The organism is Paraburkholderia sp. RL17-380-BIE-A (assembly GCF_046028085.1).
Taxonomy (GTDB): domain Bacteria; phylum Pseudomonadota; class Gammaproteobacteria; order Burkholderiales; family Burkholderiaceae; genus Paraburkholderia.
On record NZ_JARESQ010000003.1, the window covers coordinates 1 to 456,610 of the forward strand.

General features: G+C 62.2%; 417 protein-coding genes, 2 tRNA genes, 1 other RNA gene, 6 pseudogenes and 1 riboswitch (1 of these 427 cut by a window edge). Of the genes and pseudogenes, 228 read left to right on the top strand and 198 right to left on the bottom strand.

The annotated features are described in order from the left end of the window. From P0D68_RS05200 to P0D68_RS05225, 6 genes are all read left to right on the top strand, one after another. On the top strand, positions 1-609 hold a 609-nt coding region (locus tag P0D68_RS05200; protein WP_408299017.1), incomplete at its 5' end, for a sugar phosphate nucleotidyltransferase. 475 nt (positions 610-1,084) lie between these two features. Further along, positions 1,085-2,575, top strand: coding sequence for a lipopolysaccharide biosynthesis protein (locus P0D68_RS05205; RefSeq protein WP_408186459.1), 1,491 nt, complete (start codon positions 1,085-1,087; stop codon positions 2,573-2,575). 9 nt (positions 2,576-2,584) lie between these two features. Continuing rightward, the gene (locus P0D68_RS05210) at positions 2,585-3,586 is read left to right on the top strand and encodes a glycosyltransferase family 2 protein (RefSeq protein ID WP_408186460.1); all 1,002 of its coding nucleotides are present in this window, start codon (positions 2,585-2,587) and stop codon (positions 3,584-3,586) included. Further along, positions 3,583-4,233: an acyltransferase gene (locus P0D68_RS05215; RefSeq protein ID WP_408468093.1), complete on the top strand. Its 651-nt coding sequence runs from the start codon at positions 3,583-3,585 to the stop codon at positions 4,231-4,233. The genes P0D68_RS05210 and P0D68_RS05215 overlap by 4 nt, the downstream gene beginning before the upstream one ends. Next, positions 4,230-5,384: an NAD-dependent epimerase/dehydratase family protein gene (locus P0D68_RS05220; RefSeq protein WP_408299344.1), complete on the top strand. Its 1,155-nt coding sequence runs from the start codon at positions 4,230-4,232 to the stop codon at positions 5,382-5,384. The genes P0D68_RS05215 and P0D68_RS05220 overlap by 4 nt, the downstream gene beginning before the upstream one ends. A gap of 76 nt (positions 5,385-5,460) precedes the next feature. Next, positions 5,461-6,369, top strand: coding sequence for a glycosyltransferase family 2 protein (locus tag P0D68_RS05225; protein ID WP_408299021.1), 909 nt, complete (start codon positions 5,461-5,463; stop codon positions 6,367-6,369). On the opposite strand, the gene P0D68_RS05230 is transcribed toward P0D68_RS05225, so the two are convergent. From P0D68_RS05230 to P0D68_RS05240, 3 genes are all read right to left on the bottom strand, one after another. Continuing rightward, the gene (locus P0D68_RS05230) at positions 6,332-7,678 is read right to left on the bottom strand and encodes a hypothetical protein (protein WP_408299023.1); all 1,347 of its coding nucleotides are present in this window, start codon (positions 7,676-7,678) and stop codon (positions 6,332-6,334) included. The genes P0D68_RS05225 and P0D68_RS05230 overlap by 38 nt on opposite strands. 125 nt (positions 7,679-7,803) lie before the next feature. Then, the gene (rffA, locus tag P0D68_RS05235; protein ID WP_408186465.1) at positions 7,804-8,976 is read right to left on the bottom strand and encodes a dTDP-4-amino-4,6-dideoxygalactose transaminase; all 1,173 of its coding nucleotides are present in this window, start codon (positions 8,974-8,976) and stop codon (positions 7,804-7,806) included. Between the two features lie 168 nt (positions 8,977-9,144). Then, entirely contained in the window at positions 9,145-11,511 is a 2,367-nt protein-coding gene (locus P0D68_RS05240) for a polysaccharide biosynthesis tyrosine autokinase (protein ID WP_408468094.1), read from the bottom strand. 932 nt (positions 11,512-12,443) lie between these two features. Here P0D68_RS05240 and P0D68_RS05245 point away from each other — a divergent pair. From P0D68_RS05245 to P0D68_RS05260, 4 genes are all read left to right on the top strand, one after another. Continuing rightward, complete coding sequence (locus tag P0D68_RS05245) at positions 12,444-12,674, top strand: hypothetical protein (RefSeq protein WP_408299027.1); 231 nt, start codon at positions 12,444-12,446, stop codon at positions 12,672-12,674. Further along, entirely contained in the window at positions 12,671-13,819 is a 1,149-nt protein-coding gene (locus tag P0D68_RS05250; protein ID WP_408299029.1) for a glycosyltransferase family 9 protein, read from the top strand. Before P0D68_RS05245 ends, P0D68_RS05250 begins: the two co-directional genes overlap by 4 nt. Further along, positions 13,782-14,843 (top strand): D-glycero-beta-D-manno-heptose-7-phosphate kinase, encoded by a 1,062-nt coding sequence (gene rfaE1, locus P0D68_RS05255; RefSeq protein ID WP_408299031.1) that lies wholly within the window; start codon positions 13,782-13,784, stop codon positions 14,841-14,843. Before P0D68_RS05250 ends, rfaE1 begins: the two co-directional genes overlap by 38 nt. A gap of 111 nt (positions 14,844-14,954) precedes the next feature. Next, entirely contained in the window at positions 14,955-16,190 is a 1,236-nt protein-coding gene (locus P0D68_RS05260) for a glycosyltransferase family 4 protein (protein WP_408299033.1), read from the top strand. Positions 16,191-16,441: 251 nt separating this feature from the next. Here the strand turns inward: P0D68_RS05260 and P0D68_RS05265 are convergent, their stop codons facing one another. The 4 genes from P0D68_RS05265 to P0D68_RS05280 all read right to left on the bottom strand — a co-directional run bounded on the left by P0D68_RS05265 (position 16,442) and on the right by P0D68_RS05280 (position 23,638). Further along, positions 16,442-17,275: a glycosyl hydrolase gene (locus tag P0D68_RS05265; protein ID WP_408186471.1), complete on the bottom strand. Its 834-nt coding sequence runs from the start codon at positions 17,273-17,275 to the stop codon at positions 16,442-16,444. A gap of 2,690 nt (positions 17,276-19,965) precedes the next feature. Next, the gene (locus P0D68_RS05270) at positions 19,966-21,006 is read right to left on the bottom strand and encodes a hypothetical protein (RefSeq protein WP_408299035.1); all 1,041 of its coding nucleotides are present in this window, start codon (positions 21,004-21,006) and stop codon (positions 19,966-19,968) included. 344 nt (positions 21,007-21,350) lie between these two features. Further along, positions 21,351-22,451: an AGE family epimerase/isomerase gene (locus P0D68_RS05275; RefSeq protein WP_408299037.1), complete on the bottom strand. Its 1,101-nt coding sequence runs from the start codon at positions 22,449-22,451 to the stop codon at positions 21,351-21,353. Between the two features lie 323 nt (positions 22,452-22,774). Then, the gene (locus P0D68_RS05280) at positions 22,775-23,638 is read right to left on the bottom strand and encodes a sugar transferase (protein WP_408186495.1); all 864 of its coding nucleotides are present in this window, start codon (positions 23,636-23,638) and stop codon (positions 22,775-22,777) included. 1,028 nt (positions 23,639-24,666) lie between these two features. On the opposite strand from P0D68_RS05280, the gene P0D68_RS05285 reads away from it, so the two are divergent. Beyond that, complete coding sequence (locus P0D68_RS05285) at positions 24,667-27,762, top strand: acetoacetate--CoA ligase (RefSeq protein ID WP_408299039.1); 3,096 nt, start codon at positions 24,667-24,669, stop codon at positions 27,760-27,762. 39 nt (positions 27,763-27,801) lie between these two features. Here the strand turns inward: P0D68_RS05285 and P0D68_RS05290 are convergent, their stop codons facing one another. From P0D68_RS05290 to P0D68_RS05325, 8 genes are all read right to left on the bottom strand, one after another. After that, on the bottom strand, positions 27,802-28,536 hold the full coding sequence (locus tag P0D68_RS05290; protein WP_091796500.1) for an ABC transporter ATP-binding protein: 735 nt from the start codon (positions 28,534-28,536) through the stop codon (positions 27,802-27,804). A gap of 29 nt (positions 28,537-28,565) precedes the next feature. Further along, positions 28,566-30,506 carry a branched-chain amino acid ABC transporter ATP-binding protein/permease gene (locus P0D68_RS05295; RefSeq protein WP_408299041.1) on the bottom strand — a complete coding sequence of 647 codons (1,941 nt, stop codon included), beginning with the start codon at positions 30,504-30,506 and terminating at the stop codon, positions 28,566-28,568. Between the two features lie 8 nt (positions 30,507-30,514). Beyond that, positions 30,515-31,390 (bottom strand): branched-chain amino acid ABC transporter permease, encoded by an 876-nt coding sequence (locus P0D68_RS05300; RefSeq protein ID WP_091796499.1) that lies wholly within the window; start codon positions 31,388-31,390, stop codon positions 30,515-30,517. A gap of 96 nt (positions 31,391-31,486) precedes the next feature. Beyond that, positions 31,487-32,704 (bottom strand): ABC transporter substrate-binding protein, encoded by a 1,218-nt coding sequence (locus P0D68_RS05305; protein ID WP_091796498.1) that lies wholly within the window; start codon positions 32,702-32,704, stop codon positions 31,487-31,489. A 225-nt stretch (positions 32,705-32,929) separates the two neighbouring features. Next, on the bottom strand, positions 32,930-33,952 hold the full coding sequence (gene galE / locus P0D68_RS05310; RefSeq protein WP_408186478.1) for a UDP-glucose 4-epimerase GalE: 1,023 nt from the start codon (positions 33,950-33,952) through the stop codon (positions 32,930-32,932). Positions 33,953-33,964: 12 nt separating this feature from the next. Beyond that, complete coding sequence (locus tag P0D68_RS05315) at positions 33,965-35,113, bottom strand: glycosyltransferase family 4 protein (RefSeq protein ID WP_408299044.1); 1,149 nt, start codon at positions 35,111-35,113, stop codon at positions 33,965-33,967. Between the two features lie 36 nt (positions 35,114-35,149). After that, positions 35,150-35,980, bottom strand: coding sequence for a glycosyltransferase (locus tag P0D68_RS05320; protein WP_408299046.1), 831 nt, complete (start codon positions 35,978-35,980; stop codon positions 35,150-35,152). Then, a complete protein-coding gene (locus P0D68_RS05325) occupies positions 35,977-37,239 on the bottom strand; it encodes an oligosaccharide flippase family protein (RefSeq protein ID WP_408299048.1) in 1,263 nt (420 codons plus the stop codon). The genes P0D68_RS05320 and P0D68_RS05325 overlap by 4 nt, the downstream gene beginning before the upstream one ends. Positions 37,240-37,531: 292 nt before the next feature. Between P0D68_RS05325 and P0D68_RS05330 the strand changes: the two genes are divergently transcribed. The 5 genes from P0D68_RS05330 (at position 37,532) to P0D68_RS05350 (ending at position 43,367) form a co-directional block, all read left to right on the top strand. Further along, the gene (locus P0D68_RS05330; protein WP_408186482.1) at positions 37,532-38,926 is read left to right on the top strand and encodes a phosphomannomutase/phosphoglucomutase; all 1,395 of its coding nucleotides are present in this window, start codon (positions 37,532-37,534) and stop codon (positions 38,924-38,926) included. Positions 38,927-39,156: 230 nt separating this feature from the next. Continuing rightward, complete coding sequence (gene waaC / locus P0D68_RS05335) at positions 39,157-40,158, top strand: lipopolysaccharide heptosyltransferase I (protein WP_408186483.1); 1,002 nt, start codon at positions 39,157-39,159, stop codon at positions 40,156-40,158. Positions 40,159-40,207: 49 nt separating this feature from the next. Continuing rightward, complete coding sequence (kdoO, locus tag P0D68_RS05340; RefSeq protein WP_091796492.1) at positions 40,208-41,092, top strand: Kdo hydroxylase KdoO; 885 nt, start codon at positions 40,208-40,210, stop codon at positions 41,090-41,092. Between the two features lie 82 nt (positions 41,093-41,174). Continuing rightward, on the top strand, positions 41,175-42,491 hold the full coding sequence (gene waaA / locus P0D68_RS05345; protein WP_408299170.1) for a lipid IV(A) 3-deoxy-D-manno-octulosonic acid transferase: 1,317 nt from the start codon (positions 41,175-41,177) through the stop codon (positions 42,489-42,491). 228 nt (positions 42,492-42,719) lie between these two features. Beyond that, positions 42,720-43,367: a Fic family protein gene (locus P0D68_RS05350; protein WP_408468100.1), complete on the top strand. Its 648-nt coding sequence runs from the start codon at positions 42,720-42,722 to the stop codon at positions 43,365-43,367. Positions 43,368-43,371: 4 nt separating this feature from the next. On the opposite strand, the gene ureG is transcribed toward P0D68_RS05350, so the two are convergent. The 9 genes from ureG to P0D68_RS05395 all read right to left on the bottom strand — a co-directional run bounded on the left by ureG (position 43,372) and on the right by P0D68_RS05395 (position 49,860). Then, the gene (gene ureG, locus P0D68_RS05355) at positions 43,372-44,025 is read right to left on the bottom strand and encodes an urease accessory protein UreG (RefSeq protein ID WP_408299173.1); all 654 of its coding nucleotides are present in this window, start codon (positions 44,023-44,025) and stop codon (positions 43,372-43,374) included. Between the two features lie 11 nt (positions 44,026-44,036). Beyond that, positions 44,037-44,717, bottom strand: a complete 681-nt coding sequence (locus P0D68_RS05360; RefSeq protein ID WP_408299356.1) for an urease accessory protein UreF — start codon at positions 44,715-44,717, stop codon at positions 44,037-44,039. Next, positions 44,704-45,399 (bottom strand): urease accessory protein UreE, encoded by a 696-nt coding sequence (ureE, locus tag P0D68_RS05365; protein WP_408299175.1) that lies wholly within the window; start codon positions 45,397-45,399, stop codon positions 44,704-44,706. The genes P0D68_RS05360 and ureE overlap by 14 nt, the downstream gene beginning before the upstream one ends. A gap of 2 nt (positions 45,400-45,401) precedes the next feature. Then, on the bottom strand, positions 45,402-47,108 hold the full coding sequence (ureC, locus tag P0D68_RS05370) for an urease subunit alpha (protein WP_408299177.1): 1,707 nt from the start codon (positions 47,106-47,108) through the stop codon (positions 45,402-45,404). Positions 47,109-47,163: 55 nt separating this feature from the next. Then, positions 47,164-47,469 carry an urease subunit beta gene (locus P0D68_RS05375; protein ID WP_091796485.1) on the bottom strand — a complete coding sequence of 102 codons (306 nt, stop codon included), beginning with the start codon at positions 47,467-47,469 and terminating at the stop codon, positions 47,164-47,166. Between the two features lie 35 nt (positions 47,470-47,504). After that, positions 47,505-47,807, bottom strand: coding sequence for an urease subunit gamma (gene ureA, locus P0D68_RS05380; RefSeq protein ID WP_011487082.1), 303 nt, complete (start codon positions 47,805-47,807; stop codon positions 47,505-47,507). Positions 47,808-47,982: 175 nt separating this feature from the next. After that, a complete protein-coding gene (locus P0D68_RS05385) occupies positions 47,983-48,786 on the bottom strand; it encodes a transporter substrate-binding domain-containing protein (protein WP_408299181.1) in 804 nt (267 codons plus the stop codon). Between the two features lie 52 nt (positions 48,787-48,838). Beyond that, the gene (locus P0D68_RS05390) at positions 48,839-49,378 is read right to left on the bottom strand and encodes a hypothetical protein (protein ID WP_408299183.1); all 540 of its coding nucleotides are present in this window, start codon (positions 49,376-49,378) and stop codon (positions 48,839-48,841) included. Beyond that, a complete protein-coding gene (locus tag P0D68_RS05395; protein WP_408299185.1) occupies positions 49,375-49,860 on the bottom strand; it encodes a hypothetical protein in 486 nt (161 codons plus the stop codon). The genes P0D68_RS05390 and P0D68_RS05395 overlap by 4 nt, the downstream gene beginning before the upstream one ends. 983 nt (positions 49,861-50,843) lie before the next feature. Here P0D68_RS05395 and P0D68_RS05400 point away from each other — a divergent pair. Further along, a complete protein-coding gene (locus tag P0D68_RS05400) occupies positions 50,844-51,398 on the top strand; it encodes a hypothetical protein (RefSeq protein WP_408299187.1) in 555 nt (184 codons plus the stop codon). Between the two features lie 128 nt (positions 51,399-51,526). Here the strand turns inward: P0D68_RS05400 and P0D68_RS05405 are convergent, their stop codons facing one another. From P0D68_RS05405 to urtA, 16 genes are all read right to left on the bottom strand, one after another. Beyond that, positions 51,527-51,778 carry a PAAR domain-containing protein gene (locus tag P0D68_RS05405; protein WP_408299189.1) on the bottom strand — a complete coding sequence of 84 codons (252 nt, stop codon included), beginning with the start codon at positions 51,776-51,778 and terminating at the stop codon, positions 51,527-51,529. Then, complete coding sequence (locus P0D68_RS05410) at positions 51,775-52,473, bottom strand: hypothetical protein (protein ID WP_408299191.1); 699 nt, start codon at positions 52,471-52,473, stop codon at positions 51,775-51,777. Before P0D68_RS05410 ends, P0D68_RS05405 begins: the two co-directional genes overlap by 4 nt. After that, a complete protein-coding gene (locus P0D68_RS05415; RefSeq protein WP_408299193.1) occupies positions 52,460-53,827 on the bottom strand; it encodes an N-acetylmuramidase family protein in 1,368 nt (455 codons plus the stop codon). The genes P0D68_RS05410 and P0D68_RS05415 overlap by 14 nt, the downstream gene beginning before the upstream one ends. A gap of 8 nt (positions 53,828-53,835) precedes the next feature. Continuing rightward, complete coding sequence (locus tag P0D68_RS05420; protein ID WP_408299195.1) at positions 53,836-56,637, bottom strand: type VI secretion system Vgr family protein; 2,802 nt, start codon at positions 56,635-56,637, stop codon at positions 53,836-53,838. A 411-nt stretch (positions 56,638-57,048) separates the two neighbouring features. Further along, on the bottom strand, positions 57,049-57,345 hold the full coding sequence (locus tag P0D68_RS05425) for a hypothetical protein (RefSeq protein WP_408299197.1): 297 nt from the start codon (positions 57,343-57,345) through the stop codon (positions 57,049-57,051). 13 nt (positions 57,346-57,358) lie between these two features. Further along, complete coding sequence (locus P0D68_RS05430) at positions 57,359-57,745, bottom strand: hypothetical protein (protein WP_408299199.1); 387 nt, start codon at positions 57,743-57,745, stop codon at positions 57,359-57,361. A gap of 2 nt (positions 57,746-57,747) precedes the next feature. Further along, on the bottom strand, positions 57,748-57,942 hold the full coding sequence (locus tag P0D68_RS05435; RefSeq protein ID WP_408188041.1) for a hypothetical protein: 195 nt from the start codon (positions 57,940-57,942) through the stop codon (positions 57,748-57,750). Further along, positions 57,917-58,270, bottom strand: coding sequence for a type II toxin-antitoxin system HicB family antitoxin (locus tag P0D68_RS05440; protein ID WP_408299201.1), 354 nt, complete (start codon positions 58,268-58,270; stop codon positions 57,917-57,919). Before P0D68_RS05440 ends, P0D68_RS05435 begins: the two co-directional genes overlap by 26 nt. 88 nt (positions 58,271-58,358) lie before the next feature. Further along, positions 58,359-59,102 carry a helix-turn-helix domain-containing protein gene (locus tag P0D68_RS05445; RefSeq protein ID WP_408299203.1) on the bottom strand — a complete coding sequence of 248 codons (744 nt, stop codon included), beginning with the start codon at positions 59,100-59,102 and terminating at the stop codon, positions 58,359-58,361. A gap of 62 nt (positions 59,103-59,164) precedes the next feature. Further along, the gene (locus tag P0D68_RS05450) at positions 59,165-59,392 is read right to left on the bottom strand and encodes a hypothetical protein (protein WP_408299205.1); all 228 of its coding nucleotides are present in this window, start codon (positions 59,390-59,392) and stop codon (positions 59,165-59,167) included. 615 nt (positions 59,393-60,007) lie between these two features. Next, a complete protein-coding gene (locus P0D68_RS05455) occupies positions 60,008-60,889 on the bottom strand; it encodes an urease accessory protein UreD (RefSeq protein ID WP_408299207.1) in 882 nt (293 codons plus the stop codon). A 116-nt stretch (positions 60,890-61,005) separates the two neighbouring features. Next, a complete protein-coding gene (gene urtE / locus P0D68_RS05460) occupies positions 61,006-61,698 on the bottom strand; it encodes an urea ABC transporter ATP-binding subunit UrtE (protein WP_408186490.1) in 693 nt (230 codons plus the stop codon). A 45-nt stretch (positions 61,699-61,743) separates the two neighbouring features. Next, entirely contained in the window at positions 61,744-62,607 is an 864-nt protein-coding gene (urtD, locus tag P0D68_RS05465) for an urea ABC transporter ATP-binding protein UrtD (RefSeq protein WP_091796480.1), read from the bottom strand. Continuing rightward, positions 62,604-63,788 carry an urea ABC transporter permease subunit UrtC gene (gene urtC / locus P0D68_RS05470; protein WP_408299210.1) on the bottom strand — a complete coding sequence of 395 codons (1,185 nt, stop codon included), beginning with the start codon at positions 63,786-63,788 and terminating at the stop codon, positions 62,604-62,606. The genes urtD and urtC overlap by 4 nt, the downstream gene beginning before the upstream one ends. 1 nt (position 63,789) lies before the next feature. Beyond that, on the bottom strand, positions 63,790-65,451 hold the full coding sequence (gene urtB, locus P0D68_RS05475) for an urea ABC transporter permease subunit UrtB (protein WP_408299212.1): 1,662 nt from the start codon (positions 65,449-65,451) through the stop codon (positions 63,790-63,792). A gap of 201 nt (positions 65,452-65,652) precedes the next feature. Then, the gene (gene urtA, locus P0D68_RS05480) at positions 65,653-66,951 is read right to left on the bottom strand and encodes an urea ABC transporter substrate-binding protein (RefSeq protein ID WP_091796478.1); all 1,299 of its coding nucleotides are present in this window, start codon (positions 66,949-66,951) and stop codon (positions 65,653-65,655) included. A 300-nt stretch (positions 66,952-67,251) separates the two neighbouring features. On the opposite strand from urtA, the pseudogene P0D68_RS05485 reads away from it, so the two are divergent. Further along, positions 67,252-67,369 (top strand): annotated as a pseudogene (locus P0D68_RS05485) (aminotransferase class III-fold pyridoxal phosphate-dependent enzyme); the annotation flags it as partial. 82 nt (positions 67,370-67,451) lie between these two features. Here P0D68_RS05485 and P0D68_RS05490 read toward each other — a convergent pair. Next, positions 67,452-68,552 (bottom strand): DUF3443 domain-containing protein, encoded by a 1,101-nt coding sequence (locus P0D68_RS05490; RefSeq protein WP_091800733.1) that lies wholly within the window; start codon positions 68,550-68,552, stop codon positions 67,452-67,454. 35 nt (positions 68,553-68,587) lie between these two features. On the opposite strand from P0D68_RS05490, the gene P0D68_RS05495 reads away from it, so the two are divergent. Then, a complete protein-coding gene (locus P0D68_RS05495; protein WP_408468212.1) occupies positions 68,588-69,085 on the top strand; it encodes a hypothetical protein in 498 nt (165 codons plus the stop codon). 42 nt (positions 69,086-69,127) lie between these two features. Here P0D68_RS05495 and P0D68_RS05500 read toward each other — a convergent pair whose 3' ends face one another. From P0D68_RS05500 to P0D68_RS05520, 5 genes are all read right to left on the bottom strand, one after another. Next, positions 69,128-69,577, bottom strand: coding sequence for a DUF2844 domain-containing protein (locus P0D68_RS05500; RefSeq protein WP_091796477.1), 450 nt, complete (start codon positions 69,575-69,577; stop codon positions 69,128-69,130). Positions 69,578-69,723: 146 nt separating this feature from the next. Further along, positions 69,724-71,085, bottom strand: coding sequence for a DUF3443 domain-containing protein (locus P0D68_RS05505; protein ID WP_408299215.1), 1,362 nt, complete (start codon positions 71,083-71,085; stop codon positions 69,724-69,726). A gap of 15 nt (positions 71,086-71,100) precedes the next feature. Next, the gene (locus P0D68_RS05510; RefSeq protein WP_408299217.1) at positions 71,101-71,568 is read right to left on the bottom strand and encodes a DUF2844 domain-containing protein; all 468 of its coding nucleotides are present in this window, start codon (positions 71,566-71,568) and stop codon (positions 71,101-71,103) included. A gap of 271 nt (positions 71,569-71,839) precedes the next feature. Next, positions 71,840-72,163: a rhodanese-like domain-containing protein gene (locus P0D68_RS05515; RefSeq protein WP_091796474.1), complete on the bottom strand. Its 324-nt coding sequence runs from the start codon at positions 72,161-72,163 to the stop codon at positions 71,840-71,842. Between the two features lie 65 nt (positions 72,164-72,228). After that, positions 72,229-72,882: a protein-L-isoaspartate O-methyltransferase family protein gene (locus tag P0D68_RS05520; RefSeq protein ID WP_091796473.1), complete on the bottom strand. Its 654-nt coding sequence runs from the start codon at positions 72,880-72,882 to the stop codon at positions 72,229-72,231. Between the two features lie 281 nt (positions 72,883-73,163). Between P0D68_RS05520 and P0D68_RS05525 the strand changes: the two genes are divergently transcribed. The 6 genes from P0D68_RS05525 (at position 73,164) to P0D68_RS05550 (ending at position 80,091) form a co-directional block, all read left to right on the top strand. Then, positions 73,164-74,243 (top strand): LacI family DNA-binding transcriptional regulator, encoded by a 1,080-nt coding sequence (locus P0D68_RS05525; RefSeq protein WP_408187621.1) that lies wholly within the window; start codon positions 73,164-73,166, stop codon positions 74,241-74,243. 3 nt (positions 74,244-74,246) lie between these two features. Further along, a complete protein-coding gene (locus tag P0D68_RS05530; protein ID WP_408468109.1) occupies positions 74,247-75,734 on the top strand; it encodes a sugar ABC transporter ATP-binding protein in 1,488 nt (495 codons plus the stop codon). Then, complete coding sequence (locus P0D68_RS05535; protein WP_408299222.1) at positions 75,715-76,728, top strand: ABC transporter permease; 1,014 nt, start codon at positions 75,715-75,717, stop codon at positions 76,726-76,728. The genes P0D68_RS05530 and P0D68_RS05535 overlap by 20 nt, the downstream gene beginning before the upstream one ends. Positions 76,729-76,815: 87 nt before the next feature. Beyond that, positions 76,816-77,778 (top strand): substrate-binding domain-containing protein, encoded by a 963-nt coding sequence (locus P0D68_RS05540; RefSeq protein ID WP_408299224.1) that lies wholly within the window; start codon positions 76,816-76,818, stop codon positions 77,776-77,778. 79 nt (positions 77,779-77,857) lie between these two features. Then, positions 77,858-78,907, top strand: coding sequence for a sugar phosphate isomerase/epimerase family protein (locus tag P0D68_RS05545; RefSeq protein WP_408299226.1), 1,050 nt, complete (start codon positions 77,858-77,860; stop codon positions 78,905-78,907). 32 nt (positions 78,908-78,939) lie between these two features. After that, positions 78,940-80,091, top strand: a complete 1,152-nt coding sequence (locus tag P0D68_RS05550; RefSeq protein WP_408299228.1) for a Gfo/Idh/MocA family protein — start codon at positions 78,940-78,942, stop codon at positions 80,089-80,091. 39 nt (positions 80,092-80,130) lie between these two features. Here P0D68_RS05550 and P0D68_RS05555 read toward each other — a convergent pair whose 3' ends face one another. The 3 genes from P0D68_RS05555 to P0D68_RS05565 form a co-directional block, all read right to left on the bottom strand. After that, on the bottom strand, positions 80,131-80,391 hold the full coding sequence (locus tag P0D68_RS05555) for a hypothetical protein (protein WP_091796466.1): 261 nt from the start codon (positions 80,389-80,391) through the stop codon (positions 80,131-80,133). Positions 80,392-80,626: 235 nt separating this feature from the next. Then, positions 80,627-81,796 carry an ABC transporter substrate-binding protein gene (locus P0D68_RS05560; RefSeq protein ID WP_408299231.1) on the bottom strand — a complete coding sequence of 390 codons (1,170 nt, stop codon included), beginning with the start codon at positions 81,794-81,796 and terminating at the stop codon, positions 80,627-80,629. 34 nt (positions 81,797-81,830) lie between these two features. Next, the gene (locus P0D68_RS05565; RefSeq protein WP_091796464.1) at positions 81,831-82,772 is read right to left on the bottom strand and encodes a CysB family HTH-type transcriptional regulator; all 942 of its coding nucleotides are present in this window, start codon (positions 82,770-82,772) and stop codon (positions 81,831-81,833) included. Positions 82,773-82,991: 219 nt separating this feature from the next. On the opposite strand from P0D68_RS05565, the gene P0D68_RS05570 reads away from it, so the two are divergent. The 7 genes and pseudogenes from P0D68_RS05570 (at position 82,992) to P0D68_RS05600 (ending at position 90,459) form a co-directional block, all read left to right on the top strand. Continuing rightward, entirely contained in the window at positions 82,992-84,671 is a 1,680-nt protein-coding gene (locus P0D68_RS05570) for a nitrite/sulfite reductase (RefSeq protein WP_408299233.1), read from the top strand. Between the two features lie 22 nt (positions 84,672-84,693). Then, the gene (locus P0D68_RS05575) at positions 84,694-85,233 is read left to right on the top strand and encodes a DUF934 domain-containing protein (protein WP_408299235.1); all 540 of its coding nucleotides are present in this window, start codon (positions 84,694-84,696) and stop codon (positions 85,231-85,233) included. After that, positions 85,230-85,976 (top strand): phosphoadenylyl-sulfate reductase, encoded by a 747-nt coding sequence (locus tag P0D68_RS05580; protein ID WP_165184922.1) that lies wholly within the window; start codon positions 85,230-85,232, stop codon positions 85,974-85,976. The genes P0D68_RS05575 and P0D68_RS05580 overlap by 4 nt, the downstream gene beginning before the upstream one ends. 111 nt (positions 85,977-86,087) lie before the next feature. Continuing rightward, positions 86,088-87,050, top strand: a complete 963-nt coding sequence (cysD, locus tag P0D68_RS05585; protein WP_408187630.1) for a sulfate adenylyltransferase subunit CysD — start codon at positions 86,088-86,090, stop codon at positions 87,048-87,050. A gap of 24 nt (positions 87,051-87,074) precedes the next feature. Further along, positions 87,075-88,391, top strand: coding sequence for a sulfate adenylyltransferase subunit 1 (locus P0D68_RS05590; protein ID WP_408299238.1), 1,317 nt, complete (start codon positions 87,075-87,077; stop codon positions 88,389-88,391). 54 nt (positions 88,392-88,445) lie between these two features. Continuing rightward, positions 88,446-89,201 (top strand): uroporphyrinogen-III C-methyltransferase, encoded by a 756-nt coding sequence (gene cobA, locus P0D68_RS05595; protein ID WP_408299240.1) that lies wholly within the window; start codon positions 88,446-88,448, stop codon positions 89,199-89,201. Positions 89,202-90,007: 806 nt separating this feature from the next. Further along, positions 90,008-90,459: pseudogene (locus P0D68_RS05600) on the top strand (hypothetical protein). 671 nt (positions 90,460-91,130) lie between these two features. Here P0D68_RS05600 and P0D68_RS05605 read toward each other — a convergent pair. Genes P0D68_RS05605 through lptF form a run of 3 tightly spaced genes read right to left on the bottom strand, consistent with a single transcriptional unit; the run spans position 91,131 to position 93,763 of the window. Beyond that, positions 91,131-91,502 carry a sirohydrochlorin chelatase gene (locus tag P0D68_RS05605; RefSeq protein WP_011487121.1) on the bottom strand — a complete coding sequence of 124 codons (372 nt, stop codon included), beginning with the start codon at positions 91,500-91,502 and terminating at the stop codon, positions 91,131-91,133. Positions 91,503-91,513: 11 nt separating this feature from the next. Then, positions 91,514-92,662 carry an LPS export ABC transporter permease LptG gene (lptG, locus tag P0D68_RS05610; RefSeq protein WP_408299242.1) on the bottom strand — a complete coding sequence of 383 codons (1,149 nt, stop codon included), beginning with the start codon at positions 92,660-92,662 and terminating at the stop codon, positions 91,514-91,516. Between the two features lie 3 nt (positions 92,663-92,665). Further along, positions 92,666-93,763: an LPS export ABC transporter permease LptF gene (gene lptF, locus P0D68_RS05615; RefSeq protein WP_091796452.1), complete on the bottom strand. Its 1,098-nt coding sequence runs from the start codon at positions 93,761-93,763 to the stop codon at positions 92,666-92,668. Positions 93,764-93,900: 137 nt separating this feature from the next. On the opposite strand from lptF, the gene P0D68_RS05620 reads away from it, so the two are divergent. The 3 genes from P0D68_RS05620 to P0D68_RS05630 all read left to right on the top strand — a co-directional run bounded on the left by P0D68_RS05620 (position 93,901) and on the right by P0D68_RS05630 (position 96,755). Next, on the top strand, positions 93,901-95,427 hold the full coding sequence (locus P0D68_RS05620; protein WP_091796451.1) for a leucyl aminopeptidase: 1,527 nt from the start codon (positions 93,901-93,903) through the stop codon (positions 95,425-95,427). 58 nt (positions 95,428-95,485) lie between these two features. Continuing rightward, complete coding sequence (locus P0D68_RS05625) at positions 95,486-95,902, top strand: DNA polymerase III subunit chi (protein WP_091796450.1); 417 nt, start codon at positions 95,486-95,488, stop codon at positions 95,900-95,902. Between the two features lie 94 nt (positions 95,903-95,996). Beyond that, positions 95,997-96,755: a DUF2486 family protein gene (locus tag P0D68_RS05630; RefSeq protein ID WP_408299247.1), complete on the top strand. Its 759-nt coding sequence runs from the start codon at positions 95,997-95,999 to the stop codon at positions 96,753-96,755. A 178-nt stretch (positions 96,756-96,933) separates the two neighbouring features. On the opposite strand, the gene P0D68_RS05635 is transcribed toward P0D68_RS05630, so the two are convergent. Beyond that, positions 96,934-97,272, bottom strand: a complete 339-nt coding sequence (locus P0D68_RS05635; RefSeq protein WP_408299249.1) for a c-type cytochrome — start codon at positions 97,270-97,272, stop codon at positions 96,934-96,936. Positions 97,273-97,382: 110 nt separating this feature from the next. After that, entirely contained in the window at positions 97,383-99,056 is a 1,674-nt protein-coding gene (ilvD, locus tag P0D68_RS05640) for a dihydroxy-acid dehydratase (RefSeq protein WP_408186382.1), read from the bottom strand. 173 nt (positions 99,057-99,229) lie between these two features. On the opposite strand from ilvD, the gene P0D68_RS05645 reads away from it, so the two are divergent. Together P0D68_RS05645 and lgt are read left to right on the top strand one after the other, a co-directional pair. After that, complete coding sequence (locus P0D68_RS05645) at positions 99,230-100,216, top strand: LysR family transcriptional regulator (RefSeq protein WP_408299252.1); 987 nt, start codon at positions 99,230-99,232, stop codon at positions 100,214-100,216. A gap of 127 nt (positions 100,217-100,343) precedes the next feature. After that, positions 100,344-101,249: a prolipoprotein diacylglyceryl transferase gene (gene lgt, locus P0D68_RS05650; RefSeq protein ID WP_091796445.1), complete on the top strand. Its 906-nt coding sequence runs from the start codon at positions 100,344-100,346 to the stop codon at positions 101,247-101,249. A 112-nt stretch (positions 101,250-101,361) separates the two neighbouring features. On the opposite strand, the gene P0D68_RS05655 is transcribed toward lgt, so the two are convergent. From P0D68_RS05655 to P0D68_RS05675, 5 genes are all read right to left on the bottom strand, one after another. After that, positions 101,362-102,093, bottom strand: a complete 732-nt coding sequence (locus P0D68_RS05655) for an SIMPL domain-containing protein (RefSeq protein ID WP_091796444.1) — start codon at positions 102,091-102,093, stop codon at positions 101,362-101,364. A gap of 187 nt (positions 102,094-102,280) precedes the next feature. Next, positions 102,281-102,739, bottom strand: a complete 459-nt coding sequence (locus P0D68_RS05660; protein ID WP_408299254.1) for an EVE domain-containing protein — start codon at positions 102,737-102,739, stop codon at positions 102,281-102,283. 143 nt (positions 102,740-102,882) lie between these two features. Next, positions 102,883-103,064, bottom strand: a non-coding RNA gene (gene ssrS / locus P0D68_RS05665) — 6S RNA. Positions 103,065-103,199: 135 nt separating this feature from the next. After that, on the bottom strand, positions 103,200-103,514 hold the full coding sequence (locus P0D68_RS05670) for a cell division protein ZapA (RefSeq protein WP_091796442.1): 315 nt from the start codon (positions 103,512-103,514) through the stop codon (positions 103,200-103,202). Next, positions 103,511-103,867 carry an ATPase gene (locus P0D68_RS05675; protein WP_091796441.1) on the bottom strand — a complete coding sequence of 119 codons (357 nt, stop codon included), beginning with the start codon at positions 103,865-103,867 and terminating at the stop codon, positions 103,511-103,513. The genes P0D68_RS05670 and P0D68_RS05675 overlap by 4 nt, the downstream gene beginning before the upstream one ends. Positions 103,868-104,074: 207 nt before the next feature. Beyond that, positions 104,075-104,331, top strand: a riboswitch (cobalamin riboswitch). A gap of 91 nt (positions 104,332-104,422) precedes the next feature. Between P0D68_RS05675 and P0D68_RS05680 the strand changes: the two genes are divergently transcribed. The 6 genes from P0D68_RS05680 to cobC are packed head-to-tail and all read left to right on the top strand — an operon-like array spanning position 104,423 to position 110,717. Beyond that, entirely contained in the window at positions 104,423-106,294 is a 1,872-nt protein-coding gene (locus tag P0D68_RS05680) for a TonB-dependent receptor domain-containing protein (RefSeq protein WP_408299256.1), read from the top strand. 39 nt (positions 106,295-106,333) lie between these two features. Continuing rightward, entirely contained in the window at positions 106,334-107,398 is a 1,065-nt protein-coding gene (locus P0D68_RS05685) for a FecCD family ABC transporter permease (RefSeq protein WP_408299258.1), read from the top strand. After that, the gene (locus P0D68_RS05690) at positions 107,398-108,234 is read left to right on the top strand and encodes an ABC transporter ATP-binding protein (protein ID WP_408299260.1); all 837 of its coding nucleotides are present in this window, start codon (positions 107,398-107,400) and stop codon (positions 108,232-108,234) included. The genes P0D68_RS05685 and P0D68_RS05690 overlap by 1 nt, the downstream gene beginning before the upstream one ends. Before the next feature lie 36 nt (positions 108,235-108,270). Further along, positions 108,271-109,332, top strand: a complete 1,062-nt coding sequence (cobT, locus tag P0D68_RS05695) for a nicotinate-nucleotide--dimethylbenzimidazole phosphoribosyltransferase (protein ID WP_408299262.1) — start codon at positions 108,271-108,273, stop codon at positions 109,330-109,332. Between the two features lie 33 nt (positions 109,333-109,365). After that, the gene (locus P0D68_RS05700) at positions 109,366-110,142 is read left to right on the top strand and encodes an adenosylcobinamide-GDP ribazoletransferase (RefSeq protein WP_408186376.1); all 777 of its coding nucleotides are present in this window, start codon (positions 109,366-109,368) and stop codon (positions 110,140-110,142) included. Continuing rightward, positions 110,127-110,717 carry an alpha-ribazole phosphatase gene (gene cobC, locus P0D68_RS05705; RefSeq protein ID WP_408186375.1) on the top strand — a complete coding sequence of 197 codons (591 nt, stop codon included), beginning with the start codon at positions 110,127-110,129 and terminating at the stop codon, positions 110,715-110,717. The genes P0D68_RS05700 and cobC overlap by 16 nt, the downstream gene beginning before the upstream one ends. Before the next feature lie 28 nt (positions 110,718-110,745). Here the strand turns inward: cobC and P0D68_RS05710 are convergent, their stop codons facing one another. Genes P0D68_RS05710 through cobU form a run of 4 tightly spaced genes read right to left on the bottom strand, consistent with a single transcriptional unit; the run spans position 110,746 to position 114,278 of the window. Beyond that, complete coding sequence (locus P0D68_RS05710) at positions 110,746-111,657, bottom strand: cobalamin-binding protein (protein ID WP_408299358.1); 912 nt, start codon at positions 111,655-111,657, stop codon at positions 110,746-110,748. 59 nt (positions 111,658-111,716) lie between these two features. After that, positions 111,717-112,796 carry a threonine-phosphate decarboxylase CobD gene (cobD, locus tag P0D68_RS05715; RefSeq protein ID WP_408299265.1) on the bottom strand — a complete coding sequence of 360 codons (1,080 nt, stop codon included), beginning with the start codon at positions 112,794-112,796 and terminating at the stop codon, positions 111,717-111,719. Next, positions 112,789-113,724: an adenosylcobinamide-phosphate synthase CbiB gene (gene cbiB, locus P0D68_RS05720; RefSeq protein ID WP_408186373.1), complete on the bottom strand. Its 936-nt coding sequence runs from the start codon at positions 113,722-113,724 to the stop codon at positions 112,789-112,791. The genes cobD and cbiB overlap by 8 nt, the downstream gene beginning before the upstream one ends. Then, the gene (gene cobU, locus P0D68_RS05725) at positions 113,724-114,278 is read right to left on the bottom strand and encodes a bifunctional adenosylcobinamide kinase/adenosylcobinamide-phosphate guanylyltransferase (protein ID WP_408299267.1); all 555 of its coding nucleotides are present in this window, start codon (positions 114,276-114,278) and stop codon (positions 113,724-113,726) included. The genes cbiB and cobU overlap by 1 nt, the downstream gene beginning before the upstream one ends. Before the next feature lie 278 nt (positions 114,279-114,556). Between cobU and P0D68_RS05730 the strand changes: the two genes are divergently transcribed. Together P0D68_RS05730 and P0D68_RS05735 are read left to right on the top strand one after the other, a co-directional pair. Continuing rightward, the gene (locus P0D68_RS05730) at positions 114,557-116,017 is read left to right on the top strand and encodes a cobyric acid synthase (RefSeq protein ID WP_408299360.1); all 1,461 of its coding nucleotides are present in this window, start codon (positions 114,557-114,559) and stop codon (positions 116,015-116,017) included. 143 nt (positions 116,018-116,160) lie between these two features. Further along, on the top strand, positions 116,161-116,577 hold the full coding sequence (locus tag P0D68_RS05735; RefSeq protein ID WP_091796431.1) for a DoxX family protein: 417 nt from the start codon (positions 116,161-116,163) through the stop codon (positions 116,575-116,577). An 80-nt stretch (positions 116,578-116,657) separates the two neighbouring features. Here P0D68_RS05735 and P0D68_RS05740 read toward each other — a convergent pair whose 3' ends face one another. Beyond that, the gene (locus P0D68_RS05740) at positions 116,658-117,077 is read right to left on the bottom strand and encodes a PaaI family thioesterase (RefSeq protein ID WP_091796430.1); all 420 of its coding nucleotides are present in this window, start codon (positions 117,075-117,077) and stop codon (positions 116,658-116,660) included. Positions 117,078-117,286: 209 nt separating this feature from the next. Between P0D68_RS05740 and P0D68_RS05745 the strand changes: the two genes are divergently transcribed. After that, positions 117,287-117,925 (top strand): ParA family protein, encoded by a 639-nt coding sequence (locus P0D68_RS05745; RefSeq protein WP_408299269.1) that lies wholly within the window; start codon positions 117,287-117,289, stop codon positions 117,923-117,925. 197 nt (positions 117,926-118,122) lie between these two features. Here P0D68_RS05745 and panD read toward each other — a convergent pair whose 3' ends face one another. The 4 genes from panD to P0D68_RS05765 form a co-directional block, all read right to left on the bottom strand. Continuing rightward, positions 118,123-118,509 (bottom strand): aspartate 1-decarboxylase, encoded by a 387-nt coding sequence (panD, locus tag P0D68_RS05750; RefSeq protein WP_012432059.1) that lies wholly within the window; start codon positions 118,507-118,509, stop codon positions 118,123-118,125. A 51-nt stretch (positions 118,510-118,560) separates the two neighbouring features. Next, positions 118,561-119,394: a pantoate--beta-alanine ligase gene (gene panC / locus P0D68_RS05755; protein ID WP_091796428.1), complete on the bottom strand. Its 834-nt coding sequence runs from the start codon at positions 119,392-119,394 to the stop codon at positions 118,561-118,563. 187 nt (positions 119,395-119,581) lie between these two features. Next, positions 119,582-120,457: a segregation and condensation protein A gene (locus P0D68_RS05760; protein WP_408186369.1), complete on the bottom strand. Its 876-nt coding sequence runs from the start codon at positions 120,455-120,457 to the stop codon at positions 119,582-119,584. Positions 120,458-120,461: 4 nt separating this feature from the next. Next, complete coding sequence (locus tag P0D68_RS05765; RefSeq protein ID WP_007175923.1) at positions 120,462-120,647, bottom strand: DUF3460 family protein; 186 nt, start codon at positions 120,645-120,647, stop codon at positions 120,462-120,464. A gap of 540 nt (positions 120,648-121,187) precedes the next feature. Here P0D68_RS05765 and P0D68_RS05770 point away from each other — a divergent pair. Both P0D68_RS05770 and P0D68_RS05775 read left to right on the top strand, forming a co-directional pair. Beyond that, the gene (locus tag P0D68_RS05770) at positions 121,188-123,023 is read left to right on the top strand and encodes an autotransporter assembly complex protein TamA (protein ID WP_408299272.1); all 1,836 of its coding nucleotides are present in this window, start codon (positions 121,188-121,190) and stop codon (positions 123,021-123,023) included. Between the two features lie 28 nt (positions 123,024-123,051). Next, positions 123,052-127,356: a translocation/assembly module TamB domain-containing protein gene (locus tag P0D68_RS05775; RefSeq protein ID WP_408299274.1), complete on the top strand. Its 4,305-nt coding sequence runs from the start codon at positions 123,052-123,054 to the stop codon at positions 127,354-127,356. Positions 127,357-127,462: 106 nt separating this feature from the next. Here the strand turns inward: P0D68_RS05775 and metG are convergent, their stop codons facing one another. Beyond that, entirely contained in the window at positions 127,463-129,595 is a 2,133-nt protein-coding gene (gene metG, locus P0D68_RS05780) for a methionine--tRNA ligase (protein ID WP_408299276.1), read from the bottom strand. Positions 129,596-129,984: 389 nt separating this feature from the next. Then, positions 129,985-130,638, bottom strand: a complete 654-nt coding sequence (locus P0D68_RS05785) for a YiaD family glycine zipper/OmpA-like lipoprotein (protein ID WP_408299278.1) — start codon at positions 130,636-130,638, stop codon at positions 129,985-129,987. A gap of 349 nt (positions 130,639-130,987) precedes the next feature. Here P0D68_RS05785 and apbC point away from each other — a divergent pair, with 349 nt between their 5' ends. The 5 genes from apbC (at position 130,988) to P0D68_RS05810 (ending at position 136,795) form a co-directional block, all read left to right on the top strand. Continuing rightward, positions 130,988-132,076, top strand: coding sequence for an iron-sulfur cluster carrier protein ApbC (apbC, locus tag P0D68_RS05790; protein ID WP_408186365.1), 1,089 nt, complete (start codon positions 130,988-130,990; stop codon positions 132,074-132,076). 141 nt (positions 132,077-132,217) lie between these two features. Beyond that, entirely contained in the window at positions 132,218-132,751 is a 534-nt protein-coding gene (locus P0D68_RS05795) for a superoxide dismutase family protein (protein WP_007175917.1), read from the top strand. Between the two features lie 367 nt (positions 132,752-133,118). Continuing rightward, positions 133,119-133,688, top strand: coding sequence for a dCTP deaminase (dcd, locus tag P0D68_RS05800; RefSeq protein ID WP_007175915.1), 570 nt, complete (start codon positions 133,119-133,121; stop codon positions 133,686-133,688). Positions 133,689-133,775: 87 nt separating this feature from the next. Next, positions 133,776-136,061: an arginine/lysine/ornithine decarboxylase gene (locus P0D68_RS05805; RefSeq protein ID WP_091796420.1), complete on the top strand. Its 2,286-nt coding sequence runs from the start codon at positions 133,776-133,778 to the stop codon at positions 136,059-136,061. Between the two features lie 2 nt (positions 136,062-136,063). Further along, positions 136,064-136,795 (top strand): lysozyme inhibitor LprI family protein, encoded by a 732-nt coding sequence (locus P0D68_RS05810; protein ID WP_408299282.1) that lies wholly within the window; start codon positions 136,064-136,066, stop codon positions 136,793-136,795. 36 nt (positions 136,796-136,831) lie between these two features. On the opposite strand, the gene P0D68_RS05815 is transcribed toward P0D68_RS05810, so the two are convergent. Further along, entirely contained in the window at positions 136,832-137,758 is a 927-nt protein-coding gene (locus tag P0D68_RS05815; protein WP_408299284.1) for a bestrophin family protein, read from the bottom strand. Positions 137,759-137,829: 71 nt separating this feature from the next. Beyond that, complete coding sequence (locus P0D68_RS05820) at positions 137,830-138,672, bottom strand: EamA family transporter (protein WP_091796417.1); 843 nt, start codon at positions 138,670-138,672, stop codon at positions 137,830-137,832. A gap of 190 nt (positions 138,673-138,862) precedes the next feature. Between P0D68_RS05820 and gcvA the strand changes: the two genes are divergently transcribed. After that, positions 138,863-139,783 (top strand): transcriptional regulator GcvA, encoded by a 921-nt coding sequence (gcvA, locus tag P0D68_RS05825; RefSeq protein WP_408299286.1) that lies wholly within the window; start codon positions 138,863-138,865, stop codon positions 139,781-139,783. Between the two features lie 545 nt (positions 139,784-140,328). Beyond that, positions 140,329-141,480, top strand: a complete 1,152-nt coding sequence (locus tag P0D68_RS05830; protein WP_408299288.1) for a porin — start codon at positions 140,329-140,331, stop codon at positions 141,478-141,480. A 143-nt stretch (positions 141,481-141,623) separates the two neighbouring features. Here the strand turns inward: P0D68_RS05830 and P0D68_RS05835 are convergent, their stop codons facing one another. From P0D68_RS05835 to P0D68_RS05855, 5 genes are all read right to left on the bottom strand, one after another. Further along, on the bottom strand, positions 141,624-144,449 hold the full coding sequence (locus tag P0D68_RS05835) for a 2-oxoglutarate dehydrogenase E1 component (RefSeq protein ID WP_408468124.1): 2,826 nt from the start codon (positions 144,447-144,449) through the stop codon (positions 141,624-141,626). A 493-nt stretch (positions 144,450-144,942) separates the two neighbouring features. Then, complete coding sequence (locus P0D68_RS05840; protein ID WP_091796409.1) at positions 144,943-146,484, bottom strand: efflux transporter outer membrane subunit; 1,542 nt, start codon at positions 146,482-146,484, stop codon at positions 144,943-144,945. After that, entirely contained in the window at positions 146,481-147,557 is a 1,077-nt protein-coding gene (locus P0D68_RS05845; RefSeq protein WP_408299293.1) for an HlyD family secretion protein, read from the bottom strand. Before P0D68_RS05845 ends, P0D68_RS05840 begins: the two co-directional genes overlap by 4 nt. Before the next feature lie 11 nt (positions 147,558-147,568). Then, positions 147,569-149,194 (bottom strand): MFS transporter, encoded by a 1,626-nt coding sequence (locus tag P0D68_RS05850; protein WP_408299295.1) that lies wholly within the window; start codon positions 149,192-149,194, stop codon positions 147,569-147,571. A 104-nt stretch (positions 149,195-149,298) separates the two neighbouring features. Then, a complete protein-coding gene (locus P0D68_RS05855) occupies positions 149,299-149,973 on the bottom strand; it encodes an antibiotic biosynthesis monooxygenase family protein (RefSeq protein ID WP_408299297.1) in 675 nt (224 codons plus the stop codon). 422 nt (positions 149,974-150,395) lie between these two features. On the opposite strand from P0D68_RS05855, the gene P0D68_RS05860 reads away from it, so the two are divergent. Continuing rightward, entirely contained in the window at positions 150,396-151,328 is a 933-nt protein-coding gene (locus tag P0D68_RS05860; RefSeq protein WP_408299299.1) for a LysR family transcriptional regulator, read from the top strand. Here the strand turns inward: P0D68_RS05860 and mug are convergent. Beyond that, positions 151,289-151,819 (bottom strand): G/U mismatch-specific DNA glycosylase, encoded by a 531-nt coding sequence (gene mug / locus P0D68_RS05865; protein WP_408186355.1) that lies wholly within the window; start codon positions 151,817-151,819, stop codon positions 151,289-151,291. The genes P0D68_RS05860 and mug overlap by 40 nt on opposite strands. After that, positions 151,816-152,841, bottom strand: a complete 1,026-nt coding sequence (locus P0D68_RS05870; protein WP_408299301.1) for a GlxA family transcriptional regulator — start codon at positions 152,839-152,841, stop codon at positions 151,816-151,818. Before P0D68_RS05870 ends, mug begins: the two co-directional genes overlap by 4 nt. 509 nt (positions 152,842-153,350) lie before the next feature. Between P0D68_RS05870 and P0D68_RS05875 the strand changes: the two genes are divergently transcribed. From P0D68_RS05875 to P0D68_RS05905, 7 genes are all read left to right on the top strand, one after another. After that, positions 153,351-153,929 (top strand): AraC family transcriptional regulator, encoded by a 579-nt coding sequence (locus tag P0D68_RS05875; protein ID WP_408299303.1) that lies wholly within the window; start codon positions 153,351-153,353, stop codon positions 153,927-153,929. A 76-nt stretch (positions 153,930-154,005) separates the two neighbouring features. Then, positions 154,006-155,868 (top strand): biosynthetic-type acetolactate synthase large subunit, encoded by a 1,863-nt coding sequence (gene ilvB / locus P0D68_RS05880; RefSeq protein WP_408299362.1) that lies wholly within the window; start codon positions 154,006-154,008, stop codon positions 155,866-155,868. A 123-nt stretch (positions 155,869-155,991) separates the two neighbouring features. Beyond that, positions 155,992-156,291 carry an ArsR/SmtB family transcription factor gene (locus P0D68_RS05885; protein WP_408299364.1) on the top strand — a complete coding sequence of 100 codons (300 nt, stop codon included), beginning with the start codon at positions 155,992-155,994 and terminating at the stop codon, positions 156,289-156,291. A gap of 229 nt (positions 156,292-156,520) precedes the next feature. Beyond that, positions 156,521-156,958 carry a MarR family winged helix-turn-helix transcriptional regulator gene (locus tag P0D68_RS05890; RefSeq protein WP_091796389.1) on the top strand — a complete coding sequence of 146 codons (438 nt, stop codon included), beginning with the start codon at positions 156,521-156,523 and terminating at the stop codon, positions 156,956-156,958. Positions 156,959-156,997: 39 nt separating this feature from the next. Then, the gene (locus P0D68_RS05895) at positions 156,998-158,539 is read left to right on the top strand and encodes an efflux transporter outer membrane subunit (RefSeq protein WP_408299306.1); all 1,542 of its coding nucleotides are present in this window, start codon (positions 156,998-157,000) and stop codon (positions 158,537-158,539) included. Positions 158,540-158,583: 44 nt separating this feature from the next. Further along, positions 158,584-159,837, top strand: coding sequence for an HlyD family secretion protein (locus P0D68_RS05900; protein WP_091796385.1), 1,254 nt, complete (start codon positions 158,584-158,586; stop codon positions 159,835-159,837). A 94-nt stretch (positions 159,838-159,931) separates the two neighbouring features. Continuing rightward, positions 159,932-161,491 carry a DHA2 family efflux MFS transporter permease subunit gene (locus P0D68_RS05905; RefSeq protein ID WP_091800719.1) on the top strand — a complete coding sequence of 520 codons (1,560 nt, stop codon included), beginning with the start codon at positions 159,932-159,934 and terminating at the stop codon, positions 161,489-161,491. 42 nt (positions 161,492-161,533) lie between these two features. Here P0D68_RS05905 and P0D68_RS05910 read toward each other — a convergent pair whose 3' ends face one another. Continuing rightward, entirely contained in the window at positions 161,534-162,067 is a 534-nt protein-coding gene (locus P0D68_RS05910) for a cytochrome b (RefSeq protein WP_408299309.1), read from the bottom strand. Next, positions 162,064-163,125: a catalase family peroxidase gene (locus P0D68_RS05915; RefSeq protein ID WP_408299311.1), complete on the bottom strand. Its 1,062-nt coding sequence runs from the start codon at positions 163,123-163,125 to the stop codon at positions 162,064-162,066. Before P0D68_RS05915 ends, P0D68_RS05910 begins: the two co-directional genes overlap by 4 nt. Positions 163,126-163,456: 331 nt before the next feature. Between P0D68_RS05915 and P0D68_RS05920 the strand changes: the two genes are divergently transcribed. Then, positions 163,457-163,759 carry a hypothetical protein gene (locus P0D68_RS05920; protein ID WP_408299313.1) on the top strand — a complete coding sequence of 101 codons (303 nt, stop codon included), beginning with the start codon at positions 163,457-163,459 and terminating at the stop codon, positions 163,757-163,759. Between the two features lie 123 nt (positions 163,760-163,882). Here the strand turns inward: P0D68_RS05920 and P0D68_RS05925 are convergent, their stop codons facing one another. From P0D68_RS05925 to zwf, 3 genes are all read right to left on the bottom strand, one after another. Then, complete coding sequence (locus P0D68_RS05925; RefSeq protein WP_091796378.1) at positions 163,883-165,799, bottom strand: bifunctional transcriptional regulator/glucokinase; 1,917 nt, start codon at positions 165,797-165,799, stop codon at positions 163,883-163,885. Further along, the gene (pgl, locus tag P0D68_RS05930) at positions 165,777-166,484 is read right to left on the bottom strand and encodes a 6-phosphogluconolactonase (RefSeq protein ID WP_408299315.1); all 708 of its coding nucleotides are present in this window, start codon (positions 166,482-166,484) and stop codon (positions 165,777-165,779) included. Before pgl ends, P0D68_RS05925 begins: the two co-directional genes overlap by 23 nt. Positions 166,485-166,664: 180 nt before the next feature. Beyond that, positions 166,665-168,128, bottom strand: a complete 1,464-nt coding sequence (gene zwf / locus P0D68_RS05935) for a glucose-6-phosphate dehydrogenase (RefSeq protein WP_408299317.1) — start codon at positions 168,126-168,128, stop codon at positions 166,665-166,667. 544 nt (positions 168,129-168,672) lie between these two features. Between zwf and P0D68_RS05940 the strand changes: the two genes are divergently transcribed. The 4 genes from P0D68_RS05940 (at position 168,673) to P0D68_RS05955 (ending at position 173,125) form a co-directional block, all read left to right on the top strand. Then, complete coding sequence (locus P0D68_RS05940) at positions 168,673-169,920, top strand: ABC transporter substrate-binding protein (RefSeq protein ID WP_091796372.1); 1,248 nt, start codon at positions 168,673-168,675, stop codon at positions 169,918-169,920. A gap of 200 nt (positions 169,921-170,120) precedes the next feature. Then, positions 170,121-171,059 (top strand): carbohydrate ABC transporter permease, encoded by a 939-nt coding sequence (locus P0D68_RS05945; RefSeq protein ID WP_408299319.1) that lies wholly within the window; start codon positions 170,121-170,123, stop codon positions 171,057-171,059. Then, positions 171,049-171,906 (top strand): carbohydrate ABC transporter permease, encoded by an 858-nt coding sequence (locus tag P0D68_RS05950; RefSeq protein ID WP_091796367.1) that lies wholly within the window; start codon positions 171,049-171,051, stop codon positions 171,904-171,906. The genes P0D68_RS05945 and P0D68_RS05950 overlap by 11 nt, the downstream gene beginning before the upstream one ends. Positions 171,907-172,009: 103 nt before the next feature. Next, positions 172,010-173,125: an ABC transporter ATP-binding protein gene (locus P0D68_RS05955; RefSeq protein ID WP_408187306.1), complete on the top strand. Its 1,116-nt coding sequence runs from the start codon at positions 172,010-172,012 to the stop codon at positions 173,123-173,125. Positions 173,126-173,203: 78 nt separating this feature from the next. On the opposite strand, the gene P0D68_RS05960 is transcribed toward P0D68_RS05955, so the two are convergent. Together P0D68_RS05960 and P0D68_RS05965 are read right to left on the bottom strand one after the other, a co-directional pair. Next, positions 173,204-174,121, bottom strand: a complete 918-nt coding sequence (locus P0D68_RS05960; RefSeq protein ID WP_091796363.1) for a LysR family transcriptional regulator — start codon at positions 174,119-174,121, stop codon at positions 173,204-173,206. Positions 174,122-174,243: 122 nt separating this feature from the next. Then, positions 174,244-174,903, bottom strand: coding sequence for a glutathione S-transferase family protein (locus tag P0D68_RS05965; protein ID WP_408187305.1), 660 nt, complete (start codon positions 174,901-174,903; stop codon positions 174,244-174,246). Positions 174,904-175,186: 283 nt separating this feature from the next. Between P0D68_RS05965 and fliD the strand changes: the two genes are divergently transcribed. Continuing rightward, a complete protein-coding gene (fliD, locus tag P0D68_RS05970) occupies positions 175,187-176,695 on the top strand; it encodes a flagellar filament capping protein FliD (protein ID WP_408299322.1) in 1,509 nt (502 codons plus the stop codon). A 96-nt stretch (positions 176,696-176,791) separates the two neighbouring features. Here the strand turns inward: fliD and P0D68_RS05975 are convergent. After that, a pseudogene (locus P0D68_RS05975) lies at positions 176,792-177,094 on the bottom strand (trimeric intracellular cation channel family protein); the annotation flags it as partial. A gap of 284 nt (positions 177,095-177,378) precedes the next feature. Here P0D68_RS05975 and P0D68_RS05980 point away from each other — a divergent pair. Then, a complete protein-coding gene (locus P0D68_RS05980) occupies positions 177,379-179,217 on the top strand; it encodes a GmrSD restriction endonuclease domain-containing protein (RefSeq protein ID WP_408468131.1) in 1,839 nt (612 codons plus the stop codon). A 76-nt stretch (positions 179,218-179,293) separates the two neighbouring features. On the opposite strand, the gene P0D68_RS05985 is transcribed toward P0D68_RS05980, so the two are convergent. From P0D68_RS05985 to trxB, 3 genes are all read right to left on the bottom strand, one after another. Next, positions 179,294-179,914, bottom strand: a complete 621-nt coding sequence (locus P0D68_RS05985; RefSeq protein ID WP_091800716.1) for a trimeric intracellular cation channel family protein — start codon at positions 179,912-179,914, stop codon at positions 179,294-179,296. A 13-nt stretch (positions 179,915-179,927) separates the two neighbouring features. Next, positions 179,928-180,686 carry a Smr/MutS family protein gene (locus P0D68_RS05990; protein ID WP_408299326.1) on the bottom strand — a complete coding sequence of 253 codons (759 nt, stop codon included), beginning with the start codon at positions 180,684-180,686 and terminating at the stop codon, positions 179,928-179,930. Positions 180,687-180,865: 179 nt separating this feature from the next. Continuing rightward, the gene (gene trxB, locus P0D68_RS05995; protein ID WP_091796355.1) at positions 180,866-181,867 is read right to left on the bottom strand and encodes a thioredoxin-disulfide reductase; all 1,002 of its coding nucleotides are present in this window, start codon (positions 181,865-181,867) and stop codon (positions 180,866-180,868) included. A 344-nt stretch (positions 181,868-182,211) separates the two neighbouring features. On the opposite strand from trxB, the gene P0D68_RS06000 reads away from it, so the two are divergent. Both P0D68_RS06000 and lolA read left to right on the top strand, forming a co-directional pair. Continuing rightward, positions 182,212-184,524, top strand: coding sequence for a DNA translocase FtsK (locus tag P0D68_RS06000; protein WP_091796353.1), 2,313 nt, complete (start codon positions 182,212-182,214; stop codon positions 184,522-184,524). Positions 184,525-184,946: 422 nt separating this feature from the next. Continuing rightward, the gene (gene lolA / locus P0D68_RS06005) at positions 184,947-185,684 is read left to right on the top strand and encodes an outer membrane lipoprotein chaperone LolA (RefSeq protein WP_408299329.1); all 738 of its coding nucleotides are present in this window, start codon (positions 184,947-184,949) and stop codon (positions 185,682-185,684) included. 81 nt (positions 185,685-185,765) lie between these two features. On the opposite strand, the gene P0D68_RS06010 is transcribed toward lolA, so the two are convergent. Beyond that, positions 185,766-186,686, bottom strand: coding sequence for a LysR family transcriptional regulator (locus tag P0D68_RS06010; RefSeq protein WP_091796351.1), 921 nt, complete (start codon positions 186,684-186,686; stop codon positions 185,766-185,768). A 172-nt stretch (positions 186,687-186,858) separates the two neighbouring features. On the opposite strand from P0D68_RS06010, the gene speB reads away from it, so the two are divergent. Further along, entirely contained in the window at positions 186,859-187,848 is a 990-nt protein-coding gene (gene speB / locus P0D68_RS06015) for an agmatinase (RefSeq protein ID WP_091796349.1), read from the top strand. Between the two features lie 103 nt (positions 187,849-187,951). On the opposite strand, the gene cytX is transcribed toward speB, so the two are convergent. Then, positions 187,952-189,268: a putative hydroxymethylpyrimidine transporter CytX gene (gene cytX, locus P0D68_RS06020; RefSeq protein ID WP_408299332.1), complete on the bottom strand. Its 1,317-nt coding sequence runs from the start codon at positions 189,266-189,268 to the stop codon at positions 187,952-187,954. A gap of 358 nt (positions 189,269-189,626) precedes the next feature. Between cytX and P0D68_RS06025 the strand changes: the two genes are divergently transcribed. The 5 genes and pseudogenes from P0D68_RS06025 to P0D68_RS06045 all read left to right on the top strand — a co-directional run. Next, positions 189,627-190,940, top strand: coding sequence for a replication-associated recombination protein A (locus P0D68_RS06025; protein WP_091796345.1), 1,314 nt, complete (start codon positions 189,627-189,629; stop codon positions 190,938-190,940). A 101-nt stretch (positions 190,941-191,041) separates the two neighbouring features. Then, a complete protein-coding gene (gene serS, locus P0D68_RS06030) occupies positions 191,042-192,337 on the top strand; it encodes a serine--tRNA ligase (protein WP_408299334.1) in 1,296 nt (431 codons plus the stop codon). Between the two features lie 161 nt (positions 192,338-192,498). Beyond that, positions 192,499-192,588 (top strand) — tRNA-Ser (locus tag P0D68_RS06035). A gap of 181 nt (positions 192,589-192,769) precedes the next feature. Continuing rightward, entirely contained in the window at positions 192,770-193,186 is a 417-nt protein-coding gene (locus tag P0D68_RS06040; RefSeq protein ID WP_408299336.1) for a hypothetical protein, read from the top strand. Between the two features lie 28 nt (positions 193,187-193,214). Next, a pseudogene (locus P0D68_RS06045) lies at positions 193,215-193,932 on the top strand (Shedu immune nuclease family protein); the annotation flags it as partial. 8 nt (positions 193,933-193,940) lie between these two features. Here P0D68_RS06045 and P0D68_RS06050 read toward each other — a convergent pair. Then, positions 193,941-194,045: pseudogene (locus P0D68_RS06050) on the bottom strand (recombinase family protein); the annotation flags it as partial. Between the two features lie 506 nt (positions 194,046-194,551). Between P0D68_RS06050 and P0D68_RS06055 the strand changes: the two are divergent. From P0D68_RS06055 to P0D68_RS06070, 4 genes are read left to right on the top strand one after another with little or no spacing between them, the layout of a single operon-like run. Then, on the top strand, positions 194,552-197,062 hold the full coding sequence (locus P0D68_RS06055; protein WP_408299338.1) for a type VI secretion system Vgr family protein: 2,511 nt from the start codon (positions 194,552-194,554) through the stop codon (positions 197,060-197,062). A gap of 53 nt (positions 197,063-197,115) precedes the next feature. After that, positions 197,116-200,013, top strand: coding sequence for a lytic transglycosylase domain-containing protein (locus P0D68_RS06060; RefSeq protein ID WP_408299340.1), 2,898 nt, complete (start codon positions 197,116-197,118; stop codon positions 200,011-200,013). Between the two features lie 15 nt (positions 200,014-200,028). Beyond that, on the top strand, positions 200,029-200,385 hold the full coding sequence (locus tag P0D68_RS06065) for a lysozyme inhibitor LprI family protein (protein ID WP_408299342.1): 357 nt from the start codon (positions 200,029-200,031) through the stop codon (positions 200,383-200,385). 9 nt (positions 200,386-200,394) lie between these two features. Next, on the top strand, positions 200,395-200,646 hold the full coding sequence (locus P0D68_RS06070) for a PAAR domain-containing protein (protein WP_091796337.1): 252 nt from the start codon (positions 200,395-200,397) through the stop codon (positions 200,644-200,646). Positions 200,647-200,810: 164 nt separating this feature from the next. On the opposite strand, the gene P0D68_RS06075 is transcribed toward P0D68_RS06070, so the two are convergent. Continuing rightward, the gene (locus P0D68_RS06075) at positions 200,811-201,017 is read right to left on the bottom strand and encodes a hypothetical protein (protein ID WP_408297488.1); all 207 of its coding nucleotides are present in this window, start codon (positions 201,015-201,017) and stop codon (positions 200,811-200,813) included. Between the two features lie 344 nt (positions 201,018-201,361). Here P0D68_RS06075 and P0D68_RS06080 point away from each other — a divergent pair, with 344 nt between their 5' ends. Continuing rightward, positions 201,362-201,946 (top strand): hypothetical protein, encoded by a 585-nt coding sequence (locus P0D68_RS06080; RefSeq protein WP_408297486.1) that lies wholly within the window; start codon positions 201,362-201,364, stop codon positions 201,944-201,946. A 178-nt stretch (positions 201,947-202,124) separates the two neighbouring features. Here P0D68_RS06080 and P0D68_RS06085 read toward each other — a convergent pair whose 3' ends face one another. Further along, on the bottom strand, positions 202,125-203,144 hold the full coding sequence (locus P0D68_RS06085; RefSeq protein WP_408297484.1) for a helix-turn-helix domain-containing protein: 1,020 nt from the start codon (positions 203,142-203,144) through the stop codon (positions 202,125-202,127). A 195-nt stretch (positions 203,145-203,339) separates the two neighbouring features. Between P0D68_RS06085 and P0D68_RS06090 the strand changes: the two genes are divergently transcribed. From P0D68_RS06090 to P0D68_RS06120, 7 genes are all read left to right on the top strand, one after another. Next, positions 203,340-203,702 carry a hypothetical protein gene (locus P0D68_RS06090; protein WP_177205006.1) on the top strand — a complete coding sequence of 121 codons (363 nt, stop codon included), beginning with the start codon at positions 203,340-203,342 and terminating at the stop codon, positions 203,700-203,702. A gap of 92 nt (positions 203,703-203,794) precedes the next feature. Then, positions 203,795-203,971, top strand: coding sequence for a hypothetical protein (locus P0D68_RS06095; protein ID WP_408297482.1), 177 nt, complete (start codon positions 203,795-203,797; stop codon positions 203,969-203,971). 43 nt (positions 203,972-204,014) lie between these two features. Further along, positions 204,015-204,281 carry a transposase gene (locus P0D68_RS06100; RefSeq protein WP_091796329.1) on the top strand — a complete coding sequence of 89 codons (267 nt, stop codon included), beginning with the start codon at positions 204,015-204,017 and terminating at the stop codon, positions 204,279-204,281. Positions 204,282-204,482: 201 nt separating this feature from the next. After that, the gene (locus P0D68_RS06105) at positions 204,483-205,784 is read left to right on the top strand and encodes an NAD(P)/FAD-dependent oxidoreductase (RefSeq protein ID WP_408297480.1); all 1,302 of its coding nucleotides are present in this window, start codon (positions 204,483-204,485) and stop codon (positions 205,782-205,784) included. Continuing rightward, positions 205,769-206,635, top strand: a complete 867-nt coding sequence (locus tag P0D68_RS06110) for a DUF1365 domain-containing protein (RefSeq protein ID WP_408297478.1) — start codon at positions 205,769-205,771, stop codon at positions 206,633-206,635. The genes P0D68_RS06105 and P0D68_RS06110 overlap by 16 nt, the downstream gene beginning before the upstream one ends. Positions 206,636-206,647: 12 nt before the next feature. Continuing rightward, positions 206,648-207,859 carry a class I SAM-dependent methyltransferase gene (locus P0D68_RS06115; RefSeq protein WP_408297476.1) on the top strand — a complete coding sequence of 404 codons (1,212 nt, stop codon included), beginning with the start codon at positions 206,648-206,650 and terminating at the stop codon, positions 207,857-207,859. Position 207,860: 1 nt separating this feature from the next. Then, positions 207,861-208,373 carry a chalcone isomerase family protein gene (locus tag P0D68_RS06120; protein WP_408297474.1) on the top strand — a complete coding sequence of 171 codons (513 nt, stop codon included), beginning with the start codon at positions 207,861-207,863 and terminating at the stop codon, positions 208,371-208,373. A 42-nt stretch (positions 208,374-208,415) separates the two neighbouring features. On the opposite strand, the gene P0D68_RS06125 is transcribed toward P0D68_RS06120, so the two are convergent. The 3 genes from P0D68_RS06125 to P0D68_RS06135 all read right to left on the bottom strand — a co-directional run bounded on the left by P0D68_RS06125 (position 208,416) and on the right by P0D68_RS06135 (position 211,998). After that, a complete protein-coding gene (locus P0D68_RS06125) occupies positions 208,416-209,486 on the bottom strand; it encodes an alpha/beta hydrolase (protein WP_408297472.1) in 1,071 nt (356 codons plus the stop codon). 87 nt (positions 209,487-209,573) lie between these two features. Then, positions 209,574-210,899 (bottom strand): Nramp family divalent metal transporter, encoded by a 1,326-nt coding sequence (locus P0D68_RS06130; RefSeq protein WP_408297470.1) that lies wholly within the window; start codon positions 210,897-210,899, stop codon positions 209,574-209,576. 121 nt (positions 210,900-211,020) lie between these two features. Beyond that, positions 211,021-211,998 carry a ferritin-like domain-containing protein gene (locus P0D68_RS06135; RefSeq protein WP_091796313.1) on the bottom strand — a complete coding sequence of 326 codons (978 nt, stop codon included), beginning with the start codon at positions 211,996-211,998 and terminating at the stop codon, positions 211,021-211,023. Between the two features lie 403 nt (positions 211,999-212,401). On the opposite strand from P0D68_RS06135, the gene map reads away from it, so the two are divergent. Beyond that, positions 212,402-213,187 (top strand): type I methionyl aminopeptidase, encoded by a 786-nt coding sequence (map, locus tag P0D68_RS06140; protein WP_408297468.1) that lies wholly within the window; start codon positions 212,402-212,404, stop codon positions 213,185-213,187. Between the two features lie 172 nt (positions 213,188-213,359). Continuing rightward, positions 213,360-213,893 (top strand): GNAT family N-acetyltransferase, encoded by a 534-nt coding sequence (locus P0D68_RS06145; protein ID WP_408297466.1) that lies wholly within the window; start codon positions 213,360-213,362, stop codon positions 213,891-213,893. Here the strand turns inward: P0D68_RS06145 and P0D68_RS06150 are convergent. Then, the gene (locus P0D68_RS06150; RefSeq protein WP_408297464.1) at positions 213,873-214,100 is read right to left on the bottom strand and encodes a hypothetical protein; all 228 of its coding nucleotides are present in this window, start codon (positions 214,098-214,100) and stop codon (positions 213,873-213,875) included. The two genes, P0D68_RS06145 and P0D68_RS06150, sit on opposite strands and share 21 nt — an antisense overlap. A 134-nt stretch (positions 214,101-214,234) precedes the next feature. Here P0D68_RS06150 and minC point away from each other — a divergent pair, with 134 nt between their 5' ends. The 5 genes from minC (at position 214,235) to P0D68_RS06175 (ending at position 217,136) form a co-directional block, all read left to right on the top strand. Further along, positions 214,235-215,077 carry a septum site-determining protein MinC gene (gene minC, locus P0D68_RS06155; protein WP_408187214.1) on the top strand — a complete coding sequence of 281 codons (843 nt, stop codon included), beginning with the start codon at positions 214,235-214,237 and terminating at the stop codon, positions 215,075-215,077. Positions 215,078-215,179: 102 nt separating this feature from the next. Beyond that, a complete protein-coding gene (gene minD / locus P0D68_RS06160; RefSeq protein WP_006048490.1) occupies positions 215,180-215,995 on the top strand; it encodes a septum site-determining protein MinD in 816 nt (271 codons plus the stop codon). Positions 215,996-216,009: 14 nt separating this feature from the next. After that, positions 216,010-216,264, top strand: a complete 255-nt coding sequence (gene minE / locus P0D68_RS06165; RefSeq protein ID WP_091796304.1) for a cell division topological specificity factor MinE — start codon at positions 216,010-216,012, stop codon at positions 216,262-216,264. Positions 216,265-216,583: 319 nt separating this feature from the next. Continuing rightward, complete coding sequence (locus P0D68_RS06170; protein WP_091796302.1) at positions 216,584-216,895, top strand: YXWGXW repeat-containing protein; 312 nt, start codon at positions 216,584-216,586, stop codon at positions 216,893-216,895. A 10-nt stretch (positions 216,896-216,905) separates the two neighbouring features. Next, positions 216,906-217,136: a hypothetical protein gene (locus tag P0D68_RS06175; RefSeq protein WP_408187215.1), complete on the top strand. Its 231-nt coding sequence runs from the start codon at positions 216,906-216,908 to the stop codon at positions 217,134-217,136. On the opposite strand, the gene P0D68_RS06180 is transcribed toward P0D68_RS06175, so the two are convergent. Beyond that, entirely contained in the window at positions 217,130-218,686 is a 1,557-nt protein-coding gene (locus tag P0D68_RS06180; RefSeq protein WP_408297462.1) for a chloride channel protein, read from the bottom strand. The genes P0D68_RS06175 and P0D68_RS06180 overlap by 7 nt on opposite strands. Before the next feature lie 210 nt (positions 218,687-218,896). Here P0D68_RS06180 and waaC (P0D68_RS06185) point away from each other — a divergent pair, with 210 nt between their 5' ends. Beyond that, positions 218,897-219,901, top strand: coding sequence for a lipopolysaccharide heptosyltransferase I (gene waaC, locus P0D68_RS06185; protein ID WP_408297460.1), 1,005 nt, complete (start codon positions 218,897-218,899; stop codon positions 219,899-219,901). Between the two features lie 537 nt (positions 219,902-220,438). Next, entirely contained in the window at positions 220,439-220,576 is a 138-nt protein-coding gene (locus P0D68_RS06190) for a hypothetical protein (RefSeq protein ID WP_177205004.1), read from the top strand. Positions 220,577-220,629: 53 nt separating this feature from the next. On the opposite strand, the gene P0D68_RS06195 is transcribed toward P0D68_RS06190, so the two are convergent. From P0D68_RS06195 to P0D68_RS06215, 5 genes are all read right to left on the bottom strand, one after another. Then, positions 220,630-220,809, bottom strand: coding sequence for a hypothetical protein (locus tag P0D68_RS06195; RefSeq protein ID WP_091796295.1), 180 nt, complete (start codon positions 220,807-220,809; stop codon positions 220,630-220,632). A gap of 201 nt (positions 220,810-221,010) precedes the next feature. After that, entirely contained in the window at positions 221,011-222,318 is a 1,308-nt protein-coding gene (locus tag P0D68_RS06200; RefSeq protein ID WP_091796293.1) for an MFS transporter, read from the bottom strand. A gap of 485 nt (positions 222,319-222,803) precedes the next feature. Continuing rightward, the gene (locus tag P0D68_RS06205; RefSeq protein ID WP_408297504.1) at positions 222,804-223,265 is read right to left on the bottom strand and encodes an energy transducer TonB family protein; all 462 of its coding nucleotides are present in this window, start codon (positions 223,263-223,265) and stop codon (positions 222,804-222,806) included. A gap of 431 nt (positions 223,266-223,696) precedes the next feature. Beyond that, the gene (argH, locus tag P0D68_RS06210) at positions 223,697-225,103 is read right to left on the bottom strand and encodes an argininosuccinate lyase (RefSeq protein ID WP_408297457.1); all 1,407 of its coding nucleotides are present in this window, start codon (positions 225,101-225,103) and stop codon (positions 223,697-223,699) included. Between the two features lie 138 nt (positions 225,104-225,241). Beyond that, a complete protein-coding gene (locus tag P0D68_RS06215; RefSeq protein WP_091796285.1) occupies positions 225,242-226,054 on the bottom strand; it encodes a helix-turn-helix transcriptional regulator in 813 nt (270 codons plus the stop codon). A gap of 169 nt (positions 226,055-226,223) precedes the next feature. Here P0D68_RS06215 and P0D68_RS06220 point away from each other — a divergent pair, with 169 nt between their 5' ends. After that, positions 226,224-226,976, top strand: a complete 753-nt coding sequence (locus P0D68_RS06220; protein ID WP_408187219.1) for a class I SAM-dependent methyltransferase — start codon at positions 226,224-226,226, stop codon at positions 226,974-226,976. 119 nt (positions 226,977-227,095) lie between these two features. Here P0D68_RS06220 and ppc read toward each other — a convergent pair whose 3' ends face one another. After that, positions 227,096-230,344: a phosphoenolpyruvate carboxylase gene (gene ppc, locus P0D68_RS06225; protein WP_408297454.1), complete on the bottom strand. Its 3,249-nt coding sequence runs from the start codon at positions 230,342-230,344 to the stop codon at positions 227,096-227,098. A gap of 402 nt (positions 230,345-230,746) precedes the next feature. On the opposite strand from ppc, the gene hemC reads away from it, so the two are divergent. From hemC to P0D68_RS06240, 3 genes are read left to right on the top strand one after another with little or no spacing between them, the layout of a single operon-like run. Beyond that, positions 230,747-231,745 carry a hydroxymethylbilane synthase gene (gene hemC / locus P0D68_RS06230; protein WP_408297452.1) on the top strand — a complete coding sequence of 333 codons (999 nt, stop codon included), beginning with the start codon at positions 230,747-230,749 and terminating at the stop codon, positions 231,743-231,745. Further along, the gene (hemDX, locus tag P0D68_RS06235) at positions 231,745-233,763 is read left to right on the top strand and encodes a fused uroporphyrinogen-III synthase HemD/membrane protein HemX (protein WP_408297450.1); all 2,019 of its coding nucleotides are present in this window, start codon (positions 231,745-231,747) and stop codon (positions 233,761-233,763) included. The genes hemC and hemDX overlap by 1 nt, the downstream gene beginning before the upstream one ends. A 2-nt stretch (positions 233,764-233,765) precedes the next feature. Further along, positions 233,766-234,956 (top strand): heme biosynthesis protein HemY, encoded by a 1,191-nt coding sequence (locus P0D68_RS06240; RefSeq protein ID WP_091796275.1) that lies wholly within the window; start codon positions 233,766-233,768, stop codon positions 234,954-234,956. A 171-nt stretch (positions 234,957-235,127) separates the two neighbouring features. Here the strand turns inward: P0D68_RS06240 and P0D68_RS06245 are convergent, their stop codons facing one another. Continuing rightward, complete coding sequence (locus P0D68_RS06245; RefSeq protein WP_408297448.1) at positions 235,128-235,592, bottom strand: hypothetical protein; 465 nt, start codon at positions 235,590-235,592, stop codon at positions 235,128-235,130. A 655-nt stretch (positions 235,593-236,247) separates the two neighbouring features. Here P0D68_RS06245 and P0D68_RS06250 point away from each other — a divergent pair. The 3 genes from P0D68_RS06250 to P0D68_RS06260 all read left to right on the top strand — a co-directional run bounded on the left by P0D68_RS06250 (position 236,248) and on the right by P0D68_RS06260 (position 239,583). After that, a complete protein-coding gene (locus P0D68_RS06250) occupies positions 236,248-236,868 on the top strand; it encodes a DUF5343 domain-containing protein (RefSeq protein ID WP_408297446.1) in 621 nt (206 codons plus the stop codon). Further along, the gene (locus P0D68_RS06255) at positions 236,865-237,428 is read left to right on the top strand and encodes a Swt1 family HEPN domain-containing protein (RefSeq protein ID WP_408297444.1); all 564 of its coding nucleotides are present in this window, start codon (positions 236,865-236,867) and stop codon (positions 237,426-237,428) included. Before P0D68_RS06250 ends, P0D68_RS06255 begins: the two co-directional genes overlap by 4 nt. Positions 237,429-237,798: 370 nt before the next feature. After that, positions 237,799-239,583, top strand: coding sequence for an AAA family ATPase (locus P0D68_RS06260; protein ID WP_408297442.1), 1,785 nt, complete (start codon positions 237,799-237,801; stop codon positions 239,581-239,583). Positions 239,584-240,202: 619 nt separating this feature from the next. Here the strand turns inward: P0D68_RS06260 and P0D68_RS06265 are convergent. Continuing rightward, positions 240,203-241,099 carry a DUF5677 domain-containing protein gene (locus P0D68_RS06265; RefSeq protein ID WP_408297440.1) on the bottom strand — a complete coding sequence of 299 codons (897 nt, stop codon included), beginning with the start codon at positions 241,097-241,099 and terminating at the stop codon, positions 240,203-240,205. 128 nt (positions 241,100-241,227) lie between these two features. On the opposite strand from P0D68_RS06265, the gene P0D68_RS06270 reads away from it, so the two are divergent. Both P0D68_RS06270 and P0D68_RS06275 read left to right on the top strand, forming a co-directional pair. Then, positions 241,228-241,590: a hypothetical protein gene (locus tag P0D68_RS06270; protein ID WP_408297438.1), complete on the top strand. Its 363-nt coding sequence runs from the start codon at positions 241,228-241,230 to the stop codon at positions 241,588-241,590. Between the two features lie 242 nt (positions 241,591-241,832). After that, positions 241,833-242,522, top strand: a complete 690-nt coding sequence (locus P0D68_RS06275; protein WP_408297436.1) for a DUF1889 family protein — start codon at positions 241,833-241,835, stop codon at positions 242,520-242,522. A gap of 310 nt (positions 242,523-242,832) precedes the next feature. On the opposite strand, the gene P0D68_RS06280 is transcribed toward P0D68_RS06275, so the two are convergent. The 3 genes from P0D68_RS06280 to P0D68_RS06290 all read right to left on the bottom strand — a co-directional run bounded on the left by P0D68_RS06280 (position 242,833) and on the right by P0D68_RS06290 (position 246,556). Further along, positions 242,833-244,152 carry an MFS transporter gene (locus P0D68_RS06280; protein ID WP_408297434.1) on the bottom strand — a complete coding sequence of 440 codons (1,320 nt, stop codon included), beginning with the start codon at positions 244,150-244,152 and terminating at the stop codon, positions 242,833-242,835. A 154-nt stretch (positions 244,153-244,306) separates the two neighbouring features. After that, the gene (locus P0D68_RS06285; RefSeq protein WP_091796257.1) at positions 244,307-245,065 is read right to left on the bottom strand and encodes an SDR family oxidoreductase; all 759 of its coding nucleotides are present in this window, start codon (positions 245,063-245,065) and stop codon (positions 244,307-244,309) included. Between the two features lie 51 nt (positions 245,066-245,116). Beyond that, positions 245,117-246,556 carry an aldehyde dehydrogenase family protein gene (locus P0D68_RS06290; protein ID WP_408468142.1) on the bottom strand — a complete coding sequence of 480 codons (1,440 nt, stop codon included), beginning with the start codon at positions 246,554-246,556 and terminating at the stop codon, positions 245,117-245,119. Between the two features lie 253 nt (positions 246,557-246,809). On the opposite strand from P0D68_RS06290, the gene ppa reads away from it, so the two are divergent. Both ppa and P0D68_RS06300 read left to right on the top strand, forming a co-directional pair. After that, complete coding sequence (gene ppa, locus P0D68_RS06295; RefSeq protein WP_408297430.1) at positions 246,810-247,337, top strand: inorganic diphosphatase; 528 nt, start codon at positions 246,810-246,812, stop codon at positions 247,335-247,337. A gap of 271 nt (positions 247,338-247,608) precedes the next feature. Beyond that, positions 247,609-249,708 carry an FUSC family protein gene (locus P0D68_RS06300; RefSeq protein ID WP_408297428.1) on the top strand — a complete coding sequence of 700 codons (2,100 nt, stop codon included), beginning with the start codon at positions 247,609-247,611 and terminating at the stop codon, positions 249,706-249,708. A gap of 30 nt (positions 249,709-249,738) precedes the next feature. Here the strand turns inward: P0D68_RS06300 and P0D68_RS06305 are convergent, their stop codons facing one another. Further along, the gene (locus tag P0D68_RS06305) at positions 249,739-250,065 is read right to left on the bottom strand and encodes a GIY-YIG nuclease family protein (protein ID WP_408297426.1); all 327 of its coding nucleotides are present in this window, start codon (positions 250,063-250,065) and stop codon (positions 249,739-249,741) included. A 9-nt stretch (positions 250,066-250,074) separates the two neighbouring features. After that, positions 250,075-251,244, bottom strand: a complete 1,170-nt coding sequence (locus tag P0D68_RS06310; RefSeq protein WP_091800703.1) for a GNAT family N-acetyltransferase — start codon at positions 251,242-251,244, stop codon at positions 250,075-250,077. Between the two features lie 133 nt (positions 251,245-251,377). Here P0D68_RS06310 and P0D68_RS06315 point away from each other — a divergent pair, with 133 nt between their 5' ends. Together P0D68_RS06315 and glnK are read left to right on the top strand one after the other, a co-directional pair. Continuing rightward, positions 251,378-253,066: an NAD+ synthase gene (locus P0D68_RS06315; RefSeq protein ID WP_408297424.1), complete on the top strand. Its 1,689-nt coding sequence runs from the start codon at positions 251,378-251,380 to the stop codon at positions 253,064-253,066. A gap of 136 nt (positions 253,067-253,202) precedes the next feature. After that, the gene (glnK, locus tag P0D68_RS06320) at positions 253,203-253,541 is read left to right on the top strand and encodes a P-II family nitrogen regulator (RefSeq protein WP_006048444.1); all 339 of its coding nucleotides are present in this window, start codon (positions 253,203-253,205) and stop codon (positions 253,539-253,541) included. A gap of 260 nt (positions 253,542-253,801) precedes the next feature. On the opposite strand, the gene P0D68_RS06325 is transcribed toward glnK, so the two are convergent. The 5 genes from P0D68_RS06325 to P0D68_RS06345 form a co-directional block, all read right to left on the bottom strand. Continuing rightward, positions 253,802-254,953: a porin gene (locus P0D68_RS06325; RefSeq protein ID WP_091796245.1), complete on the bottom strand. Its 1,152-nt coding sequence runs from the start codon at positions 254,951-254,953 to the stop codon at positions 253,802-253,804. Between the two features lie 590 nt (positions 254,954-255,543). After that, positions 255,544-256,323: an ABC transporter ATP-binding protein gene (locus tag P0D68_RS06330; protein WP_091796244.1), complete on the bottom strand. Its 780-nt coding sequence runs from the start codon at positions 256,321-256,323 to the stop codon at positions 255,544-255,546. A 45-nt stretch (positions 256,324-256,368) separates the two neighbouring features. Beyond that, positions 256,369-257,082: an ABC transporter permease gene (locus P0D68_RS06335; protein ID WP_091796242.1), complete on the bottom strand. Its 714-nt coding sequence runs from the start codon at positions 257,080-257,082 to the stop codon at positions 256,369-256,371. Continuing rightward, positions 257,079-257,768: an ABC transporter permease gene (locus P0D68_RS06340; protein WP_091796240.1), complete on the bottom strand. Its 690-nt coding sequence runs from the start codon at positions 257,766-257,768 to the stop codon at positions 257,079-257,081. Before P0D68_RS06340 ends, P0D68_RS06335 begins: the two co-directional genes overlap by 4 nt. A gap of 300 nt (positions 257,769-258,068) precedes the next feature. Continuing rightward, positions 258,069-258,845, bottom strand: coding sequence for an ABC transporter substrate-binding protein (locus P0D68_RS06345; RefSeq protein ID WP_408297421.1), 777 nt, complete (start codon positions 258,843-258,845; stop codon positions 258,069-258,071). A 708-nt stretch (positions 258,846-259,553) separates the two neighbouring features. Between P0D68_RS06345 and P0D68_RS06350 the strand changes: the two genes are divergently transcribed. Then, on the top strand, positions 259,554-260,264 hold the full coding sequence (locus P0D68_RS06350) for a pirin family protein (RefSeq protein WP_408297419.1): 711 nt from the start codon (positions 259,554-259,556) through the stop codon (positions 260,262-260,264). Between the two features lie 171 nt (positions 260,265-260,435). On the opposite strand, the gene P0D68_RS06355 is transcribed toward P0D68_RS06350, so the two are convergent. After that, positions 260,436-260,981, bottom strand: coding sequence for a Spy/CpxP family protein refolding chaperone (locus tag P0D68_RS06355; RefSeq protein ID WP_408297417.1), 546 nt, complete (start codon positions 260,979-260,981; stop codon positions 260,436-260,438). Positions 260,982-261,201: 220 nt separating this feature from the next. Here P0D68_RS06355 and P0D68_RS06360 point away from each other — a divergent pair, with 220 nt between their 5' ends. Then, positions 261,202-261,927, top strand: a complete 726-nt coding sequence (locus P0D68_RS06360; protein WP_091796232.1) for a response regulator — start codon at positions 261,202-261,204, stop codon at positions 261,925-261,927. Further along, complete coding sequence (locus P0D68_RS06365) at positions 261,911-263,230, top strand: ATP-binding protein (RefSeq protein WP_408297415.1); 1,320 nt, start codon at positions 261,911-261,913, stop codon at positions 263,228-263,230. Before P0D68_RS06360 ends, P0D68_RS06365 begins: the two co-directional genes overlap by 17 nt. A 108-nt stretch (positions 263,231-263,338) precedes the next feature. Here P0D68_RS06365 and P0D68_RS06370 read toward each other — a convergent pair whose 3' ends face one another. After that, positions 263,339-263,605, bottom strand: coding sequence for a double-stranded DNA-specific endonuclease (locus P0D68_RS06370; protein WP_007175813.1), 267 nt, complete (start codon positions 263,603-263,605; stop codon positions 263,339-263,341). 144 nt (positions 263,606-263,749) lie between these two features. After that, positions 263,750-265,441 (bottom strand): sensor domain-containing diguanylate cyclase, encoded by a 1,692-nt coding sequence (locus P0D68_RS06375; RefSeq protein WP_091796228.1) that lies wholly within the window; start codon positions 265,439-265,441, stop codon positions 263,750-263,752. 709 nt (positions 265,442-266,150) lie between these two features. Here P0D68_RS06375 and P0D68_RS06380 point away from each other — a divergent pair. Together P0D68_RS06380 and P0D68_RS06385 are read left to right on the top strand one after the other, a co-directional pair. Next, positions 266,151-267,902 (top strand): ABC transporter permease, encoded by a 1,752-nt coding sequence (locus tag P0D68_RS06380; RefSeq protein WP_091796226.1) that lies wholly within the window; start codon positions 266,151-266,153, stop codon positions 267,900-267,902. 19 nt (positions 267,903-267,921) lie between these two features. Further along, positions 267,922-269,268: an ABC transporter ATP-binding protein gene (locus P0D68_RS06385; RefSeq protein ID WP_091796224.1), complete on the top strand. Its 1,347-nt coding sequence runs from the start codon at positions 267,922-267,924 to the stop codon at positions 269,266-269,268. Between the two features lie 108 nt (positions 269,269-269,376). Here P0D68_RS06385 and P0D68_RS06390 read toward each other — a convergent pair whose 3' ends face one another. The 3 genes from P0D68_RS06390 to P0D68_RS06400 all read right to left on the bottom strand — a co-directional run bounded on the left by P0D68_RS06390 (position 269,377) and on the right by P0D68_RS06400 (position 271,904). After that, on the bottom strand, positions 269,377-269,946 hold the full coding sequence (locus tag P0D68_RS06390; protein WP_408297412.1) for a hypothetical protein: 570 nt from the start codon (positions 269,944-269,946) through the stop codon (positions 269,377-269,379). Next, entirely contained in the window at positions 269,943-270,521 is a 579-nt protein-coding gene (locus P0D68_RS06395) for a hypothetical protein (RefSeq protein WP_408297410.1), read from the bottom strand. The genes P0D68_RS06390 and P0D68_RS06395 overlap by 4 nt, the downstream gene beginning before the upstream one ends. Positions 270,522-270,845: 324 nt before the next feature. Next, positions 270,846-271,904: a sigma-54 interaction domain-containing protein gene (locus tag P0D68_RS06400; protein ID WP_091796218.1), complete on the bottom strand. Its 1,059-nt coding sequence runs from the start codon at positions 271,902-271,904 to the stop codon at positions 270,846-270,848. Positions 271,905-272,276: 372 nt separating this feature from the next. On the opposite strand from P0D68_RS06400, the gene P0D68_RS06405 reads away from it, so the two are divergent. The 6 genes from P0D68_RS06405 (at position 272,277) to otsA (ending at position 277,029) form a co-directional block, all read left to right on the top strand. After that, positions 272,277-272,594: an ElaB/YgaM/YqjD family protein gene (locus P0D68_RS06405; protein ID WP_091796216.1), complete on the top strand. Its 318-nt coding sequence runs from the start codon at positions 272,277-272,279 to the stop codon at positions 272,592-272,594. 47 nt (positions 272,595-272,641) lie between these two features. Beyond that, a complete protein-coding gene (locus P0D68_RS06410; RefSeq protein WP_091796214.1) occupies positions 272,642-272,911 on the top strand; it encodes a hypothetical protein in 270 nt (89 codons plus the stop codon). 307 nt (positions 272,912-273,218) lie between these two features. Continuing rightward, positions 273,219-274,619, top strand: coding sequence for a sigma-54-dependent transcriptional regulator (locus tag P0D68_RS06415; RefSeq protein ID WP_408297407.1), 1,401 nt, complete (start codon positions 273,219-273,221; stop codon positions 274,617-274,619). 134 nt (positions 274,620-274,753) lie between these two features. Beyond that, a complete protein-coding gene (locus P0D68_RS06420; RefSeq protein ID WP_408297405.1) occupies positions 274,754-275,023 on the top strand; it encodes a hypothetical protein in 270 nt (89 codons plus the stop codon). Positions 275,024-275,176: 153 nt separating this feature from the next. After that, the gene (locus P0D68_RS06425; RefSeq protein ID WP_091796209.1) at positions 275,177-275,389 is read left to right on the top strand and encodes a hypothetical protein; all 213 of its coding nucleotides are present in this window, start codon (positions 275,177-275,179) and stop codon (positions 275,387-275,389) included. A gap of 212 nt (positions 275,390-275,601) precedes the next feature. Further along, complete coding sequence (gene otsA / locus P0D68_RS06430; RefSeq protein ID WP_091796207.1) at positions 275,602-277,029, top strand: alpha,alpha-trehalose-phosphate synthase (UDP-forming); 1,428 nt, start codon at positions 275,602-275,604, stop codon at positions 277,027-277,029. Positions 277,030-277,178: 149 nt separating this feature from the next. On the opposite strand, the gene P0D68_RS06435 is transcribed toward otsA, so the two are convergent. The 5 genes from P0D68_RS06435 to P0D68_RS06455 all read right to left on the bottom strand — a co-directional run bounded on the left by P0D68_RS06435 (position 277,179) and on the right by P0D68_RS06455 (position 281,825). After that, entirely contained in the window at positions 277,179-278,636 is a 1,458-nt protein-coding gene (locus P0D68_RS06435) for an MFS transporter (protein WP_408186090.1), read from the bottom strand. Positions 278,637-278,761: 125 nt separating this feature from the next. Next, positions 278,762-279,265, bottom strand: coding sequence for a YbhB/YbcL family Raf kinase inhibitor-like protein (locus P0D68_RS06440; protein WP_408297402.1), 504 nt, complete (start codon positions 279,263-279,265; stop codon positions 278,762-278,764). Between the two features lie 162 nt (positions 279,266-279,427). Next, entirely contained in the window at positions 279,428-279,874 is a 447-nt protein-coding gene (locus tag P0D68_RS06445; RefSeq protein ID WP_091796200.1) for a very short patch repair endonuclease, read from the bottom strand. 54 nt (positions 279,875-279,928) lie between these two features. Next, the gene (gene dcm, locus P0D68_RS06450; RefSeq protein WP_091796198.1) at positions 279,929-281,209 is read right to left on the bottom strand and encodes a DNA (cytosine-5-)-methyltransferase; all 1,281 of its coding nucleotides are present in this window, start codon (positions 281,207-281,209) and stop codon (positions 279,929-279,931) included. 289 nt (positions 281,210-281,498) lie between these two features. Next, positions 281,499-281,825 (bottom strand): hypothetical protein, encoded by a 327-nt coding sequence (locus P0D68_RS06455; RefSeq protein WP_408186092.1) that lies wholly within the window; start codon positions 281,823-281,825, stop codon positions 281,499-281,501. 175 nt (positions 281,826-282,000) lie between these two features. Between P0D68_RS06455 and P0D68_RS06460 the strand changes: the two genes are divergently transcribed. From P0D68_RS06460 to P0D68_RS06470, 3 genes are all read left to right on the top strand, one after another. Next, the gene (locus P0D68_RS06460; protein ID WP_074763400.1) at positions 282,001-282,192 is read left to right on the top strand and encodes a CsbD family protein; all 192 of its coding nucleotides are present in this window, start codon (positions 282,001-282,003) and stop codon (positions 282,190-282,192) included. A 210-nt stretch (positions 282,193-282,402) separates the two neighbouring features. Beyond that, complete coding sequence (locus P0D68_RS06465) at positions 282,403-282,624, top strand: hypothetical protein (RefSeq protein WP_091796194.1); 222 nt, start codon at positions 282,403-282,405, stop codon at positions 282,622-282,624. Between the two features lie 234 nt (positions 282,625-282,858). Beyond that, positions 282,859-283,566: a glutathione S-transferase N-terminal domain-containing protein gene (locus tag P0D68_RS06470; RefSeq protein ID WP_091796192.1), complete on the top strand. Its 708-nt coding sequence runs from the start codon at positions 282,859-282,861 to the stop codon at positions 283,564-283,566. A 326-nt stretch (positions 283,567-283,892) separates the two neighbouring features. Here P0D68_RS06470 and P0D68_RS06475 read toward each other — a convergent pair. Further along, positions 283,893-284,000 (bottom strand): annotated as a pseudogene (locus tag P0D68_RS06475) (cysteine hydrolase); the annotation flags it as partial. Between the two features lie 258 nt (positions 284,001-284,258). Here P0D68_RS06475 and P0D68_RS06480 point away from each other — a divergent pair. Continuing rightward, positions 284,259-285,332 (top strand): acyltransferase family protein, encoded by a 1,074-nt coding sequence (locus tag P0D68_RS06480; RefSeq protein ID WP_408186094.1) that lies wholly within the window; start codon positions 284,259-284,261, stop codon positions 285,330-285,332. A gap of 208 nt (positions 285,333-285,540) precedes the next feature. After that, complete coding sequence (locus P0D68_RS06485; protein ID WP_408297396.1) at positions 285,541-286,578, top strand: methyltransferase domain-containing protein; 1,038 nt, start codon at positions 285,541-285,543, stop codon at positions 286,576-286,578. A 65-nt stretch (positions 286,579-286,643) separates the two neighbouring features. On the opposite strand, the gene P0D68_RS06490 is transcribed toward P0D68_RS06485, so the two are convergent. The 3 genes from P0D68_RS06490 to P0D68_RS06500 all read right to left on the bottom strand — a co-directional run bounded on the left by P0D68_RS06490 (position 286,644) and on the right by P0D68_RS06500 (position 289,767). Continuing rightward, a complete protein-coding gene (locus P0D68_RS06490; protein ID WP_091796186.1) occupies positions 286,644-286,853 on the bottom strand; it encodes a hypothetical protein in 210 nt (69 codons plus the stop codon). 78 nt (positions 286,854-286,931) lie between these two features. Continuing rightward, positions 286,932-287,675 carry a YoaK family protein gene (locus P0D68_RS06495; RefSeq protein ID WP_091796184.1) on the bottom strand — a complete coding sequence of 248 codons (744 nt, stop codon included), beginning with the start codon at positions 287,673-287,675 and terminating at the stop codon, positions 286,932-286,934. A 175-nt stretch (positions 287,676-287,850) separates the two neighbouring features. Continuing rightward, positions 287,851-289,767, bottom strand: coding sequence for a TonB-dependent siderophore receptor (locus tag P0D68_RS06500; RefSeq protein ID WP_408297394.1), 1,917 nt, complete (start codon positions 289,765-289,767; stop codon positions 287,851-287,853). On the opposite strand from P0D68_RS06500, the gene P0D68_RS06505 reads away from it, so the two are divergent. From P0D68_RS06505 to P0D68_RS06520, 4 genes are all read left to right on the top strand, one after another. Then, the gene (locus P0D68_RS06505) at positions 289,727-290,311 is read left to right on the top strand and encodes a hypothetical protein (protein ID WP_408297392.1); all 585 of its coding nucleotides are present in this window, start codon (positions 289,727-289,729) and stop codon (positions 290,309-290,311) included. The two genes, P0D68_RS06500 and P0D68_RS06505, sit on opposite strands and share 41 nt — an antisense overlap. Positions 290,312-290,649: 338 nt before the next feature. Beyond that, a complete protein-coding gene (locus P0D68_RS06510; protein ID WP_408297390.1) occupies positions 290,650-291,117 on the top strand; it encodes a Panacea domain-containing protein in 468 nt (155 codons plus the stop codon). 5 nt (positions 291,118-291,122) lie between these two features. Next, a complete protein-coding gene (locus P0D68_RS06515; protein WP_408297388.1) occupies positions 291,123-291,725 on the top strand; it encodes a hypothetical protein in 603 nt (200 codons plus the stop codon). Next, on the top strand, positions 291,726-291,944 hold the full coding sequence (locus P0D68_RS06520; protein ID WP_408297386.1) for a hypothetical protein: 219 nt from the start codon (positions 291,726-291,728) through the stop codon (positions 291,942-291,944). 253 nt (positions 291,945-292,197) lie between these two features. Here the strand turns inward: P0D68_RS06520 and P0D68_RS06525 are convergent, their stop codons facing one another. Together P0D68_RS06525 and P0D68_RS06530 are read right to left on the bottom strand one after the other, a co-directional pair. Further along, positions 292,198-292,497, bottom strand: coding sequence for a hypothetical protein (locus tag P0D68_RS06525; protein ID WP_408297384.1), 300 nt, complete (start codon positions 292,495-292,497; stop codon positions 292,198-292,200). A 102-nt stretch (positions 292,498-292,599) separates the two neighbouring features. Beyond that, positions 292,600-292,794, bottom strand: a complete 195-nt coding sequence (locus tag P0D68_RS06530) for a hypothetical protein (protein WP_408297382.1) — start codon at positions 292,792-292,794, stop codon at positions 292,600-292,602. A 147-nt stretch (positions 292,795-292,941) separates the two neighbouring features. Between P0D68_RS06530 and P0D68_RS06535 the strand changes: the two genes are divergently transcribed. Next, positions 292,942-294,015 carry a beta family protein gene (locus tag P0D68_RS06535; protein ID WP_408297380.1) on the top strand — a complete coding sequence of 358 codons (1,074 nt, stop codon included), beginning with the start codon at positions 292,942-292,944 and terminating at the stop codon, positions 294,013-294,015. Here the strand turns inward: P0D68_RS06535 and P0D68_RS06540 are convergent, their stop codons facing one another. The 3 genes from P0D68_RS06540 to P0D68_RS06550 all read right to left on the bottom strand — a co-directional run bounded on the left by P0D68_RS06540 (position 294,016) and on the right by P0D68_RS06550 (position 295,657). Beyond that, entirely contained in the window at positions 294,016-294,678 is a 663-nt protein-coding gene (locus tag P0D68_RS06540) for a sce7726 family protein (RefSeq protein WP_408297378.1), read from the bottom strand. It abuts the gene before it with no gap. Between the two features lie 66 nt (positions 294,679-294,744). After that, positions 294,745-295,047, bottom strand: coding sequence for a hypothetical protein (locus tag P0D68_RS06545; RefSeq protein WP_408297376.1), 303 nt, complete (start codon positions 295,045-295,047; stop codon positions 294,745-294,747). A gap of 10 nt (positions 295,048-295,057) precedes the next feature. Beyond that, positions 295,058-295,657 (bottom strand): hypothetical protein, encoded by a 600-nt coding sequence (locus P0D68_RS06550; protein ID WP_408297374.1) that lies wholly within the window; start codon positions 295,655-295,657, stop codon positions 295,058-295,060. Between the two features lie 610 nt (positions 295,658-296,267). On the opposite strand from P0D68_RS06550, the gene P0D68_RS06560 reads away from it, so the two are divergent. Then, on the top strand, positions 296,268-297,101 hold the full coding sequence (locus P0D68_RS06560; protein WP_408297370.1) for a hypothetical protein: 834 nt from the start codon (positions 296,268-296,270) through the stop codon (positions 297,099-297,101). Positions 297,102-297,107: 6 nt separating this feature from the next. On the opposite strand, the gene P0D68_RS06565 is transcribed toward P0D68_RS06560, so the two are convergent. Further along, the gene (locus tag P0D68_RS06565; protein ID WP_408297368.1) at positions 297,108-297,644 is read right to left on the bottom strand and encodes an excisionase; all 537 of its coding nucleotides are present in this window, start codon (positions 297,642-297,644) and stop codon (positions 297,108-297,110) included. 436 nt (positions 297,645-298,080) lie between these two features. Between P0D68_RS06565 and P0D68_RS06570 the strand changes: the two genes are divergently transcribed. The 9 genes from P0D68_RS06570 (at position 298,081) to P0D68_RS06610 (ending at position 303,657) form a co-directional block, all read left to right on the top strand. Continuing rightward, positions 298,081-298,254, top strand: coding sequence for a hypothetical protein (locus P0D68_RS06570; RefSeq protein ID WP_408297366.1), 174 nt, complete (start codon positions 298,081-298,083; stop codon positions 298,252-298,254). Next, positions 298,241-298,747 (top strand): ubiquitin carboxyl-terminal hydrolase, encoded by a 507-nt coding sequence (locus P0D68_RS06575; protein ID WP_408297364.1) that lies wholly within the window; start codon positions 298,241-298,243, stop codon positions 298,745-298,747. Before P0D68_RS06570 ends, P0D68_RS06575 begins: the two co-directional genes overlap by 14 nt. After that, complete coding sequence (locus P0D68_RS06580; RefSeq protein WP_408297362.1) at positions 298,740-298,985, top strand: hypothetical protein; 246 nt, start codon at positions 298,740-298,742, stop codon at positions 298,983-298,985. The genes P0D68_RS06575 and P0D68_RS06580 overlap by 8 nt, the downstream gene beginning before the upstream one ends. A gap of 95 nt (positions 298,986-299,080) precedes the next feature. Further along, positions 299,081-299,833 (top strand): hypothetical protein, encoded by a 753-nt coding sequence (locus tag P0D68_RS06585; RefSeq protein ID WP_408297360.1) that lies wholly within the window; start codon positions 299,081-299,083, stop codon positions 299,831-299,833. A 117-nt stretch (positions 299,834-299,950) separates the two neighbouring features. Beyond that, positions 299,951-300,190: a helix-turn-helix transcriptional regulator gene (locus P0D68_RS06590; RefSeq protein WP_408297358.1), complete on the top strand. Its 240-nt coding sequence runs from the start codon at positions 299,951-299,953 to the stop codon at positions 300,188-300,190. Positions 300,191-300,198: 8 nt separating this feature from the next. After that, positions 300,199-300,498, top strand: a complete 300-nt coding sequence (locus tag P0D68_RS06595; RefSeq protein WP_408297356.1) for a hypothetical protein — start codon at positions 300,199-300,201, stop codon at positions 300,496-300,498. Further along, the gene (locus P0D68_RS06600) at positions 300,495-301,511 is read left to right on the top strand and encodes a DUF1376 domain-containing protein (protein WP_408297354.1); all 1,017 of its coding nucleotides are present in this window, start codon (positions 300,495-300,497) and stop codon (positions 301,509-301,511) included. The genes P0D68_RS06595 and P0D68_RS06600 overlap by 4 nt, the downstream gene beginning before the upstream one ends. After that, entirely contained in the window at positions 301,508-302,917 is a 1,410-nt protein-coding gene (gene dnaB, locus P0D68_RS06605) for a replicative DNA helicase (protein WP_408297352.1), read from the top strand. Before P0D68_RS06600 ends, dnaB begins: the two co-directional genes overlap by 4 nt. Continuing rightward, on the top strand, positions 302,914-303,657 hold the full coding sequence (locus P0D68_RS06610) for a hypothetical protein (RefSeq protein ID WP_408297350.1): 744 nt from the start codon (positions 302,914-302,916) through the stop codon (positions 303,655-303,657). The genes dnaB and P0D68_RS06610 overlap by 4 nt, the downstream gene beginning before the upstream one ends. An 8-nt stretch (positions 303,658-303,665) precedes the next feature. Here P0D68_RS06610 and P0D68_RS06615 read toward each other — a convergent pair whose 3' ends face one another. Next, positions 303,666-304,385: a hypothetical protein gene (locus tag P0D68_RS06615; protein WP_408297348.1), complete on the bottom strand. Its 720-nt coding sequence runs from the start codon at positions 304,383-304,385 to the stop codon at positions 303,666-303,668. 76 nt (positions 304,386-304,461) lie between these two features. On the opposite strand from P0D68_RS06615, the gene P0D68_RS06620 reads away from it, so the two are divergent. The 24 genes from P0D68_RS06620 to P0D68_RS06735 all read left to right on the top strand — a co-directional run bounded on the left by P0D68_RS06620 (position 304,462) and on the right by P0D68_RS06735 (position 323,060). Beyond that, entirely contained in the window at positions 304,462-304,899 is a 438-nt protein-coding gene (locus P0D68_RS06620; protein ID WP_408297346.1) for a hypothetical protein, read from the top strand. 102 nt (positions 304,900-305,001) lie between these two features. Then, positions 305,002-305,211 carry a hypothetical protein gene (locus tag P0D68_RS06625; RefSeq protein ID WP_408297344.1) on the top strand — a complete coding sequence of 70 codons (210 nt, stop codon included), beginning with the start codon at positions 305,002-305,004 and terminating at the stop codon, positions 305,209-305,211. 128 nt (positions 305,212-305,339) lie between these two features. Further along, entirely contained in the window at positions 305,340-305,645 is a 306-nt protein-coding gene (locus P0D68_RS06630) for a hypothetical protein (RefSeq protein ID WP_408297343.1), read from the top strand. Next, positions 305,626-306,933, top strand: coding sequence for a phage terminase large subunit (locus P0D68_RS06635; RefSeq protein WP_408297341.1), 1,308 nt, complete (start codon positions 305,626-305,628; stop codon positions 306,931-306,933). The genes P0D68_RS06630 and P0D68_RS06635 overlap by 20 nt, the downstream gene beginning before the upstream one ends. A 46-nt stretch (positions 306,934-306,979) precedes the next feature. Further along, positions 306,980-307,177 carry a hypothetical protein gene (locus P0D68_RS06640; protein ID WP_408297339.1) on the top strand — a complete coding sequence of 66 codons (198 nt, stop codon included), beginning with the start codon at positions 306,980-306,982 and terminating at the stop codon, positions 307,175-307,177. Next, positions 307,170-309,386: a portal protein gene (locus tag P0D68_RS06645; protein WP_408297337.1), complete on the top strand. Its 2,217-nt coding sequence runs from the start codon at positions 307,170-307,172 to the stop codon at positions 309,384-309,386. Before P0D68_RS06640 ends, P0D68_RS06645 begins: the two co-directional genes overlap by 8 nt. After that, positions 309,376-309,657, top strand: a complete 282-nt coding sequence (locus P0D68_RS06650; RefSeq protein WP_408297335.1) for a hypothetical protein — start codon at positions 309,376-309,378, stop codon at positions 309,655-309,657. The genes P0D68_RS06645 and P0D68_RS06650 overlap by 11 nt, the downstream gene beginning before the upstream one ends. A gap of 58 nt (positions 309,658-309,715) precedes the next feature. Further along, the gene (locus tag P0D68_RS06655) at positions 309,716-310,771 is read left to right on the top strand and encodes a hypothetical protein (protein ID WP_408297333.1); all 1,056 of its coding nucleotides are present in this window, start codon (positions 309,716-309,718) and stop codon (positions 310,769-310,771) included. 13 nt (positions 310,772-310,784) lie between these two features. Continuing rightward, positions 310,785-311,849 (top strand): SU10 major capsid protein, encoded by a 1,065-nt coding sequence (locus tag P0D68_RS06660; RefSeq protein ID WP_408468157.1) that lies wholly within the window; start codon positions 310,785-310,787, stop codon positions 311,847-311,849. A gap of 5 nt (positions 311,850-311,854) precedes the next feature. Next, positions 311,855-312,259, top strand: a complete 405-nt coding sequence (locus P0D68_RS06665; protein WP_408297315.1) for a hypothetical protein — start codon at positions 311,855-311,857, stop codon at positions 312,257-312,259. After that, positions 312,256-313,479, top strand: coding sequence for a tail fiber domain-containing protein (locus P0D68_RS06670; protein WP_408297313.1), 1,224 nt, complete (start codon positions 312,256-312,258; stop codon positions 313,477-313,479). The genes P0D68_RS06665 and P0D68_RS06670 overlap by 4 nt, the downstream gene beginning before the upstream one ends. After that, entirely contained in the window at positions 313,463-314,470 is a 1,008-nt protein-coding gene (locus tag P0D68_RS06675; protein ID WP_408297311.1) for a hypothetical protein, read from the top strand. Before P0D68_RS06670 ends, P0D68_RS06675 begins: the two co-directional genes overlap by 17 nt. Further along, positions 314,457-316,433 (top strand): hypothetical protein, encoded by a 1,977-nt coding sequence (locus P0D68_RS06680; protein WP_408297309.1) that lies wholly within the window; start codon positions 314,457-314,459, stop codon positions 316,431-316,433. The genes P0D68_RS06675 and P0D68_RS06680 overlap by 14 nt, the downstream gene beginning before the upstream one ends. After that, a complete protein-coding gene (locus tag P0D68_RS06685; RefSeq protein ID WP_408297307.1) occupies positions 316,430-318,433 on the top strand; it encodes a hypothetical protein in 2,004 nt (667 codons plus the stop codon). Before P0D68_RS06680 ends, P0D68_RS06685 begins: the two co-directional genes overlap by 4 nt. A 103-nt stretch (positions 318,434-318,536) precedes the next feature. Then, on the top strand, positions 318,537-319,463 hold the full coding sequence (locus P0D68_RS06690; RefSeq protein WP_408468161.1) for a tail fiber domain-containing protein: 927 nt from the start codon (positions 318,537-318,539) through the stop codon (positions 319,461-319,463). After that, the gene (locus P0D68_RS06695; protein WP_408297303.1) at positions 319,460-319,906 is read left to right on the top strand and encodes a hypothetical protein; all 447 of its coding nucleotides are present in this window, start codon (positions 319,460-319,462) and stop codon (positions 319,904-319,906) included. Before P0D68_RS06690 ends, P0D68_RS06695 begins: the two co-directional genes overlap by 4 nt. Positions 319,907-319,919: 13 nt before the next feature. Next, positions 319,920-320,222, top strand: coding sequence for a hypothetical protein (locus P0D68_RS06700; RefSeq protein WP_408468163.1), 303 nt, complete (start codon positions 319,920-319,922; stop codon positions 320,220-320,222). Next, entirely contained in the window at positions 320,215-320,433 is a 219-nt protein-coding gene (locus tag P0D68_RS06705; RefSeq protein WP_408297299.1) for a hypothetical protein, read from the top strand. The genes P0D68_RS06700 and P0D68_RS06705 overlap by 8 nt, the downstream gene beginning before the upstream one ends. Then, the gene (locus P0D68_RS06710) at positions 320,426-320,791 is read left to right on the top strand and encodes a hypothetical protein (protein WP_408297297.1); all 366 of its coding nucleotides are present in this window, start codon (positions 320,426-320,428) and stop codon (positions 320,789-320,791) included. Before P0D68_RS06705 ends, P0D68_RS06710 begins: the two co-directional genes overlap by 8 nt. A 20-nt stretch (positions 320,792-320,811) precedes the next feature. Further along, on the top strand, positions 320,812-321,279 hold the full coding sequence (locus P0D68_RS06715) for a lysozyme (RefSeq protein WP_408468166.1): 468 nt from the start codon (positions 320,812-320,814) through the stop codon (positions 321,277-321,279). Then, entirely contained in the window at positions 321,276-321,488 is a 213-nt protein-coding gene (locus P0D68_RS06720) for a hypothetical protein (RefSeq protein WP_408297293.1), read from the top strand. The genes P0D68_RS06715 and P0D68_RS06720 overlap by 4 nt, the downstream gene beginning before the upstream one ends. A gap of 18 nt (positions 321,489-321,506) precedes the next feature. After that, a complete protein-coding gene (locus P0D68_RS06725) occupies positions 321,507-321,929 on the top strand; it encodes a hypothetical protein (protein ID WP_408297291.1) in 423 nt (140 codons plus the stop codon). After that, positions 321,929-322,531: an alpha/beta fold hydrolase gene (locus P0D68_RS06730; protein ID WP_408297289.1), complete on the top strand. Its 603-nt coding sequence runs from the start codon at positions 321,929-321,931 to the stop codon at positions 322,529-322,531. Before P0D68_RS06725 ends, P0D68_RS06730 begins: the two co-directional genes overlap by 1 nt. A 22-nt stretch (positions 322,532-322,553) precedes the next feature. Next, positions 322,554-323,060, top strand: coding sequence for a hypothetical protein (locus tag P0D68_RS06735; protein ID WP_408297287.1), 507 nt, complete (start codon positions 322,554-322,556; stop codon positions 323,058-323,060). An 82-nt stretch (positions 323,061-323,142) separates the two neighbouring features. Here P0D68_RS06735 and P0D68_RS06740 read toward each other — a convergent pair whose 3' ends face one another. The 3 genes from P0D68_RS06740 to P0D68_RS06750 form a co-directional block, all read right to left on the bottom strand. Beyond that, a complete protein-coding gene (locus P0D68_RS06740; RefSeq protein ID WP_408297285.1) occupies positions 323,143-324,345 on the bottom strand; it encodes a tyrosine-type recombinase/integrase in 1,203 nt (400 codons plus the stop codon). 168 nt (positions 324,346-324,513) lie between these two features. Beyond that, a tRNA-Arg gene (locus P0D68_RS06745) sits at positions 324,514-324,588 on the bottom strand. Positions 324,589-324,837: 249 nt separating this feature from the next. Continuing rightward, positions 324,838-325,029, bottom strand: a complete 192-nt coding sequence (locus tag P0D68_RS06750) for a rubredoxin (RefSeq protein WP_007175738.1) — start codon at positions 325,027-325,029, stop codon at positions 324,838-324,840. 351 nt (positions 325,030-325,380) lie between these two features. Between P0D68_RS06750 and P0D68_RS06755 the strand changes: the two genes are divergently transcribed. Next, complete coding sequence (locus P0D68_RS06755) at positions 325,381-325,782, top strand: DUF4399 domain-containing protein (protein ID WP_091796180.1); 402 nt, start codon at positions 325,381-325,383, stop codon at positions 325,780-325,782. Between the two features lie 192 nt (positions 325,783-325,974). Then, the gene (locus P0D68_RS06760) at positions 325,975-327,912 is read left to right on the top strand and encodes an ATP-binding cassette domain-containing protein (protein WP_408297185.1); all 1,938 of its coding nucleotides are present in this window, start codon (positions 325,975-325,977) and stop codon (positions 327,910-327,912) included. A 55-nt stretch (positions 327,913-327,967) separates the two neighbouring features. On the opposite strand, the gene P0D68_RS06765 is transcribed toward P0D68_RS06760, so the two are convergent. Continuing rightward, positions 327,968-328,204, bottom strand: a complete 237-nt coding sequence (locus P0D68_RS06765; protein ID WP_408297183.1) for a hypothetical protein — start codon at positions 328,202-328,204, stop codon at positions 327,968-327,970. Positions 328,205-328,258: 54 nt separating this feature from the next. On the opposite strand from P0D68_RS06765, the gene P0D68_RS06770 reads away from it, so the two are divergent. From P0D68_RS06770 to P0D68_RS06780, 3 genes are all read left to right on the top strand, one after another. Then, entirely contained in the window at positions 328,259-330,244 is a 1,986-nt protein-coding gene (locus P0D68_RS06770; protein WP_091796176.1) for a DNA topoisomerase IV subunit B, read from the top strand. Between the two features lie 64 nt (positions 330,245-330,308). Continuing rightward, positions 330,309-332,633, top strand: coding sequence for a DNA topoisomerase IV subunit A (gene parC / locus P0D68_RS06775; protein WP_408297180.1), 2,325 nt, complete (start codon positions 330,309-330,311; stop codon positions 332,631-332,633). Positions 332,634-332,988: 355 nt separating this feature from the next. Beyond that, positions 332,989-333,447, top strand: coding sequence for a CopD family protein (locus P0D68_RS06780; protein ID WP_012432243.1), 459 nt, complete (start codon positions 332,989-332,991; stop codon positions 333,445-333,447). A 170-nt stretch (positions 333,448-333,617) separates the two neighbouring features. Here P0D68_RS06780 and P0D68_RS06785 read toward each other — a convergent pair whose 3' ends face one another. The 6 genes from P0D68_RS06785 to P0D68_RS06810 form a co-directional block, all read right to left on the bottom strand. Then, positions 333,618-334,826, bottom strand: coding sequence for a chromate transporter (locus P0D68_RS06785; RefSeq protein WP_091796172.1), 1,209 nt, complete (start codon positions 334,824-334,826; stop codon positions 333,618-333,620). A 162-nt stretch (positions 334,827-334,988) separates the two neighbouring features. After that, positions 334,989-337,349, bottom strand: a complete 2,361-nt coding sequence (locus P0D68_RS06790) for a bifunctional diguanylate cyclase/phosphodiesterase (protein ID WP_408297177.1) — start codon at positions 337,347-337,349, stop codon at positions 334,989-334,991. 487 nt (positions 337,350-337,836) lie between these two features. Continuing rightward, complete coding sequence (locus tag P0D68_RS06795; protein ID WP_408297175.1) at positions 337,837-338,754, bottom strand: PhzF family phenazine biosynthesis protein; 918 nt, start codon at positions 338,752-338,754, stop codon at positions 337,837-337,839. A gap of 201 nt (positions 338,755-338,955) precedes the next feature. Then, entirely contained in the window at positions 338,956-339,420 is a 465-nt protein-coding gene (locus P0D68_RS06800) for a RidA family protein (protein ID WP_091796166.1), read from the bottom strand. A gap of 67 nt (positions 339,421-339,487) precedes the next feature. Then, entirely contained in the window at positions 339,488-340,684 is a 1,197-nt protein-coding gene (locus tag P0D68_RS06805; protein ID WP_408297173.1) for an aminotransferase-like domain-containing protein, read from the bottom strand. Between the two features lie 72 nt (positions 340,685-340,756). Beyond that, entirely contained in the window at positions 340,757-341,458 is a 702-nt protein-coding gene (locus tag P0D68_RS06810; protein ID WP_408297171.1) for a VOC family protein, read from the bottom strand. A gap of 274 nt (positions 341,459-341,732) precedes the next feature. Here P0D68_RS06810 and P0D68_RS06815 point away from each other — a divergent pair, with 274 nt between their 5' ends. Continuing rightward, positions 341,733-343,187: an aminotransferase-like domain-containing protein gene (locus tag P0D68_RS06815; RefSeq protein WP_408297169.1), complete on the top strand. Its 1,455-nt coding sequence runs from the start codon at positions 341,733-341,735 to the stop codon at positions 343,185-343,187. Between the two features lie 164 nt (positions 343,188-343,351). Further along, the gene (gene htpG, locus P0D68_RS06820; protein ID WP_408297168.1) at positions 343,352-345,256 is read left to right on the top strand and encodes a molecular chaperone HtpG; all 1,905 of its coding nucleotides are present in this window, start codon (positions 343,352-343,354) and stop codon (positions 345,254-345,256) included. Between the two features lie 124 nt (positions 345,257-345,380). Here the strand turns inward: htpG and P0D68_RS06825 are convergent, their stop codons facing one another. Further along, positions 345,381-345,650, bottom strand: coding sequence for a hypothetical protein (locus P0D68_RS06825; protein WP_408297166.1), 270 nt, complete (start codon positions 345,648-345,650; stop codon positions 345,381-345,383). Between the two features lie 273 nt (positions 345,651-345,923). Here P0D68_RS06825 and P0D68_RS06830 point away from each other — a divergent pair, with 273 nt between their 5' ends. The 9 genes from P0D68_RS06830 to P0D68_RS06870 all read left to right on the top strand — a co-directional run bounded on the left by P0D68_RS06830 (position 345,924) and on the right by P0D68_RS06870 (position 355,384). After that, a complete protein-coding gene (locus P0D68_RS06830) occupies positions 345,924-347,732 on the top strand; it encodes a tetratricopeptide repeat protein (protein WP_408297164.1) in 1,809 nt (602 codons plus the stop codon). Positions 347,733-347,780: 48 nt separating this feature from the next. After that, positions 347,781-348,017 carry a tetratricopeptide repeat protein gene (locus P0D68_RS06835; RefSeq protein ID WP_408297162.1) on the top strand — a complete coding sequence of 79 codons (237 nt, stop codon included), beginning with the start codon at positions 347,781-347,783 and terminating at the stop codon, positions 348,015-348,017. Next, entirely contained in the window at positions 348,014-349,603 is a 1,590-nt protein-coding gene (locus P0D68_RS06840) for a hypothetical protein (protein ID WP_408297160.1), read from the top strand. The genes P0D68_RS06835 and P0D68_RS06840 overlap by 4 nt, the downstream gene beginning before the upstream one ends. A 171-nt stretch (positions 349,604-349,774) precedes the next feature. Then, positions 349,775-350,458: a chorismate--pyruvate lyase family protein gene (locus P0D68_RS06845; protein WP_408297158.1), complete on the top strand. Its 684-nt coding sequence runs from the start codon at positions 349,775-349,777 to the stop codon at positions 350,456-350,458. Continuing rightward, positions 350,458-350,931 (top strand): DNA-deoxyinosine glycosylase, encoded by a 474-nt coding sequence (locus P0D68_RS06850; protein WP_091796148.1) that lies wholly within the window; start codon positions 350,458-350,460, stop codon positions 350,929-350,931. Before P0D68_RS06845 ends, P0D68_RS06850 begins: the two co-directional genes overlap by 1 nt. Beyond that, positions 350,928-351,860: a class I SAM-dependent methyltransferase gene (locus P0D68_RS06855; RefSeq protein ID WP_408297156.1), complete on the top strand. Its 933-nt coding sequence runs from the start codon at positions 350,928-350,930 to the stop codon at positions 351,858-351,860. Before P0D68_RS06850 ends, P0D68_RS06855 begins: the two co-directional genes overlap by 4 nt. A 432-nt stretch (positions 351,861-352,292) precedes the next feature. After that, positions 352,293-352,532, top strand: coding sequence for a DUF3311 domain-containing protein (locus P0D68_RS06860; protein ID WP_091796141.1), 240 nt, complete (start codon positions 352,293-352,295; stop codon positions 352,530-352,532). Then, complete coding sequence (mctP, locus tag P0D68_RS06865; RefSeq protein WP_091796139.1) at positions 352,532-354,082, top strand: monocarboxylate uptake permease MctP; 1,551 nt, start codon at positions 352,532-352,534, stop codon at positions 354,080-354,082. The genes P0D68_RS06860 and mctP overlap by 1 nt, the downstream gene beginning before the upstream one ends. A 177-nt stretch (positions 354,083-354,259) precedes the next feature. Beyond that, complete coding sequence (locus P0D68_RS06870; protein WP_408297154.1) at positions 354,260-355,384, top strand: FUSC family protein; 1,125 nt, start codon at positions 354,260-354,262, stop codon at positions 355,382-355,384. 124 nt (positions 355,385-355,508) lie between these two features. Here P0D68_RS06870 and P0D68_RS06875 read toward each other — a convergent pair whose 3' ends face one another. From P0D68_RS06875 to P0D68_RS06895, 5 genes are all read right to left on the bottom strand, one after another. Beyond that, complete coding sequence (locus tag P0D68_RS06875; RefSeq protein WP_408297152.1) at positions 355,509-355,925, bottom strand: VOC family protein; 417 nt, start codon at positions 355,923-355,925, stop codon at positions 355,509-355,511. Positions 355,926-356,174: 249 nt separating this feature from the next. After that, complete coding sequence (gene tal / locus P0D68_RS06880) at positions 356,175-357,128, bottom strand: transaldolase (RefSeq protein WP_091796133.1); 954 nt, start codon at positions 357,126-357,128, stop codon at positions 356,175-356,177. A 292-nt stretch (positions 357,129-357,420) separates the two neighbouring features. Then, on the bottom strand, positions 357,421-358,641 hold the full coding sequence (locus P0D68_RS06885; protein WP_091796132.1) for a benzoate/H(+) symporter BenE family transporter: 1,221 nt from the start codon (positions 358,639-358,641) through the stop codon (positions 357,421-357,423). A gap of 48 nt (positions 358,642-358,689) precedes the next feature. Next, positions 358,690-359,865, bottom strand: a complete 1,176-nt coding sequence (locus P0D68_RS06890) for a vWA domain-containing protein (RefSeq protein ID WP_408297150.1) — start codon at positions 359,863-359,865, stop codon at positions 358,690-358,692. A gap of 112 nt (positions 359,866-359,977) precedes the next feature. Beyond that, on the bottom strand, positions 359,978-360,820 hold the full coding sequence (locus tag P0D68_RS06895; protein WP_007175711.1) for an AAA family ATPase: 843 nt from the start codon (positions 360,818-360,820) through the stop codon (positions 359,978-359,980). A 460-nt stretch (positions 360,821-361,280) separates the two neighbouring features. Here P0D68_RS06895 and P0D68_RS06900 point away from each other — a divergent pair, with 460 nt between their 5' ends. Next, positions 361,281-361,649, top strand: a complete 369-nt coding sequence (locus P0D68_RS06900; protein ID WP_007175710.1) for a c-type cytochrome — start codon at positions 361,281-361,283, stop codon at positions 361,647-361,649. Positions 361,650-361,707: 58 nt separating this feature from the next. Then, positions 361,708-362,091, top strand: coding sequence for a c-type cytochrome (locus tag P0D68_RS06905; RefSeq protein ID WP_095420040.1), 384 nt, complete (start codon positions 361,708-361,710; stop codon positions 362,089-362,091). A gap of 129 nt (positions 362,092-362,220) precedes the next feature. Here P0D68_RS06905 and P0D68_RS06910 read toward each other — a convergent pair whose 3' ends face one another. The 3 genes from P0D68_RS06910 to rsxB form a co-directional block, all read right to left on the bottom strand. Further along, positions 362,221-362,655 (bottom strand): DUF1841 family protein, encoded by a 435-nt coding sequence (locus tag P0D68_RS06910; protein WP_035551992.1) that lies wholly within the window; start codon positions 362,653-362,655, stop codon positions 362,221-362,223. Between the two features lie 153 nt (positions 362,656-362,808). Further along, a complete protein-coding gene (gene nth, locus P0D68_RS06915; protein ID WP_091796126.1) occupies positions 362,809-363,453 on the bottom strand; it encodes an endonuclease III in 645 nt (214 codons plus the stop codon). Positions 363,454-363,472: 19 nt separating this feature from the next. Further along, entirely contained in the window at positions 363,473-364,312 is an 840-nt protein-coding gene (gene rsxB / locus P0D68_RS06920; RefSeq protein ID WP_408297147.1) for an electron transport complex subunit RsxB, read from the bottom strand. 225 nt (positions 364,313-364,537) lie between these two features. Here rsxB and P0D68_RS06925 point away from each other — a divergent pair, with 225 nt between their 5' ends. Then, complete coding sequence (locus P0D68_RS06925) at positions 364,538-365,170, top strand: TetR/AcrR family transcriptional regulator (protein WP_012432273.1); 633 nt, start codon at positions 364,538-364,540, stop codon at positions 365,168-365,170. 97 nt (positions 365,171-365,267) lie between these two features. Here the strand turns inward: P0D68_RS06925 and P0D68_RS06930 are convergent, their stop codons facing one another. Next, a complete protein-coding gene (locus tag P0D68_RS06930) occupies positions 365,268-366,545 on the bottom strand; it encodes a polyhydroxyalkanoate depolymerase (RefSeq protein ID WP_408183348.1) in 1,278 nt (425 codons plus the stop codon). Positions 366,546-366,725: 180 nt separating this feature from the next. After that, positions 366,726-368,606: a glycoside hydrolase family 15 protein gene (locus P0D68_RS06935; RefSeq protein WP_408297145.1), complete on the bottom strand. Its 1,881-nt coding sequence runs from the start codon at positions 368,604-368,606 to the stop codon at positions 366,726-366,728. A gap of 228 nt (positions 368,607-368,834) precedes the next feature. Here P0D68_RS06935 and P0D68_RS06940 point away from each other — a divergent pair, with 228 nt between their 5' ends. Continuing rightward, complete coding sequence (locus P0D68_RS06940) at positions 368,835-369,080, top strand: hypothetical protein (protein WP_408297502.1); 246 nt, start codon at positions 368,835-368,837, stop codon at positions 369,078-369,080. Positions 369,081-369,310: 230 nt separating this feature from the next. Here the strand turns inward: P0D68_RS06940 and P0D68_RS06945 are convergent, their stop codons facing one another. Next, positions 369,311-369,463 (bottom strand): DUF3096 domain-containing protein, encoded by a 153-nt coding sequence (locus P0D68_RS06945; protein ID WP_007175701.1) that lies wholly within the window; start codon positions 369,461-369,463, stop codon positions 369,311-369,313. A gap of 231 nt (positions 369,464-369,694) precedes the next feature. Between P0D68_RS06945 and P0D68_RS06950 the strand changes: the two genes are divergently transcribed. After that, the gene (locus P0D68_RS06950) at positions 369,695-370,987 is read left to right on the top strand and encodes a lactonase family protein (RefSeq protein WP_408297143.1); all 1,293 of its coding nucleotides are present in this window, start codon (positions 369,695-369,697) and stop codon (positions 370,985-370,987) included. Positions 370,988-371,108: 121 nt separating this feature from the next. Here the strand turns inward: P0D68_RS06950 and P0D68_RS06955 are convergent, their stop codons facing one another. Together P0D68_RS06955 and P0D68_RS06960 are read right to left on the bottom strand one after the other, a co-directional pair. Beyond that, a complete protein-coding gene (locus P0D68_RS06955; protein ID WP_408468178.1) occupies positions 371,109-375,665 on the bottom strand; it encodes a DNA translocase FtsK in 4,557 nt (1,518 codons plus the stop codon). Between the two features lie 260 nt (positions 375,666-375,925). Then, positions 375,926-376,477, bottom strand: a complete 552-nt coding sequence (locus tag P0D68_RS06960) for an META domain-containing protein (RefSeq protein WP_408183354.1) — start codon at positions 376,475-376,477, stop codon at positions 375,926-375,928. Between the two features lie 274 nt (positions 376,478-376,751). Between P0D68_RS06960 and purT the strand changes: the two genes are divergently transcribed. The 6 genes from purT to P0D68_RS06990 all read left to right on the top strand — a co-directional run bounded on the left by purT (position 376,752) and on the right by P0D68_RS06990 (position 384,102). After that, positions 376,752-377,966: a formate-dependent phosphoribosylglycinamide formyltransferase gene (gene purT, locus P0D68_RS06965; RefSeq protein WP_408183356.1), complete on the top strand. Its 1,215-nt coding sequence runs from the start codon at positions 376,752-376,754 to the stop codon at positions 377,964-377,966. Between the two features lie 130 nt (positions 377,967-378,096). After that, a complete protein-coding gene (locus P0D68_RS06970; protein WP_091800697.1) occupies positions 378,097-378,309 on the top strand; it encodes a DUF6726 family protein in 213 nt (70 codons plus the stop codon). Positions 378,310-378,413: 104 nt separating this feature from the next. Beyond that, on the top strand, positions 378,414-378,782 hold the full coding sequence (locus P0D68_RS06975) for an MliC family protein (RefSeq protein WP_408297141.1): 369 nt from the start codon (positions 378,414-378,416) through the stop codon (positions 378,780-378,782). Positions 378,783-379,038: 256 nt separating this feature from the next. Next, positions 379,039-380,691, top strand: a complete 1,653-nt coding sequence (locus P0D68_RS06980) for an acetolactate synthase large subunit (protein WP_091796098.1) — start codon at positions 379,039-379,041, stop codon at positions 380,689-380,691. Positions 380,692-380,860: 169 nt separating this feature from the next. After that, a complete protein-coding gene (locus P0D68_RS06985) occupies positions 380,861-382,297 on the top strand; it encodes an aldehyde dehydrogenase family protein (RefSeq protein WP_408297139.1) in 1,437 nt (478 codons plus the stop codon). Between the two features lie 323 nt (positions 382,298-382,620). Further along, positions 382,621-384,102, top strand: coding sequence for a DEAD/DEAH box helicase (locus tag P0D68_RS06990; RefSeq protein WP_408297137.1), 1,482 nt, complete (start codon positions 382,621-382,623; stop codon positions 384,100-384,102). 18 nt (positions 384,103-384,120) lie between these two features. Here P0D68_RS06990 and gluQRS read toward each other — a convergent pair whose 3' ends face one another. Further along, on the bottom strand, positions 384,121-385,014 hold the full coding sequence (gluQRS, locus tag P0D68_RS06995) for a tRNA glutamyl-Q(34) synthetase GluQRS (protein WP_408297496.1): 894 nt from the start codon (positions 385,012-385,014) through the stop codon (positions 384,121-384,123). A gap of 62 nt (positions 385,015-385,076) precedes the next feature. Further along, positions 385,077-385,940, bottom strand: coding sequence for a sulfurtransferase (locus P0D68_RS07000; protein WP_408297135.1), 864 nt, complete (start codon positions 385,938-385,940; stop codon positions 385,077-385,079). A 330-nt stretch (positions 385,941-386,270) separates the two neighbouring features. On the opposite strand from P0D68_RS07000, the gene dnaE reads away from it, so the two are divergent. After that, entirely contained in the window at positions 386,271-389,852 is a 3,582-nt protein-coding gene (gene dnaE, locus P0D68_RS07005) for a DNA polymerase III subunit alpha (RefSeq protein ID WP_408183368.1), read from the top strand. 199 nt (positions 389,853-390,051) lie between these two features. Here the strand turns inward: dnaE and P0D68_RS07010 are convergent, their stop codons facing one another. Next, positions 390,052-390,813 carry a glycosyltransferase family 2 protein gene (locus tag P0D68_RS07010; RefSeq protein ID WP_408297133.1) on the bottom strand — a complete coding sequence of 254 codons (762 nt, stop codon included), beginning with the start codon at positions 390,811-390,813 and terminating at the stop codon, positions 390,052-390,054. Between the two features lie 265 nt (positions 390,814-391,078). Here P0D68_RS07010 and msbA point away from each other — a divergent pair, with 265 nt between their 5' ends. From msbA to P0D68_RS07035, 5 genes are all read left to right on the top strand, one after another. Continuing rightward, the gene (gene msbA, locus P0D68_RS07015) at positions 391,079-392,872 is read left to right on the top strand and encodes a lipid A export permease/ATP-binding protein MsbA (RefSeq protein WP_091796076.1); all 1,794 of its coding nucleotides are present in this window, start codon (positions 391,079-391,081) and stop codon (positions 392,870-392,872) included. 116 nt (positions 392,873-392,988) lie between these two features. Further along, positions 392,989-394,065 (top strand): glycosyltransferase family 4 protein, encoded by a 1,077-nt coding sequence (locus tag P0D68_RS07020; protein ID WP_408297131.1) that lies wholly within the window; start codon positions 392,989-392,991, stop codon positions 394,063-394,065. 345 nt (positions 394,066-394,410) lie between these two features. After that, positions 394,411-395,538, top strand: a complete 1,128-nt coding sequence (locus P0D68_RS07025; RefSeq protein WP_408297129.1) for a glycosyltransferase family 9 protein — start codon at positions 394,411-394,413, stop codon at positions 395,536-395,538. Continuing rightward, a complete protein-coding gene (locus P0D68_RS07030) occupies positions 395,538-396,884 on the top strand; it encodes an O-antigen ligase family protein (protein WP_408297127.1) in 1,347 nt (448 codons plus the stop codon). The genes P0D68_RS07025 and P0D68_RS07030 overlap by 1 nt, the downstream gene beginning before the upstream one ends. Beyond that, positions 396,881-398,140: a glycosyltransferase gene (locus P0D68_RS07035; RefSeq protein WP_408297494.1), complete on the top strand. Its 1,260-nt coding sequence runs from the start codon at positions 396,881-396,883 to the stop codon at positions 398,138-398,140. Before P0D68_RS07030 ends, P0D68_RS07035 begins: the two co-directional genes overlap by 4 nt. A gap of 92 nt (positions 398,141-398,232) precedes the next feature. On the opposite strand, the gene P0D68_RS07040 is transcribed toward P0D68_RS07035, so the two are convergent. Continuing rightward, positions 398,233-398,553, bottom strand: coding sequence for a hypothetical protein (locus tag P0D68_RS07040; protein WP_408297125.1), 321 nt, complete (start codon positions 398,551-398,553; stop codon positions 398,233-398,235). A gap of 87 nt (positions 398,554-398,640) precedes the next feature. Further along, positions 398,641-399,189, bottom strand: a complete 549-nt coding sequence (locus P0D68_RS07045) for an ester cyclase (RefSeq protein WP_408297123.1) — start codon at positions 399,187-399,189, stop codon at positions 398,641-398,643. Positions 399,190-399,404: 215 nt separating this feature from the next. On the opposite strand from P0D68_RS07045, the gene P0D68_RS07050 reads away from it, so the two are divergent. The 4 genes from P0D68_RS07050 to P0D68_RS07065 all read left to right on the top strand — a co-directional run bounded on the left by P0D68_RS07050 (position 399,405) and on the right by P0D68_RS07065 (position 404,114). Beyond that, positions 399,405-400,337, top strand: coding sequence for a recombination-associated protein RdgC (locus P0D68_RS07050; RefSeq protein ID WP_408297121.1), 933 nt, complete (start codon positions 399,405-399,407; stop codon positions 400,335-400,337). A gap of 152 nt (positions 400,338-400,489) precedes the next feature. Continuing rightward, positions 400,490-401,917: an HdeD family acid-resistance protein gene (locus P0D68_RS07055; RefSeq protein ID WP_408297119.1), complete on the top strand. Its 1,428-nt coding sequence runs from the start codon at positions 400,490-400,492 to the stop codon at positions 401,915-401,917. Between the two features lie 382 nt (positions 401,918-402,299). Further along, complete coding sequence (locus tag P0D68_RS07060; protein WP_408297118.1) at positions 402,300-403,208, top strand: transglutaminase family protein; 909 nt, start codon at positions 402,300-402,302, stop codon at positions 403,206-403,208. A gap of 102 nt (positions 403,209-403,310) precedes the next feature. Beyond that, positions 403,311-404,114: a transglutaminase-like domain-containing protein gene (locus P0D68_RS07065; RefSeq protein WP_091796051.1), complete on the top strand. Its 804-nt coding sequence runs from the start codon at positions 403,311-403,313 to the stop codon at positions 404,112-404,114. A 62-nt stretch (positions 404,115-404,176) separates the two neighbouring features. On the opposite strand, the gene P0D68_RS07070 is transcribed toward P0D68_RS07065, so the two are convergent. The 4 genes from P0D68_RS07070 to P0D68_RS07085 form a co-directional block, all read right to left on the bottom strand. Further along, the gene (locus tag P0D68_RS07070; RefSeq protein ID WP_408297116.1) at positions 404,177-405,385 is read right to left on the bottom strand and encodes an MFS transporter; all 1,209 of its coding nucleotides are present in this window, start codon (positions 405,383-405,385) and stop codon (positions 404,177-404,179) included. A 195-nt stretch (positions 405,386-405,580) separates the two neighbouring features. Beyond that, positions 405,581-406,051, bottom strand: a complete 471-nt coding sequence (locus P0D68_RS07075) for a VOC family protein (protein WP_408297114.1) — start codon at positions 406,049-406,051, stop codon at positions 405,581-405,583. Between the two features lie 36 nt (positions 406,052-406,087). Then, complete coding sequence (locus P0D68_RS07080; protein WP_408297112.1) at positions 406,088-406,552, bottom strand: VOC family protein; 465 nt, start codon at positions 406,550-406,552, stop codon at positions 406,088-406,090. A gap of 154 nt (positions 406,553-406,706) precedes the next feature. Beyond that, positions 406,707-408,380 carry an SH3 domain-containing protein gene (locus tag P0D68_RS07085; protein WP_408297110.1) on the bottom strand — a complete coding sequence of 558 codons (1,674 nt, stop codon included), beginning with the start codon at positions 408,378-408,380 and terminating at the stop codon, positions 406,707-406,709. Positions 408,381-408,640: 260 nt separating this feature from the next. On the opposite strand from P0D68_RS07085, the gene P0D68_RS07090 reads away from it, so the two are divergent. Both P0D68_RS07090 and msrC read left to right on the top strand, forming a co-directional pair. Further along, entirely contained in the window at positions 408,641-409,063 is a 423-nt protein-coding gene (locus P0D68_RS07090; RefSeq protein ID WP_408297109.1) for a TOBE domain-containing protein, read from the top strand. Between the two features lie 176 nt (positions 409,064-409,239). Next, positions 409,240-409,749: a free L-methionine (R)-S-oxide reductase MsrC gene (gene msrC / locus P0D68_RS07095; protein ID WP_408297107.1), complete on the top strand. Its 510-nt coding sequence runs from the start codon at positions 409,240-409,242 to the stop codon at positions 409,747-409,749. 217 nt (positions 409,750-409,966) lie between these two features. Here msrC and P0D68_RS07100 read toward each other — a convergent pair whose 3' ends face one another. Beyond that, on the bottom strand, positions 409,967-410,251 hold the full coding sequence (locus tag P0D68_RS07100; RefSeq protein ID WP_408468187.1) for a hypothetical protein: 285 nt from the start codon (positions 410,249-410,251) through the stop codon (positions 409,967-409,969). A 34-nt stretch (positions 410,252-410,285) separates the two neighbouring features. Here P0D68_RS07100 and P0D68_RS07105 point away from each other — a divergent pair, with 34 nt between their 5' ends. Continuing rightward, on the top strand, positions 410,286-411,995 hold the full coding sequence (locus P0D68_RS07105; RefSeq protein ID WP_408297103.1) for a putative bifunctional diguanylate cyclase/phosphodiesterase: 1,710 nt from the start codon (positions 410,286-410,288) through the stop codon (positions 411,993-411,995). 125 nt (positions 411,996-412,120) lie between these two features. Here the strand turns inward: P0D68_RS07105 and P0D68_RS07110 are convergent, their stop codons facing one another. Further along, positions 412,121-412,336 (bottom strand): hypervirulence associated TUDOR domain-containing protein, encoded by a 216-nt coding sequence (locus P0D68_RS07110; RefSeq protein WP_408297101.1) that lies wholly within the window; start codon positions 412,334-412,336, stop codon positions 412,121-412,123. A 187-nt stretch (positions 412,337-412,523) separates the two neighbouring features. On the opposite strand from P0D68_RS07110, the gene P0D68_RS07115 reads away from it, so the two are divergent. From P0D68_RS07115 to P0D68_RS07125, 3 genes are all read left to right on the top strand, one after another. Further along, complete coding sequence (locus P0D68_RS07115; protein WP_408183403.1) at positions 412,524-413,333, top strand: mechanosensitive ion channel family protein; 810 nt, start codon at positions 412,524-412,526, stop codon at positions 413,331-413,333. 145 nt (positions 413,334-413,478) lie between these two features. Further along, a complete protein-coding gene (locus P0D68_RS07120) occupies positions 413,479-414,162 on the top strand; it encodes a biliverdin-producing heme oxygenase (RefSeq protein WP_177204999.1) in 684 nt (227 codons plus the stop codon). 20 nt (positions 414,163-414,182) lie between these two features. After that, positions 414,183-415,841, top strand: a complete 1,659-nt coding sequence (locus tag P0D68_RS07125; protein ID WP_408297099.1) for a sensor histidine kinase — start codon at positions 414,183-414,185, stop codon at positions 415,839-415,841. A 94-nt stretch (positions 415,842-415,935) separates the two neighbouring features. On the opposite strand, the gene P0D68_RS07130 is transcribed toward P0D68_RS07125, so the two are convergent. From P0D68_RS07130 to upp, 13 genes are all read right to left on the bottom strand, one after another. Next, positions 415,936-416,373: a response regulator gene (locus tag P0D68_RS07130; protein WP_408297492.1), complete on the bottom strand. Its 438-nt coding sequence runs from the start codon at positions 416,371-416,373 to the stop codon at positions 415,936-415,938. 10 nt (positions 416,374-416,383) lie between these two features. Further along, the gene (locus P0D68_RS07135) at positions 416,384-418,759 is read right to left on the bottom strand and encodes an ATP-binding protein (protein WP_408297097.1); all 2,376 of its coding nucleotides are present in this window, start codon (positions 418,757-418,759) and stop codon (positions 416,384-416,386) included. Positions 418,760-418,833: 74 nt separating this feature from the next. Beyond that, positions 418,834-419,934: an extracellular catalytic domain type 1 short-chain-length polyhydroxyalkanoate depolymerase gene (locus tag P0D68_RS07140; RefSeq protein ID WP_408297095.1), complete on the bottom strand. Its 1,101-nt coding sequence runs from the start codon at positions 419,932-419,934 to the stop codon at positions 418,834-418,836. A 90-nt stretch (positions 419,935-420,024) separates the two neighbouring features. Then, positions 420,025-420,450 carry a ribbon-helix-helix domain-containing protein gene (locus P0D68_RS07145; RefSeq protein ID WP_091796013.1) on the bottom strand — a complete coding sequence of 142 codons (426 nt, stop codon included), beginning with the start codon at positions 420,448-420,450 and terminating at the stop codon, positions 420,025-420,027. A 342-nt stretch (positions 420,451-420,792) separates the two neighbouring features. Beyond that, positions 420,793-422,262: a ribonuclease G gene (gene rng, locus P0D68_RS07150; protein ID WP_111930459.1), complete on the bottom strand. Its 1,470-nt coding sequence runs from the start codon at positions 422,260-422,262 to the stop codon at positions 420,793-420,795. Between the two features lie 9 nt (positions 422,263-422,271). Further along, positions 422,272-422,901, bottom strand: a complete 630-nt coding sequence (locus P0D68_RS07155) for a Maf family protein (RefSeq protein WP_408297093.1) — start codon at positions 422,899-422,901, stop codon at positions 422,272-422,274. Between the two features lie 75 nt (positions 422,902-422,976). Next, positions 422,977-423,447, bottom strand: coding sequence for a 23S rRNA (pseudouridine(1915)-N(3))-methyltransferase RlmH (rlmH, locus tag P0D68_RS07160; protein ID WP_091795971.1), 471 nt, complete (start codon positions 423,445-423,447; stop codon positions 422,977-422,979). A 46-nt stretch (positions 423,448-423,493) separates the two neighbouring features. After that, positions 423,494-423,952, bottom strand: a complete 459-nt coding sequence (gene rsfS, locus P0D68_RS07165) for a ribosome silencing factor (RefSeq protein ID WP_091795967.1) — start codon at positions 423,950-423,952, stop codon at positions 423,494-423,496. A 4-nt stretch (positions 423,953-423,956) separates the two neighbouring features. After that, on the bottom strand, positions 423,957-424,673 hold the full coding sequence (locus P0D68_RS07170) for a nicotinate-nucleotide adenylyltransferase (RefSeq protein ID WP_408183562.1): 717 nt from the start codon (positions 424,671-424,673) through the stop codon (positions 423,957-423,959). A 49-nt stretch (positions 424,674-424,722) separates the two neighbouring features. Then, entirely contained in the window at positions 424,723-425,646 is a 924-nt protein-coding gene (gene hemF / locus P0D68_RS07175) for an oxygen-dependent coproporphyrinogen oxidase (RefSeq protein ID WP_091795961.1), read from the bottom strand. A gap of 284 nt (positions 425,647-425,930) precedes the next feature. After that, complete coding sequence (gene purD / locus P0D68_RS07180) at positions 425,931-427,229, bottom strand: phosphoribosylamine--glycine ligase (RefSeq protein ID WP_408183421.1); 1,299 nt, start codon at positions 427,227-427,229, stop codon at positions 425,931-425,933. Positions 427,230-427,467: 238 nt separating this feature from the next. Continuing rightward, positions 427,468-428,196, bottom strand: coding sequence for a YebC/PmpR family DNA-binding transcriptional regulator (locus P0D68_RS07185; protein WP_408297090.1), 729 nt, complete (start codon positions 428,194-428,196; stop codon positions 427,468-427,470). Positions 428,197-428,635: 439 nt separating this feature from the next. Next, positions 428,636-429,286, bottom strand: a complete 651-nt coding sequence (gene upp / locus P0D68_RS07190) for a uracil phosphoribosyltransferase (RefSeq protein WP_011487457.1) — start codon at positions 429,284-429,286, stop codon at positions 428,636-428,638. Between the two features lie 290 nt (positions 429,287-429,576). On the opposite strand from upp, the gene P0D68_RS07195 reads away from it, so the two are divergent. The 15 genes from P0D68_RS07195 (at position 429,577) to P0D68_RS07265 (ending at position 445,676) form a co-directional block, all read left to right on the top strand. Beyond that, the gene (locus P0D68_RS07195; protein ID WP_091795954.1) at positions 429,577-430,356 is read left to right on the top strand and encodes an SDR family oxidoreductase; all 780 of its coding nucleotides are present in this window, start codon (positions 429,577-429,579) and stop codon (positions 430,354-430,356) included. Positions 430,357-430,425: 69 nt separating this feature from the next. Continuing rightward, on the top strand, positions 430,426-430,815 hold the full coding sequence (locus P0D68_RS07200; protein ID WP_091795951.1) for a methylglyoxal synthase: 390 nt from the start codon (positions 430,426-430,428) through the stop codon (positions 430,813-430,815). A gap of 59 nt (positions 430,816-430,874) precedes the next feature. Then, complete coding sequence (locus P0D68_RS07205) at positions 430,875-431,849, top strand: quinone oxidoreductase family protein (protein ID WP_408297490.1); 975 nt, start codon at positions 430,875-430,877, stop codon at positions 431,847-431,849. A 254-nt stretch (positions 431,850-432,103) separates the two neighbouring features. Continuing rightward, complete coding sequence (locus tag P0D68_RS07210) at positions 432,104-432,217, top strand: hypothetical protein (protein ID WP_007175652.1); 114 nt, start codon at positions 432,104-432,106, stop codon at positions 432,215-432,217. Beyond that, positions 432,214-432,306, top strand: coding sequence for a K(+)-transporting ATPase subunit F (gene kdpF / locus P0D68_RS07215; RefSeq protein WP_091795945.1), 93 nt, complete (start codon positions 432,214-432,216; stop codon positions 432,304-432,306). The genes P0D68_RS07210 and kdpF overlap by 4 nt, the downstream gene beginning before the upstream one ends. Beyond that, entirely contained in the window at positions 432,303-434,108 is a 1,806-nt protein-coding gene (gene kdpA, locus P0D68_RS07220) for a potassium-transporting ATPase subunit KdpA (RefSeq protein ID WP_408183430.1), read from the top strand. Before kdpF ends, kdpA begins: the two co-directional genes overlap by 4 nt. Before the next feature lie 52 nt (positions 434,109-434,160). Then, positions 434,161-436,245 carry a potassium-transporting ATPase subunit KdpB gene (gene kdpB / locus P0D68_RS07225; RefSeq protein WP_091795941.1) on the top strand — a complete coding sequence of 695 codons (2,085 nt, stop codon included), beginning with the start codon at positions 434,161-434,163 and terminating at the stop codon, positions 436,243-436,245. A gap of 34 nt (positions 436,246-436,279) precedes the next feature. Further along, positions 436,280-436,858: a potassium-transporting ATPase subunit KdpC gene (gene kdpC / locus P0D68_RS07230; protein ID WP_091795938.1), complete on the top strand. Its 579-nt coding sequence runs from the start codon at positions 436,280-436,282 to the stop codon at positions 436,856-436,858. Positions 436,859-437,089: 231 nt separating this feature from the next. Then, a complete protein-coding gene (locus tag P0D68_RS07235) occupies positions 437,090-439,927 on the top strand; it encodes a DUF4118 domain-containing protein (RefSeq protein ID WP_408297085.1) in 2,838 nt (945 codons plus the stop codon). Then, positions 439,920-440,618 carry a two-component system response regulator KdpE gene (gene kdpE / locus P0D68_RS07240; protein ID WP_091795932.1) on the top strand — a complete coding sequence of 233 codons (699 nt, stop codon included), beginning with the start codon at positions 439,920-439,922 and terminating at the stop codon, positions 440,616-440,618. Before P0D68_RS07235 ends, kdpE begins: the two co-directional genes overlap by 8 nt. A gap of 217 nt (positions 440,619-440,835) precedes the next feature. After that, positions 440,836-441,156: a quaternary ammonium compound efflux SMR transporter SugE gene (gene sugE, locus P0D68_RS07245; protein WP_408297083.1), complete on the top strand. Its 321-nt coding sequence runs from the start codon at positions 440,836-440,838 to the stop codon at positions 441,154-441,156. Between the two features lie 259 nt (positions 441,157-441,415). Then, the gene (locus tag P0D68_RS07250; protein ID WP_091795925.1) at positions 441,416-442,027 is read left to right on the top strand and encodes a DUF4126 domain-containing protein; all 612 of its coding nucleotides are present in this window, start codon (positions 441,416-441,418) and stop codon (positions 442,025-442,027) included. Next, positions 442,024-444,606 (top strand): ABC transporter permease, encoded by a 2,583-nt coding sequence (locus P0D68_RS07255; protein WP_408297080.1) that lies wholly within the window; start codon positions 442,024-442,026, stop codon positions 444,604-444,606. Before P0D68_RS07250 ends, P0D68_RS07255 begins: the two co-directional genes overlap by 4 nt. 28 nt (positions 444,607-444,634) lie before the next feature. Continuing rightward, a complete protein-coding gene (locus P0D68_RS07260) occupies positions 444,635-445,048 on the top strand; it encodes a group II truncated hemoglobin (RefSeq protein ID WP_091795923.1) in 414 nt (137 codons plus the stop codon). Next, positions 445,041-445,676, top strand: a complete 636-nt coding sequence (locus tag P0D68_RS07265) for a DUF924 family protein (protein WP_408297078.1) — start codon at positions 445,041-445,043, stop codon at positions 445,674-445,676. Before P0D68_RS07260 ends, P0D68_RS07265 begins: the two co-directional genes overlap by 8 nt. Before the next feature lie 26 nt (positions 445,677-445,702). Here P0D68_RS07265 and P0D68_RS07270 read toward each other — a convergent pair whose 3' ends face one another. The 10 genes from P0D68_RS07270 to P0D68_RS07315 all read right to left on the bottom strand — a co-directional run bounded on the left by P0D68_RS07270 (position 445,703) and on the right by P0D68_RS07315 (position 453,428). Continuing rightward, entirely contained in the window at positions 445,703-446,449 is a 747-nt protein-coding gene (locus P0D68_RS07270; protein WP_408183443.1) for an SDR family oxidoreductase, read from the bottom strand. Positions 446,450-446,473: 24 nt separating this feature from the next. After that, positions 446,474-447,058 carry an LOG family protein gene (locus tag P0D68_RS07275; RefSeq protein ID WP_408183445.1) on the bottom strand — a complete coding sequence of 195 codons (585 nt, stop codon included), beginning with the start codon at positions 447,056-447,058 and terminating at the stop codon, positions 446,474-446,476. Between the two features lie 2 nt (positions 447,059-447,060). Then, positions 447,061-447,786: a TetR/AcrR family transcriptional regulator gene (locus P0D68_RS07280; RefSeq protein WP_091795911.1), complete on the bottom strand. Its 726-nt coding sequence runs from the start codon at positions 447,784-447,786 to the stop codon at positions 447,061-447,063. A 205-nt stretch (positions 447,787-447,991) separates the two neighbouring features. Then, positions 447,992-448,660, bottom strand: a complete 669-nt coding sequence (locus P0D68_RS07285) for a diacylglycerol kinase (protein ID WP_408297075.1) — start codon at positions 448,658-448,660, stop codon at positions 447,992-447,994. 20 nt (positions 448,661-448,680) lie between these two features. Continuing rightward, complete coding sequence (locus P0D68_RS07290) at positions 448,681-449,712, bottom strand: glycosyltransferase family 4 protein (RefSeq protein ID WP_091795909.1); 1,032 nt, start codon at positions 449,710-449,712, stop codon at positions 448,681-448,683. A gap of 36 nt (positions 449,713-449,748) precedes the next feature. Beyond that, entirely contained in the window at positions 449,749-450,690 is a 942-nt protein-coding gene (locus P0D68_RS07295) for a UDP-2,3-diacylglucosamine diphosphatase (protein ID WP_408183452.1), read from the bottom strand. 434 nt (positions 450,691-451,124) lie between these two features. Beyond that, positions 451,125-451,646 carry an RDD family protein gene (locus P0D68_RS07300; RefSeq protein ID WP_408297072.1) on the bottom strand — a complete coding sequence of 174 codons (522 nt, stop codon included), beginning with the start codon at positions 451,644-451,646 and terminating at the stop codon, positions 451,125-451,127. 12 nt (positions 451,647-451,658) lie between these two features. Then, positions 451,659-452,423, bottom strand: coding sequence for a DUF3106 domain-containing protein (locus P0D68_RS07305; RefSeq protein ID WP_408297070.1), 765 nt, complete (start codon positions 452,421-452,423; stop codon positions 451,659-451,661). Positions 452,424-452,439: 16 nt separating this feature from the next. Beyond that, positions 452,440-452,868 (bottom strand): DUF3619 family protein, encoded by a 429-nt coding sequence (locus P0D68_RS07310; protein ID WP_408297068.1) that lies wholly within the window; start codon positions 452,866-452,868, stop codon positions 452,440-452,442. Next, positions 452,865-453,428: an RNA polymerase sigma factor gene (locus P0D68_RS07315; RefSeq protein WP_054034971.1), complete on the bottom strand. Its 564-nt coding sequence runs from the start codon at positions 453,426-453,428 to the stop codon at positions 452,865-452,867. The genes P0D68_RS07310 and P0D68_RS07315 overlap by 4 nt, the downstream gene beginning before the upstream one ends. A gap of 351 nt (positions 453,429-453,779) precedes the next feature. Between P0D68_RS07315 and P0D68_RS07320 the strand changes: the two genes are divergently transcribed. The 3 genes from P0D68_RS07320 to ilvC form a co-directional block, all read left to right on the top strand. Continuing rightward, positions 453,780-455,543: an acetolactate synthase 3 catalytic subunit gene (locus P0D68_RS07320; protein ID WP_091795898.1), complete on the top strand. Its 1,764-nt coding sequence runs from the start codon at positions 453,780-453,782 to the stop codon at positions 455,541-455,543. A gap of 124 nt (positions 455,544-455,667) precedes the next feature. Further along, entirely contained in the window at positions 455,668-456,159 is a 492-nt protein-coding gene (ilvN, locus tag P0D68_RS07325) for an acetolactate synthase small subunit (protein WP_091795896.1), read from the top strand. Between the two features lie 119 nt (positions 456,160-456,278). Next, positions 456,279-456,610, top strand: the 5' portion of a protein-coding gene (ilvC, locus tag P0D68_RS07330; protein WP_091795894.1) for a ketol-acid reductoisomerase. It continues 685 nt past the right edge of the window; 332 of the gene's 1,017 nt are visible here — the first part of the coding sequence; it begins with the start codon at positions 456,279-456,281; its stop codon lies off the right edge, out of view.

A 456,610-nucleotide genomic window follows, 5' to 3' on the forward strand; every position in this document is an offset into this window, starting at 1 on the left:
CGGGAGTTCGTGGGTAATAATCCCTCGGCGCTGATTCTCGGCGACAACATCTTTTACGGTCATGATCTCGCCGGCCAACTTGAGCGAGCAAATACGCGTAGCGACGGTGCGACCGTATTCGCGTATCACGTGCACGACCCGGAACGTTATGGCGTAGTTGAATTCGACAAGAATTTCCACGCGCTCTCCATCGAGGAGAAGCCCGCGAAGCCGCGCTCGAATTACGCGGTCACGGGTCTTTATTTCTACGACAAGCAGGTGTGCGACATTGCCGCCGATATCAAGCCGTCGGAACGCGGCGAACTCGAGATTACCGACGTCAACTCATGCTACCTGCGGCGCAACGCACTCGACGTGGAAATCATGGGGCGAGGCTACGCCTGGCTCGACACGGGCACGCACGACTCGCTGATCCAGGCGGCTACGTTCATCGAAACGCTGCAGAAGCGGCAGGGACTGGTGGTCGCGTGTCCCGAAGAGATCGCATTCCGCAGACAGTGGATCGACGAGGAGAAACTGCTTCAACTTGCAAAACCGCTTGCCAAGAATGCGTATGGCCAGTATCTGCTCAACCTTCCAAACGATCAGGTGGCGTGGCCAACCCGCTGACAAGACGACGGCTCAACCGGCGTGGAGTGGCTCGATGCCGGTACGCAAAGCGTTGAACGTGCGCCGCCGCACATTTAATTGGAAACTGGACAGGTACGCTTCAACGCATGGACCGCAGGGAGTGCATTGCTCGCCAGCGATTTTCAAGGGTTCATTCGCGCGGTCTGCGCAAGCGCCCGGAGGGCTTCTCCGATATCCGCGATATACCGCCGAGCGCATCAAGTAGCCTGCCAATACGTCGAGTTTGCGGGCGTGGTTTTCGAATCGTCGATACGTTGTGGTCAATCTGAATCGTCAATCCGCTGACGACCGGCCGGAATGATAGTTGAATCTTTCGGTCGCTTGACGAATCACGCGCCCGCCCTAAGGCAAGTTTGCGGCGAATTGACACCAACGACGGAGCCAATTCGATGTTCGCAAATCTTCCGGCGGCTCCTGCAGCGCTTATCTTATTTACAGGCAGACCCAGATCGCGATGTTGAGACGAAGCCTGCTCGCAAATTTTGTTGGCCAGATGGTGACCGTATCGCTCGGTATCGTCATGGTGCCAATCTACGTGCGTCATCTCGGAGTGGAAGCGTATGGATTGATTGCCATCAACGCCGTGCTCCTTGCATGGGTGCTCGTTCTGGATTTCGGGCTCTCACCTACGTTGTGCCGCGAATTAGGCAGTCTGCGTGCCGGTACTGGCTCGAAAGCGGAAGTGGGACTTCTGCTGGAATCGCTGGAGAAGCTGATTCTCTGCACAAGCGTGGTTCTGTTCATCGGCTCGATCTTCGCGGCACCTTATTTTGCCGAACGGTGGCTGAACGCCTCTACATTGCCGCCAGCCGAGATCCGCACGGCATTCGTTCTGATGATGCTGACTGCAATCGCGCGCTGGCTTTCCGCTCTATATCGAGGCGGGGTGGTCGGTATCGACCGGCAGATCGCGCTCAATGTCATTGGCGTTACTTTTGCTGTGATACGCAATGTGCTCGTTGTGCCGGTCATCATGATCTGGCCGCGCGTCGAATTCTTCTTTGTCTGGCAATTCCTCGCTATTGTCGGAGAGGCTGTCGCGCTCCGTATCCTGCTTGGCCGCACGATCGACATACCGTTCGTGTCGACACGTTTTTCGTGGAAGGTATTGTCGTCGCGCGCAAAGCTCTCGCTGTCGATCGCATTGTCGGCGCTGATCTGGGCGTGCACCGCGCAGATCGACAAGATCGTACTTTCGAAGGTGCTGCCATTGGCGGATTTTTCCGTGTTCAGCATGGCAACGCTGCTTGCGAGTGGCATCGTGTTGCTCGCCAACCCAATTCAGCAAGCCTTCATTCCGCGCTTGAACGCTGAAAGCTTCGGCGGCGGCGAGCGGATTCGTCAGATGTACGCGCTCGCCACGGAGGTGACGTCACTAGCGGTAATTCCCGTTGCAGCCGTGTTCGCGTTTGCGCCCGAAGCCGTGCTCCGATTGTGGTCCGCTAGCGCGCCGGTAACCCCTGATGCGCTGCGGACAATGCAGTGCTACGCAGTCGGAAACGCGTGTTCCGCGCTCGCCTCGCTCGCGTTCTTCGTGCAGTACGCAAAGGGGGATTTGTCTCTCCACCTGAAAGGCAACATTGGCTTTCTGATTCTCTTTGCGCCCGCGGTCGTATACGGCGGCATTCATCTCGGTGCGATCGGTGCGGCCTACGCGTGGCTCGGGATGAATGTTCTGCTCCTGTTCGGCTGGGTCGCGATCGTCCACCGCAAGTTTATGGCTGGAATCAACGCTAGCTGGTATCGCGGAGTCGCCGTGCGCGTCGCCGCGGTTATACCTGTCGGCCTGTTGGTGAGCTACGCGGACTTGACCACGTCTTCGCGTATTGGTCTTTTCTTTGCTCTGTCGGGCACATGGCTCGCCATGGTCGCACTGACCGTCGCGGTTTCGCCGATCGTTCAACGCAAGGCTCGCCACCTGGCGGGACGACTGGTCCTCAACTGAGAAAACAGCATGGATACAACTCTTCAGCATCCGGTCCACCAGCAGGCTGCGCCTGTGTTGTCGGTCATCGTGCTTTGTTATCGGCAAGGCGAATACGTTGGCGCATGCATTCAAAGCGTGCTCGACCAGAAGCTCGACGTGCCGTTCGAGGTTATCGTCGGTGACGATAACTCACCCGACAATTCACTCGAAGTGATCGAATCGTTTCAGCGGCGCTACCCGGATTTGATCAAGGTGGTGGCGCATGAAAAGAATGTTGGCTTTTCGGGCAATTTCGCGGACACGGTCGCTGCCGCGAGAGGCGAATTTATCGCCAACATCGACGGCGACGATGTCATGTCGCCCGGCAAACTGCAGCGTCAGATCGATTTCCTGAGAGCTCACCCGGAATGCGGTCTTGTCGTGCACAAGATGCGCCCCGTCGATCAGGATACGTTGGAGACGGTGCCGTTTCCGCTGGCGGAAAACAAGCCGGCAACGTTCGACGCTGAGTATCTCATCAAGAACGGGCCGTTCTTCTTTCACAGCTCCGAAATGTACCGGGCGCACTTGCGCCGCCGTCACCCTGTCGACGTCGGCCTCAAGTCAGTGGCTGACGTGGCCCATCTGATGCAGGTCTTGATGGGGTCGCAGGGCTGCTATCTGGATGAAGAGTTGGGGCTGTACCGCGTCAACCGAACGGGTTTGACTTCGGTGCGCATCAACAACCCCTCGCGCCATCGGGAATGTCTGAACGACGTGATCCAGACCTGCCAGATCGCGGCCGATCTCGGCATGGCAAGCGACGCGGTCAACCAGGGGCGAGCAAAGTTCTATCTAACCTCCGCGATCTTCTTTCTGGAGCATGGTCACGAGGACAGCTTCGAGGACTGCATCGAATCGAGCTGGCGCGCGGCACGAATCGGTTCGAAACAGACGGTGTTGTACGCCATGCGCCGCTGGCCTCGTATGCTGCGCACTGTCTATACAGGCCTTAAGCAGATGGCCGGGCGCCAACGGGCCAACGCATGAGTACGACCGTACACGAGAATGAGCGGCCTGCCGCCCGGAAGCTGAGGCTCCTTGATTGGTGTAACCGGGCCTTTCTTGCCTGGTATCGGCTGAAGACGCGCGTGTGGTACACGCACGTATTTCAGTCGGTCGGAGCGAAATCAACAATCTTTCGTCCCATGCTGCTCGTCAACGTACATCACGCGTCGATCGGCGAGCGAGTATTGATTCGGCCGGGCGCGCGCATCGAACTTGTCGTGACGGACCCCGCTGCGCCGCCGCGGCTCACGATTGGAAGTCGGGTCAATATCGAGCAAAACGTTCATATCGTTTGCGGTTCTTCGATTGAGATCGGGGACGGCGCGACCATCACAGGGAACGTGGCAATCGTCGACGTGGAGCATCCGTATGAAGACGTCAACGACAAGGTTCGCATTGGCGATCGTATCCGCACGCGAGGCAATTACGTGTCGATCGGGCAGGGCGCCTTCATTGGATTTGGGGCGGTCATTCTGCCTAACGTAAAGATCGGCCGTCACGCCGTGGTGGGTGCGCATTCGGTGGTGACCCGCGACGTTCCCGACTTTTGTGTGGCGGCAGGAAATCCGGCGCAAATCATGAAGCGCTTCAACTTCGAAACGAAATGTTGGGAACGGGAGAAGCAATGAAAGTCCTGATTACGGGTGGCGCCGGCTTTATCGGCTCGAGTCTGGCGCGCAAGCTCTGCGCAAACAATGCGGAAGTTACGGTACTCGATAACCTCTCCCCGCAGATTCACGGAGAGAATCCCAGTGTCACGTCCGCGATTTTTGCGTCCTTGCCTGAAGCCGTGCACTTCGTGAAGGGGTCGGTGACCGACCGGGCCATGCTCGAACGTGTCATGCAGGGGCAAGACGCGATCGTTCATCTTGCGGCCGAGACGGGCACGGGCCAGTCGATGTACGAGGTCGATCGCTATGTCGACGTGAACGTGCATGGCACGGCCTTGATTCTCGACATCCTGGTGAAGAACAGCCGCAATTCCGTGCGCAAGGTCGTCGTTGCTTCTTCACGCGCGATTTACGGTGAAGGCAAGTACCGGTCTCCGGCCGCGGGCATTCTTTACCCTGGGCCGCGAAAGGAAAAAGATATGCTCGAAGGTCAGTTCGAGCACCTCTGTCCGGTCAGCGGCGAAGCAATGGATTGCGTGCCGACCGATGAGGAGTCGAAAATCCATCCGACCTCGCTCTATGGTATTACCAAGCAGACTCAGGAGCAGATGGTGATGACGACCTGCCGTTCCATTGGAATCGATGCGTCGGCGCTGCGTTACCAGAATGTGTACGGCCCGGGCCAGTCGTTATCCAACCCTTACACGGGCATTCTCTCGATCTTTTCGACGCGCATCAAAAACGGCAATCCGATCAATATTTTCGAGGATGGCCTGGAGAGCCGTGACTTCGTTTACATCGATGATGTGGTCGATGCGACCTATGCAGCACTGACGAATGCCAAAGCCGCGGACAACGTGTTCGGCATCGGCTCGGGCGTGCGCACTTCGGTCATGGATGTCGCAAAGACACTGTGCGATGTATATGCCAGCGATGTCAGCGTTGCAGTAACGGGCGCATTCCGGCTGGGCGATGTCCGCCATGTCTATGCCGATCTGACCAAGGCAAGGGACATGCTCGGATTCGAGCCCAAAGTGTCGTTCAGTGAGGGCATCGCACGCTTTGCCCGTTGGGTCGACCAGCAGCAGGTGATGGCCGATACCTATGAAAAGAGTATCGCCGAGATGCGGGAGAAGGGGCTGTACAAAGGCTGTGAACGCGCGGCCTGACAAAGGACGACACGCGCTCACGCCATGACGGAGGCGCCGCGACGGCTGCCTCCGCAATTCATTTGAAGGAAGCAATATGTCAACGAGAAATGCTTCGCCGCTGATCGGGATTGTCACCGTACTCTATCGCTCCGATTCCGTGCTTCCCGATTTTTTTAAGAGTCTGGCCGCCCAGCGCGATGCGAACTTCAAGCTATACGTGATCGACAACAGCGAGAAGGATACGGGGTGCGTGATATCAAGCGAGCTTGCGGCGCTCCATGGTCTCAATGCGGACATCGTGTTCAACAATGAGAATGTCGGCGTTGCCCGCGGGAACAATCAAGGCATAGAAATGGCCCTTGCGAACGGATGTGACTACGTTCTGCTGGCCAATAACGATACTGATTTTCCCGATGCCGATGTGATAGCGGGACTGGTACGGCACACCGAGCAGGCAAGCGCATTGGCAGCCGTACCCAAGATTACTTATCACGGCACTAACCGGATATGGTGTGCGGGGGGACGGTTCTCGCCGCTCACGGCCACCACACCACATGTCGGCGATCGGAAGGAAGATCGCGGGCAGTTCGATGAAGAAATGTTTACGGAATATGCGCCGACCTGCTTTATGTTGCTGCACAAGAGCATCTTCAAGACGATCGGTATGATGGATGAAAAGTACTTCGTCTATTACGACGATAGCGACTTCGTCTGGCGTATGAGGCATGCCGGGATCGGACTACTGTACGTGCCGACCTCATCCGTCGCTCACAAGGTGGCAGTGTCCACAGGCGGCAATGAGAGTCCCTTTAGCCTGTTCTATACGGCGCGCAATCGCGTTTATTTCAGTCGCAAACATCTGGCCCCCGTGCATCGGGCGATTGCGATTGCGTACGCAATCGTCACGTTGACGCTCAAATGCGTGAAGTTTTCGCCGGCGGCCAGATCGAGCGTGTTCAAAGGCCTTAAAGCCGGCTTCTCACTGTCAATCGCCGATCATTGACAGCCGGACTGTCCGGCAGCGCGCCATTGCCTTGGCGTGCTGCCAGTTTCACCGTACGCACCCGGGCATAAGCGATGGCGATGAAAGTCCATGGCGCCAGATACGAGAATTCCGGAACGGAGATCATCATCATTACCCAGGTCGTGACGCAACATTGGCGCAATGCCATTCCCTCCGTCGACCAGTCTAGCCGGAAAGCCGGGTAAAGAATTAGCGTGCTCACCAGGATGAGTCCTACCACCCCCGTATTGACGAGCAAGGTGGAGAAAAGATCGGTCGATCGTATATAGCCGAAGCCGATCCCGAACAGTTGATTGCCGAGTGATCCCCCTGCCCACATTTCCATCGAAGCATGGAAGAAGCCGGATCTCTCGGCACCGGACACGTTGCGCCCGTCCATCTTGTCGATGATCATCTGCTGAAAGAGATCGCCGATGTAGTCCCATGCCAGATACGCCACCACACAAACCACGAGCGCACCGACCATGGCCTTGATCGGATGGAAGCCGATCTTTCTTATGCGAATGAGTGAGTAAACGACGTAGCCGATGAAAGCCGTCGACGAAGTACTCATGATGAGCGATGCCCCGATGATCCACACCGGCAGGCGGCGCTTGGATGTCGCGTTGAAGTAAGCCCAGAACGGGAACATCGACAAGGCATACATCGACGGCTCGCCAGTCAGGCTTTTCAGCCGTTGCATGTGGAAACCGTGGATGTCGACCCATTGAAAGGAGCTCCCGTTCAGCGGCTCGTCCCCTGCACCAGGGTCGCCATTTCGAAATTCGGAGCCGAAAGACCGGTTGGAAATGAAGTCCCCCGGCTGACCGGTCACAATGAAGTAGATCACTTCATAGATGCCGTACGCGGCAAAAATAGCGGCGGAGGCAAGCAACCACTGCTGCCACGACGGTTTGTAGAAGATATAGACATACGCTGCATAGAGCACCACAGCACCGAGATAGATCGTCTGGGTGAACAAGCTCTTTCTCAGGATGAATGTCAACACATCGCTATCGTCGATGAGCAGAACTTTTGTAAAGTCGGGTTCGTACGTTGCAATGCTGTCAGCGAGCTGAGACGCCAGAAAGAAAATTGTCCAGACCACTGCCGCCGCGACGAGGAAGTTGATATAGCGTCTGCGCGAAGCGCCACCCCACGCCAATGCCAGCGGCAGCGAGAGAAAACACATGATGTAACCGACCGTCGTTCCCTGAATGGTGGGCACCAGCAGTACTGATGTCACGGGTACGGCGAAGACCCAGATGAAATAGTAAAGGTCGGCGTGCGACGAAATGCTCTTTTTCATGAGGTTCCAGAGGAAGCTTGCAGACCGCTGCAGCAACCGTAAAGGGACGACATCCGCTGCGCTGACAAAGACCTTTTGTCAACGCTGCGGATGTTCGCGTGTGCCGGCATGAAAGTCGGCGGACCCTATTTCAGCAACGCGTCAAAAATGTCGACTACTCGCATTTGCTGCGTTTCGGTCAAGCCAGCCCAGAGCGGAAGCCGGATCAGGCGTTTCGACTGGTTGATGGTGACGTCCAGCGAGCCACCCACTCTGCCGTACCGTTCTCCGCCGGGAGATGAGTGAAGGGGAACATAGTGAAATACCGAGCCGATTTCGTGCCTTCTGTACTCGTCGAGTATGCGTTGGCGCACGTCTTCATCTTCAACCAGCACGTAATACATGTGTCCGTTGTGCTGGCATTCTTTCGGCACGACCGGCCGGCGCAGAGCGCCTTGGCGCTCGAACGGCTCGAGAAGAGCGTGATATTGGTCCCAATGCGCAACCCGTTCCTGCGTAATCTTCTCGGCACCTTCCAGCTGAGCCCAAAGGTAGGCGGCGATCAACTCGCTCGGCAAGAACGAGGAGCCCACTTCCTGCCAGGTATACTTGTCGACTTCGCCGCGCAGAAAGCGGCTTCGGTCAGTGCCTTTCTCTCGGATGATTTCCGCGCGTCGGCTGAGACCAGGGTCATTGATCAGCAGGGCGCCACCTTCGCCGGAGACGATGTTTTTGGTTTCGTGAAAACTGTACGCGCCAAGGTCGCCAATGGAGCCCAAGCCGCGCCCCTTATAGGTGGCCATGACGCCTTGCGCCGCATCTTCCACCACTTTGAGTCCGTGACGTTGAGCGATTGCCAGGATCGTGTCCATTTCGCATGCCACGCCGGCGTAATGCACCGGTACGATCGCGCGGGTACGTGGCGTGATCGCTGCTTCGATCAACCGCTCGTCGAGATTCATGGTGTCCTCGCGGACGTCCACGAAAACGGGCACACCGCCGCGTAACACGAACGCATTCGCCGTCGAGACGAACGTATACGAAGGCATGATGATCTCGTCGCCGGGCTGGATGTCCAGCAAGAGAACCGCCATTTCCAGTGCGGCGGTGCAGGAGTGAGTCAGCAATGCCTTGGCCGAACCGCTTCTTTCCTGGAGCCACTTGTTGCAGCGTCCCGTGAAAGAACCGTCGCCAGCGAGTTTTTTGTTGAAATGCGTTTCCGCGATGTATTTGAGTTCGTTACCCGTCATCGCGGGCGTATTGAAGGGAATGCGGTTTTCGCTTACTCCGATTCCAATTTGCGGCGTAGATCGGCTCATGAATAGTTCACCCCACATGATCGAGAACCAAAGGTTCTCGCTGCGACACATCGTTGGATCTCGAAGGCGGATGGTTTCGAGGTCCCGCTTTCCGGCGAACTCGCCAGGTGTTTCAATGAAAAGGCTGCACGAACGCGCTTGTCATCAACCCCCAACAACTCTCCAGCCTTACACTTCGTCGGTCTCGTTGACCGTGCGCGTGTACTGCGCGGCCTGCTCGTAGCTTCTCCAGTTGCTGGCCCGCTTGGGTATGGCGTTGAAAACCGATCCAAGGATTCGTCCTCCCGCGCGCCGCACCTTTTTGACGGTTTCCGAAATCTCGTCCTCGCTCTGCATGCCGGAGCGAAGCACGAGGACAGTTGCACCCGCATGGGGGGTCATGATTGCGGCGTCGGTCACGACCAGGAATGGGGGCGTGTCGACTATGACGAGATCGAACTGCTCGCTCAGTTGATCGACCACCTGCTTGAAGTCGTGCATCATCAGCAGCTCTGATGGATTGACCGGATAGGCCCCGCACGAAATGAAGGAGAGGCCGCGAACTCCGACTGAGCGGATAGCGTCGACGCTGCGGAGCTTGCCCTGAAGAACTTCGGACAGGCCGCCGCGATTGGATTGCTTGAAGAAGGATGCGAGATTGCCGCGGCGCATGTCGGCGTCGATTAGCAGAACACGCAAGCCGACTTCCGTCAGAAGGATGGAAAGATTCGCTGCAACGAAGCTCTTCCCGGTGGACGGACTCGGGCCCGTCAACATCACAATGTTGTTCTTCTGGTTCAGCCGATCGCGGCACACTTGCGTGCGCACTTCGCGAAGCGCCTCGACCGAGGGCTCATGGGGTAGCCGGCTGGCGAGAATCCGAGCGGCCGCCTCACGCGCCAATCCGGGGCCGAAAGCGGCTCTCGAGGCCTGTTCATCGAGCGGATCCAACGTTAGCGCGTTCGGATCGGGTAAGCCCGGCACTCCGTCGTCACGCCCGGAGAGCGTTGGCTGGCTGGTCTGAATCGCGGATTCATTCTCTAGCTGAGCTTGTTGCCGGCTGAACAGCACTTCGCCGAGAACCGGCACGTCCAAACGTCGTTCGACAAACAGCGGGTCGGTGACACCGGTTGTCGCATAGCGTCGTAGCACGATGAAAAATGCGCCGATGAAAAAGCCCAGGCCGCAACCCGCGACGATGACTAAGGGGCGATTCGGCTTAACCGGACGATAGGGCTGCATCGCTTGGTCGACGATGTGTGCGCCGCCGGTTGCACTCGCGCGGCGCACGGAGAGCTCCTCGGCTTTGCTCACCATACCCAGATAGATGGTCTCCGCCACTTTCGCATCGCGAGTCAGTTCGGCGTTGCGCCTTTCGGAGGTCGGCATGCTGACAAAGCGCGAGTCGAATGCGCGTCTCGCTTCGGCCAACTGCGCAAGTTGCGCGTCGATCGTCTTGACCTGCTGACTGCTAGGTGTAAAGAGCGACGCTGCCTGCGTGCGTTGCAGTTGCAGTGCCGACGTGCGCTGCTGGAGTTCGATGCTACCCTGAAGATAGGATTGGGCTTCGGTCGTCGGGCGCATTGTTTCGGTAGACGATTGATAGTCGCTCAGCGCCTGTTCCGCACGGGTGAGATCGGCTTTCAGCCGCGGCAACTCGCCTTGAATGAATTCCAGCGTTTTCGTGTCGTTCAACTGGCGGCTCGAGACCGACGATGCAATGTATTGCTGAGCAACCGCGTTGGCGACCTCTGCGGTCAGAACTCGATCCTTCGATGCAAAGGAGATCTGTACGATGCCCGTGTCCTTGGTCACTTCCGCAATCTTGAGTTGACGTCGCAGTTCGTCGATTGCGTCGAGCGTATTGCGGTGGGTCACCGTAAACTGCGTACCGGGTCTGGCAACGAGTTCCTTGACTGTGAGCGATAGCCCATCCGGCGTGCTCGCGGGTTTGCCTGTTTCTCCATGCACCAGAAGATCTCCGCTGGGCGTGCGAAGGTCGTACTGTCCCTCGTCGAGCGCGGTCAGTATGAGAGGCTTCTCCTCAAGATGCGCCGGCACGTTGAGCGAGGGAATCTGGAGCTTTTCTCCTCCCCATGCAAATGAACTCAGTCCGAACCACGGCTTCGAAGGATGGCCCGGATACGCGAATTGTTCCGCGAAACGTCCGAGGATCGGGAAGTTGTGCGGCACCACCTCGACATCGAACTGAAATTGGCGGACCACCGGTTCCAGCACGGAGCGGCTCTGCATGACTGAGACCTCCGCGCCGGTCGCTTGCGTGCCTGGTTGTTGCTGCGCCATGCCATCCTGGCGCGAGATGCCGAGAGCATTAGGATCGGGCGGAGCGGGCGGGTCAACACGCACTACGACATCAGCGGAGTAAGTGGGAGCTGAAAGGTAGGCGTAGCCGGTCGCTAGCGTGGTCGCTACAGCGACGAATGCCAGCAGTGTCCAGATATGGTCTCGCAACAGATGAAGCATTTCGCGCAACGAAAAATTACCCTCTTCGTTGCCTACGCGAGATGATCCGGAATTGAGAATATGCGTGTTCAAAGGCGCCATCTCCAAGGTGCGGGGGTAATAAGCTTCTCGATAGTGCGACAAGCTTCGCCGCGTCGATCATTGGAAACCGGCCCTGAGATTCGTCCAGGGCCGAAATTCGTACATGGGTTCGCATTGATTCGACGAATCGTCGGCTCAGATTTGATCCCCTTGCCGGTCCGCCACGCATCGATTCATCGCAGGCGCATCCATCGACGCGTCTCTGGGCAGGTACGATATGAATACCGCCTTTACCGCTTCGGAGTCTGTGGTTTAGCGCACGTTGCACTACGCTGATGCGTTTCTGTCCGTGAATAGTCGGAAAACAAGCGCGGCGATTTATTTTGCCGATTGTGATGTGCGAGGATTGGCGCTAGTCGCGTCATATTTACCTGCTACGGGCGTCGGCAATATGAAGGACGGAAGTCTGACGTAAGCGCTAAATCGACGCTTGCCGCAAATTCAATTCCATACGCAAGGAATATAAGCGCGACTTTGCGTGGCGACAGCTTTTCCATCGCAAGCTTTTCGGCGACAAGACCTCGACGCCTGTTGGGAGGAGGTTTCACGCGAACAAGTGAACGTTCGGCGCCGCACAGACACCGGCCGCTCCCGCATGGATCATGCAGTTGCGTCATTGACCATTGATGACTGTTGGTTGTTCGACGCCATCATCTATAGCTATGACCTTCCGTCTGGTCGTGCGTGTGCGCCGAGGCTTATCGTCGGATCTGCATATTGAGTGATGCGCGGCGTTCAGAAGTCAGCGGCGGTGGGCTCGGCATGGTGCCTATCTAGAGTCAGAACCAGGCTAACGGACATCCACCGTCAGGAGTGAGCTGACGGACGAGCGAACAACGGTACGGCGGCAACGTTGGGCAGCCTGGATGGACCTGATCCAGAGTGGTGCCCGTCAGATCATCAAGTAGACGATCGAGGCGGAATTGGCGACATTGCTCGAAAAGTGCGGCAACCTGAAAACACCCGGCGACAAACGCGCGGCGCTGCGCAGCCACACATGTTCCGGTCCGACATTCAGCTCAAGTATTCTGCCGACCGGTATCGGCGTGATTATCGGGTTCACCCCGGCAGGCAAGAAGCAGCGCGTGGCGATGGCCGGCCCCTATGGTGAACGCACGGATTTCCTGGCGAAAATGTTGCTGGACGTGAAATGAAAAATGAGCGCGGACAAAGCCTTCTGAAGCGCGTCGACCTTATTCTCGGCGGCGCGTTCCTATACCTGCTGGGATTGCTTCGCACAAAGCGACGCTTGCCGGCCGAGTGCAAGACAGCCGGTATTTTTGCCTTCGCCGCGATTGGCGATTCGATTTTGTCGTCGATAATCATTTCCGAGTTGCGGAACGCAAGAAAATTTTCCAAAGTCGTGATATTTGCGTCTCGAAGCAACGCGCGTATCTATGATTTGTTCGATGGCCTGGACGAGGTCGTGGTAGTCCCTTTGACTAGTCCTCTGAATGCACTCAGGGAAATAAGGAAATACGAAGTCGATGTCCTGATCGACACATCCCAATGGCCGCGAATTTCGGCGCTGCTGGCCGCCTTCATGAAGGCGAAATTTACCGTTGGTTTTAGAACCAGTCGTCAATTCCGTCATTACGCCTACGACGCGAGCGTTGAACATCGCGAGGAGCTTCATGAACTGGACAATTTCAGAAGCTTATTGCGGCCGCTTGGAATCGTGTCGACGGAATGTCCGCGTATAACCAAAGCCATTCGCCCTTCTGGTTCGCCATTTGTGCTGGACGAGAAATTCTTTGTTTTTCATCCATGGGCCTCCGGGACCAATTTTGCCATGCGTGAATGGCCCATAGAATCCTGGCGCAAGCTTGCGCGGATATTGATTGATAACGGATACGCCATCGTCATCACCGGCGGTCCGGAGGACGCTGCGCGCGCCCAGCAACTGGTTGACCTGATCGGCAGTCAGAAGGTCGTGAGCGTGGCAGCCAAGGTGAGTTTGACTGAGGTTGTCGGAATAGTAAGGCGAGCTGACTGCATAGTCTGTGTCAATACCGGAATCATGCATCTGTCCGCCATGCTGGACACGCCGATGATCAGTCTGCACGGTCCAACGAATCCGTTCCGCTGGGGCCCTGTGAACAAAGAGCGTGGCGTCATTGCGGTGTCCAAGCGTGACGGCGGAATGTTCCTGAGCCTCGGATTTGAATATCCCAGAAATGCGAAGTATGTGATGGAAAAAATAAGCGTCGCTTCTGTCGCCGACGTTCTGAGTGAAGTGTATTCGATCAATTTAGGCCGCCATGACAAGAAACCCGCCGGTGAAGCTTTCGCCTCCTGATTTCGACTGCGCTCGACTATTGATCGTGGGCGACGTGATGCTCGATTGGTACTGGCACGGCTCGACATCCCGGATCTCGCCGGAGGCGCCCGTTCCGGTCGTCCATGTGCAAACTGAAGAGACGCGTGTTGGCGGGGCAGGAAACGTCGCACTGAACGCGGCAGCGCTTGGTGCTCATGTTCGTCTTCTCGGGTTGGCCGGGCAGGACACTCACGCCGATCGGATTGAAGAATTGTTGCGCGAAGGCGGGGTCGACTGCTTGCTGCAGCGCGTCGCGGGCAGCAAGACAATCACGAAGCTTCGTATTCTGTCTCGGCATCAGCAGATGATCAGGGCGGACTTCGAGGACCACTTCCCCGCACGCAATGGTGACGAGTTGATCTTCGCCTTCGAGCGGCAGTTGCACGAAGTGGATGCCGTGGTCCTATCCGATTACGCTAAAGGCTCACTACATGATTCGAAGAACCTGATCGCGGCCGCGAGGCGTGCGGGAAAGCCCGTCATCGTCGATCCAAAAGGAACGGACTTCGAGCGTTATCGCGGTGCCACTGTCATTACGCCCAACCTTTCCGAGTTCGAGGCGGTGGTTGGGAAATGCGAGAGCGATGCCACGATCGAACGGAAGGCCAGCGCTCTTTGCGATACGCTCGAACTCGACGCGGTACTCGTCACACGCAGCGAGAAAGGCATGACGTTAATTGCTCGCGGGCAGGCCCCGCTGCATTTGCCGACGCGCGCGCGCGAGGTGTTCGATGTCACGGGCGCGGGGGACACCGTCGTTGCCACGCTGAGTGCCGCACTCGGTGCCGGCATGCCGATAGACGAAGCGGTCGCGCTTTCCAATGTCGCGGCAGGCATCGTCGTGGCTAAATTGGGAACTGCGACGGTCCGCCGCCCTGAACTTCATCAGGCACTGCAGCATGATGTGCATTCCGCGCGTCGGGGAAATATTCTCGCTCGCCTTTCCCTTCTTCCTTGGCGGGCGAAACCTCGCACTGAGAAGCCGAGCACCGTGAACACCTGATCCATGGGTTGGACGAACCGCACGTCCAAAGATTGCACTGTACGAACGCATTGCGCCGGCTGGTCGACCCTTCCCGATGCTCACACCACTAGTACACCGGAGCGATATTTGATGAGACAGTTAGTGGAGCCGCCAAACGCGCGCCGGGAAAATACCGCTGTTCGTGCGTCGCCGCCGGCCGAAGCTCGCCCGGCGCAATGCTCGCAGTGGCAGGGGCCCTCTGCGGGATTCGCATTCAATGGAAAGTTTGCGTCTCAACGCATAACGGGGGTGCAGCGCGTTGGTTACGAGCTGGTGATGGCGTTCCAGAAACTGTTTCATGAGGAAACCGAAATGCCTGTATTGATTCCGGCGAACGCACGGACTGACGTCAGTTTGCCGAAAGCGAAAGTGGTCGGGCCGTGGTTGAAGGGTTCTCTGTGGGAGCAGTTGGTGCTGCCGTTCGCGGTTGGCGGCCGAACCCTTCTCAGCCTTTGCAATATGGGACCGTTATTCGTTCGTCAGCAGGTCGTGATGGTGCATGACGTCGCGATCTACGATTTGCCGGAAAATTACTCGTGGAAGTACCGGCTCTGGTATCGCGTTGCGCTGTCACTCCTGAAGCGCAACGCGAGGCACATTGTGACAGTGTCGGAATTTTCGAAGACTCGAATCATGGAGCGCCTGGGCATCGACGCGTCGCGGATTTCGGTTGTTTGGAACGGCGTGGACCACTTTGACAAGATTGAGCCGGATACGGCGATTCTGTCGCGTCTGAACCTGCGCAACGATGGCTACATACTTGCTGTCGGGAGTCTTTCGGTCGGAAAGAATCTTCCGCGAATACTTGCCGCCATGGAGCGGTTGAGTGAGCACCATGACTGGAAGTTTGTCGTCGTCGGTGGATGCGATTTGCGGGTGTTTAATCCGCAGGCGAAGGCGAGCTACGACCTCGCGAAGAATGTCATATCGGCTGGATTCGTATCGGACGGTGAGTTGAGAGCGCTGTATGAGAATGCAGCCTGCTTTGTGTTTCCGTCGTTGTACGAGGGCTTCGGATTGCCGCCACTCGAGGCGATGTCTTGTGGATGCCCTGTCATCGTGTCACGTGAAGCGTCGCTTCCGGAGGTATGCGGTGATGCAGCGATGTACTGCGACGCGCATTCGGTCGATGACATCGTCGACAAGGTCACGCAGATGATGCAGGATGCCGCGCTGCGCGAATCCTGGCGCGAACGCGGAAGGGAGCATGCACGTGGCTTCCGCTGGGAGCGGTCCGCGCGACAGTTGCTCGATGTTTTGGAACGCGAACTCGCGGGCGGTGTGGCTCGATCTGTTCAGACGCCATCTAAACCGTCGCGCGTCTAGCCAAAAAACCACTGGGTCCGTGCGATCCTCCGGACTGACAACACAAGCAAAAAATTGCATGTCGATTAGCGTTCCTCCGCACGCTTCACTGAGATAAAACTTCCTCTCTGTTCGAGCGGCCATCGTAGAGCAGGCCGACTCGGCGTCGCCGGTGATGTGTCGTCGTAGGCGGCTACACCGCGTTCGACTCGCCACCACCGGCAAAGCAATACAGTCTCAGAGATTTCCGCGGCGTTCGCTATGCAAGGCCGTTAAACAGGGTTCGATGCAACAGCGTTGGTTACCGCGGTTGCACGACCGGCGTTGCCTACGCCAGGCGAGCTATACAAGCCCATATAAAATCCATCGATATTCTGGAAATTGTAAAGCTCGTACCAGTCAACGCCGATGATGTTGTAGGTCTTCGCGCTGCTGGCATACTCGGCAATCGTCGACGCTACGTACGAGTTGTACACAGAATTCGACACACTGGTCTGCACGCCGATTTCCGTCAGCATGATCGGGAGGTTGAACGCAGATTTGAGTTCCGCCAGGGTGTTGACGCCCGCTGCATTTTCGATGTCGCCGAAGTCGTAGTACCAGTGATAGTTCGTGACATCCCACGTCGCGGTAGGATGACCGGTCGAGCCGTCCGGCGACTGACCCGTCCACAGGCCTTTGAGCATTCCGTAGTGAAGCCAACCGACACTCGGGCTAGCAATGAGAGTCTGCTTGGTCGTATCCACCGAGCGGAATCCTGCGTAGAAACCACGCACTGCACCGCGGAACGCCGCCCACTGACTGTTTGAAGCCGACCAGTCGGTGACGTTCTGTCCATTGTTCGCGGGGCCATTGGAGAAGTACATATTCTCCGGTTCGTTCATCAATTCGATCACCGCGACCTTGCCGGCGAGTTGACCGGCCACGGTCTTGCCATAGGCGTAGTACTGATTGTACGCGGTGGTTTCGTCGGTGGTCTGCGGGAAGACGTTGAAGGCCGGCTGGACTTTGATAGGCGCGAACGAACTCACCAGACTGGCCATGGTCGCCGTATCCGAGGTGCTGTAGCAGTCCTGGCGGATCGAGTTGACGCCCATCGCTTTCATGTCGGCGACCTGTTGCGGGATGTTCGTCGAGTAGACGCCCCCTTGGACATAATGCCCATTGACCCCGTAGAACGGGACGGAGGTAGACGTCGTGGGTGTGGATGAAGAGGACGACGAAGTTGTTGACGAACTGCTCGACGAGCTTGTGGATGACTTTGTCGGTGACTTTCCGCCCGCGCGTTGACGGTTCGCGACGGCTGCCGCGTCTGTCGCGTCGGATGATCCGCCGCCACCGCACGCAGTCAAAGTGGCACTGGCTGACACGAGTAGCATTGTGAACGCCAAAAATCGAATTTTCAAAACGTAGCTCCAACTAGATGAAAGTAATTGGGTCGCATTGACCCCCAAATAGATGGCACTACTTACTATTTGTAAGCGACCATCATCGAGATTTGAGTGAGCGGACTCAGATCAGAAATGCAACACCTGTTTCGCACGGAGGGTTGCGATGCACTAAAAACCCGAATAAACAGCAACTGCTACCCGAGGAACGGACCATTTCAGGCCTGCACCTGCAGGGTTTGAGTATCCGAACCGCGATTCGAATGCTTGGTGCGCGCGGCACGGTTGGCCGCAAACTCTTGCCAATCAGCTTCTCTGACGGCTACGCATACCTGTCGGTTGGGGCGCTCAGCGCCGCTAAAAACCGTGGCTGCACGAAACGATCTACGTCCCAAAGAAAACCCCTAGGGACGTCTGCGTCCCCGCCTTGCGGTGAACTGCGCCAACTTTGTTGCTTGCCGCGCCATGGTCATGGCACCCGTTTATGGAGCACAGAGCCACGCGGCCGGGTTTCCGGCAAAGTCAGCTGTGGAGCGCGGCCGCCTGAACCGAAGAACGGCACCATCTGGAACATCTGCAGGGTGACCTCGTAGAGGACATGGCCAGTTAGCCGCCAGCAGTTATTGCAGACGAGTTGAAGCATCGCTAGCAGTACTAACGAAAATATAAATTCCCGCCGCCGTATGAGTGAACACCGGCTGCTCCGTCAAACTCAATTCGACTGGCTGACCCTTGCAACTAACCTTCACCTGCGAACAGGACAGGAAATGTTGCGCCTTCAGGAGTCACCGCCGCAACCGACATGACATGTCCTACTTACACAGACCTAACTGCCCGAAGGCTCTATTCCATCCGACACAGGTCAAGAAGAGATCGGAACCATCAGCGACAGCCTGAACAGCGGTGTCGCGAATTCACGCCCTCGGCTTGCCATCCAGCGTGTCGCTGGGATGCCAGCCGCAGCGGTGCGACCTTATGCTTCAAACATGAATCTCGCTGTTCCACCTCACGTTTAAACGGTTTCGTGAACCCGCCGAAGCGACGGCTATCAAACTCGACGCTCTCGTTCCTGCGGCTTGGGTCCAGAACCCAAAAAACTATTCGATCCGCGGTTAGGCAGCAGAATCCAACGGCCGATGCAAGTAAGCGTTCAATTCGACACACCGCACCCGCACACCGATCCCGCTTCGCAGCGGGAAATGCGCTGCCGCAGCGCAGCAACCACCGGTGTAACTGTTACAGAGCAGACGGTGCCCAACCCTGTGCCCGGTATAAGTTACAGAACTTTCTGGGCAGACGAATTATAAACGTTTCATTCGTGTAACGTGGCGGGGCTGACGGGAGATAAGTGACAATTACAAAAAATTTCAATGAGATTCGCCCGAAGCTTTTTCAGATGCGTTGCAACGGGAAAGCTCTTCCTCACGATAGCGGGGAAAACGTAAATCTTTGATTTGTCTGCAGATTGGCGAGGATAAATTGCTGCATTGCGACTATGGAGTTATTACATTTGTAACATCAATAAGCCCACGAGGTCTATCCGTCCCTTTATTATAAGAAAGGCAGAAAAATCGACTGAAATACGGAAATAGTGTCGAATCCTTTTTACCCGAAATTCTGTTCAATTCTGGTAATACCAGAGTTGGAAATCTGTCGTCCAGACGCCTCGGGTCGGAGTCTCGGTCGCATGAACATGCGTACGCTTTACTTCGCATAACGAGATATTGCAGCACTTCAACCAGAGCGAAACGTCTACCCGTGCGCCGAAGGTCTTGCTACAACGGCGCGGCGGTCAGTCTGACCGAGCTCGGAACATCTGACCGAAATGTCGGACGTTTTGTCGAATTGCGTTCGCGTTGCCGATGCGCGGATAGCAACAGTTCTACGCACGCACCCGAATGAAGTGACTGTCGGCGTCGCTGTTCACGCAGATATCGCCACGGTGGGGTTTGAGTCGGAGTGTCGGCAAGATGCTCGGAATGTGGCCATTACAAGAGGCCGCGTGCAGGATTTTGAATTAGATACGGATAACTAACAGAATGATGCGATTCCTGTCCGAAGGAAGCATCGCGCGCGACATCCGCCGTATTTGCCGGCGTACATGATGGACGTGCGAGTGTCTGACGAATGCGCGAGCTGTGGCTTCAGCGCGAGGCGCCGGGGACGACCAGCGTCGCACGTGTACCGTCGGGTCGTGACGCAAGCCGCGCGCACACGCGCAGATGCATTTTCAGCGCGATAGAGCGCCGTGAAGACAGGAATGCCGCGCTTGATAGAGGGTGGAATATGCGCGAGCGCGCGTCACCATCTCGATACAGCGCCCCCTTTCTGGCGCTTGGTACAACGCTCTTGAAAGTGGTTCGGTATTCGAGCCGCCAGGAAGGCTGTGGCTCTTCGAAAACGACGCGTCAAGGTGCAGGATTTGCGGCGACGGCGCTGGCCATCGCGGACGCGCGACCCGTGTTAATGACCCCGGGCGAGCTATACAGGCCCATATAAAATCCATCTATATTCTGGAAATTGTAAAGCTCGTACCAGTCTATGCCGATGATGTTGTAAGTCTTTGCGCGGCGCGCATACTGGGCAGAACTCGAAGCGACATACGAGTTGTAGGTGGGTGCCGACACGGATTTTTGCACGCCGATTTCAGTCAGCATGATCGGTAGATTGAACGCAGATTTGATGGCGGCCAGTGTATTGACGCCTCCTGCATCCTCGATGTCTCCGAAGTCATAGTACCAGTGATAGTTCGTGATATCCCACGTCGCGCTCAGGTGCCCGGTCGAACCATCCGGTGCTTCACCTGTCCACAGACCTTTGAGCATTCCGTAGTGCAGCCAACCTACACTTGGGCTGGCAATGAGAGTCTGCCCGGTCTTATCAACGGAGCGGAACCCCGCGTAGAAGCCGCGCACGGCACCGCGAAATGCCGCCCACTGACCATTCGACTCCGACCAGTCGGTGACGTTCTGACCACTGTGCCGGGGTCCTTTGGTGAAGTACATGTTCTCCGGCTCGTTCATCAATTCGATCACCGCGACCTTGCCTGCGAGTTGGCCGGCCACGGTTTGACCGTAAGTGTAGAACTGGTTGTACGCGGTGGTTTCGTCGGCGGTCTGCGGGAAAACGTTGAAGACGGGTTGGATTTTGACTGGCGCGAAGGCATTCACGAGACTGGCCATTTTCGCCGTATCCGCAGTGCTGTAACAGTCCTGGCGGATCGACGTGATGCCCATCGCCTTCATGTCGGCGACCTGTTGGGCGATGTTCGTCGAATAGACGCCTCCTTGAACATAGTGACCGTTCACACCGTAAAACGGGACGCGCCCGGCGGTAGGTAACTGCGGCCGCTTCGGTTGATCATTGACACCCGTGCTCGCAAGGTACGCCGCCAGAGAAATCCCGGCTGACAAGAGCAACACTGTCAGCACCATCAGTCGAATCTTCAAAACGTAGCTCCAATCAGGTGAAGATGATCGAGACTCAGCGCGGATCGCTATCCCTCACGACGGTCGCGCAGCCGACTTGGGCACGAAGATCGGCGACCACTCGTTGCGCGCGCCGAACTCGCGGCGTCAACGCAAAACGTCGGCACGCTCGAAAGTGCGCCGACGTTGGTGAGCCATGCATCGGCGCCTGGCAGTCAACTCTACGACTGATGTTCGTATGGCACAAGGGACCGCCGTTGAACGTGCAACCTCATCACGTGTAGGCCCGCGAACCGGGAGATTCCGTGGGTCATGTTTTCTTTGGACAGAATCGAGCCGTAGCAGTCTTGCGAACAGTGCGTTCGTCAGTCCCGTAGCGCCGCATAGGCGGTAGCGAGATGATAGGGCGTAGTCGAAGGCATGTCCGCGCGCGATACCTCTCCCGCGGCAGTCTTGCATTCGAACCAGCCGTGCGCGTGCAGAAACCGCTGTTGGAAGCGTTCGATCTGCGTGGGCAACACGGCGCGCGACGCGGCGTCGTCGCGGACGGCGAGCGCGCGCAGATATTCGCTTTGCGCCCAGATCCGCTGGGTCGCGTCCTTGACACGACCGGTTTCGTCGAGCGATGCGCATACGCCGCCGGTGACCGGATCCACGCCATGTCGCTGCGCAAACGCAAAAGCGCGCGAGAGCGCGCCGTCCAATTCCGACCCATCCAGTAGCGTGCCCGCCTGCCTGATCAGCCACAACCATTCGAACTGATGGCCGGGTTCGAGGCGGTTGTCTTCGACGCCCAAAGGTAGTTCCGCGATGCAACCGGTCGCCGCATGCACGAAGGTGCGCTCGATGGCGTCGGTCAGTTTGCGCAACGCGGTATCGAACGCGCTGTCCTGGGTTGCATCACGCGCTGCGAGCCAGGCTTCGGTGAGATGCATCAGCGGGTTTTGCGCTCGCGCGCCGGTTACTGTCGAGAAATCCGCGTTGAGCGCCGCGTTGAATAGTCCATCTTGATCGCCGAAACGCGCTTCGATCAGTGCCGACGTGCTGTGGACGAGCCCGCGTGCATCGGCATTGTCGAAGCGTGCGGCATATTCGGCGCACGCGAAGACCACGAACGCGTGCGTGTAGAGATCTTTTGTCGTATCAAGCGGCGCTCCTTGCGCATCGACACTGTAGATCCAGCCGCCGCGCTGCTTGTCCTTAAAGTAGTGCAGCATGGCTTCGAACAGCACATGCGCGTGGGCCGGCTCGCCGGCCTGCGAGAAGACGAACAACTGTCGCGCGCACGCCATAGCGCGATAACGTTCGACCGGCAATGACGAGTGCCCTGCGGCAGCGCTCACAGCTTCGTACGGGAGGTGCATCACGGTATTGAACCCCGGTCCGCGCCAGATCGGCAGCACGACACTTGCGAAGTGATCCCGTAGCGTGGCGGCAAGGGGGAGCGAGACGGCGGCCGTATTCATGCTGCGAATTCTCCTTCGATCAGGTCGCGAAAAAGCGGAGGCGCGGCGGGCGCTGTCGCTGTAGGGCTTGAGAAGGAACGGCTGATCGATCCGCGAAGCGCCGGCGAGGCCGGCCGTTCGTAGCCTTCAAACTTGTCGCGAGCTGAGTGTCATTTGGCACGTTTCGTTGCGCGGCGAGAATAGAACGCAGATCGTGTGACCTTCACAGGTGACGGGTTTTTAGAGCGAACCCACTATCGAGAGCTTGTCCGTGAACACAGGGTTGCCGAATTGTCTTAGCCACTCCGTAAGGTTTGCTTTTCTGTGGCCGCAGTACATGCTGTTCAATACGCCCCGCTTCCTTCAAAAACCACCTTGAACGTTCGCAGCAGAATGCTGATATCGAGCAGGGTCGAACGTTCCTTTACATAGGAGACGTCCAGTGCCACTCTCGTTGCATAGTCAACATTGTTTCGTCCGCTCACCTGCCACAATCCTGTCACTCCGGGTCTAACCGACAGGTAATAATGGGCGTCCGCGCCATATCGTTCCAACTCCTTGGTGACAATGGGCCGAGGGCCAACGAGGCTCATGTCGCCGCGAAGAACATTCCAGAGCTGGGGTAGTTCATCAAGGCTCGTCTTGCGCAGAAACCGGCCAACGGCGGTAACGCGAACATCGTTCTTCAGCTTGAAATCGCGATTCCATTCTTCACGGGCGCTGGCGTCCGCAGCCAGGAGTTCAGCGAGAACGACATCGGCCTTCGGTACCATGGAGCGGAACTTCAAACAGCGAAACGATCGGCCACCTCGCCCAACGCGCGGATGACCAAAGAAAGCCGACCCGCCGTCGCTCAGTACGACGCAACCTATTACGAGGAAAATCGGCAACAACGCGATCAGCATGGCCGACGCACCGAAAATGTCGAAAGCGCGTTTCGTGAACTCGCCTTTCCTCGTTGGAATATCGGGGTCGTTCGCGGCCGACAGCGTGCGGCAAGCCACAGGACTTGTCACGGTTTCGGGTGACAGGTCCGAAGAAAGTGATTCCTCACCGCGACTGAATTCCGAGACGTTATCTATGTGCGTAGCCGAAAAACCGCGGCCGCCCAATTCAGAATGGTCGGCATGCGAACGACCTTCGTAGCGGGCATCGAAAGGATTAACTTCCTTTGATACTGATTCCGATACCTTGCCGACTAAAGCCATTGCTGCCCCCCGATCGAAGTTCGTTGACGAGTACATCAGTGTTCGGCATTGCGGGCCACTCCGGTTAATTCCACCGGTGAGGCGGGGTACCAGCCGCACAGACAGAAAGAGGCGGGTTACCAGTCGAGATGTGCTGCGGACTACCCGAGATAGGAAAACAGAGGGAGTAGCAACGTCGAATTGCTATGAAAATGATATTAATAATTGAGAAGAAAAATATGTAAAAAATACGAATGTTCGCTTCTCCATGTAATGCGGAAATGCATGCCGCAAGACGTCTGGCACCGTATTCCCCACCACCCAGATTATGATTTTTCAATGGAAAGTATAGCTATGCAATTCAGCATCCGTCATTCGATGAGTCGTAAAGCGACGATATCCTGGCCGACTCAGAAAGATGCCTCAGTCAATTTCCGCCATACCTTAGACAGCGATACGTTGGACTAGCGAGCGACTTATTCGCTATCAGCATTACGAAAGTCACGTGTCAATCCGGGCAAGAGAGAAATCGGGGTCCCCTCGCCGCCTGTTGCCGGGTCGATCCCGCAGTCTCAACTAATGCGATGAATGCCCGCTTGCCCTGTCTTTGGTCGAGCATGTGTAGACGTAGAGTATCCGTACGAATACCGCTACTCCGTTCGGTACAGCACATAAAGCGCGGTTAGAACACGCGTCAAAACATGCGTCCATGTGTATGATGAAACGGCTCAGTCGGCAGAAGCAAGTTTGGTTGAGAACACGGTGCAATGCCGTGAATCATGCACTGCATATTCGATTCGAGAAGGCGGCGTGTGTGCGGCAAAGCTTCTACGGATTGAAGGGTGCAATCAAAGGCGGAAATAGGCGTGTTCGATTCCGTACAGAACACGTTACATCGGCTAGCTGGCTTGTTCAGCCGGTCGGCATGCTTGAACACCCCGAGCCTCCCGTCGGGTAATAATTGCGAAAGCACGACGGCAGTCGGTGTGCGCGCCGCGTTCGGCGCCGCCGTTTTCCAGATGGCATCGCATGACATAGGTGCAATCTCCATGAATCCTGTCGACCTACCTGGTGCGTTCCGCGGGTCAAACCGCTTGACGGAGCGCGCGCCCATTCATGTGAGCACGTCCGAGCGAATCGACGCTTCGCAGTTGAGCGCGTTTACCGCTTTCCTGCGCACCCATACCGGTCAGCCGCTTTGTGACTTCGATGCACTGCACGACTTCTCCGTGCGTGAGTTCAGGACCTTCTGGCGATGTTTCGTGCAATGGTCGCCTGGACTGGAGTGGTCGGGCGCCATTGAGCCAGTGTGTGACGGCGATGATTGCGAACACTCGAGCTTCTTCCCGCAAATGCAGTTGAATTACGCGGACAATCTGCTCAGGCTGTCAGCGGCGAACGGCGACGCACCCGCCGTGACCGCCTGCCATGCCGACGGGCGTCGCATCCATCTCACTCGCGCGCAATTGCGCGAGCGCGTGGCGCGCGTCGCGCAGGCACTGTCGGCGCTAGGATTAGGCGAGGGTGACCGCGTGGTGGCGGTCATGCGCAACGACGCCGATGCGATCGTTGCCGCGTTGGCCGTCACCGCCCTTGGCGCGACGTTGTCGACGGCGGCCCCCGAAATGGGCGTCGATGCGATCCTTGATCGCTTCATGCCGCTCGAACCACGAATGCTGCTCGCCCATGCCGCGGCGCGGACCTTCGACACAGGCAGGTCGGTAGCAAGCAAAATTTCCGAGTTGGCGGTCGCGCTGCCATCGCTGCAAGGCGTCGTCTGTCTCGACGAAGGAGTTCTGCCGAGCACGCTGACGCAACCGGTCTATTCGCTCGGCGCACTGCTCAACACCGGCGATGCCGGCCGCTTCGAATGGCGTCGATTCCCCTTCAACCATCCGCTTTTCATCATGTTCTCGTCGGGAACCACCGGCAAGCCCAAATGCATCGTACACGGCGCCGGCGGCACGCTGCTCGAACACCTGAAGGAGCATCAGCTCCATAGCGATCTGCGCCCAGGCGATCGAATGTATTTCCATACGAGTTGCGCGTGGATGATGTGGAACTGGCAACTCTCCGCTTTAGCTTCCGGTGTCGAGATCGTGACATACGACGGCCCGATCTCGACGGTCGACACGCTCTGGCGTCTCGTAGCGCAAGAGCGCGTCACCGTATTCGGCACGAGTCCCGCCTACCTGAAAATGTGCGAAGAGGCCGGCCTGGAATGCGGCGAACAGTTCGACCTCGGCGCGTTGCGGGCGATGCTGTGCACCGGATCTGTGCTGTTCGACTCGCAATTCGAATGGGTACGCACTCACGTCAAGCCGCTGCAACTGCAATCCATCTCGGGCGGCACGGACATTCTCGGCTGTTTTATGCTGGGCAATCCGAATCTGCCCGTCTACGCTGGCGAGGCGCAATGCAAAAGCCTCGCGCTCGACGTGCAGGCATGGGAGCGGGGAGCGCGCACCGACGCCGTCGGCCAGCTCGTCTGCGTGAACCCGTTTCCGTCGCGTCCTCTTGGGTTTTTCGGTGATGTCGGGGGAGCTGCCTTTCATGCTGCCTATTTCGCCAGCAATCCGGGTGTGTGGACCCATGGCGATCTGATCGCGTTCTCGCCAGACGGTGGCGTGCGCATGCACGGCCGCTCGGACGGCGTGCTGAATGTGCGTGGCATCAATGTGGGCCCGGCTGAGATCTACCGCGTATTGAACGACATTCCCGAAATCCGCGAGGCGTTGGTCGTCGAGCAGCGAATGCACAGCGCGGCCGGTCATCAAGCGATGCCCAACGATTTCGAATCGCGTGTCGTGTTGCTACTGGTGCTAACTGACGGCGCGGTGCTGACCGGTTCGCTCGCCGCCCGTGTGCGCCGTGACCTCGCGCGCCGTGCCTCTCCGGCGCACGCGCCGGACCGGATCCTTGCGGTCGATGCTTTGCCGACAACACACAACGGCAAGCTTTCCGAAGCCGCGGCGCGCAACGCGATCAATGGATTGCCGATCGGCAATACGGCGGCGTTGCGCAATCCCGAGTGTCTCGATGCGATCCGGCGTCACCCGGCGCTGAATCTGGGCACGCGTGAGTTGCCACCTGTGGGTGAGACGCGTGAGCAACTCGAAGCGCATCTGCAGGCGCAATGGGAGAAGCTGTTCGGCGTCGCGCCGATCGGCCGCGACGACAACTTCTTTGATCTCGGCGGCCATTCGCTGCTGGCGACGCGCTTGCTCGCCGACGTCCGTGAGTCGACGGGACGCGCAATTCCGTTCGCCATGCTGATGACTGCGCCGACCATCGCGCGGCTCGCCGCCCTCATTGATGACGACGCGCTGCCGCCGGCATCGCCGACGCTCGTGCAGGTGCGTGCCGGCACCGGCTCGCCGCTTTTTCTCGTGCACAGCGCGAGTGGTTCGGTGATGGAATGTCTTGCGCTGATCGGCGCGCTGAATAGTCCACGTCCGGTTTATGGACTGCTGGCGCGCGGGCTCGACGGAGAGCAGCCCGCGCAGTTGCGCGTCGAAGACATGGCGGCGAGCTACATTGAACAGATGCGAGTCGTGCAACCAGAAGGGCCCTACGCGTTGGCGGGATATTCATTCGGCGGGCTGGTGGCGTTTGAGATTGCGCAACAGCTGCAAGGCGCCGGCGAGCGGATCAAGATGCTATTCCTGCTCGACACGTATGTGCATGAACATTGCCTGCCCTGGACGGCGCGGTTGCTGCGGCGTGCCGGTTCTGCGCGCTCACATTGGCGGGCAGTGCGGGCGATGCCGGCGGCGCGGCTGCCCGGCTATCTCACGGACCGCTTCGTGAGCGTGATGGACCAGGTGCGGATGCGCCTCGGCCGCATGCCACAGCGGCCGGAAGGCTACACACCGGCGATGCCTCCGGTGCTCAGGCATATGCGCGAAACGATGCGGGTTGCGATGGCGAGCTATCGGCCCAAGCCCTATGACGCGGGGCTGATTATCTATGTCCGTGCGGCGGTTGCACAGAATGGGCACGGCGATCCGCTGCTGCTTTGGCGGCGTGTCGCCCGTGCCGGGCTGACAGTGACGGAAATCTCCGGCGGCCACGCCGACCTGATCGTCGAACCCAACTTGCAGCTCGTGGCGGCAGAACTCGACCGCGGTCTCGCGAGCTTATGACTTCGATTAACGCGCTATCCACCGGAATCCGCGCGCGCCTCAGTGACTCGCACCCAGATACGCCGCCTTCACCGAAGGATCGTTGCGCAACTCCGCGGCGGGCCCATGCGCCGCGATCCTGCCGTTCTCCAGCACATAGCCATAATCGGCCACATTGAGCGCGGCAGCGGCGAACTGTTCGACCAGCAACATGGTGACGCCCTCGCTTTTCAGATTCCCAATGATCCGGAACACCTCTTCGACCAGAATAGGCGCGAGTCCCATTGACGGTTCGTCGAGCAATACCAGATCCGGGTTCATCATGATCGCGCGCGCCATGGCGAGCATCTGCTGCTCGCCGCCGGAGAGTGTCCCGGCCAGTTGATGCCGCCGTTCCTTGAGCCGCGGAAACATCTCGATTGCACGCTCCAGATCGGCCTTCACGTCACCGCGAGGCCGCGCCGACGTCAGGCGGGGGAACGCGCCGAGCATGAGGTTGTCGGTCACGCTCATGGTCGCGAACACGCGTCGGCCTTCTGGCGAATGCGCGAGTCCGAGCCGCGCAATGCGGTGCGATTCCAGTGCGTCGATACGCTTCGCGTCGGCGCCGACGCCCATCGTGATCTCGCCGGCGCTCGGCCGGATCATGCCGGAGATCGCGCGCATGGTCGTCGTTTTGCCCGCGCCGTTCGAGCCGATCAGTGTGACGACCGAAGCCTTCGGCACGTCGATCGAAATGCCGTGCAGCACTTTGACCTTGCCGTAGCCCGCATGCAGATTTCTGATCGATAACATGTCTATTCCTGTAGGGGCGCCCGGCGGGCTCACGCTGCCTGACCGGCAGGCTGGCCGCCGAGATAGGCTTCGATGACTTTTTCGTTAGACTGAATATCGGCGGGCTTGCCTTCGGCAATCTTCTGCCCGAAGTCCAGCACCGAAACCCGGTCGCATACGCTCATCACCACGTCCATATGATGCTCGATCAGCACGACGGTAATGCCGTGATCGCGCACCTTGCGAATGATCGCGACCAGCTCCTTGATGTCCGGCGCGGTGAGTCCGGCGGCCGGTTCGTCGAGCAGCAGCAATTGCGGATCGAGCGCGAGCGCCCGCGCGATTTCGAGCAAGCGTTGTTTGCCGTACGGCAGGTTGCGCGCTTCTTCGGCCGCGACATTGTCCAGGCCGACAAAGCGCAGCATGCCGAACGCGCGCTCGCGGGCGGCGCGTTCCTCGCGCCGGTAGCGCGATGACATCAGTCCGACGTCCGCGAGATTCGCGTTGAATGTGTGATGCAGGCCGACCAGCACATTTTCGAGCGCGGTCATTTCGCCGAACAGTTGCACGTTCTGGAATGTGCGCGCAATACCGGACAGCGCGATCTGCGACGAGGTTTTCCCCGCGAGCGATGCGCCGCGATAAGAGAGTGTGCCCGCGGTCGGCACATAGATGCCGGTCAGCACGTTCATCATCGTGCTCTTGCCCGAGCCGTTCGGTCCGATCAGCCCGTGAATCGTGCCGCGTTGCACGGTCAGATCGACATTGTTGAGCGCCTTCAGTCCGCTGAACTGCATGAGGATGCCGCGCAGTTCCAGAATGTCTTCCGTGCCCCCGGCTTGCACCGCCTGAATCGCATCGCCGCCAATCGTCGCCGGTTTCGTGGTGTCGACGGTGACGGTGCGGACCCGGCCATGCGTCACGATCTTGCGCACGAAGCCGACCACGCCATCCTGCAGGTAATACACGACGAGCAGGATCATCAAGCCGAATATGGTGAGCCGCCAGTCGGCGAGTGTGTCGATCCGGTAGGAAAACGCGGCAAGACCCACCGTGCCCAGAACGGGAATTGCAACTTTGCGCGGCGTGGACACCTTACGCGCCAGCGCGACGCCCGCACCGATCACGACGACCGCCGCCAGCACCGAGGCGACAGTGCGGAACATGTCGATGTCGTCGAGCAGTTTCGGCAACAGGACGATGATCGCCGAGCCGAGCAGCGCGCCGGTGCGGGTTTTACGGCCACCCATGATGATGGCGAGCAGGAACAGAATGGTCAGCTCGAAGTTATAGGTGTTCGGCGAGATGTACTGCTCGGAATACGAATAGAGGCAGCCGGCCAGCCCGGCAAACCCCGCGCTGATCACGAATGCATAGACCTTGTAGCGGTACACCGACACGCCCATGCAGTCCGACGCGATCGGACTGTCGCGCAACGCCTCGAACGCGCGGCCCAGATGCGATTTGAGCACGCGATGCACGACGATCAGCGAGGCGACCAGTAGCGCCGCGACGAGCCAGTAATATTCGACCTCGTTCATCGGCCGGCCGCCCAGCGAAGGTTTGGGAATCTTCACGCCCATCGGCCCGTTGGTCAGAAAATCCATCTCGTTGATGAGAATCTGGATGATCGTGCCGAACGCGAGCGTCACCATCGCGAGGTAGGGGCCGGACACGCGCAGCGCCGGCAGCGCGAGAATCGCGCCGAAGCCCGCAGTGACCAGGATCGCCAGCGGCGCGGTGACGAAGAACGGCATGCCTAGTTTGAAGAACAGTACACCGGCCGTGTACGCGCCTACGCCGAACAGACCGGCGTGGCCGAGCGACACCTGCCCTGTATAACCGACCACGATATCGAGACCGAAGAGCAGGATCGCGTAGATCATGATCGTCTCGAGCAGATGGATGTAATACGGATTCCCCGACAGCACGGGAAACACCGCGAGCGCGATCAGCGCCAGTGCGGACGCAATGAGCTTCTTGGGATTCACGGCGGTCCTCACACTTTCTTGATCGAGGTCTTGCCGAACAGGCCGGCAGGTTTCAACGCGAGCACGATCAGCAGCAATACGAGCCCCGGTACGTCCTTGTAGCCGGTGGAGAGGTAGAAGCCGGTCGTCGTCTCCGCAATGCCGAGAATGACGCCGCCCACCACGATACCCAGTCCGCTCGACAGTCCGCCGATAATCGCCACCGCGAATGCCTTGAGCCCGAGCACGGCACCCATCGTCGCGCCGGTCAGCGTGAGCGGCGCGATCAGTACGCCCGCAAAGGCGGCGGTCAGCGAAGACAGCGCATACGAAAACGTGATCACGAGGCCGGTATTGATGCCCATCAACGCCGCGGCGTCGCGGTCGTTCGCGGTAGCGACCACGGCCTTGCCGAAGATCGTCTTGCGGTTGAAGAACTCGACCGCCAGCATCATGACGAGGGCGCCGCCGACCACCAGCAATTCCATTGGAAGCACATTGGCGCCGAATATTTTCAGAGGTGCTTCCGGCAGCGGGGAAGGGAAGCGCAGATCGTCGCGGCCCCAGACGTTCTCGGCGACGTTCTTGAAGATAATGCCGAGTGCGATCGTCGACATGATCCAGCCGAATTCGGATTTGATCTTGATCGCGGGCCGCACCCCGATCCGTTCGACAAACGCGCCTTGCAGCAGACCGAACACGCAAACGAGCGGGATCATCAGCCAATAGTTGACGCCGAGTGTGACGAGCGTGAGGCCGACCAGTGCGCCGAGCATCAGCGCGTCGCCCTGGCCGAAGTTCAGCGTGCCGGAGGTGGCGAACGTGAGTTGATAGCCGAATGCGATCACGGCGTAGATCATGCCGAGCGCAATGCCGCTATAGATGAGCTGCAGAAGAATGGCCATCGTCGAGCGCCCTGGAATTCACCGGATATGAAGCAAAGCCGCGCCCGCCTTCAGACGGGTGCGGCTCCGTAGCAAGCTGCTGCACTTATTTCAAACTCAGTTCGCGGAACTCGCCTGCTTGCTGCGCAACTGCCCGCCGCCTTTGCGGTCGGCATCGTACGCGTAGACCACGCGGCCGCCCTTGACCTCGCCGACCACCGGCACGTTCGAGCTGATCGCTTCGTGGTCGTCGTGCGTGAACGGCTTGTCATAGACCATCACGACGCCTTCCACCTTGGTGTTGAGGCTTTCGAGCGCGGCGCGCACCTTCGGGCCGTCGGTCGAGCCGGCCTGGGTGATCGCGGCGGCCAGCAGATAAACCGAGTCGTAGCCTTGCGCGGCGGAAACCGGCGAATCGATGCGGTTGTTCTTCGGCTTGAATTCCTTCAGGTATGCGTCGATGAAGGCTTTACGCTTGGGCGTGTTCGCTTCCTGAATGAACGTTTGCGGCATGCGCGCGCCTTCGCCGTTGGTGCTGGCGTTGTCGATGTAGTTCGCCATCGAAAGCGTCCAGCTGCCGATCAGCGGTACTTTCCAGCCGAGCTTGGCCATGCCGTTGGCGATCTGCGCGAGTTCCGGTCCGATCCCGTATGTCAGCACCGCTTCCGCTCCGGCCTCTTTGGCCTTGAGCAGTTGCGCGGTCATGTCGACGTCCTTGATATTGAATTTCTCGACGGCGACAGGCTTCACGCCTTTGGCGGCGAGCGCCTTTTCGAGGTCTTCGCGGCCGAGCTGACCGTAGTTGGTCGAGTCGGCGAGAATCGCGACCTTCTTGAAACCGCGTTTGGTCACGGCTTCTTCGACGATCATGGGCGCCTGGATGCGGTCCGCGGCGGCATTGCGGAACACGTAGTTATCCGGCTGATCGGTGAACTGCTTCGTCACGATGCTACCCGTCGCGACGTTGTTGAAGACGGGAATCTTCGCTTCCTGGAAGAAGCGCTGCGAGGCGAGCGCGACGCCGGTGTTGATGTAACCAACCACCGCCACGACTTTTTCCTTGTTGATCAGCTCTTGCGCGATCTGCACGCCGCGTTCGTTTTTCGCCTCGTCGTCGCGTTCCACCAGCACGATCTGGCGGCCGAGCACGCCGCCGGCCTTGTTGATTTCGGCGGTGGCAAGGCGCACGCCGTCGCGCATGCTGACGCCCATCGAAGACGAGCCACCGGTGAAAGGTCCATCGACGCCGATCTTGATCGGATCCGCCGCGTAGCTGACATTGGTGAGGGCACAAAGCGCGAGCGCGCCCACTACGCTCTTCAAGCGAATTCCCATGACTGTCTCCGTAGCATGTCTTTTCTTGCACGAAGCCTCGATGCGGGCCCGTGCGCCCCGATTCGAACGTTCTTAGGAAGCCTGACCGTCTGACGGTGAGCCAGTATAGGAAGCTGTAAAGGGTTAGTAATATTCGGAATTACCCGCTTGGTGCAATCCCTCAATCGACGGCGGCGGCGCCCCTGCCTGGCGACGCCTTCGCGCCGCCGTCGACTTTGCTTCGACTCAGGCGAATCCGTGCGGATTCGTGGACTGCCAGCGCCAGTGATCCGCGCACATCCGCTCGATGCCGAACTGCGCGCGCCAGCCAATGATCTTCTCGGCGGCGGCCGGGTCGGCGAAACAGGAGGCGACGTCGCCCGGGCGGCGCGCCACGATCTCGTAGGGCACCGGCCGGCCGGCGGCTTTCTCGAACGCCTTGACCACGTCGATCACGCTATAGCCCTGGCCGGTGCCGAGGTTCACGACGAAGCTCGCGTCGCGCGTGACGAGCGCGTCGAGCGCGGCCAGATGCCCGCGCGCCAGGTCGACCACGTGGATGTAGTCGCGCACACCGGTGCCGTCGGGCGTGTCGTAATCGCCGCCGAACACGCGCAGCTTCTCGAGCTTGCCGACCGCCACCTGCGCGACATACGGCATGAGGTTATTCGGAATGCCGGCGGGATCTTCGCCGATCAGGCCGCTCTCGTGCGCGCCGACCGGGTTGAAGTAGCGCAGCGTGGCAATGCGCCACGACGGATCGGCCACTTCCAGATCGCGCAACACCTGCTCGGCGATCAGCTTCGACTGGCCATACGGATTGGTAGCCGACAGCGGGAACGACTCGTCGATCGGCGAGCTTTTCGGCACGCCGTACACGGTGGCCGACGAACTGAACACGAACTGCTTGACGTTGCGGTCGCGCATCACGCCGAGCAGGGTCAGCAGGCTGCCGACGTTGTTGCTGTAGTACTCGATCGGCTTGGCCACCGACTCGCCCACCGCCTTCAGCGCGGCAAAGTGAATCGCGCCCGTGATGGGATGGGCGTCGAAAATACGGTTGAGCGCCGCTTGGTCGCGCGCGTCGGCTTCGTAGAAGGTCACCGCCTTGCCGGTAATCTTTTCCACGCGCCGCAGCGATTCGCGGTTGCTGTTCACGAGATTGTCGATTACCACGACGTCGTAACCGCCGTTCAGCAGTTCGACACAGGTGTGCGAGCCGATAAAGCCCGCGCCGCCCGTTACCAGAATCGTGCCCTTCGTGGTCATGCTGTTGCTCCGTTAAAGTAAAACGCCCGTCATTTTTTGCACCAGGTCCTTATACGTTTCGACGACCACGCGCTCGTCGAATTCTTCCGCGACTTTCTTCCGGCCGCGTTCTGCCATGGCCCGGCGCTCGGCGCCGCTCATGTCGAGCATGCGCGCCAGCGTGGCCGCGAGGCTGTCTGCATTGCGCACCTCGCACAGCAATCCGTTGACGCCGTCCGCCACCACCTCGCGGCAGCCCGGCACGTCGGTCGTGACGATGGGGCGGCCCATGGCCGAGGCTTCCATCAGCGTGCGCGGCACGCCTTCGCGATACGACGGCAACACGACGCAATCCGCCTCGGCGATGAAAGGCCGCACGTCATGCGCTTCGCCAAGATACTCGATGACGCCTTCCTGTTCCCACGCCGCCACTTCTGCGCGCGTAATCGCACTGGGATTGTCGACACCCACCGGGCCGAGCAGTTGGAACCGCGCGTGCGGATAACGTTCACGCAGGCGCCGTGCGGCTTCCACGTATTCGGCCACGCCTTTGTCCCACAACAGCCGCCCGATCAGCACGAAGCGGTAATCCGCCCGCTCGGGCAAGGGTGTGAAGACGAATTGGTCCAGATCGACGCCTTCGCCATGCAACAGCCTTGCGCGCTCAGGATGCACCAACAAATTCTGTTCGACAAATGCGGCTTGATCGTCGCGATTCAAAAACCATATTTCGCGCGGGAAACGGAACGCGAAACGGTACATTTTCTTGGCCACCTGAGCGGCGCGGCTTTGCTGGATGAACACGTAGCCCAATCCGGTTGTGACCGCAACCGATTGCACGCCCGCCAGCTTCGCGGCGATCGAGCCATAAATATTCGGCTTGATCGTGTAGTGGAACACCACGTGCGGGCGGATCGTGCGGTATTGCCGATAGAGCGCGTACAGCGTGCGCAGGTCGTCGCGTGGATTGGTGCCCTTGGAGGCGACCGGCAATTCGATGCAGCGGCAGCCCATGGCGGCGAGCAGTTCGAATGTGCGGTCGCGCGGCGCGAGCACCGTCACGTCGACGCCACGTCCGACCAGCATACGGATCAGCCCTTGCCGGTACGTATAGATTGCCCAGGCGGTGTTACAGACGAGTGTAATGCGCAACGCGGGCGTCGACTTCAAGGCAGGCTTCATGCGGGAACGAACTCGGCGGTCAATTGGGGGAATGATTCAGTGGCTCGCGCGCGGCGTGAGCAGGCTGCGCTTGATCCGTTGCAGCGCGCGGTAAGGCGTCACCAGATGCAGCAGATTTTTGGCGAGGCCCAGCCAGTCGTATGGATTGGCTGCGTTGAAGTAGCGCAGTTGCAGCCGCAGCGTCGAATTCACCTGGCGGCGCCGTTTGGTCGCGCTAATGCCGCCTTCGTTCAGCTCGTAATAGAGCCCGAGCTCCGGCAGGTTCGCGCAGTCGTACTGCTCCATGAGTCGCACGAACAGATCGAGGTCCTCGGCGGAGCGGTACTCGGCGCGGTAGTTGCCGACCGCGCGCACGGCGTCGATGCGCAGCATCATCGAAGGGTGCGCGAGGCATGAGCGGAAAAAGCGCAAGCGGCGGATCGCGTCCGGTTCGGCGGGCGGCGTCAGCATGAAAAGCGGTTTGCCTTCGCGGGTGACGACTTGCGTCCACATGCCGAGGCCGGCCACGCGTGGATGCAATTCCATGAACAGGCGTTGCTTGGCAAGCCGCTGCGGCACGCTGCGGTCGCCCGCGTCGATGCGCGCCGCATAGCGAAAGCCGCGCTGGGCCAATGCGTCGATGCCGGTTTGCAACGCGCGTTCAATGCCGCCGTTCTGCACCATGCGCAGCACTTCGATCTTCATATTGGCGATGGCCGGCGCGACGATCGGCGGCGTGCTGCCGTCGTCGACGATCAGCACATGCACCGGCGCGCTTTCACTGAACGACGCGAGCGTGAGGTCGACGTCGGCCTGGCCGTTGTAGGCGGGAATCAGCACCGCGACGTCGTCGAGGGTCATTTGCGCGGTGGCGGATGCGTTCGTCATGGGCGCAATTTGAAACGAATGTAATAAAGATTAACCGACGCGGCCGCCAGATAGCCGGCCGCCAGACCCACCAGCGCGCCGTAAGCGCCAAGCCGTGGAATCGCCAGCAGATTGACCACGAACGCTACAGCCAGCGCCAGCAGCCACTTCGAGAGTAATACGAACTTGGCCTGATACTTGAGCACGATCAGATTGCCGATCGCTTCGATGCCGGCCGGCACGGATAGCCACACGGCCCAGCGGAAAATCTCGATCGCGCCTTCGAACTGCGGCCCGAACACGCGGCGAATGATGATGCCGGCCAGCAGATCCAGCACGAGCGCGCCGCCCACCATCAGCGCGGCGGTCATGGCGGTGAGCCGCCACATGTTGCGGCGCAACTGGGCTGCGTCCTGCACCCGGTAGACGAAGGCGGGCGCAATGGTCTGCGCGAGCATCAGCGCGAGCGTGATCCAGTTCTCGTTCAACTGCTGGGCGGCGGAATAACGACCGAGGTCGGCAAAGGATATCGCCCGTTCGAGCATGAGCCGGTCCAGTTTCAGGAACAGATACATACAGATCAGGCCGAGCCAGAACACGGTGCCCGCACTTGCGAAGTGTTTGAAGAGCGCACGGTCGACATGCCAGCCGAGCTTGCCGCCATGTCGCCGCATGTAATAGAACACGAGGACGGCGCCGATGGCCGCCGATTCGAGCGCCCACAGCCAGCCGAAGCGCGCGGGCGTGGCCGCGGCGCGCACCAGCAGGTACACCAGAGCGGCCTTCAGCACCGCGGTGCTCATACTGGTGAGCAGCTGCGGCTTGCTGTACGTCATGCTTTGCAGCCACGCATTGATCACGCCGACGAACGGCTCGCGAAACAGCATGGTCACGGCGAGGCCGGCGAGCATCGCGCCGACCAGCGGCTCGAACACATGCAGGGCAATGCCGAGCCAGGTGAGCAGCAAGGCCGCGGCGGAGACCGATATGCGCAGCGCAAACGCACTGCCGAGCACAGTGCCGAGTTGCGCCGGCGGCCGGTTGACGATGGTGGGCACGAGTATCTCCGCGCCGCACACCCAGGTAATCGGCGAGAGCACCAGCAGCAGCGTGTTGGCGTATTGCCATTTGCCAAAAATGTCAGGCCCGAAGTAGCGCGCCAGCAAGCCGCTGATCGCGATCGCCACGCCGATCTGCGTGAGCCGTTCCAGGCCGAGCCAGACGATATTCGTGAAGGCGCGCGTGACGTCCGGATTGGCGAAGCGTTTGAGCGTCAGCATCCGCTTGACGCTCGGCGATCCGCTCGCACCGTTCGCGCCGATCGCGCGGGTGGCAACGGTGGCACGAATGACCCGAGCGGCGCAGTGCGCGCGTTTGCCCACCCAGCCGACTGTCGCGGCAACTTTACAATTGGAGGGCGTCTAAGCATTAGAATGGTGTTTTAAGGCTGGTCCGAAAAGCGCAATTATAAGTTGGAACCGGATCGCTTCCGGCAAGGGCGCATCGCTGTGTTTTACCGATTTGTCATCGGTGCGCCGGTCAAAATTTTCCATTGCACGCAAGTGAGCCAACATGATCTCCAAATCTATTTTCAAGGCATATGACATTCGCGGTGTAATCGGCAAGACGCTCGACGCCGACGCAGCGCGTTCGATCGGCCGCGCATTCGGCAGCGAAGTGCGGGCGCAAGGCGGCGACGCCGTGGTGGTCGCGCGCGACGGCCGCCTGTCGGGTCCCGAACTGATCCAGGCCCTGTCGGACGGTCTGCGTGCGGCCGGTGTCGACGTGGTCAACGTGGGCATGGTGCCCACGCCGGTCGGTTATTTCGCGGCCAGCGTGCCATTGCAGCTCGACGGCGGCGAGCGCCGCGTCGATTCGTGCATCGTCGTGACGGGTAGTCATAATCCGCCGGACTACAACGGCTTCAAGATGGTCCTGCGCGGCGCGGCCATTTACGGCGAGCAGATTCTCGCGCTGCATCAGCGCATCGTCGACGAGAACTTCTCCGAAGGCAGCGGCACGTACACCGAGTACGACATCGCCGACGCCTATCTCGATCGCATCGCGAGCGACATCAAGCTCGCGCGTCCCATCAAGATCGTGGTCGACACGGGCAACGGCGTCGCCGGCGGCCTCGCGCCCAAGCTGTTCAAGAAGCTCGGCTGCGAACTGGTCGAACTGTTCACCGAGATCGACGGCAACTTCCCGAACCATCACCCGGACCCGGCTCACCCGGAAAACCTGCAGGACGTGATTCGCGCGCTGAAGGAAACGGACGCTGAAATCGGCTTCGCTTTCGACGGCGACGGCGACCGCCTGGGCGTGGTCACCAAAGACGGCCAGATCATCTATCCGGACCGTCAGCTCATGCTGTTCGCGGAAGAAGTGCTGTCGCGCAACAAGGGCGCGCAGATCATTTACGACGTGAAGTGCACGCGTAACCTCGCCAAGTGGGTGAAGGACAAGGGCGGCGAGCCGCTCATGTGGAAGACCGGCCACTCGCTCGTCAAGGCGAAGCTGCGCGAAACCGGCGCACCGCTCGCCGGCGAAATGAGCGGCCACGTGTTCTTCAAGGACCGCTGGTACGGTTTCGACGACGGCCTGTACACGGGCGCGCGCCTGCTCGAAATCCTCACGCGTGTGGAAGATCCGAGCAAGCTGCTGAACTCGCTGCCGAACTCGAACTCCACGCCGGAACTGCAACTCAAGCTCGAAGAAGGCGAAAACTTCGAACTGATCGCGCGCCTGCAGCAGAGCGCGAAATTCACCGGCGCGGACGACGTCGTGAAGATCGACGGCCTGCGTGTCGAGTATCCGGACGGCTTCGGTCTCGCGCGTTCGTCGAACACCACGCCGGTCGTGGTGATGCGTTTCGAAGCCGATAACGACGCGGCGCTCAAGCGCATTCAGGAAGACTTCCGCCGCGTGATCCTCGCGGAGAAGCCTGACGCGAAGCTGCCGTTCTAAACGCTGAAGCGGCGGCGCGGTTCGAAGTGAGCCGGCGCTGTCGTCGAACGCGGCGCGGGTTTCTTTTACCGCGCCGCGTTTTTTCATGCGATTTACATGTAACGCGCTAGAATTGCCGTCCTCGTGAGAAAACGCCGAGTTTCTCACCTCCTTCGAGGGCCCGGCGCACAGCGACGGGTTCGAGGGCTCTCTCAACGCATCTTCGGGCCGGACAGCCGGTTTTCCCACTCTTGAGCGTGCAAAAGATATTGATCGTGAGGGTGTCGTCACTGGGCGACGTCGTTCACAACATGCCGGTGATCGCCGACATCCGACGCCGCCATCCCGAGGCTCAGATCGACTGGCTCGTCGAAGAAAGCTTCGTGGGGCTCGTGCAGCTCGTGAGCGGCGTGCGGCGGGCCATTCCGGTGTCGCTGCGGCGCTGGCGCAAACGCATTCTGTCGCTCGACAACTGGCGCGAGATCGGCGCCTTCCGCCGTGCGCTCGCCGCCGAAAATTACGACCTCGTGATCGATTGCCAGGGGCTGATCAAGACCGCGTGGGTCGCGAGCATGGCGCGCGGGCCGCTGGTCGGCCTCGCGAACCGTACCGAGGGCGCGGGCTTCGAATGGCCGGTGCGCTTCTTCTACGACAAGCGCGTGCCGATCGAGCCGCGTACACATGTGGTGGAACGCACGCGCCAACTGGTGGCCGCGGCGCTGAACGACCCGGCGCCGCAATCCACCGACGACATCGACTTCGGTCTCGACACCGGCCGGGCAGCGCTGGCGTTGTCTGAAGCGAACCTGAACCTGCCGGTGCCGTACGTCGTGTTCGTGCACGCCACCTCGCGCGCCGACAAGCAATGGCCGGATACCGCATGGATCGAACTGGGGCAGTCGCTGGTGCGGCGCGGCGCGTCGATCGTGCTGCCGTGGGGCAGTGAGGAGGAGCGCGCCACCAGCGAGCGCCTCGCCAAAGAATTCGGTGCCGCGGCCATCGTGCCGCCGAAGCTCTCGTTGCCGGCCGTGGTCGGCCTGATCGAAGGTGCGGCGGCGACGGTCGGAGTTGACACAGGTCTCGTTCACATCGCCGCGGCGCTGAAGCGCCCGACCATCGAGTTGTACAATTTCGCCACCGCGTGGCGCACCGGCGGCTACTGGTCGCCGAACGTCGTCAATCTCGGCACGGCCGGACAGCCGCCCACGCTGCAACAGGTGAAGTCGGCACTCGCGGGCTTCGGCCTGCTGTAACACGTCCGGGGCGCTTCGCCTTGCGCTCCAACCGTTTTCAAGGGCGACCATGAACGAAACCCAGATCATCGAAGTAGCGAACGCCGACTGGCACGGACGCAATCTGTCCGTGCCGCGCGAGACGCTGCTCGCCGGCGTCGAGCGCGGCAAAGTGCTGTATTTCCCGAATCTGCGCTTTGCGATCGAAGGCGGTGAACAGGCGCTGCTCGACCCCGCGCTTGCCGACCCGAACCGCAAGAACATCAGCCTCGAACCGAATGGCGGCGCGTTGCACGGCGTGGCCGGCGACGCCGTTACGCAATCGGCGGTCCGCGCGTTGATCGCGCGTTATCAGGCCAACGCGCGCACGCTGGTCGACGGGCTCTTTCCCGAATACAACGGCAGACTGCGGGTCGCGCCGACCAGCCTGCGGCTGCATCAGGTGGAAACGCGCGAGACCTCATGGCGCAAAGACGACAGCCGTCTGCATGTAGACGCCTTCCCGTCGCGGCCGAACTATGGCGAGCGCATTTTGCGCGTGTTCACCAACGTCAATCCGCATGGCGCGCCGCGCGTGTGGCGAGTCGGCGAACCGTTCGAGGACATGGCCAAACGCTTCCTGCCGCGCATCAAACCGCAGATGCCGGGCTCGGCATGGCTGCTGAACCTGCTGCACGTGACCAAATCGCCGCGCAGCGAGTACGACCATCTGATGCTGAATCTGCACGACGGCATGAAAGCCGATCTCGAGTATCAGAAGTCGAGCCCGCAGGAAACCATGCCGTTTCCACCCGGCAGCGTGTGGGTGTGTTTCTCGGATCAGACTTCACACGCGGTGATGTCCGGCCAGTTCATGCTGGAGCAGACCTTCTTCCTGCCGGTCAAGGCAATGGCGCAGCCCGAATGCGCGCCGCTCGGGATTCTCGAACGCCTCAAGGGCAGGGCGCTGGTTTGAGCGCCGCGGTCCAGTTGCGGGTTTTCCGATCGCCGGGTTCGCTCAGCGCGCCGGCTCGCGCTTTCAGACTGGCGGAGTGCCAATGCTGAGGGCGATCTATCAAGCACTCTGGTGGATCATCGCGCCGCTGGCCGTGTTGCGTCTATTGATCCGCTCGCGCAAGGAACGCGGATATCGCGAGCATATCGGCGAGCGGTTCGGTTATTCGCGCGGCCGGCTGCCTGAGGACAACGCGCCGCTGATCTGGGTGCACGCGGTGTCGGTGGGCGAGACGCGCGCCGCGCAACCGCTGATCGACGCGCTGATGAAGGCGCGTCCCGACGCCCGCATTCTGTTGACGCACATGACACCGAGCGGGCGCGCCACCGGCGAGCAGATTTTCGGCGACCGTGTATTGCGCAGCTATCTGCCGTACGACATGCCGCATGCGGTGCGGCGGTTTTTGCGGACGTGGCGGCCGTCGCTCGGTCTGGTGATGGAAACCGAAGTGTGGCCCACGCTGATCGACGAATGCCGTCGCGCGGACGTGCCATTGGTGCTGACCAACGCGCGAATGTCGGCGCGTTCGTACAAACGCGCGGCCAAGTTCGGCAATGCGACCAAAGACGTGTTCGGCGGCTTTGCACGCGTGCTGGCGCAAAGTCCGTCGGATGCCGAGCGGCTGACCGCGCTCGGCGCGCGCAATGCAGCGGTGCTCGGCAATCTGAAATTCGACATGACCACGCCGCCGGAGTTGGCGGCGCGCGGGCATGCGTGGCGTGCGGCGATTGGCGCGCGTCCGGTGTGGGTCGCGGCCAGCACGCGCGAGGGTGAAGAGGAACTGGTGCTGCAAGCGTTCGCGGCGCTCGGCATGAAAGAGGCGCTACTGATTCTGGTGCCGCGTCATCCGCAACGTTTCAACGAAGTCGCGGGGCTGGTCGAGAAGGCCGGGCTGCGGCTCGAACGGCGTTCGGCGTGGGCGCGGGATGCGAAGGTGGCGTCGGCGGCGCATGCGAGCGGCGGGGTGGCGGCTTTGCCCGCGGGCGTCAACGTGCTGCTCGGCGATTCGATGGGCGAATTGGGCGCTTACTATGCCGCTTCGGATCTGGCGTTCATCGGCGGCAGTTTGTTGCCGTTGGGCGGGCAGAATCTGATCGAGGCGTGCGCGGTCGGCGTGCCGGTGCTGATTGGGCCGCACGTGTTCAACTTCACGCAGGCCACCGCCGATGCCGTGGCGGCGGGCGCGGCCGTACAGGTGCAGGACCCGGCCGATCTGGCGCGGGCATTGCGTGAGTTGTTCGGCGATAAGGCCCGGAGGCTGGCCATGGGCGGCGCGGCCTCGGCGTTCGCCGCGCGCCATCGCGGCGCGACCGCGCGAACCGTGGATGTGTTGATGGCGTTGTTGCCGGAAGTGGAGTGAGGAAGGGCGACCGTGAAACGCGGCGCTGGGTTTATCGCTTCGCGCGCCGGTAAATACTATATTCTGCGAGGGTCGGGCTGGTCCATCACCCGCCTTGTGACTTGAACCGCTTTCTCACCGCCTGCAATGACGCTTTTCACCGACCTCGGTTTTCAATGGGACCGCACCGCGATTCCGCAAGACATTCCGACTCATTCGATCAAACGGGTCTGCTTCCGTTTTCATCGAATGCTGCCGGAATTCGTGTGGGATGCGAGTGTGCTCGAAGGCAATCCTTTTACGTTTCCAGAGGTCAAGACGCTGCTTGACGGCATTACTGTCGGTGGCCGGAAGATTTCTGATCAGGAGCAGGTTCTGAACCTCGCGGAGAGTTCAAAGCACCTGCTCGCGATCGTGCAGAACGGGCGGTTTGCACTCGACAAGACCACGTTCTGCGACTTGCATCGCCTTGTCGCGCGTAACGAGGCTCTCGAGTGGGGCGTCTTCCGCGGGGAGGGGGAGGAAACGCGATACACGCCCGACGTCGCATTGGGCGAGGCAGGACGCCATACTCCATTAGCGACATTGCCGGGTGCGCCGGAACTCAACCGCGTTTTTTCCGCGGGCACGCGTGCACTGACTGATCACGTCTCCAACGCCTTTGAGCGCGGTTGCGCTTTTTTCCTCTTCGGCGCGTTGCAGCAGTTCTTCTTCGACGGCAACAAACGCACCTCACGCTTCATGATGAACGGCGTGCTGATGGCGAACGGTATCGACGCGATCAGTGTCCCCGCGCAACGTGCGGCCGACTTCAACGAAAAAATGGTGCGTTTTTATCTATCGAAGGACGGCTCCGAAATGATGGCATTCCTGCTTGAATGCCATCCGGGCGAGTGAAGCTTCACACCTTCAACAACCCCTTCTTCTCGATAAACTTCACCACCTCATCCAACCCGTCGAGCGCCTTCAGATTGGTCATCACGAAGGGCCGCTCGCCGCGCATCTTCTTCGCGTCCGAGGCCATTACTTCGAGATTCGCGCCGACCATCGGCGCGAGGTCCGTCTTGTTGATCACGAGCAGATCGGACTTGGTAATGCCGGGGCCGCCTTTGCGCGGAATCTTCTCGCCGCCCGCCACGTCGATCACATAGATCGTCAGGTCCGACAGTTCCGGACTGAACGTCGCCGCGAGGTTGTCGCCGCCCGATTCGATAAACACGATATCCGCATCGGGAAAGCGCGTCAGCATACGGTCGACAGCTTCAAGATTGATCGAAGCGTCTTCGCGAATCGCCGTATGCGGACAGCCGCCGGTTTCGACGCCCATGATCCGCTCAGCGGGCAACGCGCCGGCCACGGTCAGCAGACGCTGGTCTTCTTTCGTATAGATGTCGTTGGTGATGGCGACGAGGTCGTACTGTTCGCGCATCGCCTTGCAGAGCATTTCGAGCAGCGTGGTCTTGCCCGAGCCGACCGGACCGCCGACGCCCACGCGCAGCGGCGGCAGTTTCTTCGTGCGGACGGACGAGTGGGCGGGATGATGAGGTGCGTTCATGATGGATCGAGTTATGAGCGAAAGAGCCGCGAATACTGCGACTCGTGGCGCGCCGACAGAATGCCGAGCTGCGGCGCGAAGGTGTTGATGTTCTCGGGCGATGTGGCGAGAGCGCGCGTCACGGCGGCGTCGATTGGCTCGCGCAGCGCGACGATGATGCGTTGACCGGCGAGCTGTCCCAGCGGCACGGCTTTCAATGCGGCGGCCGCCTGGTTTTCGACCCAGCTGAAGGCGTAGGCGGCGAGGGCGGCGTCGACGGCTGCGTCGTGCGCGTAAGCGGCGAAAGCGAACGCGGTAGGTTGGGCGAGCGGCGTCATCGAGGCGAGCGTCGCGCGCCGGTCAGCGTCGCCCCATTCGAGCGACGCGCACAACTGCCGCAACGACCAGCCCATCTGTTCCGTTTCGCGGCGCAATTCCGCGGATTCACGGCTTGCGAGGAATTCGCTGTTGGCAACGCGCAAGCCTTCGGCGTCATGCGCGCGCCAGCGCTCCATCTGATGCGCGAGGAACGGCAGTTCGCCATGCGCGAGCACGTCGGTCAAGCCGCTGGCGATCCACTCGCGGGCGGAACCCGCATCGGTGATCAACTGCGCTTCGATGGCGGCTTCGAGACCCTGCGAGTAGCTGAATGCGCCGATCGGCAACGCCGGTGACGCCAGATGCAGCAGCGCCGTCAGTTCAGCGATGCGCATGATGATGGTGATGTCCGTGGCCGCACGATTCGTCGTGAACGTGATCGCCGTGATCGTGGTCATGATCGTGCGCGTGGTCATGGCCGTGATCGTGCGCATGCGAATGCGAATGCTCATGCGCCGCGTGACTATGCCCATGCTCATGGTCATGCGAATGCTCATGCCCATGATGCTCGCCGAACACCTGCTGCGCGAGCGCGTAGTCTTCGGCGAAGGTTTCGTCGTGACCATGTTTATGGCCGCCGCCATACGCGCCGGATTCCGGCTGGAATGGCATCGAAACCTGATCGACCGTTGCGCCGATGCGCTTGAGCATATCGGCCAGCACCGGATCGTATTCGAGCTTCAGATAATCGGTGCCGACTTCCACCGGCGTATGACGATTGCCGAGGTGATAAGCGGCGCGAGTCAGAGTCAGCGCATCTTTCGCGCGCACGTAGAGGACCGTTTCAGGTGCCGCGACGACGCGCACGAGGCCGCCGTCGTCGGCGATCAGCACGTCGCCGTCTCGCAGCACGGTGCCGCGCGGCAACACCAGCGCGACTTCTTCGCCGCTGTCGAGCGTGGCCGCGAGCCGGCTCTTGCGCCGGTCGTCGAACGCCAGCGTCAAGGTCGGCGCGCGCTTCACCAGCACGGGCGCGAGCTTCAGATGCGGCGCAATCAGTTTGTCGATGGTACGCATGGTCAGAACAGGAAGTAGCGTTGCGCCATCGGCAGCACGGTGGCCGGTTCGCAGGTCAGCAACTGACCGTCGGCGATCACCTGATAGGTTTCCGGATCGACGCTGATCGCCGGACGCCACGCGTTGTGGATCATGTCTGCCTTCGAAATGTTGCGGCAGTTCTTGACCGCAACGATACGCTTGTTCAGACCATAGCGTTCGGCGACGCCGGCGTCCGCGGCCATCTGCGAGACGAAGGTGAGCGACGTGCGCCCCAATGCGCCGCCGCGCGTCGCGAACATCTCGCGATAGTGCACCGGCTGCGGTGTGGGGATCGACGCGTTCGGGTCGCCCATCTGCGCCATCGCGATCATGCCGCCCTTGAGAATCAGCGACGGCTTGATGCCGAAGAACGCCGGCTCCCAGAACACCAGATCGGCCCACTTGCCCGGCTCGATCGAGCCGACTTCATGCGCGATGCCGTGCGTGATCGCCGGGTTGATCGTGTACTTGGCGACGTAGCGCTTTGCACGGAAGTTGTCGTGCCGCGCGCTGTCTTCGGGCAGCGCGCCGCGTTGCACTTTCATCTTGTGCGCCGTCTGCCACGTGCGAATGATCACTTCGCCCACCCGGCCCATGGCCTGCGAATCCGACGACAGCATGGACAGCGCGCCGAGGTCGTGCAGGATGTCTTCGGCGGCGATGGTCTCGCGGCGAATGCGCGATTCCGCGAAAGCGATGTCTTCCGCAATCGACGGATCCAGGTGGTGGCACACCATCAGCATGTCGAGATGCTCTTCGAGCGTGTTGACGGTGTACGGGCGCGTCGGATTGGTCGAGGAGGGCAGCACGTTCGCTTCGCCGCATACCTTGATGATGTCCGGTGCGTGGCCGCCGCCCGCGCCTTCCGTGTGATAGGTGTGGATCGTGCGGCCCTTGAACGCGGCCACGGTCGCTTCGACGAAACCCGCTTCGTTCAGCGTGTCCGTGTGAATCGCGACCTGCGTGTCGGTGTCGTCCGCAACGGAGAGGCAGTTGTCGATCGCGGCAGGCGTCGTGCCCCAGTCTTCATGCAGCTTCAGGCCGATCGCGCCCGCGGCGATCTGTTCGAGCGCCGGTTGCGGCTGGCTCACGTTGCCTTTGCCGAGAAAGCCGAGGTTCATCGGATAACCGTCGGCCGCTTGCAGCATGCGTTCGAGATGCCACGGACCCGGCGTGCAGGTAGTCGCGTTCGTACCCGTGGCCGGACCCGTGCCGCCGCCGAGCATCGTGGTCACGCCGCTCGCAAGCGCTTCTTCGATCTGCTGCGGGCTGATGAAGTGAATGTGCGTATCGATGCCGCCCGCCGTGACGATCAGGCCTTCGCCCGCGATCACTTCGGTGGAGGCGCCGATCGCGATCGTCACGTTCGGCTGGATGTCGGGATTGCCCGCTTTGCCGATCGCGGCGATGCGGCCGTTCTTGATGCCGATGTCGGCCTTGACGATGCCCCAGTGATCGAGAATCACCGCATTCGTCACGACGGTATCGACCACGTCGGCATGCACGCGTTGCGACTGGCCCATGCCGTCGCGAATCACTTTGCCGCCGCCGAATTTCACTTCTTCGCCGTAGGTGGTGAAGTCGCGCTCGACCTCGATCAGCAAATCGGTGTCGGCAAGGCGCACGCGGTCGCCGGTGGTGGGGCCGAACATTTCCGCGTATGCGCGGCGGCCAATGCGTAATGTCATGGTGTGGGTCCGGAAATGAGCAGGGCGGTTCGGGCGAAGGAGCGCGCGTGGCGCATCACAGCTTGCCCATCACCTTGCCGTTGAAGCCGTAGACGACGCGATCGCCCGCCAGTTCGACCAGTTCGACGGTGCGCTCCTGACCGGGCTCGAAGCGCACGGCGGTGCCCGCCGCGATGTTCAGCCGGAAGCCACGCGCAGCCTCGCGATCGAACGCGAGTGCCTCGTTCACTTCGTAAAAGTGATAGTGGGAGCCGATCTGCACTGGACGGTCGCCGGTATTCGACACGACCACCGTGACGGTCGCGCGGCCCGCGTTGAGCTCGTGTTCGCCGTCGTCGATGAGGAGTTCGCCGGGAATCATCTGGGCTTGCCTTATGGGATGGGTGATCTCTGTGATCAGGGAATCGGGTGGTGAACGGTGACGAGCTTGGTGCCGTCGGGGAACGTCGCTTCGACCTGGATGTCGGGGATCATCTCGGGCACGCCTTCCATGACGTCGTCACGGGTGAGCAGCGTGGTGCCGTAGTGCATCACTTCGGCGACGGTCTTGCCGTCGCGCGCCGCTTCCATCAGCGCGGCGGTGATGAAGGCGATCGCTTCCGGGTAGTTCAGTTTGAGGCCGCGTGCGCGGCGCCGTTCGGCAAGCAGCGCGGCGGTGAAGATCAGCAGCTTGTCCTTCTCGCGAGGTGTCAGCTTCATCGAATATGTGCGTAGGGTTGCAACGGTTGTGGCGGCGGTCCTCGTCGGGACCGGCTGCGACAATGATAGGCGCTGCGCGTCATGGCTGCGATCAGGTGCGAGGCACGGGATGCGTCCATGACGAATGCAATGCCGGATAAGCCGGTCACGGTATCAATTTCGCCTAACGGCACGCTTACAGATCGGCCGGCAGCGGCGCGCTGAACCACTTCTTCGACATCGTGTTGAGCGTGCCATCCTGCTTCGCTTGTGCGATGGCCGCGTTCACTTTCTGCTGCAGGCGCGGCTCGTTCTTGTTCATGCCGACGAAGCACGGCGAATTCTTGATGACGAACTTCGGCTCCGGGCGGCGCGGCGGATTCTTCGCGAGGATCGCGGCCGCGACGATATTGCCCGCGGCGATCAACTGCACCTGGCCCGAGAGGAACGCGGCGATCGTTGCGTTGTTGTCCTCGAAGCGCTTGATGGTCGCGTTCGGCGCCATTTGCGTGAGACCGATCTCTTCCAGCGCACCGCGGGTTGCGCCGACCGTCTTGCCGGTCAGGTCGGCGGGGCCGCTGACCTTGATGTCGGCGGGACCGAACACGCCTTGATAGTACGGCGCATAGGCCGTCGAAAAATCGATCACCTTCTCGCGATCCGGCGTCTTGCCGAGCGACGAGATGACCAGATCGACCTTGCCTGTTTGCAGATACGGAATACGGTTGGCGCTATTGACCGGCACGAGTTCGAGCTTCACGTTCATCGACTTCGCGAGCAGGGCGGCCGTATCGATATCGTAGCCTTGCGGCTTCATGTCCGCGCCGACCGAACCGAACGGCGGATAGTCTTCCGGCACGGCGACTTTCAGCACGCCGGCCTTGGCAATGTTATCGAGGGTGTCCGCGTGAGCGGCGGGCGCTTGGATGGCGAGGACGGGCGAGAGCAACAATGCGGCGAGCCAGGCGCGACGCGCGGGGCGGAGAGTCGATCGTGTCATGTTCTGTGAGCGGAGGTGGCGGAGGTAGTGGCAACGAGCCGGTCGGCTGCCGTCAGGGTGCGGCAGCATCGTGGGGGATTTTGACGCAAGGTATGTGCCATGGCGGTGCAGCATGGGCTGCCGGCCGACGGAATAACGGGCGCACGTAATTGAGGCAACGCGACGCGCCAAATTGGTGCGCGACGCGTCTTACGACGGTGAAAGGAGGGCGGTCACTTTCCGCAGGAAAGCATCCACGAATACCGCGACGGCGCGCGCAGCGCCGCCGGAAGAATGACTGCTGTGTCACAGACGGGGAAGTGTGCAGATGCAGACTGACCGGCTCGTACTCACCGGCCCATCTCAGGGTGCCGAGTTCCGGGTTCTTCAGGTGCGGCAGGTGCATCGCGTCCGGCCCCAGCATGTCGGGGTCGTTCGCAGCCTCGTACAGTGACGGCCGCAATGTCGGACTCAGTTTGTCCAGTACGAGATTAGGCACGTCGAACGTCAGCTTCAGGTCCACCGCAGTGACTTCCTCGTCACCGTGCATTTCGGTCCTGACGTTGATATGTGCGATCTTTACCGGGTGGCGCTGGAAGTCGAGCATCATCATTCTCCCTTGTCGTCGAATCCGGCCGCCCGCGCGCTGTAAAGCTGCGAGAGTTCGGTACGCTGCGCATCGTCCTTCACATGGCGGATAAGGTCGGCTGCGGCGTTCAGCGCATCGGTACTGGTGGCGACGTTGAGCGCGTCCGCTACTTCAGCGAACGTCACGGCGGGCGCGTCAGCCTGTGCGGCATCCTCTGCGGGAGTTGCGGATTTGGTCTTGCGTCCGGGATCGTCCTTACCCTTGCGCGAGCGCATGCGCTGCTTGACCGTTGACGTGCGGGAACTGGCAGCGGCCGCGGCTACATTGGCGGCGGGACTATCACCCATTTCGAACCATTCGGCTGGCGTGCTCATGCCGTCGCGCAGGGAGTTGAAAATCTTCTTCAGCGACATGGCCATGGCGGGCGTCAGCGCCGACATATGGCGCTGGATGCGCTTCTCGATCATCTCCTTCGTGACGCCGTAAGTGCCGAAGCGCTCCAGCATCTGCGCAATCAGTTCGTCGGTAATCTCGATCTTCGCGGCCAGCGTGGTTTCGCATTGCCTGACAGCCGCTTCGACACCTGCAAGCCCTGGCGAAGTCAGTGCAAAGGTACATTCCGGCGGGCAGGACGGAACGACCCCGGCAATGTGCCAATCTGGCTCGGGAGCTTGTGACCTTTGCGGAGAAATTCAGCCGCGTCGCGGACGCGGAGGACATCATGTTCGCGTTGATCGCGACCGACAATCTGGTTCTGCTGGACGACGACGAGCGGGCAAAGGTTCTCAAGGCGGCCGACGGATTGCAGACGCAATCGCTGCCTGAGTGAAGTCGAAGGGTGTTTGATAGCAGGGCGCGATTATTCGCGCCCTGTCTTTTTGGAGAATCGGTAGGCGCTGGCCCGCGTGAATTTCAGGCTCCGCAGGCGGTCAAAGGGAGAAACACCGGCCTGCGCATGCCTGCCCCTGTCGCGGACCAGCGAGCCCATTCAACCACAGTTGTTTTTCAACCAGTGGCGTTGTGTCGAAATTTGACAATTGACGCGCGCCGCTTCAAATCAGTATCCGAACGGCCCGATACCTCCACTTCCGATAGCTGCGCAAGACAGCCGTCCGCCAGCTCGTCGGCAATAATGTTGCGCTCCACTATCGCGAGTCCCGCGCACTTGCGCGCGGCTTCTGATCGTTTGGTAGACCTGATAATTCCTACCCCTGTTGCAGATGTTTCCGATAGACGGGCGCACGTTGTTTTCTGGATCATCTCTGCACACGCAAAAAAAGCGCAAGCAATATAAATCAACCAGCCTGTTCAAACTACATCAATGTCTAAGACAGTAAAAACAATATGGTTGGCCGCTGCGATCGCTATAACTTCCATCTGCTCTGCATTCGTAATACGCGACCGGTCGAGTTCTGTGCCGGATACACAGATCGCGGCTTTTAACCCTTACCCAATCGGCTCACCGGCTCGCCGTGAGCAGGAAAGGTATTTGGATTGGCTGATGGAGAACGCGCAGCTTGGCCGTGCTGCTGCGTCACCAGGGTTATTGGATCGACAGAGGCTGGCCAGTCGTCTCATGGCCACCGGAATGGGGCGTCTGCCTGATAACCTGCTGGAGAATTACCTTCCTCTGGTAAGCAAGATAGTTGACTCACTCGACGAAGAGTCATGCGGTAAATTCATGAAGAGAGAGCTACCGAAAGCACAGTTCGTCTCAAGTGCTAACGCAGTCATCGGCGCCTTTGATGCTGAAGAAGCGAAGACATGGTTTTCTGTCGAGAAGTCGGCCATTCAGGCCGATCTTGATGGAACTCCGGTGGTGCCGATAAATGGCGAGCAGACACCATACGATCTTATGAAGCTCGCTGCCTCTCTTCCAGGCAATCAAAGTGCAAAATTTCTGCTGCGGTTACGCAAGTTTTCCACCGCATCATATGGCGAGGCATGCGCGGTGACCCGAACGCTTTTATCGCAAGGAAGCAGACTGGACGAACCCTATCGGGGACGAGTCGCTCGACTACTGCTAACCAATCATGCAGGTTGATGCAGATACGCTTTAATTGCCGCGCTGGCGAGTCTAAAGTCCGCCGATGACGATGATGCCTGCCGAACGGCCCGTGTTCTCTAATCGCTATCCGAACGGCCCGATAGGGCAGCCGCGCATTCGTGACCTCACACCAGACTGGAAATCAGACTGCATCCGCATGTGGCCCGATGACCCTGACGCGCGACGGGCGTACCGTGATCGCGGATTTTCTCGTCGCCGTCGAGGATCATGTTCGGCTCGACGTCGGGGTGCAGCGGGCACTCTATGAGGTCGCCTTTACGGGCGACGCGTCGCCCGGCGTAATGCATGGTTTGAGAGGCGGTGACAACTTTGCCGCCGTGGTCGGTAGTGTCGCCGAGTCGGATATAGTCGATCATCGAATTGGCTCCAAGTGGTCGGCCTGCGGGAAAGGATCATTGATATCCGTCGAGCGGACCCAACCAGTCGTAACCTTTCCAGGCACGGGATTAAAAAAATCTGGATTGGTATATCGGACAAGAGAGTAGTCGCCGTTTTGCGTCAAGACACCAACCACGTCCCCCGGCGTGAGATATCCATTAGTTATCGCAAACGAATGTCCTCGCTTTCCATAAAAAAACGTTTTTCGTTTGACTACGCGAATTCCATACGCTCGAATTTTTTTTGTTATGTAATATCGAGTGGCGCCCTGGTCATATGGCCCTCCATGAAAAAAACCGACTGCACCGCCACATCCAGGAGGTTCCAAAGAGGTTTTTAGAATCCATTGGTCGCCCATTATGTATAATTTTCCCGGTACGTCCCATTCCGCGTCTCTGTCAACGTAGCGAAATTGACTGGCACTCAATGCATACGTTTTTACGTCAAGTATTGAGTAGACTCCATCGCTTGTCTTTGTCGCACTTCCGGTGTTGGCAGTAAAAAAGAACATGCATGAGACACCTTTCTCCAACGCGCCATAGTAACCGCGCAAGGAGTTGCCCGATTCAATGGCCATAAGACTTGGACTGTCAAATACAAGCAAGCTGGAGGCATAGCCAAAACGGCAGAAAAAAGCTAGAACTATACAAAGCCATTTTTTATTTGAATTCATTGTAATATTTCTCCAGGCTCTTTGCGTAATTCGGATTTTGCACTTTCCAATTCCTTCCGTTATAACTAGAGGCGACGTTTTCCCATTTTTTATGAGCGAGCCCTTGTATCGCAGCAGGCTTTGCTTTCTTCATGAATGCCTCAAACATTTTTACCTGCGAGTCAATGCTCTCCATGCATTTGTTCGCCATGTCAACGGGAGTTGTGCAGTCGCAGTATTCAAAATATTCGCCGAGAATCTGAAAGGCTCCCCATGAGCAGGATTTGATCGCCGCGTCTCGATCAAGTGTTGCGGCCTTCACAAATTTCTCATATTGGTGAATTCCTGCGGGACCATATGCGCCAGGTTTGGGGAAACAAATGTCAGGAAATGCTATATACGGATGCCTGGCTTTTTTCCCTGTCTTTTTGTCGGCAGGCGGCAATGTGAACCCGTAAAAGTGATGGCGCTCAAAGAGAATTCGAACCAGGCCGTTGGGATCATAACCCCCATCGGGTGTCCATTCGCCGTCCCCGACTGTTTCCTGTTTGTTTAACGCCTTGACTGCCGCTGCTTCGCAACCGAAAGACGCGGCAAGGTATCGGAAGTGCTCGTCGGTGAGCAGCCATGCTTTCGGATAGTTCAATCTCGATGCGAGCAGATTTATCGCGATAGTCCGCGGCTTCCCCGTATCGACTACGCGGTAATGATGCTCAATCGTGATCGAGGTTTTAGGTTTCCCCGTGGCGGGGTCGTTTTGCGTTTCCTTCTTTTTCGTCGGGAAGTCTTTTTTCACCTTGCCCTGTTCGGTGACCTTTTGTGTGAACCCTATGTAAGGCCCAAACTCATTAACCAGCCTATCCATTGTCATGATTTCGCCGTTTTTCATGACGGGGATTTTCACGTCGCGCTCGAACACATCCTTGGGCGTAAGCTGCGTTACCGCTTCAAGATGATATTCGGGACTATTAATAACATAGGCAGTCACGTCCTTCGTCGGCGTCACTGTCGCTTTCAGTACATATTGTTCATGACGGTTCCTGACGAGTACATCAAGCGGCTGTCCGCGCGCGGCATTCTGGATCGTCAGGGCGTACCCGTCCTTGTCTGTCACGGCGTCCGTGCTATTGACTACTATTGTTGAGGGTGCGGGCGGCTCTGACTCAGGTGTGGAAGTCGATGTCGGCTCGTCCGTCTCAGGGCCGATTATCCAGGCCGGAGCCGGTGGCGCGCCGGTCCCCGCCGCAACGCGTACAGCCAGCCCTTCGATAGGGTGGTTCAGGGCATCCCTGAAAACAATAGTCACTTCGACAAAAGGCTTAGGCGGGGCTTTAGGATGCGTTGGAGCATGCCCGTTATGATGCGGTTTGTTCACAGAATTCCTCATGCGTGTTCAGCGTTATCGCTCGATAGATGCGCTTCGTTCCGGTCGTCCAGTTCGAGACCGTCATATTCGTTCTCGGCAACCCCCCATTCACCCGCACCAATCTCGCATTTGACTTTTGTGGGCATGGACGTCTGGGCGGCGATCGTTTCGCCTTCCGTTAGCATGCCCTGCTGCTGGAGCGTGCCGTCCGGCAGATAGACGCGATATGGCAGGTTAGCGAGCACAGGGCCAATGCCGAGATTCGTTGCTACGGTGCTGACGTCGAACGTCTGCGAATAGACATGGGTAAAACTCTGCGCGAGGGGAGTAACGGGCATGACTGGCATTGACATACGTTTTGAGTCCGGCCCCGGTACGTCCCACCATGCGCCTTTTCCGATGATTGGCCCCGGTGAGCCGTTGATGATGCCGTCGCCGTTGATCTGGATATACGAGCCGCCCGCGCCGATCCACACTTCCTTCGCGGCGGTTATAACAACCCGTCCATTGGTGCTAGTGACCGTCACGTCCTTTAATGCGGCCAGTCCCATCTCGTCGCCCTGTGCCTGCATGTCAATCCGGCCTCGGGCCGCCATGAACTTCATGCCGTCCTGGTAGGCGAACAGGGAAATCGATCCTCTCACTGAGGCGTGGTACGAACGTCCTGCGGACAGACTGTAGTCGCGGCCTGCCGTGACTGCGTGATCGTTCATGCTGGCCTGGTGCGTACTATCCGCTGCGGTTGTCGCGAGGCCCGCTGCACTCGCCAGAAGCAGGTCGGGGCGGGTCATTTCCGGCGACGGATTGTCACGGGTTAGCGTGCCGCCCCTGAGTGCATCGTTCTGTTTTTTGATTGTTTGCGTTGCATCGCGCTGGCTCGCCCGTGCATCCTGCGCCTTGTGCTGCTGCGCAAGCTGCGCCAGGTCCTCATGTAACTCGCGCGCCTGCGTGAGTCGCTGCACCGTCTCGCCCATGTCTTTCACTGGCGCCGTGGCACCTGACCGCGTCTCGGTGGTGACGAGCAACCCCCTGTTAGCGCGTGCGACACCCCATGAGTCCGTCGCCAGTTCCCACCCCTCGCCGCGTTCCTCCTTGCGCCCCTCGTTGCCATCGATGCGCGTGTTATGACCCAGCACAAGGCGCGACTGCGCGTGATCGCTGCTGACCTGTACCTGTAGTTTGCCGGGCGTGTCGTCGGCGACGATCTGGTTGACCTGCAATCCGGCGAGGTCGCGCGTGCGTGTGCCGCACAGTGCGTGATTGGCCGGTAGCTTCCACGGCGGCTGATTGAGCCGGTTAACCATGCGGCCCGCGATATAGGGCTTGTCCGGGTCGCCTTCGTGATAGTTGATCGTCACTTCTTCGCCGATACGGGGGACGAAGATCGAGCCGAACGACTGACCCTGCCATGACGACGACACGCGCACCCAGCAGCTTGCGCGCTCGTCCCTCGGTCCGTCCACGTCCCACAGATAATTGATCTTCACCCGACCGTACGCATCGACCCAGGTGGTCTGGTCTTTGGGTCCGACCACCACCGCCGTCTCGGGGTAACAATGCGGCTTCGTCTTCGGCCTGTTCCTGAAGTACCGGTGACGCGGTTGCAGCTCGAAGTTGGTCACACACTGGAACTGGCGTTCGTCCGGCGCTCCGGCCGACCTCGTCGCTCCGCTCGCGTTGTGAATATCAATCGTCGTGGACACGACCAGATACTCGGCGTTCAAGGTCGGCTCGGGGTGGTCCGAGAGGGAGAATGTCCTGCCCGTTTTCAGGCCGAGCAGGTTGCCCCGGCCTCTGAGGCGCGCGCTGCGTGAGTAGAACGCATAGGCGCGCACGCCTGCGAGATAGCTGGCTTCCTCGAGATAACGGTTAGGCTGGCCCGAGAGGCCCATTGAACCGGCAAGTGGCTGCGAGTAGTCGCCCCAGTGGCGTTCTTCCGCCGGATGCCGGTCGTCGTACCCGTCGCGATCTTCGTTGACGTAGTGGTCCTCAGCCAGAGCTTGAGGTCCACGGGTGTAGTCGTAATCGACCATGCTCACCTTCGACGTCGTAACGCGACGCGCCGGTTTCAAGCTGGAGATATATTCCTCGTCTATGCGCCCAGCACCGGGCGCGTGATAGCGTATCGAGTCGTAGGCGTTCCCGTGAGGCTGATGGAACTGAGGCGCGTCACACAATACGAGCCGTTCGTCATCCTCAAAGTAATACAGTCCCCATTCCCGCCATAAGCGGGTGAGGAATTCAAAGTCGGACTCCCACATCTGACGTACGAAGTCGCGCGTCGGGTAGCCGTCTTCCAGCTTGAACGCGGACACCTTCATTTCATACGCGACCGGATAATCGCGCAGCACGTCGCTGGTGATATCCAGCACGCTTTTATTCTGGAATATGCGGCTGCGCGAACTCTTTGTGGTCAGCCACAATGCGGGACGCACGACAAGGCGGTAGTACAGGTGGCGATCATCTGCGCCGGTCAACTCGGCCTTGCTGATGAATCCCGAAATCTTCCTGACGCCAGCGCCGGCGTTTGCAGTACCACCATAGCTGGCGATCCCGATGACCGATCTTCCCTTGCCGTCGAACTCAATCGAGATTGTCACCTTCTTGCCGAGCAGTTTCTCCAGGACGACCCGACCGCTGGAGTCGAGTTGGGAGACAGCCGGTGAGTAGGTTGTGACCATGTCCAGCGTGTACCTGTACAGCTTGCCTAGTGCCTCCGTGCCCCGTAGTCGCACGGGAAACAGCACCTGTCGGCCGCGCTCGACCGGGAAGGCATCGCAGGATACTTTCAGCGTGCTCCATTCGGTCGGGCTAAACATGGCGCCTCCTGCCGGTGGCCGGGCACAACCGTCGTCCGCATGACTTCATATGCCTTCTCTCGCTCAAAATTGACTTTTTTATTATCAGAGCGTCGCGGTCACGCGTCTGTAGGACTGCTGTAAAGATTCGTCAAGGGGGAATATTTTGATAGGTACGCCGCATAAGCTCGTCAGTGATTAACGGAGGACTGCCAGCTGCGGATGATCTCCTGAGGTTAATCTGGGCTGTGCGGGCGGCGACATGTCAGCGGCTGTGGGAACCAGAGCGCCGAAAAAAAGCGGCCCGCACATGGGCGGGCCGTAGAGAGAGACACGGCAGGCAGAGAACCGAGGGGACGGTTGGCGGGACCACCTGCGCGCGCATCCCTATTTGACTGCATTGCGCGAATTTCAGGCATCGGACGTTTCCGGTTACCGGATGCGATTGATCCTGTACAGCCGGATACTTTCGCCCGTGCCTGAATGATGGAGCGCGAGCCACAGGTCGAGGTCGTATTCACGTCCTGGGTGGCGCTTTATTACCTTGGCGATAGCGCGCAGACCTGTGCGTCGCGCCGTTTCATTCGGGCCGGGCTTGAACAGGACTTCACCGGAACCAAGCTGCTCGATCTGCCAGGCAAGCGAGCCCGCCACCAGTTCACCGGAACGCGTCCCTGACGCACGGCTGCGACGCAAATCTGCTATACCGATCATGGCTTCCCCCTGCATGGCCGGCTGCCGCTCAGTGCCTGGCGGCTGAGGCGTCAGCACCGCCCACCCCTGGGTTGTCGTCCTGGCCGATGCCAATTTCAATGCAGGCGCAGCTTTCCGCAAGCTCGCCCAGAACCCGCTCGATCTGCTCCACATAGCGCTCATGCGCCGGTTCAAGTTGAACGATTACCCTGCCCAGCGCGATGATGGTTCCAAGGACAACCGGGCTTTCCGGGGTCCGCAAGAGTTCCGTGTCGGCGCCGTCCAGCTCCGCGCGAAGATGCGCGAGAATTTCCCTGTAACCCCTGACCATGCCGACTGCCTCACCAAAGCGCCGGGCTTCGTTCAGCAGGCCAGTCAGTTGCGAACCCGTTATCACGCCCACACTCACGCAATCCTTTCGTACGTCATCGCTCATGGTTACTCCTTCGCGCGTCCGCGCCTGCGGGCATGGGGAGAGTCGTCCAGATTCGCTTCTGGCGCGTCAAGCAAAACGGTAATGCTCTGGATCAACAACGCATCAACAGTGGTGCCGTGCTGTGCGGCAAACTGCCTGAGGCGGCCCAGAAGTCGGGCGTCGATCAGCAGGTCAGTCAGTTCGAGTTCCTCGGTCATCGTCTTGCCTCGTTAACAACCCGTCGATGAACATGTTCGCCGCCATGGCCAGAAGGTCGCGCCTCCCTATGCCAAGATTTTCCGCATGCGCATCAATGCGGGAAAGTAAAGCCGCCTCAATGTCTGAATGGTGCGGCTCACCCATCTCTCCATCAACGAACATGCACGCGGCGATGGAGAAAAGCTGGGAGCGATTGATTCCGAGGTGATCCGCGCGGGCATCGATGCGCCGTAACAGAGCCCTCTGAACGCTGATGCTGATTTTTTCCGCCCGTTCCCTAGTCGCGACTTCCGCCGCGGGCTCTGGATTATGGTCCGTCTGTAGCATTGTCAGTGCCTCCGGTGAGAGAGCCGCACTATAGCAACGCCGGAAGCTGGCTTAGGAACGTCACGGCGTCATCCTCTGTTCGCCGGTATCAGGTGCTGGCCTGTGCGAAACGAAATTCAGGGGGCGTGGTGCCAGGGATCGCGTGACGCTTGCCGGCCGGCTCGCCTGGCAGGCTCGCTGGTCTGAGCAGTTGCGCCGCCTTGCACCTGAGAATCGGGCACAGCCTTTCAATGGTGCGGCGGCGAAGGAAAATGCTTTGCTCCAGGTGCTTCACATTGCCTGGACTGGTGCCATAGGCATCGGCGAGTTGCGCGATGCTCAGGCCACGATGAAGCCGCCAGGCTGTCAGGGGCGATTTGCCCGAGAGCATATGGCCTAGTACCGCGTCGGGGTAATCGGTGTCGTCCGGTGAACGTGGCTCCAGCTTTCCGGGAACGTCGGGCGCGCAGATGACAGTCAACCAGGGTTGCATGTTGCTGCCGGGCCGGGGCGTTAGCTGCTCGACCGGGCAATCGAAAATCTCTGCGAAGCGCGCCAGCGTCTGGAGTGACGGGCGGGAATAACCGTGTTCGTGCCAGTTGACTGCATCCCTGGTCTTGCCGAACAGGTCGGCTACGTCGTCCTGCGAGAACTGCCGGTAGTCACGCCATGCGCGAAGGAAGTACACACCCTCGCGAACCTGCCGCATGACCTCGTCCGGTGGTGCCATGACAAATTCACGGGCGAATATCACCTGGGTCGTCCTGCGATGATTGCCCGCGCGTTCCGCCTTGCGCGTTGCAGACTCGCCAGTCCGGTCCGCGGCGCGCGCCGCATCGTCCTGCGGAATCACCGGCACACCGGGATTGTCCCCGGGCGGCCTCGAGCCGGGGCTGGCGGACGCCTCACCTGGCATCAACGAAGCAGCCGGTCCCACTGGCGGCCGTGCCGGTCACCCGGCGCCATGCGGCCTGTGGCGCGTTCCTCCTGAAGAGTGCCGTGGTTGTCGTTGGACGCTTCGGCGGCCGCCGCCTGTGCCCCCTGCAATGAGCCCCTGAACATGCCGGGGCGCGTGGTCGCTTCGATGGTTGCCGTCTGCGCGCGCCGGGCCGCGATCCAGAATTCTGTCAGCGCGGAAAACATGGCGTACGGGATGGTCGCGTTCAGGCGATTGCCCTGGTGGTCGGTCTAGTAACGCACCACCGTCATGTCAAGTCCGTACGACATCGTGCTCTCCCGGGCGGCCAGGCCGTTGTATGGAAAACGAAAGTAGGTAAGCGGGCATACCTTTCTTTCAGACAACATAATCCATACGTTTGATCAAAATCAATTTTTTCTTAAGACAAACTTAAGGTTACAGGTAGTAACAATCTTGTAAGCCTTGGCGCATCGGGTGTTTGAGGTAAGTCAAAGGTCGATTCGGTGTTTGCGAGCATATCGCTCGACCGTTTGAAACGGCGGGTGGGTGCAGATGCCCGCCGGTCTGTTGCGAGCCGGAAGCGCGCACGTCGGGCAGGTCTCGTTAGTGGATAGCGCGACGGGTCCAGCGGGACCGCCCCGAATTCCCGCAAGAATTCCCCTACGGCTCCCCTAACAAATAGGGGAATTTTTCTCCGGTCATCATGAAAACGCTATGAGCCTTACCAGACAAGGGTTTGCGGGAGGGAGGGATTACCCCAAGGTTGCCCCGCACAGGGGCAACACTAATAGACCGCGAAGAAATCAAGAAAGGCCAAAAAACCAAAAAACCCACCAAATTCAAGTGGCCCAAATCCGCAAAGGCACAGCCCCAACCCCATGCACAACCGGCCGCAACTGAAGCCAGCACTGAGTCAAAGCCCGCTGCAGCGTCTCCATAGACCGCGAGACAGCGCGCACGATCACCACCCCTGAGGTCACACAAGAAGCCGCACCTCTAAGCGAGCCACTAAACGACAACTGAGCGGTCAAAGCTTCAGCGAGCGCATCATCGCAAGCCGCGCCGACCGCCCAAAGCGTTCCATAAGCAGGAAATCCGGCGAGCCCCTGAGCCGCATCGCGCAGCGAGTCATTCGCCGAGAGGCTGGCCCGCTCGAGCCAAAGCAATTCGCCGTTAGCGCCAACGATCCGCGACAGCGAACGCAAGCTCCCTTGCGACCACCGCTCACCGGCAGCCTGCCGTCCGAGTTGAGTTGCATCCCATCCCAAAGCCGTGGCACCCTCACCGAGTGTCAACGAAAAATCCAGCTTCGCATTAGCCTGATCGAACACGATATTGTTCTGCGGCAGCCAATCGAGCTTCGCCCGCGCGCCGACACGCACATCGATACGCTGCCGCGCTTCACGCCCATTGGACTTGTACCACTTGGTCGCCCCAGGCGTGGTAATGACAGCATGCGCTGCGTCGCCAACCGCAACATCAATAGCGAGCTCATCACCGCCCGCGATCCCACCAGGCGGATGCACGATCACCGCATGACAAACGCCATATCCTTCCGGATAGAGCGGCCTTTGAACCCGCAAAGGACCATCGTGCAGCCGATGCTTGAGCGTAGTCCGCTCGCCATCCCTGACAAAACCGAGTTCAAGGCGCGCGCGCCATTGCGAATGCGCGCCGACTTGCGCGGTAGCGAGGGTAGCGTGATTTTCGTGAAGCGACATGCGAATGAAATGCGACCAGACGGAGAACAGCAAAGCGTGCCTGCGCACGTCAGACAGCGCTCAACCGCGCTGCCACAGGATGCGTCGAGAATAGCACGCGCGGTGCGTGACGCCGCTCACACGGCGATCAGCGTGCGCACGCCATCGGCATCCATATTGGCGCCTTCTCCGCCCGCGATGATCTCGCCGCGGCTCATCACCCAATACCGATCCGCGATCTCTTTGGCGAAGTCGTAATACTGCTCGACGAGCAGCACCGTCATGCCCATTTCCTCGACCAGTTGACGCAGCGTGCGGCCGATATCCTGAATGATCGAAGGCTGAATGCCCTCGGTGGGCTCGTCGAGAATCAACAGTTGGGGATCGCTCATCAACGCGCGGCCAATGGCGAGCTGTTGCTGCTGCCCGCCGGAGAGATCGCCGCCGCGCCGGCTGCGCATATCCTTTAACACCGGGAACAGTTCGTAGATACGATCCGGGATCTTCTTGGGCGCCTTCTTGCTGGCGGCGCCCACCAGCAGATTTTCCTCGACGGTCAGCCGCGGAAAGATATCGCGGCCTTGCGGCACATAAGCGAGGCCTTTTTCCACGCGCGAGTAGGTCGGCAGTTTGGTGATCGGCGCGCCGCGCCAGGCGATCGAGCCGCTTTTCGTCTGCACGACGCCCATCAGGCAGCGCAGCAGCGTGGTTTTACCCACGCCGTTGCGGCCGAGCAGGACAGTGAGTTTGCCGTCGGGCACGGTGAGCTTCACATCGCGCAGGATGTGGCTGCCGCCGTAGTACTGGTTCAGGTTTTCTACTTCTAGCATGTCCGTTCGACCCTTTGTTTCACCGTCCCGTTTGCGAGACCCGCTTCACCGGCCCAGATAAGACTCGATGACCGTCTCGTCGCGCTTCACTTCGTCGAGCGTGCCGTGAGCGAGCACACGCCCCTCGGCCATCACCGTCACCTTGCCGGTCGAGCCTGATAGCGCCGCCACGAACTCCATATCGTGCTCGACGACCATCATCGAGCAGGTGCCGCGCAGATGATTGAGCAATTCGGCTAACTGCATGGTTTCGTCGTCGGTCATGCCGGCGGCCGGCTCGTCGAGCAGGAGCAGCGCCGGTTGCTGCATCAGCAGCATGCCGATTTCGAGCCGTTGCTTCTGGCCGTGCGACAGTTCGCCGGCCAGACGCCGCGCCTCGCTCTCGAGGCCGATCAACGCCAGCGTCTCTTCAATGCGCGCCTGTGCCTCGCGGTCGAGCCGCGCGCGTAGCGACGCCCACCAACCCTTGTCGGCCTTCATCGCCAGTTCGAGGTTTTCCCACACGGGATGCTGTTCGAACACCGTGGGTTTCTGAAATTTGCGGCCAATGCCTGCACGCGCGATGGACGGCTCGTTCATGCGCGTCAGATCGATCGACTGGCCGAGAAACACCTTGCCGGAATCCGGCTCGGTCTTGCCGGTGATGACGTCCATCATGGTCGTCTTGCCGGCGCCGTTCGGACCGATGATGCAGCGCAATTCGCCGGCGTCGATCGTCAGCGTCAACGCGTTCAATGCACGAAAACCGTCGAAGCTCACGGTCACGTCTTCGAGATACAGGATCGTGCCGTGCGACACGTCAATCTCGCCGGGCACGACCGCGCGGCCCATGCTCGCCACACCGCTCAACGAGGTTTCAGCGGGATCTTCCGGTAACGCCAGATCAGGAACCATCGGGTTTTCGTTCATGAGCGGTTCCTTTTGCGCGTCACGAGTTCGATCAGCCCCATGATGCCGTTCGGCAGGAACAGCGGGACCAGCACGAAAATCAGACCGAGAAAGAACAGCCAGTATTCAGGGAAGTTCGCCGTAAAGAAGCTCTTCGCGCCATTCACGGCGAAGGCGCCGATGATCGGGCCGATCAGCGTGCCGCGTCCGCCCACGGCAACCCAGATCGCCATTTCGATCGAGTTGCCCGGCGACATCTCGCCCGGGTTGATGATGCCGACCTGCGGCACGTACAGCGCGCCGGCAATGCCGCACAACACGGCGGACACGGTCCATACGAAGAGCTTGTAGGCGAGCGGGCTATAGCCGAGGAACATCAGGCGCGTTTCGCCGTCGCGCACCGCGGTTACCACGCGGCCGAGCTTCGAGGTGACGATGGCGCGCGCGCCGAGGAACGCGAGGATCAGCACAGCGAACGTGATCAGCAGCAGCGCGGTGCGCGTGCCTGGATGCGTAATCGGAAAGCCGCCAATGCGCTTGAAGTCGGTAAAGCCGTTATTGCCGCCGAAGCCCGTCTCGTTGCGATAGAACAGCAGCATCGCGGCGAAGGTCATGGCCTGCGTGATGATCGACAGATACACGCCCTTCACCCGCGAGCGGAACGTGAAGAAGCCGAACACCCACGCGACGACCGCCGGCACCAGCACCACCAGCAGCAGCGCGTAGCCGAGATGCTGCGTGCCTTGCCAGTACCACGGCAGTTGATGCCAGTCGAGAAACACCATGAAGTCGGGCAGGTCGCTGCCGTATTTGCCTTCGTGGCCGATCGAGCGCATCAGATACATACCGATCGCGTAACCGCCGAGCGCGAAGAACAGCGCGTGCCCCAGGCTCAGAATGCCGCAGTAGCCCCACACCAGATCGAGCGCCAGCGCCGCGATCGCGTAGCACATGAACTTGCCGGTGATCGTCATCGCGTACGCGGACAGATGCAGCGCGCTGGTCTCCGGCACGACCAGCGTGGCGAACGGCACGCCGAGGCCGAAGACGATGATCAACGCGATCAGCGCGAGCCACGCGCGCCGTGACAGCAGCGCGGGACGCGGCGGCAGGCCGAGCGCGAAACCCGCTTGCGCTTCGCGTCCGGCGAGCGCGCCGCTGCCGCTTGCGCCGACGTGAGCCGATGAAGTTGCAGATGTCATCTCATGCCTCCGCGCTACGGCCCTTGAGGGCGAACATGCCCTGCGGACGCTTCTGGATGAACAACACGATCAGCACGAGCACCGCGATCTTGGCGAGCACCGCGCCCCAGAACGGTTCGATCGCCTTGCTGATGAGTCCGAGGCCGAAGCCGCCGATCACCGTGCCGGCCAACTGGCCGACGCCACCTAGCACCACCGCCATGAACGAATCGATGATGTAGCTCTGGCCGAGGTCCGGTCCGACGTTGCCGATCTGCGAAAGCGCACAGCCGCCCAGACCGGCGATGCCCGCGCCGAACGCGAACGCATACGAATCGACCCGCGCGGTCTTCACGCCGACACAGGCCGCCATGCGCCGGTTCTGCGTCACGGCGCGCACGAACAGGCCGAGCCGCGTCTTGGTGAGCACAGCCCACGCGATGCCGACCACGATCAGCGAGAACGCGAGAATCGCCAGCCGGTTGTACGGCAGGATCAGATTGGGCAGCACGGTGACGCCGCCGCTCATCCACGCCGGGTTGACCACCTGCACGTTCTGCGCGCCGAACAGCATGCGCGTCGCCTGAATCAGGATCAGGCTGACGCCGAAGGTGGTCAGCAGCGTTTCGAGCGGGCGGCCGTACAGATGCTTCAGCACTAGCCGTTCGAGCACGATGCCCACCAGCCCCGCGGCGACGAACGAGGCCGGAATGGCGAGCAGCGGATACCAGTCGAACGCGCCGGGCGCGAAGCGCTGAAAGAGGTTCTGCACCACATAGGTGGCGTACGCGCCGATCATCAGGAATTCGCCGTGCGCCATGTTGATCACGCCGATCAACCCATAGGTGATGGCAAGGCCCAGCGCGGCGAGCAGCAGCACGCTGCCAAGCGAGAGGCCCGCGAACAGCGTGCCGGCGATCTGGCTGCGGCGCTGGATCGCGTCGAGTTCGTCGATGCCGCTTTGCGCGGCGGCGCGCACGCGGTCGTCGGCTTCCACGAAGGTGCCGTCCGGGTTCTTCGCGACGATCGGCCGCAGCAACTCGTTCATGTCGAGGTCGTGTCGCGCGGCGACCAGTTGCACGGCTTCGAGGCGCCTTGCGGGGTCGGCGTCGTGCAGCGCGGTCATCGCCCACAAAGTGTCGAGGCGCTTCTTCAGCGCGGGATCGGTTTCCTTTGCGCGAGCTGCGTCGACGAGCGGTTTGATCGACGGATCCGGGTTCTGCAGCAGCGCGGTGATCGCGGCTTCACGTGTCGCCTTGTCCGGCGAATCGAGTTGCAGGCCCGACAGCGCGCCGGCCACTTTCGAGCGCAGCAGATTGTTCAGCGTGACCGGCTGGGCATCGCCCGCGGCGATGGTCTTGCCGGTGACCGCGTCCTTCGCGGTGTCGCCGTCCTGCAGCAGCACGGCGCCCGAATCGGTGGCGAGCGCGCTGTCGTCGGACAGCGCCTTGAGCACCGCCATCGACTCTTTGTCGTGATTGGCGATCAGTTTGTCGATGGCGGCGGATTTCGCGTCGAAGTCGTCGCCGGCAAGCGGCGCCACATCGGCTTGCGTCAGCGCGAAAGCGCTCAGCGGTGCGCCCGCGAGGAGCACGAGCGCGACACCGGTCACGCCGCGCTGCGCGAGCCGCAGCGACAGTTTTTGCGCCAGTGTTCGTGTGGACCTGAGAAATGAGAACGCCATGGTGGCCTTTGAAGAAAAACAGGCGGAGCGGCGCGGCATGTGGGCAAGCGCCGCAGCTTCACCTTCGAATTGCCGCGCGCGAAAGTCGTGCCGTCGGGACGGCGGATCACGGCACGAACGCAGGCGCGGTCGGCGCGCCTGTCGCGGGATTACATCGGCGTGCCATGCCGGCCGACGTCGCCGTCACGGCACGCCTTCCTGTCAGGCGACGCGCGAACGCTTCAGGAACGCCGGGATCGAGCTGACCACGTCCGGCTTGCTCGAATTGCCGGCAATGAACGGGCTCCACGGCTGCGCGCGAATCGCGGTCTTGGTCCGCCACACCACGTTGAACTGGCCGTCGGCGCGCACTTCGCCGATCATCACCGGCTTGTGCAGGTGGTGATTGCCGTCCATTTCGAGCGTGAAGCCCGAAGGCGCGGCGAACGTCTGGCCGACCATCGCCACGCGCACCTTGTCGACTTCGGTGCTCTTGGCCTTCTCGACTGCCTGCTTCCACATATGGATGCCGACGAAGGTTGCTTCCATCGGGTCATTGGTCACGCGCTTGGTGCCGCCCGGCAGGTTGTTCTGCGCGACCCATGCGGCCCATTGCTTCTTGAACTTTTCGTTGGCCGGGTTGCGCAGCGACATGAAGTAATTCCACGCCGCGAGGTTGCCGACCAGCGGCTTCGTATCGATACCGCGCAACTCTTCCTCGCCGACCGAGAAGGCGACCACTGGCACGTCCGACGCCTTCAGCCCCTGGTTGCCGAGTTCCTTATAGAACGGCACGTTCGAGTCGCCGTTCACCGTGGAGATCACCGCGGTCTTGCCGCCTTGCGAGAAAGTCTTGATGTTCGCGACGATGGTCTGGTAGTCGCTATGGCCGAACGGCGTATAGACCTCCTGAATGTCGGCTTCCTGGACGCCCTTCGACTTGAGGAACGCGCGCAGGATCTTGTTGGTCGTGCGGGGGTACACATAGTCGGTGCCCAGCAGGAAGAAGCGCTTGGCGCCGCCGCCTTCCGCGCTCATCAGGTATTCGGTCGCCGGAATCGCCTGCTGATTCGGCGCTGCGCCCGTGTAGAACACGTTGCGCGACATTTCTTCGCCTTCGTACTGGACCGGGTAGAACAGCAGGCCGTTCAGTTCCTCGAACACCGGCAGCACCGATTTGCGCGACACCGAGGTCCAGCAGCCGAACACCACGGCGCACTTGTCCTGCGTGATCAGCTGACGCGCTTTCTCGGCGAAGAGCGGCCAGTTCGATGCCGGGTCGACCACCACCGGCTCCAGTTGACGGCCCATCACGCCGCCGTTCTTGTTGATGTCCGCAATGGTCATCAACGCGGTGTCTTTGAGGGAAGTCTCCGAGATCGCCATCGTGCCCGACAGCGAATGCAGGATACCTACCTTGATCGGGCCGCTGCCCGACTGCGCATGGGCGAACGGAACCTGACCAGCAAGCGCCAGCGCGCCCGACATGGAGCCGAACTTCAACAGACTGCGACGTTTCATGTATATCCCCTTGCCATTGATGGTGACTGTTTATGGGCGTCGATTTCAGCCAGCAGGGCTTATCCCGCATGACTTGCCGCTTGTGTACTGCAAGCCACATGCCATGCAGTAAATTCGACTCGAAGGTCGTGCATGGCATGCTGCATCGCGGCTACCGGCTGGCCGGTTCATGCGGATTGCGGCGCGAAAGTGGTGCAGGATCGAACCATGCGCCTCGTTCAGGTGCGCGCCGCGCCGCAACGAAGCGTGCGTATCCGCCAACGGGCGTCGACGGTGCATCTGCGCCGCGCCTTTGTGCATGCGCCGTCGCGCTATACAGGCGATATCCTGGCGTTCTCGCCGCCGTTGATCGTCGAGGAGGCGCAGATCGGGGAGATCCTGTGGGGCGGTGGCCGAGGTGTTGAGGGAGGTGGACTAGTAGCGCGGCGTTTCGGAGACCGCGGTATGAAAGAAGGCCGGCGATTTGCGGGGCGCCAGCCTTATCGATTAGATCGCCGAGTTCAGAACGCGACGAAGGGGCCAGTCTGCGCGCCGACCTGGGTGCCGTTCAAAGCGGTGTAGACGTCGCGGCCGAAGAAGAACGGCAGGCCCCAGATAAAGTAACTGGAAAGCGACGTATAGACGGCCAGATCGTCATGCGCTGCGTATTGGCCGTTCATCAGGTTCGCCGTATTGGCTACCTGGAACGGTACGGTTGCGGACGCCGCCGCTCCGCTGTTGGGTTTGAGTATGGCGGACAGGCTGAGTGCGGTCGACGGCGTGTAACGTCCCCACGAGTCGAACGGGATCGAGCGATCCTGGAAAGTGTTCGTGTTCGACCCGCTATCCATCACCCCCCTTCCGAACAGCGAGCCCTTGTACGCCGTCGTGAAGAAGCCGTTGCCGTCGAGCGCAATGATATTGGCATTCGACGACAGCCTGTTGTTCTGTTGCGTGCCAATGCCGAACACCAGTTCGCCGGTGGCGCTTGGCTGGCCGCCCGCAGGCAGGGCAGGCAGACGGATGATCGTGCCGTTGTTGTCCGAAGTGAAGTTGGCGACGGGGTTCATGACCTGCGTGTCGAGCGGCACGCGTGTGCCTTTGCACGAACCCGTGGACGGACAGTAGTAGTAAGTGGCCGACAAGGCATATTGGGCCGCGAGCGGAAAGTCGCGTACCGCGGAACTGATGCCGACCACGCCATTGGCGCCGAGATCGGTCACCGTGCCGATGTTCCCGAGCCCCACCGATGCGCAATCGGCGGGCGTGGCATACGCGCTGTCGCCGATCACCTGGATCGGCAGGTTGCCTGCTGCCTTGGCGCCGATCGTTACGTCGGCGCGCCTGATCGGCCCCCACGCATAACCTGACGCAAACTGCGCGCATTGGGCAATCGGGGCTGCGCTGGTGGGATCGTCGGTGGCGCCGGTTTGCGCCGGCAAACGACCCGAGAGCGCCGGGCCCAACGCGCTCGCCAGCACACGCACGCCTGCCGAACCGGTGTCGACCAGCATGTGGTCGATCGTTGCGCATTGGCTCGCGCCCTGCACACTAGGGATGCAGATGGTGACGGTTACGTAGGGCTGGTTGGCGTAATTTCCCGTCCATCGTTCGACGGTGATCGGGACGGTGTTGACGTCGGCCGATGGCGATGGCGATGGCGTTGGTGTCGGAGTTGGAGTTGGAGTTGGAGTTGGAGTTGGAGTTGGAGTTGGAGTTGGAGTTGGAGTTGGAGTTGGAGTTGGAGTTGGAGTTGGAGTTGGTGTCGGTGTTGGTGTCGGTGTTGGTGTCGGTGTTGGAGTCGGAGTCGCAGTTGGTGTCGGCGTCGGTGTCGGTGTCGGTGTTGGAGTTGGAGTCGGAGTCGGAGTCGGAGTCGGACGCGGCATCGGAGTGGGCTTCGGCGCGGGCGTCGGTGCCGGGCTGGGAGTCTGCGTGGGCGTTGGGCTCGAAGCGGAGCTCGGCGAAGGCGCGGGACTTGGCGTCGGCGCCGGATTTTGTGCAGGCGACGGAGCAGGGCCCGGCGTCGGCGAGACCGGCGCCGGGTTGCCCTTGTCCTGCATCGCATTCGAGTCACTGCTGTCGCCACCACCTCCACCGCCGCAGGCGGACAGAACGACACTGGCAGTCAGGATGGCGAAACAAAGGGATTGGTTGAGTGTTTTCATGTTTCTTGTGATTCGTGGCTCGACCCGCTGCTTCATTGCAGATCTTCCACGCGAACATTGGCGGGGACGAGGCGCGGCAGGAATGCCTTGCCGGACGCGTGCCCCGGCGCGCCTGCCGACTCGATCTGGAAGTCGCCATTGCGCTCGATCAACGGACCCGTGCCGCGAGCCCGCACTGCGCTGGCGGCAACCGCGCTGGGGAAATAGCTGCCGAGCAACGCGCTCATATCCGGCCGCACCGGGCCGTCCCACGTGACCGCAAACACGACGTTCGACGGCAGCACGTATTCGCGCACCGTCACACCATTGGGGTCACGCGACGGGCGCACGGTATAAGGCATGGAAGCGGAAGCAGCGTTAGAGCTCGCCGCGCGGAGCAACGGTTGCGGCGTCGCCCCTGCATTGGGCGCACCGCCCAACGCCGCATAAGACGCGAGCGGTAACAGTGCCGCAGCGGCCAGTGCGACCTTCACAAAATTCATCACATTGCTCCACGAAAACAGGTCGGAGCATGGTGCCAGCGGGGCGTTATTGGGATTGCCGGAAAAGTCTGAATGAAAAATCGGAAATGGCGTAAGGAGGCGCTACGCGAGAGCAACGCCTCCTGTCTCAGTTGGGTGCTCAGTCGTCAGAACGCGACGAACGGCCCAGTCTGGTTGCCGACCTTCGCGTTTCCAATCACGGTGTAGACGTCGCGGCCATAGAAGAACGGCAGCCCCCACAAGAACATATTGTTGTGGCTATTCGAGAAGTACTGACCAATGTTGTTAAACGCTGCGTAACCGCTCGCCATGAGACTGGCGGCGTTGCCGACCGAAAATGGCATCTGGAGCGGCGAGCCTTTTCCGTTGGTGGGGTCGATGGTGGCGCTCAGGGTCAACGTGCCCGCAGGCGTGTATAAGCCGGCGGCGGAGACGGGGATGGCGCTATCGGGGAAAGCGTAGCTCAAGGTGCCGCTGTCGATCGCGCTGCGATTGAACACGCGCCCCTGGTACTGGGTCGTGAACGTGCCGTATTTGTCCACTGCAACGACGGTGGCATTGGGCGGCAGCGCATTGTTCGGCTGCGTGCCGATGCCGAACACCAACAGGCCCGTAACGCTGGCCTGGCCGCCAGCCGGCACGGCAGGCAGACGGATGACCGTGCCGTTGTTGTCCCTCGCGAATCCCGCAACCGGGTTCATGACTTCCTGGCTCGCCTGCACGCGCGTGCTGATGCAACGGTTTTGCGACGGGCAGTAATAGTAGTTGCCGGGTATCGCGGTAGTTACGGCGTCCGCGGAATCGCTCGTGAAGTTGTCGATGCCGAGAATGCCGTTCACCCCCATGGCGTCGAGGGCGGCGCCCATGTCGCCGCCGCCGTGCGCGACACAATCGTCGGGGACGGCGAACGCACCATCGGAGATCAGCTGGATCGGAATATTACTCGCCGTCTTGCTGCCGATCGTAATGTCCGCGCGTTTGACCGAACCCCACGTGAAACCCGAGGCAAACGGCATGCATTCGACTATCGGCGCGGAGCCGACCGGATCGTCGACCGCGCCCGCTTGCGTGAGCAACTGAGGAGCCAGCGTGGGGAGTGCGCGGGCTGCAATGCGCACGCCGGTCGAGCCGGTATCGACCAGCATCTTGTCGACGCTCACGCACTGGCTCGCGACCTGCGCGCTCTGCGCGCCCGGCACGCAGACCGTAACCGATGCGAACAGCCGGTTCACGTTGCCCGTCGAGGCGTCGACGCTAACCGGCACCGTGTTGTCGCCGGTGGCCGGGGGCGTCGCGTTACCCGAATTGCCGGAGTTGCCGGAGTTGCCGGAACCGCCTGAGCCGTTCGGTGGTGGGATCCAGTCAGGGGTGGCGTTCCAGCCGATCGAGTTGCCGCTCTGGTTGCCGCTGGCGTTTCCGCCGCCGCCGCATGCGGAAAGCGCGACTCCGGCAATGGCTGCCACGAGCCAGAGTGCCTTCTTCAATGTGTTCATGGTTTGTTTTCTCATAGCTCGACGCGTGCCTTATTGCAGATCGCCCGGACCGACGCCGGCGGGCATCAGGCGAGGCAGCCAGGCCATGCCGCTGAAGCGTCCCAGGCGGCCAGTGGACTCGACCCGGAAATCGTCGTTGCCGTCGACCAATGGCCCGGTGCCGCGCGTGCGGCTTTGCGCGGCGTTGACGAAGTTCGGGAAATAGCTGCCGAGCAGCGCTGCCATATCAGGACGAATGGGGCCGTCCCACGAGACCGCGAACACGACGTTGCCGGGCAGCACGTATTCGCGAAGGGTCACGCCGTTGGCGTCGATTGACTGGTGCAGGGAGTAGCGTGTTGCGTTCGCTGGTTGAGCTGGCGTCGCGACGGCGGACTGCGGTATGGCGCGCAGCAGTGGCGCAGAGGATGTGCCGGCGGACGGCGCACCGCCCAACGTTGCATGCGAGATAAGCGGCAGCAAGGTTGCGGCCAGCATCGCGATCTTCAAGAATCTCATCACATTGCTTCCCCAAAAAAGGTCGAAGCATGGTGCCTGTGAGATGTTCAGGAAACCGTATGAAATTTCCTAAGAGAACGCGCGAAGCAGCGCAATGAAAGCGTGACGTTAGCTCTGCGCCAAAGGGTGCAAGCTGGAAGCGGGGAAAGCGGGAGAAGCAAAAGAAGCGCACAAAGGCCGTTGGCCCGTCCGCGTAACGCGAAAGCTCGCAAGCAAGTATTAGAGCAGCCGTTCCTCACGGCCGCACTAACACCTCATTGCGGCTGATTGATCAGTAGGTCGGAACGGACGGATCCACCTGACGCGACCACGCGTCGATTCCGCCTTGCAGATTGAACACGTTGGTATGGCCGCGCGACTCGAGGAACATCGCGACCTGGGCACTGCGCGCGCCGTGGTGGCAGACGCAGACGATTTGCGCGTCGTCGTCGAGTTCTTCGCTGCGCGCGGGAATCTCACGCATGGGGATCGACACGGCGCCGGCGATGGACGCCGTCTGGATTTCCCACGGCTCGCGCACGTCGAGCAGGACGGGCGCGGGACGCGAGGTGTCGGCGAGCCATTCGGCGAGCGCCGGAGCGGTCAGGTTTTGCATCAGCAGGACATCCAGTTCAATTCAGAGGACGGCGGCCATGCCGGCCGTCCGGATCAATGCGTCAATCAGAACTTGAAACGCGACGGCTGCACCGCGTTGATGAGCGGCTCGACATACGTTTCGAACACGTCGGCAATGCGGTACTGCTTCTCGTCGATACGCGTAATGATCTGCGCCTTCATGACCGGCGCGGTGCCGACGAACGCCGCCAGACGGCCGCCGATCTTCAGTTGATCGAGAATTTCCTGCGGCAGTACCGGCAGGCCGCCCGACACGCAGATCACGTCGTACGGCGCGGCGCCGGCCCAGCCGCGCGAAGCGTCGCCGGTGGCGACTTCGGCGTTCAGCACACCGTTGGCGATCAGGTTGGTTTTCGCCAGTTCCGCCAGTTCGGGTTCGATGTCGACCGTCAGCACGTGCTGCGCGCGGTGCGCGAGCAACGCGGCCATGTAACCCGAGCCCGCGCCGATTTCGAGCACGCTTTCGTGTTTCTTCACCGCCAGTTCCTGCAGCACGCGCGCTTCGACGCGCGGCGCCAGCATGTGCTGACCGGCCGGCAGCGGCACTTCGAAATCGACGAAGGCCAGGTCGCGATAGACGGTGGGGACGAAGTTCTCACGCTTGACGATCGACAGCAAATTCAGCACGTCCTGGTCGAGCACTTCCCAGGGGCGGATCTGCTGTTCGATCATGTTGAAACGCGCTTGCTCGATGTTCATGGTGGATTCGGCTCTGTGGTTTGGCGAGTTTGCGATGTGCCACTGACCGGGGGCCTCGCACGACAACTCGGCACGCAAGGCACGTCAGGGTAACTGCGGGATTGTACCAAATGACCATGCCGATCCGCGCTCGGGCGGGCAGGGCGCCGCCCGCCGCCAGACCGGAATGCGGCGCTGCGGGGTCACGCCGCCCCCCGTGTTAATCCCTAGCGATCGGGCCTTGCGCTTCCCGCATCGATCGCTCAAGAATGTAATCGATTACATTTTCGAGGCGTGTTCACTTGTCCAGATCGACGTCCAGCAAGGCGCCCGCAGTGGTGTCCGAGGCGCGTCCCCAGCCCGGCGGCCGGCCGGCGCGCGGCGCGGCCGAAGGCATTTCGATTGCCGGCGTCGCCGAGCAGGCGGGCGTTTCGGTGGCCACGGTGTCGCGCGTGCTGAACGGCCACGAGAACGTGCGGCCCGCCACGCGCGACAAGGTGCTGGCCGCCATCGACGCCAGCGGCTACCGCGTCAACGAACTCGCGCGCAACCTGCGCACGGCGGAGAGCCGCCTGCTGCTGACCATGGTTCCGGACGTGGGCAACCCGTTTTACGCGGAGATCGTGCGCGGCATCGACAGCGTGGCCCGCCAGCACGGCTACTTCATGTTGCTGTGCGACACGGGCGCCGATCCGGGGCGCGAGCGCAGCTACTTCGATCTGCTGCGCCGCCGCCGCGCGGACGGCGCGATCTGTCTCGATCCGGCCACCATCCAGCAGGCGCTCGGCGAGGCGTCGAGCGCGCTGCCGTGGGTTGCGTGCTGCGAGTTCGACCCGGCAATGGGCGTGCCGTACGTGGGCATCGACAACTACCGGGCCGCCGGCGACGCCGTCCGGCATCTGCTCGCGCGCGGCCACCGCCGCATCGGCCTGATCAATTCCGATGTCGACTACCTGTACGCGCGCCAGCGTCAGCAAGGCTATCTGGATGCGCTGACCGAAGCGGGCATCACGCCGGACGAAAGCTGGCGCATGAACCTGAACAGCCTCGACTACGAAGCGGGCGCCTCGGCCGCGGCCACGCTGATGAATCAGCCGCAGGCGCCGAGCGCGATCTTCGCGGTCTCGGACACGCTCGCGATCGGCGTGATTCACGGCTTGCGCAGCGTCGGCAAGCGTGTGCCCGACGATATCGCGGTGGTCGGCTTCGACGATATCTCGCTTGCCGCGCAGATCGATCCGCCCCTCACCACCATCGCGCAGCCCATGCGCGAGCTGGGCGAAACCGCCGCGCGGCTGTTGCTGCAGCGGCTCGCCAATCCGTTGGCGAACGTGCCGGGTGTGCTGTTGCCGCATCGGCTCGTGATTCGCGGGAGCGCCTGAGTCATGAGCCTCGCGATCCGTTTCGACGATATCCGCAAAGACTTCGGGCCCGTGCGCGTGCTGCACGGCGTGAGCTTCGACCTGGCGCCGGGGCGCATCTACGGACTGCTCGGCGAGAACGGCGCGGGCAAATCGACGCTGATGAAAATCCTCGCCGGCTATGAAACCGCCACATCGGGCAGCTTGTTGGTCGACGGCCACCCGCAGCAGTTCACCGGTTCGCGCGATGCCGAAGCGCAAGGCATCGTGCTGATTCACCAGGAGTTCAATCTCGCCGAACATCTGACGATCGCGCAGAACATGTACCTCGGCCATGAAAAGAAGCGCGGCTGGTTCGTCGACGATGCGGCGATGAACACCGAGGCCGCCCGTTATCTCGCGCAGGTCGGTCTGGAGAAAGCGCCGGACACGAAGGTGCGCGAACTGATCGTCGCGGAAAAGCAGATGGTGGAGATCGCCAAGGCGCTCTCGCGCCGCGCGCGCCTGCTCATCATGGACGAACCGACGGCGACGCTCACGCCTTCTGAAACCGAGCGCCTTTTCACGCTGATGGCGAAGCTGAAGGCCGACGGTGTGACCATCATCTACATTTCGCACAAGCTCGACGAAGTGGAGCGCATTACCGACGAAGTGATCGTGATGCGCGACGGCCGCTTCGTCGCCCGCAGCGAAACCGCCGGACTCGCGCGGCAGCAGATGGCGAACCTGATGGTCGGGCGCGACGTGTCCGATATGTTCCCCGAGAAAATCACCGTGCCCGCCGACGCGCCGGTCGCGCTGAAGGTTCAAGGCCTCGTCGTGCCGGACTGGGTGGAGGACCTGAGCTTCGACGTGCGCGCGGGCGAAGTGCTCGGTTTCGCGGGACTGGTGGGCGCGGGCCGCACCGAGGCGTTCGAAGCGATCATCGGCCTGCGCAAACGCACGGCGGGTCGCATCGAGATGGCCGGCCGTCCCGCCGATCTGAAAAGTCCGCGCGACGCGATGCACCACGGCCTCACCTATCTGAGCGAGGATCGCAAGGGCAAAGGCCTGCACGTGAACCTGAGCCTGCAGGACAACGTCACGCTGATGACGCTCGAACGCTACGCGCATCCGCTGCTCGACATGAAGGCGGGGCGGGGCGCGTTGACGAAAGCCGTGAGCGAATTCGGCATTCGCACCGGCGATCTGTCGAGCCGCGCGCGCATGCTCTCCGGCGGCAATCAGCAGAAGCTCGCGCTCGCCAAATTTCTGCAGCCGGAGCCGAATGTGATCGTGCTCGACGAGCCGACTCGCGGCGTGGATGTCGGCGCGAAACGCGATATCTATTTCCTGATCCATCGTCTCGCCGCGCAGGGCCGCGCGGTGATCGTCATTTCATCCGAACTGATCGAGCTGATCGGCTTGTGCCACCGCGTCGCCGTGATGCGCGCGGGACGCCTGCAAGCCACGCTGACGCTCGAGCATCTGACCGAAGAGGAGTTGATCGCCCATGCGACCGGCACCCACTGAAGCCGTCCAATCCGGCCGCGCGTTGCGCTTCGCGCATCGGCTGTATGCGCTCGGTCCGCTGGTTGGACTGATCGTGCTGTGCATTGTCGGCACGCTGCTCAACCGCGATTTCGCCACGCTCGACAACATGATGAACGTGCTCACGCGCACGTCGTTCATCGGCATCATCGCGGTCGGCATGACCTTCGTGATCATCTCGGGCGGGATCGATCTCTCGGTCGGCTCGATGGCGGCGCTGATCGCGGGCAGCATGATCTGGCTGATGAACGGACTTGCGGCGGGCGTCGGCGGGCATACCTTCCCGCCGCTGATGATCCTCACACTCGGCATCGTGTTCGCGCTCGTGCTCGGCGGGCTGTTCGGCTGCGCGCACGGCTTGCTGATTACCAAAGGGCGGATCGAGCCGTTCATCGTCACGCTCGGCACGTTGGGCATTTTTCGCGCGGTGCTGACCTGGCTCGCCGACGGCGGCGCGCTAACGCTGGATAACTCGCTATCCGACCTGTACGGCCCGGTCTATTACGCGAGCCTGTTTGGCGTGCCGGTGCCGATCTGGGTGTTTCTGGTGGTCGCGGCGGGCGGCGCGCTGATTCTCAACCGCACGGCATTCGGCCGGCATGTGCAGGCGATCGGTTCGAACGAGCAGGTCGCGCGCTATGCGGCGATTCGCGTCGACACCGTGAAGATCGTCACCTACGTACTGCTCGGCATTTGCGTGGGCGTCGCCACCGTGTTGTATGTGCCGCGGCTCGGTTCCGCCACGCCGACTACCGGTTTGCTGTGGGAGCTCGAGGCGATCGCGTCGGTGGTGGTCGGCGGCACGGCGCTCAAGGGCGGCGAAGGGCGCGTGATCGGCACGGTGATCGGCGCGATCCTGCTGTCGGTGATCGCGAACATTCTGAATCTGACCAGCATCATCAGCGTGTATCTGAACGCGGCGGTGCAGGGCGTGGTGATTATCTTCGTCGCGTTCGTACAACGTGGACGGCGGTAGCGGTGGTGCTTCAGATTGCGCTTCAAACTGCAGTAACGGTGAGTTGAGATCGGGGCGCACGAACGCCTCACACAAGGAGACATAACCATGAAGCAGGTCCTTCGAGCGGTCGGCGCCGGCATGCTGGCGTTGGGAATACTGGGTACGGCGAATGTCGCGCGCGCCGATGAAAAAGTCACGCTGGGCGTCGCGATTCCAACAGCCGACCACGGTTTTACGGGCGGCATTGTCTGGTGGGCGAATAAAGCCAAGACCGATCTGGAGAAAGCGCATCCCGATCTGAAAGTGATCGTGAAGACCGCGGCCGGCGCACCCGAACAGGCGAACCAGTTGCAGGATCTGGTGACGGTCAACAAGATCAACGCGCTCGTGATCTTCCCGTTCGAATCGGCTTCGCTCACGCAGCCGGTCGCGCAGGTGAAGAAGAAAGGCGTGTACGTGACGGTGGTGGATCGCGGGCTGACCGACACCAGCGCGCAGGATGCGTATGTTGCCGGTGACAACACTGCGTTCGGCAAGATCCCCGCCGAGTTTCTGGCGAAGGAGCTGGGCGGCAAAGGCAACATCGTCGCGCTGCGCGGCATTCCGACCACGCTCGACAACGAACGCTGGACCGCGTTCACAACCGTGATCAAGAACTATCCGGACATGAAGATTCTCGACGCCAAGTACGCGAACTGGAATCGCGACGACGCGTTCAAGGTCATGCAGGATTACCTGACACGCTTCAAGCATATCGACGCCGTCTGGGCCGCGGACGACGACATGGCGGTGGGCGTGATCAAGGCGATCGAACAGGCCAAACGCACCGACATCAAGATCGTGTTCGGCGGCGCGGGCTCGAAGGGCATGGTGAAGAACGTGATGGACGGCGCGCCGATGATCAAGGCGGACGTATCGTACTCGCCGAAGTTCATCTACGACGCCATCAAGCTCACCGCCGAAGCTCGCCTGAAGGGCGAGAAGCTGCCGCCCACGACGATCATTCCGTCGGTGCTGATCACGAAGGAAAACGCACAGCACTTCTATTTCCCGGACTCGCCGTTCTGATCCCAGCATCCGGGGCGCGCTGCCTGATGTCGTGCAGTGGGCGGCACGGCGTGCGCGCCCCCGTTCGAGGAGCCGTACGATGAAAACCATCCAAGGGCCGGCTATCTTTCTCGCCCAGTTCATGGGTGACGAGGTGCCGTTCGACAACCTCGCGCATCTTGCCGAATGGGCCGCGGGTCTCGGCTTCAAAGGGATTCAGGTGCCGTGCGACAGGCGCCTGATCGATCTCGAACAGGCGGCGTCGAGCCAGACCTATTGCGACGAGTTGCGCGAGACTGTGGACAACTTGGGCGTGACGATCACCGAACTGTCGACGCATCTGCAAGGACAGCTCGTCGCCGTGCACCCGGCCTATGACGCGCTGTTCGACGGCTTTGCCGCGCCGCAGGTGCGAGGCGATCCGGCCGCGCGCACGCAGTGGGCGATCGAGCAGATGAAGCTCGCGGCGAAGGCCTCGCAGCGTTTGGGCTTGAGCACGCACGTGTCGTTTTCCGGGGCGCTGGCGTGGCCGTATCTGTACCCCTGGCCGCAGCGTCCGGCAGGTCTCGTGGAAGCCGCTTTCGACGAACTCGCGCGCCGCTGGACGCCGATTCTCGACGCGTTCGACGCAGCCGGCGTGGACGTCTGCTACGAACTGCATCCGGGCGAAGACCTGCACGACGGCGTGACCTTCGAGCGTTTTCTCGATGCGGTCAAGCAGCACGCGCGCGCCAACATCCTCTACGACCCGAGTCATTTCGTGTTGCAGCAACTGGACTACCTCGCGTTCATCGACATCTATCACGAGCGCATCAAGGCGTTCCATGTGAAGGACGCGGAGTTTCGTCCGACCGGCAAGCAAGGCGTGTATGGCGGTTACAGCGGTTGGGTCGAACGTGCGGGCCGGTTCCGCTCGCTCGGCGACGGCCAGATCGATTTCGGCGCGATCTTCTCGAAGATGGCGCAATACGATTTCCCCGGCTGGGCCGTGCTCGAATGGGAGTGCGCGCTGAAGCATCCGCACGACGGCGCGCGCGAAGGCGCGGAGTTCATTCGCCGCCACATCATCCGCGTGGCCGAGCATGCATTCGACGATTTCGCCGGAAGCGGTGTGGACGCCGCGCAGTTAAAACGCGTGCTCGGCATCTGACGGCGGCGAGTCAACGCAAAGGAGCGAGGACGATGGCACAACGAAGGCTCAGGCTAGGGATGGTCGGCGGCGGGCAGGGCGCGTTTATCGGCGCGGTGCATCGGATCGCGGCGCGGCTCGACGATCGGTTCGAACTGGTGGCGGGCGCGCTGTCGTCCGATCCGCAACGCGCGCAGGCGAGCGCCGCCGAGGCCGGCATCGCGCGCAGCTATGCGGACTGGCGCGAGATGGCGCGCGCCGAGGCCGCGCGCGATGATGGCATCGACGCGGTGGCGATCGTCACGCCGAATCATCTTCACGCGCCGGTGGCGACGGCGTTTCTCGAAGCCGGTATCCATATCGTGTGCGACAAGCCGCTGGCGATTTCACTGGCCGAAGGCGAAGCGCTGGCCCAACTGGCTCGCAAGAAGAACAAGCTGTTTGCGTTGACGCATACGTATTCGGGCTATCCGTTGGCACGTCATGCCCGCGAGTTGATCGAACGAGGCGAGCTCGGCGAGATACGTGTGGTGCAGGTCGAATATGCGCAGGACTGGCTGGCGGAACCGATCGAAACGAGCGGCACGAACAAGCAGGCCGGTTGGCGCACGGACCCGGCGTTAGCGGGTCCGGCGGGATGTCTCGGCGATATCGGCACGCATGCTTATCACCTTGCCGCGTTCGTCACGGGCATGACGCCGCATGCGTTGGCGGCGGAAGTGCATACCTTTGTGCCGGGACGCCGCATCGACGATCACGTGCAGGCCATGCTGCGCTATCCGAACGGCGCGCGCGGCATGCTCTGGGCGAGCCAGGTGGCGAGCGGCGCGGAGAATGCATTGCGTTTGCGCGTGTATGGGACGAAAGCGGGGTTGAGTTTCGACCAGGAGAATCCGAACGAATTGTGGTTCACGCCGTTGGGCGGCGAGGCTGAGCGTTTGACGCGAGGGCGCGTGAAGAGCGTGATCGCGGCGCATGCGACGCGTGTGCCGCCAGGGCATCCCGAAGGTTATCTGGAAGCGTTCGCGCAGTTGTACAAAGACGCGGCGTTGCAGATCGAAGCCCTGGACGCGGGCCGCGCGTTGCCCGCCGAAAGCCGGTTGCTCACGACGGTGGAAGACGGAGTGTCGGGTTTGCGCTTTATCGAGGCGATGCTCGCGAGCAGCGCGGCGGATGGGCAGTGGCGCGAGATTGGCAACGTCTGAGGCGTTGATACGGCTATGGTCGTAAAGCGGTTGTATCGCTCAACCGCCCTTGCTCTTCTTGATCTGCTCTTCGAACGCGATATCCAGCTTGCTCGCCTTGCGCGGCTTCGGCGGGCCGAAAGCGTCGACGAATTTGACGAAGTCGTCGAGCGTCAGCGGGTCGGAGACTTTCTTGTCCGTGCCGCTCGATTTGTCGACCAGATAGAACAGGCCGCCGGAAAGGCTGATCGCGGCAAACTGCGGATTGCCGCTGCGCGTTTTCAGCCGCTCGACGGCGTGGATGGCTCGGGTGGTGCGCATGGTGTGGGACTGCTGATCGGGGAAAGACTGCTACTTTAGCAACTTCGCCGGCTGAACGCGCCGGTGTCTCAGTCTCGCCGCTCGATTGCGGCCGCAGCCGCAAGCTGAGCCGCAGCCTGTCCGCACGACTTTTCTGCACCGTGTACGCCGCCGCCACGTGTATCGGCGCCGACCACGTCATCACGCCGCGGACACCTGCCGCCCGGCTGCACGGGCGGGGGTCCCACTAGATCGCTTACTGGCTCAAATAAACAAACTTGCCGTTCCTGATCACGCCCATCACGCTCGCGCGCTGATCCAACCCCACGTGATCCTTCGGGCTCGTGTTGACCACGCCGTTCGGCACGACCAGTTCATGCGCATGTTCCAGCTCGTCACGCAGCGCCGTACGAAACGCCGGCGTGCCCGGCTGCGCCGTCTTCAGCGCACGGGCCACGGCATCCTGCAAGCGCGGATACACACCCGCCGCGTCGCCCGCGAACTGCGTCACGCTGCCCGGGCCGTACTTCGCCTCATATTCGTTCGTGAAGGCGAGCGCCGCTTTCTTCGCCGGATGATCGGCCGGCAGCGTGCGCGCCACCACGACCGGCTGGGTCGGGAACAGCGTGCCTTCCACGTCCTTGCCGCCGAGCTTGATGAATTCGGGCGTGGCGATGCCGTGCGTCTGATAGATCGGGCCTTTGAAGCCGCGCTCGATCAGCGTGCGTTGCGGCAGCACCGTCGGCGTGCCGGCGCCCGCGATCAGGATTGCGTCGGGCTTGGCGGCCATCAGCTTCAGGATCTGGCCGGTCACGCTCGCGTCGGTGCGGTTATAGCGCTCGGTGGCGACCAGCTGGATATGGCGCAGCGCCGCGAACTTGCTGAACTCGTTGAGCCAGCTTTCGCCGTAGCCGTCCGCGAAACCGATGAAACCCACCGTCTTCACGTTGTGGTTCGACATGTAGCGCGTCATCACGTCGGCCATCGCGCTGTCGGTCTGCGCCATCTTGTAGGCCCACACCTTCTTGCCTTCCTGCGGCTCGACCACGCTCGCCGAGCCGATCAGGGTGATCATCGGCGTCTGGCTCTCGGCGACCGGATCGAGCGCGGCCATGGCCGCCGGCGTGATGTTCGGGCCGACGATCACGTCCACGTGGTCTTCGTTGATCAGCTTGCGGATGTTGCGCACGGCGGCGCCCGGGTCGGAGGCGTCGTCGAGGAAAATGTAGTCGGCTTTCTGGCCGGCGATGGTGGCGGGCCACATCAGCATCGCATTCTTGCTGGTGATGCCGATCACGGCCGCCGGGCCGGTGCTCGACAGGTCGATGCCGACTTTGATGTCGGCGTGGGCAGCGGTGGCGAGCAGGAGCGCGCCAAAACCTAAAGCGGCGGTGAGGCCGCTGAATTTTTTCTTATACGACGTCATCAAAAGGTCTCCGTGGCAAGAAGCGGTGGTGATATCAAAGTTCGTAGGTTTCGTGTTCGCCCTTGAGCGCCTGCTCGATCAGCTTGCGGTTCATGCTCGGCGACAGCAGTTCGACGAGCGTATACACATAGCTGCGCAAATAGGCACCCTGTTTCAGCGCGACCCGTGTCACGTTGCTGCCGAACAGGTGCCCGACCGGCATGGCGCGCAAATGACGGTCGCGCTCGGCGTTGAACGCGATATCCGCCATGATGCCGACGCCCAGACCCAGTTCCACATAGGTCTTGATCACGTCGGCGTCGATCGCCTCCAGCACGATGTCCGGATGCAGACCGCGCAGGCGGAACGCCTCGTTGATCTTGGTGCGGCCGGCGAACGCGTTGTCGTAGGTGATAAGCGGATACTGGGTCAGATCATCCAGCGACAAAAGTTTGCGGTCGAGCAGCGGATGATCCGGCTGCATGACGGCCACGTGGTGCCACTGGAAACACGGCAGAGAGACCAGTTCCTTATAGTTGGAGATCGCCTCGGTGGCGATGCAGAGATCGGCCTGGTCGTGGATCACCATTTCGGCGACCTGGGTCGGGCTGCCTTGCAGAATCGAAAGGTGGACCTTGGGAAAGCGCTTCTTGAATTCGGCGATCGCGGCGGGCAGCGAATAGCGCGCCTGAGTGTGGGTGGCGGCGATCACCAGATTGCCCTGATCCTGCGCCGCGTAATCTTTACCGACCCGTTTGAGGCTCTCGACTTCCTGCAGAATCTTCTCAACCGACTGAAGAATGATGCGCCCCGGCTCGGTCAGCGAGCGCACCCGCTTGCCGTGTCGTGTGAAGATTTCGACGCCGAGCTCGTCCTCCAGCTCGATGATCGCCTTCGAAACGCCTGGCTGGCTTGTAAACAGGGCCTTCGCGGCTTCTGTCAGGTTGAAATTCTGCCGCACTGCCTCACGGACGAAGCGGAACTGGTGTAGGTTCATATATAACCCCTCCGCATATCAAAAGAATTTTTTAGTCGTTTGAAATATAAGGCGAGTTTATTACGATCTGTCCATCTTTTTCAATATGGATATCTGTATTTGTCATAAGCAAATGAGCGATGGGTCTAAACGTTCATCTGCGGCTGCTGACAAAGAGAGGTATTCAAGGCGTGGCGGAACCGGACCGCTGCGTATCACTGCAAAAATTGGGGTCCCCGAATGTACCAATACGATCAGTACGACCAGACCATCGTCGATGAACGGGTCGCGCAGTACGCCGATCAGGTTCGCCGCCGCTTGTCGGGCGAATTGAGCGAAGAGGAGTTTCGTCCGCTGCGCCTGCAGAACGGCCTGTATATGCAGCGTCACGCGTACATGCACCGCATCGCGATTCCGTACGGCAACCTGCGCAGCGACCAGATGCGCGTGCTTGCGCAGATCGCGCGCGAGCATGACCGCGGTTACGGCCACTTCTCGACGCGTTCGAACATCCAGTACAACTGGATCAAGCTCGAAGAAACGCCGGAAATCCTGCGCAAGCTCGCCGCGGTGCAGATGCACGGCATCCAGACCTCGGGCAACTGTATCCGCAACATCACCGCCGACCAGTTCGCCGGCGTGGCGCCGGATGAAGTGGTCGATCCGCGTCCGTGGGCCGAAATCCTGCGTCAATGGTCGACGTTCCACCCCGAATTCGCGTGGCTGCCGCGCAAGTTCAAGATCGCCGTGTCCGGTTCGAAAGAAGACCGCGCTGCCGTGCAGATTCACGACATGGGCGTGTATCTGAAGAAGAACGAGCAGGGCGAACTGGTGGTCGACATTCTGGCCGGCGGCGGCATGGGCCGCACGCCGATCATCGGCGCGATCATCCGCAAGGATCTGCCTTGGCAGCATCTGCTGACGTATTGCGAAGCCGTGCTGCGTGTGTATAACCGCTACGGCCGTCGCGACAATATGTACAAGGCGCGCATCAAGATTCTCGTGAAGGCGTTGAGCCCGGAGAAGTTCTCGGCGCAAGTCGAAGAAGAATGGCAGCACCTGAAGGACGGTCCTTCGACGCTTACGCAAGCCGAAGTGGATCGCGTGTCGCAATACTTCCAGCCGCCGGTCTATGAAAAGCTCGCGGATACGGACGCTTCGTACGAAAAGCATCTGCTGGAAAACCGCGCGTTCGCCCGTTGGGTCGAACGTAACGTGCGTCCGCACAAGGTGGCGGGCTATTCGTCCGTCACCCTGTCTCTGAAGCCGACCACGATCGCCCCCGGCGATGCAACGGACGCGCAGATGGAAGCGGTCGCTGATTGGGCCGACGAGTACTCGCTCGGCGAAATCCGCGTGTCGCACGAACAGAACCTGATTCTGGCCAACGTCAAGAAGCGCGACCTGTTCGCGCTGTGGGAAAAGGCCAAGGCGCAAGGTTTCGCGACGCCGAACATCGGTTTGCTGACCGACATCATCGCGTGCCCGGGCGGCGACTTCTGCTCGCTCGCGAATGCGAAGTCGATTCCGATCGCGCTGGCCATTCAGGAGCGTTTCAACGATCTGGACTACGTGTACGACCTGGGCGACGTGTCGCTGAACATCTCGGGCTGTATCAATGCGTGCGGTCACCACCACATCGGCAACATCGGCATTCTGGGCGTCGATAAGGACGGCTCGGAGTGGTATCAGGTGACGCTCGGCGGCGAGCAGGGTACGGGCGCCACCGGCGCGCACCTCGGCCGCGTGATCGGCCCGTCGTTCTCGGCGGAAGAAATGCCGGACGTGATGAGCAAGGTGATCGATACGTTCGTGGAAAACCGTCACGAAGGCGAGCGCTTCATCGAAACGTATAACCGCATCGGCATCACCCCGTTCAAGGAACGTGTGTACGCCTCGCGTCAACCGGCTCACGCGTAACCGCGAAAAGGATACTGAACAGATGGCTTCTATCATCAAGAATCGCGCGATCGTCAACGATGACTGGACGGTCGTGCGCCCGGCGGAAGACGGCACGCTGCCCGCGGTGAACGAATTGCCCGCAGGCAAGGTGCTGGTGCCGCTCGCGTTGTGGCAGGCTCAGCGTGATGCACTGAGCGCTTCGCGCAGTGCCGCTGAAATCGGCGTGTGGCTCGCGCCGGACAGCGAGCCGGCGGATATCGTCGCCGACTTCGACAAGATCGCGCTGATCGGCGTGGATTTTCCGGTGTTTCGCGACGGCCGCGGCTATAGCATTGGCCGCCTGCTGCGCGAGCGTTACGGCTACAAGGGCGAACTGCGCGCGATCGGCGACGTGCTGCGCGATCAGCTCGCGTTCATGTTCCGTTGCGGCTTCGACGCTTACGCGCTGCGCGCCGATAAAGACTTCGACGACGCGCTCAAGGCGTTCGACGAATTCAGCTTCAACTACCAGGGCGCGGTGAATTCGTCGCCGCTGTTCCGCCGCCGCGAAGCGGGCGAATTGGCGAAGGCGTCGGCATGAGCGAAGTCCAAGCCCTCACGCCGGAACTCGCCGCGAAGGTCGAGCGCCTCGATGCGCTGCTCGATTCGATCGCCGCGCGTCACGCGAACGTCAAGCTCGCCAGCAGCCTCGCAGCGGAAGACATGCTGCTCACGCACGCGATCCTGTCGCGTGGCGTGAAGATCGGCATCTTCTCGCTGAACACGGGCCGTTTGCATGCGGAAACGCTGGGCATGCTCGATCGTGTGAAAGAGCGCTACGGTTACGACATCGAACAGTTTCATCCGCAAGCCGCCGCGGTTGAGGAATACATCGGCTCGCACGGACTGAACGCGTTTTATGAAAGCGTCGATCTGCGCAAGCGCTGCTGCGAAATCCGCAAGGTCGAGCCGTTGAACCGCGCGCTGTCGGATGTCAGCGCATGGGTCACGGGCCAGCGCCGCGAGCAGTCGGTCACGCGTGCCGAGTTGCATGCGGAAGAGCACGACGCCGCGCGCAATATCGCCAAGTTCAATCCGCTGACCGACTGGACCGAGGCCGAAGTGTGGGCCTACCTGAAAGCGTTCGACGTGCCGGTCAATCCGCTGCATGCGCGTGGCTACCCGAGCATCGGCTGCGAGCCGTGTACGCGCGCCGTGCGTCCCGGCGAAGATAGCCGGGCAGGGCGCTGGTGGTGGGAGTCGCGCGATACGAAGGAATGCGGACTGCACATCACGACGATTACGCCGATCGCGGTCGAGCGTGGCGCGGACGCCCAGGCCTGAAGTTTCAGCGAACGGGCCTTGGCTTTTGGCCCGCACGCCGCACATATCGATTTGAATACTTGCGCTTCGGCGAGCAACCGCTCGCCGGGCGAATCAACGAAGGACCCAAACATGAGCACCACGCTCGATTCCACTGTCAATGCACCGCTCGCCAACACGGCAGACCGGATGGATCACCTCGATTGGCTCGAAGCCGAGTCGATTCACATCCTGCGCGAACTGGTTGCCGAGTGCAGCAAGCCCGCGCTGCTGTTTTCGGGCGGCAAGGATTCGGTCGTGGTGCTGCACCTCGCGCTGAAGGCCTTCGGCATCGGCGCGAATCGCAAGACCGTGCTGCCGTTTCCGCTCGTGCATATCGACACCGGTCACAACTATGAGGAAGTGATCGACTTCCGCGATCGTCGTGCGAAAGAGATCGGCGCTGAACTCGTGGTGGGTCACGTTGAAGAGTCGATCAAGCGCGGCACGGTGCGTCTGCGTCGTGAAACGGATTCGCGCAACGCCGCGCAAGCCGTGACGCTGCTCGAAACCATCGAACAGTATGGCTACACCGCGCTGATCGGCGGCGCGCGCCGCGACGAAGAAAAGGCGCGTGCGAAAGAACGGATCTTTTCGTTCCGCGACGAGTTCGGCCAGTGGGATCCGAAGGCGCAGCGCCCGGAACTGTGGAGCCTGTATAACGCGCGTCTGCATAACGGCGAACACCTGCGCGTGTTCCCAATTTCGAACTGGACTGAACTCGACGTGTGGCAGTACATCGCCCGTGAAAAGCTCGAACTGCCGTCGATCTACTATGCGCATCAGCGCGAGATCGTGCGCCGCAATGGTCTGCTCGTGCCCGTCACGCCGCTTACGCCGATGCGTGAAGGCGAAGTCAGCGAATCCGCGCTGGTGCGTTTCCGTACCGTCGGCGATATCAGCTGCACGTGCCCGGTGGAAAGCGATGCGGATGATCTCGAGAAGATCATCGCCGAAACGGCCGTGACCGAAATCACGGAACGCGGCGCGACGCGGATGGACGATCAGGTCTCCGAAGCCGCGATGGAACAGCGTAAGAAGCAAGGTTATTTCTAAGCACACGACGAGGGTAAAGTAATCATGAGCGGTATTCACCAACCAGAAGACCTCGGCGTGCTGCGTTTCATCACTGCGGGCAGCGTCGACGACGGCAAGAGCACGTTGATCGGCCGCCTGCTGTACGACAGCAAGGCCGTATTGAGCGATCAACTCTCGGCACTGTCGCGCGCAAAGAATAAGCGCACCGTTGGCGACGAAATCGACCTGTCGCTGCTGACGGACGGCCTCGAAGCCGAACGCGAGCAGGGCATCACGATCGATGTCGCGTACCGTTACTTCGCGACGGCGAAGCGCAAGTTCATCATTGCCGACACGCCGGGTCACGAGCAGTACACGCGCAATATGGTGACGGGTGCATCGACCGCGCACGCGGCGATCATTCTGGTCGACGCAACGCGCGTGACGTTTGTGGACGGCGTCGCGCAATTGCTGCCGCAAACCAAGCGTCATAGCGCGATCGTCAAGCTGCTGGGTTTGCAGCACGCGATCGTCGCGATCAACAAGATGGACCTGGTCGAATACAGCGAGCAGCGCTTCAACGAGATTCGCGACGCATATGTCGAACTCGCGCGTCAACTCGGCTTGAACGATGTGCGCTTCGTGCCGGTGTCGGCGCTCAAGGGCGACAACATCGTGACGGCGAGCGAAAGCATGCCGTGGTACGCGGGCGAACCGCTGCTGGACCTGCTCGAAGCGCTGCCGGTCGAAGTACCGACGGGCCAGGCGCTGCGTTTCCCGGTGCAATGGGTGGCGCGCCAGGACGGCAGCCAGGCCGACGATTTCCGCGGCTACATGGGCCGTGTGGAAGCCGGCGAAGTGAAGCTTGGCGATACGATCGTCGTGTTGCCGGCTAATCGGGAAGCGACGGTGGCTGAAATCATCGCGCCGGTGCCGGGCGGCACGGCAGCGGTGGACCGCGCGTTTGCCGGTCAAACGGTGACGATTCGTCTGGCGGAAGACGTCGACGTGTCGCGCGGCGACACCTTCGTGCTGCGTGAAGCGGCGCCGGAGCCAGCGAAGAAACTGGAAGCCGACCTCTGCTGGTTCGACGACACGCCGCTGTCGACGCAACGCAAGTATCTGTTGAAGCAGACCACCAACACGGTGTTTGCGCGGATCGGTGCGATCAAGGAAGTGCTCGACGTGCATACGCTGTCGCAGGCGACCGATCGCAAGGAACTGACGATGAACGATATCGGCCGTGTGGCGCTGACGTTGCAGAAGCCGTTGGTGTGCGACGTGTACGACTCGCATCAGGGCACGGGTGCGTTCGTGCTGATCGATGAGGCGACGCATCACACCGTTGCGGCTGGGATGATTCGGGCGTTTTCAGCTTAAGCGCTTGGCACGTCACTGCGTCGTGCTGGCGACCTAACGGACAGGTTTAGGCAAATGGGTAAGGTTTATCTGATCGGCGCAGGGCCGGGTGCTGCGGACCTGATTACGGTGCGTGGCGCGCGGCTGCTCGGTTTGGCCGATGTCGTGCTGCATGATGCGCTGGTCGAGCCGGCTATGTTGGACTATGCGCCTTCGCATGCGCGGCGGATTGCTGTTGGGAAGCGTTGTGGGCAGTTGTCGACCGCGCAGCAGTTCATCAATAAGCAGATTGTGGATGCGGCGTTGGAGCATGACGTGGTGGTGCGCCTCAAAGGCGGGGATCCGATGTTGTTCGGGCGCGCTGATGAGGAAATGCGGGCGCTTGAGGCTGCGGGAATCGAGTATGAGGTTGTGCCCGGGATTACGGCTGCTCTCGCGAGTGCTGCTTCTTTGAGGCGGTCGCTGACGTTGCGGGGTGTGTCGCGCAGCGTTGCGTTGGCTACTTTTAGTCGGGCGCCTGGGTCTGAGGAGATTCGCGAGCAGGTTAATGCGGATTCTCTGGTGTTTTATATGGGCCGGGATAGTGGGGTTGAGATTGCGCAGCAGTTGATTGAGGCTGGGCGGTCTGTTGCCACGCCTGTGGCTATTGTTGAGGCTTGTTCTACTGCTCGTGAGCGGATGCTTTTTCTTACTCTTGAAGAACTGGCCGCCGGCGATGCGCAGAAGTGGGTCGATGCTTCGCAGCCTAGTTTGCTGATGATTGGCGAGGCTTTCGCTGCGCGGCAGGGTGCGGTGGTTCGCTCCGCGGATGGGTTGTTGGTCGCGGCTTGAGGTTCTTCGGTTCTTCTTCTCTTGGCTATTTTTGCTGCTGGCTTGCGGTGTTGGCCTTTCCTTCATTTCTTAGTGGTCTATTAGCGTTGCCCCTGTGCGGGGCGGCACCTACTTTTCTTTGCCGGCCGCAAAGAAAAGTAGGCAAAAGAAAGCGGCTCACACCGCTAGCTCATAAGTGGGTCCCCCGCGCAGTCGCGGTAGTGGTGCATCTGGAATCTGGGTTCTCGCACATTACGCGCTCGTGACGCAGCAGTCATTCTTCCGGCGGCGCTGCGCGCGCCGTCGCGGTCGCTCGGCAAACCTTTGCTTCATCGTTCTCCGCCGTCGCTTCCGCGCTCCTCATCTTCGCTTTCCACATACCACTTCTGTAGTAGCACTTTTACTTTGTTGCAGCGTTTTAGCTGCATCACGGACGTTCTGATAAATGACTAGTCCCAATTTCGCTGACGTTTCCTCGGCGCTGTAGTTTTGCATTCGAGGAACGTTTGGGAAATTTCAGAATCGGTGATACCTCGCTCTTTTTAGCTCGCGCAGGTAATCACTCGCGAAACAATACGGCTTAAACTCAATTCACCGTCAAAACAACGATGGTCAGGCTTGGCAGCCTGCGCCCCACGCGCGTACGCCCGCTCACGCGGGTAGTACGTTCGGTTCTGCGCGACCTCCTACAATGGGCGGGCCGTGATAGGGAGATCTTCGGATCTGCTGGATTGCTGTGGGCCAGTCTGCCAACCGTGTCACTGTGCCCGCTCACCACCTTGCAGCGCGTGTCGGGCGCTCCAGATAAGTTTCAGGGAGATCGCGCCATGAGTAAATCCGTCAAGCATTCACGCACCACGTCGCGCCCACCCGTTGATGCACTTCATACGAAAAACTAGCCTTATCCGCATTCGGACTGGTTGAACGGCAGCTAGGCCAACTGGACAAACTGGTCACGCTTGCGGCTTCGATAGTTAGGAATCCGGCTATAACGCGAGAAGAAAGACACCGACGGCAGAGATTGCTGGAAGTGCTGGTGGACACCGTTGAGGACTACCAACGCGAAGTCGAGAATGACCGTGAGTTATACCAGGTGATCGCGCTCGATGCGAAGGGCATTCCGCAAAGCCGCATTACTGCGCGCCACGCGACGGACCTTCTGGATAAGGCGACGCGGACAGCAACAGATAGCCGTGAACGTACGGGCGCGAAGAGAGTGATGGCGAATGGGCAGGTGCGATTTAAAACGGTCACGCGTCGTACTGCGACGGCACACTGACAACGGCTTACGGCTTACGGCTTACGGCTTACGGCTTACGGCTTACGGCTTACGGCTTACGGCTTACGGCTTACGGCTTACGGCTTACGGCTTACGGCTTACGGTTCGCGGCTCACGACTCGCGGCTCACGACTCGGAACTCGAAACTCTGAACGAAGCGCGGGTCACAAATGTGAGGTAAGGCGCAGCGTATGCGCCTGAAGTGTTCGAGGTACCTGCTCAACGGCGTCAGCGCTGGCAAGCGAACGTTAGCTGATACTGCGTCAACGCTTTTCGCCGCGACCCCGCTTAGTACCGGAGACAAATGGTGGCGACCGGAGGTTTTCAACGGCAACTCGCCGAGGCGAAGCCGACGGCCCCCACCACGCCAAGAAAATCCAGGGGGGTGAGCAAACCCTTCCGACGAGCGCGGAGCGTGAGGCGGGAAGAATGAGCGCCTTGTCACGAAGGTGGAGTGTGCGAGGGCGCAGATTCCAGATGCACCACTGGCGCGGCTGCGCGAGAGACCCGCTTAAGAATTAGCGGTGTGAGCCGCTTTCTTTTGCCTACTTTTCTTTGCGGCAGGCAAAGAAAAGTAGGTGCCGCCCCGCACAGGGGCAACACTAATAGACCACTAACAAAGCAAGGAAAGGCCAACGCCCCAGGGAGGGGCAAGAAGCCAAAAAAACCAATCAAACCTGCCGAAGGCAATACTGAGCCACAGCATCCAAAACGGCCTCATCTTCACCCACAGCAACAGCGCATTTAATGAGAACAGAAGGATGCAACGCCTGGCATTGCTCAATGACAAGAGGCAGATCTTTCCTGACATGCCCCCCTTGCCCAAAAAACACCGGCACAACGGTAACCACATCACAGCCCTGAGCGACAAGCTCACCCAAAGCCGTAGGCAAATCCGGCTCCATCAACTCGAGAAACGCCAACGCCACAGGCCGTGCGCCAGCAGAAGCCTCCCGCAACTTGACAGCCAACCGCTCAAACGGCTCCCGCCACCGCACATCCCTCGCGCCATGCCCAAACAGAACGATACCGTGCATAGCCATAGCAACCGCTCCTAATGCCGATCAACCCACTTCAACCCAACCAACCCAAGCACGAGATAAACCAACCCAGGCGTAGCCGCAGTCAAAGGCGCAGGCCAGGTATTCAACGTGCCGATATGCGAGAACAACGTGTTGAACAGCTGAAAACTCATCCCCAGCATGATCCCGCCGAAAACCTTCATCCCGACGACACCCGCCCGCGTATGCAGATACGCAAACGGCAACGACAAAACCAGCATCACGAATACGGCAAACGGATACAACAGCTTGCGCCACAACGCAATTTCATACCGCTGCGTATCCTGATGATTCTCGGTCAAATGCTGGATATACCGGAACAGATTGAACATCGACATCCGATCCGGCGACACCAGCAGCACCGACAGAATCTGCGGCGTCAATTCCGAACGCAGCGAATACTCCGGCACCGCAACTTCCTTCGCACGATAAACCGGATTCAACGCGTCGGCCGGCGTCCCCGGAGGAGGGGGCACATCAATCAATTGCGTATCGGTCACGCCAGCCAACTGCCAATGCCCCGGCGGCTGATACTTGCCACTTTTCGCGGTCCGCACATTGGAGAGCCGGAATTTCGAATCGAATTCGTAGATGCGCACATTGCTGATCGTCGCATCCGGCTTCAATTCGCCGACGTTTACGAACCGCGTGACCTGCTCGCCATCCGCGCGCGCCGTCAGCGTATCTTTCACCCACACGCCCGACTCGAAATTACTCGACACCGAAGACCCCAACGCCTCGAGCCGCACACGCTCCGACAACTGATCCGTGTACGGACCAACCACTTCGCCGATCAGATAAGTCAGCAAAACCAGCGGAATGCCAATCTTCAGCAGCGAGCGCAGCGACTGATTCGTCGCAAGCCCGGACACACGAAAAATCGTGTACTCCGAATTCGCCGCCATCTGCGCAAACACATAGATCGCGCTGATCAACGCGGCGACCGGAATGATTTCGTAGAAACGCGACGGCGTCTGCAACGCGACCCGCAACACGGCGTACTGAAACTTGTAGTTGCCGTGCCCGACCGAATTCAATTCGTTGATCAGGTCGAAGAAAAAGAACAGACCCGAAAACGCAAACAGAATAAAGATGAACGTGAGATAGATCTGACGCGCGAAGTACCTTTCATAGATGCGCATCGGTCAGGCTCCCTGCGAACGGCTGAACATTGCCCGCGTGAATAGCGGCCGGTTGCGCACGCGCAGCCAGAAAATGAACGCGACGATCGCCGCGACGATCACATGCAGGCCGACCAGCCCGACTGGGAACGACATCTTGCCCTGCTCGATCCACGACTGCACCACGTTCAACAGATTCGAATACGTCAGATAGATGAGCACCGCCATCACCAGATTGATGGTGCGGCTGCGCCGCGGGTTCTGGTGCGCGAGCGGAATGGCGAGCAGCATCAGGTTGAGTGCAATCAGCGGCAGCCCCGCGCGCCACGCGAACTCGGCGAGATTGTCGTTGGTGGGATTGCGCAGCAGCGTCAGCGTAGGCGTGCCGGTGGTGCTCGGCGTATTGACGACCGGCTGGCTCTGGATCTTCACGCCGTAGCGCTCGAATTCCATGATCCGGAAATCGGGCTGGCCCGGTTGTCCGTCATAACGGCGGCCATTTTCCAGCACGACGAAGCGATCGCCGTTCTTACGCGTTTCCGTATGGCCGGTCTTCGACACGACCACGTTGACCTTGCCGTTCTCCGTGCTGGTCACGAACACGTTTTCCACACGCGCCTGATCGGGCGACATCTTCTCGATGAAGAACACGCGGTGGCTCGTGGCCGATTCGCGGAACTGACCCGGCGCGAGCAGCGAGACCTCGTCGCGTTGCTGGAAGCGCGCGCGGATCAGCTTGCTCTGCTGGTTCGACCACGGCCAGCCGACGAACACGAAGAAACAGATGAGGATGATGATCGGCGTGGCAAAAATACCGATCGGCTTGATGAATTGCGTCAGACTGACACCCGAAGAGAGCCACACGACCATCTCGGAGTCTTTGTACCAACGGGTCAGGACGAACAGGATCGACACGAACAGGGTCGCGACGAGCATGATCGCCAGGTAGCCGATCACGGTCAGGCCGATCAGGACCAGCACGTCGCGCGGGTCGATCTCGCCCGAGGCCGCGAAGCCGACGATGCGGATCATCATCGTCGTCAGCACGAGCGTGAGGAGAACCATGAACACGGCACCAGCCGTATACGCGAGTTCGCGCTGGAGGGAGCGTTCGAAGATCATTATTGATGATGAGAGGGGGCGCTCTCAGTGGCGCACGGGTTGCTTCCCGTCACACCTCCGGTGCAGCCGCCGCGGGAAAAATAGCGGATAATTGCGGCTTTCATCCTAAGCCCAGATTTTATCCGAGGACAAGCGCGATGGACTTTAGCATAAAAGCCTGTGATTGGACCAAAGGCTCGTCAAACGGTTTCCTGACTGGAAAATCCGATTGCATCGTAATCGGTGTGTTCGAGTCGCAAACCCTCTCGGGCGCGGCTCTCGAGATCGACGCGGCCACCAAGGGCCTGTTGACCCGCATCATCAAGGCCGGCGACATGGACGGCAAGGCCGGCACCACGCTGTTCCTGCACGAAGTGTCGGGCATCGGCGCTTCCCGCGTGCTGCTGGTCGGCCTCGGCAAGCAGGACGCTTTCAACCAGAAAGCCTACGGTGACGCCGCACGGGCCGCCTGGCGCGCGCTCTTGTCCACCAAGATCGTCCAGGTCACCTTCACGCTGGCGCAACTGCCCATCCTCGAGCGTTCGGCGGATTGGGCGGTGCGCGCCGCGATCCTCGCGCTGCGCGAGCTGACCTACAAGTTCACGCAGATGAAGAGCAAGCCGGACACGTCGGCGCGTGCGCTGAAGCGCATCGTCTTCAGCGTCAACACCGGCGACGAAAAGGCCGCCAAGCTGGCCGCGAAGCAGGGCGCGGCGCTGGCCAACGGCATGGACTTGACGCGCGACCTCGGCAACCTGCCTAGCAACGTCTGCACGCCGACCTACCTCGCCAACACCGCGAAGAAGCTCGCCAAAGACTGGAAGCTGAAGGTCGAAGTGCTGGGCGAAAAGCAGTGTGAAGCGCTCAAGATGGGCTCGTTCCTGTCGGTCACGGCCGGCTCGGTGGAACCGGCGCAGTTCATCGTGCTGCAGTACCAGGGCGGCGCCGCGAAAGCCGCGCCGGTGGTGCTGGTGGGCAAGGGCGTGACGTTCGACACGGGCGGCATTTCGCTCAAGCCGGGCGAAGGCATGGACGAGATGAAGTACGACATGTGCGGCGCCGGTTCGGTGCTGGGCACGTTGCGCGCCGTCGCCGAAATGGGCTTGAAAATCAACGTGGTGGGCATCATTCCGGCGGTGGAGAACATGCCGTCGGCTACGGCCACCAAGCCGGGCGACATCGTCACCAGCATGAAGGGCCTGACGATCGAAGTGCTGAACACGGACGCCGAAGGCCGCCTGATCCTGTGCGACGCGCTCACCTATGCGGAGCGCTTCAAGCCGGCGGCGGTGATCGACATCGCCACGCTCACGGGTGCCTGCATCATCGCGCTCGGTCACCACAACAGCGGCCTGTTCTCGAAAGACGACGCACTGGCGGGCGAGTTGCTCGACGCCTCGCGTGAAGCGTTGGACCCGGCTTGGCGCATGCCCCTCGACGACGAGTATCAGGACCAGCTCAAGTCGAACTTCGCGGATCTGGCCAACATCGGCGGCCGTCCGGCGGGCAGCGTGACGGCGGCATGCTTCCTGTCGCGCTTCACCGAAGCCTATCCGTGGGCGCACCTGGACATCGCGGGTACGGCATGGAAGAGCGGTGCGGCGAAGGGCGCAACGGGCCGTCCGGTGCCGTTGCTGGCGCAGTTCTTGATCGATCGGGCCGCGGACGGTCGCGCCGCGCAATGACGCAATGCAGTAAAGATGCAGGCCCGGCTGCCCAAGCAGACGCCGGCCGGAGCCGCCGATGACGAGAATCGACTTTCACTCGAACGTCGGCGATTCGCTGCTGTATGCGTGCCGCCTGATCCGCAAAGCGTATCAGGCGGGCCAGCCGACCATCGTGCTGGCCGAGCCGGCGCGCCTGAAGGCCTTCGACGAACAGTTGTGGACCTTCTCGCCGCTCGACTTCGTGCCGCACTGCATGGCGGGCACGCCGCTCGCCGCGCAAACGCCGATCGTGCTGGCTTCCACCCTCGACGATGTGCCGCATCATCAGGTACTGCTCAATCTCGGCGCCACGGTGCCGGCGCAATTCGCGCGCTTCGAAAGATTGCTGGAAGTGGTCGGTAACGCACACGAGGAACTCGCTGCGGGCCGCGAGCGCTATCGCTTCTATCGCGATCGCGGCTATGCTTTGAACAACTACAAGCAAGGCAGCTAGGTCCCATTCGGTCCGTGTCGCGCGCGTGTCTGGTCTCAGGCATTCGGCGGGTGCGCGGCCTGCCTCGGCTTCGACTCAAACACGGAGAGCGCACGTGTCCGATCCCAACGACGATTCGATCCCGGTTCTGCACGAGATTCTCGTGCAGGGTCATCCTGCGCAGGCGCGCCAAGCGGCGAGCGGTAATGACGAGTTCGGCGCGCCGCGTGAGCCCAGTTTCAAGGCGGAGCCGGTGTTGGCGCCGCAGCCGGTGCTGACGCCGGAGCAGATCAGGTCCGCCGAGCCGGTGCATGCGGCCAACCCGGTGCACGCGCAAGAGCCAGCGTTGGCACCTCAGCCGGTGCATGCTCAAGAACCCGGGCTGGCACCTCAACCGCATGTGCCGGAAGACGTCGCGCACACGCCGCAGCCGGCGCATCCGGCCGACCATCACCCGAAGAAGCGCGCGCGGGCGCATCACCCCGCCCAATCTCGGCACGCGCATGGCGATGGCTTCGTGCCGTCGGCGGGCGTGTTCGATCGGGCCGAGCCGGCCACGCCGCTGGAGGCGGGTTCGACGGTGCCGCCGGATATCGCCCGTGAAGGCGTCGGCGAGACGCCGCTGGAGCTGGACGCCGATGTCATCGCCGAACGTTTGCGCAGACGGGTCGCGGGTTTCCTGGCAGGCGACGGAAGAAGCATCATCGAAGATCGTTGCCGCGAGACCTTGCATGCGCACACAGGGTGGCTGATCGATCAGATCACGCGCGAAGTGGCATTGACGCTGGAAGAGGAAATGACCAGCTGGGTGCGCGAAGCGGTGCTGGAAGAGATCGCGCGCCGCGCCTCGGCAAGGCCTGACGATGCGGCGTGAAGCGCGGGCGCGCTCTGAGCGAAAGGGCTTGACGGTGTAAGCGAAGGGCGGGCACGCAGAGCGGCGCCTGCGTGTAGCGTTTGATGGTCGCGTCTGCTTGTCGGGTCTGCTTGTCGCGTTTGCCTGTCACATCGCTCACGAGCGAGACGCCCATATCTGATCAGCGTACCCAAACAGTTTATTTGAGCGTCAACACCCAGCCAGCCAGCGTGGCCGCTTGATCCGGCGTGAGTTGGGTATTCGCGGGCATCGGCACCACACCCCACACGCCCGTGCTGCCGTCCAGAATCTTGTGCTTCAGATAAGTGGCGGCGTCTTCACGGCCGGCATATTTCACGGCGACATCGCGCAACGCCGGTCCCATGAAGGAGCGCGTGACCGAGTGGCAACTCATGCAGTTCTGTTGCTGGGCCAGCGCGAGGCCCGCAGCCTCGGCATGCGCCGCCGGACTGCCGGCACTCAACGCAGCGCCCAGCACAACGGCGGCGGCAAGCGCTGTGTGCGACATTGATTTCATTCTGGTCTCCGTCGGTGCGGGTGCCCGACTCGTGGTGCCAGCATTATAAAAGGAAAGGGGCGCACGGTTTCCCGCATGCCCCTTTCGCTTTTACGTAGCTTTGCGCGTGCTCAGCCCGTTATCGCGCCCTTGTTGGCGGGCTGCGCCAACGCGAAGTACTTCGCCAGCACGCCGCGCGTGTACCGCGGCTTCGGCTGCTGCCATGCGGCACGGCGTCGCTCCAGTTCAGCATCGTCGATATTCAGTTGCAGCAGCAGCTTGTGTGCGTCGATGGTGATCGAGTCGCCTTCCTGCACGAACGCGATCGTGCCGCCCACGAAGGCTTCCGGCGCGACGTGACCGACCACCATGCCCCACGTGCCACCCGAGAAGCGCCCGTCGGTGATCAGACCCACGCTCTCGCCGAGACCCTTGCCGATGATCGCCGAAGTCGGCGCGAGCATCTCCGGCATGCCGGGGCCGCCCTTCGGGCCGAGGTAGCGCAGCACCACCACGTCGCCCGCGACAATCTTGTCGGCCAGAATCGCCTCCAGCGCGCTTTGCTCGTCGTCGAATACGCGCGCTGGGCCGGTGATCACGGGGTTCTTCAGGCCGGTGATCTTGGCGACCGCGCCGTCCACGGCCAGGTTGCCCTTCAGGATCGCGAGATGGCCTTCCTTGTAGAGCGCCTTCTCGATCGGGAAAATCACCTGCTGATCGGCGCGCGGCCTGGCCGGCACGTCCTTCAACTCTTCCGCGAGGGTTCTGCCGGTGATCGTGATGCAATCGCCGTGCAGCATGCCTGCGTCGAGCAGAATCTTCATGACTTGCGGAATGCCGCCGGCCTTGTGCAGATCGGTCGCCACGAACTGGCCCGACGGCTTCAGGTTGCAGATCACCGGCACCTTCTTGCGCATGCGCTCGAAGTCCTCGATGCTCCATTCCACTTCCGCCGCATGCGCGATGGCGAGAAAGTGCAGCACGGCATTGGTCGAGCCGCCGGTGGCCATGATCACGGCCACCGCGTTTTCGATCGACTTGCGGGTGACGATGTCGCGCGGCTTGAGATCCTGCTTGACCGCTTCGACCAGCACGCGTGCCGATTCGGCGGCCGAGTCGACTTTTTCCTGATCCGGATTGGCCATCGTCGACGAATACAGCAGCGACATGCCGAGCGCTTCGAACGACGAGCTCATCGTGTTGGCGGTGTACATGCCGCCGCACGACCCGGTGGAGGGGCACGCGTTCTGTTCGACCCCTTCGAAATCTTCCTGCGACATCCGGCCGGCGGTGAATTCGCCCACGGCTTCGAACGACGACACGATGGTCAGGTCCGTGCCCTTCCAGTTGCCCGGACGAATGGTGCCGCCATACACGTAGATGCTCGGCACGTTGGTGCGCAACATGCCGATCATGCCGCCCGGCATGTTCTTGTCGCAGCCGCCGATCACGACCACGCCGTCCATCCACTGGCCTTGCACGCAGGTCTCGATGCAGTCGGAGATGACTTCGCGCGACACGAGCGAGTACTTCATGCCTTCGGTGCCCATCGACATGCCGTCCGAGATCGTCGGCGTGCCGAAGATCTGCGGATTCGCATCGGCACCCTTGATCGCGGCGACGGCGGCATCGGCGAGGCGCTGCAGGCCGGCGTTACACGGCGTGATGGTCGAGTGGCCGTTGGCGATGCCGATCATCGGCTTGTCGAAGTCGGCCTTTTCGTAGCCGAGCGCGTAGTACATCGAGCGATTCGGCGAACGCGCCACGCCTTGCGTGATGTTCTTCGAACGACGGTTGTATGCCATGGGAGCTCCAGTCTGTTTTGTTTTGATCCGCGCTGCGGGTTCTGCCTTGCCGGCGTGGGTGGCCGGCCGCATCCGTCCAGTGTAGTTCGCACGCGTCGTGCAAGGACGCAGTTTTGCAAAGCGCGTGTCTAATATATTATTCGTGCTTCATTAGGTCGCAAAACGTATTACCCATGTTGCCAGCCATCCCCGACCTGCGCCAGTTGCGCTATTTCGTCACCGTCGCCGAAGAAAAGCACTTCGGCCGCGCGGCCGTGCGTCTTTCGATGACGCAACCGCCGCTCTCGCAAGCCATTCGGGCGCTGGAGGAGACGCTCGGCGTCGCGCTGTTCGCGCGCACCAAGCGCTCGGTCGAGCTGACGCCGGTGGGTGCCGATCTGTTGCCCGAGGTGCAGCGCTTGCTGGCGAGCGCCGAGGGGCTGCGGCCGCTCGCGCAGAGCCTCGCGCGCGGCGAGGCGGGCGTGCTGTCGCTGGCGTTCGTCTCCACGGCGGACTACGGGCTGCTGCCGCTGTTGCTGCGCGATTTCGGCGTGCGCCATCCGCGCGTGCGGCTAGAGCTGACCGAGGCCACCAGCGACGTGCAGGTGGACGAACTGGTGGCCGGCCGCATCGACGCGGGCCTCGTGATCGCGCCGCTGCCGTCGCGCCATGCCGCCCAGTTGTCGTGGTTGCCCATCGCGCGTGAACCGCTGGTGATCGCCATGTCGACGGAAATGGCGGCGCGCGTGGCGAGCGTTAGCGGCAGCCTTGACGACCCGAGCGCGGAATGGCTCGACACGCCGATCAGCCTGCGCGATGTGGCCGACGCACCGCTCGTGATCTTCCCAAGACGTCTGGCGCCAGGCTTTTATGACATCATTATGGATTGCTACGGCGTGGCGGGCCTCGCGCCGCGGATCGGCCAGGAAGCGATCCAGATGCAGACGATCGTGAGCCTCGTGTCGGCCGGCATGGGTGTCGCACTGGTGCCGCAATCGTTGCGTAATCTGCGCCGCACCGGCGTCGTGTACCGGCCGCTGTCCGAGTCGGTGCCGGCCATCGAGACGGGGCTGGTCTGGCGCACGGCGGAGGTGAGCCCGGTGCTGGCGGGCTTCATCGAGATCGTGCGCTCGCATGCCGCGACCGTCGAGGCGCCGCTATCCGCCGCGCCGCGCGTTTAGACGCGTTTTCGCGAACGCATCGGCGCCTGGACCGTCCAACGCATGCACCGCAAGGTGCGGGCAGCGCCGCCCACTATTACAAACCCAGAAAACCCGCTTCTGAACCTGAACTGCCCATAACAACACGATGCTCATTCACCCGAATTTCGACCCCATTGCCATTCATCTGGGGCCGCTCGCCGTGCGCTGGTATGGACTGATGTACCTCGTCGCGTTTATCGCGGCGATCGTCGTCGGCCGGCTGCGGCTGCGTTTGCCGTATGTCGCCGCGCAAGGCTGGACCGCCAAAGATATCGACGACATGCTGTTTTACGGCGTGCTCGGCACGATCCTCGGCGGCCGGCTCGGCTACGTGCTGTTCTACAAGGCGAGCTTTTATTTCGCGCATCCGCTCGACATCTTCAAGGTGTGGGAAGGGGGCATGTCGTTTCACGGCGGCTTTCTCGGCGTGACGCTCGCCATGGTGCTGTTCGCGTATCAGCGCAAACGCTCGTGGCTGCAGGTCACCGATTTCGTCGCGCCGATGGTGCCCACCGGCCTCGCCGCGGGGCGTCTCGGCAACTTCATCAACGGCGAGTTGTGGGGACGCGTAACCGATCCGAGCGCGCCGTGGGCGATGCTGTTTCCGGGCGCCGCGCCCGACGACGCCGCGTGGCTCACCGCGCATCCGCAACTGGCCGCGCAATGGCATCTGAACGAAGTGTTCGCGCAATATCACATGCTGCCGCGCCATCCGTCGGAACTGTATGAGATCGCGCTGGAAGGCGTTGCGCTGTTCTTCGTGCTGTTCTTCTTCTCCCGCAAACCGAAGCCGATGGGCGCGATTTCCGCCGTGTTTCTGATCGGCTACGGCCTCGCGCGCTTCACGGTCGAATTCGCGCGTGAGCCGGACGACTTCCTCGGTCTGCTGGCCATGGGGCTTTCCATGGGCCAATGGTTGTCGCTGCCGATGATCCTCGTCGGTATCGGCGTGCTGGTGTGGTCTTATCGACGCGCGCGCCGTGAACCGGCGCAAGCGGTCAGCGCGAGCTGATCTGGTTGGCTACGGTTTATCGTAGCGAGCGACTAAATGAAAAAAGCCACGGCGTGCCGTGGCTTTTTCTTTGGCTGTCGCGAAGCAGCCCTTCTAGCATGAGTGAGCGGCGTTACTTCATCTGCACCGAACCCGACACATTCACCGTCACGGTCGACGTGCCGCCTTCAATCGGCACCGGCGCCGAAGCCTTTGCGTCGGCGCCCATGGCGCGCGCGCTCATCATCATCATGGGACGCGGCATCACGCCGTTGTGGCCGACGTTGACCTCGCGAATCGAATAGCCGCTATAGCCGAACGCCTGCGCGGACGATGCGGCCTGCTCGCGGAACGACTTGATCGCCTCGCCGGTGAGCTTCTGCTCGGCCGCGCGTTGTGCTTCAGGCGAGAGCGAGAATTGCACGTTGCCGACCTGCATAATCGACGCCATTTGACCCGCGAGCTTCGACGCCGCGGCGAAGTCGTGCGATTCGAGCACGATCTCCGTGCGGCCGCGCCACGCGGAAATGCGCCCGTCACGATCCGTTGTCGGATAGATCGAGAACGAGCCCGTGCGGGCGGTCACGCCGCTCACACCCTTGGCCTTTTGCAGCGCCGAATCGGCGCGCTGATTCAGCGTTGACGTGAGCGCCGACGGATCGCTCGCTTCCTGCTCGTAGAACAGCGTGATATCGACAACGTCTTGCGGTACTTCGGCGCTTGCCTGCGCGTTCAGCGACAGCACACCTGCCGGCTGATACTGCATCATGCCTTGCGCGCGGGCCATGGCCGGCGTCAGGGCGAGCGCGGCAGGCGCGGCGCATACGAGAGCGAAAGCGAGTGCACGTGCGGTGTTTTTCGTCATTATTGGACTCCTTGCTTGAACAGGGGTTGTGCACGATCGGAGCAAGCGCCGCGCAGTGGCACGGCGTTTGCGAGTCCGTTAGGCGGTTGTAACCTGAGCTTGGTTCCCCGGTTTGACGTTGCTTTAACGTTTGCGCCTGCGTGAATACGTGGCGCGCATCAACTATCACGCGAGTTGTCACGCAACCTCAGGCGAGCCGCCTGGTGATGAAGCGCCATTCGGCTTCGGTCACCGGCGTGATCGACAGGCGGTTGCCTTTGGCGAGCACGCGCATGTCCTTGAGTTCGTCATGCTCGCGCAGCGTGGCTAGCGGAATCAGCGGGATCTTCTTCTTGAACACCACGTCGACGAGCACCCAGCGCGGCGTTTCCTGCGAAGACTTCGCGTCGTAGTACGGACTCTTCTTGTCGAACTGCGTGGGGTCCGGATACGCGGTGGACGATACCTCCGCAATGCCCGCAATACCGGGCTCGGGACAGCTCGAGTGATAGAACAGTACGCCGTCGCCGACCTGCATCTGGTCGCGCATGAAATTGCGCGCCTGATAGTTGCGCACGCCGGTCCACGGCAACGTGCGATGCGGTGCGTTGGCGAGATGATCGATGCTTGCCTCGTCCGGTTCGGACTTCATTAGCCAGTAGCGCATGAATCGAATTGAACGTAGTTGAACGTTAAGGGTTTGAAGATGCGGAAGAAATCGGCGTACAAGAAACATCGCGCAAAGACAGCGCGCAAAACTGGCACCCAAAGAAAAACGGCACCGAACCGAAGTCCGATGCCGTTCTAAATAAGGTCCCCGCCTTAGCCGCTAGGCCGGCATCCTGAACCGGGGGTTCAGAATTGGTCGCAGTTAGCAACACTTCGGGTACATCAGACAGAGTGACGCGCACACCCGTGCTACAAATTTCCGCAACCGTGCACATGGCATTGGTTCAAGGAATATATGACCTTGGCGAACCAGGCAGGGAAGCTAAACCGATAAAGCTAAATCACGAAAACGACCGATTGAACTCAAACGTTTGCAGAATCTTGGACGCCTTGTCCTCACACACTCCGTTTGAATCCGCCGCCGATCTCAGGACCGGCCGCACGATAACACACGTTACTTACTGCATGCTGTACTGCTGAATCACAGTACCTAGTTGTTCGTTCATTTGATGCATTGTACGCCGGATTTCCTCAGCGGGAAATGCTTCTCCGTGTCTCACGCTCGATTGCAGCCGAAGCAGTTCCGATGCCAGCGACAGCGCAGCCATGACAGCAATGCGATCCGTGCCGCGCACGTTGCTATTGTTACGGATCTTCGACATTTCGGCGTCGACGCGTGCGACCGCTTCAAGCAGCGCGCCTTCCGTTTCCGGCGAGCAGGCGAGGCGATAGGGCACGCCGAGAATCGATACTTCGATCTGCTTGGTGGTCATGCATTTTCTCCGTGGCGGGTCTCATCGCTCTGCGCTTCGACTTCGTGCGGGGCGGGCTCGAGCAGATCGAGCTGGCTGTCGGGCTCGCTGTTTGCGCGGGCACGCGGCAGCTTTTCGAGGATCGCATTCAGGCGCACCTGGGCGTCGTCGATCTTTGCCGACAGCGCGTCGCGTTCCGCCTGCAGCGCATTGCGTTCCTCGCGCAGCATTGCAAGTTCCGTGCGCGTGGCTTCGACGTCGGCGCGCGATTGGGCGAGCTGCTCTTCGAGCGCGAGTCGCGCTTCATTGTGGCGTTGGCTGATCGCGATCAGCTTGCCGATATTCTGTGAAAGTGTTTCGAGTTCGGTGAGCATGTGCTGCGTCCTCTAAAGACATCGCATTTTAGCGCGGAATGTCGCAGGTTCCGACAATTGTCTCGTTTCGAGACGTAACAACATTGCTTTGTGCAGGCTTTTATCGACCATATGATGAAAAAGTACTCGTGCGTCGGACAATAGCCTGCACTTAACAGAACGGTAGTCTGCGGTCCCACTCATTCTTGACGGACCCCGAGGCCGCTCCTAAACTGGCCGCACTCTGGTGCCCGCGTGCGCTTTTCAACGGCGCGCGCAGTTAAACGGGAAGCAGGGGGCGCGGTTCGCCAGAACGCGCCAACCTGCGCTGCCCCCGCAACGGTAAGCGACCGCATTCGTCATGCAAGTCGATCCTGATCGCGTGTTGGAAGTTCAACTCGCGAGTGTGCCACTGCGCGTCACGCGTGGGAAGGCGGGATCGATATGTCGTCAGCCCGGATACCGGCCAGAGGGAGAGGCACGTCACGCGCGAAAATGTTAAATACGCGGGCGCCTCGTTACGCATCGGCCTGCGGGGAAGCAGGCCGCGCACGCTACCCACAGGACTTTCACCCCATGCTGTCCCCCATCGCTCGTGCGGCGCTGCTTGCCTTCGCGGGCCTGCCGATCGTCGCGCACGCGCAAGCTGCACCTTCGTCTTCTGCGTCGGCGGCTGATGCGTCGCCCGCGGTATTGTCACCGATCGTGGTGACCGCCGAGCGCGGGCCGCAGGCACTCGCCGATGCGATCCCGCAGACCGCGCTGTTCGACCAGCAGGATCTCGCCGACACCACCGCGACCGATCTGCCCGGCCTGCTGCAACTCGCGCCAGGCGCGCAAATCTCGCGTACAGGTGGCCCCGGTTCGACGACGAGCCTCTTCCTGCGCGGTGCGTCCTCGACGCAATCGCTGCTGCTGATCGACGGCGTGCGCGTCGATTCGGTGAGCCTGGGTTCCGCGCAACTCGCGCAGATTCCGCTCGACCAGGTCGATCACGTCGAGGTGGTGAACGGCAACGTGTCGGCGTTGTACGGTTCCGGCGCGATCGGCGGCGTGGTGCAGGTGTTCACGAAAGACGGCGGCGACCATCCGCCGCGTTTCAATTTTTCGCTCGGCTACGGCAGCTATCACACGCAGACGCAGCAGGCGGGCGTGAACGGCGCATTGGATAAAGACGGCAAGACGACCTTCAGCATTTCGCTCGCGCGCTCGAAGGACGACGGTTTTTCGTCGCTCAATCCGCGTGAGGCGCCCGGCGCCAATCCGAATGCGAACGGCTATCTGAACGAGAGCATCTCGGCCTCGTTGCGTCACAAGTTCAACGACAAATGGGATGCCGGCGCGAGCTACTTCCAGTCGAACGGCAACAACAGCTACGACAACGCGTACGGACTGCCGACCGATCTGAACAACCTGTATAGCAAAGTGCGCCAGGTCTCGGTGTTCGCGAACGGCAAGCTGACCGACTGGTGGACGACTCACTTCATCGTCTCCGAAGGCGACGACCGCAGCGTGTCGAACACCAACGGCGTCTATAACGGCCGCTTCGATACCGACAATCGCCAGTACACGTGGCAGAACGATTTCGCGCTGGCCGCGCAGCAGAAGCTGCAGGTCGGCTACGAGCATCTCGACCAGAGCCTCGACTCGGATACGTTCGCGGCGCCCGACCGGCATGTGGATTCGGGTTTTGTCGGCTATACGGGGCGCTTTGGGCGCAACCAGATTCAGGCCAACGTGCGGCGCGACCAGTATTCCGATTTCGGCGGAGCGAACAGTTACTATCTTGGCTACGGCTTCGACATCACCAGCCATTGGAAGGTGAGTGCAAGCTACTCGGATTCGTTTCGCGCGCCGAGTTTCGACGATCTGTACTATCCGCTCAGCGGCAATCCGTCGATTCAGCCGGAGCGCAGTCATTCGATCGAAGCCGCGCTGCAGTACGCGTCGAATGCGCTCGGTGTGATGCGTCTCACCGCATTCCAGACGCGCTATTCGAATCTGATTAACTACGAGCAGGTAACGCCCGGCATCTATCTGGCCGAGAATGTCGGCCATGCGAAGGTGCAGGGACTCGAAGGATCGTGGAGCGGGCATGTCGGCGAGACGGACGTGCGCGCCTCGGTAACACTGCAAAACCCAGTCGACCTCGACAACGACGTCGACCTCGTGCGGCGCGCGCGGCGCTTCGGCTCGCTGACGGTGAACCGCAGTATCGCCGGGTGGCGCGTCGGCGGCGAATGGATCGTGAGCGGCCCGCGCGACGACAGCAGCGGCAAGCTGGGCGGCTATGGCGTGGTGAATCTGTCGGCGCGCTACAACATCACGAAAGCATGGTACGTGGCCGCGCAAATCCAGAATCTGTTCAACAAGGACTATGAAACGGCCTACTCGTATAACTCGCCGCGGCGCGGTGCGTATCTCACGGTTGGTTGGCAGCAGCAGTAGTGGACACGCCTTGTTGAGACTGCGCGGATGAGCCGCTACATGAGCCGATCCACTAGCCGCCACTCGGGTTCGATGCCCGCAACGCTGCGCGTGATGAGCGCGAAGCGCGCGGCCGCGATCTGGCTTGCGCTTGCCGTGATCGCGCTGGCGGTGCTGATGGCGTCGCTCGCGTTGGGGAGCGTCTCGCTCGCGCCGATGCGCGTGTTGGCGGCGCTGATGCCCTCGCATGCGCCGTCTGGCGGTGCCTCCGATCTGACTGCGGAGATCGTCCGCACGCTGCGTTTACCGCGCGCGGTGGCCGGCTTTGCCTGCGGCGCGTTGCTCGCATTGGCCGGCGCGCTGCTGCAGGTGCTGTTGCGCAATCCGCTCGCCGAACCGTACGTGTTGGGTGTGTCCGGCGGCGCGGCGACTTTCGCGCTCGTCGCGATGATCGCCGGTTGCGCCTGGTCGATCGTCGACGCGAGCGCCTTCGCCGGCGCCTTCGTGTCGATCCTGCTGGTGCTCGGCCTCGCGCGCCGTGAGTTGTGGCGCGGCGAGCCGCAGGACACGTCGCCGCGTCTGCTGCTCACCGGCGCGGTGATCGCCGCGGGTTGGGGCGCGCTCATCACCTTGCTGCTCAATCTCGCGCCCGACAACCGCTTGCGCGGCATGCTGTTCTGGCTCACGGGCGACCTCAATGGCGGCGCGATGCCGTGGACGGCGCTCGCCGCGCTCGTCATCGTGCTGGTTGCGATCGTGCCCGCCGCGCCGCGTCTGAACGTGCTGCTGCGCGGCGACGCCGCCGCGCAGGCGTTAGGTGTCGCGGTCATGCCGTTGCGTTTGCGCGTATATCTGGTGGCGTCGCTGGCGGCGGCCGCGGCGGTGACGACGGCGGGCACCATCGGCTTTGTCGGACTGGTCGTGCCGCACATGCTGCGGCTCGCGTTCGGCAACGATCAGCGCATGCTGTTGCCGGCCGCGGCGCTCGGCGGCGGCGTCGCGGTGATGGGCGCGGACCTGATCGCGCGCACGGTGATTGCGCCGGCGCAATTGCCGGTTGGCGTGATCACCTCGATCATCGGCGTGCCGGTGTTTCTGTGGATGCTGTTGCACAGGCGCCGATAATGCAAACCTTCAACGCATCTCAAGCCACACTCAGCGCGCAACATCTGACCTTGCGTGCCGGCACGCGCACTTTGCTCGACGCTTTCACGCACACGTTCTACGAAGGCGAGATCTGGTGCGTGGCCGGCCCGAACGGAGCAGGCAAGACGACCTTGCTCTCCACGCTGGCAGGTCTGTTGCAACCGTCGGCGGGCCATGTCGAACTCGACGGCGTGCGCGTGGCCGACTGGCCGTCGCTCGCGCTCGCGCAGCGCCGCGCGCTGATGCCGCAAAGCGCACCGGACGCATTCAGCGCGAGCGTGTTCGATATCGTGATGCTGAACCGCTTTCCGCATCTCAGCGGCTGGGGCTGGGAGCGCGAGGCCGATCGCGCAGCGGCGCATGCGGCGCTGGACCTGCTGGGCCTCGCCGCCTTTGCCACGCGTGATGTGCTCTCGCTCTCCGGCGGAGAGCGTCAACGCGTGGCGCTCGCGGCGGTGCTGTGCCAGGACGCGCCGTTGCTGCTGCTCGACGAACCGTTGTCGCATCTCGATCTGCATCATCAGATCGACTGCCTCGAGGCGCTCGCCGCGTGGACGCGCGAGCCTCGGCGTACCGTGATGTTCTCCTGCCACGACCTGAACCTCGCGCGCCGCTTCGCAACGCATGCGCTGCTGCTCGACGGCGCCGGCGGCGTTTATGCCGGACCGGTCCGCGACGTATTGACGCCCACGCTCGCAAGCCGGGCGTTCGGTTACCCGTTGATCCTGATTCGCGACGGCGAACACGAGGCGCTGATTCCTGCGCCGCGCGCCCGTCACGAATCACCTGCCGGTCATGACACAGCCGCAGGCTGATTGCTTCATCCCAACATACTCTTTGCAGACACGCTTATGACTTCATCGCCACGCTTGCCCGGACTGTCCGAAGTCGAACCGCTCGATCAAACGCTGCGCGCCGAGCTGCAGCACATCATCGATACCAAGACCAAGCCACCCGGCAGTCTCGGCCGGCTCGAAACGCTCGCGCGTCAGATGGGCCTGATTCAACGCACCACGCATCCCACCGTGACACGTCCGGCGATGATCGTTTTCGCCGGCGACCACGGCGTGGCCGACGAGGGCGTGAGCCCGTATCCGCAAGCGGTGACCGCGCAAATGGTCGCCAACTTCCTCGCGGGCGGCGCGGCGATCAATGCATTGAGCCGCGTATCGGGCATCGAGCTCGAAGTGGTCAATGCGGGCATCGCGACGCCGCTGCCTTCGGTTGAGGGACTCGTCGACATTCCGATTGCGGCGGGCACGCGCAACTTCGCGCGTGAACGGGCCATGACCCGCGACCAGGCACTCGCCGCCATGCAAGCGGGCGCGGCGCGCGTGCGGCATCACGCGGCGCTCGGCACCAATGTGATCGGCTTTGGCGAGATGGGGATTGCGAATACGTCGGCGGCTGCGTGTCTGATGAGCCGCTTGTGCGGCGTGCCGATCGACGAATGCGTCGGCCGTGGAACGGGTCTCGACAACGCGGGGCTCGCGAGGAAGCGCAACGTGCTGGCCTCGGCGCTTGCGTATCACCCGATGTCCAGCGATCCGCTCGACGTGCTCGCCACCTTCGGCGGCTTCGAGATCGCGATGATGGCGGGCGCCTATCTCGCGGCGGCCGAGGCACGCATGACAATTCTCGTCGACGGCTTCATCGCGGGCTCGGCCTTGCTGATCGCCGACGCACTCACGCCGAGCGTGCGCGAGTACTGCGTGTTCGCGCATGCGTCGAACGAAGCGGGGCATCGTCGCATGCTCGATCATTTCGGCGCGCTGCCGTTGCTCTCGCTCGATATGCGGCTCGGTGAAGGCACCGGTGCGGCGCTCGCGGTGCCGCTGCTGCGCGCGGCAGTGGCGTTCGTCAACGAGATGGCGAGCTTCGAATCGGCCGGCGTCGCGAATCGCGATGCGTGATCGTTCGGATAGACGCGCTCGCGCGGCACGGTCATGAACCCGCTCACGGAACTGCGCTATTTCTTTACGGCGCTCGGCTATTTCACGCGCGTGCCCGTGCCGCGTTGGGTCGGCTATGAACCGCATTATCTGAATGCGGCGGCGCGTTATTTTCCGCTCGTCGGCGTATTGATCGGCGGATTGAGCGCGCTGGTCTATCTCGCCGCGCTGCACGTATTGCCGGCTGGCGTGGCGGTGCTGCTCTCGATGGCCGCGTCGCTCATCGTGACCGGCGCGTTCCATGAGGACGGCCTCGCGGATTGTGTGGATGCGTTCGGTGGCGCCTATACGCGCGAAGATGCATTGCGAATCATGCATGATTCGCGCATCGGTGCTTTCGGCGCCATTGCGCTCGTGATTGCGCTCGCATTGAAGTGGCAAACGCTCGCCGCCATGCCGCCGATGCGTGCCGCAAGTCTGATGATTGCCGGGCATGCGGCGAGCCGAACGTGTGCGATCAGCTATCTGGCCACGCTCGACTACGTGCGAGCCGAAGGCAAAGCCAAACCGGTGGCGCAACGTCTGAACGGCGGTGCGTTGGTGAGCGCCGCGATGTTCGGCTTGCCGTGGCTGCTGTGGCCGAACGGACTCGCTGCGCCGGACTGGCGCTTCGCGGGCTCGGCGCTGGTGGTTCTGGTCGTACTTCGCGTGGCAATGGGCCGTTATTTCGTCAGACGCATCGGCGGTTATACCGGCGACTGCCTCGGTTTCGCGCAGCAAATTTTTGAGTTGAGCATTTATCTGGTGGGGCTGATATGGATATCGTCCTGATTCGTCATCCCGCGGTCGCGCTCGATGCGGGCGTGTGCTACGGCCACAGCGACGTGGCGCTCGCCGAAGCTGCCGAGGTGTCGTCGACAGCGCTCGCCTTGAAGCTCGCCACTTTGCAGGTGCCCGCGCCACGCGTGCTGTTGTCGAGTCCTTTGAAGCGCTGCTCGGCGCTGGCTGCCGAGATGGCGAACGACTTCGGCTGTGTGATCAGTCACGACGATCGCCTGATGGAAATGAACTTCGGCGACTGGGAAGCGCAACGCTGGGACGCCATCGATCGCGAGCTACTCGACGACTGGGCGGCGAACTTCGAACATGCGCGTGCGCATGGCGGCGAGAGCGTGGCGCAGTTCGTCGCGCGGGTGCGGGCATGGCTCGACGCCTTTGCGCTCACGCGCGAGTTGTCGCCCGCCTATGTGGTTACGCACGCGGGCGTGATGCGGGCCATCGCGTCGATCGTGCTGGACGTGCCGCTGGAGCGCTGTCTGCGATGGTCGCTCGATATGAGCGGCATCGTCTGGTTGCGCAGAAACGATGAGACGCAGCACTGGTCGCTGGTGCGGTGGAATGCGTAAGTCGTGCAGGGCGCTGATCGCCCTGGCATCATGGCGTGGCGGACCTTCTGCGTGAGCGCGCCACGTCGAGGTCTTCGCACATTTGCTTCGCGCCTTGCGCGATGCGTGGCGCCGGGCGGTTGATCAGATCGCCGTCGATCGCAAAGAGGTTGTTGTTCGCCACCGCGGTCAGGCTCGGCCACGCTCGCCATGCGCCGAGTTGCGGCAACGTGGTATCCGGTTTCGTCGCGCCCGGTGCTGCGGTGACGATGGCCTCCGGATTCGCAGCGAGCACCGCCTCGGTCGAGACGGTCGGCACCAGCGGTTCGAGTCTGGCGAATACATTGCGGCCGCCGCACAGCGCGATCACGTCGCTGACCATATGCTCGCCGTTGAGCGTCATCAACGGTTGATCCCAAACCTGATAGAACACGCTGACGGGCGGGCGGCTCGCATACCGGCTGCGCAGCGCCGCGATGTCCTGGCGGTAGGCGGCCGCCGCGGCATTCGCCACCGGCGACGTGCCGAGCAAATGTCCGAGCTTCGTCAGCGACACGGCCACGTCGTCGAGATGGTGCGGTTCGCTGAAGAACAACGGAATGTGCATTTCGCGCAGGCGATCGAGCTGACGCTGCGCATTGCCGTGCCGCCACACCACGATCAGATCGGGCTTCAGCGCGACGATGCGCTCAAGATCGAGCGCCTTGTTATCGCCGACGCGCGGCAACTGTTTTGCTTCCGGTGGATAGTCGCTGTACGACACCGCACCGATCACCTTGGCGCCGCCGCCCGCCGCATACAGCAATTCGGTGACGTGCGGCGCGAGGCTGATTACACGTTGCGCGGGAGCGGGCAGGGTGACGGTCGCGCCGGTGTCGTCAGTCACTGAGATGGCGGCAAACGCATGCAACGCGTAGGTGAAGAGCGCAATGACGAGGGTGAAGGGGACGAGTCGGTTCATCGGGCGAAATTGCGGCAGACGTTTGATGAGCGTGGCAAGAATGCGAGGTCTGTGCTGCATCAACCCGCTCGCGTGGGATCGATTTCTCGAACGGCGTCGCGCAAACTCTCGTTAAAGCGGGTCCATTCGGTCTCGCTCGCAGGCAAGCCGAATCGAACGCTGCCCGAGGGCATGAACAGACGCGTCCATACGCCGCGCCGCGCCAGCGCTTCATGCAAAGCGGCGGCGCGTGCGTCGACGGTCCACGCGAAGAGCGGCGTGCTGCGCGTGTCGAAACCTTGCGCATGCAACAGGCCGACGAGGCGCGCGCTTTCGGCGTCGAGCCGCGTTCGCATTTGCCGTTGCCAGGCTTCGTCGGCAAAGGCGGCTTTAACGGCGTGACGGGCCGGGCCACTGACCGTCCACGCGCCGAGCGTGCTACGCAAACGTTCGAGCAGCGCAGGCGCGCCGAGCACGAAACCCGCGCGTACGCCCGCTAGGCCAAAGAACTTCCCTGGCGAGCGCAGCACGAGCAGGCCGTCGCGATAGGTGCTCGCCGCTAGCGACGCCGCCGGCATCGTATCCGCAAAGGCTTCGTCGACCAGCAGCGTGCCGCCGCGCGCGCTCAACTGGGCATGCCAATGCAACAGCCTGGCGGCGCTCAAACGGGTAGCGGTCGGATTGTTCGGATTCACGACGACTGCATGCGTGAGCGCGTCGGGCAACGTTTCGTGAGAGACGTCGAGCACCATCGTCTGATGGCCGGCGCGTTCGAATGCGGGCGCGTATTCGCCGTACGTGAGCGGCGCGATGCCAACCCGTGCACGCGGCAGCAGCGCGGGCAGTGCGCGAATCGCCGCCTGGCTGCCCGCAACCGGCAGCACGTGCGCGGCATCGGGTGCGCCGTAGTAGCGCGCGGCGCAGGCGGCGAAATCGTCGCCGTCGTCGGGCAGGCGGCGCCACGCGTCGGCGGGAACCGGTGGGACCGGATAGCCGTGCGGATTGATACCCGTCGACAGATCGAGCCACGTTGCGTACGGAATGCCGTAGCGCCTTGCCGCTTCGTGCAGGTTACCGCCGTGCGCGACGGTGTCGATTGCGGTGGCCCTTTCGGTCGGCTCATTGGCTTCGTTCGCACAGCCGTTCAGTCGATCAAACATGGAACGGCACGCTCAGCAACGCCAGCACGATCAGCACGGCAAGCCAGAGAATGACCGTGCGCTCGACCAGCATCAACGCGGCGTTCACGTCGCCGGCGTTGGCCGCGTGTCCGAAGCCGAGTGTCGGCCGGTATTCGACGGCGCCGTGATACACCGCCGGGCCGCCGATCATAACGTTCAGACTTCCCGCGCCGGCCGCCATCACCGGCCCGGCATTCGGGCTGTCCCAGCGTGGCGCCTGGTCGCGCCAGCAGCGCCACGCGGTGTGCGTGTCGCCGAGCAGCGCGTAGCTGGCGGCGGTCAGTCGCGCGGGAATCCAGTTGAGCACGTCGTCGATACGCGCCGCGGCCCAGCCGTAGCGCAAATAGCGGGGCGTGCGGTATCCCCACATCGCGTCGAGGGTGTTGGCGAGACGAAACCCGAGTGCGCCCGGGCCGCCCGCGATGGCGAACCAGAACAGCGCGCCGAAGATCGCGTCGTTGCCGTTTTCGAGTGTGGATTCGACGGCGGCGCGTGACAGCGCGCCTTCGTCCGCATGCTCGGTTTCGCGCGAAACGATGCGCGCGGTCAGCAGGCGCGCCTGGGGTAGGTCGCGCTGCGCCAACGCCTGCGCGATCGGCGCAATGTGATCGTGCAGACTGCGCGCGCCGAGCGCGAACCACAGCAGCGCGATATGCACCGCGCAGGCCGCGAAAAACGGCAGCACGGCAACCAGACACCAGGCGATCAGCACCGGCGGCATCACGGCTAGCGACCACGCCAGCAGACCCTTGAGCCGCAAGCGCCGACCGGTGTTGTAGCGCGTTTCGAGACGCAGCGCCCATTTGCCGAATCCCACCAGCGGATGAGCGATGCGCGGCTCGCCGAACCAACGGTCGACCACCACGCCCGCGGTGGCCAGCGTCACGAGTAGCGGGAGCGAGAGCATTACGCGTGGCTCGCGGTTTTCAACGCGAGCGGCAAACCGGCGACCATCATCGTGGCTTGCGTGCTCAGCGCGGCGATGCGCTGGTTGAGCCGCCCGAGTTCGTCGACGTAAAGTCGCGTGGCCGCACCGAGCGGCACGACGCCCAGGCCGATTTCGTTGCTGACCACGATGACCTTGCCTTTGGCGTTGACGAGCGCCGATTCGAGCGCGGCGACGCGTGCGTGATATCGATCGACCGGCATGGCGTCGCCTTTAGGCGGACAGAGCAGGTTGGCGAGCCACAGCGTCAGGCAATCGATCAAAGTGCAGTGGCCGGGCGCGTCGCATTGCGTCACCGCGCCGGCGAGATCGACGCCAGCTTCGACCAGTTGCCAATGCGCCGGACGCCGTTCGCGATGGTGGGCGATGCGCGCGTTGAATTCGGCGTCGTCCGACGTGGGCGCGGTGGCGATGTAGGTGACGGGCAGGGCGCTGCCGGTGGCAAGCTGTTCGGCGTGCACGCTCTTGCCTGAACGGGCGCCGCCGAGAACGAAGGTAAGGTCGCGGGAAGTCATCGCGTGATTGTACCGGCGTGCAGTGCGGGCGGGCGCGATGGGATAATGCCGCGTTCCATGCATAGCGCGGCAGTGCATCGCATGCGGCCGGCGCTGCGCGGCTCCTTACGGGCACGCGCTGATGCCTGATGAAAACGCTTGGCTGGCGCCCCGCATGAGCGCTGCGTTGCCGCCTGCTTCATTGTCTTGCTTCATTATCTGTCTACCGCCAAACCCGAGACTCCGTGACCACCACTTCGACCTCGCATGACGCCGTACCCGTGCCGCGCGGCACGCTGATGATCCAGGGCACCACGTCCGATGCCGGCAAGAGCACGCTGGTCGCCGGTTTGTGCCGGCTCGCGCGCCGCGCCGGGGTGCGGGTCGCACCGTTCAAGCCGCAGAACATGGCGCTCAACAGCGCGGTGACGGTGGACGGCGGCGAGATCGGCCGCGCTCAGGCTTTGCAGGCGGTGGCAGCGGGCATTGCCGCGCACACCGATCTGAACCCCGTGCTGCTCAAGCCGACCAGCGACCGCGGCGCGCAGGTGATCATCCACGGCAAGGCGCGCATGAATCTCGACGCGCGTGCGTATCACGACTACAAGCCCGTCGCCTTTGAAGCGGTGCTGCAATCGTATGCGCGTCTGCAGGCGGCGTACGACACGATCTTTGTCGAAGGCGCGGGCAGCCCGGCCGAAATCAATCTGCGCGACCGCGATATCGCCAACATGGGTTTTGCGGAGGCCGTGGATTGCCCGGTCGTGCTGGTGGCCGATATCGATCGCGGCGGGGTGTTCGCCCACCTCACGGGCACGCTTGCTTGTCTGTCGGCGAGCGAGCAGGCGCGGGTGCGCGGTTTCATCATCAATCGCTTTCGCGGCGACATCAGTTTGCTGCAACCTGGTTTGGACTGGCTGGAGGCGCAGACCGGCAAGCCGGTGCTCGGTGTCGTGCCTTACCTGCACGGTCTGACGCTGGACGCGGAAGACATGCTGCCGCCCGAATTGCGCGCGGCGCACAGTGGCGGCGCGGCGCGCATGCTGCGGGTGGTCGTGCCGGTGCTGCCGCACATCAGTAATCACACGGATTTCGACGCTTTGCGCGCGCATCCGCAGGTCGATTTTCATTACGTGCGAAGCGGCACGCCGTTGCCGCCGGCCGATCTGATCATTCTGCCGGGCTCGAAGAACGTGCCCGGCGACCTGGCATTTCTGCGCGCGCAAGGCTGGGATGCGGTGCTGCAAAAGCACTTGCGCTATGGCGGCCGGGTGATCGGCATTTGCGGCGGCATGCAGATGCTGGGGCGCGAAGTGGCCGATCCGCATGGCGTGGAGGGCGCGCCGGGCACGTCCGCGGGACTCGGCTGGCTCGATTACTCGACGGTGCTCACGCGCGACAAGACGCTGAAGAACGTGACCGGCCGCCTCGCGTTGCCCGGCTCGCCGGAAGTGGCCGGCTACGAAATCCATATGGGCGAGACTCACGGGCCGGCGCTGGACACGCCCGCTTTGCAACTGGGCGACGCGCGGGATACGCGCCCCGACGGCGCGATCTCCGCCGATGGCCAGATTCTCGCTACCTATGTTCACGGCCTGTTCGACACACCGTCCGCCTGTGCCGCGTTGCTCGCGTGGGCCGGTTTGAGCGATGCCGAGGCAATCGATTACCCGGCGTTGCGCGAGGCGTCGCTGGAACGCCTCGCGGACACGCTCGCCGAGCACCTCGATCTGCCGAGACTTTTTGCTGCGATAGGTTGATCAGCGTCAACGAGTAAGGCTGGATTAGATCCTATTGGGAAATAATCAAAGCTTGGGTGGTAGTTTTTCGCTTCATATGGTTCGAATAGAGTGCTCACATCGACGGCCGTTTTCCGTGCCGTCTCTCTCTTCGAGGACCTGTCATGAACCCGAACCGTTCCGCCGATCTGGCCGCTCTACTCCTTCGCGTCGCCCTGGGCGTGCTCTATCTCGCTCACAGTCTGCAAAAGATTTTCGTCTTCACTCTGCCGGGCACGGCGCAGTTCTTCGTCTCGCTGGGCTTGCCGGGCTGGCTCGGCTATGTGACGGCATTCGTCGAACTGTTCGGCGGCATTGCGCTGCTGCTCGGCGTGCAGGTCCGCTGGGTCGCGCTCGTGCTGCTGCCGTTCATGCTCGGCGCGATGTCGCAGCATCTTCAAAATGGCTGGGGTTTTGCGTCGCCGCACGGCGGCTGGGAATATCCGGCGTTCTGGGCGGTGACGTTGGTGGTGCAGGCGCTGCTCGGCGGCGGGGCGCTGTCGTTCGCTGGGGTGAAGGCGCCACGGGCGGTGGCCGCCTGAGCGGTTAGCTGGATCGTTGAAAAGGCACGCGCCGAAAGGCCGCGTGCCTTTTTTCATGGCGCCGTCCTACCGTCGCCCCATCAATACAAAACGATCTGCGTACACCGGAACAACGCCATCGTCTTGCCCTTCGGATCCGTGACCGTGGCGTCCCACACTTGCGTGCTGCGTCCCAGATGCACGCTCTTCGCGACCGCGCGGATCGTCCCCTCGGTCGCCGTGCCGAGAAAATTGCTTTTCACCTCGATGGTCGTGAAATTGCGCGCCGTCTCTGGCAAATGCGCGAGGCAGGCGTAGCCGCAGGCGGTGTCGGCGAGGCCGATCACGGTCGCGGCATGCAAAAAGCCGTTCGGCGCGAGCAACTCCTTGCGCACGGTCAATTCCGCGATCAACTCGCCTTCGTCCAGCGACAGGACATGCACGCCCAGCAGGCCGGGCAGCGAGCCCTTCTGGCGTTCGTGAAGGCGTTCGACGGTGTATTCCGGGCGCAGTTTGCTCATGAGATTCGGGTCCTGGTTGGATAAATCGGCAGCGCACGGTGGGCAATTAGCCGTCAGGGGCTTCGGCCAACGTGCATTTGTCGATATTATCAACGGCTGAATCGGCAGGTGTGCCTGAAAACCGGTCCGGTTCCGGGCACACTTGCGCATGTCAGAGCAATACGCGGCAAACCGGCTGGCCGGGCCCAGCCTTCTTTCCGGGAGAATTCATGACGGTGATCGTGGTGGCGAATCCGAAGGGCGGCGTGGGCAAAAGCACGCTGTCGACCAATCTGGCCGGCTATTTCGCCGCGGCCGGCGAATGGGTCGCGCTGGCGGACCTGGACAAGCAGCAGTCCGCGCACGCGTGGCTGTCGCTGCGGCCCGACACGCTGCCGGCCATCGAGACCTGGGAAGTCAATCTGGACGAACCGGTCAAGCCGCCCAAAGGGCTGGAGCACGCTGTCGTCGACACCCCGGCCGGCCTGCACGGCAATCGCCTCGGCATCGCGCTGGATCTGGCCGACAAGGTGATCGTGCCGCTCCAGCCGTCCATGTTCGATATTCTCGCCACTCAGGAATTCCTCGAGCGGCTGGCCAAGGAGAAGGCGGTCAGAAAAGGCGCCATCGAAATCGGTGTGGTCGGCATGCGCGTGGATGCGCGCACGCGCTCGGCGGAGCAACTGCATCGCTTTGTCGAGGGGCTGAAGCTGCCGGTGCTGGGTTTTTTGCGCGACACGCAGAATTACGTGCAACTGGCGGCCCACGGGCTGACTTTGTGGGACGTCGCGAAAAGCCGTGTGGAGAAGGATCTGGAGCAGTGGCAGCCGATCATCGACTGGACTAGCGGAGCCGGCAAGAAGGGTTGAGGCGGCAGGGCTGGTGGCCGCGCCGCCTGCCGGATCAGGCCGTACAGGCAGTGAATTCCCTCGCGGATCGCCTGCGGGGCAGGCGTGTCAGCGAACTACAGAGCGGGACGATGAAGCTAGGCTACGGCGCTGAACGAAAGAGCTGGACGACAGAGCTGAACGACAGAGCTGAACGACAGAGCTGAACGACAGAGCGTTCAGGTCCAGTTCTGCGTCGGCACGTGATCGCGGCTGCCCTTGATCTTGTTGTTGTCGTCCACGAATACCAGGTCTGGCTTCCAGCCGGCCTTCAGTTCCGCTTCATCCACCACCGCGAACGCCGCGATGATCACCAGGTCGCCCAGCTGCGCGCGCCGCGCGGCCGAACCGTTCAGCGAGATCATGCCGCTGCCGCGCTCGCCCTTGATCGCGTAGGTCGAGAAACGCTCGCCGTTGTTGATGTTCCAGATGTCGATCCGCTCGTTTTCGACGATGTTCGCCGCTTCCAGCAAATCTTCGTCGATCGCGCACGAACCTTCGTAGTGCAGTTCGCAATGCGTGACCGCGACGCGGTGGATCTTCGACTTCAGCATGTTGCGTTGCATGACCAATCCTGTGTGATTTCTTATGCGTGTCGACGTCTGTCCAAGACGACTTCAGATTTCGAGGTTGTCAATAAGACGAGTGGCGCCGAGCTTGGCGGCAGCCAGCACGACCAGTTCCTCGTTCGCGTCTTGCGGACCCGGCGGCAGCAGGTTCGAACGCTTGCGCACCGCGATGTAGTCGGGTTGCCAGCCGCGCGCGGCCAACGCCGCCATCGCCGCCTGTTCGATCTTCCTGAAGTCGCGCTCGCCGCCGAGCACGGCTTCGCGCACGCGGTTCAGTTCAGCGGCCAGCACCGGCGCCTCGGCGCGTTCGGCGGCCTGCAGATAGCGATTGCGCGAGCTGAGCGCGAGGCCGTCGGCGTCACGCACGGTTTCGGCGGCGATGATGTCGGTGGGCAGCGCAAACTGGTTGCACATGCGGCGCACGATCATCAACTGCTGGTAATCCTTCTTGCCGAACACCGCGACGCGCGGCTGCACGCACGACATCAGCTTCATCACGACCGTGCACACGCCCTGGAAGAAGCCCGGCCGGAATTCGCCTTCGAGGATGTCGCCCAGATCGTGCGGCGGATGCACGCGGTACTCCTGCGGCTCCGGATAGAGGTCTCGCTCCGTCGGCGCGAACAGCACGTAGACGTTTTCCTTCTGGAGCTTTTCGATGTCCGCTTCCATCGTGCGCGGGTATTTGTCGAAATCCTCGTTCGGACCGAACTGCAGCCGGTTGACGAAGATGCTCGCCACGACCGGATCGCCGTGCTGACGCGCGAGACGCATCAGCGACAGATGGCCCTCGTGCAGATTGCCCATGGTCGGCACAAAGGCGGTGCGATTCTGGCCGCGCAACTGGTCGCGCAATTCATGGATCGAGCTGATGACTTTCATGATCGGACAGGGATTTCCTCGCGCGGCGCGAGACTGGGTGGACGCAAAACCCTAAGGAATCGCGCGGGCCGCCGCCTCACTGGTAATGACAGGTTCGGAGCGCGGGATTGTAGTGGATTTGAGCGGCTGCCGCACCGAAAAGAGGCTTACTCTCCCGTGCAGCGGAATTGTGCCCCGTTTGAGGGCCTCAGGCGGGCAGATAGGCGAGGCGCACATAGATCGGCGCGAACGGTTCCGCCTGGGTGATTTCGACGAGCGATTCGCGGCACAGTTCGAGCACGGCGATGAAATTCACCACCACCACCGGCACGCCTTTGCTCGTGTCGAACAGGTCGGAGAACTCGACGAAGCGGGCGTTTTGCAGTTGCCGCAGGATCGAGCTCATATGCTCGCGCACCGAAAGCTCTTCGCGCGAAATCTTGTGATGCTGGACCAGCTTGGCGCGCTTGATCACGTCGGCCCACGCGGCGCGCAGGTCTTCGCTGTTCACGTCGGGAAAACGCGGCGTGATGCTTTGCTCGATATAAACCTCGGCGCGCAGGAAATCGCGCCCGAGCTGCGGCAACTGGTCGATGCGCTGCGCGGCGAGCTTCATCTGCTCGTATTCGAGCAGGCGCCGCACGAGTTCGGCACGCGGATCTTCGGCTTCTTCGCCGCTGTCGGCCTTTTTCACCGGCAGCAGCATGCGCGATTTGATCTCGATCAGCATCGCGGCCATGAGCAGATACTCGGACGCGAGTTCGAGATTGGTCTGGCGCAACTGATCGACGTAGCCCAGATATTGCACCGTGACGTCCGCCATCGGAATGTCGAGCACGTTGAAGTTCTGCTTGCGGATCAGGTACAGCAGCAGATCCAGCGGTCCTTCGAACGTTTCGAGAAACACCTCGAGCGCATCCGGCGGAATGTACAGATCCGTCGGCATCTTGAAGAGCGGCTCGCCGTACAGGCGTGCAAAAGCAATGCCGTCGACGGTGTCGGGTGTCGAATCGGTGGCGGGCGCGGCTAGCGCGGCGTCGGCGGGGGCCGGCGGTGCGCCGTGTGCCTCGTCGGCGTGACTCACGCGCTTAGAAGTTTTGATAGTACGAGTAAGGCGTCTGTTCTACGCGCGAAGCTTTCTGCTCGGCGCGTTCCTCGAGATCGATCGGCTGTTTGTCCCACAGCAGCGCGCGGCCGCGGCGTTGTTCGGCTTCCAGATTGGGTTTCTGTTGCTTGAGCTGGTTCAGGAACTGGGTGATGTCCGATTGATACATGGCTCGACGTCCGTGGTATGGAAATTGGCGGCTGCCCGGCGGTCATTCGCCAGACACCACTGCTATCCGATAATTTTACCGCATGCGCGGCGCGCGGTCGAAAAACGGCGGCAGTGCCGGGCGGCCGGCGCACCAGAATGTCCGGAACCCGTGCGGCGCGGCGGGCGTCAAAGGCGGGCGCGGCGCCGGCAGGGTGGCTTGCAGGCGGCGTTGGGTTTGCGTCAAGAGTGGCTGCGAGGCGGCGTTGGGTTCGCGTCCAAGGTGGCTCGGAGGCCGCGTTGGGTTTGCGTCGAGGCGGCTTGGAAGTGGCGTCATCGCTGCGGTATCTCCGTCCTATCCATTGCTTTCACCTGACGCGGGCGTCAGGGTGCTGCGCGGCGAGTCGCGGCGCGCGCGAACCGGACGGGGAGGCCCGTCCGCACGCCGCGGACGCATTTTTAGAGATCTCGCGGCAGCTCGCCGATGTGGTCAAATAGCGAGCTTCGGCCGCCGCAGCGCGCCCGAGAGATAAAATTCATCAACCACGGCCGGAGGTCCTGTTTGGCGGGGTGTGCGATCGACAAGCCGCGGCTGCGGCGCGGCAAGGCCGGTGACGGGCATGGGCTTGTCACGCCCATGCGGCACTGGCTGCGCGCGTGGCTGGCATTCGGCCTCGTCATGCTGACGCTGGCGGCCGGCAACGCTCATGCGGCGAAAGCCGCGGCCAGCTACAAGGTCGATATCGAAGCCACGCCGCGCGCTCTTCGCAAACTGCTCGAAGCCCATCTGGATATCGCGCGTTTCGCCAAACGTCCCGATATCAGCGACGACCAGTTCGAGTTTCTGATCACCGCCACGCCTCAGCAGGTGCGTGATCTGGCTTCCACGCAGGGCTATTTCACGCCGGTCGTGCGCACCGACGTGCGCACCGTCGACGATACGAAACGCGTCACGGTGAGCGTCGATCCCGGCCCGCAAACCCTCATCACGTCGATTTCGCTGTCGTTTCGCGGGCCGGTGCTGACCGAGGATCCGGCGCAGGAGAATGCCGCACGCTTCGCGTTTTCGTTGCACGAAGGCGATCCGTTCTCACAAGGCGAGTGGGACGACGCGAAAAATGCGTCGCTCAAGGCCTTGCAGTCGCGCCGCTATCTGGGCGCGAAGATTTACCACTCGGAGGCGCGCGTCGATCCGCGCACGCACGAGGCGAAACTGTCGGTTACGTACGAAAGCGGGCCGACCTTCACGATGGGCAAGCTCGACGTATCCGGCACGCGGCGCTACCCGGAACAGATCGTCGACAATGTGAACCCGATTTCGGTGGGCGATATTTACGACGTGCAGCGCGTCGCCGAATTACAGCGCCAGTTGCAAAACACGCCGTACTACGCGAGCGTCGCGATCGACGTGGATAGCGACCCCGCCAAACCGGTCGAGACGCCCATGCACGTGAAGGTGTCGGAGTATCCGTACAACAGCATTCGCGGCGGCGTAGGCTATTCGACGGACAACGGCCCGCTGGTCCAGGGCGCCTATTCGTACCTCGACACGTTCGGCAAAGCGTGGCCGTTCACGGTCCAGGGCCGCGTCGACCAGGTTCAGCAATACGGGCAAATCGAACTCTCCATGCCACCTGGGCAGCGTGCGTGGACCAACAGCATGCTGGCGTCCTACACCACGACCGACGTTTCCGATACGCGTATCTACAGTATTCGCGGCGGCGTGCAGCGAGCCCGGACCTCGCAATTCATCGACTACAACTACGCGCTGCTGTTCTACCAGGACCGGCTCGATCAGAATTCGGCCGCGCCGACTACGAGCCGCGCGCTGGTGCCGTCCTGGTCGTGGACCCGGCGCAACACCGACGACCCGCTGTTCCCGCGCAAGGGCAACCTGATTCACGTCGAGGCAGGCTTCGCGGTCAAAGGCGTGCTCACCGACCAGACCTTCATCCGCGGCTACGCGCGCGGTCAGCAGTATCTGCCGATCGGCAAGGAAGACCTCGTGCTGATTCGCGCCGAACTCGGCGGCGTGTTTACGAGCGGCAGTTCGAGCGGTATTCCGGCGTCGCTGCTGTTTCGCGCGGGCGGTTCGAATTCGGTGCGCGGCTATAGCTATCAGAGCATCGGTAATAACGTCGATGGTTCGGTGCTGCCCACCAAGTATCTCGTCACGGCGACCGCCGAATATCAGCATTGGTTCAACCACGACTGGGGCGCGGCCGCGTTCTTCGACGTCGGCACCGCCACCGACACGTGGGGCGAAAAAGTCTTTTATCCGGGCGTAGGCGTTGGGGCGCGCTGGCGCAGTCCGGTCGGCCCGGTCAACGTCGATGTCGCCTACGGGATTCGCAACAGGAGCGTGCGACCGTACCTGACGCTCGGCATTGCCTTCTGATGGAAACCTGCTTCTACATGATCCCCGCATGACCACGGACGTTTCCGCCCAACCTCCCGCGCAGCCGCCCGGTGCTCCACCAGGAGAGCCGTCCGGACAGCAGCCGCCACCCGAGCCGCCGAGGAGGCGCAGGCTCGGCCGGCTGCTGCTGAAAACATTCGCGTGGACGGTGGCCGTGGTGGTGCTGTTGCTGGCGTTGGCGGTGGGTTTGCTGTACGGCGCGCTGACGACCGAGCGCGGTACCGCCTATGCATGGCAGGCGGCGGTGAAGCTGCTGGGCGGCAAGCTGAGCGGCACGCTCGAAAGCGGCGCGCTCGCCAACGGCCTGCAATTGCGCCAGGTGCGCTGGCGCAGCCTCGACGGCAGCGGCACCGATATCCAGATCGACCGCGTGGCGGGCCGCTGGGCACTCACACGCGAACCGTGGCGGTTCACCATCGAGTATCTGCATGTCGGCACGGTGGACGCGCGCATCGGCGCATCGTCGTCGAGCAGCGGGCCGATGAAGCTGCCGCAAGACTTGCGCTTGCCCATGCAGCTCGACGTCCGCGATGTCCAGCTCGACAAACTACTGCTGCATCAGGGCGCGTCGACGACCGAATTGTCGCGCTTCGTGTTCCATGGCCGCAGCGACGGGCGCCATCACGAGGCCGCGATCGAGCGGCTGGATACGCCGTTCGGCGCGGTGACGGCGGCGGCCAGACTCGACGGCGTGCGGCCGTTTCCGCTGAGCGGGGACGTCGGCTATTCGGGCAAGGTCAACAACGAGGCGGTGCAGGTGGGCGGCCATCTGAGCGGCTCGCTGGAAAATCTCATCGCTGAACTCGATGCGAGCGGCATGAAGCTCGCGGGTCACGCGAGGGTCGAGGCCGAGCCTTTCGGCGACGTGCCTTTACAGCGCGCCACGCTGACTTTCGATCACATCAATCCGCAGGCCTTTGCGCCCGGCGCGCCGCAGGCCGATCTGGCCGTGCGGGCGGAATTGCAGCCGGTCGGGCAGGGTGCAGACGTGGCGGGGAAGAGCGAGGCGGGTGCGGCCAGCACAGCACAGCCTCCCGTTGCCGCAAACGGCAAACACGGCGCTCAGTCCCACGCGTCCGGCAAAAGCACCGCCGGGTTCGCGGTTGCCGGGCATGTTTCGATCGTCAACGCCAAACCCGGCGCGATCGACCAGAACCTGCTGCCGCTGATCGACGCCAACGCGGACGTGCGACTCGACGCCCAGACGCAGCGCATCTCGAACCTGAACGTGCGCCTCGTGAAGAGCGCCACGCTCACCGGCGGCGGCGCGCTGAGCGGCAAGCGCGGACAGTTCGATCTGCGGGTCGCCGGGCTCGACCTGAACGCACTGCAAGCGACGGTGCGGCCTACGCAGCTTTCCGGTCCCATCGGCATCCGCCTGAACGACGACGTGCAAAGTCTCACGCTCGACCTGGCCGACCCGAAAGCGGCGCTACGTGCCCAGGGCAAGATCACCTTCGATCCAGCCCGTATGAGCTTCAACGACGTGCGCATCACGTCGGGCAAAGGCCGCATCGATCTATCCGGCGCCCTCAAGCACGACGCGAATTCCACCTACAACGTGAAAGCGCAACTGACCGATTTCGATCCGTTGACGCTGGCTTCGCAGATGCCGTCGCGCACGCCGGTGGCCGGCCCGGCGCCGGCGGCGAGCAGTGCGAAAAAGAGCGCAAGCGCGGAGGCCGCGGCGCAAGCCGGCAGTACCGCCGGCGCGAAAAGCGCCGCGCCCGCTGACAAAGCCGCCGCCGCCGTGAAAAACACCGCGAAGGCGGCAGTCAAAACCGAAGTGGTCCAGCGCAAAACGCCGTCGCCGAAACGCGGCGCGCCACCTGCCCGCAAGATCGAGGCGCGCGTGAACGGCACGCTCACCGCGGCCGGCATGCTCGGGCCGGTCTTCACGACCAAGGCCGACTTCAAGCTCGGTCCGAGTGTGTACGACGGCCTGCCGCTAACCGGCGGCGGCACGATTCAACTGGCGGGCTCGCGCATTCTGCCGAGCCGCGCGAACCTCTCGGTGGCGGGCAACCAGGTGGATCTGCAAGGCAGCTTCGGCGCGCGCGGCGACCGGCTGAAGTTTCGCGTCGATGCGCCGGAACTGGAGCGCCTCGGCTTCGGCCTGGCGGGACTCGTCGCTGCGGATGGCGACGTCACCGGCTCGTTCGCGCATCCGAATGTGGTGCTGAACTACAAGGCGGACAGCGTGGTGTTCAGCAGCAACCGCGTCGGTCATGCGGAAGGGCACGCTGAATTGCGCGACGGCGCGAACGGCGCGCTCGTCTTCACCACCGACGCGCGCAATCTCAGCGCGGGCGGCGTCGATCTGAGCACGCTCACGGCGCGTTTGTCCGGCACGCGCGCGAATCACACGCTCGAGGCCGCGGCCACCGGCAAGCTGCAGGACCGTCCGCTCGATCTCACGCTCGCCGCCAACGGCAAGCTGACCGAAGCGCGCGACGGCACGCGCTGGGACGGCACCGTCACCCGCCTGCAGAATCGCGGCACGCCTTCGCTGAATCTGGAGTCGCCGCTCGCCGTCAGCGCCGGGCCAAGCCACCTGACGCTCGGGGCAACGAGGCTCACGCTCGAAGGCGCGGTACTGAGCCTGAAAACCTTCGCCTTCGACCATGGGAAGATTCAGTCGACGGGCAGCCTGACGGGCATTTCGGCCGTGAGGTTGCAGGATCTGCGGCGCGAGATCACCGGTGAGCCGCCCGTCGTCAAAACCGATCTGGTGTTCGACGGCGATTGGGACTTCGCGCTCGGCAGCACGGCGAGCGGCCATATCCAGCTGAAGCGCCGCAGCGGCGACGTCACGGTGGAAATCGGCCGGGGTCTCGCTTCGCTGGGTATCGCGGATATCACCGCGCGCGCCGAGTTCAGCGGCGGCAATCGCCTCAACGCCACCGTGCACGCGCAGGCGAGCCGCATCGGCGTGATCGACGCGGATGCGCACACCACGCTGGTCATGCGCGACGGCTTCCTGACCGTCAGCGAAGAGGGCGCGCTGACCGGCAATGTGAATGCCAATGTGCCGTCGCTGAAAACGACCGGCGGCCTGTTCGGTCCGAGCTATCTGCTCGACGGGCACCTCGCGCTCAAGCTCGCGCTCGGCGGCACCGTCGCCAAACCGAACCTGACCGGCTCGCTGCTCGGCGAGGGCCTTTCCGCGACGATGGTCGACCAGGGCGTGCAGTTGAAGGACGGCGTGGTGCGCATCGCGCTGTCGCACAATCTGGTCGACTTCCAGCAGGTCGAATTTCATGGCGCGAGCGGCACGCTGCGCGCAACGGGCCGCGTGCGTCTGGACGGCGCCGAGCCGGACCTGACTGCGAGCATTGTTGCGGACAAGCTCGAACTGTTCGCGGCGCCGGATCGTAATCTGTCGCTGTCGGGCAGCGCCAGCGTGGCGAATGGCGGGACGCTGGGCGGTATGGAGATCAACGGCAAATTCATGGTCGATCACGCGTTGTTCGATATGCCGGAGCAGTCCGCGCCGAAGCTCGGCGACGACGTGGTGGTGGTGCGTCCCGACGGGTCGGTGGCGGGCGAACGGACACGGCCCGTGGCGGGCACCAACAAGCCGATCGGCCCGTTCGCGCCGCGCGCCAATATCGACATCAACCTCGGCAACAGCTTCCGTTTCCGCGGGCAGGGCGCCGATCTGGGCCTGAGCGGCACGATCACCGCCATGAGCGCGCCGAATCTGCCGCTGCGCGCGGTGGGGAACGTGCGTGTCACGCCGGGTTCGACCTACACCGCGTTCGGCCGCAAGCTCAACATCGAGAACGGCTTTTTCACGTTCAACGGTCCGGTGGCCAATCCCGGCATCAACATCCTCGCCATGCGCCGCAATCAGCAGGTGGAGGCGGGCGTGCAGGTCACGGGCACGGTTCAGTTCCCGACCGCGAAGCTTGTGTCGGAGCCGAGCGTGCCGGACAACGAAAAGCTCTCGTGGCTGCTATTCGGTCACGGCACGGATCAGGGCAACAACCTGGGTCAGCAGAGCACCATGACCACGGCGCTCGCGTTGCTCGGCAGCGCGAGCGGCAAGCGGATTGCGCAGACCTTCGGGCTGGACGAGTTTTCGATCGGCCGAAGCGAAGTCGGACTGACCGATCCGCAAGTCGTGATGGTGTCGAAGGCGATCAACGAGTGGCTCGTGATCGGCTACGAACAGGGGCTGCAATCGGCGAGCAATGCGATCAAGGCGACGGTCAACCTCACGCGCTACTGGTCGGTCGCGGCTTACGGCGGCACGTTCGACGGCGTCGATCTGCTCTATACGCGTCGCTTCGACCGGATCCGTTGGTGAGGCGCGTAATGCGGACTTGAACCGCCGCGCCCAGGCAAAAAAAAACGGCACGCCCTTTGGAGCGTGCCGTTTTCATTCGTGCCTGCGGCGTGAGCCGCCGCGCGCTTTACTTCACGCGCATGCCCGGCTTCGCGCCGCTATCCGGTTCGAGCACGTAGAGGCCCGGTTCGGCTTTCTCGTCGGTCGCGGAGGCGGCCAGCACCATGCCTTCGGACATGCCGAACTTCATCTTGCGCGGCGCGAGGTTGGCCACCATGACCGTCAGCTTGCCGACCAGTTGCTCCGGCTGATACGCGGACTTGATGCCCGAAAACACGTTGCGGGTTTTCTCCTCGCCGACGTCGAGCGTGAGTTGCAGCAGCTTGTCCGACCCTTCCACCGCCTTGCAGTCGACGATCTTCGCAATGCGCAAATCGATCTTCGCGAAGTCGTCGATCGAGATGATGCCGGGCGTTTCGTCGTTGGCTGCGGCCGCTTTGGTTGCCTTCGATTTGGACTTGGCGTCGGCCGGCGCGGCGGCTGTCGGCGTAGCTTGCAGCGAGTCACGATTGGCCGCGATCAGCGCTTCGATCTGCTTCGGATCGACGCGCGTCATCAGATGCTTGTACGCGTTGATCGGCCGGGTGGAACTGAGCGGCACGTTGGCGTCCGCCCACACCAGCGGCTCGATGCCGAGGAAGCCTTCGACCGCTTCGGCGAGCTTCGGCAGCACCGGCTTGAGCGCCAGCGACAACAGGCGGAAGGCTTCAATGCTCACGGTGCACGTTTCGTGCAGCGCGACGCCGTTCGCCGGGTCTTTGGCCTGATCCCACGGCTTGGCCGTGTCGACGTACGCATTCACGGCGTCGGCCAGTTCCATGGTCTGACGCAGCGCGCGGTTGTACTCGCGGGCTTCGTAGTTCGCGGCGATTTGCGGCACGGCGGCGCGCAACGAGGCGAGCAGCGGATGCTGCATCGCGCTGTCCTGCACGCGGCCGTCGAAGCGCTTGATCAGGAACCCGGCGGCGCGGCTCGCGATGTTCACGTACTTGCCGACCAGATCGCTGTTCACGCGCGCCTGGAAGTCGTCGAGGTTCAGGTCGAGGTCTTCCATCGTGCTGTTCAGCTTGGCCGCGAAGTAGTAGCGCAGCCATTCCGGATTCAGGCCCGTTTCGATCACGCTTTGCGCGGTGATGAAGGTGCCGCGCGATTTCGACATCTTCGCGCCGTCCACGGTCAGGAAGCCGTGTGCGAACACGTTGGTCGGCGTGCGGTGGCCCGAAAACTCGAGCATGGCCGGCCAGAACAGCGTGTGGAAATACAGAATGTCCTTGCCGATGAAGTGATACTGCTCGGCCTTCGAACCCTTGCGGACCCACGCGTCGAAATCCAGACCGCGCTTTTCGGCGAGGTTCTTGAAGCTCGCGTAATAGCCGACCGGCGCGTCCAGCCACACGTAGAAATACTTGCCCGGCGCGCCCGGAATTTCGAAACCGAAATACGGCGCGTCGCGCGAGATGTCCCAGTCGGCAAGCTTGGCTTCGCCGGCGTCGCCGAGCCACTCGCGCATCTTGTTGGTGGCTTCCGGCTGTGCCAGACCGCCCACCCACGCGCGCAGGAAATTCTCGCAACGCGGATCGGAGAGACGGAAAAAGTAGTGCGTCGAGGTCTTGCGAATCGGCGTGGCGCCCGAAACGACCGAGTACGGATTGATCAGTTCGGTGGGCAGATAAGTCGAACCGCATACTTCGCAGCTGTCGCCGTACTGGTCTTTCGCGCCGCACTTCGGGCATTCGCCCTTGATGAAGCGATCCGGCAGGAACATTTCCTTGACCGGGTCATACGCCTGTTCGATGTCGCGCGCGTCGATCAGGCCGGCTTCCTTGAGCGCCAGATAGACGTTTTCGCTGAGAACGCGGTTCTCTTCGGAGTCGGTCGAATAGTAATTGTCGAACGAAATCCCGAAGCTGTCGAAATCGCGCTTGTGTTCCTGCCAGACGCGGTCGATCAGCTGCTTCGGCGTGAGACCCTCTTTCTCCGCGCGCAGCATGACCGGCGTGCCGTGCGTGTCGTCGGCGCCAACGTAGTAGACCTCGTGCCCGTGCATTCGCAACGTCCGGACCCAGATGTCCGTCTGGATATATTCGACCAGATGGCCAATATGGATTTGCCCGTTCGCATACGGAAGGGCCGACGTGACGAGAATCTGGCGGCGGCCTGAGGGCGCGCCTACGGAGAGATCGGTTGCGGGTGCTGACATAAGGATGATGGGAGCCTGCGGTGGGACGAAGGGTTGATTCTAGCAGGGGAGGCACCCGGCGCGGGGCGGGCCGGGTGGGGCGCGGCCTGAGTCGTTGCCGGCCAGGACGGTATGTGCCCGGGAGGACTTCCACCGTGCGTAAACCGAGCGCCCAAAAAAAACCGGGGCTATTAACCCCGGAGCAACAACGACAAGAGGAGAATGGTGACGCGGCGGCATCGCCAGCCACGTACCGTAAAGACAGACAGCGGATTTTCCGCAGAGTTCGAAATTTTTTTCGTTCTCGTGCGAGATTCCTTTCTCCCGCCTTCCACGGCTTTCTCAAGCAGAGCGCTCGCGGGCGCTGCAGCCCCGGCGAGCGGTTTCCTCAATCTCCTCAAGTACTGTGCTTATTGCGTGGCGTGCTGAGCCGTGGCGCGCAGATAGATTTCCACGCGGCGGTTTGCTGCACGGCCGGCTTCGGTGTTGTTGTCGGCGATCGGCTGGGTTTGGCCCATGCCTTGTGCCGACAGGCGCTGCGGCGCGACGCCGCGCTGGCCCAGGTAGCCCGTCACGCTTTCGGCGCGGTTGACCGACAGCGTCTGGTTGTAGGCCGGCTGGCCCGTGCTATCCGTGTGGCCGACCACCTGAGCGATCAGTTCCGGATTTTGCTGCATGGTTTGCGACAGTTGGTCCAGCACCGGCGCGAACGACGGCTTGACTGCGTAGCTGTTGGTGTCGAACGTCACCGAGCTCGGAATGTTCAGCTTGAGCGAGCCGTCCGGTTGTTCGGTGATCTGCGTGCCGGTGCCCTTGGTGGCGCCCGACAGCTTGTTGTGAATGGCTTGCCAGTTGTAGCCGGTAATGCCGCCCACCGCCGCGCCGACACCCGCGCCGATCGCCGCGCCCTTGCCGCCGCCGAAGATGGCGCCCAGCGCCGCACCAGTCCCGGCGCCCACCCCCGTACCTACCGCCGTATTGGTGCCCTGTTGGGTGGCGCAACCTGCCAGAAATGAACCGGCAACGGCAAAGACAGCCAGGCGAGTCATGATTTTTGCATTCATTTTTAATTCCTCTTGAGTAAAGCGAGTCAGGCAAAAAAGGCGGCGACAAGCGACCAATCTATACGGCGAACATGACGGCAGTAAAGCCGTCGGCTCGATAATAGGAGAAGTCCTACACCTGATTCAGCCTCGGTCCGACAGTGAAGAAGGGTCTTCCGGCAAGGCGTGGCGCCAGCCACTACAATGGTGGCTGAAGCACGCAGCGATGCGGCCCCATTGCGTTCCGCCTGCCCGAAGGGTGCCCGGCGCACCGGGTTTTCGCAATGCTGTCTAACAATTTCTTTCAAATTCCGGCGCGTGGCCGAGACTTCGATTCCGCTGCGCCGCAGGTGTTCCCCACGGAGTGTCAATGAGTATCGATCGGGCTTTGGTCGACGCTGCCCTCGCGGCCGTCGCTGACCCCAACACCGGCCGGCCGTACGCGGCGGCCAGGAACGTCAAGAACGTCGCCGTGCAGGGTGACACGGTTAGCGTCGAGGTGGTACTCGGCTATCCGGCCATGCGTCAGTTCGACGCTATCCGCGCGCAGTTCGCCGATGCGCTGCGCGCCGTGCCCGGTGTGGCCGACGTGCAGGTGCAGGTGTCGCAGCAGATCGCCGCGCATACCGTGCAGCGCGGCGTGAAACTGTTGCCGAACGTCAAGAATATCGTCGCGGTGGCGTCGGGCAAGGGCGGTGTGGGCAAGAGCACCACCGCCGTGAACCTGGCTTTGGCACTGGCGAGCGAAGGCGCATCCGTCGGCATTCTCGACGCGGACATCTACGGCCCGTCGTTGCCCATGATGCTTGGCATCGTCGGACGCCCGGAGTCGCCCGACGAAAAGTCGATGAACCCGATGACCGGTCACGGTCTGCAGGCCAACTCGATCGGCTTTCTGATCGAGCAGGACAACCCGATGGTGTGGCGCGGCCCGATGGCCACTTCCGCGCTGGAACAGCTGCTGCGGCAGACCAACTGGCACGATCTCGACTATCTGATCGTCGACATGCCGCCGGGCACCGGCGATATCCAGCTGACCCTCTCGCAACGCGTGCCGGTGACGGGCGCCGTGATCGTCACGACGCCGCAGGATATCGCGCTGCTCGACGCGAAGAAGGGCCTCAAGATGTTCGAAAAGGTCGGCATTCCGATTCTCGGCATTGTCGAGAACATGGGCATGCATATCTGCTCGAACTGCGGCCACGAAGAGCATATCTTCGGCGCCGGCGGCGGCGAGCGCATGGGCAAGGAATACGGCGTCGACGTGCTCGGCAGCCTGCCGCTCGACATCGCGATCCGCGAGCAGGCCGACTCCGGCAAACCGACCGTGGTGGCAGACCCGCAGGGCCGTATCGCGGAGATCTACCGGTCGATCGCGCGCAAGGTGGCGATCCATATCGCCGAGCGCGCGCGCGACATGACGTCGAAGTTTCCCAACATCGTCGTGCAGAACACCTGAGAAAACGCTGGGGCGCTCTTGACAGCTCTTCGGACACGGGCCCAAGGCGTCTGTTTGCGCCTGGTCTCGCGGTATCATGTCGACTTCACGAGTTCGGCTCGGCGGCCGCAGGGGCGGCCACCAGGCCGGCAAGAGGATCGCATGGGAAAACGAATCGACGGGCAGGCGGTGCATGCGTTCATCGTCCTGGCTGCCACCAGTGTGCTGTTATGCGGCTGCAGCGCGTTCCTGAGACCACAGGAAAAACGCGCCGACGCGCAGCTGCTGCCCACCGTGGGCAATCAGGCGCGCGGCCTCGTCACGTTCATCGAGCGCTCGGACGGCGTGCAGGTCACATACAATCTCGCGGGCATGCCGCCCAATAGCGACCACGCATTGCAAGTGCACGAACGCGGCGACTGCAATGCCGCGGACGGCTCCAGTGCGGGCCAGGTGTTCTCGCCGGCCGCCGAGCGTCTGAAAACCGGCGCGCGGGTCGAAGGTGATCTCGGCAACATTCACGCGGACGCGAACGGTGTGGCCACGGGCTTCATCGTCGCGCCGGACGTCTCTCTGGACGGCATCCGTTCGGTGCTGCAGCGCGCGGTTCTGCTGCATCACGACGCGACCGATCCGTACGCCTACCCGCAGCATGGCGCGGGCCCCGCGCTCGCTTGCGGATTGATTCGTCAATGAGTCGCCAGATCAGCCGCGAATGAACCGCGAACGCGCCGCGCAGTCGCGGGCGGTGCGCCTCGCGAGTGCTCGGCAAGGCGGTCTCGAGACAGGCCCAGAAAGCGTTCCCGGCCCCACCCGCAGCAGCATTCTCACTATCGCGTAAAATAAGCGCCTTTCGTTCGGCTGCCCGGCCGGAGTGCCCGCCCTGGCCACGCTGCCACGGCATTCAGCCGGGAGCGTAGCGCGTCTGAACGGCACGCCGTCAGGGCCCGCACCCGCCAGTGAGCGTAGTGCGGGCGCGCACGCAGTTAGCCCCAAGTGACCCGGGACTTACCGGGTTGTTATCCGTCACACCCCTGTCATTCACGTCGAGCAGCGTTCACCTATGACTATCAAATCCGACAAGTGGATCCGGCGCATGGCCGAGTCGCACAAGATGATCGAGCCGTTTGCGCCCGATCAGGTTCGCGTCTCCGAAGACGGCCGGAAGATTGTCAGCTACGGCACGTCGAGCTACGGCTACGACATCCGCTGCGCCGACGAATTCAAGATCTTCACGAACATCAACTCGACCATTGTCGATCCGAAGAATTTCGACGAGAAGTCGTTCGTCGACTTCAAGGGCGATGTCTGCATCATCCCGCCGAATTCGTTCGCGCTCGCGCGCACGGTCGAGTATTTCCGCATTCCGCGCAGCGTCCTGACCGTGTGTCTGGGCAAGTCCACGTATGCGCGTTGCGGGATCATCGTCAACGTGACGCCGTTCGAGCCGGAATGGGAAGGGCACGTCACGCTCGAATTCTCGAATACGACACCTTTGCCTGCGAAAATCTACGCGAACGAAGGCGTCGCTCAAGTGCTGTTTTTCGAAAGCGACGAGATTTGTGAAACGTCGTACGCGGATCGCGGCGGCAAATATCAAGGCCAGCACGGCGTCACGTTGCCGAGAACGTGACGTCCGCAGCGTACTGAACCACCAGCCATACCGGGTGACCGCTGCAATTGACACAATGCAGCGGTCGTTCTTTTTGGAGAATCGCCCATGAAGTTTCGTTTTCCCGTCGTCATCATCGACGAAGATTTCCGCTCCGAGAACATCTCGGGTTCCGGCATCCGGGCTCTGGCCGAAGCCATCGAGAAAGAAGGCGCGGAAGTGCTCGGGTTGACGAGCTACGGCGATCTGACCTCGTTCGCGCAGCAGTCGAGCCGCGCCTCGTGCTTCATCCTTTCGATCGACGACGACGAGCTGCTGCCGTACGTCGATAACGTGGTGGTGGAAGGCGAGACGCCGGAGCTTGCGGCCGCGATCGTCGCGCTGCGCGCGTTCGTGACCGAAGTGCGCCGCCGCAACGCCGACATTCCGATCTTCCTGTACGGTGAAACGCGCACCTCGCGCCACCTGCCGAACGACATCCTGCGCGAACTGCACGGCTTCATCCACATGTTCGAGGACACGCCGGAGTTCGTCGCGCGCCATATCATCCGCGAAACGAAGGTGTATCTGGATTCGCTCGCGCCGCCGTTCTTCAAGGAACTGGTGCAGTACGCGGACGAAGGCTCCTACTCGTGGCACTGCCCGGGACACTCGGGCGGCGTCGCGTTTCTGAAGAGCCCGCTCGGCCAGATGTTCCATCAGTTCTTCGGCGAGAACATGCTGCGCGCGGACGTGTGCAATGCCGTCGACGAACTCGGCCAGCTGCTCGATCACACCGGACCGGTGGCGGCTTCTGAACGCAACGCCGCGCGCATCTTCAGCGCTGACCACGTGTTCTTCGTGACCAACGGCACGTCCACGTCGAACAAGATCGTCTGGCATGGCACCGTCGCGCCGGGCGACATCGTGCTGGTGGACCGCAACTGTCACAAATCGATCCTGCACGCGATCACCATGACCGGCGCGATTCCGGTGTTCCTCACGCCGACGCGCAACAACTTCGGCATCATCGGGCCGATTCCGCGCAGCGAGTTCGAGCCGGAAAACATCAAGAAGAAGATCCTCGCGAACCCGTTCGCCCGCGAAGCCCTCGCGAAGAATCCGGAGCTCAAGCCGCGCATTCTGACCATCACGCAAAGCACGTACGACGGCGTGATCTACAACGTCGAGATGATCAAGGAAATGCTCGGCGACTGGCTCGATACGCTGCACTTCGACGAAGCCTGGCTGCCGCACGCCGAATTCCACGAGTTCTATCAGGACATGCACGCGATCGGCGCGGGCCGTCCGCGCATCGGCGCGCTGGTGTTCGCCACGCACTCCACGCACAAGTTGCTGGCCGGCATTTCGCAGGCTTCGCAGATCGTCGTGCAGGATTCGAAGAACAGCCGCTTCGACAAGCATCGCTTCAATGAAGCGTATCTGATGCATACGTCCACCAGCCCGCAGTACGCGATCATCGCCTCGTGCGACGTGGCCGCGGCGATGATGGAAGCGCCGGGCGGCACCGCGCTGGTCGAAGAGTCGATCGCGGAAGCGCTCGACTTCCGCCGCGCGATGAGCAAGGTCGACGCCGAATACGGCGACGACTGGTTCTTCAAGGTGTGGGGCCCGGAGACGTTCGCCGAAGAAGGCATCGGCTCGCGCGAAGACTGGATGCTGCGCCCGAACGACGCGTGGCACGGTTTCGGCCCGCTCGCCGAAGGCTTCAACATGCTCGACCCGATCAAGGCGACGATCGTCACGCCGGGTCTGGATATGGACGGCGGCTTCGGCGAGTCAGGCATTCCGGCCGCGATCGTCACGAAGTATCTGGCCGAGCACGGCATCATCGTCGAGAAGACCGGGCTGTATTCGTTCTTCATCATGTTCACGATCGGCATCACCAAGGGCCGCTGGAACTCGATGGTCACCGAACTGCAGCAGTTCAAGGACGACTACGACAACAACCAGCCGCTGTGGCGCGTGCTGCCCGAGTTCGTCTCGCATCACCCGATGTACGAGCGCGTCGGCCTGCGCGATCTGTGCGAGCAGATTCACAGCGTCTACCGTGCGAACGACATCGCGCGTCTCACGACCGAGATGTACCTGTCGAGCATGGAACCGGCCATGAAGCCGTCGGATGCGTTCGCCAAGCTCGCGCACCGCGAGATCGACCGTGTGCCTATCGACGAACTCGAAGGCCGCGTCACGTCGATCCTGTTGACGCCGTATCCGCCGGGCATTCCGCTGCTGATTCCGGGCGAGCGCTTCAACAAGACCATCGTCAACTATCTGCGTTTCGCGCGCGAGTTCAACGAGCGCTTCCCGGGTTTCCACACGGACATCCACGGGCTTGTCGGCGAAACGATCAACGGGCGCATCGAATACTTCGTCGATTGCGTGCGCGGCTGACGATGCGGCAAGTGACGTCCCCGTCGGGCGCCCGCGCCGCGCGCCGCGTGGTTTGCGCGCTGTCGCTGGTCGCGGCGGCGGTATTCGGCGCGGCGTCGTTGCCGGCGCATGCCGAAGTCGCCGCCGCCGATCCGATCGATGCGTCGATGCGCGCGTGCCTCGCGCGCAGCGACATGTCGTCGACGGCGGGGCAGGTGCAGTGCATGGACAACGCGCGGATCGGCTGGAAGACCGCGTTGGACAATGCATGGCAGCAGCTTCAGCAGAAGTTGCCGCCCGCGCAGCGTAAGCAGTGGGAAAAGAGCCAGGCGAGCTGGCAGGCGTCACGCGACGCCGAGAAGCAGTTGCTCGCGGCGGTGTTCGCCACGACGCACGGCTCCATGTACGTGCTCGCCGAAGCCGATATGCAGTTGCAGCCGGTACGCGACCGCGCGCTCGTGCTGCGCAGCGCGGTTGCGAAGGCGAACGCGGCCGGCGATCCGCCGCGCCGGGTGCGTGCCTGCGGTGCGGACGCGCAGTGCGAACACGCCATGTTCGATCTGAACCGCTACTACCGCCGCTTGCAGTCGAAGATGCCGACGCGAACGCGTCCCACGTTGACGCGCGCGCAGAAGGCGTGGACCGCGTACCTGAATGCCACGACGCCGGTGATCGACGAGCGCGGCCGCATCGATATCATCGGCGCGCGGGTGGCGACGCTCAAGCGCTTGTCGGAAACAGCCGGCAACAGTTGAGCATGCGTTGGGCGGCGCGCTTCAGTTGAGGCGCGCTCAATTGAGTATGTAGCCTTCGGCTTCCGGGTTCGGCAACGGGAGAGCCGGTTCGCCGAGCAGGTCGCGCATGGAGTCCTCGATCACCGTCGACATCATGTGAAGTGCGAGGTCGTTGTCGTCGGTGCCGAAAGGCTCTTCGATCTGCGACGCAATGGCTTCGTGCGCCATGAACGTGTACGCCACGAACACCGCGAACACGGGCGTGAAGATGCCGATGCTGTCCACCAGTCCGAACGGCAAGGACGCGCAGAAGAAATACACCGTGCGGTGAATCATCACCGAGTAGGCGAACGGCAGCGGCGTCGAAGCGATGCGCTCGCATCCGCCGATCACATCCGAAAGTCCATTCAAATTCCGATCGAAAGCGATGACCGCCATCGGATCGATCGCGCCTGCGCGAGCCTGTCGTTGCACCCATTCGCCAAGGTAGAGCATCAAGGTGGCCGGCTTGTAGCGCGACGCCATGACGCGCTCGAAAAGCGCTTGCGGCAGTCGTGCGGCGAGGTCTTCGTGCGGGTCGCTGTTGCGCAGCTGATGACGCAGCGCGTGGGGAAGGGCGCTGAGCGCGGTGAAAAATTCCCGGACGTCTTCTTTCGGCAACGGCCGGGATGGCAAGGTGAGCACCTGGCGGATGAGCGAGCGCGACTCGTTCAGCAGTTGTCCCCAAAGCTTGCGAGCTTCCCACCAGCGGTCGTAGCTGGCGTTGTTCCGGAAGCCGAGAAAAACCGCGAGCGCAATGCCGATCAAGGAGAACGGCGCGGTGGTGTTGAGATTCAGCGAGATCGGCAGCAGATGGTCATGAGCCGCCACGGCCACGATCGAAATGCAGAAGATCAAAAAGAGGCGCGGGAGCAATCGCGGCAGGACTGAGCCTTGCCAGGCGAGCAGCATGCGAAACCAATGGAGATGCGGGCGGATGATCATTGGGGTGTTTTTTTGCGCCTGAGGCCGCGGGATGCCTATTATCGCTTTTTTGTGTTTCGAGTTTTGCGGCTTTAAAGCCCCAGACAAACCGCCCCCGCCGCAACGATCACGCACGCGAGCCAGCGCTGTGCGCTGACTGTTTCGCGCAGCAACACCCGCCCGATCAGCACCGCGAACACCACGCTGGTCTCGCGCAACGCCGATACCGCGCCCATCGCGCCCGACTGCATCGCCCAGATCACGATGCCATATGCCGCGATCGACACCAGGCCACCGGCGAGCGAGGAGCCCACGGCCATCGGCGCCACCCGAACCGGTGCCCACAGCGCCGAGCTTCCGCGCATCGCGATGAACAACACGGGCATCAGCCAATAGAACAGGAACATCCACGCGGTATAGGCGAGTGCGCGGCCGTCCGATAACCGCACGCCCATGCCGTCGACCACGGTATAGAGCGCGATCGTCGCGCCGGTTGTCAGCGCGGCCAGCGCACTCGCGCGCGATACACGCCCCCCCTGCAGCGCGATTGCGATGATGCCGCCGGAGATCATCACGATCCCGAGCGCGTGCAAGGGGCCGATCGCTTCGTGAGCGAAGAGCGCCGCGCCGAGCGTGACGAGCAGCGGTGATGAGCCGCGCGCGATCGGATACGCTTGCGCCAGATCGCTGCGCCGGTACGCCCGCACGAGGGTCGCGTTGTAGACGATATGCAAGAGCCCCGACGCGACGATATACGGCCAGGCCGCGCCGCTCGGCGACGGCGTGAACAGGACCACGAGCGTGGCGACCGCCGCGATGGCGATGCTCATCCACGTCATGGAGAGGAAGCGGTCCCGGTTGCCGTGCAGCATCGCATTCCAGCTTGCGTGGAGCAGGGCGGCAACCAGAACGAGACCGCCGGTATAACTGAGCATTGGGGCTCCAGACTCGAAAGGGTGCGGGAGATTGCGCGCCGCGAAAGGCAAGAAGTGGCCGTCCGATGTTCTCGCTGACCGTTTATGGCTGTCGCCGCTCAAATCGGCCGTGCAGCAAGCAGGATATCTATCTTGTCGTTCGTCAACAAACGAGATAAATTGGGTCATCGTGTTAGATAAACTATCGTGAATGAAACGGGTTCTGCCTCCACTCAATGCATTGCGTGCCTTCGAAGCTGCAGGGCGGCTCGGCAGTTTCAAGGAAGCGGCAGCCGAATTGCACGTCACGCACGGAGCCGTAAGTCAGCACGTGCGTCTGCTCGAGGAGTGGCTGGGCGCACCGTTATTCGAACGGCACAACCGGCGTGTGGCGCTGACTCCCGCGGCGCGGGCGTACCTGGAGGAAATCGGTCCGTTGTTCGAGCAGTTGTCGCAAGCAACGGCGAGATATGGCTTCCCCGCAACGCTCTCGCGAACCTTGACCGTGAATGCGCCCGCCACGTTCACGCTGCGCTGGCTGGTGCCGCGACTGGCCTCGTTCCGAGCCGAGCATCCGGACGTGGAGGTCAACGTGGTGACCTCGAACGAGTCGGCGGAGAGTCTGAAAGATGTCTATGACATCGTCATCCGGGGTGGTCCGGATACGTTCTATGGCTATTCGATGCGGCCATTCCTGTCCGAAGAGCGGATCCCGGTCTGTAGTCCGGCGCTATTGCAGCGACTGCCGCTTCGAATACCCGACGATATGCGGCAGCATACGTTGCTGCACACGTCGAGTCTTCCGCGGCTTTGGCCGGACTGGCTGGCAAGCGCAAAGCTTCCCGAACTCAGGCCGGCTGCCGCGCTCACTTTCGACCATTTCTATCTGACGTTGCAGGCTGCCATCGACGGGATAGGCATTGCGATGGGGCCGACTGCGCTGGTATCCGACGATCTTGCAGCTGGCCGGCTTGTCGCGCCTTTCGCTGGGCCGCGTCTGCCGTCGCGGAGCTATTGCACCTATGTTCCGGATGGCAAGTCCGCCGACGACCTGGTCGTGCTGTTCCGCTCATGGCTGGAACGCGAGGGAATGCGGTCCCAAACTGCGACGCCGTGCCAAAACGCGGACTAGTTGAGCGATCTGCCGGCAGAGTGTCCGGCTTTCTCAAGCGTACTCGCAACGAGTAGGCGCGAGCTGCGACTCGACTATCAACTCATGGTATCCGACAGCGTCTGTCTGACGCATGGCTCGCGTCGATGCGGACGACGGCCTTGTCCGGGAATGCCGCTCATTAGCCTTCGCAGTCGATCGCGGAATGGTGAAGTCCGTGTCTCAAACTGGAAGGGTCTGTTACACGGCATAGATGAATCGCAGTAACCCGGTTCGCGCGAAGACTAATGAGAATCTGTTTTCTTGCGCTTTGCAGTGCAGAGAGGATGAGTGGCTGGTCAAGCGAAAAGCGCCACCTGTCAACGGTTTTCACAACATATCCTGTACCGGTAAAGTAATTAGGATGCCGTTATATAAAGTCGTCACGACGCCGTCGTCAAAAAACCAATAACACGATCGGTGATTTGTATATGACAAGAGATCAGTTCCGCTGCAGCGGACAGACTTCTAGCATCGACTCCCTCTGACGGCACAACTCGCACCGTCACCATTTCCCGGAGTCAACTTTGACCAAGAAGCTCTTCCTGGGCGCTACTGTCGCGGCCAGCCTGATCGCTCCGCTGGCGCATGCCCAGAATTCAGTCACACTTTACGGCCTGATTGACGCCGGCATCATGTACACGAACAACGTCAAGAAAGGCTCAAGCGCAGGCTCTCTCATTCAGGCGACGAGCGGCAACATCAACGGTAGTCAGTTCGGCCTGCGCGGCAACGAGGATCTCGGTGGCGGACTGCATGCGATCTTCGTGCTCGAGAACGGCTTCAACATCCAGAACGGCAAGCTCGGGCAGAACAACCGCCTGTTCGGGCGGCAGGCTTACGCCGGTATCGATGCGGCTCAGTACGGCACGCTCACATTCGGCCGCCAGTACGACTCGGGTGTCGACTTCGTCGCGCCGCTCTCCGAGGTGGCGTCGACGTTCGGGAAGACGGGCTTCGCGCACCCATTCGACAATGACAACCTGGACTACTCGGTACGCATCAACAACGCCGTCAAGTTCAATAGCCACAGCATTGCGGGGTTGAAATTCGGAGCGCTTTACGCGTTCTCGAACAGCACGGACTTCAGCTCGAATCGCGCCTACAGTGTCGGTGCAAGTTACGGCAACGGACCGTTGAACTTTGCCGCCAGCTATTTGCAGATCAATGGATCGAATAGCACCAACACGTCGGGCGCAATCGACACGGCTGAATCGACAGCCAACGGCACCGGTGGATTCGTGCTCGGCGCGGATGTGCAGCGCGTTGCCGCCGCGGGTCTGAACTACGCGTTTGGCCCGGCCGTACTCGGCTTCGTGTATTCCCACAGCCAGTACCAAGGCACGAAGTCATTCGGGTCGGCCGGTGGCACAGTGCGCTTCGACAATTTTGAAGTCAACGGCCGCTACGCACTGACGCCGGCGCTGAAGCTGGGTGCCGCTTACGTCTACACCGACGGTCATGCCACTCGCACGACGACCTACGGCGCAGACCCCAAGTGGAATCAGGTCAATGCGCAACTGATCTATTCACTCTCGAAGCGAACCGATGTCTACGCGGAAGGGATGTTTCAGCATGTGAGCGGCAAGCAGTACGTTGCGTTTATCAATACATCGGGCGGCGCGTCGTCGACTGCAAACCAGGTGGTTGGAACCGTCGGATTACGAACCCGGTTTTGAGGGGCTCAGCGAGGAGGGCGGCACGCGGTGAAGATGCATCGTGATCGAAAGTCAGGGGCACGCGAATTCACATCCGCGCCCCTGTGAGCTTGCCAGCGAAGGCGAATCAGCGACATCGTCTCCGATTCGCCTTCACGGCCGCCTTACTCCTCAATAGCCGCATGCAGGAATTTTTCCTGACGCGCGGCATGCATCGACCGGTAACCCGGTGCAGTCGATGCGGTCGCCTCCGGCCCGATATAGCGCAGCGCTGCGGGTGCCTTCACAATCTCCAGCAGCGGTTCCAAAACAAAATTCCACGCACCCTGGTTTTTCGATTCTTCCTGACACCACACCACATCCTTCAGATTCGGATACCGCTCCAGTTCCGAACTGATCCGCTTTCCAGGGAACGGATACAACTGTTCAACGCGAATCAACGCGATATTGTCTTTCTGGGCCTTGCGCCGACGCTCCAGCAGTTCGAAGTAGACCTTGCCCGAGCACAGGATGACCCGGTCGACCTTGGACGCTGCTTCCTGCGTAGGCGACTCGCCAAGAATCTCGTTGAATCGCCCTTGCGCGAGATCCTCGAGATTGCTGACAGCCTCAGGGTGGCGCAGAAGCGACTTCGGCGTCATTACAATGAGCGGAATGCGATCACGCAGCACGGCTTGCATACGCAACAGATGGAAAATCTGCGCCGGCGTCGTGGGCTGCACAACCCGCATGTTTTCCTGGGCACACAGTTGCAGATAGCGCTCGAGTCGGGCGGACGCGTGTTCCGGACCTTCGCCTTCCTGACCATGTGGAAGCAGCATCGTCAAACCACTGTGTTGCCCCCACTTTGCAGCGCCCGCGGACAGAAAGTTGTCGATCACAACCTGCGCGCCGTTCGCGAAGTCGCCGAACTGCGCTTCCCACATCACGAGCGCGTTTTGTCGAACAACCGAGTATCCGTATTCGAAGCCCAGCACCGCGGCTTCCGACAGAACCGAGTTGGTGACCGAGAATCGCCCCTGGTCATCCGACACGTTCTCCAGCGGCACGTAGGTGCCCTCTCCCCGAATCGACCGCTTCTGATCGTGAAGCACCGCGTGGCGATGGCTGAACGTGCCCCGTTCACTGTCCTGCCCGCTTAGACGTACGTCGATTCCGGCGGAAAGCAGGGAAGCGAAAGCGAGATGCTCGGCCATACCCCAATCTAGTGGACGCTTGCCTTCCGCCATCTCGCGGCGGGCGCTCATCACTTTCCCAACGAGCGGATGCAGCGCGTATTGACCCGGTACGCTCGTGATCTTCAATGCGAGCTTCTGAACGAGATCTGGCAACGGAGCCGAGTAATAGATGCGGTCGACGTTTCCATCGAGCAACTGCGGCCAGGTCACCTCTTCGTTCTTTGTATCGACCGGCTTCTTCTCTTCGTTGGCTTGCGCAGCGTCAAGATGCTCACGGTAGTCGTGGACATATTTCTCCACGTCTTCGGTCGTCACGACCCGTTCGTCCACGAGCTTCTTCGCGTAGAGCGTACGGACACCCGGATGGCCTGCAATGGAGCGATACATCAACGGTTGAGTGATGTTCGGCGTGTCCTGTTCCTGGTGACCATGACGGCGGAAGCAGACCAGATCGATAACGACGCTCTTCCCGTACATGGCGCGAAAATCGATCGCGAGGCGCGTCGCGGCAACCACTGCCTCGGGGTCGTCGCCGTTCACGTGCAGGATCGGCGCCTCGATCATCTTGGCAATGTCGGTGCAATAGAACGACGAGCGCACATCGCGCGGGTCGGACGTGGTGAAGCCGACCTGGTTATTCACCACCACATGGATCGTGCCGCCGGTGCCGTAGCCTCTGGTATTCGACAGGTTCATCGTTTCCATGACGATACCTTGCCCTGAAATCGCGGCGTCCCCGTGAATCTCCACTGGCAGGACCGCAGCCGCGCCTTGCCCCAATACTTCGGCGCGCGCGCGAGCGATCCCTTGAATAACCGGGTTTACAATTTCGAGGTGCGAAGGGTTGAACGCCAGCGTGACTTCCGCCGGCCCGGTTGCAGTCGGGAGCAGGCCGGTAAAGCCCTTGTGATATTTGACGTCACCTGCCGGGAGAAGATGCGCGGTTTTTCCGTCGAACTCGTCGAACAACGCGGCCGGCGGCTTTCCGACAATATTGACGAGAACGTTCAGTCGCCCACGGTGCGCCATGCCGAGAATCGAGCTTTTGATACCCTTGGTGGCGCCGTATGCAACCAGCTCATCCAGCAGCACGATGAGCGACTCGCCACCCTCGAGCGAAAAGCGTTTCTGACCGACATAGCGGGCATGGAGGTATTTTTCAAGGCCCTCGGCTGCTGTCAGCCGTTCGAGGATGTGCAGCTTGTCGCCGGTATCCAGGGTCGCCTTCGCACGCGAAGACTCGAGACGCATTTGCCACCAGCCACGCTGATCGGGATCGGCAAGATGCATAAACTCGGCGCCCAACGTCCCGCAATACGTTTCTGTGAGCGCCTGCACCAGATCGCCGAGCGTCGCGTCTTCGTCGGAGAAGTAAGTGCCGGACATGCTGAACTTCGTGCTCATGTCCGCGTGGGACAGATCGTAGAAGCCCGGGTTCAGATCACGCACCGGCGCCGGCGCGCTCCAGCGCAGTGGATCGAGATGAGCATTGCGGGTGCCGACCATGCGATAGGCCGAAATCAGTGCCTGCACCGCGACTTGCTTCTGCGCGAACCGGAGTACGTCGTCCTCCGAGCGTCCTCCGGTCCGCACCTGTCTGGCCAACTCGACAAAGCGCGATACGACCGGTGCGTGCGCAACGTCGCCTGCGTCTGATCCATCCACTGCGGGCACGCCCTGCAACGCGTCGAAATAGCCTCGCCATTCATCCGACACTGTGTTCGGGTCGGCAAGGTATGCCTCGTATTGCTCCTCGACGTAAGGAGCGTTGCCTCCAAACAGGAAGGAGGTACTGCGATTGCGCATCATCATGATGACTCTGTCCTCAGCCGGGACCATGCCCGATATCCGCCACGAATTTACCCAGGGCAGCACCCGTTTCCGCCTTGGCCACGCCAAAGCTTTCGCAGGGACACGAAGACAAAACTTGGATGCGAAACGAGGTGAGATTCCACGCCACGTAATTCGCGTCAACTTGTGCAAGACCCCGTGACTCATGCCACCAGGTCCCTGTGCCCGCCAGGACCAGCAGTCTCCTGACTGCTGGTAAACACAGTCTATGTTTTGCGGGTCCTTTCTGACGCTTCAATTGTGATGGCTTTGGGACACTCTTCGTTGGTTCCTGGCCACGACGCCAGCGCTTCCAGAATCTCGTATGTGTGCAAGGTCGAGCTGGTTCGACGCGAGATCGAGCCGCCAGAAACGGCGTTCAATCTCGCCCGATGCGACGCTTCGGCTCTGCACAGGCGCGCAGTGAGAACACGCCAGGCTGACGCCCGTGACTCAGCAGTCGGCCGCGCTCCAATCAACGCGACGCCTGGGGGTTGGCGTAAGTGGACTCCCAGCCGCCGCCCAGCGCTTTGCAGAGGGTGATCAGGTTCGCGGCTGCGCTCGCCTTGCTTTGTTCCAGGTTGCTCTCGCCGTCGAGCAGTTGCTTCTGCACGTTCAGCACATCGAGATAGTCGAGCGCCCCGGCCTTGTAGCGCTGCTGCGCTATCGAGAGCGCGCGCTGGTTGAGCGCAACCACCGTCGTCAGTTTGTCGCGGCGCAGCTGCTCGGCATCGTAGACGACAAGCGCATCGTCCACTTCGCGCCAGGCGTTGAGCACGGTGTGTTTGTATGCGACCGCGGCTTCCTGTTGTTGTGCCTCGCGCAGGTTCAGTGTTCCCTTGAGGCGGCCGCCCTCGAAGATCGGCATCGTGATGGAGGGGCCGACAACAAACTGTCCGGATGCCCAGTTGGCAAGACTCGAAAGCTGAAGACTCTGAAAGCCTGCGCTGCCATTCAGCGATATGCGCGGATAGAAGTCGGCTTTCGCCATGCCGATCGACGCCGTGGCCGCATGCAACTGCGCTTCCGCCTTGCCGATGTCGGGTCTGCGTTGCACCAGTTCAGACGGAAAGCCGATCGGCACCTGTAGCGGCAGATCGGGCACGTCGCGCGGTTCGGCGAGCGTTTGCCGAAGCGCGCCTGGCTCCTCGCCGAGCAATACGCCAATCGCGTTGATCGTGGTCTCGCTTCGCGACTCGAGTGTCGGAATCAGACTTTCGATCGACGCCACCTGCGCGGATGCGTTGGCCACGTCGAGATCCGTCGTCACGCCTTCATGCGCGCGTACTTGCGTGAGCTTCGTGGCGTTGCGAGCAATCTCCAGATTCTGCCTCGCGATCCGCAGCAGCGACTGGGTGTCGCGCAACTCGATATAGTCTCGCGCGAGTTCAGCACGAGCAGACAGCAAAATTGCGTTCCGGTCCTGATAAGAAGCATCCGCCAGCGCGGACGCGGCTTCGACACCGCGTCGAACTCCGCCCCAGATATCGATTTCCCAGGACGCGTCGAAACCGGCTTGATAGAGGTTGTATGCCGGCGAACCTTTGGAGCCCGGCAGCGGCGCCACGCCAAGCGGCGCGCTGCCCGAAGCGGATTGCGGCTGGGATTGGGTCGGGCTGACGCCGAGCAGCGACAGAATGCCATTCGGACTTCCGCGTTCGCGGTTGTACGAGGCTGCACCGTCTAGCGTCGGATATTCCGCTGCCCCCGCAACGCGCTGTTCGGCCCGGCTTTGCCGAAGGCGTGCCGACGCCGCGGCCACATCGAGGTTCGCATCGGCCAGTTTCTGTTCGAGCGTGTTCAGCGTGGGGTCGTTGAACAGCGTCCACCAATCGGGATTGAATCCGGCCTCGACGGCCTTGCTCGAGGCTTGCGCGGATTGGGTGCGCTCAAAGACCTGCGCGGGCGTCGACGCCTTTGGACGTTCGAAATCCGGTCCAACGGTACAACCTGCTATCACCAGACACGCCAGTATCTCCAGCGCCAACACGCGGAAGGAAAAGTCGCTCGCATTCATTTTCTATCTCCCGCCTCCGCCAACGTGTCGGCGTGCTGACCGACGGCGACTTCCGTTTCGACAGACAGCCCCACGCTCAGCGCGGACGCCGCCTCCTGGCCTCGGTCGATGGTGATCTTGACAGGCACGCGTTGGACCACCTTGGTGAAGTTGCCCGTCGCGTTATCGGGTGCGATCGGCGCAAAGCTCACACCGGTTGCGGGAGCAAGACTATCGACACGGCCGCGGATCACAACGCCAGGAAAGCTGTCGACCTTGATCCGCACACTTTCGCCAGGCCGCATGTGGGTGATCTGGTTTTCCTGGAAGTTGGCGACAACGTAGGCGTCGGAAAGTGGCACGATCGCGAGAATCGTCGCGCCTGGCGTCACGAATGCGCCGACTCGCGCGGAACGCCGTCCGACCTTGCCGTCCACCGGCGCATGAATCTCCGTATACGACAGGTTGAGCTTTGCCTGCTCAAGCGCTGCCCCGGCACGTGCAAGCGCGCCGGCTGCCTTATCGCGCTGGGTGCGCAGCACGTCCAGGTTCTGCTCGGTCGATGCCAGCACGGCGCGATCGTGCGCCTCGTGCGCGAGTTGCTCGGCGAGCGCGCTCGATGTGTGCTGTTGTTCCTGCGCAGTCCCCGCACCGGCCTCCGAGAGGTTCTGGTACCGCGCGGCGTTGGCCCGTGCGAATTCGATCGACGCGTCGTCGGCCTTGAGCGTTGCGCGCGCCTGCTCGACGAGCGAGGGCTGCCGCGCGATCTCGGCGTCGTAGTTCGCGACGGCGGCCTGTGCCGCGGCCACGTCCGCCTCCGCACTCATCAAAGCGGCCCGGAAGTCGCGGTCGTCAATACGGACCAGCAATTGCCCCGCTTTGACTGCCTGGTTATCGTTGACGAATACGTCGGATATCTGGCCTGCGATACGCGGCGCCACGAGCGTGAAATCGGCCTCGACATAAGCGTCGTTGGTGGATTCGGTATTCGAGCCGCCTGACAGGCTTGAGCAAGCCCATGCGCCTACGCCGACCGCGACGACCAGCGCGGCGATACGAACGATTTTGAGGGGAGATCGAGCAATGGTTGACATGATATCGGCCCTTAATGGGAAGAGGGCGGCGTAGTGCTCCACGGCGGGTAAATACGCACGGGCAACACTGGCACGAGGAAAAGAAGCGCGATGGCCACACCAGCCATCACGCGATAGAGATCCGCCGAGGTCAGTACCACTGCCTGTTCGTGGATCCGGTGAGCGAGTTCGCCGAGACTGTGAGTCGCGTCGACACTCTGGCTAGTCACGAGCGCGTGGTTGCCTAAATGGTCCACGAGCATGTTCGAGTGAAGACGTTCGCGATGCGTGCCCAACCCTTCGATGAGCGCCGTCGCCACAGCCGCGGAAAATGTCTTGAGCGAGTTGAACATGGCCGAAGCGAATGGACCGTCGGTCGGCGCCAGGCCCGTCGTGACGCCCATCAGGATCGCGAGAATCACCATGGGCTGCGCGACGATCTGTATGGATTGAAACCAGTAGAAGTTGTCGCGGATCCACTCGGACGTGATGAAACTACCCATCAGGCACGTGGTGATCATGAGAGACAAGCCAATGGCCATGACCCAGCGGTGGTCGACCCGCCGCAGGTTCAGGACGGCAGCTGTCAGAGGCAGTGCGATCAACAGCGGGAGCGCGACCAGCAACGACAAGGGGGCGGTCTGCAGCGGCCGGTAGGCGTGAACCCTGGCGAGATATTGGCCGGGGATGGCCGCCACGCCGACCAGCAGTATGACCGCGCCCAGGAGTGTCGTCAGTCCATGCGCGAAGTTTCTGCGCGACAGCAATTGCAGCTTGAAGAAAGGCAGCGGGTGAAACCACTCGTTGACAAGGAACGTGGTGAACAACAGCGCCCCGCCAATAAACATCACGCGAATGAACCCGGAGTCGAGCCAATCGAGACGATCACCTTGTAAAAGGCCGATCACGAGCATGGCGACGGCCGGGAATCCCGTCAGAAAGCCGGTCCAGTTGAATGCGCCGAGTCGTTCGAGTTTGAGCGGATCCGCCGGAAGCCCTTGCTGGATCGCCACGCAGCTGACGATGCCAAGCGGCACGATTTGCCAGAAGGCCATTTGCCAGCCGACATACTCGGTCCACAAAGCCGCGAGCGGTGTGCCGAGCGCTGGTCCGAAGGTGGCCGTGAGCGCGTACCCGGCGAGTCCGTATAGTTTTACTTTCGGCGGAAGATAGCGCAGCGCCACGATGATCAACATTGGGGGAAGGCATCCGCCGGCCATCCCCTGAAGAACGCGCAACACATAGAGCGTGAGCAGGTTCGGTGCAAAGGGGCAAAGGATGCCGAGGAGCATCGTTGCGATTACGGCGGCGATCGTAAACCGCTTGAGCGTGAAGGTGATCCCGAACCACGGAGCGAACACCATCGTAGCCACGTTAGCCGCTTCGAACAGGGCGGTCAGCCAGGTGCCGTCGTCGTGACCGATCGAAAGCGCACCCTGGATATCCGCCATCGACACGGCAGTGACCTGCTCGTTGAGAATAGCCAGCAGCGACGCGAGCAGCATGCCGACGAGGCCGGTGGCGAGTCGAAGCGAAAGCGCGGATTGACGGGGCGTCGGCTGCGCAGGAGCCGCTGTTCCGGGCACGGCGGCGGGCGCTTGCGACCGCTCGACGATCGGTGCGTGCGCCTCAATGCTCGAAGGATTGCCAGTAGTCATAGGGGCCTCGTTGCTGCTCGTGTTCGATAGGCTATCTAAGGATTGACGCCGGAACTGGTATGAGAGAGAAGATGCCAGGACCCGCGCTCAAACGAATCCAATCCTCACGGCTTACGCTGTACCTCTTCAAAGTATTGCGGCGCTTCGCGGCGATCGAACATGCCGTATTCGCGGACAATACGGATACTCCGCCGGCGCGAACCATCCGCCGTTTGCGCAGCGCGTTCGAATGCTTCAACCGCCGCCTGGTCTTGCCAAGTCACCACCACGATCACGTCGCCGGGTGTCATCAGTGCGTCGAATACGTCCCATGAAACGAGGCCGGGCGCGTTCGTATCGACGCCAAGCGACTTCGCCACTCCTTCTGCGCCGGTCTGCTCGAGCCACGCCGGCGAGCACTTCGCATCGAGCAGCGTCACTGCGGTGCCACTGCCCGCTTCAGTGACATCCAGGCGCTGCTCGCGCAACACCTGTCCGGCGGGCAGCTGGTTATCGCTGACTACCTGGCCAATGCGCAAGCGGTAGTCGGCAAATACGCGGTCACGCGCGGCTTGTTGTATCTTGTGGTGCGCCGTCGTGGTGCGCCAGCGCACGAGCGATTTCTCGTCGCGCCAGCTCGACAGCGAAAGAAGCCATCCTTCGCGCGTGAGACTCGCATAGCGGTTGTTATCGATAAACCCTTCGATCTTCTCGAGTTCAGGCCGCAACATTTTGGCCATGCCGAGGTAGGCGTCGAACTGTTCGGGTTTCGGGTTGACTTCAAGCATTGCGGAGAACATGAGGACCTCTTACATTGAGTTGGCAATACGACGCGACGTGTCGAATGGAATGCGCGCCGCGGGCGCCTTTGGCTGATTCGTTGCGGCATTGCAGATAGCAGGCGCGTGCAGTCATTGTGCAGGATAGGCCGATTAATCGGAGTCCAGGCTAGTTGAGTATTGGGCCAATGAATTGGCGATTTTTGCCAATCGGCAATGAATCGCCGGATAACCCTCACTGCCTGAAAGAGTCTCTTTCGAAGCGGTGAGGCGATTGATTCGGTATGGAAAATATGAGCGGGCGTTTTTTCAAATGTGGAAAAAATCTGGCCTTGGACAATTTGTGTCGTCTTTGAGCCATTCGGTGACGCGGCTCGTTACTATGCGGATCACAGCGCATAGAATCACGACGTGTTGGCGTGGTGACAAGGGTAGGAAGCGGAATGGAAAGATTGCGTGAGATGGAGGTATTCGTTGCCATCGTCGATCGAGGCAGCTTTACCGGTGCGGCCGAAAAATTCAGCATGTCAGCCGCAGCGGTTTCGCGAGCGGTCAGTGCGCTGGAAGCCCGTCTCGGCACGCACCTGCTCGCCCGCACGACCCGCTCGGTTCGTCCGACCGATGCGGGCATGACATACCTTGAAGCCTGCAGGAAGGTGCTGGACACCATCACGGACGCGGAATCGATCATCGCAGCCGACCAGCTCAATCCCGTCGGTACGTTGACCGTCTCCGCGCCGGTGCTGTTTGGCCAGCGCTATGTCGCTCCTCTGGTCAACGCCTTCGCACTGCGTTATCCGGACGTCAACATCAATGCCGTGTACGTCGATCGAACTACGCGGCTCCTGGAGGAGGGGGTGGATATTGCGATTCGCGTCGGCCACCTTGGCGACTCCTCGACATTCGCCATACCTTTGGGATTCGTGCGGCGTTGCACGTATGCCGCGCCCTCTTATCTGGCGAGGCACGGGGAACCTCTTCACCCCAGAGATCTGACCCATCACCACTGTGTGTCTTTCACCGGCGTCTCGCTTCCACTCGAGTGGGTGTTCAGCGAAAATGGTTCGAGATTGCCCGTCAGATTCCGGCCGCGGATGATCGTCGACCTTGGCCCCGCTGCCGTTCTCGCGGCCGTCGAAGGTGTGGGGATAATCCAGTTGCTGTCGTATCAGGCGGCTCCCGAGGTGCTCGAAGGCAAGCTCCAACCTGTCCTGACGTCATTCGAACCCGAGTCGATCCCGGTGAACCTGCTTCATGTCGAGCGGCGAAGCAGCAGCGGCAAGATTCGCGCGTTCGTGGATTTCGTTACGGATACCTTACGCAACAACGCGCACCTTCAAGGCGTGGACGTGACTGCGATACGAACTTCCCGATAAGCGGACACCAGTGCATCAAGGTCGAAGCCCCTGTTCAGTCCACTCGGATTGGGCAATACCCACGCGCATGCGCCGCCGAATGGCTCTGTTTGTCGCCCCCAATCGATAGAGCGACTGCCCGAGATCGCGGCAAGCGCCATCTTTCCGAGGAAAGCGACGTGCCTTGGCGCGTACCGTTCGACCTTCCGCCGGAAACCATCGCCGGCCAGTTCGATCTCCGATCGCACAAGCTCGTCGGCACGCGCCGTCGGACGTGAAACCACCGTGGTGAGACCGTAGCCATATCGAAGAACCGTGTAGTCGTCTTCGGGCTGAATCTGTTCGGGAGTGAAGCCTGCGAGATGCATGACCCGCCAGAAGCGATTGCCTCGGCCTGCAAAGTGGTGACCCGTGGATGCCGCACGAATGCCTGGATTGATTCCGCAGAAAACTAGCGTCAAGCCTGGTTCAAGGAGATCGGGAAGAGCCTGAGGGTAGCCGCCGTCGGTCACGGATGAGACAGTCCTTGAAAAGAGACCTGCTTGTCGGCACCGTTGGTTCCCCATCGCTGCGTGGCTGTCTCGCCGCGAAATCGCTGCCGATATTGTTTTGGTGTCACCGCGAGCCGCCGGGAGAAGGTGGTGCGCATATGCGTGGCGCTACGGAAGCCGCATTTGAATGCGACGGTCTTCAGCGGGGCATCCGAGTCTTCGAGCAACTTCCTCGCCGTGTCGACGCGAACCTGCTCGACAAATACGGACGGCGTCACCTTTGCATGCTTCGCAAATAGTCTGGAGAAGGTTCGCCGGCTCACGGCAACCGCGCTCGCGAGTTGTTCGATGGATAGCGCATCGGCTATATGCTCGGTCACATACCGGTGCACTTTGCCGATAATCGGATCTTCGTCCCTCCCGGTGCCAATATACGGGCTGTACTGAGACTGGCCGCCTTCCCGCTGGATATAAACCACGAGGCGTTTCGCGACACGCACCGCCAGCTCGTGTCCCCAGTCTTCCGCGACTAGCGCCAGGCACAGATCGATGCCGGACGTCACGCCTGCCGACGTAAAGAGGCGCCCATCTCGAACGAAGATCTTGTCGGGTTGCACGCAAGCCTGCGGAAATTCATTAGCGAGACGGCCTGCGTCCGCCCAATGCGTCGTCACTTCCTTGCCGTCCAGCAGTCCCGCATGCGCAAGCACGAATGCCCCATTGCAGACAGAGCCAAACCGCGTCGCGTCGCGTGCCTGACTCCGCAGCCACGCCAGAAAGTCACTGGAAGGCTGAGCATCGGGCAATTGGGGACCTCCTGCGATCAGAAGCAGATCCCATTGCGTGTCGAGGTCCATATAGCCGAACGGTACGTAGAGCTGCATTCCGTTCGAGCAGGTCACCCCGCCGGCCTGAAGACCCACCAGGGAGACTTCATATCTCTGTTGTTCGGGGAGGATCGTGTTGGCTTCCGCGAACACGTCGAGAGGGCCCGCAACGTCGAGCGCCTGAACACCATCGAATATGACAATGGCGACTTTCATGCCGTGACCTTCATGGAGTGAGTAGGCCCGTCTCCGATACCGGCGATCCGATTGGCTTTACCTGAAAGAGCGGGCCAAGCCTCTCAGCCTCTACTGACGAGCGGTAACCGAGCTTAACGCAACAGGCGGAAAACAGGGATGCACAGGGCGGTAACTCACTTTTGCGTCCAGGTTACAAAACAACCGGGTTCTAGCGATGCCAAACGGACATGGACCCTCCGGACGCAGCGCAACATAACGCAATGCGAGCGACAACATCACCACGTTGGCGCGGTTGGCCCAAATCTCACGTGGATTGGCCCAGCATGGCGACAAGCACGTGTTTCCTCTGCCGTGCCGGCTCATTAGACTGGGTCACCAGCCTGACGAAGAGCCGGACGCCGGGAAAACAGGCAGCCATTAACGGATTTGTCATGCTGAAGGAACGCCATACTTCGCACCGCCTCGCCGGGCCTGACGCGGCGGGATGCGCGGCGCTTATGTTCAGTGAATTCACGGAGTAACGGAGCATGCATGTCGCGATGATGCTGTACGCCGGATTCCGGCTGCTCGAAGTGACGGGGCCGATGGATATCTTTCACGAAGCGAACCGTCTGTGCGGTGCAACGTTGTACGAGCAGCATCTCGTGGGACCGTCGCCGGGGCCCGTCATGTGTTCGAGCGGGGTGGCAGTCCGCACGACGGAGAGCCTGCTGGACGCACATGCTGCTTTCGACATTGTCGTCGTCCCCGGTTGTCCGGTGCTCGGGTCGAGCCTGGAACATTATGAATTGGTGGACTGGCTCAGGAATGCCGGACGCGGAGTACGAAGGCTCGCATCCGTGTCCAACGGGGCGTTTCTGATCGCGCGCGCCGGCCTCGCTGATCATCGTTTGTTGACCACGCATTGGCGCGACGCGCAGCGTCTGTCCATCGAGCATCCGTTCGTACACGTCGCGAGCGATCAAGGTTGTCTGAAGGACGGCAATCTGTACTCGTCATGTGGCGTAAGTGACGGTATTCAGGTGGCCTTGGACCTGGTCAGGGAGGACCTTGGCGAAGAGTTCGCCAGAAGCATTACGAAGTCATTGTCGAGGCGCCGCGAATGAGCGCCAACTGGAAAGGAAGTTGTTCTTTGATTCAGGCTGCTGCTCCTGTCAGCGCCGATTTGCCCGCGAGCCAACCATGAGCCGAAACCCAATCATTGCTTCACACGCCGATCTGACGCCGGCGAATGCGACCGAAACGCTGTCGGGCGCGGACATCATTCTGCGCGTGCTCGCCGAGCAGGGCGTCGACACACTATTTGGATATAGCGGTGGGGCAATCTTGCCGACCTACGACGCGGTGTTTCGCTACAACGAAATGAACGCGGCCCATGTGGAGCGTCAGATCAAGTTTGTCGTACCTGCCAATGAACAGGCCGCGGGCTTTATGGCCGCCGGTTATGCGCGAGCCAGCGGAAAAGTCGGCGTGTTCATGGTGACGTCGGGGCCGGGCGCGACAAACGCGGTGACCCCAATCGCCGACTGTAACGGCGATTCGGTGCCTGTCGTGCTCATCTGCGGGCAGGTGCCGCGTGCCGCGATAGGCAGCGACGCGTTTCAGGAGGCGCCCGTCTTCAACATCATGTCGGCGTGCGCGAAGCAGGTGTTTCTCGTCACCGATCCGTTGAAGCTCGAGCCAACGCTGCGAACCGCATTCGAAGTTGCCCGCACCGGTCGGCCGGGTCCGGTCGTGGTGGACGTGCCTAAAGACATCCAGAACTGGACGGGGCCCTATCATGGGCGAGGCACACTGCATTTTCGCGGCTACTCCGATCGGCTGCGCATGGTGGCTAAAGGCGCACGGTTGGAAAAGGCCAAAGCTGCCGACTTTTTTGATCTTCTGCGGCAGAGTGAGCGGCCGCTGCTTTATGTTGGCGGCGGCGTGATCACGGGGCGTGCGACTGCGGTGCTAAGGGAGTTCGCCGAGCGCCACGGCATTCCAGTCGTGACGACACTCATGGGGCTTGGCGCCATATCTGCAAAACACCCGCTGTGTCTCGGCATGCTCGGCATGCATGGGGCCGCCTGCGCGAATTACGCCGTTGAAGACTGCGATTTTCTCATTGCTGTGGGCGCACGATTCGATGATCGCGTCGCCGGTGGACGGCCTGACTCATTCGCTCCCGGTGCGCGCCATGTCGCGCATATCGATATCGACGAGGCGGAGATCAACAAGGTCAAGCGTGCGCACTGGACTCACGTTGGCGATGCGAAAGATGCCTTACTGTCTTTGCTCGAGCACGGTCCGGCGAAGCAGTCGTCTTCTGGCTGGCTCGACCATGTGATGGCGTTGAAGCAGACCTTCGGAATGAACTACGACCGCAAGAACCTTGCGATTCAACCGCAGTGGGTTATCGAAAAGCTCAGCGAAATCACCGACGGACGAGCGATTATCAGCACGGGCGTGGGCCAGCATCAGATGTGGGCCGCGCAGTTTTTCGAGTTCGTCGAGCCTCGGAGCTTCCTGACATCAGGAAGCATGGGGACGATGGGTTTTGGGCTGCCCGCGGCGATTGGTGCACAGCTGGCGCGACCGGATGCGCTCGTGATCGACATCGACGGCGATGGAAGCATCCGGATGAATGTCGGCGAACTGGAGACGGCAAGCACGTACGGCATTCCCGTCAAGGTACTGCTGCTCAACAATCGCGGTGACGGAATGATCCGGCAGTGGCAGCGTCTCTTTTACGACGGGCGAATGTTTGTCAGCGACAAGGCGCTCTATCGCAAGGACTTCGTGATGGCGGCACAGGCCGATGGATTCGAGTTTGCCCGTCGCGTCGAGGCGCTGTCCGAACTCGAGCACGCGTTGCGGGCGTTCGTTGAATTTGAGGGACCGGCTTTCCTGGAGGTGATGATCGACGAGAACGCCGATGTGTTTCCGATCGTAGGTCCGGGGCAAAGCTACGCGACGATGAATACCGGTCCCTTTATCCCGTCTCGAACCGGGCAGACACAAATTCAGGGCGTAGTACGAAAAAGTGCTGCGGATATGTTTTAGCGAAAACGAGCGCCGGTGCCGCAAGGCGTGACACGACCTTGGCCGCGACCGCGATAGGTGAAGCATTTCGTCCCTACCCGTTGCCTGGTCGAGCAGCTTCTATCGAGACGTTCTTCGAAAGCTATGGTTGACGAGAATTTGATTCATAAGGCACTCGCAAACCCGTTCCGGCGCGAGATTTTGCGGTGGCTAAAGGCCCCCCGCGAATACTTCGCGCAAGGCTACATCGATCTCGATTGCGGGGTGCCGGCGAACGCAATCCTCGCGCGCAGTGGGCTATCTCAATCGACCGTCTCGGCGCACGTTGCGGCATTGGTCGCGGCGAAACTGCTGGTGTCGACCCGCGTTGGTCAGTGGATGTTTCTGTCGCGAAACGAAGACGTCATTCGCGCCTTTGCGGAACAGATGAGGTCGCATCTATAGCCACAGCGTGTGTCGACCGAAGTGCCGCCCACCTTGGCAGGCTCGCTGCCGTGCGGCGCTTAGTGCTGACTTTTCTGGCGACCGGCGGACTCGCGAGGCGGATTCGTACGGAGAAACGCCCACTTCAGGATCCTCTGTCCCGCATTGACCCCGAAAAATATTTCCGCACTCAAGTTGACAATATCTGACTTTGCAGATAGTGTTGAGTCTGTCGATTGAGGAGCGCAAGATGAACCACTACACGAAGGACAACTTCCGGGCGGAGCAGAGCATTGGCCTTGCGCTCACCAAAGCCCGCAACGTTCTGGTGGCGGAAATGGACAATGCCTTGAAGGACCTGGATATCACCTCCCCGCAAATGGGCATCCTGTTGTCGCTCAATGGCGGGGTCGCTTCCACGCCGTTTGAGTTGTCGAAGTTGCTGGGCGTCGATACCGGCTTGATGACGCGTTTGCTCGACAAGCTGGAAGACAAGGGCTTGCTCGAACGCTCGCGCAGCCTGGAAGATCGCCGGGTAGTCAACCTGACGCTGACGAAGAAAGGCAAGCAGGTCGCCGCACAACTGCCGGAAATCGCACCTGGCGTCCTGAATGGTCGTCTGAAGCACTTTACGAAGCAAGAGTTCATTGAGCTGGGCCGCCTGCTTAACAAATTCCTTGAGGACTGAGCGGCATTTTTTTTACCTATATATCTGACAGGTCAGAAAATGAAATCGCAATTAAATGGAATGGCGCTCGGCAGGCGAGTGGCGAAGGCTAGCGTTTCCGTGATGTTCGCCGCCGTGTTGTCGGCGTGCGCGAACTACGCCGGCATTACGAGCGACAAGCAAATGACGCCGCCGCAAACGCTCGCTACCCAGCAGAGCATTCCGTCGGACGACGGACATTGGCCGGCCGCCGATTGGGCCGACCAGTTTGGCGACGCGCAGTTGAAAGCCCTGTTGGCAGAAGCCCTGGAAGGCAGTCCGTCGCTCGCTCAGGCGCGCGCCCGTGTGGCGGCCGCCGCCGCTTATACGGAGACGGCGAAGGCGAGCACGCTGCCGAATGTCGGCGCCAGCTACTCGTTCACGCGCCAGCAGTATTCGGGTAACGCTCTGGTCCCGCCGCCGTATGCCGGCTCGTGGCAATCGGAAAACAAGGGGCTGCTGTCGGCCTCCTACGACCTCGATCTGTGGGGCAAGAATCGCGAGGCGCTCAAGGCTGCCATGTCGCAGTTGCAGGCGAGCGAGGCGGATGCCGAGGTCGTCAAGCTGACGCTCACCTCGGCTATCGCCCGCAACTACAACCAGCTCGCCCGCCTGTACGCGTTGCGTGACATTGCGCAACAGGAAGTCGGGCAGCGCGAACAGATCGACCGCATCACGGCCGGCCGTATCGCCAGCGGGCTGGATACCGAAGTGGAGCGCAAGACCGCGCAGGCCAATCTGGCCAGCAGCCGGGCCGCGCTGGCTTCGCTCGACGGCAGCATTGTCACGACGCGCTATCAGCTGGCCGCGCTCCTCGGCGCGGGTCCGGACCGTGGCCTGTCGATCGCCCGGCCTGCACTCGGTATCGGCGACGAGGTGCGGTTGCCCGATAACGTGCCGGCCGACCTGGTGAGCCGCCGCCCGGATCTTGTCGCGGCCCGCTGGCGTGTCGATGCGTTCACGCACGACGTGAAGGAAGCGAAGGCCGAGTTCTACCCCGACATCAACCTGAGCGCCGCGATTGGGCTGGATGCGTTCGGTTTCGGCCGCTTCCTGACCGCTGCGAGCCGCACCGTCAGCGCGGGCCCGGCGATCCATCTGCCGATCTTCGACGGTGGCGAACTGCGGGCGCAACTGAAAGGGCGATACGCGGACTTCGACAATGCGGTGGCCGGTTACAACCAGACGCTCGTTACGGCGCTGTCGGAAGTTGCCACGCAGTTCGCCGAGATCCGTTCGACCGACGTCCAGCTCGGCGATGCGCAGGCCGCCCAGGAAGCGGCGCGCAGTGCCGACCAGTTGGCGCTCACGCAATACAAGGCCGGCCTCACGAACCAGCTCACGGTGCTGAACGCCGATACCAACGCGCTCGCCGCCGACCAGGCGGTCGCCAACCTGAAGATGAACCGCCGCGATCAGCAGATCGCGTTGGCTGCGGCACTCGGAGGCGGGTATGTCGACACCGCTGCCGCCAGCCCAGGAAACCCGAACGCAAGCTCGAGCGCCAACACAAACGCAAACGCAACCGCAACACAGATCAGCCCAGTCGTCGCCGCGCGCTAATACGACTGTCGCGACCCCTTCATATACTGCCAGGAGTGATTGAAATGAGCGATACGACCGCCGCCGAGCGTACTACGGCGCAAGCAGAACCCGTCGAGGTTGAAAAGCCCCGCAAGCGCAAGCTGATGCTGGCGCTCCTTGCGGCCGCCGTTGTCGTGTCAGGCGCTGGCTATGGCGCTTACTATTTCACGGTGGCGCGCTTCTACCAGTCCACCGACGACGCGTACGTGAGCGGCAATCTCGTGCAATTGACGCCGCAGGTCAGCGGCACGGTGGTCGCCGTCAACGCCGACGATACGCAGGTCGTCAAGCAGGGCGACCCGGTGGTGACGCTGGACGCCGCCGACGCAAAGATCGCGCTGTCGAACGCGGAGGCGACGCTCGGTCAGACAGTTCGGCAGGTGAGCGGCCTGTACGTGAACAACGATTTCTACGCGGCAAATATCGCGCAGCGCGAGGCCGATCTGCTTCGCGCCAACGACGACCTGAAACGCCGTCAGGCGATTGCGGGAACCGGCGCGGTGTCGGGCGAAGACATCGCCCATGCCCGCGACGCCGTCAGCTCTGCTCAAGCCGCGCTCGACGCCGCCCGCCAACAGGCCGAAGCGAATCACGCGCTGACAGACCGCACCACGATCGAACAGCATCCAAACGTGCAGGCTGCGGCATCGAAGGTACGCGACGCCTACCTGAACTATGCGCGCAATACCTTGCCCGCGCCGGTCACCGGTTATGTCGCGCGGCGTTCGGTACAAGTGGGCCAGCGCGTGGCGCCCGGCACGCCGCTGATGGCCATCGTGCCGCTCAACGGAGTCTGGGTGGACGCGAACTTCAAGGAAGGCCAGCTCACGCACATGCGGATCGGCCAGCCGGTCACGCTCACGGCGGATGTCTACGGCTCCAGCGTCGAATACCACGGCAGGATAGAGGGCTTTTCGGCCGGCACGGGCGCCGCCTTCGCGGTGCTGCCGGCGCAGAACGCCACCGGCAACTGGATCAAGGTGGTGCAGCGCTTGCCGGTGCGCGTGCTGCTCGATCAGCGTGAACTCGATGCGCATCCGTTGCGGATCGGTCTGTCGATGCAGGTCGATGTGGATACCCATGACGAGTCGGGCACCCAACTCGCCGCGGCCACGAACACGACGTATCGCACGGATGTGTTCGCCCAGTATGGTGCGGCTGCCGATGCGGAGATCGCCCAGATCATCGCGCAGAACATGCCGGCCTCGCGCGTCGCCGCATCAGCCGCGCCGCAAAAAACCGTCGCGCACCGCGACGCGTCACGCCATGCCGGCTGAAAGCAGTAAGCGCGGAAATTTTTTTATCGAATTAGCTGACTGGTCAGATAGCTGCCGGCGACCCTGATCCTCGCATCTCAAGATGGGTGATGAAATGAATCAATCCAATCCCGCTTCACTTGCGCCGCTGACGGGCGGCAAGCTGGCGCTGGCGACGCTCGCGGTGGCGTTGGCCACTTTCATGAACGTGCTGGACTCGTCGATCGCCAACGTCGCGATTCCGACCATCGCGGGCAACCTCGGGGTGTCGGTGGACGAGGGTACATGGGTGATCACGCTATTCGCCGCCGCCAATGCCATTTCAATTCCGCTGACCGGCTGGCTCACGCGGCGCGTCGGGCAGATCAAGCTGTTTGTCGGGGCAATCCTGTTGTTCGTGCTGTCGTCCTGGTTGTGCGGTATTGCGCCGAATCTGCCGGTGCTGCTCGCCGCGCGGATCGTCCAGGGCGCGGTGGCCGGCCCGCTGATTCCACTGTCGCAGGCGATCCTGCTCGGTTCTTATCCGAAGGAAAAGAGTTCGACCGCGCTCGCGTTATGGGCGATGACCGCCACCGTCGGCCCGATTGCCGGCCCGGCGCTGGGCGGCTGGATCACGGACAGCTACTCCTGGTCGTGGATCTTCTACATCAATATCCCGGTGGGGCTGTTCGCCGCCGGCGTGACGTGGGCGATCTACCGCGATCGTGAAACGCCGACCATGCGTCTACCGATCGATAAGGTCGGACTGCTCTCGCTAATCGCCTGGGTCGGCTCGTTGCAGGTGATGCTCGACAAAGGCAAGGATCTCGACTGGTTCAACTCGCCGGTCATCATTGCGTTGACCGTGTTCTCGCTGGTCAGTTTCGTGTTCTTCCTGATCTGGGAGTTGACCGAGAAGAATCCGATCGTCGATTTGAGGCTCTTCGCCGGGCGCAACTTCCTGGGCGGCACGGTGGCGATCTCGGTCGCGTATGCGGTATTTTTCTCCAACCTGGTCCTGTTGCCGCAATGGATGCAGGAGTATCTGAGCTACCGCTCGGTGGATGCCGGGCTCGTCACCGCGCCGCTCGGTATCTTCGCCGTGCTGCTCGCACCGGTGATGGCCAGAATCATGCCGAAGTCCGACGCCCGCGTGCTCGCCACGCTCGCGTTTCTCGGTTTCGCGGCCGTGTTCTTCATGCGCTCGCGCTATACGACCGGTGTCGATACGTTCACGCTCGTAATTCCTACCTTGCTGCAAGGCATTCCCACCGCGCTCTTCTTCGTGCCGCTGACTTCGATCATTCTGTCCGGCCTGCCCGCGGACAAAATTCCCGCGGCTGCCGGTTTGTCCAATTTCGCCCGGGTTTTTGCGGGCGCCGTGGGCACGTCATTGTTCAGCACGGGTTGGAACGATCGCACGATCCTGCACCATGCACGCCTTGCCGAGCAGAGCAGCGTCAACAATCCGACCTTCGTGGGAGGGCTCGACTCGCTGCACGGCATGCTTGGCGGCAGCACGCAACAAGCGCTGGCGGCGTTTGAGAACTCGCTCAACGGCCAGGCGGCGATGCTCGGTCTCAATGACATCTTCTGGCTCTCGGCAGTAATCTTCATCGCGATCATTCCACTGATCTGGTTGACGAAACCCGGCAAGGGTGGTGGCGGGAGTGCCGCGGCCGCTGGTGCGCACTGAGCCGGGGGCTCGCCGACCAAAGCTGACCCGCGTTGGCGGCCCTCAACGCCAGGGCGCCATTGCCTGGAAAACACCGTCACGCCTGACCAGCGCGTGCAGAAGCGCCGCTGCCAGATGAAGCACGATCAGCGCAAAGAAACATAGCGCGAGCGTTCTGTGCGCGTTCCACAACAGCGTGTGCAACGCATCGCTATGCGGCAGGAAGGAGGGCAGATGTATCCCGAACACCACAACGGGATAGTCCGCGGCCGACAGCATGCCCCATCCGATCAGCGGAAGCCCGATCATCAGCAGGTAGAACGCGAGATGCGACAGGCGGGCGGCGAGTTTCATCGGTTCCGGCATCGACGCCGGCAGCGGCGGCGCGCCACGCATGAATCTCACCACCAGGCGAATCAGCGCCAGCACAAGAATCACGATACCCAGCGGCTTGTGGATGGACACCAGCGAAAGATAATCCGGGCGAATGGTGGACACCATCCCGACACCGATAAATAGCATCGCCAGAATGCAAATTGCCATGAGCCAGTGAAGAGCGCGCTGCAGCGGTGTAAAGCGATCGTGGATCGGGGTCATTGCGTGGCTCCTTCCGCCGGATGGCGCGGATAGTCCTTCTCCTCGGCGGTCCGCCGGTTGAACGATACGGAATAGGCGGCCGAGCGCGCGGCGGGAAACGGGTCGTCCGACACATGCATGCCTGACGGCAGCACGGTGGGATCGAAGTTGAGATCGCGACATGGCCCGTCAGCCTCGGGTTCGATGGCGTTGACCACCAGCGTGCCGGCCTCGACTTTATGGCGATCTTCAGGCCAGGCCTTGCTGGGGTCCGCGGTCGGGTCACCGGGGTTGGCGACCGTGACGACCATCGTCCACCGTTGCGGCGCGCTGTGTACCCGCTGCGTAATATCCGCGGCGAGGAAGTCGGCGGCGCGTGTCTTCAACTGGTCGGCGGGCACGGTCTCGGGTTGCGCGGCGGGCACGAACGACCAGCGCACGGCCTGGTCCTGGCCTGCGGCGTTGGTGAAGATAAAGCTATTGAGACTGTTATACCGCTCCTGCGCATAGGAGCCCGTCCAAGGCGCGCTGCCGGCCCACGCGACAAAAGCACCGAATTCCGGATGCGCGGCGGCAAAATTCTTCATGGCGTCCGGGTCGCTCTTGTCGGCCGAGGCTTGAAGCAGGCCGTAAAAGGCCTGCGGCGTGGCGACCGGGAAGACGGGAGCGTCGATCATTGCCGTACGCCATTCGCTGCCATCCGGTGCGACGATGCGCAGACTCAGGCCGCGCACCCGAACGGTGGCGTCCGGGGCCTTGGGATCGACCGTAGCGAGGTTGAAACGTCCCGTGACCGGATAGGAGCCGGACGCGAGCATCGGGGCCTTGGACAAGGCCGCAGCCGCTCCATTCGAGTCGAAGGTGCCGGTGAAGCAGATGCCCTTGGCGTGATTGCGCCGGAAGCCGAGAGCCGCGCCGCCCGGCGGCGCTAATCCGTTGACGATCTTTGCGGGCGTCAGGCGTCCCGGCGAGAGCCAGCCGGCCGTGAAGGCGAAGGCTGCGACCAGTGCGGCCACGACGATTGCAATCAGGACCAGCGAACGGAATGTGGACGCACTGGAAGTTGGTCTGTCGGCCATCGATCTCTCCTGATCAATGATTTGGCTGAGAGGAAACCTAACGAGGTGGCGACAATAGTGCCATTGTTCTATCGATTTTGCTGAGAGGGGTACCCGGCGACGCAACGCGCGAAAAACCCGCTGCGAGCGGCGAGCTTCGCGCGGGCGCCTGGCTCAGGCGGACGCGCCACATGGCAAGTGCGACGTAGGCGAACCCCTACAGCGCACGATGTTCGGCTACGTCATTCTCGGGCTGCTCTGATTTAACTTCGTGAGTGCCTATCCAATACTGAATTCACGGACCTGTGGAGCGAATCTCCTCCTCAGCCCAACTGGAATTCAGGAGCACGACATGAATGCCGACAGCCTTTCCTTGCGATCTCTCGTGGATAAATGGCTTGCGCCAACGCGTTCGATGCCCGCGCGGGTGACGCAGATTGGCCGGTTGCTCGCAACGCACGGTCGCTATGTGCGACTGGAAGGTTGCACTTCGAGCGGGCCGCTGACGATCGTGTTCTTCCGGCATGACAACGGCTCATGGTTTGTGTTTCCGCCCGCCCCCGCAGCGCCGGCCATGTGTGGGAATGTCTTCGTGCTGCCGTTGGAATGTTCCGCGCCATTTGCCATGAGTCGCGGCGACCGCGTTCAACACTAGCAATACGCGGCACATTGGTGCAGCGTCGCTCAAGGGCGACACTGACCGAACCACTATGACTTCAAGGACAGGCGAGCACCGCGGGCAACAACTCACTCCCACGGCGCAGCCCATTTCCCAACGTCAATCCCGCGCCGAAGAAGCCGCGCCGTGGCTCAGCCAATCCAGCACGGCGGTCGCATCATCATCCGCACCCTGGCGCGCCTTCGCGACCGTTTCCGCCACATCCGCGCTAGGCACGGCACGACGAATTGCCACGCCGACAGCCAGGATATCGATCATCACCAGATGCAGAATCCGCGAAATCATCGACAACTGCGACTCGCGAATTTCAATGTGATCGGTTTCGAGCGCGACGGTGGCCCGCTTGGCCAAAGGCGTATTGCTCGACGTAATCGCGATCACCTTGGCGCCCGCCTGCATGGCCACATCCAGCACGCGCAGCAGTTCAGGCGCGCGCCCCGACTTGGACACCGCAACGATCACATCGCCCTTGCCGAGCAAGGCCGCCGACGCCGCCTGCATGTACAGATCGCCGTAGGCAATCGTTGGGATGCCGAAACGGAAGAACTTGTAGTGCGCGTCCTGTGCGACGATGTTCGAATTGCCGAGACCATAGAACTCGATACGCCGCGCGCCGTTCAACAGGTCGATGGCCCGTTCGACGTGCTCGAAATTCAGATGCTCGCGCAACTGCAAAATCGCGGACACGGTGTTGTCCAGCACCTTCGCGCCGAAGTCCGTGGCCGTGTCGCCAAGATGCACCTGGCTGTGGCTCACCGGAATCGTGCCGGTCAAGCCCGTTGCCAGCTTCAGCTTGAAGTCGGACAAGCCCTGGCAGCCGAGCGAACGGCAAAAGCGGATCACGGTAGGCTGGCTCACGTCGGCCTTGCGCGCGATATCGACAATCGGATCGTTGATGATCGAACGCGGATGATTCAGCGCGAGATCGGCCACGCGGCGCTCTGCCGGCGTCAACGCATCGCGCATCTGGCGAATCCGCTCGAATACCGCCGATGAACTGCCGCCCGCGCGGTTCGACAACTGCTCGGCGAGAATCGCGGAGACGCCGAGAAACGCCGGATATTCAGCGGTAATCACATACGTCGGCACGTTCTGCAGGTAGGCTTCGAAGCGGCCCTTGGCTTCGAAACGCTTGCGAAACGACGAGCGCGCGAAGACCTCGCCGAGTCGCGGCACCACGCCGCCGCCGATATAGATGCCGCCCAGCGCGCCGAGCGTCACCGCGATATTGCCCGCGAAGGTGCCGAGAATGCCGCAGAACACGTCGACGGATTCGGCCGCGAGCGGCTCGCCTTCCAGCGCGCGCTTGACGATCTCGATCGTGTCGACGTTGGCCGCCACGCGCTTCTTGTCGCGGCCCGCGAGCGCGCGGTAAATCACTTCGATGCCGGGACCCGCGGCCACACGTTCGAACGACACGTGCGACCACTTCTTGCGCGCGTATTGCAGCACGATGTCTTCGCGTTCGTCGGCCGGCGCGAAGGTGGCGTGACCGCCTTCACTGCCGAGCGCGATCCAGCGGTCGTCGGCGGGAATCAGGCCGGACACGCCCATGCCGGTGCCCGGGCCGAGCAGGCCGATCACGCTGTTTGGACGGCGCGCGCCACCGCCCACCTGCACGCGTTGCGCGTCGGTGAGGCCGGGCAGCGCCATGGCCAGCGCCGTGAAGTCGTTCACCACCAGCAGCGTGTCGAAGCCGAGCGCGCGGCGCGTGGCTTCGATCGAAAAGCTCCAGTCGTGATTCGTCATGCTGACCTGATCGCCGTCGACCGGGTTCGCAATCGCGATCGCCGCATGATTCACGCGGCCGATCTTGGTGTCCTTCAGATACTTCTTGATGACTTCGGCAACGCCCGGATAGTCCGCGCACGGATAGACCTTCACCGAGCCGATTTCGCCCGGGCTCGTCTCCAGCGCAAAACGCGCATTGGTGCCGCCGATGTCGGCCAGGAGCCTCGGTCCATCGGCGTGCTGGCCCGCGCCCGGAACAGCCTTAGTTTGCACACCAGTAGACATCGAGTCTCACTCCCTTGTCGTTCGCCAACTGTGAGATGGCATTTTTTTGTAGCGCAGCGGTGGCGGCGTTCAGCACGTCCATTTTGCGCGGTCCGGCGATCAGCAAAAACAGATGCTTCACTTCTTTCAACGCGGATAGCGACCAGCTTACGCGCGCATGCGGCGCGCTGCCAGGGTGCACGGCGACGAAGCGCTCGCGGGTGGTGATCGCATGGTCCCATTCGGGCGCGTCGGCAAAGATCGACGCGGTGTGGCCGTCTTCGCCCATGCCGAGAATCGCGACGTCCGGCACGACGCCAAAGCGCGGGTCGGCGTTCAGCGCGGCGACGTGCGCGTTCAGTTCCTGCGTGGTGTCCACGAGCGGCCAGAAGGCCGCGTTTTTCGCGGCGTTCTGCAACAGCGTGGCGTGCACCAGTTGCGAGTTGCTCGCGCTGTCCGTTTCCGGCACCCAGCGGTCGTCGACCAGTGTCACGGCAATGCGTGCCCAGTCGAAGGTTTGCGTGGACAACGTCTGCAGAAACGGGCGCGGACTGCTGCCGCCAGACACTGCAAGCATTGCGGGGCGCGCGCCGGTGGTTGACCCGGCGGCCTGTGCGGCGAGCGACGCATGTAACGCGTCGCCAACCGCTTTCGCCAACGCGTCGGATTGGGCGCGTTGATCGTCGAAAGCGTGAAGCTCGATCACTTCTCCTCCGTGCTGCTTTCTTGTTGGATCTGCGGAATGTGCCGTACTGCTCTCACGCGATGCCTGCGAGGTGGATGACCTGCAGGCGCCCTCGTAATACCGGCGCCATTCCGTTCAGTTCGTCGGTGGGTCTTACAGGCGGCGCGTCATGGTCCGTGGAATACGACGTGCCGCCGTGATTCAATTCTCTTCTTCGAGCCAGCAGGTGCCATGTTGCGCCAGCATCGCGCTCGACGCCGCCGGTCCCCACGTGCCCGAAGCGTACGGCTTGGGCGGCTTGTTCGACACTTTCCATTCGTTCAGGATCGGTTCGACCCAGCGCCACGCGGCTTCCTGCTCGTCACGCCGCACAAACAACGCGAGGCGGCCGTTGATCACATCGAGCAGCAGACGCTGATAAGCCTCCATCTGTCCTTCGCGGAAGAACTGGTCGAACGCGAGATCGAGGTGGACGCTGGCGAGGTTCATGCCTTCGCCGGGCTGCTTGGCGAGACAGTACAGGCGAATGGTTTCGTTCGGCTGCAGGCGGATCACGAGGCGGTTCGCGCCGGCACGCAGCGCGGAAGCGCCGAGCGCCGAATGCGGCACTGCACGAAAGTTCACCACGATCTCGGCAACGCGATCGGCGAGGCGCTTCCCGGTGCGCAGGAAAAACGGCACGCCGGCCCAGCGCCAGTTTTCGATCTCGACCTTCAGTGCGACGAAAGTTTCGGTCGTGCTGTCCGGCCTGACGCCGGACTCCGTTGCATATGCCGGCACCGCGGTGCCGCGAATCACGCCCGAATGATACTGGCCGCGCACGGCCACCTTGCCGATGTCGCGTGGGTCGATGGGCTTCAAGGCGCGCAGCACGCGCAGCTTTTCATCACGCACCGAATCCGAATCCATGGAGTGGGGCGGCTCCATCGCCACGATGGAAAGCAGTTGCAGCAAATGGTTCTGCACCATGTCGCGCAGGGCGCCGGTGTTGTCGTAGAAGTCGCCGCGCGCTTCCACGCCGAGTTCTTCGGCGATCGTGATCTGGATGCTTTCAACCCACTCGCGGCGCCACAGCGGCTCGAAGAGGGCATTGCCGAAACGCAGCGCCAGCAGGTTCTGCACCGGTTCTTTACCGAGGTAGTGGTCGATCCGATAGATCTGTTCTTCGGCGAAGATTTCACCGACTGCATCATTAATTGCGTTGGACGACTTGAGGTCATAGCCGAGCGGCTTTTCCAACACGATGCGGGCGTTCTCGTTCAGTCCCACCGACGCGAGCGCATGGCAGATCGGCACGAACAGCGACGGACCCGTAGCCAGATAGAACACGCGAATGCCTGGCAGATTCTGGATCGCGTCGCGCAAGTGCACGAAGTCTTCCGCTTTGCCGAGGTCGATATTCACGAACTCGATGCGGTTCAGAAAGCCCGCCCACGCCGTTTCGTCCACACCGTTCTTCGACACATGTGGCTTGACGTGTTCGTTCACCCACTGGAGGTACTCGCTGCGATCCGCCGCGTGCCGGGCCACCGCCACGATCTTGCCACTGTCGGCCAGCATGCCGCCTGCACGGTGTGCTTCAAACAGTGCCGGCAGGATCTTGCGCATCGACAGATCGCCGGTTCCGCCGAAGAGAACGAAGGTGAAACTTGAATCGGTTTGCATGAGTCTCCGTCGATGTCCTGGGGCCGCCGAAGTTGAACAGTTGAGCGACCGTAGTCCGATAAAATTTTTTTTGACACTGAATTGTAGTTTAACTACAATCCAAATCAAGAGGTAACGCTAATTCGATGAAAAAAGCGTGCGCTGCAAGTCCAGATGCGCGTTTTCCCGAATCGGCAGGCGTCCCCTGCATGTTAACGGACATTGCGTGTCGGTACGCGCCAGCACGCCCTGCGGCCCTTGTGGAAAGCCGGGCAGTTGAGCGGCTTTCCGTAATGGTCGGCACCAGGTTGACGTGCAAGGCACCTCGAGTCTGCCGCGCGCGACGCGGGCAGGCAAAAATCAAAAGAGGAGACAGTCAGTTGCATCCCGAACCACTCATCTCTTGAGCTTCCAGCGGCCGAAAATCGGTCCGCCGGCACATGCCTCGCGCATGCGCCCGACCGTGCTCGATCGCCCAGTGTTTTGCCTGTTTGAACCAACCACAGCACCCTGGCGACATCAGGGGCCATTTGTTTTTTGTTCAGGTGTCTGGAGGAGATAAGCAATGAAATTTCGCGCGATCATGGGCGCTTTGTGCGCCGCAGGTCTGATGTGTGGCGTCTCGGCCGTGCAGGCTGCCGAGTCGATCGAAGTGTTGCACTGGTGGACTTCGGGCGGCGAATCGAAAGCCGTCGGCGTCCTCAAGGACGACATGACGAAGCAGGGTTACACGTGGAAGGACTTTGCGGTTGCGGGTGGCGCCGGCGCGGCTGCCATGACGGCACTCAAGACGCAGGTGATCTCGGGCAACGCGCCGAGCGCTGCGCAGATCAAGGGTCCGCTGATCCAGGACTGGGCGCAGCAAGGCGTGCTGGTGCCGATCGACTCCGCCGCGGGTGACTGGAAGAAGAACCTGCCGCCGGAAATCGACAAAATCATGCACGCAGACGGTCACTACGTCGCCGCGCCGTTCTCGGTGCACCGCGTGAACTGGCTGTACATCAACAAGGCAGCGCTGGACAAGGCAGGCGGCAAGGCGCCGACCACGTGGCCTGAGTTCTTCGCCGTGGCCGACAAGATGAAGGCCGCGGGCATCCAGCCGATCGCGATGGGTGGCCAACCGTGGCAAGACCTGACGCTGTGGGAAGACGTCGTGCTGTCGCAAGGCGCGGACTTCTACAAGAAGGCGCTGGTCGACCTCGACGAAAAGACGCTGACTTCGGACAAGATGGTCGGCGTGTTCGACACGGTCCGCAAGATTCAAGGTTACTTCGACGCGGGCCGCACGGGCCGTGACTGGAACCTGGCAACGGCCATGGTCATCAACGGCAAGGCCGGCATGCAGTTCATGGGCGACTGGGCGAAGGGCGAATTCGCCAACGCCGGCAAGAAGTCGGGCTCGGACTACATCTGCGCCGCTGTGCCGGGCACGGAAAAGTCCTACACGTTCAACGTCGACTCGTTCGTATTCTTCCAGCAGAAGGGCGCGAAGGCGGCAACGCCGGGTCAGCTCGCACTGGCCAAGACGATCATGTCGCCGGAGTTCCAGGAACAGTTCAGCCTGAACAAGGGTTCCATCCCGGTTCGTCTGGGCGTGTCGATGGCCAAGTTCGACGACTGCGCGAAGAAGTCGTACGCGGATGAACAAGTGGCGATCAAGTCGGGCGGCTACGTGCCTTCGCTGGCACACGGCATGGCGCAACCGGATGCAGCAGCCGGCGCGATCTCGGACGTGGTCACGAAGTTCATGAACTCGCAGCAGGATTCGAAGAGCGCGGTTGCCGCGCTCGCGAAGGCAGCGAAGACCAAGTAAGTGAAGTGAATGATGCGGCGCGCCCGGCGGTTCATCAACGGGCACCGGGCGCGCCCTTCACGTCGCTGATTGCCGGGGTGGAAGTCCTCGCATTGGCAGGCGGCTTCAGCCTGGTTTCATAGAGTCACACCTATGCCGTTGCGGCCTCGCGTCTTCCGGCGCGAATGTCCCGGCGGCACAGTTTCAGCAGGAGTCGAGTAGTGACTGCTTCTATCAGCGGAAACGGGAAAACGGCCTCCGTCACCCGCCGCGCGTCGCCCATGGCGGCCCTTGCCGATCGCTGGATTCCGAAGCTGGTGCTCGCACCCAGCGTCGTGATCAGCCTGATCTTCGTGTATGGCTTCATCGCCATTACCGGCTATCTGTCGCTGTCCAATTCGCGACTGATGCCTCGTTATGAATTTGTCGGTCTCGACCGTTATCGCGAACTGTTCGATAACGACGTGTTCTGGACGTCGGCTGCGAACCTCGGCTGGTTCGGCATCCCGTTCATCGGTATCTGTATCGGCCTCGGTCTCTTTCTCGCGATCCTGCTCGATCAGCAGATTCGCAATGAAGGCGCGCTGCGCGCCGTGTTCCTGTACCCGATGGCGCTGTCGTTCATCGTGACGGGTACGGCATGGCAATGGATCATGACGCCGAGCATCGGCCTCGAGAAGGTGTTTCACGACTGGGGCTGGACGAGCTTTTCGTTCAGCTGGCTGGGCGATCCGGACAAGGCGATTTTCTGCGTCGTGATCGCGGCCGTGTGGCAGTCCACCGGCTTCGTCATGGCGCTGTTCCTCGCGGGCCTGCGCGGTGTGGACGCTGAAATCTTCAAGGCCGCGCAGATGGACGGCGCGGGCTTGCCCACCATCTACCGCAAGATCGTGATTCCGAGCATGCGCCCGGTGTTCTTCTCCGTGCTGCTGATTCTCTGCCACATCACGATCAAGACCTTCGACCTGGTGGTCGCGTTGACCGCCGGCGGTCCGGGCACCTCGTCGTCGCTGCCGGCTATTTTCATGTACACGTTTTCGTTCAATCGCGGGCAGCTGGGCGTCGGCGCGGCATCGTCGATGATGATGCTCGCCACTGTCGTGGCCGTGCTCGTGCCGCTGATGTATCTGGAATCGAGGAGCACCCGCAATGCAGCCTAAGATGACGATCAGCCGTGCCGTCATTTACGCGGCCTTGATTCTGTTTGCCCTGTATTTCCTGTTCCCGTTGTACGTGATGCTGTCCACGTCGTTCAAGGACATCGATCAGCTGCGCACCGGCAACCTGCTCACGCCGCCTACGCACTGGACCGTCGAGCCGTGGATCAAGGCATGGAGCGGCGCCTGCACGGGGGTGCGTTGCGACGGCATGCAGCCGTTCTTCATGAACTCGGTGCGGATGGTGATTCCCGCCGTGCTGATCTCGTCGATCATCGGCGCGTTCAACGGTTATGTGCTCACTCATTGGCGTTTCCGTGGCGCGGATCCGATCTTCACGATGATCCTGGTCGGCTGCTTCATTCCGTTCCAGGCGATCCTGCTGCCGATGGCGCGTTTCGAAGGCTTTCTCGGCCTGTCGAACACGACCACCGGCCTGGTGGTGGTGCACGTGATCTACGGTATCGCCTTCACCACGATGTTCTTCCGCAACTTCTACGTGAGCATTCCGGCTGAACTCGTGAAGGCGGCGCGTATCGACGGCGCGGGTTTCTTCACGATCTTCACGAAGATTCTGCTGCCGGTTTCGCTGCCGATTTTCATGGTGTGCCTGATCTGGCAATTCACGCAGATCTGGAATGACTTCCTGTTCGGTATTGTGTTCTCCGGTGTCGATTCGATGCCGATCACGGTGGCGCTGAACAACCTCGTGAATACCTCGACCGGCGTAAAGGAATACAACGTGGACATGGCCGGCGCGATCATCGCCGCACTGCCCACGCTGCTGGTGTACATCATCGCCGGACGCTATTTCGTGCGCGGCCTGACGGCGGGCGCAGTGAAGGGCTAGACGCCAGGCTCAACCATCCGAGCGCGGCGGCTTCTGTTCGATTCGAAGCCGCCGTCATCCGAAGACGTTTTCAAGCAGTACCAGAGACAAGAGGATTCACAGCATGGCAAGCCTTTCCATCCGTGACGTGTACAAAACTTACCCGAACGGGGTGCCGGTCCTGAAGGGTGTCAATATCGACATCGAAGACGGCCAGTTCCTGATTCTCGTCGGCGGTTCGGGCTGCGGGAAGTCGACGCTGCTCAACATGATCGCCGGCCTCGAAACCGTGACCAAGGGCGAGATTCAGATCGACGGCAAGACGGTGAACAACCTGTCGCCGAAAGATCGCGATATCGCGATGGTGTTCCAGTCGTACGCGCTGTATCCGTCCATGACGGTGCGCGAGAACATCTCGTTCGGTCTGAACATTCGCAAGGTGCCGAAGCAGGAGCAAACGCAGATCGTCGACCGCGTGTCGAATACGCTGCAGATCACGCACCTGCTGGATCGCAAGCCGGGGCAACTGTCCGGCGGCCAGCGCCAGCGCGTGGCCATGGGCCGTGCTCTCGCGCGCGATCCGGTCATGTTTCTGTTCGACGAACCGCTGTCGAACCTCGACGCGAAACTGCGTATCGAGATGCGTTCGGAAATCAAGCTGCTGCATCAACGCCTCGGCACGACGATCGTCTACGTGACGCACGATCAGATCGAAGCCATGACGCTCGGCGACCGCATCGCGGTGATGAAAGACGGCATCGTGCAGCAGTTCGGCGCGCCGCAGGAAATCTACGACTCGCCGTCGAACCTGTTCGTGGCGGGCTTCATCGGCGCGCCGCCGATGAACTTCATCCAGGGCAAGCTGGTCGAGCAGGGCGCGGGCGTGGCGCTCGAACTGGATACGGGTGTCGCGCGCACGGCGCTGAACCTGCCGTTCGACTCCGCGAAGGTGAAGTCGCACGTTGGCCGTGATGTGATTCTCGGCCTGCGTCCGGAGCGCATCACCGACGCGCGTGGCGCGCACGGCGACAACGCGAAGCTGCAGCCGATCGAAGTGAAGGTCGACGTGATCGAGCCGACCGGCCCGGACACGCTGGTGTTCGCGCAGGTCAACGGTAAGCGGATCGTGAGCCGCGTGCACCCGGCTTCGAATCCGCAACCGCTGACGAACACGACGCTGCTGTTCGATACCTCGAAGGCGGTGCTGTTCGATCCGACCAACGAAGAGCGGATTGCCTGAGCGGAAAGTCTGGATCGAGTTTGAAGAAAGCCCCTTGCGCTGCGAAGCGCAAGGGGCTTTCTGTTTTGCGGCCGCCGCTTATTGGTCCGTAATGCGCAGATCCGGATTGTTGCGCGCCAGTTCCGTCACCCACTCGATAAATGCGCGTAGCCGCGAACTCAGATTGCGGCGGTGCGCGTAGAGCACCGATAACGGCGTACCGGGACTCGTGTAGGTGGTGAGGATTTCCTTCAACGCGCCCTGGTTGATCAGATCGGAGACCATGAAGCGCGAGGGCTGGATGATGCCGTGGCCGAGCACGGCCGCGCCGATATACACGGAGCCGTCGTTCACCGCGAGCACGCTTTTCAACGTGACCTTGGCGATTTCGCCGTCCACTTCGTATTCGAACGGGAACGTCTTGCCCGTGCGGGCGGACACGTAATTGACCGCGCGGTGCTCGCTCAACGCTTCGAGCGTGGTCGGCTCGCCGTATTTCTCCAGATACGCCGGCGACGCGCACGTGACGATGCGCGCCTGGCCGATCCGACGTGCGACGAGACTCGACTCTTCCGGCGTGCCCATGCGGATCACGCAGTCCACGCCATCCTGAATCAGATCGATGTTGCGATCGGCGAGGCCGAGCCGCACGTCGATCTCGGGGTATTGCCGGTAGAAATCATCGAGCGCGGGCAGCAGCAGCGCGCGGGCCAGCGTGCCGGACGTATCCACGCGAATCGTGCCGGCCGGATTTTCGCGTTTGTTCGACAGCGACGATTCGGCGTCGACGACTTCGGCGAGAATGCGCACGCAGCGCTCGTAGAACAGCGCGCCGTCTTCGGTGACGCTGACCTGGCGCGTCGAACGGTTCAGCAGACGCACGCCGACATGTTCCTCCAGCGCCTGGATGGTGCGGCTGACTTTGGCGCGTGGCAGGTCGAGCGACTCGGATACTTTGGTGAAGCTGTTCGCCTCCACCACACGCGTAAATATCTCCATCGCTTCGAAACGGTCCATGTTTTGCCTTATGAGTGATTGCCGGAAGTAGGTTTCGAAGTGAAGTGTATAGGTTGGAAAAATTGTTGTCGCATAGGCTGAGAGTCGGCCGCCCGCACAGCGCCTCTGCCGGGCCGTCGTGCTCAATCCCGATCCGGCGCGCCGAGCGGGAAAAACGCGCGATAGGGGCGCGCTTCATCCACCGCGCGCGCAAACGACGGCCGCGCCAGCAGCCGCTTGCGGTAAGCGAGCACGTGCGCAAACGCCGGGCCGATGGCGTGCGTCCAGTCGGCATAGAAGAGGAATGGCGCGGCGCCGCAATCGGCGAGGCTGAAAGTGTCGCCGGCGGCCCATTCGCGCTCCGCCATTACCTTGTCCAGCCAGCCGTACGCGGTGTCGAGCATGGCGCGCGCCTCGGCTACGGCGCGCGGGTCGCGCTCCGGCTCCGGGCGCATGCTGTCGTAGACGATCTTCTGCTGCGGCGTCGAAATGTAGTTGTCGAAGAAGCGGTCCATGCCGCGCACTTCCAGCGCCGCGCGGGCGTCGGCCGGCACGAGCGGCACCGGTCCGGGATGATAAAGGCCCAGGTATTCGATGATGATGCTCGCCTCCATCACGGTCCGGCCGCCGTCCACCAGCAGCGGAAACCGTTTGATCGGCCAAAGCGCGGCGAATTCGGCCATGACTTGCGGGTCGTCGTGGGCGAGCAGGCGCAATTCGAATGGCGTGCCGTTCTCGTAGAGCGCGGTCAGGACCTTCTGGCAGTACGAGGAGAACGGATGGGCGTAGAGCTTCAGGGGCATCGTGTCACCTTGAGCGGTTGATATTGCTGGGCGCGCTGCGCGCGGTGACGGCCTGATCGACCGTTTACTTCACGACGAACGGCGGCGCCGCAAATCGACAGCCATGAGGATCTATCAGCCGGCATTCGCTACGACAAACCGTCACAAAACTATGAAGAAAGATGGTGTAACATTTGAAAACTTTGTAAGAGACGCCGACGTGACCGGATAAATGGTGCGACAGAAGCAAGCTCGGGGCGTCACTCAAATCAACAACGAATAATTCGACGCACGGGGGCTTCACATGTCTACGATCACGTCTTCGGTCAATAGCGCGACCTCGAACGCGCAGAGCCAGGTTCAGCAAGCGGCGCAATCCATTATCAGCGGTTCGACCGGCAACTCGTCGATGGACGTGGCGTCGCTGGTCTCGGTGCTCGTGAACGCCAGGACGGCGGGCCAGGCGGCGGCGCTGCAAGCAAGGCAAACCAGCGACAACACCACCTTATCCGCCTACGGCGCGCTGACTTCGGCGTTGTCCGCGTTGCAGGCGGCGCTCAAGAATCTGTCGGACGGAACGACGTTGTCCACCTTCGCGGCTACCGCGAGCGCCAAGGGCCTCGACCCGAAAGCAGGTCCGGGCGCGGTGGCCGGCAGCTATACGATCGATGTCACACAGATCGCTTCGTCGCAAAGCCTGTCTTCGGCGGCGTTCGGTGCGGCCACGCAGCTCGGCACCGGCACGCTGACCATCTCGGTCGGCGGCAAGTCGATGGATGTCGCGATCGACAGCACCAACAACACCTTGAGCGGGATTGCCGGCGCGATCAATAAAGCGGGCAACAATCCCGGCGTCACGGCAACGATCGTGACCGGCACCGGCGGGGCGCACCTCGTGTTGCGCTCGGCTAACACCGGCTCGGCCAACACGATCAACGTGGCCACCAGCAACGTGCAGAACGATGCGGGTCTGTCGAGCCTCGGCGTGACCTCGACGCCCGGGGCGAACGGCGCGCCGTCCACGATCGTATCGTCGGATGCCGGCCAAGCCTGGCGGCAGAGCGAAGCGGCGCAAGACGCGCTGCTCACCATTGGCGGGATCGCGGCGCGCAGCGCCAACAACGCCGTCACCGATGCGATTTCCGGCGTCACGCTGAATCTGTCGAGCGCGTCGGTCAACAACCCGCAGACGCTGACCATCGCGCCGGACACCACCGCGCAGAACACGGCCATCACGAATTTCGTCAATCTGTACAACACCGTTGTCACCACGATCAGCAAGCTGTCCTCGTACGACAAATCGTCGAAGACGGGCGGCGCGCTGCTGGGCGACTCGACGTTGTTGACGGTGAAGAACGCGCTGGCTTCGATCGTCAGCGGCGGGGTTGGCCAGGGCAGTTCGGTGGTGACTCTCGGCCATATCGGCATCGCCCTCAAAGGCGATCCGGCGGACGGTACGCTAGTCGTGGACAATGCGAAACTGACTACCGCGCTCAACACAAGCTCTGCGCAGGTTGCCGCGTTGTTCAATTCGACCAATGGTATTGGCGCCAAATTGAACAAGAGCATTACCGAGTTCACGCGCACGGGCGGCATTATCGACACGCGCAACTCTGCGCTGAATGCCGACCTGAAGAGCGTCACCGCGCAGCAAAGCAAGTTGAGCGACTACGCCACGCAATTGACGAAGCAGTACCAGAGCCAGTTCACTGCACTGAATACGTTGATGGCGACCATGAACAACAACTCGGCGTATCTGACGGCGTTGTTCGGCGGCTCGAAGAGCGCGGGCGCGCTGGCGACCAACAAGTAGGTTTGAAGGGCGGGGCGGCGGCCGTTCGCGGGCGGTACGCCGCGGGTCGAGGCGGGCCGTGCCGCCCGCTGGCTCGTGCGGGACCTTGTGCGGCAGCTAGTGCGGCAACCGCACATCAAGCCTGAACGTCACCAGCCTCGCAAGAAGGATAAAGGCGGTGGCGATCAGCACGCTATACACCGTGTCGAAGTCGAAGTAATCCATCAGCACATACAGCCAGCAGCCGACGAACGCGCAGGTCGCATACGGTCGCGAGTCGCGCAGGATCAGCGGCACCTCGTTGCACAGCACGTCACGAATCACGCCGCCGAAAACCCCCGTCAACACACCCATCAGCACCGAGGTGAACCACGGCATTTGCGCGTCGTGCGCGATCGATGTGCCGGCGATGCTGAAGAGGGCTTTGGGCGGAGGACTTGAAGGGCGCACATGGTTCGGTCGGAGAGCGAAGGGTCCTACGCGAAACAACTCGCATCACGTCGACATCCGCCATTTCATCAGTTACGCATGCGCACCGGTTTAAGTTTTCCCAGCGAAGGTTCACCAGTGCAATTGCGATTGTCGGTTGGAATATGTAGGTGTTTTCCGGGATATGTCAAATTTGATTGCAAAGGTCGCCATTCGGTTAATTTTTTGGCCGAGTGGCGTTAGCATTGCGAAGGTTTTCCCGGCACCACTATTAAATGCTGAGGAAGATTGAAACCTGTGAAATCACCTCTCTCGGACCGGACCTTGAGCCGGTTTTGCTTGCGCTTTGCCATGAGCAGGTAAAAGTATTTGATGATTACGATAAGGGAATAATTGTGTCCAAGGCAGAAGCGTCCGTTGATGAGCTCGTATCGATGATCGAGCGTGGCGAACTTCGACTCCCTGAAATGCAGCGGCAGTACGTCTGGCGTTCAACGCGCGTTCGGGATTTGCTCGACTCCCTTTACCGCGGTTACCCTTCCGGTGCGATTCTGCTTTGGGAAACTAATGAAGAGATCGCTTTGCAAGATTTTGCGGTCAGCCAAAGCGCGAATCCGTATAAGAGCACACGTCTGTTGCTCGACGGCCAACAAAGGCTTACGTCACTGTCCGCTGTCATCAGAGGGGAGCCCGTCCGGGTGCGCGGACGACAGCGTCCAATTGACCTTCTTTTCAATCTTGAACATCCTGATCAGCTCACATTGATCACTGAGGTCGAAGAAAGCAGTCTCAACACGGAAGACGTTGAAGATGATGACGATATTGCGAATGAGGATGCAGATTCTGACGAAGATGAACTTCTCAAGCGATTCAACAAAATGACCTTTGTGGTATCGACGCGAAAGCTGGAGCAAATGCCCCAATGGGTAAAAGTCTCGGAAGTATTCAAGAATGACAGTGACGCGCCTTTTCTCAAACACGCCGGTGTTTCGGATTTCGATGACCCGCGGTATGAGCGATACAGCCAACGTTTAGCGAAGCTCCGGGCCATACGCAAGTACGTGTATCGGATGGACGTACTCGAGCGCACCCTGTCGTACGATGAAGTTACTGAAATCTTTGTTCGAGTTAACTCACTGGGCGCAAAGCTCAGGCGCTCCGATTTAGCGCTCGCTCAAATTACGGCGAAATGGCGACACTCGCTCCAGACATTTTTGGATTTTCAGGCCGACTGCGCAAAAAGGGGATTCGATCTTGATCTCGGACTTCATCTCAAGAACCTCATGGCTTTTGCGACAGGGCAGTCGCAATTCTTGACCGTGGGCAGTCTGTCGGCAAACAAATTAAAAACGGCTTGGAAGAGCTCGTGCGAAGGCATGCATTTCGCGCTGAATTTCCTGAAGAGCAACGTGGGGATCGAAAGTCCGGTTCTTCTATCTTCGCCTTTTTTGTTGGTCGTCTTGGCTTATTTTGGACATTTGCACAAATATAAGGTGAAAGCCCAAGAAGCCTCTCAATTACGCTATTGGATCTTGGTCGCCAATGCCAAAGGTCGCTTTTCTCGCGGATCGAGCGAAACGATCCTTAATCAGGATCTCGCAATCCTTCGCGACGGCGGCAATGTTCAAGACCTTATCGACAGGCTGAGATTGCAATTCGGGCGCCTTGACATCGCTCCCGAAGAGTTGGAGGGGCGAAGCCAGCGCAGCGCACTCTTCAAGACGATGTTCCTTGCGTTTCGCGCAGCGGATGCAAAAGATTGGCGTTCAAACCTTGCAATTGCACTAGATCATTCAGGGAGCCAGCATCACCTACAGTTTCATCACATCTTCCCGAAAAAACAACTTTGCAAGGATTACTCCGTGCGCGAGGCCGATGATATTGCGAACTTAGCTTTTATCGGCGGAAAGACAAATCGTGCGATCAGCGACAAGCTGCCTTCCAAATATCTGCCATCCTATATAGAAGAGCACGGACGCGGGCCGTTTGTCGCTCAGGCAATTCCGACAAAAGATTCATTGCTTGAGTTGTCAGCGTACAAGCAGTTCCTGACACAACGGCGCAAGTTGATCGCCGCCAGGCTCAATGAGTTTTTGGAAAACTGCCGGGTGTGACGAGGTCGGATCATGCGAAACTTGCGGGATCTGCTGACGAGTGGAGAGCGACTACTTCTCATAGGCCTCGATGCGCTCAATGCGGCAACCGCACATCAAGCCTGAACGTCACCAGCCTTGCAAGCAGGATAAAGGCGGTGGCGATCAGCACGCTATACACCGTGTCGAAGTCGAAGTAATCCATCAGCACATACAGCCAGCAGCCGACGAACGCGCAGGTCGCATACGGCCGCGAGTCACGCAGAATCAGCGGCACCTCGTTGCACAGCACGTCACGAATCACGCCGCCGAAAACCCCCGTCAGTACACCCATCAGCACCGAGGTGAACCACGGCATTTGCGCGTCGTGCGCGATCGATGTGCCGGCGATGCTGAAGAGCCCAAGGCCGATCGCATCCGCGACCAGCAGAACCCGTTCGGAAAGCAGACGCGAGGTCATTTTCAACAGCATCGGCGCGAACAGCGACATCACGAAGATCGCGATCAGGTAGCCTTGATGCTCGACCCAGTAAAACGGCCGCCGCTCCAGCAGCACGTCGCGCAACGTGCCGCCGCCGAAGGCCGTGGCGATCGCCACGAGAAACGTGCCCACGGTATCGAGCCGGCGGGTTCTGGCTTCGATGAAACCGGAAATGGCGTATGCAAAAATCGCCAGCGCCTCCATGAGGGTCAGCGCGAGGGTCAGCCTCGGATGGATCACCGCGGCTCCGTCAGGTTCTGGCGTGAGCCGGCAACGCGCCCGGCTGCAGCAGCACGACCACCGCGCCGGCGCCGCCGTCATGCGGGCGCGCCTGGCAGAACGCGATGACCTCGGACTTCTGCACGAGCCATGCGCGTACTTTGCCTTTCAACACCGGCTCCTTGCCGATGGATCCCAGACCTTTGCCGTGGATCACGCGCAAACACCGCAAGCCGCGCTTCACCGATTCGCGGATGAACTCCGCCAGCGCCTCGCGCGCTTCCTCGCGCCGCATGCCGTGCAGGTCGATTTGCGCCTGCACGATCCAGTCGCCGCGCCGCAGCTTGCGCACGACTTCCTGGCTCACGCCGGGACGGCAGTAGGACAGCGTCTCGTCGGTGTCGAGCAGGACTTCGGGATCGTACTCGTCCGAGATCGCTTCGTGCAGCACGGCTTCTTCGTCGAGTCTGGTTTGCACCGGCAGCGGTGGCGGCGGATTGCGCGGCAGCGTGGCGCGCGGCGGCACGGCTAGCGGCGCGACCGCCCCAATCTCGCGGCGAAACAGATCGGCGTCCGCCGATGCTTCGCGCTGCGCGGCCGCGGCGGCCGCCTTTTCACGCTCGCGCCGTTGCGTGTCGACTTTGAGCGCATCGCGCAATGCGCCGAGGCCGGCGAGACCGGCGGCCGGGTCCACCTTCGGCTTGACGGCGGGCGCAGCCGGTTCGGGCGCGGGCCGCGCGGCGGCTCGCGCGCGCTTCGGTTCGCTCGGATGGGGCTGATTCTTCGGCATAGGGGTAAGACACGCAGAAAAGTGGACCGGTCGCGCGACGTTTGCTTGCGACCGGAATGCAAAAAGGCCGCCGGCTTGTCAGCCGCGGCCTTTCTTCTGACAGGCGGCCGGGCTAAGCCCGACCGTCATTTTACCGTTGCGCCAATCTTCCTGACCGGCTCGCTGGCCGGCGCGGCTGATTAACGCTCGGCTTCCTGGCTCATGGCGTGCTCGCCGACCATCTCGTCGATGGTTTCCAGATAGCGCTGCGCGTCGAGCGCGGCCATACAGCCCGTGCCCGCGCTGGTGATCGCCTGACGGTAGACGTGGTCCTGCACGTCGCCCGCCGCGAACACGCCCGGCACGCTGGTGGCGGTCGCAAAACCATTCAGGCCGCCCTTGGTGATGATGTAGCCGTTCTTCATCTCCAACTGGCCCGCGAAAATATCCGTGTTCGGCTTGTGGCCGATCGCGACGAACAGGCCCTGCAGCGCGATGTCTTCGGTGGCGCCCGTTTTCGTGTTCTTGATGCGCAGACCGGTCACGCCGGACTGGTCGCCGGTCACTTCTTCGAGCGTGCTGTCCCACTTGATCTCGACCAGGCCTTCCTTTTCCTTCGCCAGCAGACGGTCGATCAGGATCGGCTCGGCGCGGAACTTGTCGCGGCGATGGATCACCGTCACCTTCTTCGCGATACCCGACAGGTAGAGGGCTTCCTCGACCGCGGTATTGCCGCCGCCGATCACGGCCACATGTTGTTGCTTGTAGAAGAAACCGTCGCAGGTGGCGCAGGCCGACACGCCCTTGCCCATGAACGCTTCTTCCGACGGCAGGCCGAGGTACTGCGCCGAGGCGCCGGTCGAGATGATCAGCGAGTCGCAGGTGTATTCGCCCGAATCGCCGATCAGGCGGATCGGTTTCTCATCCAGCTTGGCCGTATGGATGTGGTCGAAAATGATTTCGGTGTTGAAGCGCTCGGCGTGCTCCAGGAAGCGCGCCATCAGTTCCGGGCCTTGCACGCCGTTGGCGTCGGCAGGCCAGTTTTCGACGTCGGTCGTGGTCATGAGCTGGCCGCCTTGAGCGAGGCCCGTGACGAGCACCGGCGCGAGGTTCGCGCGCGCCGCGTAGACCGCAGCCGTATAGCCGGCGGGACCGGAACCGAGAATCAGAACCTTGGCGTGTTTCGTGGAAGTTGCGGGCATGATCGAATCCTTTTACGGCGCCCGGCTCGCCCATGCGAGGCCGCGCGACTTGAGCTGAAGCTATAGTTGGGTATCAGTCCGGCATTATAAAGGGCGAGGCGCCGGCCCGCTCCATGAAGCTTTCCGATCGCACCGATAGCGTCGCCTCGCCCCCGCAGCGCCTTTCTGTGGCCAAACGGCCAAGTTACCGTCATTTACAGCCTCGCGCGGGACACTGCGTTTACAATAGACCGGATCGAAGTTCCCGGAAGCCGGGATCGGGCCCGAAGCCCCGCCGATCGAGGTTCGGCCACGGTTCAGGCAACTACCCGGACCGGGAATCGGGCACACACGCAACAGGATCAATGGCAAAAGCTCCCTATTCCGCGAGCGCGCAGGCATTGCCGCACCGCATGTCGCGCCTTTTCACCGAAATCCGCTGGATCCTGCAGGTGGCGCTCGGCGTCTTCCTGCTCATGGCGCTCGTCAGCTATAGCCGGCGCGATCCGAGCTGGACCCATGCCGCGCAGGTCGACCATATCGCCAACTGGGCGGGCCGCGTCGGCGCGTGGACGTCGGACATCCTGCTGTTGCTGTTCGGCCTGTCCGCCTACTGGTGGATCGTGCTGCTCGGCCGCCATATCTCCGCGAACTACAAGCGCATCACCCGTCACGAGGAAGAGCAGGAAGACGTGCCGCGCGAGAGCTGGCTTGCCGACGCGTTCGCCTTCATGCTCGTGCTGCTGGCGTGCGACGGCATCGAGGCGTTGCGCATGTGGTCGCTCAAAGTGCAGTTGCCGCGCGCGCCGGGTGGCGTGATCGGCGAGGCCGTTGCTCGCGGCGTGTCGCATGCGCTGGGTTTCACGGGCGGGACGCTGGCGCTCTTGATCGTGCTCGGCATCGGCCTGTCGCTGTATTTCCGTTTTTCGTGGCTGTCGGTGTCGGAGAAGGTCGGCGAATCGATCATTTCCGCGGTGACCTTCGCCAAGCTGCGCCGCGAGGCCGGCCGCGACCGCAAGTTGGGCGAAGCGGCCGCCGTCAAGCGCGAAGGCAAGGTCGAGAAGGGCCGCGTGCGGATCGAGGAACACGAGCCGGTCATGATCGTGCCGCCGGTCGTCACGCCGGCCAAGTCGGAGCGCGTCGAGAAGGAGCGGCAAGTGCCGCTCTTCACGGACCTGCCGGGCGATTCCACCTTGCCGCCCATTTCGCTGCTCGATGCCGCGCCCGCCGCGCAGGAAACCATTTCCGCGGATACACTGGAATTCACGTCCCGTCTGATCGAGAAAAAGCTCAAGGACTTCGGCGTCGAAGTCAGCGTGGTCGCGGCGTATCCGGGCCCGGTGGTCACGCGCTATGAAATCGAGCCGGCCACGGGCGTGAAGGGCAGCCAGATCGTCGGTCTCGCCAAAGACCTCGCGCGTTCGCTGTCGCTCGTGTCGATCCGTGTGGTCGAAACGATTCCGGGCAAGAATTTCATGGCGCTGGAGTTGCCGAACCAGCGTCGGCAGACCGTGAGTCTCTCGGAGATTCTCGGCTCGGCGGTGTATGCGGATGCCGCGTCGCCGCTGACCATGGGCCTCGGTAAAGACATTGGCGGCAAGCCGGTGTGCGCCGACCTCGCGAAGATGCCGCACTTGCTGGTGGCCGGTACCACGGGCTCGGGCAAATCGGTGGGCATCAACGCGATGATCCTGTCGCTGCTCTACAAGGCGAGCGCCGATCAGGTCCGCATGATCCTGATCGATCCGAAGATGCTGGAAATGAGCGTCTATGAAGGCATTCCGCATCTGCTGTGTCCGGTGGTGACGGATATGCGCCAGGCCGGTCACGCGCTGAACTGGGCGGTCGCCGAAATGGAGCGCCGCTACAAGCTCATGAGCAAGCTCGGCGTGCGTAACCTCGCCGGCTACAACAACAAAATCGACGAAGCCGCCAAGCGCGAAGAAAAGCTGCCGAATCCGTTCAGCCTCACGCCGGACGATCCGGAACCGCTCACGCGCCTGCCGAACATCGTCGTGGTGATCGACGAACTGGCCGACCTGATGATGGTGGTCGGCAAGAAGGTCGAAGAGCTGATCGCGCGGATCGCGCAAAAGGCGCGCGCGGCCGGCATTCACCTGATTCTGGCAACGCAGCGTCCGTCGGTGGATGTGATCACTGGTCTCATCAAGGCCAACGTGCCGACGCGGATGGCGTTTCAGGTGTCCTCGAAGATCGACTCGCGCACGATTCTCGACCAGCAGGGCGCGGAATCGCTGCTCGGCATGGGCGACATGCTGTATCTGCCGCCTGGCAGCGGCTTGCCGGTGCGCGTGCACGGCGCGTTCGTGTCGGACGAGGAAGTGCATCGCGTCGTCGACAAACTCAAGGAGCAGGGCGAGCCGAACTATATCGAAGGCATTCTCGAAGGCGGCGTGACGGGCGAGGGCGACGAAGGCTCGGCGGGCGCCGGGGGAACCGGATCGGGCGACGGCGAGTCGGACCCGTTATACGACCAGGCAGTCGACGTCGTGCTGAAGAACCGCCGCGCGTCCATCTCGCTGGTGCAGCGGCATTTGCGCATCGGCTATAACCGCGCGGCGCGCCTGCTCGAGCAGATGGAGAATTCGGGCGTGGTCTCGGCCATGTCATCGAACGGCAATCGCGAGATTCTGGCGCCGGCGCGGGAAGCGGAATAAGCCGACGGGCAGCGAGATCGCAGCGAGGCGGCGAATATTCTCGCCCCGGCGCGGCAGCGCGGATTGACCGACGGCAGCGAGCTCGCAAAGAAGTGGCGAATGCACTGTCGGCGGCGAGACGCGGACGCCTCGTTAGCGTCGCCACAAGGAAAGCAAGCCACGCGTCGCGGCGTTGAGGCGTCGCTACCACTGCGAAGGCTCGTTTGGCGAGCCATGCTTTGCGTCTGTGAAGGGCCGGTCGCTACCCTAAGGCTCGTTTAAGGCGGGGTGGCTAAGCTGCCCCTACACGCTTGGGTACGGCGAATGGGACGCAGCCTCGCTGGCATCGCGGCAGCCCCTCGCCAATGGTCGCGCAGGCATCGCCCAATGCGCAAGCAAGCGGTCACGACCGCTCAACGAATTCAATCAAGGGAGAAAACTATATGCAGCTATTCGCGCAGCAGCACGCTCGAGAGAAGGCTCAATCCGGCCGTTTCGGCCAACTCGCGCGGACCCTCGCGCGTGGCGTGGGCAGTGTGGCGATCGGCGCATCGGTGCTCTTCGCATCGCAGGCATTCGCGAGCGGCACCGAGCAGCTGAAAGCGTTCGTCGCGCAAGTGCATTCGGCGCGCGGCACCTTCGTGCAGCAGGAAGTGCGGGCGCCAAGCAAGGCGCAGCAGGGCGCGAGCGGCACGCTGACCACCACGGGCACCGGCAAGACCGGCACGTCGAGCGGCACCTTCACCTTCGCGCGCCCCGGCAAGTTCATCTGGCAATACGAGAAGCCCTATGCCCAACTGCTGCAGGCGGACGGCGACAAGCTCTACGTGTACGACAAGGATCTGAATCAGGTGACAGTGCGTAGTCTCGGTGGCGCGCTCGGCGCGAGCCCGGCGGCGATCCTGTTCGGCAGCAACGATCTCGACAAGAACTTCACGCTGCGTGACGCGGGTGTGAAGGCCGGCATCGACTGGCTCGAACTGACGCCGAAGGCGAAAGACACGCAGTTTCAGCGCGTGGGGATCGGCTTCAAGGACGGCAATCTCGAAGCGATGGAATTGCACGACGTGTTCGGCAACGTCACGCTGCTGACCTTCTCGAACATTCAGAAAAACCCGCCGCTGCCGGCCGACGCGTTCAAGTTCACGGTGCCCAAGGGCGCGGACGTGATCAACGGCTAAACCGCCTGCGGGTGGCATATGACAGGCAGAAAGCCGCGCTCCGTGCGCGGCTTTTTTCATGGCGGGCCGCTAGCGTTGCCGCTACTCATCCACCTGCAAAACCTGCACGGGATGCGCGGCCTTCATATCGTCGATAAACGCTTCGACAATATCCGTGCGATGCTGCCGTGCGCGCGTGACCATATGAAACGCCACGCGGTAGCGCATCTGCGCCGGATTCAGCGCCGCGAGCAGCCCTTGCTTGACGAACGGCGCTGCGAAATGCCCCGGCAGATACCCGAGGTGATGCCCGGAGAGCACCAGCATCGCGACCGCTTCCATGTTGTCAGCGACGGCGGTGACATTCTGCGGCGTGGTCGAGCTTTCGGCTTCGGGCAGCGGATAACTGCGCCACGCCCACTCGTGCTGTGCAGCCTCGGCTGGCGGCACCTCGCCCGCTTGCGCGAACAGCGGATGCCCTTTCGCGCAATAAGCGAACTGATCTTCCGCGAACACCTCGGTATATTCGAGCGACGGCACGCGATGCCAGAAATAGCCGATGCCGATCTGTATCCGCCCATTGAGCAGCAGTTCTTCGAGTTCACCCGGCGAGCGCACCAGAATCGAAAACCGCACCGATTGATCGCGTGCCCGGAACCGTCCGATCGCATCGCTGATGCGCGCGCTCGCCGACACCGGCGTGTGGCCGATCATGCCGATGTCGAGCGTGCCGACCAGCTTGCGGCCCACGTTGCGCGCCTGCATGCCGAAGTTGTCCACGGCCGACAGCAGCGCGCGGGCGGCGTCGATGAACTGCTCGCCGCGCGCGGTCAGGCTGAAGCCGCCGCGGCCGCGCTCGCACAGCCGGTAGCCGAGGCGCGTTTCAAGTGTGGCAAGCTGCGTGCTGATGGTCGACTGGCCGACGTTGAGGGTCGCCTGGGCCGGCGACACGCCGCCCGCGTCGACAATGGCAAGAAATACGCGTATCAGCCGCAGGTCGAGATCGGTGAGTTGGGAGAACATGGGTCGTCAGGATACATCGCCGGGAATCAATGTGAAGTTTATTCTGTTGCTATTTTAACTTCTGGGAAACTGCTCAAGAATCGAGATTCGCCCGGCAAGGTGCGGTTCAGATGCTTCTCCTCGGCCGGTCTGCAAGATTTTGCTTGCTGCCCTTTTTCATTGCCGAGACACGATGAATACCTCTTCCTTCATTAATCCCGAAGCCGGTGAACGGCCGCAGCCGCTGTCCGGCAACGCGATGCCCCGCTGCGGCGGCATTGCGACGATGATGCGGCTGCCGAACGTCGGCTCGGCCGAAGGGTTCGACGCCTGCTTCGTCGGCGTGCCGTTCGATCTCGGCACCTCGAACCGCACCGGCGCGCGCTTCGGGCCGCGCCAGATTCGCAGCGAGTCCGTGCTGCTGCGCCCCTACAACATGGCGACGCGCGCCGCGCCGTTCGATTCGCTGCGCGTGGCCGATCTCGGCGACGTGGCGATCAATCCGTACAACCTGCACGATTCGATCGCGCGCATCGAAACCGCGTACGACGAAATTCTTCAGCACGATTGCAAACCGATCACGCTGGGCGGCGATCACACCATCGCGTTGCCGATCCTACGCGCGATTCATCGCAAGCACGGCAAGGTCGGCCTGATTCACGTGGATGCGCACGCCGACGTCAACGATACGATGATGGGCGAGAAGATCGCGCACGGCACGCCGTTCCGCCGCGCGGTGGAAGAGGGCTTGCTCGATTGCGATCGGGTCGTGCAGATCGGTTTGCGCGGCACGGGATACGCGGCGGAAGACTTCGACTGGTGCCGCGATCAGGGCTTCGAAGTCGTGCAGGCCGAAGCCTGCTGGAACCAGTCGCTCGTGCCGCTGATGGCGCGTGTGCGCGAGCGCATGGGCGACGGCCCGGTATACATCACGTTCGACATCGACGGGATCGATCCGGCTTTTGCGCCTGGCACGGGCACGCCGGAAATCGCCGGTCTGACGGTGCCGCAGGCGCTTGAAATCATTCGCGGCTCGCGTGGACTGAATATCGTCGGTTGCGATCTGGTCGAGGTCGCGCCGCCGTACGATCCGTTCGGCACGACCGCGCTGCTCGGCGCGAATCTCGCGTTCGAATTGCTGTGCGTGTTGCCGGGCGTCGAGTATCGGGCTTCCACGCGTTGAAGTAATCTCGCAACGTCTCGCAATGAAAAAAGGCCTGCAAATGCAGGCCTTTTTGCGTTTCTGAACGACTGCCGCGACTACCGCGACGGCCGTGCCTCAAGACTCACGCATACGCCGTCTTGCGCGCCGACACGAACGCCAGATAGCACACCGCGCCGATCACCAGCGCCGGCAAGGTCGCGCCGAGATTCGGCAGCCACTGGTTGATCGCCTGATATGCGGCGATGCCGATGGCCCACGCGAGAAACGCGCTCAAATGCCAGCCGCCCGAGAAGCCGTAACGGCCGCGCACGTCGGCGAGCGCGGCCACTTCGATACGGCGCTTGCGCAAGATGAAGTGATCCACCAGCACCACGCCGAACAGCGGCGCGAACACCGAGCCGATCAGCAGCAGGAAGTTCTGATACTTCGCCATCGGCACGGCCAGGGCGATCAGCGTGCATAGCGCGCCGAACGCCGCCGACAGAATGGGCACGCTGCCGCGCGTCCAGAACGTGCCTGTCGACACCGCGGCGGAGTGAATGTCGGCGAACGCGTTGTCGACTTCGTCGATCAGGATCAGCAGCAGCGCGAGGCCGCCGCCGGCTTGCGCCAGGGCGCCCGTCAGCAATGCGTCGCCGCCGCCCGCCGCGAGGCCGTAGATCGCGCCGAGCGCGTAAAACCAGATGTTGGCGATGCCGTAGCCGAGCAGCGTGCCGCGGAACGTTTCACCGGGACGCCGGCCGAAGCGCGTGTAGTCGGCGATCAGCGGCAGCCACGACAACGGCATGGCCACCACCAGATCGATGGCGCCGCCGAACGACATCTCGCCCGTGCCGGGGCGGCGCATCAGCGCGGCCAGATCGTGTGTGGCGAGCAGATTCCACGTGAGCCACGCCGCGCCCGCGAGCAGCAGCCAGATGCCCCACGTGCGCAGAAAGCGCCGCACGAACGAGAGCGGGCCGCTGATCGCCAGCAGCGTCGCGAGCAAGCCGAAGATCACGGTCCAGATGAGCGGCATGGAGAGGCCGAAGGCCTGCTTGGCGAGGGCGTCGGCGGAATCGCGCATGACGATCACTTCGAACGAGCCCCAGCCGACCAGTTGCACCGCGTTCAGCACGGCGGGCACCGACGCGCCGCGTACGCCGAGCGTCGGGCGCAGCGACGACATCGCCGCGAGCCCCGTATCCGTGCCGATCACGCCGGCCAGCGCCAGTAGCACCACGCCGATCACGCTGCCGATCACGATCGCCAGCAACGCGTGCGGCAACGACAGCCCCGGCACCAGCAGCGCACCCGCTTGCGCGACCAGCAGGCCGATGCCGAGCGAAAACCAGAGCGCGAACGCGTCGCCGGTGCGGAACGCGCGGCGCGCATCGGGCACCGGCGTGAGCGGCGCGTAGGTGGAACCGGCGTCGCCGGCGATTGGATCTTGTGCCATCTGGTCTTGTCCCTGTTGGTGTTGCTTGCCGACTTGCCTGCGAAGTTGCGTCGGCGGTTGCGTTTGCTGTTATGTCCGCGGTGGGGCTTCGCTTGCGTGTCCGGTTGCGCTGTGCTGTTGCTCGGTCCGCTCGCGCCGTCCTCTTGTGTCGTCCGTCCGCGCTATCCATTTCCGGATTTTTGCACGGCCTGCGCCACCCGAGTCGTCCCGGCGCGTCGCGCGGCCTCTTCGTCCGGGCGCCGTCACTGTCATAATGCAGGACGTTGCCCGCACTTTCGCGTGCTGGCGTGGCTCACCGGCAGTACGCCGCCTTCACACGGACCGCGTCCGGAAAAGCCGAGATTATCCCCAAAACGTCATGTTTGAAGAAACCCGTGCCAATGTTCCGCTCGCCGAACGCCTGCGGCCCCGCAATATCGACGAAGTGATCGGCCAGAAGCACCTGCTCGGCCCGAACAAGCCGCTGCGCGTCGCATTCGAATCAGGCGAAGCCCATTCGATGATCCTCTGGGGCCCGCCCGGCGTCGGTAAAACCACGCTCGCCCGGCTCATGGCCGATGCCTTTCACGCTGAGTTCATCGCGCTGTCCGCGGTGCTCTCGGGCGTGAAGGATATCCGCGAGGCGGTCGAGACCGCGCAGATTCATCGCGCGAACGGGCATCAGACGCTCGTGTTCGTCGACGAAGTGCATCGCTTCAACAAGAGCCAGCAAGACGCTTTCTTGCCGCACGTCGAATCGGGGCTGTTCGTGTTCGTCGGCGCGACGACCGAGAATCCGTCGTTCGAAGTGAATAGCGCATTGCTCTCGCGTGCTGCCGTTTACGTGTTGAAAAGCCTGACAGACGAAGAGCAGCGCGAATTGCTCGAGCGCGCGCAAAAGGAACTCGGCGGCCTCACCTTCACCGACGAAGCCCGCGACGCGCTGATCGGTTCTGCCGATGGCGATGGCCGCAAGCTGCTGAACAACCTCGAAATCGTCGCCCGGGCGGCTTCGCAGCAGAAAACCACCGAGATCGACGGCGCCTTGCTCGGCAGCGCGCTCGCCGAAAATCTGCGCCGCTTCGACAAAGGCGGCGACGCATTCTACGACCAGATCAGCGCGCTGCATAAATCCGTGCGCGGCAGCAGTCCGGACGGCGCGCTGTACTGGTTCTGCCGCATGCTCGACGGCGGCGCGGACCCGCGTTATCTGGCGCGCCGCATCGTGCGCATGGCGTGGGAGGATATCGGTCTCGCCGATCCACGCGCCGCGCGCATCGCGCTCGACGCCGCCGAGACCTACGAACGCCTCGGCACGCCCGAAGGCGAACTGGCCCTGGCGCAGGCCATCATCTATCTGGCGGTCGCGCCGAAGTCGAATGCCGGGTACAACGCCTATAACGAGGCGCGCCGCTTCGTCGGCAAGGATCAGTCGCGCGGCGTGCCGGTGCATCTGCGCAACGCGCCGACCAAGCTGATGAAGGAACTCGGCTACGGTCACGAGTACCGCTACGCGCATGATGAACCCGATGCGTACGCGGCCGGCGAGACCTATCTGCCGGAGAACATGCGCGATCCGCATTGGTACGAGCCGACGCCGCGCGGTCTGGAGGGCAAGATCGGCGACAAGATGGCACGTCTGGCCGAACTCGACGCGCAGTGGCGCAGCGAAAACAAGCCGAAGAAAGGTTGAGGGTTGGCGGCGGCATTCACACGCTGACCATCTAACGCACCGGCCGCGCGCGCCGGTGCGCTAAAATCCCACCTTCATACAACGAACACCCGCCCCATCCCATGCTCGACATTCAGCTGCTGCGCAAAGACCTCGACGGCGTCGCCAAGCGCCTCGCCGACCGCGGCTATACCCTCGACGTGGCGGCCTTCACCGCGCTCGAAGCGGAACGCCGCGACACCCAAACCCGTACCGAAGAAATGCAGGCGCGCCGCAACAGCCTCTCCAAGCAGATCGGCGCGATGAAAGGCAAGGGCGAGGACACCTCGGCGCTGATGGCCGAAGTGGGCGGCATCGGCGACGAGATGAAGGCGTCGGCGGCCAGGCTCGACGATATCCAGAAGCGTCTGTCGGACCTGCTGCTCGGCGTGCCGAACCTGCCGCACGAAAGCGTGCCGATGGGCAAGGACGAAACCGAAAACGTGGAAGTGCGCCGCTGGGGCACGCTGCGCCAGTTCGAATTCGAGGTGAAGGATCACGTCGATGTCGGCACGCCGCTCGGGCTCGACTTCGAGACCGGCGCGAAGCTCTCGGGCGCGCGCTTCACCCTGCTGCGCGGCCAGATTGCGCGGCTGCATCGTGCGTTGGCGCAGTTCATGATCGACACGCACACGCAGCATCACGGCTATACGGAGGTCTACACGCCGTATATCGTGAATCCGGAAATTCTGTACGGCACCGGCCAACTGCCCAAATTCGCCGACGATATGTTTCGCGTCGAGAAGGGCGGTGAGGAGAACACGGTCACGCAATATCTGATTTCCACGTCGGAAATTTCGCTGACGAACACGGTGCGCGACAGCATTCTCGAAGCGGACGCTCTGCCGATCAAGCTGACCGCGCATTCGCCGTGCTTCCGCTCGGAAGCGGGCTCGTACGGCCGCGACACGCGTGGTCTGATCCGCCAGCATCAGTTCGACAAGGTCGAGATGGTGCAGATCGTCGCGCCGGAAGCGTCGTACGACGCGCTGGAACAGATGGTCGGCCACGCTGAGACGATTTTGCAGAAGCTGGAACTGCCGTACCGCGTCATCACGTTGTGCACGGGCGACATGGGCTTTTCGGCCGCCAAGACATACGACCTGGAAGTGTGGGTGCCGGCGCAGAACACGTATCGCGAAATTTCGAGCTGCTCGAACACGGAGTCGTTCCAGGCTCGCCGCATGCAGGCGCGTTATCGCAATGCGCAGGGCAAGCCGGAACTGGTGCATACGCTGAACGGTTCGGGTCTGGCCGTGGGCCGTACGCTCGTGGCGGTGCTGGAAAACTTCCAGAATGCCGATGGTTCGGTCACCGTGCCGGCGGCATTGCGGCCGTACCTCGGCGGTGTGGAACGGTTGGAATTGCCGGCTGCCTGATTCGAGCGTGGCTGGCCGCCAAGTCCCATTGAAAAATTTTTGACGAGGGGCTTGGAAAAGCAATTCAGCTGTTCTATAATCTTTCTCTCCCAAGCAACGACCCGCTTGGATCTGACGAAGCAGCGACCTCGGCAACGTGGCTACTGCAAGTTGGAAGACCCGGAAAGGTGGCAGAGTGGTCGAATGCGCTGGACTCGAAATCCAGTGTACCTTTAGGGGTACCGTGAGTTCGAATCTCACCCTTTCCGCCAAATTTAAAAACCCCGCAGAATGAAAATTCTGCGGGGTTTTTGCTTTGCGGCTCACGAATCGACTATCAAAATAGTTTCCTGCATCTAGGGGGCGTTTGCTGCACGTTAACCGCTTCGTGCATGATTCCCGTTCCTGCGTGGGTCAAGCGTGACGCGATTGACCATCATTTTTCGGATGCTTATGAAATCCCTTTTTGCCGTTGCGCTTCTCGCTCTGCCTTTGGCCGTCCATGCGGAAGTGACGAGTGAAACGTTTTGCTTCAGTTCTGGCGGTGCCAAGTCAGTCAACTTCGAGATGCGCACGTATTACGATTCGTCCAGCAAATTCTCGGCCGGATTCGTCAGATACCAGAACGCGAAGCAGCCGATCCCGCTTGTGCTCGCCAATTCTGCAAGCGACACGCTCGAAAAGAATGCGCCAGATCAGGAAACCACGACGTGGATCGAGGTATTCAGCGGACAAGTGTCCGGCGAGTACGAAATGATCACTCAAGGAACGGACGTGTCCTCCATGGTCTACACCAGCAAGAAGAAAAATCAAAAGATTGGATTCCTGCTTAATACCGGTGCGATGGCGCCGGGTAGTTGCAAGTGGTAACTCGTCTAATGCGCAGACTAGGCTTGAGTCATGGTTCCGACACGGTCCACAAGCCGGCGTAATCGTGCATAGCGACCCATGGTAGCCAGTATTGCACCGGCCTGCTTCAGGACACGTTGAAGACCTGCGGCATGCGTTCGTCGATGAGCCGACGTGGAAATAGTTGGGATAATCCGCCGACGGAAAGTCTATCGGTTTCGCTGAAGGTAGCACGCATGCACGGACGAAACTTCGCCACCCGGCGAGCAGCAATGGATGAGGTGATTGACTGGTTGGGCTTTTGCAATGCGCGCCGGTTACATTCAGCGCTTTTAAAAACTCATGGTCTGATCAGTGCCGTATCGTTTGGCGAGATCAAAACCCACGCGACGCCGCTCCTCAAGCCTGTTGCCAGCCCCTATCGCAAAGAGTGTTGGCAAATCTCCGATGAGCTCGCGGGAGCAATCGCACAAGTACAGCGCTCAGTGCAGGTCTCTCTCGCCAACATTCAATCGCGGCTTGACGTAAAAGGCGAAGATGGCGCTCCGACGGGGGAAAGGTTATTTCTCTATCAGCCTCGCTCGTTCCTAGTCATTGGTTCGCTTGCGGAATTTCGGACGCAGCACGGGATCAACGAAGAGAAGTATTCGTCATTTGAGCTTTTCCGCAGAAACGTGACTGCCCCCGAAATCATCACCTTTGACGAACTTTTGGAGCGGGCGCGATTTATAGTTGAGGCCGGGGAGCGCAAACGCCCCGCTGTGTGAGAGTCTGGCTAACGTGGGTCGTCATGATCAGCGCATGCTCGCTTTACTGTCGCGGTCCCGACGCCAAACTTTTCCGCAGTTTCGCGGATGCTTGCGCCCGTTTCGGCGCCGCCGCACTTATAGCGATATTTCCCGTTTATCGTCATCGGGTACCGCATTGTTGCTCGGGTCGGCAACCATCCGCCTGCTGACGTCGGCCGTAATGGGCAAAAAAGCCTGTTTTGCCATTGCTGAATTATCAAGGTTTCAAGGAAACGTGCAGATACGTTTTTGTGATTTTTCATCAAAAGGCAACCGGGTCATTTCGCCCTCATGGAGTCAACCGTGCTTTCCCATTTGACAAGGTTTAACCTCGCGCCAATATGGCGCGGGTTACCGGGTTTCGATAAAATCCGGCGTACGCCCAATGTGGCAATGTCACTGCCTGATTGTCACTTTATGCGGCATGGGTAATTGAATCTGAGAATATGCAAGTTCAGGATTCGCCTTTTCCTGCATGATTGGATTTAACGGACCTAATCCCCGAAGCTTTCGTCTTCGGGTGCCGTTATTTACGAAGTAAACGGGCTGCCCCGCATTGAGTGGCGGCCGTATGCGTTTTCCATACACGGGGTTCGGCATGGCTTACGAAATGCTGCAGGGTGCGCTGCGCGCTGGATATACGCAGGTGGGTCGGCTGAACAGGCTCGACACGCCGCTCGGCGAGGACTGGCTCGTACCGATGTACGTGAAAGGTTCGGCCCGCCTTGGGGGCAATTTCGAATTCACTGTCGATGCCGTGTCGGCGTATGGCGAAAAGATCAAGCTTGGCGCGCTCGTGCTGAAGGCGGTCACACTGTGGATTCAGCAGAACGACGGCAGCTATATGTCGATCCACGGTTACGTGCAGCATGCCCGTCGTCTGGGAAGCGATGGGCCAATGACGTATTACCAGATTCAGTTTTCATCATGGCTGAGCTTTCTCAAGCTCAGCAGTGACTGCCGCGACTGGCAGGAAGCTGACGGCAGGCAGATTCTCGCCGATGTGTTCGCCAAGACCCCGCAGGCGCAGGGCCAGTATCGCTTCGATCTGCGCTCGCCGATCCGCTCGTATTCGCAACGGGTCCAATGGGAAGACGACTGGAACTTTGTCTACCGTAGCATGGAAGAGGTCGGTATCTTTCCGCGCTTCGAATTCGCGAAGGATGGCAAATCGCACACCGTCGTCATCATGGACGATCTGTACTTTGTTCCGCCGTTGCCGGAACAGGTGGTGAAATTCAGCCGTTCGGGTACGAGCGAGGAATTCGATGGCCTGACACAGTGGAGTGAGCAGCAGGATACGCAAAGCGAAGCGATTACGACGAACACGTTCGACTACATGCGACCTGACCTGCCGAAGGAGGTTAGCTCCCCCGCGTTCAATCAGGACGAACTGCCCGCGCAGGGTGAGAAGTACATCTATACCGGCGGGTACTCGTGGTCGGACAGCGAGATGGGTGAGACGCAGGCACGCGTTCGCGCGGAGGAAATGGCAAGCCGCTCCAAACGGTACTTCGGCGTCGGCAGCCTGCGATGCGCGCTGCCCGGCTACTGGTACAGGCTCGACGGCCACCCCGTCCACGACAGCGAACCAGCAAACGAACGTGAAATGGCGATCATCGCCGTCGACTGGCTGATCCAGAACAACGTGCCAGGTATCGAGGCCCTCGCGCAGTTCCCGCGGAGCCTGCGCGCCGAAATCGAGCAGGCGCGCGCAGCGGGCGCGGGATCGACCGTTCGCCACACGGACGGCAGTGCGGGATTCTTTCAGGTAGAGATCGAAGCACAGCGACGGCGCGTACCGTTCCGCAGCCCACTCACACATCAAAAGCCCGAGATGCATCTGCAGACGGGCATCGTCGGCACGCCGGACAACGAAGAAATTTTTATCGACTCACTGAACCGCTCGAAGGTCTGGTTCTCGTGGAGTCGCAAGGGTCGCAACGAACGTGCGTCGGCGTGGATACGCGCTGCGATGCCGGATGCGGGCCAGCAGCGCGGCGGCCATTTCGCTCTGCGTAAGGGTGATGAAGTGCTCGTCGGCTTCGTGAATGGCGATTGCGACCGCCCCGTAATCATATCGAGGCTGCATGGGGGTGCGACGAAACCGGTGTTCCACTCGCACGGCCTGTTTTCCGGGCATCGCTCGAAAGAGTATGGCGGCGATGGCTTTAACGAATTCCTGATGGACGACGCCAGCGGGCAGAACCGCCTGAGTCTGTACTCAACGAGTTACAGCACCGGCCTTCATATGGGGTATCTGATCCAGCATACGGATAACACGCGTGGCCCGTTCATCGGGACCGGTTTCGATCTGAGATCGGGAGCGTATGGCGCATTGCGCGCAGAACAGGGCATGGTCATTTCCACGCAGCCTGTCGCAACGCAGCCGCTGAACGTGGCGGCGACCACCGGCCAACTGGCGGGCGCGGAGGCCGTCCTCGAAACCGTCTCCAAGTCCAGCGAAACGAACCGGGGCGAGAGCCTGCAGGACGGCCACGACGCACTCAAAACCTTCACCGACGCGACCCAGCACAGCGTAGCGGCATCGGTCGGCAAGGGTGGTCGTACGGCGGGCGGCGGCACGGGCAACGCGAACGGGTTCTCGAAGCCTGTCATGGTGCTGTCCAGTCCTGAAGGCATTGGAGCGAGCACGCAGCAGTCGCTCCACCTGACGGCCGACCAGCACGTCAACACCGTCGCGAGGAAGAACATCATCTTTGCCGCAGGTAAGTCGTTGCTTGCAAGTGTGATGGACGGCATCAGCCTGTTTGCGCAGAACCTTGGCATCAAGCTGATCGCGGCGAAAGGAAAGGTTGATATTCAGGCGCTCAGCGACGCGATGAACCTGCTTGCGCAACTGGATGTGAAAGTCGAGAGCGCAACGGGGCGTTTGATCCTGACGGCGAAACAGGAAGTGTGGATGGGTGCGGGTGGGTCGTACATCAGCATCAAGGCCGAAGGCATCGAGAACGTCACGACCGGACACATTCTGGAACGGTGTGCATCGTGGGACAAACCGGGTGGTGCGAGTGCGACGAACCTCGACCCGTTGCAGGCGACCCCTGTTGCGACGAAGGGCGGCCGCGGCCTGAGATTTTCGGGTTGACCGAAAGCCGTTCAATGTACGTCACGCAGAAATAACAACGGGAACCGAGCCCCATGAGCAATTCGCATCACGGCGCGCATCATGCAGCGCGCCCCCAGCGGGCCCCAGCTACTCCGGCCGCGCCTGCCACACCTGCTGCACCGCACTACATTCCATTGAAATGGAGCTTTCCGTTCGCCCCCTCCAACAAGGATGACGGGGGCGATCCGATGACCTACATGAAGGCGCTCGGCAACGCACAGGGCGGTTTCTATCCGCTCGGCGCAAACGGTCTGTGGCATGGCGGGATTCACTTTGACGGACTAACGGCCAACGCACTGAAACAGGACGGCGGCATCCGTGCGATAGCGGACGGGGAAGTCGTCGCGTACCGGCTCAATTCGAAATATCCCGAACTCCAGTATCAGGACAAACGCACCTCGTTGTATTCGACGGGCTTCGTGCTGATTCGCCACAAGTTGCAACTTCCGCCGCCGCAGCCGAAACCGGATGCCGCTCAGTCGGGTGCGGCCAACGCGCAAGGAGGATCAGGTCCACAGGGGGCGTCGAGTACGCCCCCTGCTCCTGCTTCCCCCGGCACGGCAAGCGCCCCGGCAGCAGCGAGCACGCCGACAGCCCCTGCACCACCTAAGCCTCCTGCCGCAGACACGCTCGTGTTTTTCAGTCTGTACATGCACCTGATGGACCACGTCGCGTATCAACTGGCGATGGAAGCCGCGCAGGATTCAGGCTCAATGCCTGATGCAAACGCGCCGCACATTGAACCCATGCCTTACTGGGAGGGTGACCGGTACTACCGTGTAGGCGAGAAGGCGAAGGACAAGCAGGAAGTACCGAAGCCGAAGACGCCTACACCTGATGCGAATACCGACGAAATCGGGGCACTCATCAAGAACAATTTCCAGCTACCGGCGACGCAACTAGGTGACGCCGAGAGCACGCTACCTGTGGCGCCTGCTACCGGTATTCGCCTGCGCGATTCGGCAAACGGCAAGATTATCGGATTGCTGCCTGCGGGATCGGAGCTGACCGTCTCGGAGACCGAGAGATCCGACAAGCCAGGCTGGAAAAAAATTGCGACGATCAAAAGCGGTACCCCCGTCGGGCCAGTCGTCGGGCAGGACGCTTCGCCGCATGCACCGTACGGCTGGGTGTTCGTCAATGAACTTGATATTGTGATGGACCCCAAGCCGCTCGATCAGGTGGTGGTGCTCAAGACACCATTCCCCGTGAAGGCCGGTACGGTCGTCGGTCATGTCGGTCAGTATCAGGAATACACGGATTCGAGCGCCATGCCGCCGAAGCCCGCGCATCCGATGCTGCACCTCGAAACGTTCGCCGGGCCGGACTTGCAGGCTTTCATCGCAAGAAGCAAGGAGCGGGTCAAGCAGTTGCCGGAGATGAAGACATTTCTGGAAATCTCACCCGGTGCGATGCTGGTAACCGAGCTGCCAGAACGTGACCAGACGCTGCAACAAATCGGCCTGAAGCTGGTGCCGGTCGGCACCGCTCAGGGTTCATGCTGGGTGAAGGTCCAACCGAAGAGCGCCCCGCAAGCAACACCCGCTCAGGCGCATCCAGCCCATCCGGGCGGACCTCACCATCAGCAGGCGCAGTCGTTCGTAAATTTCGGGACGCCGTTATGGGTTGACGCGAGTGTGGCAGGCACGGTCACGACCGCTGTCGTGCAGGGCTGGAAAGACTTTCCGTTGAAGGTGGCGAATGCGAAGGGACCCGGTGCAGATTTCCGTGATGTATTCCGACGCATCGACCTCGACAAGCTTGGTGCGCAGAATGTCGCGAGGGACGATAAGGGTCAGCATTGGTGGAACATCACGATTGGCACGAAGGACGGTGCAACGCGTCAGGGATGGGTATGCGAGAAAGACCATCCACTTACGCGCATGTGCGGTCCGTGGGACTGGCCCGGCTTCGAACTCGTGGACAGCAGCAGCATCAAGCCGATCGACATGTTCAAGCGCTACCTGTACGTTACGCAGCAGTTGATCCAGGGAGAGGACGAATCGGAGTTCAAACCGAGCATGTCGCTGGTGAACGCTGGCGAACTCATCACGAAGCTGGAAAAGGCGATCGACACGAGTCGCGACGGCAAGATAACGGCGCAGGAATTGAAGGCCGCGCAGCAGGTGCCATGGCTCGCGGAGGCGCTTTCGCATCTGGTGGTACGTTGCGAAAGCGAATGGGGCGGAGGTCCAAGCAAGTGGGATGAACTGTCGCCGCTGATGAAGGAGCTATTGTGGCTCTGGAAAAGCGAGCCTGAGCGGATCGGCGAGCTGCAATGGTGGGAACAGGTGACGGGTGTCGAGGGGTTTCCGAAGGAGCCGACCCCGTGGCACTTTCATCCGATTGGGTTGATCGGGAATTTCATTAATTCGGTTGATAAAACAAGGCTTCTTGTATTATCCGAACAGGATGTGGATGATCTGATTAAAGTTACGGCAACCGAGGTTGCATTGAGCCTGGATGACGACAATTTGGGCAAGCAGGCCGGTGCAGTTGTCGACACTATTTTAAACCGCCGGATGTCTGGGCGCGAAAATTGGAGCACAATTAGAGGCGTAATTAACGAAAGGTGGCAATTTTCGGATATTAATGCTCCGAGACCAAGTGCTTATGGAAGCGTGCAGAATGTGCCTGACAGTCGGGTTTCTCCGAGAGTAAGGTCTCTGGTTGTCGCTCATTTACAAGATCGTGCTAACGGCGGTGTTTCCCTGGTTGGAAATAACCTGAGTTATGCAAATCCATATGCTTTAGACGAAGCCTCGGACGCAACAAGAGCATGGGTTGAAGATGTCATCCATCAAGCAAACATTAGTGGGTATAGGTATGGAGCGGGACATGCAGTTCATGTGCATGGGACAACGCAAGGACTGATGTCTTCTAGGCCAGAGCCTTATACGATAGAGCTTCCAGAGTCATACAATCGTTAGTCTGTTGAGGGTGTTATGAAAAAGATCATTTGCTTGATAATTTTGCTGTTGCCTTTGAGTTCATTTGCCAAGACGTGCGCCGACGGCGGGAATGTCTATGCTGATTTAGCTTGCGCTGATCGCGCTCTGGATAGCTCAAAAAGAGATTTGAATGAGATTTATAAAAAAATATATGCATCTACGCAATACAAGGATGAGTTTGAGCAATCACAAAAGGCGTGGCTTAATTACAGAGAGAAGCAGTGCAATGGTTATATTGCAGCCGAGGCCTCGCAATCTCAAGGTGCGGGTTCCGGCTTAATTACGAAAGACTGTCTTGTCGCGATCACTAAACAGCGGGTTGATTATTTGAAGACTCTTCTCGAGAAATAGCAGGTTGATATGATGAACCTTATCCGCGTCGACGATGACACCGACCACGGCGGCAAGGTGCTAACCGGCTCAACGACGATGCAGTACGAGGGCCGCTTCGTCGCGCGCAAAGGCGATCATGTGTCGTGTCCACGGCATCCCGATGTGTCGCCGAACGTAATCGAGGAAGGTGATACTTCGATGACCGACGGCGGCATCCCGATCGCGAGGGACGGCCATCGTGCCACATGTGGCTGCCACCTGATTTCGAGCTTGACATGACTGTGACTGTGACAGGATTAGTACCGTTCATTCGGTGATTTCGGGTTGATCGTACTAGTCGAGGCGTGCGTACTTACTCATAACGATATTGAACGCGAATATGTATATAAATATGTCGGTGACCTGCGACACGTGATGTCAAGATGAACATGCGGGTTGGAACGTCAAATCGCGATGTACAGCCCTTTCGCTTTTGCTGTGAGTCGTGTTGTTCTCCAATTGACTTCACGGTTGGCCTTCACGCCGGCCAGGGGAGAGACTTCACAGGGGCACGCCAAATTCGGGCTCATGGTCCCTTCGATGACAAGACGAATCTCGTGGACCTTCACCTCGATTTTCCAGTCAAGTTTGGCAAGTACATTATGGGCCATACCTCAGGCTCCTCCCCGGGCCAGTCACCACTCCACCTTCCCCAGCCGGTCAGCGGCAGTCACCATCGCGCGCGAACCACGATGCATGTCTCATGCACATATCCACCACCCGTTGCACGCCGCGACATTCCAATATCTCCCTGGTTCATCCCGCAAACAAAGCGCCGTGCTCTCAATTTCTTACGCACTCGCCATGAGGCTTCTCCATGACCAATGTAAATATCCCGCTGCCGACCGTCACACACGACCCAACTGGAAATCGGAACGACTTCATACCGCAACCCCCTCCAGCAGTTCCCCCTGGCCGGTACTTGCACTTCGACGATCGAGGGAACTTGCGGAGCATGAGTAGCTTCGACGGCAACGGCCGGCATGCTCAGGAAACCATCGGTTCGGACGGGAGCAGGTACTTCGTCACCACCACCGATCACGACACGCAGTTCCATCTGATCAACCCCAGAGACCCGGCGACGGGAGACCGGCTCCACTACGACTTCACGATGGCCGGCGCCGACCCGCAAGGATCCGCAATTCCTCCCCCGAATCCGAAAGCCGGGTCACCGACCACCTTCACTCATTACGACAATGGCAAGGTGAAGGACATCTACGTACCGCAAGCGACTCCATCCGTTGCACCGGGCAAGTATGTGCAATTCGACAAGCAGGACGACCTGGCGGGCATGGATATATTTGATGGCAACGGCAGACACGTGTTTCAGCAAAGCTTCGCCCCGGACGGGAGTACGTACGCCGTCATCAACGACGACAAGGGCTCGTGGTTCCACCTGTTCTGGCCCAGGATTGATGCAAATGCGTCAGCCGCGAAAGGCGTCGAGGTGGGCCTCAATTCCGGACGCGGTGGCATGGACTTCACGATCCCCGGACGGGACGCCGCCGAAAGCGGCACGCAGGCAGGCAACCGGCGTTGAACCAACGCGCCTGTTAGAGAATTGCCGTGGACCGCGATGGTCCGCTCAATCGGCGCCACGCGGTAGCGGTCGAAACGGAGGAACGCCGATGCGTACTGTGCCCGCATCGTCATCGAGAGAATTGCAGCTCAGATCCGCTCCGCTAAAGCATGGGCGGTTCTGACGCGCCGCCATCAAGTCACGCCGCCGAATAAAGCCGCTCGCATTCGCGCGTCACGACGCCGTAGCATTCGCAAACCTGATGTTCCAGCGCGGCGCGGTCGATCACTTCAATGTGCCCGCGGTTATAGCGGATCGCGCCAACCGCTTCCAACTGCTTCGCGACCTCGGTCACATTCCCCCGACGCACACCCAGCATGTTCGCGATCAATTCCTGCGTCATTTGCAATTCGCTGCTGTCGAGGCGGTCCAGACTCAGCAGGAGCCACCGGCAAAACTGCTGTGCAATCGAATGATGGCGATTGCAAACGGCAGTCTGAGCCATCTGCGTAATCAGCGCTTGCGCGTAACGCAGGAACAGTCGCCGGATATAGCCGCCGCGCGCGAACTCCTCTTTGGCGAACTGCGCGCTGAGACAGTACGCGTCCCCCGCGTTCTGGACGACCGCCCGATTCGAAACGGTGTCTGAGCCCATGAAAACCGCCACGCCGAGCAGCCCGTCGTTGCCGACTACCGCAATTTCGGCCGACTCGCCGTTCTCCATGACGTGCAGCATGGAGATGATCGCCGTGGTGGGCAGATAGACCTGAGTCAGGCGCTCGCCAGGTTCATACACCACTTTCCCAAGCGGCAGGGAAACGGGAGTGAGGTGCTGCATGATTCGCTCCCGCTCCACGTGGGGCAGGTGCGCGAGCAACTGGTTGGCCTCGCGTGGCGGCGGGACGTCGCTCGAAGGAGCGGCCGCGCGATCCCTTGCCTGCATGCCGCGCGACACACGCTCAGTCAGGACGAGATGCTGCTTCGCCAGTTCGTCGCGGTTCTGTTCGGGCAACAGGCTGAGCACCGCCGAGCGCAACTGGTCATGTCCTAGCGCATCGAGGATTTTGAGCTTCGTGAGCGTGCCCAGATCGCTCTTGCCCGTGCGCCATGCCGAAATCTGCGCGCGCGTCAGCCCGAGGCTTTCGGCCAGTTGAGCATCGCTGCCGAACTCGCCCAGCCGTTTCACGTCGTCGTACAGCGCGTGCCAATCGAATGTCATTGGATGCGGGCAGAAAGGATTGTCAAATACATTTGACGCAGGTAAGGTGGTATGAAATACTGCCTTACGATAGAAACGACTAAATAATCACGTAAAAGTGACAATAAGGGTTATAGCACAGGGTCACGCGCGCCATGTATGCAGCGTGTCGGCGGACCTGTCCAGCTTGCCTTCAGGGTTAACCGGAGCTTTCGCTTGAGCGAGTTCACATCGTATGTGCGGCTGCCGCATGCGCCGGCAGCCGACGTTTCTCTCACCATTGCCTCCGAAGCAATCGACAGCGCTCAGTTCGCCGCGCGTCAGGTCGAGTTCATACGCCACGTGTTCGGGTATATCGCTTATCTGCGCGAGCAGGCAAGAGAAACGCCGGTGTCCGACGCTTTCTTGCCGGCATTTGTCACGCTGCTCGAAGTGCTCCAGCTCAACGCGCCAGTCGAAGCAGATCAATGCGCGGCGCAGCTTATCCGGATCTTGAAGGTCACGTTTCCCGATCTCGATTTCGAAGCGGCACAGATTCTGGAACCGTCCATTGCGAACGGCAAACGGCCTGACGCATAACCCATCCTGGCGTTCGCGTTCCGTCATTCGGCCATAGCGGCGCGCGCATTAGCCAATCCCGTTTTCTCCCCTAACGGTGATGTGAGTCGCACATGGTCTCTCAAGATCAGGACGATAAACCTGGCGAAGTGAAAGCAGAGCGGCGCGGTACGCTTGCGTTTGCCAATACGACTTTCGACGATGTGCTGATCTGGGTAGGCACGGCCGCCGCGATCCTTCTCATGCTGGCATTCGTGGTTGGTGGTTGGTGTCTGGACAGAGTGATATGACGTGACGTCACCAGGGCGAAAAGCATTTCTTGTCGAGTTCTAGATGCCGCATATTCCTTTATCAGACGAAGATTGGGCCAAGATCGAGCACCTGTTTCCCCATGTCGCGAAAACAGGTGTCGGGCGGCCACGGCGCGATCCGCGCGGAATTCTCAACGCGATATTCTGGATCACGCAGACAGGCGCCAAATGGCATCACCTGCCTGCGCACTATCCGCCTGCCCAGAGCTGTTACATCAAATGGCTCGAATGGAGACGAGCCGGCTTGATGTCGAAAGTCATGGAAACCTTGAACGAGACCGTCTCCTGACGCTGCAACAGGCGCCCACGGGCGCCGGCCGCGCCGATGCCCGGCAACTTCGGTAGCGGCCATGCCCGGCAACTTCGCTTGTCCGCAATTTGCCCCGCCTTTGCATCCAATTCCGCCCTCGCTGCGTAAATCCCCTCAAGGACGCGCAAGCCCCGCCACACTCCACTAACCGACCGCGCGCCCCCAACAGGAGACGCGCCCATGACCCATTCCGCACCGACCTCACCACTACCGCGCGGCTCGCGGGTCGCGGTCATCGGCGCCGGTATTTCGGGTTTGGCCAGCGCCTATCTTCTCGCGCGCAACCATCGTGTCTCGCTGTTCGAATCGGCCGGCTACCTGGGCGGCCACACCAACACAGTGGACGTCTCGCTCGAAGGCCACACGCATCCCGTCGACACCGGCTTTCTCGTGTTCAACGACCGCACCTATCCGAACCTGATCGCGCTGTTCGATGAACTGGGTGTGCGCTCGCACCCGAGCGAGATGACCTTCTCCGTCTCGCTCGACGAAGGGCGCCTCGAATGGGCTGGCACCAGTTTGAACACGGTATTCGCGCAACGCCGCAACCTGTTTTCGCCGACCTTCATCGGCATGTTGCGCGACATCATGCGCTTTAACGGCAGCGCGCAACGCAACCTCGAACTGGCGACGCAAACGCGCGCGTCGATGGGCGAATTGCTGACGCAAGGCGGTTACGGCGGCGCGTTCCAGCGTCAATATCTGCTGCCGATGGCCGCCGCGATCTGGTCGAGCGCCACCGCCGATATCCTCGCGTTCCCGGCCACGACGTTCTTGCGCTTCTGTCTGAACCACGCGTTGCTGCAGGTGAACCGCCGGCCGCAGTGGAAGACCGTGGTCGGCGGCGGCCGGGAATATGTGCGGCGCATCGCCGGCACGCTCGACGATGTCCGTCTCGGCACGGCAGTGCGCGGCGTGCGGCGCGATGCCGACGGCGTGGACGTCTTCACCGACAGCGGCACCGAGCGCTTCGACGCACTGGTGCTCGCCACGCATGCGCCGACCACGCTGCGCCTGCTGGAAGACGCCGATCACGACGAGCGCGGCGTGCTCGCCGCCGTGCGCTATCAGCCGAACGTCGCGGTGCTGCACACGGACACGAATCTGCTGCCGCGTCGTGAGCGCGTGTGGTCGGCGTGGAATTACCTGGGCAGCCGCGGCGTCGACGGCACGCATCCGGTGTGCGTGAGCTATCTGGTCAATCAGTTACAGCCGCTGCCGTTCAGGACGCCGCTCGTCGTCACGCTCAACCCGGTGGCGCAGCCGGCGCCGGGCACCGAACTGCGCCGCTTCATCTACGATCATCCGCTGTTCGATCTGGCTGCCATCGACGCGCAGCACCGTCTGCCTTCACTGCAAGGCAAACGCCGCACCTGGTTCGCGGGCGCGTGGACGGGCTATGGTTTTCACGAGGACGGTCTGAAATCGGCGCTGCGCGTGGCCGCGGATTTCGATGCATCGCCGGCATGGGCCAAGCTATGAAACCGCCGGGCGATCACGACAGCGACGCCGCTCCAGCAGCCTGGCTTTTGACCGGCAGGGTGATGCACGAGCGTCTGCGGCCGAAGCATCATCGCTTCATCTACCCGGTGTTTTACGTGCGCTGCGATCTGGATCGGCTGAACTCGCTCGAGAGCGGCTGGTTCGGCCTCGACCGTTGGCGGCCGCTCAGTCTCTATCAGCGTGATCACGGTCCACGCGACGGCAGCGACCTCGCCACATGGATGCGCGCGCAACTATCGGCTGCCGGCATCGCGGAAGCGAACGGCCGGATCTGGCTGCAAGCTTTCCCACGCGTGTTCGGCTATGCGTTCAATCCGGTCAGCTTCTGGTTTTGTCACGATCGCGACGGCCGGTTGCGCGCGCTGCTCGCCGAAGTGCGCAATACATTCGGCGAGCGCCACAGCTATCTGTTGAGCGCGGACGGCAACGCGCCGATCACCGCCGACACGCGGCTCGTGTGCAGGAAAGTGCTGCACGTGTCGCCGTTTTGCCGCGTGGAAGGGGGCTACACCTTCCGCGTCAAGGAAGCACGCAACAGCGCGTCGGTCTCGATCGACTATCGCGACGCGGACGGTTTGCTGATCCGCACCGCACTGGGCGGCCGCTTGACGCCACTAACCCGCGCGAGCGCGCTCGCCGCGCTGCTGCGCCAGCCGCTGCTGACGGTTGGCGTGGTCGCGAAAATTCACTGGCAGGCCATGCGCCTCGCACTCAAAAAAGCGCCGTTCTACGGCAAGCACCCCGCGCCGGGCCGTACCGCCGACGCGCCCACCGATCATGCCGCAGCCGGCCAACCCACCGCCGCTGCGCGCCCCGTTTCATCCGATTGAGGAGATTTCGTCATGGCGCTTTCAAGAACCCTGAGCGGGCACCAAACCGCCCCCGCGTCAGGCCGTCTGTTTCTCTCCTTGCTCGAACGGATCCAGGTGGGGCATCTGGTCCTGATCACCCCCGACGGGCAACAACGAGTGTTCGGCGATCCGCATGCGGCGCCCGGCGCGCGCCTGGAGATGCATGACTGGCGCGCGTGCGGCGCGATTCTGCGCAAAGGCGATATCGGTTTCGCCGACGCATGGCGCGCTTTCTGGCTCGATACGCCCGACCTGGCCGCGCTGCTGCGCGTCGCGATCCGTAACGAGCGAGCGCTGCAACGCACGGTGTATGGCGGCTGGCTCGCGCAACTCTGGTACGGGCTGCGCCACAAGCTGAGGCCAAATACGCGCTCGGGCAGCCGGCGCAATATTCACGCGCACTACGATATCGGCAACGCGTTTTACGCGCAGTGGCTCGACCCGACCTTCACCTATTCGAGCGCGGTGTTCGACGACAATTTCCATCAATCGCTCGAAGACGCGCAGCATGCGAAATACCAGCGGATCATCGATACGCTCGGTTTGCGCGAAGGCATGCGCATTCTGGAAATCGGCTGCGGGTGGGGCGGGTTTGCGATGCACGCGGCACGCCTGGGCATTCATGTGCATGGCGTGACGATCTCGCCGGCGCAACTCGAATTCGGCCAGAAGCGCGTGAGCGAAGCCGGCTTGAGCGAGCATGTGCAACTCGAACTGCGCGACTACCGCACCTTGACCGGGCAGTACGACGGCATCGTTTCGATCGAAATGTTCGAGGCGGTCGGCGAAAAATTCTGGCCGGCGTACTTCCGCATTCTGCGCGAACGTCTGCGGCCGGGTGCTCGCGCGCTGGTGCAAACCATCACGATCGATGACTCGCACTTTGCCGCTTATCGCGCGACGAGCGACTTCATCCGCGAATTCATTTTCCCGGGCGGCATGCTGCCGAGTCCGCAGCGTTTTGCTCAGGCGGCGCGGCGTGGCAAGCTCGCCACTTGCACGTCGCTCGCATTCGGGCGCGATTATGCGGAAACGCTGCGCCGCTGGCGCGCCGCGTTCGAAGCGCAACTCGACACGATCCGCACGCAAGGTTTCGACGAGATTTTCGTGCGAACGTGGCGGCTGTATCTGGCGTATTGCGAAGCCGGCTTCGACGAAGGCCGCACGGACGTCATGCAGTTCGTCCTCTCGAAGGCGGACTGACGTGCGCTCGCTCGCGGCACTCGTGCTGCTGTTGTGGGCAAGCGCGGCGTGCGCCGACTGGCGCGCCGACGTAGAGGCCGCGAAACTCGTCGGCGAGGGCGATTTCAGCGTGCTCGGCTTTCGGCTCTATCGCGCGCAAATGTGGAGCGAACGCGTGCCGGTCGATTACGACGCGCGCTTTGCGCTGCATATCGTCTACGCGCGCGGCATCACACGCGAGCGCCTCGCAGATACCGGGATCAGCGAGATCAAGCGCCTGGCGGGCGCACCGATTCCGGTCGATACGTTGGAGCGCTGGCGCGCGAACATGCTGCGGGCCTTCGTGGACGTCGGTCCCGGCGACCAGTTGAGCGCGGTGTTTCTGCCGGACAAGGGCGTGCGTTTTTATGCCGGCGAGCGCATGACCGACGAAGTCGACGATCTCGCGTTCGCGCGTGCTTTCTTCAGTATCTGGCTCGATCCGTCGACGCGTGCGCCCACTTTGCGCAAGCAATTGCTCGGCACGGCGCAGTAGCTTCGCGCTCCACTAAGTCGAGGCTCACCGCACGCGCTGCGCTTATTCGTCGTGGCCCAAGTTGCTTTGCTTCTGGCAATCGGCGCCGCCAACGGGTGTCGATGCAGCCGGCAGACCGCCACACGGCGCCGTGGATGCTTTCGCGCGTTGCCGGCGTATCTGATAAACGTTGCTCTGCGCGATGGCAGAGGCGGGCAACGATTGCACACCGCCGGCAGCGTCATGCGAACGCCGCGCCTGATTCATCGCCTGTGCGTCGATAAACGCACTGGTATCGTCGAGCACTGGCGCAAAGCTCCGCAAAGGTCCCGCCATCGCGCCCACCAGCAGCGCATGCCCGACCCGCGGGTAGTGTTTCACTTCCACGTCCGTGTCGCCCGAAGCACGCAGCTTCGACGCGAGCCGGTCGGTGTTGCCCGGATCGACGGTCGTATCGCGCTGGCCTGCGGCGAGGAACATGGGTGGTTCATCGCCTTCCACGAAATTGATCGGCTGACTCGCGGCGCGCAACGCGGGCGGGAAGATTTCTTCGAGCGTGGCGTCCTTCAGCGGCAGAAAATCATAGGGCCCGGCAAGGCCGATCACACCGCTGATGTCGCGCTTGCTCATTTGCTGCGCGGCGAGATAGCGGCCGTCGGTAGCGAGCAGCATGGCGATATGCGCGCCCGCCGAGTGGCCCATCAGAAAGATCCGCGACGGGTCGCCGCCGAATTCGGCCGCGTGATCGCGGGCCCAGCGCACGGCGGTGGCGGCATCGTCGACAAAGCCGGGGAACGCCGTGTCGGGCCACGTCCGATAATCCGGCACCACGGCGATGAAGCCGCGCGAGGCCAGCGCCGCGCCGACGAACAGATAGCTGCTGCGCGAGCCGTTCTGCCAACTGCCGCCGTAGAAAAACACCACCACCGGGCGGCCGTGCGAACCGGCCGGCACCACGCCGGCGGCGGGCATATACACGTCGAGCCTCTGGCGCGGCGCGTTGCCGTAAACAAGGCCGTTCTCGGCCCGAAAACTCTTGTGCGATACGGCGGCGTTGAGCACGCCTGCCGCGCTGCAGCCGCCGAGAGCAGCGAGCGCCAGCGCGGCGGTCAAGGTCAGCAGGCGTCGTGGCATGAGAGTAGGGTCCGTCCGAAAGATTCGTTCGAACAATGTACGCAGCAACCCCGCAACCGGATGCAGTCCTGCCAGGGTCTTGCGGGCTCATCCGGCGTGAAACGGCGGCCACGGCGAAATGCCGGCCACCTGCAGCAGCAGAATGAGATTGAGCGCCAGCACGACGATCGTGCCGAGCACTGCCGCCGCGGTCGTCGCCCGGCGATTCCGGTAGCGGCCCATCAGATCGCCGCGCGAGGTGAACCACACCAGCGCGATCATCGGCACCGGCAGGGCGATGCTGAGCACCACCTGGCTGAGCACCAGCGCGCGCGTTGCGTCGACGCCGCAGGCCACCACCACGAAGGCCGGCACCATCGTAATCAGCCGGCGCGCCCATACGGGGATATGAAAGCCGACGAAGCCCTGCATGATCATTTGCCCGGCCATCGTTCCGACCACCGAACTCGACACGCCCGAGGCGATCAACGCCGCCAAAAAAAGCCCCGCAGCGGCGCCGCCCAGCAGCGGCGTGAGCGTGCGCCAGGCGGTCTCGATGCTGGCGATCTCCGGATGCCCGGCATGAAACGCGCTCGACGCCATGATCACCATCGCCATGTTGATCAACCCGGCCACGCCGAGCGCGGCCACCACTTCGATATTCGAGAATCGCAGCAGCTTGGCACGCTCGCCTTCGTTGCGCGGCTTCACGCGATTCTGCGTGAGCCCCGAATGCAGAAACAGCACATGCGGCATGACCGTCGCGCCGATAATGCCGACCGATATCGTCAGCGCGTTGCTATCGGGCATGCTCGGCGTGAACGTATGCGCGACCACTGACGGCCAATGCACCGGCGCGATCAGCAACTCGGCGAGATACGACAGTCCAATCACGCCGATCAGCGCCGCGATCGCCAGTTCGAGCGGCCGGAAGCCGCGCTTTTCGAATTGCAGCAAGCCATAGGTGACGGCGGCGGTGATCAGCATGCTCGGCATCATGGGTAGATGCGTAAGCAACGAAACGCCGATCGCGCCGCCGACGAACTCAGCAAGATCGGTGGCCATTGCCGCGATTTCGCTGATGCCCCACATTGCGAGCACATAGCGGCGTGGCAGCGCCGAGCGGCATAACTCGGCGAGATTGCGCCCGGTCACGAGACCGAGTTTGGCGGAGAGCGACTGGAACAGCATTGCGACGACGTTCGCCACCGCCACCACCCATAACAGCGTGTAGCCGTAACCCGCGCCCGCCTGAATGTTGGTGGCGAAGTTACCCGGGTCCATGTACGCGATCGACGCCACCACCGCAGGCCCGACGAACGGCAGCGCCGCACGCAGACCGCGGCGTCTTCCCGCCAGCGTTTCGCGAATGTCGAAACAGGCCTGCTCGGTGAGGGTCTGCGCCACGGCACCCTGACTGATCGCTTCGTTCATGACTGCTCCTGTACGTCGTCAAGCGTTCAAGGCAATGCAAATGAAGGCCGGCCAACGGGTGAGCGCGATCGTTATCGCGGCAACCCGTTGCCGATGCAACCGGCCCGTCAGGCTACGCGTTTCAGGCGCTCATGTTCAGCGAACCGTTCACGCCATTCGGGAAGAAGCCGCCTTTGGTCGCCGCCGAACTCGTCAGATAGACGATGTTGAGGACGTTGCTGTAATTGCGGCTGAATGCGAGCCCGTTGGTGTCGAGCGGCACGATGTTGGACGTGCCGGCGGTTGTTCCCGTGATGCCCTGATCGTCGTGGCCGTTGTGGTCGAGGCTGTCGCGTGCGGCAGAAATCGCGTTGGCGGCGGTGACGAGACTTGTCATGTCGATCCCTTTCGAATACAGCACGGTACGCACGAGGCCGGCGTGATAGGCCTCGGCCGCGAGAATGCCGGCCGCCGCCTCGAGGAACGTCTTGTTGGTGATGAGCGGCGAGGCGCCTTTATAAGCCGTCACGCCGACGTCTTCGAAAATGAACGCGCCGAGCAGGAAGTTGTTGTCGCTGGCATACGGATTGAACGCCGTGCCCGCGGGTACGAGTCCCGCAGCGCGCGCCGCGTTTGAGAATGCGCCGTTCGGATCGGTGCCGCCGATGTCGATCGAGGGCATGGCAACCGCCGCCGACCCCAACGCGCTGCGCAGGAAGGTGACGTGCTCGCGCTCGTCGTTGGCAATCTCGTTGGCGTACGCTTTGACAACCGGATCCTGGAACGGCACCTGCTGCCCCGCGATCACCGTGCCCATCGTGCCGACACCGGTGGTCATGCTGGCGGCGAGTCCGGCGCCCGTCGTCGCGTACGTATAGAACTGCGATTCGAGGTACTCCAGGTTCAGTGCGAAGTTCAGGATCTCCGCATCGGTCGGCGCGCTCTGGGCCGACACGCTCGATCCCGAACCGCCGCCGCACGCGCTGATCAGCGTGCCGCCGACGAGTCCCAGACTCAAGCCTCCGGCGTTGCGAAAGAACTGTCTACGTTGCAGGCGGCGCTCGACGCGTCGATCGAATGCATCAATAAGGGATGCTGATTTATTGCTGGACTCCGACATGGCGATGCTCCTCAAATGGTTCGCTGACAGTGCCGCGGTCTCGTGCCGAATACGCGTGGACAAAGGCCATCCACGCGATGCAACGACGCAAATCGCGGACGCAAAAAGGCCCCCGTTCTTCTGAGAAGAACTAAACGATGCAGGGAGAAGAGCGAGTCCTCAAACGCCTTTACGGAACGAATCTGCCGCTAGATGCAAACCTCGCAAAAGATTTCTGTGTGCGTTCGCAGCATGATGTGCGCTGAGGGTGGCAAGCGGTAGCGGCGGCGTGTCTTGCCGCGTGACAGTTGTGCTTCAGCGCGGCCAGTTTCGCGCGGCTCGCGCAAGCCCGGCCGCGATCCTCTGTACAATTGGCCGATCGATTGAACATCGACCTCCCATTCGACCCATATCGACCGAATTCATGGCCATTACCTACAAGACTCCCGACGACATCGCCAAGCTGCGCATTTCCGGCCGCCTCGCGGCCGACGTACTGGCAATGATCGGCGAGCACGTCAAGGCCGGTGCCTCCACTGACGAACTGGACGCACTGTGCAACGACTACATTGTCAATACGCAAAAGTCGATTCCGGCAAATGTCGGCTATTTGGGATTTCCCAAGACCGTTTGCACCTCGGTGAACTCGGTGGTGTGCCACGGCATTCCGAATCGCGGCGAGATCCTGAAAGACGGCGACATCATCAATATCGACGTCGCGATCATCAAGGACGGCTACTTCGGCGACACGAGCCGCATGTATTGCGTGGGCCAGCCGAGCACGGTGGCGCGCCAGTTGATCGACACGACCTATGAAGCGATGCTCGCCGGCATCCGCGAAGTGAAGCCGGGCGCGACGCTCGGCGACGTGGGCCATGCGATTCAGAAGATCGCGCAGCGCGACGGCTTCTCGATCGTGCGCGACTACTGCGGGCACGGTATCGGCAAGGTCTACCACGAAGATCCGCAGGTGCTGCATTACGGCCAGCCGGGGCAGGGCGTGCGTTTGAAGCCCGGCATGGTCTTCACGATCGAGCCGATGATCAACGCCGGCCGCGCCGGCACGGCCGTGCAGCGCGACGGCTGGACCGTGGTCACCAAAGACCGTTCGCTGTCGGCGCAATGGGAACACATGATCGCCGTGACCGAAGAGGGCTACGAACTGCTGACGCCGTGGCCGGACGGCACCGGCAGCTACGAAGCGCCGTGAGCGTGTGAAGGTCGTGCCACCTCTGGCCGCGAGGCCGAGGCGGGCGCGCGAAATGCTGCGGAGTTTGTCCAGGGCTCCGTGCGTGCTCCCCACAATCCGGTAAAGAATGATTTGACTCTCGCGCCGGTTCGGTTAAAGCTACGCCTTAGGGTTTCAAGGGGTTTTCGTCTGCATGAGTCCGTCATTGACCGTTCGCCGTATCGCCGCTGATCAGGGCGCCGTTTTCCGCGAACTCCGTACCGCGTCGCTGCGAGAGGCACCGTATGCCTTCGGCGCCACGCTCGAGGACGCGTTGTCGGCCGACGCCGCCAGCTTCGACACCACCGCCGCGGATCATGCGGTTTCCTTTGCCGTCACCACTTTCATTCTTTACACCGAGGGCCATCCGGCCGGACTGATCGAAGCGCATTTCGACGACACCGCGGCGCGCCGCGCGTTCGTCTGCGAGTTATGGGTGGCGCCGGCCGTGCGTCATTTGCGTGGCGGCGAGTTGCTGGTCGATTCGGCCGCCGTGTGGCTCGCGAATGAAGGCGCTACCGAAATCTACGCGTGGGTCGCCGACGCCAATCGCAATGCCATGCGCTTCTACGAGGCGCTCGGCTTCGGTCCGACCGGCGAGCACCGGCGTGTGGCACGTGCGCCGGATCAGGCTGAGAGTCTGCTGGTGCGCCACGTGCCGACCACCTCACAGGTGTTTCAGCAGTGATCCCGCGAGCGGCGCGTCAGCCTGCCGCTCGATTCCCATTCGTGTCTTCTGAGCGAGCGTCGCCGGGTCATCGGGGTGAAGCGCGGTCTGCGTGGTCGCCGTGTTGACCCTTTCACGGGTCACCTCGTTGCCCACCTCGGTGACCTCTTCACGGGCCACGTCGTTGTCCACCTCGTTGGCCACCCCAGCGGCCACCTCGTTGCCCACTGCAAAGCCGTGGCGGCTCTACCGGATGGGCTGCCCATGGCCGCATCCTCATCGCGTCGGTCCGCTCTCCTGGCAAAAAAGCTGGCCGCGCGCGTCGACGCCTGTAAAATACGCAAAAATTTTTGCCGAACGCTATGTCGCCCAAGAAATCGCCCTTTTTCGAACTTCGCAGCGGCTCTGTCGACACGCTCCTGTTCGTGGTCAAGACAACCGACCTCGACGCCATGCGTGCCGAATTGACCCGGCGCTTCGAGGCGACCCCTGAATTTTTCGCTAACGACGTCGTCGCGATCGACGTGCGGCGCCTTGCCGAGAACGAACGCGTGCCGCTCGCCGACATCGCGCAACTGCTCGACAGCGTGCGCATGCGGCCGGTCGGCGTGGTCGCCAACGCGCAGCAGGCCTGGGCAGCGGAATCCGCGTTGCCGCTGCTCGAAGCACGCGACCGCCGCGGCGCCGCCGCTAAATCCGCTGACGAAGACAACGCCGCCGCTGCGGCGCCGGCTGTTACCGCCGCAACCGCCACGCCGCCGTCGGACCTGTTCGAAGCCGCCGCGCTCACGCCGGAAAGCGGCACGCCGGCCACGGCCGCCGCCGTCGATCCGGCTCCCGCCGCTGAACCGGTGCGTCTGGCCACTTCGTCGCAAACCATGGTGGTGGACAAGCCGCTGCGCTCCGGTCAACGCATTTACGCCAAGGGCGACCTGGTCGTGCTCGGTCTTGTGAGCTACGGCGCGGAAGTGATCGCGGAAGGCAACATCCATATTTACGCGCCGTTGCGCGGCCGGGCACTGGCCGGCGTGCAGGGCAATCACGACGCGCGCATTTTCTGCACGTGTCTCGAACCGGAACTCATCTCGATCGCGGGCATCTATCGAACGACTGAGAACCCACTGCCGGCCGACGTGCTCGGCAAGCCGGTGCAGATCTGGCTCGAAGAAGAGAAATTGATGATCGAACCGCTGCGGCTCACGTAATCGACGTGAAGCGCGCTGCCTCGATCCATTGCGGCACGCGGCGTTTCACGGCAAATATGGCCGCACATAATTGATGAATTTGACGAACACAAGGTAAGGGTAATGGCAAAAATCATTGTGGTGACTTCGGGCAAGGGTGGCGTGGGCAAGACGACCACGAGCGCGAGTTTTGCATCAGCCCTCGCTCTGCGCGGCAGCAAAACCGCCGTGATCGACTTCGACGTCGGCCTGCGTAACCTCGACCTCATCATGGGTTGTGAACGCCGCGTGGTGTATGACCTGATCAACGTGATCCAGGGTGAAGCGAACCTGAACCAGGCGCTCATCAAGGACAAGAAGTGCGAGAACCTCTTTATCCTGCCGGCCTCGCAGACGCGTGACAAGGACGCGCTGACCATGGAAGGCGTCGAGAAGGTCATCAACGACCTGATCGCGATGGACTTTGAATTCATTGTTTGCGATTCGCCGGCCGGTATCGAATCGGGCGCGCTGCTCGCCATGCATTTCGCTGACGAAGCGCTGATCGTGACGAATCCGGAAGTGTCGTCGGTGCGCGACTCGGACCGCATTCTCGGCATTCTGTCGTCGAAGACCAAGCGCGCGATCGAAGGCAAGGAGCCGATCAAGGAACACCTGCTGATCACCCGCTATAACCCGAAGCGCGTCAGCGAAGGCGAAATGCTGTCGCTCACCGACATCCAGGAAATTCTGCGCATCGACCTGATCGGCGTGATTCCGGAATCGGAAGCGGTGCTGCACGCATCGAACCAGGGCTTGCCGGCGGTGCACCTGGACGGCACCGACGTGGCCGAAGCCTATAAAGACGTCGTGTCGCGTTTCCTCGGCGAGCAGAAATCGCTTCGCTTTACCGACTACCAGAAGCCCGGGCTGCTGCAGCGCCTCTTCGGCACCAAGTAAGGGGAGCGCACGTAATGTCGATTCTTTCGTTTTTGCTGGGCGAGAAGAAGAAGTCCGCGTCGGTAGCGAAGGAACGCCTGCAGTTGATCATCGCGCATGAGCGCGCCGGCGGCCATGCGCCTGCCGATTACCTGCCTGCGTTGCAACGCGAACTGGTGGCCGTGATCTCGAAGTACGTGAAGATTTCCAATGACGATATTCGCGTGAGCCTCGAACGCCAGGACGATCTCGAAGTGCTCGAGGTCAAGATCGAAATACCGCAGGCCTGATTGTTCAAGGCCTGTCTCTTCCCGCAGCCGGTTTCATGTGACGCGCTGCGCGCTTCGTTGCGTTGCGTCTGGATGACGTAACGCGCGGTGGCGCGCGAGCGCGCCGGCTCGCGCCGCTGTGTCGTTCCTCTTTGTGGTTCCCGCTGGCTCGGTGGTCATGCGTCCATGCCCACGCGTCGCCACGCGCGTTGGCCGTGGCGTGCCGAAATAATCCGTTGCACTTCAGCGTGCGGCGTTACACGCCCACAGTCAGCCGCTGCGTCCCCTCACGCATTAAACCGGTAACGCCGCTTTCGGTGTTCACCTACAGAGGGACAACATGAACAAGACCTTTCGTTTGCTGCTCGCCAACACCGTGTTGATCGCTGCCGGCGCGGCCTCCGTGGCCTCGGCATCGGCCGCGGAAGTCGTCGTGATCGCGCCGTCCGCGCCGCCGCCGGTGCGCTACGAAGCGGCGCCGGCGCCGCGCGTCGGCTATGTGTGGGATCGCGGCCATTGGCGCTGGGACCATGGCCGCTATGTGTGGATTGGCGGCCACTGGCAAGCTGAGCGCGTAGGCTATCACTGGGTGCCGGGCCACTGGGTCGCGCACGGTCCTAACTACCACTGGGTCGAAGGCCACTGGGCATAACGCCACGGGCTTGAACCACGCGCGTCGCGGCACGCCAGATGCCGCGCGCCACTCCTTCCATCTCGACGACGCAGGCGCCGTGTACGCACTCGGCGTAGCGGCAGCCCGCGCGCTTCAGGAAACCCTTGTGATGAAAAAGAATCTGCTTCTGATAGCCGTTCTGGCGGTCATGCTGGCCGGCTGTGTCGTCGTGCCGGGCCGGCCGTTGTATGTGCACGCGCCGGGTGTTGTTGTCTACTGACGCGGTGCGGTGTTGCCCTTGCCTTCGGTGCGAGGGTCTTCGTCGACTTCCGCGTTGCTCGAGCCGGGCGCAAGGGCTTCGGGTGCTTCGCCTTCGGGTGCTACGACTTCGGGCGAATTGGCTTCGGGCGCTTCGCCTTCGGGTGCTTTGACTTCGGGTGCTTCGGCTCCGGATGCTTTGACTTCAGTCGCTTCCACTTCAGGCGTTCCGACTTCAGGCACTTCCGGCACCGATACGGGCGCCGGCTGCGGCAGCGGCGCCATATAACGCGCCGCCAGCGACTCATACAACGGCGGCGCGAACACCCGCGACACGCGGCTCGAAATCAGCGCAGTGGCCATCAGCGAGATCACCAGCGCATGGCCGTTGATCATCTCCATCACGATCACGAACGAGGTGATCGGCGATTGCGTGACGGCGGCCAGATAGCCGACCATGCCGAGCGCGATCAGCATGGGTAAATCCATCGAGCCGAACACCCCGTGCAGCAGATTGCCGAAGCCCGCGCCGATCGACAGCGACGGCGCGAAAATGCCGCCCGGAATGCCCGGCAGGTATGAGCTGACCATCGAGATCATCTTCATGAACGGATAGAACACCGACAACTGCGTGTGCCCGTCGAGCAAGCCGCGCGCTTCCGCGTAACCGCTGCCGAAAGTCGTGCCGCCCGACATCAGACCGATGGCCGCGATGACCAACCCGCACAGCGCGGCGAACGCAACCGGCCGCTCACCATGCAACTGACGCAGCGGCGCCGGAATCCAGCGCGCGGTGTTCAGCAGCAGCCAGCCGAACGCGCCTCCCGCGAGGCCGGTGACGACCGCCGTGAGCAGCACGGCAAGCGCCATCAGATCGGGGAAGTGCGCGCCGATCTGAATGGTGCCGAAATAGGTGTAATTGCCGTTGAGCCCGAGCGCGATCACGCCGGCGATGATGATCGCGGTAATCAGCACGCCACTCGTGCGGGCCTCGAAACTGCGCGTCAATTCCTCGATCGCGAAGACGATCCCGGCGAGCGGCGTGTTGAACGCGGCGGACAAGCCCGCCGCCGCGCCAGCCAGCACCAGTTGCCGTTCGATCAACGCATTCGAGCGCGGATAGAGCCGCCGCAGATTGAACATCAGCGCGGCTCCGACCTGCACGGTCGGACCTTCGCGGCCAATCGTGAAGCCGCCGAGAATCGCCAGAAACGACACGGCGATCTTGCCGAACAGAATCGGAAACGACAGCAGCCGCGCGCCGTATTCGCCGGGTTTCGAGTGAAGGATGGCGATGACCTGCGGAATGCCGCTGCCTTCGGCACCGCGGAAAAATTTGCGTGTGAGCCAGACGGCCAGCGCGCCGACAGCGGGGGTGACGATCAGGGGCGCCCACACATGCTCGTGTTGAAGGGAGCGGAATTCACCGTAACCCCAGTCGATCAACCTCGCGTACAGCACGGCGACGAGGCCGACCGCGATCGCGCCGAGCCAGAAGACGCCGTATTGGCGCCAGAGTCGTCGTGCGCGGCGAACGATGTTGGACGAGCGAAGCGGAAGTGGCACGGACATGAGCGAGTGCTGGCGCAAAGGGGCCAGTATAAGGCGCGCAAGGCCCATAAATCGGTGTGAAAGTATTTTGAAATGGTGTAAAAGGCTGCGTGTATGGTCCCTACGTAGCCACCCGTATTAATGACCGACGTGTCCGCTGCGCGGTTCGGTAAAGGTTGTCCCTTCCGTCGGCTAAAATGTCTTGATGTTCGAACAACTCACAGGTCTTCAATGAAGCGCGTCCTTATCGTCAAGGTCACTTCACTCGGCGATATCGTGCAGGCTCTGCCCGTCGTCGCCGATATCAAACGCGCGTTTCCCGGCGTTCAGGTGGATTGGGCCGCCGACGAAGCATTCGCCGAAGTGGTGCACTGGAGCGAGAACGTGGACCGCGTGCTGTGCGCGCCGTTGCGCCGCTTCAAGAAAGCGCGCCGTTGGGCCGATTTCAAATCGATCTGGGCGTCCATCGCCGAATTGCGCGCGTATCGCTACGATTTCATCATCGACATTCAGGGCGTGTACAAGAGCGCGATCATCGCGTTTCTGGCACGCTCGTCGCGGCGCATCGGCTATCAGGCACCGGACCTGGGAGAGCGCGGCGCCGCGTTCGCTTATACCGGGCGCTTTGGCCGGCGTCCGAAGTGCAACGCGTGGCATGGCATGCGGATCAACGCGGGTGAGGCGCTCGGCTATCAGATAGAAGGGCCGGCGGTGTTCAAGCTGCGTTTGCCGGAGGCTGGGAAGCTGCCGTTCGTATCGACCGGTAAGCCGGTCGCGGCATTCTTTCACGCTACCTCGAAAGACGACAAGAAATGGCCGGTGAGTCATTGGGTGGCGATCGGCCGCGAGTTGACGCAACGCGGTTTTCAACTGGTGTTGCCGTGGGGTTCGGAAGGCGAGCGGCTCGAAGCGGAGCAGATCGCGTCGCAATTGCCGGGCGCGACCGTGCTGCCCAAAATGAGCGTCACCGAAATCGCGCAGATGATCGACGCGTGCGCCCTCGTGATCGGCACCGACACCGGCTTCGTGCATCTCGCGCATGCGCTGCAGAAGCGCACGGTGATGATCTTCGTGGCGACCCCGCCCGCGCACTACGGCATCGAATCGCCGTTCCGCTCCATTTCGATCGGCGACGGCAAGTCAGTGCCGTCCATCAGCGACGCGCTCGAAGCGATCGACTACGTGCATACCGAGCCGCATGACGTGGCCGTGCAGCACGGCTCGACCGCTGCCTGAGCGCAGCGTGCGCGGTTTTTTCTCACGCAATCGTTTGCTCGAAAAGAAAAGAGGCGTGACTTACAGTGCCCAAACCAATGAGCGCTGCCTCGTAACGCCTCCAAAAAACGCCCGCGTCGGGGAACAGCGGGCGGAGAGGAATCGTCGCAACAGACGCCGCGCATTACACGCCTGTTAAATGTGTCGCTTTTCGTTGAGTGCCTAATTGCCTACGCAGCTAATTCGCGCGTCGTGCGAAGGCGTTACCGCTGTGCATTCGTTTCGCCGCAAGCCGGGTGGCGTTTGCAGTTTGCATTGCGTATGCGCTGCCAGCAAGGGCCGCGCCGCCCCGACACATTCAAACCAGTATAGGCGGTGTTTTCCTCTGATGTGAATTCGTCTGGAGCCCACACGGAACGCAGTGTGTTGCAGGCGACGATCATGTAACACCTTCGTGATCTTCCCTTACAAATGGCAACGCTTGCGCGAGGCGCCGTCGTGTCCAATCGAGTCATTCGGGGTTTCGGCTCGAATGAATCTGACTCGATGGAGAACAAAATGAAACGTTTAGTCTTGAGCCTGATCGCAGGCACGCTGCTCGCAACGGCACTCGGTGGCTGCATCGTCGCACCCGCACCCGGCTACTACGGCGGTGGTGGTGGCTACTACCATCACGGCGGCTACTACTACCGATAAGGTTTCCCGCTGAGGGCCGCGGCGCGTCATGGCGCTGCGGCCCTCAGCGCTTGTCAGGCCAGCAGCATTTCGAACGCGACGACCGCGGCGATGGCCGCGGCATTCGCCGCCAACGCTTCGACGACAATGCCCTTCCATGTCGCAGGACGAAAGCGCAATGCAAGCAACAATGAACCTAGCAGCGCCAGCGCAATGATCATCACGATATCCGCGTTGTGAAGATGAATGTTCATGCGTGCCTCCCTGCTCGCCATAGGGTTATTCGAGTCGAGTATAGGCATGTCAAAAAGACGCGCAAGGCAGGGAATTTACTCAGGAATGCTCGGTAAGCGGCGGGTGTGAAGCGGGGGCGGTGGATGCCGCCGCAGCAGCGCGAGAATTGCACTCTGCAGCGGCATCGCGGGGAGAAGCGGGCGCCAAGGCGGCGCCTGTCGTTACATCAAGCGTGTATCGCGCGTTTCACGCATGCACAGCACGCCGATCATGCTGACCGCCGCTGCGATCGACACATACGCCCCGACCCATGGCAGCCCGCCGCGCGCGGCGAGCATTTGCGCGATATACGGCGCCACGGACGCGCCAAGAATCCCGCCGAGGTTGTACGACACGCCCGCGCCGGTATAGCGCACGTTGGTCGGGAACAGCTCCGGCAGCAGCGCGCCCATCGGCGCGAAGGTCACGCCCATCAGGAACAGTTCGATGACGAGGAACAGCAGCACGAGCGACGTCTGTCCGCTGCCGAGCAGCGGCGCCATCGTGAAGCCCGACAGGATCGCCGCGATGATGCCGACGATCAGCACCGGCTTGCGTCCATAGCGGTCGGCGGCCCAGGCCGACAGCGGCGTGGCGAGCGCCATGAACACCACGGCTATGCACAGCAGGCCGAGGAATGTCGGCCGCGGAATATGCAGCACGGAGACGCCGTACGACAGCGAGAACGTGGTGGCGTTATAGAAGAGGGTGTAGCAGACCACCATCGCCAGCGCGCCGAGCAGAGTCGGCACCCAGTGTTGCGACAGCAGTGTGGCGATCGGCACCTTGACGCGTTCCTGGCGCTCAATCGCCGCCTGGAATGCCGGGGTCTCGGCGATTTTCAGCCGCACGTACAGGCCGAGCGCGACCAGCACGGCGCTTACGAGGAACGGCACGCGCCAGCCCCAGCTGCGAAATTGCTCGTCGCTCAACGAAAGCGCCAGCGCGAAGAACAGGCCGTTGGATGCCAGAAAACCGATCGACGGCCCGAGCTGCGGGAACATGCCGAACCAGCCGCGTTTGCCGGCCGGGGCGTTCTCGGTGGCGAGCAGCGCCGCGCCGCCCCATTCGCCGCCCAGGCCGATGCCTTGGCCGAAACGCAAGATGCACAACAGGATCGGCGCGAGGCTGCCGATCGAATCGTAGCCCGGCACGAAGCCGATCAGCGTGGTGGATACGCCCATCACCAGCAGCGACGCGACGAGCGTCGACTTACGGCCGATGCGGTCGCCGAAGTGACCGAACAGGAACGAGCCGATCGGCCGCGCCACGAAGGCGATGCCGAACGTGACGAAGGCCGACAAGGCCTGAGCCGTCGCCGAGCCATGCGGGAAAAAAACCGGTCCGATGACGAGCGCCGCGGCGGTCGCATAGACGTAGAAATCGTAGAACTCGATCGCGGTGCCGATAAAGCTCGCGAAGATGATCCGCGAACTCTTGTTCTGCCCGGCCGCGTTGGGCTGGGCCGCGGAAATCGGCGATGTGGACATGCAGGGTCTCCATATGTCGTGATGCCGTGAAGCGCCCCGGTGCGTGAGCGGGCGGTGCGCGAGTGGCGGCATCTTTGTTTGGGTTCGCGCTTGCTCCTCGCGCGGCCGGTGGGCGGCCACGTGGGGTGCGGGCGACTAAGCGACAGCTTACAACGGCAACCGGCAAAGTCAGCCCGCGAACGCGGCCACACCAGGGGAATAACCAGGCGGGATGTGGGCGGCCAGCAAGCCGAGGCGGCCGGTGCGGCGCAACGCACTGACTATGTGGGATCACGGGGCGCGCGTCGTGCATCAAGCAGGCGGCGCTCGCGGATGGCGCGGGCGGCGGCCGCAATCGGACTCTTGCCGCGCCGGCGGGTGAGCGGGCGGCGTGAGCCGTGCCGGAAGGCTCCGGCGCAGGGAATCGGAAAATTATAGCGAGCGCGGCGGCGGCGCAGCAAGGCGGCTGCGGTTTGGCCGCGTGCGTTGCGAGAGGTTAAGCGCGTTCAATCGATGGTTAGCGCTTGCGGCGAAGCGAGTTCGCGGAGCTGGAATTTGCCGTCGTCGTTGAACAGCCAGTCTTCGAAAAGCTCGAGCTGGCCGCGGCCGTTCAGCAATTTGCCGGGCGGTTGCGGCAGCGGCGCGGCGCGGCGCAAGGTGGCGAGCGCGGTGCTCTCGGCTTCGTCGTCGCCATTGGTGCGGTACACCGACGACTGCACTACGTGCCCGTTGCGGTCCACCGTGAACGAGACCACGACGAGCGAGCGCAGCATGGCTTGCGGCGTGCCGCGCAGCACATAAGACGGATTGCGTTCGATGATGCGTCTGGCCACGGCATCGCGATATTGGTCCAGCGTCGCGCTGTTGATGGCGGCCGCGGGTGTCGAGACGACCGGGCGCGGCGGCGGCGTGACGGTGCAGCCGGCCAGCGCGATGCCCAGCGCTGCGGCGAACAGCATGCCGCGCATAGGCGCCTGCCAGGCGCTGAAGCCTGAAGCACGGCGTGCAGTGAGGCGGCGAAGGTGACGTGTGCGGGTGAGCATCGTCGTTGGAGAAAACATGGGGCAGGGTCTAACTTGATGGTAGTCAAAATACGCCAGGAAGCAATTGGCGTTCGCCCGGTGTTCGTGGCCGAGCCCCTGTAATAGCCTGAAATATGAGCGGATTGGTGCGCGGCGAAAACACGCCTACACTTCGATGGCCTCTTTCGAGAGGCATCGGTGGAAGTCTTTCATTTAGCCCGCTTCGCGCGGGCTTTTTCTTGTGCGCAGCGGAAAAACAAAAGGCGAACCCGATAACGAGTTCGCCTTTCTGTTTGCAAGCCGCAAGCCCTACGCAAGAAGGTGCGCGGCAAGTAATGAGCACATGTCGCCGGCTCACCGCATGCCGCGCGCCTCCCTTACTTCAACGCTTCACGCGCCGCCTTCACCGCTGCGAGCACCTGCTCCGGCGCCGTGCCACCCGGATGATTGCGGCTCGCCACCGACCCTTCCAGCGTCAGATACGAGAACACGTCTTCGCCGATCAGATGTGCGACGTTCGGCAGTTCCTTACGCATTTCCTCGAGCGTCAGATCCGCCAGGTCGCAGCCGCGATCCGCGCACACGCGCACGGCGAGCGCCACCGCTTCGTGCGCGTCGCGGAACGGCAGGCCGCGCTTGACCAGATAGTCGGCCAGATCGGTTGCCGTCGAGAAGCCTTGCAGCGCAGCGTCGCGCATGGCTTGCGGCTTCACCGAAATACCGGCGACCATTTCAGCGAAGATGCGCAGCGTATCCGCAACCGTATCGACGGTATCGAACAGCGGCTCCTTGTCTTCCTGATTGTCCTTGTTGTACGCGAGCGGCTGGCCTTTCATCAGCGTGAGCAGCGCGATCAGATGGCCGTTCACACGGCCGGTCTTGCCGCGCGCGAGTTCGGGCACGTCCGGGTTCTTCTTCTGCGGCATGATCGACGAACCGGTGCAGAAGCGGTCGGCCAGATCGATGAAGCCGACGCGCGGGCTCATCCACAGCACGAGTTCTTCGGAGAAGCGCGAGATGTGCGTCATGACGAGCGCCGACGCCGCCGTGAATTCGATCGCGAAGTCGCGGTCGGACACCGCGTCCAGCGAGTTCGCGCAGATGCCGTCGAAGCCCAGCGTCTTCGCCACCGCGTGACGGTCGATCGGATAGCTGGTGCCGGCGAGCGCCGCCGCGCCGAGCGGCAGACGGTTCACGCGCTTGCGGCAGTCGATCATGCGCTCGGCGTCGCGCGAAAACATTTCGACGTAGGCGAGCAGGTGGTGGCCGAACGTGACCGGCTGCGCCACTTGCAGGTGAGTGAAGCCCGGCATGATGGTCGACGCGTTCTTCTCCGCCATGTCGAGCAGGGCCGTGCGCAATTCGGTCAGCAAGCCGCCGATCCGGTCGATCTCGCCGCGCAGCCACAGGCGGATATCCGTCGCGACCTGGTCGTTACGCGAGCGGCCGGTGTGCAGACGCTTGCCGGCGTCGCCGATCAGCGCGGTCAGGCGTGCTTCGATATTCAGGTGCACGTCTTCCAGATCGAGTTGCCACTCGAACTCGCCTCGCTCGATTTCACCCTTGATCTGCGCCATGCCGCGTTGGATCGCGGCGAGGTCGTCGGCGGCGATGATCTTCTGCGCGGCCAGCATCGAGGCGTGCGCGAGCGACCCTTCGATATCGACGAGCGCCAGACGCTTGTCGAAGAAAACCGACGACGTGTAGCGTTTGACGAGCTCCGACATCGGCTCCGAGAAGCGAGCCGACCAGGCTTCGCCTTTTTTGTACAGTTGGGACGTCATGGTGTTGGGCAGTTAAGCGGCAGTTGAGCGAGCGGTGAGGAGGCTGACGGCGCGCATGCACGTACCGTGCAAAGCAGCCGCCGAAGCGGAGAAAGACAGGGATTTTAACACCGGCGGGGCGTCAAGCCAGTTCATCGCCTACTCACGCACCAGCACCACCAGCTTCAAATCCTCCCGATGCGCCGGCTTGAACGTGATCTGGTCATACACGATGCGGCCCTCGCGCGGATGGTTGAACTCGCGCCTCCCGCCTTCACGGCCGCCCACGTCCTGCGACGCCCAGAAGCGCGCGAACGCGTCGCTCGCGGCAGTGAGCGAATCGATCAGCCCGCGCGTGGGCGCGTCGTTCAGATGGCGGATCGAGTCGGCGCGAAATTCTGCGGCGAGCCGCCGCGCACGCGTTTCCCAATCGACGATCAGCTCGCGCGCGGCCGGTTCGGTGAACGTGTAGCGCAGCAGATTGCGGTCGTGCGCGCCATCCAGCCAGCCCACGAACAGGTCGGCGGCGCGCGCATTCCACGCAAGCGCATTCCACTGGCGGTCGAGCACGTAGGCCGGCGCGTTCACGAGTTGCACGGTTTCCAGCAGGGTGGCGGGGGCGTCGGCGGCGGCCGGATCGGGCTCCGCCGGGTCGCGCTGGGCGGCCAGTTCGAACAGATAGGCCCGCTCCGCGCGCGACAGTTGCAAGGCCACCGCGATGCGCGCGAGCGCCTCGGCAGAAGCGGAAACCGGGCGCCCCTGTTCGATCCACGTGTACCAGGTGGGACTCACGCCGCACAGTTGCGCGACTTCCTCGCGCCGCAGTCCGGGCGTGCGGCGGCGCGGACCGGGCGGCAGGCCGACCGCTTGCGGCGAAAGCCGCTCACGGTGCGCGCGGATGAAGTCGCCGAGCGCGCGGGCCGGCGTGGCGTCGAGCGGTGGCGGGTGGTCGGCGGAAGACGGCGTGGTCATTCTGAGCGGGCGGTTGGTGTTGGGTCGGCGAAGCGCAGGGAGGTAATAGAGATACCAGAATAATTGCTTAACTTGTACTGGTACACGACGGGCTCTATTGTAGCGATGTAGCGGCTGGAACGGCACGACGCCTGCCGGCGCTACCCGACACCCCTAACCGGAGCCTTCCATGAAGCATCACGATCAGGTCGCCGACGCCTTCGGCTCGACCGCCGCCGCTTATCTGACGAGCCCGACTCATGCCACCGGCGCCGATCTGCGGACGCTGGCCGAAGCGATCGCGGCGACGCCGGATGCGACGGTGCTCGACATGGGCTGCGGCGCGGGCCACGCGAGTTTCGCGGTCGCGCCGCACGCGAAAGCGGTGGTCGCGTACGACATCGCGCCGCCAATGCTGGCGACGGTGGAGGGCGCCGCGAAAGAGCGCGGCCTCGACAATATCCGCACGCAGCAGGGCGCGGCCGAGGTGCTGCCGTTCGCCGATCATTCGTTCGACTGGGTGATCAGCCGGATGAGCGCGCATCACTGGCACGACGTGCCGCTCGCGCTCGCCGAAGTGCGTCGCGTGCTGAAGCCGGGCGGCAAGGTGCTGTTCATCGATATCGCCGGCAGCGATCATCCGCTGCTCGACACGCATATTCAGGCGATCGAGTTGCTGCGCGATGCGTCGCATATCCGCGATTACCGTGCCGACGAATGGCTCGCGTTATTTGCCGCGGCGGGTCTTCAAGCATCGATTCGCGAACGTTGGCGCATCGATATCGAGTTCAGTTCGTGGGTGGCGCGCATGCGCACGCCGGAGCCGCGCGTGGTGGCGATTCGCTCGATGTGGGCGTCCGCACCGGATGAAGTCCGTCAATATTTCGACGTGCAGGAAGACGGCTCGTTCAAGCTCGACGCGTTGATGATCGAGGCGCAATGAAAAAAGCCGGGCGCGACGTTATTCGTCGCGCCCGGCTTCTGCAGTTAGCCCAATGTGGCAGTCAACCAGGCGCGCCCCAATGTGTGCACTCAGTTGCCTGCCCTTAGCGGCCTGCGCGCTTAGCCCGTATTACGCAAGCCCGCCGCAATCCCGTTGATGCTCAAATGAATCCCGCGCCTTACGCGGGCATTGGTGTCGCCCCCGCGGTGACGCTTGAGCAACTCAACCTGCAAGTGATTCAGCGGATCGAGATACGGGAAGCGGTTCTTGATCGAACGCGCGAGCAGCGGGTTCTCGGCAAGCCGTTCGCTCTTGCCCGTGATCTCCGACAACACCTTCGACGTACGCTCCCATTCCGCGACGATCCGCTCGAACACATGCTTGCGCAGCTTCTTGTCGGACACGAGCGCGGCGTAGCGCGAGGCGACCGCGAGGTCGGTCTTCGCCAGCACCATGTCCATGTTCGACAGCAGAGTCGAGAAGAACGGCCACGTCTTGTGCATTTTTCGCAGCAGCGAGAGACGGCGCGTGCGTTCGGCGTCGCTCGGCGCGCCGTCCAGATACGCGGCCACCGCGCTGCCGAATCCGTACCAGCCGGTCAGCAGCAAACGGCATTGACCCCACGAGAAACCCCACGGAATCGCGCGCAGATCTTCGATTTTGCGTTGCTTCGGATCCTGCAGTTTGCGCGAAGCGGGACGGCTGCCGATATTCAATTCGGCAATCTCGGCAATCGGCGTCGACTCGAAGAAATACTCCTTGAAGCCGGGCGTTTCATAGACCAGCGCGCGATACGAAGCCATCGCCGTATCGGACAACTGCTGCATCGTTTCTTCGAATGCGGGCAGTTGCGCCGGCGCGATGCCGTGCGGCAGCAATGACGCTTCGAGCGTCGCGGCGACCACCGTCTCCAGATTGCGGCGGCCGATCTCCGGGTTGCCGAACTTGCTGGCGATCACTTCGCCTTGCTCGGTCAAACGGATCTGACCGTCCACGGTGCCCGGCGGCTGCGACAGAATCGCCTGATAGGTCGGGCCGCCGCCACGGCCGACGGTGCCTCCGCGTCCATGGAACAGACGCAGTGTCACGCCGCGTTCGTTGAAGAGCGATACCAGCGCGAGTTCGGCGCGGTACAACTCCCAGTTCGACGTGAGGAAGCCGCCGTCCTTGTTGCTGTCCGAGTAGCCGAGCATCACTTCCTGCTCGTTGCCCTGATGTTCGATCAGAGCATCGACGCCCGGCAGCGCGATCAGATCGCGCATGATGTGAGGCGCGTTACGCAAGTCGGGGATCGTCTCGAACAGCGGGATCACCATCAGGGCCGCCTGAGCCGGATCGTTCGCGTTGCCGAGGCAACCGCGCAGCAGGCCGGTTTCCTTTTGCAGCAGCATCACTTCCACCAGATCGCTCACCGTCTCCGTGTGCGAAATGATGTAGTTGCGCACCGCGCGCGCACCGAATTTCTCGCGCGTGCGGCGGGCTTCTTCGAGCACGCCGAGCTCGCTCTTCACGAGGTCCGAGTACTCCGCGAATGGCAGACGCAACGGACGCGGCTGCGCCAGCTCCGACAGCAGCACGGTGAGCTTGTCCGCTTCGGAGAGCCCCGCGTAGTTTTCTTCGACGCCCGCGCGACGCAGCAGCTCGGTAATCACCGCTTCGTGAACGTCGGAGCTCTGACGCAAGTCGATGCTCGCCAGATGGAAGCCGAACACTTCGGCGGCGCGCGCGAGCGGCGACAGACGCGGGGCGGCGAGCGGCGCACCGTGATGCTCGGCGAGCGAATCGATTAGCACGTGCAGGTCGCGCACGAATTCGGACGAGTCCGCGTAAGGCTTGGCGCGAATCGGCGCCGCGCCGCGGCCCGCGCTGCGCACCGGCACGCTGCCTTCGCCGAGACGCACGCGCGCGCTTGCCGCCAGCCGCGTGTACATGCCGATCAACGCGCGGCGATACGGCTCGTCCGTGCGATGCGGCGACTGGTCGGGCGAGATCTCCGCGAGTTCCTTCAGGGCGTCGCTGGCGCCGGCCAGCAGGTTCGACACCGACAACTCGGCGCCGAGCTTGTGCACCTGTTCCATGTAGTGCTCGAAGATCACCGCGGCCTGGCGGGTGATCGCGTTCTCGAGCGTTTCGGCCGTGACGTTCGGATTGCCGTCGCGGTCGCCGCCGATCCAGCTGCCCATCTGGAAGAACGGCGGCAGGCGCGCTTCGAGGCCGTGCTCGGCGAGCGCTTCTTCGATATCGGCGTAGAGCGCCGGGATTTCTTCGAGGAAGGTGGCGCGGTAGTACGACAGCGCGTTTTCGATTTCGTCGGCCACGGAGAGACGCGAATCGCGCAGCATGCGCGTTTGCCACAGCGACGTGACGCGCGCACGCAGCATCGCTTCGTTGTGCGCGCGTTCGCGGTCGGTCAGTTGCTGGTCGCGTTCGGCGAGCAGGCGCGCGACATCGTGCTGCGCGTCGAGAATGCTCTTGCGTTGCACTTCGGTCGGGTGCGCGGTGAGCACCGGCACGATCAGCGCGTTGTTGAAGAACTCTTGCAGGACCGGCGTGGCGGCCGCGCCCGCTTCGACGAGGCGCTCGAGCGAGTGGGCAATCGTGCCCGGTTGCGAGGTCGAGCCGGCCAGCTCGTGAATCCGGTGACGGCGATTGCGGTGGCGGTCTTCGGCAATGTTCGCGAGATGCGAGAAATAGCTGAAGGCGCGCACCACGCTGACCGTCTGTTCCGGGCTCAGCGAGCGCAGCTTCTTGTCGAGCGTCTGCGCGGCGGCGCTGTCGTCTTCGCGGCGAAAGCGCACGGCCGTCTGACGGATCGTTTCGACGACGTCGAACACCGCGTCGCCTTCCTGCTCGCGCAGCACGTCGCCGAGCAGGCGTCCCAGATAACGGATGTCCTGGAACAGCGGATGGTCCTTGTCCTCGCGCGTGCGGCCATTGCCTTTCGACGCAGGCGCGGCGGTCTGCTCCGTCACGGCTTGCAGCGTGGGCGCTTGCGCGGCTTTCTCGGCCTTATCGGTCTTCGGTGCGGCGACGATCTTGACCTTCGTGGAGCCGGCCTTAGCCGATTTCTGCGCCGGGGCCTTGGATGCGGCCTGCGTTGTCTTGTTCGCCGTCTTATCCGTCTTGACAGCCTTCACAGCCTTGTCCGACTTGACGGGCGTGGACGTTTTGGCGGGCTTGCCGGCTTTGGCGGCGTTGGCAGCCTGCGCGGCTTTGCCGGCGCGTTTGGCCGATGCGGGCTGACTGGCGGTAGCAGAAGCGGCGGCAGAAGCGGCAGAAGCGGTGGGCGCCGCGGCGGCGTCGGCCGCTCGAGCGTTGGGCGATGCAGTGTTGCGGCGGGCAGGGCGCGCCGGTCCGGAAGACGTCACGATGGGTTTCCTCAGGGAAGCCAGGGTCTGTTGAGTGATGAACTGCTACTGCGGAACTGCACTATGAACTGCAACGTGAACAGCAAGTGAACTGCAAGAAGCGGTCTGCGCCGATGGCGATACGCCTGAGAGGAACTGCGCGCCTTCATACTGCCGAGCGTTTGCACGACGCGCATGTGAAGCGCTTGCGGCACGTTGCGCCGCATTGCATCATCCCGCATGCCGGAGCACGGTGCGCGAACGACCGTGCTTGAACAGGCGGGGTCTGGGCCGGCGCGCGCCGCGCGAAGCCCGTCTCCTCGATCGATACCGCTTCAGCACGGCGCTCCACTGCGTCTTGAGACGCGAGAGCGCGTGCTAACATTGATTGTTATTACATCCCGTCACTCGATCAGCAAGCTAATGAACACCGAGACGTTTTCCACGCCACCCCACACGCTTGTGATTGCGTCGCGAGAGAGCCGCCTGGCCATGTGGCAAGCGGAGCATGTGCGATGTGCGCTGCACAAATTATATCCATCTTGTGACGTAAAAATCCTCGGAATGACAACACGTGGCGATCAAATTCTCGATCGCACTTTGTCGAAGGTTGGTGGTAAGGGCCTCTTCGTCAAGGAACTGGAAGCCGCGTTGGCCGACGGCCGCGCCGACCTCGCCGTGCATTCGCTCAAGGACGTGCCGATGGCATTGCCCGAGGGCTTCGCGTTGTCCACCATCATGGAGCGCGAAGATCCGCGCGACGCGCTGGTCTCCAACACGTACGACTCGCTTGCCGCGTTGCCGGAAGGCGCCGTGGTCGGCACCTCCAGCCTGCGTCGCGAAGCCATGCTGCGCATGCGCTATCCGCATCTCGTAGTGCGGCCTTTGCGCGGCAATCTGGACACGCGCCTCGCCAAACTCGATCGCGGCGATTACGCGGCGATCATTCTGGCGGCGGCCGGTCTCAAGCGTCTGGGTCTGGGCGAGCGCATTCGCGCGTTGCTCGATCCTGAAGACAGCTTGCCCGCAGCGGGGCAGGGCGCGCTCGGCATCGAGATTCGCGCCGACCGTGCGGACCTCGCGGCATGGCTCGCGCCGCTGCATCACGAACATACGGCCGCTGCCGTCGAAGCAGAGCGCATGGTCTCGCGCGCGCTCGGCGGCAGTTGCGAAGTGCCGCTCGCCGCGTATGCCACCTGGCACGACGGCGCGCTGCATCTGCGCGGCATCGTCGCGACGCCGGACGGCCAGCGCGTGTTGAGCGCGCACGCGTCGGCGCCCGCGCCTACCGTCGAGCATGCGCTCGCGCTCGGCCAGGAAGTCGCGGACGCGCTCGCGCAGCAAGGCGCGATGGACATCGTTCGCGCACTCGGCACCGCCGGCGGCGCCGCTGCGGCGGACAGCGCGGTGACCGGCGAGTGATGGCGGCCGATACTCCCGGCAACGCATCCCCAGCCGTCGACAAGGCGGCGTTCACGGTCGTGATTACACGACCGGCCGGTCAGTCGAACGAACTGATCGCACGGCTCGCCGAAGTCGGCCTCGCCACGCTCGACTTTCCATTGATCGACGTCGCACCCGTCACGGACGAGGCGCCATTGCGCGCGGCGTTGAGTTCGCTCGAACGCTATGCGCTCGTCGTATTCGTGTCGCCGAATGCCGTCGATCATGCCTTCGCCCACAGCGACACGATCTGGCCGCATGCGCTGCCGATCGGCGTGGTCGGTCCCGGCAGCGTGCAGGCGCTGGCTCGCCACGGCGTGAGCGCGCCGGCGTACAACGTGATCAGCCCGCCCTCCGGCGCGGATGAAGAAGCCGCGCGTTTCGATTCAGAAGGCCTCTTCGCGGCGATCGACATGGCGCTCGGCGCGACGAACCTGGAAGGCAAGCGCGTGCTGATCGTGCGCGGCGACGGCGGCCGCGAATGGCTCGCCGAGCGTCTGCGTGAAGCCGGCGCCGAAGTCGAGACCGTCGCGGCGTACCGGCGCCTCGTGCCGGAACCGTCGATAGGCGGCTGGGCGCGCGTGCACGAACTGCTCGCGGGCGAACCGCACGCGTGGCTGCTCACCAGTTCCGAAGGCGTGCGCAATCTGCACGAACTGGCGCAAGACCACCTCACCGTCGACGAAATCGTGCAGCTCAAACGCGCCACGCTTGTCACGCCGCATCCGCGAATTGCGCAGACCGCGCGGGCATTGGGTTTTGATAGCATTACGGTGTCCGGCGCGGGCGATGAGCGCATTGTCCGCACCCTGCTTGCCGCCGTCCCGACCGTAGTTCAACCGGTACCGTCCAACCCGGCTCATTCACCGGCTAAATCACGCATGACTGAAACGAACGCATCCACGAACGCTTCACCCCAGCCTGCCGCGACCACTGCGTTGCCGCCGAATCCACCCTTCACGCCCTACGAAGCGCAAAAGCGTTCTAGCGCGAGCGGACCGCTGCTGTGGTTTGTCGTCGTGATCATTGCTTGTGCCGCGGGCGTGGGCGGCTATGCGCTCAATCGCAAGGTGGAGCGCACCGAGCAGCAACTCGTGCAGCGCCAGCAGGCCAACGACACGCAGACCAACGAACTGCGCATCAAGACGGACCAGGCGCTCGCCACCGTGCATCAATCGGACTCGCAGGTCGCGCAACTGGAAGGCAAGCTCGCCGATGCGCAAAGCGCGCAGCAGGCGCTGCAACAACAGTACGCGGATCTCGCGCGCAATCGCGACGACTGGACGCTCGCCGAAGTCGGCCAGATGCTCTCGGCCGCCAGCCAGCAGTTGCAGCTCACCGGCAACACGCAGCTCGCGCTGTTCGCGCTGCAAAGCGCCGACACGCGACTCGCCGCGTCGGACAGCCCGCAAGCGGTCGCCGTGCGCAAGGCGATCGCGCAGGACATCGACAAGCTGAAGGCCGCGCCGTCCACCGACCTCACGGGTCTGGCCATCAAGCTCGACAACGCGATCGACCACGTGGACGACCTGCCGCTCTCCGGCGAAGCACCGATCCCCCATGCCACGCCGCAAGCTGCAACGTGGGCCGATACGGCCAAGGTGGCCGCGGCCACCGGCGAGCCGCGCTGGAAGGTGTGGTGGCGCGAGGTGAGCACCGGCATCGGCCAGCAGTTGACGAGCCTCGTGCAGGTGCGCCGTATCGACAATGCCGACGCGATGCTGGTCACGCCCGATCAGGGCTACTTCGTGCGCGAGAATCTCAAGCTGCGCTTGCTGTCGGCGCGTCTTGCCTTGCTCTCGCGTAACGAGACTACGCTGAAATCCGACCTGCTCGCGGCGCAGAATGCGCTGACGCGCTACTTCGACAATTCGTCGAAGAAAACCCAGACCGTGAGCGATCTCGTCAAGCAGGTGCAGGCGGGCTCGGCCGCGGTTGAACTGCCGAATCTGAGCACCAGTTTGCAGGCCGTCAATCAATACCGGAGCCGAGGTTAATCATGGCGATCCGGGGACTTCTATGGCTTGCATTGCTGTTCGCCATTGCCGTGGTGCTGGCGGTGGTGGGACGCTTCGATATGGGGCAGGTGCTGCTGATCTATCCGCCGTACCGTGTGGACATGTCGTTGAATCTGTTCGTGGTCGGACTGGTCGTGCTGTTTATCCTGCTGTATGCGCTGCTGCGCATCTTCCGCAATATCTGGCGCATGCCGCAACGTGTGGCCGCGTATCGCGCGCGTTCGCGCGTCGCGAAAGCGCATGCCGCGCTGCGTGATGCGATCGGCAACCTGTATGCCGGGCGTTTTTCGCGCGCTGAAAAGGCGGCCAAAGACGCGCTCGCGAATGGCGACAACAAGGGCGCGGCCGGTTTGATCGCGGCCACTGCCGCGCATCGCATGCATGAATATGCGCGGCGCGACGAATGGCTCGCGCAGATCAACGAAGCCGACTGGCAGGACGCTCGCCTGATGGCCACCGCCGACATGCGCGCGGATGGCCGCGACGCGGACGGCGCGCTGACCGCGCTGACCGAAATGCAGTCGCAGGGCGCGCGGCGGATTCACGCGCAGCAGATCACGTTGCGCGCGCAACAGCAGTTGAAGAACTGGGGCGAGGTGCTCAAGCTCGTTAAGACGCTGGAAAAACGCGAAGCGATTCATCCGGCCGTGGCGGTGCGCTTGCGTCAGATCGCGGCGGAAAACCTGTTGCGTGACCGGCGCCACAATGCCGACGCGCTGCTGGAGTTGTGGAATTCGCTGTCGGCCACCGAACGCCATTCGCCGCGTCTCGCGGATCTCGCCGCCGAGTTGCTGGTGGCGCTGAACCGTCCGCAGGAAGCGCGCAAGATCGTCGAGGAAGCGCTGGCGCAAAACTGGGACGCGCGTTTGCTGCGCCGCTATCCGGATACGGCGGGCGGCGACGCGTTGCCGCTGATTCAGAAGGCCGAAGCGTGGCAGAAGGATCGTCCGGAAGATGCGGACCTGATGTTCGCGCTGGGCCGCTTGTGCCTGCATCAGCAACTGTGGGGCAAGGCGCAATCGTTCCTCGAACGCGCGCTGAAACTCGCGGACAACGAGACGCTGAAGATTCGCTCGCATCGCGCGTTGGCGCGCTTGCATGAACAGCTCGGCGATACGGAGAAGGCGAGCCAGCATTATCGCGAGAGTGCGTTGGCGATGAATATTGTTTGAGGTTTTTTGGGGCGGCGTGTTTGTTCTTGGTGCGCTGCTTTGAGCGCTTGAGACGGCTGGTTTTAGTACATGAGTTGATGGGTTGATGGCCGCAGCGGATGCTGCGGCCATTTGTTTTTGTGCGGGCGGTTGCCTGTTATGCGAGGCTCGATTTGATCGCTTGGGGCGGTCTTAGTGCGGCGCGGTGGACGGCTGTTGCACGGTTGCGGACGGCGACTCGATCGCGCTTTTCGTGGAGGGCTTTTTGCGGGGCGACGCTTTGGTTGCTTCGATCGACGCCTCCGCTCGCTGCGACGCTTTAGTCAGCAAGTTCGTCGCATGCTGCGCCGTGAGGCGGCTGCGCGCGACGCCCTTCGCGTCGAGTGCAATCACCTGGAACAACTCGCGGTCGTATTCGAGATCCTGCTGATACTGCTCGGCCGTGTCCACCAGCAATTCGAGCAGCGTCTGACGACGCTTTCTTTCGTCGTGGGTAATCGCAGGATTTCTAACTATCGATGACGCAAGGGTAATCAACGTGTCCAGTTGACCCAGCTGCCGGTCGCATAAATCGAACGCGGAAAGGGCAAGTTTTTCGTACTGGAGTGCGTCGACTGGCGGACGTGACGCCGGTTGGGTTTTGACGGGCCTGGTCATGGTGCGACCTCCTTGTTGGTGGGGTGGATCGCCCGGACACGCTTCTTTGGGGGGAGGGGTGAGCGGGCACATGGCAGGGTGACAGACCGGTGTTACGTCAAGCCGGCGAGCCTCGCGGCTCCCCTACCAAGGCCCGCCCATTGAATATAGACGTGCAGAGATAGACGCACTCCCGCCTGAGCGGGGTGCGGACGTAACAAACAGGCTGTCATTCCTGATCGCTGGGTGTTTCCCGACGACTTGGTGATTATAAGGGAGTGGGGCTGTCTCGGATTTAGTCTTGGGGGGTAAATGGTGGGATTGGCTGAAGGGATAAGGGTGGGTGGGGCGGGAGGGTGATTGGGGCTTTGCCGATGTCCGCGCAGTTTTTGTAGGCAACCTAGCGGCCATTGCGGCTTGTGGCGCTACATTCGATAACGGTCTTCTGAGTACGTCGAATTGGAAAATGTGCAGGACTGAAGCCGACCTTTACCTGCCAGTCAAGCTCACGCCGTCGCAATGATCGTTTCTGATGTGTAGCCGCCGCCTGCTCCGTCGATCTGATTGTTGGAGCCGTCGCTCAACGAGGCTATACTTTTCTCCGACACATTAGAGCGTCGCGACGTCGAACATATGGCGGCACACCTTCTCAAAAATCCAAATCGTCGGGGGCACAATGGCAGCGGAACTTCCTTATCTTGCAAGTTATAAAAACGTCGCCGAGCTCTTTCAGCGGATTGCGTCAGCAAAGAAACCCGAGTCTTTCACGACCCGATATTTGGCAGACACAATCGGTCTTAAAAGTGCGACCGATCGCCAACTTATCGCCTTACTCAAGGCATTAGGATTTTTGGATAGTGCTGGACGTCCAACCTCAAGCTATGATCAGTTAAAGAATTCAAATCGTGCACCTAAGGCTATCGCGATTGCTGTTCGCAGAGCGTATGAGCCGTTATATGCCGCAAACGAGAAGGCTCACGACTTATCAAATTCAGAATTGAAAGGGTTAATATCTCAGGTAGCAGGTTCTGATACCGGTATGACAGCGAAGATTCAAGGAACATATACTTCGCTTGTCAAGATTTCTGATTTTGGCGAGGAAGACTCTATTAAACATGAATCAACTCAAGCCCCTGTAAAGGAAGGTGATGAGTCTGCGGTTAATGTCGAGCGCACCTCGGGAATTCGGCTAAAGCCGGAGTTTCATTACAATATTCAAATTCACTTGCCTGCCAATGCCACTGAAGAAACTTATTTAAACATTTTTAACGCTCTTCGTAGGTCCTTCGAATCATGAACGATCAACGACTTGCGCTCTTTCTTATGCTTGGTCAAACGGCGTCTCGCGAGATGCGGAATCTACCAGGCTTGGTTCCCCCTGAACCCCTTCGAGTTTCTGCGTCGCACGATTTGGCTGCTACTATGCCGGAAACTGTCCGCGCGGCAATCGAAGCAGCGGAAGCGTATAAATTATTTTATGCCTTCGAGAACTATCTCAGAGAATTTGCTATTGAGGTTCTTTCGAACGATGCCGCGGACGAGTGGTGGCCGAAATTACCTCAAGATGTTCGAGATGAGATCGGAAAATTAGAGGAAAACGAGGAATCGAAGAGTTGGATGGCTCTCGGATCTCGGGATAAATCCGCACTCATGACGTACCCACAAATCCTTCGAGTAATCGACCATTGTTGGAAAAGTCATTTTGAAGATCTGATACGTGACAAAGCGCTTATTCAAGAGGCTAGAATGATCGGTCATCTTCGAAATGCCATTTGTCACATGTCATCTATTCCGGACGAGGAGATCTCGCGAGTCCGCCAAGTAATGCGGGATTGGTTTCGTCGTGTAGCGCCGTAAGCGATGACGAATGGAACACATTATTGCTATAAGTTTTTTTGAGCTTCGGATCGTTACTGGCCCCATATACTCGGAGTGGCGCTAATCATGCAAACATCTCATTTGCATGCGATAGCGGACATTCAAATTGCACACGTGGCGTCACGCTAACCGTCCATCTACGGCCGGGAACGGAAGGTCTGGCAGCGCGATGAAGCGGCGGATTGGTACCCCTGTTGCAGTTAGAGGACGACCGTCTCCGATGTGTCGGACGCTCAGCGACCGCCGTTCGCCTGCCATTGATTAAAGGGGGGGGGGGCATAGCACAGTCGTATGATGTTGCCTCAGTCGCCCGATCGAGCATGAGCGATCGTTGGTTATTGAGTTCTACGTGAACGAAAAAAGACAGTCAAAAATGCAGAACGTTTATTTGCAGGGTCTTAAACTAACCAACTATCGCGGAATCGGGCCAAAGCAGCAGACGATGGCTCCTTTCAAGACATTTAATTTTTTTATCGGTGCGAATAACACGGGGAAATCGGCGGTACTTTCGTTCATCTCGCGTCACATTCCGCCCAAGTTGAGTACACCTGGCGTTAGCGCCGTGTCGACCGTTGATCTCTTGGAACTACACGGGGGAGTAACGGGTACGCCTATCTCCATGGCATTGGGGATCGAAGCCAGTATTTTTGTGTCAGCAGTTATGGACCGGATACCTCACCCGTCCCACCGGGATCAGGCGACTTTATACGTGACTCGTATAACCGCAGCATTATCGAGTGACGGCTATGTATGGTTCAAATCCCGTGTGCCGTACGAACAAAAGCTAGCGCTTATCTACGATTTTGCATCCGTAACAACCGTGGTTAATCATGACGCTTGGCGCTTTGTTTGGAACATTCTTACGGGTCGGCAGGGAGGTGGCATACAGGCGTGGATTCAGGAAACAATGCTGGCTTTGGAGGGTATAGCGAAACTTCACATGCCCGCCAGTTATCTGATCCCGGCAATCCGTGAAGTGGGACCTTCTGGCAATAAGCTTGAAGACTACAGCGGGAAGGGGTTGATTGACCGCCTAGCGGAAATTCAAAGTCCAGACCATGATAAAAGGTCTGATAGGAAGCTATTCGATAAAATAAATAATTTTTTGGCGACCGTTACGGGAGTTGATTCGGCTCAAATTGAAATACCGCACAATCGCCAGCATATTCTTGTTCACATGGATGGAAAGGTTCTTCCTTTGTCATCGCTCGGGACCGGGATCCATGAAGTAATCATGCTGGCGTCGTTTTGTACGCTGATTCAGGGTGGCATTGTTTGTGTGGAAGAGCCTGAAATACACTTGCATCCGATTTTACAGAGAAAATTGATTCGATATCTTCAGGAAAATACCGACAACCAATATTTTATTGCAACTCATTCGGCGAGCTTTATCGACACACCGGGCGCGGCGATCTTTCACGTAACTAACGATGGTAAGCAAACTCAAATTCGCGAGAGTGTGCTTAATAGGGAGAGATTTTCTATTTGTGTCGATTTGGGCTGCAAAGCGTCAGACCTCGTTCAGGCGAATTCGGTGATTTGGGTGGAAGGTCCGTCAGATCGGATATACATTAGAAGATGGCTGGAAGAAGCAGCGCCAGATTTTATTGAAGGAATACATTACTCAATCATGTTCTATGGCGGGCGGCTATTAAGCCACTTGAGCGCAGGCGATGACGAAATCGAAGATTTTATCAGCCTTCGCTCGTTGAACCGTCATGTCGCATTGATTATGGATAGCGACAAAGAGGCGATTGATGATTCGATTAATTCGACGAAACAGCGATTGATCGATGAATTTTCGAAACATGGCGGCGTTGCATGGCTTACGGAGGGTCGAGAAATTGAAAATTATGTGCTTCATTCTGAATTGCAAGCTGCAGTAGCGGAAGTTTATAAAACGTCGTACGTGAAAGCCAGCAAAGGCGGTCAATTCGATCACGCGCTGTATTTCCGCCGCCGGAAGACGAAGGGCTTGGGCTCTTCAGAAACGGAGACGGTTATCACCGAGCAGAACGTCGACAAGGTCAAAGTAGCGCATACAGTTTGCGCCAATGGCGCAAATTTGGACGTTCTTGATTTGCGGAAGAAGGTTGCGGAGCTTGTCGCGATGATCCAGGAGGCAAATGGATGAGTGAGATTGCCGCGACGTTTAGGGGGGAAGTGCGCCAGCGAGTGCGTCGCGAACCCTCCTAGCCCTTTCAGGGCTGGGTATGGCTGGACCTCCTGCGACATGTTATCAATTGTGTGACTGTGCGAAGGTCCGCTGTCCTCTTCAGAGCCGACGCCTGAGTGTCCGCCTCAGCGCTCGGGCGAGCGTCCGAAACTGGCCGTGCCCGGTCCGACGTTGATGGGCGGCTATTGATCGGTCCGCGTCGGCAGAAGCCGACCCACTTCGGACGTTCCACTCGTCTCCCGTGATCGGCCGTCACCGTGCGAACAGCGGACGTTAAACCCGCAGCGTTAAACCCGCAGCGTTAAGCCTTCCCTCTATTCTGCGGAGATCGAGAAGTGAACGACTGCTGACGCGCGACGACGCATGCGGTATGCGCGGCCAAGGAGCTGGCGGCGGGGACGAAGAAGGCGCGGTGTCGCCCTGAAACCCGTGTCGGGTTTGACTCCCAGTCTACGGAGTACAACTTCACCCCTGCTCGTACCCCTACTTTGAGACGCAAGCAATTTCTTGCATTGTGGAATCTTACATTTCGTGCCAGCGAGGATGGCACGGAAAAAGCTGCATCAGAAAAGCCCGACTAAGATTCCTTGCTTTTCTTGGCATCGTACTCACCGTCATACAGGCTATCAAATGTGCGGAAGAGACGGGTATTCACCCGCTCGATCCAGTCCATCGTCCCTTTGAAATTATCATCATATGCGTCGATACGCTGGAGCCACAGCCGGAAAGGCTTGATAGTAAAATTCACAATTGGCGTCACGTACCTTACGTCAGCGGGATGGTAGTCGGTGAAGGCGGAGAATGTCCCGTCATCATTGCGGACCAAGCCCCAATCCATAGACTCGTTCCAAGAGCCGTGGATTGATTCAGACATCATTCCGTAGGTGGCCGGATAGAGATCGTCGTGTTCGATCTCGGCGAAAATGTCCCGGAAGCTTTTTCCCTGGAGCCGCCATTTATTTTTCTTCTGTTCCGAAAAATCGTCCTTAGTCAGGCCTTCAAAATCCATCTTGTCTTTGACGGCAGCGAGCAAACGCTTCCCCGCTTTCGTGTCGAAAAAGACTGATCCGCTCTCTAATTCCCTGAGAATCCTGAGCCGATCCTTGTAAGAACACTTACGGTAATCCTTGATCACGGTGGCGTCGTTCAGCATCAGATAGCTGGCGATCGTTGTAGCTTCGATGAGAGGGCGCTCGAAGATCGCGATAACCTCGGCGTTATCTTGCTCGTGATACTTCACGCATTCCTTAAGGAGCTTGCAGATGCGGACCAGGAGTCCGAGGATAGGTGCGTCATCGATCGAATATCCTGTCGGATTGCGCTCGACATTACTCATCCTTATGAGGGCATCATAAATCTCTGCGACATCTTTGAAGAATTGGACCGAGAACGTGTGTAGCCCTTCAAGAGAGCTGAAATGCTTCTCGATGTAGGGTGGCTGATACTTTTCCGTAATCTGGGTGAATTCGATCATGCCTCAGCGTATCATGTGATAGCTATATCTTGGACAAGTTCATGGCGCGTCGTGACGAGAGAGGCAAAGTGTCGTCATGCTAGGATTTGTCGGCTGAGCGTGCCCCAGAGCACCAACAGGAGACCTCCATGAATACACCCAGCGACGTTCATCTCACAGCAAAACAATTGATCGCGGACGAGATCCGCTCGCTGTTCCCTGAGGGCGCTGAATTCCACTCGATTAACCCGCGCAACTTTTTTGTCCTCTGGCCGTTGCACGGGCAACCTGAGGATCGCACCAAGTGGTCGCGTAGCGTTTCGATTTACTTTTCTGATCAATTTCTCGAAGCCATCGTGACATTGTCGGAGGAGGCTTGTCGCCCACACATCGAGGAACTTAGCAGGATCATCACGGAAAGGATGGTGGGGTTCGACGAGGGCCGCGCGATTCCATATGGGCAAGTCAAGGACGCCCTTATCGTGGATGTTGCGCAAGACCTCGCGATCTGACTGCCGACCTCGGGACATCCCACCCCTTTGATTCTAGGGCCTCCGTTCGGGGATACGGACGGTTGTTGACGAGCCGTCGCCGCCTCGCAAGCGGATCTCCTCGTTCATGACCTTTAGATGGGCTTCAACGGTTGGATGGAGTGCATACCTACGCTCCGAACGACGCCGAAATGATTGCTGCGCTAGCTGTTGAAGGTGTGATACGGTGATTAGGCTCCGAAAACCATCCTGCAGGTCTCTCCATGCCATCTCAGACTCCTAGGTTTCTCGTTGAAAACGTCGGTCCGAATATCGCCACAGCCAAACTTGCAATGGCTGAAGCCGTCAAGTACTGCGCCTCGAACAAAATTGCGAACATTTCCCTAGTGGTTCCTGCGAAGGGGCATTTTCTCGGCGGGACGATCGCGGAAATGCTGGGCGATAAGACTGCAAAAGCATTACACGCAGGGCAGTCTGTGAAGGTAGGTGGCTCGAATATCAGCGTAACGCTTGCGTATCCCACACGCATCGCTGCCGTTCAAGCCAATACGCTTCTCCTTGGCGCTCATCTATCGACGTCTGATATGGGCAAACTAGATGACTGTGCGTCGCCAGCCGCGATCGTTTATCTTCCTTGGAGCGAGACCGAAGGTAAAGAGTGGTTGTCGCTTTGGCAGCCATCAATCTGGGGAAACGCCTCGTGGCAAGTCGCCGCGCCCTCGATGGATCCGGCGGTAATAGCAGCGTTGGAGAGCCTTCAAACCCGCGTCAATGTGGCAACTGGCCTGGCTCATCCGTCAGACAAGAAAGATGCGCTAGCGACCTTCAAGGTGTTGCGACAAGCGGGGCATCCGGTTAATGCAAACGAGGTGCGGAATTGGGCTTTGCGTAACAGTTGGGATCAGCGCGGCGCAGGCGACCTTGAGGCTGTGGCAAAGAAATACGAAAGTTAATTCAATGGGCGACGCCGGATCTTGCTGCGGGACTGCTGCGGGAAGCGACCAGATCGTTGTTCAACCACTTTTGGTCAATAATCTGAGTCCTGCATGATGACCGATTCGGCCGATGAACTGCGAACGACGCTGCTAGGTTCAGTGGCCGCTTTTGAAGTGCTACCGACGCCAGAATGTCAAACTGCGTCTACCCGTGAACGTCGCTTCCTGGCCGACTACCGCCTCACGCCCTTGGCAGCAGTCGGCCAACATTTGTCAAGACCGGCGAGACCTCAGCAGCAAGTCACCGCCAAAGGCGCACTTCAAGTCCTCACTTATTAACCATCTTCGCCGGCACACTAACCGCCAGCAACCCACCCAGCACCATAAACGCCGCCAACATATACATCCCCGAATCATTAGCAGCCGTAGCCTGCTTCAACCACCCCACCGCATACGGACTCAAAAACCCCGCCAGATTCCCAATCGAATTAATCATCGCGATGCCAGCAGCCGCGCCAGTCCCCGCTAAAATCGCCGTAGGCAAACTCCAAAACAACGGCAGGGTAGTAAGAATCCCCATCGTCGCAAGCGTAAGCGAAGCCATCGCCAGCACAGTGTTATGCGTCCACACGACAGAAAGCACCAACCCAATCGCCCCCGCAAACGCAGGCAGCGCAATATGCCACCGCCGCTCCCGCTTCCTATCCGCACTACGCGACACAAACACCATCGCCACCACAGCCCCCGCGAACGGAATCGCCGACAGCAACCCAATCATGAAAGCATCCGTCACCCCAGTCGCCTTAATAATCGTCGGCAACCAGAAGCTCACCCCATACAACCCCATCACAAACGAGAAGTACGTCAGACTGAGCATCAACACCCGCCCACTCGTGAGCACCTGACGAATCGGCATGTCATGCTTGGTCGCTTCCTCCGCGGACACATGCCGCTCGAGCAACTGCTGCTCTTCCTTGGTCAGCCACTTCGCCTTCGAGATCCGATCGTCCAGCATGGCGAACACCATGATCCCGACGATCACCGAAGGAATCCCTTCGAGCAGAAACAGCCACTGCCAGCCATGCCAGCCGTTCAAGCCGTTAAAGGTCTTCAGGATATAACCCGACACCGGCCCGCCGATCACACCCGACAACGCAATCGCCGTCATGAACCACGTCGTCATGCGACCACGCCGATGCGACGGATACCAGTACGTCAGATAAAGAATGATCCCAGGAAAGAACCCCGCTTCAGCCAGACCGAGCAGAAAGCGCATCACATAAAACATCGTCGGCGTAGTCACGAACATGGTCAGCATGGAGATCACGCCCCACGACACCATGATCCGCGCAATCCACACCCGTGCGCCGACCTTATGCAAAATCACATTGCTCGGAATCTCGAAGATGAAATAGCCGACAAAGAAAATCCCCGCGCCGAAGCCGTACACCGCATCGCTCAGCCCAAGGTCGCTGGTCATTTGCAGCTTGGCGAAACCGACGTTGACGCGATCCAGATACGCGACCACGTAACAGAGCATCAGAAGCGGCGCGAGCCGCCAGGTGACCTTGCGGTAGGTGGCCTCTTCGAAAGTGGAAGGTGGCGCACCCGCGCCGGGATGGTGGAGCGGATTTGCGGGACTAGCCATGGTGTCTCCTCTTTTCTTGTGGAATTGAAGTACCGCCGTCGATCGATTCTATCCGCGCTCAGTGCTTTGCACGACGAATCGATACCGGGGGAAAACACTGACTGCGGCGAGGGCGGCGCAGCGGCCGCCCTCGCTAGAATGGTCCGACGCGGCGCTACACGCAGCGCCCGCCGTCTACTTCGAGGCACACGCCGGTGATGAATTCCGCCTCGTCCGAGGCCAGATAAAGCGCGGCGTTGGCAATATCCTGCGGCGTCGAGAAACGCCCGAGCGGAATGCCGGCGAGAAAGCGCTGGCGATTTTCCGGCGTATCTTCCACGCCCATGAATTCGGACAGCAGCGCCGTCTCGCCGATCACCGGATTCACGCAGTTCACCCGAATCCGGTCCGGACCCAGCTCGACCGCCAGCGACTTGCTCGCGATAATCACCGCGCCTTTGCTGCCGTTGTACCAGACGAGCCCGGGGCGCGGCCGCACACCCGCCGTGGACGCAATATTGATGAAGCAGCCGCCGCCTTGCTCGCGGAAATACGGCACGAATTCCTGCACGCTCCAGTAGATGCTTTTCACATTCACCGCGTAGACGCGGTCGAATTCGGCTTCCGTGACTTCCATCACCGGCTTGTTGCGATGCGTGGTGCCGGCGTTGTTGACGACGATCTGCACGCTGCCGAAGTCTTCCAGCGCGGCCGCGCGCAGCGTCTGCCAGTCCTCACGCTGGGCGACGTTGCCCGCCACCGCGATCGCCTTGCCGCCGGCCAGCGCGATTTCGCTCGCCACGCGCTCGGCGGCCGGGCCGTTCAGATCGTTGACCACCACGTTCGCGCCTTCGCGCGCGTAGGTCTTCGCAATGCCTTCACCGAAACCCGAGCCGCCACCTGTGACGATGGCTGTTTTACCTGTCAACCGCATGATGTCTCCGTTGTTCGTTGTGGATGGTGATGCCAGTGCGTGCCGCGCAGGCTAACCGTGCCGGATGGCAATGGTCTTCAGTACGGTGAACCCATAGAGCGCTTCGAAGCCTTTTTCGCGTCCGTGGCCCGAATGCTTGACGCCGCCGAACGGCAATTCCACGCCGCCGCCCGCGCCATAGTTGTTGATGAACACCTGGCCGGAGCGTAGGCGGCGCGCGAGCCGCATCTGCCGTGCGCCGTCGCGCGTCCAGATGCCGGCGACCAGACCGAATGGCGTGCCGTTGGCGAGCTTCAAAGCTTCGTCTTCATCGCTGAACGACATGGCGGCCAGCACCGGTCCGAATACTTCGTGGCGCGCGAGGCGGTGGCTCGCGGGCACGTCGCGCAACAGCGTGGGCGCCTGATAGAAGCCGGCTTCCGGCGCTTCGGGAATCACCTCGCCGTGCGCCGCCATGGCGATGCCGTCGTGTTGCGCATCGTTGAGGAAGTCCCACACGCGCCGCTGCTGTTTCGCGCTGATCAGCGGCCCGCAGTCGAGGTCGGCCTGCGAAGGGCCGACGCGCAACGCGTGAAACGCGCTGCTCAGTCGGTCGAGCAAGGGCTCGTAAATGGCCCGGTCGATCAGCACGCGGCTACCCGCCGAGCAGGTCTGCCCGGCGTTTTGCACGATCGCCGACACCAGCACGGGCAGCGCGGCGTCGAGGTCGGCATCGGCGAAAACGATTTGCGGCGATTTGCCGCCGAGTTCCAGCGTGACCGGCACGTGATTCTCGGCGGCCATTTGCGTGACGAGCTTGCCGGTCTCCGGCGAGCCGGTGAACGAAATGTGATCGATGCCCGGATGACGCGCGAGCGCCGCGCCGGCTTCATGGCCGTAGCCGGTGACGATATTCAGCGCGCCGGCCGGCAAACCGGCCTCGGCCGCGAGTTCGGCGACGCGCAGCACGGACAGGCACGCATCTTCGGCCGGCTTGACGACGCACGCGTTGCCGGCGGCGAGCGCCGCGCCCACGCTGCGCCCGAAAATCTGCATGGGGTAATTCCACGGCACGATATGGCCGGTCACGCCGTGCGGCTCGCGAATGGTCAGCACCGTATAGCCGGTCTGGTAAGGCAGCGTTTCGCCGTGCAGCTTGTCCGCCGCGCCGGCGTAAAACTCGAAATAGCGGGCGAGGGCGGCGGAATCGCCGCGCGCCTGCTTGAGCGGCTTGCCGGTGTCGCGGGCTTCGAGTTGGGCGAGTTCCTCCTGGCGCGTGGCGACCAGCATGGACAGCCGGTACAGAATGCGGCCGCGTTCGGCGGCGCTGGCCTGGCCCCAGGGGCCTTCGAACGCGCGGCGCGCGGCGTGCACGGCGGCGTCGATATCCGCCGCGGTGCCGCGCGCGAGTTGGGTGAAGGGTTGGCCGTCCGAAGGATCGAGTACGGCGATCGTCTCGCCGCCTGATGCAGCGGACCATTCGCCGCCGATGAAATGCCGGGCTTCTTCCATGCATGCTCCTTGAGGTGTCACGAGCACCGCGCGGCGGTGACGTGGTGTTCACAAACGAGAGGCACAATCGAGAGACGCCCGACGATTATCGCCCCGATGTTCCGAGGGATGCCATTAGGTGATTGGCTATAATGCCGTATTCAGCACTGTCCGGCCGCAGCGCCGCTGCTCGAGGCGAGTTTTACGTTGCATCCCGTTCGAGCAAGCGCGCCGCACGCCGTGTTCCGAATTCCATCCCGACCAGAGAGCGCTCATGAGCTTCAATAACGTCCCCGCAGGCAAAGACCTTCCGCAAGATTTCAACGTCATCATCGAAATCCCGGCGCAAAGCGATCCGGTGAAGTACGAAGCCGACAAGGAAACGGGCCTGCTCCACGTCGATCGTTTCATCAGCACGGGCATGCGCTATCCGGCTAACTACGGCTACATTCCGCAAACGCTGTCGGGCGACGGCGACCCGGTCGACGTGCTGGTGATCACGCCGTTCCCGCTGCTGGCTGGCTCCGTGGTGCGTGCCCGCGCACTCGGCATGCTGCAAATGACCGACGAATCCGGCGTGGACGCGAAGCTGGTTGCCGTCCCGCACGACAAGGTCTGCCCGATGACCGCCAACCTGAAGTCGATCGACGACGTTCCGGCGTACCTGAAAGATCAGATCAAGCACTTCTTCGAGCAATACAAGGCGCTCGAGAAGGGCAAGTGGGTGAAGGTCGAAGGCTGGGCGGATATCGACGCCGCGCACAAGGAAATCACCGAAGGCGCGGCGAACTACAAGAAGTAAGCTGCGTCACGTTTGGTGGATAAAAAACCGCGCGAGCCTGCAAGGGCCGCGCGGTTTTTTCATTCGCAAGTCGAAGCGGGAGGCGGGCGCGTTGCATAGTCTTCAGAAAGGGCGCATAGACGCAGCGCATCGGTTGGATGAACCGAATGCATTTTTATAATTAGGGGTAAACCCTTATCATGGGGCATCCGTTGCGCTGACGTTGTTGCGCCGGCCTTTCTCGATGCGCTGATGCGGCGCCAATCCCTGTTCTTCTGAGCCCACCGTCCGGATGCTGAATCGCAAGTCCAACCCGTCGTCGTCTTCGCTGCGCTGGTCGAACTGGCTGTATGCCGTCGCGAGCGCGATCTATCGCAAGCGGCCGGTCTGGATGGTGTCGTTTTCCACGAGCGAGGCCAGTCTGTCGGAAGGCTTGAGAGCGGCTTGCGCATCCACTGCCATGCTCGCGCTCGGCAATGTACTGCACGAACCGATGTTCGCGTGGGCCGCGATCGGCGCCTTCTGGACCTGTCTCGCCGATGCCGCCGGCTCCAACCGCGCCCGCTTTGCATCGATGATGGGCTTCGCAGTACTGTCCACGGTGTGCGGTGGCTTGACCTCTTTCGCGTCCGCAGAGGGAACGGTGGTCGCCGCGCTCGCGGTGCTGCTGTTCACGAGCCTCGGCGCGTTCGGCAGGATCTGGGGCGCGGCCACGTCGCAGGTGACGATTCTCGTGGCGACCGCCTGCGTCGTGATGGTCGACCGGCCGATGCATGATGTGCGGCAAGGTATGGCGTTTCTCGGTATCTACCTGGTCGGCTGCCTGTTCGCTGTCGCGCTGAGTCTGACGGTCTGGCGCATTCATCCGTTCGGCACGAGTCGCTCGACGCTGCGTGCCGTCTATCTGCGTCTGGCCGATATCGCGCTGGATAGCGCCCGGCTGCTCGAACGCCGCGCGGCTCGCGGCGAATGGGCCACGCATGCCGCGAAATTTCGCGCCGATGCCCGAGCCGCGCTCGAACGCTCGCGCAAAGTGCTGGCGCGGGTGCCCGCGTCGAGAACGGGCGGCCGCGAAACCTACGACACGCTGCTCGGTTTGCTGACCGATGGTGAAGCGTTGTTCGCGTATCTGATCGCCGTATCCGGCGCCTGTGAGCGAGCGCCGGATAACGCATGGCGCGCGAAACGCGCGGCGCGGCTGCTGGCCGTGATGGGCGACCTGCTGCGCGACATCGGCGCGGCCGTCAACGATGCGCAGTGGGAGCGTCTCACCGCGTTGCAATTGCGCTTGCGCCGCTTTGCGAAACGGCTCGAAACCGCGTTGTCGGAACCGGTGTCGCTGAAGTCCGATTTCGAACTGGTCGACTTCGCGCCGGTGTATGCGCAGCCCGAAGGCTGGCGCGACAGCGCCACGCGCCTCTTCACGCGCATCTGGGCTACGTTCAAGGCGAACCTGTCGGTCGAATCCGTCGGCTTGCGGCATGCGGCCCGCGTCGGCGTAACGACCTCCGCCGGCTTTCTCGTGATTCGCGCGCTCGGGCTGCCGTTCGGCTACTGGGCGACCATGGCGACGCTGCTGATCTTGCAGCCTTCGATTGCCGCGACTTGGCCGCGCAGTATCGAGCGGGCGGCGGGCAGCATCGTCGGCGGCGTGTTGGCGGCGGCGATCGGCTACGCGATTCATTCGCCGCTCGGCATTTCCCTCGCGGTGTTTCCGCTGGTGATGGCGACCATGGCGCTGCGTCCCGTCAGCTACAGTCTCTTCGTGCTGTTTCTCACGCCGACCTTCGTGCTGGTGGCCGACTTCGCGACGCCGGGCGCCAGCGAATTCGTCTATGCGATCACGCGGCTCGGCAATAACGTGCTCGGCTGCGTATTGGCGCTGCTGGCCACGTTCTATCTTTGGCCGACGCGCGAAAAGATCGACTACCGCGCGTATCTGGGCGAAGCGGTTCGCGCCAATCTCGCGTATCTGCGAGCCGCGCTGGCGTCGCCTCGCCGCAGCGAGAAGGAGATGGAGCGCTTGCGCCGGGCCGCTGGTCTGGGCAGCAATAACGCGGAAGAAGCGATCGGCCGGATGCGCCTTGAGAAACTCGAGGACTCGATGGCCGATACGGTGACGCTGACGGTGCTGAGCGTGTTGCGCAGAATGGCCGGCACCGCGACGCAACTGCGCCTGAGTACGAACCGGCGCGACACGCACGACGAACTCGACGCATGGATCGCGACCGTGAGCGCGGATATCGACGCCGCATTGGATCGGACCTTGCGGCCGGTGCGTCACGCGCTGCCGGCGCGGGAGGGGCTGACTTCGCTGGAAGCGGATGCGGTGGGGGAGCTTGCGTTGATGCATCGGCTGCTGAATGAGCGGATGCGAGAGGCGAGGGGATAGCGAGCCTGAACGAAGCCGAACGGCCTTCGTTCAGGACGCGCCGGTTGCCTGTTCCGTTCCCTCATCAACAACCACTTCAGGCTCCGGCAACGGCATTACAGACTCGAGCGTGCGCAGTCCCGCCGCCAACGCCCGTTTCTCCGATGCCGCGAGCCGCTTGACCCAATACTCGGCGCGCGACGCGCTCGACCGGTCCGTCAATTCGAACGACGCCAGCACCCGCAACGGCTTGCGTGAACGCGTATAACGCGCGCCTTCGCCGCTCACGTGTTTGTCGAAACGCGCCTGCACATCGACGGCAATGCCGGTATAAACGCTGCCGTCCGAGCATTCGAGCAGATAAAGAAACCACGCCATAAACGCGCTTCAGCCTTTGAACGGATTGTGTTCGCGCAACTCATCCACATACGCATGGATGCTGTTCTTTTCGTTGTCGAGAAAGTGGCCGACCGCATCCGCGAAAGCAGGGTGGGCGAGCCAGTGCGCCGAGCGCGTCACCGTGGGCAGGAAACCGCGCGCCATCTTGTGTTCGCCCTGGGCGCCGCCTTCAAACGCGCCGAGCTTTTCCTCGATGCAGAATTCGAGCGGCTGGTAGTACGCGGTTTCGAAGTGCAGGCACGGCACGTGTTCGAGCGCGCCCCAATAGCGGCCATACAGCGTACCGCCGGTTTTCGCGTCGCGCTGATACACCACCAGCGAACTCGCGATCGGCTTGCCTTCGTATTCGGCGATCACGAGCAGCAGATTCTCCGGCATCGACGCGCCGATCATGCGGAAGAAATCGAGGTTCAGATACGGACTCGAAAAGTGCTCGCGGTATGTCTGCCGATAACACTTGCTGAAGAAGCGCCAGTCCGCGTCCTGAATGTCCTCGCCGCGAATCCGGCGCATCGTCACGCCGGCCTCCTGCACTTTGCGCCGCTCGGCGCGAATGTTCTTGCGCTTCTTCTGTTCGAGCGTGGAGAGGAAATCGTCGAAGTCGCGATAGCCGTCGTTCAGCCAGTGAAACTGCACGCCTTCGCGTTGCATCATGCCCATGTCGGTGAGCGCATTGGCTTCCGTTTCGGTGGGAAACAGCACATGCAGCGACGACACGTCGGCCTGCTCCGCGAACGCCATCAGCGTGGCCGCCAGATGCTTGAGCGCATGCGTATCCGCCGATAACAACCGGTTGCCTTGCACGGGCGTGAACGGCACCGCGCACAGCAGCTTCGGGTAATACGGCAGACCGTTGCGCTTGTAGGCGTCGGCCCAGGCCCAGTCGAACACGTACTCGCCGTACGAATGCCCCTTCAGGTATACCGGCGCGGCGGCCACCAGCTTGTCCGTGCGCGGGTCCGTCAGCGTGACGAATTGCGGCGCCCAGCCGGTATCGGCGACCGCGCAACGGGTCGCATGCAGCGCGCTCAGGAACTCGTGCCGCAAAAACGGCGTGGGCTGCGACTGCTGGGCGAGGAGGGCATTCCATTCAGCGGCGTCCACCTCGGAGGGCGACGCCAGAATGCCCGTGCGATAATCAAAGCGTTCCTGGTTCAATCTGTGTGACTGTTCCCAATGAGCGGCGCGGCGCATTAGGCGCTACGTCGTTCGTTTATCCGATTTGTCCATTCCGTCGAGCTAACCAGCCGCGGTACTCGCAAGCCACGTCGGCTTGCCTGTCGATCCTGCCATGAAGACCCGAATCGCTCTTGCCCAAATCAATGTCACCGTCGGCGACTTCGCCGGCAATGTCGAAAAGATTGTCGCCGCCGCGCGCACCGCGCACAACGGTGGTGCGAAGCTGCTGATCGCGCCTGAACTCGCGCTCTCCGGCTATCCGCCCGAAGATCTGCTGCTGCGTCCCGCGTTTTATGCCGCGAGCGCGGCGGCGCTGGCCGACCTCGCTGTGCAACTGAAACCGTTCGCGGGCCTGCATGTGATCGTCGGCCATCCTTTCCGTGACGTGGCGCACGGCCATGGTAATGCAAACGCGCCGATCGAGCGCGGCGTGCCGCCGGTCGATACGTTCAACGCGGCGTCGCTGATCGTGGATGGCGAAGTGCGCGGCACGTATCGCAAGCAGGATTTGCCCAATACCGAGGTGTTCGACGAGAAGCGCTACTTCGCGTCCGACCCGCAGCCGTTCGTGTTCGAACTCGACGGCGTGAAGTACGGCGTGGTGATCTGCGAGGACGCATGGCATGCGTCGGCTGCGCAAATGGCGAAGGCGGCGGGTGCGCAAGTCGTGCTGATTCCGAACGGCTCGCCGTATCACCTGAACAAGGAAGCGGTGCGTTTCGACATTCTGCGCGCGCGGATTCGCGAGACCGGCCTGCCGATGGTCTACGTGAACATGGTCGGCGCGCAGGACGAACTGGTGTTCGACGGCGGCTCGTTCGTGCTCGACGCGCAAGGCGAACTGGTCGCCAAGATGGCGCAGTTCGAGGAAGCGACCGCGATCGTCGAATTCGAAAACGGCAAGCCGTTGCCCGCGGCGATCGCGCCGGATCTGTCGATCGAGGCTCAGGTTTATGCGGCGCTCGTCATGGGCGTGCGCGACTACATCAACAAGAACGGCTTTCCGGGCGCGCTGATCGGCCTGTCGGGCGGCGTGGATTCGGCGCTGGTACTGGCGGTTGCGTGCGACGCGCTCGGCGCGGACCGCGTGCGCGCGGTGATGATGCCGTCGCGCTACACGGCTGACATTTCCACGACGGACGCCGCCGAAATGGCGCGCCGCGTTGGCGTGCGCTACGACGAAATCGCCATCGCGCCGATGTTCGACGCGTTCCGCAGCTCGCTCGCGGAGGAATTCGCGGGCCGCGCCGAAGACGCCACCGAAGAAAACATTCAGGCGCGCATTCGCGGCACCTTGCTGATGGCGCTGTCGAACAAGTTCGGCTCGATCGTGCTGACCACCGGCAACAAGAGCGAAATGGCGGTGGGCTACTGCACGCTGTACGGCGACATGGCCGGTGGCTTCGCAGTCATCAAGGACATCGCGAAGACGCTCGTTTATCGCCTCTGCCACTACCGCAATCACGCCACCACTTTCAGCAAGCAGGACATCATTCCCGAACGGATCCTGACGCGCGCGCCGTCGGCGGAACTGCGCGAGAACCAGACCGATCAGGACAGCTTGCCCGAGTACGAAGTCCTCGACGCGATCATGCGCATGTACATGGAAGAGGACCGCTCGCTCGCCGAAATCATCGCGGCGGGCTACGCGGTGGAAGACGTGAAACGCGTCACGCGCCTCATCAAGATCAACGAGTACAAGCGCCGCCAGGCGCCGATCGGCATTCGCGTCACGCATCGCGCGTTCGGGCGCGACTGGCGTTATCCGATCACGTCGCGCTACACCGAACCGGTGGAGTGAGCCGCGCCGAATTCTCGGCCGATCGCTGCGGACTCAACCAAACCACGCGCCGGATTGCCGCAACGCATCCGGCGCGGCGTAGAATAAAAATCATCCATTTCCCTTTCACTCTTCCAGACACGAGACGAGGTCCGCCATGAAGCGCATCACTGCAGTCATCAAACCGTTCAAACTCGACGAAGTGCGCGAGGCGCTCGCTGAAGTCGGCCTCACCGGGCTGACTGTGACGGAGGTCAAAGGCTTCGGCCGGCAGAAAGGCCATACCGAGCTCTATCGTGGTGCAGAGTACGTGGTCGACTTTCTGCCGAAAGTGAAAATCGAAGTGGTGGTGGCGGATAACCAGTGCGATCAGGTGATCGACGCGATCATTGGCGCGGCACGCACCGGCAAGATCGGCGACGGCAAGATTTTCGTGGCCGACGTGGAGCGCGTGATCCGTATCCGCACCGGCGAAGAAAACGAAGCAGCGGTTTGAACCGCCTGACTTCGTCGCCTCGAAGCAGGGACCGGGCGCGGCGGAATCAACCCACCGCGTTCACAAGCGCGACGTGAACCAGGCATGCACCGAGGCGGTGCGCAAAAGCAGTGGCAAAACCGTCCGCTCAAATAAAAAACGGTGCGATACCCTTGCGGACATCGCACCGATACGCGCCTCTCGCAGCAGCGTGAAAAAGATTCTCTTGAAGAATATTGGACTACACCCCGGAGGAAGTTCCTCCGGGGAACACCGTTCGATTAGAACGAGTGTTGAATACCTGCGTACACGCCAGTCTGGCTGTGACCCGGCAGCGGATTGTCCGTGCTGGTTGCCGTACCTGCGTTGTTGGCATTCAGGCCGTAGTTAGCCGTCTTGCTGTTTTGCGTCGTTGCAACCTGGAGGTCCAGCAGCGTGCGCTTGGACAGGTTGTACGAGCCGCCGACCGTGTAGATCGTCGCGTTGCCCGCGCCATTGTTGCCGTTCACGTGGTAGACCGCAGCGATCAGCGCCGCTGCCGGCGTTGCTTGCCACGTCACACCGCCCCATTCGTGATCGAGCGTGGTCGGCTGGCCCGGCAGAACGTTCTGTGCACCTGCCGAACGGACAGCCTGGTAAGCAGCCTGAATCTTGAACTGACCCAGGAACACGTTCACGAGAGCCGAGTATTCACGCGATGCCGCGAACACGCCGTTACCGATGTTGGCCGTATTGACCGCGCTTGCGTTCGGGCCGTACAGGGTGCCGTTAGCCGGATTGCGGATTTCGTCGTAAATACCGCGAACCTGGAACAGCGAGTTCGTGTAGGTGACTTGTGCGCCAGCTTCGCGACCTTGAGCGGTCGTGCCGTTGCCGTTCCAGCTCGTTGCGTTCGACAGCGCGTATTGACCGTAGAAGTCAAAGCCCGCGATCTTCGGCGACTGGTAAGCGAAGTTGTTGCTCGATTGCGGCCAGTTGCGGCCACGCACCAGCGATGCCGACGACCAGTTCGATTGACCGAACGGGTCGAAGTCCCACACGCCGTTCGAGATGTACAGCATGCGACCCATCGTGAACGTACCGTACTGGTCGTTCGACAGGCCGACAGTTGCCCAACGATTGAAGAGACCGCCGCCGCCAGGGCCTGCACCCGTCATGGTGTTGAAGGAGCCTTCCAACTGGAACAGGACCTTGTTGCCGCCACCGATGTCCTCAACGCCCTTCAAGCCCCACAGGCTGGTACCCCAGTCGCCGCTTTCAGCGCGCCAGCGGTTCGTGCTGCCAGTTGCCTGACCATTTGCACCCACGCCTTGCGGAACGCCCGTCATGTACTCAATACCGGCGTCAAGGCGGCCGTACAGCGTCACGCTGCTTTGGGCGTGCGCAACAACACCGGCTGTCATCAGCGCAGCGGCGAGCAAAGCTTTCTTCATCTTCTCCTCCATACCCTGTCAAAAAGTGAAACCCAGTACTGCGAATGGTGCTCGGCCGCGAATTGCGCCGAACAGAAATCGGTACCAGGGAGATTAGCGGGTGGATTGGGTCTCCTGCCGTGACGTGTAGCCTTGGGGCTATCTGGTCGTCATGCCGATCCCTCGCCGACCGGTTCTCCTCTGTGCTTTGAAGTAAAACTACTTTTAATGAACTTTGTTTTGCTACTTTGGTTACTAATTTATCAAAAATACACTTCACTGGGAGAAGAAATTAGTACCGGCCTCGATTGATGTCTCCAAATTGCAATAAGAATATGGGCGACGACCCGTCGCAACACCGGCGAAAATCGTGAAAACCCTTATGCGACAAGGGAATCACGGTTCGGCACGGGTAGCGTTAAGGATTGCCACTATTGACGCCTTAGATGCGGCAGAGTAGGGCGGGAAGGCGGGGGTTCGAGGCGGATGGGAGGCGGATTTCGTGGCCGAAAACGCCGGAATGCACAGGTCACCGAAACAAAAAAGGCGCCGGTAAGCGCCTTGTAATACTACTTCGACTACAGCCCAGATAATGGGTTATTCGTGGGCCGTTATTTGAGGCTGCCGGAGAGGAATTGTTTGAGCCGTTCGCTCTTCGTGTTCCTGAACACTTCGTCGGGATGGCCTTCTTCTTCCACGCGGCCTTGATGCAGGAACATCACGTGATTCGACACGTTGCGCGCGAAGGCCATTTCATGCGTGACGACGATCATCGTGCGGCCTTCTTCGGCGAGGGTCTGCATGACCTTGAGCACTTCGCCGACCAGTTCGGGGTCGAGCGCGGAGGTCGGTTCGTCGAACAGCATTACGTCCGGATGCATGGCTAAGGCGCGCGCGATTGCCACGCGCTGCTGCTGGCCGCCCGACAGATGCGACGGGTACTGCTTTTCGAGGCGCGGCGCGAGCCCGACCTTTTCCAGATATTCGCGCGCGCGCTCTTCGGCTTCCTTGCGCTTCAGTCCCAGCACGTTCACGGGCGCTTCGATGATGTTCTCGAGCACGTTCATGTGCGACCACAGGTTGAAGTGCTGGAACACCATCGAGAGCCGGGTGCGCACACGCTGCAACTGCTTCGGGTCCGACACGCGCAACGCGCCGTTCTTGCCGATCTGCGTGCGGACTTCTTCGCCATCCACGAAGATGCGGCCGGAATTCGGCTGTTCGAGGAAGTTGATACAGCGAAGCATCGTGCTCTTGCCCGACCCGGATGAGCCGATCACGCTGATCACGTCGCCGGCATTGGCCCGGAGCGACACGCCCTTGAGAACTTCGTTGTCGCCGTACTGTTTGTGAAGCTCATCGACGAAGAGCTTTTGCTTCTTGGTGTTCATCTGAATCCTTGGGCGTGCTGACTTACTGAGGCGCGGTGCCTTGGGTTACTTGCCTTGCGGCCGCAGGTAAGCGAGCCAGCGGCGCTCGGCGCGGCGGAACAGCCACACGAGCGCGAACGAAATGCACAGATAGAGCAGGGCGGCGATACCGAACGCATTGAACGACTGATACGTGGCGGAGTTCACGTCGCGCGCGATCTTGAGGATGTCCGGCACGGTCGCGGTAAACGCGACGGTGGTGGCATGCAGCATCAGGATCACTTCGTTGCTGTAGTACGGCAACGCGCGGCGCAATGCCGAGGGCAGAATCACGCGCCGGTACAGCGTGAACGACGACATGCCGTAAGCGCGTGCCGCTTCGATTTCGCCATACGGCGTCGCCTTGATCGCGCCGGCGAAAATCTCGGTGGTGTACGCGCAGGTGTTCAGCGTGAAAGCGAGCAGCGTGCAATGCATGCCGTCGCGGAAGAACGCGTTGGTGAGCTCGTGATTGCGGATGATCTCGAGGCTGTACAAGCCGGTGTAGCAGAGCAGCAACTGCACATAAAGCGGCGTGCCTCGGAAGATGTACGTATACAGCCACACGAGACCGGCAAGCCATTTCTTCTTCGACACGCGGGCGACCGAGAGCGGAATCGACAGGCAGAAGCCGAGCCCGATCGACACCACCAGCAGCCACAGCGTGATCGCCACGCCGGTGATGCGGTAGCCGTCGGTGTAGAGGTAATTGCGCCAGTATTCCTGAATGATCTCGATCATAGATCCGCCTTTCGCACGCCGGTCGAGTAACGCTTTTCGAGGTACATCAGCACGAAGTTGGACACTGTGGTGATGACGAGATAGATCGCCCCTGCGAACAGGGTGAAGAAGAAGAACCGCAACGTGCCCTTGCCCGCGTCCTGCGAAGCCTTCACCACGTCGGCGAGGCCGATGATCGACACCAGCGCGGTGGCCTTGACCATCACCTGCCAGTTGTTGCCGATGCCCGGCAGCGCGAAGCGCATCATTTGCGGGAACATCACGCGGGTGAACACCTGCCAGCCGGTCATGCCGTAAGCCGAGCCGGCTTCGAGCTGACCGCGCGGCACGGCGAGAAACGCGCCGCGGAAGGTCTCGGTGAAGTACGCGCCGTAAATGAAGCCGAGCACGGCGACGCCGGCCACGAACGGATCGATGTCGATCTGATCCCAGCCGAGCAGGTCGGTCAGGTTGTTCAGCCAGATCTGGATGCTATAGAACAGCAGCAGCATTAACACCAGATCGGGCACGCCGCGCACGAGCGTGGTGTAGACGGTGCCTACGCCGTTCGAGATGCGGTTTTTCGACAGTTTCGCCGCCGCGCCGAGCAGGCCCAGCACGAAAGCGAACGCCAGCGACAACACCGCCAGTTTGACGGTTTGCCAGGTGCCGTTGAGGAGCAGCGGGCCGTAGCCTTGAAGGAACATAGGGGGTCCTTGACGATGTGTTTGCGACACACCGCGAAAGACGCGGCCAACTCTGCGCCGCGTTTGCCGCGAGCTTGTGGCTCGCTGTGACCTGCGGCGCACAGCGCACCGCTGTGCAAATCATGACTGCATGGCCGTTGCCGGTCTTGCAGCGCGCTTTTCGACTCTTGGGGTGAAGCTACGGGTGAATCTACTGCCGACTGTATTACGAAGCCTCGTGAAAGCCCATGCGGGCGTGCCCCGAGTTTCGTGGGTGCTGCTTCCGGTGTCCGGGCTCAGTGTCCGGGCACCGGTCCGGACTCAATGCCCAGGATAGATGTCGAAGTCGAAGTACTGCTTCTCGAGCTTCCTGAACGTGCCGTCCTGATGAATCTGCGCCAGCGCCTGGTTGAACATCGCCTTCAGCTCGGCGTCGTCCTTGCGCAGGCCGATGGCCGTGCCTTCGCCGATCGTCTTCGGATCCTTCACTTCCGGGCCGGCCCAGCCGAAGCCTTTGCCGCGCGGCGTCTTCAGAAAGCCGGCGTCGGCCTGCACTTCGTCCTGCAACGCGGCGTCAAGACGCCCCGAGGCGAGGTCGGCGTACACCTGATCCTGATTCTGATAGGGCACCACAGTCACGCCTTTGGGCTCCCACCAGACCTTGGCATAGGCTTCCTGCGTCGAACCCTGCTCGACGCCGACGCGCTTGCCCTTCAACGAGGCCGCCGTGGGCAGCAGCGGCGACCCGGTCCGGGCGATCATGCGGGCGGGGGCGTCGAACAGCTTGTCGGAGAAGTCGATCTGCTCGCGGCGCTTGTCCGTGATGGTCAGCGACGACACGATCGCGTCGAACTTCCTGCCCTTCAACGCGGGAATGATGCCGTCGAGATCCTGTTCGACCCACACGCATTTCACGTTCATCTTCGCGCACAGGGCGCGGGTCAGGTCGGCGTCGAAGCCGACCACCTGGCCGTTGGGGGCCATGGATTCGAACGGCGGATAGCTGGCGTCCACCCCGATTCGCACGGTCTTCCACTCTTTGGCCATCGCGCCGGTGGCCATGACCGCCAAGGCCACGCACAGTGCGAGCTTCTTCATGTTTCTCCTGGGTCAAACTGATCGTCGTGGTGCTCCGATCTCGACGACCGCCGGTTCGTGGCCGGCCGTCGCTATTCTAGGCGGTCAAAATTGTCGCGCCGCCCGCTGATCCTGCTTCGCGGTAGGCCGCGTCCATTTGATGCCGCGATGGAGTCTGGCGCGGGTCTGGAACCCGCCGCTCATCCATCACGGTCCGCCGTGGCGGGCCCGCTGACGTGCCTTCGGCGCCCACGCAATCTCGAAAAGCGCGGTATTTTACCCGAACAGGGACGGGGCGCCAGTGCGGGGCGCCTGCGGCGGTGAACTGGCGGGTGCGGACGTTGTGCGAGCGCGACGCCGCTGTTCTTTGTAGACCGTGACCGGTCGTGCTTGCCACGAAACCGCGACGCGTGGGTCTCGCGGTCTGCGGGGCGCGTGGCGCAATTCAGCCCAGATTCGGCCTCGCAATCGCGCTATGACGTACCCTGCGCAACAGCGCAACAGCGCAACAGCGCAACAGCGCAACAGCGCAACAGCGCAACAGCGCCAAAGCGCAACAGCGCCAAAGCGCCAAAGCGCCAAAGCGCCAAAGCGCCGGAGCGACGCCCACCGCCAATTGAGCCGATTGCACTCATTGATGAAACGATCCGGTGCACCCACGCCGATTGTTTCGCGCAGGCTCTGCCCATACATTCTCGACATCGCCATTTACTCACCGGGAGTTCCTCCATGTTCGAGATTCGCCGCTCCGAAGAACGCGGTCACGCCAACCACGGCTGGCTCGACTCGTATCACAGCTTCTCGTTTGCCGACTACCGCGATCCCCAGCACGTCCACTTCGGCCCGCTGCGGGTCATCAACGAAGACCGCATCGCCGGCGGACAGGGTTTCGGCACGCACGGCCATCGCGACATGGAGATCGTCACGTATGTGCTCGAAGGGGCGCTGGCCCACCGCGACAGCATGGGCAACGGCTCGACCATCCGTCCCGGCGACGTGCAGCGCATGAGCGCCGGCACGGGCGTGCAGCACAGCGAGTTCAACGCGTCGCAGGACGAACCGGCGCACCTGTTGCAGATCTGGGTGATTCCGCAACGCGCGGGCGACCAGCCGGGCTACGAGGAAAAGCGCTTCGACGCCGCCGACAAGCGCGGCCGTCTGCGCGTGGTCGCTTCGCCCGACGGTCGCGACGGCTCGGTGACGATTCACGCGGACGCGTCGATTTACGCGGCGCTGCTCGATGGCGCGGAAACGGCCACCTTCGCGCTGCCCAAAGGCCGGCTCGCGTACGTGCATGTGGCGCGGGGCGCGGTGACGGTGAACGGCGAAGCGCTGCGCACGGGCGACGCCGCCAAGCTCAGCGAAACCGATACGGTGACGCTGGAGAAGGGCGATAACGCCGAAGTGCTGCTGTTTGATCTTGGGCCGCTGAACGGCTAAGTCGCAAGCTGCCGACTAGCGTGGCCGTCTTCGCATAAAGGACGATCGACGCGCGCGCTACGAGCGCGCTGTGTAACAAAAGAAACGCCACGGAAGGCAACCTCCGTGGCGTTTTTGCATCTGGCAGAGCAGGCGGCCGCGCCAGCCGCTTGCCTGCCGTGAACTGTCTACTTACTGATTGGCCGCAGGCGCCGATGCCGGCCCCTTGCGATGCTCCCAGCGCTCGTGCATCTTTTCATGACGCGACTCCATCTTCGCAAAGCGCTGCTTGAGCGCCGTGCTGACGGTGGTCTTCTGCTGGTCGTTCAGGCCGTTATAGAACTTGAGCCACGCGTCCGTGGTTTGCTGACGCAGTTGCGCGTCTTTCTGCTCGACCTGCTGGTGTGCGGCGGCCATGGCGTTCAGATCCAGAATCGGCTGCTGCTGCGCGGCATTGAACTGGTCCTTGATCTGGTCATGGTTGGCGCGCATGGCCTCGTGGTTCTGCTTCATGGTGTCCAGCGCGGCTTGCCACTGCTTTTCCTGATCCGCGTTCAGCTTCAACTGGTCGTGCAGTTGAGTCAGTTCCTTCATGAAGTGGCCGTGCCAGCCGCCGGGACCGCCGGGGCCGCCGGGCCCGCCATGGTCAGCGGGTTGTGCGGCATAAGCAGCGCCCGCGCCGATGGCGAGAGCGGTGGCGGCAACGGCGAGAACGCGCGACATCTTTTTGGTGGACATGTGAGACTCCCTGTAATGGAATAGCCGACGATGCAACCGGTTAAAGTGAACGGCCTGCATTCGGTAAGACACAGCGTAGAGAACTGCGCGATTGGCTGTGTTACGTGGCTGGACGCGGACGTTACGGCACATTACGCATGCCTTTCACCGTAACACCCGGTAACCCTTGAGGCCCGTCTGAAATCGAAAACCCTTCCTGCTGCGCGTTAAACTTCATCCCATGGCTACTCAAATACTTGTTGTCGACGACGACGTCGAATTGCGTGATCTGCTGCGCGACTATCTGGCCCGTCAGGGTATCGAAGTATCGGTGCTGCACGACGCGGGCTCGCTCGAGCGCAGGCTCGAACGCGAGCGTCCCGATCTGATCGTGCTCGACCTGATGATGCCGGGCGTCGACGGGCTCACCGCGCTGCGCAAGCTGCGCGCGTCGGGCGACGACATCCCCGTGATCATGCTCACGGCGCGCGCGGACGACGTGGATCGCATCGTTGGTCTGGAGCTCGGCGCGGACGACTACCTCGGCAAGCCGTTCAATCCGCGCGAGTTGCTGGCGCGCGTGCAGGCCGTGCTGCGCCGCCGCCGCACGCTGCCTTCGGCGGCGGCGCCGGAGCAGCGCGAGCCGTTCAACTTCGGCCGCTTCACGCTGGATTTCCAGTCGCGCACGCTGCATCTGGAAGACAAGCCGCTCACGTTGTCGGGCAGCGAATTCGCGCTGCTGAAGATTTTCGTCAATCACCCCATGCGCACCCTCACGCGCGAACGCCTGCTCGAACTGCTGCACGGTCCGGAATACGACGGCACCGACCGCGGCATCGACGTGCAGGTCTGGCGTCTGCGCCGCATTCTCGAAACCGACCCGTCCACGCCGCGCTTCATTCAAACGGTGCGCGGCCGCGGCTACGTGTTCGTGCCCGACGGCGAACAGCATGCGCCGTCCCATTGATTCGCTGTTCGGACGGCTGGCGCTGCTAGTCGTCGCGGTCCTGCTGCTGTCGCATTTCGCGTGGTACTCGCTCATGCGCCTCGAGCGCAGTCAACTGCAAACACGCTATGCGGTCGAGGAAGCCACCTTCCTCGTCGACGCGGTGCGTCAGCACGTCGCCCGAACACCGGATCAGCCGTTGCCGTCACGCGTGAAGCTGGTCGATCCGGCGAGCCCGGAAGTGCCGCCGGAGAGCGCGGACATGCCGCCGCCGCTCGAACGTTTCCTCGAAGACGTGCGCGACCGCATGCCGTCCGGCACGCAGGTGCGCGTCGGTGTGCCGGGCCTTCCGCCCACGCTGTGGGTGCGTGCCATCTCCGATCGCAGCTGGATCGTGGTGCCGGTGCAGCCGTTGCGCACGCCGCGCTCGCTCGATCGCACGGTGTTGTGGCTTGCCATCATTTTCTCGTTCGCGGTCATGGCGGCGCTCTTCGCCGCGTGGGCGCTGCAGCAGCCTTTGCGCTCGCTCGCCCAGGCGGTGGCGCGCTTCGGCCGCGGCCTGCCGGTGCCGCCGGTGCCGGAGCGCGGCCCGCGCGAGTTGCGTCAACTGACCCACGGTTTCAATCAGATGGTCCAGGAAGTGGCGCGCACGGAGAACGACCGCGCTGTCATGCTCGCAGGTGTCGCGCACGATCTGAAAACGCCGCTGGCGCGTTTACGGCTGCGCGCCGAGATGATGGACGAAGTAAAGGTGCGCGACGGCGTGGTGCGCGACGTCGATTCCATGACGCATATCGTCGACCAGTTTCTGGTGTTTGCGCACGACGGCGCCGATCGCAGCGAGCCCGTCGAAGTGGATGCGCAGTGCGAGCGCGTGGTGCGCAGTTATCGGGCGGTGGCGTCCGGCGCGCCCACCGTGCAGACCGAACTCAACGCGGGGCCGGCGTTCCTGTTGCCTGCCGCCACGCTCGACCGGATTCTGTCGAACCTGCTCGACAATGCGCACGCGTACGGCGCCCCGCCGATCGTCGTGGCCACGGCGCGTACTGCGCAAGGCTTCACCTTGTCAGTGAGCGACAACGGCGACGGCATCGCGGCGCAGGATCTGATCAACGCCAGCCGGCCCTTCGTGCGGCTCGATCCGGCGCGCGGCGGCAACGGCCATAGCGGCCTGGGGCTCGCCATTGTCGAGCGGCTGGTACGGCGTGCGGGCGGGGAATGGGAGATCGGCAACCACGGCGGCCGTGGTTTGCGAGTCTTGATGAGCTTTCCGTTCGAAGTGTTGCCGCGGGTCGCGGCAACCTCGGAGAATGCCTGGTCGTGAATGGCGACTGGCGCCTGGCGATTGGCGGCGCGGCTCGAACTTGAGCCGCCCGCACCGCGCGCCGCGATCCGAACGCAAGGTTCGCAGGCGCGGAAAGACGGTGGCGCGCTAATCTGAAAACAACGTATTCAGCGCATTCGCCGCGTCGCTATCCACGGTATTCCACGTCACCGTTTCGGCTTCGAAAATGTAATGCGTGGTGTATTTGCCGAGCCGCGCCAGGATCTCCTCCTGAATCAGTTCCGGCGCCACGTCCAGCTTCAGATACCACGCGGTGGACGACAGGCGCGTCTGGAACGCGCCGTATTCGGCGAGCAAATGGTCGAACGCGTCAGCATCCTGATCGCGACAGACGATGACCAGATTTCCCTTCATGCGAATCTCCGTAAGAGCGGTAGCGGCAACCTCGATATCAAGGTCGATCATACCTGCTTCACTACGAGACGCCCGAAGGCGGATCTTGCGTTGCGTCAGTTTCTTGCGTAGTGGTCGAGGCGCTGGCGGCCGCCGGCGAGCGCGTTACCAGACGTTGGCCACGGTGCGGGCGGGCGGCGCTGTGTCGTCGGGGGGCAGGGCTTCGGTGCGGTCGCGACCGCCCGATTTTGCCGCGTAGAGGGCCGTGTCGGCGCGGCTCATGATGCGCTCGGGCAGATCGTCGGGCGAGAGTTCGGTGATGCCGATGCTCACGCTCAAGCCCACGGAAGCGGGCAGCTTCGGCGAAGGCATTGCTTTCAGGCGCAGCCGCAGGCGCTCGACGACTTCGCGGCCGCCGGCCAGATCCGTGGCCGGCAACAGCAGGCCGAACTCTTCGCCGCCCAGCCGGCCGATCGCATCGGCGCCGCGCAACTCGGCGCGGCAGGTGTCGACGAAATGCTCCAGCGCACGGTCGCCGGCAGCGTGGCCGAAGCGGTCGTTGATCTGCTTGAAGTGGTCGAGGTCGGCGATCGCCATGCACAACGGCTCGTTGCTCACGTGCGCGCGTTCGATCTCATGACGCAGCAAGTCGAGGAAGTAGCGCCGCGACAGCGCGCCGGTCAGCACGTCGTGACGGGCCTCGGCCGAAAGCAGCGTGTTGGCGGATTGCAATTGTTCGGCAAGATCGCGGGTCGCGCGATGGTGGCGCCGCTCGCGCACGTACGACACCGTGATGACCCACGCCAGCGCGACCGTGCCGGCCAGCGTGAGGAACACCAGCAAATGATCGCGCTTGTGATTGCGCAGCAGTTCCGGCCAGGCCGCGAGCGGATCGACCAGATGCGCCGACAGCCCGGAGTTCAGGCCGCCGCGCGCCTGATAGAGCGACGGCACGGGGCGCTCGGACATGCCGAACAGTTGTCCGGCCACGGCGGACGGCACCCACGGCGCCTGTTCGCGCACCTGGGCGTCCACTCTGATCTGGATGTCGGGGAAGCTGTCGCGCAGATAGATGGTCTTGCGCTCGGCGGGACTCATCTGCGCGACGCGTGAGTTCGGCAACGCGCGGCCTTCGAGCGCGCTGTTGTGCGCCATGATGATGACGCCATTGTCGTCGGTGACGAAGGTGCCGGCATGCGCGACCCAGTGGCGCAGCCGCGCGATCCCGACCTTGGCGACGACCACGCCGACCAGCAGACCGTCCGCATAAGCCGGCGCGGCGATGAAAATGCCGGGCTCGCCGCTCGAGCGGCCGACGCCATAGGCCTCGGAGAAGGCGCCGAGCAGTGCGTTCGTCAGGTAGCCGCGCACGCGCATGTCGGTGCCGACGAACGAGCGCTCGGCCGCGAACGGGTTGTTGATCGAGTTGCTGGAGGCGACGCAGATGCCGTTTGAATTGACGAGCCAGATCTGGTCGAGCCCGGAGAAACCTTGTGCGTCGTGCAGGAAGTTGCTGACGGCGGTCATCTTCGCGTCTTTCAGCAACGCGGCGCGCAGGGCGGGTTCCGTCGTTTGGTCGTTCACGGCATAATTCTGGGATTGCACCAGAGCGCGCTGGACCACGTCCATTTCGGCCATGGTCGCGGGGATGGCCCGAGACATCGCGAGGTCGCTGGCGATCACTTCCGCCATGTTGTCGACGATCGACGTGGACATTTGCCGCTGCGCACGCAGGGCCGCGTCCAGCTCTTGCTGTACCATCCGGTCCGCGACCATGCCGGCCACGAACCAGCAAACCAGTACGATCAGCATGAAGCTGACCGGCCCGGTTGCCTGGCGCAAGGTTGTCCTGTTCATCGACTCTCTGATCCGTCTGGCTGTGACATGCAACTAGCTCATTCGTGGCAGCGCGCCGGCGCTGTTTCGCCCCTGCGCAAGCGCTCGGCAAAACGCCGCCGCTGTGGCCCGGGATAAATCGACGGCAGGCGTCGTCTTCTGATTTTAACCGTCATGGGGCCAGACGCCATTGTTATTGCGGGAAAGCGAACTACCCGCACCGCGCCCATCAGGTTCTTAACGGCGGCCCGGCCGGTTTCTTAATGGCAGTACGGGTTTTCCGGGGGCCGCCGATGCGATCCGGGTCGCCGCCGCCCCGGCTGAAGATGTGGCCTGCGCGCGACGACGAACGGCCTGCCGCTTGACGTGCGCGCGCGGCCCTCAAGGACGATAGCGGCACGTCCCCCGTTATTTATCGCGATTTACCGCGAAAGGTTGTGCCTGAAACATAGGATGGTGTAGTGTCGTGCCGTCCAAAACAAGGAAAGCTCGCCAGCCTACGGGCGGCGCCCGCGGCGACAGGAGTCGGGTTTGAGGGTTGCGGTCCTGGGCGGCTCGTCCACGGACACATTCTTCACCGGTCCACGTGTCTCCAACGCTAACGATTTACCGCGCACACGCGTTTTGCCATGCCTGATTTCCGCTTTCCGGACCGATCTTCAGACCGCCGCGCCGAAGCCGCGGCCTCCTTGTTGTTTGCGAACTGCTGGCTCGACGGGGAGGGCATCTGATGGATTTCAGCTTCAACCTCAAGCGCACCGCCAATGCGTCGGCATGGCGGGTGCTGCCCAATCGCTGGGACTTCGTCGCCTTCCCGCTGATCATCTGCGTGATCGCCATGGCGGCGATCGGTTTTCACGAGACCTTGGCGCCCATGTCGACGCTCAAGACTCAAACCATCTCGCTCGATCCGGCGAATCTGCCTGAGTACGCCATGCGCACTACGCTGCGCATGCTGGCGGCCATGGTCGCCTCGCTGATCTTCACGCTGGTGTACGGCACGCTGGCGGCCAAGAGCCGCCGCGCCGGGCTCGTGCTGGTGCCGATTCTGGACATCCTGCAGTCGGTGCCCGTGCTCGGCTACATTTCGTTTACGGTCACCTTCTTCCTCGCGCTGTTTCCCGGCCGGGTGCTCGGCGCCGAGCTGGCGGCGATCTTCGCGATCTTCACGAGCCAGGCGTGGAACATGACGTTCAGCTTCTATCAGTCGCTGCGCACGGTGCCGCGCGATCTGGACGAAGTGTCGCGCGGCTTCCACCTCACTTCATGGCAGCGCTTCTGGAAACTGGAAGTGCCGTTCTCGATGCCGGGCCTCATCTGGAACATGATGATGTCGATGTCGGGCGGCTGGTTCTTCGTGGTGGCCTCCGAAGCGATCACGGTCGGCAACCGCACGATCACGCTGCCGGGCATCGGCGCGTATCTGGCGCAGGCGATCTCGGACAAGAACCTGCACGCGATCGGCTGGGTGATCCTCGCCATGACAGTCGTGATTCTCGCGTACGACCAGTTCCTGTTCCGGCCGCTCGTCGCGTGGGCCGACAAGTTCCGCATGGAAAACACCAGTTCGGGCGACGCGCCGGAATCGTGGCTTCTCGATCTGATTCGCCGCACCCGCCTGATCCACCGGCTGCTGGTGCCGCTCGGCTGGATGTTCGCGCGAGCCGCGCGCGTGCCGTTGCGGCTGCCGGCCATCCAGGGGCCGCGCTTCCAGATCCCGCAGATGCAGAAAAGCTCGCGCGTCGGCGATATCGTATGGGCGGCGCTGGTGCTGCTCACCACCGTCTACGTGGTGTACCGCGTCTTCATGTATGTGCGCACCGGCGTCTCGCTGGATGAAGTCTGGCACGTGTTCGTGCTCGGACTCATTACGCTCTTGCGCGTGGTGGTGCTGATCGCGCTGGCCTCGGTCGTGTGGGTGCCGGTTGGTGTGCTGATCGGCTTGCGCCCGGCGCTCGCCGAGAAGATCCAGCCGCTCGCGCAGTTTCTCGCCGCGTTCCCGGCCAATCTGCTGTTCCCGGTGTTCGTGATCGCGATCGTGCGCTTCCACCTGAACCCCGACATCTGGCTGTCGCCGCTGATCGTACTCGGCACCCAGTGGTATATCCTGTTCAACGTGATTGCCGGCGCGACCTCGTATCCGAACGACTATCGCGAGGCGGCCAAGAACTTCCATATCCGCGGCTGGCAGTGGTGGCGTCAGGCGATTCTGCCGGGCATTTTTCCGTATTACGTCACGGGCGCGATCACCGCGTCGGGCGGCGCGTGGAACGCGAGCATCGTCGCGGAATTCGTGCAGTGGGGCGACACCAAAGTGGCCGCGCACGGCTTGGGCGCTTACATCGCGCAGTCCACCGCCGCGGGCGACTATCCGAAGATCATCGTGGGCATCGCCGTGATGTCCCTGTTCGTGACACTGTTCAACCGCCTGCTGTGGCGTCCGATGTACGCCTACGCCGAAGCCAAGCTCCGGCTTGATTGAAATTTGAAGGCAAAACGCGATGCAAAATCCTAAAGCTGCTATGACCGCCGCGCCGATCCAGACGCCGCCGAAGCCGCCGCGCCTCGGCGAAGAGATCCTGCGCGTCAAGGACGTGTGCCGCGGTTTCAACAAGTCGCAGGGCGAACTGCTCGTCCTCGACGACGCGAATCTGTCGCTGCGCGAAGGTGAGATCGTCGGCTTGCTGGGCCGTTCGGGCTCGGGCAAGTCGACGCTGTTGCGCATCATCGCCGGTCTGATCGAGCCGACCGATGGCGAAGTCACGTATATGGGCAAGCCGCTCAACGGTCCCGCAAAGGGCGTCGCGATGGTGTTTCAGACCTTCGCGCTGTTCCCTTGGCTGACCGTGCTGCAAAACGTGGAAGCGGGTCTCGAAGCGCAAGGCGTCGGCGCGAGCGAGCGGCGCACGCGCGCGCTCGCCGCGATCGACCTGATCGGTCTGGACGGTTTCGAAAACGCTTACCCGCGCGAACTGTCGGGCGGTATGCGCCAGCGCGTCGGCTTTGCGCGCGCGCTGGTGGTCGACCCCACGCTGCTGCTGATGGACGAACCGTTCTCCGCGCTCGACGTGCTGACCGCCGAAACGCTGCGTACCGACCTGCTCGATCTGTGGACGCAAGGCCGCATGCCGATCAAGGCGGTGTTGATCGTCACGCACAACATCGAGGAAGCGGTGTTCATGTGCGACCGGATTCTGGTGCTGTCGTCGAATCCGGGCCGGGTAATCGCCGAGATCAAGGTGCCGTTCAAGCATCCGCGTAATCGTCTCGACCCGGCGTTCCGCCGGCTGGTGGACGAGATCTACGCGAAGATGACCGCGCGTCAGACCGACGAAAAGACCAAGAAGGGCCTCGAGCTGCACAGCTGGTTGCCGCATGTATCGACCAACCTGATGGCCGGTCTGATCGAAACATTGGCCGCGGCGCCGTACCACGGCCGCGCCGACATGCCGGAAATCGCCCGTTCGCTGCATCTGGAGGTGGACGATCTGTTCCCGGTCGCCGAAGTGCTGCAGCATCTCGGTTTCGCCGATGTGCGCGAAGGCGATATTTTCCTGACGCCGCCGGCGCGCGTGTTCGCCGAGTTCGGCACGCAGGAACGCAAGATGATGTTCGCCGAGCATCTGCTGCGGCATGTGCCGCTTGCCGCGCGAATCAAGAAGGTGCTCAACGAACGGCCGGGGCATCGCGCGCCGCGCGTGCGCTTCGAACAGGAGCTGGAGGATTTTCTGTCGGATAGCGCCGCGGAAGAGACGCTCGACGCGGTCATCAACTGGGGCCGTTATGGCGAGATCTTCTCGTATAACGACCAGACCGAAATCTTCAGTCTGGAAGACGTGGAGTCTTGAGCGCGCTTAAGTAGCGCGTTCGAGCTGATCGGTTTGAACGTCGCGCCTCGCGCTGAAGCGAAACAGGAACGGCAGGGGAGACCCTGCCGTTTTTTTATTGCCGCGCGCTTATTGCAGATTGCCCCAGCGCGGAACGGCCGGTTCAGCGGACGCCCACTTCCAGCCCTTGTCCTGTTGACACGCGCTCGCCGTGTACCAGTCCTCATGCGCGCTCGGGCCGTCGCCGTCCTGCACCGAGAACACGAATTCCTTGCAGAGCGCGAGGGCCGAACCGAATGCGCGCGTCACGCGAACCTGGCCGTGGCCGTTCTCGATCGGCAGCGTGTGCTTGACGGCCCACGGGCGCGTCTCGCCGACTGGCATGGCGCCCGCCAACGCGGCGATCATGTTCTGCTGATCGGTGTGCATGGTGCGCATATAGTGGCCCACGGCCTCGTCAGTCGCCGCCTGTACGGCAATGCCGACACCGATGCCGATCGCCGGATTGGACGTCACGAGACCCGACGCGACACCGGCCGCCGCGCCGCTTGCCGCGCCGACCGACGAGCAGCCGCTCGTCATGACACTCGCGCCGACGCACAGCGCGCCGGCCAGCACGAGCCGCAGCCGGTTGCCGGACCACGTAGCGAGGCGCACGCGGCGCGCCTTGAGTCCAGCCGTATGCGAACGCGCCGTCATTGCAGCGCGCCCCAACGTTCGGTGGCGGGTTCGGCCGATGCCCATTTCCAGTTCTCGCCGTCGCGGCAGATCGAGGCGACATAAAACGCGCTGCTGGCCGGCACATTCTTGGTGGCGGTCTGGTCGACGGAGAAGACGATTTCCTTGCAGTCGAGCGCGCCCGTGCTGATCATGCGGCTGACGGTGACGCGGCCGTGTTCGTCGTCTTCGATCGGCACAGAGTGGGTGACGCTCCATGGCGCCACTGCGCCGACGTCGAGCGGCCCGGCGATTCTGGCGATACCGTCCTGCGTATTCGTGTGAACCACGCGCTCCGAATACTGCACGCCGGCCCGCGCCGCGGCGACCGCGCCGAGGCCGATGCCGGTTGCGACGGCCGCGTTGTTCGTCACTTTTGCCGCGAGCGCGGCGCCTGCGATACCGGCGCCGGCGGTGGCGCCTTCAGAGTAGAGCGAGCTACAGCCGCTCAACGCCGACGAGATCGCCACGACGAGAGCAGCGAGTGCCGTGGCATTGGGACGACCACGCCCGGCGGATTGTTTTGCCCATTCGGCCCAGACCATACTTTTTTGCATTTCCCTGTCTCTGCTCCTGCAAGCGCCTTTCGTTCACGCTCGATAAACACCGAATGAACGAATAACACGCGTTCCCCACCTGGCAATGCGTGTGCCGCATTTTGCAGGATGCTATTTGTAATTGGCAGAGGGAAAATGCAAGCAATTGCAAAAGATGGTGCGAGCAAAATCGGTTTCTGTTTGGCACAGATCGATTTTGATTGGTGGTGCGAAGGGATTGGATTCGGAATTCGACGCGCGCAAGCAAGGGCTTTTTGCAAGCGCTGTCAGATGCACGATGCCGGTACTCACGCGGCTTTTCCACGTGAGTACCGTGTCACGAAGTTATTGCTCGGACTCGTCTTCCGCGCTTTCGTCGCCGTATGCGCTCAAGCGGTTGTACAGCGTCTTGAGACTCACGCCAAGGGCTTTGGCCGCACGACGTTTGTCGCCGCCGCAATATTTGAGCGTGCCGAGAATGATCTGTTTTTGTGCGTCGGCGAGCGGCGTGCCGATCCATACGCTCATCGCATCGCCCTGGGTCATGGGCTTTTTCACGCGCGACGCGAGATGCGGATGCGGCAGCTCCACCGTCTTCTCCGCGAGAATGAAGGCGCGATAGACCGCGTTCTTCAACTCGCGCACGTTGCCTGGCCACGACCAGGTGCGCAGCGTTTCGATCGATTTTTTGCTGAAGCTTTTGCTCGTGCCTTCCTGCTGATTGAGCAGCGCGAGGAAGTGCTGCGCGAGCAGTTCGCGATCGTTCTCACGCTCGCGCAGTGGCGGCGCGCGTAGCGGGAAAACCGCGAGCCGGTACATGAGGTCTTCACGCAGACCGTTTTCCTTGACCGCGACCGCCGGGTCGCGATTGGTCGCGGCGATCACGCGCACGTTGCCGCTGATCAGGTCATTGCCGCCCACGCGATAAAAGGTGCCCGTTTCGAGCGCGCGCAGAAGCTTGACCTGACGCACCGGCGCCATTTCGGTAATCTCGTCGAGGAACAGCGTGCCGCCGTTCGCATGTTCGAAGTAGCCGATGCGGCCCTGCACCGCGCCAGTAAAACTGCCTTTTTCGTGGCCGAACAGTTCGGCTTCGATGAGTTCGTCGGGAATCGCGCCGCAGTTCACGGCGACGAATGGCGCGTCCTTACGGCCGCTTTGATCGTGAATCGTGCGGGCGATCAATTCCTTGCCCGTGCCCGATTCGCCGATGATCAGCGCGGTCGCGTCGGTGCCGGCGACGCGTTCGATCTGCTCGTACAGATCCAGCATCACCGGTGACGAGCCGTACAGCAGGCCGTACGACTTCAGTCCCGCGATGCCGTCCGCGACGCGCTGCTTCGCCTGTGCCGAACCATTGCCGCCGGCGGAGACGGCGGGCGAGTCCAGGTCGATTGACGCCATAAACGGGGGTCCTGTGCAAATGTGTTCGTTGTTGCGGCGCGCAGGCCTGGGAACGAGATAAACCAGTCAAGCCGCTATCTCTCAAAGATTGATTTAACCACTTTGGCACCGTTTTCGGCAATCGATGTGAAGGCCTGCGGATACATTCGTTTCTGGTCGGTCGAAAGTCCCTGGCGCAGCGACCGCCTTGGGATTTAAGGTCAAAGTTACCGGGCACGGTGTTTGCGAATTCCACCCGACACGCGTGTGCTTTTTCTCGCGATCCGATGCCATTCGATGGCTCGTCACTGCGGGTGGCGCTTGCCGATCCGCAGGCCCGGCAGGCTCGCCGGAAAGCACACGCGAACGCCGAACTCAGACCAGGAGTGAATGATGACTGACACCACGCAACAGCTTGCACTCGGCGGCCAGAAGATTGTCGAAGATCTGCGGGTGCTGCTGAAGGACTCGGAAGAAATGCTGCGGCTTGCCGCCAACGTGCCTGGCGAGGGCGTCGACGCGCTGCGCGACAAGCTGGGTACGCACGTCGAAACCCTGCAATCGGCGCTGGGCGACGCGCAGCAGAATGCGCAACGTCGTTACCGGACAGCCACCGTCAATACCGAGCGCTACGTGCGCCACAACCCTTGGCGTTCGATCGGCATTGCCGCGGGCGTCGGCTTCGTGCTCGGCGTCCTGACGACGCGCTAAACGCGCGTTCCGATACCAATCCGCTTCATGAAGACAAGGAGTTCACGATGGCACGACCTAAAATCGGCATCTTCGGCGCGCTGATGGCGCTCGGTGGCTTTCTGGCTATCCGTTATGTGCAGCGCAGCCGCGCGGCTCAGATTCCGGTGGCGCGTGAATTGAGCCGTTGGGAAAACGAAGGCGGTACGGTGGCGGCGCCGGCAACCCCCGCGGCCAATGCGGCTCCGGCGGCCGATGTGAGCCCGGGCGCGCATGGCGCCAACGGCTCCGCGTATCCGAACGGCAACGGCGGCGCATGGCCGTTTCCTCGCAGCTGACGGCACTGTTTAAACAGCGTCGCCGGTGTGCCGCCCTAGCGGGCGGCGCCCGGGTGCCTTGTTAATTTTGCCTCGATAAAGCCGTATAATAGGTAAATAGACAACAATGTCGGTTTATACCGGGGGTTTTGGCTCGATATTGTTGCAATATTGAATCAAGTCGGTGGTTGGCGTGTTTCGTTCAGGTTGGTGGGCGCTCACATTGGAGCACCTGGCAGCCCGGCAAAGCGCCAGGCCGTCGGCGCGCTTTTAAGCATGCGCCTTAGCATGTATTCCCACACCCACGCTTGCAGGCTTTCGAGACGCGATGCCACATGTACTGATTGTCGATGACGATGCCGGTACCCGCGAGGCGCTTTCCGCCATCATCGGGGAAGACGGCCTGACCACTGCCACCGCGGGCGATTTGCGCGAAGCGCGCATTCAATTGGTCCGGCAGATGCCGGACGTTGTCTTTACGGACCTGAAGCTGCCGGACGGCAGTGGGGTCGATCTGTTCGAAGATCTGGATCCGCGCTCCGGCGTGGAAGTGATCGTGATTACCGGCCACGCCACGGTCGAGTCGGCGGTCAACGCGCTGAAAATGGGCGCCACCGACTATCTGGTCAAACCGATCAACATGCAGCGCGTGAAGGCGATCCTCTCGCGCCTGCCGCGCGCCGGCGACCTGAAAGCGGAAATCGGCACGTTGCGCGGCGAGCTGCGCCGCATGGGCCGCTTCGGTCTGATGCTCGGCAATTCGCCGGTCATGCAGGAGGTCTATGACCAGATCGGCCGCGTCGCGCCGACCGCGGCTTCGGTCATGCTGGTGGGCGAGTCGGGCACTGGCAAGGAAGTCGCCGCGCAGACGCTGCACCAGCTCAGCTTGCGCCGCAAGCACGCGTTTCTCGCGGTGAATTGCGGCGCGATTTCGCCGAACCTGATCGAATCGGAAATGTTCGGCCACGAGCGCGGCTCGTTCACCGGCGCGGACCGTCAGCACAAGGGTTATTTCGAGCGCGCGAACGGCGGCACGCTGTTCCTCGACGAAATCACCGAAATGCCGATCGAGTTGCAGGTCAAGCTGTTGCGCGTGCTGGAAACCGGCATGTTCATGCGGGTCGGCACGACCAAGGAAATCGAAACGGACGTGCGCCTGATCGCGGCCACTAACCGCGATCCCGAGCAGGCCGTGCTGGAAGGCAAGCTGCGGCTCGACCTTTACCATCGGTTGAACGTGTTTCCGATCAGTTTGCCGCCGTTGCGCGAACGCGGTAAGGACGTGGAACTGCTGGCGCAGGCTTTCCTCGACGAACTCAACGAACGCCACAGTACCAAAAAGCATTTCCCCGCAGCCGTGAAGGACATGCTGATGTCGTACCCGTGGCCGGGCAATGTGCGCGAGTTGAAGAACTACGTGCAGCGCGCGCACATCATGTCGGGTTCGGATTCGGACAGCACGGCGACCGTGCCTTTGCAGATCACACTGTCCAAGCCCGCGGCCGGCACCGCGATCACGATTCCGTTCGGCACGTCGCTCGCCGAAGCGGACCGTCAGCTGATTCTGGCCACGCTCGAGCAGTGCGGCGGCGTGAAGACGCGGGCCGCCGAGATTCTCGGCATTAGCCTGAAGACGCTGTACAACCGCCTGGTCGAGTATGGCAACGACGCGCGCGAAGACGGCGACGCCGCCGACGAATCGCGCGCGCTGGGCGGCGCGGACGCTTAATCGTCACTGCGTGTCAGCGGCGTGCCACCCGCGTCGCTGACACCGTTCACACCGCCGATGTGATCCTGGCGGGCGCATCCGTAACGGCACAGGCCTTGCTGCATTCCAGTGGAACGCAAACGAGGATAAACAACATGCCGGAATACGCTGCCACTCCTGTGCTTCCCTTGCCGATGCATGCTCACCGCCCTGAGCCGATCGAGCCGCCATCAGCTCCTCCGATTGCGCCACCGAGTCCCGGCGAGCCCGACAACATTCCTGTTCCGAGTCCCGATCCGGGGCCGCAACCGATCGAACCCATCGAACCAGTCGCTCCGCCGATTGGCGATCCGCCGCCGCAGCCCACGCAAACGCCACAAGCCAGTCAGGGGTGGCCGTCACCGTCGCCACGCATGCAACTCTGACGCGTTCCGTGCGTTGCGCCACAATCCGACGTCGAGACTTTATGTACTTGTTACAAAGCCGGCGCATCTTTTACCGGCAAATTACCTTGGCGGCCCCTAGACTGTATTGATGCCGCAAAACTGGCGGCAGGCTTCCCCTTGGAGGCGTGGATCATGAGACATCCAGCACTGCGACGTTCAGCGCGTCATTCGAAGCGCGATTCCCGGCCGGGCGGCAGCAAGGACAGCGCAACGGCGTCGCCCGATCCGGCAGGGCAGAACCGCGTCGCGCCCGATGCGCCGCCAGACGGCGAGCACAACCAGGGCGGCGTGCGGCCAGAAGGGCTTGAATACCAGCGCGACCTGGGCTCGGAGCAGGACGCCTGAGACGGTTCGACGACCGGTAAGAGGCGTTCCGGTTTCGTCAGATAAAGCAGAAAAAATTTCTTCGTGGCGGAGCGGCGCTGCGCGTTTTTGCTCGCTCGTCACATTTGCATACATTTTTATTTCCAACATCTCAAAAAACGGCACGCGACTTGCATGCACCTTTTTGGCACATATCCGTATGCAACGAAACAACTGAACTAGGTGGAGCACCAATGAGCAGACTGATCGTGGTATCGAATCGTGTCGCGCCGACCCAGGAAGGCCGTCCCGCAGCGGGTGGCCTCGCTATCGGCGTGCTGGACGCGTTGAAGGAAACCGGCGGAGTCTGGTTCGGCTGGAGCGGCGAGACGGTGAGTGAGCCGAGCGCTCCGGTGATCGAGAAACAAGGCAACGTGACGTACGCGACGGTGGGCCTCACCAAGCGCGACTACGACCAGTATTACCGCGGTTTTTCCAATGCGACGCTGTGGCCGACGTTCCACTATCGCAATGACCTGTCGCGCTACGACCGGCAGGAGTACGCGGGCTATCAACGTGTGAACGCGACGCTCGCGAAGCAACTCAAGGAGTTGCTCAAACCCGATGACATCATCTGGGTTCACGACTATCACCTGCTGCCGTTCGCGCGTTGTCTGCGTGAACTGGGCGTGAAGAATCCGATCGGCTTCTTCCTGCATATTCCGTTTCCGGTGCCGGAAGTATTGCGGACCATTCCGCCGCACGAAGAACTGGTCAAGGCCATGTGCAGCTATGACGTGATCGGCTTTCAGACGGAGGCGGATCGCCAGTCGTTCGTCGACTTCATCGAGCGCGGCCAGCACGGCACCTCGAGCGAGGACGGCATGGTGCACGCGTACAACCGCTTCCTCAAAGTGGGCGCGTATCCGATCGGAATCTATCCGGACGCGATTGCCAAGGCCGCCGAACAGTTCACCGACCGTAAGCCGGTGCGCAGCCTGCGCGACGGCATGCGCGGGCGCAAGCTGATCATGAGCGTGGACCGTCTCGATTATTCGAAGGGTCTGGTGGAACGCTTCCAGGCCTTCGAGCGGCTGCTGCTGAACGCGCCGGGTTGGCACGGTCGCGTGTCGCTGGTGCAGATCGCGCCGCCGACGCGCGCGGACGTGACGACTTACCAGCGGATTCGGCAAACGCTCGAGGGCGAAGCCGGCCGCATCAACGGCCGGTTCGCGCAGCTCGACTGGACCCCGATTCAGTATCTGAATCGCAAATACGAGCGCAATCTGTTGATGGCGCTATTCCGCCAATCTCAGGTCGGCTACGTGACGCCGCTGCGCGACGGCATGAATCTCGTCGCGAAGGAATATGTCGCCTCGCAGGATCCGGCCGATCCTGGCGTGCTGGTGCTGTCGCAATTCGCCGGCGCCGCCGAGCAGTTGCCGGGTGCGCTGGTCGTCAATCCGTTCGATCTGTCGCAGATGGCCGAAGCGCTGGAGCGCGCATTGTCGATGCCGCTCGCCGAGCGACAGGCGCGGCATGCCGACATGATGGCGCCGATGCGCGAGAACAATCTATCCGTCTGGCGCGATACGTTCCTCGCCGATCTGCGTAACGTCGCGACGGCCTCTTCGGTGGCGGCTAAAGCGGTAAAGCTCGCTGACGTGACCGCGTCGTCGTAGCCGGATTAGCGGCCGCGCGGCTTGCGGTTGCGCCGCGCGTGCTGGTCACGTCGTTGAAGCTATGTGGATGGTTCTGGATGAGAAGAAGGGCGCGAATCGCGTGATGCGAAACGCGCCCTTTTTGCACGGCTGCGTCCGAACGACTCCGGTCAAGCGTTCAGGCCGCTTGCGCGATGCCCCGGCTGCACCACCCGCATCGTGCTGATCACGGCGGCGAGTGCCGAGAAGCACGCGGCGACATAGAGCGCGATGGTCGGCCCGTGCTGCGGCGCAACGCCGAAGATCAATGCGACCAGCGCCGCGCCGAGCGTCTGCCCGGTCAGGCGCGCGGTGCCCAGCATGCCGCTCGCTCCGCCGCTGCGCTCGCGCGGCGCCGAGGACAGCATGGTGCGATTGTTCGGCGACTGGAAGATGCCAAAGCCCGCGCCGCACAGCGCCATGCGCCACGCAATCTGCATGGCGTCGGGATGCGCGCCGAGCGTGGCGAGTAATATCAGCCCCGCCGTCATGGCGGCCAGTCCGACGCCGCCCAGCCATCCCGACGACACCTTGTCCGATAGAAAGCCCGCGATCGGCGCCGCGATGATGATCACGGCCGGCCAGGGTGTCATGAGCAGCCCGGTTTCCACCTGCGACAATCCCAGTGTTTCCTGCAACAGAAAGGGCAGTGACACGAAGGCGAGCATCTGCGCGCAGAACGAACAGACCGAGGTGCCGATCGAAAGCGCAAAGATGGGAATCCTGAGCAAATCGACCGGCAGAAGCGGCGCCGGCTGTGTCAACTGACGGCGCACGAAGAAATAGCCGATCACCACGGCCGCAATCACTTCGATCGCGACGTAGCCGAAGCGCTCACCGTGGCCGAGTCCGTCGACGGCAAAAATCAGCAGGCCGAATACGAACGCGTTCATCACCGCGCTCAGGTAGTCGTAGGGCGATTCGTGACCGCGGTTCATCGGCAGCGCCTTCAGGCCGCCGACAATGGCCGCGATGCCGATCGGCACGTTGATCGCGAACAGCCACGGCCACGAGGCGACGGCGAGCACGCCGGAAGCGACGGTCGGCCCGACCGCCGCCGACACCGCGACCACCATCGCGTTGATCGAGACGCCGCGCCCGAGCTGACCGGGCGGATAGATCATGCGCACCAGCGCCGTATTGACGCTCATGATGCCCGCGGCGCCGAAGCCTTGAATCACGCGAGCGAGCGCGAGCGTCGGCAGCGAAGTCGACATTGCGCAACCGAGCGAGGCCACCGTGAACAGGATCAGCCCACCGAGGTAGATGCGCCGGTAGCCGATGCGATCGCCGAGCGAGGCAAGCGGCAGCAGCGAGATGGTGATCGCGAGCTGATAGGCGTTGACGACCCAGATCGAACCCGCGGCGCTAGCGTGCAGGTTGCGCGCGATAGTCGGCAGCGCCACGTTGGCGATCGCGCTGTCGAGCACCGCCAGCGTGAGGGCGAGCGCAATGACGAGCATTGCCCAGTAGCGCTGCGGAACCGGCAGGCCTTGTTCGGTGTTGTCCGATAACGCGGTGTCGGGGGCGAGTGTGTCGGCCGCTTCGGGAGGAAGGGCGCCGTCCTTGCGCGATGGTTGTGCGTGCATCGATTGTTCGAGTTGTAGGGGAAGGCTCAGCGGTCACGCGACGAGTCATGCGGGTTGCTCGCCGCCAGCGAAAGAGCCGGCCGTCGCAATGACGATGCCGGCGCGCCGGCATCGCGTCCCGCGCATTATTTGAGTTCGTACAGGCCGGTATGAGTGGTCGAGTCGAGTTCGTTCAGATGCGTCATGAAACGCGCCACTGCGTTGGTGGTGTCCGCGTTGATCGGCAGATGCGGCACCCGCAGAGCGTGCAGACGGAAGATGTAGCGGTGCGCCTTGTCGCCACGCGGCGGCGCGGCGCCGCCGAAGCCGACCGTGCCGTAATCGTTGCGCACCTGCAGCGCGCCATGCGGCAGCAACGAGCCGTCCGCCTTGCCGGCATTGCGCGGCAGCGAGCGGGCGTCGGCCGGAATGTTCACCACGACCCAGTGCCAGAAGCCGCTGCCGGTCGGCGCGTCGGGATCGTGAACGGTGAGGGCGAAACTTTGGGTGTCGGGCGGCGGCGCTTCCCACTGCAATGCCGGCGAGATGTTTTCGCCGTCTACGCCGAACGCCTTGTCGTGATATTCGTGGGCTTTCGGCATGAAGCCGTTGGTGGGAAATTCGTCGGACCAGAGACGGAATTCTGCCATGATGTGCCTCCCTTCTTGAGTGGTTCTGGGATGGTCGGGGCGAGTGGTTGTGAAACCGCTTTGCAGCGCCGCGCGCCACGTATAAGTGCCCCGAGTTAGCCAATCGAGTGTATCACCAGCGGGCTTCGCCTTCGTGCGGGCAAGAAGGTCTACAAGCGGCTTTCAGCCGCGTTCCTCGAAGCTCGGCGCGTCGCTCTTCAGCCAGTCGACGAGCCGCTGCAAGACCCCTTCGATATCGCGATTCGCGCCACGCAAAGCGCATTCCCACACCACGGCGACGCGCCAGCCGCTCGCGAGGAGCGCCGCGCGAACCTTGTCGTCGTTGCTGCGATTGCGGCCGATCTTGTCGCGCCAGAACTCCGGCCGCGTTTGCGGCCATTTGAAAAGACGACAGTCGTGGCCATGCCAGAAACAGCCATGCACCAGCACGACAGCGCGGTAGCGCGGCAACACGATATCCGGGCGTCCCGGCAGATCGCGCGCGTCAAGGCGGAAGCGGAAACCCTGGCGATGCAGCAGGCTGCGGATCAGAATTTCGGGCTTGGTATTGCGCCCGCGGATGCCGGACATCATCCGGCTGCGCGTCGCGCTATCGACGATATCCACCATGTCTAGCGCCGGGCCGGTGCGTCGACAAGCCGCCCACGCACACCTATTGATCGCTCACGCGTACAGCGAGAGAGTTTGCTTCGAGCCATGGCGTGTTTCCTCGGCGAGCAGGGTTTGCACATGCGGCAGCATGATGCGCGCCACTTCGCGCATGACCGGCATCACGACGCTGTTGCCGAACTGCCGGTAGGCCTGCGTGTCGCTCACCGGGATTCTGAAGGTATCGGGAAAGCCCATCAGCCGCGCGCATTCGCGTGGCGTGAGGCGGCGGGGCCGCAGCGCCTCGCCCTGATAGACGAGGATTTCCGAGCCGTCCTTGTGATAGCGCGCCGACAGCGTGCGCGTCACGCTGTTCGGATAAGCCATGCCGAAGCCGAAGCCGTTGCCCGCCGCGCGGTGTTTCTCCGCGTAGTTCTGCAGATAGGTCCAGAGGTTCGGCGTAAGCGTGTACTTGGGTTGCACGCGTCGGCTCGCGTGATCGAAGAAACGGTCGTGGTCCCACGGCAGCACCGGTTCGCTGCCGTCCGTGCGATGCAGGATCGAGCCGAGGCGCGGGCCGTTGTCCGGCAACTGCAGATCGTCCCACGAGAACGAGGTTTTGCCGCGAAACCCGACAATGATGATCCGCTCCCTGTGCTGCGGCGTGAAATGCTGGCCGTCCACCACGCGATAGTGCACTTCGTAACCCAACTCGTCGCGCAAGGTCTGCAGGATCACGTCGAAGGTGCGGCCCTTGTCGTGCGACAGCAGATTCTTCACGTTTTCCAGCAGGAATGCGGCGGGGCGCTTTGCCGCGATAATCCGCGCGACGTCGAAAAACAGCGTGCCCTGCGTGGTGCACTCGAAACCATGCGGCCGGCCGAGCGCGTTCTTCTTGCTCACACCGGCGATCGAAAACGGCTGGCATGGGAAGCCGCCGAGCAGCACGTCGTGGCTCGGCACTTCTTCAGCCGGAAACGAGACGATATCGCCGATCAGCGCGTGCTCGCCGCCGCTCGGGTAATTCTCGCGATACGTCTTGGTCGAAAAGTCGTTCCACTCGCTGGTAAAGACGCAGTCGCCGCCATGCGCCTCGAAGCCCATGCGAATCCCGCCGATGCCGGCGAACAGGTCGATAAAGCGGAACTGGGCGCTGTCGCCCGCGCTGCGCCTCGCTCGTGCCCGGTTTTGCAGCAGGTCGCGCAAGGCGGGTTCCAGCATCGCCGGGCAGGGTGTTTCGCCTTTTTCCCAGCGACGTACCGTCTTGATGTCCTTGCCGACATGCGCGGCGATTTCGCGTTGAGTGAAGCGGGCGCGCGCTTGCTGGAGCAATGCGAGCGGTGCGGCGAGGGTCACGGGCGTCCTTGCTGGGAATTTTTGCGGACATTATGACCTAAGGTCGTCCCATTTCCCTATTTTTTGCGTCGCTTGGGCAGAAAATTTCCAGCGTCGGCACGCGTTGTCCACGGGAGGTCCGCGCCTAAATGCGGCTGTCACAGTTGCGCGTGTAAGCTTCCAGCGTGACGCAAAATCCCTGCGTTGCGACGTGTTGAGGCCGCGACATGGTTCGCGGCCGTTTTTTTAAGTCGTGAGCAATGGGGATACGGCCGGCCCGGAAGAGTCGGCGGCTCAGGCTCGCAGCGCCTCAGGCAGTGTGGTGGGCGCTGGCCGGATAGGGTGGCGGAAAGAGGGCGGCGGAGGCCGGGGCCAGTGCGTCCCATGCCAGTTGAGGCTCGGCCTGGAACTGGTCGAGCTGAAGCAGAAGGCTGTCGACCGCGCAAAGTTGTGCATGTGACAGATTGCCGGCGTCGAGCAACTGGTAGAGGCGCTTGCGCCAATACGCGGCCGACAGGATCGGCCCGCCCAGATCGCCGTGTAAAGACGGCCGCATCACACGCGCAATGTGCGCAATGTCCCGATCGATCAGTGCAGCTTGGGACGACCCCGAAAGCGTAATCAGTGTACGGTCCATGGCTCCTCCATGGCACCGTTTACGGCAGGCTGCGCCGGAACTTTAGGGCTATTTGAAAATATTTTTTGCAGCGCTCCTTGGGGCAGATCGGCGACGTGATGCCTCGGGCACACCCGTTGCTGAATACGGGTACTGGCGTAATCTCGCGCCGGCATTCCAAATAGTGGAGCCGAACATGAACAAGGACCAGGTGAAGGGTGTGGCCGAGCAGGTCAAGGGCAAGGTCAATGAAGCAATCGGCAAGGCCACGGACAACCCGGGCAAGGAATTGAAGGGCGACCTGCAACAAGGCGCGGGCAAGGTGCAGAAGGCCTATGGCGACGCTAAGGAAGACGCCAAGGACAATGCGAAGCGCAACGCGCCGTAATCGGCTGCCACCAGATTGACGGAAAAGGCGCTTCGGCGCCTTTTTCCGTTTCTGAGCGGTGCCTTTGACCGTGAACGTCTTGTCTTGGACAGTGGGCTATCGTGCCGATGGCGATTTTCGCCTGGGAGTAACCCGGGGTCGGCACGCGGAGCATTCCGCACGCGGAGCGTCGCCTTTAGACTTGGCGCATCCAACACGGAGACGGCGCCCATGACACCCGAGAAAATTCTTTCGATGTTCGAACGGCAATACCTGGAGGGCAAGACGCCCGTCGATCTGGAGCAGACTTGCGCGAGTTTTGCGAGTTGGCTGGCGGTGGCGTGGGAGTTGCTCGACGCAGAGCAGAAGACGCTGCTCCTGACGATCGGCGCGACTCTGTGGCGTGAAGGTTATAACTTGCGCGCCGGCGCGGCGACGAAGGATTTGTGGTGAGTCGCGCCTCGCGAGCGTTGCTGCGTTAGCGGTGCGGTGCTCGCAATACGTCGACGCACGTGCGCGCCGTGCCGGCGTGGCCTCTGAGCAGCGCGCCGACGCGTTGTACCAAGTCGGTTTATATTTGACGATCCCGCGTTGGTATTTTGGGCGCCGGTCCTCCAGCCGGCGCCGAAGCCCGATGCCTCATGCCCCTATCAGGCCGCAACATTCGCACAAGGGTTACATCGTCACATGACCGATCTATCTGCTTTTCCGATCACGAATAAATGGCTTGCTGAGCATCCGGACCGGATTCAGCTCTACTCGCTGCCTACGCCCAATGGCGTGAAGGTGTCGATCATGCTCGAAGAGACGGGTTTGCCGTATGAACCGCATCTCGTGCGCTTCGATACGAATGATCAGATGACGCCGGAGTTTCTGTCGCTCAATCCGAACAACAAGATCCCCGCGATCATCGATCCGAATGGGCCGGACGGCAAACCGCTGCCGCTGTTCGAATCCGGCGCGATCCTGATCTATCTCGCGGACAAGAGCGGCAAGTTTATTCCGCAGGACGCCGCCGGCCGCTATGAAGCGCTTCAGTGGGTGATGTTCCAGATGGGCGGAATCGGGCCGATGTTCGGGCAGGTGGGTTTCTTCCACAAGTTCGCCGGCAAGGAGTATGAAGACAAGCGTCCGCGCGATCGTTACATCGGCGAAGCGAAAAGGCTGCTCGGCGTGCTGGATCGGCAACTCGAAGGACGCGACTGGATTCTCGGCGATATGTACTCGATCGCCGATATCGCCACCTTTCCGTGGGTGCGCAATCTGATTGGTTTCTATGAGGCGGGTGAGCTCGTCGGCATTCAGGATTTCCCGAACGTGACACGCGTGCTGGCGGCGTTCGTCGCGCGCCCGGCGGTAGCGAGGGGTCTGGAGATTCCGAAGCGGCCCGCGTAGGCAAGTCGTGAGGCCGGGCGGGGAGTTGGCGTCCGGCCGTGGTTTAATGAAGTCACCGCGCGAGTTGCGTTAGGTCTCAGTACCCATTGGTCTGCTTCGAGACCGACGGTAGTGGGCAGCAACTCGCGCTGGGCGAGTTGCCCGGCTGCTCCGTCAGGGTAAAGCGCCAAGTGTTATGGTTGAGCAGGGATCATTAGGATGCCAAATATAAAATTCCCTTGCTGAATTATGTGCCGCTTTTTCGGTGGTCAATAAGAGTACGTCGGCCGTACTCATCACCGACCCAAAGGTGTCTGGCATGTCGGCGTGAATTTCGACTTGCCGGCTATCGGCAGCGAGCCCGTGAAATATTCGTTCTGGAAGTCGATCAACAGCAACGCCGTGCGGCGAGCGATGAGCGAGGCCGGGGCCCAGGCATGCGGGATGCTGCGCAGTGTTCGGTTGGACGCGCGGTTCTCTTTGATGGCGCTCGGAAAGGAACCGGGTCTAGGATTGGGGACGCATCGCAACAACGCCGCGGGCAAGACTAGGTCTGAGCGTGATTTGCACAGATCGCAGCTCGTTTTCTCGTCTTGAAGGTACTCGCTGACTGGCTGAATCGTTATAGCGTCAGCCTTACCAAATATCTCAAGAAATCATTGATTGTCGCTATCCGCGTAGCGGGATAGTCGCCGCACACTCCGGAATAGGTCATGGATCAACCGCAGCATCTTCGGATTGCCGGGCTCGACGGCCTGCGCGCACTGTCCGTCATAGCGGTCTTTCTTGCGCATACTGGCCTTGCGGGTGTGGTGGGAGGCGGATATGTCGGCGTCGATGTATTTTTCGTTTTGAGCGGCTACCTCATCACAAGCTTGCTCGTAACGGAGCATTCGCGCACCGGGCGGATTGATTTGCCGGCTTTTTATTGGCGGCGCGCCCGGCGCCTTTATCCCGCTTTATGTCTGATGCTGGCCGGCGTCACACTCTATTGTCTGATATTTCCCGTTGCCTTCAGGGTTGGGTGGGAAGTCTTACCGGCTTTCTTCTACGTGATGAATTGGGTTCGTGCGCTCGGGATCTACGACGCTCATCTCACCGGACATGCATGGACATTGGCAGTCGAGGAGCAGTTTTACCTGGTTTGGCCGCTGATTCTGCTGGTTGTATTGAAATTCTGGCCACGTCGCGCCTTGATCGCATTTGCCCTTCTGACCGTTGCGGTGATCTGTTGGCGCTCGTATCTCATCTCGCTTGATCTTCCCATGGCCCGCATTTATTGCGGCTTTGATACTCATTCCGACGGGCTTCTGATCGGCGCTTTGCTGGCGGTGATGCCTCGCCGATGGGCAGTCAGGGCCGGGAAGTTGTGGCCGGTTGCTGCTGTGTATCTGTCTTTCGTATTGCTCAGCGAAACCGGCATTGAGTTTTCGTTGCGAGCGGTGGGATATCCGCTGACGCCATTGGCCGCGGCATTCATCGTCGCGAAGGCCGTCACGCAACAGCGCTCCGCTCTGGTGCGGGCGCTCAGCATTGCCCCGCTAGCGGGGTTCGGTCGTGTTTCGTACGGCTTTTACCTCTGGCATTACGTTGTGCTGCAGTCGATGCTCTACGGCGGGTACGAAACCATGGGCGCATTTTTCGGTGGATTTTCTCATCCGAGAATCGCCATGGTGACGATCACATTCGGTGTGTCAATCGCACTGACCCTTTTCTCGTGGTTTGTCATCGAAAAGCCGGCTATGCGATTGCGTTTCCCTTGGAGGCGCAACGTGGCGATGGCTTGAGCCGATGGCACGGACGCGAGCTTCACGCTCATGAGCGTACGAGCCTCGCCAAATGGGCGGCGTTTATCGCGTATTCGGCTACGGATAGTCGGGCGACTACCCTTCAATTGTTTAGTTTTTGTGTAAGGCAGTAGAGATTGTTTTATTCGCCGGTCGGGCAAGGCATGGTAAGTTGCGTGATGGTCGGCCCATTGCAGAGAGGTGGTTCATGAATCTGGTTACGACGCTTCGCCGCGGGCACCTTCTGAAACACATCGATCTGTCGGGCGTCGGCCTGGAGATTGGGCCGTATGACCAGCCGACCGTCTTCAAGTCGGAAGCGGACGTCCGGTATCTGGACTGGAAAGACAAAGAGCAACTGGTGCAGGAGTGTACGCATCCTGACATGATCGTCGACATACCCGATATCGATTATGTGGTTCATTCGAATCGGTACTGCGACTATATCGCCGATAAGTTCGACTACATTATCGCGAATCATGTGATGGAGCATGCGCCGAACATGATTCAATGGCTGTCCGATCTGTGCGACATGATGCAGCCGGGCGGCGTTCTGTTTCTCGCGCTGCCGGACAAGAAGTTCAGTTTCGACAAGTACCGGCAGGATACGGCGCTGAGCCATTTTGTGGCCGAGTATCTGGCGGGCGTCGAGGACATTCCGCGCGAACATCAAATCGAATGTGAAATCTACTACGACGAAGCATTCGTCAACAAGCCGATGCATGTGGCGGATAAGCTGGATATGAACCGCATCATGGAGAAGCTGAAGGCGCCTCCGCATGTCGGCATTCACAGCCATGTTTTCGAAAGCGGTACGATCGTGTCCAAGGTTTTGAAGCCTATCCTCATGATGGGTTTCGTGGAATTCAATCTGGTCGACTTTGTGCCTGCGCGCGGCGAGACCGGCGGAGAGATGATCATTGTTCTTCGCAAGGAACCGCCTCGCGTGGAACTGGCCACCGAAGAGTTCTACAGTGCCGCGGTGGAGACGACGCATACGTCGAACACGGCTGACACGGCTGACACCGTTGACGCGGTCGCCACGGCGCAGCGGCTGGCCGATGCCGAGAAAGCCGTTGCGGAATTGCGCGCGAGGCTTGCAGTGATGCAAGAGGAAATCGCATCGAGGACGTCGACGATCAGTGCGCTCGAGTCGTCCACATCCTGGCGAATCACCGCGCCGTTGCGCGCCGCGGTGACCAAGCTTCGAGGGCTCGGCTCGGGCGGGCGAAACGTCTCGTATTGAAGGGCCACGTCGAAGCGATTGTTGTACGTTCGCCATGAGACATCTTCGACCGGCCGTGTCAGTTGTCAGTGCAAATCCGCAGGGTTGCCGCCCATCGCTCGATAAAGATCGCGCACAAACTCTTCGCTGATCACGTCCCATTCCGGTGAGGCATAAAGCACGTCCTCGGGGTTCTTCTTGCCCTGCGCGTGCCGCAGTGTGCGCACGGTCAATTCGAGGGCCATCGCCTCTTCATAGAGAGGGTGGCCGGGGCGGAGGCGGTCGTCGTTGTCCATGCCTGATTTTCGGCAGCCGCCGAACAAACTTTAGATGCAGCCTCGCAAGCGAGCATGGAATGGCCGCGTGGCGTTTGTCTAAGCCCGATAGGCGCGCATGTCGTCGACGATTGGGACAACGGCAAGAGTAAGAAGGACGATCGCGAGAGGAATGGTCGACACAAATCCCAAATGCCTGAAGCCTACAGCGCCGGCAACGCCGCCCCCGAGGAACGACAGCAACAAGGATCCGAGAAGTGCCAGTTTCTGTCGATCGCCTCGGACCGGGTTGCCGGACGCACCACCGAAATTCCAGTAAAACAGCTTGCCAAGCTCGATGCCAATATCGGTTACCAAACCGGTGACGTGCGTCGTCCGAATCTCCGCCTTCGAAATTTTGGTGATCATGGCGTTCTGCAGCCCCATCACGTAGCAGAGAAGACAGACTGTAGCCGGGACGAACAGCACACGGTGCTTCTCCAGATTCGAGCCGAGCAAACCGAAGAGTAGGAGCAGTGACGCCTCGAGCATCAATGGCATTGCATACTGGCTATGCAAGTGCTTGCGGTGCCCCCAATTGATCAGGATCGCCGAGGTGGCCGCTCCGACAAGGAAGGACATTAAGGAACTGAATCCGGCCACCACCACGTCGATGTCGCCAAGCGCGAAGTTATCGGCAAGCGACGACACGATGCCGGACATGTGTGACGTGTACTGACCCACAGCAAGGAATCCGCCGGCATTGGCCGCCCCGGCGACAAACGCGAGCGAACGCCCAAGGCGGCGATTGGTCTCGTCGTTGCGCTCTGGCTTGGTCAAACCGCGAAGGTAATTGATGGGCATGTGATTACCCTCGGTATCGGCGCTTGGTATCGGCGATGTGGCCAACACATGTTGCGTAGGTGTGAGTCGATGCTAACACGAAACAATGCTGCCTCTGCTGGCCTGGCGTCGCGCGTTTGGCCTCTGTCAAGCTGACGGCCGCAGTAGGGCGATCGACCTCGGCGCATCGCGACACTCAATAGCTGTATCCCAGTGTGAGCATCGCGGAGCGATCGTCGCCAAGCGCCACGGCGTTGCTCAAGCCACCCGTGTAGTAGTGCTTGTTGAAGACGTTGCTCACACGCAGCGCGGCGCGCCAGCGCGGCGCCGTGTAGCCCACGCCCACATCGCTGACCACGAAGCCCGGAATCGTCATGCCGTACGCGTAGAGATTGCTCTGGCCGCGCACGCCGCCGTTGATTTCCCAGCGATACAGTTCACCCGGCAGCTTGTAGCGCGCGAACACATTGAAGCTGTGGCGCGGCACGTTGTTGATGCGTTCGCCGTCGGTCGAAGGTGTCTGGCCGCCGTCGTCGGCAATCACCGCCGACGTATACGCGTAGCCGCCCGTCACGCTCAGGTGATTCGTCGGCGCGGTATTGAAACTGAATTCGAAGCCGCGCGAATGCTCCTCGCCCACAGCGATGCTGTAGCCGTCGTTGTTCGGATCGTCTTCGAGCACGTTGCGTCGGCGCAGATCGAACGCCGCGACCGTCACGCTCGTGCGGCCCTTCTCGATGTCGAACTTTACGCCCGCTTCCCACTGCTTGCCCGTTTCCGGATCGAACGCGTTGCCGTTCACGTCCGCGCCGCTGTTCGGATAGAACGATGTCGCGTAGCTCACGTACGGTCGCACTCCCGGATACGGTTCGTACATCAAGGCAACCGAGCCGGTCGTGGCGTTCGAAGGATTGCGGCTGCGCGTGTCGGTGAGTTCGTTGAGCACATCGCTCGACGCGCTGTCGTAGCGCACGCCTGCGAGCACACGCCAGCGCTGGCCGAGCGCGATCTGGTCGCGCGCATAGAAGCCGAGATCGCGGATCGTCGTGTATGAATGCGTTTTCGGCGTGGACGGGCAGGTGATCGTGCCCGTGTAGACCGGGTCGTACATGTCGATCGAGCCGACCGTGCAGGTGGTCGAGGCGGCATCCTCCCGGCCGCGCATGTAGTCCATGCCGAAGGTGAGTTCGTGGCGGCCGAGCGCGGTGTCGAAGGTCTTCTGCGCGTTGTTGTCGAGCGAGATCGTGTCGCCGGACCATTGCGAATCGGTGGCCGTGCGGTTCAGCGTGTAGCCGTTCGAGGCGACCTTGCCGTTGGCGACGAGCTGGCCGCCGAGTGAGAACTGTTGCCAACGGAAGTTCTGATTCACCGTCCAGCCCGAATCGAAATGATGCGCGAAGGCGTAGCCGACGCGCGCCTCGTGACCTGAGTACGGCTGCTGATCGGGCTCGCCGGTAAAGGTGCTGCGCGCGAGGCTGCCGTTCTTGTTCGCGAGCACCGAGCCGGACCACGGCAGGCCTTGCTGGCGGATGTAATTGCGCTCCTGGTAGCTCGTCAGGATCGTGAATTCCGTGCGCGGGCCGAGATCCAGTGATAGCGACGGCGCGATATAGCGATTGCGCGACCAGACGTAGTCGGTGGCGTCGTTCGAGTTCATCGCAAGCGCGTTGATGCGGAACGCGGCCTTGCCGTTTTCCGAGAGCGGCGTACCCATGTCGACGCTACCCTGGTAGTAACCGTGGCTGCCCGCGGTGACATCGACGTCGGCGAAGGTATAGGTTTCCGGGCGCTTGCTGACCATGTTGACCATGCCGCCAGGCAGCACGAGCCCGGAGAGCAGCGTGGCCGGTCCCTTGAGCACTTCAATCTGCTGCAGGCCGAAGATCTCTTCAGCGAAGCGGTTGTTGATGGCGGTGCGCAGGCCGTCGAGATACACGGAATCCGACGCCGTCTGGCCGCGAATGATGAAGTCGTCCCAGCCGCGTCGGCCATACGTGCCTGAGATGACGCCGGGCACGTCGTGCAACGCGTCGTTGAGCGTCTGGGCCTGTTGCGCGTCCAACAGGTCGCGCGTGACGACGCTGATCGATTGCGGCGTTTCGTTCAAGGGCACCGACGATTTCGTCACCTGGGCGGAGGCGGGCATGTCGAACGCGGTCCCGGACACGCCGCTCGCGGTGATCTTCACGACGGGCAACTCGGCCGGGCCTGCCGTGTTCTGCGTACTGCCCGTACTCGCGGGCGTGTTGGCGGACGTGCCGGTTCCGGCTTTCGGTGCGTTCGGGGTGGTGCGACTCGCTGCATCCGGCGCGGCGGCTTGCGCGAAGACGAGCGTCGGCGCCGCGGAGAAGGCAATCAGAAGTGCGGCATGGATCTGGCGAAAGCGCATCGAAGAACCCTTGTCGGAATGCGAATCATTATTAATTGAGTCGCGAATCCTACTACGGGTTATTCCCTACAATCAATGCGTGTTGTATCGACGCGAATATTTAGCGCGCTTGCGTTTTATTGGCAATGAGGTGTCGTTGCCGTACCCGGTCTTGGCCAGCGATACGGATAGAGACGGTCATGACGCTATTGAGACGAAAGGCGGTCATGGCAGGGACACCCGTTGGTACGTTTCTGGGTGCGCCACGGATACCAATGATGCCTTGTGAGGCTTGCTGGGCAAGGGTTTCGGCCGAATCGACGCCGAGTTCCTGGTCCCCTGACAGAATTCATACGTCAAGGCTGGTCGGATATCTAGGCTGGTTTGCCGATTTTTATACCCCCACCGATACCCCTAAAATCCCTCTCATGAGGAAATACGGGTGCGATTCCAATACCTTGCGGAATCTAGCACCGGTCGTGCCGTGCTGCTTAGGCAACGTTCTGCCGTCCTCCTGTGATTTTATACAGTATTGGTGCCTTGCAAGACCGATATATGGCACAATATTTGTTGAGCCTAGCGCAGAATCGCCGCTAGATCCGTCTTTAAACTTTTCTCGGAGGGCGTATGGCTTATTCAGCAATGGCAGTCGCGAACGCTTTCATCAAGCGAGCGAAGGAAGGGCGTGTCTACGATCTGTCGCCGATGAAACTGCAGAAGTTGATGTTTTATGCTCAATCGTGGTACCTGAGGCATCGCAATAGTCCATTAATGGATGATGTGTTCTGCCGCTGGCAGTATGGCCCGGTAATCCCGTCCCTGTATCATGAATTCAAGGGCTACGGCGCGGCACCCATCACCCAATACGGCAATCACTTGAGTACGGATCATGGAGGCTACCGCGTTACGACGCCGGTCATCCCAGATAACGACCCTGATGCCTGGTGGTACGTCGACGAAGTCATACGAGTGTATGGCGGCCTGTCCGGTGCCCAGCTTTCCAATATGACGCATCAGGCCGGCACCGCATGGAGCGTAGGCCCCCCCGATGGCGGTCCCATTCCCAACAACCTACTGGCCGAGCGAATCGCCTGACGAACATGGCCGAAGTCAGCGAAGCGAGCACGGACGAGGACGCTAGCCTTGCGCCGGCAGGTGCCGAAGGCTCTACACATCCTACGCATCTGCCGCCCGTCCTCGTTCCGAGCGAGGTAGGAGGCGAACCCGACGAAGACGCGCCTCCGGTTGTTGCTGAGTTTAGGCGACCACCGGCCGGGCAGGCCAGGAAGCCATTGCCGGACATCGCCAATCCGCCAGCGATCCCGGCGAATTCCCCCAATGAGGACGAGCCGCCTGCCTCGGGTTCGGACGCACCGCGCAAAGATGACAACAACGTCCTGCTGATCGAGCAGGAAGTTGAAAATCACAAGGCAAACCGCGAACTAAGAAATAAGTACGCTGGCAAGGCCTACGATCTGGCTTGCGGCGGTCTTGTATTCTGGGGCGTGGCGCTTAGCGCGACTGGGATAGTTTTCGTGCTTACTGGTCGGCAAATGCTCAGTGACAAGGTTCTTATCGCCATCACCACTGGAGCGACTGTGAACGTCCTCGCGGCGTTTCTCGGCGTGATTCGCGGACTCTTCCCAAATGCTTCCGGCGCGCCGAAAGAAAAGTCTGAGAAAAAGGCCCCGAAGGAAGAGTGAGTGAAACCGATCAAATTGCGTGTACCGCGCGAGGAAAGCGGCGATCTTCTTGATGACCTAACGGCGTGGGCAGCCGTCTCCGGCGTTGATCCGGGCCTCACCATCGTCAACGAACCGGGGCTGACGACGAACACCAACTCGCCGATTCTGTACCTCGTCTACGTCAGCGAGAGCTTTTTCGATCAGTTTCCGGAGTGGCGGATGTATATCGAGCAGTAGGGGTTCAGCTCAAGCTATTGGGCTGACACTGATCTTGAGTCGGCCGGATAAGGTCCCGCGCGCGGATAGGCGATCGGCAACTCCCTGTTGTCGATCTTTTTCTCGACCACGGCCACTACGATGGTCAGACTTGCCGGAGCGCGTCGGGGCGGGACTGCAGTGATTGGCTGGCGTCGAGCATATTTTCCAATGCTGCTGCCGTAACTGACGTTATAGATCGCACGCGAGCGATCGGCGAGCTATAGCCCGCGCCTCACCACCCCTTTCCATAGATATCGATATGGGATTGGATGGCGTCTTCCTGGTTGTCAAACATCCCGGCGCCCGAAAACCAGATGTCACGCGGTGGTTCGACGACCGATGCCGCATCGGAGTCGGAAGAGGCATTGGAAACGTCGTCGGGAGCGCTCTCATGACGAGTTGAGCGCATCGCTCGTGCGGACAGAGCAGCAACCGCTGCCACGGCAACCGCAATCGCGAGCGTTTCGACCATTCGAACGGCCAGCGGATGCCTACGTTCAAACGCTCGATATTTGTCTAGCAACTTGCCCATAGCCCACCTAGTCATTGCGGTTTTTGGTTGTGAATTCGCTCACCGACATGGCTAAATGATACCCGACTCAATCTCACCCTATACGTACAACTATTGGGAGCCTTATCCGCCTGCTCTTACGTTGCGCCCAAAGGCCACAGAAGGTGGCAGCATTCCCATGAATTGTTTCGAGAGTGCCGGGTGCAATACCCGAATCCACTCGATCAGGGGATCGGTGCGCAGCCATTCGCCGTTGCGCGCCATCGCGACAAGCTCGGCGCGGGCCTCAATCTCCAATTTGTTTCGCTCTTGTTCCATCGGAACCGGGCTTTCCTCCTAAAGACTGCACGGGGACTGCCGTTATAACGACTGCAGGGCATTGCATTAGTTGAAAACAATCATAATTCCGCATCCGCGGGGCGGGAAAAGGTTCGCCCGTAACGAACCGGACTGAGAGACGTAGCAATGGCAAATTTCGATAATCATTTTTACTATCCGACGTTAATGTCACGCGTCGCCGAGATTCAGGGTTTGCGTGAGCTTAGCGATGAATATAAAGCTCGTATCCTTCCACTTTTTACTCTTGGGCGGTGGCATAACGCCATTGAGTTCGATCGGGCGATCGAAAACTGCTCGGCTGCTTTGGGGCGTGAGCGCGAGTTTTTCGCCGATCTGACTCGAGAGGCGCGACATCAACCGGAAATCATCGGCGAATTGCTGGCGCCGGATAGCGATTTCGATGCTTGGCGCTCATATGTTGAACGTTTCGAAAACGCGATTCCAGTTGTTCAGATTGTTCCAGGCGCGACAAGGCGACAGGTATTTCGGCAGGCTCAGTTGATAGAAAGGCGCCGCGGACAACTGGCATTTCGAGTGCGTACGCCTGGAACTGAACTTCCTCTCGTAATCAACGCTTTAAGTTCACTGGATAATCCAGCGAATGCGATGACCTTCATTGATGTGAAATACATCCGCGGAGCCGAACGAGAGTCTGCAGCGGTTGCGGCCGACGCGATCGATCGTATTCAAGCCGAGATTGATGGTGCTCGGATCGTAGTCCTTGCGTCGAGCTTCCCTGCATACCTTGGTGACTTCGCGGACGACGCGGAAGAAACTCGCGGCGTTATACAAATCCTTGAACGAGAGCTCCATGCTTCTCTGATTTCAGATGGGAGAAGCTGTTCGTATGGCGACTATGCGTCCATCCATCCGATTATTCGAGCTGGTGGAGGAGGTGCGCCAATTCCGCGTATCGACGCGGCAGGTACGTTCACTTGGGGTTTTGAGCGTCGACCGTTGTTGCGAGAGCAGCGACCAAGGGCTTACCAAGAATGCGCCGAGGCGCTAATTGAACGCCACCCAGAGATCGATGCCGATGCATGCTGGGGAGCATCGATGATTAGGCAAGCGGCAGCCGGTGACCCTCACGGCCTCGCTGCAGGGTCGTGGATCGCGGCACGCGTGAATATGCACCTGTCACGCCAGATCGAATATTCCGACGAAGTTGAGGGTGACGAAGATTGGGAGGACTTGCTCTAATCAAGCGATTGCGATGCCGCGCGAGGCAAGATATTCACGCAGCATCGCTCGGTGCTCCGACAAAGGGTCTATTGAAGAATTTTTTTCCTTCGTACGTGCCAGAAGAGCCCGTTGTTTGCGCTTTTCATTTTTGAGGTAAGACAGCACTGCAGAGCGCGCGTCATCGACGCTCAAGTTGACGCGTGCCACATCAAGGACGTCCTTCCTCCCAACGCGGGGGCAACGAATTCCGCGGGTCGACAGCGCGACACGAATCGCGGCTATCGGAAGGTGAGAGAGCCAGACGTCAACGTCGGTGAGTTTGCGCTTTGCAGCTCTACGATGTTCTGCGAAACCATCTGCCGACACGCAAAGCACCCCGATATGAGCTTCTGTTTGATCGATTACTGCGGACAGATGGCGTTCGGTGCAGACGACTGTAACCAATTCAAAGTAGCGAGAGTATGTCTCGATCTGACCGGGCAGTCTTGACAGGTGATCGAGATCACTCTTGATTTCGTACGCATGCAAATGGCCATTGACAGCCACGAGGTCGGCCCTTCGCGAGGCCCGCTCCACAAAATACTCAGGTACAAGCGCGTCCGAGCGCTTCCATCCACTTTTGCGAATGTGGATCGAAAGAAGCCGCTTGATGCGCTGTTCGTCGAAAAGAGTAGGTTGCATGCGGCGAGTTTACATGGCGGGCTGGCCCACGACAATCTCGCAATTCGGGTGCGGATCGTCCGCGTATTACCCAGTAATGCATGCGAACGTCAGTTCCGCCTCCTGCGGCGTCCATCCCCGTACGCCATGCGTCTGCATATCGACCTGATGCATCTGCTTTCCCTTTTTGCTGCAGTACTCGTCGGCGCGCTTTAGGCTGGATGCCTTCACTTCGCCCCAAGGCGTCATGCCGCCGCGGACTTGGGTCGTGACGGTGTAGTTGCCGTCGCCGGCTGGCGTCACCTCGGTGATGGTTGTGCATGCAGCGAGCGCGGTCAGCGCTGCCAAAGCTATTTTTGTTCTCATTGTCGTTCGAGTATTAATAACCATATCCACCGCCTCAAAGAATCCTTTCGCCGGCTTTCGGCTGCAGAGCGGGTTTGGGCTTCGGGGCCTTCTTTGTCGCCCCAACGCACGTTTGGAATTCCGCATCAAACGTTGATCCAAAACCGTTAAGCGGGTACGTCGAATAGTAGTCGCTTCCGCTGACCGTCAGCTTGGCGCGGAGGGTCTGGCCGTCTCGCATCTGGCTCAAAAGCGTACCTATGCCGGGAAGCGCATAGGCGGTGTACATCATGGACTTGTCGCCCATCGCTCCTTGCGTGTGAAATTTGACGTTCCAGACGTCATTCTGATCGACACGCAATACGCCGTAGAAGTCAGTCGGGGCTATGTCCTGCTGTAGTGATTCGCCGTTCATGCTCAGAATGATCGTCACCATTACGGCGCAGTCAGGCGGGACGGTGTCAATGGAAATCGCCCAATTGCCGTTACCCTGGGCAAAGGATCTGAATCGATGGTCATCTGCGTGAGCGACATAGAGGCCGGTCCAACTGCCGAACCGTTGCTCGCCGTATGTTTGTCCGTCGACCACCTGCGCTTCAGCGCTAGCCAAAGACGTCGCTGAGATCAGCATCGCGGCAATGCCATTTTTTATCATTCAATTTCCCCGGTGACCCCATTTATTCATTTTCTGTTGCTGCGCAGGTGCGGCATTGCTGCAACATAATATTCGTTGCAGCGAGTGTCAACATGCCAGCTGAGCATACTTGGATTGGCCGCGACAACCTAGTCACAGAATCGAACAACCGCCATCGCATCACTTCGACTTGACGGCTTCACTGGTGTAGCCTGGCAGCTCAAAGAACGCAGTACGGTGAATTAGCGGACGACATGGTTCATCTTCGATGGCTCCGAGCATCAACAAGGGACTGGGCCAATCGAAACCACCTCTAGTCGACCGAATTTCGACGTGACCCTAGCTCGCGAGATCAAACAGATATGACATACAAACTACTAACATCCGAAGACATGATCGCGGTTACCGGCATGAAGCGCTATTCCGCGCAGGCCAGATGGTTCGCAGAGAACTTTCGTGTGCGTGTCGTCTGCCGGCAGGATGGTTCGGTGGTCATGACACAGGAAGTGTTCGAAGCTCTCTTGGCGAAGCGCTTGGGGATCGCTCCTAAAGTGGCAACCCCGGCAGTAATCGAACGCCCGGCACTTCGGCCGCTCGGCGTCTGCAGAGCCACGAAAAGAGGCGAGAAGCGATGAAACAAAACGTTTATGATCGCGTGGTCCCAGGTTGGAATCCCGTCGTCTGGAAGATCAAGCTTTGGTTCGATGCATCGTACCAGGGAAAAATTTCGGGCTATCGCTCTTGGGAAGAATTCTTTCCGCCCAGCGAGTGCTCACGACAAAGGCGAGCTGATGCGGCAGACCCAATAAGATGCACCCAGGCGACGCATGAGCGATGCTTGTATATAGCCAACGAAATTTGCCGCGCTGCGGAGCGCGCGGGATTCGACGTTTCCATGGGTAGAGATTTCACTTACATTGCTTTTTGCCGAGACGGTGCGGAGTCGGCATTGCGAGTCGTGGAGCCGTGTTTTCGCGCCAACACCGACCTCGTCCCGAAAGAGGATCGCACGTCCGTCTACACTCACGGGCTCATCGGCAGTGGCTGGATAGAAGTACTTATTAATGGGCGTAGTGGAAGTCGGGCGGTGTTCAAGGAAAAGGCGGGCATTGACCTAATTGATGCTCTTCCTGAAATCATTGCGGACGTTGAGCGAAATCACGCGATTGAGGTCGCGTTGGTGGAAAAGAGGCGCAGGACTGAATTGTCCGTGGAGCGCGCTCGCGCTGAGACAAGAGAAACTGACCTCCGGCGCGCAGAAGACAGGAAGCAGCGCGATGAACTGATCGCGAAAGCTCAGCAGTGGCACGCAGGCCAAGTACTCAAGGCATACGCTACGGCTATGGCCGGTCAGGTTCCCGAAGGAAAAATTACGGCGGAGGCGTACGAGCAGTGGTTGGCATGGGCACTCGATGTGGCTGATGAACTGGAGCGTGATTCAGCGATTGTTCCGCGACTGGGCTGAAAATTTTCAATATCTGCCAATTGACCGCCTAAATTTCTGCACAAGAGGATCGACGTATTCCGCATCTGGCTTCACATAGTATGAACGTCCGATTTTGACAGGCGATGGATAGATTTTTCCCGCTCTAATCCAGCTTCGAATCGTGCGTACCGGCGGAGCATATTCGCCAAACGTTTCCTCCGCCCAGACAGCAATAGGAATCAGTTTTGGTCGGCGCTTTGCCGCTTCTGTGGGTGCGGGCACAGGAGGGGCGACCATAGTCCCTGCTTCCGTCGCCGCGTCGATCAGTCTTTGATTGCCTTCTTCAATGCCCAGGCGCACGCGCTCAATCAACGGGAGTTTGCGGCGTTCCTTCTGCTCCTTAAGCCAGTCGAGGTAGGCCGCGACGTTCAGTTCAAGTTGCTCCTCGCCAATTTTCCGGAAGTGCAGGCCGCGCTGAATACGTCCGTTGCGCATCTGGCTTTTTATTATCCTCAGACTGCGGTTCATCTCCGCCGCCGCATCCTCAAGCGGTAGCCATCGGTCAACTTTGTTGTCGGCCATCCTAGCCTCCTGCGTGACAATCTGTGCATGCTACAACATGCCCACTTTCCGGACGGAGGATGACGATAGGTGCGGTTGTGAGATTTTTTGAGAAGGGCCCTAGAAGAGCCGCGCGAACGCGAGCGCGGGTCGAAAGCGAGGCAACGTTTACAAATTCGCACTTGACGAACTCATGCTGGATAACTAACCTTTACATATCGCTGAGACAACAGCGATCGGGTTTGGCGACCTGACTTTCTAGAGGCGGACGACGACCGCCGCACGGCGGTATTTTTTCGTCTGTATACTACGCGTGCGTCCAATCAACGGGCGGGCGGTGGTAGGGATACCTTCGGGTATGCCGGAATCCTCTAGATCCGGTTCGCCAACCTTGCTATCCGCCTGCCCACCCCCGTTTGGCGACGGTCGGGCCGGCATCCACTCTAGAGGATGCGTCATGACACAACTCCATCAGGCCCAGTCTGGGGCGACTAGCGAAGTACAGGAACTCAAAGATAAGGTCGAGCAAGCGATTGTCTGCTTGAACGCCGCGCTCTATGTTCTGCTGCAACGTACCGACACGGAAAAACGGAAGGCTTGCGAAGCGGAGGTCGGCCATGACCACGCTTGATTCCGCTGCTCGTCCCGAGCAAACCAAAAACACACCCGTCAATCTTGCATCGCTTCCGCTCGACGAAGCGCTTCAGCGCGCATACGTTGCCGGCGGAAAAATACTCACCGACAGTGACGCGATCGCTGCGGTGTCTCAAGACCTGTGGACTAACTGGATGAACGCTAACGTTCCGAATGCATGCGGGCAGTCGGAAGATGAGTACGGGGCTTTCCTCAACTCGATGATGAACCACTTCTTCCATGGGCTAACTGAGGGCGTGAAGCGTTTCGCCGAGGATGCCCGCACGATGGAGCGGGTGGAGAGAGATATCAGTGACCACTCCCGATGGGCCTGGAAGGTCTATAACGTTCTCGCCTTCATGTCCGAGGCGATCGACGACGACCGGCAGGGAGAACTACCGGTGCGTTGCACCGTGGTCGATCTGCGCCAGGATGTGGAAAAACTGGCGACGGATCTGATGGACCTCGTGTGGAGGGCGCGCCATGGCTGATATCCATATCCTACCGGTCCAGCGCAAGCGCGGTCGTCGCCGTACCAACCCGGTAGCCGGCGCCGCCACCGCCTCGATCTTGAATTTCGACGCCGGTAACCGGCTTGAAACACCTGAACAGAGGCTCGCCAGAATCGACGAAGCTATGAACAGGATGGCGCGTGCTTTGCTGACCGCTGTGAGGGTGACCCGCGAGCTGGCGAAGATCGCTAATCCCGATTCTGCGTTGGCGGAGTAAACTCTTGCAACCGCGCCTAGCCCGACGGGGCGAAAGCAGGGCTCCCTTACCCTGTTGGCGCGGTTCCTTATGAGGGGCATGCGTGTAGGGACGCTATGTTTGACCTTATCTATCACAAGCGGGTGGTCACGGTCGACCTGCAGAGGCTCTTGCCAGCCGACCGCTTCGTTTCGCGTGTTTGGCAGACGCTGGGTACGGAACTGCACTTTCGGCTTGTGACATACCCATTCAAAGATGAGATCGAGTTTTCTCGCTTGTATCCCGTAGAAGCTCTGCTTATATGGGTTTCGGAACGCGACGGATTAGATCCTGAATGGCTGGCGACATCTGATGGAATTTATTACGACGATCAAGGGGAGGAAATCTCGCGGACGATTTTGCCTGAGTACTCCAGGGCCGAGCAACTTGCGGCATACGGCTTATGGCTCGCTACCACGGAGTTTGATTCGAAAGGACCGCTGGTCGGAGCCGGCCTGAACCAACAAGGTTGGGATTCTCAGGAAGTAGTCGAACATAAAGCCAACTGTTTGTTGCTCGCTTATCAGGCACTTACTTATGCGCGCGACCTTGCAGCTGGAGTTCAATTGAACGCCGAACAGATCCAGAAGGCCGCCACTCTGGATTTTTCTCGGTTGGGCAAAGCTGGCGCAAAGAAGCGCCACGCTCCGATGGCGGCCTTGCGTAACTGGGCGGTATCGCTTTACAAGGAGGGCAGTTGGCCTTCTCCAAACAAAGCGGCGCACGCGCTAAAGGATCAAATCTTGAGCCACGGCAGGGTTATAGGGGCATCCTTGTCCGAAGAGAACGCGCAACGGACCATTGCTGAGTGGTTCAGAAAGTCCGTCTAGCGGCTAGACGGACACGGTAAGCCGCTATAGCGCCACGCTAGCCGGCTTGGCGTTCTATCGGTAACTCACGGTGCCAAATAGCATTCGTTCACCAACTCTCACGAAACCGGTGAATGAATGTCAAACCTCCAACAAATCGCCCCGGCTCAGCCTCCCGTCCTGCCGACGACCGGCCTCTCAAAATGGCCGCAGATCAAACCCTTCCTGCCGATCGGCCGCGAAACATGGCGCAAGCTAGGTCTCGAAGGCAAGGCGCCGCGGCCCATCAAGCTCTCTGAGACCTGCGCCGTTTATCGCAACGAGCAGGTTTTGCGCTGGATTGCCGATCCGCTGAATTACACGGAAGACGTTGTCTGAGGCTCGCCATGACGACCGCCCAAAAGCACGTAACCCGTTTGCGTCGTGCTGCGCGCCGGCAGCGCAAGGTTGGTTCAATCCAACTGCACTCATGGTCCATTAGGGCGTCTCTTGTCGAGGCGTCTCTGATTGGCCGCCCGCTTGCCGACCATGCCCGCGAACTGCGTATCAGGGCGCTCGGCGGTCTGATGTGTGCCGCGAAGACTCGTCCGTTGCGCGCAGTCTGCTGGCGCCTGATGCGTGCCGAGATCCTCGCGCGCAGCGAGGCACAGATGAGCCTTCTGGAAGACGCGCGGGGGCTCACGTGACCCACGACCTTCCCGAGCCGATGACTCCGATGGATTGTGATCTACGCGACTTCGCGTTCATGCCGCTCGACATTCAACGTTTGCGCCGCAGCAAGGCATGGCTGAAGGCCAAGCGCAATCCTGCACTGGCGTTCTATATGGTCAATCTTTGGACAGCCGCTTGGCACGACGTTCCTGCTGGCTCTCTTGAGGATGACGATGACGTGCTCTCCGATCTTGCAGTGTGTGATCCAGTTAAGTGGCCAAAGGTAAAGGCCGATGTATTGCACGGATGGGTCAAGTGCAGCGACGGGCGCCTTTACAACCCCACCACGTGCGAGAAGGCTCGCGAGAGCTGGGAAATGAAACTGAATCGCCTGGAGAAGGATGCGAACGAGCGGGAACGCAAGCGACGTGAACGCGAGGAGCGCAGCGCAATGTTCGAGGCCCTTCGGAATGTGAATGTCGTGCCGGCCTGGAATATCGCCACGCGTGACCTGCGCGCGCTTTATTCGGAACACGTCACAGCCTGTCACACACCTGTCCGCGTGACAGGTCCGGACAGTCACGGCAATACGCCGGACGAGTCACGGCTAAGACAGGGACAGGGACAGGGACAGGGACAGGGACAGGGACAGGGACAGGGACAAGATAAAACAAATACCCCCATACCCCCCGATGGGGGGCTTCCAGCAATCGAAGAAAAATCGAAGAGGAAACCGGCGATCGGTCTGAAAGCGTTTTTTGAAGCCTGCCGATTGGCCGGTCAAAAGCCGATTCCCGAAGACGATCCGGTTTTTGCGTACGCCGAAGCCGCGGGGATTCCGATGGATATCCTGCACTTGCACTGGCTGGAGTTCAAAGCCCGGTATTCGGCGCCTGACGCCAAGCGTTATCGCGACTGGCGGGAGGTGTACCGGAAATCTGTGCGCGGCAACTGGTTCAAGCTTTGGTGGCTCAGTGCCGACGGGGCTTGTGCGCTGACAACCGTCGGCGAGCAGGCGAAACGAACGCACGTGAGAGACGCAGCATGAACGCACGATTCGAAGAGGCGCAGCCTGACTCGGTGAGAATTCCGCCTCACTCGGTCGAAGCCGAGCAATCGGTACTCGGTGCGTTGATGAACGATAACGATTCCATCGATCGAATCAGCGAGTTGCGGGCCGAGCATTTCTACCGGTTCGACCACCGGATCATTTTCGAAGCCATCTCGAAGATGATCATGGCGCAGCGCCGTGCCGACCTGATCACCGTGTTCGAGTCGCTCGGCGCGGCTGGCAAGGCGGCCGAAATCGGCGGCATGGCTTATCTGAACGCCCTGTGCGCGGAGGCACCCAGCGCTGCCGGGATAGGCCGCTGGGCCGAGATCGTGATCGACCGAGCCAAGATGCGCCGCTTGCTCACCGCGACAGACGAAGTCGCCGAGCTGGTCTACAACCGCAACGGTAAAACGGCCGCCGAGATCATCAACGAGGCACAGGCGAAGTTTGAGCCGCTCGCTGAGGCGACTGCGAGCGAGCCGCGGTTTATGTCGGCCTTCCTGACGCCAGTTATTGAGCGGATCGACGATCAGTTTCATAGCGCGGGCAAGATGCGTGTGGGTCTATCGACTGGCCTTCGTGCTCTCGACGCTAAGCTGGGCGGAGGCATGCGACCAGGACAATTGATCATTGTGGCTGGCCGGCCGGGAATGGGGAAGACGGCGATCGCCCTCGGCCTTGCGGAGGCAGCCGCGGAGGGCGGCGCGCCGACGATGTTTTTCTCGCAAGAAATGGAGGGTGAAGAGCTCTGCTCGCGCGCTCTCGCCCGCGCGTCCGGTCTATCGTTGGAAAAAGTGCTCGATGGAAAGAAGTTCGGAAAAGGCGACGACAACGAAGATTGGAAGCGCTTGACTGCCGGTGTTCAGAAGGTTTCCGAACTCGGCCTGATTGTCGATGATCGGCCGGCGCAATCGCTGGCCGAGATCCGCGGTCGTGCGCGGGCCGCGAAGCGTCGGCACGGCCTTGGCCTGATCGTGGTTGACTACCTCGGGCTCATGGCTGCCAGTGAAGGGAACAACCGAAACGAGCAGGTCGGTGCCAACACGCGTGGCCTGAAGGCGCTCGCCAAGCAACTCGGCATTCCTGTCGTCTTGCTCGCTCAGTTGTCTCGAAAATGCGATGACCGTACGAACAAGCGCCCGATCGTTTCGGATCTCCGCGACTCGGGAGAGATCGAGCAGGACGCCGACGTAATCATTTTTCTGTACCGGGATGAAGTCTACAACCCGGACTCCAGTGACAGGGGTATCGCTGAGATCAATGTCGCCAAACAGCGTAACGGTCCAACCGGAGTAGTGGCGGCTGAATACGTCGGCGAGCAAACACTTTTCCGCGATCTGCCCGTCGGCTATACGCCAGCTCCGAGAACCAAACCACGCCAATCCAAAGGTTTCGAATGAACGCCACCTGCAGAAAATCAACTGACTGTTCGTGCTCGATGTGTCTATCTAACTATCCGGAGCGCCGCAACCGCCGCATGCCGGATCCTTCGCAATACGATTTTCGGGCTCGAATCTTTTACGAAACGCAGCATGTCTTTCCGCAGCCAAAGCCTGACGCTCTGCCGAACTGCCCGTCTTGCCACGGGGCGGGCAAAACCCGCGGCGGTCTTCACTGCAACTGTTGGGAAGTTTATGTGTCTGGCGGCGACTTCACGGAGGATGTTTCGATGAGCGACTCAATTGCGAAAAACTATGCATCGATTCAGAAAAGGGTCATGGAAGGATCTGCCGATTGGGCCTGCATTGACCCGTACGAAGTCGCCGATTGGGCCGCCGTGCTGACGCCTGTCGAGTTCGGTGCATGGCAGGACATACGTTCGGAAGGGTTGCCGCTATGGCCTCGATTGCCTGTCGGCGACCTGGTCGTCAGCTTCGGAAATCCGGCGGCGAAGGTTGGGCTGCAATGCGGTGACGATGAAGAATCGGCGCGCGTCGCTCATTGGCTATCGCAAACCGGATGGCGCGTGTTCCGGGCGACTGCGGCGCAGTGCACCCGGGTCATGGAGACGCCGGCCGACGTTCGCGAACGTACTGGCGATGTCAGCGATGCGTACCGGGCCCGTTACCTGGCCGAAACGCTCGCTGGGACGGTTCAGGATCTGCGCCATGCATTGATCGCTGCGCGAGTGCAGTTTTGAACGCGTTGCTACTTCACACCGGGGCCGCCAATCTTCACCTTAGCGGCGTCGTTGCAGATCTGTATTGCTGGCCGCAGTACATCGAGCACGCCCTTGCTCAGGCCGGCAATAATACTGCTTCGTTGTCGACGTGTATCCGTTGCCTCGGGAGACTCCGCGTACAAATATTCGGCTTGAAGGAACATTTTGCTACACAGTTTCAACTGAGCGAATCCTGCTGCAATGCTCTCCGCGCAATCATTTGGCAGCGGCGCGAGATCACGGAGGTTTTCGAAGGTCGGCTCATAGGAGACGACGTCTTTGAAAAGCGACGTGAGAGCATAGTAACGCTCGGGAGAAGGATCGATCTTTATAAACTCGTCGAGCCTGTTGCAGATGGTGTTCAGTCTGGCCGAGCAGTGCAGAAGCAACGGTGCGAGTTGTGCGGCAGCCAGCCCTGCTCGAATCTTCTCTTCACGTGTCTTTTCACGAAGGGTATGGATCGCGACAAACAGCGCCACGAATGTTGCCGAAACGGTGCCGAGTGCGCTCAATACAGTCCAAAGGTCCGGGGCAGACTTTCCTCCGATCTCAACCCAGGCGATTTGGCCAAGAAGCAAAACAGCCACGACGAAGCCGCAGCCCAGACCCACGTCCCACACAACTACTCGTTTCACAGCAACCCCGAATTTGTTTTGATGCGAGCGATTTTGCCACGGCGCGCCAGACCTACTGATTTTCACAGCCACGGCGCGTGCGTGAGCGCGAGCCTTCAATCATCAAAGCACCCGCTACAGCGGTTCGAACATTGATCGGGAACACACAATGGAAAAGTTCGACGAACAGACAATCGACGAGCAGGCGGAGCGGTGGGTATGGTGGTGCAATACACGGCGCTATTTTGCACCGACCGTCAAGTCCAACATTCTTGCTCGACTTCAGCCAAAGCGCGGCCGCACTTTCGAAGCGGATGCTTTCATGGACAAAGATATGCCTTTCTTCAACATGGCAGTTCACGCCCTGTGCGAGAGCGGCACAGTTGACGATGAGGCGTCCTGCTTTGTCGGCGTGCATTGGTACAGGGCAAACATAAAGGCCATGGCTAAGGAACAGGAATGCGCGCGAGGCACGATCTACAACCGGGCCAGGCGATTCGCTATGCGGGCTCAATCATTGTCGGTGGTTATCCGAAAGGCGCATGAATCATTCACGTCTGAGAAGTGTTCAATTTCGGTTGAGCAAAATAGCGCTATGGTTGATTGAACACTTTGCCCTAGAATCTGCTGTTAATTGATAGTCTCAATCATTGTCTCTAAGCCTCGCCGGTTCGCGCCGCGCGGGGCATTTTCGTTTCTGGAGCCCGAAATGCCATTGATCAAGTCTGGTTCGAAAGCCGCAGTCGGAAAGAACATCAAGACGGAGATGGCTGCTGGCAAACCCCAGAAACAAGCCGTCGCCATTGCGATGAACACGAAAGACAAGGCGAAGATGCCCGATCGCGGCCAGCGCACGGCGAAGCACAACGACACGAAGCATCCCGGCTCGCACGACGAGTGGGAAAAGCTGGGTTCGTAACATGTGGCGCGTTCTGGGCTGGGTCGCTGCAATGGCTCTGCTGGCGGCAATTGTCGTCGGCACATTGCGGCTCGGCATGGAGCTGCGCACTCACTGAGGGCAACTACCCGCAAGGGCGTTGCTAGGTCATGGAAGATAGCAAACAAGTGCAATCTGCTGGCAAGCGTAAGCCGCCGGCGGCCGGTAAGGGGCGCAAGAAGGGCACGCTGAACAAGACGACGCGGGCAGCCAAAGACGCGATCGCTGCGGCGGCTGAAGCACTTGGCGGGGCCGAGCGCCTGACGGAATGGGCGCAGGAAGATCCGGCGAACGAGCGAGTTTTCTGGGGGACGATTTACCCGAAGCTGCTTCCGCTGCAGGTTACTGGCGAAGGTGGCGGCCCAGTGGTGACGCGTATCGAACTCGTCGCGCTTGATGGCAACAGCGCAGATTAAGCTTCCCAAGAAGCTGATCCCGATATTCGCGGGGTCGGCTGACGTCAGAGGGGCGCACGGGGGGCGCGGGTCAGGAAAGACTCGCAGCTTTGCCAAGATGGCTGCGGTGCGGGGCTACTCGTACGGGATGGCTGGAATCAGCGGCATTCTGTTGTGCGGGCGGCAGTTCATGAACTCGCTGGACGATTCCTCGCTGGAGGAATGCAAGCGGGCAATCGAGGATGAACCGTTTCTCAAGGCCTATTACGACATAGGCGACAAGTACATCAAGAGCCGGGACGGACGGATTTCATTCGCTTTCGCCGGGCTCGATCGCAACATCGCGTCAATCAAATCGAAGGGGCGCATTCTGCTGTGCTGGGTCGACGAGGCCGAGCCGGTGACGGACGACGCCTGGACGACGCTGATACCGACGCTGCGGGAAGAAGGCACGGACTGGAATGCCGAGCTGTGGGTGACGTGGAATCCGCGGCGCAAGACGGCGCCGGTGGAGAAGCGATTCCGCCACAGCAATGATCCGCGCGTGAAAATCGTCGAACTGAACTGGCGCGACAACCCGAAGTTCCCGGCCAAGCTGGAGCGTGACAGGCAGCGCGACATTGAGGAGCGCCCGGAACAGTATCCGCACGTGTGGGAAGGCGATTACGTGACGACGCTCGAAGGCGCTTACTTTGCGCGGCATCTGGCGAAGGCGAAGGAAGAAGGCCGAATCGGTTTCTTCCCTGCCGATCCGCTGATGACGATCCGCCTGATCTGCGACATAGGCGGCACCGGCGCGCGGGCTGATGCTTTCGCCATTTGGGCGATGCAGTTCATCGGGCGTGAAATCCGCGTTGTGAACTACTACGAAGCCGTTGGTCAGCCGATTGATGCGCATCTGGCGTGGTGCAGAACGCAAGGCTATACGCCGGACCGTGCGCAGTTCTGGCTGCCGCACGACGGCTCGACGCAAGACAAGGTGTACGACGTCTCGTACGAGTCCGCGCTGAAAAAGGCCGGCTACACCGTCACGGTCGTGCCAAATCAGGGCAAAGGCGCGGCGATGGCGCGGGTCGAGCGGGCGCGTGTGCTGTTCCCGCAGGTCAGGTTTCACGAGGCCACTACAGAGGCTGGGCGCGCCGCGCTGGGCTGGTATCACGAGAAGCGCGACCAGGAGCGCGGCATCGGACTTGGGCCGGATCACGACTGGTCAAGCCACGGCAGCGATGCATTCGGCCTCGGCTGCGTGATCTGGAAGGAGCCGCAGGAAATGAAGCCGCTGAACTATCCGCGCCTAGGAATCGTGTGAGAGAAATATTCCAACGCCCGCCGATCCACAAGAAAGGAAATTCTCAATGAGCATTGCATTGGAAGCGAAGGTGGCGAGACTGGAAGAGCGCTTTGAGGCGCTTTCTCGGCATCTCGAACATGCTCAGTCTGCCCTGATCGATACGAACAACCACCTGCTGCGCGCGAATGAGCGCATTGAAGAACTCGAACGCACCGCCCAACGCAAGCCCGGACCGAAACCCAAGGACGCATCGAATGGCTGACAAGAAGCAGATGACCGATGCCGAGCTTCTGGCGCTGATCGGCAGCTACGAGAAGAGCGCGTTGGGCTCAAGCGTCTCTGCCGGCCCGTCAGTCGGCGGCAGCATCAAGCCAGCCGGCCAGACGATGACCACGCTGGAGATCGATCGCTACAACGCGCTGAATGCATATTTCGCGCGCCCGATTGGCAATGAGATCGAGGACCGCTCGCAGATCGTGCTGCCTGAGCTGCGCGACACGGTCGAGTGGATCATGCCGACGTTGATGGCGATGTTCGTCGGTTCGGGCAAACCGGTCCAGTTCGACCCGGAATCACCAGGTGACGAAGACCAGGCCGAGATCGAGACGGAGGTCGTGAACTGGGTGTTCATGCGGCAAAATCCCGGCTTCATCATCCTGCACGACTTCCTGAAGGATGCGCTGCTGCTGCGCAACGGCTACGTCAATAGCTACTGGCTGAAGAAGCGCAAGACGGTCGTCGAAAGCTATACCGGCCTGAACGAGATCGAGCTGGCGATGCTGTTGCAGACCGACGACGAGATCGAGATCCTTGAGCAGACCGAGGAAATCAAACTCATCGACGGCCCGATGGGTCAGCAACAGACTACGACGTTCGACATTAAGCTGCGCCGCACCAAGAAGGTCGGCCAGGTCAAGGTCGAGTGCGTGCCTCCGGAAGAAATGCGCGTGTCGCCGCAGGCCCGTCACGGCTTCGACGAATCGCCATTCACCGAGCACGAGTGCAAGAAAACGCGCTCGGAACTGATCGAGATGGGCTTCGACGCCAATATCGTCAACGGGATTGAGGTCGCGCAGCCTGACTGGCTCGACCTGATCGAACTGGCGCGCAACGAGGTCACAGACCAGTTGAGCGAGGAAAACCCGACCGATCCGGCCAGCCAGCTTGTTTCGCTGCGCACCGTGTTCATTCGCGTCGACTTCGACGGCGACGGCATCGCCGAACTGCGCCGCGTGATGGTGGGCGGGGACAAGATCCTCGACAACGACGAATGCGAGGAAGTCAGCTATTCGTACTGCTCGCCGATCCGCATGCCGCACCGTCATGTCGGCATCAGCTATTACGATCTGCTGTACGACCTTCAGGTCATCAAGACGACGTTGTTCCGTCAGGCGCTCGACAACATCTACATCTCGAACAACCAGCGACTCGCGGTGGACTGGCAGAACGTCAACATGGGCGATCTGCTGACCTCGCGCCCCGGCGGCATCATCCGCACGACTGGCTCGCCGGGGATGAGCATCATGCCTCTCGACATGCCGTCGAACCTGATGTCTCAGATCCTGCCGGCGCTCGAATACTGCGATCTGCAGCGCGAGATGCGCACGGGCATCGGCAAGGACACGATGGGCGTCGACGCTGATGCATTGCAGGACGTGACGAAGGGCGGCCAGTTGGCTGCGATGTCGGCCGCGGGAAAGAAGGTCGAGCTTGTTGCGCGACTCATGGCTGAGGGCGTCAAGGACATCTTCCTGAAGATTCACGGCCTGTTGCGCCGTCACCAAGACGAGGAATTGACGTTCCGCCTCACCGACAAGCGCTGGATCAACGCCAACCCGGCCGATTGGAGCGAGCGCACGGAAGTCGTGCCGAACGTTGGCCTGGGATCGGGCAATCGCGAGGAAGCGCGCGCCAATGTGATGATGCTCGGTCAGGCGCAGGGCCAACTCGCGCAGTTCGGTCTGGTCGGCCCGAAGCAGGCTTACAACACGTTCCGCAAGATGTCGCACCTGCTGGGATTTGAGAATCCCACTGAGTTCGCAATGGACCCGGACTCGCCCGAGTTCCAGCAACAGCAGGCGCAGCATCCGCCGCAGCCGAATCCGGCCGTGCAAGTGGCGCAGATCAAGGAAAAGGGCGCTATGGATCGCGCTCAACTTGAAGCGCAGACCACCGCGCAACAGACGCAGAGCAAGCAGGCGACCGAGAATGCCCGTTTGCAGGGCGATCTGATCAAGGCGCAAGCTGCCGAACGCTCGGCGCAACTACATGCCCAGGCCGAAGTGCTGCATTCCGCACATCAGAGCGGCGCCGACCGCGACGTGCAGCTCGCACAGATCAATTCGCAGGAATGGCAGACGGTGTTCAAGGTGCTGGGTCAGATCGCTGCTTCGCAATTGAAGCAGGATCCGACCGCGAACGCCGGCCAGGTGATGAATCAGGACATGAGCGAGGTTCAACGTGGCGTCTGAAGACGAAATCAAACGCGGCGGCGACGCTGCCAGCGTGCTCGACTCATCCGTGTTCATCGCCGCGCGCAAGCACGTTCTGGAAGGCATCGAGCGCCAGATGCGCGCTGTCCCGATGGCGAATCAGGAAATGCACTCGCGGCTGATTCTCACGCTGCAATGCTGGGATGCGCTCGAAAAGTACCTTGAACAGATCAAGCAGACCGGCGAGATTGCGCAGTTCACGATCAAGCAGGAAGAGGAGCGCCGCGCGCGCTTCAAGTTGTTCGGCTAATCCAGCCATTCTCCACAGCAAGCCACCTTCGGGTGGCTTTTTTATTTGAGGCGAGCAAATGAGCGACGTACAGGCCACTACCCAAGACTTGGGCGCGGCAGGCGGGCAGGAAGCAGCATTCCAGAACTTCTGGGATGCATCCGAAGCCGCCGAGCGCCCGCGCGAAGAAGAAGCCGCACAGACTCAGCAGAACGACGCACAAGAGGTTCGTGACGCGCAATCCGAGGAACAGGGCGCGCAGAAGCCGGAAGGCGATCAGGCGGCTGCTCAGGAGGCGGAAACGCCAGCGTATTCGTCGCTCAATGAAATGCTCGCCGCGCACAAGATCGATCCCGAATCGGTCATGGGGCTGCATGTCACGGCCAAGATCGACGGCAAGGAAATGCAGGTGCCGCTCGCCGACGTACTCAAGTCGTACCAGCTCGAAGGCCACGTCAACAACAAGTCGATCGAACTGAGCAACCAGAAGGCGCAGTTCGAGCAGGAACAGCATGCAGTTCGCGCGATGTTCCAGCAACAGATCCAGCAGAACCAGCAGCTCGGCAACCTCGCCATGCAGATGCTGAACCACGACTACCAGAAGATCGACTGGAACAGCCTGCGCGCGAACAACCCGGCCGAATTCGCCGCTCTCCAGCAGGAATTCCAGCAGCGTCAGGCCGGCATCCAGAACTATCTCGGGCAGATCCAGCAGCAGACCGCGCTGGAGGCCCAGCAGCAACAGCAGAACCTCGCGCAGCAACTGGCTGCCGAGAACGAGCGGTTGATGGGCGCGCGCCCCGCATGGCGCGACCCGGCAGCCTTCTCGAAAGACAGGGAACAGATGTCGCAGTACGCCCGCAGCGTGGGGTTCAAGGACGCCGAGCTCAGCCAGATCTATGACCACCGCTACATGCTGATTCTGCATGATGCGGCGCAATTTCGGGCACTCCAAGCGGCCACGCCTCAAGCACTGAAGCAGGTTCGGCAAGCGCCAGTGATGGCGAAACCGGGATCTCGGGTCGATAGCAATCCAAACGTGGCGAAACGTCAGCAAGTGATGGATCGCCTAGGACGAAATCCACGCGATCAGGACGCGCAAGCAGACGCGTTCGAGTTTTTCGCGAACCAGTAAACAGGAGCTTGAAATGACGGTCCCGTCGAATACTTACCAGACGTACACGCAAACCAACATTCGGGAAGACCTCTCGAATCTCATCTTCAACGTCGATCCGTTCAAGACGCCGATCCTGAACATGACGAAGAAGAACAAGGCCGCGCAGAGCAACCACGAGTGGGATACCGACTCGCTGGCGGCTCAGAACCTGGCCAACGCCCAGGTCGAAGGTGACGACCCGAGCGCGCAGGTTCTGACGCCGACGGCGCGCATGGGCAACTACGTGCAAACGTCGAACAAGGTCGTCCAGTTGTCGGGCAAATCGCAGGCTGTCGTCGCTGCGGGTGGCACGAACAAGATGGGCTACCAGCTCATGAAGAAGTCGAAGGAACTGAAGCGCGACATCGAGGGCATTCTGAGCCAGAACCAGGCGAAGGCGGCCGGTAGCTCGTCCGTCGCGGCGAAGATGGGCGGTCTGCCTTGCTGGCTGGCGACCAACACGGTGTTCCAGACGGGTGGCACGCCATCGGGCGCGAATCCTGGTCTGGCAGCCAACGGCTGGACGGACGGCTCGCAAGTGCGCGTCTACAACAGCGTCACCGCGGCCCTGACCGAAACGATGGTCAAGACCGTGTTGCAGAAGATCTACTCGGCGTCAGGTGAATCGCCGGAATATGCGGTGGTCTCGCCGGTCAACAAGCAGATCATCTCTGGCTTCGCTGGTCCGGGCACGCGCTTCATCGAAGTGGAAGACAAGACGCTGAAGACCGCGGTCGACGTCTATCCGCTCGTTCCGGAGACGATGCCGAACGAGATTGAGCATCGTCGCCAACTCGCGCAGGGCGTCAACGGGGCTCGTTCCGGAAAGCTGAACGCTGTCACGCAGGTAACGCTCACGCCTAACTCCACCACGACCACGCTGATTGACGCGCGGATCGGCGCGACGACCGGCATTTTCTTTTCGCCTCTCAGTGCGAACGCCGCGGGCGCCTTGGGCGGTCTTTATGTCTCGTCCCAGAAGGCTGGTCAGGCGACCCTCGCGCACGCCAGCACGGCCAGCATTGACCGAACTTTCAACGTTCTCCTTATCGGCTGATTTCCATGCTCTACGGTATTCAACGCCCCGATATCAACGCGGTGTGGGAAGACGTGCGCGTGCTCATTGAAGACGCGTGCGCGACGACACGCGGCAAGTTTGATGCAGAGGACATTCGAGCGGGTCTTTTGACGGGTGAAGACCAGCTCTGGATCTGGAGAACCACCACGGCATTCGCCGTTGGCATCACCCGTCTCGCGAACTACCCGAAACAGCGCGTTTGCACGCTTCGGATCGTCACTGGAAACAACATGGAAGAGTGGTTCGAGCCATGTATTGACACGATCGAGCGGTGGGCAAAGGCGAATGGATGTCACGCGATGGAGTTTCAGGCAAGGCCCGGCTGGGAACGGTTTCTTCGTCCCCGCGGCTACGACAAAACCCATGTTTATCTTGAGCGTGCCATATGATTCGCAATCCACGACAACTGCACCTGATGCGGCTGGGACTGCCGTCGATTCCCGCAAACGGCAGCGGCGGCGGTGGCGGCAGCACGACAAGCAACACCGTCACCAATCCATGGCTCGGCCAGCAGGCCTACCTGACCAATGTATTCAGTCAGGCGGCAAACACCTACGACAATTTCAACAAGGACCCTTCATCGTCTGTCGCTGGCTTTACGCCCCAGCAACAACAGGCGATGGGAGCGACGCAGAACGTTGCAAACGGGACGAACTTCGGCTTTTCGTCGGGCGTCAATAATGCGGCCGGCAACTACACGACGAACCTGCTGAATGGTCAGTACCTGAACTCGAATCCGGGTAATTCTACGTTCAGCAACATCGCGAACAGCGCTAACAACCCGTACACGTCGAGCGCGATGAATGCGGCGAACAGCGCCATCACGCGCGCCTACCAGACCGCGACCGCACCACAGACGACGAGCCAGATGGAAGGCTCAGGACGCTACGGTTCGGGCGCGATGATGAATGCGCAGAGCCAGAACCAGCAGGATCTTGCGACGCAACTCGGCAATACCGATGCGGGTCTTGCGAACCAGATGTATCAGCAGGGCGTGCAGAACCAGCTCGCCGGCGCGCAGGGGCTTTCCCAGAACTACAACACGGCCTCGCAGCAGCAACTGGCGGGGTCGGCAAACGCACCGAATATCGTCAATTCGGTCAATGGCGCGATAAGCAACCTGTACAACATGGGCGGCAACCAGCAGGCGCTGAACCAGTCGCAGATCAACGCACCGTGGCAGTTGCTGAACAACTATTCGAACCTTATTCAAGGCCAGTACGGCGGCAACACGTCTACCACGACGCCTTACTACACGAATCAGATGGCGGGCGCGATGGGTGGTGCGATGGGTGGCGCTGCGCTCGGCAGCATGCTCAGCAACGGGTCAGGCTATGGGAGCGGCCTGGGCGCTGTCGCTGGCGGCCTCATGGGCGCCTATTCGGATCGACGCCTCAAGCTCGACATCGAGGCGACTGGCGAAAGTCTTGAGAACGGGCTGCCGGTCTATCGCTATCGCTATCTGTGGGACGCGCCGCGCGTGCGCCGCTTCGGCGTCATGGCCGACGAGGTTCGTCAGGTCGCGCCGCATGCCGTCAAGAGGGATTCGAGCGGCTTCGATACGGTGAACTACGACGCTATCGGAGGGGCACATGTCCTTTCTCGGTAACATCTTCGACTTCGCCAAGGATTCGGTCGGCGAGCTTGCCGCCCATCCGCTTCAGACACTCGGCGCCGTTGCTGGCGTGCCTGGGTATGACCCGTTCTTCGGTGGACTGTTCAACAACAAACCCGGCGGCGCACTGATCAGCCCGACGGGGAATTTCACGTCCAGCGCATGGCAGGACATGTACAACCGCAATCCGGGCGATGCCGGTGCGCTGAACATGTTTTCTGGCATCAACTCTGTTGCCGACAAGATTGCGCCGATGATCGCGGGCGGCTTTGCGGCTCCCGGACTTGGCGCTGCTATGGGCGGCGTCGGTTCGGGAGCAGGAGCCGGCGCGGGCGCCGCGGGCACAATGGGAACAGGAGCCGGTAGCGTAGGGCTTGGCACTGGTCTGGGCGGCTCGGGACTCGGCACTGCGGCCAGTTGGGGCGGCGCAGCGGCGACGCCGGTCGTTGGTAGCGGAACGGCCGGGCTGTTCAGTTCTGGCGCGGGCGCTGGTGGCTTGCAGGGACTGCTCGGCGGAGCTGGCGCAGTTGGCGATGCTGGCCTGACTGGCGCAGTGTCAGCCGGCGGCAGCGGCCTCAGCGGGGTCATGGGCGCGAATATGGGTTCGGCACTTGGGTCTGCGCCGACAGGGCTCTTCAGCGGCCTGCTGCCCGGCGGCGGCATGAGCGGCACCGCGAGCGGCGCGCTCGGCGGCGGCATGTCGGGCGACGTGGCTGGCGCCTCCCAACTCGGCGGCGCAACGATGGGCGGCTATACGCCGAACGTCGGCCAGATGCTCAATCAGGGCCAGCGAATGATGCAGATGGGCCAGCAACAGCCTCAGCAACGGATTCCGATGCAGATGCCTCCCCAGCAGGTTCAAGCTGGCAACCCGCGTCCTCAGCAACAAGGTCCGATCGGCCCGGCGATGCCATATGCAAGCTTCAACGGGGCCATGCCGATGAATAACCCATTCGGATTCGGGAGTGCATATGGGACTGTTTGATGGTTCGGGCGACACCGGCGGCGGCCTGATGGGCATGTATGCCAATCCGCAGATGGCCGGGCTGCTCGGCATGTCGCAAGGTCTGCTCTCTGCTGCTGGCCCTTCGCGCATTCCCGTTTCGATGGGGCAGGCACTTGGCTCGGGCATGCAGGGCATGCAGCAGAACGCCGGGAATGCCTTGCAGATGCAGATGCAGATGGCGAAGATGCAGGCAATGATGAACCCGTTCGGGGCGCCTTCCGGTGGAGGTGTTTCGAGCCAACCTCTGCAACAGATGGGGCAGCCAAATCCCGCGATGGCACAAGGCGCGCCGGTATCTGGCGCCGCTAATGTTGGGCCGATGTCGGGATTGTCGGCTGGAATGGGCGGCTTGATGCAGCCTCAACCCCAAGGCGCGCAACCCCAAGGTGCGTCAGCACCTTCTCCGACCGATCCATTCTCGGCAATGTTCGGTGGTCATACGCCACAGGAAGTGATGATTGCTGGTGCGCGCGCCGCGGCGTTAGGTAATCCGGCCGGCACAAAAATGATGGAAATGGCCGCGCAGTACGATCCCGAACTTGCCCGCCAGATGCCCACCGACATTCAGAAGAATGCTGCGGCCGCGTATGGCTACGGAACGCCCCAATATCAGAGCGCGCTTCAGGGTGTTGTCGACAAAGAGGGGATCGTCGCGCTTCGTCCTGGCGCACCATATATTCGCGGCGGTCAGGTCTATGGCACGCCGGGGCAGGCTCCGCAGGGTTATATGAATGTGCCGAATGGAGATGGAACATGGGCGGTTCAACAGGTTGCTGGCGGCCCGGAAGCAGTTCGCTCAAGCGCGGCCGCGCAGGCTGGCGGCAAAGCGCAATACAACCTGCAGCAGGTCTGGGATCCGACGGCCAACGGCGGCAACGGCGGCTTCGTGTACCAGAACACGGCCAACGTCGCCGATGCGGCCGGCGGCAATTCGGCCGCGCCGGTCGGCATCCGCAATAACAACTTCGGCAACATCAAGGGTGCTGATGGTCAGTTCGCGACTTACGACACGCCGCAGGCTGGCATCAATGCTGCCGACCAGACGCTGGCGGCCTACGGCGCGAAGCACGGCATCAACACTATCGCCGGCATCGCCAATCGTTGGGCGCCAGCAGGCGACGGAAACAACAATCCGGCGCAGAAAGCCGCCGCGATGTCGGCCGCAAGCGGCGTCGGGGTGAACGATCCGATCAACCTCTCCGATCCGTCGACGCGAGCTCGAATTCTGCCGGCTCTTTTCGACACCGAGACGCCGGGTTGGCGCGGGGCATTGCAAGGCGGCGCATCTCCGGCGGCGGCCGCGGCGCGCGGGCCAATGTCTGCACAGCCACCACAAGGTGCTACTGCTGCCGCAAATGCATCGCAAGGCGCGCCGAGCAAGCAGATGGCCGACTCGTACAGTGCACTGTCGAACTCGGATGCGAGCTATCAGCAGTCGCGCGAGGCTCTGACGGAGATGATCAATCTCGCCCACAACAAGGGCGCGACAGGTACGGCTGTCGGCCTGCTGCCGGCCTCCGTTGGAACGAAGATCAGTCCCGACGCGGCGACGTATCAGAAGCTGCATGCTACCTATGTCGCCCTGCAAGGCAAGGCGCTCGGTTCGGGTGGCACGGACGCGGCGCGCGCGACGATCGATGAGGCGGTGCCGACCTACGACAAGCCGCAAACCGCGATGGTCGGCGGCCTGACGACGCAACTCAACAACCTCGATCTCAGCCACATCAAGACGCAATTCCTGACGCCGGTCTATCAGCAGGGCAACGAGAAGACGTACACCCAGCAGTCGGCAGCGTTTGACCAGAACGTGAAGCCGTCAATGGTTCCGGCGTTGACTCTCTCGGGCGACGCGCAGCGAGCGGCGGTGCAGGCGGCGGTGAAGGCCAATCCATCGCTGCGGCCGAATTTCGAGTGGGCATTCAACAATGGATTGCTGAAATGAGCGCCTTCGACGATTACCTGAGCGCGCCGGCGGCGGCATCCCAGTCGTTCGATGCCTACGTTGGCGCTGCGCCGGTCCCAGCGCCGGCAGCGGGCGGCACGGGAGCCGCGGCACCTCAAACCGCTGCCGGGCAACCTGGCGTCATGTCGTCGGCGCTGGTTGGCTTTGGCAAAGGGCTAGGCAATGTGGCGTCGGGCGTCGAGCAACTGGCCGGCAAAGGCGCGAACGCGATCGGTCTGAACAAGATCGGCAACTACCTCACGAACGATGCGAATTACGGTTTGAATGCCGCGCAGCAGGGCGCCGCGCCGTATGAGGTTGCACATCCTATTGCAACCGGTGCCGGCCAGATGGCAGGCAATATGGTAGGCACCGCGCCGGCGATGGCGCTCGGCCCTGAATTTGCTGGCCTCGGGCTGGCCGGAAAGATTGGCGTCGGCGCGCTTCAGGGAGCGGCCGGAGCCGCCATGATGCCAGTCCAGGACCCTGGCAATGATTACTGGACGCAGAAGGCAGAGCAGACTGGCGTAGGCGGTCTATTGGGTGGCGCCGTGCCGCCAGTGATGTCTGGCACGCGCGCACTTACCAACAGCATTTTGAATACCGTGCGCCCAGTGATTCAACCCGGTCGATTTGTCGGGCAAGGACTCACAGCCGGCATGTCACCGGTCGACGCCGCGAGCGTTGCATCGAACATCCGCACCGCGCAGCAATTTGTTCCTGGATCGATACCAACCACGGCTCAGGTGTCTGGCAATCCGTATCTCGTGCAGACTGAAAAGGCCTTGTCGAATTCGTCGCCCGATTTCCGCAATTCATTGCTTAACCGGCAAATTGCCAACAACGATGCTCGCTGGTCAGTCATCAACAGTATCGCGGGGACGCCGCAGACACTTGACGCAGCCATTCAGGCTCGCAACGCAGCAGCCGCTCCGGCATATCAGGCTGCGCGCGCTGGTATCTATGATGTCGATCCTGCACTCCACACGCTGATGCAACGCCCCGCGATGCAGCAAGCGTTGCAGCGCGGCATCACGATCGCACAAAATGAGGGTAACAATGGTTTAACGGCCGCTATTGCTGCTCGACCTGCGCAGTTCGCGAATGTACCGACGGGTGCAACTGGGTTTAACGGCCAGCCACTTTTCAATCAAATACTTACACGTCCTGCAACCTCGGCCCAGCCAGCACAGATTTCGGGCGACGTGCTTCATTACATGAAGTTGGGGATGGATGATCTGCAGTCGAGCGCCGCCGAAAATACGCGTCTTGGTCCACAAGAGCGGCGTGCGATCAACTCTGCTCAGAATGACTATCTCAACTGGCTGGACAACGCGTCACCGGACTATGCGCAGGGGCGTGCTGCTTACGCTGCCAATTCGCCGCCTGTCAACACAATGACAGCGGGACAGAGATTATCGGGTGACCTGTCGTTGCTTTCGCCGAACGGCGCCAACGTGCCGAACATCACTTTTCCGGCGTTCAAGGGAAGATTTGCTCAGGCGCTACGCGGAGATCCTTCAGTGGCGCAGTTCGGAATTGACCCTGCTGCGCAAGCGGCGTTGACGGGCATTCAATCAGATCTTCAACGCGAGATGGTTTCAAGTTCGATCCGCTCGCCTGGGTCCGACACTGCATACAACGTAGCTGCCAATGGCTGGCTAGCCCGCAATCTGTTTGGACCATCTTTCAATGGCGCAACCGGTTTAGGGAAGACCGCAGCTGCTGGAGCTGCAATTCTGACCGGGCATCCGCTTGCCGCTGGAGGCATCTTCGCTGGAGGGAGTCGGCTCGGGCAGGCGGTGGGGGAGAGATTGCAGAACCACCTTGGAAGCTATCTCACCGATCCGCAACTACTACTTCCTTATCTCGATGCGCGTGCTGCCGCGCCCGCGCAGCCAGTTCCAGGCGCGCTTGTGCGCGGACTCATCAACTACGGTCGTCCAGCCGTCCTGAGCGGGCTTCTTGGTGGCATCACGGATGCCGGCAACAACCCCTAAAAGACAGGCGATACCGAGCTTCGTCAAGCCAAGCATTAGCACGTCGTGCATGCAAACCTCCGACCCCGCCCCGTGCGGGGTTTTTCATTATAGGTGAACTGAAATGGCACTTTGGCAATGGTCAACGACGCCGGCCAACAACGCGAGCGCCGGTGCGATCGATTGGGCTGAAGGTCAGCCGCCGAGCACGGTCAATGATTCGGCGCGTCAGATGATGGCTGACGTCGCGGCATGGTTCGCCGGTCCCGAATGGATCAATTACGGGCTTACGCCGACGTATGTCAACGGCGCGCAATTCACCGTGGCCGGCAACCAGACTTCAATATTCTCGGTCGGGCGTCGCGTTAAGGTATTCGTGACTGCAGGCGTCACCTACGGGACTATCACGGCATCGGTTTTCACGTCCTTGACGACGGTGACGGTTGCGCTCGACGCGGCATCGCTCGATAGCGGTTTGTCAGAAGTCGACGTCGGCATTCTGAACCCGTTCCGGTCTTCTCTTGGGATTCTGACACTCGCCGGCGGTAACCTTCTGGTTGGCGGCCCCGCTTACACGTCGCAACCGCAGATCCGGATGCAGAACTCGAATCGGGGGCTGCACTTTTTCATTTCGACCGATGGCACTCAATTTGGCCTCTTCGATGAGAATTCGTCGGCGACGCGATGGGTAACCGACAATTCCGGCAACTTCACTACCGCGGCCAATATCTCTGCCGGTGGCAACATCACGGCGGCCGGCAACATCACGGCAAATTCCGATGAGCGCCTGAAATCAGATTGGGTGGGGCTGGCGGATGATTTCGTCGACCGGCTCGCCGTGGTGCGCAGCGGCACCTATACCCGGGTCGATACCGAAGAGCGCCATGTCGGCGTGGGCGCGCAATCGCTGCAGACGCTTCTTCCTGAAGCTGTAATCGAGAGCGACAAAGGGATTTTGTCCGTCGCCTATGGTCAAGCCGCACTCGCTGCATGCGTCGAGCTGGCAAAAGAGGTCGTCAGGCTGCGCGCATTGCTGGAGCCTGGCAAATGACGCTTCCGGCCAGTGGTGCGATCTCTCTATCGCAGATCGCAAACGAGGTCGGTCTTGCCCTGCCGATCTCGATCAATCACGCATGGTTGTTGACGCTCATCGGTAAAGCGGGATTCCCGGTTAGCTTCAGCGACTTCTACAGCAAGACAGGAAGATTTGATGGCAGTCTGCCGGCCAGCAGTGGCGCTACTTACACCATCTTCTTTTCAAATGCACCATTTTTCGGCGGGCAGCTTTCTTCAATGAATGGCGACGCTTCCAACGACAGCAATCTCTTTTTCAGCGTCGCGCCGAACTGGTCGGGAAATATCAAGGCAATCAACAACACGACTGGTCTCAGTTGCGTAATGCCGAAGACCAGCAGCACAACCTGGGGCGGCGCAGTTGGAAACATTCTCCGTCCCGGCCAGACCGACAGCATCACCATCCTTCCTTCCAATTAATAACGGGGCTTTCATGGATGAGCATATGACCGCAATTGTGGAATTGCGCGAGCGGGTGCGCGCGCACGACGAAGATATCGCGCGGCACGATCAGCATCTCGCGAAGCTCGACGAAACAGTCTCAGAGTTACGGTCGGCCATCGCGACCGTTGCGACGAAAGACGATATCAATAAGCTGCGCGTCGACATATCGGAGAAGTTCGGGCAGCGGATGACGGATGCGCTCAACGCTATCCCGGCCAAGTGGGCAGCCATTTTTGCGGGCGGTCTGATGGTCGTCGAAATCATTTCCCTGTTCGTCAAGAGCCATGGATGACGAACTGATCGATCAGCGCTTCGAGCTGGTAGCCGATCAGATTGCTCATCTGAGCACGCGCGTCGACGACCTTGAAGGAAAGCACGAGGAGCACGCCGAGGCGAAAGAGTCGCGGCATTCGCGGTTCGTCAATTGGCTGATGCTGGGTCTGTTCGCCGCGGAAGTCGCCATCGGCATTTTTCAAATCGCTTGGGTATCGCATCATGCCTAGCCTTCTGCGCCTCTACATGACGGTCAGGAAGCCGCGAAATTTCCTGATCCTGCTGTGCATCTTCATCGGCACATCGCTCGCGCTGCATTTCCTGCTCGGCACCGATGCAGACTTCGGCGCCACGAACCTTGTTCTCTCAATCGAAGCCTCAACGGCCAGCGCAGTCCTGATGATGGTCGCCGAGGAATCCGCTGAGCTTCAGCGGCAGACGGTCGATTCTCAAGGGCAAATGCTTTCGGCGCTGCTCTCTATCGCTGAGGCCCAGCGCGACATGCTGGCCGACCATGCGGCGCTTCTGCGCACGCTCAAGGAAGGGGATGAACGTCTCCTGAAAACACTCACCTCGAAGGAGGAATGATGCAGTACTCGAAAGATGGAATGGCGCTCACGGAGTATTTCGAAGGCTTTCGGGACTCTGCCTATCAGGACTCGAAGGGCGTCTGGACGATCGGCTACGGTCACACGTTAGGCGTCCATCCCGGAATGGTCTGCACTCAGGAAGAGGCCGACCAATGGCTCCTGTCCGATGTTGCCGATGCAGCTAACGCGGTGAATCTGTACGTGAAGCCCGGCGTCACACAGGACGAGTTCGACGCGCTTGTGGATTTCACCTTCAACGTTGGGATCACAGCATTCAGAACGTCGACTCTGCTCGCCAAATTCAACGACAACGACGTGCAGGGCGCGATCGACGAATTCGAGAAGTGGGATATGTCGGGGGGCAAGCATATTGCCGGGCTGCTGCGTCGGCGCAATGCCGAGCGCGCGCTATTCACCTTGGGCGCTGACTTCTCGCAGGAGAGCGCGTCGGGGGAAGTTCAACCCGAACTGGAGGCCGTGCAATGAATCAGGTTTCCCCGTATGCCACCGGCGCGGCCACGATCACCGTCGCCACGCTTGAGCCGCTCGTCTCGTGGGCTCTCACTGGATTTCACCAACCGATGCCGGCTGCCGTCCCTGGTGTCGTTGCCGCATTGCTGCTGACCGCGGCGCATGCAATCTGCAATCTGGTCGGCGCACGCCTCAACAAGTCCCCCGAAGTTTCTTCGAAGTAACCCACCCAAGGAATCGTCATGAAACGTATGCTGCTTGCGGCAGGCATTGCCGCGCTCGCTTTCTTCGCCGGCTGCCATTCGCTTCCCACCGTGCAGGAGCGATTCCAGACAGGCTGCACGATCGTCAACGGCGATCTGACCATCCTCGGCCAGTCTCCGCTTCTGAATACCGAACAGCAGGATGTAATCAACAAGACGATCCTCCCGGCAAACGAGGCGATCTGCAAGGCAGGATCGCAACTTAACGTCGCTGATCTGAAAGCGTTCCACGATTCGCTACTGCCTGCAGCAATCACGATCGTCCAGGCGGTTCCCGCGATCCCGAATCAGCCGGCGATCCTGCTCGGCCTCGCGACGTTCGGTCCGATGGTTCAGGCGTTGATCGACCAGCTCATTACGACGGTCGCGCCCGCGTCGACCACGGCAGCCGCGAGCAAGTAATGAACGCGCGCGATTTTGCGCTGCTGGCGCAGGAGGCCTATTCAGCCAAGCCGGATATTGGTGAAGCAGATAGCGCCTCGCGCGCCATCATCCGGCAGACTGCGGCCGGTCTTTGCATTGCATTCCCTGGCACCGACAACCTCGACTGCTGGCTCACGGATCTAAATGCGCTGCCGGTATCGGTTGCCGGTGTGGGAGATGTCCACCGCGGCTTCCAGCAGGCGTGGGAGGCTATCTCCCTGCCGGTGCTGGCTGCCGTTGCGGGACAGCCAGTGACGCTCATTGGCCACTCTCTGGGCGCCGCTATCGCCCTGCTCGCCGCGGCAGCCATGACAGTCAGCGGCAATCCACCGGCGGCGGTGTACGCTTTCGAGCCTCCGCGCGTCAGTCCTGGCATTGCCGTCCGTACGCTACTCACCAATGTGCCGACGCATCTTTTCAAGAACGGAAACGACCTAGTCCCCGATGTGCCGCCCGGGTGGCAGCACGCGGGCCTTTTAACACGCATTGGAAAGCCGATCCTGCCTGTCCCAAACGTGTTCGATCACGCCATCGAGCGTGTCATTGCCGCGCTGCTGCCGAATGCAATCCATGTATATTAGGGTCTCCAAAAAAGGAGACTATATGCAGGACGATATTTCAAAGCTGTATAAGCTCGCTACGCCATACTTCCCGGCCTTGGGCGAAGTTTTCGTGGCTATATCTGCGGGCGACTACCGCGGACGCGGATTTCCGATGTATTTCGGTGAATTCTTCATCTTCTCTACAAAAGATATCAATGGCGCAACAGGTCGCCGCTCGCACGTCCCTCAACATCACGCCGCTTTAGACCGTGGCAGAACGGGAATCGGTTTTCTTTTTGAAATTACCAAGATACGCGCCTGTGATGAACTGTCCGGCCAGATCGTAAGCCGGCTTGGTCTCGACGGTAATGCGCAGTTTGCTCATGTGCCTTCATTGACTGAATCTAGCTGGGACGATGTGCAGGACGTGTACCGCGCGGGCCTCATTGAAGAAAAAGTTCTACTCGACATTGGGAGCAGAACGCGCGCAGGCATAGTCCACCATGCAATACACACGATCCGCCAACAACAGCGGGTATCTTTCGAAGATGCTAAAGCGTCCGACTAAACCCCGTTTGCAATCGCATTCAGTCTAGGCATGTGCCGGACGTTCGGGTCTTTGAGCGTCCGTACCAATGCTTTTGAAGGCGTTATCGGGCTTCATAACTGGCATTAAGGTAGTCCGCCCATTGCTGCATCATCTTGCGGCGCTCGGGTAGATACTCGGCGTGGACGTAGGCCGCCGTGACCTGGTTTCGCTCAGCATGCGCGAGCTGCCGATCTACGACGTCGCGGCTGTAGCCGAGTTCGCGCAAGACGGTTGCCGCTAGCCCGCGAAAGCCGTGGCCGGTCATCCGGGATTTGTATCCCATGCGGTACAGAGCGAAGAGCATCGTGTTGTTCGAGATCGGCTTCCGTCCTTGCACGCTATAGAAAAGGTGCCTCTCAGCGCCGTTCAACTTCTTCAGCTCGTCGATTATCTCTAGGGCCTGCCGCGACAGCGGCACGATGTGCGGATCCCGCATCTTCATGCGCTCGGCTGGAATCCGCCATTCGCGAGCCTTCTCGTCGATCTCTGTCCACTCGGCGTTGATCATTTCAGTTGTGCGCACGAACGTCAGCGCCATAAATCGAAGCGCGAGTTGCGTCACGTGATCGCCAGAGTAGGCGGCGATGTCTTTCATTAGTTGCGGGATTTCCACCGGCTTCACCCGGGCCATGTGTTTGACGCCGGCGCCTTTCTTCAGCACGGTCTCGGCGTCGATGTCCGCAGCCGGGTTGCGCGAGCATCGGCCGGTCATGATGCCGTACTGGAAAACGGCGCGAGATCGCTGAAGTACCCGCTTGGCGGTCTCGCGTACGCCGCGGGCCTCGATCGCGCGCACGATCTCCAGCATGTGCGGCGCCTCGATGTCTCCGATCGGCTTGGCTCCGATCTTCGGGAAGGCGTCGACTTCTAGGGAGTTGATCACTTTGCTGGCGTAAACTTCCGTCCAGCCAGCTTTCTGCGACTCGAACCATTCGCGGGCGACAGCTTCGAACGAGGAAACGGCTTCGAGCGCGCGGGCGCGCTTCACTTCCTTTTTTTGTTCGGATGGGTCGGTTCCGGCCTTCAAGATCTGGCGTGCGGCAAGACAAGCCTTCCGCGCGTCGGCCAAGGACACTTCCGGGTAGACGCCGAATGATGCGAGCTTTTCCTTCCCGTCAAAACGGTACTTCATGCGCCAGTATTTTGACCCGTTGGGCATCACCTGGAGATAGAGCCCCTTGCCGTCGGCGAGGCGATAGGGCTGTTCGGCCGGCTTGGCTTTACGGACTTGAAGCTCGCTCAGAGGCGCGATTTGCTTGGGCATGATGTTGGGGGTATCGAATTTGGGGGTATTCGGCGATATCCCCACCGATACCCCCAACGAATCTGGCTTGTGTTGGGCAAGCGTGGGCAATGATGGCAGTAAAAAGCCCCGCAGCGCAAGGCATACGGGGCTTTTCTGGTCAAACTTGGGAGATGCTGGGAAGCTACTTGGTCCCCCTGACAGGAATCGAACCTGTATCTAGCGCTTAGGAGGCACTTGTTCTATCCATTGAACTACAGGGAGAGGACCAAACCGGAATGATCACCGCAATCCCGCAACCGGACAAGGTCCGCGAGGATCGGACGAGTTCAGGTTCGCCAGCGAGCGCAGAGTATATCAAACCCGTCCGGGAGCGAGGAGAGCAGCAACAGCGCTACGGCGCCGTCCCATAAAGCAAGCGGCCCAGCAGGTTTAACCTGCTGGGCCGCGCGAACCGCCGGCTTCCTTGCGCAGCGGACTACCGCCGCGCGCGAACAATCCGGTCAACCCGCTTCAGAACTCCACCACCGCGAATTCGGCCTTGCCCACGTCGCACAGTGGGCAGCGCCAGTCTTCGGGAATCGCGGCGAAGCGCGTGCCCGGCGCAATACCTTCTTCGGGCAAGCCTTCTTCTTCGTTGTAGATCCAGCCGCAAATGAGGCAGACCCAGCTCTTATATTCAGTCACTTCAATTACTTCGCTCACGACGTACTCTTTTCCAATTCAATGCAATGATCCACGCAGTCTGCCCCTTTTTTGGGCGCGGTGGCGACTCGCAATATTACCGGAATTTGTCAATCCGGCAGAAAACTAGCGATGCGGCAGCGCCGCAAAGCGCTCGCCAATGCCCGGGACAACCCCGAGCCCATAGGGTGAACCGCGGGACGAACCGCGTCACACACTCCGTGTATGCTCTGATCCGCAGCTGGTCTTTTAGACCGGCGCGCCGGGGTGCCCGGCATGAATTGCGACGATCGGCCTCAGGTTACTGAGCGTGCCGTCGTCGCCGACATGGCCCGCGCACGACTCTCGTTTCCCAAAAAAGGAGAAAAAACGATGCTTAAAAACACATGGTTGGCTGGTGCGGTATTGGCCGGATTGCTCGCGGTATCCGGCGTGGCGCAGGCCGCAAGCGTGTCGTTCGTCCAACCGGCGGACGGCGCGACGGTCAGCAATCCCGTCCACGTGGTGTTCGGCGTCGACGGCATGAAGATCGCGCCGGCCGGCACGATGACGGAAGGCACGGGGCACCATCATCTGCTGGTGGACGGCAAGCCGCTGCCCAAGGGCGAGGTCATCCCGGCAAACGATAAGTCACTGCACTTCGGCAAGGGCCAGACCGAGACCGATCTGACGCTGCCGCCAGGCGACCACACGTTGACGCTGCAATTCGGCGACGGCGCGCATCGTTCGTATGGTCCGGAATTGAGCAAGACCATCACCGTGCACGTGAAATAAGACGCCGCACGAGACGGCCGGGCGCGCGCCAACGCACTCCGGCCATGCCAGCCGGCTTCTTCGCCCGATGCAGCGGTTTTTTCGCGTCTGGCAAGCCGGCCATTCGGCCTATCTCTTCCGGCAGACAGGCAGCCGCCCGCGCGCCCGGTACAATGGGCAGTTCCGACTCATCGCTGTCTTCTCCAATTCTCCATGTCGCTTTACACCATTACCGGAGCCCAACTGGCCTTCGGTCACGTCGCGTTGCTCGATCACGCGGATTTCTCTCTCGAAGCGGGCGAGCGCGTCGGGCTGATCGGCCGCAATGGCGCGGGCAAGTCGTCGCTGCTGAAGATCGTCGCCGATCTGACCAAGCCTGACGACGGGCTCGTCACGCGCCAGCAGAATCTGACCACGGTTTATGTGCCGCAGGAGCCGGAGTTCGACACGGACGACACGGTGTTCGACGCGGTCGCCGCCGGCCTCACGCACGCTCGCGCGCTGCTGGACGAATACGACGCGGTCGCCAATCAGCTCGCCGACGAGCCGGAAGGCGCCGAGCACGACACGCTCATGGCGCGCATGAACACGCTGCAGTCGTCGCTGGACCATTCGGACGCCTGGAACTGGAGCACGCGGGTTTCGACCACGCTGCAGCAGATCGGCCTGAACGGCGAGGCGCGGGTGGGTTCGCTGTCGGGCGGCATGCAAAAGCGCGTCGCGCTGGCGCGCGCGCTGGTTGTGCAGCCCGATGTGCTGCTGCTCGACGAGCCGACCAACCACCTCGATTTCGACGGCATCCGCTGGCTCGAAGACCTGCTGGTCTCGCTGCGCGCGGGCCTGCTCTTCATTACCCACGACCGCGCGTTTCTCGACCGCGTCGCCACGCGCATCGTCGAGCTGGATCGCGGGCGTTTGCTGTCGTATCCGGGCAATTTCAGCGCTTACCAGACGAGGAAGGCGCAGCAGCTCGAAGTCGAACAGGTGGAAGCGGCCAAGTTCGACAAGCTGCTCGCGCAGGAAGAGGTGTGGATTCGCAAGGGCGTCGAAGCGCGCCGCACGCGCAGCGTCGGCCGGATCGCGCGGCTCGTGGAGATGCGCAACCAGCGCGCGGAACGCCGCAACGTGCAGGGCAACGTCAAACTCGACGTCGGCCAGGGCGAGAAGTCCGGCAAGATCGTCGCCGAGTTGACCGACGTGACCAAACGCTACGGTTCGCGCACGGTGGTCGACAACTTCACCGCCACGGTCATGCGCGGCGACAAGATCGGCTTTGTCGGCCCGAACGGCGCGGGCAAGACCACGCTGCTCAAGATAATCCTCGGTGAACTGGCTCCGGACGAAGGCACGGTGCGCATCGGCACGAATCTGCAGGTTGCGTATTTCGACCAGATGCGCGCGCAGCTCGATCTGGAAAAGAGCCTCGCCGATACCATCAGCCCGGGCAGCGAGTGGGTCGAAGTCAACGGCCAGAAGAAGCACGTCATGAGCTATCTGGGCGACTTCCTGTTCGCGCCGGAGCGCGCGCGTTCGCCGGTCAAGTCGCTGTCGGGCGGCGAGCGTAATCGCCTGCTGCTCGCGCGTCTGTTCGCGCGCCCGGCCAACGTGCTGGTGCTGGACGAACCGACCAACGACCTCGATATTCCCACGCTCGAACTGCTCGAAGAACTGCTCACGGAATACGACGGCACGGTGCTGCTCGTCAGCCACGATCGCGCGTTCCTCGACAACGTCGCGACCTCGGTGATCGCCTCGGAAGGCGGCGGCAAGTGGCGTGAGTACGTCGGCGGCTTTACCGACTGGCAGATCCAGCGCGATCGCTCGCAGCAGATGGCGCTGGAGGCGCAGAAAGAAGCCGGCAAGGAAGCGGGTAAAGACGCGGCGCCGGCCAAAGACAGTTCCGCGGGCCGTAATACGCAACGTGCAGCGAAGCTGTCGTTCAAGGAGCAGCGCGAACTGGAGGCGCTGCCGCAGAAGATCGCCGCGCTTGAAGCGGAGCAGAAAACGATCGGCGCGCAACTCGAAGACGGTTCCGTATTCGCCAAAGATGCGCAGGAAGGCACGCGCCTGACCGAACGCTACGCCGCGATCGACGAAGAACTGCTGATCGCGCTCGAGCGCTGGGACGAGCTGGAGAACCGGCGCAAGTGACGTGTGGGGGCGAGGCGGGACTGCGCGGCGTCACCGCCACCCCTTATCCAGACGGCTATTCCCGCGTGTCGCGAATTGCCGCCCGGATCGAAATCAGTAAAATACCCCGCGAACAGGCTTCCCCGGCGTTCGCACCCGCGTCGACGTTGCCCGGCCTGAGGGCCGGCTTCGAGCGGCCGTCGAGCGCGTCAACCGGAAGCCAGGCGACAAAACAGCTTGCCCGCACCACGGGCACCCCACCTAACCTCATTGTTTCGTTTCGCTTTTTTTGAAAACTCAACGCATTGTCCACGGACCTGTCCACAGCTCCTGTGGACAACGATGAACCGACGCATCCGAGTCAACCATGTCTACGAAAAAGCCAAACGCCGCGTATAGCGAAGCGTCGATCAAGGTGTTGAAGGGTCTGGAGCCGGTCAAGCAACGGCCCGGCATGTACACCCGCACCGAGAATCCGCTGCACATCATTCAGGAAGTTATCGACAACGCGTCGGACGAGGCCCTCGGCGGCTACGGCCGGCAAATCACGGTCACGCTGCACGCCGACCATTCGGTCTCGGTCGAAGACGACGGCCGCGGCATTCCATTCGGCCTGCATCCGGAAGAAGGCGTGCCGGTCGTCGAAATCGTGTTCACGCGCCTGCATGCGGGCGGCAAGTTCGACAAGGCCGCCGGCGGCGCGTACACGTTCTCGGGCGGCTTGCACGGCGTCGGCGTGTCCGTCACCAATGCGCTGTCCACGCGCCTCGACGTGACCGTATGGCGCGAGGGCAAGATCGCCGAACTGAGTTTCGCCAATGGCGACGTCGCCAAGGAACTCGAAGTGCGCCCCGCGGCGAAGGGCGACAAGAAATCCGGCACGCGCGTCACCGCGTGGGCCAATCCGAAGTACTTCGATTCGCCGAACCTGCCGCTCGGCGAATTGCAGCGTCTGCTGCGTTCGAAAGCGGTGCTGTTGCCGGGCGTGGAAGTCACGCTGATCAACGAGAAAACCGGCGAACAGCAAAGCTGGAAATACGAAGACGGTCTGCGCGGCTATCTGCTCGAAGGCATGAACGGCAGCGATCTGCTGATTCCGCTGTTCGAGGGCGAACGTTATGTCGAGAACTCGCGCGCGAGCGAGGAGACTTTCGCGGAGGGCGAGGGCGCCTCGTGGGTCGTCGCGTGGAGCGAAGAAGGCCCGCTCATGCGCGAGTCGTACGTCAACCTGATTCCGACGCCCGCGGGCGGCACGCATGAATCCGGCTTGCGCGACGGTCTGTTCCAGGCGGTGAAGAGCTTCGTCGAGTTGCATAACCTGCAGCCGAAGGGCGTCAAGCTGCTCGCTGAAGACGTGTTCGCGCGCGTGTCGTTCGTGCTGTCGGCGAAGGTGCTCGATCCGCAATTCCAAGGGCAGATCAAAGAACGCCTGAATAGCCGCGACGCGGTCAAGCTGGTGTCGTCGTTCGCGCGGCCGGCACTGGAGTTGTGGCTGAACCAGCACGTCGAGCACGGCAAGAAACTCGCGGACCTCGTCATCAAGCAGGCGCAGGCGCGCACACGTGCCGGGCAGAAGGTCGAGAAGCGCAAGAGCTCGGGCGTCGCCGTGTTGCCGGGCAAGCTGACCGATTGCGAATCGACGGAAATCGGCCGCAACGAACTGTTTCTCGTCGAGGGCGACTCCGCGGGCGGTTCCGCGAAGATGGGCCGCGACAAGGAATATCAAGCCATCCTGCCGCTGCGCGGCAAGGTGCTGAATACGTGGGAAACCGAGCGCGACCGGCTGTTCGCCAATAACGAAGTGCACGACATTTCGGTGGCGATCGGCGTCGATCCGCATAGCCCGGACGACAAGGTCGATCTGTCGAATCTGCGCTACGGCAAGATCTGCATTCTGTCGGACGCTGACGTGGACGGTTCGCACATCCAGGTGCTGCTGCTCACGCTGTTCTTCAAGCATTTCCCGCAGCTGATAGAGCGTGGTCACGTGTGCGTGGCGCGCCCGCCGCTGTTCCGGGTCGACGCTCCCGCGCGGGGCAAGAAGCCCGCGCAAAAGCTGTATGCGCTCGACGAAGGCGAACTCGAAGCGATTCTCGACAAGCTGCGCAAGGACGGCGTGCGCGACACGCAGTGGTCCATCAGCCGCTTCAAGGGTCTCGGTGAAATGAGCGCGGAGCAGTTGTGGGACACCACCATGAACCCCGACACCCGCCGTCTGACGCCCGTGGCGCTCGGCGAACTCGACTACGACGCCACGGTCGCGCGCATGACCATGTTGATGGGCAAGGGCGAAGCGGCGTCGCGGCGTAGCTGGCTGGAAGAAAAGGGCAACGAAGTGGAAGCGGATATCTGAGCGCTTTTTAAAGTGCACTCACTCCGCACCAAAACTTCACGCCAAACACGGATACGGAATCTAGATGGACGACGATAACACTCTCGACCTTTTCACCGAGCCGCCGCCCCCGGAAGGCGACTTTCTCACGCTCGGCAATTACGCGGAACGCGCGTACCTCGACTATGCGGTGAGCGTGGTCAAGGGCCGCGCGCTGCCGGATGTGTGCGACGGGCAAAAGCCGGTTCAGCGCCGCATCCTGTTCGCGATGAACGACATGGGCCTCTCCGACAACGCGAAGCCGGTCAAGTCGGCGCGCGTGGTCGGCGACGTGCTCGGCAAGTATCACCCGCACGGCGACCAGTCCGCGTACGACGCGCTGGTGCGCCTCGCGCAAGACTTCTCGATGCGCTATCCGCTGATCGACGGTCAGGGCAATTTCGGTTCGCGCGACGGCGACGGCGCGGCGGCCATGCGGTACACCGAAGCGCGCCTCACGCCGATCTCGAAACTGCTGCTCGACGAGATCAATCAGGGCACGGTCGACTTCATGCCTAACTACGACGGCTCGTCCGAGGAGCCGAGGCTGTTGCCGGCCCGCTTGCCGTTCGTGTTGCTGAACGGCGCGTCGGGCATCGCGGTGGGTTTGGCCACGGAAATTCCGTCGCACAATCTGCGCGAGGTGGCGGCTGCAACGGTTGCGATGATCCGCAATCCGAAGATTTCGCACGCGGAATTGATGCAGCACATCGCCGGGCCAGATTTCCCGGGCGGCGGTCAGATCATATCAAGCGACGCCGAGATTTCCGCCGCGTACGAAAGCGGCCGCGGCAGCCTGAAGGTGCGGGCGCGCTGGAAGATCGAAGAACTCGCGCGCGGCCAGTGGCAACTGGTGATCACCGAATTGCCGCCGAATACCGCCGCGCAGAAAGTGCTCGAAGAAATCGAAGAGCAGACCAACCCGAAGATCAAGCTCGGCAAGAAGGCGCTCACCCCCGAACAGCTGCAAACCAAGCAGACCATGCTGGCGCTGCTCGATGCCGTGCGTGACGAGTCCGGCCGGGACGCACCCGTGCGCCTCGTGTTCGAACCGAAGTCGAGCCGCATCGACCAGACGGATTTCGTCAACACGCTGCTCGCGCATACGAGCCTCGAATCGAACGCGTCGCTCAATATGGTCATGGTCGGCGGCGACGGCCGGCCGCGTCAGAAAGGCTTGAGCGAAATCCTGCATGAGTGGATCGCGTTCCGTTTCGCTACGGTGACGCGCCGCACGCGTCATCGTTTGACGAAGGTCGACGACCGGATTCACATCCTCGAAGGCCGGATGATCGTCTTTTTGAATATCGACGAAGTCATCCGCATCATTCGCGAGTCGGACGAGCCGAAGGTCGCGTTGATGGCCGCGTTCGGCTTGTCCGATCGCCAGGCCGAAGACATTCTTGAAATCCGCCTGCGTCAGTTGGCGCGGCTCGAGAAGATCAAGATCGAGAAGGAGCTGGCAGAACTGCGCGACGAGAAGGCCAAGCTGGAAGAACTGCTCGGCAGCGAATCGGCAATGAAGCGCCTGCTCATCAAGGAAATCGAGGGCGACGCCAAGCAGTACGGCGACGAGCGCCGCACGCTCATCCAGCAGGAAAAGCGCGCAACGTTCGAAGCGCGCGTGGTCGACGAACCGGTCACGGTGGTGGTGTCGCAGAAGGGCTGGGTGCGCGCGCTGAAGGGCCACGGGCTCGACGCGGCGGGCTTTACCTTCAAGGCCGGCGACGGGCTGTACGCGGCCTTCCAGTGCCGCACGCCGGACACGCTAGTCGCGTGGGGCAGCAACGGCCGCGTCTATTCGGTTGCGGTCGCCACGTTGCCGGGCGGCCGTGGTGACGGCGTGCCGGTCACGTCGCTGATCGAACTGGAGTCGGGCAGCCATCTGATGCATTACTACGCGGCGTCCGCGGATCAGGCGTTGCTGCTCGCTTCGAGCAACGGCTTCGGCTTCATCGCCAAGGTCGGCGACATGGTGAGCCGCGTGAAGGCCGGCAAGTCGTTCATGACGATCGACGCGGGCGCCGCGCCGCTCGCGCCGATGCCGATGCTGCCGGATGCGACGCACATTGCGTGTCTTTCCTCGGGCGGGCGCCTGCTGGTGTTCGGCCTTGACGAGATGAAGACGCTCTCCGGCGGCGGTCGCGGCGTCACCTTGATGGCGCTCGACGACAATGAAACGCTCGCGCAGGCGCTCGCCATCAACAACGCGGGTGTCGTGTTGATCGGCACGCGCCGTGGCGGCCGCGTGGATGAAGAAAAGGTGAGCGGCGCGGCGCTCGCGCCGCATATCGGCAAGCGGGCGCGCAAGGGCCGCACGCCCGAGAGCAAAATGAAGCTCGAAGGCATGCGTCCGGTGCTGGCCGTTTAACAAAGCTTGACGAAGGAACACGGCGAGCGTCTGCTAGCATGCGAGGCGCTTGTCGTGCGCAGTATCAAATCGGGGCGCAGCCTGGCCGTTGCGGTGGGCATGCTGCGATAACAACTACAACACGACGTGAAAGCCACGAGTGCAACGGAACTGCGTGCGGACTGCGTGGTCGAATGGGCTCTCAAGAAAACGCCGGGTCGTCGCGCGTTTTCCGCCCCGTAGAAAGTCCCCTTGGGGGATTGCCTTCGCCCGGGGGCCTGGCGCGAGGCGCCGGGTTTGAGCGCATTTCATTCAATAGCCGCTGCTAATAGCACTCTGCACAAGCGGTGTGGCGTCGTCGGGAGAGGAAAACAACATGAACAAGGCTATCGAACTCGCGCTCTTTCTACATCTGCTCGCGGTTGCGGTGTGGGTAGGTGGAATGGTGTTCGCCCATTTCTGTCTGCGTCCGGCGATTGCCGATCTCTCGCCTCAATTACGCTTGCCGTTGTGGGAATCGGTGTTCGGCCGCTTCTTCAATTGGGTCGCCGCGTCAGTGCTGGTGATTCTCCTCACCGGCGGATTTCTGCTCATGCAATTCGGCGGCGGCCATGCCACCTGGCCGCTGCATGCCATGGCCGGTCTCGGCATCGTGATGATGCTGATCTTCGGGCACATCCGGTTTGCCGTGTTCCCGCGCATCCGTCGCGCGGTGCAGGCGCAAAAATGGCCGGATGGCGCGCGGGCCGTCGGCACGATCCGTCGTCTGGTGCTGATCAATATCGTGCTCGGCGTGGTGACGATCGGCGTTGCGGTGCTCTCGCGCGGCTTCTGAACCCGCTACGCTAATTGAAATCCGCCAGGCGCGCAGCGACACCGCCGCGCGGCTAGCGGGCATCAAGCACGGTCTTCTCCGCACACGCCGCCGTCTATATCAGCTCGCCATACGCGAGCCACAGCCCGCACACCGCCGCTACGGTCCTGTACCCCGGCGCACACCGCCGTCTAAATCAGCGCGCCGTACGCGAGCCACAACCCGCACACCGCCGCCACTGTCCCGTACACCACGTACACCGGCACCTTCAGCTTCGCGAAGCACATGCCGGAGAACAGCGCGGTCATCAGATAAACCGGGCTGAACGGCACATGCCCGGCAATGCGAAGCACGGCCACCGCGAGAAACGCGGTAGTGACCGCGCGCAGCATCCGCATGCCGTGTTCGAATCGCGGATTGGCCTTCAACTGATGCAGATGCCGTTGCGCAAGCACGACGAGGCAGCCCGACGGCACGAATAGCGCGAGCGTGGCAATCAGCGCACCCACCCAGCCATCCACCAGATAGCCGAAGAACGGCACCACGTTCAGCAGCGGCCCGGGCGATAACGGCGACAACGAGAAAGCCAGTGTGAAGTCGTTATCGGAGACGCCGATCGCCGGCGTGACAAACAGCGTCTTGAGCACCGGCAACGCCGAGAAGCCACCGCCGAACAGGGTCATGCCGGCGCCGGCGAGCCGCGGCCACAACAACGCCAGGTCATAGCGATGCGGCAGCGGCAGCGCGAACAACACGAGGAATCCGCACAGGGCGGTCAGCATCTGCCAGTCGCCACGCGCCAACGAGACGACAAGAGGCGCGTTGCGAACCGGGCTCACCAGCCAGCCGGTGCCGAAGGCCGCGCCCAGCATGAGGACATACGCCGCCGGACTGTGCGCATAGAAGAGCGCGACGCAACCGAGCACCGTCGCGAGCCATTCGAGCTTGCCGCGCACCAGCGCGCGCGTCTGCTTGTACCAGGTGATCGCGATCAGCGTGGCCAGCACGACGCTGAAGTGATTGAGCAAGGTTTGCGAGGCGGCGGCGCGCACGAGCGGCGTGCGGTAGAAGATCGCGAACAGCGTCATCAGCATGAAGAAGGGCAGTACGCTGGCAATGCCCGCGATCCACGCGCCGGCGCGTCCGCGCAGCGCATGCCCCAATTGCACGGCGACATTGCAGCCCACCGGACCGGGCACCATCCAGGCGAGCGCGATCAGATCGGAGAAGGCGACGCGCGAGAGGCGGCCTTTGCGCTCGACGTAATGATTTTCGAGTTGCGCCATGAGGGCGAGGCCGCCCCATGACAACGCCGACAGGCCGAACACGACCCGGAACAGCGTCCATAGCGGTTCCCGTTCCCCTCGTCTGGCAGCATCCTGGCTCGTGGTCGTCTGCATGGCGCCGCAAGCGCCCGGCACGCGGGCGCCGTCCTGTGAGATCTTCTTGGTGATTCGACGCGGCCGGCAGCGGCATCGCGCTGTGACCAGTACAGCGAGAATGTAGCGGGTTTGCGGCGTCGCGGGTAGATCACCGGCGACGACCCGTGTGGCCCTTGGCGTTCAGGTGCCGGTGCTGGACACGCTGGTGGCGCTGTCGGCTTCGTTCCCGGCGCGCCGGGCCGGCACGGTTAACCCGCAGACGCCGAAGCGCTCGAGCAGCGCCGGAATCGCGTCCACCGGCACGGGACGCGAGAACAGGAATCCCTGCGCCTCGATATGGCCGAGCGCGGCGAGCCAGGCAATCTGCTCTTCGGTCTCCGTACCTTCGACCACCACCGTGAGTCCGAGCGAGCGCGCCAGGTTGACGATCGCGGTGACCATCACGCAGACGCTGCGGTCGCCTGGAATTGCCTGGATGAACGAACGGTCCACTTTCAGCGTGTCCACCGAAAAACGGTTCAGGTACGACAGCGACGAGTAGCCGGTGCCGAAATCGTCGAGCGCGATGCGTACGCCGAGGCGCTTCAACGCGAAGATCTTCTCCGAGACGAGCTCCGGATATTCCATCATCGCCGTTTCGGTGATTTCAAGTTCGAGGCGGCGCGCGGAAATGCCGCTTTCTTCGATGGCGTGCGAGATGGTTTCGTACAGGTCGCCGCGCCAGAATTGCACCGCCGAAATGTTCACCGCGAGCGACAGCGTGTCGTAGCCCTGTTGCTGCCACAGCGCCAGTTGACGGCAGGCGGTTTCGATCACGAAGTCGCCGATCGGCACGATGAGGCCGGTCGATTCGGCAACCGGAATGAACTCGTTGGCCGGAATCAAGCCGTGCTGCGGATGGTTCCAGCGCACCAGCGCCTCGAAGCCGGTGATGCAGCGGCGCGTCAGATCGATCTTCGGCTGATAGGCGAGGAACAGTTGCCCTTCAGCGAGCGCCACGCGCAATTGCTGCTCCCACTTCATCAGATGATCGGCGCGATGCGACAGTTGCGGTGAGTAGAACTGATAGCAGTTCTTGCCCGCGTCTTTCGCGCTGTACATGGCGAGGTCCGCTTTTTTCAGCAGGTCGATCTCGCTTTCGTTGGCCACCGAGTAGAGCGCGATGCCGATGCTCGCATGCAGCACGAACGAACTGCCGCGAACTTCGAACGGTTTGTCGAACGCTTCGGCAGCGGCTTCGGCCAGCTTGACGGCGCGCTTCTCGACGTCCTCGCCCTTGATCACGACGACGAACTCGTCGCCGCCGATGCGGCTCAACGCGCCGCCGTCGGCCACCGCGGCGGCGAGCCGCGAGGCTGTCATTTGCAGCACGATGTCGCCGGCGTTGTGGCCGAGCGTGTCGTTGACGGTCTTGAAGTTGTCGAGGTCGATAAAGAGAATCGCGAGGTGGCCGAGATTGGCCGGCTGCGCGACGTCGTGCCGCAGGCTTTGCAGCGTCGCGTAGCGATTGCGCAAGCCGGTGAGCAGATCGTATTCGACGAGGTGAGTCATCTCGCGCTCGCGGCCGAGCAGCTTGCCGATCAGGCCGGTCGCCACGGCAAAGAAGCTCAGCATGGCGAGCGAGATGAAGCCCGCCATCAGCAGATAGACGTTGCGCGTGTGGTTGTAGTCGGCGAATTCTTCCGCTTGCGACAAGCCCACCAGCACACCGAGCGGATAGCCGTCGATATGCCGGTACGACACGATGCGCGTGACGTTGTCGATCGAATCGACGTAGGTGCCCGACACATGCTCCGAGGTCGGATAGGAGCCGCTTGCGGAGAAGGCGCCGCTCGCGGTGTCGGCGGTGCCGGTGCGGCGCGCGAGCACGGCGCCGTTGTCGGAGATCACCGCGATCACGCCTTCACGGCCAATCGCCGCGTTGTTATAAAAATCGCTCGTGAAATAGCTGGGGTCTTCGGAGACCACCACGACGCCCGCGAACGAGCCGTCCGGATGATTCAAACGCCGTGTCATCTGCAAAGTCCAGTGGCCGGACACACGGCCGAGCACGGGCTTGCTGATATACAACTGGTCGTCGTTTTCGTGTTCGTGGACCTTGAAGTGTTCGCGGTCGGACAGGTCGATGCGCTTGGGATTGAGTTCGGCCGTGTTGGCGATCAGCGTGCCGTGCTCGTCGATCAACGAAACTTGCACGAGCGTTTCGCTTTGCACGACGCCTTTTTCCACCGTGCTCGCGAGATCGAAATGATTCGGCGTTTTCTCGAACTCGAACTTGACGAAGCGGGTGATCTGGTCGACCTGGTGAATCGCCTTGACCGTGTGCTGTTCCAGTGCCGCGGAGAGAATCGCAGCAGAGGCCATGGCCTCACGATAAGTGGCTTCTTTCTCGACCGACAGACGCGCGAAGATCACCGTCCAAAGCAGGATCAGGACCAATATGCCGAGCGCGGGAATGGCGAGAAACGCGCGACGGCGCGACACCGCGGGGTCGCGGCGGGATTTGGCTTCGCGCTGGTCTGAGAAGCGGGATTGGCTCATCGGGCGGCCCGTGCCTGGGTGCCGGCCGGTAACAAACGCGCGAGAATTGACTGCGCTAGATTCATGGGTGGCTGCATGGTGACCAAGGTGCCGGGACTGCTGCGCAGAAGAAAGGAGCGTGGCGCCGTGCCTGACCATCCGCGGGTCATCGGGTACGTTTCGATATTACTTAATGCCACTGGATTAAGGAAGGGTCCGGGCATCGGGTATACGCGGGCGCGGCAAGCCGCCCCATGGGGCGAATCTGGCAGCCGGCTTGGACCGTCTTGAAGGCGCGGTGTGGCGGTCGTATTCGAGTATTTCATCGGCAATCGGCGCTCCGGCGCTTCGGCATTCAGGTGTGCCAGGCCTTTCCCCATGCACCGCGCATTCAATCGTGCGCACGATGCGGCATTCTGTGGTCGAGCGTGGCAAGGCTGGGTGAACCCCGGACTCGGTACGTTTGCGAGCCGGTGTCCATGTTCGCGCTACGCAAGTAGCGCGCCGGTCAGGGCAGGCGGAAGGTACCGTCGACGATCGTCACCGACGAACCGCCAACCCATGTCTTGCCGCGTTGCCGAAGGGGGCTTCCCTCGGGGCGTGCATCGTCGTAGTGCACGCACACCTGGCCGGCACGGCCTAGCGCGGTGCCTTGACGCACCGAATAATGCGCGCCGGGGCGCAACTGCTGGGCGCTCAGGAGGCCTGCGAGCGCCGCATTGGCGCTGCCGGTCACAGGGTCTTCACCCAGGCCGAAGCTGCCTCCGGACATCAGGCAGCGCACCTCGAAGGTGGCCGGGCCATCGGCCTCGTGCGGGCCATAGACGGCGAGCCCGTGGGTATTCACGGAACGCACGATCTCGGCGAGTGCGGCGGCATCGGGATCCAGCGCAAGGCACTCGCGCGCCGAATTGACGCGCACCACGAGCCACGGCGCACCGTTGTCGACCGCGCAGGGTGCCGCGCTGAAATCGATCGCATCGCTACGCAAAGCCGCAGACAGCGCCGCGTAGCGATCCTCACCAAGCGGCGTGACGCGCGCGGGCGGCGCGGCGAAGGCCCACGCGCCGTGCGGCTCGGACAGCGCCTCCAGTTCGACGAGCCCTACGCCGCACTGCTGCACGAGCTTGCCGGCCTGCTTCGGCTGATAGCCGCTTTCGAGCAACGCGTGCGCGGTGCCGAGCGTTGGATGACCGGCGAACGGCAATTCGCCATGCGTGGTGAAGATGCGCACACGATAGTCGGCGGCCGGGTCGGTGGGCTTCAACAGGAACGTTGTTTCCGACAGATTGGTCCAGTGGGCGATGGCCTGCATCTGATTCGCGTCGAGTGTGTCGGCGTCGAACACGACGGCAAGCGGATTGCCTTTGAATGGCACCGACGTGAATACGTCGACCTGTTTGAAACGGACAGTGTGAGCGGGCATGGGGCGCGGTCCGGCGAATCAAACGAATGAATAGGGTTGGCGGATTCTATCCGCTGACGGCGGAACGATCTACCTCACCACAAATGCAAAACGCGCCGCGGGTGGCTGACACCTCGCGACGCGTTTCGTTGCGCACTGCGCCGGGCGAACCGGCAGCCGTTGCGGGCCGCTCCTGCCATGCGGCTCGCGGGTTCGAGCGGGTTACTCCACTTCGGCGATCAGCTCGATCTCGACGCACGCGCCGAGCGGGATCTGCGCGACGCCGAATGCCGAGCGCGCATGCTTGCCACGTTCGCCGAACACATCGGCGATCAGTTCGGACGCGCCGTTGGTGACCAGATGCTGTTCGGTGAATTCGAGCGTCGAGTTGACGAGACTCATCAGCTTGACGATGCGCGTGACGCGGTTCAGGTCGCCCACATGCGCGTGCAGCGTGGCGAGCAGGTCGATGGCGATGGAACGCGCGGCGGCTTTGCCTTCCTCGGTGGTGAGGGTGGCGCCGAGCTTGCCGACCCATACCTTGCCGTCCTTCTTGGCGATATGCCCGGACAGATACACCGTGTTGCCGCTTTGCGCGCTCATCACATAGGCGGCTGCCGGCGCGCCTGCGCTCGGCAATTCGATGCCCAGTTGCTCGAGCTTGTCGTACACATTCGTTTGAGCCATGTTGTGTCCTTGATCAGTAGTGAAGTTCGGTTGACGCGAGGCGGGCGAAGACCGCGCTAAAAAACGCTCAGATCTTCGCGCGAATCAGCGCGGCGAGCCGCGACACGCCTTCGTCGATCTTGGCCGGCGGCACCGTGACGAACGACAGACGCAGCGTGTTGTGTTGCGCCTCGTTCGCGAAGAAGGGGCCGCCCGGCACGAACGCGACGTTCTGCGCGACCGCTTCTTCGAGCAGCTTCATGCTGTCGATCTGCGCGGGCAGATTCACCCACACGAACATGCCGCCTTCCGGGCGGTTCCAGCTTACGCCTTCCGGCATGTAGCGTTCGAGCGAGGCGAGCATCGCCGCGCATTGATCGCGATAGAGTTCGCGAATGGTCGGCACGTGCGTGTCGAGAAAGCCGTCCTTGATCACTTCGTACACGATGCGCTGGGTGAAGCTCGGTGTGTGCAGGTCGGTGGCTTGCTTGGCTTGCACGAGTTTGAAGATCAGCTCTTCGGGCGCGATGATGTAGCCGACCCGCAGACCCGGCGCCAGCACCTTCGAGAACGAACCGAGGTGGACGATATGGTCCGGCGCCATCGACAGCATGGTGGGCAGCGGTTCGCCCGCGTAGTCGAGCGCGCCGTACGGATCGTCTTCAATGACCGGGAACGGCGCGGTCTTCGCGAACTCGGCGAGCGCGCGGCGGCGTTCGACCGGCAGGCGGCGGCCCGTCGGATTCTGGAAATTGGGCTGGGCGTACAACAGGCGCGCGCCGGCGGTCAGTTCGGGCGTGAGCGCTTCGGGGATGAGGCCCTGGTCGTCGGTCGGCACTTGCACGTAACGCGGCTCGTACATCGAGAACGATTGCAGCGCGCCGAGGTAGGTCGGCGTTTCCACGAGTACCGGGCTGTCCGGGCACACCAGCACTTTGCCGAGCAGGTCCAACGCCTGCTGGGAGCCGGTGGTGATCAGCACCTGGCTCGGGCGAATCTGTGCGCCGTTGACCGAATAGCGCTTCGCGATCCATTCGCGCAGCGGCAGGAAGCCTTCAGTCGCGCTGTATTGCAGCGCCGCGGCCGGCTCGTCGCGCAGAATGCGGTCGGCTGCCGCGCGCATGCGTTCGGCCGGGAAGGTAGCCGGCGAGGGCAAGCCACCCGCGAACGAAATGACTTCAGGCCGCTCCGTGACCTTCAGAATCTCGCGGATCGCCGAGCTCGTGAGCTTGCGTGCGCGTTCGGACAATTGCCACGTGGGGGCTTTCAAGTCGCTTTGGTCCATGGTCTCCTCTGCTGGTACTGGAACCGGTCAAAACTTCGATTATCGCGCGAGTCGGCGACCCGCGCGCGCTGCTTATTTAAGGGTCCGTAGACCGTCGGGTGTTTCAAACTCGGCGACGAGCGCCGGCGCGCCTTCCGTGGGCTGCAACTCGATCAGGTGCGCCGCACCCAGCCACCGCAGTTGCGCCGCCACCGTCTCGGCTTGCGGATGCACGCCCTTCAGGGACTTCAGCGAAATGCCCGTTTCCGGCAGCACCGCCGACGGATGCCGCACCGTGTCCCACTGAATCAGCGACGGCAGCACACCGTCGCCGACGCCTTGCCAGGCGGGGAATGCGCCGTCGTCGGGCACGGTCAGGCCCCAGGTGAAATCGCCGCGCGTCATCGGAATCACCGGAGCAATGCGCTGCGGATACTGCGCTTGCCACGTCGGGAGGTGTTTCGGCCGCTCGACCCGGGCGACCCAGTGCGACAGATACGGCCCGTTTTCGAGCCGCGCGTGCGTGGCCGGGTCGTCGAGGGCGAACAGGCGGGCGCGCGGCGCATCGCCGCCGGCCGGCGCATGGTCCGGCGACGCGGCCAGCGGATCGATCGCGATCACTTCCAGATACACGCCGCCCCACAGGTTCAGCAGGCGGTTGTGCGTGCGCATCAACGGATGCGCGCCGCCGCCGGCCGGGGCGACGCCAAGCGTGTCGGCGACGTACTGCGTGCCCTCGTCGAGGGTGCGGGCGGAAATCACGAGGTGATCGAGGCGGAGCGGGTGAGCAGTCATGACGGATCGAGGAAACGGTTTCTGCGGTAAACCGGTACGTGCCGGGTGTGGCGGCAGCGTTGCCGGGGCCGTAAGCATAACCGTTTGCCGGATCGGCGGGCCATGCGGATGGCGTTTCGGCAGGGTTTTGCCGGATCACGCGTGGATCCCGGGATGGCTCTCTAAGCGCCGCCGGACTCCGTCCCATCCTTTGCTTATCTCAAATGTAGCGGCGCCCACCGGCACAGTAACGGTACAATCGATTCGATACTGTTCGGTACAGTTGGAGCCCGTTATGTCCGTCCCGCTTGCCCAGATTCCCGCCCCGCACGACACCGCGTCGCTGACGCTGGTGGAGCAGCTCGTCCAGTGGGCGCGCCGTCGTATCGAGGAACGCGTGTTCCGCCCGGGCATGCGCATGCCGTCGATCCGCAAGCTCGCGCTCGACAAGGGCGTGTCGCGTTTCACCGTGGTCGAGGCGTACGAACGGCTGGTGGCGCAGGGTTTTCTGGAGTCGCGGCGCGGTTCCGGGTTCTATGTGCGCGAGCGGCTGGCCGCCGCGGCCTCCGCCGAGATTCATCGGCTCGCCGAGGCGGCCCCCGCGCCCGCCACCATCGACGTGGTCTGGCTGCTGCGCAACATGCTGCACACGGGCGCACGTCCGGAGCGCAGTCCCGGCCTCGGTTATCTGCCGGCGCGCTGGCTCGACGGCGATCTGATCACCAACGCGCTGCGCACTCTCGGCCGGCAAAGCGGCGCGCAAATGCTCGGTATCGGTACGCCGCAGGGCTTCCTGCCGCTGCGCCAGCAGTTGCAGACGCGGCTGGAAGAGTTGGAGATCGGCGCTTCGCCGGATCAGATCGTGATGGTGTCCGGCATCACGCAGGCCATCGACCTGATCTCGCGCATCTACGTGAAACCCGGCGATGCGGTGATCGTCGGCGATCCGGCGTGGTTCCAGATGTTCGGGCGCTTCGCCTCGCAGGGCGCGCGGCTGGTCGGCATGCCGTACACGCCGGACGGCCCCGATCTCGATGCGCTCGAGTCGCTCGTGCAGACCTGGCGGCCGAAAATGCTGGTGATCAATTCGGTGCTGCAGAACCCCACCGGCACGTCGCTCACGGCGGCCCAGGCGTTCCGTATTCTGCGTCTTGCCGAAGCGTACGACTTCATCGTCGTCGAGGACGATATTTACGGCGATCTGTGTCCGCCGAGCTATCCCGGCACGCGGCTCGCGAGCCTCGACCAGTTGAAGCGCGTGATCTACCTCGGCAGTTTCTCGAAAACGCTTGCACCGAATCTGCGGGTCGGCTTCATTGCCTGCTCGCCCGAGGTGGCCATCGCGGTCAGCGACCAGAAGATGCTGGTCGGCATGACGAGCCCGGAACTGAACGAGCGTGTCCTGTACAAGATCCTGACCGAGGGCCACTACCGGCGGCATGTCGAACGGCTGCGCGTGCGGCTCGACGGCGTGCGCGAGAAGTCCGTGCGGATGCTGGAGAAGACCGGGCTGAAGCTGTTCCTGACGCCGATGGCCGGCATGTTCCTGTGGGCCGACACAGGCGTCGATGCCGACGCGCTGGCGGCCGCCGGCCACGAAGCCGGCTTCCTGCTCACGCCCGGCAGCCTGTTCTCACCGCAGCAGTCGCCGACCACCTGGATGCGCTTCAATATCGCCAACTGCGGTGACCCGGAACTGGCGACGTTTCTGTGCCGCTATCTCGACGGCGTGGCGCGGCGCGCCTCTTGAAACCGCGCCGGCTCGCCCCCAATTAGGCGGACGATCCGGCGTACCGCGGCTCGCGGCTCCGGTGGCCGGCCCACCGGCGGCCGGCGGCACGCCGGCGGGCAGCCCGCAACGAACGGCGCCGCGCCCGACTTGAACCCCATTCGCAACAGAGAGGAAGTCCGACCATGGCACAAGAAACCATGAGCTTTCAGGCAGAAGTGAAACAGCTTCTGCACCTGATGATCCATTCGCTGTACAGCAACAAGGAAATCTTTCTGCGCGAGCTGATTTCGAACGCGTCCGACGCGGCCGACAAGCTGCGCTTCGAAGCAATCGAAAACAGCGCGTTGTACGAGAACGATCCGAATCTGCGGATTCGCGTGTCGTACGACAAGGCCGCACGCACCATCACGCTCGACGACAACGGCATTGGCATGAGCCGCGACGAAGCGATCGCCAACCTCGGCACGATCGCGCGCTCGGGCACCAAGGAATTCTTCGGCAAGCTCTCCGGCGACCAGCAGAAAGACGCTGCGCTGATCGGCCAGTTCGGCGTGGGCTTCTATTCGGGCTTTATCGTCGCGGACAAGATCACGGTCGAAACGCGCCGCGCCGGTTTGCCGGCCTCGGAAGGCGTGCGCTGGGAAAGCGCGGGCGAGGGCGATTTCGCGGTCGAGCAGATCGAGCGCGCCGCGCGCGGCACGACCATCACGCTGCATCTGCGTGCCGATGAAGACGAACTGCTGTCGTCGCATCGTCTGAAATCGATCATCCAGAAGTATTCGGACCACGTCGCGTTGCCGATCCTGATGCAGAAGGAAGAGTGGGACGCGGAAAAGAGCCAGATGGTCACGAAGGACGAAGACGAGACCGTCAATCAGGCCAGCGCGCTGTGGACGCGTGCGAAGAACGAGATCACCGACGAGCAGTACAAGCAGTTCTATCAGCACCTTTCGCATGACCATCAGGATCCGCTCACGTGGACGCATAACCGCGTCGAAGGCCGCAGCGAGTACACGCAATTGCTGTATGTGCCGACCCACGCGCCGTTCGACATGTTCAACCGCGATTATCGCGGCGGCCTCAAGCTGTACGTGAAGCGCGTGTTTATCATGGACGACGCCGAGCAACTGCTGCCGGCCTATCTGCGTTTCGTGAAGGGCGTGGTCGATTCGGCGGATCTGCCTCTGAACGTGTCGCGCGAAATCCTGCAGGAAAGCCGCGACGTGAAGGCGATCCGCGAAGGCGTGACCAAGCGCGCGCTGTCCATGCTCGAAGAGCTGGCCAATTCGGATAACGAGGCGGACAAGGAAAAGTACGCCGGTTTCTGGAAGGAATTCGGCCAGGTGCTGAAGGAAGGCATCGGCGAAGACTTCGCCAATCGCGAGCGGATCGCGAAGCTCGTGCGCTTTGCGTCGACGCATACGGACACGCCGGAGCAGACCGTGTCGCTCGCCGACTACGTCGCGCGCATGAAGCCCGAGCAGACCAAGATCTACTACGTCACCGCCGACACCTGGCAAGCCGCGACCCACAGCCCGCACCTCGAAGTGTTCCGCAAGAAGGGCGTGGAAGTGCTGCTGCTGACCGATCGCGTGGATGAGTGGATCCTGTCGTTCCTGAACGAGTTCGAAGGCAAGCCGCTGCAAAGCGTGGCGCGTGGCGACCTCGATCTGGGCGCGTTGAACGACGAGGAAAAAGAGGCGCAGGAAAAGGTTGGCGAAGAGTTCAAGCCGCTCGTCGAGAAGATGAAGGAAGCGCTGAAGGACAAGGCCAAGGACGTGCGCCTCACGTTCCGCCTGACCGATTCGCCGTCTTGCCTCGTTGCCGACGACGGCGAAATGAGCGGCTACCTGCAACGCATGCTGAAGGCCGCGGGCCAGCAAGCGCCGTCGTTCCATCCGATTCTCGAAGTGAATCCGGAACACGCGCTGGTGAAGGGGCTGCATGCGGACAGCGCGAATTTCGACGACTGGTGCCATCTGCTGTTCGATCAGGCCTTGCTCGCCGAAGGCGGCGCGCTGGAAGACCCGGCGAGCTTCGTGAAACGCACCAATGCGCTGTTGCTGGCGCGCGCGAACCAGGCGTAAGACGAGCCTGATTCCGCGGCGTTGCAATAACGCTTGTGGTTGAAAAATGCGCTGCTTCGGCAGCGCATTTTTTTTATCCGGCGCGGCAACGTCAGGACCGCTTCGGTGCTCTCAAGCCAGAGGCTTAACGCGCGGGAGCCGCGGCCTCCACATGGCGTACTTGCGAGAGCACGCAGCCGGCCAATTCCTTTGCCTCGTGACACGAAACATGATCGGCCAGCACTTTCGCCGCGAGACTGCCGATCGCCTTGCTGGTCTGTTTCGACGTGTGATGCTGCGCCAGTGCCGATCCCGCCAGTTCCTTTTCCAGTTGCGCGACACCCGCGCGCCGCAATACGACAGCGGCTAGATGAGCGATGCGGTCGGACGTTTCCTTCGATTTCGCAGTGTTCAAGTGTTGCTCCAAGTTGTGATGGGTTGATCTGATCGGCCGGTGGGGCTGCGCCCGGGCATCGGTCGAAATTAATTATGGTTAACTAACTAAACAGAAGCAATGGCATTAAATTGAGATTGGTTTGTGAGATGCCAATGCTCGGCTTTATCTTATGATCGCGCGATTTTTATTCGGAGGCTTAAAGGATTATTTGGCGATCTTTAAGCGCCGCTAGCACTAGATCTTATTTTTGCGACTACGCACTCGCCCGCGACAACCACGCTCCTCATTCCCATGCCCGATTGCGCCTTGGCCGTTCCTCTCGATTCCGTTCATCTCCTGTGGTCGATCCTGCGCGAGCAAGGTTTCGATGCCGCCGCGCGGCGCGCGGCCGAATTAGCCGCGGCAGGCGTTACGCCGCAATTGCATGCGGACCTGTGCGCGAGCGTGGCGCATTTCGAAGCGGCGTATCACAGCGCGTCGCAGGCGCAAGCGTGCGCGAACGGGGCGCGCCATGCCCGGCTCGCGCTGTTTGCCGACGCGCTCGGTCAGGCCGAGGCGGCGCAGCGTCACAGCGAGTTGGCGGTGGCCGCACAGCCGCTCGAGGCGACGCTCGACTGGGTGGCCTGGCTGATCGATGAATGCGGCGCGCCGTCGGCGGCTGTACCCATGCTGCGTGTCTATGAGCGTCGAGCGCCGCGGGACGCGCGCGCGCCGTGGTGTTTGTCGATCGCGTTGGCCGCACTGCCCGGGGCGGACGCGCGAGCCGAGCGGCGCGCGGCCCTGCTGCGGGCCTATGCGCTCGACCCCGCGATCGATCCGGCCTTGCCGTTGCAACTCGCGTTGGCGTTTCGCGAGATTCGCGACTGGCCGGTGGTCGAGCGCGTCTGCCGCGAGAGTCTTGCGCGTCATCCCGGCGATGCGGAAATGGCGTGGCAACTCAGTCACGCTCAATGGCAGTGCGACGACCCGGCAGCGTCGGAGGCCACCATGCGCGCCATGGACGCCGCCGCGCCTGGCAATGCGGACGTGCTGGCGGCAATCGGCATGTACCTCGGTGAGCAGGCGCGCTATGAGGAGAGCGAAGCGGCGCTGCATGCGGCGCTCGCGCTCGATCCGTCGGCGGTGCAGGCCGCGGTCGATCTCGCCGATCTCGAACTGCGGCGCGGCGCCTGGTCGAGCGCGTGGCCGCGTTTCGAGGCGCGTCTCGCGCGCGAAGACCGCGAACAGAACAACGTCGTCAGTCTGATGGCGCGCTTGTGCCCGCGCTGGCGTGGTGAAACACTCGGTGGCAAGACGCTGGTGGTCCACAGCGAGCAGGGCAGCGGCGACGACATCCAGATGGTCCGCTTCATTCCGTTCATGGCCGCTCGCGTTCGCGACGAAGGCGGCCGGCTGGTGCTCGCCGTGCGTCGTGCGTTGCAACCGCTGTTTGCGCGTTTCTACGCCGATTGCGTGTCGATCGAAGACGGACCGCTCGGCTCGCCGGACTACGCGTTGCCGATGATGAGCCTGCCGCTCGTGCTTGGCCTCCATCCGGAGCAGATCCGCGGCACGCCGTACCTGCGGGCCGATGCAGCGAAGGTGACGGCGTGGCGCGAACGGGTCGGCGCACGCGCGCCCGAGGCGGAGTGGCAAATCGGCCTCGTCTGGTCGGGGAGCCCGACGCATCGGCGCGACGCCAAACGGTCGATCCCGCTTGCGGCATTGGCACCGCTGCTGGCGCTGCCCGATGTCGTATTCCATCCGCTCACGCCCGCACGCCATGCCGATGTGACGGCGCTCGCCGCGCAGGGTTATCGCCTGTGCGACCTGACCGATGGCTACGAGCAGGGTTTCGATGACGTGGCCGCCCATCTTGCCGCGCTGGACGCGCTGGTAACGATCGACAGCGCGCCATTGCATCTCGGCGGCGCATTAGGGCATCGCGTAGTGGCGATGCTGGATCACGTCTCGCACTGGTCGTGGGGCACGCAGGAGTCGCAGTTCTGGTACGACTCCGTCGATCTGTTCCGGCAGCCGCAGCCTGCACAGTGGGCGCCGGTGGTCGAGCGGGTGGCGGCGCATCTTGCGGCCATGATGTCACCGGACCAGAAAGCCTAAGCGGCGCAGACCATTGCAGATAAAGCAATTCACGCAACTGATTGATCGATGTTGATGCACGAAACAGATTTACTACTCAGCACTTCCTTCTCCGACGATGTCGCCGCAATCACAGCACATGCCGACGCCTGCTTCGCCGCGGGGCGTCATCTCGAAGCGATAGCCGACTACCAGCGGGTCGTCGCCGAACAACCGCAAAACGTCCATGCGCTCCACCGTCTCGGCCTCGCATCTTTCGTGTCGATCAAACTGAGCGGTCGCGCGAATATCTCGATCTGGCATTGAACCTCGCGCCTGAGCGCGCGGATATCTGGGAGCACCGCGGCTTGATCGCCGCGCTGGGCGGCGAGCTGATCGCGGCCGAAGCGTTCTACCATCGCGCCATGAGCCTGGGTGGCGGCACCGCGAGCCTGCATCGCAATCTGGCCGACTGCCTGAAGCTTTCGATGCGTCTCGCCGAGGCACGCGGGCACTACCTCGAAGCGCTCGAACTCGAGCCGGCATTGCATCATGCGGTGCGCGCGCTGGCGCGAATCAGCACGCAGCTCGAAGGTCATCAGCACGCAGCGGACTACTGGCTGCGTGCCTGGCGGCTCGATTCGACGGATCTGCCCGACGCGCTCGAATTGATTGCGGCTCTGTGGCAAGCGCAGCGCGGCGACGCGATCGACGGCGTGCTCGCCGAGTTGCGCACGCGTTTCGCGGCGGACGCCTCCGCGCTGCAACAGGTGGCTTACACGCTGAATGGCGTGGAGCGTTTCAGAGACGCGATCAGCGTCGCCATTCAGGGCATCGGCGTCGATCCGTATAACGGCTGGCTGCATCACAACGCGTCGTTTGCGTTCAACATGCTGGGCGAATTCCCGGCTATGCATGCGCATGCTGTCGAAGCCGCGCGGCTGATGCCTGATCATCCGCTGATGCAATTCAATCTGGCTGCCGCGCAATTGCGCGCGGGCGATTTTGAAAACGGCTGGAAGCAATACCGATGGCATGAGGCGTTGCCTGAAAATTGCGATCTGGCTCGCCCGAATTTTCCAGAGTGGCGAGGTGAGCCGGTGGCGGGTCGCCGCTTTCTGCTCGTTGGCGAGCAAGGGCTTGGCGATCAATTGCAGTTCTTGCGCATGGCCGACTGGTTGCATCGTCTTGGCGCGCAAGTGGATGTCTGGGTCGAGGTTCCGCTGGGCGAAGTAGCGCGTCTCGCGGCGGGCGTGCATGCCGCGTGGACCACCGCGCCGCCCGGACCGTACGACTACTGGTGCCGCATGCTCAGAATGCCGGAGCCCATGCAGCTCGATCCGCCGATGTTGCCGCTCGCCACGTCTTACCTGCGTGCATCGCCGGCCCAGGCGCAGCGTTGGCGGAACCGCCTCGACGCCCTTGCGCCGGTCGGTGCGTGCGGCCCGTCTGCAAAGCGCGTCGGCATTGTCTGGGCCGGCAATCCGGCGTACGGGCTCGATCGCTACCGGTCCATTCCGTTGCCGCAATGGCTGCCGGCTCTGGAGCAAACCGGCGTGAGCTGGTTTTCGCTGCAAAAGGGCGAGGCGCAAAACGAGGCGGTGACGTGGCGCACGGATCTCGGCATGCACAGGCTCGGGCCAGAGATCGGCACGTTCGCCGATACGCTCGCGATCGTGCAGTCGCTCGATCTTGTCATCACGGTGGACACCGCGGTTGCCCATCTGGCCGGCGCGTGCGGCACGCCGGTCTGGGTGCTGGTGCCGACCTTCACGGACTGGCGCTGGATGACGGAGCGTGACGATAGTCCGTGGTATCCGTCGGCGCGTCTGTTCAGGCAGCGCGAGTTGGGACGGTGGGATACGGTGCTCGATGAAGTCGCGCGAGCATTGCGCGATTTTGTCGCTAGCTGAGAGCGCGGCGCGTTCTGGCGCGAGCAGGGCGGCGAAAAAGCGGAATGATCCGAAATCCGCAATCCAGTCGAAGTGCTTCGCGACCCGCGTCGTAACAGATGGAATCCGCTGAAGGAAAGGGCGTGCGCGGCGGGGAAGGGTCCGACGGCCGCGCCGTTATAATCCGACACCATGTCTATCCGTTTCGTTGCCGCCGACGCCCACTGGCGCGTCGCTCCCTTGCCCGGCTTGAGCGCCGCGCAGAAAGACTGGTTGACCCGCGGTGGTTCACTGACCGCGCATCTGCGTGCGCTCGGTGCTGTCGTGGTACGCGTGACGCATGAGGGCGTCGCGCTGCCGTGGGCCGACGAGAGCGCCGCGCTCGGTCTCGCGCCGCGCGCGCCGGTGTGGGTACGCGAAGTCGTCCTCGCGGTCGACGGCGTGCCGTTCGTGGCGGCGCACAGCATCGCGCCGCTCGCCGCGAGCGCCGGCGTCTGGCAAGCCATGCGGCGCTTGCGCACCCGGCCGCTGGCCGAGTTGCTGTATAGCGACAGCAGCGTGGCGCGTTCGTCGCTGGTGAGCCGCAGATTGACTGCGCGGCATCCGCTCTATCGGCTGGCGGCGCGCGCGGTCGAAGGCTTGCCGCCGCACGCGCTGGTCGCGCGCCGCTCGGTGTTCGAGCGCCACGGCGCGCCGTTGATGGTGACCGAATGCATGCTGCCGGCGCTATGGGCGCATCTGGCGGGCTTGTCTCACGCGAGCTGGTCGGACGAGTGGCTCGCGCATCCGCGCGTGCGCGAACACGGCCGTCCGCTCGAGCACACCGCATCGCGCGCGCATCCCGCCACGCGCGCGACCGACGAGCGGCGCCGCTGATGCTGCGCGGCTTTCCTCCCGTCGCCGCGGCGGATACGCATACGCTGATTCTCGGCAGCTTTCCCGGCGAGGCGTCGCTCGCCGCGACACAGTATTACGCGCATCCGCGCAACCAGTTCTGGCGGCTTCTCGGCACCGTGCTCGACGAACCGCTCGCCGAACTCGCCTACGAAGAGCGTCTGCGGCGCGTGCTGGCTCACGGCATCGGTGTGTGGGACGTGCTCGCCGCCTGTACGCGCGAAGGCAGTCTCGATGCGGCGATCCGCAATGCCAGTCCGAACGATTTCGCTTCGTTGCGCGAGCACGCGCCGAAGCTCGCGAAAGTCTGCTTCAACGGCAAGACGGCGGGCCGCTTCGCGCCGGTGATCGGCGCCGCGGGCTACGCCACCCTGGTATTGCCTTCGTCGAGTCCGGCGAATGCTATGCTCTCGTTCGACCAAAAATTGCGTCTTTGGCGCGACATCCTTACATGACGAAATTGATCAAGCGCGCTTCCGCTGAAGCGCGTGCCTTCCGCAACCGTGACGCTGACGCCGCCGGCGGTCGTCCTCAAAAGCAGAACGAGCAGAAGCTCCTGCGCGGCAAGAAGCGCGCTTCGCACGACGAAGATCTGCACGACGCGCCGCAAATCGAAGCGCCGCGCAAACCCCGTTTCGCGCCGGTGACGTTCTCGGAAGAGGGCGGCGTGCGCTTCCTGCATTTCGGCACGGAGTGGGTTCAAGGCGCGATGCGTCTGCGCAAGCCGGATCACATCGAACTCGAATACGCGCAGCAGATGATGGCCTGGCTGCTGTTCATCGAAACGCCCAGGCGCATCGTCCAGCTCGGTTTGGGCGCCGCGGCGCTGACCAAGTTCGCGCACCGCTTCCTGAAGCACGCGAAGGTCGAGGCGGTGGAAGTGAACCCGGCAGTCGTGGTGGCCGCGCGCACGATGTTCGAACTGCCGCACGACGACGCGCGTCTGAGCGTGCACGAAATGGATGCATGGGACTTCGTCAACGACCGCGCCAACCACGGCACGATCGGCGCGCTGCAGATCGACGTCTACGACGCGACCGCGCGCGGTCCGGTGCTCGACAGCGTCGGCTTCTATCGTGCGGTGCGCGCGTGTCTGACCGAAGCGGGCGTGGTGACGGTGAACCTGTTCGGCGACCATCCGAGCTTCGTGCGCAACATGAAGCGTCTGAACGAAGCCTTCGACGGCCGCGTGGTCGCGCTGCCGGAAGTGCACGACGGCAACCGCATCGCGATCGCGTTTTCGGGGCCGCCGCTCGAGGTCCCGTTCACGGCGCTGCAAACGCGCGCCAAGCTGATCGAAACCGAACTTGGTTTGCCCGCACGCAAGTGGATCAAGGGCTTGCAGGAATCGACCGGACAGACCGGCGCCGCGTTCTCGATCTGATCTGGTGTGCCGAAGCGGTCGGACTCGCACCAACCGGGTCCGGCCCGAAGCAGCACAGAGGCGCCATTGCCCCGTTGCCGCTCCCTTCGCCGTTGCGCCCACGCGACGATTGCCTGCAGCACCATCCATCGCGCATTGAGTAGCCGGTCCGCGTCTCCGTGACGCGGACCGGCGGCCTGTCAGAGCCAGGCCGCACGGACTTTCCCGCGCCCCGCCTCATCGCATCGACAACGCCGATTCGGACACCCCGCCACCGACCCCGAAAGCACGGTCGTGCTCGGGTCGTCCCTGCTTGACCGGGCGTTCGCGGCTCCTATACTCTTTCGAAGCTTTCGGGGCGCCCGTTGGCATTCGCGAGGCGACCCCTCGCTGCGGGATCCACCACCCGTCAAACACGGGCCAACATTTCAATAATAGGGAAGAGGAGACGTCATGGCTCACGACGCCGACGCGAACAAAGCCAGCAAGCACTGGCTCTGGTTGCTGCTGTTGCCCTGGATCGCAATGATCTGGGTGCCGTCATATAACAAGGTCGAACCGGTGCTGTTCGATTTTCCGTTCTTCTACTGGTATCAGCTCCTGTGGGTGCTGATCAGCGCCGTCATCACGGCGCTCGTGTACTTCAAGACCAAGACGCGCTCGAATAGCCGTCCGCAAGGGGGCGCACGATAATGAACGCCACAGCAACTTTCGTCTTCGTTCTGTTTTTTATCGGCGTCACGATTCTCGGCTTTATTGCGGCCCATTGGCGGCGTGGCGACCTCGCGCATCTGGAAGAGTGGGGCCTTGGCGGCCGGCGCTTCGGGACCATCGTCACCTGGTTCCTGCTGGGCGGCGACCTGTACACGGCGTACACCTTCATCGCCGTGCCGGCGCTGGTGTTCGGTGCGGGCGCAACCGGTTTCTTCGCGCTGCCATACACGATCCTGATCTATCCGTTCGCGTTCGTCGTGTTCCCGAAACTGTGGAGCATCGCCAAACGTCAGGGCTACGTGACATCGGCGGACTTCGTGTCGGCGCGCTATGGCAGCCGGATGCTCGCTCTGGCGGTCGCCGTGACCGGTATCGTCGCCACCATGCCGTATATCGCGCTGCAACTGGTGGGTATCGAAGTGGTGATCGGCGCGCTCGGTTTCGACACCAAGGGCTTTGTCGGCGATCTGCCGCTGATCATTGCTTTCGCGATTCTCGCGGCCTACACGTACACCTCGGGCCTGCGCGCGCCGGCCATGATCGCGGTGGTCAAGGACATCCTGATCTACATCACGATCTTTGCCGCGGTCATCGTGATTCCGCCGCAACTGGGCGGCTTCGGCCACATCTTCAGCATCGTGCCGCCTGCCAAGCTGTTGCTGAAGGCGCCGGACGTCTCGAGCCTGAACGGCTACAGCGCGTACGCGACGCTCGCGGTGGGTTCGGCGCTCGCGCTGTTCCTGTACCCGCACTCGATCACGGCGGTGCTGTCGTCGAAGTCGGGTAACACCATCCGCCGCAATATGGCCATGCTGCCGGCCTACTCGCTGGTGCTCGGCCTGCTCGCGCTGCTCGGTTTCATGGCGCTGGCCTCGGGTGTGAAGGACATGCCGGAGTTCGCGCCGTACTTCAAGGCGTTCGGCCCGAACTTCGCGGTGCCGGCGCTGTTCCTGCATTACTTCCCGTCGTGGTTCGTCGGCGTGGCGTTCGCGGCAATCGGCATCGGCGCGCTGGTGCCGGCGGCGATCATGTCGATCGCCGCCGCGAACCTGTACACGCGCAACATCCACAAGGAGTTCGTCAACCGCAATATGACGCATGAGCAGGAGACCAATGTCGCCAAGCTGGTCTCGCTGATCGTCAAGGTCGGCGCGGTGGCGTTCATTCTCGGTCTGCCGCTCACGTACGCGATCCAGTTGCAGCTGCTCGGCGGTATCTGGATCATCCAGACGCTGCCGGCGATCGTGCTGGGTCTGTACACGCGCGTGCTCGACTATCGCGGCTTGCTGGCCGGCTGGGCGGTCGGTATCGCAACCGGTACGTGGATGGCGATTTCGCTGAAGCTGGCCGGTTCGATCTTCACGATCCACCTGTTCGGCATGGCGATTCCGGGCTACGCGGCAGTGTGGTCGCTGATCGTGAACCTGGTGGTGTCGGTGGTGGTGAGCCTGCTGGTGCGCGCGGCCGGCATGCAGCGCGCCGAAGACCGTACCCGTCCGGAAGACTATCTGGACGTGGTCGAAAGCTAAGCACGACTAGCTTGCCTCGTTCCGCGTGACGGGTTCGAGAGCTTGAAAAGCGCAGCGCCCGCAGACGAAAGTTTGCGGGCGTTTGTCTTGATGGCATTGTGTTGCCGATGTTTGTCTTGATAGGGCACTCCAGGGCAGGATAGCGGAACCATCCTTTACCGCATCGAGCGCGCCGCCATGGCTTCTGCCGATTCCCATACTTTGATTCCTCGCCGCTCGGCGTTCAGCCGGATGGTTCGCGCGGTGACGTCGCCGTACTACCGCTATCGCCATGCCAAGGTGCTGCATAGTCTGCGCGTCGGCGTGGCCATGCTGGTTTCGATTCTGGCGACCACCGGGATCGATATTCCGCACGGCATCTGGTCTTCGGTGACGCTGCTGGTGGTGATCGGCGGCTTGCAGCATCACGGCAACATCCGCAAGAAGGCGACCGAACGGGCGGCGGGCACGCTGCTCGGGGCGACAATCGGGCTCGGCCTGATCCTCCTGCAAAACCTGACCGGCTCGCTGCCGCTCACCTATGTGCTGATGTCGATCGTCGCGGGCATCTGCGCGTGGTTTGCGATTGGCTCGTCCGGGTATATCGGGCTCTTGACGGCCATCACCATGTGTATCGTCGCGGGTCACGGCGACAACCTGATCGATGTTGGCCTCTGGCGCACGCTCAATGTGCTGATCGGCATTGTGATCGCGTTGGCGTTTTCGTTTGCGCTGCCGTTGCATGCCACCTATTCGTGGCGCTACGGTATCGCGGCCAATCTGCGCGAATGCGCGCGTATCTACACGCGCCTGCTGGAAGGCGAGACGATCAGCGAGGAAGAGCAGGTCAAGCGCTTTCTTGCCATCAACAAGCGGCTTGTGCAATTGCGTTCGTTGATGCCTTCGGTGGCGAAGGAAATCGATGTGCCGCAAGCGAAACTCGAAGAGATTCAGCGGCTGCACCGCTCGGTGCTCAGTTCACTGGAGTTGCTGGCCACCGGCCCGCTGATGCACGCCGACGCCGTAGCGCGTGCCGCCTATGCCAGGCAATGCGGCGCGGAGGTGAGCGCCGTGCGCGCGATACTGCTGGCAATGGCGCGTGGTCTGCGCTTTGGGCGGGCGACGCATTTCGGCATTCCGGCCGCGTCGCCGCTCGCGCAGCGGCACGGCGACGCGGCGCTCAAACTGCCGGCCGAACTTCAGGGGCCGTATTGGCTCGGGCAACGGCTTGCCGAACAGGTTGACCGGCTGCGCGAGCGGTTGCTGGAAACCGAGTCGAACTGGAACATCGAACGGAATTCGCGGATTTTAGCGAAGGGGTAGGCGAGTGAAGCTGGAGACGTGGGCGGGTCGAGCGTGCCGCTTGCGGCAAGCCTCACCACTTACGGCAAGACGCTCCACTTGCCGCAAGCCTCACCCGGCGAGAGCGCCCGCCGCCTCGCCGCGCTCAACCTTCCGGCAGCGTCACCATCCACATCAGACCAAAGCGGTCCACCACCATCCCGAAGCCCTTGCTCCAGAAGGTCGGCTGGAACGGCATCATGACCTGGCCGCCGTCGGCGAGGGCCGTGAAGTACTGTTCGGCGGAGGCCGTGTCGTCGGCTGTCAGCGAGAGGCTGAAACCGTTCATCGAGCCCGCAGCGGGATCGCAATGGCCGTCGGAGGCCATCCAGTCGGTCGAACCCATCCGCACGTTGGCGTGCATGATTTTCTGTTCGAGACCGGGGCGCGGCTGGTTTTGCGGATCGGGCGGCGCCTCCTTGTAACGCATCTTGAAGGTCACCTGGGCGCCGAGCTTCGCGCAGTAGTAGTCGAGCGCTTCTTCGCAACGCCCGTTGAAGAATACGTAGGGTTGAACCTGCATGATCGTCTCCCGGAATCGAGGTCAGTGGCGCCGATATCGCCCGCCAGGACTGGCGGGAAAGCACCCGTGAAGACGATTGTAGTCGCCGCTCAAACGGCAATTGTGACTATATGTCGTAGGGTGGGGCGCCGCACGCCACTGCCACACGCGGTCCTCGCAAACCCGCCGGTAAACGGCGCGCGGCCCTGAATCGTGAGATCCAGGGCCGCGAGTTCCGAGCGCCGGCGTTGAGCGCGGCGCGAGCGAGGCTTAACGCAGCGCGTCGATCAGCTTTTCCAGCTTGACCGCGTCCGCGGCGAAGGCACGGATACCTTCGGCGAGCTTTTCGGTGGCCATGGCTTCGTCGTTGACGAGGAAACGGAACGACGACTCGTCGACCGGCACGCGTTCAATGTCCGTATCCTTGGCGAGGTCGGGCGACAGCTTGCGCTCCACTTTTTCGGTGCTGTCCTGCAGTTTTTGCAGCAGATCCGGACTGATGGTCAGCAGATCGCAGCCAGCCAGTTCCAGAATCTGGCCCGGGGTGCGGAAGCTCGCGCCCATCACCTCGGTCTTGTAGCCGAACTTCTTGTAGTACGCGTAGATGCGGCGCACGGATTTGACGCCCGGGTCATTGGCGCCGCCGTCTTTGGCTTCGTCCCACGCGCTGCCGGCGTTTTTCTTGTACCAGTCGTAAATCCGGCCGACGAACGGCGAGATCAACTGCGCGCCCGCTTCGGCGCAGGCCGCGGCCTGGGCGAGCGAGAACAGCAGCGTCATGTTGCAGTGGATGCCTTCCTTCTGCAGCACTTCCGCCGCGCGGATGCCTTCCCACGTGGAGGCGAGCTTGATCAGCACGCGTTCGCGGCCGATGCCGTGTTCCTTATACAGCGCGATCAGTTCGCGGCCCTTGGCGATCGAGCCTTCCGTGTCGAACGACAGGCGCGCGTCGACTTCGGTCGACACACGGCCCGGAATGATCTTGAGAATTTCGGTGCCGAATGCGATCAGCAACTGGTCGATGATCGCGCCGACCGGCTTCGACGCGTGCGCCTTGACGGTCTTTTCGAGCAACGGCTTGTAGTCGTCTTTCTGCACCGCTTTCAGTATCAGCGACGGATTGGTGGTGGCGTCTTGCGGCTTGTATTGGGCAAGCTGCTGGAAGTCGCCGGTATCGGCCACGACGGTGGTGTATTGCTTGAGTTGGTCGAGTGCGGTTGTCATGTTCGAGCCTTCAGGGCGCTCGTGCGCCGTGGTTCAGGAGAAATGAGATCGCCGCCGGTCTGAAAGACAGATCAGTTCCGGCGGCCGCGGGTCACGCTGCAGCATTGCCCGCCATGTTGCCGGGAAACGCTGCCGGATGCTTCTATTCTATGGCGATCGCCTGATGCAGTGTTGACACTTGGCCACGGCAATCCGTTCAAACGGATTTCGAACGTCAGTTGCCCGCCACCGTTGATGTGACGACGTGCAGGGCATTGCCACCCATTATGCCGCCGCAGCGCACCACGGGCCCTCAGGCGCGCCGCGCGTTCAATACCAGTTGCGTCACCACGCCCGCCACCAGCCCCCAGAATGCCGAGCCGATGGACAGCAGCGTGAGCCCCGAGGCGGTCACCATGAACGTGACCAGCGCCGCCTCGCGCTGTTTCACGTCCTGCATGGCGTTGGTGAGGCCGCCCATGATCGAGCCGAACAGCGCCAGCGCCGCGACGGAGACCACCAGCGCCTTGGGCAAGGCCGCGAACAGCGCGGCGATGGTCGCGCCGAAAATGCCGGCGATCAGGTAGAAGATGCCGCACCAGACCGCGGCGGTGTAACGCTTGTCACGGTTTTCGTGCGCTTCAGGGCCCGTGCAGATCGCAGCGGTGATCGCCGCAAGATTGATGCCGTGCGAGCCGAACGGCGCGAGCAGCAGCGAAGCGATGCCGGTGGTCGAAATCAGCGGCGCGGAGGGCGTGCTGTAGCCGTCGGCGCGCAGCACGGCGATACCCGGCACGTTCTGCGACGCCATCGCGACGACAAAGAGCGGAATCCCGATGCTGACGCTGGCCGCCACCGAAAACGCCGGCATCGTGAACACGGGATGCGCCAGCGCGACGTGAAAGTGGCTGAAGTCGAGCAGCCCGAGTGCGCCGGCGGCCGCCGTGCCGACAATCAGCGTCGTCACGATCGCATAGCGCGGCGCGAGCCGTTTGACGACCAGATAGGTGAGGAACATGGTCAGCACGAGCGCGGTCTGGAACTGCGCGGCGCGGAAAATCTCGATGCCGATCTCGAACAGGATGCCCGCCAGCAAGGCCGAGGCGATGCCCGCCGGAATTTTCCTCATCAGCGTATCGAACCAACCGGTCAGGCCGACCAGGGTGAGCAGCAGCGCGCACACGATAAACGCGCCGATGGCCACCGCGTACGGCACATGCGGCAGCGAGGACACCAGCAGCGCCGCACCCGGCGTCGACCAGGCAATTACGATCGGCGCGCGGTAACGCAGCGAGAGGCCGATCGTGCACACGGCCATGCCGATCGAAAGCGCCCAGATCCATGACGAAATCTGCGCATCGGTCAGATGCGCGGCCTGGCCCGCCTGGAACATCAGCACGAGCGAGCTGGTGTAGCCCGTCATCATCGCGACGAAACCGGCGACGATGGCGGACAGCGAGGTGTCGGCGAAGGGATTGAGGCGCCCAGGCGGTGTCGCGGCAGGGGACAAATCGGGCGATGACAGCGGACTCATGCAGATACTTTCTTATCGTGGAGGGTAAAGCGTAAAAATGTGACCGGACTATTTACTCAGCGTGCGCATGGCGGTCTCGAGGCCGGCGAGCGTGAGCGGGTACATGCGGTGCCCGAGCACTTCGCGGATCGCACTGACCGACTGCCGGTACGCCCACAGGCCTTCCGGTTCAGGATTGAGCCACGCGTGATGCGGGAAATGATCGGCGAGACGGCGCAGCCAGACCGCGCCGGCTTCGGCGTTGTTGTACTCCACCGAGCCGCCCGGCTGCAACACTTCGTACGGGCTCATCGTCGCGTCGCCGACGAAAATCAGCTTGTAGTCGGGCGTGAATTTATGCAGCACGTCCCACGTCGGCATGCGCTCGGCGTGACGGCGGCGGTTGTTCTTCCACAGGAAGTCGTACACGCAGTTGTGGAAGTAGTAGAACTCGAGATGCTTGAACTCGGCTTTTGCGGCGGAGAACAGTTCTTCGGTGCGCTTGATGTGATCGTCCATCGAGCCGCCCACGTCGAGCAGCATCAGCACTTTCACCTTGTTGTGGCGCTCGGGCACCATCTTCAGGTCGAGCCAGCCGGCATTCGCGGCGGTGCTGCGGATCGTGTCGGGCAGGTCGAGTTCTTCGGCGGCGCCTTCGCGGGCAAAACGGCGCAAGCGGCGCAGCGCGACCTTGATATTGCGCGTGCCGATTTCGACCTGATCGTCGTAATCGCGATAGGCGCGGGCTTCCCAGACCTTGACGGCGGTGCGGTTGCCCGCCGCGTCGCCGCCGATGCGCACGCCTTCCGGGTTATAGCCGCCATTGCCGAACGGCGACGTGCCGCCGGTGCCGATCCATTTGCTGCCGCCTTCGTGGCGCTCCTTCTGTTCGTCGAATAGTTCTTTCAGGCGCTTCATGAGCTTGTCGAGGCCACCCATGGCTTCGATCTGCGCTTTCTCTTCTGGCGACAGATCGCGTTGCAGCTTCTTCTTCAGCCAGTCGAGCGGCACGTCGAAAGCGAGCTCCGAGGCCTGTGCGACGCCGTTGAAATACGCGCCGAACGCCTGGTCGAACTTGTCGAAATATTGCTCGTCCTTAACCAGCGTCATGCGCGCGAGGTAGTAGAACTCGTCGAGCGACGGAGCGATGACGTTGGCTTTGAGCGCCTCGAGCAGCGTCAGGTATTCCTTCACCGACACCGGCAGCTTGGCGGCGCGCAGCGAGTAGAAAAAATCGATCAGCATGCTGGGTCCTCTGCGGGCTCGGGTAGTCGGGGCGGCGGTCGTTTCAATGGCGGCCTCGCGGCGACTGCCCGGCGCCCGATCAATGATCAACCGACGCTCAGTCGACGATCTTTCAACGGTTATTGCGGTTCATGAAGATCAGCCGCTCGAACAGGCTCACATCCTGCTCGTTCTTCAGGAGCGCACCGTGCAGCGGCGGAATGATCTGCTTCTGGTCGGACGAGCGCAGCGCTTCGGGCGGAATGTCTTCGGCGAGCAGCAGCTTGAGCCAGTCGAGCAGTTCCGAGGTGGACGGCTTCTTCTTCAATCCGGCGACGTTGCGCAACTCGAAAAAGCTCTGCATGGCGGCCGCGAGCAGTTCCTTCTTGATGCCGGGATAGTGAACCTCGACGATCTGCTGCATGGTGACCGGGTCGGGGAACTTGATGTAGTGGAAGAAGCAGCGGCGCAAGAACGCGTCGGGCAATTCCTTCTCGTTGTTCGAGGTGATGATCACGAGCGGGCGCTGTTTCGCGCGGATCAGCTCGTGCGTCTCGTACACGTAAAACTCCATGCGGTCGAGCTCACGCAGCAGGTCGTTCGGGAATTCGATGTCGGCCTTGTCGATCTCGTCGATCAGCAGCACCGTTTGCTCCTCCGATTCGAACGACTGCCACAACACGCCCTTGACGATGTAGTTGCGAATGTCCTTGACGCGTTCGTCGCCGAGCTGCGAATCGCGCAGGCGCGAGACCGCGTCGTACTCGTACAGACCCTGCTGCGCCTTGGTGGTGGACTTGATGTGCCACTGCAGGAGCGGCATGCCGAGCGCCGCGGCGACCTCTTCGGCGAGCATGGTTTTGCCCGTGCCGGGTTCGCCTTTGATCAGCAACGGGCGCTTGAGCGTCATCGCGGCGTTGACCGCGAGCTTGAGGTCGTCGGTGGCGACGTACTGCGATGAGCCTTCGAAACGCATGGCGAGATGCTCTTTTTCGGGGAAAAATCCCAGTATAAGTCAGAAGACCTGTTGGCCTGAAACCGGCTCGCGTAAGGTGTCACCCGCGGTGTCGCAGCGTGAAGCAAGGGTGCGCGCGGCGCGTGCGAGCGGCCCGGACGCTCGCCCGGCGGGCCCGGTGGGCGGGCGCGCCGGGCGGGTCGGGTGGGTGCGGCGGCGAATGCCGTGGCGAATTGGTGCGCCGCTTCGGCATGCGAAGGCGGCCGCCACGCGGCGCCGGTCAGGCGCGGCGGAGCAAAGCGGCGCTAGGCGTGGTTTTGAGCCTGCCGGATGGGCCGCCGGCCCCGCGCGGTGGACGTTTGCCGCGGCGTCGCGGTACAATTAGCCCGATTTTTTTGGCCTGCGTGGCTACCCTATAAGAATAACGGCGCGGGCCGTTGCCTTTTGGTCGCCCGTTTCCCCTCAAGCCAGGTTACATGCTATGAATAAATTCGTTGGCAAACACGTCGTGATCGCAGCGCTGTCGGTGCTCGCGGGCTATGCGGCCAGTGCGCAGGCAGCGGATGTCGTCGGCAACGCTAAGGCGGGCCAAGGCAAGGTCGCGATGTGTATCGGCTGCCACGGCATCCCTGAATACCGCACGGCTTACCCTGAGGTCTACCGCGTGCCGATGCTCGGCGGCCAGAATCAGGCGTACCTCGAAAACGCCCTGCATGGCTACAAGAAGGGCGACCGCCATTTCGAAACGATGCGCGCCATTACCGCGTCGCTGTCGGACCAGGACATCGCCGACATCGCTGCTTATTACGCAGCGCAAAATTCCTCTTCGAAAAGCAATCCCGACAAGTGATCGGCTGCGGTCATCCATCCAGTCACTCGGCTATTAAATTCGCGGGATAGGAGAATTCATGAATAAGCCCCAACAGGCACTCCACACGGTGTTCAAGGCTGCATGCGCGTCGGCGGCAGTGATCGGTCTGGTTGCAGCGAACCTCGCGCACGCCGCGGACGCCGGCAACGGCAAGGTGCTGGCGGACAGCCACAACTGCGCGGCTTGCCACGGCGTGAACCTGAACAAGCCGGTGAGCCCGGAATATCCGAAGCTCGCCGGTCAGCATTCCGATTACGTGTACTGGTCGTTGCGCCAATACCAGATGGGCAACGGCAACCCGCACTTCGGTCGCAACAACGCGATCATGCAGGCGCAGGTGCAAAGCCTGTCGCAAAGCGACATGAAAGACATCGCAGCCTATGTCGAATCGCTGAACGGCGATCTGGTGCAGAAGAAGTAAGCGAGTCGCGTGGTTTGCGCGCGGCTTTTAGATTGAACAACACCCCGCCTCGGCGGGGTGTTGTGCTTTTGGAGGGGTGATTCGTGTGCGCGGTGTTGCGCGTCCGGTATTGCGCGTTCGGCGCCGGTCTCAGTCGCGCGTGGCGCGCCGCTCGATGCGTTGAAGATACGCGTCCGTGTCCGGCGGCGTGCCGGTGCGCTGCGCTTCCCAGATGGTTTCGCCGAGGCAGTCCATGATGGCGTGCTGTGCCTCGTGGGTCGAGCCGAGGCGCGCGGCGAGCCGCTCGTGCGCTGCGCGAATGCCGGGCGGCTGATCGATCGACAACTGTTCGGTGATGGCCAGATGCATCGACAGATGCAGGAACGGGTTGGTCTGGCCGCGCTCGGGCGAGTAGTCCTGCGCCTGGGCGGCGTCGCCGTCGGTCAGGTCGGCGTGATATTCGGGATGCTCGACGATCCAGTCGGCGGCGATTGCCTCCAGCGGCGTGAGAATTTCGCCTTGACGCTGCTTGCGCCAGGTGTCGGTGAAGAAGAGGCGGACTTCGTCGCGGCTAGGATTGAACATCGTGGGACCGGTGCGTGGAGTTGGGGCGTGTAGCGTAAGTCGTTGAAGCGTCAGCCTATGAAGCCAACGAGGCAGGCCATTATTTTACGCCGCGCCGCCGCGGGCTGCTGGGGCGCCCCACGCCGCCGTGCCGCCATGCCGGGCGGGCGACGCTCACAGGTCCGGCGCCGGTGTTTTCGGACGGAACTCGCACAGCGGTTCGATCACGCAATGCCAGCATTCCGGCCGGCGCGCCTTGCAGACATAACGGCCGTGCAGGATCAGCCAGTGGTGCGCATCCTGCCTGAATTCGGCGGGGGTGAATTTCTCCAATGCCGCCTCGACTGCGCGAACGTCTTTGCCCGGTGCAAGACCGGTTCGATTCGCAACCCGAAAGATGTGCGTGTCGACCGCGATGGTCGGATGACCGAACGCCGTGTTCAGAATCACATTGGCCGTTTTCCGGCCGACGCCCGGCAGACTTTCGAGCGCTTCGCGATCCTCGGGCACTTCGCCGCCATACTGGTCGAGCAGAATACGGCAGGTGGCAATGACGTTCTTCGCCTTGGTGCGATAGAGGCCAATGGTCTTGATGTAGCCGGCCACGCCTTCTTCTCCGAGATCGAAAACCTGCTGCGGCGTGTTCGCGACCGGAAACATCTTGCGCATGGCTTTGTTGACCGACACGTCGGTGGCCTGCGCGGACAACAGCACGGCGATCAGCAGTTCGAACGGAGTGGTGTACTCGAGTTCGGTTGTGGGGTGCGGATTGAGACTCTGAAGCGTCTCGTAGATGGCGCGGCGTTTGTTCGCGTTCATGCTCGGCGTGAAGGTGCGGTTAGCGCTTGTCGGACGGCGTGCCGGTGTCGTCGCCGGCGAGTCCGAGACGGCGGCGGCGTGCTTCGGCGGCGTCGATCTGGGCCTGAACGTCGGCGCTCACCTGTTCGGTGTTCAGCGGACCCTGGCCCTTGGCGGCCAATTCTTCCTTTTTCTTGCGGGCACGTTCGAGCGCGGCCTGGATGATCGCGCGTTTCTTTGCTTCGGCGTCTTCCGCCGCGGGCGCGGACGGTGGCACTGCAGCGCCGGCTTGCGTTGTTTCGCTAACCTGAGCAGCCGGGCTGCTGCCTGTGCGCCGCGCTGCGGCACGTGCCTCGGCGGCCTCACGTTCGCGGGCGAGACGCGCTTCACGCCGGTCATGGCGTTCGCGCGCGGCGTCGGCCTGGGCCTGGCTCCACGCGTCCCAACCGGTTGCGTTGCCGGTCACGGGCGGTAGCGCGATACAGTCGACCGGGCAGGGCGGCACGCACAGATCACAGCCGGTGCAAAGCTCTGCGATGACCGTATGCATCTGTTTCGGTGCGCCAACTATTGCATCGACTGGACACGCCTGCATGCACAACGTGCAGCCGATGCAAACTTGTTCGTCGATAACCGCCAACGGACGTGGCCGTTCGACGCCATTGGCGGAATTGAGCGGAATCACCGGTTTGCCGAGCAATGCGGCGAGCCGGGCGATGCCTTCGGCGCCACCCGGCGGACACTGGTTGTAATTGGCCTCGCCGCTCGCCACGGCTTCGGCATAGGGGCGGCATGCGGGGTAACCGCACTTGGTGCATTGCGTCTGGGGGAGCAGATCTTCAATGCGATCTGCGAGTGTTTTGATTTCTGTCACGGTCACGACGTGGGGCTTTTGGCTTGCGGCCGCACAGCTTGAACTAAATAGCACATTATCGCCGATTTCCCCAATTGCCATCCGCAATCCATGTGCCATAATCGAAGCGCTTTTTCGAAAGACCGCAGAAGGGTGTTCCCCCAACCAGCCCGTTCAGTGCTGTCGGTGCAAGGCCCGAGGAGAGGCCGGCGGCGCGATCCGGATAACGCGGCTCACGAAGACGATGCCACCATGAATCAGCCGAAAATCAAAAGAGATCCTGAAGGCACACGGCGCCGCATTCTGCTCGCGGCGGCCGAAGAGTTTGCAAATGGTGGGCTATTCGGCGCGCGCGTCGATCAGATCGCCCGCCGCGCGGAAACGAATGAACGCATGCTCTATTACTACTTCGGTAGCAAGGAGCAGCTTTTCACTGCCGTACTCGAGCACGCGTTCAGCGCGCTCAATGAAGCGGAGCGCACGCTCGAACTCAACGGCATCGCTCCGGTGGAGGCCATTACGCGTCTTGCGCATTTTGTTTGGGATTACTACCGCGATCATCCCGAGTTGCTGCGTCTCATCAACAACGAGAATCTGCACGAAGCACGCTACATGCAGAAGTCCACGCGCATCCGCGAAATGATCTCGCCGATCGTCGCCACGCTTGGCGGCATTCTCGAGCGTGGCCAACGCGCGGGGCTGTTTCGCACCAATGTCGACCCGCTGCGTTTCTATGTCACGCTGTCCGGCATGGGCTACTACATTGTGTCGAATCGCTTCACGCTCGAAGCCACGCTCGGGCGCGATTTCAGCAGCGCAAGCGAGCGCAGTGAAGTGATTCAGATGAACACCGAGTTGCTGCTCGCGTATCTGTTGCGCAAGTAGGCTGCAGCGTCAATCGCGGGTGGAGGCTTCGGGATCCTCATAAACGACAACGGCCTCCGAAGAGGCCGTTGTTGCCGACTGGCTGTGCGTACGCCGCTCAGGCTTCGACTCTTTCCTTCGCGACCTTCGTCACCTTGTTGTGCTCGAGGATGAAGTCGCGCAACTGCGGATAAATGATGGTGCGCCAACGGCGTCCCGAGAAAATGCCGTAGTGGCCGCACTTTTCCGCGGTGAAGTGACGCTTGTTTGCTTCCGGAATGCCCGTGCACAGTTCGTGCGCGGCATAGGTCTGGCCGTCGCCGGAAATATCGTCGAGCTCGCCTTCAATCGTGAAGAGCGCGGTCTTCGTGATGTCCTGCGGTTTCACCCGTTCGCCGGAGACGTCCCACGTGCCCTCGGCGAGGCTGAACTCCTGGAACACCACGCGTATCGTGTCGAGATAGTAGTCCGCGTCCATGTCGAGCACCGCGTTGTACTCGTCGTAGAAGCGGCGGTGTGCTTCCGCGTCGTCTTCGTCGCCGCGCAGCAGGCTTTGATAGAAGTCCCAGTGCGACGCCGCGTGACGTTCCGGATTCATTGCCACAAAACCGGTGTGCTGCAGAAAGCCCGGGTAAACCTTGCGGCCCACGCCCGGATAATTCGGCGGGACCGTGAAGATCACGTTGTTCTCGAACCATTCATACGAATGCTGCGTGGCAAGCGAGTTGACCGAGGTCGGGCTCTTGCGCGCGTCGATCGGGCCACCCATCATGGTCATGGTGCGCGGCGTGTCTTCGCCGCGGCTCGCCAGCAGCGAAATGGCGGCGAGCACGGGCACGGTCGGCTGACACACGGAGATCACATGCAGATTCTTCGCGCCGATGTGGCGGATGAATTCCTGAATGTAGGCGACGTAGTCGTCCAGATGAAATTCGCCGGCCTCGAGCGGCACCATGCGCGCGTCGATCCAGTCGGTCAGGTAGACCTTGTGGTCTTGCAGCAACGTGCGCACGGTGTCGCGCAGCAGCGTGGCGTGGTGTCCTGACAACGGTGCGCAAACCAGCACGACCGGCTCATCTTTCAATTGGGTAACAGCGTCGCTGTCGTCCGCGAAACGCTTGAAGCGCATCAGGCGGCAAAACGGCTTCTCGATGATCGTCTGCTCGATGATCGGGATGTTGTGACCGTCTTTAACAATCTGATGAAGATTGAACTCGGGTTTTTCGTAATCTTTACCCAGCCGGTAGAGTAATTCGTACCCGGCGGAGAGGCGCGTGGCGCCCGGCACATAGGCCAAGGGGCTGGCGGGATTCGCGAAGGATTTGGAGGCGGCCTGAGCCCAGGCGGTGAGGGGGCTCAACATAGCCCGCTGGAATTCGTGCAGTTGGTAGAGCATGGGTGCTCCGTTTTAAGCGGTTCGCATGGGGCTTCGCAAACACGCGCAGGGCGTTGCGGCAGGCCAATTTGTTTGTGGGCACATTGTTTTTCGGCCGACAGTCTGATCGATCATATCGAACTAAGCGCAATTGTGCAATGCAGCAATTCGCGTGCAGCTGCCACGCAAACTGTCATTAAATCATGCTACTGGCGATGTTGCCGTGCCGCTATCGGGGCTTGCCGCAACATCAAGTTCTGTCTCTCCTGTGCCGTTATGGGGAGGTTGCCCTGTCGCCTGCGCCATCGCCTGTTCGTGCTTCATCAGGTTCAGGCCGGTATGCACGAGGGCCACATGCGAAAACGCCTGCGGAAAGTTGCCCACCAGGCGCTGCGCACCCGGATCGTACTCTTCCGCGAGCAAACCGACATCGTTGCAGAGCGCGAGCAGCCGTTCGTACATGGCGATCGCTTCGTCGAGGCGGCCTTGCAGCGCGAGGTTGTCCACCATCCAGAACGAACACGCGAGAAACGTGCCTTCTCCTGGCGGCAGGCCGTCGTCGTATTCGGTGGTGCGATAGCGCATGACGAAACCGTCATGCATCAGGTCCTTCTCGATGGCCGCCACGGTGCCTTTGACGCGCGGATCTTGCGGCCGCAGAAAGCCCACCAGCGGCATCAACAGCACGCTCGCATCGAGCTGGTCGGTGCCGTAGGACTGCGAAAACGCGTTGAGCGCGGGATTCCATGCCTTTTCGCAGACTTCCGCATGGATTTGCTCGCGGGTGGCGCGCCATTCGTCGAGCGGGCCGTCGAGCTTGAACATTTCCGCCGAGCGGATGGCACGGTCGTAGGCGACCCATGCCATCACCTTCGAGAAGGTGAAATGCTGGCGGCCGCCGCGCGTTTCCCAGATGCCTTCGTCGGGTTCCCGCCAGATCGTGTCGAGGTGGGAGAGCAGCGCGCGCTGCACGTTCCACGCCGTGTCGTCCGCCTGCAGGCCGCCGACCCGCGCGAGATGCAGCGCATTCATCACTTCGCCATAGACGTCGAGCTGGCGTTGGCCGACCGCGTTATTGCCGACCCGCACCGGTTTTGCGTCCTGATAGCCCGGCAGCCAGTCGAGTTCGAACTCGGGCAAACGCCGCTCGCCCGCGATGCCATACATGATCTGCAACTGGTCCGGCGCCCCGGCCATGACGCGGCCAAGCCAGGAGCGCCACGCGCGGGCTTCGTCGAAGTAGCCGCCGCGCATCATGGCGAGCAGCGTGATCGTGGCGTCGCGCAGCCAGCAATAGCGGTAGTCCCAGTTGCGGGTGCCGCCGAGTTGCTCCGGCAGCGAAGTCGTGGGCGCGGCGACGATACCGCCGGTCGGCTCGTAGGCGAGCGCCTTGAGCGTGATCAGCGAGCGGCGGATCGGCTCGGCCCAGCGTCCTTCGACCGTGCTGCGCGCCGACCATTCGAGCCAGTGGTTCTCGGTGCGCGCAAGTGACGTATGCGGGTCGCGCGCCGGCGGAATGCGTAGATGCGAGGGCGAATAAGCCATTGAGAACGGCACCCGCTCGCCTTCGCTGACGGTGAATTCGGCGACCGTCTTCATGTCTTCGCCGCGCAACGCGACCGGTGTGCGCAACACGGCGGTATCGGGCCCGACGATCGCCTTGATGCCGCTGTCGTGCTTGAGGCGGTCGACCCACGGAATCGAGAAACCATAATCGAAGCGCAGCACGAGTTCCATCTTCATGCGCACCGTGCCGCGTTGGCCGACGACGATCCGCACCAGTTCCGACCAGCCATTGCCCGGCGGCATGAAATCGACCAGCGTGACGGCGCCCTCGGGCGTCTCGAAATGGGTTTCGAGAATCAGTGTTTCGCCGCGATAGCGGCGGGTGACGGTGGGCGGCGTGTCCGAGACCGGTGAGATCAGCCAGCGTCCGTTGCCGGGCGTGCCGAGCAGCGCGGCGAAGCAGGCGCCGGAATCGAAGCGCGGCCAGCAGAGCCAGTCGACGGAACCTTCGCGGGAGATGAGCGCGGCCGTGTGGCCGTCGCCGACGAGCGCATAGTCTTCGATGTGTGCGGGCATGGGGAGCGGAGTCAGTATGGCGCGCGGCAAGGAGCGCCGCGCGTGTCGTTGTTGTTACCCGACTCGCGCGATGCGCTTTGGTTCACCGCACATTGCCGCGAAACGCGAGTTGGTAATCTGTCAAACGAATGCCTACAATCAGATTTCATGCCGACGCCCGGAGCATTCCGGATGATGGACCGGCCCCGCCCATGGCGCATACAGACGCCGTTTCCGAGGACCAAAGCTATGCCGAACCCGTCGAAATCCGATTGCATCACGATTCTCTCGGCCGCCAGCGAGCTTGCCGACGATTCGTTGTTGCCGCTCGATCACGGCCGGCTGGGCCTGAGCCGCAACGGCATGCTGGCAGCCGCCGCCTTTCTGGTCGAACGGGCCTGCTTCCGGCGTTATCAGGAAGGCGATGGCAATTATGCCGTGGGCGCTCTTTCGTTGCAGGGACGTCTGCGCCTCGACCAGCTTTCGAACGGCTGACCGCAGGCCTTCTTGGTCGGCGCGCCGCAGTAACCGCAATCTGATCGCGCTTGCGGCGAGGGTACACCGCTTCGCCGCGCCGCCGCGTTTTATCGCTTCCCTCGATTTCACGTCCCCCGCGTACGTGGCGTTGCGTCACGCCTTGTGTGCGCACGCGAAGCGGAACGGCACCGGGCCGTGACTGCGCCCGGTCGTGCGTCTCATGCATGCGCAGCGGGTGCCGCCCGGCTTCAGAAGTGCGAAGACCCCACGCCGAAGATCCCAATGATGCCGATGATGATCAGATAGAGCGCGACGATGTAGTTCAACAGGCGCGGCATGACGAGAATCAGAATACCGGCGATCAACGAAACCAGCGGGCCCAAACTGAGTGTGACGTTCATGAAGACTCCGTAGAGTGAGACGCGATTGAAAAAATGCCCCGTCAGGCGGGACAATGGTTACCCATGCTGCGGCTCTCGGTTCCACTGGATACCGCCAGCCGCATTAACAGCATGATCCGACACAACGCTTTTATACTTCTTTCGATAAGAACAACGCTCGACCGATGGCGCGGCAGACCAGAGACACTCTTACAACCGGTTCAACCCAATAACGAATGAACAGGAGGTCATATGCTTCGTCGTCACCGGGCCGCGACGCGTGCCGTTGCAGGTTCTCACCTGCCTGCTGCTAATGGCATTTCACAACGCGCGGGGCAAGCTGCTCCGTCGCGCTCCGCCCGCTCGATAATAAAAGGTTTCGCGCTCATGGTCTCGATTGTTGCTTCGCACGCGTTTGCGCAAGATTCCGGCCCGGTTCCCGCCGACGGTGTCTACGACATGCTGGTCGGCACGTACACCGGCGCCAGGAGTGAAGGCTTGTACGTCTATCGCTTCGACACGAAGACGGGCGAAGCGACGCGCGTCTCGGTCGCGCCGACGGTCAATCCGTCGTATCTCGTGGTGAGCCGCGACCGCCGTTTCGTCTACGCGGTCAACGAACTGCCCGGTGACAATGGCCCGGCCTCCCAGCGCGGCGACATCAGCGCGTTTCGATTCGACGCCGCGAGCGGCCAGCTGACGTTCCTCAACAAGGTGTCGGCGGACGGCAATGATCCGTGCTATCTGAGCCTCTCGCCGGACGGCAAATATCTGCTGACCGCGAACTACTCAGTGGCAGCCGACCCGGGCGGCAGTTTCGCCGTGTTTCCGTTGCAGGCCGACGGCCAGGTCGGCGCGTCCGTGCTCACGGTGCATCACGAAGGCGGTGGTCCGGTGAAAGGCCGCCAGGACAATTCGCACGTTCACTCCACCGTGTTCTCGCCGGACGGCCACTATCTGTTCGCGCAGGATCTCGGCGCGGACAAGCTGTACTCGTACCGCTACACGCCTGATGGCAGCCGCGGCCTGTTCGGCCCGACCGACTGGCGCTACACCCAGGAGAAAGCGGGCACGGGGCCGCGCCATCTGGTGTTCGGCGCGGACGGCAAGCACGCGTATCTGACCAGCGAACTGGCCGCCACGGTCAGCACGTTCAATTACGACGGCGGCAAGCTCACGCAGGTGCAGACCGTGCCGCTGACCGAGCCGGGCTTCAAGGGCGCGGTAGGCGCGGCGGCGATTCATCTGTCGCCGGACGGGCGCTTTCTGTATGCCACCAATCGCGGCGACGCGAACGAGATCGTGATCTTTTCGGTGGACCCGACCAACGGGCATCTCAAGAAGATCGGGCATCAATCGAGCCTCGGCAAATCGCCGCGCGAATTCGCGATCGATCCGACTGGCAACTGGCTGATCGTCGGCAATCAGAATAGCGATACCGTGTATGTGTTCAAGCGCGATCAACAGAGCGGTTTGCTCGAAGCGAATCCGAAGCACTTCGAGCTGGGATCGCCGGTGGATTTCAAACTGGTCTCGCCGTCGTAAGCGATGACGACGCGTGTGATTTGACTATGCGCGCTGAATAAAAAATGCGGCCGCTTGTTGTTCAAGCGGCCGCATTTTTTTTGCGGCTGGCTTTACGCGAGCGATGGCCCGCGATAGTGGTTCACTCCGCCGGCCCGGGCGCCAGCACTTCACGGCTACCGTTGATGCCCATGGCGGACACGAGGCCCGCCGTTTCCATCTGTTCGACGAGACGCGCCGCGCGGTTATAACCGATGCGCAACTGGCGCTGCACCGAGGAGATCGACGCACGCCGCGTGCGCACCACGAAGGCGACCGCCTCGTCGTACAGCGGATCGGCCTCCGCGTCCGGCGATTCGCCGAACAGGTCTTGCGCTGCGCCGCCTTCGGTGGCCGGGCCGTCGAGAATGCCTTCTTCGTACTGCGGTTCGCCGAACTGCTTCAGATACTCGACGATCCGATGCACTTCCTCGTCGGCGACGAACGCGCCGTGCACCCGTTGCGGGTAGCCCGTGCCGGGCGGCAGGAACAGCATGTCGCCCTGGCCCAGCAGCGACTCGGCGCCCATCTGATCGAGAATCGTGCGCGAGTCGATCTTCGACGATACCTGGAACGCCACGCGCGTCGGAATGTTCGCCTTGATGAGGCCGGTGATCACGTCCACCGAAGGACGCTGCGTCGCCAGGATCAGGTGGATGCCGGCAGCGCGCGCCTTCTGCGCGAGCCGCGCGATCAGTTCTTCGATCTTCTTGCCGGCCACCATCATCAGGTCGGCCAGCTCGTCGATCACGACCACGATCAGCGGCAGCGGCGCGAGCGGTTCGGGCGCTTCCGGCGTCAGCGAGAACGGGTTGCCGAGCTTCTTGCCCTTGGCTTCGGTGTCGCGGATTTTCTGGTTGAAGCCGGCCAGATTGCGCACGCCGACCGCGGACATCAGGCGGTAGCGCTTTTCCATTTCGCCGACGCACCAGTTCAGCGCGTTGGCGGCCAGCTTCATGTCGGTGACGACCGGCGCGAGCAGATGCGGAATGCCTTCGTAGACCGATAGCTCCAGCATCTTCGGATCGATCATGATGAGGCGTACTTCCTCGGGCGTCGCCTTGAAGAGCAGCGAGCAGATCATCGCGTTGATCGCCACCGACTTGCCCGAACCGGTCGTGCCCGCGACCAGCATGTGCGGCGCCTTCGCCAGATCGGCGACCACCGGATGGCCGGTGATGTCCTTGCCCATGGCGAGCGTCAACTGGGAATGCGAGTTCTGGTAGACGCTGGCTTCGAGGATCTCGGACAGGCGGATGGTCTGGCGCTTGGCGTTCGGCAATTCCAGACCCATGCAGGTCTTGCCGGGAATCGTCTCGACCACGCGGATGGATGTCAGGCCGAGGCCACGTGACAGATCCTTCATCAAGCCGACGATCTGACTGCCGCGCACGCCAAGCGCCGGCTCGACTTCGAAGCGCGTGATGACCGGCCCGGCCGACGCGCCGACAACGGTCACCGGCACCTTGAATTCCTGCAGACGCTGTTCGATCAGCAGGCCGGTTTCGATGAGCTTTTCTTCGGAGACCGGTTCGACGTCGATGTCTGCGGGCGCGAGCAGGTCGAGCGTGGGCAGTTCGACCATCGATGCCGCGGGTGCGCGGAACTCGAAGCCGTTGGTGGGGCTGTGGCCGCGCAGCGGCGGGCGTTGGACGGCGGGTTCGGCGGGCCCGGTGGATGCGGGCGCGGTTGTGGTCGGTGCAGCGGGGGGTGTTGCGTCGAGTGGCATTGCGTCGAGCGGTGCTGCCGCGAGCGGTGCGGATGCCGCCGGCGCGAAGGTGGCCTCGTCGACGCGGTCTTCCACGGCGACCGGTTCGTCGGCAACGACATCGGATGCCACGGGCGCGGCGTGAACCGCGAAGCCCGGAAAGCGAACCACGTTCGATGCCTGCGCCACGATGGTGGGTGGCGGCTCTGCGGCTGCTGTGTTGTCGGCGTATGCGGTGGCCGGCGACTCCGACGCGTGCGGCACGATGCTTTGCGGCAGCATTGCGGCCGATGCGTTTGCAACGTGTTCGGTGGTCGGCAATTCCGACGCATGCGACGCTACGTTGAGTGGCGGCATTGCTGCGGTTATGTTTGCAGCGTGCGTGCTGGTTGACGCGTCCGATGCCTGGGTCGCGTCCGGCAGAGCAGGGGAGTTCACTGCCTCCATTTGGACCGGCGCGGCAGATTCGTCAAGGCGCGCTCCGCTCAGCGACGGCATGACGTCATGCATCGCCACGGCTTCACTCGACGCGGCAACGCTAGCGACAGCCGGCCCGCTCGACGACGAAGCCGCGTGTTGCGCCAGGACGGCATCGAGTTCGGCTTCCCAAGGCGCGAGGGTTTTATCGAACACGACGGAAGCGACCGGGGCATACGCCGGCACAGCGGATGGCGGCTCGATGACCGGTGCGGCTGCTTTAACGTGTTCGGTGGCCGCGGATGTAGTTGGCTGCCCGGCAACCTCAGATGCGATGACTTCTGAATGATCCGCCGGCTGGCTAGGCGTTTGCGCGACTTCAGCTGTCGGGCTCGCGTGGCTGTCGGCGTGAGGTGCCAGCTGCGCTGAGTCGTCTTCGAGCGGCGGTTCGCCCGCGTGAGCTTCGCTGGCTTGCAACTGCGCCGCGAAGATCTGAAACGGCGTAGGTGTAGCAACCGATGGCACATACTGCGACGCAGGCGCAGGCGCAGGCGCAGGCGCAGGTGCAGGTGCAGGTGCAGGTGCAGGTGCAGGTGCAGGTGCAGGTGCAGGTGCAGGTGCAGGTGCAGGTGCAGGTGCAGGTGCAGGTGCAGGTGCAGGTGCAGGTGCAGCCGCAGCCGCAGCCGCAGCCGCAGCCGCAGCCGCAGCCGCAGCCGCAGCCGGAGCCGCAGCCGCAGCCGCAGCCGGAGCCGCAAACACAGGCTCGACTACGGGCGCCGCCGTCAACGGTCGTTGAATGATCGGTGGCTCGATCGGCCATTGCACGACGGGCTCGTGCCTGACCTCCAGCGGCACTTCGATCGCGGTTTCCGTGCGCGTCGTTTCGATCGGCGCTTTTACCGAGTCGTCAGCCGATGCACTTTCCACAACGTCGAACGAAGGCACAGCCTCGTCCGGCGTCAATGGCATCAAAGGCGTCTCGAGTACCTCCGCTCGCGCCACATCCCCGCCCGATGGCCGAACCTCGAACGACCCCAACGCGTCCGGCGCGCTCGTGACTTTCGGGGCGTCCGCGCTGCTGCTGCGCGCGAGGCTCACCCCGGCAAGGTCGGTCCAGCGGGCGGCGTTTTCAGCAATGCTGCGAAGCGTCTCCTGCACACTCGGGGGTGGCGTGACTTTCTGCGTCGTGGGCATAGGCCGCGTGAAGCTGGGCGGCGCCCGACGCGTTTCCGACGCCGGCATGTCGTCGCCTGAACGCGGGGCGGCCGGGAAAGCCTGCCGGGGCGCCGCGGCGCGATTGACCGAAGCCGCCGGGGCAGAGGTGCCTTGGGCCGCCACCGACGGACGACCCGCGCCGATGGTTGTGTTGCCCACGGACCCCGCAGTCGAGTGCGAGGCCGCGCCGGGGACGCCGCGCGCCGTTGCCGTCGCGTGCGTCGATGTCTGAGCCACTCTGGTTGGCACAGCCGCGCGGCCCGCGGCACCTGCCGCGCCCGCCGCAGCTGCACCACCCACAGTACGTGCCGCACTCGCAGTGCCTGTCGCGGCTGCCGAAGTTGCACCCACTGTACCCACTGCACCAGCCGCAGCCGCACCCGGAGCGAAGGCCGCACCTGCCGCAAGGCCGGCACCGAACCCTGACGATCCGACGGCCCGCTGCTCGCCAGCCGATCGACGTCCAACCTGCGATGCGCTGTCGCGAGCCGCGGCACCGGATGCACCCGATCCGGCGACCGAATCCTCCGCCGGCGCAGCCATGCGTGATCCGGAGTCGCGCAACCAGCCGGTCGGTGCGACCGGCTCGGCCGGCATCCACGCGGCTTTGTCCGGGTTGAGTGATCGCGTTTGCATCGGTACATGGCGCGGCGATGTCGTCGCTGCGCCCGTGCGCAGCACCGGCTCGGACTGCGTCTGACCGCGCGGCGCCGCCGCCCCGCTGCGCCAGCTCGCGCCGGCGCCACGCGCCGACGCATCCTTGCCCGCGGCAGCCGCAGCGGCGCCCGCGGCCGCGTCGCGCCCGCGCGCGGGCGGCCGCCACACCGTGGGGCGCGCGTAACGTCCATTGGTTTTCGGCGCCATCGTATTGGTGGCCGGCGAAACGTGCGACGGCACACCGTCGTCGATACTGCGATGACGGCGTGCTTCCTCGTCGCGTTTGGCAAGGCCGCGCGACAGGCCGAGGCCGAACGCGCCGTCGGCCCATGCGGCGAAGTCGCGCCAGCGGAAATCGATCAGCCAGGGCAGGCTGATCAGCAGCAGCGCGAGCGCCGCGAGAGGCGTGCCGATATGCCCAAGCAGATGACCGAAGCCCGCGGCCAGCGCATGGCCGAAGCCATTCACACCGGCCACGCCGATCAGCGACGCCTCGAGTGTGCAGCTCGCCACCAGCACGCAGACGAAGCCGAGCCAAAGCCGGATCGTGCCGGGGCCGCGCAAGCCTGCGCCGCCCGGCAGCGCGGACTTCACGAGACGCCACACAAGAGGAATGAACCAGACGGCTGACCCGCCGAACCAGCCGAAAACTACCGTTTGCATACTAGACATCAACGAATGACGGACGCGCGCAAACGCAATCCGTCGAGTTTAAACCGGCGAAGCCCGACGCTTCGAAGGCAGACGCAAGTATGCTTGCGTCCCATTGGAAAGCAGACCGGCGCGCGGCCTGCCGTCGGTGAAAAACAACGGCTGTCGGGACAGCCTTCACCCTTCATGCGGACCGTTCCGACCGTGGCGCGCGCCGCAGGCCGGTTGGCCAGTCAGCGTGCCTTCCTCTCGTCCGGCGATCCGCGCCCCGCTCATTTCGTGCTGCTGTCGAAGGTCAGCGTGTCGCCGTTGTCGAGCACCAGTTGCATCTGCTGCGGCGCGCGCATCTGCACGCCGGTGCGATCGATATGCGTCAGCGCATTGAGATACGCGCCCTCGATCTGTCCGCCCGGCGTCATGCACGCCATGCGCGTGCCGCCCAGCGTGCCGAAGCTCAGCTTGCCGTCTTTCAGCGCATACGAGCCCATATAGCGGTTGCAACCGGAAAAGCCGCTGGCGTGCCGTTGACCGGTCGAGGTGGACAACGTGAGCGTAATCGGCGCACCCTGGTTCGCGGACGGAATCGCGCGTACGGTGCCGTCAGCCTGTTTCCAGGCGCTCAGCACCCAGCTGGTGTCGTCGAGCAATTGCGCGGCGGCGGGGTTGAATGGATCGGGCGCGGCGGCTTCCGAGTCGGGATGTTTCGGGATCGCGCAGGCGCTCAACAGCGCGGCGACGCTCAACGCGGCGATGGCGGTGCGCAGATGCGGGGTGAAATACGGGGCAAAGCGCGCAACACGTCGCGCGGAGGAGCTTTGGAGCATGGCGTCGTTCCTCTTCAAACTGGCGAAGGCGTAAGGGTAACGCACTAAGCTCGCCGCACGCGAGAGCATTGGCGTGCCACGAGCTTATTCAGCGCGCCGTGGCGGCCTTGCACGCCGCCGTTGTGCGCAGGTTGTGCGCAAGTCATGCGCAGTCGTTGCCCGTCACGCGCGGATCAGGATGTGGCCGCCGCGAGCAAGGTGCGGCGAGGGGCCCGCATGTTAACATCGTGCTCTACCCAATCCCACCCTCATCCGACTTTTATCTGGAGACCTCATGCAGATCGGCCAACGGATCGGCACGCCCCTTTCTGAATCCGCCACGCGTGTCATGCTGCTCGGCGCCGGCGAGCTCGGCAAGGAAGTGATCATCGCGTTGCAACGGCTGGGCGTCGAAGTGATCGCCGTCGACCGTTACCCGAACGCGCCGGGTCATCAGGTCGCGCACCGCGCGCACGTGATCGACATGACGGATCGCGCCGCGTTGCGCGCGCTGGTCGAACAGGAGCGCCCGCATCTGATCGTCCCCGAGATCGAGGCGATCGCGACCGACGAACTCGCCGCTATCGAGGCCGACGCGCTCGCCGAAGTGATCCCAACGGCGCGCGCCACGCAGCTCACCATGAACCGCGAAGGCATCCGCCGTCTGGCCGCCGAGGAACTCGGCCTGCCGACCTCGCCGTACGCCTTCGCCGACTCGCTCGACGAATTGCGCGCGGGCATCGCCAAGGTCGGCTATCCGTGCGTGGTGAAGCCGGTCATGTCGTCGTCGGGCAAGGGGCAGTCGGTGCTGCGCAGCGACGCCGACGTCGAACCCGCATGGCAATACGCCATGGCCGGCGGCCGGGTGAACCACGGCCGCGTGATCGTTGAAGGCTTTATCGACTTCGAATACGAAATCACGCAGTTGACCGTGCGCGCCATCGACCCGGCGAGCGGTGAAGTCAGCACGTATTTCTGCGACCCGATCGGCCACGTGCAGGTGGCGGGCGATTACGTCGAATCGTGGCAGCCGCAGCCCATGAGCCCGCTCGCGCTCGAACGTTCGCGTGAAGTGGCGCACAAGGTCACGGCCGCGCTCGGCGGGCGAGGTTTGTTCGGCGTGGAACTTTTCGTGCGCGGCGATGACGTATGGTTTTCGGAAGTGAGTCCGCGTCCGCACGACACCGGTCTCGTCACGCTGTGCTCGCAGCGCTTTTCGGAATTCGAATTGCACGCGCGCGCGATCCTCGGTTTGCCGGTGGATACGTCGCTGCGGGCGCCGGGTGCGTCGGCGGTGATTTACGGCGGCCTCGACGAGACCGGTATTGCTTTCGAAGGTGTCGCCGCGGCGTTGGCGGTGCCGAATTCGGACCTGCGCCTGTTCGGCAAGCCGGAGAGTTTCGTCAAGCGCCGCATGGGCGTGGCGCTCGCCACGGGCGACACGACCGACGAAGCACGCTCGCGTGCGAAGCAGGCTGCGGCGGCGGTGCGGCCGGTGTCGGCGAAGTAAGTGCCGGCGGGGCGCGCTCGGCATGGTTGTGACGAACCGCCACGCGCCGCTGGTTTCGCGCGGCCGGCATAATCGGCGCGCGCAATCTGAAATGATTGGGCTCGTCGAGCTCATCGACGTTGAGGTACGTATGGCGCTGGAAATCGGCAACAACACGCGGCGCGGGGTGGCCGGCCGTCTCGGCACACTCGGCGTGCTGTTCGCGCTGTGTGCCGGTTTGACGGGGTGCGGTCTCGCGGCCGCGCCGTGCCGGATCGCTTCGGCCGGCTTGAAGATCGTGCCGGTGGTCGGGCACGTGGCCGCCGCGCCGACCGATGCGTGCGCCGACGTGATCGATCCATGATCGATTCGCGTCGACTGTCCTGAGCCGCAGCCACGAGGCGCGGCATACCTGGGGCTTGCCTGGCATCGCCCGTGTTTGACTGGCAGCAACGATCGAGGCTTCCCATGAAGAGATGGCTGGTTGCGTTAACCACGGCGGCGGGACTCGCGGCGTCATATGGCATTGCATGTGCCGCGCCGTTGCAGTTTTCAGAGATTCGGGCGAAAAACCGTCAGACCCACAAATACACCTGTGCGACCGGCAAGATCCTGCAGGTCACCTACTGGAACACGGCGAACGGCCAGAGCTTCGCGCTCGTGCCGGTGAAGGGCAAAGCGCTGCTGTTCGTCAACACCATGTCGGCCTCCGGCGCGAAATATCAGGCCGGCAGCTATACCTGGTGGACCAAGGGCCCGCGCGCCGACCTGTACGACGCCATGGACGGCGAAAACGCGCCGCCCATGCTGTCGGACTGCGTCACCATCAATCGCTAGGCATGCGGCGGCGGGTTATCCCAACTGCGCCGCTGATTGCCTCATCATGCTCCTGCCGCGCGGCATTGGCCGCCGGCCGCACATCATTCCCGTTCGAGTAGTAAGCTGTCTGGCGTGGCATCTGCAGCGCGCTCACGTTATGCCATCAAGCCATGCCGGGCGGTGTCCGCATGGCCGTCGTCGTCTTTCGATCGTCCGTTTCCGGACCCCGGCAAGGGGTCGCGGCCCGCGTCCGTATCATCAAGCGAGACCCTCAATGAAAGCATCGGACCTGTTCGTCAAATCGCTGGAAGCCGAAGGTGTCGAGTATGTGTTCGGTATTCCCGGTGAAGAAAACCTCGATCTGCTCGAATCGCTGCGCCGCTCGAAAATCCGTCTGATCCTCACGCGTCATGAACAGGCGGCCGGTTTTATGGCCGCCACTTACGGGCGTCTCACGGGGCGCATCGGCGTGTGCCTGGCGACCCTGGGCCCGGGCGCGACCAACCTCGTGACAGCCGCGGCGTACGCGCAACTGGGCGGCATGCCGATGCTGATGGTCACCGGGCAAAAACCGATCAAGGCGAGCAAGCAAGGGCATTTTCAGATCGTCGACGTAGTGCGCATGATGGAGCCGCTGACCAAATACACGCGGCAGATCGTGTCGGTCAGCAATATCCCGGCGGCGGTGCGCGAGGCGGTGCGTCAGGCGGAAGAAGAGCGGCCCGGCGCCACTCACCTCGAGTTGCCGGAAGACGTCGCGCATGAAGAAGGCGACGGCAAGCCGATTCCGAAGAGCTACAGCCGCCGTCCCATCGCCGAGGAAAAAGCCGTGGCGCACGCGGTCGAGGCGATCACCCGCGCGAAGCATCCGTTATTGATGATCGGCGCGGGCGGCAATCGCAAGACGACCACCAAGATGCTGCGCGAGTTCGTCGACCAGATCGGCATTCCGTTCTTCACCACGCAGATGGGCAAGGGCGTGATCGACGAATCGCATCCCATGTGGCTCGGCAACGCGACGCTCTCCGACGGCGACTTCGTGCACCGCGCGATCGACCACGCGGACTGCATCATCAATGTCGGTCACGACGTGATCGAAAAGCCGCCGTTTTTCATGCGCAGCGGCGAGGCCGGCGAGAAGACGGTGATTCACGTCAACTTCCTCGGCGCCGAGGTCGACACGGTGTACTTCCCGCAGATCGAAGTGGTCGGCGATATCGCCAACGCCGTGTGGCAACTCAAGGAAAGTCTCAAGGAGCGCCAGGAGCATTGGGACTTCACGCGCTTCAAGGAAATCAAGGAGCACTTCGAGGCGCATCTGATCAAGGGCCAGCACGACGATCGTTTTCCCATGTATCCGGTACGGATCGTCAACGACGTGTACGAGACCACGCCGGTGGACGGCATCGTATGTCTGGACAACGGCATGTACAAGATCTGGTTCGCCCGCTACTACCGCGCGCACGAACCGAATTCACTGCTGCTCGACAACGCGTTGGCTTCGATGGGCGCGGGGCTGCCGTCCGCGATCGCCACCAAGATCGTGCATCCGGACCGCAAGGTCATGGCCGTGTGCGGCGACGGCGGTTTCATGATGAATTCGCAGGAACTGGAAACGGCGGTGCGTCTGAGGCTGGATCTGGTGATTCTGATTTTGCGCGACGACGCGTTCGGCATGATCCGCTGGAAGCAGGAAAACATGAACTTCCCCGATTACGGCATGACGCTGAGCAACCCGGATTTCGTCGCGTATGCGCAGAGCTATGGGGCAAAGGGTCACCGTATCGAATCGGCGGCGGAGTTCGCGCCGCTGCTGCGCGAATGTTTCGTGACGCCGGGCGTACATGTGATCGATCTGCCGATCGACTATTCCGACAACGAGCGCGTGCTGAATCGCGAGATCAAGCGGCTGTCGGCGCAACTATGAACGGCGGGTGGCTTCACCGGCGACTGACAGGCGAGCGGAAAATGGGCGCGGCTAGTGCGCGGCACGCGAACGGCACACTAGTGGCAAGTGAGCAGCCAATGAGCAGCCAAGGGGCATGCCCCTTGCTGGCAGTCTTGCTTCTACAGGTATCGGATCAAGGAGACGCATCATGTTGAACAAGACCTACCCGTACTATCTCGCCAACGTTGCGGTGGCCGCCAACACCGATCTCGAAGTCACCGATAAATTCAGCGGCGAAGTCGCCACCCGCGTGGCGATGGCCGACGCCGCCGCGATCGACAAAGCGATCGGCCACGCCGTCGAGGCCATGCCCGCGCTGCGCGCTTTTCCGCCGTTCAAACGCCAGGCGGTGCTCGAACATTGCGTGAAGCGCTTTCGCGAGCGCTACGACGAACTGGCGCTCGCGCTGTGCATCGAGGCCGGCAAGCCGATCAACGACTCGAAAGGCGAGGTCACGCGCCTGATCGATACGTTCAAGGTGGCCGCGGAGGAGTCGGTGCGCATCGACGGCGAGATCGTCAATCTGGAGATTTCGCCGCGCGCCAAGGGCTACCACGGCTACGTGAAGCGCGTGCCGATCGGCCCGTGCTCGTTTATTTCGCCGTTCAACTTTCCGCTGAACCTGACCGCGCACAAGGTCGCGCCGGCTATCGCGGCAGGTGTGCCGTTCGTGTTGAAGCCGGCGAGCCGCACGCCGGTCGGCGCGCTCATCATGGGCGAGATTCTGGCGGAAACCGATCTGCCCAAAGGCGCATTCTCGATTCTGCCCGCGCATCGCGACGGCGCCGATCTCTTCACCACCGACGAGCGCTTCAAATTGCTGTCCTTCACCGGCTCGCCCGCGGTGGGCTGGGATTTGAAGAAGAAGGCGGGCAAGAAAAAGGTGATTCTGGAATTGGGCGGCAACGCGGCTGCGATCGTCGACGGCGATCAGGGCGGAAAGCTCGACTATGTGGTCGACCGGCTCGCATTCGGCGCGTTCTATCAGTCGGGGCAGAGCTGCATCGGCGTGCAGCGGATTCTCGTCCACGCCAGTTTGTATGACGCCTTGCGCGAGAAGCTCATTGCCAAGACCAAATCGCTCGTGATGGGCGATCCGAAAGACGAAAAGACCTTTGTCGGGCCGATGATCTCCGAATCGGAGTCCAAACGCCTCGCCGGCTGGATGGAAAGCGCGGTGCAGGCGGGCGCGAAAATCATTGCCGGCGGCAAGGTCGAGGGCGCGATGTTCGAGGCCACGCTGCTCGAAGGCGTGAAACGCGACACCGATCTGTATCGCAAGGAAGCGTTCGGGCCGGTGGCGATTCTGGAGCGCTTCGACGATTTCGACGCCGCGCTCGCGACCGTCAACGACAGCGACTTCGGCCTGCAGGCGGGCGTGTTCACGGATTCGCTCGCGCATGCGCATCGCGCGTGGGACAAACTCGACGTGGGCGGTGTGGTGATCAACGACGTGCCGTCGTTCCGGGTCGACAACATGCCGTACGGCGGCGTGAAGGATTCCGGGTTGGGGCGTGAAGGCGTGCGCTACGCGATCGAGGACATGACCGAGCTGCGCCTGATGGTGATGCGCGAGACGTGGTAGGACGGCTGTCACGCAACTGTCGTCTGAGCCCACTACGCTGCGAGCGAAGCGCGACGGCGCATGGGGGGGCCCGAGTGCCGGCGCCCCGGCTTTCGCCGGCGTAAGCAGAAAGCCGGCACATGCGCCATGAGTGTTTTTGCTGAAGTGCTACAATACCGGCCTTTCCGGCGGGTGTTTCCGCCGGCCGGAGCCGGCCGCATTTTTTCCCGCAATACTATCGGGTCCCGTGCGGAACGCCGTGGCTCCGCCTTCATCACAATGCCCTCTGCGGTTCCGACCGCTGCCGCGCGCACGCGCAAAGCGCATTTTTAGCGAAAGCCACCATGTCCGACACAGCCGTCACGCCCAGCACTGCGACTTTTGATCAATTCGGTCTCGCGCCCGACATCCTGAAAGCCGTCAAAGAATCGGGCTACACCATCCCCACGCCGATCCAGGCGCAGGCGATTCCCGTCGTGCTGGCCGGCCGCGACGTCATGGGCGCCGCGCAAACCGGCACCGGCAAGACCGCGAGTTTCTCGCTGCCGATCATCCAGCGCCTCTTGCCGCAGGCGAGCACGAGCGCGTCACCGGCCCGCCATCCGGTGCGCGCGCTGATCCTCACGCCGACCCGCGAACTGGCCGACCAGGTCGCCGCGAACGTGCAGTCGTATGCGAAGCACACTGCGCTGCGCAGCGCAGTGGTGTTCGGCGGCGTGGATATGAATCCGCAATCGGAGCAACTGCGCCGCGGCGTCGAGATTCTGATCGCCACGCCAGGCCGTCTGCTCGATCACGTGCAACAGAAGACCGCCAACCTCGGCCAGGTGCAGATTCTCGTGCTCGACGAAGCCGACCGCATGCTCGACATGGGCTTCCTGCCGGATCTGCAGCGCATTCTGAACCTGCTGCCGAAAGAGCGTCAGACGCTGCTGTTTTCGGCCACGTTCTCGGGCGAAATCAAGAAACTCGCTGCCACTTATCTGCACAATCCGCAAACCATTGAAGTCGCGCGCAGCAACTCGACTGCGACCAACGTAACGCAGATCGTCTTTGAAGTCGCCGAAGGCGACAAAACCGGCGCGGTCGTGCAACTGATTCGCGAGCGCAGCCTCAAGCAGGTGATCGTGTTCTGCAATAGCAAGATCGGCGCGAGCCGTCTCGCGCGCAGCCTCGAGCGCGACGGCGTGGTGGCGACAGCGATTCACGGCGACCGCTCGCAGAATGAACGGATGCAGGCGCTCGACGCGTTCAAGCGCGGCGAGATCGAAGCGCTGGTGGCGACAGACGTCGCCGCACGCGGCCTCGATATCGCCGAACTGCCGGCGGTGATCAACTTCGATCTGCCGTTCAATGCGGAAGACTACGTGCACCGGATCGGCCGTACCGGCCGCGCGGGTGCTTCCGGCGACGCCTTGTCGCTGTGCAGCCCGAACGAGCGCAAGCAGCTTGCCGATATCGAGAAGTTGATCAAGCGTCCGTTGGACGTGCAACGCCTGACGGTGGAAGCGCCGGTGCGCCACCACCATGAAGAGCGGGCGCCGCGTCGCGAGCGTAGCAGCGAAGGGCGGGAAGGGCGCGAAGATCGCGGCAGCCGTCGGCGCACGGGTGCGTCGTCGGGTTCGTTCGACCGGCCGCATCATCATCGCGCGCAACCGGTGGATGATTTCTTCCTGAAGCCGTATGAGCCGTCGCCTGCTTCGGTTCGCAAGGTCGAGGAGGCCGACGCTGCTTCGGCCGCGCCGCAGAAGTCCGCTTCCAAGCAGCCGTTGGCGGCGCTGTTGGGCGGGTTCGGAATGCCGAGAAAGTCGCCGTCGTCTTCCTGATCCAGGCGCGAATCGCGGTTATCCTGCTGCGGGTAATCCCATTCGTTTTGCCCATGCCACCGTGGCGGCGGCATAAAAGCCGTCTAGCGTTGTATGGTCCGCAGCGCTTTCCAGCTTGAGCCCCAGATGCCGCGCCGCCGCGCTCAGCGCGTCGAGTGGCTTATCGCTGTCCAGCGCCGTGGCGCCGTTCTGCTTGCTGAGTTTTTCGCCCTGTTCGTTCATGACGACGGGCACATGCAAATACTCAGGCGTCGGCACGCCCAGGCAGCGCTGCAAATAGATCTGCCGTGCCGTTGAATCCATCAAATCCGCGCCGCGCACAATGTGCGTGATGCCCGCGTCCGCGTCGTCGACGACCACCGCCAGTTGATACGCCCATTGGTCGTCCGCGCGCTTCAGCACGAAATCGCCCACCTCGGTGGCCAGGTTCTGTGTCTGCGTGCCTTGCCAGCGGTCCTCGAACGTGATGATCGCGGCGTCGCCGTCGGGCACGCGCAGTCGCCATGCGCGCGCCGGTTTGCCATGCAGGCCTTCGCGGCAGGTGCCGGGATAGGCGAGGGTGGTGTTGCGCGCATGCGCGTGCAGCAGCGAGTCGGCGATTTCCTTGCGCGTGCAGCCACACGGATAGATCATGCCGCCGGCCTTCAATTCCTCCAGCGCCTGCTGGTAGCGCGCGAGGCGTTTGCTTTGCCAGACAGGCGGTTCGTCTGCCTGCATGCCGAAGCGTTCGAGGGTGGCGAGAATGTCTTCGGCGGCGCCCGGCACGGTGCGCGGGCCGTCGATGTCTTCAATGCGCACGAGCCACGCTCCCCGATTCGCACGCGCGTCCAGCCAGCTTGCAAGCGCGCTGACCAGCGAGCCGAAATGTAGCGGGCCGGTGGGCGACGGCGCGAAACGTCCGCGGTAGGGCATGCCGGCCTTGGCCCCGGCCCGCAAGCCTCGGCCCGATTGTTGCGCCGGCTGCGCGGCCACCATCACGCGGCGCGTGCCGCCTTGCTGTCCGGATGACATTCCGGACACGTCTTGCCCGCCACGTACATGGGCGATTGTTGCGCTTCCGGCGAAACCACGGCGCGGCAGCCGAAGCATTGCGTCGTCTTGCTGGGCTCAAGTTGAGGATTGAGCGCGGTGCGGTAGTCGAACACGAAGCAGTCGCCGTGATAGTGGGCTCCGCCCACTTCCTCGAAGTACTTCAGAATGCCGCCTTCGAGCTGGTACACGTTCTCGATGCCCACGTCCTTCATGTGGATCGCCGCTTTCTCGCAGCGAATCCCACCCGTGCAGAACGACACAACCGTCTTGCCTTCCAGATCGGCGCGATTCTGCTCGATGACTTCGGGAAACTCGCTGAATTTCGTAATGCGGTAGTCGAGCGCGTTATCGAACGTGCCGACGTCGACTTCGAATGCGTTGCGCGTGTCGAGCATCACGACGGGGCGGCCTTGATCGTCGTGACCGCGGTCCAGCCAGTTTTTCAGCGTGGGCGCGTCGACGAACGGCGCACGGCCTAGCTCCGGCCGGATGGCCGGTTTTTTCATTGTGATGATCTCGCGCTTGAGTTTGACCAGCATGCGCGTGAACGGCTGCTTCTCCGACAGGCTTTCCTTGAACTGCAAATTCGCGAACTTGCCTTCGAACAGCGCGTCGTGACGGATGTAGTCGATGAACGCGTCCGTAGCCTCACGCGTGCCGGCGACGAACAGGTTGATGCCTTCCGGCGCCAGCAGAACAGTGCCCTTCAGGCCGAGCGCATTGCAGCGCTCCGTGACGAACGGGCGCCATGCGGCGGTGTCTTCGATAGTCGCAAATTGATACGAAGAGAGGTTGACGATACTCATAAGTGTCCAGCGGTAAGAGGTGACCGGCGTTGCGGAAAACGGGGCGCATTGGGCTCCCGCCTTCAGGCGCCACGCGGCACGGCCACGTCGAATGGGGCGAAACCCCTATTATCTCTCAACCCGGCGCGTTCCCCGACTCGGCCGAATGGCCAGCGGGTTGCGGTAGCGCAAATCGTTCTCGAACTTGCTGTCGATTTGCCGCGCTCAGGCGGACGTCCGCATGCTCCGCCACCTCAGAAACGCCTGTGCACGCGGCTCGCGCGTTTGCGCCCTAAGCCGGACGGCCAACGAGCGGTTTTGGCCTGAAAACTCCGGAACGGTGGAGTTACAATGTCGCCCATGTCAGATCCCCGCTTCGTTCATCTCCGCGTTCACTCCGAATTCTCGATTGCCGATGGCATCGTGCGCCTCGACGACGTCGTCAAGGCCGCCGCCAAAGACGGCCAGGGCGCGCTCGCCCTCACCGATCTCGGCAACGCATTCGGCCTCGTCCGTTTCTACAAGGAAGCCCGTGGCAAAGGGGTCAAACCCATTGCCGGCTGCGACGTCTGGATCACCAATCCGGACGACCGCGACAAGCCTTCCCGTTTGCTGCTGCTGGTCAAGGACCGGCGCGGCTACCTGAACCTGTGCGAACTGCTCAGCAAGGCGTCGCTCACCAACCAGTATCGCGGTCGCGCGGAAGTCGAGGCCGGCTGGCTCGAAACGGGTCTCGGCGAAGGGCTGCTCGCGTTGTCCGGCGCGCAGCAGGGCGACATCGGCCTCGCGCTCGCGGCGGGTAACGAAGAAGCGGCAAAGCGCAACGCGCTGCATTGGGCGAAGGTATTCCCGGGCGGCTTTTATATCGAGTTGCAGCGCTGCGGTCAGCCCGGCGGCGAGCACTACGTGCAGCAGGCGGTCGCACTCGCGGCGTCGCTGAAACTGCCGGTGGTCGCCACGCATCCCATGCAGTTCATGACGCCGGACGACTTCACCGCGCACGAAGCGCGCGTGTGTATTTCCGAAGGCGACATTCTGGCCAATCCGCGCCGCCCGAAGCGCTTTACGTCCGAGCAGTATTTCCGCACACAGGAAGAGATGGCCGCGCTGTTCGCGGACATTCCGTCGGCGCTCGCCAACTCGGTGGAAATCGCCAAGCGTTGCAACCTCACGCTCGAACTCGGCAAGCCGAAGCTGCCGCTCTTCCCCACGCCCGACGGCATGTCGCTCGACGACTACCTCGTGCATCTGTCGAAAGAGGGCCTCGAAAAGCGTCTCGAGCAGCTTTATCCGGACGAAGCCGAACGCGCGGCGCAACGTGCCACGTACTACGAGCGCCTCGAATTCGAGTGCGGCACGATCATCAAGATGGGCTTTCCCGGCTACTTCCTGATCGTGGCGGACTTCATCAACTGGGCGAAGAACAACGGCGTGCCGGTCGGTCCGGGCCGGGGCTCGGGCGCCGGGTCGCTGGTCGCATACGCGCTCGGCGTGACCGACCTCGATCCGCTGCGCTACAACCTGCTGTTCGAACGTTTCCTGAATCCGGAGCGGGTGTCCATGCCCGACTTCGACATCGACTTCTGCCAGCACGGCCGCGATCGCGTGATCCAGTACGTGAAGGAAAAGTACGGTGCGGACGCCGTGTCGCAGATCGCCACGTTCGGCACGATGGCGGCGAAGGCTGCGGTGCGCGACATCGGCCGCGTGCTCGATCTCGGCTATATGTTCACGGATGGCATCGCCAAGCTGATTCCGTTCAAGCCGGGCAAGCACGTCACCATTGCCGACGCGATGAAGGAAGAGCCGCTGCTGCAGGAGCGCTTCGACAACGAAGACGAAGTGCATCAGCTGCTCGAACTCGCGCAGCGCGTGGAAGGGCTGACGCGTAACGTCGGCATGCACGCGGGCGGCGTGCTGATCGCGCCCGGCAAGCTGACCGATTTCTGTCCGCTGTACACGCAGGGCGACGAAAGCGGCGTGGTGAGCCAGTACGACAAGGACGACGTCGAAGCCGTCGGCCTCGTGAAGTTCGACTTCTTGGGTCTGACCACGCTCACGATTCTCGACTGGGCCGAGCGCTATATCCGGCGTCTCGATCCGTCCAAGCAGGACTGGTCGCTCGGGCAAGTGCCGCTCGACGACCCGGCGTCGTTCTCGATCCTGAAGAAAGCGAATACGGTCGCCGTGTTCCAGCTGGAAAGCCGCGGCATGCAGGGCATGCTGAAAGACGCGCAGCCTGACCGCTTCGAGGACATCATCGCGCTGGTCGCGTTGTACCGTCCGGGCCCGATGGACCTGATTCCGAGCTTCTGCGCGCGTAAGCACGGCCGCGAAGTGGTGGAATATCCGGATCCGCGTGTCGAATCTGTTCTGAAAGAGACCTACGGCATCATGGTCTACCAGGAGCAGGTCATGCAGATGGCGCAGATCATCGGCGGCTATTCGCTGGGCGGCGCCGACTTGCTGCGTCGCGCGATGGGTAAGAAGAAGGCCGAGGAAATGGCCGAACATCGCGAGTTGTTCCGCCAGGGCGCCGCGAAGAACGGTCTGACCGCTGAGAAGGCCGACGAAATCTTCGACTTGATGGAGAAGTTCGCGGGCTACGGCTTCAACAAGTCGCACGCGGCCGCGTACGCGCTGCTGGCGTATTACACCGCATGGCTGAAGGCGCACCATCCGGCGGAATTCATGGCGGCGAATATGTCGCTCGCCATGGACGACACGGACAAGGTCAAGATCCTGTTCGAAGACTGTCTCACGAACAAGATGGCGGTGCTGCCGCCGGATGTGAATCTGTCCGCGTATCGCTTCGAGCCGGTCGCCGAGCCTGACGGCAAGCGCTCGAAAACGATCCGCTACGGCCTCGGCGCAATCAAGGGCAGCGGCCAGAACGCGATCGAAGAAATTCTGCGCGCGCGCGAAGACGGTCCGTTCATCGATATTTTCGATTTCTGCAACCGGGTCGACCGCCGCATCGTCAATCGCCGCACGGTTGAAGCGTTGATCCGCGCTGGCGCGTTCGACACCTTGCATGCGAACCGCGCGCAACTGATCGCGTCCGTTTCGCTCGCCATGGAAGCCGCCGAGCAGGCGAGCGCCAACGCGCTGCAAGCGGGCCTGTTCGACATGGGCGACGCGCCGTCGCAAGGTCACGAACTGGTCGACGAGCCGGAATGGCCGGAAAAGAAAAAGCTGCAGGAAGAGAAGGCCGCGCTCGGCTTCTATTTGTCGGGCCATCTGTTCGACGCCTACAAGAACGAAGTGCGCCGCTTCGTGCGCCAGAAGATCGGCGAGTTGAAGGAAGGCCGCGACAAGCTGGTCGCGGGTGTGATCGCGTCGCTGCGCACGCAGATGACCCAGCGCGGCAAGATGCTGATCGCGCTGCTCGACGACGGCACCGGGCAATGCGAAGTCACGGTTTTCAACGAAACGTTCGAAGCGCACAAGCAGCTGTTCAAGGAAGACGAACTGCTGGTCGTGCAGGGCCAGGCGCGTAACGACGCGTTTACCGGCGGGATTCGCTTCACTGTCGACACGGTCATGGACCTCGGCCGCGCACGCTGCCGTTACGCTGAGGCCGTGAAGGTGCAGATGAACGGCAACGCGGACGCGCTGGCATTGCGTCGTGTGCTTGAAGCGCATAGCGCAGGCAAGGACGAACCGCCGGCGGCAGCGGCGCCGGCGGCTTCATCGCGCGGCGGGAACGGCGGTGGCAACGGTGGTGGCCGCAATGGTGGCGGCTACGGCGGCGGCGGGCAGCGTCAGGCGGTACAGATTCCGAACGGGCTCGCCGTGCAGGTGGTGTATCGCAGCCAGAACGCGGAAGGTGAAATGCGTCTGGGCGACGCGTGGCGCGTGAAGCCGACCGACGAACTGCTCGCGGCGTTGCGCGGCGAGTTCGCCGGAAGCTCGATCGAGATCGTGTATTGATGGTGGGTTGATGCTGGCTTTTGCCGCGCCAATGGCGCGGCAAAACCCGACTGTGACTCGCAGCGGCGAATCCCTGCGACGCGGGCATGAGCGAGTGCCGCTAAGCACGCCGCGTTATCAGGCGAGTGATCTTTCATGGGCGCGAGGCAATCAGCCGGCTAGACCAACCGACGGTGATTGGCGACCCATGCCCCGAAAGCTAGCGCCGCGCCTTCTCCCTCAAGCGCGCCAGCTTCAAAAAGCGGTAATACACCGTCTCCGCATTGAACACCGCGATCATGAAACCGGCGCGGCCGTCCAGAAAACCGCGACGCAGCAAATAAGTCCGCACGAACGCCCACGCGCCGCGCCCGAGCGCCTTGCCGAAGCTGCCTCGCTGGCCCGCCACGTGACGTTGCTGGGCGCCCGCGGTCGAATATGCGTCGAGCTTGCGCAGCACCCCTTCGAAGTCCTCGTACGAGTAATGCATCAGCTTGCCGGTGAGACGCTGCGCCGGCGTGTCGAACACCAGCCGCTCGTGCACCAGGTCGTCGGAGAAGCGCGCGGCGCCACGTTTGAACAGACGCGGAATCCAGTCCGGATACCAGCCGCTGTGATGAATCCAATGCCCGCAAAAACTCGACAGCCGGTCTACCGCATAAACGTCGGCGGTGGGGGCGGCCAGCGCCGCGCGGATCGCTGAGGCCAGCTCCGGTGAGACGATTTCGTCGGCGTCGATCGAAAGAATCCAACCGGTGCCGAGCGCGTCGACCGCGCGATTCTTTTGCGGGCCGTAGCCCGGCCAGTCGGTCTGTTCGATCACGCGAGCGCCGTGCGAGCGAGCGATGTCGGCGGTGCCGTCCGTGCTGCCGCCGTCGATCACGACGATCTGATCGGCGAACGCCACGGCTTGCAGGCATTCAGCCAGCCGCGCCGCCGCGTTTTTGGTGATGATGGCGACGCCGAGGGTGGTTTCTTGCATACCTGAGTAGCGTGAAGGGCAAAATGACGGAACGCTTCGCACCAGCCGGCGCCCCCCAGGCATGTTGCGCGAAGCAGCGGGCATAAGCGGGCTGCCGAAGCGAGTGGCCGAAGCGAGTTGCCGAAGCGAGTTGCCGAAGTATACACAGCCGATCCCCAACCGCCGACGCCCATCCCCAACCGTTTACAATGCTCTTTTTTGATATTCCGCCCGGCCGGCATTCCGTCTGCCGCGCGGTTGCCGTCCCGCATTCTCAGAGGATTCCTTGAGCGCGAAGCCAACGTTAAGCAAACCCATCGGTACAGGTGAGGCGTCGTCTCCCTCCGTCGTCTTTAAAAGGCTGTGGCCGTATATCAAGCCGCTGATCTGGGTTCTCCTCGGCGCAATCGTTGCAATGGCCGTCAGCGCCGCGACCGACGCGGCGATTCCCGCGTTGCTCAAGCCTTTGCTGGACAAGGGCTTCGGCGCGCATGCCAACGACAAAACCAAGTGGTTCGTGCCGGCCGCGGTGATCGGCCTCGCGCTGGTGCGCAGCCTGTCGCAATATGCATCCGGGTATCTGCTTGCCTACGTGACGAACAAGATCCTGCTCGATCTGCGTCTGAAGATGTTCAGCCGCATGATTCATACGAGCGTCGCGTTCTTCCAGCGCGAAACCGCGAGCACGGTGATCAACGCGATCGTCTTCGAGGTGAACCAGATTCTCAACGTGCTGCTGAGTGTGCTGGTCACGCTGGTGCGCGATTCGCTCACCGTGGTCTTCCTGCTCGGCTATCTGTTCTATCTGAACTGGCGTCTGACGCTGATCGTCGCGGTGCTGCTGCCGGCGATCGGCTGGCTGGTCGGCAAGATCAACCGCCGCCTGCGCCGTCTGAACCGCGAGCATCAGTTGCTGACCAATGAGCTGTCGTACATCGTCGAAGAGTCGGTGGGCGGCTACAAGGTCGTCAAGGTGCACAACGGCGAGCAGTACGAGATGGATCGCTTCGAGTCGATGAGCAAGCGTCTGCGCGGCTATGCCATGCGCATGACCGTGTCCGGTGGACTCGCGCAACCGTTGACGCAGTTCCTCGCGTCGATCGCGCTCGCCGTGGTGATTACGATCGCGGTGGTGCAGTCGTCGTCGGATCAGACCACGGTGGGCGGCTTCGTCGCCTTCGTCACGTCGATGCTGCTGATCATCTCGCCGCTCAAGCACCTGATGGACGTGAACCAGCCGCTGCAGCGCGGCATGACGGCGTGCGAGCTGATTTTCGGCCTGATCGACGAGCCGTCCGAACCGGAAGGCGGCGGCAAGCCGCTGGAACGCGCGCGCGGCGAAGTGGAGTTCCGCGACGTCTCGTTCAACTACAGCGCGAACGCCACGCACAACCGCCACACGCTCGACCAGGTGTCGTTCAGGGTGGCGCCGGGTGAAATGGTCGCGCTCGCGGGCCCGTCGGGCAGCGGCAAGACCACGCTGGTGAATCTGCTGCCGCGCTTTTTCGATCCGAGCGGCGGTCAGATTCTGGTCGATGGCGTCGCGATCCCCGAATACGATCTGCACGCGCTGCGCAGCCAGATCGCGATGGTGAGTCAGGACGTGGTGTTGTTCAACGACACGGTCGCCAATAACGTCGCGTACGGACAGGTCGCCGATCCAGACAAGGTCAAGGCGGCGTTGCGCGCGGCCAACCTGTGGGACACCGTCGAGGCCATGCCGAAAGGCATCGAAACGCTGGTCGGCGACAACGGCATGATGCTCTCGGGCGGCCAGCGGCAGCGTCTGGCGATTGCGCGGGCGATCTACAAGGACGCGCCGATCCTGATCCTCGACGAAGCAACGTCGGCACTGGACTCCGAATCCGAGCGCCACGTCCAGGCCGCGCTGGAAACGCTGATGAAGGGCCGCACGACGCTCGTCATCGCGCACCGCCTGTCGACCATCGAGCGTGCCAACCGGATTCTGGTGATGGAAGCGGGGCGGATCGTCGAGAGCGGCAGTCATCGTGAACTGCTGGCGAAAGACGGGCTGTACGCGCATCTGCACCGCATCCAGTTCCAGCAGAGCGCGGCGTAACGCACGCGACACGTCGATCGGCCATTCGGGTCTCCATTCACGCGGTTCGCCAGCGCGGACCGCGCATGACTTGCCCCTTAACATTTGACGAGGCGCTGGCTCGCGCTGTCTGCTGAATGAAGAAACTTGGACTTTCCAGTAACGCGCTGCAGCACAGCGGCGGCCTAGAGCGCTACGCCATGGACCTGGTGCGCGGCCTCGCCGCGCGCGGCATCGAGCCGGCTTTCTTTGCGCGTCGCTTCGATGCGTCGCTGGCGGAATACGCGATGGTCGAGCCACACCGCATCAACGTGTCGTTTCTGCCGGGCAAGTTGCGCGACCGCTGGTTTTCATGGCGGCTGCGCGGCGCACGTCGCGCGGCGCAAGTCGATGTGCTGATCGGCTGCAACCGCGTCGACTCGTCCGACATGGCGATCTGCGGCGGCACGCATCTCGGCTTTTTACGGGCGACAGGGCGTGCGCAGAAGCGTTCGGACCGCTGGCAGATTGCGCTCGAGCGCCGTCAGTACGAGCGCTCGAAGGTCGTGGTCGCGCATTCGCAACTGATGCACGACGAACTTCGCGAACTGTACGGCGTAGACGAGGCGAAAATCCGCGTGTTGTACCCCCCCGTGGACGGCACGCGTTTCGCACCGACCGACGCCGCGACGCGCGCCACCCTGCGTCGCAAATATGGTTTTGCCGACGACGAGATCGTCCTGCTGTTTCCGTCGAGCAGCCATGAGCGCAAGGGTTTGCCGCTTATCGAAGCCGCGCTGCGCGACACGGCGCTGCCCGTGGTGGTGGCCGTGGCCGGACGGCCGCCCGCGCGTACGTCCGGGCGGCTGCGCTATATCGGCTATGTGAAGGAGCTCGCCGAGTGTTATCAGGCCGCGGATTTCACGATCCTCGCATCCACGTATGAGCCGTTCGGGCTGGTCGGTATCGAATCGGTGATGTGCGGGACACCGGTCATTTTCCCGTCGACCATTGGCTGCTGCGATGCGATTGCCCCTCACGCGAAATTCATTTTCGCACCGGACGACGTGGCGGATCTGCGTGCCACGCTCGAGCGGGCGGTGGCGGCGCATCGCGACGGCGTGCGTCGCGCGCCGTCGGAACGGGCCCGCGATGCGGTGCTTTACGACCCAGGCGTAGCCACTCACGTGGACGCGCTGCTGAGGTTGGCCGAGCAACTCGACGCGACGCGTTAGGGGCCGCCGGACCCTTGTCGCACAAGGAGCGGGCGGCCTTGCTGGCGCGGTTTCGCGCCGTTCCGCGGCAGGGTCACATGTTATAATTTTTCACTCTTAACGCTCGAACTCAATTCGGGCCGAACACCCACTTATTTCATCGAGCTTTCCATGCCGGCCTGGACAGGCGGCGGGCGAGAAGCGCCGCATCCCGAGCCGCGCCGGCCCGTCGTGACGGGGCCGTAGCCGCTGCACTGGAGGCCTTCGGGAAGAATACCGCTGGAGATTGTGCATGGCGAACGCGACCTCGCGCCGGGTATCGGCGCACAGCAAGATCGCGGCGGGAACCAACGCGCCGATGAGCCTATGAGTCGGCTTGCCGGGCGTCTTCGTATTTTTGCGCGGGCTATCCCGCGACTGTTGATCAAGCCACTGCGCCGCGAGCCACGGCAACCGCGCAGCATTCTGATTGCACACCATTTGTTGCTTGGCGACACGCTGCTGCTCACGCCGCTGCTCGCCAAGTTGCGCGCGCAATATCCGCAAGCGCAGATCGTACTGACCTGTCCGAAGGCGATCGTGCCGCTGTATGCCGGTCGGCCTTTCGACGTCACGGTCTTGCCCTTCGATCCGCGTGATGCGAAGTCGGTGCGGGACGTTTTGCTTTCCGGACCTTACGACCTCGGCATGGTGCTCGGCGACAATCGTCACAGCTGGCTCGCGTTGGGCGCGGGCTGCCGCTGGATCGTCGGACACGCGGGCGATGAGCCGGCCTGGAAGAACTGGCCGCTCAACCGGAGCGCGCCGTATCCCGCGGCGCCGGCCGCGTGGGCCGACCTCGCCGCGGAACTGGTCGACGGACCGCCGCCGCGCGCTTACGCGCCCGCCGACTGGCCCGCGCCGCAGCATGCGGCGTTACCCGAGCCGTCGCTACTGGCGAAACCTTACGTCGTGCTTCATCCGGGGGCGAGCACCAGCGTCAAACGCTGGCCCAATACGCGCTGGCGCGAGCTTGCGCAACGTGTGGAAGCGCTTGGCTATCTGCCGGTCTGGACCGGCGGCCCCGGCGAAGCCGAGCTGATTCGCGCGATCGACCCGGACCCTCATCATCCCAACCTGGCGGCGCGGCTTGGCCTCGGCGAGTTGTGGCATCTGTTTGCCGGCGCACAAGCCGTGGTTTGTCCCGATACCGGGGTCGCGCATCTGGGGCGTCTGATTGGGGTGCCCACGCTTGCGCTGTTCGGCCCGGGCAACGCTTCGATTCATGGCGCGGGGCGCTACTGGCGCGAAGTGCCGTTCGTGCCCATTACGATCGCGGAGATGCCCTGTCGCGATCAGCCTTTTATATTCCGCCGCAAGGTAGCATGGGTGCGGCGCTGTGATCGCAACGAGACGACCTGTGTGGCCTGGCGCGGCGACCATGCCGAGTGTATGGGCCGGCTGTCTGTCGAGTCGGTGTACAACGCATTGCAAAATGTTCTGGTGAAAGTGTAATGACTCACACGGCTGCGCGAGTGGAGCGCGTGTTATGGGTTGCCTGTCCCGTGATTCTGTTCGTGGTGATGTTCGGCCACATGACGGCGCTCGTCTTCAATGCGCTCGCACTGATGGCGCTCGGCGTCGTGGCGGCCGCCTGTTCGGCGAACCGGCCATCGCTATTGAAGTGGCCGCTGGTGCTGCCCATCGTGGGTTGGGCCGGCTGGAGCCTCGCTTCTGTCGCATGGTCCATGTATCCGATGATCAGCCTGCACGCGTGGTGCGACGAGGTGCTCTATCCGCTGGTGTCGTTCTGGGGCTTCTGGCTGTTCGGCACCGAACTGCGGCGGCCGGCGCCCGTGGTGCTCGTCAACTGGGGCGCCTGCGTGGTGCTCGCCGTGATCAGCGCGCTCTACTGGGGGCATCTGCAGCCGCCCACCGCCAATACTTTTCCGCTGCATTTCTATAATCGCGTCGGCCATACCAGCACGCTCGCGGTGTTTGCCATGCCGCTCTTCGCCGGCTTCCTGCTGAAGCCGCGTTGGCGCGTGATCGGCGCGAGCGGCATCGTGCTGTGCCTGTTCATCGGACTGGCGACCCTCAATCGATTCTTCTGGCCGGCGGCCGCCGTGACGCTTCTGGTCGCGTTGTTTCCGCTCTACCGGCGCCGCCTGTTGCTGGCGGTGCTGGTCGTCGCCGTGGTCGGCGCAGCCGGCGTCGGCACGCTCGAGTTCAGCTCCCGTCTGCGCACGGCCGGCACCGCGCCCGCCGCCAGCCAGCCGCGCGACGTCGCGATCGACGGTCATCAGGTCTACGTGCCCGGCTCGCTGTCCGCGATCGGCGACACGGTATCGGCTGACACGCGTCCGAAGCTGTGGGCGTTTTATGTCAGCGAAGCCGAACGCCATGCGTGGGTCGGAGTGGGCTTCGGCAAGCCGTTGCCGGGGATCGTCTATCGTGGCGAAATGCCCGCCAGTTTGCTGGCGGTCGAACCGCAGGCGCTGACTCACGCGCACAACCTGTTCATCAACACGTGGTTGCAGACGGGCTTCATCGGCGTCGCGCTGCAGACGGCGTTGTTGCTGTGCCTCGTCGCGCGCTTCTGGCGGCTTCGGCGGGTCGAGCCCTGGTTGTGCGCAGCGGGCGTCGCGCTGGTGGCCGGCATGATCGCGAAAAATACCACCGACGATTTCATGTGGCAGACCACCATGCTCGCGTTCTGGGCGTTTGCTGGCCTGCTGCTGGGTTGCGCGGAGCAAGTCGGCGCATCCGGCGAAGCGTCGCTCGACACTGTACGCGGCAAAGCCACGGCAGCACGCAGTGAACAGCGGCGTGAAGCGCCAACAGCCAAGCTGGGCGAATAACCAAGGTGACCAACGCAAACCCGCACGCTACCGAAGCTGACCGCACGCCGCTGCGTATCCTGTTCCATATCAACGATTTCGGTAAAGGCGGCACCGAGACCGCGCTTCTGTCGTGGCTCAAGACGCTCGACCGGCGGCTGTTCGCGCCGAGCCTCTCGGTGGCGTATCCGACCGACGACCTGTTGTTCTGGCGCGCGCAGTCGATCCCCGACGACGTGCCCGTCCATGTGCTCGCCTCATCGAAGTGGATGTACTCGCTTCATCAGGAGGCCCGAAAGCGCAAGCTGGGCAAGGGCGAGAAGTTATTGCACAAGCTGCTGACCTATGGCGCGATCCGGCCGCTGGCTGCGCTGCGCATGCGGCGTCTCTCCAGGCAGCACGATCTGATCTGCGATTTCGATTTCTCGCTGCGCCACGTGGCGGGAAGCGGCCATGTGCCCTGGTTCGGGGTGAGCCATTTCAGCCTGGCGGCGCGGCTCGGCAGCAAGAGCGCGCGCTACATCGCCCGGCGGGTCAAGCATTACTCACGTTACTCGGCGATCGCCGTGCTGACGCCCGCCATGCTGCGCGAGGCGCAGGAACTCTTCTCGGCAACCGCGCTGGATATCGTCGAATTGCCGAACGTGATCGACGTCGATGCGCTGCGGCGCGCGGCACGTGCGCCGATCGAACGGCCGGCCGACTCGTTCATCGTTTCGGTGGCGCGTCTGGACGAAGGGCAGAAGGATCACAAGACGCTGCTCAGAGCCTACGCTCAGGTGCGCGAGCGTGGCCGTTGCAAGGCGGCGCTCGTCCTGATCGGCGAGGGGCGCGACCGGCGCGAACTGGAGCAACTCGCCGACGAACTCGGGATCGGTACAGCGGTGCATTTTCTGGGTTTCTGCGCGAATCCAGCGCCTTACATCCGGCAGGCGGAACTGCTGGTGTTGAGCAGTCGTTACGAGGGTTTCGGCATGGTGCTCGGCGAGGCCATGGCGCTCGGCACGCCGGTGCTGTCGGCGGATTGTCCGACCGGGCCAAGGGATTTGCTGGAAGGCGGCAAGGCCGGCCTGCTAGTGCCGGTCGGCGACGAGGATGCGATGGCGCGCGCAATCGAACGTCTGCTGACCGACACGGAACTGCGCCGCACGCTCGTGCAAGCAGCGCAGCAAAAGGTCGAAACGTTCACGCCGGCCAGCGCCAACCAGCGCATGCTGGAACTGGCGTTGCGCCTTTCGGCGCCACAGGATTCACAGGCCGTGCAGGCGTTGCGCTGAAGCGCGCGCCAGGCTCACGCGCACTGGCGCTGTGCCGTTGCACGATGCAGGATTCGCCGGGCGCACCAACGTTACGCTGAACCGCGCCAGATTCACACGCCGCCAGTCACCAGTGGCAACACGGTCAGATCTGGATGCGTGCCTTCCACAATGCTGCGTCCCACATGTACACCTTCGTACAACGCCTCGTCCTCGCCCGCGAAGCTCTCTTCGCCGTCGGCGTGAAACGGCACCGCATGCCCTGGGATGGTCGGGTCCGCGCCAGGATGGCAAACATAGCCGACGTACGTATAGCGGTTATCCGCTGCGCCCGGCGCGTGCCCCTCGCTGGGCGGGTTTTTCGGACGAGGTGCCACGTGAATCTCGAAACCCTCGTATTCCACCATTTGCCAGGGTGCGGTTTCATCGGCCATGGCCGCCTCCGTCTAGGTCGCGCGCTTCTCAAAAAGTCTAGGTGATTTGAAGCTGAAGCGCGCTCCCAAACGGATACGGCAAAACCACTACGGCTTGATGGCGCCGAGTTGCTTGAGCAGCGTCAGATTGTCTTCAAGGTGCCAGTTCTCGACAATGCGGCCGTCCTTCACGCGATACAGATCGAAGGCCTGGAAGTCGATGGTCTGGCCGTTGCCTTTGAGGTTCTGGAACTGCCCGGTGAAGTGTCCGTGGAAATGCAGATGAACCGAGGCCCGGTCGCCCGCCACGACGAGGTCGTCGATCTCCGCGTGGAGATCGGGCACCGCCGCACGAAATCCCTTCGATGCCTGCAGCGGACCATCAGGACCTTGCGGGCGGCCGTCCGGCAAGGTGCGGTCCATGAAGGCCGGCGACAGCGCGAGTTTCGCGTAGGCCTCGTCGCCGGTGTTCCAGAAGGCGGCGTAGCGGCGCGCGCTTTGCACGATTGCGGCGGATTGCGCCGAGTTCGATACGACGGCGAGATGGTGCGGCGCGGGCAAGTCGGCGTCGCTCGCGGCATGGGCGCTCAGCGCGCCCGCGAGGCTCGCGGCAACCAACACATGACGGGCGATTCGGGACATCGGCGAGGCGGACATGGTGCGCTCCAGAGAGAGTTGAAGTGGATGAAGCGCATTCTCTGGCCAATGGCCGTGTTTGATAATTGGTCTGTCGCTTAAAGGATTGTCTATCCATTTTTGAAAATGACCGCCGTTGTATGAGCGTTTGGCTGACGCAGCGAGTCAGTTCAGCCGGACGCGCGATGTCTATCGTCAGATAGAATGGTGCGCTTTGCCCGTACACGACTCTGCCCATGTGGTTCAAAAACCTTCAGCTTCACCGTCTTCCCGCTCCGTGGTCCGTCACCCCAGAACAGATGCAGAAGTGGCTCGCGCCGCACGCGTTCGCGCCCGGCAACAGCGTCGAGATGCAAAGCCACGGCTGGGCACCGCCGCGCGAGAACGACGCTAACGACTCGCTGGTGTACGCGCTCAATGGCCAGATGCTGCTGGTGTTTCGCGCCGAGAAGAAACTCCTGCCGGCTTCGGTCGTCACGCAAGTGACCAAGGCGCGCGCGCTCGAACTCGAGGAACAGCAAGGCTTCAAACCGGGCCGCAAACAGATGCGCGAACTCAAGGAGCAGGTCACCGACGAACTGCTGCCGCGCGCCTTCAGCATTCGTCGCGACACGCGCGTGTGGATCGATTGCAAGAACGGCTGGCTCGTGATCGACGCCGGCTCGCAGGCGGTTGCCGATGAAGTGCGCGGCCTGCTGGTGAAGTCGATCGATCAATTGCCGCTCGGCACGGTGCGCGTCACGCATTCGCCGGTCGCGGCCATGACTGAATGGCTGCTTTCAGGCGAAGGTCCCGCGGGCTTCACGCTCGATCAGGACACCGAGCTGCGTTCGCCCGCGGAAGGCAACGCGACCGTGCGCTACGTGGGACATACTTTGGATGCCGAAGATATGCGCCGCCATATCGAAGCCGGCAAGCAATGCATGCGGCTTGCCATGACGTGGAACGATCGTGTGTCGTTCGTGTTGACGCCGTCGCTCACGATCAAGCGCATTGCGCCGCTCGACGTGCTGAAAGAAGCAAGCGATCCCACCGCGCAAAACGACGACGAACGGTTCGACTCCGACCTCACGCTGATGACCGCCGAACTCGACCGCATGCTGTGCGATCTGCTCGACGCGTTGGGCGGCGAGCAGGGCGAAGCGGTTCCGCAAGCCGCAGCGGCATAAGAGACTTCAGTTGCCGGCACGCCGGCGCGTCTGAATAGGGCGCGCCGCGTGCGTGTGGCAGCCTCGTCGTGGCGAAGCATTGTGCGCCCGATCCGTGAACGTGTATAAGATGGCGATCGGCAGCAGCGCGCGTCAGTCACGGAGGGCTTGCGATGGTTCGTCTCGTCATGATTCTGCTGGGAGTCGATTATCTGCGCACGCGCTGGCGGTCGCTGCGGCTCATCGGCTGCATCAGTGTGCTGCTCGGCGTCTTCGTGTTCATCGACGCGCTCGATAGCGCGCTTTACTTTCCGATCACACCGTTCGCGTTACTCCTGTTGCTGGAAGGTCTCGCCACGCTGGCCGTCGCCTGGACCGGCATGGGCGGGCAACGCACGCTGCGCTATGTGAAAGGCATTGCATTCGCCACTGCGGCGGCGTTGATTCTGGTCGGCCACGAGCACGGCAACTTCATTCTGTCGATGATCTTCGGCACGCTCTTTTTCGCCGATGGACTGCTGCAGATCGTCTCGGCCAACGTGGTCCGCTATCGCACGTGGCGGCTCGCGATGATCGGCGGTGGCGTCGAAATCGCGCTGGCGATTTTCTTCTATCAACCTTATCCGACTCACTACGTCGGCACGGTGCCTTACTGTCTCGGTCTCGGCCTGATCTTTGGCGGCTGGAACATGCTCCTGCTGAGCACGCGAGTGCGGCGGCTCGCTTCGAATCCTGCTGCCGCCGCGAGCCCCGGGCTTGCCGCGAAAGATTCCGCGGCGGATGCCGGCATCGCTGCCGCGAGCGAACTCGCTGCCAGCCGTGTGATCGCCCACGAATGGGACGGTCCGCCCGCCGCCGACGAAGCCGCGTTGACCGTGCATGTGTGGACGCCGGTCGGGTCGGCAAAAGGCGAGGCGCGGCGGCAGCCGATCGTCGACCGTTATATCGCGGCGGTGGATCGCAATGGCGTGATATCGACCGGTCATGCCGCGCTCGAATCGCCCGAGGGCATCTACATCAGCCTTTATCCGGGTGTCGAGATCGATCGCTCGCCCGACGACTTCGCGCGGCTTTTACGCGCCACGCGCGAGAACGACGTGCCGGGGCTATTCCAGCCCGATTACGCGACCGAGTCGAAAGCGTGGTGTGCTTCGACGGTGCAGGTGCGAATCCGCAACTACGATCCTGTCCGGCTGCGCCGCTTCTGGGACACGTATCGACAGGACACCACATACAACCTCACGCACCGCAACTGTTCGAGCACGGTCTCGCGCGCACTGGAGGCCGCGATCGAAGGGGCATCGGCGCGCGTGTGGGGCGGTCTCGGCGGATGGCGGCCGTTTCTGCGCGTGATCGCGACACCCGAGTTGTGGGTCGCGGCGCAAGTGCGCAAGCGAGCCGCAACGATGGCATGGACGCCAGGCCTCACGCTCGACTATGCGCGCGCCCTCAGCATGCTGGCCGATCCGCGGCCCTCGGGCTGGGTCAAGATGGCGCGCCTTGCGCTGCGCCGAATGGTTCGTTCGCGCCAGCAATGGCGTGAGGAAGCACGACATGCGCGCGGCGATGAGGATGCGGCGCGTGGCACGGTGCGTGAATGAGGCGCGAATGAGGCGTGCATGAAGCGAGGGTGAGCACGCTCGCGGGCAGCGTTGCCCAACTTCGACGTCGCGGTAAAAATGGCAGTCACATCAATAGCTTGCAGTTTTTGCCGGTTAGTTATGCACAGATTTGCGAACAGATTCTGTTGATAACTCCGAGCGCGCGCCGTACAGCCCAAATGAGTGTTTTCAACCAATATGGCGGGTGTATGCTCAACCCGTCAGTTTGTCGTTGACACCGCTCGACCACACCGGAATCCGGCCGTCGCTCATTGAGGATCAAAACCGCGCGGCGCGTTCTTCGCCCGCTGCGGCTGTGGCTTTTTTATAAGCGTGAACGCGATGGACAGGACGAACCCAGCGGCATCCATCGGGTGGTCAGATGAATGAGCCGCAGCGATTCACGGTGCGCCACGTCAGCATCTACCGTTACTCCGAACCCGTGCGTTTCGGCGAGCATCGCATGATGTTCCGTCCGCGCGCGAGTCACGATTTGCGCCTCGTGACCAACCAGTTGGTAATCACGCCCACGCCGTCGCGGCTGCATTGGCTGCACGACGTATTCGATAACTCGGTGGCGGTCGCGAGTTTCGCGGACAAGGCGCGCGAATTGCGCTTTGACAGCGAAGTGACGCTCGAGCACTTCGAAGCGCCAATGCCCGATTACGCACTCGAACCGTATGCGGTGAACTGGCCGTTCGCGTACACCAACGAGGAAGCGTCCGATCTCGTGAACGCGCGCAGCCGCCCGCATCCGGATAGCGACGTCGACGAATGGGCACGCCGTTTCGTGCCCACGGCGGGTGGCTCGGCTAAGGGCGGCAAAGGCGGCGCCGGCGGCACGATGGCGCTGCTACGCGCCATGACGCTCGAAATCAAGAGTTCGTTTTTCTATGTGCGCCGCACGGAGAAAGGCGTGAATCGCCCAGGCGAAACCTTGCGCAGTCGCAGTGGTAGTTGCCGCGATTTCGCCGTGCTGATGATGGACGCGGTCCGCTCGCTCGGTCTCGCGGCGCGCTTCGTGAGCGGCTATCTGTTCGTGCCCGACGTGCCCGAGCACGAGGCCACGCAAGGCGGCGGCGCGACGCACGCGTGGTTGCAAATCTATCTGCCGGGTGCCGGCTGGGTCGATTTCGATCCGACCAACAGCATTGTCGGCAACCGCCATCTGATTCGCGTGGCGGTGGCGTGGAACGCCTACCAGGCGTTGCCGTTGTGGGGCACGTGGCATGGGGCGCCGCATTCGTTTCAGGGTTTGCAGGTGGATGTGAGCGTGACCGAAGGCGCGTGAGTGTGACGCAAGGGCGAATAAGGACGCGACGATGTCCCGGATGCTCGAATCGAAACGTGTTCGCACGTCAATTGAACGTTTCAACTGGAAAAGGGCGCCGCGATGAAATTGCGCGTTGGGTACGAGCTGGTCTATGAATGTGTGCAACCGACGCCGATGCTGCTGATGTTGAACACCCACTATTCGCATGCGAAAGAGGTGCTCGATCCCGACCTGCTGGTGGTCGATCCGGCGGTGCCGATCCGCCAGTATCGCGACAGCTTCGGCAACCTGTGCAGCCGTCTCGTGGCGCCGCCGGGAAAAATTTCCTTTGCGACGCGCGCGGTGCTGGAGGTGTCGTCGGAGCCGGAGACGCGGCCGCCATACACCGAACAGCATCCCGTGGAAATGCTGCCTGACGATACGATGGTGTTTTTGCTGGGCAGCCGCTATTGCGAAACCGATCTGCTCTCCGAATTCGCGTGGCAGACCTTCGGCACACTGCCGCTTGGCCGTGTGCGCGTGGATGCGATTTGCAATTACGTGCACAACCACATCGTGTTCGGCTACGACTTTGCGCGGCCGACCAAGACCGCATGGCAAGCCTGGCAGGAGCGCAAAGGCGTATGCCGGGATTTCGCGCATCTGGCCGTGGCGCTATGCCGGGCCATGAATATTCCGGCGCGCTATTGCACGGGCTATATCAGCGATGTCGGCCTGCCGCCGCCCTACGCGCAGATGGACTTTGCCGCGTGGTTCGAAGCGTATATCGGCGGCTGCTGGCAGACGTTCGACCCGCGCAATAATGCGCCGCGTACGGGGCGTGTTCTGATGGCTCGCGGGCGCGACGCGGCCGATGTCGCGATCAGCAATGCCTTCGGGCCAACGCAACTGCTGAAGTTCGAGGTGGTGTGCGAGCCGGTTTAGAAGCGTGGCCGTTGAAGACAAACTTGATTCACAAGACGGCGCTCATGTGAATTGGCGCGGCATCATTCCCCCAGCGCGAGCCCGCGTTTCCTGCGCGCCAGCGCCGCGCCGATCGACACCGCCGCGCCGATACCACCCATTGTCAGCGACAGGATCACGATCAGCGGGCCGGCTTGCGTGCGTGCGGAGAACACGCTGACCAGAAGCCCGGCGAGCGGCTGTGTCATGTTGTTCAGCAGGATCACCACGCCGGTCGTCTTGCCGTAATCCTGTGGCGGAATGATTCGCTGCCGTGCGCTGCGAATGTACACGTTGAACATCTTGTCGAAGCCGACGATCAGCAGGAAGCCGAGCGCATAACCCCAGGGCGCCGCGCTGGCGCCGGCGATCACGCCGCCTGCGCAGATCGAAACGAAGGCGACGAGACCCAGGCGACGGGCCGGCCATGCGGCGCGGGCGATCGTCAACAGAATCAGCACCGTTGCCACGGCGCCGGCCGTCTGCAAGCCGGCGTAGTAGTGACTCGATTGCGCATGAACGCCGGTCACCATTGCAGCGGACGTGGCGAGCGTCACGCCGATCACCAGATTTTCGGCGGCGGCGAGCAGTACGACTTTCTTCAGGCCGGGTAGAACCAGCACGTGACGCAGCGCGATGCGCACGGGCAGCGTCCAGTGGCCCGCGTCGGCGGGCGGCGGATCCGTGGCCCGAAAACCGCTCGTACGTTGCCATAGCAGCAGCGCGCCGTCGGCGAGCAGAAACAGCACACCGGTTGCGCCGACCACCCATTCCCAACGCCACAGGCCGAGCAGCAGCGCGGCGAGCATCGGACCGAGCACGAAACCCAACTGGTCGGCCAACTGCGAATAGGCGAGTACACGCTGGAACCGCTGCGTGCTGAAGATCTGCGGCAGCATGACTTCACGCGCGACGAGCCCCTGGCTCGTCAACACGCCGCAAACCGCCGAAAGTGCGATCAGCCAGCCGATGCCGCCGAACATGGCATAAGCGATCATGCCGCCGAAACACGTCAGCGCGCGCACGGTCTGGCTGACGCGCATCAGTCTGAGCGGCGAGACGCGGTCGCACAAGGCGCCGAAGAAGGGAAACACCAGGTAGCGGGGCAGCGTTTCGATAAAGAACGCCAGCCCCGACCACGAAACCTGGTGTGTCGTCTGGAAGACGACGAGCGGCACGAGAAACAGCAGGACCTGATCGGCGAGACGCGCGACAAACAGCGAGCAGAAAAAAGCCTGATGGTTGACGCGCACCGTTGATGTCCCGCCGTTTATGGGTCGAGACCGATCCTATCAAAGATGGCGGTCTCGCGCCGCAGCGCACCGTGTTGCGCCGGGGAGTCAAGGCAAGCTCGCGAGCCGTGCGGGCGGAGCGCCGAGCTTGCGCGGAACTTTGCGCCTACCGTACGGCGAATACGCTCCAACCGCACGGCTTATCGCAACCTGCTGCTAGCCGCGATAAGCCGCTTCGAGCGGCGCGATATCCAGCTTGACCATATGCATCATGGTGGACATCACACGGCTCGCCCTGGCGGTGTCCGGGTCACGCAGCATTTCGCCGAGCACGTCCGGCACGATCTGCCACGAGACGCCGAACCTGTCCTGCAGCCAGCCGCATTGCCATGGCTTGCCGCCGTCGGTGAGTCGGGTCCAGTAGCGATCGATCTCCTCTTGCGAACGGCAGTGCACGAACAGCGAAATCGCCGGTGTGAAGGTGAACTGAGGGCCGCCGTTCAGCGCCATGAACTCCTGGCCTTCAATCTCGAACGTGACGGCCAGAACGTCACCCTTCGGCCCGGGGCCGGCGTCGGTGTAGTGCATCGTCGTGGCGATGCGGGAATCGGAAAACACGGACGTGTAGAAGCGGGCCGCTTCCTCCGCTTGGCCGTCGAACCACAGACACGGTGCAATCTTTTGCATGACGTAGCTCCTCCTTCTCACCGGACGAACCGCCCATTACTTCATGGCGGCCATGGCTTGCTGGATTTCTTCCGCGCTCAGGTCGCGCTTGTGCGTGGCCAGCGACCAGCTATGGCCGAACGGGTCTTTCAGCTGGCCGTAGCGGTCGCCCCAGAACATGTCGGTGACGGGCAACACGACGGTCGCGCCGGCCTCGACGGCCTGCTTGAAGCTGGCGTCGACATCTTCCACATAGTGGTGAATCGTGACCGGCGTGCCTTTCAGCGAATTCGGGCCGAACGAGTGGTGCTCGGGCCATTCGTCGGTCAGCATCAGCATGGAATCGCCGATCTTCAGGGTGGCGTGCATGACCTTGCCGCCCGGGCCGGGCAGGCGGATCTGTTCGACAGCGTTGAAGGCCTTGGTATAGAACGCGATGGCGTCCGCGGCGTTGGCGCAGATCAGGTACGGGGTGAGCGCGTGCATCCCGTCGGGGATCGGTTTGACAGCGTTGCTGGACATGACGGCGACTCCTTGAAGTAACAGGTTCGTGAGTTGAAAGACCGACTGTGCGAGTCAGGCCTTCAACGTTACGACGAGTGCATCACCGTTGAATCGACACTCCGGAAAAAATATTTTTTGCGCCGGGCGCGCTATGAACGCCCGGTCGGCCGTTTCAACCGGCGGAGTTGTCCTCCTCCGGCGGTGCGGTGGACGGCGCCGGAACGCCGCCATTCGGCGCGCCGAGGATGCTGATCTGGAAGGTCGGCGTGGCGGCCAGCGATTGCAGCGTGGCGTCTTCGGGGATGTGTTCGAAGAGCGGCAAGATCACCGAGCCGCCGATCACCGCGCGCCGGCTATTGTCGGCGGGCCGCAAGCCCCACACGTCCTGATAGACGACCGGCACCGCGCTGCCGTTGCGCGTGGTGTTGCCGATATACAGCATCACATGGCCGCCGATGTAGATCAGCGTGCGCAACGGCTCGCCGTGCTGCGCCAGATAGTCGAGCCGCTGGGCGGGCGTGGACGACGACAGGTCGATCAGGCGCCCGGCGCTCATCTGCGTGGACGAATGGCGCGGCAGCCAGACGCCGAACGCCGCGAAGATGCTTTGCAGCTCCGACGAGCAGTCGTTGTAGATGCCGCTATTGCCCCATCCGTAAGGCCGTCCGATCAGCGTTTTCATCAGCGTCGCCAGATGGCGCGGCGTGGCGGCGAGCGGTGTCGGCGCGATTTGCGCGTCGCTCAGGGCGGCGGTGCGGATCAGCGCCTCGCCGTCCGCGTTGCGGGCCGGAACGAGCACCCGGCGCGTCACCGGGGTCGTGCTCGTGCCGGTCTTGTCGCTTGCTTCGCCCGTGCTGCCCGGGTCGCTAGGGTCGCTTTTCCGGCTCGCGTTACCCGTGCCGCTGGCGACGCGTTTGCCCGACGCCGGCCGTGCCGCATCGGCTGGCACGAGGGGCAGCAGCGTGCCGGCCGGCGCGTCGAAGCGGAACACGCCGCGGCTGTCGCGTACAGGCGCCGACGCGACGATCACCGCCCCGAGCGATTTGCCGGTCGCGGCGCGCCATGTGTCGACGAAGCGATCGTCGGTCATGCCCACGCCGTCGCTGCGCACCCAGCCCTGCACATCGGGCGTCTGCACATAGAGCCACGCACCGTCGACGCTGCCCCCGAGCACGTACAGCGGCGTTCCCGGCCGTGCGGCGGAAATCTGCAGGTTGTCGAACGGATAGCCTTCGCCGGCCAGACGGTGGTCGTAGAACGAGGGGTCGGTGGTCGGCAGTTCGCGCAGCATCAGGTTGCCGGTGGCGATCGCGCGGCGCTCGGGCCGGTAGACGGGCGTCTGCGTGAACTGCCCGACGTTCATGTTGTGCGCGATTGCGTCGATCCACGCCTTGTCGTGCGGCCGGAAGTTTTCTCCGTAGCCGATGCTCGCGCCAGGCTTGCCGGTGTTGTCGAACTTGTCGATGCGCCGCTGCTGCAATGCGGCAATATCCGCACCTTGCTGGCGATAGACGCGCATCGTCACGAAGCTGGCGTTCCACGGCGAGGACGCCGCGGTGCCGGTGCCGAAGTAGCGCGCGTAAAGCACCTGGAAATGGGCGTGCTGATCCGCGGGGCTCAGGAACGGCTGGTCGTAGCCTGGGCTGTCCGGTTCGAGCCAGTGATCGACGTTCTGGTCGTAGCCGGCGATCGGGAACAGCGAGACGGTGTCGACCGGCGCGTGCGTGTCGCGCGTCGGCGACGGGTTGCTGCAGGCGGTGGCCGCCACCAGAGCCGCGCCCAGTGCGGCGGCGCGGCAGGCGTTCGGCCATGCGGCGGCAAGACGGGATAGAACGACAACGGGCATGAGATTCAGCGGAGTAAGTAGAGGACACGATGATACGGTGTCGGCGCGTCGTGGCGCATGTCGTGCCCGCGCCGCATGATGGCGGCTCGTATGCAACGCGTATGTGGTTTCATTGGGGTTCGTATCGTCAATAGCGGCTGCGCGATAGTGTGCTTTACGCGCGGGCTGCCGCAACCGGCGAGCGTTCCACTACACTCTCTGCCTAACCAAACGCATCGCCTCGAAACATGCTCGAGAGGCGGCATGACCAGGAGAACACCATGCAAACCAGCGCACGTAACCATTTCGCCGGCGAAGTCATCGGACTCACCCATGGCGCCGTGAACGACGAAGTCACGCTGCGCACTCAGGAGGGTCTCGAGATCGTCTCGATCATCACGCATGGCAGCGCGACCTCGCTCGGCCTCGCGGTCGGCAAGAAAGCGTTCGCGCTGGTCAAGGCTTCGTCGGTGATCGTGATGGTCGACGTGACGAAGAACCAGGTGTCGGCGCGCAACTGCATCGCCGGTACGGTGTCTGCGGTCACGAAGGGTGCGGTGAACTCGGAAGTGTCGATCGGCGCCGGCGGCGCGCAGATCGCCGCGATTATCACCAACGAGAGCGTCGATCGTCTCGGTCTCGCGAACGGCAAAGCGGCGACGGCGATTTTCAAGGCATCGAGCGTGATCATCGGCGTCGAGTAACGGTCGATCGCGACCGGATTCATTTTCGTCGGCTTGCGCGTTGAACGACAGCCGGCAGGCAGATGGAGCCGGAAGAGCGAGGCCGTGTGCCCAGCGAGCGTGGTGAAGGAAACGGCAGCTTGCTTTAAACTGCACGACTCGCTATTCCTCTTTCCGCTTTCATCACGGACGCCGTCATGTTCGAAGTCTCCTCCGCCTCGCATCTGCCCAAAGCCGCGCACTACGAAGAATTGATCGGCCAGGCGCGCTCGCTGCTCGCCGGCGAAACCGACTGGATCGCCAACGCCGCGAATTTTTCCGCCTTCGTGTTTCATTCCCTCAGTGATCTGAACTGGGCCGGCTTCTATTTCCACGACGGTCACGAACTGGTCGTCGGGCCGTTTCAGGGCAAGCCCGCGTGCGTGCGCATCGCGCTCGGCAAAGGCGTATGCGGCACGGCGGCGCAAACCCGTCAGACGCAGGTCGTGCGCGACGTGCATGAGTTTCCCGGGCATATCGCCTGCGATTCGGCCTCGCAATCGGAAATCGTCGTGCCGCTCGTCGCGCCGGACGGCACGCTGATCGGCGTGTGGGATGTCGACAGCCCGGTCGTCGCGCGCTTCGACGAAGAAGACGCGAAGGGCATGGAAGCGCTGTGCGCGGTGTTCATCGAGGCAGCGTTGCCGCGCGCCGCGTCGGCTTCCTGAGGATGAAGCGGCGGTGGTGCCGAAGCACCCCATCCTTTTTCATCCGTAGAGTAGCTTCAACGTTCCCCCGCATTACCCCGCAATTGCACTTTCGATAGCCGCGACTGCGACAGTCTCAGCCGCTATCGGCATCCGGTGGCGTTCGCCACCGAGATCGCCGACCAACCCATCAGCGTGATTCCGCTCGACGCACCCTTGTGGTGTTCCGCGTGAGCGGTTAACTGGCGCGCATGCGATAACTGCCTGTCACGATCAAAACGCCTGCCACTCCCTCCGTCGCCGTCATGCCCGAAAGCAAGGGGGCGCCATAGATAAAAAATCGCCACCGATGCAGCAACGAATCGGGGATTACACCAAGGGAAACGATTGGCGCGACGAATGCGAGGCCTGCGAGGTCGGCGGGGGTGCGAAAGCCGTTATCATACGCACGATCCTCCAGTACATTGGACCCGATTTTCAAGGCCTTACAGTTTGCGCGCGCGTCAAGAACACGTTCGATCACATCCACTACTCAGGAATATCAAAAGGCTGGCGCGATGCACGACCACCTCTTCGCCGAATCGCGCACGCGCGACGCCGCGCTAGCCTCGGCGCCTTGCGGTATGTTCATCTGCGCCGCGGACGGCACCTTCGAGTCCGTCAATGCTGCTTTCGAAAAGCTAACGGGGTTTGCGGCAGAACACCTGATCGGCGTGCGTACCTTCGAATCGTTGTTCGATCCGGCCGAATTCGCGAGGCGCCACACCGAACTGCCGCCGCTCGCCATGGTGACCTCGCGCTATGAAGGCGAATGGAGTTTCCTGCGCCGCAATGGCACGCCGATTCGCGTGGTGCTCGCGTTGGCGCCGCTCGTCCAGGGTCCGGCGCATGCTGGCGGAATCGCCGCGCGTCCGGCGCGCTACGTGGGCATGGCCTTCGACATGACGCGTTACGCGCAGTCCGAAGCGCGCCTCTGGTACGTCGCACATCACGACGGCGTGACCCGTCTGCCGAATCAAACGCTGTTTACCGAACGGCTGGAACTGACGATCGCGCGTTGCCAGCGTAACGGCAGCGGTTTTACCGTGCTGATCGCCGAGCTCGATCATCTGCGCAAACTGCGCGATGCGCTTGGATTGCACGCGGCCGAGCTCGTGCTGCAGATCGTCGGTGAACGGTTGCGTGGTCTCTTTCCAAACGACGGCACGATCGCCTCGATCGGCGGAACGCAGTTCGCGTTGCTGGTCAACGAAACCGGTGCGGCCGCCGACGCCTTCGCCGCTGAAGCATTAGGCCGTATCGCCGAAGCAATCGATTACGCCGGCACGACGTTGAACATTACCGCGAGCATCGGCATCGTGGCTTATCCAGCCGACGGCGGCGATGCGCCTACGCTGATGCGTCGCGCGGGCGTGGCGTTGTCGGCGGCCTCGGCCGTGACCGGCAATGCGGTGCGGCGTTTTTCCACTGCACTGGAAGGTCAGGCCGCGCGCCGCTTCGAACTGGAGACCATGCTTCGCGAAGCGATCGAGCGGCAGCAACTGCATCTCGTGTATCAACCGCAGGTGACGCTCGCCAACGGCCACATCGCGCAAGTCGAAACCCTGCTGCGCTGGAACCATCCGCAGCGCGGCCTGATCAGCCCCGTCGAATTCGTGCCGGTTGCGGAGGAGGCGGGTTTGATCGAGCAGATCGGCGAATGGGTGATCCGGACCGCATGCCGCGACGCCGGCAAATTGCTCCGGCTGACCGGCACGTTGCCGCGCTTCGCGGTCAATGTGTCGCCGCAGCAGTTCCAGCGGCAAAACCTGTTCGAGACGATCCGCGAGGCGCTGGAAGAGGCCGCGCTCGACCCTTCCTACCTCGAGGTGGAAATCACCGAGGGTGTCCTCCTCGGCGACACCGAGCAAGCTTTGCAGACGCTCTTTGCGTTGCGCGATCTGGGCGTGGAAGTGGCGGTGGACGACTTCGGCACCGGCTATTCGAGCCTCGCGTATCTGACGCGTTTTCCGCTGAATCGCCTGAAAATCGACCGCTCTTTTGTGATGCGCATGAGCACCGATCCACAGTGCGAGGCGCTGGTCGGCGCGATCATCGCCATGGCGCATGCGCTCAAACTGCGCGTGACGGCCGAAGGCGTCGAAACGGCGGAGCAGGCGGCGCAACTGGAAGCGCTCGGTTGCGATGAAGCGCAAGGCTTCTGGTTCTCGCGTCCGATTACCGTGGGCGCGCTGCGCAATCTGTTGAGGCCGTTGGGCACACACTGAGGCGCGCGCTTGACGGCGGGTTGCTAACGGGCCAGCAAGCTTTGCCGATCGCGGCGCCATAGTTCGCAGGTCAATCAATGTGCTTAGCCATCCGTATTAAATGACGCCTGGCGCTCGCGTCTCATTCATTTCCCGATCCGATGCAATGCGTCGCCGCGATGAACGGCCCGCTTGCCGCTTTTCTCACTTTCCACTTCGTAATGCGGATCGGACTTCGACGCATTGACGGTTCTGCCGTCCACGCTCGTATGGGAAGAAATGACACGCACGACCTTGCCATGCGTGACGCCTTGCGGCGTATTCCAACTTACGCGATCTTCCGGCTTCAGATGTTGAGACATGAGACGCTCCTGTGCGCGGGCTAACGCGGCTTGAAATCCCCTTGCTTACAAGGCTTTGCATGATTGCACTGCTTTGGTTCGCAACAAGGAGCAAACAGCGTGCCTCCGCCCACGAAACGAAGGGAGCAGGAACATATCCTGCTTCCTGCGTCAGGATATTTCTATCGCAACGGAACGAAGACTCAAGATGAATGATCTCCTTACCCGACTCTTTCACTTCCAGCCGTCGTTGCTCGTCACCCTGACTCACGACGCCCTTCATATCGTGCTGGCCGTGCTGATCCTCGTAGTCGGCTGGTGGCTGTCGAATCGCGTCGGCGCGATGTTCGCGCGCGCGCTCGCGCGTACGCATGCCGACCCGACGCTCGCGCCGATGCTGGCGGCCATGAGCACCTGGGCCGTGCGCGTGCTGGTGTTCATCGCGGCGCTGAGCGAGGTCGGCATCGCGACCGCCAGCGTGCTCGCGGTGCTCGGCGCGGCGGGCCTCGCGATCGGACTCGCGTTGCAAGGCACGCTGCAAAATATCGCTGCGGGGATGATGCTGTTGATGTTGCGGCCGTTTCGCGTCGGCGACGTGATTGAAGGCAGCGGCGCGGCAGCGGGTATCGTTCGCGAAGTGGGGCTTTTCACCACGCGCATCGAGCGCGGCGACGGCAACGCGGTGTTCGTGCCGAACAGCCAGATCTGGAGCAATCCGGTGATCAACTACAGCAGCGGCGGCACGCAGCGTATCGAGGTCGAAGTGGGGCTCGCGCAGCGTAAAGACGTCGACGCCGCGATCGGCCAATTGAAGAAACTGGTCGCCGACGAACCGCGTGTGCTGAGCGGCGCCACGCTCGCGCCGATCGTCACGGTGGCGGATTATCCCGACGATGGCGGCGCGACGCTGCGCATCGCGGCATGGGTTCGCACGCCGGATGCGTCGCTCACCAGCGACGACCTGCACGACCACGCGCAGGCCGCGCTCGAGCAGGCCGGTTGCCCGGTTGCGGCCTAGTTTGCGGCGCGCCTGGATCGTGCCACCTGGTGCTCGCTCAACGAGTGCCTCGCGGCTGGAACACGCCTCAACGCGCGAGGCACCCCGTGCAAAACGCGTCTCGCGCCACCAGACAGCCGCCCCTATAATCAGACCCTGCTCATTCATGTTGAACCGGACCCGTTTGATCGACACACCTGAATCCGCCAGCCGCTCACCGAGCGGCGAGGACGGCGCAGTCGGCGCAGTCGGAGTGCTGGGCGCGCTGCGCGCCGCGACCGCGCAACGCCATGAACTGCTGCACGAGATCATGCCGCTGTCGGTGGACAGTGTGGCGTTGCGCGACTACCTCGCGCATCTGGCGATTCTGCGTGACTGGCTAGCGCCGCTCGAAGCCTGGCTCGACACTTTCAGCGACGGTCCGCAATCGCCGGCGTCGCCGGCACGCATGAATCGCCTTGCGCTGATCGACGCTGATCTTTCGCACGAATCGGTCGAACCGCAAGACCGGGGCGGCACGCTGTCATCGAACACCACGAGCAGCTGGCTCGGCGACGCCAGCGCGGCTTACCGCTGGGGCGTCTGCTACGTGATCGAAGGGTCCCAGCTAGGCGGCGCGGTGTTGTACGCGCGTCTGCAAGCGCGCCTCGCTCCGCATCCTCTCGGCTATCTGAACGCGGGGCGCGAGTCGCTCGGCGCGCGCTGGCAAGTTTTCCATCGGGCGATCGCCGCTGAAGTCGACACACCCACCCTGATTGACGAAGCGTGCGGCGGCGCGGCCGATGCGTTCGACCGTTTGATCGAGCTCGCTCGGCTCCGTGTCACGGCTGCCTGCGTGAGCGCCGATTGAAGCGCGACCGGAACACGCCTATGGATAGCCGCCACCAGGATTCTTCCTCGCCGTCTCACCAGTTCGACGCAGCGGTCGCATTCGAGGCGCTGCCCGATGCCTATCTGATTCTCAACCATCGCTACGAAATCCTGCTCGCCAACGCGCGCTATCTCGACCTGACGGGGCAGTCGTTGAGCGATCTGCAAGGTAAATCGATTCTCGACGTCAATCAGTTCGGACCGGCAGAACAGCGGGAAGCGCGGCGCGCATGGCTGATCGGCGCATTGCGCGATCTGTCGCCGGGCGGCTCGAAATGGTCGCCGCTGTTTCGCTACGAAATGCCCGAGCACCGTGACGCCAAGCCCAATGGTGAGGCAGCAGGCGAGCTACGGGTGCCGCGCTACTGGAAAATCAAGGCGAGCCTGCTGGGTGCGCGTCACGGGCAAGGCGGCACGATCGCGCTGCGCGTGAGCGAAGTGACCGAGCGGGTCTCCGATTACGAACGCGATCAGCGCGAACGCGCGAAGCTGCGCTCGCAGGCGCAACTGCGGCAGCTCCTCGCCGATGAAGCCAAAGCGCAATTGCGCGAGCATCAGGAACGCTTTCAGATTGCCATGGCGTTTTCGCAACTGGGCGCATGGGAGCTCGATCCGGTAACCGGCGCGATCGAATGCACCGATCAATGCAAGTCGAACCTGGGTCTGGATTCGAACGCGTTGCTCACCGAACAGCGCCTGTTCGGCGAAGTCGTGCATCCCGAAGACCGTAGCCGGTTGCGCGACGCGATGAATCAGGCGCTGGCGGCTCACGACCATTTCGAAGTCGACTTCCGCATTGGCTGGGCGAGCGGCGCGGTCCGCTGGATTCTGGTGCGCGGTGTCGGACGGTTCCTGCCGGATGGCACGTTGAGCTCCGTCATTGGCTTCACGCTCGACATCACATCGCGCAAGGAGGCGGAGCTCGAGCAACGCGAGATCGCCGCGTCCGAAAAACGCGCGCGCGAACACAGTGAGCGCCTTGCCATGGCAATGGATCATTTCGTCACCACGGTCAGCCACGAACTACGGTCGCCGCTATCGGCCATCATTTCATGGACCGACCTGTTGCAGCGCGCGGCCGATCCTTCGCATCTCGCGCGCGCCACCGGCGTGATCAGCCGCAACGCACGGCAGCTCTCGCATATGGTGGACGATCTGCTCGATAGCGGCGCGATCGTGACCGGAAAACTGTCGGTCAATTTGCAGCCCGTCGATCTCGGCGCGCTGGCCGGGATTGTCGTCGAAGATATGCGCATGCATGCCGAAGCCAAAGGTCTGCGGCTGATCGCGGACGATCTGACCTCGGCCATGGTGCTCGCCGACGAAGGCCGGATGAAACAGGTGGTCTGGAATCTCGTGTCGAATGCGGTGAAGTTCAGCGCGCAAGGCACGATTGAACTCTCGGTTCGGGCGGACGGCGAGCGCGTCGAACTCGCGGTGCGCGATACGGGACTCGGTCTGGATGGGGAGTCGCTGGAGCGGATATTCGACCGCTTTCAGCAATTCGGCGCCGACGGGTCGGGACGCGTGGCGGGTCTCGGGTTGGGACTGTGGCTCGTCAAGAACCTGGTGGACCTGCACGGCGGCACGATCACCGCTGAGAGCCCAGGCTTGGGGCAGGGCGCGACGTTCCGCGTCAGGTTGCCGGCATACCGCTAGGCGGCTTCGTTTCGCGCGGTGTGCCCGGCTTTGCTATTTGGGCTTTCCACGCCGGCAAGCGCCGGCGCTTCGATGAATTCGCCCAGCGCATTGGTCAACGTGGGTACGGCGGCGGTTCGTTCAGCACAGCCCAGAACATGCCGAGGTCGTTGATGGCAGCCATGAAGTCGTCGAACGCGACCGGCTTTACCACGTAGGCATTCACGCCCAGATCGTAGCTGCGCAACAAGTCGCTTTCTTCCCGCGACGAAGTCAGCATGACCACCGGAATACGCTTGAGTTTTTCATCGCCGCGCACGGCCTTCAGGACTTCGTGACCGTCGATCTTCGGCAGCTTCTTGTCGAGCAGAATCACGGCGGGATTGTCTTCCGAGCGATTCGCCCATTGCCCTTCGCGGCGCAAATATTGGAGCGCTTCCTCGCCGTCGCGCAGCGACACGACCGGATTCGCGAGGCGGGTTTTCTCCAGCGCGATCAGCGTGAGTTCCACGTCGTTCGGATTGTCTTCAACCAGCAGGATCGGTCTTAGCACGCTCTGTCCTTCATTTCGGTTCATCTTTCGACTCCTTCGGCACGGGGCGAAAGCGCTTGCCCGGTGACAATGCAGTCAGCCGTGCCACTGCCGCCGCCGCGGACTCTTCGCCCTGGCTTGCGTCGGCAATGAATACATGAGGCAGCGAGAAATAAACGGCCGCCCCTTTGTCGATCTCGCCGGTCGCCCAGGCTTTACCGCCGTGCCGCTCGACAATGCGTTTAACGCCAGCAAGCCCGATGCCCGTGCCGTCGAATTCTTCAATGCGATGCAGCCGCTGGAACACGCCGAACAGTTTGTCGACGTAGCGCATGTCGAAACCGACGCCGTTGTCTTTGACGAAAAAGACGTCCTGGCCAGCCAGTTCGCCTTCACCCGCATAGCGGCCGATTTCGATTTCCGCGTGCTCGCGGGTCGCCGTGAATTTTACCGCGTTCTCGATCAGGTTCCGAAGCACCACGTGCATCAGCACGGCGTCCGCGTTGACGTGACCCAGTGGGCCGACGCGCCATGCAATGTTGCGCGAGGGCGCATCTTTGACTTCGTCGGCGATCAGCGCGTCGGTCATGACTTGCAGATCGACCGATTGCGGACGCAGCGCCGCGCGTCCCATCTGCGAAAAAGCCAGCAGGTCGTCGACCAGTTTGCCGCCAAAGCGCGCCGACGAAATGATTCGCTCCACGAAATGACTGCCGCGCTCCGACAGACGCTCGCTTTCCATTTCGCGCAGCAGATCGGCAAACCCGACGATGTGCCGCAGCGGGGCACGCAAATCGTGCGACACCGTGTACGAGAAGCCTTCGAGTTCCTTGTTGGCGCGCCCGAGTTCGAGCGCCAGTTGCGCGAGTTCTTCCGCGCGACGCAGCACGATGCCGAGCAGCGCGGTGCGGAATTCGACGGCGATTTCGAGTTCGGCAGGACGCCAGGCAAGTGAGCGTCCACGCACGGTATCGGTCCAGACGTCGAAGCTCTGGCGCGGCGAGAGCGAGGCGGACAAGCCCGCCAGCTTCGCGCGCGGATCGCCCGCCCATTTGATCGTTTGAACGACTTCTTCGCGAAACCACAGCACGTAATTGCGAAACAGCTTCGAAATCGACACGGCGAGCAGGCCCGCGTAGTGCGGATTGGCCGGCAGGACGGGGCAGGCCGTGGCAAGCGAGTCGGTGTCGAAGGTGTCATCTACTCGCGTGTCGAGCCACTCGACGAGCTTCGCGACTTCCGGCTCGGAAGGCGTGGTGCCGACCAGCAGCACGCGCCCGTCGAAGACGATCGCCGCGCCGTCCGATGCGGTCAGCCCGAGCAGATCCTTCGGGTCGTTGGCGAGCGCGTCCGTGAAGCTTTCCGTGTTGGCCATCGCGGCCAGCAGGCGCGCGAGCGTGCGACGCAGTTCGAGCCGGTATTGGGCTTGCGCGTGTTCCTCTTTCGCTTCGATCTGCAGCGACAGGATCTGCGCGATATGCTCGCACGCGGTGCGCACCTCGAAGGGCGGCACACGCGCGCTGTCGTGATGGCAGGAGATCAGCCCCCACAGTTTGCCGCGCACCACGATCGACATCGACATGGACGACAGCGTGCCCATGTTCTTCATGTATTGCACGTGTACCGGCGAGACGCTGCGCAGCGACGCGTAGGTCAGATCGGTCGGTTTGCCTGTCGAGGGATGCAGCGGCGGGACCAGCGGCGAGGGCCGATAGTCGGCGTCGGCGATCAGGCGAATGCGGTTGCGCACATAGAGCGCGCGCGCTTGCGCAGGGATGTCCGAGCCAGGAAAGTGCTGGTCCGCGTAGGAGGCGTAGCCAGGTTCGACGTGCTCGGCGATCACGTGGCCGCTGCCCGTGCTGTCGAAGTTGTAGACCAGTGTGCGGCCGTAACCGGTGATGCGCTGGACTTCGTCGGCGGCGAGTTGCGCGAGGCCCTCGACGGTCTGCACTTCCTCGAGACGGTTGATGAACGTGCGCACCAGCGGGTACATCGACGAGAACACGTCGAGCGTGCCGCGCGCGGGCTCCAGTTCGACGATCGCGATGCCCTCATGACGATGCACGATGACCGCGAACGGCGTGGCGCGCGCGCCGTTGGCATTGGCGCGCCGATCGCTCATCGAGCCGATATAAAGCGGGATGCCGTCTTCCTGATGCGTGGCCAGCGCCTCGACGATGAGCGCTGCCCATTCGTCGCCGACGATCCGCGCAATCGGCTGGCCCGGCGCTTGTTCGGCGGGCGAGCCCGTCAACGCTGCGACGTTGGCGCTGACTTGCAGCAGGGTGCCGTCGGGCGCGATGCTGAACAGAAAGCCGTGCGGCTGGATGCCGCCTGGAATGTGGATGGGTTCTCTCGCGCAGTCGGCTTCGACTGTCGAAGACGCGGAAGATGTGAGGTCTGCCATGCGTGCTCCACGAACGGTACGCTGCATTTTCGCATAGCAGGCGTGCGTTCGTGGTTCGCTGCTAACAGCGTGACTCAATCGCGGCGCGGATGGGCGAGAAAGAATTTCAGCATTTCATCGGCGGCATCGGGGCCCGACGGGTCCGTGTACGAACCGCGCTGACTGCCTCCGGACCATGCGTGACCCGCGCCGTGAATCGACCAGTACTCCGCTTCCACGCCGTTCGCCGCGACATGCCGTTGTCGCGTATAGGTGCGCTGGCTGCTCGCCGCGCCGGATGGCGCGCTGACGGTGGTGGTGCCGGCGTCGAAGGAGGCCACGATCTCGGCCGCATTCGACGGATGCACCGTCGCGTCCGCATCGCCATGAAACACGATGAGCGGACGTTGCGGTGCGCCGCGCGCCCGATTGCGTTGCGTCTTGCCGCCTTTCATCGCGCCGAGCGCCGAGGGCAAGTCCTTCGCGCTGCCGTAGGGGAGACCCGAATGCACGCCCGCCGCCGCATAGAGATCGGGCGAAGTCTTCAGCATGATGTCCGCCATCGCACCGCCTGCCGAGAGACCTGCCACATACACGCGCGCCGGATCCACGCGATAGCGGCCCATCACCTCGCGCGTGATGCCGGCGATCAGCGACGGCTCGCCCTGATCGCGCTGCTGATCGGTGGGCTTGAACCAGTTCCAGCATTTCGAGTGATTGGCCGTGTGGGCCTGATTGGGATACACGACGATGAAGCCATGACGCTCGGCCATTTCGTTCATGCGCGTGCCGGCGGCGAAGTCGTCGGCGTTCTGCGTGCAGCCGTGCAGCATGACGATCAGGGGCAACGGTTCAGCGCTGTAGACAGCCGGCACGTACAGCTTGTATTGGCGTTGTCCGGCCGCGTTGCTGAACATATGCGTGCTGAAGGTGCCTGGCGTGTCGGCGTCGAATGCCGGTGCGGCAGGGGCGCGCGGAACGGGGCTCGCTTGCGTTTGCGCCTGCGTCCACGCTTGCGTCCATTCGTTCACGTTGGGCGGCGTGTACGGGGCTTGTGCGTGGTCCGCGTGGGCCTGATTCGCGTTGTTGCCCGAGAGCGCGCGCTGAACTGCCGCGGTGGCTTCCTGCGGGCCCTTCGTGCGCAATAGCTCGAAGGCGTCTTTCATTGATTTCAGGAAATCTTCGTTCATCTTCATGATGGTTTGCGTTGACCTGTGTGGGGCGTGAATGAGCAAGACGACCGATAGGTCACTGCGTCAGTCACGGTCGTGAGTCGAGTGTCGTGCCTAGCTGATGCGGCCGGCAAGCGCCGCCTTGACCGCGGGCGATGCGTGAAAGGCGCCGAGCACCACCACCGACGCAATCGTGGCCGCCGCGAGTTCCGGTGGCACATCGGCTGCGATGCTGGCGAGGCCGAGCACATGAATGTCGAGTTGTTCGTGCGCGGCTTGCGCCGCTTCGAGATCCTGCCGGGAGAAATGTTGCAGCCCGAGCACGAGGGCGCGTCGCGTCACCGTTTCCGAGACCACCTGCGCATGGATGGCGAGCTGGTTGCGAATCGCCGTGCGGATCAGATCGGTGCGGTTCGAGTAAAAGCCTTCTTCAACCAGAAGATCGATCTGGCCGAGGTCGATCGGACCCAGGTTGATGGTGATTTTTTCGGTCTCGCCGCCTTTGGGGCGGGAGGTGTCGATAAGGCTGAGTTTGGTCATTTGCACTCCGGGAGGCATCTTGAGGCCATCCAATTAACATCCAATGGGATGGTTATACGCCTTTGGGCCGGAGGGGGTCAATGAGAATAAAGGGGGTTCGTTCGGGGGGTGGCGATGACCGAGCGGATGCGAGCGGCGCGTTTTGCGGCGCCGAGCGAGACTGCGGGAGGGAGTGGTTTCGGGACCGATTGCTGCTGCTTGTGCAGAATCGGCCATTCCGACAGTGGCGCGCGTGTTTGAATGGCGCGCGGCGGGCGCTACCGGTGCACTCGAACTGGCACCGGTAGGGTGATGCGGTTTTTAAGGGGTGTTGAACGAAACGACGGAGTCTGGCGGAGACTTTTACATCAAAACAATATCGTACTGTTCCTGACTCAAATTCGACTCCACCTGCAGCGACACCGGCTTACCAATAAAATCAATCAACATCGCCAGATGCTGCGACTCTTCCTCGAGAAACAGATCAATCACCTGCTGCGACGCCACCACGCGAAACTCGCGCGGATTGAACTGCCGCGACTCGCGCAGAATCTCGCGCAGCACGTCATAACACACCGTACGCGGCGTCTTGACCTGCCCCTTGCCCTGGCAAACCGGACACGGCTCGCACAGCACGTGCGCGAGCGATTCACGCGTACGCTTGCGCGTCATCTCCACCAAGCCAAGCTGCGAAAAACCATTCACCGTCACGCGCGTGCGATCGCGCGACAACGCCTTCTTCAATTCGCCCAGCACCTGATCGCGATGCTCGACGTTTTCCATATCGATGAAGTCGATGATGATCACGCCGCCCAGATTGCGCAGACGCAATTGCCGCGCAATGGTGTGCGCGGCTTCGAGGTTCGTCTTGAAGATCGTATCGTCGAAGTTGCGCGCGCCGACGTAGCCGCCCGTGTTCACGTCGATGGTCGTCATCGCTTCGGTCTGGTCGATCACGAGATACCCGCCCGACTTCAGATCCACCCGCCGCGACAACGCCCGCTGAATTTCCGCCTCGATGTTGTACAGATCGAAGAGCGGTCGCTCGCCGGTGTAGTGGTGCAGTTTCGACGACACCGCCGGCGTGAACTCGGCCGCGAAGTCGGCCAGCATCTGATAAGTCTCGCGCGAGTCGACCTGAATGCGCGACGTCTCATCGTTGACGAAATCGCGCAGCACGCGTTGCGCGAGATTCAGATCCTGATACAGCAGGCTCGTGGGCGGCATGCGCTGCCCTTGCGAGATGATCGTCGCCCACGTCTTGCGCAGATACGCGACGTCGCCGGCCAGCTCTTCGCTAGTCGCATCTTCGGCGATGGTGCGCACGATGTAGCCGCCTTTTTCATCGGCGGGCAGCACGGCGGTCAGGCGCGCGCGCACGGCTTCACGTTCGGCTTCGCTCTCGATCTTCTGCGAGATGCCGATATGCGGTTCCTGCGGCAGATACACGAGTGTGCGACCGGCAATGCTCACCTGGGTGGACAGGCGCGCGCCTTTAGTGCCGATCGGATCCTTCACGACCTGCACCATCAGCGTCTGGCCCTCGAAGACGATTTTTTCGATCGGCTGATGCGGCGCCTGATGCTGTGGTTCACCGGCAATGCGCGGATGCCAGATGTCGGCGACGTGAAGGAACGCGGCGCGTTCTAGACCGATGTCGATGAAAGCGGACTGCATGCCCGGCAAAACGCGTACGACCTTGCCGAGATAGACGTTGCCGACGCGGCCGCGCGACAGCGTTCGTTCGACGTGAAGTTCCTGGACTGCGCCTTGCTGGACCAGCGCGACGCGCGTTTCCTGCGGCGTGACATTGATCAGGATTTCTTCATTCATGGTGTTATTTTAGAAGTCGATGCGCGCTGCACGCAGGAGGGCAGCAGATTCAAAAAGCGGCAAACCCATGATACCTGAATAGGACCCGTCGATATGCTCGATAAACTCCGCAGCGCGCCCCTGCACACCGTACGCGCCTGCTTTGCCGAGCGGCTCGCCGCTCGCCGCATAGCGTCGGATCGCGTCTGCGTGCAGTGCAGCAAAACGCACCTTCGACACGGATAGCGCGGCGGGCAGCAGCGTGCCCTCGGCGTCGACCACGGCCACGGCCGTCAGCACTTCGTGAGCGCGGCCGGCAAGGCGCGTGAGCATCGCGACAGCGTCGTCGGCATCGACGGGCTTGCCGAGAATCGCGTCGTCGATCGTGACGGTTGTGTCCGCAACCAGGATTGGCCGCGCGGCATGAGCGCCGGCCACGAGGCGCGCGCGTGCCGCATGCGCCTTGGCGACGCACACCCGCTGCACATAGTCGCGCGCGCGCTCGCCGGGAAGTTCGGCTTCGAGCGCTTCGGCGTCTTCATCGGGGCGCGGCAGCAGCAGTTCGAAACGTACGCCGAGCTGTTGCAACAACTCCTGGCGGCGTGGACTTTGCGAAGCGAGGTAGACGAACGGATGCAGCGATGCGGCGGACGTGGACATGAACAGGTCTCGATGAAGCGGATTGCATGGACATGCGACGGGCGCGCCGCGCAATCCCTGCGCCGCCTCGTCCATTCACACGCGATGATAGGGGTGATTTTGCGTGATGGTCCACGCGCGGTAAAGCTGCTCGGCCAGGAGTACGCGGACCATCGCGTGCGGCAAAGTCAGGCTCGAGACGCGCAGCAACATGTCGGCGCGCGCTTTGAGATCGGGGTCGAGACCGTCGGCGCCGCCAATCAGAAACGCCACGTCGCGGCCGTCCTGCTGCCAGCCGGGCAGGGCGCCGGCAAGCTGCATGGTGGTCCAGTCCTTACCGCGCTCGTCGAGCGCGACAATGCGCGCGTTCTTCGGCAACGCGGCTTCGATCTTCAGCCGCTCGGCGGCCATCACGCTTTCCGCCGGCCGTCCCGACGAACGTTGCTCGGGTTTGATCTCGCGCAGTTCGATGCGCAGCTCGGGCGGCATGCGCTTCGCGTATTCGTCGAAGCCGGTGGCGATCCAGTCCGGCATCTTGTGGCCGACGGCGAGGATATGCAGTTTCATTGCGCAAGCATTCGCGAACGAGAACGGTGAGTGGGCCGAAGCCCGCTCACTTGCGGCGTGCGGGCGCTTTGCGCGCGGGCTTCTTCACGGCCGGCGCGGCTTCCTCTTCGTCCTCGTCTTCGTCGGGCTCGCTCGAACGCGCACCGCCGAACGGATCCGGCGTGGACAGCTTGATGCGCACCGGCTTGTCGCCCCAGATTTCTTCGAGGTTGTAGTACTGACGCAGGGCCGGCTGCAGGATGTGCACGATTGCGTCGCCGCAATCCACCAGCACCCATTCGCCGATGTCCTCGCCTTCGGTGCTGATGATCTCGCCGCCGTTTTCCTTCACGCTCTCGCGCACGCTCGAAGCGAGCGCTTTGGTTTGCCGGTTCGAGGTGCCGCTCGCGACGATCACGCGATCGAACAGCGCGGTCAGGTGGCTGGTGTTGAACACCTTGATGTCTTGCGCTTTGACGTCTTCGAGAGCGTCGACGATCACGCGTTGCAGTTTGCGAATATCCATGGATTTACCGGTGGTACAGATGATGTTGAAGAATATAGTCCCACACCGCGGTGGGGACATGGCTCGCCGCCTGGTCTTGCTGTTCGCCGCCCGCGAGGGCAAGCCGCTGGTTCACCTGCTCGCGCAGATGCGCGCGAATGTCGGTGGCCGAAACGTTGAACGCAAGCGTCGTATCGATCAGCAAGTGGCCGCAGGGCGTGGCTTGCAGAACGTCGGCGCGGGCACGGCGCGCGTCGATTTCTTGAGCGACCGCCGGCGGAATCGACGTGAGGTCGAAACCGGGCCGGGTGGCCGCGCAGATGTGGGCGAACTCGAACAGGCGCCGCCAGTCGCGCCACGTGTCGAGATGCACCAGTTGATCCGCGCCGATCAGGAGCGCAATGGATGCGTCCTCACCTTCGCGATCACGCCAGCGTTGCAGCGTGTCGATCGTGTAAGTCGGGCCTTCGTGCTCGATTTCGTCGGTCGCGACCCGTACGGTCGTGCCCGGCAGCACCAGTTCGCTCGCCGCCGCGCGCGTCATGGCAAGGCGGTGCACGGCCGGCGACACGTCCGATTTCTGCCAGGGCTGGCCGGCCGGCAACAGCACGAGTTCGGTCAGATGCAGCACATGCGCGAAACGCCGCGCGAGCGCGAGATGGCCGTCGTGGATCGGATCGAAAGTGCCGCCGAGCAGTCCGATCCGGCGAGGCAGGGCGACAGGATGAGCGTTCGGCTTCAGGTGAAGATCCTTTGTCGTGACGATTGGAGCAAGGTGCGGGCGCTGCCCGTCACACCCACTCGCGCGGCACGAGAAAATCGCTGTAAAGACGCGCTTCCGGCGTGCCCGGTTCGGGCTGCCAGTTGTAGCGCCAGTTCACCACAGGCGGCATCGACATCAGGATCGATTCCGTGCGTCCACCGCTCTGCAGCCCGAACAGTGTGCCACGGTCGAAGACCAGATTGAACTCGACGTAGCGCCCGCGCCGGTATGCCTGGAAATCACGCTCGGCTTGACCGTACGGAATGTTGCGGCGCTTTTCGATGATCGGCAGGTACGCTTTGAGGAACCCGTCGCCCACACTCTTGAGCATCGCGAACGATTGATCGAAGCCCGGCGCCGAGAAATCGTCGAAGAAAATCCCGCCGATACCGCGCGGCTCGTTGCGGTGCTTGAGGAAGAAATACTCGTCGCACCAGCGCTTGAAACTGGGGTACAGGTCCGCGCCATAAGGCTGCAGCGCGTCGCGGCAAGTGCGATGGAAATGCTGCGCGTCTTCTTCGTAGCCGTAGTACGGCGTCAGATCCATGCCGCCGCCGAACCAGAAGACCGGTTCTTCGCCGGCCCTGGTCGCGACCAGCAGACGCACGTTCATATGCACGGTCGGGCAGTGCGGATTGTGCGGGTGCAGCACGAGCGATACGCCCATCGCTTCGAAACCCCGGCCGGCCAGTTGCGGACGCGCCGCGCTTGCCGAACCCGGTAACGCGTCGCCCGCGACGTCCGAGAAACCAATGCCGGCGCGCTCGAAGAAGTTGCCGCCTTCCAGAATCCGTGTGCAGCCGCCGCCGCGCAGCTTCTCGCCGGGGGCGCGCTGCCATGTGTCGGTGGCGAACGGCGTGCCGTCGAACGCGCCGAGCGTGTCCGCGATCTGCGTTTGCAGGCCTTGCAGCCAGTTGCGCACGGCCTGTGCGTCGTAGCTCGATTCGGTCATGAATGCAGATGCTGAGGGCGGCACGCTCGTCGTGCCGCGGGTTCGTCGTGAAGGGCGTTGGCCGGGCCCGCGTCAGGTCGGAACCTGCGAAGGCGCGCCTGACGTATTTTCGCGCCCGGCGAAATGCTCCCGGCTTCGTTCAGCCCGCATGAGCCTGGATCGGCCCACATGGTGCGGTGGGCGCCGGTGTCGCTGCTAAAACCCGCCGCGAAAACCCGCAGTGTAGCGCTGTTGGCGCCGCACGCGGGCGAGCGGGGTAATGGCCTGGTGCGGCGCAGTGCGGCTTAGTGCTTGCCTTCGGTCTTGGCGTCGTGCTTGCGGTTCAACGCACGGTAGCCGATGTCGCGCCGGTACTGCATGCCGTCGAACGAGATCTGGTTGATCGTTTCGTACGCGACCGACTGCGCGCTGCGCACCGAATCCGCCAGGCCGACCACGCACAGCACGCGGCCGCCCGAGGTGGTCAGCTTGCCGTCCGTCAACGTGGTGCCGGCGTGGAACGTGACCGAATCCGCGGTTTCAGCCGGAATGTCGTTAATGCGGTCACCCTTGCGCGGCGTATCCGGATAGTTGTACGCGGCGAGCACCACGCCGAGCGCGGTGCGGCGATCCCATTCCAGCTCGACCGTATCGAGCGTGCCGGCGATTGCCTGCTCGACCACCTTCGAATAGTCGCCCTTCAGACGCGCCATGATCGGCTGCGTTTCGGGGTCGCCCATGCGGCAGTTGAATTCGAGCGTTTTCGGGTTGCCTTGCGCGTCGATCATCAGACCGGCGTACAGGAAGCCGGTATAGCGGATGCCTTCCTTCTCCATGCCGCGCACCGTCGGCAGGATGATTTCGCGCATCACGCGGGCGTGCAGTTGCGGCGTGACGATCGGCGCGGGCGAGTAGGCGCCCATGCCGCCCGTGTTCGGGCCCTGGTCGCCGTCGAGCAGACGCTTGTGATCCTGGCTCGAAGCGAGCGGCAGCACGTGCTTGCCGTCCACCATCACGATGAAGCTCGCTTCCTCGCCGGCGAGGAATTCCTCGATCACGACACGCGCGCCGGCGTCGCCGAGCTTGTTGTCCGACAGCATCATGTCCACTGCGGCGTGCGCTTCTTCCAGCGTTTGCGCGACCACCACGCCCTTGCCCGCGGCGAGGCCGTCGGCCTTGATGACGATCGGCGCGCCCTTGGCGTCCAGATACGCATGCGCGGCGGCGACGTCGGCGAAGGTTTCGTATTCGGCGGTCGGAATCGCGTGGCGCTTCATGAACGCCTTCGCGAAGTCTTTCGAGCTTTCGAGCTGGGCGGCTTCTTTGGTCGGCCCGAAAATCTTCAGACCGCGCGAGCGGAACAGATTGACGATGCCGGCCGCGAGCGGCGCTTCCGGCCCGACCAGCGTGAAGGCGATCTGCTCTTTCTCGACGAAATCGGCGAGCGCGGCCGGATCGGTGATGTCGATGTTGCGCAGACGCTCGTCCTGGGCGGTGCCGCCGTTGCCAGGAGCCACGTAGACGAGCTGGACCCGCGGCGATTGCGCGAGCTTCCATGCGAGCGCATGTTCGCGACCGCCGGAACCGACGACGAGTAACTTCATGTGAATCCCCGAGACTTAAAAACCATAAACGGCTGACGCAACATGCTCAGCCGTGCAATGACAACGAGGTTCGCATTGGGCCCGCAGCCAGTAGCGGCGCAGGGCACGATGCGAAGCCGGGTGGAAGCGCGGTGCGTAAGTCGCACTCACGCGCTTCGGCGCTTCAGCAACGACGCGAGGGCCGGCGGCGTGGCGCGGTTCGACAGGAACCGCTGCACTGCGCGCCGCCGGGGCACGCTCATTCGTCGGCGATCGCGGCGTTTGTATAGACTTCCTGCACGTCGTCCAGATTCTCCAGCGCGTCGAGCAGCTTCTGCATTTTCACGGCGTCTTCGCCGGTGAACTCGACTTCCGTCTGAGGTTTCATCGTCACCTCGGCCAGTTCGGCCTTGAAGCCGGCGGCTTCGAGCGCGGACTTCACCTTCGGGAAATCGTTCGGCGGGCACAGCACCTCGATACTGCCGTCTTCATTCGTGACGACGTCGTCAGCGCCGGCTTCGAGCGCGGCTTCCATCAGCTTGTCTTCCGGCGTGCCGGGCGCGAACAGGAACTGGCCAAGGTGATCGAACATGAACGACACCGAGCCGTCCGTGCCCATGTTGCCGCCGTTCTTCGAGAACGCGTGACGCACTTCCGCCACGGTACGCGTGCGGTTGTCAGTCATGGTGTCCACGATCACCGCCGCGCCGCCAATGCCGTAGCCTTCGTAGCGGATTTCCTCGTAGCTTGCGCCGTCCACGCCGCCCACGCCACGCTGGATCGCGCGGTTGACGTTGTCTTTGGGCATGTTGGCGTCGTACGCCTTTTCGACGGCGAGCCGCAGACGCGGGTTCGAGTCGATGTCGCCGCCGCCCATGCGCGCCGCGACCTGAATTTCCTTGATGAGCCGCGTCCAGACCTTGCCGCGCTTGGCGTCGGCCGCTGCTTTCTTATGCTTGATGTTGGCCCATTTCGAATGACCCGCCATACCTTTCTCCGTCGCGCGCGCCAGTGGGGCGCACGCAGTGTGCAATTGTCGTTGCGATGTCGGGCGCTGACGCGTTCTGCGTTTGTGCGCCGCGATGTCAATCCGCCCGGTGCTTAACTGTCCGGGTCAACCATTCGTGGCTACCCGTCTCGCGCCTCGCCACGCCCGGCCGGACCCGGCTAGCGGGACCGCAGGTCGGCAGCGCGGTTGGGACAGGGCGATCTGGCCAGACCCCACGCGACAAATGCCGCGCCGGCCTGCCGGGCCCCGCGAAAGGCGCGGTGCGCCAGGCGGTGGTGCAAGTTGAGCCGCTCTTTGAGCGGATTCGAATTTTATCACGCCGCAAGGGTGCGGCAGAGGGCGAGATAGCCGCAAACGACGCGAAAAGTGCGCGGCGGCGGCCTTGGCCGCACGCCGTCGTGCGCTTTTCAGGCCGCTTTCAGTTCTTCGTGCCGAACAGGCGGTCGCCGGCGTCGCCGAGACCCGGGACGATATAGGCGTGCTCGTTCAGATGCGAATCGAGCGAGGCGACATACAGCTTGACGTCCGGGTGGGCGTCCTGGAACACCTGCACGCCTTCGGGCGCGGCGACCAGCGCGAGGAACAGGATGTTCTCGCCCGCCACGTTGCGGCGCTTGAGCACGTCGACCGCGTGCACGGCGGAATAGCCGGTCGCGACCATCGGATCGCACAGAATGAACACACGATCTTCGAGGTCGGGCAGGCGCACCAGATATTCGACAGGGCGATGGTCTTCAGCGCGATACACGCCGATGTGGCCCACCCGCGCCGACGGCACCAGTTCCAGCAGGCCGTCCGACATGCCGATGCCGGCGCGCAGCACCGGCACGATCGCCAGCTTCTTGCCGGCGATCACCGGCGCGTCGATCTCGACGAGCGGCGTGGTCAGGCGGCGCGTGGTCATGGGCAGGTTGCGGGTGATTTCGTAGCCCATCAGCAGCGTGATTTCACGCAGCAGTTCGCGGAACGTGCGGGTCGAGGTGTCCCGGTCGCGCATATGCGACAGCTTGTGCTGGATCAGCGGGTGATCGAGGATGAAGAGATTGGGGAAACGGCTGTCCTGAGTCATGGCGGGGGCGCAAGCGGCGGCTAGAGGGATCGGTTCGGCGCGCCGCATGGCCGGGGGGCCGGCTGGCTGGCGGACGCGCCACGGCGCAAGTTTACCGAAAGAGTGCGCTCCGAAGATACCGGAGATTGCAGCGAGCCGGCGCAGTCCGGCACCGATTCTTCTAGAATCGGGGGAAACTTCGCCACGGGAGCCCGCCGGACCCGGCGCTTCGGGCGAGACTCACGAGCGGGGAAAAAGCTGAGGCCGCCTGGCGCTTTCTCACGACGCACAACTTCACGAGGTGAATACACATGGACATGGGAATCGCAGGACGCACCGCGCTGGTCTGCGCGGCCAGCAAGGGACTCGGCCGCGGCTGCGCGGAAGCGCTCGCCGCCGAGGGCGTCAACCTGACGATCGTCGCGCGCACCGCCGAGACGCTCGAAGCCACCGCGGCGGAGATCCGCCAGCAAAGCGGCGTGGAAGTGAAGACGGTGGCCTGCGACATCACCACGCCCGAAGGCCGCGCCGCGGCGCTCGCCGCCTGTCCGCAGCCGGACATTCTGGTGAATAACGCGGGTGGTCCGCCGCCGGGCGACTTCCGCAACTTCACGCATGAAGACTGGATCCGCGCGCTGGAGAGCAACATGCTCACGCCAATCGAGCTGATTCGCGCAACCATCGACTCGATGAGCGAGCGCGGCTATGGGCGTATCGTCAACATCACGAGTTCCGCGGTGAAGGCGCCGATCGACGTGCTCGGGTTATCCAACGGCGCGCGTTCGGGGCTGACCGGCTTCGTCGCGGGCCTCGCGCGCAAGGTCGCGCCCACCGGTGTGACCATCAACAACCTGCTGCCGGGAATTTTCGACACCGACCGCATTGCCGTGACCTTCGCGGCGCAGGCCAAGTCGCAAAACATTTCCGTCGACGACGCCCGCAAGCAGCGCATGAAGACGATCCCCGCCGGCCGTTTCGGCAACCGCGACGAATTCGGCCGCGCCTGTGCGTTCCTGTGCAGCGTGCATGCCGGCTACATTACCGGGCAGAACTGGCTGATCGACGGCGGCGCCTATCCGGGCACGTTCTGATCGGCAGTTGCGGCAGTTCCATCATCACTACAACAACGACAATCACAACGGTTTCAGGAGTCTTACGTCATGACCACCCGTATCGCGCTGATCGCGCACGATCATAAAAAAGACGACATCGTCAAACTGGCCGGCGAATACGTCGACACGCTCAGGCGTTGCAACATCGTGGCGACCGGCACGACCGGCGGGCGCATCGCCGACGCGCATGGCCTCGCGGTCGAGCGGATGCTGTCCGGCCCGCACGGCGGCGACCTGCAGATCGGCGCGCAACTCGCGGAAGGACGTGTGGACATGGTGATCTTCCTGCGCGACCCCATGACACCGCAGCCGCACGAGCCGGACATCAACGCCCTGGTGCGCGCGTGCGACGTGCACAACATTCCGTGCGCGACCAACATTTCGACCGCGCGCATGGTGCTCGATTCGCTGACCTTGCGCCTCACGCAACAGGTCTGAGATCAGCGGCATTGCACACGCGGCACGCTCCAATTCCAACCCAACCCCAAGGAGACATGATGGTCAAAGCAATCCGATTCGATAAAACCGGCGGCCCGGAGGTCATGAAGTGGGTCGACGTCGAAGTCGGCGAGCCGGGCGCGGGCGAGATCCGCGTCAAACAGACGGCGGTTGGACTCAACTATATCGACGTGTACTTCCGCACGGGCCTGTATCCGTTGCCGTTGCCAGGCGGCCTCGGCATGGAGGCGGCCGGCGAGGTGACGGCGCTCGGCGCGGGCGTGAGCGGTCTCAAGGTGGGCGATCGCATTGCCTACGTGGCGCGTCCGCCCGGCGCGTACACGCAGGAGCGCGTGCTGCAGGCCGCGCAGGTCGTGAAGGTGCCCGATGCCCTGAGCGACGAGCAGGCCGCCTCGGTGATGCTGCAAGGCCTGACCGCGCAATATCTCCTGCGTCGCACGTATCCGGTGAAGGCCGGCGACACGATCCTGATTCAGGCGGCGGCGGGCGGCGTCGGCCTGCTGGTGTGCCAATGGGCAAAGGCGCTCGGCGCGACGGTGATCGGCACGGTCGGCTCGGATGAAAAAGCGCAGATCGCCACGGCGCACGGCTGCGACCACGCGATCGTCTACACGCGCGAGAACTTCACCAAGCGCGTGCGCGAGATCACCAACGGCGCGGGCGTGCCGGTGGTGTACGACTCGATCGGTAAAGACACGTTTGCGGGCTCGCTCGATTGCCTCGCGCCGCTCGGCATGTTCGTGAGCTTCGGCAACGCGTCGGGGCCGTTGCCGCCGATCGATTCTTCTGAATTCGCCGGGCGCGGTTCGCTGTTCTTTACGCGTCCGACGCTCTTCACCTATATCGCCAAACGCAGCGACTACGAGGCGATGTCCGCCGAGCTGTTCGACATGCTGGTGTCGGGCAAGGTGAAGACGAGCATCAATCAGCGTTACGCGCTGGCGGATGTCGGAAAGGCGCACGCGGATCTCGAAGGACGCCGCACCACGGGCTCGACGGTTCTGCTGCCGTGAGGCGTCGCGGCATAAACGTGCCGTAAGCCCTACAAAAATCGCGCGATCCTCGAAGTCGCGCTCGACGCACTGGAAAAGTCGGCGCGTCACGCCGTAAACCCATGCCAGGCATGCACAAGGCCGTTCCGTCTTGCGATGGAACGGCCTTTCCCGTTTACGCGATTTTTATACACGCCCTCCCATCTTTGACCAGCCCTTTACGCGGTTCGGCATAACGTTGCACCCATCCAAAGTCCGTGTAATGGAGAACAAAAATGGATGTGCTGTATGTCGGGGGCCTGGTGCTGTTCGCCGCACTGACCTTTGCGTTAATTGCCGGCTGCGAGAAGTTGATGCAGTTCCGCCGTGGTCAGGGAGCGCGCTCATGAGCTGGATTCTCTGGTTGTCCGGTGCGGCGACCGCGCTGCTGTTCGTCTACCTGGTCTATGCGCTGCTGCGCGCGGAGGACATTGAATGAACTCCAACAATGTCCTGCAAGCGGGCCTGTTCATCGTCGTGCTGCTGGCAGCCGCGGTGCCGATGGCCCGTTATCTGAGCGCCGTGATGGACGGCAGCTCGCGCGTGGTGCGCCTCGGCGGTCCCGTCGAACGCTTGCTGTATCGCATCGCGGGCGTCGATCCTTCCACGGAAATGAGCTGGAAGCACTACGCGATCGCCACGATCGCGTTCAACACGCTCGGCGTGGCGTTTCTCTATGTGCTGTTGCGCGTGCAAGGCTGGCTGCCGGGCAACCCGCAACAGTTCGGCCCGATGACGGTGGACGGCGCGTTCAACACGGCAGTCAGTTTCGTGACCAACACGAACTGGCAGGATTACACGCCGGAACAAACCGTCGGCTATCTCACGCAAATGCTCGGTTTCACCGTGCAGAATTTCTTCTCGGCCGCCACCGGCATCGTGGTGGTGATCGCGTTGATTCGCGGCTTTGCGCGCCACACCGCGCAAACCATCGGCAATTTCTGGGTCGACCTGACGCGCGTGACGCTCTACGTGCTGCTGCCCATGTCGGCGATCATCGCGGCGCTGTTGATGAGCCAGGGCGTGATCCAGAACTTCAAGTCGTATGAAGACGTGCCGACCTTGCAGACCACCACCTATGCCGCGCCGAAGCTCGACGCACAAGGCAATCCGGTGAAGGACGCGAAGGGCAATCCGGTGACGGTCGATACGCCGGTGAAGACGCAAACGCTCGCCATGGGTCCGGTTGCATCGCAGGAAGCGATCAAGATGCTGGGCACTAACGGCGGCGGCTTCTTTAACGGCAACTCGGCGCATCCGTTTGAAAACCCGACGCCGTTCTCGAACTTCCTGCAGATCTTCTCGATCCTGCTCATCCCGGCGGCGCTGGCGCTGGTGTTCGGTCGCATGATCGCGGACCGCCGGCAAGGCGTGGCCGTGCTCGCCGCGATGACGATCGCTTTCGCGGTTTGCGTGTTCGGCGAAATCAGCGCGGAGCAGACCGGCAATCCGGCCATCGCCGCATTGCACGTCGATCAATCGGCCAATGCGTTGCAGTCGGGCGGCAATGCGGAAGGCAAGGAAACGCGCTTCGGCATCGCGCAGTCGGGCATCTTCACGGTTGCGACCACTGCGGCTTCGTGCGGCGCGGTCGCCAACACGCACGATTCGCTCACCCCGATCGGCGGCCTGTATCCGATGCTGCTGATGCAACTGGGCGAAGTGATCTTCGGCGGCGTGGGTTCCGGTATGTACGGGATGCTCGTGTTCGCGCTGCTGGCCGTGTTCGTGGCGGGCCTGATGATCGGCCGCACGCCGGAATACGTCGGCAAGAAGATCGAAGCGTACGAGATGAAGATGGTGTCGATCGTCGTGCTGCTCACGCCGCTGCTGGTGCTGGTGGGCACCTCGATCGCGGTGTTGAGCGACGCGGGCAAGGCCGGCATTCTCAACCCCGGCGCGCACGGTTTCTCCGAAATCCTCTACGCGTTCAGCTCGGCCGCCAACAACAACGGCAGCGCGTTCGCGGGCCTCACCGTGGGCACGCCGTTCTACAACTGGCTCACGGCGATTGCGATGTGGTTCGGCCGCTTCGGCACGATCGTTCCGGTGCTCGCGATTGCCGGCTCGCTCGCCGCGAAAAAGCGCATCGGCGTGACCGGCGGCACGCTGCCCACGCATGGACCGCTGTTCGTCGTGCTGCTGCTCGGCACGGTGCTGCTGGTCGGCGCGCTGACTTATGTGCCTGCGCTCGCGCTGGGTCCTGGTGTCGAACATCTGATGATGATGGGCGCCCATTGAGACCCGCGATGAAAACGAGTGATCACGCGCAAACGGGAAATTCGAGGATTCAATGACTGAACATAATGCAACCAGGTCCATGTTCGACCCGGCGCTGGTGCGCCCGGCGATCGTGGACTCCTTCAAGAAGCTCACGCCGCGCACGCAGTTCCGCAATCCGGTGATGTTCTGCGTGTACGTGGGCAGCATTCTCACCACCATTCTCTGGATCGCCGCGCTCGGCGGCCAGGCCGAGGCGCCCGCGGGCTTCATTCTCGCGGTCACCTTGTGGCTGTGGTTCACGGTGCTGTTCGCCAACTTCGCGGAAGCGCTCGCCGAAGGCCGCTCGAAGGCCCAGGCGGCGTCGCTGCGCAGCGCGAAGAAAGACGTGATGGCCAAGAAGTTGAACGAGCCGCATCCGAAGTCGCCGATCCGCATTGTGACGGCTTCCGACCTGCGCAAGGGCGACGTCGTGCTGGTCGAAACCGGTGACGTGATTCCGGCCGACGGCGAAGTGGTCGAAGGTGTCGCGTCGGTCGACGAATCGGCAATCACGGGCGAATCCGCGCCGGTGATCCGCGAGTCGGGCGGCGACTTTTCGTCGGTGACGGGCGGCACGCGCGTGCTGTCGGACTGGATCGTGGTGCGCGTCACGGCGAACCCGGGCGAGGCGTTCCTCGACCGCATGATCGCGATGGTGGAAGGCGCGAAGCGTCAGAAGACGCCGAACGAAATCGCGCTGACCATTTTGCTGGTCGCGTTGACGATCGTCATGCTGCTGGCCACCGCCACGCTGCTGCCGTTCTCGATGTTCTCGGTCGAAGCCGCGAAGGCCGGCCACGTGGTGACGATCACCGCGCTGGTCGCGCTGCTGGTGTGTCTGATTCCGACCACCATCGGCGGGCTGTTGTCCGCGATCGGCGTGGCCGGCATGAGCCGCATGATGCAGGCCAACGTGATCGCCACCTCGGGCCGCGCGGTGGAAGCCGCCGGCGACGTCGACGTGCTGCTGCTCGACAAGACCGGCACCATCACGCTCGGCAATCGCCAGGCGTCGCAATTCGTGCCCGCGCCGGGCTTGACGGAAGAAGCGCTCGCGGATGCGGCGCAACTCTCGTCGCTCGCCGATGAAACGCCGGAAGGCCGCAGTATCGTCGTGCTGGCGAAACAGCGCTTCAATATCCGTCAACGCGATATGGCGTCGCTGCATGCTGTGTTCCTCGCGTTCACCGCGCAAACGCGCATGAGCGGCGTCGATCTGCCGGGCCGTGAAATCCGCAAGGGCGCGGCCGACGCGGTGAAGAACTATGTCGAAGCCAACGGCGGACGTTTCCCGAACGAAGTCAGCAACGCGGTCGCCGAAGTCGCGCGCCGCGGCAGCACGCCGCTCGTGGTCGCGGAGAAGGGCGAGCAGGGCGCGCGCGTGCTCGGCGTGATCGAGTTGAAGGACGTGGTGAAGGGCGGCATCAAGGAACGTTTCGCCGAACTGCGCAAGATGGGTATCAAGACCATCATGGTGACAGGCGACAACCGCTTGACCGCCGCCGCGATCGCCGCGGAAGCGGGCGTCGACGATTTCCTCGCCGAAGCCACGCCGGAAGCGAAGCTCTCCACGATCCGCGCGCACCAGGCCGAAGGCCGCCTCGTCGCGATGACCGGCGACGGCACCAACGACGCCCCGGCGCTCGCGCAGGCCGATGTCGCGGTGGCGATGAACACCGGCACGCAGGCCGCGAAGGAAGCGGGCAACATGGTCGACCTCGATTCGAATCCGACCAAGCTGATCGAGATCGTCGAGATCGGCAAGCAGATGCTGATGACGCGCGGCTCGCTCACCACGTTCTCGATCGCCAACGACGTCGCCAAATACTTCGCGATCATTCCGGCTGCGTTCGCCACGACCTATCCGGCACTGAACGCGCTGAACGTGATGCACCTGGCCACGCCGGCTTCGGCGATCATGTCGGCGGTGATCTTCAACGCGCTGATCATCGTGCTGCTCATTCCGCTGGCGCTCAAGGGCGTGCGTTATCGCGCGCTGGGTGCGGCGATCCTGCTGCGCCGCAATCTGCTCATTTACGGTTTGGGCGGGATCATCGTGCCGTTCATCGGCATCAAGCTGATCGATATGGTGCTGGCCGCGTTCGGTTGGGTCTGAGCGCTAGTCGCTAGTTCAAGAGGAATCATTCATCATGAAAAATCTGTTCCGTCCGTTGATCGTGCTGTTCGCGGTGCTCACCGCCGTCACGGGGCTGGCTTATCCGGCGGTGATGACGGCAGTCGGTCAGGCGGCCTTCCACGATCAGGCCAACGGCAGCATGCTCGAACAGGACGGCAAGGTGGTCGGCTCGAAGCTGATCGGCCAGCAGTTCGACGCGCCGCAGTACTTCTGGGGCCGTCTGTCGGCCACCAGCCCGATGCCGTACAACGCGCAGGGTTCGAGCGGGTCGAATCTCGGCCCGACCAACCCGGCCTTGCTCGACGAAATCAAAGGCCGCATCGACGCGCTGAAAGCCGCCGGCACGGATATGTCCAAGCCGGTGCCGGTCGATCTGGTGACGTCGTCGGGCAGCGGTCTCGATCCTGAGATCAGCCCGGCTGCGGCGGCTTATCAGATCGAGCGCGTCGCCAAGGCTCGCAAGCTCGCGCCGAACGACGTGCAGGCGCTGGTGGACCGTTATACGAGCGGCCGTCAGTTCGGCATTCTGGGCGAGCCGCGCGTGAACGTGCTGCAACTGAACCTGGCGCTGGACGAGATGAAGCGCGGCTGATCCTCTGAGCCTCTGAGGCGCAGCGTTTCGCAAAGGCGGCGTCCTCGCGACTCCGCCTTTGGCTTTTGACGGCGCGGCGTAGCGCGCATGATGGCGGTGCGGCATGAGCGTAGCCGCGGCGCGAAGCGATCTGTGCTGGCCGCCATGAGCGGCCCCCGCCATTTGCGGCCGCGCCGCCGCCGTGCCACCATGCGTAGACTGACGCTCGCCCAACGATGAAAACCATTGAGCATGAACCGCCCCGATCCCGATGAGCTGCTCGACAAGCTGCAACGCGACGAAGAAAAACGTCAGCGAGGCAGGCTGAAGATTTTTTTCGGCGCGTCGGCCGGCGTCGGCAAAACCTATGCGATGTTGCAGGCCGCGCGCCGCCGTTACGATGAAGGCGCGGACGTGGTGGTCGGCATCGCCGAAACCCATGGCCGCAGCGAAACCGCGGCGCTGCTCGAAGGCCTCGACGTGCTGCCGCTCGCGCAGATCGAGTATCGCGGCCGCAAGCTCGGCGAGTTCGATCTGGACGCCGCGCTCGCCCGCAAGCCGCAACTGATTCTCGTCGACGAGCTCGCGCATTCGAACGTGCAGGGCGCGCGCCACCTGAAGCGCTGGCAGGACGTCTACGAACTGCTCGACGCGGGCATCGACGTCTATACGACGGTCAACGTCCAGCACCTCGAAAGTCTGAACGACGTGGTCGGGCAGATCACCGGCATTCGCGTCTGGGAGACCGTGCCGGATCGCGTGTTCGATCGCGCCGACGAAGTCACGCTGGTCGACTTGCCGGCCGAGGAACTGCTTGACCGCATGCGCGACGGCAAAGTGTATTTGCCGCAGCAGGCCGAACGCGCGGTGCGCAACTTCTTTCGCAAAGGCAACCTGATCGCGTTGCGCGAGTTGGCGCTGCGCCGCACCGCGGATCGCGTCGATGCGCAGATGCGGGAGTATCGCGCCGACCGTTCGATCCAGCGCATCTGGCAGGCGCGCGAGCGCTTGCTGGTGTGCGTCGGCCCCGGCCCGGAAGCGCCGATGCTGGTGCGCGCGGCGGCGCGTCTTGCCGCCAGCCTGAAGGCCGACTGGATTGCCGTCTATGTCGAGACGCCCGCGCTGCAGCGTTTGCCGGATGCGCGCCGTGAACGCACGCTGAACGCGCTGAAGCTCGCCGCTGAACTCGGCGCCGAAACCGCGACGTTGGCGGGCGCCGACGCGGCCGCCGCATTGATCGGCTACGCGCAGGCTCGCAACGTGTCGAAGCTCGTGGCCGGCGCGTCGGCGCGCACGGGCCTGCAGCGCTGGTTGCGCAAGCCCCTCGGCGAGCGTATCGCCGAAACGGCAGCGGGCGATCTCGATCTCACGCTGATTCGCGCTTCTTCCGAACGCGACGGCGGCGAGCATCGGCATCTTTTGAACACCACCGCGAACGCCTGGCGCGATGCATTGAGCGCCGCGCGCGAACGCCGCTCGCCGCCGCGCGCCTACGCTTTCGCGCTGGCGATCTGCGCGGCCATCACCCTGCTGTCGAGCCAGTTGATCGACCATATCGATCTGACCAACCTCGTCATGCTGTATCTGCTCGGCGTGATCTTCGCCGCGGTGAAGCTCGGGCGCGGGCCCGGTGTGGTGCTGTCGTTCATGAGCGTGGCCGCGTTCGATTTCTTCTTCGTGCCGCCGCGCATGTCGCTGTCGGTCTCGGACACGCAGTATCTGCTGACCTTCTTCGGCATGCTGCTGACTTCGCTGGTGATCAGCCATCTCACCTCGAGCCTGCGCCGTGAGGCGAGCGTGGCGCGGCGGCGCGAGCAACGCACCGGCGCAATGTACGCGATGGCGCGCGAGCTGGCCGCGGCGTTGACCACGGAGCAGATCGTCGGCATAGGCAGCCGTCATGTGAGCGAGGTGTTCGGCGCACGCGTCGCGATTCTGTTGCCGGATAGCGCCGATCAGGTCAAACAGAAGATCGAGGATCCCGACGCGGCGGTCACGCTCGAAGGCGAGATGCTCGATAGCGACGTCGGCCAATGGGTCTACGATCAGCAGAAGCCGGCCGGTCACGGCACCGACACGCTGCCGGCCGCCGCGGCCCTCTACCTGCCGCTCAAGGCGCCCATGCGTACGCGCGGCGTGCTGGCGGTCGTGATGCGCAACGAGGGCGAACTCGACGTGCCCGAACAGCAGCGCATGCTCGACGCGTTCGCCGCGCAGATCGCGCTCGCGCTGGAACGGGTGCACTACGTGGACATCGCGCGCGACGCGCTCGTGAACATGGAGTCGGAGCGCCTGCGCAACTCGTTGTTGTCGGCGATCTCGCACGATCTGCGCACGCCGTTGACGACCATCGTCGGCTTCTCGTCGATGCTCGCGCAATCGCCTGATACGCAGCCCAACGGCGAACTGGTCGAAGCGATTCACGAGGAGGCGCTGCGCATGACCGGCATCGTCACGAATCTGCTCGACATGGCTCGCCTGCAGGCGGGCAGTCTGCAACTTAATCAGCAATGGACGCTGCTCGAAGAAACCGTGGGGGCCGCGCTGCGCGCGTGCAAACGCGTGCTGGCGAATCATCCGGTGCAGGTGAAGTTGGCCGCCGACTTGCCGCTCTTGCACCTCGACGCCGTGCTGATGGAGCGGCTCTTTTCCAACCTGTTCGAAAACGCGGCCAAATACACGGCGCCGACCACGCCGTTGACGATCGGCGCGCAGCGTCTCGACGCGGACGGCAAGTCGTTCGTGCGCGTCACTGTCGACGATGACGGCCCGGGCCTGCCCGCCGGCATGGAAGCGCGTGTGTTCGAGAAGTTCACGCGTGGCGAGAAAGAATCGGCCAAGCCGGGCATCGGTCTCGGGCTTGCGATCTGCCGCGCGATCGTGGAAGCGCACGGCGGTACAATCGGCGCGCTCAATCGCGTGTCGGCGGACGGCCATGTGGAAGGCGCGCGCTTCTGGTTCACGCTGCCCGTGGAAACGCCGCCCGACGCACCGGACGCACTCGAAGACGAAGACGCCGATGCTTTGACGCACGCCGACACCGACAGCGAACCAATTCCTAACCCGCTTGCCAAGCCTACCCATGAGTGACCCGAGCATCACCGTCGTCCTGATCGAAGACGAAAAGCAGATTCGCCGCTTTGTGCGAACGGCGCTGGAAGGCGAGGGCATCGTCGTGCACGACGCCGAAACCGGCAAGCAGGGTCTCGTCGAAGCCGCCACGCGCAAGCCCGATCTGGTGATCGTCGATCTTGGCCTGCCCGACACCGACGGCCTCGACGTGATCCGCGAACTGCGCGGCTGGAGCGAATTGCCGGTGATCGTGCTGTCGGCGCGCACGCAGGAAAGCGAGAAAGTCGCCGCGCTCGATGCCGGCGCGGACGACTACCTCACCAAGCCGTTCGGCGTGTCCGAGTTGCTCGCGCGAATCCGCGCGCATATGCGGCGGCGCAATCAGGGTGGTGCGAACGAGTCGCCGCAAGTGCGCTTCGGCGCCGTGACCGTCGACCTGGCCTTGCGGCAGGTGAGCCGCGACGGCGCGGCCGTCCACCTGACACCGATCGAATACCGGCTGCTCGCCACGCTGGTGCGCCACGCCGGCCGCGTGCTCACGCACCGCCAGTTGCTGCGCGACGTGTGGGGGCCGTCGCATGTCGAGAGCCATCACTATCTGCGCATCTATATGGCGCATCTGCGCGGCAAGCTCGAGCGCGATCCGGCGCAGCCGGAACATATCATCACGGAAACCGGGGTGGGATACCGGCTGGTGGGCGCGGCTTGAGGCGGTGATGTGACGCGGCGCTGTGATGGCACGCTGTGATGCGGTGCGTTGACGCAGCCTGGCGGCGCACTGTGGTGAATCCGCCACGGCCGGCGCGATCTCTTGTCGCGAGTCGTTCCCGGCGGCTTACCGGCGATCCCGGTATAATTACATTTCGTAAGGACGACCTTGCGGTTTCACGAACGGGGACGGCCCCATCTCACCATGGAGCTGTCTCATGCCCTGGATTCTTCTGTTGATCGCCGGTTTGCTCGAAGTCGCCTGGGCGGCCGGTCTTAAAACCTCCGACGGTTTCACTCGTCTCTGGCCCTCCGTGTTCACGGTCGTGACGGCGCTCGGCAGCTTCATACTGCTCGCCATGGCCATGCGCCAGTTGCCGCTCGGCACGGCCTACGCGGTGTGGACCGGCATCGGCGCAGTCGGCGCGTTCATCTTCGGAATCGTGATGATGGGCGAGGCGTTGACCGTCGCCCGGGTTGCCAGCGCTTCGCTCATCGTGATCGGACTGATCGGGTTGAAGCTCTCTTCCGGGCATTGAGCGCCGTATTCGATCCCGTCGCCGGACGTATCCGTTGAGTCCGGCGGCGCCCGGCTCGCGCCCGCATCGAACTCCCCATTTATTCGCCGCTCTGCGTTCTGCGAATTAACGTGGCTATAATGAGATCGAATCCAACCTGACATTGTCCGCGGCCCATTTGGCGCGGCCGGCTTGGCGCGGGTCTGACGACTTCGGTGCGGCTCCCCCATTATTGGCCCGTCGAAGCCGCCCGGCACGCACAGCGCGCCCGGAGGCGGCCATGCTTGAATCACTTTCGCTCGCTGCGGGCCTCTCGTGGGGCAGCGGTCTGCGCCTCTATCTGACGGTCCTGCTGGCCGGCGTGTTCGCCCGTCTGGGCCTCGTTCATCTTCCCGATACGCTGTCCGCATTGTCCTCGCCTTGGGTGATCGGCGTGGCGGGCGTGCTGACCGTCACCGAATTTCTCGCCGACAAGATTCCCGCGTTCGATTCGCTGTGGGACGCGGTTCATACCTTTATCCGCATTCCGGCGGGCGCCGTGCTGGCCGCCGGTGCGCTCGGCCATGCCGATCCGGCGCTGTTGACCGTGGCCGCGCTCGCGGGCGGGACGCTGGCGGGCACGGCGCACCTCGCCAAAGCGGGGACGCGCGCGCTGATCAACCTGTCGCCGGAACCGGTGTCGAATGTCGTGACCTCGACGGCTGAAGACGGGCTCGTGTTCGGCGGCATGTTGCTCGCGCTGTTCGTGCCGCTCCTCTTTCTGGTGTTGATGGTGGGCTTCCTGATGCTGGCCGGCTGGGCGTTGCCGCGGCTCTGGCGTGGGGTCCAGGGCGGTTTTCGCGGCATGGCGACGCACATGGTGTCGCGCTTTGCCAGGAGCAGGCACGATTGAGCGATACGGTACGGGGTTCCGCGGCGCGCATGGCGACACCGCCGACGCGCCGGTTCGGCGGTAGGGATCTGTTGCGCCAGTCCGTTCGTATGACGTCGCGCGACTGGCGCGCGGGCGAATTGACGATGCTGCTGCTGGCGCTGGTGCTGGCCGTGGCGGCTTTGTCGAGTGTCGGCTTTCTGGCTGACCGTTTGCACCAGGGGCTCGAGCGCGACGCGCGACGCATGATCGCCGCCGACTTCATCGTGCGGGCCGATCATCCGGTCGATCCGCAATTCGCCGGGCAAGCCAAAGCGCTCGGTTTGAACACCGCCAGCACGGCGATCTTTCCCAGCATGATCAACTCGACCGGCGCGCAGCCGGTCTCGCGGCTCGCCGCCATCAAGGCGGTGTCGCCCGGTTATCCGCTGCGCGGCGCGCTGCGCATTGCCGCGGCGCCGGGCGCGGCGGACTATCCGGCGCGATCGATTCCGCCGCCGGGCGTTGTGTGGGTCGATCAGGCGTTGCTCGACGCGCTGAAGGTGCATGTCGGCGATACGGTGAAAGTCGGCAATCGCAATTTCACGATCGGCGCGGTCATCACGCGCGAACTCGACCGCGGTTTCTCGTTCGTCAATTTCTCGCCGCGCCTGATGCTGCGCGCCGACGACGTGCCGTCGACCGGCCTCATCGCTTACGGCAGCCGCGTGACGTACCGCTTGCTGGTCGCGGGGCCCGACGAAGCGGTGGCGCGTTTCGCGCAATTCGCGCACGACCGCGTGGACGGCGGCAAGATGCGCGGCGTCGCGCTCGAATCGTTGCAGGACGGGCAGCCGCAAGTGCGCCAGACACTCGACCGCGCGAGTCATTTCCTCACGCTCGTCTCGCTGCTCACCGCGTTGCTGGCGGCCGTGGCGATTGCGATGGCCGCGCATCGATACATGCGCCGGCATCTGGACGGCTGCGCAGTGCTGCGTTGCCTCGGCGTCAGTCAGGCGACACTGCGCGCGCTCTTCACGCTCGAATTCGTGGGGCTCGGGTTGATCGGCGGCGCGCTGGGTGTGGCGCTCGGTTATCTGGGGCACCTCGCGTTGCTCACGTGGCTCGGCAGTCTGATCGATGTCGCGCTGCCATATCCGACCGCATGGCCGGCGCTCGAAGGCATCGCGGCGGGTCTCGTGCTGTTGCTGGGCTTCGCGTTACCGCCGCTGTTGCCGCTCACAAGAGTGCCGCCGGTGCGCGTGCTGCGCCGTGAATGGGGCGAGGCGGGCCGCACCGCATGGGCGGCTTACGCGCTCGGCATCGTGCTGTTCGCGGCGCTGCTGATCGTCGCGGCCGGCGAGTTAAAGCTCGGCGGGATCGTGGCGGGCGGCTTTGCGGGCGGGCTGCTGGTGTTCGCGTGCATCGCGCGGCTCGCGTTGTGGGGCGCGGCGCGCGTGGTGCGCAGCGAGCGCGTGAATGCGGGAATCGGCTGGCGCTATGCGCTGGCATCGCTCGAACGGCGCAGCAGCGCGAGCGCATTGCAGATCACCGCGCTCGGCATCGGGCTGATGTGTCTGTTGCTGATTGCGATGACGCGTAACGACCTCGTGGCCGGCTGGCGCAAATCGACGCCGCCCGATGCGCCGAACGAATTCATCATCGATATCCAGCCTGATCAGCGCGACGCCGTCACACACTATCTGAGCACCCACGGCGTGCCGGGCACGGTGCTTTCGCCGATGGTGCGCGGCCGGCTGACGGCGATCAACGGCAAGCCGGTCAATCCGGATGCGTTCAAGGGTGACGACGCCAAACGTCTCGTGGATCGCGAGTTCAATCTGTCGTACACCACCGAGTTGCCCGACGACAATCGACTCTCCGCCGGCACGTGGTATGGCGACACAACCACGCCGCAGATTTCGATCGAGCAGGGCCTCGCCAAGCTGATCAACGTGAAGCCCGGCGACATGCTGCGTTTCGACGTGACCGGCTTGCAGATCGACGCGCCCGTCACGAGTGTGCGCAAGCTCGACTGGGGTTCGTTCAAGGTCAACTTCTTCGTGCTGATGCCGCCCGCCGCATTGCAGGATTTTCCGGCGACGTTCATCACGAGCTTCCATCTGCCGCAGGAGAAGCAGTCGACTATCGACGGCCTGATCTCCACTTATCCGAACCTCACGGCGATCGATACCGGTCCGATTCTCGCGCAGGTGCAGCGCGTGTTGCAGCAGGTGATCGGCGCGGTGCAGTTCCTGTTCGCGTTCACGCTTGCCGCGGGTGTACTCGTGCTGTACGCGGCGCTCGCCGGCACGCGTGATGAGCGCATGCGAGAATCCGCGCTGCTGCGCGCATTAGGTGCGTCGCATCGTCAGGTGCGCTCGGTGCAGGTCGCCGAGTTTGTCGCGGTGGGCGCGCTGGCGGGTCTGATGGCGGCGGTGGGCGCGCAGGCTATCGGCTACGTGCTGGCAACGCGCGTGTTCGAGTTTTATCTGAGCTTCGATCCCTGGCTCTTGCCGGCGGGCATTGCTGCCGGCATCGCGTGCGCCGGCGCGGGCGGCTGGCTGAGCTTGCGGCATGTGCTGGCGCGGCCCGCGTTGCAATCGCTGCGGGATGCGTGAATTCCTTTTTTCTGGTTGGTGAGTGGGTATGAGTGATTTGAACGACGAAGTGTCCACGGCGCAGCCCACGGCCTTCGAACTGGTGGGCGGCGAGGCGCGCGTGCGCGAACTGGTGGACCGCTTTTACGATCTGATGGATCTTGAAGCAGACTTCGCCGGAATTCGGGCGTTGCATCCGCAATCGCTCGACGGTTCGCGCGACAAGTTCTTCTGGTTTTTATGCGGATGGTTGGGCGGTCCGGATCATTACATCAGCCGCTTCGGTCATCCGCGTCTGCGCGCGCGGCATCTGCCGTTCGCGATCGCATCCGGCGAGCGCGATCAGTGGCTCAGATGCATGGCGTGGGCGATGGAAGATATCGGGCTCGCGGAGCCGCTGAGAGAGCGCTTGCTCGGCTCGTTCTTCGAAACGGCCGACTGGATGCGCAATCGCAATGGCTGAGGAGGCTGGGCAGACTTCGCGCACGACTTCGGCGGACTATGCCGTTCTGCCTCCGCAGGCACGCGAAGTTCTCGACTGCTGGTTCGGCGCGCCGGGCACGCCCGAGTTCGGTAAGCAGCACAAACGCTGGTTTTCACGCGACGCGGCGTTCGACACGATGCTGCGTGAACGCTTCGGAACCCTGATCGATGCGGCATGCGAGTCCACGCTCGACCACTGGGCCGACACACCGCTCGGCGCGTTGGCGCTCGTCATCGTGCTCGACCAGTTTTCCCGCAATTGTCATCGTGGCACATCGCGCGCGTTCGCGGCCGACCACAAGGCATTGCAAACCGCGCAGCAGATGATCGCAAGCGGCGCCGATCGCTTGTTGCCGAGCGCGCATCATCGCGCGTTCGCCTATTTGCCTTTCGAACACGACGAGACGCTCGCCGGTCAGCGCGAATCTTTGCGACTGTTCAAACTGCTGAAAGCTGAACCGGGCGGCGCGTCGTATTATCGGTCCGCGGTGCGCCACGCGGAAATCATCGAGCGGTTCGGGCGCTTTCCGCATCGCAATGCGCTGCTCGGGCGTTCTTCTACGGCTGAAGAAAGCGCGTTCCTGCGCGAACCGGGTTCATCGTTCTAGATTTGCGATCAGCGCGCGCGAAACGCCTAGCGGCCGCCGGCCACGTCGAGGAGTGCGCCCGTCACATACGAGGCGGTGTCGCTCAGCAACCAGACGATGGCCTCGGCCACTTCACCGGCCGTGCCGGGGCGGCCCAGCGGTGTGGTCGCGCCGAGTTGCGCGGCGCGCTCGGGCTTGCCGCCGCTTGCGTGGATCTCGGTGTCGATCAGGCCGGGGCGCACCGCGTTCACACGCACGCCTTGCGGGCCGAGTTCCTTGGCGAGGCCGAGCGTCATGGTGTCGACGGCGCCTTTCGAGCCGGCATAGTCGACGTATTCGTTCGGTGAGCCGAGCCTCGACGCCGCCGACGAAACGTTCACGATCACGCCGCCCGCGCCGCCACGCGTGGTGGACATGCGCCGCGCGGCTTCGCGTGCGCAGAGATATGCGCCGAGCACGTTGACGTCGAACATGCGCTTCAGGCGCGCGAGGTCCATGTCGGCGAGTTGGCTGGACGGCGCGACGATGCCCGCGTTGTTGACGAGTGCATCGAGCCGCCCGAACTTCTGTTCAAGCGTGTCGAACATGGCCAGCACGTCGGCCTCGTTCGCGACGTCGCCGGCGATCGTCAACGCGCGGCCGCCGGCCCGTTCCACATCGGCGGCGGTGTCTTGCGCTGCCGCGAGATTCTGCGCGTAATTCACGCCGACGGACCAGCCGCGCGCACCCAGCAAACGCGCGGTTGCGCGGCCAATGCCGCGGCTGCCACCGGTGATCAGAACGGCTTTCGTCATCGCAACCTCATCGTTCGGGAAAAGTCAGACCGCGTCGCGCTTGATCGCCCATTTGTCGCTGGCGGGCGGCTGATAGCGTTGCAGCTTGCCGATCAACGCGGCGGGATCGGCGTCGATCTGCAGGATGTCGAAATAGGTCTGGCGCATGAAGCCTTCTTCGACGGTATGCTGCAGCAGATTGATCAGCGGGTCATAGAAGCCGTCGATGTTCAGCACGGCCACCGCTTTCTGGTGGTAGCCGAGTTGCGCCCACGTGTAGACCTCGAACAGTTCTTCGAGCGTACCCGCGCCGCCCGGCATCGCGACGAACGCGTCGGACAGGTCGGCCATCATCTTCTTGCGATGATGCATGTCGGGCACCACGTGCAGTTCGGTCAGGCCGTTGTGACCGACTTCCTTGCTGACCAGCAGTTCGGGAATCACGCCGATCGCGCGGCCGCCTTCGGCCATCACGGTGTCGGCGATCACGCCCATCAGACCGACCTTGCCGCCGCCGTAAACGAGCGCCAGATCGGCTTGCACCAGCGCGCGGCCAAAGGCGCGCGCCGCTTCGGCATACAACGGTTTAGCCCCGTTGGAGGAGCCGCAATACACACACACCGACTTCATGCTCAAGCGTCCTTCGGTTCGTTGCGGGGCGCGGCGCCTTCCTTGGGCGGCAGGTAGTCGTAAAACTCGCGTTTGGGCAGTTTGCCCGACACGAGGTCGTCGAAAATCTGCCGTGAGCGGCCGCGCAGATAAGGCGCCATCAACGAGACGATCTGCACGCTCACCTGATGCAGCTCCGCGCGAATCGCCTCCTGCTCGTTGTATTTGCGCGGGTTCATCACGAACTGATACGAGAGCCAATACGTGCCGATCACGCCGACGTTGGTGGCGATCACGTGCAGTTCTTCAGGCGTGGCGACCATTTCGCCGTCGGCCACGAGCTGCTCGCAGAACTGGCTCGCAAAACGCACCTTGTGGCTGATGATCTGCTTGAAGTGCGTTTCGAGCGTGCGATTGCGCGCCAGCAGATCGTTCAGATCACGATACAGGAAGCGATAGCGCCAGGTGAAATCGACCATGTACTGCAGATACGACCACATTTCGTCGATGGTCGCGCGATGGTCGTCGGGAAAACGCAGACGCTTTTCGATCTCCTGCTCGAACTGGCTGAAGATGCTGTTGATGATGTCGTCTTTGTTGCGGAAGTGGTAGTACAGGTTGCCTGGACTGATTTCCATTTCCTCGGCGATCGTCGTCGTCGTGACGTTCGGCTCGCCGATTTCGTTGAACAGCTTCAACGAGAGTTCGAGAATCCGTTCGCGCGTGCGGCGGGGAGGTTTGGCTTCCATGTCGTCCGGCCCTGGTTACGCCGGGCTGGGGCACACGGCGGCGTGCCGCTCTTTGCGTGATCCGCCCGGACGCGGTTGGTGTATCGAACGATTATAAACCGAGCGTTCTTATACCAAGCGAATACTCAGGGTTTTCATTATTCGCGGCGATTTCGCGCACAGTTCGCTTACGGTTCGGCTGCACTGAAGCGGCCGCGGCGTGGCTTCACAGCCATGCCTTGACCCAGTGCGCGACGAGCGGCCCGACGATCAGCAGCCACGTCATCAGGCACATGCCGAGCGCGACCATCACGGCCGCGCTGCCGAGATCCTTCGCGCGTCGCGAGAGTTCGTGGCGTTCGAGCGAAATGCGGTCGATAGCCGCTTCCACGCTCGAATTCAGCAACTCGACGATCAGCACCAGCAGCACGGAGCCGAGCAGCAACACGCGCGATACCGGATCGACCGGCACCAGCACGCCGCACGGAATCAGGATCGCGGCGAGCGTGAGTTCCTGGCGAAACGCGCTTTCCTCGCGGATCGCGACGCGAAACCCGGCGAGCGAATTTTTCATCGCGTGCCAGGCGCGCGTGACGCCGCGATTGCCCTTGTACGGATTGAAGGGCAGCGGCGCGAGCGGATCGTCGGGGCTGAGCGGTTCGTGCTGCGCGTCGTGCTGCGTTTCGTCTTGTGCGTCGCGTGGCGGGGCGTGTCGCATGTCGTTCGTCACGCGCGTGCCGTTCATGCCGTCCAAACCATGCGCGTGATCTGCATGATTCGGCGTGCCTGGTTCGCTCACGTCGTCGAACGGTTCGATGCTGGCGGTGCTGTCGGTATCGACGGCACGCAGCGCGCCGTTCGACGCGCGGGCCACAGGAGAGGTTCTGGTTCGCATGGACAGCTCGGCGCGCCGCGTCACGCGGCGGCACTTTCCTCGCGGTACGTTGCGCGCGGCAATGGCTTCAGATGCGCGGCGAACTGCTCGGAGGCCGCCGCCCAGGAGAAGCGTTCGGCCCACGCGCGCGCATGGTTGCGATCGATCTTCAGGGCTTCCAGGCAAGCTTCGCGCAGGTCCTCGTGCATCGCGCCGGCGCCGCCGTCGCCGAGCACGTCGATCGGACCGGTGACCGGATATGCCGCGACGGGCGTGCCGCAGGCGAGCGCTTCGAGCAGCACGAGCCCGAACGTGTCGGTGCGGCTCGGGAACACGAACACGTCAGCGGCCGCATAGACCTTCGCCAGTTCGGCCTGCGTGAGCACGCCCAGATAATTCGCTTGCGGATAGCGCGACTTCAGTTCGGCGAGCGCCGGGCCTTCACCGGCCACCCACTTCGAGCCGGGCAGATCGAGCTTCAGAAACGCCTCGACGTTTTTCTCGACCGCCACGCGTCCCACGTACAGAAAGATCGGCCGGGCGGTATTGAGCACCTTCGAGTCCATCTGGTGAAAGATGTCCAGGTCGACGCCGCGCGTCCACAGCACGACGTTGGTGAAGCCGAATTTCTCCAAGTCGCTCTTGACGACCGGCGTGGGCGCCATAACGGACAGAGACGGCTTGTGAAACCAGTGCAGGAACTTGTAGGTTGCGGCGAGCGGAATGCCGAAGCGCGCCTGCACATACTCCGGAAAACGCGTGTGATAAGCGGTCGTGAACGGCAGCTTGTGTTGAATCGCATAGGCGCGCGCGGCCATGCCGAGCGGACCTTCCGTGGCGATATGCAAGGCGTCGGGCGCGAATGCGTCGATACGCTGGCGCAGCTTGCGGCGCGGCAGCAGCGACAGACGGATCTCCGGATAGGTCGGGCAAGGGATCGTCTTGAACTCGAGCGGCGTCAGCAGATCGACGCGGTGGCCGAGTGCGCTGAGTTCGCGCGTGGTGTTTTTCAGCGTGCGCACGACGCCATTGACCTGCGGTTCCCATGCGTCGGTGACGATCATGATCTTCATCGGTTTCGGCCCAATTGAGAAGTTAACAAGCAGGGACTACGCGGTCGCCCGGGCCTTTTGCACGCCCACTTCAGGGGAGCGCACCACGGTCCAGTAGATCACCTTGAGTTCGCCTTCATACGTCTCGACCAGTGCTGACAAACTTTCGACCCAGTCGCCGTCGTTGCAATACAGCACGCCGTCGATATCGCGTATCTCGGCTTTGTGGATGTGCCCGCAGACCACGCCGTCGCAGCCGCGGCGGCGCGCTTCGTCGGTCATCACGCGTTCGAACGACGAGATGAAATTCACCGCGTTCTTCACCTGATGCTTCAGGTACTGCGATAGCGACCAGTACGGAAAACCGAGCCGGCTGCGGATCCGGTTGAACCAGCGGTTCAGGATCAGGATCATGGTGTAGAGCGTGTCGCCGAGATAGGCGAGCCACTTGGCGTGCTGGATCACGCCGTCGAACAGATCGCCGTGCACGATCCACAGACGCTTGCCGGCGAGCGTGGTGTGAAACGCCTCGCCGCGCACGTGGATGTCGCCGAACGCGAGGTCGCAGAACTGGCGCGCGGCTTCGTCGTGATTGCCGGGCACGTAGATCACCTGGGTGCCTTTGCGCGCCTTGCGCAGCACCTTCTGCACGACGTCGTTGTGCGCCTGCGGCCAGTACCAGCCTTTCTTCAACTGCCAGCCGTCGATGATGTCGCCCACGAGGTACAGATACTCCGACTCGTTGTGGCGCAGGAAATCGAGCAGATAGGGCGCCTGGCAGCCGCTCGAACCGAGATGGATGTCGGAGAGCCAGATGGTGCGGTAGCGGTGCGGCGCGGCGTGGTCGTCGTCGTGCTGGCCGGCGTTGGCGTCGAGCGGCAATGGCGCCACGGGCAACGGCCGTCCGTGGCTATGGTTGGGTTCCGGGAGGAACGCGACGGGGTCGACGCTCGGGCCGGTCTGGCGGAACAGGGAAGTCGCGGACGTTTTGGGGTCCATGGCTCACGCGTCGAGTTGCGGTGCCCGTATTGGGCCGGGCGCGCGTGACTGTGCCGTGACAGTCATGAGAAGTTCTTATTACTGCGGGCGTGGGGAGAGGGGGCGGTGGGGTGTGAGATGCGAGGCGGAAGATGCAGTGAAATCGAATTGGTGTGAGGTGCGATGGTCTGTGAAGCGCGAGACGCAGCGGAGGGCGAGAGGTGGCGGAGCGGGAGACAGGGCGGAGGGAGAGAGGCGGTGCAGCGGGAGACGCAGAAAAGGGCGAAAGGTGGCGAAGCGGGAGACTCGGCAAAGGGCGAGAGGCGGTGCAGCGGGAGAAGCGGCAAAGCGCGGGCGGCGGAAATCAACGCATCAAAAGAACCGCCGTTGCAGATCGCACGATGTGGCGCCGGTCCAACAGGAGAGCGAAAGAATTGCCCGTCGGGTTCAACCGCTCAACCGGAGACGCTAACGACCCGAGTGCCGGCGAGGCGATCGTGCAGAAACTGGCGTTGCGAATCGACGCGCCCGGTGGCGGCCCACAACACGAACCAGATGCCTGCGATCGCGAGCGTCTGCGGCAGCTTGAGACCGAGCAGCGGATGCAGCGCGAGCGGCGGCAAAAACCACAGCCACGCAAGCACGTAGCGGGTTACGGCACGACCGGTGGAGAGCGGCGCACCGTCGGCGGCGACGACGCGCAGACGCCAGGTTTTCATCGGCAGGGTCTGGCCGCTGTGGGTCCAGAACCAGACGAAGTACACGCCGACCACGAGCCCGATCCATGCGGCCAGCAGGTTGTGATGGGTCAGCCCGTCGCGTTGCTGGGTCAGGGTGCTGAACAGATATCCGGCGATGAACACCACGCCGAACAGAATCAGCGCTTCGTACAGCAGCGCTGCGAGACGCCGCCTTACGGTGGGCGCATTGCCGGTTGCATCAGCGGGCAATGCAGGGGTCGAAAGCGGCTGGGACACAGTGGGGCCCGATCAGGAGCCGTTGAAGATCGACGGCGCTTCAGCCGGCGAAACCGGCACCGGCGTAGCGGGCACGAAGCTGCCGGCGGCGGGAATCGGCGGCGCGGCGGCCGGGCTCGGCAACGACGCGGCCGCCGCGGCGCTCACGGCTGCGGCGCCGCTTGCGCCGTGCTCACGCGCATTCACGAGCCGATCGAGTCCCTTGATCTCACTGCGGCCCGACGGCGGCGCACTGACGACGCTCGGCCGCCGTTTGCGCTCGCTGGCGGCGAGCCGTTCCTTCTGCTCTTCGGGCAGTTGCTGATAGGCCTTCCACGCGTTCTGCCGGGCTTCGCGCGGCAATTCCTTCGACACCTGATAGTTTTCTCGCGCGACACGCCGCTGATCGGGCGTCATGCGGGTCCATTCAGTCATGCGCTCGTGTAGGCGTTTTTGCGCATCGGGCGACATCTTCGGGTAACGCGACGCGATCTTGATCCATTTTCGCTTGCGTTCGTCGCTAAACGAATCCCATTGGGCTTCGAACGGCGCGAGCGCGATATGCTCGGCGGAAGTCAGGCGCGTCCACGCCATTGGGCTGTTGCTGCCGGGCAGGCTCGGCAATTCGACGGCGAGCGTGGGCGAGGGCGCGGGCGCCTTGGCGGTGGCGTTGCCGCCCGCGACGGGCGCACTGGCGGTCGACGGACCCGGGTAAAAGCGCGGATATGTCGCGGCGAACGACACCAGGGCCGCGATCGTGCATCCGAAAACAACGGCCAGGCCGCGCTTGTAACTCACCCGAGAAATCTCCCGCTCAGTGGGCGCGTGAAAGGTACGCGTTGAAACCGTGGTCGAGATAGGCATTGAGCGGCAGGTCGTCGCTTAACATGGCGGCATCGATATCGGCGAGCTCGGCGGTGCGTTGCTGGTCTTCCCAGTAGGCGATCCCCACGAGGCTGACCACCAGCGCGACGAGCGGCCACGCAAGCGCGAAGCGGCGCAGCGGCGAACGGCGGCGCTGCGGCAGTTCGGCTGGCGGCATGCCGGCAGGCAAGCCCGCGCCGGCGAAGGCCGGCACGAACACGGGCGCACTCACGGTTTCGGGCTTCTTGCGGGCGAGCGCGGCGTGGCGCGCCGCGGCGAGTCGATCGACAGTGGCGGACGGAATGCTGGCGGCGTTTTCGTCGAGCGCGCGGCGCACCTGGCGGGCGAACTCGAGTTCTTTGGTTTCTAGGGAGCTCATAGCGTGATTCCTTTGGCCTTGAGCGCTTGCGCCAGCGTGTGGGTGGCCCGCGAGCAGTGCGTTTTCACACTGCCTTCGGAGCAGCCCATTGCGGCGGCAGTCTCGGCGACATCCATATCCTCCCAATAACGCATGAGAAACGCCTCCCGTTGACGTGCCGGTAACTTTTGGATCTCGTCGTCGATTAACTGCAGAACCTGTTCGCGTTCGAGTTTCTGTTCGTTGCTCTCGGAGCCCGCCGAGCCTTGCTGGGCCTCGAAGGTTTCGAGGGGGTCGAATTCGTCGTCGTCGGCGTTGCCGAGCGACGAAAAGAGACTAACCCAAGTATTGCGCACTTTGGCACGACGGAAATAGTCGTGCATCGCATTCTGGAGAATACGCTGAAACAGGAGCGGAAGTTCGGCCGCCGGACGGTCGCCGTATTTTTCGGCGAGCTTGATCATCGCGTCCTGCACGATGTCGAGCGAGGCGTCGTCGTCCCGCACGGCGTAGACCGTCTGCTTGAATGCGCGCCTTTCGACGCCCGCCAGAAAATCGGCGAGTTCCTTGTCTGATGCCATCCGTTGGGGGTCGGCGCAGCGAGCGTGCGCGTAATCGGTCGAAAAATGTCGTAAAACTCGCGGATGCTAACAAACTTTTGCGTCGCTGGGGCGAAACGTGATTCAGCTTGCATCTCCATAACAGCCTTTCGGTCAATATCGCGAGTTCGGTGCGGCGTGCTCAGGCAATATTTGCTTGACCGCGCGGGCGTCTGCAGATATCGTCGCTGGTTCGCAACATAAGTGACTTGTCTCATTGAGGTGTGGCCCAAGAAGCTCACCTGTCAACTGGACGCGCCGCTTGAACCCGAGCCACAAGCCCGGCAGAGAGCACCCGATCAATTTTTTGCCGAAAATTCGAAAGGTGAATAAATGAATATGCCCAGCGCGGAATTCTCCACGTCGGATACGACCCCCCATCCCGAAGCTGACTCTATCGGCGCCACCGTGCTCATGAAGGCACTGGCCGACGAAGACGTCGAGTTTGTCTGGGGCTATCCCGGCGGCTCGGTACTCTACATTTACGACGAGCTTTACAAGCAGGACAAATTCCAGCACGTCCTCGTGCGCCACGAGCAGGCCGCGGTCCACGCCGCAGACGCCTATGCGCGTTCCACCGGCAAGGTCGGTGTGTGCCTCGTGACCTCCGGCCCCGGCGTCACCAATGCGGTGACCGGCATTGCCACCGCGTACATGGATTCGATCCCGATGGTGGTGATCAGCGGCCAGGTGCCGACTGCCGCGATCGGCCAGGATGCGTTCCAGGAGTGCGACACGGTCGGTATCACGCGTCCTTGCGTGAAGCACAACTTCCTCGTGAAGGACGTGCGCGACCTCGCCGCCACCGTCAAGAAGGCCTTCTACATTGCTCGTACCGGCCGTCCCGGCCCGGTGCTGATCGACATTCCGAAAGACGTGTCGAAGGCGCCGTGCCAGTACGAACCGCTCAAAACGGTTTCGCTGCGCTCGTATAACCCGGTCACGAAGGGCCACTCCGGCCAGATCCGCAAAGCGGTCTCGCTGTTGTTGTCGGCCAGGCGTCCGTACATCTATACCGGCGGTGGCATCATTCTCGCGGACGCATCGCGTGAGCTGAACCAGTTCGCCGACCTGCTCGGCTACCCCGTCACCAACACGTTGATGGGTTTGGGCGGCTACCGCGCGAGCGACAAGAAATTCCTCGGCATGCTCGGCATGCACGGCACGTACGAAGCCAACATGGCGATGCAGCACTGCGACGTGCTGATCGCGATCGGCGCGCGTTTCGACGACCGTGTGATCGGCGACCCGGCGCACTTCGCATCGCGTCCGCGCAAGATCATCCATATCGACATCGATCCGTCTTCCATCTCCAAGCGCGTCAAGGTCGACATTCCGATCGTCGGCGACGTGAAGGAAGTGCTGAAGGAGCTGATCGAGCAGCTGCAAACGGCCGAGCATGGCCCGGACACCGCGGCGCTCGCCGACTGGTGGAAGGACATCGAAGCCTGGCGCGCGAAAGACTGCCTCAAGTTCGACCGCAAGAGCGACATCATCAAGCCGCAGTACGTGGTGGAAAAGGCGTGGGAACTGACCGACGGCAATGCCTTCGTGTGTTCCGACGTCGGCCAGCACCAGATGTGGGCGGCGCAGTTCTATCGCTTCAACAAGCCGCGCCGCTGGATCAACTCCGGTGGTCTCGGCACGATGGGCTTCGGCCTGCCTGCGGCGATGGGCGTGAAGATGGCGCACCCGGACGACGACGTGCTCTGTATCACGGGCGAAGGCTCGATCCAGATGTGTATCCAGGAGCTCTCCACCTGCAAGCAGTACGAGACTCCGGTGAAGATCATTTCGCTGAACAACCGCTATCTGGGCATGGTGCGCCAGTGGCAGCAGATCGAATACAGCAAGCGCTATTCGCATTCGTACATGGATGCGCTGCCGGATTTCGTGAAGCTCGCCGAAGCGTACGGCCATGTCGGCATGCGTATCGAACGCACGGCCGATGTGGAGCCGGCGCTCAAGGAAGCGCTGCGCCTGAAAGATCGCACGGTGTTTCTCGATTTCCAGACCGATCCGACCGAAAACGTCTGGCCGATGGTTCAGGCCGGCAAGGGCATCACCGAGATGCTCATGGGTTCGGAAGATCTATAACGACGGCGCGTTGAGTTAAACGCCGCGTTGGCTTCGTCCTGCGCGCCTTCATGAAAGGCGAGCTGCGGACGAAGCGGCGCGAACCGTTCGCAGACATCGACAAAACATCTGGAAGAAGCGAAACATGAGACACATCATTTCCGTCCTGCTGGAAAACGAACCGGGCGCGTTATCACGCGTGGTTGGTCTCTTCTCGGCACGCGGCTACAACATTGAAACCTTGACGGTGGCTCCGACCGAAGACCGTTCGCTGTCGCGCATGACCATCGTCTCCATTGGCTCGGACGACGTGATCGAACAGATCACGAAGCATCTGAACCGCCTGATCGAGGTGGTGAAAGTGGTCGACCTTACCGAGGGCGCCCACATCGAGCGCGAGCTGATGTTGATCAAGGTGAGGGCGGTCGGCAAGGAACGTGAGGAGATGAAGCGGATGTCGGATATTTTCCGCGGCCGCATCATCGACGTCACTGAAAAGACCTACACGATCGAACTGACGGGCGCGAGCGAGAAGCTCGATGCCTTCATCGAAGGGCTCGACGCTACGGCGATTCTCGAGACGGTCCGTACGGGCAGCTCGGGTATCGGTCGCGGCGAGCGCATTCTGAAGGTGTGACGCGCGAGCGTTCAACCGTCTCGATCCAGGCCGGGCAGTGCCTTTAAGAACCCGGCCAGCAACAACTATATGCAGTATTTGAATCTCACTGAATCATCGAATTTAGCCAAGGAACCGACATGAAAGTTTTCTACGACAAGGACGCCGACCTCTCCCTCATCAAGGGCAAGCAAGTCACCATCATCGGCTATGGCTCGCAAGGCCATGCGCACGCGCTGAACCTGAAGGAAAGCGGCGTGAACATCACGGTCGGTCTGCGCAAGGGCGGCGCATCGTGGAGCAAGGCTGAGAACGCCGGCCTGCAAGTCAAGGAAGTGGCGGAAGCCGTCAAGGGCGCAGACGTGGTCATGATGCTGCTGCCGGACGAGCAGATCGCCGAAGTCTATGCGAAGGAAGTGCACGCCAACGCCAAGCAAGGCGCGGCGCTCGCGTTCGCACACGGCTTCAACGT

Excerpts from the sequence above, each read along its gene's own strand:
- P0D68_RS06755 (WP_091796180.1), top strand. The coding sequence starts at position 325,381 with ATGCTTAAAAACACATGGTTGGCTGGTGCGGTATTGGCCGGATTGCTC.
- P0D68_RS05810 (WP_408299282.1), top strand. The coding sequence starts at position 136,064 with ATGCGGCAAGTGACGTCCCCGTCGGGCGCCCGCGCCGCGCGCCGCGTG.
- urtB (WP_408299212.1), bottom strand. The coding sequence starts at position 65,451 with ATGGCGTTCTCATTTCTCAGGTCCACACGAACACTGGCGCAAAAACTG.
- P0D68_RS05265 (WP_408186471.1), bottom strand. The coding sequence starts at position 17,275 with ATGAAAGCGATGGGCGTCAACTCGATCCGCCAGGACTGCTACAGCACC.
- htpG (WP_408297168.1), top strand. The coding sequence starts at position 343,352 with ATGGCACAAGAAACCATGAGCTTTCAGGCAGAAGTGAAACAGCTTCTG.
- P0D68_RS05360 (WP_408299356.1), bottom strand. The coding sequence starts at position 44,717 with ATGCGCATCGCTGAACTGACGGCGCTGCTGCATCTGGCGTCACCGGCG.
- P0D68_RS05915 (WP_408299311.1), bottom strand. The coding sequence starts at position 163,125 with ATGGCCGACAGACCAACTTCCAGTGCGTCCACATTCCGTTCGCTGGTC.
- P0D68_RS06855 (WP_408297156.1), top strand. The coding sequence starts at position 350,928 with ATGACGAAATTGATCAAGCGCGCTTCCGCTGAAGCGCGTGCCTTCCGC.
- P0D68_RS06055 (WP_408299338.1), top strand. The coding sequence starts at position 194,552 with ATGGCTTACGAAATGCTGCAGGGTGCGCTGCGCGCTGGATATACGCAG.
- P0D68_RS05395 (WP_408299185.1), bottom strand. The coding sequence starts at position 49,860 with ATGCTGGAGCGCTTCGGCACTTACGGCGTCACGAAGGAGATGATCGAG.
- P0D68_RS05220 (WP_408299344.1), top strand. The coding sequence starts at position 4,230 with ATGAAAGTCCTGATTACGGGTGGCGCCGGCTTTATCGGCTCGAGTCTG.
- apbC (WP_408186365.1), top strand. The coding sequence starts at position 130,988 with ATGAGTATCGATCGGGCTTTGGTCGACGCTGCCCTCGCGGCCGTCGCT.
- P0D68_RS06360 (WP_091796232.1), top strand. The coding sequence starts at position 261,202 with ATGGCTACTCAAATACTTGTTGTCGACGACGACGTCGAATTGCGTGAT.
- P0D68_RS07080 (WP_408297112.1), bottom strand. The coding sequence starts at position 406,552 with ATGTCCAGCAACGCTGTCAAACCGATCCCCGACGGGATGCACGCGCTC.
- P0D68_RS05535 (WP_408299222.1), top strand. The coding sequence starts at position 75,715 with ATGCGACCGGCACCCACTGAAGCCGTCCAATCCGGCCGCGCGTTGCGC.
- P0D68_RS06885 (WP_091796132.1), bottom strand. The coding sequence starts at position 358,641 with ATGAGTCCGCTGTCATCGCCCGATTTGTCCCCTGCCGCGACACCGCCT.
- P0D68_RS06730 (WP_408297289.1), top strand. The coding sequence starts at position 321,929 with ATGAACGCGCGCGATTTTGCGCTGCTGGCGCAGGAGGCCTATTCAGCC.
- P0D68_RS06900 (WP_007175710.1), top strand. The coding sequence starts at position 361,281 with ATGAATAAATTCGTTGGCAAACACGTCGTGATCGCAGCGCTGTCGGTG.
- P0D68_RS06375 (WP_091796228.1), bottom strand. The coding sequence starts at position 265,441 with ATGAACAGGACAACCTTGCGCCAGGCAACCGGGCCGGTCAGCTTCATG.
- P0D68_RS07085 (WP_408297110.1), bottom strand. The coding sequence starts at position 408,380 with ATGCCCGTTGTCGTTCTATCCCGTCTTGCCGCCGCATGGCCGAACGCC.
- P0D68_RS05670 (WP_091796442.1), bottom strand. The coding sequence starts at position 103,514 with ATGACCACCAAGCAGATCGAAGTATCGATTCTCGGCGTGCCCTATCGC.
- P0D68_RS05805 (WP_091796420.1), top strand. The coding sequence starts at position 133,776 with ATGAAGTTTCGTTTTCCCGTCGTCATCATCGACGAAGATTTCCGCTCC.
- P0D68_RS06595 (WP_408297356.1), top strand. The coding sequence starts at position 300,199 with ATGACGACCGCCCAAAAGCACGTAACCCGTTTGCGTCGTGCTGCGCGC.
- P0D68_RS05250 (WP_408299029.1), top strand. The coding sequence starts at position 12,671 with ATGAAAAATGAGCGCGGACAAAGCCTTCTGAAGCGCGTCGACCTTATT.
- P0D68_RS07285 (WP_408297075.1), bottom strand. The coding sequence starts at position 448,660 with ATGCGAACCAGAACCTCTCCTGTGGCCCGCGCGTCGAACGGCGCGCTG.
- P0D68_RS06715 (WP_408468166.1), top strand. The coding sequence starts at position 320,812 with ATGGCGCTCACGGAGTATTTCGAAGGCTTTCGGGACTCTGCCTATCAG.
- P0D68_RS05425 (WP_408299197.1), bottom strand. The coding sequence starts at position 57,345 with ATGCAGGGGGAAGCCATGATCGGTATAGCAGATTTGCGTCGCAGCCGT.
- P0D68_RS06285 (WP_091796257.1), bottom strand. The coding sequence starts at position 245,065 with ATGCGGTTGACAGGTAAAACAGCCATCGTCACAGGTGGCGGCTCGGGT.
- P0D68_RS07250 (WP_091795925.1), top strand. The coding sequence starts at position 441,416 with ATGCTTGAATCACTTTCGCTCGCTGCGGGCCTCTCGTGGGGCAGCGGT.
- P0D68_RS07320 (WP_091795898.1), top strand. The coding sequence starts at position 453,780 with ATGAATATGCCCAGCGCGGAATTCTCCACGTCGGATACGACCCCCCAT.
- P0D68_RS05605 (WP_011487121.1), bottom strand. The coding sequence starts at position 91,502 with ATGGCTATGCACGGTATCGTTCTGTTTGGGCATGGCGCGAGGGATGTG.
- P0D68_RS07155 (WP_408297093.1), bottom strand. The coding sequence starts at position 422,901 with ATGTCCACGTCCGCCGCATCGCTGCATCCGTTCGTCTACCTCGCTTCG.
- ilvD (WP_408186382.1), bottom strand. The coding sequence starts at position 99,056 with ATGGCATACAACCGTCGTTCGAAGAACATCACGCAAGGCGTGGCGCGT.
- kdpF (WP_091795945.1), top strand. The coding sequence starts at position 432,214 with ATGAGCTGGATTCTCTGGTTGTCCGGTGCGGCGACCGCGCTGCTGTTC.
- P0D68_RS05555 (WP_091796466.1), bottom strand. The coding sequence starts at position 80,391 with ATGCGCACCACCCGAGCCATCCACGCCGTCGAGCGGCTGAAAACGCGC.
- speB (WP_091796349.1), top strand. The coding sequence starts at position 186,859 with ATGAATACCTCTTCCTTCATTAATCCCGAAGCCGGTGAACGGCCGCAG.
- parC (WP_408297180.1), top strand. The coding sequence starts at position 330,309 with ATGGACGACGATAACACTCTCGACCTTTTCACCGAGCCGCCGCCCCCG.
- P0D68_RS06105 (WP_408297480.1), top strand. The coding sequence starts at position 204,483 with ATGACCCATTCCGCACCGACCTCACCACTACCGCGCGGCTCGCGGGTC.
- P0D68_RS05980 (WP_408468131.1), top strand. The coding sequence starts at position 177,379 with ATGCTGAGGAAGATTGAAACCTGTGAAATCACCTCTCTCGGACCGGAC.
- P0D68_RS05710 (WP_408299358.1), bottom strand. The coding sequence starts at position 111,657 with ATGAACCGACTCGTCCCCTTCACCCTCGTCATTGCGCTCTTCACCTAC.
- P0D68_RS06720 (WP_408297293.1), top strand. The coding sequence starts at position 321,276 with ATGAATCAGGTTTCCCCGTATGCCACCGGCGCGGCCACGATCACCGTC.
- P0D68_RS05740 (WP_091796430.1), bottom strand. The coding sequence starts at position 117,077 with ATGAGCAAACTGCGCCCGGAATACACCGTCGAACGCCTTCACGAACGC.
- P0D68_RS06110 (WP_408297478.1), top strand. The coding sequence starts at position 205,769 with ATGGGCCAAGCTATGAAACCGCCGGGCGATCACGACAGCGACGCCGCT.
- kdpC (WP_091795938.1), top strand. The coding sequence starts at position 436,280 with ATGAAAAATCTGTTCCGTCCGTTGATCGTGCTGTTCGCGGTGCTCACC.
- P0D68_RS06780 (WP_012432243.1), top strand. The coding sequence starts at position 332,989 with ATGAACAAGGCTATCGAACTCGCGCTCTTTCTACATCTGCTCGCGGTT.
- P0D68_RS06850 (WP_091796148.1), top strand. The coding sequence starts at position 350,458 with ATGCTGCGCGGCTTTCCTCCCGTCGCCGCGGCGGATACGCATACGCTG.
- P0D68_RS06330 (WP_091796244.1), bottom strand. The coding sequence starts at position 256,323 with ATGAACACCAAGAAGCAAAAGCTCTTCGTCGATGAGCTTCACAAACAG.
- P0D68_RS06700 (WP_408468163.1), top strand. The coding sequence starts at position 319,920 with ATGGATGAGCATATGACCGCAATTGTGGAATTGCGCGAGCGGGTGCGC.
- P0D68_RS05225 (WP_408299021.1), top strand. The coding sequence starts at position 5,461 with ATGTCAACGAGAAATGCTTCGCCGCTGATCGGGATTGTCACCGTACTC.
- P0D68_RS06690 (WP_408468161.1), top strand. The coding sequence starts at position 318,537 with ATGGCACTTTGGCAATGGTCAACGACGCCGGCCAACAACGCGAGCGCC.
- urtA (WP_091796478.1), bottom strand. The coding sequence starts at position 66,951 with ATGAAACGTCGCAGTCTGTTGAAGTTCGGCTCCATGTCGGGCGCGCTG.
- P0D68_RS05815 (WP_408299284.1), bottom strand. The coding sequence starts at position 137,758 with ATGATCATCCGCCCGCATCTCCATTGGTTTCGCATGCTGCTCGCCTGG.
- P0D68_RS05730 (WP_408299360.1), top strand. The coding sequence starts at position 114,557 with ATGATCCAGGGCACCACGTCCGATGCCGGCAAGAGCACGCTGGTCGCC.
- P0D68_RS06960 (WP_408183354.1), bottom strand. The coding sequence starts at position 376,477 with ATGCTCCAAAGCTCCTCCGCGCGACGTGTTGCGCGCTTTGCCCCGTAT.
- rng (WP_111930459.1), bottom strand. The coding sequence starts at position 422,262 with ATGAATGAAGAAATCCTGATCAATGTCACGCCGCAGGAAACGCGCGTC.
- P0D68_RS06195 (WP_091796295.1), bottom strand. The coding sequence starts at position 220,809 with ATGAACATTCATCTTCACAACGCGGATATCGTGATGATCATTGCGCTG.
- P0D68_RS07065 (WP_091796051.1), top strand. The coding sequence starts at position 403,311 with ATGAAATTGCGCGTTGGGTACGAGCTGGTCTATGAATGTGTGCAACCG.
- P0D68_RS05305 (WP_091796498.1), bottom strand. The coding sequence starts at position 32,704 with ATGGGAATTCGCTTGAAGAGCGTAGTGGGCGCGCTCGCGCTTTGTGCC.
- P0D68_RS06335 (WP_091796242.1), bottom strand. The coding sequence starts at position 257,082 with ATGATCGAGATCATTCAGGAATACTGGCGCAATTACCTCTACACCGAC.
- P0D68_RS06890 (WP_408297150.1), bottom strand. The coding sequence starts at position 359,865 with ATGCTGATCGATTTTTTCTACTCGCTGCGCGCCGCCAAGCTGCCGGTG.
- P0D68_RS06970 (WP_091800697.1), top strand. The coding sequence starts at position 378,097 with ATGGCGCTGGAAATCGGCAACAACACGCGGCGCGGGGTGGCCGGCCGT.
- P0D68_RS06300 (WP_408297428.1), top strand. The coding sequence starts at position 247,609 with ATGCTGAATCGCAAGTCCAACCCGTCGTCGTCTTCGCTGCGCTGGTCG.
- P0D68_RS06340 (WP_091796240.1), bottom strand. The coding sequence starts at position 257,768 with ATGTTCCTTCAAGGCTACGGCCCGCTGCTCCTCAACGGCACCTGGCAA.
- P0D68_RS05410 (WP_408299191.1), bottom strand. The coding sequence starts at position 52,473 with ATGAATTCAAATAAAAAATGGCTTTGTATAGTTCTAGCTTTTTTCTGC.
- P0D68_RS06585 (WP_408297360.1), top strand. The coding sequence starts at position 299,081 with ATGTTTGACCTTATCTATCACAAGCGGGTGGTCACGGTCGACCTGCAG.
- P0D68_RS06930 (WP_408183348.1), bottom strand. The coding sequence starts at position 366,545 with ATGCTCTACCAACTGCACGAATTCCAGCGGGCTATGTTGAGCCCCCTC.
- P0D68_RS05440 (WP_408299201.1), bottom strand. The coding sequence starts at position 58,270 with ATGCTACAGACGGACCATAATCCAGAGCCCGCGGCGGAAGTCGCGACT.
- sugE (WP_408297083.1), top strand. The coding sequence starts at position 440,836 with ATGCCCTGGATTCTTCTGTTGATCGCCGGTTTGCTCGAAGTCGCCTGG.
- P0D68_RS05840 (WP_091796409.1), bottom strand. The coding sequence starts at position 146,484 with ATGAATGCGAGCGACTTTTCCTTCCGCGTGTTGGCGCTGGAGATACTG.
- P0D68_RS06525 (WP_408297384.1), bottom strand. The coding sequence starts at position 292,497 with ATGGGCAAGTTGCTAGACAAATATCGAGCGTTTGAACGTAGGCATCCG.
- purT (WP_408183356.1), top strand. The coding sequence starts at position 376,752 with ATGCAGATCGGCCAACGGATCGGCACGCCCCTTTCTGAATCCGCCACG.
- waaC (WP_408297460.1), top strand. The coding sequence starts at position 218,897 with ATGAAGCGCGTCCTTATCGTCAAGGTCACTTCACTCGGCGATATCGTG.
- P0D68_RS06070 (WP_091796337.1), top strand. The coding sequence starts at position 200,395 with ATGATGAACCTTATCCGCGTCGACGATGACACCGACCACGGCGGCAAG.
- tal (WP_091796133.1), bottom strand. The coding sequence starts at position 357,128 with ATGACAACCGCACTCGACCAACTCAAGCAATACACCACCGTCGTGGCC.
- P0D68_RS07020 (WP_408297131.1), top strand. The coding sequence starts at position 392,989 with ATGAAGAAACTTGGACTTTCCAGTAACGCGCTGCAGCACAGCGGCGGC.
- P0D68_RS05660 (WP_408299254.1), bottom strand. The coding sequence starts at position 102,739 with ATGCGCTACTGGCTAATGAAGTCCGAACCGGACGAGGCAAGCATCGAT.
- P0D68_RS06455 (WP_408186092.1), bottom strand. The coding sequence starts at position 281,825 with ATGGACCGTACACTGATTACGCTTTCGGGGTCGTCCCAAGCTGCACTG.
- P0D68_RS06480 (WP_408186094.1), top strand. The coding sequence starts at position 284,259 with ATGGATCAACCGCAGCATCTTCGGATTGCCGGGCTCGACGGCCTGCGC.
- minD (WP_006048490.1), top strand. The coding sequence starts at position 215,180 with ATGGCAAAAATCATTGTGGTGACTTCGGGCAAGGGTGGCGTGGGCAAG.
- P0D68_RS05560 (WP_408299231.1), bottom strand. The coding sequence starts at position 81,796 with ATGACGTCGTATAAGAAAAAATTCAGCGGCCTCACCGCCGCTTTAGGT.
- P0D68_RS05850 (WP_408299295.1), bottom strand. The coding sequence starts at position 149,194 with ATGACTACTGGCAATCCTTCGAGCATTGAGGCGCACGCACCGATCGTC.
- P0D68_RS05580 (WP_165184922.1), top strand. The coding sequence starts at position 85,230 with ATGAGCGAAGTCCAAGCCCTCACGCCGGAACTCGCCGCGAAGGTCGAG.
- panD (WP_012432059.1), bottom strand. The coding sequence starts at position 118,509 with ATGCAACGCAACATGCTGAAGTCGAAGATCCACCGCGTCGCGGTCACG.
- P0D68_RS05520 (WP_091796473.1), bottom strand. The coding sequence starts at position 72,882 with ATGAACATCGAGCAAGCGCGTTTCAACATGATCGAACAGCAGATCCGC.
- dnaB (WP_408297352.1), top strand. The coding sequence starts at position 301,508 with ATGAACGCACGATTCGAAGAGGCGCAGCCTGACTCGGTGAGAATTCCG.
- P0D68_RS05550 (WP_408299228.1), top strand. The coding sequence starts at position 78,940 with ATGGCACAACGAAGGCTCAGGCTAGGGATGGTCGGCGGCGGGCAGGGC.
- dnaE (WP_408183368.1), top strand. The coding sequence starts at position 386,271 with ATGTCGCCCATGTCAGATCCCCGCTTCGTTCATCTCCGCGTTCACTCC.
- gcvA (WP_408299286.1), top strand. The coding sequence starts at position 138,863 with ATGAAACGGGTTCTGCCTCCACTCAATGCATTGCGTGCCTTCGAAGCT.
- glnK (WP_006048444.1), top strand. The coding sequence starts at position 253,203 with ATGAAGCGCATCACTGCAGTCATCAAACCGTTCAAACTCGACGAAGTG.
- P0D68_RS06940 (WP_408297502.1), top strand. The coding sequence starts at position 368,835 with ATGCCGAACCCGTCGAAATCCGATTGCATCACGATTCTCTCGGCCGCC.
- P0D68_RS05290 (WP_091796500.1), bottom strand. The coding sequence starts at position 28,536 with ATGTTATCGATCAGAAATCTGCATGCGGGCTACGGCAAGGTCAAAGTG.
- P0D68_RS06625 (WP_408297344.1), top strand. The coding sequence starts at position 305,002 with ATGCCATTGATCAAGTCTGGTTCGAAAGCCGCAGTCGGAAAGAACATC.
- ilvN (WP_091795896.1), top strand. The coding sequence starts at position 455,668 with ATGAGACACATCATTTCCGTCCTGCTGGAAAACGAACCGGGCGCGTTA.
- P0D68_RS06560 (WP_408297370.1), top strand. The coding sequence starts at position 296,268 with ATGAAACAAAACGTTTATGATCGCGTGGTCCCAGGTTGGAATCCCGTC.
- P0D68_RS05205 (WP_408186459.1), top strand. The coding sequence starts at position 1,085 with ATGTTGAGACGAAGCCTGCTCGCAAATTTTGTTGGCCAGATGGTGACC.
- P0D68_RS06170 (WP_091796302.1), top strand. The coding sequence starts at position 216,584 with ATGAACAAGACCTTTCGTTTGCTGCTCGCCAACACCGTGTTGATCGCT.
- P0D68_RS05925 (WP_091796378.1), bottom strand. The coding sequence starts at position 165,799 with ATGTCTACTGGTGTGCAAACTAAGGCTGTTCCGGGCGCGGGCCAGCAC.
- P0D68_RS05820 (WP_091796417.1), bottom strand. The coding sequence starts at position 138,672 with ATGCTCAGTTATACCGGCGGTCTCGTTCTGGTTGCCGCCCTGCTCCAC.
- P0D68_RS06255 (WP_408297444.1), top strand. The coding sequence starts at position 236,865 with ATGAACGATCAACGACTTGCGCTCTTTCTTATGCTTGGTCAAACGGCG.
- P0D68_RS06365 (WP_408297415.1), top strand. The coding sequence starts at position 261,911 with ATGCGCCGTCCCATTGATTCGCTGTTCGGACGGCTGGCGCTGCTAGTC.
- nth (WP_091796126.1), bottom strand. The coding sequence starts at position 363,453 with ATGAACGCGAACAAACGCCGCGCCATCTACGAGACGCTTCAGAGTCTC.
- P0D68_RS05795 (WP_007175917.1), top strand. The coding sequence starts at position 132,218 with ATGGGAAAACGAATCGACGGGCAGGCGGTGCATGCGTTCATCGTCCTG.
- serS (WP_408299334.1), top strand. The coding sequence starts at position 191,042 with ATGCTCGACATTCAGCTGCTGCGCAAAGACCTCGACGGCGTCGCCAAG.
- P0D68_RS06935 (WP_408297145.1), bottom strand. The coding sequence starts at position 368,606 with ATGCCCGCACACATCGAAGACTATGCGCTCGTCGGCGACGGCCACACG.
- P0D68_RS06705 (WP_408297299.1), top strand. The coding sequence starts at position 320,215 with ATGGATGACGAACTGATCGATCAGCGCTTCGAGCTGGTAGCCGATCAG.
- P0D68_RS06670 (WP_408297313.1), top strand. The coding sequence starts at position 312,256 with ATGATTCGCAATCCACGACAACTGCACCTGATGCGGCTGGGACTGCCG.
- P0D68_RS06990 (WP_408297137.1), top strand. The coding sequence starts at position 382,621 with ATGTCCGACACAGCCGTCACGCCCAGCACTGCGACTTTTGATCAATTC.
- rffA (WP_408186465.1), bottom strand. The coding sequence starts at position 8,976 with ATGAGCCGATCTACGCCGCAAATTGGAATCGGAGTAAGCGAAAACCGC.
- P0D68_RS06860 (WP_091796141.1), top strand. The coding sequence starts at position 352,293 with ATGGCTCACGACGCCGACGCGAACAAAGCCAGCAAGCACTGGCTCTGG.
- cobD (WP_408299265.1), bottom strand. The coding sequence starts at position 112,796 with ATGTTTGATCGACTGAACGGCTGTGCGAACGAAGCCAATGAGCCGACC.
- P0D68_RS07030 (WP_408297127.1), top strand. The coding sequence starts at position 395,538 with ATGACTCACACGGCTGCGCGAGTGGAGCGCGTGTTATGGGTTGCCTGT.
- P0D68_RS07125 (WP_408297099.1), top strand. The coding sequence starts at position 414,183 with ATGGATAGCCGCCACCAGGATTCTTCCTCGCCGTCTCACCAGTTCGAC.
- rfaE1 (WP_408299031.1), top strand. The coding sequence starts at position 13,782 with ATGACAAGAAACCCGCCGGTGAAGCTTTCGCCTCCTGATTTCGACTGC.
- metG (WP_408299276.1), bottom strand. The coding sequence starts at position 129,595 with ATGTCAGCACCCGCAACCGATCTCTCCGTAGGCGCGCCCTCAGGCCGC.
- P0D68_RS06380 (WP_091796226.1), top strand. The coding sequence starts at position 266,151 with ATGGATTTCAGCTTCAACCTCAAGCGCACCGCCAATGCGTCGGCATGG.
- P0D68_RS06280 (WP_408297434.1), bottom strand. The coding sequence starts at position 244,152 with ATGGCTAGTCCCGCAAATCCGCTCCACCATCCCGGCGCGGGTGCGCCA.
- P0D68_RS06465 (WP_091796194.1), top strand. The coding sequence starts at position 282,403 with ATGACACCCGAGAAAATTCTTTCGATGTTCGAACGGCAATACCTGGAG.
- galE (WP_408186478.1), bottom strand. The coding sequence starts at position 33,952 with ATGACCACGAAGGGCACGATTCTGGTAACGGGCGGCGCGGGCTTTATC.
- P0D68_RS06325 (WP_091796245.1), bottom strand. The coding sequence starts at position 254,953 with ATGAAGAAAGCTTTGCTCGCCGCTGCGCTGATGACAGCCGGTGTTGTT.
- P0D68_RS06910 (WP_035551992.1), bottom strand. The coding sequence starts at position 362,655 with ATGTTCAATCCTAGCCGCGACGAAGTCCGCCTCTTCTTCACCGACACC.
- P0D68_RS06770 (WP_091796176.1), top strand. The coding sequence starts at position 328,259 with ATGTCTACGAAAAAGCCAAACGCCGCGTATAGCGAAGCGTCGATCAAG.
- P0D68_RS06550 (WP_408297374.1), bottom strand. The coding sequence starts at position 295,657 with ATGATAAAAAATGGCATTGCCGCGATGCTGATCTCAGCGACGTCTTTG.
- P0D68_RS05495 (WP_408468212.1), top strand. The coding sequence starts at position 68,588 with ATGGCGTTGGTGTCGGAGTTGGAGTTGGAGTTGGAGTTGGAGTTGGAG.
- P0D68_RS06355 (WP_408297417.1), bottom strand. The coding sequence starts at position 260,981 with ATGTCCACCAAAAAGATGTCGCGCGTTCTCGCCGTTGCCGCCACCGCT.
- hemF (WP_091795961.1), bottom strand. The coding sequence starts at position 425,646 with ATGACCGAATCGAGCTACGACGCACAGGCCGTGCGCAACTGGCTGCAA.
- P0D68_RS05325 (WP_408299048.1), bottom strand. The coding sequence starts at position 37,239 with ATGCTGACGCTCAAACGCTTCGCCAATCCGGACGTCACGCGCGCCTTC.
- P0D68_RS06315 (WP_408297424.1), top strand. The coding sequence starts at position 251,378 with ATGAAGACCCGAATCGCTCTTGCCCAAATCAATGTCACCGTCGGCGAC.
- P0D68_RS05405 (WP_408299189.1), bottom strand. The coding sequence starts at position 51,778 with ATGATCGACTATATCCGACTCGGCGACACTACCGACCACGGCGGCAAA.
- P0D68_RS07075 (WP_408297114.1), bottom strand. The coding sequence starts at position 406,051 with ATGCAAAAGATTGCACCGTGTCTGTGGTTCGACGGCCAAGCGGAGGAA.
- P0D68_RS07055 (WP_408297119.1), top strand. The coding sequence starts at position 400,490 with ATGGTTCGTCTCGTCATGATTCTGCTGGGAGTCGATTATCTGCGCACG.
- minE (WP_091796304.1), top strand. The coding sequence starts at position 216,010 with ATGTCGATTCTTTCGTTTTTGCTGGGCGAGAAGAAGAAGTCCGCGTCG.
- P0D68_RS05500 (WP_091796477.1), bottom strand. The coding sequence starts at position 69,577 with ATGAATTTTGTGAAGGTCGCACTGGCCGCTGCGGCACTGTTACCGCTC.
- P0D68_RS06575 (WP_408297364.1), top strand. The coding sequence starts at position 298,241 with ATGACCACGCTTGATTCCGCTGCTCGTCCCGAGCAAACCAAAAACACA.
- P0D68_RS06950 (WP_408297143.1), top strand. The coding sequence starts at position 369,695 with ATGCTTCGTCGTCACCGGGCCGCGACGCGTGCCGTTGCAGGTTCTCAC.
- kdoO (WP_091796492.1), top strand. The coding sequence starts at position 40,208 with ATGAACGAAACCCAGATCATCGAAGTAGCGAACGCCGACTGGCACGGA.
- hemC (WP_408297452.1), top strand. The coding sequence starts at position 230,747 with ATGAACACCGAGACGTTTTCCACGCCACCCCACACGCTTGTGATTGCG.
- ilvB (WP_408299362.1), top strand. The coding sequence starts at position 154,006 with ATGAGCCGAAACCCAATCATTGCTTCACACGCCGATCTGACGCCGGCG.
- dcd (WP_007175915.1), top strand. The coding sequence starts at position 133,119 with ATGACTATCAAATCCGACAAGTGGATCCGGCGCATGGCCGAGTCGCAC.
- P0D68_RS06845 (WP_408297158.1), top strand. The coding sequence starts at position 349,775 with ATGTCTATCCGTTTCGTTGCCGCCGACGCCCACTGGCGCGTCGCTCCC.
- otsA (WP_091796207.1), top strand. The coding sequence starts at position 275,602 with ATGAGCAGACTGATCGTGGTATCGAATCGTGTCGCGCCGACCCAGGAA.
- P0D68_RS05940 (WP_091796372.1), top strand. The coding sequence starts at position 168,673 with ATGAAATTTCGCGCGATCATGGGCGCTTTGTGCGCCGCAGGTCTGATG.
- P0D68_RS05315 (WP_408299044.1), bottom strand. The coding sequence starts at position 35,113 with ATGAAGCCTGCCTTGAAGTCGACGCCCGCGTTGCGCATTACACTCGTC.
- P0D68_RS06470 (WP_091796192.1), top strand. The coding sequence starts at position 282,859 with ATGACCGATCTATCTGCTTTTCCGATCACGAATAAATGGCTTGCTGAG.
- lgt (WP_091796445.1), top strand. The coding sequence starts at position 100,344 with ATGCTCATTCACCCGAATTTCGACCCCATTGCCATTCATCTGGGGCCG.
- P0D68_RS06630 (WP_408297343.1), top strand. The coding sequence starts at position 305,340 with ATGGAAGATAGCAAACAAGTGCAATCTGCTGGCAAGCGTAAGCCGCCG.
- P0D68_RS05655 (WP_091796444.1), bottom strand. The coding sequence starts at position 102,093 with ATGACGAAAAACACCGCACGTGCACTCGCTTTCGCTCTCGTATGCGCC.
- P0D68_RS06250 (WP_408297446.1), top strand. The coding sequence starts at position 236,248 with ATGGCAGCGGAACTTCCTTATCTTGCAAGTTATAAAAACGTCGCCGAG.
- P0D68_RS05745 (WP_408299269.1), top strand. The coding sequence starts at position 117,287 with ATGACGGTGATCGTGGTGGCGAATCCGAAGGGCGGCGTGGGCAAAAGC.
- P0D68_RS05875 (WP_408299303.1), top strand. The coding sequence starts at position 153,351 with ATGCATGTCGCGATGATGCTGTACGCCGGATTCCGGCTGCTCGAAGTG.
- P0D68_RS05375 (WP_091796485.1), bottom strand. The coding sequence starts at position 47,469 with ATGATTCCCGGCGAACTCCTCATCGACGACGGCGAACACGAGCTCAAC.
- P0D68_RS06540 (WP_408297378.1), bottom strand. The coding sequence starts at position 294,678 with ATGCAACCTACTCTTTTCGACGAACAGCGCATCAAGCGGCTTCTTTCG.
- P0D68_RS06240 (WP_091796275.1), top strand. The coding sequence starts at position 233,766 with ATGGCGATCCGGGGACTTCTATGGCTTGCATTGCTGTTCGCCATTGCC.
- P0D68_RS06400 (WP_091796218.1), bottom strand. The coding sequence starts at position 271,904 with ATGGCGTCAATCGACCTGGACTCGCCCGCCGTCTCCGCCGGCGGCAAT.
- P0D68_RS05965 (WP_408187305.1), bottom strand. The coding sequence starts at position 174,903 with ATGCCCCTGAAGCTCTACGCCCATCCGTTCTCCTCGTACTGCCAGAAG.
- P0D68_RS06410 (WP_091796214.1), top strand. The coding sequence starts at position 272,642 with ATGGCACGACCTAAAATCGGCATCTTCGGCGCGCTGATGGCGCTCGGT.
- P0D68_RS06270 (WP_408297438.1), top strand. The coding sequence starts at position 241,228 with ATGAATACACCCAGCGACGTTCATCTCACAGCAAAACAATTGATCGCG.
- P0D68_RS06570 (WP_408297366.1), top strand. The coding sequence starts at position 298,081 with ATGACACAACTCCATCAGGCCCAGTCTGGGGCGACTAGCGAAGTACAG.
- P0D68_RS06435 (WP_408186090.1), bottom strand. The coding sequence starts at position 278,636 with ATGCACGCACAACCATCGCGCAAGGACGGCGCCCTTCCTCCCGAAGCG.
- P0D68_RS07235 (WP_408297085.1), top strand. The coding sequence starts at position 437,090 with ATGAACCGCCCCGATCCCGATGAGCTGCTCGACAAGCTGCAACGCGAC.
- P0D68_RS05530 (WP_408468109.1), top strand. The coding sequence starts at position 74,247 with ATGAGCCTCGCGATCCGTTTCGACGATATCCGCAAAGACTTCGGGCCC.
- P0D68_RS06490 (WP_091796186.1), bottom strand. The coding sequence starts at position 286,853 with ATGGACAACGACGACCGCCTCCGCCCCGGCCACCCTCTCTATGAAGAG.
- P0D68_RS07120 (WP_177204999.1), top strand. The coding sequence starts at position 413,479 with ATGTTGAACCGGACCCGTTTGATCGACACACCTGAATCCGCCAGCCGC.
- P0D68_RS07135 (WP_408297097.1), bottom strand. The coding sequence starts at position 418,759 with ATGGCAGACCTCACATCTTCCGCGTCTTCGACAGTCGAAGCCGACTGC.
- P0D68_RS05635 (WP_408299249.1), bottom strand. The coding sequence starts at position 97,272 with ATGAAATCAATGTCGCACACAGCGCTTGCCGCCGCCGTTGTGCTGGGC.
- P0D68_RS06740 (WP_408297285.1), bottom strand. The coding sequence starts at position 324,345 with ATGCCCAAGCAAATCGCGCCTCTGAGCGAGCTTCAAGTCCGTAAAGCC.
- cbiB (WP_408186373.1), bottom strand. The coding sequence starts at position 113,724 with ATGCTCTCGCTCCCGCTACTCGTGACGCTGGCCACCGCGGGCGTGGTG.
- P0D68_RS06530 (WP_408297382.1), bottom strand. The coding sequence starts at position 292,794 with ATGGAACAAGAGCGAAACAAATTGGAGATTGAGGCCCGCGCCGAGCTT.
- cysD (WP_408187630.1), top strand. The coding sequence starts at position 86,088 with ATGAGCACCACGCTCGATTCCACTGTCAATGCACCGCTCGCCAACACG.
- P0D68_RS06610 (WP_408297350.1), top strand. The coding sequence starts at position 302,914 with ATGAACGCCACCTGCAGAAAATCAACTGACTGTTCGTGCTCGATGTGT.
- P0D68_RS07115 (WP_408183403.1), top strand. The coding sequence starts at position 412,524 with ATGAATGATCTCCTTACCCGACTCTTTCACTTCCAGCCGTCGTTGCTC.
- P0D68_RS05835 (WP_408468124.1), bottom strand. The coding sequence starts at position 144,449 with ATGATGATGCGCAATCGCAGTACCTCCTTCCTGTTTGGAGGCAACGCT.
- P0D68_RS06190 (WP_177205004.1), top strand. The coding sequence starts at position 220,439 with ATGAAACGTTTAGTCTTGAGCCTGATCGCAGGCACGCTGCTCGCAACG.
- P0D68_RS06725 (WP_408297291.1), top strand. The coding sequence starts at position 321,507 with ATGAAACGTATGCTGCTTGCGGCAGGCATTGCCGCGCTCGCTTTCTTC.
- ureA (WP_011487082.1), bottom strand. The coding sequence starts at position 47,807 with ATGAAGCTGACACCTCGCGAGAAGGACAAGCTGCTGATCTTCACCGCC.
- fliD (WP_408299322.1), top strand. The coding sequence starts at position 175,187 with ATGTCTACGATCACGTCTTCGGTCAATAGCGCGACCTCGAACGCGCAG.
- P0D68_RS06060 (WP_408299340.1), top strand. The coding sequence starts at position 197,116 with ATGAGCAATTCGCATCACGGCGCGCATCATGCAGCGCGCCCCCAGCGG.
- P0D68_RS06805 (WP_408297173.1), bottom strand. The coding sequence starts at position 340,684 with ATGGACCAAAGCGACTTGAAAGCCCCCACGTGGCAATTGTCCGAACGC.
- P0D68_RS06710 (WP_408297297.1), top strand. The coding sequence starts at position 320,426 with ATGCCTAGCCTTCTGCGCCTCTACATGACGGTCAGGAAGCCGCGAAAT.
- P0D68_RS06640 (WP_408297339.1), top strand. The coding sequence starts at position 306,980 with ATGAGCATTGCATTGGAAGCGAAGGTGGCGAGACTGGAAGAGCGCTTT.
- P0D68_RS05680 (WP_408299256.1), top strand. The coding sequence starts at position 104,423 with ATGCTGTCCCCCATCGCTCGTGCGGCGCTGCTTGCCTTCGCGGGCCTG.
- cobT (WP_408299262.1), top strand. The coding sequence starts at position 108,271 with ATGACTTCATCGCCACGCTTGCCCGGACTGTCCGAAGTCGAACCGCTC.
- P0D68_RS06350 (WP_408297419.1), top strand. The coding sequence starts at position 259,554 with ATGTTCGAGATTCGCCGCTCCGAAGAACGCGGTCACGCCAACCACGGC.
- P0D68_RS07090 (WP_408297109.1), top strand. The coding sequence starts at position 408,641 with ATGCAAACCAGCGCACGTAACCATTTCGCCGGCGAAGTCATCGGACTC.
- P0D68_RS05350 (WP_408468100.1), top strand. The coding sequence starts at position 42,720 with ATGCTGCCGGAATTCGTGTGGGATGCGAGTGTGCTCGAAGGCAATCCT.
- hemDX (WP_408297450.1), top strand. The coding sequence starts at position 231,745 with ATGGCGGCCGATACTCCCGGCAACGCATCCCCAGCCGTCGACAAGGCG.
- P0D68_RS07280 (WP_091795911.1), bottom strand. The coding sequence starts at position 447,786 with ATGGAAGCCAAACCTCCCCGCCGCACGCGCGAACGGATTCTCGAACTC.
- P0D68_RS05900 (WP_091796385.1), top strand. The coding sequence starts at position 158,584 with ATGAGCGATACGACCGCCGCCGAGCGTACTACGGCGCAAGCAGAACCC.
- urtC (WP_408299210.1), bottom strand. The coding sequence starts at position 63,788 with ATGACATCTGCAACTTCATCGGCTCACGTCGGCGCAAGCGGCAGCGGC.
- P0D68_RS06695 (WP_408297303.1), top strand. The coding sequence starts at position 319,460 with ATGACGCTTCCGGCCAGTGGTGCGATCTCTCTATCGCAGATCGCAAAC.
- P0D68_RS05690 (WP_408299260.1), top strand. The coding sequence starts at position 107,398 with ATGCAAACCTTCAACGCATCTCAAGCCACACTCAGCGCGCAACATCTG.
- P0D68_RS05330 (WP_408186482.1), top strand. The coding sequence starts at position 37,532 with ATGATCTCCAAATCTATTTTCAAGGCATATGACATTCGCGGTGTAATC.
- P0D68_RS07060 (WP_408297118.1), top strand. The coding sequence starts at position 402,300 with ATGAATGAGCCGCAGCGATTCACGGTGCGCCACGTCAGCATCTACCGT.
- P0D68_RS07045 (WP_408297123.1), bottom strand. The coding sequence starts at position 399,189 with ATGTCCGCCTCGCCGATGTCCCGAATCGCCCGTCATGTGTTGGTTGCC.
- P0D68_RS05855 (WP_408299297.1), bottom strand. The coding sequence starts at position 149,973 with ATGTTCTCCGCAATGCTTGAAGTCAACCCGAAACCCGAACAGTTCGAC.
- P0D68_RS06620 (WP_408297346.1), top strand. The coding sequence starts at position 304,462 with ATGGAAAAGTTCGACGAACAGACAATCGACGAGCAGGCGGAGCGGTGG.
- P0D68_RS05430 (WP_408299199.1), bottom strand. The coding sequence starts at position 57,745 with ATGAGCGATGACGTACGAAAGGATTGCGTGAGTGTGGGCGTGATAACG.
- P0D68_RS05575 (WP_408299235.1), top strand. The coding sequence starts at position 84,694 with ATGGCTTCTATCATCAAGAATCGCGCGATCGTCAACGATGACTGGACG.
- panC (WP_091796428.1), bottom strand. The coding sequence starts at position 119,394 with ATGAAAGTCATCAGCTCGATCCATGAATTGCGCGACCAGTTGCGCGGC.
- gluQRS (WP_408297496.1), bottom strand. The coding sequence starts at position 385,014 with ATGCCCTACCGCGGACGTTTCGCGCCGTCGCCCACCGGCCCGCTACAT.
- P0D68_RS05435 (WP_408188041.1), bottom strand. The coding sequence starts at position 57,942 with ATGACCGAGGAACTCGAACTGACTGACCTGCTGATCGACGCCCGACTT.
- P0D68_RS05590 (WP_408299238.1), top strand. The coding sequence starts at position 87,075 with ATGAGCGGTATTCACCAACCAGAAGACCTCGGCGTGCTGCGTTTCATC.
- P0D68_RS07000 (WP_408297135.1), bottom strand. The coding sequence starts at position 385,940 with ATGAGTATCGTCAACCTCTCTTCGTATCAATTTGCGACTATCGAAGAC.
- cobA (WP_408299240.1), top strand. The coding sequence starts at position 88,446 with ATGGGTAAGGTTTATCTGATCGGCGCAGGGCCGGGTGCTGCGGACCTG.
- P0D68_RS06000 (WP_091796353.1), top strand. The coding sequence starts at position 182,212 with ATGGCAAAAGCTCCCTATTCCGCGAGCGCGCAGGCATTGCCGCACCGC.
- P0D68_RS05515 (WP_091796474.1), bottom strand. The coding sequence starts at position 72,163 with ATGCAAAACCTGACCGCTCCGGCGCTCGCCGAATGGCTCGCCGACACC.
- P0D68_RS05675 (WP_091796441.1), bottom strand. The coding sequence starts at position 103,867 with ATGCTCACCGAACTCGAAACACTTTCACAGAATATCGGCAAGCTGATC.
- P0D68_RS06370 (WP_007175813.1), bottom strand. The coding sequence starts at position 263,605 with ATGAAGGGAAATCTGGTCATCGTCTGTCGCGATCAGGATGCTGACGCG.
- P0D68_RS06795 (WP_408297175.1), bottom strand. The coding sequence starts at position 338,754 with ATGCCCGCTCACACTGTCCGTTTCAAACAGGTCGACGTATTCACGTCG.
- P0D68_RS05230 (WP_408299023.1), bottom strand. The coding sequence starts at position 7,678 with ATGAAAAAGAGCATTTCGTCGCACGCCGACCTTTACTATTTCATCTGG.
- P0D68_RS05950 (WP_091796367.1), top strand. The coding sequence starts at position 171,049 with ATGCAGCCTAAGATGACGATCAGCCGTGCCGTCATTTACGCGGCCTTG.
- P0D68_RS06385 (WP_091796224.1), top strand. The coding sequence starts at position 267,922 with ATGCAAAATCCTAAAGCTGCTATGACCGCCGCGCCGATCCAGACGCCG.
- P0D68_RS06975 (WP_408297141.1), top strand. The coding sequence starts at position 378,414 with ATGAAGAGATGGCTGGTTGCGTTAACCACGGCGGCGGGACTCGCGGCG.
- ppa (WP_408297430.1), top strand. The coding sequence starts at position 246,810 with ATGAGCTTCAATAACGTCCCCGCAGGCAAAGACCTTCCGCAAGATTTC.
- P0D68_RS05565 (WP_091796464.1), bottom strand. The coding sequence starts at position 82,772 with ATGAACCTACACCAGTTCCGCTTCGTCCGTGAGGCAGTGCGGCAGAAT.
- P0D68_RS06040 (WP_408299336.1), top strand. The coding sequence starts at position 192,770 with ATGAAATCCCTTTTTGCCGTTGCGCTTCTCGCTCTGCCTTTGGCCGTC.
- P0D68_RS06685 (WP_408297307.1), top strand. The coding sequence starts at position 316,430 with ATGAGCGCCTTCGACGATTACCTGAGCGCGCCGGCGGCGGCATCCCAG.
- P0D68_RS06895 (WP_007175711.1), bottom strand. The coding sequence starts at position 360,820 with ATGCGTTTCGAAGGCTCATCGCAGTACGTCGCCACCGACGACCTCAAG.
- P0D68_RS06085 (WP_408297484.1), bottom strand. The coding sequence starts at position 203,144 with ATGACATTCGATTGGCACGCGCTGTACGACGACGTGAAACGGCTGGGC.
- P0D68_RS06135 (WP_091796313.1), bottom strand. The coding sequence starts at position 211,998 with ATGTCGGAGTCCAGCAATAAATCAGCATCCCTTATTGATGCATTCGAT.
- P0D68_RS06645 (WP_408297337.1), top strand. The coding sequence starts at position 307,170 with ATGGCTGACAAGAAGCAGATGACCGATGCCGAGCTTCTGGCGCTGATC.
- P0D68_RS05505 (WP_408299215.1), bottom strand. The coding sequence starts at position 71,085 with ATGAGAAAACAAACCATGAACACATTGAAGAAGGCACTCTGGCTCGTG.
- ureC (WP_408299177.1), bottom strand. The coding sequence starts at position 47,108 with ATGACATTACGCATTGGCCGCCGCGCATACGCGGAAATGTTCGGCCCC.
- P0D68_RS05955 (WP_408187306.1), top strand. The coding sequence starts at position 172,010 with ATGGCAAGCCTTTCCATCCGTGACGTGTACAAAACTTACCCGAACGGG.
- cobC (WP_408186375.1), top strand. The coding sequence starts at position 110,127 with ATGGATATCGTCCTGATTCGTCATCCCGCGGTCGCGCTCGATGCGGGC.
- urtE (WP_408186490.1), bottom strand. The coding sequence starts at position 61,698 with ATGCTAGAAGTAGAAAACCTGAACCAGTACTACGGCGGCAGCCACATC.
- upp (WP_011487457.1), bottom strand. The coding sequence starts at position 429,286 with ATGACTCAGGACAGCCGTTTCCCCAATCTCTTCATCCTCGATCACCCG.
- P0D68_RS06835 (WP_408297162.1), top strand. The coding sequence starts at position 347,781 with ATGTTGATGCACGAAACAGATTTACTACTCAGCACTTCCTTCTCCGAC.
- P0D68_RS06535 (WP_408297380.1), top strand. The coding sequence starts at position 292,942 with ATGGCAAATTTCGATAATCATTTTTACTATCCGACGTTAATGTCACGC.
- P0D68_RS06445 (WP_091796200.1), bottom strand. The coding sequence starts at position 279,874 with ATGGTGGATATCGTCGATAGCGCGACGCGCAGCCGGATGATGTCCGGC.
- P0D68_RS06290 (WP_408468142.1), bottom strand. The coding sequence starts at position 246,556 with ATGGAAGAAGCCCGGCATTTCATCGGCGGCGAATGGTCCGCTGCATCA.
- P0D68_RS06080 (WP_408297486.1), top strand. The coding sequence starts at position 201,362 with ATGAGTAGCTTCGACGGCAACGGCCGGCATGCTCAGGAAACCATCGGT.
- P0D68_RS07110 (WP_408297101.1), bottom strand. The coding sequence starts at position 412,336 with ATGTCTCAACATCTGAAGCCGGAAGATCGCGTAAGTTGGAATACGCCG.
- P0D68_RS06130 (WP_408297470.1), bottom strand. The coding sequence starts at position 210,899 with ATGAACGAAGCGATCAGTCAGGGTGCCGTGGCGCAGACCCTCACCGAG.
- P0D68_RS05895 (WP_408299306.1), top strand. The coding sequence starts at position 156,998 with ATGAAATCGCAATTAAATGGAATGGCGCTCGGCAGGCGAGTGGCGAAG.
- P0D68_RS06245 (WP_408297448.1), bottom strand. The coding sequence starts at position 235,592 with ATGACCAGGCCCGTCAAAACCCAACCGGCGTCACGTCCGCCAGTCGAC.
- P0D68_RS05905 (WP_091800719.1), top strand. The coding sequence starts at position 159,932 with ATGAATCAATCCAATCCCGCTTCACTTGCGCCGCTGACGGGCGGCAAG.
- P0D68_RS05890 (WP_091796389.1), top strand. The coding sequence starts at position 156,521 with ATGAACCACTACACGAAGGACAACTTCCGGGCGGAGCAGAGCATTGGC.
- P0D68_RS05570 (WP_408299233.1), top strand. The coding sequence starts at position 82,992 with ATGTACCAATACGATCAGTACGACCAGACCATCGTCGATGAACGGGTC.
- P0D68_RS06420 (WP_408297405.1), top strand. The coding sequence starts at position 274,754 with ATGCCGGAATACGCTGCCACTCCTGTGCTTCCCTTGCCGATGCATGCT.
- P0D68_RS06870 (WP_408297154.1), top strand. The coding sequence starts at position 354,260 with ATGGCTTCTGCCGATTCCCATACTTTGATTCCTCGCCGCTCGGCGTTC.
- P0D68_RS06655 (WP_408297333.1), top strand. The coding sequence starts at position 309,716 with ATGAGCGACGTACAGGCCACTACCCAAGACTTGGGCGCGGCAGGCGGG.
- urtD (WP_091796480.1), bottom strand. The coding sequence starts at position 62,607 with ATGAACGAAAACCCGATGGTTCCTGATCTGGCGTTACCGGAAGATCCC.
- kdpE (WP_091795932.1), top strand. The coding sequence starts at position 439,920 with ATGAGTGACCCGAGCATCACCGTCGTCCTGATCGAAGACGAAAAGCAG.
- purD (WP_408183421.1), bottom strand. The coding sequence starts at position 427,229 with ATGAAGTTACTCGTCGTCGGTTCCGGCGGTCGCGAACATGCGCTCGCA.
- mctP (WP_091796139.1), top strand. The coding sequence starts at position 352,532 with ATGAACGCCACAGCAACTTTCGTCTTCGTTCTGTTTTTTATCGGCGTC.
- P0D68_RS06200 (WP_091796293.1), bottom strand. The coding sequence starts at position 222,318 with ATGTCCACATCGCCGATTTCCGCGGCCCAGCCCAACGCGGCCGGGCAG.
- map (WP_408297468.1), top strand. The coding sequence starts at position 212,402 with ATGGCCATTACCTACAAGACTCCCGACGACATCGCCAAGCTGCGCATT.
- P0D68_RS07140 (WP_408297095.1), bottom strand. The coding sequence starts at position 419,934 with ATGAAGATGAACGAAGATTTCCTGAAATCAATGAAAGACGCCTTCGAG.
- P0D68_RS07265 (WP_408297078.1), top strand. The coding sequence starts at position 445,041 with ATGGCTGAGGAGGCTGGGCAGACTTCGCGCACGACTTCGGCGGACTAT.
- P0D68_RS07260 (WP_091795923.1), top strand. The coding sequence starts at position 444,635 with ATGAGTGATTTGAACGACGAAGTGTCCACGGCGCAGCCCACGGCCTTC.
- P0D68_RS05385 (WP_408299181.1), bottom strand. The coding sequence starts at position 48,786 with ATGACACGATCGACTCTCCGCCCCGCGCGTCGCGCCTGGCTCGCCGCA.
- P0D68_RS07205 (WP_408297490.1), top strand. The coding sequence starts at position 430,875 with ATGGTCAAAGCAATCCGATTCGATAAAACCGGCGGCCCGGAGGTCATG.
- P0D68_RS06545 (WP_408297376.1), bottom strand. The coding sequence starts at position 295,047 with ATGGTTATTAATACTCGAACGACAATGAGAACAAAAATAGCTTTGGCA.
- P0D68_RS07270 (WP_408183443.1), bottom strand. The coding sequence starts at position 446,449 with ATGACGAAAGCCGTTCTGATCACCGGTGGCAGCCGCGGCATTGGCCGC.
- P0D68_RS05860 (WP_408299299.1), top strand. The coding sequence starts at position 150,396 with ATGGAAAGATTGCGTGAGATGGAGGTATTCGTTGCCATCGTCGATCGA.
- P0D68_RS06510 (WP_408297390.1), top strand. The coding sequence starts at position 290,650 with ATGGCTTATTCAGCAATGGCAGTCGCGAACGCTTTCATCAAGCGAGCG.
- P0D68_RS05960 (WP_091796363.1), bottom strand. The coding sequence starts at position 174,121 with ATGGACCGTTTCGAAGCGATGGAGATATTTACGCGTGTGGTGGAGGCG.
- P0D68_RS07295 (WP_408183452.1), bottom strand. The coding sequence starts at position 450,690 with ATGGACCCCAAAACGTCCGCGACTTCCCTGTTCCGCCAGACCGGCCCG.
- P0D68_RS06980 (WP_091796098.1), top strand. The coding sequence starts at position 379,039 with ATGAAAGCATCGGACCTGTTCGTCAAATCGCTGGAAGCCGAAGGTGTC.
- P0D68_RS05700 (WP_408186376.1), top strand. The coding sequence starts at position 109,366 with ATGAACCCGCTCACGGAACTGCGCTATTTCTTTACGGCGCTCGGCTAT.
- cytX (WP_408299332.1), bottom strand. The coding sequence starts at position 189,268 with ATGGCACAAGATCCAATCGCCGGCGACGCCGGTTCCACCTACGCGCCG.
- P0D68_RS06800 (WP_091796166.1), bottom strand. The coding sequence starts at position 339,420 with ATGGCTCAAACGAATGTGTACGACAAGCTCGAGCAACTGGGCATCGAA.
- P0D68_RS06590 (WP_408297358.1), top strand. The coding sequence starts at position 299,951 with ATGTCAAACCTCCAACAAATCGCCCCGGCTCAGCCTCCCGTCCTGCCG.
- P0D68_RS06095 (WP_408297482.1), top strand. The coding sequence starts at position 203,795 with ATGGTCTCTCAAGATCAGGACGATAAACCTGGCGAAGTGAAAGCAGAG.
- P0D68_RS06075 (WP_408297488.1), bottom strand. The coding sequence starts at position 201,017 with ATGGCCCATAATGTACTTGCCAAACTTGACTGGAAAATCGAGGTGAAG.
- P0D68_RS06220 (WP_408187219.1), top strand. The coding sequence starts at position 226,224 with ATGAAGCATCACGATCAGGTCGCCGACGCCTTCGGCTCGACCGCCGCC.
- P0D68_RS05765 (WP_007175923.1), bottom strand. The coding sequence starts at position 120,647 with ATGTATCAATCGGACATCACCCAGTTCCTGAACCAGCTCAAGCAACAG.
- P0D68_RS06010 (WP_091796351.1), bottom strand. The coding sequence starts at position 186,686 with ATGTTCTCCCAACTCACCGATCTCGACCTGCGGCTGATACGCGTATTT.
- rlmH (WP_091795971.1), bottom strand. The coding sequence starts at position 423,447 with ATGAAACTGCATATCCTCGCCGTCGGCCACAAGATGCCGGACTGGATC.
- P0D68_RS05280 (WP_408186495.1), bottom strand. The coding sequence starts at position 23,638 with ATGGCTTTAGTCGGCAAGGTATCGGAATCAGTATCAAAGGAAGTTAAT.
- P0D68_RS06790 (WP_408297177.1), bottom strand. The coding sequence starts at position 337,349 with ATGAGCCAATCCCGCTTCTCAGACCAGCGCGAAGCCAAATCCCGCCGC.
- P0D68_RS05215 (WP_408468093.1), top strand. The coding sequence starts at position 3,583 with ATGAGTACGACCGTACACGAGAATGAGCGGCCTGCCGCCCGGAAGCTG.
- P0D68_RS06415 (WP_408297407.1), top strand. The coding sequence starts at position 273,219 with ATGCCACATGTACTGATTGTCGATGACGATGCCGGTACCCGCGAGGCG.
- P0D68_RS06390 (WP_408297412.1), bottom strand. The coding sequence starts at position 269,946 with ATGACGGCGCGTTCGCATACGGCTGGACTCAAGGCGCGCCGCGTGCGC.
- kdpB (WP_091795941.1), top strand. The coding sequence starts at position 434,161 with ATGACTGAACATAATGCAACCAGGTCCATGTTCGACCCGGCGCTGGTG.
- P0D68_RS06305 (WP_408297426.1), bottom strand. The coding sequence starts at position 250,065 with ATGGCGTGGTTTCTTTATCTGCTCGAATGCTCGGACGGCAGCGTTTAT.
- P0D68_RS05260 (WP_408299033.1), top strand. The coding sequence starts at position 14,955 with ATGAGACAGTTAGTGGAGCCGCCAAACGCGCGCCGGGAAAATACCGCT.
- P0D68_RS06205 (WP_408297504.1), bottom strand. The coding sequence starts at position 223,265 with ATGCGCGGCATGCTGTTCGCCGCAGCGCTGGGCATCGCGCTGGCCGGC.
- P0D68_RS07025 (WP_408297129.1), top strand. The coding sequence starts at position 394,411 with ATGAGTCGGCTTGCCGGGCGTCTTCGTATTTTTGCGCGGGCTATCCCG.
- P0D68_RS06215 (WP_091796285.1), bottom strand. The coding sequence starts at position 226,054 with ATGACCACGCCGTCTTCCGCCGACCACCCGCCACCGCTCGACGCCACG.
- P0D68_RS05990 (WP_408299326.1), bottom strand. The coding sequence starts at position 180,686 with ATGCCGAAGAATCAGCCCCATCCGAGCGAACCGAAGCGCGCGCGAGCC.
- lptF (WP_091796452.1), bottom strand. The coding sequence starts at position 93,763 with ATGATCTTCGAACGCTCCCTCCAGCGCGAACTCGCGTATACGGCTGGT.
- P0D68_RS07210 (WP_007175652.1), top strand. The coding sequence starts at position 432,104 with ATGGATGTGCTGTATGTCGGGGGCCTGGTGCTGTTCGCCGCACTGACC.
- P0D68_RS06760 (WP_408297185.1), top strand. The coding sequence starts at position 325,975 with ATGTCGCTTTACACCATTACCGGAGCCCAACTGGCCTTCGGTCACGTC.
- waaA (WP_408299170.1), top strand. The coding sequence starts at position 41,175 with ATGCTGAGGGCGATCTATCAAGCACTCTGGTGGATCATCGCGCCGCTG.
- P0D68_RS06905 (WP_095420040.1), top strand. The coding sequence starts at position 361,708 with ATGAATAAGCCCCAACAGGCACTCCACACGGTGTTCAAGGCTGCATGC.
- P0D68_RS06065 (WP_408299342.1), top strand. The coding sequence starts at position 200,029 with ATGAAAAAGATCATTTGCTTGATAATTTTGCTGTTGCCTTTGAGTTCA.
- P0D68_RS06460 (WP_074763400.1), top strand. The coding sequence starts at position 282,001 with ATGAACAAGGACCAGGTGAAGGGTGTGGCCGAGCAGGTCAAGGGCAAG.
- P0D68_RS06785 (WP_091796172.1), bottom strand. The coding sequence starts at position 334,826 with ATGCAGACGACCACGAGCCAGGATGCTGCCAGACGAGGGGAACGGGAA.
- P0D68_RS06405 (WP_091796216.1), top strand. The coding sequence starts at position 272,277 with ATGACTGACACCACGCAACAGCTTGCACTCGGCGGCCAGAAGATTGTC.
- P0D68_RS05785 (WP_408299278.1), bottom strand. The coding sequence starts at position 130,638 with ATGAATGCAAAAATCATGACTCGCCTGGCTGTCTTTGCCGTTGCCGGT.
- minC (WP_408187214.1), top strand. The coding sequence starts at position 214,235 with ATGTCGCCCAAGAAATCGCCCTTTTTCGAACTTCGCAGCGGCTCTGTC.
- P0D68_RS06565 (WP_408297368.1), bottom strand. The coding sequence starts at position 297,644 with ATGGCCGACAACAAAGTTGACCGATGGCTACCGCTTGAGGATGCGGCG.
- P0D68_RS06735 (WP_408297287.1), top strand. The coding sequence starts at position 322,554 with ATGCAGGACGATATTTCAAAGCTGTATAAGCTCGCTACGCCATACTTC.
- P0D68_RS06660 (WP_408468157.1), top strand. The coding sequence starts at position 310,785 with ATGACGGTCCCGTCGAATACTTACCAGACGTACACGCAAACCAACATT.
- P0D68_RS06265 (WP_408297440.1), bottom strand. The coding sequence starts at position 241,099 with ATGATCGAATTCACCCAGATTACGGAAAAGTATCAGCCACCCTACATC.
- P0D68_RS05540 (WP_408299224.1), top strand. The coding sequence starts at position 76,816 with ATGAAGCAGGTCCTTCGAGCGGTCGGCGCCGGCATGCTGGCGTTGGGA.
- P0D68_RS07200 (WP_091795951.1), top strand. The coding sequence starts at position 430,426 with ATGACCACCCGTATCGCGCTGATCGCGCACGATCATAAAAAAGACGAC.
- P0D68_RS06180 (WP_408297462.1), bottom strand. The coding sequence starts at position 218,686 with ATGTCCGTGCCACTTCCGCTTCGCTCGTCCAACATCGTTCGCCGCGCA.
- P0D68_RS05455 (WP_408299207.1), bottom strand. The coding sequence starts at position 60,889 with ATGTCGCTTCACGAAAATCACGCTACCCTCGCTACCGCGCAAGTCGGC.
- P0D68_RS06985 (WP_408297139.1), top strand. The coding sequence starts at position 380,861 with ATGTTGAACAAGACCTACCCGTACTATCTCGCCAACGTTGCGGTGGCC.
- rsfS (WP_091795967.1), bottom strand. The coding sequence starts at position 423,952 with ATGGATATTCGCAAACTGCAACGCGTGATCGTCGACGCTCTCGAAGAC.
- P0D68_RS06515 (WP_408297388.1), top strand. The coding sequence starts at position 291,123 with ATGGCCGAAGTCAGCGAAGCGAGCACGGACGAGGACGCTAGCCTTGCG.
- P0D68_RS05775 (WP_408299274.1), top strand. The coding sequence starts at position 123,052 with ATGACCACGGACGTTTCCGCCCAACCTCCCGCGCAGCCGCCCGGTGCT.
- P0D68_RS05910 (WP_408299309.1), bottom strand. The coding sequence starts at position 162,067 with ATGACCCCGATCCACGATCGCTTTACACCGCTGCAGCGCGCTCTTCAC.
- P0D68_RS07145 (WP_091796013.1), bottom strand. The coding sequence starts at position 420,450 with ATGACCAAACTCAGCCTTATCGACACCTCCCGCCCCAAAGGCGGCGAG.
- P0D68_RS05845 (WP_408299293.1), bottom strand. The coding sequence starts at position 147,557 with ATGTCAACCATTGCTCGATCTCCCCTCAAAATCGTTCGTATCGCCGCG.
- P0D68_RS05450 (WP_408299205.1), bottom strand. The coding sequence starts at position 59,392 with ATGTTTTCCGCGCTGACAGAATTCTGGATCGCGGCCCGGCGCGCGCAG.
- P0D68_RS06425 (WP_091796209.1), top strand. The coding sequence starts at position 275,177 with ATGAGACATCCAGCACTGCGACGTTCAGCGCGTCATTCGAAGCGCGAT.
- P0D68_RS07010 (WP_408297133.1), bottom strand. The coding sequence starts at position 390,813 with ATGCAAGAAACCACCCTCGGCGTCGCCATCATCACCAAAAACGCGGCG.
- P0D68_RS06345 (WP_408297421.1), bottom strand. The coding sequence starts at position 258,845 with ATGAAGAAGCTCGCACTGTGCGTGGCCTTGGCGGTCATGGCCACCGGC.
- P0D68_RS05870 (WP_408299301.1), bottom strand. The coding sequence starts at position 152,841 with ATGAAAGTCGCCATTGTCATATTCGATGGTGTTCAGGCGCTCGACGTT.
- P0D68_RS06955 (WP_408468178.1), bottom strand. The coding sequence starts at position 375,665 with ATGCAAACGGTAGTTTTCGGCTGGTTCGGCGGGTCAGCCGTCTGGTTC.
- P0D68_RS06580 (WP_408297362.1), top strand. The coding sequence starts at position 298,740 with ATGGCTGATATCCATATCCTACCGGTCCAGCGCAAGCGCGGTCGTCGC.
- P0D68_RS07105 (WP_408297103.1), top strand. The coding sequence starts at position 410,286 with ATGCACGACCACCTCTTCGCCGAATCGCGCACGCGCGACGCCGCGCTA.
- P0D68_RS07310 (WP_408297068.1), bottom strand. The coding sequence starts at position 452,868 with ATGAGCTCCCTAGAAACCAAAGAACTCGAGTTCGCCCGCCAGGTGCGC.
- P0D68_RS06925 (WP_012432273.1), top strand. The coding sequence starts at position 364,538 with ATGAATCAGCCGAAAATCAAAAGAGATCCTGAAGGCACACGGCGCCGC.
- P0D68_RS05545 (WP_408299226.1), top strand. The coding sequence starts at position 77,858 with ATGAAAACCATCCAAGGGCCGGCTATCTTTCTCGCCCAGTTCATGGGT.
- lptG (WP_408299242.1), bottom strand. The coding sequence starts at position 92,662 with ATGCGCATCTATGAAAGGTACTTCGCGCGTCAGATCTATCTCACGTTC.
- kdpA (WP_408183430.1), top strand. The coding sequence starts at position 432,303 with ATGAACTCCAACAATGTCCTGCAAGCGGGCCTGTTCATCGTCGTGCTG.
- P0D68_RS06485 (WP_408297396.1), top strand. The coding sequence starts at position 285,541 with ATGAATCTGGTTACGACGCTTCGCCGCGGGCACCTTCTGAAACACATC.
- ureE (WP_408299175.1), bottom strand. The coding sequence starts at position 45,399 with ATGCGTACCATCGACAAACTGATTGCGCCGCATCTGAAGCTCGCGCCC.
- P0D68_RS06830 (WP_408297164.1), top strand. The coding sequence starts at position 345,924 with ATGCCCGATTGCGCCTTGGCCGTTCCTCTCGATTCCGTTCATCTCCTG.
- P0D68_RS07195 (WP_091795954.1), top strand. The coding sequence starts at position 429,577 with ATGGACATGGGAATCGCAGGACGCACCGCGCTGGTCTGCGCGGCCAGC.
- P0D68_RS05685 (WP_408299258.1), top strand. The coding sequence starts at position 106,334 with ATGAGCCGATCCACTAGCCGCCACTCGGGTTCGATGCCCGCAACGCTG.
- P0D68_RS05285 (WP_408299039.1), top strand. The coding sequence starts at position 24,667 with ATGAATCCTGTCGACCTACCTGGTGCGTTCCGCGGGTCAAACCGCTTG.
- P0D68_RS05620 (WP_091796451.1), top strand. The coding sequence starts at position 93,901 with ATGGACTTTAGCATAAAAGCCTGTGATTGGACCAAAGGCTCGTCAAAC.
- ureG (WP_408299173.1), bottom strand. The coding sequence starts at position 44,025 with ATGAACGCACCTCATCATCCCGCCCACTCGTCCGTCCGCACGAAGAAA.
- P0D68_RS05510 (WP_408299217.1), bottom strand. The coding sequence starts at position 71,568 with ATGAGATTCTTGAAGATCGCGATGCTGGCCGCAACCTTGCTGCCGCTT.
- P0D68_RS06115 (WP_408297476.1), top strand. The coding sequence starts at position 206,648 with ATGGCGCTTTCAAGAACCCTGAGCGGGCACCAAACCGCCCCCGCGTCA.
- P0D68_RS06440 (WP_408297402.1), bottom strand. The coding sequence starts at position 279,265 with ATGGCAGAATTCCGTCTCTGGTCCGACGAATTTCCCACCAACGGCTTC.
- P0D68_RS06125 (WP_408297472.1), bottom strand. The coding sequence starts at position 209,486 with ATGCCACGACGCCTGCTGACCTTGACCGCCGCGCTGGCGCTCGCTGCT.
- P0D68_RS05275 (WP_408299037.1), bottom strand. The coding sequence starts at position 22,451 with ATGAATACGGCCGCCGTCTCGCTCCCCCTTGCCGCCACGCTACGGGAT.
- msrC (WP_408297107.1), top strand. The coding sequence starts at position 409,240 with ATGTTCGAAGTCTCCTCCGCCTCGCATCTGCCCAAAGCCGCGCACTAC.
- P0D68_RS05735 (WP_091796431.1), top strand. The coding sequence starts at position 116,161 with ATGAACCCGAACCGTTCCGCCGATCTGGCCGCTCTACTCCTTCGCGTC.
- P0D68_RS07290 (WP_091795909.1), bottom strand. The coding sequence starts at position 449,712 with ATGAAGATCATGATCGTCACCGACGCATGGGAACCGCAGGTCAATGGC.
- P0D68_RS06495 (WP_091796184.1), bottom strand. The coding sequence starts at position 287,675 with ATGCCCATCAATTACCTTCGCGGTTTGACCAAGCCAGAGCGCAACGAC.
- P0D68_RS07315 (WP_054034971.1), bottom strand. The coding sequence starts at position 453,428 with ATGGCATCAGACAAGGAACTCGCCGATTTTCTGGCGGGCGTCGAAAGG.
- P0D68_RS06680 (WP_408297309.1), top strand. The coding sequence starts at position 314,457 with ATGGGACTGTTTGATGGTTCGGGCGACACCGGCGGCGGCCTGATGGGC.
- P0D68_RS06025 (WP_091796345.1), top strand. The coding sequence starts at position 189,627 with ATGTTTGAAGAAACCCGTGCCAATGTTCCGCTCGCCGAACGCCTGCGG.
- P0D68_RS06875 (WP_408297152.1), bottom strand. The coding sequence starts at position 355,925 with ATGCAGGTTCAACCCTACGTATTCTTCAACGGGCGTTGCGAAGAAGCG.
- argH (WP_408297457.1), bottom strand. The coding sequence starts at position 225,103 with ATGACGTCCCAACTGTACAAAAAAGGCGAAGCCTGGTCGGCTCGCTTC.
- P0D68_RS05210 (WP_408186460.1), top strand. The coding sequence starts at position 2,585 with ATGGATACAACTCTTCAGCATCCGGTCCACCAGCAGGCTGCGCCTGTG.
- P0D68_RS06145 (WP_408297466.1), top strand. The coding sequence starts at position 213,360 with ATGAGTCCGTCATTGACCGTTCGCCGTATCGCCGCTGATCAGGGCGCC.
- P0D68_RS05885 (WP_408299364.1), top strand. The coding sequence starts at position 155,992 with ATGGTTGACGAGAATTTGATTCATAAGGCACTCGCAAACCCGTTCCGG.
- P0D68_RS06100 (WP_091796329.1), top strand. The coding sequence starts at position 204,015 with ATGCCGCATATTCCTTTATCAGACGAAGATTGGGCCAAGATCGAGCAC.
- P0D68_RS06665 (WP_408297315.1), top strand. The coding sequence starts at position 311,855 with ATGCTCTACGGTATTCAACGCCCCGATATCAACGCGGTGTGGGAAGAC.
- P0D68_RS07050 (WP_408297121.1), top strand. The coding sequence starts at position 399,405 with ATGTGGTTCAAAAACCTTCAGCTTCACCGTCTTCCCGCTCCGTGGTCC.
- P0D68_RS07040 (WP_408297125.1), bottom strand. The coding sequence starts at position 398,553 with ATGGCCGATGAAACCGCACCCTGGCAAATGGTGGAATACGAGGGTTTC.
- P0D68_RS05645 (WP_408299252.1), top strand. The coding sequence starts at position 99,230 with ATGTTGCCAGCCATCCCCGACCTGCGCCAGTTGCGCTATTTCGTCACC.
- P0D68_RS05625 (WP_091796450.1), top strand. The coding sequence starts at position 95,486 with ATGACGAGAATCGACTTTCACTCGAACGTCGGCGATTCGCTGCTGTAT.
- trxB (WP_091796355.1), bottom strand. The coding sequence starts at position 181,867 with ATGCCCGCAACTTCCACGAAACACGCCAAGGTTCTGATTCTCGGTTCC.
- P0D68_RS06635 (WP_408297341.1), top strand. The coding sequence starts at position 305,626 with ATGGCAACAGCGCAGATTAAGCTTCCCAAGAAGCTGATCCCGATATTC.
- P0D68_RS05920 (WP_408299313.1), top strand. The coding sequence starts at position 163,457 with ATGAATGCCGACAGCCTTTCCTTGCGATCTCTCGTGGATAAATGGCTT.
- P0D68_RS07185 (WP_408297090.1), bottom strand. The coding sequence starts at position 428,196 with ATGGCGGGTCATTCGAAATGGGCCAACATCAAGCATAAGAAAGCAGCG.
- P0D68_RS05390 (WP_408299183.1), bottom strand. The coding sequence starts at position 49,378 with ATGATGATGCTCGACTTCCAGCGCCACCCGGTAAAGATCGCACATATC.
- zwf (WP_408299317.1), bottom strand. The coding sequence starts at position 168,128 with ATGCAAACCGATTCAAGTTTCACCTTCGTTCTCTTCGGCGGAACCGGC.
- lolA (WP_408299329.1), top strand. The coding sequence starts at position 184,947 with ATGCAGCTATTCGCGCAGCAGCACGCTCGAGAGAAGGCTCAATCCGGC.
- P0D68_RS07275 (WP_408183445.1), bottom strand. The coding sequence starts at position 447,058 with ATGAAGTCGGTGTGTGTGTATTGCGGCTCCTCCAACGGGGCTAAACCG.
- cobU (WP_408299267.1), bottom strand. The coding sequence starts at position 114,278 with ATGACTTCCCGCGACCTTACCTTCGTTCTCGGCGGCGCCCGTTCAGGC.
- P0D68_RS06675 (WP_408297311.1), top strand. The coding sequence starts at position 313,463 with ATGTCCTTTCTCGGTAACATCTTCGACTTCGCCAAGGATTCGGTCGGC.
- P0D68_RS05420 (WP_408299195.1), bottom strand. The coding sequence starts at position 56,637 with ATGTTTAGCCCGACCGAATGGAGCACGCTGAAAGTATCCTGCGATGCC.
- P0D68_RS05320 (WP_408299046.1), bottom strand. The coding sequence starts at position 35,980 with ATGACGAACGCATCCGCCACCGCGCAAATGACCCTCGACGACGTCGCG.
- P0D68_RS06815 (WP_408297169.1), top strand. The coding sequence starts at position 341,733 with ATGTCCGTCCCGCTTGCCCAGATTCCCGCCCCGCACGACACCGCGTCG.
- P0D68_RS06395 (WP_408297410.1), bottom strand. The coding sequence starts at position 270,521 with ATGCAAAAAAGTATGGTCTGGGCCGAATGGGCAAAACAATCCGCCGGG.
- P0D68_RS05300 (WP_091796499.1), bottom strand. The coding sequence starts at position 31,390 with ATGGCCATTCTTCTGCAGCTCATCTATAGCGGCATTGCGCTCGGCATG.
- P0D68_RS06810 (WP_408297171.1), bottom strand. The coding sequence starts at position 341,458 with ATGACTGCTCACCCGCTCCGCCTCGATCACCTCGTGATTTCCGCCCGC.
- P0D68_RS06275 (WP_408297436.1), top strand. The coding sequence starts at position 241,833 with ATGCCATCTCAGACTCCTAGGTTTCTCGTTGAAAACGTCGGTCCGAAT.
- P0D68_RS06945 (WP_007175701.1), bottom strand. The coding sequence starts at position 369,463 with ATGAACGTCACACTCAGTTTGGGCCCGCTGGTTTCGTTGATCGCCGGT.